291 protein-coding genes, 8 tRNA genes and 2 pseudogenes (1 of these 301 only partly in view) are annotated in these 333,362 nt (G+C 56.1%); 114 read left to right on the forward strand and 187 right to left on the reverse strand.

Going from position 1 to position 333,362, the window contains the following annotated elements; translation table 11 throughout:
• Window positions 1–412 carry the end of a ligand-gated channel protein gene (locus ACOTZD_RS02705; RefSeq protein WP_421636247.1) on the forward strand. It extends 1,574 nt beyond the left edge of the window, so 412 of the gene's 1,986 nt are visible here — the last part of the coding sequence; the start codon falls outside the window, past its left edge; the stop codon is at window positions 410–412.
• A 57-nt stretch (window positions 413–469) separates the two neighbouring features.
• On the opposite strand, the gene ACOTZD_RS02710 is transcribed toward ACOTZD_RS02705, so the two are convergent.
• A complete protein-coding gene (locus tag ACOTZD_RS02710) occupies window positions 470–1,936 on the reverse strand; it encodes an amino acid permease (protein ID WP_003859336.1) in 1,467 nt (488 codons plus the stop codon).
• Between the two features lie 170 nt (window positions 1,937–2,106).
• Window positions 2,107–2,973 (reverse strand): DNA-binding transcriptional regulator YeiE, encoded by an 867-nt coding sequence (yieE, locus tag ACOTZD_RS02715; RefSeq protein ID WP_003859337.1) that lies wholly within the window; start codon window positions 2,971–2,973, stop codon window positions 2,107–2,109.
• A gap of 97 nt (window positions 2,974–3,070) precedes the next feature.
• On the opposite strand from yieE, the gene ACOTZD_RS02720 reads away from it, so the two are divergent.
• On the forward strand, window positions 3,071–4,117 hold the full coding sequence (locus ACOTZD_RS02720) for a YeiH family protein (protein ID WP_003859339.1): 1,047 nt from the start codon (window positions 3,071–3,073) through the stop codon (window positions 4,115–4,117).
• 64 nt (window positions 4,118–4,181) lie between these two features.
• Entirely contained in the window at window positions 4,182–5,039 is an 858-nt protein-coding gene (gene nfo / locus ACOTZD_RS02725; protein ID WP_003859342.1) for a deoxyribonuclease IV, read from the forward strand.
• 46 nt (window positions 5,040–5,085) lie between these two features.
• Here the strand turns inward: nfo and fruA are convergent, their stop codons facing one another.
• Genes fruA through fruB form a run of 3 tightly spaced genes read right to left on the reverse strand, consistent with a single transcriptional unit; the run spans window position 5,086 to window position 8,856 of the window.
• Window positions 5,086–6,771 (reverse strand): PTS fructose transporter subunit IIBC, encoded by a 1,686-nt coding sequence (gene fruA / locus ACOTZD_RS02730; protein WP_003859344.1) that lies wholly within the window; start codon window positions 6,769–6,771, stop codon window positions 5,086–5,088.
• Between the two features lie 16 nt (window positions 6,772–6,787).
• Window positions 6,788–7,726 carry a 1-phosphofructokinase gene (fruK, locus tag ACOTZD_RS02735; RefSeq protein WP_006811313.1) on the reverse strand — a complete coding sequence of 313 codons (939 nt, stop codon included), beginning with the start codon at window positions 7,724–7,726 and terminating at the stop codon, window positions 6,788–6,790.
• Entirely contained in the window at window positions 7,726–8,856 is a 1,131-nt protein-coding gene (gene fruB, locus ACOTZD_RS02740) for a fused PTS fructose transporter subunit IIA/HPr protein (RefSeq protein ID WP_003859349.1), read from the reverse strand. Before fruB ends, fruK begins: the two co-directional genes overlap by 1 nt.
• Before the next feature lie 75 nt (window positions 8,857–8,931).
• Between fruB and ACOTZD_RS02745 the strand changes: the two genes are divergently transcribed.
• Window positions 8,932–9,111 (forward strand): hypothetical protein, encoded by a 180-nt coding sequence (locus tag ACOTZD_RS02745; RefSeq protein WP_136129487.1) that lies wholly within the window; start codon window positions 8,932–8,934, stop codon window positions 9,109–9,111.
• A 103-nt stretch (window positions 9,112–9,214) separates the two neighbouring features.
• Window positions 9,215–10,396, forward strand: coding sequence for a sugar efflux transporter SetB (setB, locus tag ACOTZD_RS02750; protein WP_032609703.1), 1,182 nt, complete (start codon window positions 9,215–9,217; stop codon window positions 10,394–10,396).
• Here the strand turns inward: setB and ACOTZD_RS02755 are convergent.
• The gene (locus ACOTZD_RS02755) at window positions 10,393–10,647 is read right to left on the reverse strand and encodes a zinc/iron-chelating domain-containing protein (protein WP_023324973.1); all 255 of its coding nucleotides are present in this window, start codon (window positions 10,645–10,647) and stop codon (window positions 10,393–10,395) included. The two genes, setB and ACOTZD_RS02755, sit on opposite strands and share 4 nt — an antisense overlap.
• Before the next feature lie 164 nt (window positions 10,648–10,811).
• Here ACOTZD_RS02755 and yeiP point away from each other — a divergent pair, with 164 nt between their 5' ends.
• Window positions 10,812–11,384, forward strand: coding sequence for an elongation factor P-like protein YeiP (gene yeiP, locus ACOTZD_RS02760; protein ID WP_003859355.1), 573 nt, complete (start codon window positions 10,812–10,814; stop codon window positions 11,382–11,384).
• A 116-nt stretch (window positions 11,385–11,500) separates the two neighbouring features.
• Here the strand turns inward: yeiP and uxuA are convergent, their stop codons facing one another.
• Window positions 11,501–12,691 (reverse strand): mannonate dehydratase, encoded by a 1,191-nt coding sequence (gene uxuA / locus ACOTZD_RS02765; protein ID WP_072139471.1) that lies wholly within the window; start codon window positions 12,689–12,691, stop codon window positions 11,501–11,503.
• A 205-nt stretch (window positions 12,692–12,896) separates the two neighbouring features.
• On the opposite strand from uxuA, the gene ACOTZD_RS02770 reads away from it, so the two are divergent.
• From ACOTZD_RS02770 to yejF, 9 genes are all read left to right on the forward strand, one after another.
• Complete coding sequence (locus ACOTZD_RS02770) at window positions 12,897–14,363, forward strand: mannitol dehydrogenase family protein (protein WP_059371104.1); 1,467 nt, start codon at window positions 12,897–12,899, stop codon at window positions 14,361–14,363.
• A gap of 123 nt (window positions 14,364–14,486) precedes the next feature.
• Entirely contained in the window at window positions 14,487–15,473 is a 987-nt protein-coding gene (locus tag ACOTZD_RS02775; protein WP_045331129.1) for a CobW family GTP-binding protein, read from the forward strand.
• Between the two features lie 33 nt (window positions 15,474–15,506).
• Entirely contained in the window at window positions 15,507–16,220 is a 714-nt protein-coding gene (locus ACOTZD_RS02780) for a phosphatase PAP2 family protein (RefSeq protein ID WP_174402079.1), read from the forward strand.
• Between the two features lie 415 nt (window positions 16,221–16,635).
• Entirely contained in the window at window positions 16,636–17,205 is a 570-nt protein-coding gene (gene mepS, locus ACOTZD_RS02785; RefSeq protein ID WP_003859364.1) for a bifunctional murein DD-endopeptidase/murein LD-carboxypeptidase, read from the forward strand.
• A 127-nt stretch (window positions 17,206–17,332) separates the two neighbouring features.
• The gene (locus tag ACOTZD_RS02790) at window positions 17,333–18,886 is read left to right on the forward strand and encodes a cyclic di-GMP phosphodiesterase (protein ID WP_003859366.1); all 1,554 of its coding nucleotides are present in this window, start codon (window positions 17,333–17,335) and stop codon (window positions 18,884–18,886) included.
• Between the two features lie 75 nt (window positions 18,887–18,961).
• Window positions 18,962–20,767: an extracellular solute-binding protein gene (locus ACOTZD_RS02795; RefSeq protein WP_174402080.1), complete on the forward strand. Its 1,806-nt coding sequence runs from the start codon at window positions 18,962–18,964 to the stop codon at window positions 20,765–20,767.
• A gap of 9 nt (window positions 20,768–20,776) precedes the next feature.
• Window positions 20,777–21,871: a microcin C ABC transporter permease YejB gene (locus ACOTZD_RS02800; protein WP_137041822.1), complete on the forward strand. Its 1,095-nt coding sequence runs from the start codon at window positions 20,777–20,779 to the stop codon at window positions 21,869–21,871.
• Entirely contained in the window at window positions 21,871–22,896 is a 1,026-nt protein-coding gene (locus ACOTZD_RS02805; RefSeq protein WP_174402081.1) for a microcin C ABC transporter permease, read from the forward strand. The genes ACOTZD_RS02800 and ACOTZD_RS02805 overlap by 1 nt, the downstream gene beginning before the upstream one ends.
• A 1-nt stretch (window position 22,897) precedes the next feature.
• Window positions 22,898–24,487 (forward strand): microcin C ABC transporter ATP-binding protein YejF, encoded by a 1,590-nt coding sequence (yejF, locus tag ACOTZD_RS02810; protein WP_174402082.1) that lies wholly within the window; start codon window positions 22,898–22,900, stop codon window positions 24,485–24,487.
• 3 nt (window positions 24,488–24,490) lie between these two features.
• Here the strand turns inward: yejF and ACOTZD_RS02815 are convergent, their stop codons facing one another.
• From ACOTZD_RS02815 to rsuA, 3 genes are all read right to left on the reverse strand, one after another.
• Complete coding sequence (locus tag ACOTZD_RS02815) at window positions 24,491–24,835, reverse strand: YejG family protein (protein WP_003859372.1); 345 nt, start codon at window positions 24,833–24,835, stop codon at window positions 24,491–24,493.
• Window positions 24,836–25,111: 276 nt separating this feature from the next.
• Entirely contained in the window at window positions 25,112–26,311 is a 1,200-nt protein-coding gene (locus ACOTZD_RS02820; protein ID WP_003859373.1) for a Bcr/CflA family multidrug efflux MFS transporter, read from the reverse strand.
• Between the two features lie 15 nt (window positions 26,312–26,326).
• Window positions 26,327–27,034: a 16S rRNA pseudouridine(516) synthase RsuA gene (rsuA, locus tag ACOTZD_RS02825; protein WP_003859374.1), complete on the reverse strand. Its 708-nt coding sequence runs from the start codon at window positions 27,032–27,034 to the stop codon at window positions 26,327–26,329.
• A 151-nt stretch (window positions 27,035–27,185) separates the two neighbouring features.
• Between rsuA and ACOTZD_RS02830 the strand changes: the two genes are divergently transcribed.
• Together ACOTZD_RS02830 and rplY are read left to right on the forward strand one after the other, a co-directional pair.
• Window positions 27,186–28,946, forward strand: coding sequence for a DEAD/DEAH box helicase (locus tag ACOTZD_RS02830; RefSeq protein WP_022651520.1), 1,761 nt, complete (start codon window positions 27,186–27,188; stop codon window positions 28,944–28,946).
• A gap of 125 nt (window positions 28,947–29,071) precedes the next feature.
• Window positions 29,072–29,356: a 50S ribosomal protein L25 gene (gene rplY, locus ACOTZD_RS02835; RefSeq protein WP_003859376.1), complete on the forward strand. Its 285-nt coding sequence runs from the start codon at window positions 29,072–29,074 to the stop codon at window positions 29,354–29,356.
• Between the two features lie 51 nt (window positions 29,357–29,407).
• Here the strand turns inward: rplY and yejK are convergent, their stop codons facing one another.
• The gene (gene yejK, locus ACOTZD_RS02840) at window positions 29,408–30,415 is read right to left on the reverse strand and encodes a nucleoid-associated protein YejK (RefSeq protein ID WP_174402083.1); all 1,008 of its coding nucleotides are present in this window, start codon (window positions 30,413–30,415) and stop codon (window positions 29,408–29,410) included.
• A gap of 134 nt (window positions 30,416–30,549) precedes the next feature.
• On the opposite strand from yejK, the gene ACOTZD_RS02845 reads away from it, so the two are divergent.
• From ACOTZD_RS02845 to ACOTZD_RS02855, 3 genes are all read left to right on the forward strand, one after another.
• Window positions 30,550–30,777, forward strand: a complete 228-nt coding sequence (locus ACOTZD_RS02845; RefSeq protein ID WP_001135586.1) for a YejL family protein — start codon at window positions 30,550–30,552, stop codon at window positions 30,775–30,777.
• Between the two features lie 19 nt (window positions 30,778–30,796).
• A complete protein-coding gene (yejM, locus tag ACOTZD_RS02850; protein WP_174402084.1) occupies window positions 30,797–32,557 on the forward strand; it encodes an LPS biosynthesis-modulating metalloenzyme YejM in 1,761 nt (586 codons plus the stop codon).
• A gap of 73 nt (window positions 32,558–32,630) precedes the next feature.
• Window positions 32,631–32,707: transfer RNA gene (locus ACOTZD_RS02855), tRNA-Pro, on the forward strand.
• 66 nt (window positions 32,708–32,773) lie between these two features.
• On the opposite strand, the gene ACOTZD_RS02860 is transcribed toward ACOTZD_RS02855, so the two are convergent.
• Window positions 32,774–33,034 carry a DUF2534 family protein gene (locus ACOTZD_RS02860; RefSeq protein ID WP_006811332.1) on the reverse strand — a complete coding sequence of 87 codons (261 nt, stop codon included), beginning with the start codon at window positions 33,032–33,034 and terminating at the stop codon, window positions 32,774–32,776.
• A 202-nt stretch (window positions 33,035–33,236) separates the two neighbouring features.
• Here ACOTZD_RS02860 and eco point away from each other — a divergent pair, with 202 nt between their 5' ends.
• Window positions 33,237–33,746, forward strand: a complete 510-nt coding sequence (gene eco, locus ACOTZD_RS02865) for a serine protease inhibitor ecotin (RefSeq protein WP_047653827.1) — start codon at window positions 33,237–33,239, stop codon at window positions 33,744–33,746.
• Between the two features lie 134 nt (window positions 33,747–33,880).
• Here eco and mqo read toward each other — a convergent pair whose 3' ends face one another.
• A complete protein-coding gene (gene mqo, locus ACOTZD_RS02870) occupies window positions 33,881–35,530 on the reverse strand; it encodes a malate dehydrogenase (quinone) (protein ID WP_003859385.1) in 1,650 nt (549 codons plus the stop codon).
• 187 nt (window positions 35,531–35,717) lie between these two features.
• Here mqo and ACOTZD_RS02875 point away from each other — a divergent pair, with 187 nt between their 5' ends.
• Entirely contained in the window at window positions 35,718–37,013 is a 1,296-nt protein-coding gene (locus tag ACOTZD_RS02875; protein ID WP_058675104.1) for a SulP family inorganic anion transporter, read from the forward strand.
• Here ACOTZD_RS02875 and mgtE read toward each other — a convergent pair.
• The 6 genes from mgtE to ACOTZD_RS02905 form a co-directional block, all read right to left on the reverse strand.
• Entirely contained in the window at window positions 36,976–38,412 is a 1,437-nt protein-coding gene (mgtE, locus tag ACOTZD_RS02880) for a magnesium transporter (RefSeq protein ID WP_006811337.1), read from the reverse strand. The genes ACOTZD_RS02875 and mgtE overlap by 38 nt on opposite strands.
• A 141-nt stretch (window positions 38,413–38,553) precedes the next feature.
• Window positions 38,554–40,197: a multidrug ABC transporter permease/ATP-binding protein gene (locus tag ACOTZD_RS02885; RefSeq protein ID WP_003859392.1), complete on the reverse strand. Its 1,644-nt coding sequence runs from the start codon at window positions 40,195–40,197 to the stop codon at window positions 38,554–38,556.
• Between the two features lie 76 nt (window positions 40,198–40,273).
• On the reverse strand, window positions 40,274–40,924 hold the full coding sequence (alkB, locus tag ACOTZD_RS02890) for a DNA oxidative demethylase AlkB (protein ID WP_032609716.1): 651 nt from the start codon (window positions 40,922–40,924) through the stop codon (window positions 40,274–40,276).
• Window positions 40,924–41,982, reverse strand: coding sequence for a bifunctional DNA-binding transcriptional regulator/O6-methylguanine-DNA methyltransferase Ada (ada, locus tag ACOTZD_RS02895; protein WP_174402085.1), 1,059 nt, complete (start codon window positions 41,980–41,982; stop codon window positions 40,924–40,926). The genes alkB and ada overlap by 1 nt, the downstream gene beginning before the upstream one ends.
• A 72-nt stretch (window positions 41,983–42,054) precedes the next feature.
• Window positions 42,055–43,110, reverse strand: coding sequence for an FAD:protein FMN transferase ApbE (apbE, locus tag ACOTZD_RS02900; RefSeq protein WP_174402086.1), 1,056 nt, complete (start codon window positions 43,108–43,110; stop codon window positions 42,055–42,057).
• A 114-nt stretch (window positions 43,111–43,224) separates the two neighbouring features.
• Window positions 43,225–44,319, reverse strand: a complete 1,095-nt coding sequence (locus ACOTZD_RS02905) for a porin OmpC (RefSeq protein WP_023304135.1) — start codon at window positions 44,317–44,319, stop codon at window positions 43,225–43,227.
• 743 nt (window positions 44,320–45,062) lie between these two features.
• Here ACOTZD_RS02905 and rcsD point away from each other — a divergent pair.
• The gene (rcsD, locus tag ACOTZD_RS02910) at window positions 45,063–47,735 is read left to right on the forward strand and encodes a phosphotransferase RcsD (protein WP_003859403.1); all 2,673 of its coding nucleotides are present in this window, start codon (window positions 45,063–45,065) and stop codon (window positions 47,733–47,735) included.
• A 16-nt stretch (window positions 47,736–47,751) separates the two neighbouring features.
• Window positions 47,752–48,402: a response regulator transcription factor RcsB gene (rcsB, locus tag ACOTZD_RS02915; protein WP_003859405.1), complete on the forward strand. Its 651-nt coding sequence runs from the start codon at window positions 47,752–47,754 to the stop codon at window positions 48,400–48,402.
• Between the two features lie 111 nt (window positions 48,403–48,513).
• Here rcsB and rcsC read toward each other — a convergent pair whose 3' ends face one another.
• Complete coding sequence (rcsC, locus tag ACOTZD_RS02920) at window positions 48,514–51,360, reverse strand: two-component system sensor histidine kinase RcsC (RefSeq protein WP_003859407.1); 2,847 nt, start codon at window positions 51,358–51,360, stop codon at window positions 48,514–48,516.
• Between the two features lie 135 nt (window positions 51,361–51,495).
• A complete protein-coding gene (gyrA, locus tag ACOTZD_RS02925) occupies window positions 51,496–54,132 on the reverse strand; it encodes a DNA topoisomerase (ATP-hydrolyzing) subunit A (RefSeq protein WP_015572288.1) in 2,637 nt (878 codons plus the stop codon).
• Between the two features lie 146 nt (window positions 54,133–54,278).
• Here gyrA and ubiG point away from each other — a divergent pair, with 146 nt between their 5' ends.
• The 4 genes from ubiG to yfaE all read left to right on the forward strand — a co-directional run bounded on the left by ubiG (window position 54,279) and on the right by yfaE (window position 59,134).
• Window positions 54,279–55,007, forward strand: coding sequence for a bifunctional 2-polyprenyl-6-hydroxyphenol methylase/3-demethylubiquinol 3-O-methyltransferase UbiG (ubiG, locus tag ACOTZD_RS02930; protein ID WP_003859413.1), 729 nt, complete (start codon window positions 54,279–54,281; stop codon window positions 55,005–55,007).
• Window positions 55,008–55,355: 348 nt separating this feature from the next.
• A complete protein-coding gene (gene nrdA, locus ACOTZD_RS02935; protein ID WP_003859415.1) occupies window positions 55,356–57,641 on the forward strand; it encodes a class 1a ribonucleoside-diphosphate reductase subunit alpha in 2,286 nt (761 codons plus the stop codon).
• A 108-nt stretch (window positions 57,642–57,749) separates the two neighbouring features.
• Window positions 57,750–58,880, forward strand: coding sequence for a class Ia ribonucleoside-diphosphate reductase subunit beta (gene nrdB, locus ACOTZD_RS02940; RefSeq protein WP_023314567.1), 1,131 nt, complete (start codon window positions 57,750–57,752; stop codon window positions 58,878–58,880).
• On the forward strand, window positions 58,880–59,134 hold the full coding sequence (gene yfaE, locus ACOTZD_RS02945) for a class I ribonucleotide reductase maintenance protein YfaE (protein WP_023324987.1): 255 nt from the start codon (window positions 58,880–58,882) through the stop codon (window positions 59,132–59,134). The genes nrdB and yfaE overlap by 1 nt, the downstream gene beginning before the upstream one ends.
• 26 nt (window positions 59,135–59,160) lie before the next feature.
• Here the strand turns inward: yfaE and glpQ are convergent, their stop codons facing one another.
• Complete coding sequence (gene glpQ, locus ACOTZD_RS02950; RefSeq protein ID WP_174402087.1) at window positions 59,161–60,210, reverse strand: glycerophosphodiester phosphodiesterase; 1,050 nt, start codon at window positions 60,208–60,210, stop codon at window positions 59,161–59,163.
• 11 nt (window positions 60,211–60,221) lie between these two features.
• Complete coding sequence (gene glpT, locus ACOTZD_RS02955) at window positions 60,222–61,574, reverse strand: glycerol-3-phosphate transporter (protein WP_003859423.1); 1,353 nt, start codon at window positions 61,572–61,574, stop codon at window positions 60,222–60,224.
• A gap of 250 nt (window positions 61,575–61,824) precedes the next feature.
• On the opposite strand from glpT, the gene glpA reads away from it, so the two are divergent.
• From glpA to glpC, 3 genes are read left to right on the forward strand one after another with little or no spacing between them, the layout of a single operon-like run.
• Complete coding sequence (gene glpA, locus ACOTZD_RS02960; RefSeq protein WP_058648618.1) at window positions 61,825–63,453, forward strand: anaerobic glycerol-3-phosphate dehydrogenase subunit A; 1,629 nt, start codon at window positions 61,825–61,827, stop codon at window positions 63,451–63,453.
• Complete coding sequence (glpB, locus tag ACOTZD_RS02965; protein ID WP_058648619.1) at window positions 63,443–64,660, forward strand: glycerol-3-phosphate dehydrogenase subunit GlpB; 1,218 nt, start codon at window positions 63,443–63,445, stop codon at window positions 64,658–64,660. The genes glpA and glpB overlap by 11 nt, the downstream gene beginning before the upstream one ends.
• Window positions 64,657–65,847 (forward strand): anaerobic glycerol-3-phosphate dehydrogenase subunit GlpC, encoded by a 1,191-nt coding sequence (gene glpC, locus ACOTZD_RS02970; protein ID WP_003859431.1) that lies wholly within the window; start codon window positions 64,657–64,659, stop codon window positions 65,845–65,847. Before glpB ends, glpC begins: the two co-directional genes overlap by 4 nt.
• A 31-nt stretch (window positions 65,848–65,878) precedes the next feature.
• Here the strand turns inward: glpC and ACOTZD_RS02975 are convergent, their stop codons facing one another.
• The 4 genes from ACOTZD_RS02975 to tctD all read right to left on the reverse strand — a co-directional run bounded on the left by ACOTZD_RS02975 (window position 65,879) and on the right by tctD (window position 69,915).
• On the reverse strand, window positions 65,879–67,078 hold the full coding sequence (locus ACOTZD_RS02975; protein WP_032609731.1) for a nicotinamide mononucleotide deamidase-related protein YfaY: 1,200 nt from the start codon (window positions 67,076–67,078) through the stop codon (window positions 65,879–65,881).
• A gap of 94 nt (window positions 67,079–67,172) precedes the next feature.
• Window positions 67,173–67,715 (reverse strand): YfaZ family outer membrane protein, encoded by a 543-nt coding sequence (locus ACOTZD_RS02980; RefSeq protein WP_023324991.1) that lies wholly within the window; start codon window positions 67,713–67,715, stop codon window positions 67,173–67,175.
• Between the two features lie 129 nt (window positions 67,716–67,844).
• Window positions 67,845–69,254, reverse strand: a complete 1,410-nt coding sequence (locus ACOTZD_RS02985) for a sensor histidine kinase (RefSeq protein ID WP_003859438.1) — start codon at window positions 69,252–69,254, stop codon at window positions 67,845–67,847.
• On the reverse strand, window positions 69,241–69,915 hold the full coding sequence (gene tctD / locus ACOTZD_RS02990; RefSeq protein WP_017693014.1) for a transcriptional regulator TctD: 675 nt from the start codon (window positions 69,913–69,915) through the stop codon (window positions 69,241–69,243). The genes ACOTZD_RS02985 and tctD overlap by 14 nt, the downstream gene beginning before the upstream one ends.
• 152 nt (window positions 69,916–70,067) lie before the next feature.
• Between tctD and ACOTZD_RS02995 the strand changes: the two genes are divergently transcribed.
• Genes ACOTZD_RS02995 through ACOTZD_RS03005 form a run of 3 tightly spaced genes read left to right on the forward strand, consistent with a single transcriptional unit; the run spans window position 70,068 to window position 73,017 of the window.
• Entirely contained in the window at window positions 70,068–71,048 is a 981-nt protein-coding gene (locus tag ACOTZD_RS02995; RefSeq protein WP_003859441.1) for a Bug family tripartite tricarboxylate transporter substrate binding protein, read from the forward strand.
• 11 nt (window positions 71,049–71,059) lie between these two features.
• A complete protein-coding gene (locus ACOTZD_RS03000; RefSeq protein WP_003859443.1) occupies window positions 71,060–71,491 on the forward strand; it encodes a tripartite tricarboxylate transporter TctB family protein in 432 nt (143 codons plus the stop codon).
• 11 nt (window positions 71,492–71,502) lie between these two features.
• Complete coding sequence (locus ACOTZD_RS03005; RefSeq protein ID WP_003859445.1) at window positions 71,503–73,017, forward strand: tripartite tricarboxylate transporter permease; 1,515 nt, start codon at window positions 71,503–71,505, stop codon at window positions 73,015–73,017.
• Here the strand turns inward: ACOTZD_RS03005 and menE are convergent, their stop codons facing one another.
• The 8 genes from menE to ACOTZD_RS03045 form a co-directional block, all read right to left on the reverse strand.
• Window positions 73,018–74,379: an o-succinylbenzoate--CoA ligase gene (gene menE / locus ACOTZD_RS03010; protein ID WP_174402088.1), complete on the reverse strand. Its 1,362-nt coding sequence runs from the start codon at window positions 74,377–74,379 to the stop codon at window positions 73,018–73,020.
• The gene (menC, locus tag ACOTZD_RS03015; RefSeq protein WP_045345842.1) at window positions 74,376–75,341 is read right to left on the reverse strand and encodes an o-succinylbenzoate synthase; all 966 of its coding nucleotides are present in this window, start codon (window positions 75,339–75,341) and stop codon (window positions 74,376–74,378) included. The genes menE and menC overlap by 4 nt, the downstream gene beginning before the upstream one ends.
• A complete protein-coding gene (gene menB, locus ACOTZD_RS03020) occupies window positions 75,341–76,198 on the reverse strand; it encodes a 1,4-dihydroxy-2-naphthoyl-CoA synthase (protein WP_023314580.1) in 858 nt (285 codons plus the stop codon). Before menB ends, menC begins: the two co-directional genes overlap by 1 nt.
• On the reverse strand, window positions 76,195–76,971 hold the full coding sequence (gene menH, locus ACOTZD_RS03025; RefSeq protein WP_023324996.1) for a 2-succinyl-6-hydroxy-2,4-cyclohexadiene-1-carboxylate synthase: 777 nt from the start codon (window positions 76,969–76,971) through the stop codon (window positions 76,195–76,197). The genes menB and menH overlap by 4 nt, the downstream gene beginning before the upstream one ends.
• The gene (menD, locus tag ACOTZD_RS03030; RefSeq protein ID WP_063864237.1) at window positions 76,968–78,638 is read right to left on the reverse strand and encodes a 2-succinyl-5-enolpyruvyl-6-hydroxy-3-cyclohexene-1-carboxylic-acid synthase; all 1,671 of its coding nucleotides are present in this window, start codon (window positions 78,636–78,638) and stop codon (window positions 76,968–76,970) included. The genes menH and menD overlap by 4 nt, the downstream gene beginning before the upstream one ends.
• Before the next feature lie 88 nt (window positions 78,639–78,726).
• Window positions 78,727–80,022, reverse strand: coding sequence for an isochorismate synthase MenF (menF, locus tag ACOTZD_RS03035; protein WP_174402089.1), 1,296 nt, complete (start codon window positions 80,020–80,022; stop codon window positions 78,727–78,729).
• A gap of 86 nt (window positions 80,023–80,108) precedes the next feature.
• The gene (elaB, locus tag ACOTZD_RS03040; protein WP_017693006.1) at window positions 80,109–80,414 is read right to left on the reverse strand and encodes a stress response protein ElaB; all 306 of its coding nucleotides are present in this window, start codon (window positions 80,412–80,414) and stop codon (window positions 80,109–80,111) included.
• Window positions 80,415–80,464: 50 nt separating this feature from the next.
• Window positions 80,465–80,929 carry a GNAT family N-acetyltransferase gene (locus tag ACOTZD_RS03045; RefSeq protein WP_421636248.1) on the reverse strand — a complete coding sequence of 155 codons (465 nt, stop codon included), beginning with the start codon at window positions 80,927–80,929 and terminating at the stop codon, window positions 80,465–80,467.
• Window positions 80,930–81,000: 71 nt separating this feature from the next.
• On the opposite strand from ACOTZD_RS03045, the gene rbn reads away from it, so the two are divergent.
• The gene (gene rbn / locus ACOTZD_RS03050) at window positions 81,001–81,918 is read left to right on the forward strand and encodes a ribonuclease BN (RefSeq protein WP_050871398.1); all 918 of its coding nucleotides are present in this window, start codon (window positions 81,001–81,003) and stop codon (window positions 81,916–81,918) included.
• Between the two features lie 64 nt (window positions 81,919–81,982).
• The gene (locus ACOTZD_RS03055; RefSeq protein ID WP_003859465.1) at window positions 81,983–82,987 is read left to right on the forward strand and encodes a chemotaxis protein; all 1,005 of its coding nucleotides are present in this window, start codon (window positions 81,983–81,985) and stop codon (window positions 82,985–82,987) included.
• 163 nt (window positions 82,988–83,150) lie between these two features.
• Here ACOTZD_RS03055 and nuoN read toward each other — a convergent pair whose 3' ends face one another.
• The 14 genes from nuoN to lrhA form a co-directional block, all read right to left on the reverse strand.
• The gene (gene nuoN / locus ACOTZD_RS03060; RefSeq protein ID WP_174402090.1) at window positions 83,151–84,608 is read right to left on the reverse strand and encodes an NADH-quinone oxidoreductase subunit NuoN; all 1,458 of its coding nucleotides are present in this window, start codon (window positions 84,606–84,608) and stop codon (window positions 83,151–83,153) included.
• Window positions 84,609–84,614: 6 nt separating this feature from the next.
• The gene (nuoM, locus tag ACOTZD_RS03065) at window positions 84,615–86,144 is read right to left on the reverse strand and encodes an NADH-quinone oxidoreductase subunit M (protein ID WP_003861498.1); all 1,530 of its coding nucleotides are present in this window, start codon (window positions 86,142–86,144) and stop codon (window positions 84,615–84,617) included.
• A gap of 75 nt (window positions 86,145–86,219) precedes the next feature.
• Window positions 86,220–88,061: an NADH-quinone oxidoreductase subunit L gene (gene nuoL, locus ACOTZD_RS03070; RefSeq protein WP_003861497.1), complete on the reverse strand. Its 1,842-nt coding sequence runs from the start codon at window positions 88,059–88,061 to the stop codon at window positions 86,220–86,222.
• Window positions 88,058–88,360: an NADH-quinone oxidoreductase subunit NuoK gene (gene nuoK, locus ACOTZD_RS03075; protein ID WP_003861496.1), complete on the reverse strand. Its 303-nt coding sequence runs from the start codon at window positions 88,358–88,360 to the stop codon at window positions 88,058–88,060. Before nuoK ends, nuoL begins: the two co-directional genes overlap by 4 nt.
• Window positions 88,357–88,911 (reverse strand): NADH-quinone oxidoreductase subunit J, encoded by a 555-nt coding sequence (gene nuoJ, locus ACOTZD_RS03080; protein WP_003861493.1) that lies wholly within the window; start codon window positions 88,909–88,911, stop codon window positions 88,357–88,359. The genes nuoK and nuoJ overlap by 4 nt, the downstream gene beginning before the upstream one ends.
• 10 nt (window positions 88,912–88,921) lie before the next feature.
• Window positions 88,922–89,464 (reverse strand): NADH-quinone oxidoreductase subunit NuoI, encoded by a 543-nt coding sequence (gene nuoI, locus ACOTZD_RS03085; RefSeq protein WP_003861491.1) that lies wholly within the window; start codon window positions 89,462–89,464, stop codon window positions 88,922–88,924.
• A 14-nt stretch (window positions 89,465–89,478) separates the two neighbouring features.
• Window positions 89,479–90,456, reverse strand: a complete 978-nt coding sequence (nuoH, locus tag ACOTZD_RS03090) for an NADH-quinone oxidoreductase subunit NuoH (protein WP_003861490.1) — start codon at window positions 90,454–90,456, stop codon at window positions 89,479–89,481.
• Complete coding sequence (gene nuoG / locus ACOTZD_RS03095) at window positions 90,453–93,176, reverse strand: NADH-quinone oxidoreductase subunit NuoG (protein WP_063158790.1); 2,724 nt, start codon at window positions 93,174–93,176, stop codon at window positions 90,453–90,455. Before nuoG ends, nuoH begins: the two co-directional genes overlap by 4 nt.
• A gap of 54 nt (window positions 93,177–93,230) precedes the next feature.
• Window positions 93,231–94,568, reverse strand: coding sequence for an NADH-quinone oxidoreductase subunit NuoF (gene nuoF, locus ACOTZD_RS03100; protein WP_003861487.1), 1,338 nt, complete (start codon window positions 94,566–94,568; stop codon window positions 93,231–93,233).
• Entirely contained in the window at window positions 94,565–95,065 is a 501-nt protein-coding gene (gene nuoE, locus ACOTZD_RS03105; protein WP_003861486.1) for an NADH-quinone oxidoreductase subunit NuoE, read from the reverse strand. Before nuoE ends, nuoF begins: the two co-directional genes overlap by 4 nt.
• A gap of 2 nt (window positions 95,066–95,067) precedes the next feature.
• Window positions 95,068–96,870 (reverse strand): NADH-quinone oxidoreductase subunit C/D, encoded by a 1,803-nt coding sequence (gene nuoC, locus ACOTZD_RS03110; RefSeq protein WP_003861484.1) that lies wholly within the window; start codon window positions 96,868–96,870, stop codon window positions 95,068–95,070.
• 89 nt (window positions 96,871–96,959) lie between these two features.
• Window positions 96,960–97,634, reverse strand: a complete 675-nt coding sequence (gene nuoB, locus ACOTZD_RS03115; protein ID WP_003861482.1) for an NADH-quinone oxidoreductase subunit NuoB — start codon at window positions 97,632–97,634, stop codon at window positions 96,960–96,962.
• Between the two features lie 15 nt (window positions 97,635–97,649).
• Window positions 97,650–98,090, reverse strand: a complete 441-nt coding sequence (gene nuoA / locus ACOTZD_RS03120; RefSeq protein ID WP_003861475.1) for an NADH-quinone oxidoreductase subunit NuoA — start codon at window positions 98,088–98,090, stop codon at window positions 97,650–97,652.
• A gap of 631 nt (window positions 98,091–98,721) precedes the next feature.
• Window positions 98,722–99,660 carry a transcriptional regulator LrhA gene (gene lrhA, locus ACOTZD_RS03125; RefSeq protein ID WP_003861473.1) on the reverse strand — a complete coding sequence of 313 codons (939 nt, stop codon included), beginning with the start codon at window positions 99,658–99,660 and terminating at the stop codon, window positions 98,722–98,724.
• Between the two features lie 937 nt (window positions 99,661–100,597).
• On the opposite strand from lrhA, the gene alaA reads away from it, so the two are divergent.
• Together alaA and yfbR are read left to right on the forward strand one after the other, a co-directional pair.
• Complete coding sequence (alaA, locus tag ACOTZD_RS03130) at window positions 100,598–101,812, forward strand: alanine transaminase AlaA (RefSeq protein WP_003861471.1); 1,215 nt, start codon at window positions 100,598–100,600, stop codon at window positions 101,810–101,812.
• A 117-nt stretch (window positions 101,813–101,929) separates the two neighbouring features.
• Window positions 101,930–102,529 carry a 5'-deoxynucleotidase gene (gene yfbR / locus ACOTZD_RS03135; RefSeq protein ID WP_003861468.1) on the forward strand — a complete coding sequence of 200 codons (600 nt, stop codon included), beginning with the start codon at window positions 101,930–101,932 and terminating at the stop codon, window positions 102,527–102,529.
• Between the two features lie 53 nt (window positions 102,530–102,582).
• Here the strand turns inward: yfbR and ACOTZD_RS03140 are convergent, their stop codons facing one another.
• The 4 genes from ACOTZD_RS03140 to yfbV form a co-directional block, all read right to left on the reverse strand.
• Window positions 102,583–104,415: an SLC13 family permease gene (locus ACOTZD_RS03140; protein WP_023314585.1), complete on the reverse strand. Its 1,833-nt coding sequence runs from the start codon at window positions 104,413–104,415 to the stop codon at window positions 102,583–102,585.
• A 75-nt stretch (window positions 104,416–104,490) separates the two neighbouring features.
• The gene (locus ACOTZD_RS03145; RefSeq protein WP_174402091.1) at window positions 104,491–105,150 is read right to left on the reverse strand and encodes a sugar phosphatase; all 660 of its coding nucleotides are present in this window, start codon (window positions 105,148–105,150) and stop codon (window positions 104,491–104,493) included.
• Window positions 105,151–105,161: 11 nt separating this feature from the next.
• On the reverse strand, window positions 105,162–105,656 hold the full coding sequence (locus tag ACOTZD_RS03150; protein ID WP_003861461.1) for a YfbU family protein: 495 nt from the start codon (window positions 105,654–105,656) through the stop codon (window positions 105,162–105,164).
• A gap of 92 nt (window positions 105,657–105,748) precedes the next feature.
• Window positions 105,749–106,204, reverse strand: coding sequence for a terminus macrodomain insulation protein YfbV (gene yfbV / locus ACOTZD_RS03155; RefSeq protein ID WP_003861459.1), 456 nt, complete (start codon window positions 106,202–106,204; stop codon window positions 105,749–105,751).
• A gap of 337 nt (window positions 106,205–106,541) precedes the next feature.
• On the opposite strand from yfbV, the gene ackA reads away from it, so the two are divergent.
• Both ackA and pta read left to right on the forward strand, forming a co-directional pair.
• Window positions 106,542–107,744 carry an acetate kinase gene (gene ackA / locus ACOTZD_RS03160; protein WP_015572267.1) on the forward strand — a complete coding sequence of 401 codons (1,203 nt, stop codon included), beginning with the start codon at window positions 106,542–106,544 and terminating at the stop codon, window positions 107,742–107,744.
• A 75-nt stretch (window positions 107,745–107,819) separates the two neighbouring features.
• Entirely contained in the window at window positions 107,820–109,961 is a 2,142-nt protein-coding gene (gene pta, locus ACOTZD_RS03165) for a phosphate acetyltransferase (RefSeq protein WP_022651538.1), read from the forward strand.
• A 107-nt stretch (window positions 109,962–110,068) separates the two neighbouring features.
• Here the strand turns inward: pta and ACOTZD_RS03170 are convergent, their stop codons facing one another.
• From ACOTZD_RS03170 to ACOTZD_RS03190, 5 genes are all read right to left on the reverse strand, one after another.
• A complete protein-coding gene (locus ACOTZD_RS03170) occupies window positions 110,069–111,022 on the reverse strand; it encodes a transketolase family protein (protein WP_003861452.1) in 954 nt (317 codons plus the stop codon).
• Window positions 111,015–111,845: a transketolase gene (locus tag ACOTZD_RS03175; protein WP_022651539.1), complete on the reverse strand. Its 831-nt coding sequence runs from the start codon at window positions 111,843–111,845 to the stop codon at window positions 111,015–111,017. The genes ACOTZD_RS03170 and ACOTZD_RS03175 overlap by 8 nt, the downstream gene beginning before the upstream one ends.
• The gene (locus tag ACOTZD_RS03180; protein WP_022651540.1) at window positions 111,842–113,233 is read right to left on the reverse strand and encodes a PTS ascorbate transporter subunit IIC; all 1,392 of its coding nucleotides are present in this window, start codon (window positions 113,231–113,233) and stop codon (window positions 111,842–111,844) included. Before ACOTZD_RS03180 ends, ACOTZD_RS03175 begins: the two co-directional genes overlap by 4 nt.
• Before the next feature lie 21 nt (window positions 113,234–113,254).
• A complete protein-coding gene (locus ACOTZD_RS03185) occupies window positions 113,255–113,527 on the reverse strand; it encodes a PTS sugar transporter subunit IIB (protein ID WP_003861447.1) in 273 nt (90 codons plus the stop codon).
• A 79-nt stretch (window positions 113,528–113,606) separates the two neighbouring features.
• Entirely contained in the window at window positions 113,607–114,050 is a 444-nt protein-coding gene (locus ACOTZD_RS03190) for a PTS sugar transporter subunit IIA (protein WP_022651541.1), read from the reverse strand.
• Window positions 114,051–114,286: 236 nt separating this feature from the next.
• Here ACOTZD_RS03190 and ACOTZD_RS03195 point away from each other — a divergent pair, with 236 nt between their 5' ends.
• Window positions 114,287–115,306: a LacI family DNA-binding transcriptional regulator gene (locus ACOTZD_RS03195; protein WP_109948976.1), complete on the forward strand. Its 1,020-nt coding sequence runs from the start codon at window positions 114,287–114,289 to the stop codon at window positions 115,304–115,306.
• A gap of 3 nt (window positions 115,307–115,309) precedes the next feature.
• Here the strand turns inward: ACOTZD_RS03195 and yfcD are convergent, their stop codons facing one another.
• From yfcD to yfcF, 3 genes are read right to left on the reverse strand one after another with little or no spacing between them, the layout of a single operon-like run.
• Window positions 115,310–115,876, reverse strand: a complete 567-nt coding sequence (yfcD, locus tag ACOTZD_RS03200) for an NUDIX hydrolase YfcD (RefSeq protein ID WP_003861439.1) — start codon at window positions 115,874–115,876, stop codon at window positions 115,310–115,312.
• A gap of 55 nt (window positions 115,877–115,931) precedes the next feature.
• Window positions 115,932–116,483 (reverse strand): phosphodiesterase, encoded by a 552-nt coding sequence (yfcE, locus tag ACOTZD_RS03205; protein WP_017692997.1) that lies wholly within the window; start codon window positions 116,481–116,483, stop codon window positions 115,932–115,934.
• A gap of 56 nt (window positions 116,484–116,539) precedes the next feature.
• Window positions 116,540–117,184 carry a glutathione transferase gene (yfcF, locus tag ACOTZD_RS03210; RefSeq protein WP_022651542.1) on the reverse strand — a complete coding sequence of 215 codons (645 nt, stop codon included), beginning with the start codon at window positions 117,182–117,184 and terminating at the stop codon, window positions 116,540–116,542.
• A 140-nt stretch (window positions 117,185–117,324) separates the two neighbouring features.
• Here yfcF and yfcG point away from each other — a divergent pair, with 140 nt between their 5' ends.
• The 4 genes from yfcG to ACOTZD_RS03230 all read left to right on the forward strand — a co-directional run bounded on the left by yfcG (window position 117,325) and on the right by ACOTZD_RS03230 (window position 119,850).
• Window positions 117,325–117,954 (forward strand): GSH-dependent disulfide bond oxidoreductase, encoded by a 630-nt coding sequence (yfcG, locus tag ACOTZD_RS03215; protein ID WP_003861434.1) that lies wholly within the window; start codon window positions 117,325–117,327, stop codon window positions 117,952–117,954.
• A gap of 75 nt (window positions 117,955–118,029) precedes the next feature.
• Entirely contained in the window at window positions 118,030–118,398 is a 369-nt protein-coding gene (folX, locus tag ACOTZD_RS03220) for a dihydroneopterin triphosphate 2'-epimerase (RefSeq protein WP_003861432.1), read from the forward strand.
• A 13-nt stretch (window positions 118,399–118,411) separates the two neighbouring features.
• Window positions 118,412–119,305: a TIGR01777 family oxidoreductase gene (locus ACOTZD_RS03225; protein ID WP_003861430.1), complete on the forward strand. Its 894-nt coding sequence runs from the start codon at window positions 118,412–118,414 to the stop codon at window positions 119,303–119,305.
• A gap of 44 nt (window positions 119,306–119,349) precedes the next feature.
• On the forward strand, window positions 119,350–119,850 hold the full coding sequence (locus ACOTZD_RS03230; protein WP_023325002.1) for a GNAT family N-acetyltransferase: 501 nt from the start codon (window positions 119,350–119,352) through the stop codon (window positions 119,848–119,850).
• Window positions 119,851–119,990: 140 nt separating this feature from the next.
• Here the strand turns inward: ACOTZD_RS03230 and hisP are convergent, their stop codons facing one another.
• From hisP to pdxB, 15 genes are all read right to left on the reverse strand, one after another.
• Window positions 119,991–120,764, reverse strand: a complete 774-nt coding sequence (gene hisP, locus ACOTZD_RS03235) for a histidine ABC transporter ATP-binding protein HisP (RefSeq protein ID WP_003861426.1) — start codon at window positions 120,762–120,764, stop codon at window positions 119,991–119,993.
• A 9-nt stretch (window positions 120,765–120,773) separates the two neighbouring features.
• Entirely contained in the window at window positions 120,774–121,487 is a 714-nt protein-coding gene (locus ACOTZD_RS03240; RefSeq protein WP_003861424.1) for an ABC transporter permease, read from the reverse strand.
• The gene (locus tag ACOTZD_RS03245) at window positions 121,484–122,170 is read right to left on the reverse strand and encodes a histidine ABC transporter permease HisQ (protein WP_015572256.1); all 687 of its coding nucleotides are present in this window, start codon (window positions 122,168–122,170) and stop codon (window positions 121,484–121,486) included. Before ACOTZD_RS03245 ends, ACOTZD_RS03240 begins: the two co-directional genes overlap by 4 nt.
• An 88-nt stretch (window positions 122,171–122,258) precedes the next feature.
• Window positions 122,259–123,041 carry a histidine ABC transporter substrate-binding protein HisJ gene (gene hisJ, locus ACOTZD_RS03250; protein ID WP_003861421.1) on the reverse strand — a complete coding sequence of 261 codons (783 nt, stop codon included), beginning with the start codon at window positions 123,039–123,041 and terminating at the stop codon, window positions 122,259–122,261.
• A 226-nt stretch (window positions 123,042–123,267) separates the two neighbouring features.
• Complete coding sequence (argT, locus tag ACOTZD_RS03255; RefSeq protein ID WP_174402093.1) at window positions 123,268–124,050, reverse strand: lysine/arginine/ornithine ABC transporter substrate-binding protein ArgT; 783 nt, start codon at window positions 124,048–124,050, stop codon at window positions 123,268–123,270.
• 290 nt (window positions 124,051–124,340) lie between these two features.
• A complete protein-coding gene (locus ACOTZD_RS03260; RefSeq protein WP_023314587.1) occupies window positions 124,341–124,910 on the reverse strand; it encodes a UbiX family flavin prenyltransferase in 570 nt (189 codons plus the stop codon).
• 89 nt (window positions 124,911–124,999) lie between these two features.
• Complete coding sequence (purF, locus tag ACOTZD_RS03265) at window positions 125,000–126,517, reverse strand: amidophosphoribosyltransferase (RefSeq protein ID WP_008502595.1); 1,518 nt, start codon at window positions 126,515–126,517, stop codon at window positions 125,000–125,002.
• A gap of 33 nt (window positions 126,518–126,550) precedes the next feature.
• Window positions 126,551–127,039, reverse strand: coding sequence for a colicin V production protein (gene cvpA / locus ACOTZD_RS03270; RefSeq protein WP_000262116.1), 489 nt, complete (start codon window positions 127,037–127,039; stop codon window positions 126,551–126,553).
• A gap of 253 nt (window positions 127,040–127,292) precedes the next feature.
• Window positions 127,293–127,979 carry a cell division protein DedD gene (gene dedD, locus ACOTZD_RS03275; protein ID WP_003861412.1) on the reverse strand — a complete coding sequence of 229 codons (687 nt, stop codon included), beginning with the start codon at window positions 127,977–127,979 and terminating at the stop codon, window positions 127,293–127,295.
• Complete coding sequence (gene folC, locus ACOTZD_RS03280) at window positions 127,969–129,237, reverse strand: bifunctional tetrahydrofolate synthase/dihydrofolate synthase (RefSeq protein ID WP_017692992.1); 1,269 nt, start codon at window positions 129,235–129,237, stop codon at window positions 127,969–127,971. The genes dedD and folC overlap by 11 nt, the downstream gene beginning before the upstream one ends.
• A 70-nt stretch (window positions 129,238–129,307) precedes the next feature.
• Entirely contained in the window at window positions 129,308–130,213 is a 906-nt protein-coding gene (accD, locus tag ACOTZD_RS03285) for an acetyl-CoA carboxylase, carboxyltransferase subunit beta (protein ID WP_003861408.1), read from the reverse strand.
• Between the two features lie 154 nt (window positions 130,214–130,367).
• Window positions 130,368–131,027 carry a DedA family protein gene (locus ACOTZD_RS03290; protein WP_003861406.1) on the reverse strand — a complete coding sequence of 220 codons (660 nt, stop codon included), beginning with the start codon at window positions 131,025–131,027 and terminating at the stop codon, window positions 130,368–130,370.
• Window positions 131,028–131,055: 28 nt separating this feature from the next.
• The gene (truA, locus tag ACOTZD_RS03295; RefSeq protein ID WP_001286071.1) at window positions 131,056–131,868 is read right to left on the reverse strand and encodes a tRNA pseudouridine(38-40) synthase TruA; all 813 of its coding nucleotides are present in this window, start codon (window positions 131,866–131,868) and stop codon (window positions 131,056–131,058) included.
• A complete protein-coding gene (locus ACOTZD_RS03300; RefSeq protein ID WP_003861403.1) occupies window positions 131,868–132,881 on the reverse strand; it encodes an aspartate-semialdehyde dehydrogenase in 1,014 nt (337 codons plus the stop codon). Before ACOTZD_RS03300 ends, truA begins: the two co-directional genes overlap by 1 nt.
• A gap of 66 nt (window positions 132,882–132,947) precedes the next feature.
• On the reverse strand, window positions 132,948–134,084 hold the full coding sequence (pdxB, locus tag ACOTZD_RS03305; RefSeq protein WP_023314591.1) for a 4-phosphoerythronate dehydrogenase PdxB: 1,137 nt from the start codon (window positions 134,082–134,084) through the stop codon (window positions 132,948–132,950).
• Between the two features lie 111 nt (window positions 134,085–134,195).
• Here pdxB and flk point away from each other — a divergent pair, with 111 nt between their 5' ends.
• Window positions 134,196–135,200, forward strand: a complete 1,005-nt coding sequence (gene flk, locus ACOTZD_RS03310) for a flagella biosynthesis regulator Flk (RefSeq protein ID WP_045343749.1) — start codon at window positions 134,196–134,198, stop codon at window positions 135,198–135,200.
• Window positions 135,201–135,287: 87 nt separating this feature from the next.
• On the opposite strand, the gene ACOTZD_RS03315 is transcribed toward flk, so the two are convergent.
• Complete coding sequence (locus tag ACOTZD_RS03315; protein WP_003861397.1) at window positions 135,288–136,466, reverse strand: MFS transporter; 1,179 nt, start codon at window positions 136,464–136,466, stop codon at window positions 135,288–135,290.
• A gap of 68 nt (window positions 136,467–136,534) precedes the next feature.
• Window positions 136,535–137,752 carry a beta-ketoacyl-ACP synthase I gene (gene fabB / locus ACOTZD_RS03320; protein ID WP_003861395.1) on the reverse strand — a complete coding sequence of 406 codons (1,218 nt, stop codon included), beginning with the start codon at window positions 137,750–137,752 and terminating at the stop codon, window positions 136,535–136,537.
• 158 nt (window positions 137,753–137,910) lie between these two features.
• On the opposite strand from fabB, the gene mnmC reads away from it, so the two are divergent.
• Entirely contained in the window at window positions 137,911–139,908 is a 1,998-nt protein-coding gene (gene mnmC, locus ACOTZD_RS03325; protein WP_174402094.1) for a bifunctional tRNA (5-methylaminomethyl-2-thiouridine)(34)-methyltransferase MnmD/FAD-dependent 5-carboxymethylaminomethyl-2-thiouridine(34) oxidoreductase MnmC, read from the forward strand.
• A gap of 58 nt (window positions 139,909–139,966) precedes the next feature.
• Here the strand turns inward: mnmC and ACOTZD_RS03330 are convergent, their stop codons facing one another.
• From ACOTZD_RS03330 to prmB, 6 genes are read right to left on the reverse strand one after another with little or no spacing between them, the layout of a single operon-like run.
• Window positions 139,967–140,245, reverse strand: a complete 279-nt coding sequence (locus tag ACOTZD_RS03330; RefSeq protein WP_003861391.1) for a YfcL family protein — start codon at window positions 140,243–140,245, stop codon at window positions 139,967–139,969.
• Window positions 140,246–140,258: 13 nt separating this feature from the next.
• Window positions 140,259–140,804, reverse strand: a complete 546-nt coding sequence (locus ACOTZD_RS03335) for an elongation factor P hydroxylase (protein WP_023314593.1) — start codon at window positions 140,802–140,804, stop codon at window positions 140,259–140,261.
• Window positions 140,804–141,613 carry a sulfite exporter TauE/SafE family protein gene (locus tag ACOTZD_RS03340; protein ID WP_003861386.1) on the reverse strand — a complete coding sequence of 270 codons (810 nt, stop codon included), beginning with the start codon at window positions 141,611–141,613 and terminating at the stop codon, window positions 140,804–140,806. The genes ACOTZD_RS03335 and ACOTZD_RS03340 overlap by 1 nt, the downstream gene beginning before the upstream one ends.
• On the reverse strand, window positions 141,613–142,437 hold the full coding sequence (mepA, locus tag ACOTZD_RS03345; protein WP_023325006.1) for a penicillin-insensitive murein endopeptidase: 825 nt from the start codon (window positions 142,435–142,437) through the stop codon (window positions 141,613–141,615). Before mepA ends, ACOTZD_RS03340 begins: the two co-directional genes overlap by 1 nt.
• A gap of 2 nt (window positions 142,438–142,439) precedes the next feature.
• The gene (gene aroC, locus ACOTZD_RS03350) at window positions 142,440–143,525 is read right to left on the reverse strand and encodes a chorismate synthase (protein WP_023314595.1); all 1,086 of its coding nucleotides are present in this window, start codon (window positions 143,523–143,525) and stop codon (window positions 142,440–142,442) included.
• Between the two features lie 60 nt (window positions 143,526–143,585).
• A complete protein-coding gene (gene prmB / locus ACOTZD_RS03355; RefSeq protein ID WP_003861381.1) occupies window positions 143,586–144,518 on the reverse strand; it encodes a 50S ribosomal protein L3 N(5)-glutamine methyltransferase in 933 nt (310 codons plus the stop codon).
• A gap of 145 nt (window positions 144,519–144,663) precedes the next feature.
• Between prmB and smrB the strand changes: the two genes are divergently transcribed.
• Complete coding sequence (gene smrB, locus ACOTZD_RS03360) at window positions 144,664–145,215, forward strand: endonuclease SmrB (RefSeq protein WP_015572246.1); 552 nt, start codon at window positions 144,664–144,666, stop codon at window positions 145,213–145,215.
• A gap of 46 nt (window positions 145,216–145,261) precedes the next feature.
• Here smrB and sixA read toward each other — a convergent pair whose 3' ends face one another.
• The 4 genes from sixA to ACOTZD_RS03380 form a co-directional block, all read right to left on the reverse strand.
• The gene (gene sixA / locus ACOTZD_RS03365; protein ID WP_003861375.1) at window positions 145,262–145,747 is read right to left on the reverse strand and encodes a phosphohistidine phosphatase SixA; all 486 of its coding nucleotides are present in this window, start codon (window positions 145,745–145,747) and stop codon (window positions 145,262–145,264) included.
• Window positions 145,748–145,956: 209 nt separating this feature from the next.
• Window positions 145,957–148,104, reverse strand: coding sequence for a fatty acid oxidation complex subunit alpha FadJ (gene fadJ / locus ACOTZD_RS03370; protein WP_032609762.1), 2,148 nt, complete (start codon window positions 148,102–148,104; stop codon window positions 145,957–145,959).
• Window positions 148,104–149,414, reverse strand: a complete 1,311-nt coding sequence (gene fadI, locus ACOTZD_RS03375) for an acetyl-CoA C-acyltransferase FadI (RefSeq protein ID WP_032609764.1) — start codon at window positions 149,412–149,414, stop codon at window positions 148,104–148,106. Before fadI ends, fadJ begins: the two co-directional genes overlap by 1 nt.
• A gap of 228 nt (window positions 149,415–149,642) precedes the next feature.
• Window positions 149,643–149,927, reverse strand: a complete 285-nt coding sequence (locus tag ACOTZD_RS03380; protein ID WP_003861368.1) for a YfcZ/YiiS family protein — start codon at window positions 149,925–149,927, stop codon at window positions 149,643–149,645.
• 372 nt (window positions 149,928–150,299) lie between these two features.
• On the opposite strand from ACOTZD_RS03380, the gene fadL reads away from it, so the two are divergent.
• A complete protein-coding gene (fadL, locus tag ACOTZD_RS03385; protein ID WP_045343761.1) occupies window positions 150,300–151,583 on the forward strand; it encodes a long-chain fatty acid transporter FadL in 1,284 nt (427 codons plus the stop codon).
• A gap of 44 nt (window positions 151,584–151,627) precedes the next feature.
• Here the strand turns inward: fadL and mlaA are convergent, their stop codons facing one another.
• Window positions 151,628–152,380, reverse strand: a complete 753-nt coding sequence (gene mlaA, locus ACOTZD_RS03390) for a phospholipid-binding lipoprotein MlaA (RefSeq protein ID WP_003861365.1) — start codon at window positions 152,378–152,380, stop codon at window positions 151,628–151,630.
• A gap of 314 nt (window positions 152,381–152,694) precedes the next feature.
• On the opposite strand from mlaA, the gene ACOTZD_RS03395 reads away from it, so the two are divergent.
• Both ACOTZD_RS03395 and ACOTZD_RS03400 read left to right on the forward strand, forming a co-directional pair.
• Window positions 152,695–153,624 carry a formate/nitrite transporter family protein gene (locus tag ACOTZD_RS03395; protein WP_003861364.1) on the forward strand — a complete coding sequence of 310 codons (930 nt, stop codon included), beginning with the start codon at window positions 152,695–152,697 and terminating at the stop codon, window positions 153,622–153,624.
• Window positions 153,625–153,699: 75 nt separating this feature from the next.
• Window positions 153,700–153,771 (forward strand) — tRNA-Arg (locus ACOTZD_RS03400).
• Window positions 153,772–153,784: 13 nt separating this feature from the next.
• Here ACOTZD_RS03400 and ACOTZD_RS03405 read toward each other — a convergent pair.
• Complete coding sequence (locus ACOTZD_RS03405; RefSeq protein ID WP_032102748.1) at window positions 153,785–155,164, reverse strand: diguanylate cyclase; 1,380 nt, start codon at window positions 155,162–155,164, stop codon at window positions 153,785–153,787.
• Window positions 155,165–155,432: 268 nt separating this feature from the next.
• Here ACOTZD_RS03405 and lpxP point away from each other — a divergent pair, with 268 nt between their 5' ends.
• Entirely contained in the window at window positions 155,433–156,353 is a 921-nt protein-coding gene (gene lpxP / locus ACOTZD_RS03410) for a kdo(2)-lipid IV(A) palmitoleoyltransferase (protein WP_086527955.1), read from the forward strand.
• A gap of 359 nt (window positions 156,354–156,712) precedes the next feature.
• Window positions 156,713–156,784, forward strand: a complete 72-nt coding sequence (gene ypdK, locus ACOTZD_RS03415; protein ID WP_099458937.1) for a membrane protein YpdK — start codon at window positions 156,713–156,715, stop codon at window positions 156,782–156,784.
• A 58-nt stretch (window positions 156,785–156,842) separates the two neighbouring features.
• Here the strand turns inward: ypdK and alaC are convergent, their stop codons facing one another.
• The gene (alaC, locus tag ACOTZD_RS03420) at window positions 156,843–158,078 is read right to left on the reverse strand and encodes an alanine transaminase (protein WP_023314600.1); all 1,236 of its coding nucleotides are present in this window, start codon (window positions 158,076–158,078) and stop codon (window positions 156,843–156,845) included.
• Window positions 158,079–158,464: 386 nt separating this feature from the next.
• On the opposite strand from alaC, the gene ACOTZD_RS03425 reads away from it, so the two are divergent.
• Both ACOTZD_RS03425 and ACOTZD_RS03430 read left to right on the forward strand, forming a co-directional pair.
• Window positions 158,465–160,162 carry a sensor histidine kinase gene (locus ACOTZD_RS03425; protein WP_003861356.1) on the forward strand — a complete coding sequence of 566 codons (1,698 nt, stop codon included), beginning with the start codon at window positions 158,465–158,467 and terminating at the stop codon, window positions 160,160–160,162.
• 13 nt (window positions 160,163–160,175) lie between these two features.
• Entirely contained in the window at window positions 160,176–160,907 is a 732-nt protein-coding gene (locus ACOTZD_RS03430; protein ID WP_023325009.1) for a LytR/AlgR family response regulator transcription factor, read from the forward strand.
• 35 nt (window positions 160,908–160,942) lie between these two features.
• Here ACOTZD_RS03430 and glk read toward each other — a convergent pair whose 3' ends face one another.
• Window positions 160,943–161,908 carry a glucokinase gene (gene glk / locus ACOTZD_RS03435; RefSeq protein WP_003861352.1) on the reverse strand — a complete coding sequence of 322 codons (966 nt, stop codon included), beginning with the start codon at window positions 161,906–161,908 and terminating at the stop codon, window positions 160,943–160,945.
• A 205-nt stretch (window positions 161,909–162,113) separates the two neighbouring features.
• Between glk and ACOTZD_RS03440 the strand changes: the two genes are divergently transcribed.
• Complete coding sequence (locus tag ACOTZD_RS03440) at window positions 162,114–163,349, forward strand: ion channel protein (protein ID WP_003861350.1); 1,236 nt, start codon at window positions 162,114–162,116, stop codon at window positions 163,347–163,349.
• Here ACOTZD_RS03440 and ipdC read toward each other — a convergent pair whose 3' ends face one another.
• Entirely contained in the window at window positions 163,350–165,008 is a 1,659-nt protein-coding gene (gene ipdC, locus ACOTZD_RS03445) for an indolepyruvate decarboxylase (RefSeq protein ID WP_022651551.1), read from the reverse strand.
• A gap of 186 nt (window positions 165,009–165,194) precedes the next feature.
• Between ipdC and mgrA the strand changes: the two genes are divergently transcribed.
• Window positions 165,195–166,193 carry an L-glyceraldehyde 3-phosphate reductase gene (gene mgrA, locus ACOTZD_RS03450; protein WP_022651552.1) on the forward strand — a complete coding sequence of 333 codons (999 nt, stop codon included), beginning with the start codon at window positions 165,195–165,197 and terminating at the stop codon, window positions 166,191–166,193.
• 126 nt (window positions 166,194–166,319) lie between these two features.
• The gene (ypeC, locus tag ACOTZD_RS03455) at window positions 166,320–166,667 is read left to right on the forward strand and encodes a DUF2502 domain-containing protein YpeC (protein WP_003861345.1); all 348 of its coding nucleotides are present in this window, start codon (window positions 166,320–166,322) and stop codon (window positions 166,665–166,667) included.
• A 33-nt stretch (window positions 166,668–166,700) separates the two neighbouring features.
• On the opposite strand, the gene ACOTZD_RS03460 is transcribed toward ypeC, so the two are convergent.
• A complete protein-coding gene (locus ACOTZD_RS03460; RefSeq protein ID WP_003861343.1) occupies window positions 166,701–167,939 on the reverse strand; it encodes an Nramp family divalent metal transporter in 1,239 nt (412 codons plus the stop codon).
• 345 nt (window positions 167,940–168,284) lie between these two features.
• Between ACOTZD_RS03460 and nupC the strand changes: the two genes are divergently transcribed.
• Window positions 168,285–169,472 (forward strand): nucleoside permease NupC, encoded by a 1,188-nt coding sequence (gene nupC / locus ACOTZD_RS03465; protein ID WP_003861341.1) that lies wholly within the window; start codon window positions 168,285–168,287, stop codon window positions 169,470–169,472.
• A 45-nt stretch (window positions 169,473–169,517) separates the two neighbouring features.
• Here the strand turns inward: nupC and ACOTZD_RS03470 are convergent, their stop codons facing one another.
• The 3 genes from ACOTZD_RS03470 to ACOTZD_RS03480 form a co-directional block, all read right to left on the reverse strand.
• Window positions 169,518–171,707 (reverse strand): EAL domain-containing protein, encoded by a 2,190-nt coding sequence (locus ACOTZD_RS03470; protein WP_022651553.1) that lies wholly within the window; start codon window positions 171,705–171,707, stop codon window positions 169,518–169,520.
• Between the two features lie 211 nt (window positions 171,708–171,918).
• Window positions 171,919–171,994, reverse strand: a tRNA-Ala gene (locus tag ACOTZD_RS03475).
• 41 nt (window positions 171,995–172,035) lie between these two features.
• Window positions 172,036–172,111, reverse strand: a tRNA-Ala gene (locus ACOTZD_RS03480).
• A 217-nt stretch (window positions 172,112–172,328) separates the two neighbouring features.
• Here ACOTZD_RS03480 and ACOTZD_RS03485 point away from each other — a divergent pair.
• Window positions 172,329–172,688 (forward strand): YfeC-like transcriptional regulator, encoded by a 360-nt coding sequence (locus ACOTZD_RS03485; protein WP_003861339.1) that lies wholly within the window; start codon window positions 172,329–172,331, stop codon window positions 172,686–172,688.
• A gap of 1 nt (window position 172,689) precedes the next feature.
• Entirely contained in the window at window positions 172,690–173,076 is a 387-nt protein-coding gene (locus tag ACOTZD_RS03490) for a YfeC-like transcriptional regulator (protein WP_017383469.1), read from the forward strand.
• Window positions 173,077–173,128: 52 nt separating this feature from the next.
• On the opposite strand, the gene gltX is transcribed toward ACOTZD_RS03490, so the two are convergent.
• A complete protein-coding gene (gltX, locus tag ACOTZD_RS03495; RefSeq protein WP_003861336.1) occupies window positions 173,129–174,544 on the reverse strand; it encodes a glutamate--tRNA ligase in 1,416 nt (471 codons plus the stop codon).
• A 258-nt stretch (window positions 174,545–174,802) separates the two neighbouring features.
• On the opposite strand from gltX, the gene ACOTZD_RS03500 reads away from it, so the two are divergent.
• The 5 genes from ACOTZD_RS03500 (at window position 174,803) to ACOTZD_RS03520 (ending at window position 175,659) form a co-directional block, all read left to right on the forward strand.
• Window positions 174,803–174,878 (forward strand) — tRNA-Val (locus ACOTZD_RS03500).
• A 41-nt stretch (window positions 174,879–174,919) separates the two neighbouring features.
• Window positions 174,920–174,995: transfer RNA gene (locus ACOTZD_RS03505), tRNA-Val, on the forward strand.
• Between the two features lie 29 nt (window positions 174,996–175,024).
• Window positions 175,025–175,100, forward strand: a tRNA-Val gene (locus ACOTZD_RS03510).
• A 4-nt stretch (window positions 175,101–175,104) separates the two neighbouring features.
• Window positions 175,105–175,180 (forward strand) — tRNA-Lys (locus ACOTZD_RS03515).
• A gap of 137 nt (window positions 175,181–175,317) precedes the next feature.
• Window positions 175,318–175,659 (forward strand): FlxA-like family protein, encoded by a 342-nt coding sequence (locus ACOTZD_RS03520; protein ID WP_003861333.1) that lies wholly within the window; start codon window positions 175,318–175,320, stop codon window positions 175,657–175,659.
• Here ACOTZD_RS03520 and ACOTZD_RS03525 read toward each other — a convergent pair.
• Window positions 175,650–176,591, reverse strand: coding sequence for a LysR family transcriptional regulator (locus tag ACOTZD_RS03525; protein ID WP_003861331.1), 942 nt, complete (start codon window positions 176,589–176,591; stop codon window positions 175,650–175,652). The genes ACOTZD_RS03520 and ACOTZD_RS03525 overlap by 10 nt on opposite strands.
• Before the next feature lie 89 nt (window positions 176,592–176,680).
• Between ACOTZD_RS03525 and ACOTZD_RS03530 the strand changes: the two genes are divergently transcribed.
• Window positions 176,681–177,676: a bile acid:sodium symporter family protein gene (locus tag ACOTZD_RS03530; RefSeq protein WP_003861330.1), complete on the forward strand. Its 996-nt coding sequence runs from the start codon at window positions 176,681–176,683 to the stop codon at window positions 177,674–177,676.
• Here ACOTZD_RS03530 and ACOTZD_RS03535 read toward each other — a convergent pair.
• The 3 genes from ACOTZD_RS03535 to zipA form a co-directional block, all read right to left on the reverse strand.
• Window positions 177,673–177,888 (reverse strand): DUF3820 family protein, encoded by a 216-nt coding sequence (locus tag ACOTZD_RS03535; RefSeq protein ID WP_003861328.1) that lies wholly within the window; start codon window positions 177,886–177,888, stop codon window positions 177,673–177,675. The genes ACOTZD_RS03530 and ACOTZD_RS03535 overlap by 4 nt on opposite strands.
• Before the next feature lies 1 nt (window position 177,889).
• Window positions 177,890–179,905, reverse strand: coding sequence for an NAD-dependent DNA ligase LigA (gene ligA / locus ACOTZD_RS03540; protein ID WP_421636249.1), 2,016 nt, complete (start codon window positions 179,903–179,905; stop codon window positions 177,890–177,892).
• Between the two features lie 68 nt (window positions 179,906–179,973).
• Complete coding sequence (zipA, locus tag ACOTZD_RS03545; RefSeq protein ID WP_174402151.1) at window positions 179,974–180,987, reverse strand: cell division protein ZipA; 1,014 nt, start codon at window positions 180,985–180,987, stop codon at window positions 179,974–179,976.
• 229 nt (window positions 180,988–181,216) lie between these two features.
• On the opposite strand from zipA, the gene cysZ reads away from it, so the two are divergent.
• The 5 genes from cysZ to crr all read left to right on the forward strand — a co-directional run bounded on the left by cysZ (window position 181,217) and on the right by crr (window position 186,011).
• Window positions 181,217–181,978, forward strand: a complete 762-nt coding sequence (gene cysZ / locus ACOTZD_RS03550; RefSeq protein WP_003861323.1) for a sulfate transporter CysZ — start codon at window positions 181,217–181,219, stop codon at window positions 181,976–181,978.
• Between the two features lie 163 nt (window positions 181,979–182,141).
• Complete coding sequence (gene cysK / locus ACOTZD_RS03555) at window positions 182,142–183,113, forward strand: cysteine synthase A (RefSeq protein ID WP_006811453.1); 972 nt, start codon at window positions 182,142–182,144, stop codon at window positions 183,111–183,113.
• Between the two features lie 317 nt (window positions 183,114–183,430).
• A complete protein-coding gene (gene ptsH / locus ACOTZD_RS03560) occupies window positions 183,431–183,688 on the forward strand; it encodes a phosphocarrier protein Hpr (protein WP_000487600.1) in 258 nt (85 codons plus the stop codon).
• 45 nt (window positions 183,689–183,733) lie between these two features.
• Window positions 183,734–185,461: a phosphoenolpyruvate-protein phosphotransferase PtsI gene (ptsI, locus tag ACOTZD_RS03565; RefSeq protein WP_006811455.1), complete on the forward strand. Its 1,728-nt coding sequence runs from the start codon at window positions 183,734–183,736 to the stop codon at window positions 185,459–185,461.
• Between the two features lie 40 nt (window positions 185,462–185,501).
• Complete coding sequence (crr, locus tag ACOTZD_RS03570; RefSeq protein ID WP_003861316.1) at window positions 185,502–186,011, forward strand: PTS glucose transporter subunit IIA; 510 nt, start codon at window positions 185,502–185,504, stop codon at window positions 186,009–186,011.
• 44 nt (window positions 186,012–186,055) lie between these two features.
• Here crr and pdxK read toward each other — a convergent pair whose 3' ends face one another.
• From pdxK to ACOTZD_RS03620, 10 genes are all read right to left on the reverse strand, one after another.
• Entirely contained in the window at window positions 186,056–186,892 is an 837-nt protein-coding gene (gene pdxK / locus ACOTZD_RS03575) for a pyridoxine/pyridoxal/pyridoxamine kinase (RefSeq protein ID WP_003861313.1), read from the reverse strand.
• Window positions 186,893–186,897: 5 nt separating this feature from the next.
• Window positions 186,898–187,809, reverse strand: coding sequence for a cysteine synthase CysM (gene cysM, locus ACOTZD_RS03580; protein ID WP_023314615.1), 912 nt, complete (start codon window positions 187,807–187,809; stop codon window positions 186,898–186,900).
• 67 nt (window positions 187,810–187,876) lie between these two features.
• Complete coding sequence (cysA, locus tag ACOTZD_RS03585; RefSeq protein WP_045896678.1) at window positions 187,877–188,971, reverse strand: sulfate/thiosulfate ABC transporter ATP-binding protein CysA; 1,095 nt, start codon at window positions 188,969–188,971, stop codon at window positions 187,877–187,879.
• The gene (cysW, locus tag ACOTZD_RS03590; protein WP_023325019.1) at window positions 188,961–189,836 is read right to left on the reverse strand and encodes a sulfate/thiosulfate ABC transporter permease CysW; all 876 of its coding nucleotides are present in this window, start codon (window positions 189,834–189,836) and stop codon (window positions 188,961–188,963) included. Before cysW ends, cysA begins: the two co-directional genes overlap by 11 nt.
• The gene (gene cysT / locus ACOTZD_RS03595; RefSeq protein WP_003861303.1) at window positions 189,836–190,669 is read right to left on the reverse strand and encodes a sulfate/thiosulfate ABC transporter permease CysT; all 834 of its coding nucleotides are present in this window, start codon (window positions 190,667–190,669) and stop codon (window positions 189,836–189,838) included. The genes cysW and cysT overlap by 1 nt, the downstream gene beginning before the upstream one ends.
• Window positions 190,669–191,682, reverse strand: coding sequence for a sulfate ABC transporter substrate-binding protein (locus ACOTZD_RS03600; protein ID WP_032609792.1), 1,014 nt, complete (start codon window positions 191,680–191,682; stop codon window positions 190,669–190,671). Before ACOTZD_RS03600 ends, cysT begins: the two co-directional genes overlap by 1 nt.
• A gap of 175 nt (window positions 191,683–191,857) precedes the next feature.
• A complete protein-coding gene (locus ACOTZD_RS03605) occupies window positions 191,858–192,757 on the reverse strand; it encodes a Dyp-type peroxidase (protein WP_058659059.1) in 900 nt (299 codons plus the stop codon).
• 92 nt (window positions 192,758–192,849) lie between these two features.
• Window positions 192,850–193,425 (reverse strand): RpoE-regulated lipoprotein, encoded by a 576-nt coding sequence (locus ACOTZD_RS03610; RefSeq protein ID WP_003861296.1) that lies wholly within the window; start codon window positions 193,423–193,425, stop codon window positions 192,850–192,852.
• 63 nt (window positions 193,426–193,488) lie between these two features.
• Window positions 193,489–193,938 carry a DUF2919 domain-containing protein gene (locus tag ACOTZD_RS03615; RefSeq protein WP_003861294.1) on the reverse strand — a complete coding sequence of 150 codons (450 nt, stop codon included), beginning with the start codon at window positions 193,936–193,938 and terminating at the stop codon, window positions 193,489–193,491.
• A complete protein-coding gene (locus ACOTZD_RS03620; protein ID WP_003861292.1) occupies window positions 193,925–194,350 on the reverse strand; it encodes a GNAT family acetyltransferase in 426 nt (141 codons plus the stop codon). The genes ACOTZD_RS03615 and ACOTZD_RS03620 overlap by 14 nt, the downstream gene beginning before the upstream one ends.
• Window positions 194,351–194,562: 212 nt before the next feature.
• Here ACOTZD_RS03620 and amiA point away from each other — a divergent pair, with 212 nt between their 5' ends.
• Entirely contained in the window at window positions 194,563–195,438 is an 876-nt protein-coding gene (gene amiA, locus ACOTZD_RS03625; protein WP_003861291.1) for an N-acetylmuramoyl-L-alanine amidase AmiA, read from the forward strand.
• Window positions 195,438–196,337, forward strand: coding sequence for an oxygen-dependent coproporphyrinogen oxidase (hemF, locus tag ACOTZD_RS03630; protein ID WP_023325023.1), 900 nt, complete (start codon window positions 195,438–195,440; stop codon window positions 196,335–196,337). Before amiA ends, hemF begins: the two co-directional genes overlap by 1 nt.
• 110 nt (window positions 196,338–196,447) lie before the next feature.
• Here the strand turns inward: hemF and maeB are convergent, their stop codons facing one another.
• Window positions 196,448–198,727 (reverse strand): NADP-dependent oxaloacetate-decarboxylating malate dehydrogenase, encoded by a 2,280-nt coding sequence (gene maeB / locus ACOTZD_RS03635; RefSeq protein ID WP_003863546.1) that lies wholly within the window; start codon window positions 198,725–198,727, stop codon window positions 196,448–196,450.
• 286 nt (window positions 198,728–199,013) lie between these two features.
• Here maeB and tal point away from each other — a divergent pair, with 286 nt between their 5' ends.
• Together tal and tkt are read left to right on the forward strand one after the other, a co-directional pair.
• Window positions 199,014–199,964 carry a transaldolase gene (gene tal, locus ACOTZD_RS03640; RefSeq protein ID WP_023314621.1) on the forward strand — a complete coding sequence of 317 codons (951 nt, stop codon included), beginning with the start codon at window positions 199,014–199,016 and terminating at the stop codon, window positions 199,962–199,964.
• A 19-nt stretch (window positions 199,965–199,983) separates the two neighbouring features.
• Window positions 199,984–201,972: a transketolase gene (gene tkt / locus ACOTZD_RS03645; RefSeq protein WP_045330443.1), complete on the forward strand. Its 1,989-nt coding sequence runs from the start codon at window positions 199,984–199,986 to the stop codon at window positions 201,970–201,972.
• A 59-nt stretch (window positions 201,973–202,031) separates the two neighbouring features.
• On the opposite strand, the gene ACOTZD_RS03650 is transcribed toward tkt, so the two are convergent.
• The 3 genes from ACOTZD_RS03650 to aegA form a co-directional block, all read right to left on the reverse strand.
• Window positions 202,032–203,075 carry a DUF1176 domain-containing protein gene (locus ACOTZD_RS03650; RefSeq protein ID WP_047653871.1) on the reverse strand — a complete coding sequence of 348 codons (1,044 nt, stop codon included), beginning with the start codon at window positions 203,073–203,075 and terminating at the stop codon, window positions 202,032–202,034.
• Between the two features lie 106 nt (window positions 203,076–203,181).
• Window positions 203,182–203,775, reverse strand: coding sequence for a GDP-mannose pyrophosphatase NudK (nudK, locus tag ACOTZD_RS03655; protein ID WP_003863554.1), 594 nt, complete (start codon window positions 203,773–203,775; stop codon window positions 203,182–203,184).
• A 67-nt stretch (window positions 203,776–203,842) separates the two neighbouring features.
• Entirely contained in the window at window positions 203,843–205,819 is a 1,977-nt protein-coding gene (gene aegA, locus ACOTZD_RS03660) for a formate-dependent uric acid utilization protein AegA (protein WP_421636250.1), read from the reverse strand.
• Between the two features lie 152 nt (window positions 205,820–205,971).
• On the opposite strand from aegA, the gene narQ reads away from it, so the two are divergent.
• Together narQ and acrD are read left to right on the forward strand one after the other, a co-directional pair.
• Complete coding sequence (narQ, locus tag ACOTZD_RS03665) at window positions 205,972–207,666, forward strand: nitrate/nitrite two-component system sensor histidine kinase NarQ (protein WP_174402150.1); 1,695 nt, start codon at window positions 205,972–205,974, stop codon at window positions 207,664–207,666.
• A gap of 141 nt (window positions 207,667–207,807) precedes the next feature.
• Window positions 207,808–210,921 (forward strand): multidrug efflux RND transporter permease AcrD, encoded by a 3,114-nt coding sequence (gene acrD, locus ACOTZD_RS03670; protein ID WP_003863561.1) that lies wholly within the window; start codon window positions 207,808–207,810, stop codon window positions 210,919–210,921.
• A gap of 109 nt (window positions 210,922–211,030) precedes the next feature.
• Here acrD and ypfM read toward each other — a convergent pair whose 3' ends face one another.
• Window positions 211,031–211,090: a protein YpfM gene (gene ypfM / locus ACOTZD_RS03675; RefSeq protein ID WP_015572204.1), complete on the reverse strand. Its 60-nt coding sequence runs from the start codon at window positions 211,088–211,090 to the stop codon at window positions 211,031–211,033.
• 387 nt (window positions 211,091–211,477) lie between these two features.
• Between ypfM and ACOTZD_RS03680 the strand changes: the two genes are divergently transcribed.
• From ACOTZD_RS03680 to ACOTZD_RS03690, 3 genes are read left to right on the forward strand one after another with little or no spacing between them, the layout of a single operon-like run.
• On the forward strand, window positions 211,478–211,834 hold the full coding sequence (locus ACOTZD_RS03680) for an ArsC family reductase (RefSeq protein ID WP_015572203.1): 357 nt from the start codon (window positions 211,478–211,480) through the stop codon (window positions 211,832–211,834).
• A 3-nt stretch (window positions 211,835–211,837) separates the two neighbouring features.
• Window positions 211,838–212,965: a succinyl-diaminopimelate desuccinylase gene (gene dapE / locus ACOTZD_RS03685; RefSeq protein ID WP_003863566.1), complete on the forward strand. Its 1,128-nt coding sequence runs from the start codon at window positions 211,838–211,840 to the stop codon at window positions 212,963–212,965.
• Window positions 212,966–212,989: 24 nt separating this feature from the next.
• The gene (locus tag ACOTZD_RS03690; RefSeq protein ID WP_000383991.1) at window positions 212,990–213,187 is read left to right on the forward strand and encodes a YpfN family protein; all 198 of its coding nucleotides are present in this window, start codon (window positions 212,990–212,992) and stop codon (window positions 213,185–213,187) included.
• A gap of 98 nt (window positions 213,188–213,285) precedes the next feature.
• On the opposite strand, the gene ypfH is transcribed toward ACOTZD_RS03690, so the two are convergent.
• The 6 genes from ypfH to dapA all read right to left on the reverse strand — a co-directional run bounded on the left by ypfH (window position 213,286) and on the right by dapA (window position 219,743).
• Window positions 213,286–213,981 carry an esterase gene (gene ypfH / locus ACOTZD_RS03695; protein ID WP_023314628.1) on the reverse strand — a complete coding sequence of 232 codons (696 nt, stop codon included), beginning with the start codon at window positions 213,979–213,981 and terminating at the stop codon, window positions 213,286–213,288.
• Between the two features lie 88 nt (window positions 213,982–214,069).
• Window positions 214,070–216,001, reverse strand: a complete 1,932-nt coding sequence (locus tag ACOTZD_RS03700; protein WP_174402149.1) for a tRNA(Met) cytidine acetyltransferase TmcA — start codon at window positions 215,999–216,001, stop codon at window positions 214,070–214,072.
• A complete protein-coding gene (locus tag ACOTZD_RS03705; protein WP_001303362.1) occupies window positions 216,001–216,870 on the reverse strand; it encodes a neutral zinc metallopeptidase in 870 nt (289 codons plus the stop codon). The genes ACOTZD_RS03700 and ACOTZD_RS03705 overlap by 1 nt, the downstream gene beginning before the upstream one ends.
• Before the next feature lie 120 nt (window positions 216,871–216,990).
• Window positions 216,991–217,704 carry a phosphoribosylaminoimidazolesuccinocarboxamide synthase gene (gene purC, locus ACOTZD_RS03710; protein WP_003860538.1) on the reverse strand — a complete coding sequence of 238 codons (714 nt, stop codon included), beginning with the start codon at window positions 217,702–217,704 and terminating at the stop codon, window positions 216,991–216,993.
• Between the two features lie 109 nt (window positions 217,705–217,813).
• On the reverse strand, window positions 217,814–218,848 hold the full coding sequence (gene bamC, locus ACOTZD_RS03715) for an outer membrane protein assembly factor BamC (protein WP_003860539.1): 1,035 nt from the start codon (window positions 218,846–218,848) through the stop codon (window positions 217,814–217,816).
• 16 nt (window positions 218,849–218,864) lie between these two features.
• On the reverse strand, window positions 218,865–219,743 hold the full coding sequence (gene dapA, locus ACOTZD_RS03720; RefSeq protein WP_003860542.1) for a 4-hydroxy-tetrahydrodipicolinate synthase: 879 nt from the start codon (window positions 219,741–219,743) through the stop codon (window positions 218,865–218,867).
• Window positions 219,744–219,888: 145 nt separating this feature from the next.
• On the opposite strand from dapA, the gene ACOTZD_RS03725 reads away from it, so the two are divergent.
• Window positions 219,889–220,458: a glycine cleavage system transcriptional repressor gene (locus tag ACOTZD_RS03725; RefSeq protein WP_000213743.1), complete on the forward strand. Its 570-nt coding sequence runs from the start codon at window positions 219,889–219,891 to the stop codon at window positions 220,456–220,458.
• Window positions 220,458–220,928, forward strand: coding sequence for a thioredoxin-dependent thiol peroxidase (gene bcp / locus ACOTZD_RS03730; protein ID WP_003860544.1), 471 nt, complete (start codon window positions 220,458–220,460; stop codon window positions 220,926–220,928). The genes ACOTZD_RS03725 and bcp overlap by 1 nt, the downstream gene beginning before the upstream one ends.
• A gap of 82 nt (window positions 220,929–221,010) precedes the next feature.
• Here bcp and ACOTZD_RS03735 read toward each other — a convergent pair whose 3' ends face one another.
• The gene (locus ACOTZD_RS03735; RefSeq protein ID WP_003860546.1) at window positions 221,011–222,075 is read right to left on the reverse strand and encodes an AI-2E family transporter; all 1,065 of its coding nucleotides are present in this window, start codon (window positions 222,073–222,075) and stop codon (window positions 221,011–221,013) included.
• Window positions 222,076–222,295: 220 nt separating this feature from the next.
• Here ACOTZD_RS03735 and bepA point away from each other — a divergent pair, with 220 nt between their 5' ends.
• Both bepA and arsC read left to right on the forward strand, forming a co-directional pair.
• Window positions 222,296–223,759 (forward strand): beta-barrel assembly-enhancing protease, encoded by a 1,464-nt coding sequence (bepA, locus tag ACOTZD_RS03740; RefSeq protein WP_003860547.1) that lies wholly within the window; start codon window positions 222,296–222,298, stop codon window positions 223,757–223,759.
• A 13-nt stretch (window positions 223,760–223,772) separates the two neighbouring features.
• Window positions 223,773–224,129: an arsenate reductase (glutaredoxin) gene (gene arsC / locus ACOTZD_RS03745; RefSeq protein ID WP_003860549.1), complete on the forward strand. Its 357-nt coding sequence runs from the start codon at window positions 223,773–223,775 to the stop codon at window positions 224,127–224,129.
• On the opposite strand, the gene ACOTZD_RS03750 is transcribed toward arsC, so the two are convergent.
• The gene (locus ACOTZD_RS03750; protein WP_003860550.1) at window positions 224,126–224,950 is read right to left on the reverse strand and encodes a hypothetical protein; all 825 of its coding nucleotides are present in this window, start codon (window positions 224,948–224,950) and stop codon (window positions 224,126–224,128) included. The two genes, arsC and ACOTZD_RS03750, sit on opposite strands and share 4 nt — an antisense overlap.
• A 147-nt stretch (window positions 224,951–225,097) precedes the next feature.
• Between ACOTZD_RS03750 and celB the strand changes: the two genes are divergently transcribed.
• From celB to ACOTZD_RS03765, 3 genes are read left to right on the forward strand one after another with little or no spacing between them, the layout of a single operon-like run.
• Complete coding sequence (celB, locus tag ACOTZD_RS03755) at window positions 225,098–226,417, forward strand: PTS cellobiose transporter subunit IIC (protein WP_048244618.1); 1,320 nt, start codon at window positions 225,098–225,100, stop codon at window positions 226,415–226,417.
• A gap of 3 nt (window positions 226,418–226,420) precedes the next feature.
• Window positions 226,421–227,377, forward strand: coding sequence for a N(4)-(beta-N-acetylglucosaminyl)-L-asparaginase (locus tag ACOTZD_RS03760; protein ID WP_045330458.1), 957 nt, complete (start codon window positions 226,421–226,423; stop codon window positions 227,375–227,377).
• Window positions 227,377–228,795: a leucyl aminopeptidase family protein gene (locus tag ACOTZD_RS03765; RefSeq protein ID WP_058648651.1), complete on the forward strand. Its 1,419-nt coding sequence runs from the start codon at window positions 227,377–227,379 to the stop codon at window positions 228,793–228,795. The genes ACOTZD_RS03760 and ACOTZD_RS03765 overlap by 1 nt, the downstream gene beginning before the upstream one ends.
• 86 nt (window positions 228,796–228,881) lie before the next feature.
• Here the strand turns inward: ACOTZD_RS03765 and ACOTZD_RS03770 are convergent, their stop codons facing one another.
• The 4 genes from ACOTZD_RS03770 to ACOTZD_RS03785 form a co-directional block, all read right to left on the reverse strand.
• Window positions 228,882–229,583 carry a DnaA inactivator Hda gene (locus ACOTZD_RS03770; RefSeq protein ID WP_211482948.1) on the reverse strand — a complete coding sequence of 234 codons (702 nt, stop codon included), beginning with the start codon at window positions 229,581–229,583 and terminating at the stop codon, window positions 228,882–228,884.
• A gap of 96 nt (window positions 229,584–229,679) precedes the next feature.
• Window positions 229,680–230,969, reverse strand: coding sequence for a uracil permease (gene uraA, locus ACOTZD_RS03775; RefSeq protein ID WP_003860558.1), 1,290 nt, complete (start codon window positions 230,967–230,969; stop codon window positions 229,680–229,682).
• An 82-nt stretch (window positions 230,970–231,051) separates the two neighbouring features.
• Entirely contained in the window at window positions 231,052–231,678 is a 627-nt protein-coding gene (gene upp, locus ACOTZD_RS03780) for a uracil phosphoribosyltransferase (protein WP_003860560.1), read from the reverse strand.
• 216 nt (window positions 231,679–231,894) lie between these two features.
• Entirely contained in the window at window positions 231,895–233,325 is a 1,431-nt protein-coding gene (locus tag ACOTZD_RS03785) for a 6-phospho-beta-glucosidase (protein WP_045337237.1), read from the reverse strand.
• Window positions 233,326–233,591: 266 nt separating this feature from the next.
• Between ACOTZD_RS03785 and purM the strand changes: the two genes are divergently transcribed.
• From purM to ppx, 4 genes are all read left to right on the forward strand, one after another.
• Window positions 233,592–234,629: a phosphoribosylformylglycinamidine cyclo-ligase gene (gene purM / locus ACOTZD_RS03790; protein ID WP_003860563.1), complete on the forward strand. Its 1,038-nt coding sequence runs from the start codon at window positions 233,592–233,594 to the stop codon at window positions 234,627–234,629.
• Window positions 234,626–235,267 (forward strand): phosphoribosylglycinamide formyltransferase, encoded by a 642-nt coding sequence (purN, locus tag ACOTZD_RS03795; RefSeq protein WP_003860566.1) that lies wholly within the window; start codon window positions 234,626–234,628, stop codon window positions 235,265–235,267. The genes purM and purN overlap by 4 nt, the downstream gene beginning before the upstream one ends.
• 228 nt (window positions 235,268–235,495) lie before the next feature.
• A complete protein-coding gene (gene ppk1, locus ACOTZD_RS03800; RefSeq protein ID WP_003860568.1) occupies window positions 235,496–237,556 on the forward strand; it encodes a polyphosphate kinase 1 in 2,061 nt (686 codons plus the stop codon).
• Between the two features lie 3 nt (window positions 237,557–237,559).
• On the forward strand, window positions 237,560–239,098 hold the full coding sequence (gene ppx / locus ACOTZD_RS03805; protein ID WP_003860570.1) for an exopolyphosphatase: 1,539 nt from the start codon (window positions 237,560–237,562) through the stop codon (window positions 239,096–239,098).
• A 4-nt stretch (window positions 239,099–239,102) separates the two neighbouring features.
• Here ppx and ACOTZD_RS03810 read toward each other — a convergent pair whose 3' ends face one another.
• Window positions 239,103–241,343 (reverse strand): EAL domain-containing protein, encoded by a 2,241-nt coding sequence (locus ACOTZD_RS03810; protein ID WP_023314636.1) that lies wholly within the window; start codon window positions 241,341–241,343, stop codon window positions 239,103–239,105.
• Window positions 241,344–241,711: 368 nt separating this feature from the next.
• On the opposite strand from ACOTZD_RS03810, the gene ACOTZD_RS03815 reads away from it, so the two are divergent.
• A complete protein-coding gene (locus ACOTZD_RS03815; protein ID WP_017383512.1) occupies window positions 241,712–241,882 on the forward strand; it encodes a YfgG family protein in 171 nt (56 codons plus the stop codon).
• Here ACOTZD_RS03815 and ACOTZD_RS03820 read toward each other — a convergent pair.
• Complete coding sequence (locus tag ACOTZD_RS03820) at window positions 241,879–242,769, reverse strand: LysR family transcriptional regulator (RefSeq protein ID WP_032609815.1); 891 nt, start codon at window positions 242,767–242,769, stop codon at window positions 241,879–241,881. The genes ACOTZD_RS03815 and ACOTZD_RS03820 overlap by 4 nt on opposite strands.
• Before the next feature lie 97 nt (window positions 242,770–242,866).
• Between ACOTZD_RS03820 and ACOTZD_RS03825 the strand changes: the two genes are divergently transcribed.
• From ACOTZD_RS03825 to ACOTZD_RS03835, 3 genes are read left to right on the forward strand one after another with little or no spacing between them, the layout of a single operon-like run.
• Window positions 242,867–244,096 carry an MFS transporter gene (locus tag ACOTZD_RS03825; RefSeq protein WP_045330471.1) on the forward strand — a complete coding sequence of 410 codons (1,230 nt, stop codon included), beginning with the start codon at window positions 242,867–242,869 and terminating at the stop codon, window positions 244,094–244,096.
• A 51-nt stretch (window positions 244,097–244,147) separates the two neighbouring features.
• Window positions 244,148–244,615: a DUF6130 family protein gene (locus tag ACOTZD_RS03830; RefSeq protein ID WP_003860582.1), complete on the forward strand. Its 468-nt coding sequence runs from the start codon at window positions 244,148–244,150 to the stop codon at window positions 244,613–244,615.
• Between the two features lie 10 nt (window positions 244,616–244,625).
• A complete protein-coding gene (locus ACOTZD_RS03835) occupies window positions 244,626–245,372 on the forward strand; it encodes an alpha/beta fold hydrolase (RefSeq protein ID WP_023325040.1) in 747 nt (248 codons plus the stop codon).
• Window positions 245,373–245,502: 130 nt separating this feature from the next.
• Here ACOTZD_RS03835 and ACOTZD_RS03840 read toward each other — a convergent pair whose 3' ends face one another.
• Entirely contained in the window at window positions 245,503–246,339 is an 837-nt protein-coding gene (locus ACOTZD_RS03840; RefSeq protein WP_003860587.1) for a MipA/OmpV family protein, read from the reverse strand.
• 203 nt (window positions 246,340–246,542) lie between these two features.
• Here ACOTZD_RS03840 and ACOTZD_RS03845 point away from each other — a divergent pair.
• The 3 genes and pseudogenes from ACOTZD_RS03845 (at window position 246,543) to ACOTZD_RS03855 (ending at window position 249,254) form a co-directional block, all read left to right on the forward strand.
• Window positions 246,543–247,219: pseudogene (locus ACOTZD_RS03845) on the forward strand (response regulator).
• Window positions 247,219–248,607: a sensor histidine kinase gene (locus ACOTZD_RS03850; protein ID WP_023325042.1), complete on the forward strand. Its 1,389-nt coding sequence runs from the start codon at window positions 247,219–247,221 to the stop codon at window positions 248,605–248,607. Before ACOTZD_RS03845 ends, ACOTZD_RS03850 begins: the two are co-directional and overlap by 1 nt.
• A 167-nt stretch (window positions 248,608–248,774) precedes the next feature.
• Complete coding sequence (locus tag ACOTZD_RS03855) at window positions 248,775–249,254, forward strand: RrF2 family transcriptional regulator (protein ID WP_096946777.1); 480 nt, start codon at window positions 248,775–248,777, stop codon at window positions 249,252–249,254.
• A 66-nt stretch (window positions 249,255–249,320) separates the two neighbouring features.
• Here ACOTZD_RS03855 and oqxB read toward each other — a convergent pair whose 3' ends face one another.
• Both oqxB and ACOTZD_RS03865 read right to left on the reverse strand, forming a co-directional pair.
• The gene (gene oqxB, locus ACOTZD_RS03860; RefSeq protein ID WP_045349794.1) at window positions 249,321–252,473 is read right to left on the reverse strand and encodes a multidrug efflux RND transporter permease subunit OqxB; all 3,153 of its coding nucleotides are present in this window, start codon (window positions 252,471–252,473) and stop codon (window positions 249,321–249,323) included.
• Window positions 252,474–252,496: 23 nt separating this feature from the next.
• The gene (locus ACOTZD_RS03865) at window positions 252,497–253,672 is read right to left on the reverse strand and encodes an efflux RND transporter periplasmic adaptor subunit (protein WP_048208248.1); all 1,176 of its coding nucleotides are present in this window, start codon (window positions 253,670–253,672) and stop codon (window positions 252,497–252,499) included.
• 338 nt (window positions 253,673–254,010) lie between these two features.
• Between ACOTZD_RS03865 and ACOTZD_RS03870 the strand changes: the two genes are divergently transcribed.
• On the forward strand, window positions 254,011–254,364 hold the full coding sequence (locus ACOTZD_RS03870) for a helix-turn-helix domain-containing protein (protein WP_022651570.1): 354 nt from the start codon (window positions 254,011–254,013) through the stop codon (window positions 254,362–254,364).
• A gap of 102 nt (window positions 254,365–254,466) precedes the next feature.
• Here the strand turns inward: ACOTZD_RS03870 and guaA are convergent, their stop codons facing one another.
• Together guaA and guaB are read right to left on the reverse strand one after the other, a co-directional pair.
• Entirely contained in the window at window positions 254,467–256,044 is a 1,578-nt protein-coding gene (guaA, locus tag ACOTZD_RS03875) for a glutamine-hydrolyzing GMP synthase (RefSeq protein ID WP_003860599.1), read from the reverse strand.
• 67 nt (window positions 256,045–256,111) lie between these two features.
• Window positions 256,112–257,578: an IMP dehydrogenase gene (gene guaB / locus ACOTZD_RS03880; protein ID WP_003860601.1), complete on the reverse strand. Its 1,467-nt coding sequence runs from the start codon at window positions 257,576–257,578 to the stop codon at window positions 256,112–256,114.
• A gap of 159 nt (window positions 257,579–257,737) precedes the next feature.
• Between guaB and xseA the strand changes: the two genes are divergently transcribed.
• From xseA to ACOTZD_RS03895, 3 genes are read left to right on the forward strand one after another with little or no spacing between them, the layout of a single operon-like run.
• Entirely contained in the window at window positions 257,738–259,111 is a 1,374-nt protein-coding gene (xseA, locus tag ACOTZD_RS03885; RefSeq protein WP_045336889.1) for an exodeoxyribonuclease VII large subunit, read from the forward strand.
• A 58-nt stretch (window positions 259,112–259,169) separates the two neighbouring features.
• Window positions 259,170–260,189, forward strand: coding sequence for a M4 family metallopeptidase (locus ACOTZD_RS03890; RefSeq protein ID WP_023325046.1), 1,020 nt, complete (start codon window positions 259,170–259,172; stop codon window positions 260,187–260,189).
• The gene (locus ACOTZD_RS03895; RefSeq protein WP_003860606.1) at window positions 260,189–260,539 is read left to right on the forward strand and encodes a protealysin inhibitor emfourin; all 351 of its coding nucleotides are present in this window, start codon (window positions 260,189–260,191) and stop codon (window positions 260,537–260,539) included. The genes ACOTZD_RS03890 and ACOTZD_RS03895 overlap by 1 nt, the downstream gene beginning before the upstream one ends.
• On the opposite strand, the gene ACOTZD_RS03900 is transcribed toward ACOTZD_RS03895, so the two are convergent.
• The 16 genes from ACOTZD_RS03900 to ACOTZD_RS03975 form a co-directional block, all read right to left on the reverse strand.
• Window positions 260,536–260,757, reverse strand: a complete 222-nt coding sequence (locus tag ACOTZD_RS03900; RefSeq protein ID WP_003860607.1) for a zinc ribbon domain-containing protein — start codon at window positions 260,755–260,757, stop codon at window positions 260,536–260,538. The two genes, ACOTZD_RS03895 and ACOTZD_RS03900, sit on opposite strands and share 4 nt — an antisense overlap.
• Before the next feature lie 58 nt (window positions 260,758–260,815).
• Window positions 260,816–262,357, reverse strand: coding sequence for a peptide MFS transporter (locus tag ACOTZD_RS03905; RefSeq protein WP_003860609.1), 1,542 nt, complete (start codon window positions 262,355–262,357; stop codon window positions 260,816–260,818).
• Window positions 262,358–262,657: 300 nt separating this feature from the next.
• Complete coding sequence (der, locus tag ACOTZD_RS03910; protein ID WP_003860611.1) at window positions 262,658–264,130, reverse strand: ribosome biogenesis GTPase Der; 1,473 nt, start codon at window positions 264,128–264,130, stop codon at window positions 262,658–262,660.
• 112 nt (window positions 264,131–264,242) lie between these two features.
• Window positions 264,243–265,421: an outer membrane protein assembly factor BamB gene (bamB, locus tag ACOTZD_RS03915; protein WP_421636251.1), complete on the reverse strand. Its 1,179-nt coding sequence runs from the start codon at window positions 265,419–265,421 to the stop codon at window positions 264,243–264,245.
• A 10-nt stretch (window positions 265,422–265,431) separates the two neighbouring features.
• Complete coding sequence (locus ACOTZD_RS03920; RefSeq protein ID WP_003860614.1) at window positions 265,432–266,052, reverse strand: YfgM family protein; 621 nt, start codon at window positions 266,050–266,052, stop codon at window positions 265,432–265,434.
• Between the two features lie 13 nt (window positions 266,053–266,065).
• Window positions 266,066–267,340 carry a histidine--tRNA ligase gene (hisS, locus tag ACOTZD_RS03925; protein WP_022649001.1) on the reverse strand — a complete coding sequence of 425 codons (1,275 nt, stop codon included), beginning with the start codon at window positions 267,338–267,340 and terminating at the stop codon, window positions 266,066–266,068.
• 81 nt (window positions 267,341–267,421) lie between these two features.
• Window positions 267,422–268,540, reverse strand: a complete 1,119-nt coding sequence (gene ispG, locus ACOTZD_RS03930) for a flavodoxin-dependent (E)-4-hydroxy-3-methylbut-2-enyl-diphosphate synthase (protein ID WP_003860619.1) — start codon at window positions 268,538–268,540, stop codon at window positions 267,422–267,424.
• A gap of 26 nt (window positions 268,541–268,566) precedes the next feature.
• A complete protein-coding gene (gene rodZ, locus ACOTZD_RS03935; RefSeq protein ID WP_045330488.1) occupies window positions 268,567–269,574 on the reverse strand; it encodes a cytoskeleton protein RodZ in 1,008 nt (335 codons plus the stop codon).
• Window positions 269,575–269,865: 291 nt separating this feature from the next.
• A complete protein-coding gene (locus ACOTZD_RS03940; RefSeq protein ID WP_003860623.1) occupies window positions 269,866–271,032 on the reverse strand; it encodes a bifunctional tRNA (adenosine(37)-C2)-methyltransferase TrmG/ribosomal RNA large subunit methyltransferase RlmN in 1,167 nt (388 codons plus the stop codon).
• A 147-nt stretch (window positions 271,033–271,179) separates the two neighbouring features.
• Window positions 271,180–271,611 (reverse strand): nucleoside-diphosphate kinase, encoded by a 432-nt coding sequence (gene ndk, locus ACOTZD_RS03945; RefSeq protein ID WP_003860625.1) that lies wholly within the window; start codon window positions 271,609–271,611, stop codon window positions 271,180–271,182.
• A 124-nt stretch (window positions 271,612–271,735) separates the two neighbouring features.
• Window positions 271,736–272,611, reverse strand: a complete 876-nt coding sequence (locus ACOTZD_RS03950; RefSeq protein WP_058648659.1) for a 4Fe-4S binding protein — start codon at window positions 272,609–272,611, stop codon at window positions 271,736–271,738.
• Complete coding sequence (locus tag ACOTZD_RS03955) at window positions 272,611–273,390, reverse strand: dimethyl sulfoxide reductase anchor subunit family protein (protein ID WP_063855541.1); 780 nt, start codon at window positions 273,388–273,390, stop codon at window positions 272,611–272,613. Before ACOTZD_RS03955 ends, ACOTZD_RS03950 begins: the two co-directional genes overlap by 1 nt.
• Window positions 273,383–274,012, reverse strand: a complete 630-nt coding sequence (locus ACOTZD_RS03960; protein WP_003860631.1) for a DMSO/selenate family reductase complex B subunit — start codon at window positions 274,010–274,012, stop codon at window positions 273,383–273,385. The genes ACOTZD_RS03955 and ACOTZD_RS03960 overlap by 8 nt, the downstream gene beginning before the upstream one ends.
• Complete coding sequence (locus tag ACOTZD_RS03965; RefSeq protein ID WP_023325065.1) at window positions 274,009–276,387, reverse strand: DMSO/selenate family reductase complex A subunit; 2,379 nt, start codon at window positions 276,385–276,387, stop codon at window positions 274,009–274,011. The genes ACOTZD_RS03960 and ACOTZD_RS03965 overlap by 4 nt, the downstream gene beginning before the upstream one ends.
• Window positions 276,388–276,475: 88 nt before the next feature.
• Complete coding sequence (gene pbpC / locus ACOTZD_RS03970) at window positions 276,476–278,803, reverse strand: peptidoglycan glycosyltransferase PbpC (protein WP_174402147.1); 2,328 nt, start codon at window positions 278,801–278,803, stop codon at window positions 276,476–276,478.
• 1 nt (window position 278,804) lies between these two features.
• The gene (locus ACOTZD_RS03975; protein ID WP_137047618.1) at window positions 278,805–283,757 is read right to left on the reverse strand and encodes an alpha-2-macroglobulin family protein; all 4,953 of its coding nucleotides are present in this window, start codon (window positions 283,755–283,757) and stop codon (window positions 278,805–278,807) included.
• A 286-nt stretch (window positions 283,758–284,043) separates the two neighbouring features.
• Between ACOTZD_RS03975 and ACOTZD_RS03980 the strand changes: the two genes are divergently transcribed.
• The 4 genes from ACOTZD_RS03980 (at window position 284,044) to ACOTZD_RS03995 (ending at window position 288,673) form a co-directional block, all read left to right on the forward strand.
• Window positions 284,044–285,588 carry a PTS transporter subunit EIIC gene (locus ACOTZD_RS03980; protein WP_003860637.1) on the forward strand — a complete coding sequence of 515 codons (1,545 nt, stop codon included), beginning with the start codon at window positions 284,044–284,046 and terminating at the stop codon, window positions 285,586–285,588.
• A gap of 12 nt (window positions 285,589–285,600) precedes the next feature.
• A complete protein-coding gene (locus tag ACOTZD_RS03985; protein ID WP_003860640.1) occupies window positions 285,601–286,968 on the forward strand; it encodes a 6-phospho-alpha-glucosidase in 1,368 nt (455 codons plus the stop codon).
• A gap of 89 nt (window positions 286,969–287,057) precedes the next feature.
• Window positions 287,058–287,903 carry a 3-mercaptopyruvate sulfurtransferase gene (gene sseA, locus ACOTZD_RS03990; RefSeq protein ID WP_003860641.1) on the forward strand — a complete coding sequence of 282 codons (846 nt, stop codon included), beginning with the start codon at window positions 287,058–287,060 and terminating at the stop codon, window positions 287,901–287,903.
• Window positions 287,903–288,673: a MurR/RpiR family transcriptional regulator gene (locus ACOTZD_RS03995; protein WP_003860643.1), complete on the forward strand. Its 771-nt coding sequence runs from the start codon at window positions 287,903–287,905 to the stop codon at window positions 288,671–288,673. Before sseA ends, ACOTZD_RS03995 begins: the two co-directional genes overlap by 1 nt.
• A gap of 17 nt (window positions 288,674–288,690) precedes the next feature.
• Here the strand turns inward: ACOTZD_RS03995 and sseB are convergent, their stop codons facing one another.
• The 11 genes from sseB to trmJ all read right to left on the reverse strand — a co-directional run bounded on the left by sseB (window position 288,691) and on the right by trmJ (window position 297,401).
• Window positions 288,691–289,467 carry an enhanced serine sensitivity protein SseB gene (gene sseB, locus ACOTZD_RS04000; protein ID WP_023325069.1) on the reverse strand — a complete coding sequence of 259 codons (777 nt, stop codon included), beginning with the start codon at window positions 289,465–289,467 and terminating at the stop codon, window positions 288,691–288,693.
• A 78-nt stretch (window positions 289,468–289,545) separates the two neighbouring features.
• Window positions 289,546–290,832: an aminopeptidase PepB gene (gene pepB / locus ACOTZD_RS04005; protein WP_023325070.1), complete on the reverse strand. Its 1,287-nt coding sequence runs from the start codon at window positions 290,830–290,832 to the stop codon at window positions 289,546–289,548.
• 60 nt (window positions 290,833–290,892) lie between these two features.
• Window positions 290,893–291,093: a Fe-S cluster assembly protein IscX gene (iscX, locus tag ACOTZD_RS04010; RefSeq protein ID WP_003860650.1), complete on the reverse strand. Its 201-nt coding sequence runs from the start codon at window positions 291,091–291,093 to the stop codon at window positions 290,893–290,895.
• Window position 291,094: 1 nt separating this feature from the next.
• Window positions 291,095–291,430 carry an ISC system 2Fe-2S type ferredoxin gene (gene fdx / locus ACOTZD_RS04015; RefSeq protein WP_003860652.1) on the reverse strand — a complete coding sequence of 112 codons (336 nt, stop codon included), beginning with the start codon at window positions 291,428–291,430 and terminating at the stop codon, window positions 291,095–291,097.
• Between the two features lies 1 nt (window position 291,431).
• Window positions 291,432–293,282 (reverse strand): Fe-S protein assembly chaperone HscA, encoded by a 1,851-nt coding sequence (gene hscA / locus ACOTZD_RS04020; RefSeq protein ID WP_032609854.1) that lies wholly within the window; start codon window positions 293,280–293,282, stop codon window positions 291,432–291,434.
• 14 nt (window positions 293,283–293,296) lie between these two features.
• Complete coding sequence (gene hscB, locus ACOTZD_RS04025; RefSeq protein ID WP_063864212.1) at window positions 293,297–293,812, reverse strand: co-chaperone HscB; 516 nt, start codon at window positions 293,810–293,812, stop codon at window positions 293,297–293,299.
• A gap of 76 nt (window positions 293,813–293,888) precedes the next feature.
• Complete coding sequence (iscA, locus tag ACOTZD_RS04030; RefSeq protein WP_003860659.1) at window positions 293,889–294,212, reverse strand: iron-sulfur cluster assembly protein IscA; 324 nt, start codon at window positions 294,210–294,212, stop codon at window positions 293,889–293,891.
• 13 nt (window positions 294,213–294,225) lie between these two features.
• Complete coding sequence (iscU, locus tag ACOTZD_RS04035) at window positions 294,226–294,612, reverse strand: Fe-S cluster assembly scaffold IscU (RefSeq protein ID WP_003860661.1); 387 nt, start codon at window positions 294,610–294,612, stop codon at window positions 294,226–294,228.
• A 24-nt stretch (window positions 294,613–294,636) separates the two neighbouring features.
• Window positions 294,637–295,851: a cysteine desulfurase gene (gene iscS, locus ACOTZD_RS04040; RefSeq protein WP_003860663.1), complete on the reverse strand. Its 1,215-nt coding sequence runs from the start codon at window positions 295,849–295,851 to the stop codon at window positions 294,637–294,639.
• 117 nt (window positions 295,852–295,968) lie between these two features.
• Window positions 295,969–296,460 carry a Fe-S cluster assembly transcriptional regulator IscR gene (gene iscR / locus ACOTZD_RS04045; RefSeq protein ID WP_003860665.1) on the reverse strand — a complete coding sequence of 164 codons (492 nt, stop codon included), beginning with the start codon at window positions 296,458–296,460 and terminating at the stop codon, window positions 295,969–295,971.
• Window positions 296,461–296,675: 215 nt separating this feature from the next.
• Window positions 296,676–297,401: a tRNA (cytosine(32)/uridine(32)-2'-O)-methyltransferase TrmJ gene (gene trmJ, locus ACOTZD_RS04050; RefSeq protein WP_003860666.1), complete on the reverse strand. Its 726-nt coding sequence runs from the start codon at window positions 297,399–297,401 to the stop codon at window positions 296,676–296,678.
• 132 nt (window positions 297,402–297,533) lie between these two features.
• Between trmJ and suhB the strand changes: the two genes are divergently transcribed.
• Window positions 297,534–298,337 carry an inositol-1-monophosphatase gene (suhB, locus tag ACOTZD_RS04055; RefSeq protein WP_003860668.1) on the forward strand — a complete coding sequence of 268 codons (804 nt, stop codon included), beginning with the start codon at window positions 297,534–297,536 and terminating at the stop codon, window positions 298,335–298,337.
• Between the two features lie 61 nt (window positions 298,338–298,398).
• On the opposite strand, the gene ACOTZD_RS04060 is transcribed toward suhB, so the two are convergent.
• Complete coding sequence (locus ACOTZD_RS04060; protein WP_045330514.1) at window positions 298,399–299,379, reverse strand: nickel/cobalt transporter; 981 nt, start codon at window positions 299,377–299,379, stop codon at window positions 298,399–298,401.
• Window positions 299,370–300,008: a DUF1007 family protein gene (locus ACOTZD_RS04065; protein WP_174402146.1), complete on the reverse strand. Its 639-nt coding sequence runs from the start codon at window positions 300,006–300,008 to the stop codon at window positions 299,370–299,372. Before ACOTZD_RS04065 ends, ACOTZD_RS04060 begins: the two co-directional genes overlap by 10 nt.
• Before the next feature lie 125 nt (window positions 300,009–300,133).
• On the opposite strand from ACOTZD_RS04065, the gene csiE reads away from it, so the two are divergent.
• Window positions 300,134–301,411 carry a stationary phase inducible protein CsiE gene (gene csiE / locus ACOTZD_RS04070; protein WP_174402145.1) on the forward strand — a complete coding sequence of 426 codons (1,278 nt, stop codon included), beginning with the start codon at window positions 300,134–300,136 and terminating at the stop codon, window positions 301,409–301,411.
• Here csiE and ACOTZD_RS04075 read toward each other — a convergent pair whose 3' ends face one another.
• Window positions 301,412–302,551, reverse strand: coding sequence for a 3-phenylpropionate MFS transporter (locus ACOTZD_RS04075; RefSeq protein WP_003860673.1), 1,140 nt, complete (start codon window positions 302,549–302,551; stop codon window positions 301,412–301,414).
• 172 nt (window positions 302,552–302,723) lie between these two features.
• Between ACOTZD_RS04075 and ACOTZD_RS04080 the strand changes: the two genes are divergently transcribed.
• The gene (locus ACOTZD_RS04080; RefSeq protein WP_003860675.1) at window positions 302,724–303,146 is read left to right on the forward strand and encodes a DoxX family protein; all 423 of its coding nucleotides are present in this window, start codon (window positions 302,724–302,726) and stop codon (window positions 303,144–303,146) included.
• A gap of 53 nt (window positions 303,147–303,199) precedes the next feature.
• Here the strand turns inward: ACOTZD_RS04080 and glyA are convergent, their stop codons facing one another.
• Window positions 303,200–304,453 (reverse strand): serine hydroxymethyltransferase, encoded by a 1,254-nt coding sequence (gene glyA, locus ACOTZD_RS04085; protein ID WP_003860678.1) that lies wholly within the window; start codon window positions 304,451–304,453, stop codon window positions 303,200–303,202.
• A gap of 304 nt (window positions 304,454–304,757) precedes the next feature.
• Here glyA and hmpA point away from each other — a divergent pair, with 304 nt between their 5' ends.
• The gene (gene hmpA / locus ACOTZD_RS04090; RefSeq protein WP_174402144.1) at window positions 304,758–305,948 is read left to right on the forward strand and encodes an NO-inducible flavohemoprotein; all 1,191 of its coding nucleotides are present in this window, start codon (window positions 304,758–304,760) and stop codon (window positions 305,946–305,948) included.
• Between the two features lie 76 nt (window positions 305,949–306,024).
• Here hmpA and glnB read toward each other — a convergent pair whose 3' ends face one another.
• The 5 genes from glnB to purL form a co-directional block, all read right to left on the reverse strand.
• Window positions 306,025–306,363 (reverse strand): nitrogen regulatory protein P-II, encoded by a 339-nt coding sequence (glnB, locus tag ACOTZD_RS04095; RefSeq protein WP_003860685.1) that lies wholly within the window; start codon window positions 306,361–306,363, stop codon window positions 306,025–306,027.
• An 80-nt stretch (window positions 306,364–306,443) separates the two neighbouring features.
• Window positions 306,444–307,781: a two-component system response regulator GlrR gene (glrR, locus tag ACOTZD_RS04100; RefSeq protein ID WP_003860687.1), complete on the reverse strand. Its 1,338-nt coding sequence runs from the start codon at window positions 307,779–307,781 to the stop codon at window positions 306,444–306,446.
• Window positions 307,778–308,530, reverse strand: a complete 753-nt coding sequence (gene qseG, locus ACOTZD_RS04105; protein ID WP_003860689.1) for a two-component system QseEF-associated lipoprotein QseG — start codon at window positions 308,528–308,530, stop codon at window positions 307,778–307,780. Before qseG ends, glrR begins: the two co-directional genes overlap by 4 nt.
• Window positions 308,527–309,960: a two component system sensor histidine kinase QseE/GlrK gene (gene qseE, locus ACOTZD_RS04110; RefSeq protein WP_032610263.1), complete on the reverse strand. Its 1,434-nt coding sequence runs from the start codon at window positions 309,958–309,960 to the stop codon at window positions 308,527–308,529. The genes qseG and qseE overlap by 4 nt, the downstream gene beginning before the upstream one ends.
• Window positions 309,961–310,492: 532 nt before the next feature.
• A complete protein-coding gene (gene purL / locus ACOTZD_RS04115; RefSeq protein WP_174402143.1) occupies window positions 310,493–314,380 on the reverse strand; it encodes a phosphoribosylformylglycinamidine synthase in 3,888 nt (1,295 codons plus the stop codon).
• Between the two features lie 267 nt (window positions 314,381–314,647).
• On the opposite strand from purL, the gene mltF reads away from it, so the two are divergent.
• Entirely contained in the window at window positions 314,648–316,198 is a 1,551-nt protein-coding gene (gene mltF / locus ACOTZD_RS04120) for a membrane-bound lytic murein transglycosylase MltF (protein ID WP_100154398.1), read from the forward strand.
• Here mltF and tadA read toward each other — a convergent pair.
• From tadA to murQ, 4 genes and pseudogenes are all read right to left on the reverse strand, one after another.
• Window positions 316,086–316,625: a tRNA adenosine(34) deaminase TadA gene (gene tadA / locus ACOTZD_RS04125; RefSeq protein ID WP_045330526.1), complete on the reverse strand. Its 540-nt coding sequence runs from the start codon at window positions 316,623–316,625 to the stop codon at window positions 316,086–316,088. The genes mltF and tadA overlap by 113 nt on opposite strands.
• Before the next feature lie 24 nt (window positions 316,626–316,649).
• Window positions 316,650–317,285 (reverse strand): phosphatidylglycerophosphatase C, encoded by a 636-nt coding sequence (yfhb, locus tag ACOTZD_RS04130; protein ID WP_003860696.1) that lies wholly within the window; start codon window positions 317,283–317,285, stop codon window positions 316,650–316,652.
• 3 nt (window positions 317,286–317,288) lie between these two features.
• Window positions 317,289–318,652 (reverse strand): annotated as a pseudogene (locus ACOTZD_RS04135) (PTS transporter subunit EIIC).
• Window positions 318,653–318,661: 9 nt separating this feature from the next.
• Window positions 318,662–319,558: an N-acetylmuramic acid 6-phosphate etherase gene (gene murQ, locus ACOTZD_RS04140; RefSeq protein WP_003860700.1), complete on the reverse strand. Its 897-nt coding sequence runs from the start codon at window positions 319,556–319,558 to the stop codon at window positions 318,662–318,664.
• Window positions 319,559–319,676: 118 nt separating this feature from the next.
• Between murQ and ACOTZD_RS04145 the strand changes: the two genes are divergently transcribed.
• Together ACOTZD_RS04145 and ACOTZD_RS04150 are read left to right on the forward strand one after the other, a co-directional pair.
• Window positions 319,677–320,525, forward strand: a complete 849-nt coding sequence (locus ACOTZD_RS04145; protein WP_003860702.1) for a MurR/RpiR family transcriptional regulator — start codon at window positions 319,677–319,679, stop codon at window positions 320,523–320,525.
• Between the two features lie 56 nt (window positions 320,526–320,581).
• The gene (locus tag ACOTZD_RS04150) at window positions 320,582–320,842 is read left to right on the forward strand and encodes a YfhL family 4Fe-4S dicluster ferredoxin (RefSeq protein WP_003860704.1); all 261 of its coding nucleotides are present in this window, start codon (window positions 320,582–320,584) and stop codon (window positions 320,840–320,842) included.
• Here the strand turns inward: ACOTZD_RS04150 and acpS are convergent.
• From acpS to ACOTZD_RS04205, 11 genes are all read right to left on the reverse strand, one after another.
• Entirely contained in the window at window positions 320,839–321,219 is a 381-nt protein-coding gene (gene acpS, locus ACOTZD_RS04155) for a holo-ACP synthase (RefSeq protein ID WP_003860706.1), read from the reverse strand. The genes ACOTZD_RS04150 and acpS overlap by 4 nt on opposite strands.
• Window positions 321,219–321,950 (reverse strand): pyridoxine 5'-phosphate synthase, encoded by a 732-nt coding sequence (pdxJ, locus tag ACOTZD_RS04160; protein ID WP_003860707.1) that lies wholly within the window; start codon window positions 321,948–321,950, stop codon window positions 321,219–321,221. The genes acpS and pdxJ overlap by 1 nt, the downstream gene beginning before the upstream one ends.
• A 75-nt stretch (window positions 321,951–322,025) precedes the next feature.
• A complete protein-coding gene (gene recO / locus ACOTZD_RS04165; protein WP_003860708.1) occupies window positions 322,026–322,733 on the reverse strand; it encodes a DNA repair protein RecO in 708 nt (235 codons plus the stop codon).
• 17 nt (window positions 322,734–322,750) lie between these two features.
• Window positions 322,751–323,656, reverse strand: a complete 906-nt coding sequence (era, locus tag ACOTZD_RS04170) for a GTPase Era (RefSeq protein ID WP_003860709.1) — start codon at window positions 323,654–323,656, stop codon at window positions 322,751–322,753.
• Window positions 323,653–324,333 (reverse strand): ribonuclease III, encoded by a 681-nt coding sequence (gene rnc / locus ACOTZD_RS04175; protein ID WP_003860711.1) that lies wholly within the window; start codon window positions 324,331–324,333, stop codon window positions 323,653–323,655. The genes era and rnc overlap by 4 nt, the downstream gene beginning before the upstream one ends.
• Window positions 324,334–324,556: 223 nt before the next feature.
• A complete protein-coding gene (lepB, locus tag ACOTZD_RS04180) occupies window positions 324,557–325,531 on the reverse strand; it encodes a signal peptidase I (RefSeq protein WP_174402142.1) in 975 nt (324 codons plus the stop codon).
• A 15-nt stretch (window positions 325,532–325,546) separates the two neighbouring features.
• Window positions 325,547–327,352 carry a translation elongation factor 4 gene (gene lepA / locus ACOTZD_RS04185; RefSeq protein WP_003860714.1) on the reverse strand — a complete coding sequence of 602 codons (1,806 nt, stop codon included), beginning with the start codon at window positions 327,350–327,352 and terminating at the stop codon, window positions 325,547–325,549.
• Window positions 327,353–328,323: 971 nt separating this feature from the next.
• Window positions 328,324–329,256 carry an RNA-guided endonuclease InsQ/TnpB family protein gene (locus ACOTZD_RS04190; RefSeq protein ID WP_006811567.1) on the reverse strand — a complete coding sequence of 311 codons (933 nt, stop codon included), beginning with the start codon at window positions 329,254–329,256 and terminating at the stop codon, window positions 328,324–328,326.
• A gap of 144 nt (window positions 329,257–329,400) precedes the next feature.
• On the reverse strand, window positions 329,401–331,416 hold the full coding sequence (locus tag ACOTZD_RS04195) for a flagellin (protein ID WP_058686849.1): 2,016 nt from the start codon (window positions 331,414–331,416) through the stop codon (window positions 329,401–329,403).
• A gap of 769 nt (window positions 331,417–332,185) precedes the next feature.
• Complete coding sequence (locus ACOTZD_RS04200; RefSeq protein WP_006811569.1) at window positions 332,186–332,608, reverse strand: hypothetical protein; 423 nt, start codon at window positions 332,606–332,608, stop codon at window positions 332,186–332,188.
• Between the two features lie 116 nt (window positions 332,609–332,724).
• Window positions 332,725–333,273, reverse strand: a complete 549-nt coding sequence (locus tag ACOTZD_RS04205; RefSeq protein ID WP_006811570.1) for a recombinase family protein — start codon at window positions 333,271–333,273, stop codon at window positions 332,725–332,727.
• Between the last annotated feature and the right edge of the window lie 89 nt (window positions 333,274–333,362).

Below are 333,362 nucleotides of genomic sequence, written 5' to 3' on the forward strand. Positions count from 1 at the left end.
CGGTGTGGAGTCCTCCTTCGGGTGGAAGATCACGCGTGATGTGAACTGGACTGCAAACTACACCTATACAGAGTCCGAGCAGAAGAGCGGCCAGTTCTCCGGCAAGCCGCTGAACAAAATGCCGAAACACATGTTCAACACCACCCTGGACTGGCAGGCGACGCCAGACGTCGGGTTCTGGAGCCGTCTGAACCTGCGCGGTAAAACGTCTGAGTACCTGAGCCGCACGTCAATGTCCCAGGGTACGCCGTCCTACACTCAGGTTGATGTCGGTATGCGCTACAACGCCAACAAAAACCTGCTGGTTACTGCCGGTGTGTATAACGTGCTCGATAAGCAGATTGATTACGATACGTATGACACCGTGCTGGATGGCCGCCGCTATACCGTTGGCATGACCTACAGCTTCTGATCTGCCCATAAAAAAGCCCGCTCAACTGAGCGGGCTAAAAGAGAGTAAGTGCGGTTATTATTTAAATCGTTCCGGGAAATCCATTTCACTGTAGCGAACGAAGCGTGTTCCTTTCGTCAGTTTGTAGCCAAACCAGATGATCAGGAACAGCGGAATGCCAATATAGGTGGCCGTGACGGCGCCCCAGTCAATGGTGTCCGCAAGGAAGGCCTCATAGTTCTGACCCAGGGTAATAATCAGGCACAGAACGAAGGCGAAGATCGGCCCCAGCGGGAAGAATCCTGACCGGTACGGCAGGTTATTCAGATCATGCCCCTGCTTGACGTACCCGCGACGGAAACGGTAGTGGCTGATGGCAATGCCCAGCCAGGCAATGAAGCCCGTCATACCAGAGGTGTTCAGCAGCCACAGGTAGACCGTCTGGTTGCCGAACATGGAGGTCAGGAAACAGAGACCCGCAATCACCGTGGTCGCATACAGCGCGTTGCGTGGCACGCCACCGCGAGACAGTTTCGAGAAAATACGCGGCGCTTTACCGTCGCAGGCCAGGGTGTAGAGCATGCGGGTGGAGGCGTACATCCCGGAGTTACCCGCAGACAGTACCGCCGTCAGGATCACCGCGTTCATCACCGCCGCCGCTGAGAGCAGACCCGCGTGCTGGAAGACCAGCGTGAACGGGCTGACGCTGATGTCTTTTACGTCGTTACGCAGCAGGCTTGGGTCGGTATACGGAATGATCAGGCTGATAATCAGGATCGCGAACACATAGAACAGCAGGATACGCCAGAACACCTGACGCACCGCGCGCGGAATATTCTTCTCCGGGTTTTCGGATTCACCGGCCGCAATGCCAATCAACTCGGTACCCTGGAAGGAGAAGCCGACAATCATCGCCACGCCAATCATCGCCGAGAAGCCCCCGGCAAACGGCGCATCGCCTATTGTCCAGTTACTCCAGCCCGCCGGTTCAGCCCCTTTGAAAATACCAACGATCATCGCCACACCGACGACGATAAAGATGATGACGGTTGCCACTTTAATCAAAGAGAACCAGTATTCCGCTTCGCCGAAACCGCGCACGGAGATGTAGTTCAGCAGGAAGATGACCGCCAGGAACAGGGCGCTCCAGATCCAGCCGGGCGTGTCCGGGAACCACCAGGTCATTACCAGCTGTGCCGCGACGAGGTCAACGGCGATGGTCACCGCCCAGTTGTACCAGTAGTTCCAGCCCAGCGCGAAGCCGAAGCCTTCCTCAACGTATTTTTGTCCGTAGGTCGAAAACGAACCAGACACCGGCATGTATGCCGCCAGTTCGCCCAGGCTGGTCATCAGGAAGTAGACCATCAGGCCAATCAGTATATAAGAGAATAATGCCCCACCCGGGCCGGCTGCCGAAATTGTTGCGCCAGAGGCAACGAAAAGACCCGTACCGATGGAGCCGCCAATGGCGATCATCGTCAGGTGACGCGCCTTAAGTGCGCGACGTAGCGCGGGCGCTTGTGTGGTTTTAGTTTCTGAAACCATGTGAAAATGCTGTCCATTCAATAAATGAGGCGCGATTGTAGCAGACGATCTGCGTTGCTTCCGGCAGAAATACTCAGTTATAAGAGAGCTTCATGACTCGGCCAGGATTATAAGTAAAGCATAATTTTTCCCTCTCCCCTTTGGGGAGAGGGCCAGGGTGAGGTGCGCTTTTACATCTCGCAGTAGCGCAGAAAACGCTGGAGCGAGCTGGAAAGGTGTTTCTGACGATGATGGATGCACCACAGCGTGCGCACCAGCTTCGGCAGCGGAACGGGGATCTCAACCAGTGAGCCGGTTTCCAGCTGTTCGGCAATCACCCGTCGGGAAAGACAGCTAATGCCCAGACCATGGCGTACGGCATGCTTAATGGCCTCGGAGTTACCTAATTCCATCCCTAACTGGAACTGCGGTAGATGGGACAGCAGTAGATAATCGACAATCTCACGCGTGCCGGAGCCCTGCTCTCGCAGGATCCACTGCGCTTGCGCCAGCCGCTCCAGCGTGACCTCGCCCTGGAGTAAAGAAGAGGCCGGGGAGGCAAACACCACCAGCTCATCCTCCAGCCAGGGCTCCGCAATGATATCCACGTTGTGGCACGGCCCTTCGATAAGCCCGATGTCCACGCGGAAATCAATCACCGCGTTGATCACGTCCTGGCTGTTGCCGACGCTCATCTCCAGCGGCAGGGTCGGAAAATCCCGGCGGTAGCGGGCAATCACTTCCGGCAGGATGTAGTTACCGATCGTGCTGCTGGCGTAGACGCGAATAGCGCCGTTGTCCTCGCGGAACAGCTGTTCGATCTCCGTCGCCTGCTCCAGTAAAGCCAGGGCACGCGGATACAGCAGGCGGCCATGTTCGTTCACCACCAGCCGCTTCCCTACCCTGTCGAAAAGCTGGACGCCCAGTTGCCCTTCAAGATCGGTCAAGGCCGCGCTAACGGCGGACTGCGAGAGCGCCAGCATTTGTGACGCCTGGGTTGTCGAGCCGCTTTTCAGCACCTCGGCAAAAACTTCCAGCTGACGCAATGTAATGTGCATGGTTGCTTACCACTTATAAAGATTGATTATAAATATATAATCAATTTTATTTTTAAGCCAGAGCGCCGTAACCTTTAGCCAGACAAAGGAGAAGGTTATGTCAGAAATCACCTTACAACATCATCGTACAGTGTGGCACTTCGTGCCGGGTCTCGCGCTCAGCGCCGTGGTTACCGGCGTGGCCTTATGGGGCGGCAGTATACCGGCGGTTGCCGGTGCAGGGTTCAGCGCCCTGACGCTGGCCATTCTGCTCGGCATGGTGGTCGGGAACACCGTTTACCCGCACATCTGGAAATCCTGCGACGGCGGCGTGATTTTCGCCAAGCAGCATTTATTACGTCTCGGGATCATCCTTTATGGCTTCCGTCTCACCTTTTCGCAGATTGCGGATGTGGGGGTCAGCGGGATTGCCATTGACGTCCTGACCCTTTCGAGCACCTTTTTACTGGCGTGCTTTATCGGCCAGAAGATCTTTGGGCTGGACAAACAGACCAGCTGGCTGATCGGTGCGGGTAGCAGCATCTGCGGCGCGGCGGCGGTACTGGCAACAGAACCCGTCGTTAAAGCCGAAGCCAGTAAAGTCACGGTTGCCGTCGCGACGGTAGTTATCTTCGGTACGCTGGCGATCTTCCTGTATCCGGCCATGTATCCGCTGGTGGCGCACTGGTTTAGTCCGGAAACCTACGGCATTTATATCGGCTCAACCATGCACGAAGTGGCGCAGGTGGTGGCGGCAGGTCACGCCATTAACCCGGAAGCGGAAAACGCGGCGGTCATCGCCAAAATGCTGCGCGTGATGATGCTGGCCCCGTTCCTGATTTTCCTCGCGGCGCGGGTTAAACAGCTTGCTCCGGCAGGCGGCAGCGAGAAAAGCAAAATCACCATTCCGTGGTTTGCGATCCTGTTCATCGTGGTCGCTGTCTTCAACTCTTTCCACCTGCTGCCAAAAGCGATGGTGGATATGCTGGTCACGCTGGATACGGTCCTGCTGGCGATGGCAATGGCGGCGCTGGGCATCACCACGCACGTCAGCGCGCTGAAAAAAGCCGGGGCGAAACCGCTGCTGATGGCGCTGGTGCTGTTCATCTGGCTGATAGTTGGCGGCGGTGCGATTAACCTTGCGGTACACAGCCTGTTGGCATAAACCATCTCGTCCTTCTCCTGTTAACCCGTTATCATAGGCATTTCGGGTTAACAGGAGTCTTTTTATGAAATATGTTGGAGCGCACGTCAGCGCTGCCGGTGGCCTTGCGAATGCCGCCATTCGCGCCGCCGAAATCGAGGCGACCGCTTTCGCCCTGTTCACCAAAAACCAGCGCCAGTGGCGCGCAGCTCCCCTCACCGCGGAAGTGATTGATGACTTCAAAGCCGCCTGCGAGAAATACGGCTACGGGCCTGGCCAGATCCTTCCCCATGACAGCTACCTCATTAACCTCGGTCACCCGGTTGCCGAGGCGCTGGAAAAATCCCGCGAAGCGTTCCTGGATGAGGTTCAGCGCTGTGAGCAACTGGGGCTAACGCTGCTGAATTTCCATCCCGGCAGCCATCTGATGCAAATCGACGAAGACGCCTGTCTGGCGCGCATCGCCGAGTCAATTAACATGACGCTGGATAAAACCCAGGGCGTGACGGCGGTGATTGAGAATACCGCCGGTCAGGGCAGCAACCTCGGCTTTAAGTTTGAGCATCTGGCGGCGATCATCGACGGCGTGGAAGACAAATCCCGCGTGGGCGTGTGCATTGATACCTGCCACGCGTTTGCGGCCGGTTATGACCTGCGCACAACCGAGGCCACAAAAAATACCTTCGAGGAGTTCGAGCGTATTGTTGGTTTTAAATATCTTCGCGGTATGCACTTAAACGATGCGAAAAGCGCCTTTGGTAGCCGCGTTGACCGCCATCACAGCCTGGGCGAAGGCAACATCGGCCACGATGCGTTCCGCTTTATCATGCAGGACGCTCGCTTCGACGGTATTCCGATGGTGCTGGAAACCATCAATCCGGACATCTGGGCAGAAGAGATTGCCTGGCTGAAGGCACAGCAAACCGCTGAACAGGCGGCATAAAAAAAGCCGGGTTGCATTAGCACCCGGCTTTTTTATTGCTTACCGCTTACGCTGCTTTCGCCACAACTTCCGCTTCCGGACGTTTCAGCACCGCGTAAGAGAGGCCCGCCACCAGCGTACCGGCAACAATCGCCAGCAGATAACCCAGCACCGGCGTGATGGCGCCAGGGATCAGCAGGACAAACAGACCGCCGTGCGGCGCCATCAGTTTCGCACCTACGGCCATGGAGATAGCCCCCGTCACCGCACCACCCACGATACAGCACGGCAGAACACGCATTGGATCGCGCGCCGCAAACGGAATTGCGCCTTCGGTGATGAAGCACAGGCCCAGCACCAGCGCAGCTTTACCGCCTTCCTGCTGCGCTTTATCGAACTTACGACGGGCAATGATCGTCGCCAGGCCAAGCGCCAGCGGTGGCACCATACCTGCCGCCATGATCGCCGCCATCGGCGCGTAGGTCTGGGTACTCAGCAGGCCAACGCCAAACGCATATGCCGCTTTGTTCACCGGACCACCCATGTCGGTACACATCATACCGCCGAGGATTGCGCCCAGCAGCACCGCGTTCGCCGTCCCCATGGTTTGCAGCCAGTGGGTCAGACCTTCCAGAATGCCCGCGACCGGCTTACCGATCAGGTAAATCATCGCCAGACCGACCACCAGGCTGGAAATCAGCGGGATGATCAGGATAGGCTTCAGCGCTTCCATGCTCTGCGGCAGCTTCAGCTTCGAGCTGATCAGCTTCGCCACATAACCGGCGAGGAAACCGGCAATGATACCGCCGATAAAGCCAGAACCGGTGCTCACGGCCAGCATACCGCCGATAAGACCCGGCGTCAGACCCGGACGGTCAGCAATGGAGAAGGCGATAAAGCCCGCCAGCACTGGCACCATCAGCGCAAACGCGGAGCCGCCGCCAATCTGCATCAACGCGGCCGCCAGCGTGCCCGGCTCTTTAAACGCCTCGATACCAAAGGCGAAGGAGAGCGCAATACACAGGCCGCCCGCCACCACCATCGGCAGCATGTAGGACACGCCGGTCAGCAGGTGACGATACGCACCCGCAGACTCTTTTTTCCCTTCAGTCGCAGTTTTAGCCGCACCGGTTGCCTGATACGGTTTGGCTTCTGCCAGCGCCTTATCAAACTCCTGCGCGGTCTTCTTCAGCGCCAGGCCGGTAGAGGTACGGTACATCGGCTTGCCGGCAAACTTCGCCAGATCCACTTCGATATCCGCCGCCACAATCACCAGATCGGCTTCCGCCACCTCTTCAGGCGTGATGGCATTGCCCGCGCCAACAGAGCCGCGAGTTTCAACCTTCACCCACCAGCCACGTTTTTTCGCTTCGGTTTCAATGGCTTCAGCCGCCATAAAGGTGTGCGCCACACCTGTCGGGCAGGCCGTTACCGCAACAATGCGTTTCGGCCCAACGGCGGCAACCGGCGCCGCCTCAACAGGTGCGCTGTAAACCGTCGCATGACCTTTTGCTTCGCTCAGAAACAGTTCAGGATGTGCCACCGCGCGATTAATATCACCCAGCCACACTTTTTTGCCGTTCAGGGCGCTGTCAGCGGGGATTTTGTCGCCCAGAACAATCGCCATTTCAGCATCACCCGGGTTATCAATGATATCCAGGTGCGCTTTTTGTGCCGCCGCGCCCAGCAGGGTCTTCGCCATATAGGCACGAGCCTGTCCGAGACCGGAGTCAATGATCAGCAGCGTTTTCATTATTCCTCTCCTGCTGTTAGTTAAAAGGTTTTAAGTCAACGCGCGCCATCATCGCGGCTAACTGGGTACGATCGGTAATACCGACATTGCTCTGGCTCACGGCCAGGGCCGCAACGGCGGTAGCAAGACGTAAGGTATGTTCACTGGATTCGCGCATCAGCAGACCGTAGATCAGACCGCCAACCATCGAATCCCCGGCACCCACGGTGCTGACCACCTCCATTGAAGGCGGTTTGGCAATCCATTCCCCGGAGGCGTTAACCCACAGGGCACCTTCTGCACCCAGCGAAATCACCACGTGAGCGATACCCTGCTCGCGCAGCGCATGGGCAGCGTCAATCACATCCTTTAATTCTGGCAGCTTACGGCCCGCCCAGATCTCCAGTTCGCGGCGATTAGGCTTAACCAGCCACGGAGAGGCTTTCAGACCGGCGACCAGCGCGTCGCGGCTGCTGTCGAAAATAATGCACGGGCACTGGCTGCGCAGGCGCGTCATCCAGTCGGTGAACGCTTCCGGGCTAACGCCGGAGGGCAGACTGCCGCTGACGCACACCATGTCAAACTGGCCCAGCCAGCTCAGGGAATCGGCAACAAAGCGCTCCCAGTCAGCCGGGGTCACTTCGAAGCCGGAGAAGTTCAGATCGGTCACTTCACCGTCTTTCTCGGTCAGCTTAACGTTAATGCGGGTACGGCCCTGCACAACCTGAAAACGGTTGGCGATGCCCAACTCGCTGAACAGCTGCTGAAAACCGTCCTGGTTGTCTTTACCGAGGAAGCCGCCAACGGTGACGTCGATGCCGAGATCTTTCAGCACTTTCGCCACGTTAATGCCTTTCCCTGCGGCATGCAGGCCGGTCGTCCGCACCAGGTTAACTTCGCCACGCTCAATTTCCGGGCAGAACCCCACCAGATCGTAAGCCGGGTTCAGCGTAATGGTCGCAACACGTCTGCTCATTATGCGCCCTCCCCCAGACCAGCCGCGATGGCGTCGCCAATCGCTTTCAGCGCCTGTTCAGCATCCGCACCCTGCGCGGTAAAGCGCAGACGATGGCCTTTCTTCACGCCCAGCGCGACAACTTTCATCAGGCTGCGCCCGTTGGCTGGTTTACCCGAACCGTCCAGATTGGTCACGGTGATCTCACTTTCAAATTGTTTAATGGTATTCACCAGCATGGTGCCCGGACGGGCATGCAGGCCATGTTCGTTACGCACCACGTACTCTGCGCTCAGCAGGTCATCCGTCAGCGCATCGTCGCTGGTCAGCAGAGCCAGCACCGTCGCCGCGTCTGCGTTCAGCAGTTTTTCAGCTTTATTGTTCAGCAGCAGATCGCCCAGACGCTTCAGCACGGAAACCGGCTGATCGTCAGTCATGGCAACCGTTACCAGCATCGCGGCGCGTTCGCCGTCGGTCTCAAAGGCAACCGCAGCACGGCTGACCGCGATAGCGCTGCGCAGGTTACCTTCAGCGCTGTCGTTCAGCCAGATGCCCTGCCCCAGGTTTAATGGCTTATCATTGATTGCGCGCGTCACAAAAGCGGTATCCGCCGCACCGACCTCTTTCAGGCGAGCCGCATTCAGCGCCTGGAGCGTTACCAGATCGGACGCAACGACGTCCAGCGTCAGGGTTTCATTATCCAGCTTCAGCGCTTCGCTCTGTTTTTCGCCCATCAGCAGGGCACGCAGTTCTTCAGCAGTGGTGGCGGATTTAAGCTGTTCCGCGACGGCATCATCACTCAGCACGTGCGTCAGCTGACGCAGCAGGCCCAGGTGTTCGTCACCGCTGGCCGCGATGCCGATCGCCACATAAGCCACCTGACCCTCGCCCCACAGCACGCCCTGCGGGAACTGGAAGACCTGCACACCGGTTTTCAGCACCTGATCGCGGGTGTCCGTGGTGCCGTGCGGAATTGCAATACCGTTACCGAGGAAGGTGGAGGTCTGCTGTTCACGCGCCAGCATGCCGTTGACGTAGCCGTCAGCCACGTTGCCAGCCTGCACGAGCGCAGCGGCGACCTGGCGAATAGCCTCTTCTTTATTCCCGGCCTGTTCGCCCGGGTGAATATCCTGAACAGATAACTGGAACATGATTCTCCTCTCCTGCTGAAATTGAATCGTTTCAGCTTAACTGAGAAAATAGGCGCTAACCTGCTTCTTCAGGACATGCAAGATAGCGCTGAAACGTTTCAAGAAGTCTTGTCTTTTCTACAAAAGGTTGCAAGAAAAGTTACATTTCTTGTTGCAGAATTTAGAAGTGCAGCACATTTCTTCTTCAGTTCAGGGGATTTTGTTGATGTTCAGCAAACAGGTTCAGCACGCTTCAGCGAGGCGGCGCGAAAGTGAAATGCCATTTTGATTTTTTGTAGCAATCTTGACTTTACCCTCTGTTTATTTAATGACGGGCGGCGTAAACTCCGCCTCTCTCTGTTACTCGCAAAGACTGAACATGCATAACACCCCCGCTGCCGCCTCACCAAAGCCCTTTGATTTGACGTCAACGGCGTTTTTGATCGTTGCTTTCCTCACCGGTATTGCCGGTGCGTTACAAACGCCTACGCTGAGCCTCTTTCTGACCAACGAAGTCCACGCCCGCCCGGCGATGGTTGGCTTCTTCTTTACCGGGAGCGCCATCATTGGCATTTTTGTCAGCCAGTTTCTTGCCGGTCGTTCAGACCGCAAAGGCGATCGCAAAAGCCTGATCGTTTTTTGCTGCCTGCTCGGGGTATTTGCCTGCCTGCTGTTTGCCTGGAACCGTAACTACTTCATTCTGCTGTTCGTGGGCGTCTTCCTGAGCAGCTTCGGCTCGACCGCCAACCCGCAGATGTTCGCCCTTGCCCGCGAGCATGCCGACCACACCGGGCGGGAAGCGGTGATGTTCAGCTCGATACTGCGCGCGCAGGTGTCGCTGGCGTGGGTGATTGGCCCCCCGCTTGCCTACGCGCTGGCGATGGGTTTTGGCTTTACGGTGATGTACCTCAGCGCAGCCGTGGCCTTCGTGGTATGCGGCGCGATGGTCTGGTTCTTCCTGCCCTCCATGCGTAAAGAGCCGAAAGTGGCGACTGGTACGCTGGAAGCTCCGCGACGCAACCGCCGCGACGCGCTGCTGTTATTCATTATCTGTACGCTGATGTGGGGAACGAACAGCCTCTATATCATTAATATGCCGCTGTTTATTATTGATGAGCTGCATCTGCCGGAGAAGCTGGCCGGGATCATGATGGGAACCGCCGCGGGGCTTGAGATCCCCACCATGCTGATTGCGGGTTATTACGCGAAGCGCTTCGGCAAGCGCTTTTTGATGCGCGTCGCCGCCGTAGCCGGGCTGCTGTTTTATGTCGGTATGCTGACGGTTCATACGCCAGCCCTGCTTCTGGCTTTACAGCTGCTGAACGCCATTTACATCGGTATTCTGGCCGGTATCGGCATGCTCTACTTTCAGGACCTGATGCCGGGTCAGGCAGGCTCTGCCACCACCCTTTATACGAATACCACCCGCGTGGGCTGGATTATTGCAGGCTCACTGGCGGGCGTTGTGGCTGAAATCTGGAACTATCATACGGTGTTCTGGATTGCGCTGGTGATGTGCGTCATGACGCTGAGCTGCCTGACGCGAATCAAAGACGTTTAAGGCGCGGTGAGCGCTTCCAGCTCAAGCAGATAAGTGATGGCCTGCTGGCGCGTACTGCCGCACATTTCGGCGGTTGGCTGGAGCCCGGAGCACACCTTCGGGCGTAAAGGCGAGCCAAAGATCATGCACAGGTTAGTGTCAGAGAGCTGAACGCAGCGGGTATTGGCAGGCTTGCCCGCCGGCATGCCTGGAATGGGGCTTGAGATGGACGGTGCGGTACAGCACGCGCCACAGTCGGAACGACAATCCATACATGCCCTCTGTTGGTGGCTGATACCCGCGCAGTCGGGCATTGCGCGCACAGTAACACCTTTTATGTATTGATAGCAAAACCCACGAATTCCGCTTGCCTGAAAGGCCGCGCGCGAGTAATTTGGCGCGATATTTTTTACCTCCCGTAAACAGGATTACTGCAATGCCAAGAGCGAACGAAATTAAGAAAGGTATGGTACTGAATTACAACGGCAAACTGCTGATTGTGAAAGATATCGACATTCAGGCACCCAGCGCCCGTGGCGCAGCAACGCTGTACAAAATGCGTTTCTCCGATGTCCGCACCGGCCTGAAAGTGGAAGAACGTTTTAAAGGCGACGATATCGTCGATACCGTAACCCTGACCCGTCGCTACGTTGATTTTTCCTACATTGACGGCAACGAATACGTGTTCATGGATAAAGAAGATTACACCCCGTATATCTTCACCAAAGATCAGATCGAAGAAGAGCTGCTGTTTATTCCTGAAGGTGGGATGCCGGACATGCAGGTGCTGACCTGGGATGGCGTGCTGCTGGCGCTGGAACTGCCGCAGACCGTTGATTTGGAAATTGTTGAAACGGCACCGGGCATCAAAGGCGCGTCTGCAAGTGCGCGTAACAAACCGGCTACCCTGACTACCGGTCTGGTCGTACAGGTGCCAGAGTACCTGTCGGCGGGCGAGAAAATCCGTATCCATATCGAAGAAAAACGCTATATGGGTCGTGCTGACTGATTGTGGCATTTGCCGGGTGGCGGCTACGCCTTACCCGGCCTACAAAAACACAAAAACCGGCCTCAGAGCCGGTTTTTCGTAGGCCCGGTAAGCGTAGCGCCACCGGGCAATGAGACTTAAAGAAGTTCAGGATACTTCGTCATTTTCAGCGCCATCTCGATACCGCGCACTTCCGCCATCCCTTTCAGACGGCCAATCGCCGAATACCCTGGATTCGTTTTCTTGCGCAGATCGTCCAGCATCTGGTGCCCGTGATCCGGACGGAACGGGATAGGACGAACATCTCCTGCCTGCTTACGACGAACCTCTTCAGAGAGAATGGCATCCACCACCGCAACCATGTTCACGTCGCCGCCAAGATGGGCTGCTTCGTGGAAGGTTTTTGGATTCTCTTCACGGCAGGTTGCACGCAGGTGGGTGAAATGAATGCGATCGCCGAAGGTTTCGATCATCCGCACCAGATCGTTATCCGCCCGCACCCCATACGAGCCCGTACACATGGTAAAGCCGTTGTAGATGCTATCCACCGTCTCTTTTAGCCACTGCATATCTTCAATCGTAGACACAATACGCGGCAGGCCGAGGATAGGACGCGGTGGATCGTCCGGATGAACCGCCAGCCGCACGCCGACTTCTTCTGCCACCGGCACGATAGCGCGCAGGAAGCGCGCCATGTTTTCACGCAGCTGGTTTTTATCGATATCGCCATATTCCGCCAGGCGCGCGCGGAACTGATCGAGGGTATAGCCCTCTTCCGCCCCCGGCAGGCCCGCGATGATATTGCGAACCAGCTTCTCAATGTCCGCTTCACTGGCGGCATTGAACCACGCCAGCGCCTGCTGCTGCTCTTCGGCGGTGTAGTCTGCTTCCGCACCCGGACGCTTCAGAATGTGCAGCTCGAAAGCCGCAAAAGCGATTTGATCGAAACGCAGCGCCTTCGAACCATCGGCCATTACATATTCCAGGTCGGTACGCGTCCAGTCCAGAATCGGCATAAAGTTGTAGCAGACGGTATCAATACCGCAGGCTGCCAGGTTACGAATGCTCTGCTGATAATTCGCAATCCAGGTATCACACTCACCGGAGTGGGTTTTGATATCTTCGTGAACCGGAATACTTTCCACAACAGACCAGGTTAACCCCTTCTCTGCCAGCTGAGCCTGACGCTTTTGGATTTCCTCCACCGGCCACACCTGACCGTTCGGAATATGATGCAGCGCCGTGACCACACCCGTTGCGCCAGCCTGACGCACATCATCAAGAGAAACCGGATCGTTCGGCCCGTACCAACGCCAGGTTTGTTCCATTGCCCCACCCTCTCAAGTTGTTATACCAATATATGTTACCTCAATGACGACTACCATACATGTTTAATCGAAGTGGTCAATACAGCGCGTGACATTGATTGATCAAACTCACATAACAGGGATATTTACGGCTTACCAATTTAATTTGTTGTCATATAACTTTACACTGGCATTGTTAATTAATGGTTAATCAGGTGTGTACTACATGAAGACTATTGCCTCCACCGCGCTTCCTGCTCATGTCCAGCAGCCCCGCTACGATCGCGAGCAGTTACGCTCCCGCATCGTCCATTTCGGTTTTGGCGCGTTCCACCGGGCGCATCAGGCGTTGTTAACAAACCGGGTACTAAATGCCAGAGGAGGCGACTGGGGAATTTGTGAGATTAGCCTCTTTAGCGGCGATGTCCTTATGCGCCAGCTCCGGGCGCAGGATCATCTGTTTACCGTTCTGGAGAAAGGTGCCGAAGGCAATCAGCCCATTATTATCGGTGCAGTAAAAGAGTGCCTGAACGCCAAACTCGACTCGCTGGCAGCCATTATTGAGAAGTTCTGCGAACCACAGGTGGCAATTGTCTCCCTCACCATTACCGAAAAAGGCTACTGCATCGATCCGGCGACGGGAAAACTGGATATGCAGAACAGCCGCATCCTGCACGATCTCGAGCATCCGTCTGAACCACATTCCGCACCGGGTATTCTGGTCGAAGCGCTTCATCGCCGCCGCGAGCGTGGCCTGCCGGCGTTTACCGTGCTCTCCTGCGACAATATTCCCGACAACGGCCACGTGGTGAAAAATGCCGTTCTCGGCATGGCCGGAAAGCGTTCCGCAGAGCTGGCCGCATGGATCGAGGCGCACGTGAGCTTCCCTGGCACCATGGTCGACCGAATCGTGCCCGCCGCCACCGACGCCTCACTCGCGGAAATCACCCAGGAACTTGGCGTTGAAGATCCCTGCGCCATCAGCTGTGAACCGTTCATTCAGTGGGTAGTGGAAGATAACTTTGTCGCCGGACGTCCGGAGTGGGAGGTTGCAGGCGTACAGATGGTTGAGGATGTCCTGCCCTGGGAGCAGATGAAGCTTCGGATGCTGAACGGCAGCCACTCCTTCCTCGCGTATCTGGGCTACCTTGCTGGCTACGCGCACATAAATGAATGTATGCAGGACGACAGTTTCCGCGAGGCTGCCCGCAGGCTGATGCTGAATGAGCAGGCCCCTACGCTGCGCATCACCAACGTTGATCTGACAGCCTATGCTGACAGCCTGCTTAACCGCTTCGCCAACCCGGCCCTTCAGCATCGTCCATGGCAAATCGCCATGGACGGCAGCCAGAAGCTGCCTCAGCGCATGCTGGATGGGATCCGCATGCATCTTGAGCGTAACACCGCCTGGCCATTACTGGCGCTGGGGGTGGCGGGCTGGATGCGCTACGTCAGCGGTACGGACGAACAGGGCAACGCCATTGACGTCCGCGATCCGCTGAGCGACAAGTTTCAGGCCATTGTCGCCACCAGCAGCGACGCAGAACGCGTTAGCGCCCTGCTGACGTTAAATGAAATCTTTGGCGACGACCTGCCGCAAAACCCTGTCTTTGTCGAGGCAATTACCGGCGCGTACCAGCGCCTCGTCCGGCTCGGCGCGCACCAGGCCGTTATCGAAACGTTAAAAATTTAGCGATTATTGCGTTTATGGCGAACGGCATTACGCTCCGTTCGCCCTCCCTCTTCTCAATGCCCGATTTTTTCGTCAGGATGATAGGTAGTTGTTACTACATCACAATTATTTATCGGAGCGCACGTGACCAAAACCAACCTGATCACCGGTTTTCTCGGCAGCGGTAAAACTACGTCCATTCTGCATTTGCTGGCCAATAAAGATCCGGCGGAAAAGTGGGCCGTGCTGGTCAACGAATTTGGGGAAGTCGGCATCGACGGCGCGTTGCTCGCCGACAGCGGCGCGATGGTGAAAGAGATCCCGGGCGGGTGTATGTGCTGCGTGAATGGTCTGCCGATGCAGGTCGGGCTGAATACGCTGCTGCGTCAGGGCAAGCCGGACCGGTTGCTGATTGAGCCTACCGGGCTGGGTCATCCTAAGCAAATCCTTGATTTACTGACCGCCCCGGTATACGAGCCGTGGCTTGAGCTGCGTGCGACGCTTTGCCTGTTAGACCCCCGCCAGCTGCTGGATGAAAAAACGATCAACAACGACAATTTCCGCGACCAGCTCGCCTCGGCAGATATTATCGTGGCGAATAAATCCGATCGCGCGACGGCTGAGAGTCAGGCCGCGTTCGAGTCCTGGTGGCAGCAGGCTGGCGGTGGACGTCAGTACGTGCAGACCACCCAGGGCAACATTGATGGCGCCCTGCTCGATCTTCCCCGCCTCAACCAGACGCAACTGCCTGCCAGCGCAGAGCATTCGCATAGCCACGGCACGAAGCAAGGCCTGGCTGCACTGAGCCTGCCGGAACATCAGCGCTGGCGTCGAAATTTGAACAGCGGTCAGGGGCACCAGGCCTGCGGGTGGATCTTCGATGCCGATACGGTTTTCGACACCATTGGTATACTGGAATGGGCGAGACTGGCGCCGGTTGAGCGGGTAAAAGGGATCATGCGCACTCCGGATGGTCTGGTGCGCATTAACCGTCAGGGCGAGGATTTCTTTATTGAAACCCAGAATGTCGCGCCACCCGACAGCCGGATAGAGTTAATTAGTGCGGTTAATACCGACTGGAATGCTCTCCAGTCAAGCCTGTTGAAGCTTCGTTTAAGTTTGGGCGGCTAACGTTGCCCCTGATTTCACACATTGCTGAAGACTATGACGACTCGACTTCCTGCTATTTTATTGCTCAACGCTGCCGGTCTGGCGCTCTTTTTCTCCTGGTATATCCCGGCGGATCACGGTTTCTGGTTCCCGCTGGATTCCGGGCTGTTCCACTTCTTTAACCAGGCGCTGGCGAAGAGTGAAGCCTTCCTGTGGCTGGTGGCGATCACCAACAACCGCGCGTTTGACGGCTGTTCGCTGCTGGCAATGGGCTGTCTGATGCTCTCCTTCTGGCTGAAGGAAGACAAAACGGGTCGTCGCCGTATTCTGATTATCGGTCTGGTGATGCTGCTGGCAGCCGTGATTATCAACCAGCTGGCGCAGCATCTGATGCCAGTTAAACGCGCCAGTCCTTCGCTCTTTTTCCCGAATATTAACCGCGTCAGCGAGCTGCTTCATATTCCAACCAAAGACGCGTCGAAGGACAGCTTCCCGGGCGACCACGGTATGATGCTGCTGATTTTTGCTGGCTTCATGCTGCGCTATTTTGGTAAAAAAGCCTTCGCCATCGCCCTGGTTATTGTGGTGGTATTTGCATTCCCGCGAGTGATGATTGGTGCTCACTGGCTGACAGATATCGTCGTAGGCTCCCTCACGGCGGTGTTAATTGGTTTACCGTGGGTGCTGATGACCCCACTGAGCGATCGCGTAATAGGTATTTTTGATCGCTATCTTCCCGGTAAATTTAAACAAGTCAGAAACAAATAAATAACGCAAATTAACACCATTCATCGGGGATCGTTTTCGGTCCCTGAGTCTCTTCTTTCCGGCGTCATTCAACGCTGTCATCATCCTGTCATACAATTCGTGATAAAAATGAAGCAATTGCAGGGATTATCGGTATGAATGGCGGCATTTTGAGCAATTCCGCGCTGTAACTTTGTGTATCACATTTTCTTATAAAAAATCGGACTTTTTTGCTCGCAATACCCCGTGCAATCGGTTAACCTCAAACTCGTTTTGCCCCACTGAGATAATTATTATCATGGTGAATAATTTTGTGCGTTGAGCCACAGTTTTCACCATAAAGAATTGTCTCATTGTGAACAGATAATTAGTCTCGTCACGGTTGGCATTTTTATAACGATATTTTCGTTAAGGACTTCAAGGGAAAACAAACAAAATGGTCAAATCTCAACCAATCTTGAGATATATCTTGCGGGGGATCCCGGCGATTGCAGTGGCGGTTCTGCTTTCGGCATGTAGTACGACGAATACCGCGAAGAATATGCATCCTGAGACGCGTGTTGTGGGAATGGAAGATTCCTCTTCACTGCAAGCCTCTCAGGATGAATTTGAAAATATGGTACGTAATCTCGACGTTAAGTCGCGTATTATGGATCAGTATGCTGACTGGAAAGGCGTGCGTTACCGTCTGGGCGGCAGCACCAAGAAAGGCATCGATTGTTCCGCTTTCGTACAGCGCACGTTCCGTGAGCAGTTTGGGTTAGACCTTCCGCGTTCTACCTATGAACAGCAGGAAATGGGCAAGTCCATTTCGCGTACTAAACTACGCACGGGCGATTTAGTCCTGTTCAGAGCAGGTTCAACCGGTCGACACGTTGGCATCTATATCGGTAACGATCAGTTTGTCCATGCTTCCACCAGCAGCGGTGTGACGATTTCCAGCATGAACGAACCTTACTGGAAGAAACGCTACAACGAAGCTCGCCGCGTTCTGAGCCGTAGTTAATATTGTTGTCGTATCGTTGGTTATCCCTTGGCTGGCGATACGATAAAAAAAGCACTGCTCCGGCAGTGTTTTTTTTTGCCCGTTACACTGATAACTATCCAGCGGCATTTCAGGAATCACGACATCTATGTTAACCCGCTACTTCTCCAGCAACCGCAAGATACTGTTTATCAGTTTCCTTACAGGGTTATTCACTGCCCTGCTTCTGGGAGCATTACAGTTTTACTGGAGTTATCACAAGCGAGACGTCAGATTCGATACTCTCATTACCGATTTAAGCGTTTACATGGAGAGCTATTTCGATGAGCTCAAAATGTCGATTGATACGCTCCAGCCACTCACGCTGAACAGCTGCGAGGAAGTGAGTGCCGCCCTGACCTCCCGGGCGGCCTTTAGCATCAACGTGCGCGCCTTTTTGCTGGTCAGGGATAAACAGGCCTTCTGCTCCTCGGCAACAGGCCCGATGAATACCCCGATGGAAAAGCTTATCCCTCAGCTACATATCAGCAAACCTGTTGATATCGCGCTCCTGCCGGGCACGCCAATGCTGCCGGATAAGCCCGCGATCGCCATCTGGTATCGCAATCCGCTGGTGAAAGACGGCGGCGTGTTTACGTCCGTCAACCTCAACCTGTCGCCTTATCTTCTCTATACGTCACGTCAGGATGAATTTGCCGGGATATCGATCGTCATTGGCGATTCCGCGTTATCTACACAGTCCGGAATGCTGATCCAGGCGCGGGATTTGCCTGACGTCCCTGCCCGTAGCGCCACGCTGAAAAATATTCCATTGACCGTTAACGTTTATGCGCAAGCCTGGACAACCGATGAACTGCTCTACGCGGTGTTTTTCGGCCTGGTCTGCGGTATCGCGGCGGGCCTGTTGAATTTCTATATTCTTACTATCCGTCTCAATCCGGGGAAAGAGATCCTCACGGCCATCAAGCACGACCAGTTTTACGTGGTCTATCAACCCGTCGTGGATGCGCAGTCGCTCAGAATGACCGGGCTGGAAGTCCTGATGCGCTGGAAGCATCCGGTGATGGGCGAAATTCCACCGGATGCCTTTATTAACTTCGCTGAAGCGCAGAAGCTGATTGTCCCGCTGACGCTGCATCTTTTTGACCTGATTATCCGCGATGCCCCTGTCCTGCAAACGGTGCTCCCGCCTGGGGCCAAGTTTGGGATCAACATCGCGCCCGGGCATCTGCATGCGGAAAGCTTTAAAGAGGATATGCGCGCGTTTCTCGCCGCCCTTCCGCCCGATCACTTCCAGATTGTGCTGGAAATAACCGAGCGCGACATGATTAACCACCGCGAGGCAAATCAGCTGTTCGAATGGCTGCACAATGAAGGTTTTGAAATCGCCATCGATGATTTTGGCACTGGCCACAGCGCGCTGATCTATCTGGAACGCTTCACGATGGATTACCTGAAAATTGACCGTGGCTTCGTGAATGCCATCGGGACTGAAACCGTCACCTCGCCAGTGCTTGACGCGGTGCTGACGCTGGCAGAACGTCTGAATATGATAACCGTCGCCGAGGGTGTTGAAACGCCCGAGCAGGCGGCGTGGCTGCGCGAGCATGGCGTAAACTATCTTCAGGGCTACTGGATTGGCCGCCCGATGCCGCTGGAGCAGTTCAGGACGTGGCAACCCGATATCACGCTCGGGGAATAATTTCACAATCACGGCGCTGTCCCTTATTATTCTGTTCAACCGAGCCTGTCTGTGAACAAAGGGATCCGCCGCACTATGATTATGCGCGTTGTGTTGACGCTGTTGGCGCTGGTGAGCCTGTCGAGCCAGGCGCAGACCATCAAAGAGAGCACGGCCTTTGCCGTCATTGGCGAGCCGAAGTACGCGGTTAACTTTAACCACTACGATTACGTCAACCCAGCCGCCCCGAAAGGCGGAAACGTGACGCTTTCCGCCACGGGAACATTTGACAACTTTAACCGCTTTGCCCTGCGCGGCGTAGCGGCAGCGCGTACCGAATCCCTCTATGACACGCTGTTCGTCACCTCCGACGACGAGCCCGGCAGCTATTATCCCCTGGTCGCCGAGAACGTACGTTACGCCGATGATTTCAGCTGGGCAGAAATCGCGATTAATCCGCGGGCGCGTTTTCACGACGGTACGCCGGTTAGCGCCCGCGACGTGGCGTTCACCTTTCATAAATTTATGACCGAAGGCGTGCCGCAGTTTCGTCTGGTGTACAAGGGCACCACGGTGAAAGCCATCGCCCCGCTGACCGTGCGAATCGAACTCCCTGAGGCGAACAAAGAGAATATGCTGAGCCTGTTCTCCCTGCCCGTCATGCCCGAATCCTTCTGGAAAAACCATAAGCTGAGCGATCCCCTCTCTACCCCGCCGCTGGCCGGAGGGCCGTATCGCATTACCGACTGGCGAATGGGCCAGTATGTGATCTATTCCCGTGTGAAAGATTACTGGGCAGCCACGCTGCCGGTAAACCGGGGCCGCTGGAACTTCGATACAATCCGCTACGACTACTACCTGGATGATAACGTGGCCTTCGAGGCATTTAAGGCAGGCGCATTTGATTTACGTGTCGAGAACAGCGCCAAAAACTGGGCGACCCGCTATATCGGAAAAAATTTCGCGAAAGGCTATATCGTTAAAGACGAACACAAAAACGAATCCGCGCAGGACACGCGCTGGCTGGCGTTTAATATTCAGCGCCCGGTTTTTTCCGATCGTCGGGTGCGTGAAGCCATTACCCTGGCGTTTGATTTCGAATGGATGAACAAAGCGCTGTTTTACGGAGCCTACAGCCGGGCGAACAGCTATTTCCAGAATACTGAATATGCCGCCCGTGATTATCCCCACGCGGACGAGCTGGTTTTGCTGGCGCCAATGAAAGCGGAGCTACCGCCGGAGGTGTTCACCCGCATATTTGAACCGCCCAAATCCGACGGAAACGGGTTCGACCGGGACAACCTGCTGAAAGCCAGCAACCTGCTGGATGACGCTGGCTGGGTGCTGAAAAATCGGCAACGGGTTAATGCGCAAACCGGTAAACCGCTCAGCTTCGAACTGCTGATTGCCTCTGGCGCAAACGATCAGTGGGTGCTGCCGTTTAAGAAGAACCTTGCCCGGTTTGGCGTCACTATGAATATCCGCCAGGTCGATATGGCCCAGTTGACTAACCGCAAGCGCAGTCGCGATTACGATATGATGCAGACCCTGTGGGCCGCCCAGCCGTGGCCGAGTTCAGATCTGCAAATCTCCTGGGCATCGGGGTATATCGACTCCTCCTACAACGCCCCGGGCGTAAAGAGCCCGGTGATTGATGCGCTGATTGCAAAAATTGTGGCCGCTCAGGGCGATAAGAACAAGCTTCTGCCGCTTGGCCGCGCGCTCGATCGGGTATTAACCTGGAACTATTACATGCTGCCGATGTGGTATATGGGCGAAGATCGCGTGGCCCGCTGGGATAAATTCTCCCTGCCTGCCGTTCGCCCGGTTTACACCCTCGGCTTTGACACCTGGTGGTATGACGTGAATAAAGCCGTAAAATTGCCCGCAGAGCGGCGTTAAGGAGTGACGATGGGCGTTTATCTTATCCGCCGGCTGCTGTTAGTGATCCCGACGCTGTGGGCCATCATTACCATTAACTTTTTTATCGTCCAGATCGCCCCCGGCGGTCCGGTGGACCAGGCGATTGCGGCAATAGAATTTGGTCACGCTGGCGGCATGCCGGGCGGCGGCGGCGAAGGAATGGGGGCCAGCCATGCCCGGACGGGCGTGGGCAACATCAGCGAAAGCCACTACCGGGGCGGTCGGGGTCTGGATCCGGAGGTGATCGCCGAGATCACCCATCGCTATGGTTTTGACAAGCCGCTGCACGAGCGCTATTTCAGGATGCTATGGGATTATGTCCGTTTCGATTTTGGCGACAGCCTGTTTCGCAGCGCCTCGGTGTTAACCCTGATCAAACAAAGCCTGCCGGTTTCCATCACGCTCGGACTGTGGGGGACGCTGATTATTTATCTGGTCTCCATTCCGCTGGGGATAAGGAAAGCGGTCTACAACGGTAGCCGTTTCGATATCTGGAGCAGTACGTTTATTATCATCGGCTACGCTATTCCGGCGTTTCTGTTTGCCGTGCTGTTGATTGTTTTTTTCGCAGGCGGCAGTTATTTCGACCTCTTCCCGCTGCGCGGGCTGGTCTCCGCGGATTTCAGCACGCTGCCGTGGTATCAGAAAATCACCGATTACTTCTGGCACATCACGCTGCCGGTGCTGGCGACGGTCATCGGCGGTTTTGCGGCGCTTACGATGCTGACCAAAAACGCCTTTCTTGATGAGATCCGCAAACAGTACGTCGTCACCGCGCGCGCCAAAGGCGTCGGTGAAAAGCAGATCATGTGGAAGCACGTTTTTCGTAACGCCATGCTGCTGGTGATTGCAGGTTTCCCCGCCACGTTCATCAGTATGTTTTTTACCGGCTCGTTGCTGATAGAAGTGATGTTCTCGCTCAACGGATTAGGGCTGCTGGGCTATGAGGCCACCGTCTCCCGTGATTATCCGGTGATGTTTGGCACACTCTACATTTTCACCCTGATCGGCCTGCTGCTGAACATCATCAGCGATATCAGCTATACGCTGGTCGATCCCCGTATCGATTTTGAGGGCCGCTGATGTCGCGTTTAAGCCCCGTCAATCAGGCCCGCTGGGCGCGCTTTCGCCACAACCGTCGCGGCTACTGGTCGCTGTGGATCTTCGCCGTCCTGTTCGCCTTAAGTATGTGTTCGGAACTGATTGCCAACGATAAACCCCTGCTGGTGCATTTCAAAGACCGCTGGTATGTACCGGTGCTTACTACCTATAGCGAAAGCGATTTTGGCGGCCCATTTGCGACGCCAGCCGAGTACCAGGATCCCTGGTTACGTGAGCAGATAGCGCAGCACGGCTGGGCTATCTGGGCACCGATTCGTTTTGGCGCGAACAGTATTAACTTCGCCACGTCTACCCCCTTCCCTTCGCCGCCTTCCGCGCAAAACTGGCTGGGAACGGACGCCAACGGCGGCGATGTGCTGGCGCGCATCCTCTATGGCACCCGCATCTCGCTCCTGTTTGGGCTGCTGCTGACGCTCTTTAGCAGCGTAATGGGCGTTGTGGCGGGCACCGTGCAAGGCTATTACGGGGGTAAAATAGATTTATGGGGACAGCGCGTGATTGAAGTCTGGTCCGGTATGCCAACGCTGTTTCTGATTATCCTGCTGTCCAGTGTGGTACAGCCTGGCTTCTGGTGGCTGCTCGGGATCACCGTCCTGTTCGGCTGGATGGCGCTGGTCGGCGTGGTGCGCGCGGAGTTTCTGCGCACGCGGAATTACGACTATATTCGCGCCGCGCAAGCGTTAGGCGTGAGCGATCGCGCAATCATCTTCCGCCACATGCTTCCCAATGCGGTGGTGGCGACCCTCACCTTCCTGCCGTTTATTTTGTGCAGCTCCATTACCACCCTGACGTCGCTTGATTTTCTTGGTTTCGGTTTGCCACTGGGCTCACCGTCCCTTGGCGAACTGCTGTTGCAGGGCAAAAACAATCTCCAGGCCCCCTGGCTGGGCATCACCGCATTCCTCTCCGTGGCGGTGCTGCTTTCCCTGCTGATTTTTATTGGCGAAGCCGTGCGCGATGCCTTCGATCCCAACAAGGCGGTATGACATGACCCGGCCTCTTCTGAGCATAGAAAACCTGTCGATTGCGTTTTCAAAGCAGGGCGAATCACGCACGGTAGTGACGGATTTATCGTTGCAGATCCAGCGCGGAGAGACGCTGGCGCTGGTCGGGGAATCCGGTTCCGGTAAAAGCGTCTCGGCACTTTCGGTGCTGCGCCTGCTCCCCTCCCCGCCGGTCAGCTATCCGCAGGGGGATATTCTGTTCCATGGACAATCGCTGCTGAACGCTGACGAGCAAACCCTGCGCGGCATTCGTGGCAATAACATCGCCATGATTTTTCAGGAGCCGATGGTGTCGCTCAACCCTCTGCATACGCTGGAAAAACAGCTCTATGAAGTGCTGTCCCTTCATCGGGGAATGCGTAAAGAGGCAGCGCGGGGTGAAATTCTGGACTGCCTTGAACGCACCGGTATTCGTCATGCGGCGAAACGGCTGAACGATTTCCCGCACCAGCTTTCCGGCGGCGAGCGCCAGCGCGTGATGATCGCAATGGCCCTGCTCACGCGCCCCGAACTGCTGATTGCCGATGAACCCACCACCGCGCTGGACGTCACGGTGCAGGCGCAAATTCTGCAACTGCTGCGCGAGCTTCGCGACGAGCTGAAAATGAGCCTGTTGTTCATTACGCACAACCTGAGCATCGTGAAAAAGCTTGCTGACACGGTGGCCGTGATGCAAAACGGCCGCTGCGTGGAACAGAACCGGGCATCCGTCCTGCTGAGCGCGCCTCAGCACCCGTATACACAGCGCCTGCTCGATAGCGAACCCGCTGGCGACCCGGTTCCGCTTAACGCTGACAGCGCGCCGTTGCTGAGGGTTGAGGGGCTGTCGGTGTCATTCCCGATCCGCAAAGGCATTCTCCGTCGCGTGGTCGATCACAATCATGTCCTGAAAGACATGAGTTTCGCTCTGCGTCCGGGCGAGTCGCTTGGGCTTGTGGGCGAATCCGGCTCGGGCAAAAGCACCACCGGCCTGGCGCTGCTGCGCCTGATCGCCTCTCAGGGAAGCATTGTCTTTGACGGCATGCCGCTGCAAAACCTGAATCGCCGGATGATGCTTCCTGTCCGCCCGCGGATGCAGGTGGTATTTCAGGATCCAAACTCTTCGCTTAACCCGCGCCTGAGCGTATTACAGATTATTGAAGAGGGCCTGCGCGTCCACCAGCCGACAATGACGGCGCAACAGCGTGAAATCGACGTGAAGCGGGTGATGGAGGAAGTGGGTTTAGATCCCGAGACCCGGCACCGGTATCCGGCTGAGTTTTCTGGCGGACAGCGCCAGCGTATAGCGATTGCCCGCGCGCTGATCCTGAAACCTGAGCTGATCGTGCTGGACGAGCCAACCTCTTCCCTGGACCGCACCGTGCAGGCGCAAATTCTGGTGCTGCTGAAGGGGCTACAGGAAAAGCATCGGCTGGCCTATATCTTTATCAGCCACGATTTACAGGTGGTGCGTGCGCTTTGCCATCAGGTGGTGGTATTGCGGCAGGGAGAAGTCGTGGAGCAGGGAGAGTGCCAGCGCGTATTCACTGCGCCTGCGCAGGATTACACGCGCCAGCTATTGTCCGCTGACTAGCACTCAGAAAGGGTATTGACCGGAGAACGGCTCGGCAATGGCCACGCCGAAGTTTTTCAGACGACAGGTGGCGGCAAACTCATCCTGGCTGTTAACAAACAGGCACGGCTCACCTTCGCATTCCAGCACGGAGCTGTCCACTTCGATGTCCGTCAGCGCCTGGCTGAGACGTTCCATAACCGGCCACGCATTTTCATCGCTCGGGCTGAGCAGTTTGAGCGCCACCAGGCAATTATCCTCCCCGGCAACGCTTTGCGGAATCGGTTCAACTTTCGAACCAGCAAAACCCGTCGACCAGCGATAGCTCTGGGGCAAGCGATGGACAATGGAGAGTTGTAATGTATTCACGTTCAGATCCCCGGAAGCAAATTTACTTCACAATTTATTTACATTTATAGTAACACATCATCGCCAACCTGCACTGTTTAGCGGATTTTATAGGCGTTGCAGGCTCGCGTCGGCGCTATATGTACCCGTTTCTGCGATCTAACTCAACCTTTTTAAATACAATGATGTGACTTTTTACATAAATAGATTTTACATAAAAGAAACAAACACAGGGTAAACGAACGTAGGGTTGGTTGATATGGGTCAACAAAAAGGCCCGTATCGGGCCTTAAATGGTCATTTATGCGCCGTCTTTCGCGGCCGGCTGGCGTAAAGATAAAAAAGAATGGAGCAGGTCGCGCAGAGGGCAATCGCCCACAGCATCGGCCAGGCGGTATTAAACGTTGCCGTCGAGAGCAGCGCCCCGACTATCGCGCCTATCCCGAAACGGAACGTTCCTGCCAGCGACGAGGCGGTGCCCGCCATATGCGGGAATTCGTCGAGGATCACCGCCATCGCGTTGGATGAAACCATCGACACGCAGCCGACAAACGCCGCCACGCCCACCACCAGCGCCCAGAAACCGACGCCCAGCAACGCGCTCAATACCAGCCAGATAGCCATCACGAACTGGATCCACAGCCCGGCGCGGAACATATTCAGCGCCCCAACCCGCCGGACAAAGCGGCTGTTGATAATGGTCATCACAAACAGGAACACAATATTCAGCGCGAAGTAGTAACCAAAATGCTGGGGTGACACATGGTTCAGTTCGATGTACACAAACGGCCCCGCACTCAGGAACGAGAACATTCCGGCAAAGCTGAAGCCGCTGGCAAGCATATAACTGAGCACACGCTTATGGCGAAACAGCGAGGCAAAGTTGCCAAGCGTGGTGCGAACGTGGAACTTCTGACGTCGCTCGACCGGCAGCGTTTCATCGATAAAGACGAAGATCATCACCGAGGCCAGCAGCGCGGCAATCGCCAGGATCCAGAAAATCGCATGCCAGCTGAACCAAACCAGCACCGCCCCGCCCACCATGGGGGCGACCAGCGGCGCAATTGTCGTGACCAGCATGACGAACGACATCATGCGTGAGAACTCTTCCTTCGGGTAGACGTCGCGCATCAGCGCGTTAATTACCACGCTTGCCGCAGCCGCCGCCAGGCCATGGAAGAAACGCATCACAATCAGCTGATCGATACTCTGCGCCAGCGCGCAGGCCACCGCCGCCGCGGCAAATATCAATGTCCCCCCCAGAATAACGGGTTTACGCCCCAGGCTGTCGGCCATTGGGCCATAAAAGAGCTGACCGAGGGCAAAACCAAGAATGTAGGTGCTGAGCGTCATCTGCGCGCTGCCTGCCGGTACGCCAAACTGCGCGGAAATCACCGGCAGCGCGGGCAGATACATATCGATAGACAGCGGCATCAGCATGGCCAGCAGGCCAAGGATAAATACAATTTTAAACGACGAGTGTGGCCTGGTGGTCACTGAGTTCTCCTGAATTTAGCGTGAAGGCAGCCCGACGCTGGCAATCTCTTCTTCCGTCAGCGGGCGATATTCCCCTGGCGCCAGGTCTGGATCGAGTTCAATCGCGCCGATACGTTCACGATGCAGCCCCACAACGTGGTTGCCCACGGCGGCAAACATCCGTTTCACCTGGTGATAGCGGCCTTCACTGATGGTCAGGCGCACGTCAGTTGGAGTGATGATTTCCAGCACCGCCGGTTTGGTCAGATCTTTTTCATTATGCAGCTGAACGCCTTTTGCGAACTGCTCTGCCGTGTCATCCGAGACCGGAGACTCAAGCGTCACCCGATAGGTTTTCTCACAGTGATGGCGCGGGGAGGTGATGCGATGCGACCACTGGCCGTCATCGGTCATCAGCACCAGGCCGGTGGTATCAATATCCAGTCGCCCTGCCGCATGCAGCTTGTGCGCCACAGGTTCGTCGAGGAAGTAGAGCACCGTCGGGTGATCCGGATCGTCCGTTGAACAGACGTAACCTTCCGGTTTGTTGAGCATGAAGTAGCGCGGGCCATTCTGCTGGGTCAGCGGGTTGCCGTCATACTCCACCTGGTGCTCAGGCTGGAGTTTAAAAGCGCTGTCTTTCACAATGTCGCCGTCCACGGTTACGCGGCTGGCGCGAATTTCACGCCCGGCAATAGCGCGGCTTACGCCGAGTTGCTGAGCGATAAACTTATCAAGTCGCATGAAATCTTTTTAGCCTTAATGGTGCTGGAAGTCGGACTACGCGTCCGAAAAAGAAGCAGTCAGAAACAGTTCAGTATAATGGTCTGGTTGCGCCACTCAAGGGAAAAAGTTTCGTGGCATACTATATGCGAGTTAACTGAATAGAGAAGCCATGACGTTCACATTACGCCCCTATCAGCAGGAAGCCGTTGATGCCACCCTCGCCTGGTTTCGCAAGCATCGGGAGCCCGCCGCCATCGTACTCCCGACCGGAGCCGGCAAAAGCCTGGTGATTGCCGAACTGGCGCGCCTGGCCCGCGGACGCGTGCTGGTGCTGGCGCATGTCAAAGAGCTGGTGGCGCAAAACCACGCCAAATATTGCGCGCTCGGCCTGGAGGCCGACATTTTTGCCGCCGGACTGAAGCGCAAAGAGAGCCACGGAAAAGTGGTGTTTGGCAGCGTACAATCCGTTGCGCGCAACCTGGAACTGTTTCGCAGCGAGTTTTCCCTGCTGATTGTCGATGAGTGTCATCGCATCAGCGATGACGACGACAGCCAGTATCAGCAAATCCTCACTCATCTGAAAAAGGTGAATCCTCACCTCCGTCTGCTTGGCCTCACCGCCACGCCGTTTCGTCTGGGCAAGGGCTGGATTTATCAGTTTCATTATCACGGCATGGTGCGTGGCGATGAAAAGGCCCTGTTCCGCGACTGTATCTATGAGCTTCCGCTGCGCTACATGATCAAGCACGGCTACCTGACGCCGCCGGAGCGGCTGGATATGCCCGTCGTGCAGTACGATTTCAGCCGCTTACAGGCGCAGAGCAACGGGCTGTTCAGCGAGGCAGATCTTAACCATGAGCTGAAAAAACAGAAGCGGATCACGCCGCATATCATCAGCCAGATTGAAGAGTTCGCACAAACGCGCAAAGGGGTGATGATTTTTGCTGCCACTGTCGAACACGCGCGCGAAATTACGGGGCTGCTGCCCGCCGACGACGCGGCGTTAATTACCGGTGAAACCCCCGGCCCGGAGCGCGACAGCCTGATCGAGGACTTCAAAGCTCAGCGGTTCCGCTATCTGGTGAATGTCTCCGTACTAACCACCGGCTTTGACGCCCCGCACGTCGACCTGATTGCGATTCTTCGCCCGACGGAATCCGTCAGCCTGTATCAGCAGATTGTTGGCCGCGGGCTGCGTCTGGCGCCGGGCAAAACCGACTGTCTGATCCTTGATTACGCCGGTAACCCGCACGATCTCTATTCGCCAGAAGTAGGCACGCCAAAAGGCAAGAGCGACAACGTTCCCGTTCAGGTTTTTTGCCCTGCCTGCGGGTTTGCCAACACCTTCTGGGGGAAAACCACCGCCGACGGCACGCTGATTGAACATTTTGGCCGCCGCTGTCAGGGCTGGTTTGAAGACGATGAAGGCCATCGCGAACAGTGTGATTTCCGCTTCCGCTTCAAAAACTGCCCGCAGTGCAACGCTGAAAACGACATTGCCGCCCGCCGCTGTCGGGAGTGCGACACGGTCCTGGTCGACCCGGACGACATGCTGAAAGCAGCGCTGAAACTAAAGGATGCGCTGGTGCTGCGCTGTTCCGGCATGGCCTTACAACCCGGCGCGGATGAAAAAGGCGAGTGGCTAAAAATCACCTATTACGACGAGGATGGCGCAGACGTCAGCGAGCGGTTCCGGGTCCAGACGTCCGCCCAGCGCACCGCGTTCGAGCAGCTCTTTATCCGCCCGCATACCCGCACGCCTGGCGTACCGCTGCGCTGGCTAACCGTTGCCGATATCGTGCGCCAGCAGGCGTTGCTGCGGCATCCTGATTTTGTTGTCGCCCGCAAAAAAGGGCAGTTCTGGCAGGTACGTGAGAAGGTCTTTGACTATGAAGGACGCTTTCGCCGGGCAAACGAATTGCGCGGTTAACGGGACTTTTCGTTGATGCGCGAGCCATTTGAGTATAAAATGCCGCCCGCTTCACATCCGTGAGGCAGAACACTCACCTGCTGCTGGGTCGCCTGTAGTAGGGTTTTAAATACAGAGAGAAATCAATGTTCACTATCGAAGCAGAAGTACGTAATGTGCAGGGTAAGGGTGCGAGCCGCCGCCTGCGTACCGCAAACAAGTTCCCGGCTATCGTTTACGGTGGCGAAGCTGCTCCAGTTGCTATTGAACTGGATCACGACAAAGTATGGAACATGCAGACCAAAGCTGAGTTCTACAGCGAAGTTCTGACCATCGTTGTTGGCGGTAAAGAAGAAAAAGTGAAAGTTCAGGCTGTTCAGCGTCACGCGTTCAAGCCAAAACTGACTCACATCGACTTCGTTCGCGCGTAATCGCAAACCTGTCGAGAAAAACCCCGCGTTTGCGGGGTTTTTTTATGGCTGTTACTTACCGCCTGAGGTGCGACGCTGAAGCTGGTCGCGCAGATTCGGCGGCGTGCCTTTAATGGTCAGCGTGTCGGTGGCCGGGTCCCAGAAGATACGTTCCCCGAGCAGCATGGCATCAAAGTTAATGGTTAACCCACCGCCGCTACCGGCAAATTTCGTCAGCTGACGCAGCGTACTGCGATCCGCCGGGAAGCTCTCTTCCAGCTCATAGCCTTTTTCCGCGGTAAATTCCTGGAAGCTGACTTCGCTGACGCCTGCCAGCTCTTTGGACAGCGACTCCAGCTCAATCTCTTCCCCGGCCTGTAACTGCTCGTTGCAGTAGCTGTAAACCTGCTGACGCACGTTTTGACGCTCAGATTTATCAAGCTGCGCCTCAGCCGTAAAGTCATCCACCGCCTGGAGGAGACCTTTGTTCTGCGCTTTGGCATTCAGCCCTTCGCTGGCACCGAGGAAGTCCATAAAGAAATCGGCCACTTTGCGGCCCACGCGACCTTTAAGGAAGGTCAGGTAGCGCGTCGATTCCGGGTTGGCTTCCCATTCGGTTAAATCGATACGCGCCACAATATCCGCATGGTTGATATCCAGGTAGTGCGTTGAGCTGATATCCAGCTGCTCGTTCACGCGCATGCTGCTTAAGTTATTCAGCACGGTGACCAGGAGATACTCTACCGCCAGATAGCGGTAGTGGCAGAACAGGACGATACCGCCATCGGCGAAGGGATATTTCGCCAGTTCGTCACGCAGACGGCCAGTAGCAGCGCGGCTGAATGCCAGGAAATCCTCTTCGCCCTGACGTTGCAGGCGCAGGCTATCCGCCAGTTCGCTCTCTTCGCTGAACAAGCCATAGGCTTTATTTTTCGCGCTGTAGACGCGATGCAACTCCGCCATCATCTCGACAACGGTAGGCGTTGGTTCCAGTAACGAATCGCGCAGCACCACTTCAAGGGTTTGCTCATCACGCTTGATAAGCTGGTGCAAGGCAATCTGGTTGATTTCCAGACTCATGATAAACTCTCCTTTTAGACCGGGCGGTATTCAACCACCACCAACGCATGTGTGCAACAGAAGATAAAAAAGGGGAAAAAAAGCTGTTGCTACGGTAATATGTCGCCCTTCTCCCAACAAACTGATTTTGATTTATGCCACAACATTCCCGCTACAGTGACGAACACGTTGAACAACTGCTCAGTGAGCTGGTCAACGTACTGGAAAAACATAAAACGCCAACCGATCTCTCCCTGATGGTTTTGGGAAATATGGTTACCAACCTGATCAATACCAGCGTTGCTCCGGCTCAGCGTCAGGCGATCGCCAAATCTTTCGCCCAGGCTTTGCAGTCCTCCGTTAGCGACGACCAGGCACACTAAGGGAAACGAACAACAGTTTATGGTGACGAATCGTCAGCGCTACCGTGAAAAAGTCTCCCAGATGGTCAGCTGGGGGCACTGGTTTGCCCTGTTCAACATTCTGTTGGCGATGGTGCTCGGCTGCCGTTATCTGTTTGTGGCGGACTGGCCAACCACATTAACCGGGCGCGTCTACTCGTGGATGAGCCTTGTGGGTCACTTTAGCTTTCTGGTCTTCGCCACCTATCTGCTGATCCTGTTCCCACTGACGTTTATCGTCATGTCGCAGCGGCTGATGCGCTTCCTGTCTGCCATTCTTGCAACGGCGGGCATGACGCTGTTGCTGATCGACAGCGAAGTCTTTACCCGATTCCACCTGCACCTGAATCCTGTCGTCTGGGAGCTGGTGATTAACCCGGATCAGAACGAGACCGCGCGCGACTGGCAGCTGATGTTTATCAGCGTGCCGATTATCCTGCTGATCGAAATGCTGTTCGCCACGTGGAGCTGGCAAAAACTCCGCAGTCTGACCCGACGCCGCCATTATGCGAAGCCCGTCGCGGCGCTCTTTTTCGCCTCATTTATCGGTTCGCACCTGATGTATATCTGGGCAGATGCGAACTTCTACCGCCCGATTACCATGCAGCGCGCAAACCTGCCGCTCTCCTATCCGATGACGGCGCGTCGTTTCCTCGAAAAACACGGCCTGCTGGACGCGCAGGAGTATCAGCGTCGTCTGGTCGAACAGGGTAATCCGGAAGCGGTCAGCGTGCAGTATCCCCTGAGCGATCTGAAATATCGCGACATGGGGCGCGGTCAGAACGTGCTGCTGATTACCGTCGATGGCCTGAACTATTCTCGCTATGAGAAGCAGATGCCAGCGCTGGCTGAATTCGCTGAGAACAACATCGTATTCACTCAGCATATGAGCTCAGGTAATTCGACCGACGCGGGTATTTTCGGTCTGTTCTACGGTATTTCACCGAGCTATATGGACGGCGTGCTGTCGGCCCGTATTCCGGCTGCATTGATTACCGGGCTTAATCAGCAGGGCTACCAGCTGGGGCTGTTCGCCTCTGATGGTTTCAACAGCTCGCTGTACCGCCAGGCACTGCTGTCTGATTTCTCACTGCCCGCCGCGCAGAGCCAGTCTGACGATCGGACCGCTGACCAGTGGATAGACTGGCTGAAGCGCTATGCGCAGGAAGATAACCGCTGGTTCTCCTGGGTTGCGTTTAACGGCACAACGCTTGATGACAGCAATCAGAAAGGCTTCGCGCGCCGCTATAGCCGTGCGGCGGGCGATGTTGATGCGCAGATCGGCCGCGTGCTGACCGCCCTGCGCGACGCGGGCAAGCTGGACAATACGGTCGTTATTATCACGGCGGGGCATGGCGTGCCGCTCGGCGACGAGGCGAAGGGCATGGCGTGGTCGCGTCCGAACCTGCATGTTCCCCTGGTGATCCACTGGCCGGGCACTCCCGCGCAGCGCATCAACATGCTGACCGACCATAAAGACGTCATGACCACGTTAATGCAGCGGCTGCTGCACGTCAGCACACCGGCAATTGAGTACTCGCAGGGCCAAGACCTCTTTAGCGCCACGCGGCGTCATAACTGGGTCACGGCTGCTGGCGGAAACACGCTGGTGGTGACCACACCGACGTTGTCCCTGGTGTTGAACAGCAACGGCAATTACCAGACGTATAGCCTCGAAGGTGAGAAGCTGAAAGACCAGAAACCGCAGCTCAGTTTGCTGTTGCAGGTGCTGACAGACGAGAAGCGCTTTATCGCTAACTGATTATTTATGAATCAGTTAGCGTTGCTTGCCCCTTGCATTCAAAAAGGAATAGAGTAGTATTCCTTTTATGCGTCGGCACGTAGCGCAGCCTGGTAGCGCACCGTCATGGGGTGTCGGGGGTCGGAGGTTCAAATCCTCTCGTGCCGACCAAAACTACACAAAAAAACCAGCCGCTTATGGCTGGTTTTTTATTGCCTGTCTCCGCATGCGCAATGCTTAGTGTTTTTCACGCCCACCGAGAAAGAAAATCCCCAGCGGAATCGCCAGCAGCACGGTGAACACCAGGCTGTAAACAAAGATCATCGCCGATTGCAGGACAAACATGCTGGTTGTCCAGGCAGAGAGCGGGATGTTGTACTGCTCAATCACACCGACAATGGTTGCTCGCCCCACGCATGCAGCAGCAATCATAAACACAACCAGTAACGCCAGCAGGAACTTGCGGCCTTCAGGTGTCTTCAGTTTTTCCCGTACCATCTCTCCTCCCTTTACAGATAAATAACAATAATTAACGCGTAAAATAACACGATCGCCGCACCGACTCCACTACAGCATTAAACACCAATAAAATAACACAAAAGCAGTGCATTACTCCGTTTAAAATGAAAATGTGAGTAAATTACGCCAACCATTCACGTATATTATGTTAGTCTTTCCAGGATCGTTTTAACAAAAAGGAATGATAGTGAAAAACGCACCTAAATTTGCCATCGCCCTCATCGCCGCTGCGTGCGCCAGCAGCAGTGCTTTCGCCAGCGAAACCCAGAAAGAGCAGCCGCTGGAAAAAGTTGCTCCGTATCCGCAAGCGGACAAAGGGATGAAGCGCCAGGTTATTCAGCTCCCGGCTCAGCAGGATGAAGCAAATTTCAAAGTTGAGCTGTTAATCGGCCAGACGCTGGAAGTGGACTGCAACCAGCATCGCCTGGGCGGCCAGCTGGAAAGCAAAACGCTGGAAGGCTGGGGCTATGACTACTATGTCTTCGACAAAGTAACCTCGCCAGTCTCCACCATGATGGCGTGCCCGGACGGCAAGAAAGAGAAGAAATTTATTACCGCGTATCTGGGCGATAACAGTCTGCTGCGCTATAACAGCAAGCTGCCGATCGTCGTATATACGCCGGAAAACGTGGATGTGAAATATCGCGTATGGAAGGCGGATGAGACGGTAGGACAAGCGGTAGTTCGTTAAAAATAAGTCGGGTGGCGCTCACGCTTACCCGACCTGGAAAGGGTGCGTTCTGGCGCCCTCACCCCAACCCTCTCCCACCGGGAGAGGGTGAAAACACTAAAAACGGTAACGGATGTTACCGTTTTGCGTTTACCTTACAGCGCGATATCCGCTACCGGCTTGCTTTCCGCCTGAGGCTTCAGCTCTGCCTTTGGCGCAGCATCCGCAGCCTGCGGTTTGACGTATTGCAGTTGCAGAACGCGGCTGGTGTATTCCAGCTCTTGTTCCGTGGCCTCAACGTTACCGTTCAGCTTCGTACCGTAGGATGGAATAATGGTTTTCAGCTTCGCCTGCCATTCCGGGCTGGATACTTTGTCTTTAAACACTTTTTCCATCAGGTGCAGCATGATTGGCGCAGCGGTAGACGCCCCCGGAGATGCCCCCAGCAGCGCGGCAATGGTGCCATCCTTATCGCTTACCACTTCGGTACCCAGACGCAACACGCCGCCCTCTTTCGGATCGCGTTTGATGATCTGCACACGCTGACCTGCCTGCCACAGACGCCAGTCTTCTTTCTTCGCCTGCGGATAGTACTCTTTCAGCGCCTCGAAGCGTTCTTCATCAGAGAGCATCACCTGGCTAATCAGGTATTTCACCAGATCGAAGTTATCCAGCCCCACGTCCATCATTGGCTTGACGTTTGACGTTGTGGTCGCGCTCAACAGATCCCACAGGGAACCGTTTTTCAGGAACTTGGTGGAGAATGTGGCGAACGGCCCGAACAGCACTACACGCTTACCGTCCAGCATGCGGGTGTCGATATGCGGAACGGACATCGGTGGTGCGCCCACAGAGGCCTGACCGTACACTTTCGCCAGATGACGGTTAACCACTTCCGGGTTTTCCGACACCAGGAACTGGCCGCCAACCGGGAAGCCCGCGTAGTCGTCCGCTTCCGGAATACCGGACTCCTGCAACAGTTTCAGCGCCGCGCCGCCCGCACCGATAAACACGAACTTCGCCTTAATCACATGCTCGGCTTCGTTGTTTTTCAGATCGGCAACGGTCACGCTCCAGCTGTTATCCGCATTGCGCTTGAAACCACGCACTTCGGAGCTGAGTTGCAGGTTAAAGTTCTCTTTTTTCTTCAGAGAGGCCACCAGCTGACGGGTGATTTCACCGTAGTTAACGTCAGTACCAATTTCAGTGCGGGTCGCCGCCACTTTCTGGTTCGGATCGCGGCCTTCCATGACCAGCGGCGCCCACTCTTTGATTTGAGCGTGATCTTCAGAGTATTTCATCCCGCGGAAAAGCGTGCTCTGTTGCAGGGCAGCGTAGCGCGCGCGCAGGAAGTTGACGTTTTGATCGCCCCACACAAAGCTCATGTGCGGTACGGTGTTGATGAAGGAGTGCGGATTGTGCAACACACCGCTGTTCACCTGGTGAGACCAGAACTGACGTGAGATCTGGAACGCTTCGTTGATCTCTACCGCCTTCTCGATACTAATGGAACCGTCCTTTTTCTGCGGCGTATAGTTCAGTTCCATGAGTGCCGAGTGCCCCGTCCCGGCGTTGTTCCAGCCGTTAGAGCTTTCCTGTGCCACGCCATCGAGGCGCTCGACCATGGTCATGGACCAGTTCGGCTCTAATTCCTGAAGATACGTTCCCAGCGTGGCGCTCATGATGCCGCCACCAATTAAAAGGACATCCGTTTCCTGCTCTTTTGGTGCGTCAGCCTTCGCCGCCAGCGAGACGGCGTTCAGCCCCACGGCCAGAGAAAAGAGCACGGCAGTCATTTTTTTCATCATTTATGCCTTAGTTGAATAGTGCTTGATGCGTGGAAATTACAGGTGAAACACGCTGCGGTGGCACGGTAGCAACTTTTAAATATTGTTTAAAGGTTACGAAATTATTGTAATTGTGAAATTTAATGATGGATTGTTTGTAGGGTTTTGGCAGACAGGCTGGCACCCGACGATTTTCCTGGCTATGATGCTGCACTTTGTGATCGCGCGCACGGAAGCCTGCCCCTACCAGCGAATTGTTATGTCATTACCCCACTCGTCTTTACCTCAAGAAGGCCATGTCGCCACTGTTTTACGTTCGCCTCACCGTCTGATGCGCGAAACCCTGGCCGGTGTGATTACCGCGCTGGCGCTGATCCCGGAAGTGATTTCGTTTTCCGTGGTCGCGGGCGTGGATCCGAAAGTGAGTCTTATCGCCTCCGTGGTGCTCTGTTTCGCCCTTTCCCTGCTCGGCGGGCGTCCGGCCATGGTGACGGCGGCGGCAGGTTCCGTCGCGCTGGTGATTGGCCCGATGGTCCATCAACACGGCGTACAGTACATTCTGCCCGCGGTGGTGATGGCAGGCATGATTCAGATCCTGTTCGGCGCGCTGGGTATGGCGCGGCTGATGCGCTTTATTCCCCAGTCGGTGATGACCGGGTTTGTTAACGCCCTTGGCATCTTGATTTTCTTTGCCCAGGTGCCCCATTTCTGGAGCCGAAGCCCGTTGATTGTGGGCCTGTTCGTGCTGACGCTGCTGATTGTGCTGTGGGTGCCACGCTATATCAAAAGCGTGCCCTCCCCGCTGATTGCCATTGTGCTGCTGACTTTGTTCACCGTCACCAGCGGGCAAATTCTGCCGACGGTAGGGGATGAAGGCTCCATGAGCGGCGGTTTGCCGGGCTTTACGCAACTGCTGGTGCCGCTCAATCTGGAAACCCTGAGCATTATCTGGCCGTGCGCGCTAAGTATCGCTTTCGTTGGCCTGCTGGAATCCTTGCTGACGGCAAAACTGGTGGATGAACTGACCGCTACCCCCTCCAGTAAGCGTCGCGAGAGCATCGGTCTGGGCGTGGGGAATATTATGGCCGGGTTCTACGGTGGCATTGCGGGCTGCGCGATGATTGGGCAGACCATCGTAAACGTGGAGATGGGGAAAGGCAGAAGCCGTATCTCCACCCTTGCGGCGGGTATCGTACTGCTGGTGCTGGTTACGGCGCTCAGCGAGGTGATGGCCAAAATCCCGATGGCGGTACTGGCGGGTATTATGGCCATTGTGGCCGTCAAGACCTTTAGCTGGCATAGCGTTCAGCCCGGAACGCTGAAAAACGCGCCGGTGGCTGAAACCGTCGTGATGCTGGTGACGGTTGTGGCAACGGTTTACACCGGCAACCTGGCGATTGGCGTGCTGGGCGGGATTGTGATGATGTTCATCCTCCCTGCCCGACTTAAGCAAAAAGCACTGGCTACAGAAGAAAAATCGTCGCCAGTCCAAGAAAAATAAAGAAACCGCCGGTATCGGTAATGGCGGTGATCATCACGCTCGACCCCACCGCGGGGTCGCGCCCCAGCCGGGTCATCGTCAATGGGATAATCACGCCCATCATCGCCGCCACCAGCAGGTTCAGCACCATCGCCAGCATCATGACCCCGCCCAGCGCCATATCATCGTACAGCCACCAGGTAATGCCGCCCATGATGCCGCCCCAGACCAGGCCGTTAATCAGCGCGACGCCCATCTCCCTGAAAATCAGCCACGAAAAATTACCCGGCTGAATGTTTTCCAGCGCCAGGGCGCGAACGATCATGGTGATAGTCTGGTTGCCGGTGTTCCCGCCGATCCCCGCCACAATCGGCATCAGCGACGCCAGGGCCACCAGCTGGGAAATGGTATGTTCGAAGCCGTCAATAACGCGGGACGCCACGAACGCGGTGCATAAATTGATGGCGAGCCACGCCCAGCGGGTTTTGACGGCCTTGCCGACGGAGGCATGAACATCGTCTTCGGCACTGATCCCGCCAAGGGCACGCAGATCGTTATCGGTCTCTTCATAGACCACGTCAACGATCTCATCGATGGTCAGACGCCCCATCAGCTTGCCCACCGAATCCACCACCGCCGCGCTCACCAGGTCATCACGTTCGAAAGTACGCGCCGCTTTTTCGGCATCGTCTTCCGGCGAGAAGACCATCGGCTCGGTTTCCATGACCTCACTCACCCGCTGCTGGGTGCTGTTCAGCAGGATCGTTTTCAGCTCCAGCTCCCCGAGCAGGGTTTTATCCCGCGAGGTGACGAACAGTTTATCGGTGTTGTCCGGCATACTGCCCAGGCGACGAAGATAGCGCTGCACCGTCCCCAGGGTGACGTCCGGACGCACGGTGATGACGCCAAACTCCATGATCGCGCCGACGCTGTTTTTCTCGTAGTGCATCACCTGACGCACGCGCGCCCGCTCTTCGGCAGGCAGGGAAGCCAGCAGGCGTCCGGTCAGGTTGCGCGGAAGATGCTGAACGAGGTAAATCTGCTCATCGATATCCAGCGTTTGCAGTGCGTCAAGAATGTCCCGGTCGCTCATCTCATCGATAAGGTCATCCCAGACGTTTTCCGAGGCTTCCAGCAGCACCTGACCGCGCTCGTGATCCTGCACCAGCCGCCACAGGGCGTGGCGCTCCTCGGAAGGCAATGCCTCCAGGGTGTCCGCCAGATCCGGAGGTGGTAAATGTGCAACCAGCGCACCTACCTCAGCAATATCGTCGGCCAGCGTGCCGACATCATATTGCTCAGCCAGGGTTAGCTTACCCAATAACGTTGACGTGACCGCTTTATCGGTCGTCAGGAGCCAGATGAGCCGCGCACGCTCCTGGTCACGCTGCCTGGCGCTGTTTTTCTTTAATACCGACATCAATCATAAATCCATTAAATGAGTTGGCGTTAAGCATAGCGCGGGGATATGTAAATAAGAATAAACGGCGGGTCGGGATGGAGAAAAAAACGGCATATATGAAAAAATTAGTGTGCCGGGGTTCACCCGGCACAATTGCAATCAGGCCGTACGCGCCACCGCGTCCCGTGACGCCGCATCGCGCTCATCGCCGGTCAGCTCGCTCAGCTTGCCGTCGCGCATCTCCAGCAGACGGTCGGCGTGAATGAAGTAGTGATCGTCATGGCTGATGGCAAAAATGGTTTTTCCCATCGCCTGCATCAGCGGCAGCAGGACCTGATAAAACTCGCGACGGAAGTGCGGGTCCTGATCGGCGGCCCATTCATCCAGAAGGATGATGTCGCGCTCTTCGGCCAGCGCCAGCAGCAGCGCCACGCGCTTCTTCTGCCCTTTCGACAGCTTGAGATTCAGGATTTTGCCATCCTGAAGCTCCAGCTTGTGCGACATTTGCAGGTGCGCAAGCCACTTCTCCACCAGCGCCGGATCCGCCTGCTGCCCTTCCGGTCCCAGCAGCCGGTCGAACAGCCAGACGTCGGTAAATACCGCCGAGAAGAGCTTGCGGTAGTCCTCCGGTTTCTCCGCGCTCAGCGCTTTACCATCCAGCAAAATTTCACCCGACTGCGGCTGGTAGAGGCCCGTCAGCAGCATCGCCAGCGTGGATTTGCCGCTGCCGTTACCGCCGATCAGGAACAGCAGTTCGCCGCGGTGAATGGTCAGGTTGATCGGCCCCACTGAGAAGGCGTTATCCTGATAGCGGAAGGTAACGTTACGCAGCTCCAGCGTTTGCCAGTTCGGGAAGGCCTGCGGGCGCGGGAACTCAGCCTTAAACGGCGCAAGGTCGAACTTCTTCAGCTTGTTGAAGGCCACCTGTGCGCTCAGCAGCGTCGGCAGTGCGCCAACGGCCGACAGCAGCGGCGTGCGTAAAAACAGCAGCGTCAGGGAGTAGGTTGCCGCCACGTTGGTATCCGCCCACCCCAGGCTGTTCGCCATCCAGAACACCAGGCCAATCGCGCCCAGCATCATGATGTTGGACCAGTTCACGGCGCTCAGGTGGAACGTATCGGCGCGAATAATGTGATGACGATATTCGTGCGCATCCGGGATATAGAGATGGTTGAAGATATGTTCGGCGCGCTCGCGGTTCAGCGTCAGCTCTTTGCGCCCTTCCAGCACCGTCTGGTAATCGTTATAGAGCTTGTCTTCCGTTTCGCGCAGCACCGCCATGTGCTTATAGACGCGTGATACCAGCAGGAACCCGCCCCAGATGGTAATAACAATCCACAGCGCCGTTACCGCCAGCATTTTGCTGGAGAGCCAGGCGAGATAGGCTGCCGAGCCAAAGGTCAGGATGATCCCCTGCACCAGCTCCGGCAGGCGCACAAAGGCGATGGTAATGGCGCGCACATCGCTGGTCAGCCCCGCCAGCAGAGAAGCACTTCCCAGCTGTTCGATGCGTTCCACTTGAGTATCAAGGATCCGTTTGATGAACTCACTGCGCAGACGGAAAACGAAGTGGTGGCCGAGCGCGGTCAGCGCCAGCTGTGACCCGAGCGTGACTGCCATCAGCAGCAGCAGTAAACCCAGAAATTCCGGCAGGACGGAGAGTGACGTGTCGACCATTTCGATCAAACGCACGTTAATGAAGGCAATCAGGCCGATCCCCAGCGCCGCGCTGGCAAGGCTTAACGCCATCACCGCGATAAAAGGCCAGCGATACTGCCGCCAGACAAGAAGAAGTAGTTGCATGCAGAGCAATCCGGACAAGAAAAATCAGCCAGCAGTGTAAACTGCCTTTCACACACATCAAGAATAATTCTTATTTTTATTCTCTGTACGCTGCCTGGCGGAACGTGAGGTTGTAGCGAAACGCCCCCGCCACCGGGTGATCGCCTGGTTTAAGCGGCTGAATACCGTGATAAAAAAGCCGTGATTCACCGCCCCAGACAACCACATCGCCATGCTCCAGCATCAGCCGTTTGAGCGGGTCGTTGCGCCGCAGGCCGCCAAACTGAAAGACAGCGGGCAGCCCAAGGGATACCGAGACAATCGGCGCGCGCAGGTCCGGCTCGTCCTTATCCTGATGCAAGGAGAGCTTTGCCCCAACGGCATAGCGGTTAATAAGACAGGCATCGGGTCGAAAATCAGGATAGCCGGCCGCCACGGCGGCATCATGACACAGCGCCTGAAACGCCTCCGGCATCGGCGGCCACGGCTGATCCGTCAGCGGATCGTACGCGGCATATACATAGCCCCGCTCATTCGTCGCCCATCCCAGTTCGCCGCAGTTGGTCATCGCCACGGACATGGTATACCCGCCTGGCGTAACCATATGGCGAAACGGCGAACGGGCGGTGACGGCTTTAATGCCGTCGAACAGCGCCGCCGCGCGGGAAAGCGCGAAGCGTCTCAGGATCGTCGCCCCCGGCGCGAGCGACTCCTGCCAGGGTTCAGCATCAGCAAAAAGATCGAGCATTATTCCTCCGGGTTGTTCGCCTCACGTTTCAACAATAGCATCTTACGCGCTGCGCCCCAGCGATAACCCGACAGCGCACCGTCGTTACGCACCACGCGATGACAGGGGATGACTATCGCCAGTTTGTTGGCACCGCAGGCCCCCGCCACGGCACGTACGGCATTGGGTTTACCAATGGCCTTCGCCACCTGCTGATAGCTTGCCGTTTCACCGCAGGGGATAGCCCGCAGCGCCTGCCAGACCTGCTGCTGGAAGGCGGTACCACGAATATCCAGCGGCAGCGTCAGCGGCGTCGCGCGGCTGTCGACAGAGGCAATAACCTGCCGAACACGCCCGGCAAACGCGCCTTCCATCGGTTCACGGACGGCAAGCGGAAACAGTGACAGCAGCTCAGCCGTCAGCCCGGCGTCGTCATCACCCAGCAGTATTGCGCAGATCCCGCGCTCGCTTTCCGCCACCAGACAGCGGCCCAGCGAGCAGTCACTGATGGCATAGCGGACCGCAGCCTCTCCGTTGCGGTACTGTTTTGCCGTCATGCCCAGCGCGCCGTTGGCTTTACGGTAGTAACTGCTGCCGTCCGGAAAGCCAGCGGCCAGTACGGCGTCGGTGATTTTACCGCCCTGTGCAAGCAGGCTGCGCAGGCGTTGTTCACGCGCGGCCTGCTGCCATGCTTTCGGCGTCATGCCGGTGACGGATTTAAACAAGCGGTGGAAATGGAACGGACTCATGGCAACCTGCTGCGCCAGTGCCTCCAGGTTCAGCGAGGCATCCTGTTCAAGCAGTCGACAGGCCAGCGCAATGTTGGCCTTTTTCTGTGCCATTGGGTCGCCCTGGTCCGGCCTACAGCGCTTACAGGGGCGGAAACCCGCCTGCGCGGCCTGGTGAGCATCAGGATAAAAGCAGACATTTTTACGCAGCGCGTGGCGGGCGCGGCAGGACGGACGACAATAAATGCCGGTCGTCTGCACGGCAAAGACAAACTGGTTATCCGCACGCGGATCGCGGACCAGTACGGCCTGCCAGCGATCCTCATCGGTAAGATAGGTTGTGTTTTTCATCATCGGCTCCTCTTACAAGCATACGCTCAGCTTGCCTGAACGCCACCGAACAAAAACCCGCAACCTTGCTTTTTAATTTTTTTCGCTCACCAGGAAGCCATTGAACTGCGGCGAACTCCAGGTTTTAAATCCGTCAGCCTCTTTGGTGATCATATAGACGGCCAGCCCTTCCTGACGCACCACCTCTTTGGCCTTCTCCGTGCCGAGCACCATCAATCCGGTATCCCAGGCATCCGCTTCCAGCGCGGTTGGGGCTATCACCGTCACGGACACCAGGTTGTGGGTAATCGGACGTCCGGTTTGCGGATCAATCACGTGCGAGATACGTTTGCCATCCAGCTCGTAATAGTTGCGGTAGCTTCCGGAGGTGCTTATACCGTGCCCGTTGATGTCGACAATCGCCTGCACCGCGTTCTGCTGATCGGTTGGTTTTTGGATGGCCACTCGCCACGGCCTGCCGCTGGCGTTCATGCCCCGGCTGACGAGCGCGCCCCCGACGGAAACCAGATAACGGGGAATGCCTTCCTGCGCCAGCAGGGCCGCGAGATGATCCGCAGCATACCCCTCGCCTACCGTGGAGAGATCCACAAACAGGTCGGGAATATCTTTTTGCAGGTATTGCTGACCATACTGGGAGATCACCGCCAGATGCTGTAACCCTGTACGCGCGCGGGCGTCGTCGATGGCGGCTTGATCGGGTGTAGTCACCGGCTGCTTGTTGGGGCCAAATCCCCACAGGTTCACCAGCGGCCCCACGGTCACATCCATTGCGCCGTTGGTTTTGTAGCCCACGCGCATGGCTTCCGTGACGATATCGGCCATTGCTTCGCTCACCGGCCACAGCGAGGTGCTGCTGGAGCGATTGAAACGCATCAGCGCTGAGTCATTTTTATAGGTAGAGAGTAGCTGATCGTCGGCATCCAGCTGCGCCTGAATTTTACCGCGTAGTTCTTCAGCGCGGGACTTATCAATATCCATCACGCTGACGCGCCAGAAGGTCCCCATGGTTTTCCCTTCCAGCACCGTCGCGGCGGGTGCGTCGATTTTTGCGGGCTGTGTGGAAGAGTCACACGCGGTCAGGAGTAAAAAAGTCGCCAGAACGCTGGCGCGTAAAAAAGTCATATCCATTGGTTATTATCCTCATGCCAGGGCGGCAAGAGTACACTAAAACAGCGTATTTGTAAGACCCTAAAAAAGCATGAAAAAAGGGGCCTGATGGCCCCTTTGTCGCTGTATGAGCAATTAGAACTGGTAAACCAGACCCAGCGCGACGATATCGTCAGTACCGATACCTGCTGCGCGAGTGAAGTCGTTCTCATCAACCAGGTTGATTTTGTAATCAACGTAGGTGGACATGTTTTTGTTGAAGTAGTAAGTCGCGCCAACATCAACATATTTCAGCAGATCCTGGTCGCCGTAGCCGTTTTCCAGGTCCTTACCTTTAGATTGCAGGTACGCCACGGATGGACGCAGACCGAAGTCGAACTGATACTGCGCAACCACTTCGAAGTTCTGCGCTTTGTTAGCCCAGCCCAGGTCGCCCGCACGGGTCGCGTTGTAAGTCTGAGTATACTGTGCAGCCAGGTAGATGTTGTTCGCGTCGTATTTCAGACCACCGGTATAGGTCTCTGCACGATCGCCTTCACCGTAGTAGCCCGCAGCGTTCTGGTCAGCAGTACGTTTAGAACTGGTGACTGCCGTACCGATAGCGAAGCCTTCGCCCAGATCGTAGGTCAGAGAGCCGCCGTAGCCATCACCGTTCTGACGCAGCGCGTCACGACCGTTGTTGGTCTGGCCTTCGCCGCTTGCGCTGCCGTTTTTACCCTGGTACTGCAACGCGAAGTTCAGACCATCAACCAGACCGAAGAAGTCCTGGTTACGGTAGGTCGCGAAGCCGTTACCACGCTGCTGCATGAAGTTGTCAGAACCGTAGGTGTCGCCGCCGAATTCCGGCAGAACGTCGGTCCATGAAGTCACATCGTAAACAACGCCGTAGTTACGACCGTAGTCGAATGAACCCGCATCAGCGAATTTCAGACCTGCGAACGCCACACGCGTCCATGAGTTGTTTTCGTTCTCACCAGAGTTACCCTGGATCTGGTATTCCCACTGGCCGTAACCGGTCAGCTGGTCGTTAACCTGAGTTTCGCCTTTGAAGCCCAGACGCATGTAGGTCTGGTCGCCGTCTGCACTGTCGTCATCAGAGAAATAGTGCAGACCATCCACTTTACCGTACAGATCTAATTTGTTGCCGTCTTTGTTATAAATTTCAGCCGCATTTGCTGCGCCTGCCACCAGCAGAGCTGGTACCAGGAGGGACAGTACTTTAACTTTCATTTTATTAACCCTCTGTTATATGCCTTATTATTTACCACTGCTTACTGGTCAACCCTCTTAACCAGTCGGCAAGTTCATTCTCCTCAAAAATGCAGAATAATCCAACAGGAATATGATACGAAAACTTTGAAGATGTTTCACTTTACCATCAAGATGTTTCAATTTGTAAATTTGGAGGAACTTTTACAGAGCATTAATAGTTTAAAAATATAGCACGGATAATCAAAACAAAAATATATCGCATTAAATTCAGCAAATTGCCGTAAAAAACAGTACAGCACTGAATGACAAAAAAATTCCCTTCAACACCACTAAAATAACCCTCGCTATCATCATTAACTTTATTTATTACCGTCATTCAGTTCTGAATGTCTGTTTATCCCTAATTGAACCGGATGCTTCGCATTCGGTTTTTTTTTACCTTTCTTTACTTCAACCTACATTTAATGTGCTACCGCTTGGTAATGATAACGACTATTAACTAAATCCCGAATACGGCTTGCACTTAATTGTTTTTATGCTATCGAAATTAATTTCTTGTTTATTCGTGCTATTTTTCTGCCGGTGCGATGGCGTATTTATACATTTCACGGGGTTTTGTACACCTTTCACCCGGGGACGTTGAAGCCGGTTACCCGGATAAAAAGTCAAGGTTATACCGATAACGACGCTGGAAATTCAGTTATTACCCTTTATACTGCCCTATCCCATTACTGCGCGGCCATTACGGGTTAAACACATCGATGAGTCAGACTGAAACTACCGCCCCGAGCAAATTCTCCCTTCTACCGGGCAGCATCACCCGTTTCTTTCTTCTGTTGATCGTTGTGCTGTTAGTCACAATGGGAGTGATGATCCAGAGCGCCGTTAACACCTGGCTTAAAGATAAAAGCTATCAAATCGTCGATATCACCCATGCGGTGCATAAACGCATTGATACGTGGCGCTATGCGACCTGGCAAATCTACGACAATATCGCTGCCGCGCCTGCCACCTCGTCAGGCGAAGGGTTGCAGGAAACGCGCCTTAAGCAGGATGTGTATTACCTTGAAAAACCGCAGCGCAAGACGGAAGCCCTGATTTTCGGCTCGCACGACAGCGCAACGCTTGAGATGACGCAGCGGATCTCCTCCTATCTGGACACCCTGTGGGGCGCCGAGACCGTACCGTGGTCCATGTATTACCTGAACGGTCAGGACAACAGCATGATCCTGATCTCGACCCTGCCGCTTAAGGATCTCTCGTCGGGCTTTAAAGAGACCACCGTTGGCAGTATTGTCGATTCCCGTCGGGCAGAAATGTTGCAACAGGCCAACGCGCTGGACGAGCGCGAAAGTTTCTCGTCATTACGCCGTCTTGCCTGGCAGAATGGTCACTACTTCACGCTGCGAACCACCTTTAACCAGCCGGGCCATCTGGCGACCGTGGTTGCCTTCGACCTGCCGATTAACGATCTCATCCCACCGGATATGCCGCTGGACAGCTTCCGTCTGGAGCCAGACAACAGCACCCAAAATATGCGCTCGCCGTCGGATAAAGAAGGCGCGGACAGCGTAGCCATCTCATTTAATGGCTCAAAGATTGAGATTGCCTCATCGCTCAACTCAACCGGTATGCGTCTGGTGTGGCAGGTGCCTTTTGGCACCCTGATGCTTGATACTCTGCAAAACATTCTGCTGCCGCTGCTGCTGAATATCGGCCTGCTGGCGCTGGCGCTGTTTGGTTACAGCACCTTCCGTTTCCAGTCGGGCCGCCAGAGCGACTCGACGTCGGTATCAGCCGGGACCAGCAACGAGCTGCGCATTCTTCGTGCCCTGAATGAAGAGATTATTTCCGTGCTGCCGCTTGGGGTGCTCGTTCACGATCAGGAGGCAAACCGCACGGTAATGAGCAATAAAATTGCCGATCACCTTCTGCCGCATCTTAACCTGCAAAATATTACGGCCATGGCGGACCAGCATCAGGGTGTCATCCAGGCCACCATTAATAATGAACTGTATGAGATCCGTCAGTTCCGCAGTCAGGTCGCGTCGCGCACGCAAATCTTCATCATTCGCGATCAGGATCGCGAAGTGCTGGTGAATAAAAAGCTCAAGCAGGCGCAAAGGCTGTACGAGAAAAACCAGCATGGCCGCGCCGCGTTTATGCAAAATATTGGCGATGCCTTTAAACAGCCGTTGAAGTCACTCGCCACGCAGATTGCTGATCTGAGCACGCCAGAAAGCCGACAGCTAAGCAGCCAGGCCGATTCACTGGTTCGTCTGGTGGACGAAATCCAGCTTGCGAACATGCTGGAGAATGACATCTGGAAGGGCACCCCTACGCTCTTCTCCATCCAGGACCTGATTGATGAGGTGGTGCCGGAAGTCCTGCCGGTGATCAAGCGCAAGGGACTCCAGCTGCTGATCAACAACCATTTACCGGCCAACGACGAACGTCATGGCGATCGCGATGCCCTGCGTCGCATCCTGATGATGTTGATTCAGTATGCCGTCACCACGACGCAGATCGGCAAGATCACCCTTGAAGTCAGCACCGATGAGTCCACCGACGATCGTCTGACGTTCCGCATCCTGGATACGGGCGAAGGCGTGACCGTGAGCGAAATTGATAACCTGCACTTCCCGTTCCTGAACGATACCCAGCGCGACCACTACGGTAAGGCGAATGCCCTCACCTTCTGGCTTTGCGATCAGCTGGCGCGTAAGCTGGGCGGTCATCTGAACATTAAGGCGCGCGAATCCCTCGGCACCCGCTACTCTTTACACGTTAAAATGGCGGCGAATCCACAGGAAGAGGATGAAGAGCGTCTGCTGGACGATGTGGTGGTGATGGTGGATGTGACCTCCAGTGAGATCCGAAATATCGTCGTACGTCAGCTGGAAAACTGGGGTGCGTCCTGCATTACCCCGGACGAAAGGCTCGCGAGTCAAGAATTTGATCTATTTTTAACTGATAATCCGTCTAATCTTACTGCCTCAGGCTTGCTTTTAAGCGATGATGAGCCAGGCGTGCGGAAAATCGGCCCTGGGCAGCTGCGCGTCAACTTTAATATGAGCAATGCAATGCAGGAAGCTGTATTACAACTGATTGAAGAGAATCTGGCGCAGGAAGAGATCCTGGAGTCACCGTTAGGCGGCGATGAAAATGCCGAACTCCATGCCAGCGGATATTATTCGCTCTTCGTTGATACAGTACCAGATGATGTTAAGCGGTTGTATACTGAGTCCGCTGCGCAGGATTTTGCAGCGCTGGCACAGACAGCACACCGGCTTAAAGGGGTGTTTGCCATGCTTAATCTGGTTCCCGGCAAGCAGTTATGTGAAACGCTGGAACATCTAATTCGTGAGAAAGATGCCTCTGGCATTGAAAAATACATCAGCGACATTGACGCTTACGTCAAGAGCTTGCTGTAGCAAGGTAGCCTTATACATGAACAATATGAACGTAATTATTGCCGATGACCATCCGATTGTACTGTTCGGTATTCGCAAATCACTTGAACAGATCGAGTGGGTGAATGTAGTCGGTGAATTTGAAGATTCCACAGCCCTCATTAACAACCTGCCTAAACTTGATGCGCACGTGCTCATTACCGATCTCTCCATGCCTGGAGATAAATACGGTGATGGGATCACGCTCATCAAATACATTAAACGCCACTTCCCGGACATTTCGATCATTGTTCTGACCATGAACAATAACCCGGCGATCCTGAGCGCCGTTCTGGATCTCGATATTGAAGGGATTGTGCTGAAACAAGGCGCACCTACCGATCTTCCAAAAGCGCTGGCGGCGCTACAGAAAGGGAAGAAATTCACTCCTGAGAGCGTCTCACGCCTGCTTGAAAAAATCAGCGCGGGTGGTTATGGCGACAAGCGTCTCTCGCCTAAAGAGAGTGAAGTTCTGCGTCTGTTCGCTGAAGGTTTCCTGGTCACTGAAATCGCCAAGAAGCTGAACCGCAGTATTAAAACCATCAGTAGCCAGAAAAAATCCGCGATGATGAAGCTGGGTGTGGATAACGATATCGCCCTGCTGAACTATCTCTCTTCCGTGACGCTGAGCGCAACGGACAAAGACTGATCTTCGCTGTCTATGCCGGGTGGCGCTCGCGCTTACCCGGCCTACAAACCCCGCAGGCCCGCGCAAGCGCAGCGCCGCCGGGCACATAAAAAAGGCCCTTTCGGGCCTTTTTTATTGTCTCGCTTTTCGTACCCGCTCCGCATAGACGGATAGCGTCTGCTTCAGTACATCCAGCGTGACCGGCTTCGACAGGCAGCTGTCCATTCCCGACTCCAGACAGCGCTGCTTCTCCTCCGCCAGCGCGTTGGCTGTCACCCCCACCACCGGCAGCGTCAGCCCCAGCTGCCGGATACGCTGCGTCAGACGGTAGCCGTCCATGTTAGGCATGTTCACATCGCTGAGCACAATATCAATATGGTTCTTACTTAAGACATTCAGGGCATCCACGCCATCATTGGCCGTTTTACACTGATAGCCCAGAGAGCCAAGCTGGTCTGCGAGCAGACGACGGTTAATCGGATGATCGTCGACGACCAGAATCATCATATCGTCGTTCACCGACGCCAGCTCATCAGGGGAAGCCAGCACGGTGGCGCCGTCGCTGTCTTCAAGCTGCACGCTGTAAATGCGCGCCAGCAAGCCCAGCAGCTCGTGCGGTGTCGCCACGCTGTGCACCCATACTCCAGGCGAACGCTCAAGCGGAATACCGATATGACGGCGGCAGAACATCACCACGCCGCGCCCCGCCCACGCCTGTTCCGGCTCAACGTCGGTGATCAGCATGTCATCCGCGCCCGGCGTCTGGCCTTCGTAGCGCGAAACCCGCACGCCGCTGCTGGTCAGCATTGAGGTCAGGAAATCATGTAAGGAGGCGTTGTGCACCGCCAGCCAGCAGTGCTTATCGCTCAGGCCGTCGACCGTGGTTTTCGCCGGATAATGCGCCGAATAGAGCGGAATACGAATGGTGAACTGGCTGCCCATACCCGGCTCAGTATCGACGGAGATATCCCCGTCCATCATGCTGATTAGCTTCTCGCAAATCGCCAGACCTAGCCCGGTCCCCTGAAAATTACGCTGGACGCCGGTTCCCACCTGGAAGAACGGATCGAACAGGCGAACAACTTCTTTCGCCGGAATCCCCACCCCCGTGTCGCGCACGCGAATGGTCAAGTACTCCCCTGCCCGACACACGTGCAGCACAATACAGCCGATATCGGTGAATTTGATGGCGTTGCTCAGCAGGTTTGATATGACCTGTTGCAGACGCATCGGATCGCCATGCAGCGTCAGGGGCACATCCGGCTCGATAAAGCAGTACAGCCCAAGCTGTTTACGCACCACCAGCGGCAGATAGTTGGCGCAGATATGGTTCATCACCTCGCGCGGGGAGAACTCGCGCGGCTCTATTTTCAACTGCTCGGATTCAATTTTAGAGAAGTCGAGAATATCGCTGATGATTTTCAGCAGCAGGCTGGACGAGTTGTTCATGGCCGTCACCAGCCGGTCGACCCCTTTCGGCAGCTCTTTGGTCTGGAGCAGATCGAGGTTACCGATAATACCGTACAGCGGCGTACGCAGCTCATGGCTGACGGTCGCGAGGAACATCGATTTCGACTGACTGGCCTGCTCCGCCGCCTGCGCCATATCCTGCAACGACTCTTCCATTTTCACGCGCGCAGAGACGTCCACCAGCACGCAAATCGCCACGTTTTCATTACGGTAGCGCGAATGGACAAAGCTGATTTGCAGGTTGGTGTGGGTGCTGGTCAGCACATCCACAAAGTTAACCTGTTGCCCACAGATGATCTGCGTTAACCGCTGACGGTCTTCATGCGTGAGCATGTTCAGGTAGTTATGGGCAAGCTCGTTACTGAGGATATTTGTCCCGTCCTGAGTACGCAGGATGCAGATCCCTACCGGCGCCGAGGCGACAATTTTACGGTTAAACTGCTCGTGCTCCTCCAGACGCTGAGCATCCGCCTCCGCCGGAATAAAGATCCGCCGCTCATACATTCTCGCCAGCATAAACAGCGCGACGCCTACCGCGATGTTCAGCAAAATGGCGTTAAGTATCAGGATGCGAATGCGCTCCAGGACCTTGTCCACCGGCAGCGAGTAGACAATGCTCAGCGACGATGGCGGTAAACTTTTCTTCAGCACCAGCTCGCGGAACCCGGAGGTATAGCCAAACCATGACCGCTCCTGCATCCAGTTGGGTTCCACCTTCAGGCGGTTTTCAGGCCCGGTAAGGGAGATGAGCGGATGGCCGTTTTCATCCAGAATGGTCACGCCCATCGGCAGACTGCCCGGCGTGAAGAAGTTTTCCATGCGGATGGTTTGTTCAATCCCCAGCAGCGCTTGCAGGCGGTTTCCGAGGTAAACCGGAGTCAGGGCATAGAAATAGCCGACCCCCATGCGCGGCCCCTGGCTTATCCAGAAGATGTTGTTCCCGCGCTCTTCCTGAGGCGCATTACGGTATTTCACTATGCGCTCATGCAGACTTTTCAGCGCGTCTTCACGTTCGACGGGCATATCCCGCAGGCCGAAATCTGCCATGCAGAGATTTTCGTTGCTAATCAGATAGACGCGGTTCAGATCGTAAGCGGCCGAGAAGTTATCGCGCCAGTAGCGCATAAACCATGACAGGGACTCCAGTGAACCACGCCAGGCTTTGCCCATGGCGGAACAATCGGAATCCGGGAAGAGCGGTTCGAAATCAGGCACTTCGGTTTTTTCATCCCGACCGCGGATGGCAAGAATGCCGTTCTCCGCCGTCAGTCGATTCTCAGCAATATACTTAAGCTCTTTCATCACGTCAGACGTACGCTGGATATAGCGCTGAGCCTGATCCGAGCTCAAATTAAACTCCTGGCGGATCTCCGCTTCTTTCTGGTGTAACGCGTTAACGATGTAAAACACCGAGAGCAGTGCCACCAGCAACCATAGCAGTAGCGCAAGCGCCCGAAACAGATAGCGGGAGACTTTTAACGTGGTACGAAAGGAGACGAGGTATTTCAAAGGGGCGAGGCTCCGCCGTCGGGGTCAAAAAGAATGTGGTTAAGGTAGCGGTAAACGCGGCTTGTCGCAACGTTCACTTGTCTGCTTGCGCAAAACAAAAGGGCCGGAAACCGGCCCTTTATGCGTCAGGAGACGTTACTCGTCAGCGTCATCCGCTGCTTCATCATCGGTGTCCGCTTCCGGGGCGATTTCATCATCCCCTTCCGCGACGCTGCCGTCGATAGAGTCAAGCTCTTCGTCATCCACCGGCTCAGCAACGCGTTGCAGACCGACGACGTTTTCATCTTCCGCAGTGCGGATGAGGATAACGCCCTGGGTGTTACGACCTACCACGCTGATCTCTGACACGCGGGTACGCACCAGCGTACCGGCATCGGTGATCATCATGATCTGGTCCGCGTCGTCCACCTGCACCGCGCCAACAACGGAACCGTTGCGCTCGGTCACTTTGATGGAGATAACGCCCTGCGTGCCGCGAGACTTGGTCGGGTATTCGCTTTCCGCCGTACGTTTACCGTAGCCGTTCTGGGTGACGGTCAGGATTGCGCCTTCGCCACGAGGAACGATCAGGGAAACAACGGAGTCTTCACCCGCCAGCTTGATACCACGCACGCCGGTCGCCGTACGACCCATTGCGCGAACGGCGTTCTCTTTGAAGCGCACCACTTTACCGGCGGCAGAGAAGAGCATCACTTCATCAGAACCGGACGTCAGATCCACGCCGATCAGTTCGTCGCCTTCGTTCAGGTTCACCGCGATAATCCCGGCGGAACGTGGACGGCTGAATTCGGTCAGCGCGGTTTTCTTCACGGTACCGCTCGCGGTCGCCATAAAGACGTTCACGCCCTCTTCGTACTCGCGTACTGGCAGAATGGCGGTGATACGTTCGTTCGCTTCCAGCGGCAGCAGGTTGACGATTGGACGTCCACGCGCGCCACGGCTTGCTTCCGGCAGCTGATAGACTTTCATCCAGTACAGACGGCCCCGGCTGGAGAAGCAGAGGATCGTGTCATGGGTGTTCGCCACCAGCAGACGATCAATGAAGTCTTCTTCTTTAATACGCGCCGCAGATTTGCCTTTACCGCCCCGACGCTGAGCTTCGTAGTCGGTCAACGGCTGATACTTCACGTAGCCCTGGTGAGACAGCGTCACTACCACGTCTTCGCGGTTGATCAGATCTTCAATGTTGATATCAGAGCTGTTGGCCGTGATTTCGGTGCGACGCTCGTCGCCGAACTGATCGCGAACCAGCTCCAGCTCTTCACGGATCACTTCCATCAGGCGCTCTGCGCTACCCAGGATATGCAGCAGCTCGGCAATCTGCTCCAGCAGCTCTTTGTACTCGTCGAGCAGTTTTTCATGCTCAAGGCCGGTCAGTTTCTGCAAACGCAGATCCAGAATCGCCTGGGCCTGCTGTTCAGTCAGGTAGTACTGACCGTCACGCACGCCGAATTCCGGCTCCAGCCACTCAGGACGCGCAGCGTCATCGCCGGCACGTTCCAGCATCGCCGCCACGTTGCCCAGATCCCATGGACGCGCAACCAGCGACGCCTTCGCTTCTGCTGGCGTCGGCGCACGGCGGATCAGCTCGATGATCGGGTCGATGTTCGCCAGCGCAACGGCCAGTGCTTCAAGGATATGGGCACGGTCGCGCGCTTTGCGCAGTTCGAAGATGGTACGGCGAGTCACCACTTCACGGCGGTGACGCACGAACGCGCTCAGGATCTCTTTCAGGTTCATGATCTTCGGCTGGCCATGGTGCAGCGCAACCATGTTGATACCGAAGGAGACCTGAAGCTGAGTCTGGGAGTAAAGGTTGTTCAACACAACTTCACCCACCGCGTCGCGCTTGATTTCAATCACGATGCGCATACCGTCTTTGTCAGACTCGTCACGCAGCGCGCTGATGCCTTCAACGCGTTTTTCTTTTACCAGCTCGGCGATTTTTTCAATCAGTCGCGCTTTGTTCACCTGATACGGGATCTCGTGAACAATAATGGTTTCACGGCCGGTTTTGGCGTCCGCTTCCACTTCGGCGCGGGCACGGATGTAAATCTTGCCGCGACCGGTACGGTACGCTTCTTCAATACCGCGACGGCCATTGATGATTGCCGCCGTCGGGAAGTCCGGGCCCGGGATGTGTTCCATCAGCCCTTCAATGCTGATGTCTTCATCGTCAATGTAGGCCAGGCAGCCGTTGATCACTTCCGTGATATTGTGCGGCGGAATGTTGGTTGCCATACCGACGGCGATACCGGACGAACCGTTCACCAGCAGGTTTGGGATCTTCGTTGGCATGACGTCAGGAATTTTTTCCGTGCCGTCGTAGTTATCAACGAAATCAACCGTCTCTTTTTCCAGGTCAGCCATCAGCTCATGGGCAATCTTCGCCAGACGGATTTCCGTATAACGCATTGCCGCGGCGGAGTCGCCGTCGATAGAACCAAAGTTACCCTGACCATCTACCAGCATGTAACGCAGCGAGAAGGGCTGCGCCATACGGACAATGGTGTCGTACACCGCGGAATCACCATGAGGATGGTATTTACCGATTACGTCACCAACGACACGGGCAGATTTTTTGTAGGCTTTATTCCAGTCATTGCCCAATACGTTCATGGCGTATAGTACGCGACGGTGTACCGGCTTCAGGCCATCGCGGACGTCCGGCAGCGCACGGCCAACAATGACCGACATCGCATAGTCCAGATAGGAGCTTTTCAGCTCTTCCTCGATGTTAACCGGTGTAATTTCTCTCGCAAGGTCGCTCATCTAACCGCTATCCCTCTACTGTATCCCGGATTCAAAGGTCGCAAATTATAACACAGCCGCGGTGATACAGGTAAACCTATACGCTTTATTCACAGGGATTGCCTGATATACTCATTTGTCTTGCTAAATAAGGAGTAAAAGCGCCCATGAATGCCGAAAAATCCCCGGTGGCTCACAACGTTGACCACGAAGAGATTGCCAAATTTGAAGCGGTGGCGTCCCGCTGGTGGGATCTCGAAGGTGAGTTCAAACCTCTGCATCGTATTAACCCGCTGCGTCTGGGCTATATCGCGGAGCGTTCCGGCGGTCTGTTCGGTAAGAAAGTGCTCGACGTCGGCTGCGGCGGCGGCATCCTGGCGGAAAGTATGGCGCGTGAAGGGGCCACCGTCACCGGTCTGGACATGGGCTTCGAACCTCTACAGGTTGCGCGTCTTCATGCGCTGGAGTCCGGCATACAGGTAGAATACGTTCAGGAAACCGTGGAAGAGCACGCGGCAAAACATGCGCACCAGTATGACGTGGTGACCTGCATGGAGATGCTGGAGCACGTTCCCGATCCGCAGTCGGTCGTCAGCGCCTGTGCAAACCTGGTGAAACCGGGTGGACAGGTCTTCTTCTCGACCATCAACCGCAACGGCAAAGCCTGGCTGATGGCCGTGGTAGGCGCGGAATATGTGCTGCGCATGGTGCCGAAAGGGACGCACGACGTGAAGAAGTTCATCAAGCCTGCCGAACTGCTGGGCTGGGTTGACCAGACATGGCTTAAGGAGCAGCACATGACGGGCCTGCACTACAACCCGTTGACGGATAAATTCAAACTTGCCCCAGGTGTGGATGTTAACTATATGTTGCACACAACCGCCAAAAACGACTAACGTCATTCGTTATTCTTATAAAGATTGCGCGACATCATGTTGCGCAATTCTGACCTCCCGTTGAAGAAATCAGCACTCGATCAAATTTTGAATTTTTTTTCTTAATTATTGACATCTCTTCCAGGCCTTACGGCACGAGGACTTAGCCTTTTTTACCCTTTCACAACCTCAATTTAACGTCAAAATCAACCCTTGTACTGAAAAGAATCCTTACTAGAATACTCACCATATAGCGTTCTTCTTATCGCAAAACCCCTATATGTAGTATTTATCCACAGAGTTAGTCACAAGACGGGTCTGTGGATAAGCGGGGGATATTTTTTATTTCACGGACAGGTAAAAACCCACATGAATCAGAGTCTGCTGGTGACAAAGCGCGACGGTACCACCGAGCGTATCAATCTGGACAAAATCCATCGAGTTCTCGACTGGGCAGCAGAAGGACTGAACAACGTATCTATCTCCCAGGTTGAACTGCGTTCTCACATTCAGTTCTACGACGGCATCAAAACGTCTGATATCCACGAAACCATTATCAAAGCAGCGGCAGATCTGATCTCCCGCGACGCACCGGATTATCAGTACCTCGCTGCGCGTCTGGCGATTTTCCACCTGCGTAAAAAAGCCTACGGTCAGTTCGAGCCGCCGAAGCTTTACGATCACGTAGTGAAAATGGTTGAGCTGGGCAAATACGACACGCATCTGCTGGAAGACTATACGGAAGAAGAGTTCGAGCAGATGAACGGGTTTATCGATCACTGGCGCGACATGAACTTCTCCTACGCGGCGGTGAAGCAGCTCGAAGGCAAATACCTGGTTCAGAACCGTGTAACCGGTGAGATCTACGAAAGCGCCCAGTTCCTCTATATTCTGGTGGCCGCCTGCCTGTTCTCTAATTATCCACGCGAAACCCGTCTGGACTACGTGAAGCGTTTCTACGATGCGGTCTCTACGTTCAAGATTTCTCTGCCTACGCCAATCATGTCTGGCGTGCGCACCCCTACCCGTCAGTTCAGCTCCTGCGTGCTGATCGAGTGCGGTGACAGCCTGGATTCCATCAACGCGACTTCCAGCGCCATCGTGAAATACGTTTCCCAGCGTGCCGGTATCGGCATCAACGCCGGTCGTATCCGTGCGCTTGGCAGCCCGATCCGCGGCGGTGAAGCGTTCCACACCGGCTGTATCCCGTTCTACAAGCACTTCCAGACGGCAGTAAAATCCTGCTCTCAGGGCGGCGTGCGCGGTGGCGCTGCGACCCTGTTCTACCCGATGTGGCACCTGGAAGTGGAAAGCCTGCTGGTTCTGAAGAACAACCGCGGCGTGGAAGGCAACCGCGTGCGTCACATGGACTACGGCGTGCAGATCAACAAGCTGATGTACACCCGCCTGCTGAAAGGGGAAGACATCACCCTATTCAGCCCATCCGACGTCCCGGGCCTGTATGACGCGTTCTTCGCCGATCAGGATGAGTTCGAGCGTCTGTACACCAAATATGAAAAAGACGACAGCATCCGTAAGCAGCGCGTGAAGGCGGTCGATCTGTTCTCCCTGATGATGCAGGAACGTGCTTCTACCGGCCGTATCTACATCCAGAACGTTGACCACTGCAACACCCACAGCCCGTTCGATCCGGTGGTTGCGCCAGTGCGCCAGTCCAACCTGTGCCTGGAGATCGCCCTGCCGACCAAACCGCTGGACGATGTGAACGACGAAAACGGCGAAATCGCGCTGTGTACGCTCTCTGCGTTCAACCTGGGTGCGATTAAGAGCCTGGACGAGCTGGAAGAGCTGGCGGTGCTGGCTGTTCGTGCCCTCGACGCCCTGCTGGACTACCAGGATTACCCAATCCCGGCGGCAAAACGCGGCGCAATGGGTCGTCGCACTTTAGGTATCGGCGTAATCAACTTCGCCTACTGGCTGGCGAAAAACGGCAAGCGTTACTCCGACGGCAGCGCCAACAATCTGACGCACCAGACGTTCGAAGCGATCCAGTACTACCTGATGAAAGCCTCTAACGAGCTGGCGAAAGAGCAAGGCGCGTGCCCGTGGTTCAACGAAACCACTTACGCGAAAGGCATTCTGCCGATCGACACCTATAAAAAAGACCTGGATGCGATCGTCAGCGAGCCGCTGCACCTCGACTGGGAAGGCCTGCGCGAGTCCATTAAAACTCACGGCCTGCGTAACTCCACGCTCTCTGCCCTGATGCCGTCCGAGACCTCTTCGCAGATCTCCAACGCCACTAACGGTATTGAGCCACCGCGCGGGCACGTCAGCATTAAAGCGTCGAAAGACGGCGTGCTGCGTCAGGTGGTACCGGATTACGAAACGCTGGGTGACAACTACGAGCTGCTGTGGGAAATGCCAAACAACGACGGCTACCTCCAACTGGTGGGTATCATGCAGAAGTTTATCGACCAGTCGATCTCTGCCAATACCAACTACGACCCGACGCGCTTCCCGTCCGGCAAGGTACCGATGCAGCAGCTGTTGAAGGACCTGCTGACAGCCTACAAATTTGGCGTGAAAACGCTGTACTATCACAACACCCGTGATGGTGCGGAAGACGCCCAGGACGACCTGGCGCCGTCAATTCAGGACGATGGCTGCGAAAGCGGCGCATGTAAGATCTAATAAATTCCCTCACCCTAACCCTCTCCCACAGGGAGAGGGAACTCTTTCCCCCTCTCCCTGTGGGAGAGGGCCGGGGTGAGGGGAAATAACACCACAGGACTCACCGCAATGGCATATACCACCTTTTCACAGACGAAAAACGACCAGCTCAAAGAGCCGATGTTCTTCGGCCAGCCGGTCAACGTGGCACGCTACGATCAGCAAAAATATGACATCTTCGAAAAGCTGATTGAAAAGCAACTCTCCTTCTTCTGGCGTCCGGAAGAAGTTGACGTTTCCCGCGACCGTATCGATTTCCAGGCGCTGCCGGAACACGAAAAGCACATCTTCCTCAGCAACCTGAAGTACCAGACGCTGCTGGACTCCATTCAGGGACGTAGTCCGAACGTGGCGCTGCTGCCGCTAATCTCGATTCCTGAGCTGGAAACCTGGGTAGAAACCTGGGCGTTCTCCGAGACGATCCACTCCCGCTCTTACACCCACATCATCCGCAACATTGTGAACGATCCGGCGGTGGTGTTTGACGATATCGTCACCAACGAACAGATCCAGAAGCGCGCCGAAGGCATTGCGCACTACTACGACGAGCTGATCGAGATGACCAGCTACTGGCATCTGCTGGGCGAAGGCACGCATAACGTGAACGGCAAAACCGTTACCGTAAACCTGCGGGCCCTGAAAAAGCAGCTCTATCTGTGCCTGATGAGCGTCAACGCGCTGGAAGCAATCCGCTTCTACGTGAGCTTCGCCTGCTCCTTCGCGTTTGCCGAGCGCAAGCTGATGGAAGGTAACGCCAAAATTATCCGTCTGATCGCCCGTGACGAAGCCCTGCACCTGACCGGTACCCAGCACATGCTGAACCTGCTGCGCAGCGGTGCGGACGACCCGGAGATGGCGGAAATCGCCGAAGAGTGCAAACAGGAGTGCTACGACCTGTTCTTGCAGGCCGCCCAGCAGGAGAAAGAGTGGGCAGACTACCTGTTCCGCGACGGCTCCATGATTGGCCTGAACAAAGACATTCTGTGCCAGTACGTGGAGTACATCACTAACATCCGCATGCAGGCTGTGGGTCTCGATCTGCCATTCCAGACGCGCTCTAACCCAATTCCGTGGATCAATACCTGGCTGGTGTCCGATAACGTGCAGGTTGCGCCGCAGGAAGTGGAAGTGAGTTCTTATCTGGTCGGTCAGATTGATTCTGAAGTCAACACCGACGACCTGAGCGACTTCCAGCTCTGATGAGCCGCGTAACGCTGAGCCTTTCTGGTACAGAGGTGTTGTGCCAGGAAGAGCATCCTTCTCTGCTGGTGGCGCTTGAAGCGCATCAGGTGGAGGTAGAGTACCAGTGTCGTGAAGGCTATTGCGGTTCGTGCCGCTGCCGTCTGGTCGCAGGCCAGGTGGACTGGCTGACCGAACCGCTGGCCTTTATCAATGAAGGGGAAATTTTGCCCTGCTGCTGCCGGGCAAAAGGCGATATTGAGATCGAGATGTAAAAAAGGGCCTTACGGCCCTTTTTCTATTATAAGAACGTCACCGCTTTATCCGGGAAATCCGTAAACAGCCCGTCCACGTCCGCCTGCTTATACAACACCTCGTAAAGCTGATTCACATCGGTGGCATATGGCGGCAGCTGATCGGCACGCACCGTGTACGGATGCACCTGCATCTTGCTGGCGTGCGCCTCTTTCACCATCGCCGTCAGCTTCACGTGGCCAGGCGTTGAGCCTTCCGCCACCAGCATGTGATAATCCGGCCCGATGCCGTCAGCGTACTGCGCAATCTGCTTCATCGCGCCCGGCTTGAACATCCAGTCGTAGCTGTAATTCATCCACTTCCCGTCCGGCTGTTTCTCCTGGGTTTCATTCCAGTCGGTATAGGCAATCAGCTGCACCAGATTGAGATCCATCCCCATCTTCGGCTCCAGCTCGGTTTTGATGCGCTTCAGCTCGGCGGCGTCAAAACACTGCAGGAAAACCTTATCCTGCTTGCTGGTGTAGCCGTACTTTTTCAGTACCTCCAGCGTCTTCGCGGCAATGTCCTTCCCTTCCTGATGGTGGAACCATGGGGCTTTGATTTCCGGGTAGATGCCGATGTTTTTACCGGTGGAGTGGTTCAGTCCCTGAACAAACTCAATCTCTTCCTGGAAGGTATGGATCCGGAAGTCAGATTTGCCCATCGGGAAACGTCCCGGATAGACCTGCACCTTCTTGCCGTTTTCAATCTCGAAGCCTTCGGTGAACTTCAGGGAGCGGATCTCCGCCAGCGTGAAGTCGATAGCGTAGTAGCGACCATCTTTACGGGCGCGATCCGGGAAACGCTCTGCCACGTCCGTCACGCGGTCAAGATAATGGTCGTGCAGGACGACCAGCTGGTCGTCCTTCGTCATCACCAGATCCTGCTCCAGATAATCCGCGCCCTGGGCATAGGCCATCGCTTTTGCCGGCAGCGTATGCTCCGGCAGATAACCGCTGGCGCCACGGTGGGCGATCACGATCTTATCTGCCGCCAGCGCGGAGCCTGTCATCAGGCCCGCCAGCAGCAGGCCGGTTGCTAACTGAGTTAATTTCATCCCAATGCTCCTTATTGACGACGCGCCAGCACTTCGGCGTGGTGACGTTTTTCACCAATCATCACAACAACCAGCAGCAGTACCGCCAGCACGCTTCCGCCGATCATCACCATAAAGCCGCCGTCCCAGCCGAAGAAGTCAACGGTATAGCCCACAATGGCGCTCGCCGCGACCGAACCGCCGAGATAGCCGAACAGACCGGTAAAGCCCGCAGCCGTGCCTGCCGCTTTCTTCGGTGCCAGCTCCAGCGCGTGCAGGCCGATCAGCATAACCGGACCATAAATCAGGAAGCCGATGACGATCATACAGGCCATATCCACACCCGGATTACCCGGCGGGTTAAGCCAGTAAACGACCGTCGCGATGGTCACCAGCGTCATAAAGAACACGCCCGTTGCCCCACGGTTGCCCTTAAACACTTTGTCCGACATCCAGCCGCAGATCAGCGTGCCGGGAATGCCCGCGTATTCATACAGGAAATAGGCCCAGGAAGATTTATCCAGCGCGAAGTGCTTCACCTCTTTCAGGTAAGTCGGGGACCAGTCGAGGATGCCGTAACGCAGCAGGTAGACAAACACGTTCGCCACCGCGATGTACCACAGCAGCTTGTTCGGCAGCACGTACTTCATGAAGATCTGCTTTGCCGTCAGCTCTTCTTCGTGCTTCTCGCTGTAATCATCCGGGTAGTCGTTTTTATACTCTTCGATCGGCGGCAGGCCGCAGGACTGTGGGGTGTCGCGCATCAGAGCGAAGGCGATAATCGCCACCAGAATGGCGCCAAAGGCTGGCATATAGAGCGCGGCATGCCAGTCGTTGAACCAGGCCATCCCCAGCAGGAACAGCAGCGGCGGAAGCCCGCCCCCGACGTTATGCGCACAGTTCCAGACCGATACAATTCCACCACGCTCTTTCTGTGACCACCAGTGAACCATGGTGCGTCCGCATGGCGGCCATCCCATCCCCTGGAACCAGCCGCAGAGGAACAGCAGCACGAACATGATGGCAATGCTTGAGGTCGCCCACGGCACAAAGCCCATGAACAGCATCACCGCTGCCGCGAGGATCAGACCGGCGGGCAGGAACACGCGCGGATTCGAACGATCCGACACCGACCCCATAATGAACTTTGAAAAACCGTACGCGATGGAGATCCCCGACAGCGCAAATCCCAGATCGCCGCGAGAGAAGCCCTGCTCCACCAGGTACGGCATGGCGAGCGCAAAGTTTTTACGTACCAGATAGTACGCCGCATACCCGAAGAAGATCCCGAGGAAGATTTGCCAACGCAGACGGCGGTAGAGAGGATCAATCTCTGCCTCTGGCAGTCGCGCCCGATGTGGCGCAGGTTTAAAGATACTGAGCATAACAGCCTCCGTGGCCTTTCAAAAAATGACCGGGCATCTCGCGCCCGGCTACAGAGGCGGCGATGTTAAGAAATCACGGTGAATGTTACTGTGAATCAACGCACAGATTGTTACAGAAATATGACAGAATGCGCAAAAAAGCGCATGAAATCACGTTTCACTTTCGAATTTCGCGCGTTTATGTTCGAAATCAAACAAACCACACGATCAATGTGGCTAAATGCAAAAAAACGAACATAGAGGAAAGGCAATGACAATTCACGATCCACGCTTCAGCGATGTGATTATCATTGGCGGTGGCGCGACGGGTGCCGGCATCGCACGCGACTGCGCCCTGCGGGGATTGAGCGTCACGCTTCTGGAACGCCACGATATCGCCACCGGCGCGACGGGACGTAACCACGGTCTGTTGCACAGCGGCGCCCGCTATGCGGTCACTGACGCTGAGTCAGCGCGCGAGTGTATCGCTGAAAACCAGATCCTCAGGCGCATCGCCCGCCACTGCGTTGAACCGACCAACGGTCTTTTTATCACCCTTCCAGAAGACGACCTCGGCTTTCAGCAAACCTTTATCACCGCCTGCACGGCGGCAGGCATTCAGGCCGAGGCGATCGATCCTGCGCAGGCGCGCCGTCTTGAACCCTCGGTAAACCCGGCGTTACTGGGCGCGGTAAAAGTACCGGACGGAACCGTTGATCCTTTCCGCCTGACCGCCGCCAATATGCTCGACGCGCGGGAACATGGCGCCCAGATCCTGACCGGGCATCACGTCACCGGGCTTATTCGCGAAGGGAATACCGTGCGCGGAGTGCGCGTGTTTGATGCGCAGTACAACGAACACCGCGAGCTGTATGCCGCCGTCGTGGTCAACGCGGCGGGGATCTGGGGCCAGCGCATCGCGGAATACGCGGACCTGTCGGTGCGCATGTTCCCGGCGAAAGGCTCGCTGCTGATCCTCGACCACCGCATCAATAACCATGTCATCAACCGCTGCCGTAAACCGTCTGACGCCGATATCCTCGTGCCGGGGGACACCATTTCGTTAATCGGCACGACTTCAATGCATGTGGACTACAGCGAAATTGATTACAACCGCGTCACCGCTCAAGAGGTGGATATCCTGCTGCGCGAAGGGGAAAAGCTGGCCCCGGTGATGGCGCAGACGCGTATTCTGCGTGCCTACGCGGGCGTGCGTCCCCTCGTCGCCAGCGATAACGATCCGAGCGGGCGTAACGTCAGCCGCGGCATCGTACTGCTCGATCACGCCGAACGTGACGGCATGGACGGATTTATCACCATTACCGGCGGCAAGCTGATGACCTACCGGCTGATGGCCCAGTGGGCCACCGATGCCGTCTGCCGTAAGCTCGGCAACACCGCGCCGTGCGTGACGGCGGAACAGGCCCTGCCCGGCTCGCAGCAATCGACAGAAAAAACGCTGCACAAAATCATTTCACTCCCTGCCCCGCTTCGCGGTTCGGCGATTTACCGCCACGGCGACCGCACCCCGACCTGGCTCGGTGAAGGGCGACTCAGCCGCAGCCTGGTGTGCGAATGCGAAGCCGTGACCGCAGGCGAGGTGCAGTATGCCGTGGAAAACCTGACGGTGAACAACCTGCTCGATTTACGCCGCCGCACGCGCGTCGGGATGGGCACCTGTCAGGGGGAGCTGTGCGCCTGCCGTGCCGCCGGGCTGCTGCAACGTTTTCACGCCACCACGTCAACCCAGTCGCTTGCCCAACTCAGCGATTTTTTAAACGAGCGCTGGAAAGGCATTCAGCCCGTCGCCTGGGGCGATGCCCTGCGCGAAAGCGAATTTACCCGCTGGGTCTATCAGGGGCTTTGCGGTCTGGAGAAGGAGCACAACCATGAAATTTGATACCGTGATTGTGGGTGGGGGGCTGGCGGGCCTGCTGTGCGGCCTCAAACTGACGCAGCGGGGTCTGCGCTGCGCCATTGTCACTCGCGGTCAGAGTGCTCTGCACTTCTCCTCCGGCTCGCTGGATTTACTGGGCGCGCTATCGTTCGCCGATCTGCCGCCTGAACATCCCTACCGCCTGACGGGCGCAGAGAATATGGCCCGCTTTGCCTGCGAAACCGAACACCTGCTCACTGCCTGCGGCGCACGCATGCAGGGTGACGCCGAGCAAAACCATCAGCGCGTCACGCCACTCGGCACCCTGCGCGCCGCCTGGCTTAGCCCGGAAGAGGTGCCTGTCGCTCCCATCGCTGCCGAGCGCGTGCGGGTGGTGGGGATCAGCGGTTTCCTTGATTTCCAGCCACATCTGGCCGCCGCGTCTCTCAGACAGCAGGGTGTTCAGGTGGATACAGCGGAGATTGATCTCCCCGAGCTCGACGTGCTGCGCGAAAACCCCAGCGAGTTTCGTGCGGTGAACATTGCCCGCCTGCTGGATAATGAAAGTTACTGGCCGCAGCTGTACGCGGCGCTTCAACCGCTCGGCGAGACCTGCGACGCCCTGTTTATGCCCGCCTGTTTTGGCTTAACGGACAACCGGCTCTGGCGCTGGCTCTCGGCGCGCCTGCCCTGTACGCTCGGTTTACTGCCGACGCTCCCCCCTTCCGTGCCCGGCATTCGTCTGCATACCCAGCTTCAGCGTCAGTTTGTCGCCCAGGGTGGCGTCTGGATGGCAGGCGACGAGGTGAAAAAAATCACCCTGGTTGAGGGCGCGGTAAGCGATATCTGGACCCGCAACCACGGCGACATCCCGCTTCGCGCACGCTATACGGTGCTGGCAAGCGGCAGTTTCTTCAGTAACGGTCTGCTGAGCAGCCGGGATGGCGTGCGTGAGGCAATACTCGGGCTGGATGTCCGGCAAAGCGCTTCCCGCGCGGACTGGTATCAAAGCGATTTCTTCACCCCGCAGCCCTGGCAGCAGTTCGGCGTGATCGTCGACAGCCAACTGCGCCCGCGGCTGGGCGGGGAACCGGTTGAAAATCTTTACGCCATCGGCTCGGTTCTGGGCGGGTACGATCCCGTGGCGCAGGGCTGCGGTGGCGGCGTCTGCGCCGTCACCGCGCTGCATGTCGCGGAGCAGATTATCCAGCGCAGGGAGAGAGCACAATGAACGACACCCGATTTGAAAGCTGTATCAAATGCACGGTCTGCACCACGGTTTGCCCGGTCAGCGGCGTCGATCCGCGCTATCCCGGCCCGAAACAGGCCGGTCCCGACGGGGAGCGTCTGCGCCTGAAGGATGGCGCGCTCTACGACGAGGCGCTGAAATACTGCATCAACTGCAAACGCTGCGAAGTTGCCTGCCCGTCGGACGTGAAAATAGGCGATATCATCCAGCGCGCCCGCGCCCGCTACAGTACGAAAAAACCGACGCTGCGTGACGCGATACTGAGCCACACCGATCTAATGGGCAGCCTCTCGACGCCTTTCGCACCGGTCGTCAATGCCGCCACCGCCCTGAAGCCGGTGCGCAGGCTGCTGGATGCGACGCTCAAAATCGACCATCACCGCAGTCTGCCGAAATATTCTCACGGCACCTTCCGCCGCTGGTATAAATCCGTGGCGGCAGAACAGGCGCAGTTCGCTGAGCAGGTCGCCTTCTTCCACGGCTGCTACGTGAACTACAACCATCCGCAGCTGGGAAAAGACCTGCTGAAAGTGCTTAACGCCATGGGGACGGGCGTTCAGCTGCTGAGCAAAGAGAAGTGCTGCGGCGTTCCGCTGATTGCCAACGGTTTCATCGACAAAGCGCGCAAGCAGGCGAGCAGCAACGTCACCTCTTTACGTGAGGCGATCGTCGACAAAGGGATACCGGTACTGGCGACGTCGTCAACCTGTACCTTCACGCTGCGCGATGAATATCCGCATCTGCTGGATGTGGATAACACCGGCCTGCGCGAGCACATTGAGCTGGCGACCCGTTTTCTCTGGCGCAAACTGGACAGCGGGCAGACGTTACCGCTGGGCAAATTGCCGCTGAAGGTGGTATATCACACGCCATGTCATATGGAGAAGATGGGCTGGTCGATCTATACGCTTGAGCTGCTGCGGCTGATCCCGGGGCTGGAGCTGACGGTGCTGGACTCACGCTGCTGCGGCATCGCTGGCACCTACGGATTCAAGCGTGAAAACTACCCAACGTCACAGGCCATTGGCGCGCCGCTGTTCCGGCAGATTGAAGAGAGCGGCGCAGATATCGTGGTGACGGACTGTGAAACCTGCAAGTGGCAGATCGAGATGTCCACCAGCAAACGCTGTGAACATCCCATTACCTTGCTGGCAAAAGCGCTGGCGTAACCGTTGCCGGGGACACTGCCCCGGCACACTCTCACTCTACGAACAGCGATTCCACGACGTTGATCCAGCCGTGCTCACTGGCGACCTCTTTCCCGTTCAGCCAGCGGCGCAGCATGTTCAGCGCCATCATCGCGCACACCTCCTGACGTACGGCCAGGCTGTGGCGGGTAATGCTCATCCTGACGCGCAGGGCGTGCGTTCCTTCCGGCGTTGCCAGGGCAAAGTTGAGGTGCTCCTCATCCAGCCCGCCCACAAACAGCGCCAGTCCGGCGAAATGCTTCACTCTGCGCTCGGATGCCCAGCGCGCCGTCTGCGCCAGCGTCTCCTGCTGGAACGGCACCACTTCACTGGCCAGCAGCGGCGCACCCGCCCGGGTAAGCTGAAGCGCCAGAAGCCCACCGGTAAACTGCTCGCTTAACGTCACGCTCAGCTGGCGGGACTGCAAATGCGCTGCGATCTGCGCCGGCAGCCCTTCCGTGCCTTCGAAAATCAGGCTTTCCCCGGCGACGCGCCGCACTTCCGGCCACAGTGCCAGCATAGCGGCTTTCTCTGACGCCGGTCCGGTCAGCTTCAGTTCAATAATCGGCATGGAGGAGCGATAGCCCATCGACACGCCGGGAGGCAGTTGCAGGTGATCGAGGCTCTGAGCCAGATCGCTTTCCGAGCGACCAAAGGTGGTCAGACGCAGGCACAGCGGCGGTTCAGGCAGCGTAAAGCGCGCGCGCAGGCGCGGCAGGATCTGCTGCTCGACCATCACTTTAAATTCCGACGGCACGCCCGGAGTGAAGAACATCAGGCAGCGGTTCAACTGAACGGCAAACCCGCAGGCGGTGCCGACCGGGTTATCAATCAGTTCCGCGCTGGCGGGAATTTCAGCCTGCTTGCGGTTGCTGGGGGCCATCACGCGGCCACGCCCGGAGAAAAAGCGCTCCATCTGCGCCAGCCACGCCTCATGCAGGACCAGGCCTTCGCCTTTGGCCGTGGCGGCGGCCAGCGCGCTGAGATCGTCGCTTGTGGGTCCCAGCCCGCCGTTCACAATCAGCACGTCGCAGCGTTCGCTGCGCTCGCGCAGAACGTTGACCAGCGACTCAAGGTTGTCACCTACGGTGTTGCGGCGCGTTAACGGTAATCCTTGCTCAAAGAAGAGATCGGCGAGCCAGGCGGCATTGGTATCAATGATTTGCCCATGAAGCACTTCGTCGCCAGTGGATAACATTTCCACGTTTATCATTGTGTTCTCCCATTTCAATGGTCAAAACACTATAGCGCAATCAAAGACTGGGGGAAGAGAGAAACTGGCGCGACTGAACGCCGCGCCGAGAGGATTAGAAACCGGCGCTAACGCCAACGTACGGGCCGTCTGCCAGGGCGTTGTCGCGGTTGCCGTCTTTACCGGCCAGGTTCAGATAGCGATAACCCGCTTCGATGGTGATTGGACGCATGATGGTCCAGCGCGCGCCGGCGTTAGCTTCCTGATAGCTGTCGATGCCGCTGGAGAGGGAATCAGGAGAGTAGTAGTACTCACCGAACAGGCCAAAGCTGTCGCCAATTTTCCACTGCAAGCCGCCGCCCACTGCCGCCGCGTAGCCTTCGTCGCCGTCGTTCGGGTTGGTGTAAATGCCTTTACCGCCGACGGTCGCCAGGAAGGGACCCAACGGCACGTTGAAGCCGAGGCCCAGGCTTGCCGCATCGCCGTCGTCGTCGTTATGCGTCCAGCCGCCGGTCATTGCCAGGCCTGCGCTGTCCGTGCCAAGACCGAAGCCCAGATGGGTATAATCTTGTCCCGCCGAGCCGTTGAAGGAAATTGCGTTTGCCGCTGCTGAAACAAACATCAGGCCGCCTAAGCCCATTAATGCCACTTTTTTCATTGTCGTGATCCCGCACAATTTATTCAGAGATGTCCAAAAACCGCGAGATTTTAACCTGCCTGCCTGTGTGATCAATGGACTCCGCGTGCGGCAGGCAATTAGTTTGTAACGATTTGATAATATCGGCATTTATATCAGCATCAGAAAGCGCATTTTCACGCTCAGCCCACCCAGATTTTCACTGGGCATCAGCTGAAGATGGCTGCGGTGCAGGCGGGCAATATCGTTAGCCAGCGCCAGGCCAATGCCGGACCCGGCGGCATCACCCACGTTTTCCAGACGATGAAACGGCAGCATGGCCTGGGAGATCTGGTCTTCAGCAATACCCGGTCCGCTGTCCTCCACGCTCAGCTCAACGGCATCGTTAGCCGTGCGCAGGTACACCGTCACGATGCCCTGCTCCGGCGTGTATTTGATCGCGTTCTCCAGCAGGTTGGCGCAGAGTTCACCCAGCAGCACGTCATCACCCTCAATCATTACCGGTTGCTGTACGCCGTCATAACCGAGATCGATACCCTTGCTGCGCGCCTGCGCCAGCCGGGAAAAGCAGCAGTTTTGCACCACCTGCACCAGATCGACAGGGGCAAACTGTCGCTCCCCCTGCTCTTTTCGCTTCACCGCTGAAAGCTGCAACAGCCTTTCCGTCAGCACGATGGTGTTATCCAGCGTGACGTTCATCGCCCGTAAGCTCTCCTGCCACAGGGCCGGATCGTTACGCGTCAGGGCAACCGATACCTGGGTTTTCAGCACCGCCAGCGGCGTTTTGAGCTGGTGTGAGGCGTCAGCATTAAAGCGCGCCTGTCGCGAAAGCACGCCGCGTAACCTGTCGATATAGCGGTTAAATGCCACAATCAGCAGCCGCGTTTCCGACCAGGGCAGCAGCTCCGGCAGCGGGGCCAGTAGCCCGGGCTCACGGCGCACCATCAGCGAAGAGAGCTGCCGCATCGGGCGCAGCACGCGACGCAGCAGCCACGCGGTCAGGACCAGCGTCAGCAGCACCAGCAGTCCCTGCGACACGAGCGAGGAAAACAGCAGCTGAGTGGCCAGATAGCGCCGCGACTGCAACGTTTCGGCGACGTAGATTTCCGCCATGCCGAACACACTGTCCTCGTTAACCGGCTGGAGCAGCTTCGCCACGCGGATCGCCTGCCCGCGATACTCGGTATGATAAAACCACGCCAGCGCCGGATAGTGGGAGGTGCGCGACGTGGAGGGGGGCATATTCGGCAGATCGTCATAGCCGGAGATCGTCCGCCCGTCAGGGTCCACGACCTTGTAGTAGAGGCGATCGTTCATGTTCAGCTCGAAGCTGTCGAGCACGACCCACGGCACGTTCACCTGGAGCTTGCCGTTGTGCACCACCAGCCGCTCTGACACCGTGCGCGCCGAGGATAACAGCGTGCGGTCATAGGCCTGCGTCGCCGCCTGTAGCGCGCTAACGTAGCTGTTAAAGGCTGACAGCCCCCATAACAGCAGCAGCGGCAAACCCAGAAAAAGCAAAAGTTGCAGGTAAAGCGACTGCGGCTTAACCCACTTCATCGCCGCACTCCAGCACGTAGCCCAGCCCCCGGAGGGTGGTGATCCGCACGCCGCTGCCGGTCAGCTTCTTACGCAGGCGGTGAATATAGAGATCGATGCTCTCGGGGCTGACGTCGTCGTTCAGGCTGAACACCTGGTCGAAAAGCTGTTGCCGGGAGACGGGACGGGTCCGACGGTGCATCAGCACCTTCAGCAAAGAGAGTTCGCGCGGCGTGAGGGAAAGGGGTTCATCGCGCAGCAGAAAAAAGCCTTCATCATCGTACTCCAGCTCTCCCAGCCGCTGGCGCTCCTGGGTTCGCCCTTCACTGCGGCGCAGCAGCGCACGCAGGCGGGCATCAAGCTCCTCCAGCTCGAACGGTTTCGGCAGGTAGTCATCCGCCCCGGCATTCAGCCCCTTAACCCTGTCTGCCACGTTGCTGCGGGCGGTAAGAAACAGCACGGGCAACGTCTGCCCGCGCTTTCTCAGCCGATGCACCACCTCCAGCCCGTCGAAACCGGGCATGCCGATATCAAGGATCGCGACGGCATAGTTTTCTCCCTGCAAAAGATGATCGGCCGCCCGTCCATCGTTGACGCAATCCACGGCAAATCCGTTTTGTACCAGCGCTTTTTCCAGCCAGTGAGCCAGCTCACGATTATCTTCCGCCAGTAAGAGACGCATATCACATCCTGTAAAGTTGGTGTCGCAGTGAAAGGGAAATGAAAGGTTATTGTTTTAACAATCACGCAACGGAACCGCTACAAGGTGGTTCACATAATCAGAAAAAAGACACCCGTACCCGTACTCCCGGTTCTCCGGCGTGAGGATAAACGATGAAAAAACAATTACTTTCTACCCTTGCTGCAAGCGTATTGCTGTTGAGTGCCTCTGTCGTCCAGGCGCAGGACGCGCCATCCCGTACCGAATGTATCGCCCCGGCCAAACCCGGCGGCGGCTTCGACCTGACCTGTAAGCTGATTCAGGTCAGCCTGCTGGAGACGAAGGCCATTGAGAAACCGATGCGCGTTACCTACATGCCCGGCGGCGTGGGCGCGGTAGCCTATAACGCCATCGTCGCCCAGCGCCCTGCCGAAGCGGGCACCGTGGTGGCCTTCTCCGGCGGTTCGCTGCTGAATCTGTCACAGGGGAAATTTGGCCGTTATGACGTGGACGACGTGCGCTGGCTCGCCACCGTAGGCACCGATTACGGCATGATCGCCGTGCGCGCGGACTCTCCGTGGAAATCCCTGAAAGATCTGCTGACCGCCATGGAAAAAGATCCGAACAGCGTGGTCATTGGCGCAGGCGCCTCTATCGGCAGCCAGGACTGGATGAAAGCCGCGCTGCTGGCGCAGCAGGCCAAAGTGGATCCGCACAAGATGCGTTACGTGGCCTTTGAAGGCGGCGGCGAGCCGGTGACGGCGCTGATGGGCAATCACGTCCAGGCGGTATCGGGCGATCTCAGCGAAATGGTGCCCTACCTGAGCGGGGATAAGATCCGTGTGCTGGCGGTCTTCTCAGAAAACCGTCTGCCGGGCCAGCTGGCAGACGTCCCAACCGCCAAAGAGCAGGGTTATAACCTGGTCTGGCCGATCATCCGCGGCTTCTTCGTCGGGCCAAAAGTGACCGACGCCGAATACCAGTGGTGGGTGGATACCTTCGCAAAACTTCAGCAAACCGAGGAGTTCAAAAAACAGCGCGATCTGCGCGGGCTGTTTGAGTTCAACCTGAACGGCAAGCAGCTGGACGAGTATGTCAAAAAACAGGTGAATGACTACCGCGAACAGGCGAAAGCCTTTGGTCTGGCGAAATAACCGGAGGCGCTATGAGCGATCGCATTTTTGCCGGGATATGGCTGCTGCTCTGCATTGGCGGCATGTTCGTCGCCTGGCAGATCCACAGCGAATACAGCTATGAACCCGTGGGGCCACGCCCCTTTCCCGTCGGCATTGTCGGCCTGATGCTGCTCTGCTCGGTAGCGCTGCTGCTGCGCCATCCGGATACCGTGGAGTGGCCGCCACGCCGAACGCTGCAACGTCTGCTGGTAATGGTGATTGTCCTGCTGATGTACGCGTGGGGCTTTGAATGGCTCGGCTTCCCGATTGCCACCGCCCTGCTGACGATGGTGATTGGCATACTATTTAACGCCTCGCTGCCTGCGGCGGGGATCTCCGGGGTCGTACTGGGCATTTTACTCTGGTACGCCTTCGACCGCCTGCTGGACGTGACCCTGCCGCTTGGCGCATGGTTTAACTAACGGAGCACGCTATGGATACCTGGATCTATCTCTCTCAGGGGTTCGCGGTAGCGATGACCCCGGAAAACCTGGTGATCGCCCTGATCGGCTGTTTCGTCGGGACCATCGTCGGCCTGCTGCCGGGCCTTGGACCTATCAACGGCGTGGCGATTTTACTGCCGCTGGCCTTTGCGCTGCACCTGCCTGCGGAATCGGCGCTGATCCTGCTGGCGACGGTTTATATCGGCTGCGAATACGGGGGGCGTATTTCCTCGATTCTGCTTAACGTGCCCGGCGATGCCGCCGCCATTATGACCGCGCTGGATGGCTATCCAATGGCGCAGCAGGGACGCGGCGGCGTGGCGCTCTCTATTTCCGCCGTCAGCTCGTTCTTTGGCTCCCTGATCGCCATTGGCGGCATCATCCTCTTCGCCCCGGCGTTGGCCCAGTGGTCGCTGGCGTTTGGTCCGGCCGAGTATTTTGCCCTGATGGTGTTCGCCATCGCCTGTCTCGGCAGCATGATGGCGCAGAATCCGCTGAAGTCGTTTTTGTCTGCGTTGATTGGCCTCAGTCTGGCCACCGTCGGCGTGGATGCCAACACCGGGGTTTATCGTTTTACCTTCGACAGCGTTCATCTCTCCGACGGCGTGCAGTTTATCGTCGTGGTGATTGGTCTGTTCTCTGTCTCAGAAATCTTACTGATGCTGGAACATACCAGCAGCGGGCAGACGCTGGTGCGTAAAACCGGACGTATGCTCTTTAATGCCAAAGAGGGGGCGCAGTGTGTGGGTGCCACCCTGCGTTCGTCGGTGATCGGTTTCTTCGTCGGCATTTTGCCCGGCGCAGGGGCTACTATCGCCAGCGCCATCACCTACATGACCGAGAAAAAGCTGAGCGGTAACAGCGACAGCTTCGGCAAAGGCGATATCCGCGGCGTGGCGGCGCCGGAGGCGGCGAATAACGCCTCGGCCTGCGGCTCGTTTATCCCGATGCTGACCCTCGGCGTGCCGGGCTCCGGCACCACGGCAGTAATGATGGGCGCGCTGACGCTCTATAACATCACCCCGGGTCCGGCGATGTTTACCGAGCAGCCCGATATCGTCTGGGGTTTAATTGCCGCCCTGCTGATCGCCAACGTGATGTTGCTGGTAATGAACATCCCGCTGATCGGCCTGTTCACCCGCATGCTGACCATTCCCCTGTGGTTCCTGGTCCCGGCCATCGCCGCCGTCTCTGCGGTTGGGGTGTACGCGGTGCACAGCACCACCTTCGACCTGGTGTTGATGGTGCTGCTCGGCGTGCTGGGCTACATTCTGCGCAAGATGCACTTCCCGATGTCGCCGCTGATATTAGGGTTTGTGCTGGGGGAAATGCTGGAGCAGAACCTGCGCCGCGCCCTCTCCATCAGCAACGGCAACATGGGGATCCTGTGGGAGAGCAGCGTAACGAAGATCCTGCTGGCAATGGCGATTATGGTGATTGTCGTGCCGCCGGTGCTGCGCTGGATCCGCCGACGCCAGCACAAACCGCAGCCGGATATCGGCTGATTAGCCCCTCAACAGGGCATTGACCCACTGCTTTAACGCCTGGCGGGAGATTTTAATCCCGCCATTTTTCAGTTCTGACGGCAGCGCCAGCCAGTGTACCGGCTGCTCAAAGCGCGCCAGCCTGCCCTGAACCCACTCCGGCAGCAGCGTGATATCCGTGCCCGGCTCGCATTCCACTACCGCCACCGGACGTTGCCCGTACTCAGCATCATCCAGCGGAACGACAAACGCCTGGCTTACCTGCGGATGCGTGGCGATAACGCGCTCCAGCGCTTCCGGCTGGATCCCTTCTCCGCCGCTGAAAAAGAGATTGTCCATTCGGCCCAGAATGGTCAGGCGTCCGTCATGCCACTCGCCGCGATCGCGGGTGGCGAACCAGCCCTGCGCATTGACCAGCGGCAATAATGCGCCGTCTCGCCAGTAGCCCGCCGCCATGCTTTCCGCCCGGATCCAGACTTCACCGTTTACCACCTGAACGTCTCTGCCCGGCAGCGCGCTGCCCACGTCCGGCGCGCCGTCGGCCTCTTTGGCGCAGACGGTGGAGGCGAACTCGGTCAGACCGTAGCCGCAGAATGTACGGATCCTCTGCTCGCGCGCCTGTTCGGTCAGCGCAACGGGGATTTCCGCCCCGCCGAGCAGCACGGCTTTCAGCGCGACGGGATGGTGTGAATTAAGCAGTCGCCACAGCTGCGTTGGCACCAGCGAGGCGTGGGTACAGCCCTGTAGCGCCTGCTCAAGCGGCTGTTTTTCGCGTACGGTGAGACGGCCTCCGCCCTGTAACCAGCGCCACAAAATCCCCTGACCGGAGACGTGAAACAGCGGCAGAGAGAGCAGCCAGTCGTCGCTTTCGCCGTAAGGCATCAGCGCCAGCACCCCTTTTGCGCTGGCAAGGTGGGCGGCACAGGTGTGCACCGCCGCTTTTGGCAAACCGGTGGAGCCGGAGGTGAGCGTCATTGAGGCCAGTCGTTCTGCCCGCCACGTCACGCCCCCCTGCCCCTCGCCCTCTCTTAATGCCAGCGCGGGCAGACCGTCATACTCACCGTTAAGCACCAGCGCAAAACGCAGGGTCATCTGCGGCAGGAGGACGTCCAGCAGCGGACGGGGAAGCTGAGGGTTCACCGGCAAAATGCGGGCGCCGCACTGAAGCAGCGCCAGCCAGGCCAGCAGGGTCTGCGGGTGGTTGTGGGCGAGCAGCATGACGCCGTCACCGTCAGCAACGCCCTGAGACTGAAAACCGGCTGCCAGGCGATCGATACGCTCGCCCATCTGAGACCAACTGAGCGTTACATCGTCTAAACGCAGCGCGGGTTTATCGGCACGCCGGGTGCGCCAGTGCCGCCACGGCCAGTCGGTAAAACTCATCGCAATGGCTCCAGCGCCCCGACGTCGAGGCACGGCAAGGTGCTGCCAGGCCACTGGCGAATCAGCTGGGCCTGCATCAGGTTTAGCGTATCGAGACCGGGAACGGTGTCCGGCGTTAACCATGCAGCGATGCGCGCCAGCTGCGTCAGGCCGAGGCTGGATTCGATGGATGAACTGATCACCGCCGTCAGCCCTGCGGCATGGGCCGCCGCAACCTGCTCGCGCACCTTGTCGAGGCTGCCGGTCAGCGTTGGCTTAATCACCACGGCCCTGACGCCCGGCTCGGCGGCAAACGCGAAATCGGCTTCGCGCAGGCTCTCATCCCAGGCGATGGCGATGCCGGTTTCCCGGGCGAAGGCGCGAGAGTCGTCGCGCGTTTTGCACGGCTCTTCGAGAAACGCGATGCGGCTGCGGTACGCCGGGTTGACGTACTTCGCAAACTGCTGCGCCCTGAGCGGTGTCCAGGCGCGGTTGGCGTCCAGGCGCAGGTGCAGATCGGGAATGGCTTCCAGTAACAGATTAACCACCATCCCGTCGCGCACCGCTTCGTACAGGCCGACCTTTATTTTCGCCACCTTCTCGCCAGGCATCGCGGAAAGGAGCGCGAAAAGTTCATCCGGATCGCCAGTACAGAGCGGCGCGGCGCGATAGTTCGCCGCCTCCGGCAAACTGCCGTCCAGCTCTGCCAGCGCGCAGCTGATGCCGAACGCGACGGAAGGAACGTCCGGCAGCGCCGGATCTTCTCCCTCGCGCCAGGCGTGCGTCCAGGCCATCAGCGCGGCCTGCGCCTCGTCGAGCGTTTCCAGGCTAAAGCCCGGAAGCGGGGCGATTTCGCCCCACCCTTCCCGCTCGCCCTGCCGGAGATGCATGAAAAAGCCGTCACGGGTTTTTAACCGCCGTTCACGCAGCACCACGCCCGCGTCCATCGGTATCTGCCAGCGGTAAACCTGCGCGCGACGCATTACGGGTTCCGTTTGTATTTGCTGAAGTCTGGCTGGCGTTTTTCGTTGAACGCGTTGCGCCCTTCCTGACCCTCTTCGGTCATATAGAACAGCATGGTGGCGTTACCTGCCAGCTCCTGAAGGCCCGCCTGACCGTCACAGTCGGCGTTGAGGGCCGCTTTCAGGCAGCGCAGCGCCATTGGGCTGTTTTGCAGCATTTCGCGACACCAGCGCACGGTCTCTTTTTCCAGATCGGCGATCGGCACCACGGTGTTGACCAGCCCCATATCCAGCGCTTCCTGCGCGTTGTACTGGCGGCACAGGAACCAGATTTCGCGGGCTTTTTTCTGGCCGACAATGCGCGCCATATAGGACGCGCCCCAGCCGCCGTCGAAAGAGCCGACTTTCGGGCCAGTCTGACCGAAAATGGCATTTTCCGCCGCGATCGTCAGGTCACACATCATGTGCAGCACGTGACCGCCGCCGATGGAATACCCTGCCACCATCGCGACCACCGGTTTTGGACAGGTGCGGATCTGGCGCTGGAAATCCAGCACGTTCAGGTGGTGCGTGCCCGCATCATCCTGGTATCCGCCGTAGTCACCGCGGACTTTCTGATCGCCGCCGGAGCAGAAGGCTTTCTCCCCTTCCCCGGTGAGGATGATGACGCCGACAGTGTCGTCATAGCGGGCATCCGCCAGCGCCTGGATCATCTCTTTTACGGTCAACGGACGAAATGCGTTGCGCACCTGTGGACGGTTGATAGTGATTTTGGCGATACCATCGGCGGATTTGTGGTAACGAATGTCGGTATAGCCTTCGGAGCAGTCCTGCCATTCAACCGGCGCGTAAAGCATGTGTTCATCAGGATAGATCATAGCGTGTCCTTTGTTCGATAACGCAGTATCTGAGCCAGACTCGCGGCAACCGCTTCCGGGTTGTCCCGGTGGGCGTTGTGTCCGGCGTGAGGGATAGCATGACGCGTGGCGTTAAGTTCAGCGGCGATAGCTGCAAACTTCCCGTCACGTTCGCCATAGAGATAGTCAAAAGAAAAATCACGCGCGGTGAGCGCGGGACGTAAATCAGGCTGAACGGCAAGCGAGGTGGCTTCCAGCATCTCTGCCAGCCTCGGGCCGTTGTTCCGGCTGCGCAGCGCGATCAGCGCCTTGCGCTGTTCATCAGTAAGGGAGGCAAAGACCGGCTGTTGATACCAGTCGGCAAAGACGGCCTCCAGCGGCTCACTGCGTAAACGTGATGCCCAGCGGCGGTCAGAGGTCAGCCGCGCCTGGCGCGCATCGGGGTCTTGCAGGCCCGGGTGTCCACCTTCCACAATAACCCCGTCTAACCCCGCTGGATGCTGGCAGGCATGGAACATCGCAATGCGGCCGCCGAGGGAGTACCCTATCAGCCAGTACTTTAGTATGTTGTAACTAAAAAGGGTGTGCGTGAGCAAATCGCTCACCTCTGCAAACCCCGTCACGTCCGTATCCGCTGAACCACCGTGCCCGGGCAGGTCAAGGTAGAGCCGGGGGTAGTCATGCAGCGACGCCCCGACAGCCTGCCACTCGCGACAGTCGCCGGAAAAACCGTGCAGGAAAACCAGCCAGGGGTAGCCTGGATTTCCTGGCTGGGTGACGCCTGCGAGGATCACAGGTGACTCACCTGCGCCAGCAGATGTTGCAGCTTCTGCGCGCCGTCAGCATCGTTTACCACCAGCTCAATGAGCGTCGCGCCAGGCTGCCGCCAGGCGGTGCTCAGCGCCGTTTCCAGATCGTCCCAGCTTTCCGGGCGATGGTATTTAAGGCTGAACATGGCGGCGGCGTGTTCGAACTGCACGTTTTGCGGCATCAGATAGAAGCGCTCACGTTCGCTTTGCGGCGTCGGCAGCAACGAGAAAATCTGCCCGCCGTTATTGTTCACAACAATCAGCACGAACGGGGCCGACGCCTGACGCAGGAGCGCCAGCGCGTTGAGATCGTAGAGGGCTGAGAGATCCCCCACAATCGCCAGCGTGGATTTCGCGCTGGCCCTCTGTACGCCAGCGGCGGTGGAGATCAGGCCGTCAATGCCGCTCGCGCCCCGGTTGCTGTACACCGGATAACCCGCCGGCAGCTGCGAAAAGGCGTCAATCAGGCGCACCACCAGGCTGTTACCGACAAAAAGTTGTCCCTGCTCGGGAAGATATTTGCGGATATGGTGCGCCAGCCCGGCTTCACTGAACGCCTCGCACTGCGCTTTGGTGAGTTCCCACGCCTGACGTGACAGCGCCGGGATCTCCACCGCCCAGGGTTTGCGTTTTTCCGCCGGATGCAATTCCAGCCAGCTGTTAATATCGCTCACCAGGCGGCGGCCACGATGGTGCGCCGGGTCAAGGCGTCCTTCGAGCGGGTCCACCAGCCAGTACTCTTCAGGCGTACAGGTGGCCTGCCACTGGAGCAGACGCTTCCCCGTCAGGCTCGATCCCAGCTGGACGACAATCTGCGCCTGCGCCAGCTCGGTGACCGCTTTCGCGTTCCCCAGCCAGAGGTCGGCGCAGGGCAGCGGCTGGCCCGTCTGGGAAAGCACGTCACCAATCAGCGGCCAGCCAAGCGTTTGTGCCCACTCCGCCGCAAGCTTACCTTCCGCCGCACTCATCCGCCCGGCTATCACCACGCCGCGCTTCTGACGCCAGAAGAACCAGTCGCGCTGTTTAGCGCTTTCCAGATGCGTCTGCTCGCGCAGCCAGGTTTTTTCGCTCTCCCACCAGTCTCCCAGCTGCTGTTGCCAGACGAGGCCAGTATCGTTCATTTCACCGTACAGCGGCTCGGCAAACGGGCAGTTAATGTGTAGCCCGCCGCTGCGCAGTGCGTTCATGGCGTGGTCGAGGGTTGAGACCAGCCAGCTGGCGGGAATGTCCTGGGTGGGGCGCGGCAACGAGACCGTCTGTGAAGGATGCGAGGCAAAAATGCCAGGCTGACGAATAGCCTGGTTAGCGCCGCAGTCGATAAGTTCCGGGGGACGGTCGGCGGTGAGTAAAATCAGCTTTTCACCGGTTAATCCCGCTTCAATCAGCGCCGGATAGAGGTTCGCCACCGCCGTGCCGGAGGTGACGATCACCGCCACGGGCGCTTTACTGACTTTCGCCAGCCCGAGCGCCAGATGGCCCAGACCACGCTCATCAAAATGGGTGTGGTGAATAAAAGCCAGGTTTTCCGCGGCAGCAAGGGTGAGCGGCGTGGAGCGAGAGCCCGGGGCAATACACACATGCCTGACACCATGACGGGTCAGGGCTTCAAGGATCACCGCCGCCCAGCGTCGGTTAAAAGAACTTACTGACATGAGATTGTCCAGTATCAAGAATGCGACACAGTATAAATAATAGAAAAAGTCAGAATTTTGATATGAATCGGGATTGCACGAATCAGTATTAATCCCTTAGGAGAAGGGAACGCAGCCCGGCGGCCTTGTTTTCGATCTCCTGCCACTCCTGCTCAGGATCGGAGCCGCTGACGATGCCCGCCCCCGCATAAAGACGCAGCGCAGCGTTGTGAACGCGGGCGGAGCGTAATGCCACACAGAATTCGCTCTGATCGCGCGATAAATAGCCCGCCGAACCGGCGTACCACTCCCGGTCAAACGGCTCGACTTTCGCAATAAATTCTCGGGCCGCCTGTCGCGGCAGCCCGGCCACCGCCGCCGTCGGTTGCAAAATATGCAGACACTGTTCGTCGTCAGGCTGTTTAAGTTCGGTCCAGATACAGCGGCGTAAATGCTGCACCTTGCGCAGACGCAGCACCTGCGCAGGCAGGATCTCCAGCGTCCGGGTATGGTGCTGAAGACGCTGGCAGATATCTTCCACCACCAGCATATTTTCCCGCTGATTTTTATCGTCGTTCATCAGCCAGTCGCCCAGACGCTGGGCCTGCTTATCGTCAGAATGGCTGGCGACGGTGCCTGCCAGCGCTTCAGTGCGCAGCAGCGTGCCGCGTCGCCGCCACAGGCGCTCGGGCGTCGAGCCGAGGAAGGCATTGCTGGCGTCAAAGACCATACAAAAATGATAGCAGTTGAGGTTTAGGGCGCGGCTTGCAGCCATCAGCGCGATGGCGTTCACGGGCTGCTGGCACTGAACGTCTGTAGCACGTGCGAGCACCACTTTCTCAAAATCGCCGCGAGCAAGGGTATCCGTCGCCTGACGAATCAACGCCAGCCAGTCCGGTTTTTCCGGATGATGGGTTTCCTGCACAATCTGCACGGACAACGGGCGGATCGGCGCGGCGTCGCGCAGGTTATCGACAAAATTCAGCGCCTCACGGGCATCTTCCCGCAGCGACGTTTCGCTCCACAGTTGCAGACGCAGCGTGGCGACCCCGCCAGACCGTCGCCAGAGAAGGCGCGGTAAAAACAGCTTGCCCTGCGCCGGGTTGAAGGCGTTCAGGCCGCAGATACGGGTGTCATTGGCTACGTCATAGGCATGCAAAAACCGCGAGGCCGAAGCCAGAGAATCAAACTGGGCGAGGCTTCCGAGCGCGGCAAGTTCTTCATCGCCGCTGCGCTGTTGCCAGTAAAACTGAGGATAGCATCGCTGCACACCCAGCCAGGCCAGCGGATCGAAGGCGTCGTTTAACGGGAAAGAGACATCGAAATGGCGTAAACCGGGTATAGCAGGCAATGCTTGCGCAAGCTGAGTGCGCAGGCTTTGCAGCGCGAGGAAAATCGAGTGCACGCGAACCTCTCCCTGTTAAAGCCTTATATTATACGGGGTACTGACGATAAATAGCAGTACCCACGTGTAGGGAGTGGTTTACCGGCTTAACGACGGGCTAACAGCAGACCCAGCACCAGCCCTACGGCCGCACCGACCCCAATGCCCTGCCACGGTTTTTCATGCACATAATCGTCGGCACGATAAACCGCCTGTTTGGCGCGGTAGTAATAATTGTCGGAGGCGTTACTGACGCGGTTTTTCACGTCATGCAGCGCCTGCTCGGCGCGGGCTTTGAGCTCAATGTACTTCTGATCGGCAGGATCGCCTGAAGAGCGCAGCACTTCTTCCAGCGTTTCGCTTAGCAGCGTCAGGTCGTCGTCGACTCGGGTATCCCAGGATTGAAATGACATATTTTTCTCCATGTTAGTACACCAGTCCGGTAACTATAGACAACGTATTGCTATTGCGCCTGTTTCGCTTCGCGTGCCATGCCGATGTGTGGGATGCCGTCTTCGTCGTAAATGTCCGTGACCGGGGTAAAACCAAAATGGCCATAGAATGATTGCAAATGCGCCTGCGCGCCCAGGTATAACGCCTTGTCCGGCCACTGTTTCTGGCATGCGTCCAGCGTTTTTTCCATCAGCTGATAGCCCAGCTTTTCACCGCGCGCGCGGCCGCTGATAGTGACGCGCCCAATGACGACAGGGTCAAATTCCTCTTCGCTTTTCAGAATCCTCGCATACGCCACCAGCTCGTTATCGCGCCAGCCGAGGATGTGCCGGTTCTCGCCGACCAGGTCATCGCCGTCGATATCCTGATACGGGCAGGTTTGTTCAACCACGAAGACTTCACAGCGCAGTTTGAGCAGGGCGTAGAGTGACTGCACGGTCAGTTCGCTGTGGTGTAGATCTTGCCACTGGATCATGTGTTTCTCCTTCCTGGGGTTCATCACGTTATACTAAACCCCTTCCCATTCGGCAAAGGGCTGATTGCGTTATGGAACTGATTTTTCTGGGTACGTCCGCCGGGGTGCCAACCCGCTCACGAAACGTGACGGCGATTCTGCTGGATCTTAAGCATCCTACCCGCGGTGGGCTGTGGCTGTTTGACTGCGGCGAGGGTACGCAGCATCAGATGCTGCATACTTCATACCACCCGGGGAAAGTGGATAAAATATTTATCACCCATCTGCACGGCGACCATCTGTTTGGCCTGCCGGGCCTGCTGTGCAGCCGTTCGATGGCCGGTAACGCTAACCCGCTGACCATTTATGGCCCTGCGGGTATTCAGGAATTTGTTGAAACCACGCTGCGCCTGAGCGGCTCGTGGACCGATTATCCGCTGGAGGTGGTGGAGATCGGCGAAGGTCTGGTGTTCGACGACGGAGATTATCAGGTGCGCGCTTACCCGCTTAACCATCCGGTGGAATGTTACGGCTATCGCGTTGAGGAGCATGACAAGCCCGGTGCGCTGAACGCCGCCGCGTTGCAGGCCGATGGGGTGAAACCTGGCCCGCTGTTCCAGCGTCTGAAGCACGGCGAGACCGTCACGCTGGAAGACGGGCGCGTCATCAACGGTCAGGATTACCTCGCGCCGCCGCAGCCAGGCAAAAAACTGGCTATTTTTGGGGATACCGCCCCCTGCCCTTCGGCGCTCAGGCTTGCCGGGGGTGTGGATGTGATGGTGCATGAGGCGACGCTGGAAGCGGCGATGGAAGAAAAAGCCAACAGCCGGGGGCACAGCTCAACGCGTCAGGCGGCGCAGCTGGCGCGTGAGGCTGGCGTCCGGAAACTGATTGTTACTCACGTCAGCTCACGCTATGACGTCCGCGGCGCTGAAAGCCTGCTGGCAGAGTGTCGGGAAGTATTTCCTGCATGCGAGCTGGCGGAAGATTTTGCTCAGGTCAGCGTTTAGTCCTTCATTTTTCCCTCAGCGTGCCGATAACGATTAAAAGGCCAGCATTTCTCTTGAGGGTAGAATGGATAATTTCCAGAAAGATATTGATGACAGGGCGAACCTGACCCTGTCCAACCGTTTTGAACTGTTGCTGTTCCGTCTTGGCACCTCTCTGAACGAAAATAAATCCGAGCTGTTCGGCATCAACGTGTTCAAATTGCGCGAAATTGTGCCGATGCCGACCTTCACCAAACCGGCGGGAATGAAGTCTCCACTGATGGGGATGGTGAACATTCGCGACCAGGTGATCCCGGTGATCGATCTGGCCGCCGTCGCCGGCTGCAAGCCAGCCACCGGGCTGAACATCCTGCTGATCACCGAATATGCCCGCAGCGTGCAGGCGTTTGCTGTGGAATCGGTGGAAAACATCATGCGTCTGGACTGGAAGCAGGTGCATGCTGCGGAAACTGCCGTCAGCGGTCGCTACATTACCAGCATTGCCTGCCTGGACGAGAAGACGGATACCAACGATCTGGCGATGGTGCTGGACGTGGAGCAGATCCTGTACGACATCACCCCGGCGAACCACGATCTGCACGCCACCCATCTGGAAACCACCAAATTTAACATCAAGCCTGGCTCTGTCGCGATTGTTGCAGAAGATTCGAAAGTGGCGCGCTCAATGCTGGAGAAGGGATTGCAGGCGATGGAGATCCCGGCCCAGCTGCATATCACCGGCAAAGACGCGTGGGAGAAAATCACTCAGTTGGCCGCGCAGGCTCAGGCTGAGGGCGTCCCCGTTACCGATAAGATTGCCCTGGTATTGACCGACCTCGAAATGCCGGAGATGGACGGCTTTACGCTGACGCGCAAAATCAAAACCGACCCGGTACTGAAAGATATTCCGGTGGTGATCCACTCGTCTCTTTCCGGCAACGCGAACGAAGATCATATTCGCAAAGTGAAGGCGGACGGCTATGTGGCGAAGTTTGAGCTGAACGAGCTGTCGTCGGTGATTGAAGAGGTGCTGGACCGCTCGATGAAGAAGATTGAAGGGCCGCTTATAAGCAGGAAGCAGTTAGCTTAGTCGGGTGACGCTTCGCTTACCCGACCTACAAGACCCGTATGCCCTGCAAGCGTAGCGCCCTGGGCATGTTTTACTCTGTGCGGGCTGGTGCCCTCACCCCGGCCCTCTCCCACGGGGAGAGGGAGAAAACAATAAAAAACCCGCCGAGGCGGGTTTTTTGTTTTTACATCAGCGGCATCGCTCGCTGCACGATATCAATCAGCGGCTGCGGATAGATACCGAAGATCAGCACCAGCAGCGCGGAGATTAGCACCACGATACCGCCGGCGCTGTACTGCCAGTTGGACGGCGCATCGCGGTTGAGCTGCTGAGGCGCGCTCAGGTACAGGCTCACCGCTACGCGCAGGTAGTAGTAGAGACCAATCGCGGAGCCGATAACGACACCCGCCGTCAGCCACCACAGACCCGCCTGCACACCGACGGCCAGCACGTAGAACTTACCGATAAAGCCCAGCGTCATCGGGATACCCGCCAGAGAGAGCATCATCACGGTCATTACCGCAGACAGAATCGGACGGTGCCAGAACAGTCCACGGTAGGAGAACAGGGAATCTGCATCCGGGCCGCGGTACGGGCTGGACATCAGGCTCACCACGCCGAACGCGCCGAGGCTGCTGAACAGGTAACCGGCCAGATAGACGCCCACGGCTTCCATCGACATCTCACCGCTCTGCAGCGCAATCAGCGCCACCATCAGGTAGCCCAGATGAGAGATAGACGAGTAGCCCAGCAGACGCTTGATATTGGTCTGGCTCAGCGCCATCAGGTTACCGAAGATGATGGAGACGAACGCGATGATGCCCAGCACCACGCGAACCGCTTCGCTGTCACCCACCGGCGCGTACAGGAACAGACGCATCACTACCCCGAAGATGGCGATTTTGCTCGCCGTCGCCAGGAAGGTCGACACCGGAGCCGGTGCCCCCTGGTAGACGTCTGGCGTCCACAGGTGGAACGGCACCAGAGAGAGTTTGAAGCCAAGGCCAACAATCATCATGCCCAGACCCGCCAGCAGCAGCGGCTCATGCAGCATGCCGTCACCGAGGCTCTTGCCGAGCGCCATAAAGGAGAGGTTACCGGACTGTGCGTACACCAGCGCAATACCAAACAGCAGGAACGAGGACGCCGCCGCAGACAGGATGGTGTACTTGATGCTTGCTTCCAGCGAGCGCTTCTGGCGGAAGGCGTAACCAATCAGACCGAACAGCGGCAGAGAGATCAGCTCAATGCCGAGGAACAGCGCGGCCAGGTGGTTCGCATTCGCCAGCAGAATGCCGCCCAGCGCGGCAATCAGAACCAGCAGGTAAAACTCTTCTTTGTTGTCGTTGTAGCCTTCGAGCCACGGGTAAGCAAAGGTACAGGTTGCCAGGCTCGCCAGCAGCACCAGACCGGTGTAGAGCATGGCGTAGCCGTCAACGCGCATCAGCGGCGTGACGTCCATCGCTCCCGCCTGGCCAACAAACCAGAGGGAGACTAACGCAGCGTTCAGACCCAGAACGGACAGGGTCGCATTCAGGAAGTGATTGCGTCGCCACGCAATGGAGAGCATCACAACCACCACCGTCAATCCGACGATCAGCAGCGGTAGCAGCGCGATCAGTTGTTGTGGAGTTATTGTCATGGCGAATTACGGCCTTGTAGTAGAAGCAGAATTAACAAACCACTGCTGGATGTTACCCATCGCGGAGTGCGAGGTATCCAGAATCGGCTGCGGATAGAAGCCCAACAGCACCAGCAGTACGACCAGCAGCAGGATGATGAACAGCTCTCGCAGCGACATCCCCGGCAATTCTTGTGCAGCAATTTCACTCTTCGCTTTACCGAAGTAAGCGCGGTGCAGCATCGCCAGCGAGTACACGGAGGCAAACACCAGACCAAAGGTGGAGATGACGGTGATCGTCGGTACCACGTTGAAGCTGCCGAACAGGATCATAAACTCGCCGACGAAGTTACCGGTACCCGGCATACCCAGAGTCGCCACCGCGAAGAACATGGAGAGCGCCGGCAGCCATTTCATTTTGCCCCACAGACCGCCCATCATACGCATGTCGCGGGTATGGAGACGTTCGTACAGCTGACCACACAGGATGAAGAGACCGGCAGCGGACAGGCCGTGCGCAATCATCTGGATAACCGCGCCCTGGTACGCCAGCTGGCTGCCGGTGTAGATGGCAATCAGCACGAAGCCCATGTGGGAAACGGAGGTGTAAGCAATCAGACGTTTGATGTCGTACTGCGTGAAGGCCATCCATGCACCGTAGAAGATACCGATCACGCCCAGCCACATGGCAATCGGCGCGAACTCTGCGGAGGCGTTCGGGAACAGCGGCAGGGAGAAACGCAGCAGACCGTAAGCCGCGGTTTTCAGCAAGATGCCCGCCAGGTCAACGGAACCTGCCGTTGGCGCCTGAGAGTGCGCGTCTGGCAGCCAGCCATGCAGCGGAACCACCGGCATTTTAACCGCGAAGGCGATAAAGAAGCCCAGCATCAGCAGGTATTCCACGCCGTGGGACATCGGGGTCTTCAGCAGGTCTTCGTAGTTGAAGGTCCAGACACCGGTCGCGTTGTAATGCACAAACACCAGCGCCAGGATGGCAATCAGCATCACCAGACCACTCGCCTGGGTATAGATGAAGAACTTGGTGGCCGCCGTGATACGCGTTTTACCGTCGGATGCCTTGTGACCCCACAGCGCGATCAGGAAGTACATCGGCACCAGCATCATCTCCCAGAAGAAGAAGAACAGGAACATGTCGATGGCCAGGAACACGCCGATCACGCCGCCCAGGATCCACATCAGGTTCAGGTGGAAGAAGCCCTGGTATTTTTCGATTTCTCGCCAGGAGCAAAGTACCGCCAGAACGCCGAGCAGACCGGTCAGCACCACCATCAGCAGCGACAGACCGTCAATCGCGAGGTGGATCGTGATACCGAAACGTGGGATCCACGGCAGGATAAACTCAGACTGCCACTGCGGAAGGCCCGCAGACTGGGTCAGTGAGTAGCCACCCTGCAACCACAGTTGCAGGCCAAGCGCGAGCGTCAATCCCATGGTGATCAGCGCGATCCAGCGCGGCATCTTCACGCCAAAGCGTTCGGTCTGCCAGCACAGGAAGCCGCCGATGAAGGGAATTAATATTAGCCAGGGTAGTAACATGGCGATTTACATTCCTTTTTAAGGCCCCCAGCAGGGGCCTGATTTTCAACGAATCGAATAAAATTCACTTTACGATCAACGCAACACCATCAGCAGCGCCAGCACGACAACCGCACCGATGCTCATGGACGCCACATACCAGCGCAGATAACCGTTCTCGCTAAACAGCAGGCCTTTACCTGCAAAGCGAGAGAGGATCGCCGGGATATTCATCAGGCTGTTCAGTGGATCGCGCTTCAGCAGCCACGCAATGCCCAGGAACGGCTTCACGAAGATCATGTCGTACAGCCAGTCGAAGCCCCACGCGTTGTACCACCAGGTGCCCAGCAGACGGCCCGGCGCGCTGTTGGCAACGGCAGTTACCAGCGTGCGTTTGCCCAGCCACAGCCATGCGGCAATCAGGATGCCCGCTATAGCCACTACGCCGGAGGTGATTTCAAGCGTCAGAACGCGACCGTGCTCAAGCTCGGTTGTTGCCGGCAGTACACCCTGCAACGGTGGCACAATCATCGCGCCAACGAAGGTGGACAGGACCAGCAGCACAATCAGCGGCAGGTGGTGGGTAATCCCCTTCCCTGCGTGAGCGTGAATTTGTTCTTTACCGTGGAAGACGATGAAAATCATACGGAAGGTGTACAGGGAGGTCATGAACGCACCGACCAGACCCGCAACCATCAGATTGATATGACCATTCGCCATGGCGCCCGCAAGGATTTCGTCCTTACTGAAGAAGCCCGCGGTAATCAGCGGCAGTGCCGCCAGCGCCGCGCCGCCCACCAGGAAGCAGACATAGACCAGCGGGATGGACTTACGCAGTCCGCCCATTTTGAAGATGTTCTGCTCGTGGTGGCAGGCCAGGATCACCGAACCGGATGAGAGGAACAGCAGCGCTTTAAAGAACGCGTGCGTCATCAGGTGGAAAATGGCTGCGTCCCACGCCTGAACGCCCAGCGCCAGGAACATGTAACCAATCTGGCTCATGGTGGAGTACGCGAGAACGCGTTTGATGTCGGTCTGCACCAGCGCGGCAAAGCCTGCCAGCACCAGCGTAACCGCACCGACAATACCCACCAGATGCAGAATTTCCGGGGTCATCAGGAACAGGCCATGGGTACGCGCAATCAGGTAGACACCGGCGGTAACCATGGTCGCGGCGTGGATCAGCGCGGAGACAGGGGTTGGACCCGCCATCGCGTCGGCCAGCCATGTCTGCAACGGCAGCTGCGCGGATTTACCCACGGCGCCACCCAGCAGCATCAGCGTTGCCCACCACAGCATGTTGTTGCCTGCTTCGAAGTGCGCCGGCGCCAGTTCCACCATTTCGCGGAAGTTCAGCGTGCCCAGTTCGTTGTAGAGAATGAACAGCGCGAAAGCGAGGAAGACGTCACCCACGCGGGTCACGACGAACGCTTTCATGGCCGCTGCGCCATTCTTCGGATCGGTGTAGTAGAAACCGATCAGCAGGTAAGAGCACAGACCCACGCCTTCCCAGCCCAGATACATCAGCAGCAGGTTATCGGCCAGCACCAGAACCACCATGCTGGCGATAAACAGGTTGGTGTAGGCGAAGAAGCGGGAGTATCCCTCTTCACCGCGCATGTACCAGGAGGCGAACATGTGGATCAGGAAGCCGACGCCGGTGACCACGGAGAGCATGGTCAGAGACAGACCATCCAGCACCAGGTTGAAACCGATGTTGAAGTTACCGACCGACATCCAGTTCCACAGCGGTACGCTGTAGGCCTGACGTCCATTGTTAAAGAAGTCGATACCCGCATACGCTGTGACCAGCGCAGCCAGGCCGATAGAGCCAATGCCCACGGTGGCAGACAGATTCTCAGACCAGCGGCCGCGAGAAAACGCCAGCAGCACGAAGCCAATCAGCGGAAAAATAATGGTTAAGGCAAGCATGTTCATCCACGCAACTCACTTACTGAATCGATGTTCAGGTTCTGGCGGCGACGATGGAGCTGTAGCAACAGCGCCAGGCCAATACTCGCTTCAGCAGCCGCGAGGCTGATGGCGAGAATGTACATCACCTGACCATCGGTCTGGCCCCAGTAGCTGCCGGCGACCACAAAGGCCAGCGCGGAAGCGTTGATCATGATTTCCAGACCGATCAGCATAAACAGCAGATTGCGGCGGATAACCAGACCGGTTAAGCCCAGAACGAATAAAATCGCAGCGAGGATCAGTCCATGTGTTAAGGGGATCATGCGCGTTCCTCCGTTTTTCTTTTCGCGCGGTCGTCAGTGCGGTTGCTCAGCACCTCGCCGACACGCTCTTCGCGGCCAACGTGGAAGGCCACAACCAGACCCGCCAGCAGCAGCATCGAGGCCAGCTCAACCGCCAGAACGTACGGACCAAACAGGGTGATACCCACGGCTTTCGCGCTGATTGGCGTCCCGTCGATACCCTGGTCGTTGACGCCCAGAATGGCGTAAACAATCACCGCCAGCATGATGGCCGACAGAATCGCCGGGCCAATCCACACCTGCGGTTTTAACCACTGACGTTCCTGCTCAATTTCAGAGCCGCCCAGGTTGAGCATCATCACCACGAACACGAACAGCACCATGATGGCCCCGGCGTAGACGATGATTTCCAGCGCACCGGCGAAGTGCGCGCCCAGCGCAAAGAACACCCCGGAAATAGCCAGCAGCGAGATGATTAAATACAGCAGCGCATGCACCGGATTGGTGTGCGTGATCACTCGCAGCGTAGCCAGGATGGCGATAAGGCCACAGATATAAAAAGCGAATTCCATTGCCCTCTCCTTACGGTAACAGGCTCTTGACGTCGATAGGCTTAGCTTCGTTCTCAGCTTCGCCTTTATCTTTGCCGTCGATTGCCATACCCGCCATCCGGTAGAAGTTATATTCCGGGTATTTGCCCGGACCGGAAATCAGCAGATCCTCTTTCTCGTACACCAGATCCTGACGCTTGTACTCACCCAGCTCAAAGTCTGGAGTCAGCTGAATCGCCGTGGTTGGGCACGCTTCTTCACACAGACCGCAGAAAATGCAGCGTGAGAAGTTGATGCGGAAGAACTCAGGATACCAGCGGCCGTCTACCGTCTCTGCTTTTTGCAGAGAGATACAGCCCACCGGACACGCTACCGCACACAGGTTACAGGCAACGCAACGCTCGGAACCGTCCGGGTCGCGCGTCAGCACGATACGTCCACGGTAGCGCGGCGGCAGATATACCGGCTCTTCCGGGTACATCCGGGTTTCGCGTTTGGCAAACGCATGCAGGCCGATCATCCAGATACTGCGTACCTGGGTGCCGAAACCTACCAATAATTCTTTTAAGGTCATGATCTCAAAGCCCCTTATGGCTGCTGCCAGAGAATGACAGCCGCCGTTACCAACAAGTTGACGAGCGTCAGCGGCAGGCACACTTTCCAGCCGAAGGACATTACCTGGTCATAACGCGGACGCGGTAACGCTGCGCGAATCAAAATGAACATCATCATGAAGAACGCGGTTTTCAGCGCGAACCAGATGAACGGCGGTAAGAACGGGCCATGCCAGCCACCAAAGAACAGGGTTACCATCAACGCCGAAATGGTGACGATACCGATGTACTCGCCCACGAAGAACAGACCGAACTTCATACCGGAATATTCAATGTGGTAACCGTCGGCCAGTTCCTGTTCGGCTTCTGGCTGGTCAAACGGGTGACGGTGACACACCGCCACGCCCGCGATGGCAAAGGTAATAAACCCAAAGAACTGCGGGATAACGTTCCAGATGTCGGCCTGGTTGTTGACGATGTCGGTCATGTTAAATGAACCGGCCTGCGCCACCACGCCCATCAGGGAGAGACCCAGGAACACTTCGTAGCTCAGCGTCTGCGCGGAAGCACGCATCGCACCCAGCAGCGAGTATTTGTTGTTACTGGACCAGCCTGCGAACAGCACCGCGTAAACCGCGAGGCCTGCCATCATCAGGAAGAACAGAATGCCGATGTTCAGGTCAGCGACCACCCAGGTCGGGCTGACCGGAACGATAGCAAACGCCAGCAGCAGCGAGGTGAAGGCGATCATCGGCGCCAGCGTAAAGATCACGCGGTCCGAGAAGCGCGGAACCCAGTCCTCTTTAAAGAACATCTTGATCATGTCCGCGACCAGCTGGAGTGAACCACCCCAGCCCACGCGGTTCGGTCCGTAACGGTTCTGGAACAGACCGAGCAGACGACGTTCACCAAAGCTCATGAACGCGCCGCAGGTGACGACCACCAGCAGAATCACAACCGCTTTCAGAATGCTCAGCAGGATGTCGATAAGATCCGGCGTTAACCAACTCATGCTTTTGCCTCCTGAAGATTATCAAGATGCGCACCCGCCAGGACCGGCGCGATGCCAGGCATACCCATCGGCAGACCCACCTGACCTGCTGACAGGCGTTCAGAAATAATCAGCGGCAGGCTGATCGTCTGGCCGTCGTAGCTAAAGGCAATGTTCGCACCCGCGTTAACGCCAAGCTTCGCGGCATCCGCCGGGTTGAGCTTGATGTACGGCTGCGGCATACGCTGCTGGAATACCGGAGAACGCTGGGACATTTCGTCGCTACCGAACAGATGGTAGTACGGTGCAATGCGCCAGTGACCTTCCTGCGCCTGGAAGCTCGCCGGAACGGTGGTGAAGAAGTCCAGACCGGTTTCGGAGGCTTCAATCAGACGCACGCCCGGATCGCCGTGGCGCAGGTGACCGCCCACTTCAGCCTGGAATTTGTTCCATGCCTGCGGGGAGTTCCAGCCCGGTGCCCATGCAAACGGGATTTGCGAACGCGGCGCAGACGGCTGGTTGTTCCCTTCCATCGAGAAGGCGAACATGGTGTCTTTATCCTGCGGCTGACGCGGTTCGTGCACGCTGATGTTGGCGCGCATCGCGGTACGACCGCTGTAGCGGTGCGGCTCACGCGCCAGTTTCTGGCCGCGAATGCGGAAGCTTGCGTCCGGCGCGGCATCTTTAATACCCGCCAGCTGAGGCAGTTTCTCAACAACCGCGTCGATAACGTGGTCGAGCTGCGTCCAGTCCACTTCACGGCTCTGCACGGTGCTGTGCAGAGAGTGCAGCCAGCGCCAGCTTTCCAGCATCACGGTGTTGCTGTCGTAGTAGGCCGGGTCATAAACCTGGAAGAAACGCTGTGCGCGGCCTTCGTTGTTGATCACCGTCCCGTCACTTTCTGCGAAGCTTGCCGCAGAGAGTACGAGATGCGCTTTGTCCATGATCGCGGTGCGCTGATGGTCGATAACCATCACCAGCGGCGCTCTGGAGAGCGCGGCGTCAACACGCGCGGCGGAAGCGTGGCGATGCAGGTCATTTTCCAGCACCACAACGGCGTCAGCGGCACCGGATTCCAGTTCGCTTAACGCGTCTTCCAGCGAGCCGCCGCCAATCATACCCAGACCGATGCTGTTCACCGCACGGGCAATCATGGTCACACCAACGTCAGCGCCGCGTCCCTTCAGGGCTTTGGCAACGTTCGCTGCGGCCTGAATGATTTCAGCGCTACCGGCGTTGGTACCGGAAATAATCAGCGGTTTCTTCGCCCCCGCCAGCGCCTGAACAATCACGTCGACCTTGTTTTGCAGGTCGCGATCCAGTTCAACGGCCGGCGAGTTGCTGTCCAGCGCGTGGGCAATGGCAAATCCGAGGCGCGCCTGATCTTCAACCGGCGCGCAGTAGGTCCACGCCGCAATATCGTCCAGACGGGTGTTGTCGATGTTAGTCACAAACAGAGGATGCTTCGCGCGCTGGCCGATGTTGAGGATCGCCGCAATCTGCCAGTCAGCCACTTTCTGCGCCGCTGCCATTTCACGTGCTTTGCCTTTCACCGCCTGGCGAACCGCCAGAGCCGCGCGTGCGCCGGTCTGCGTCAGGTCTTCCCCGAGCACCAGAACCGCATCATAGGATTCGATTTCGCGCAGCGCAGGCGTGTGAATGCCGCCTTCACGCAGCACTTTCAGCACCAGCTGGAGACGTTCCTGCTCGCCCTGGGCGATACCGGTGTAGAAGTTTTCCGCCCCAACCAGCTCGCGCAGCGCGAAGTTGCTTTCGATGCTGGCGCGCGGGGAGCCAATGCCGATCACTTTCTTCGACTGACGCAGAATATCTGCCGCGCCCTGCATCGCCTGCTCAGCGTTGAGGGTAATGACGTCATCGCCACGGCGCTGAACCGGCTGACGCGGACGGTCTTTCAGGTTCACATAGCCATAGCCGAAACGACCGCGGTCGCAGAGGAAGTAGTGGTTAACGGTACCGTTGTAACGGTTTTCGATACGACGCAGTTCGCCGTAACGTTCACCCGGGCTGGTGTTACAGCCGAGGGAGCACTGCTGGCAGATGCTTGGCGCAAACTGCATGTCCCATTTACGGTTGTAACGTTCAGAGTGGGTTTTATCGGTAAACACGCCGGTCGGACAGATTTCTACCAGGTTACCGGAGAATTCGCTTTCAAGCGTACCGTCTTCCGGACGACCGAAGTAGACGTTGTCATGCGCGCCATACACGCCCAGATCCTGACCGTCTGCATAATCTTTGTAGTAACGCACGCAGCGGTAGCAGGCGATGCAGCGGTTCATTTCGTGAGAGATGAACGGCCCCAGATCCTGGTTACGGTGGGTACGCTTGGTAAAGCGATAGCGACGGAAGCTGTGACCGGTCATGACGGTCATATCCTGAAGGTGGCAGTTACCGCCCTCCTCACACACCGGACAGTCGTGCGGGTGGTTGGTCATCAACCACTCCACCACGCTTTCACGGAACTGTTTGGCTTCTTCGTCATCAATCGAAATAAAGGTGCCTTCGGCGGCTGGCGTCATACAGGACATCACCAGGCGACCACGCGTGTCTTCCGCGTTTTGATATTGCTTCACCGCACACTGGCGGCAAGCACCGACGCTGCCCAGCGCCGGATGCCAGCAAAAGTACGGAATATCGAGGCCAAGAGACAGACAAGCTTCCAGCAGGTTGTCCGCCCCGTTGACTTCGTATTCTTTGCCGTCTACATGAATCGTAGCCATTAGCATGCTTCCAGTTGGCTCGGCCGAAACCGAGCGTTAATCAAAATTCTGTTTTTACCAGCGCGCTTTCAGCAGGTTCGGCTGAATACCATTGATCGAATGGGTATTGCTGAACGGCTGCTTGATGCCTGCTTCGAATTCGTCGCGGAAATATTTAATCGCGCTTTGCAGCGGCTCGACGGCGCCCGGTGCGTGGGCACAGAAGGTTTTACCCGGTCCTAAGAATCGACACAGTTGCTCAAGTGTCTCGATATCGCCAGGCTGGCCTTCGCCACGTTCGATAGCACGCAGGATCTTCACGCTCCACGGCAGACCATCACGGCACGGTGTGCACCAGCCGCAGGACTCGCGGGCGAAGAACTCTTCCAGGTTACGCACCAGGGATACCATGCCGATCTCGTGGTCGACGGCCATCGCCAGCGCGGTACCCAGACGGCTACCTGCTTTACCAATGCTTTCGAACTCCATTGGCAGGTCAAGGTGGGCTTCGGTCAGGAAGTCCGTCCCTGCCCCACCCGGCTGCCAGGCTTTGAATTTCAGGCCATCGCGCATGCCGCCGGCGTAGTCTTCAAGAATTTCGCGTGCGGTGGTGCCGAACGGCAGCTCCCAGACGCCAGGGTTCTTCACGCGACCGGAGAAGCCCATCAGCTTGGTACCGGCATCTTTGCTTGAGGAGATGCCCTGATACCACTCCACGCCGTTCGCAAGGATCGCCGGGACGTTACACAGGGTTTCGACGTTGTTGACGCAGGTCGGTTTACCCCACACGCCGGAGCTTGCAGGGAACGGTGGCTTGGAGCGCGGGTTCGCGCGGCGGCCTTCCAGGGAGTTAATCAGCGCGGTTTCTTCACCGCAGATATAACGCCCGGCACCGGTGTGCACGAACAGCTCGAAGTCAAACCCGGTGCCCAGGATGTTTTTACCCAGCAGTCCCGCTTCGGTGGCTTCGGCAATCGCGCGACGCAGGTTTTCCGCCGCTTCGATGTATTCGCCGCGCAGGAAGATGTAGCCACGGTACGCTTTCAGCGCGAACGCGGAGATCAGCATGCCTTCCACCAGCAGGTGCGGCAGCTGTTCCATCAGCAGACGGTCTTTATAGGTACCCGGCTCCATTTCATCGGCGTTACACAGCAGGTAACGGATGTTCATGGATTCATCTTTCGGCATCAGGCTCCACTTCAGACCGGTGGAGAAGCCCGCACCACCGCGGCCTTTCAGGCCAGACTCTTTCACCGCGTTAACGATGTCGTCCGGCGCCATGCCGCCAAGGGCTTTACGCGCACCGGCATAGCCGTTTTTGCTCTGATATTCGTCGAGCCATACCGGCTGTTTGTCATCACGCAGACGCCAGGTCAGCGGATGCGTCTCAGCAGTACGAATTACAGTTTTCATTTGTACTGCTCCAGCAGGTCAGGAATCGCTTCCGGCGTCAGATGGCTGTGAGTGTCCTCATCAATCATCATGGTCGGCCCCTTGTCGCAGTTACCCAGGCAGCAGGTTGGCAGCAGAGTAAAACGTCCGTCGAACGTGGTCTGGCCAGGCTTAATATTGAGTTTCTTCTCAATCGCAGCCTGAATGCCCTGATAACCGGTGATGTGGCAGACCACGCTGTCACAGTAGCGGATCACATGGCGGCCTACCGGCTGACGGAAGATCTGGCTGTAGAACGTGGCTACGCCTTCTACGTCACTTGCCGGAATGCCCAGCACTTCTGCGATCGCATAGATCGCCCCATCCGGCACCCAACCACGCTGTTTCTGTACGATTTTCAGCGCTTCAATGGACGCCGCACGCGGGTCTTCGTAGTGGTGCATCTCGTGCTCAATGGCGGCACGCTCTGCTTCACTCAGCTCAAAAGCCTCGGTTTGTGGTTGTTGATTCTCGTGCATAATTAGCGGTCCACATCTGACATAACAAAATCGATACTACCCAGATACACAATCAGGTCGGAGACCAGACTGCCGCGAATGGCGGCCGGGATCTGCTGCAAGTGCGCGAAGCTTGGCGTACGCACGCGGGTGCGGTAGCTCATGGTGCTGCCGTCGCTGGTGAGGTAGTAGCTGTTGATACCCTTGGTCGCTTCAATCATCTGGAAGGATTCCTGTGCCGGCATGACCGGGCCCCAGGAAACTTGCAGGAAGTGGGTGATCAGGGTCTCGATATGTTGCAGCGTGCGCTCTTTCGGTGGCGGCGTCGTCAGCGGGTGATCCGCCTTGAACGGGCCTTCCGGCATGTTGTTGAGGCACTGCTCAAGGATGCGCAGGCTCTGGCGCAGCTCTTCCACCTTCAGCATCACGCGGGTGTAGCAGTCGGAAACACCGCCGCCAACCGGGACTTCAAAGTCGAAGTTCTCGTAACCAGAGTAAGGACGCGCTTTACGCACGTCGAAATCAATCCCGGTCGCACGCAGGCCAGCACCGGTAGTACCCCACTCCAGCGCTTCTTTCGCGCCGTAGGCAGCAACGCCCTGGGAACGGCCTTTCAGGATGGAGTTACGCAGCGCAGCTTTCTCGTAAGACGCCAGACGTTTCGGCATCCAGTCGAGGAATTCACGCAGCAGACGGTCCCAACCGCGCGGCAGATCGTGCGCCACACCACCGATGCGGAACCAGGCTGGGTGCATACGGAAACCGGTAATCGCTTCTACCAGATCGTAGATTTTCTGACGGTCGGTAAAGGCGAAGAAGACCGGCGTCATCGCGCCGACGTCCTGAATGAACGTGGAGATGTACAGCAGGTGGCTGTTAATACGGAACAGTTCAGACAGCATTACGCGAATCACGTTAACGCGATCCGGGACGGTGATGCCTGCCAGTTTCTCAACGGCCAGCACGTATGGCATTTCGTTCACGCAGCCGCCGAGGTATTCGATACGGTCGGTATACGGAATGTAGCTGTGCCAGGACTGACGCTCGCCCATCTTCTCGGCACCACGGTGGTGGTAGCCGATGTCAGGCACGCAGTCGACAATCTCTTCGCCGTCAAGCTGAAGGATGATACGGAACGCACCGTGCGCAGAGGGGTGGTTTGGACCGAGGTTGAGGAACATGAAGTCCTCGTTTTCGGTGCCGCGCTTCATGCCCCAGTCTTCCGGCTTGAAGGTCAGCGCTTCCATCTCCAGATCCTGCTTGGCTTTGGTTAGCTCAAACGGGTCGAATTCGGTGGCGCGTGCCGGGTAGTCTTTACGCAGCGGGTGGCCGGTCCAGGTCTGCGGCATCATGATGCGCGTCAGATGCGGGTGGCCGTCGAAGGTCATGCCGAACATTTCCCAGGTTTCACGCTCGTACCAGTTGGCGTTCGGGAAAAGTTTGGTGATCGTCGGCAGATGCATGTCGTTTTCAGACAATGCCACCTTGAGCATGATATCCGTGTTGCGGTCTATTGAGATCAGGTGGTAGAAAACGGAAAAATCCGCGGCAGGGAGACCCTGGCGGTGCGTTCTCAGACGTTCGTCCATGCCGTGTAAGTCAAACAGCATGACGTAAGGTTTTGGCAATTTCTTGAGGAAATCGACAACTTCCAGTAATTGCTCACGCTTCACCCAAACAACGGGTACCCCGGTGCGGGTGGCCTGAACAGTAAAGGCATCCGGCCCAAAACGGTTGCGCAGTTCGCCAATGACCGGGTCATCGAGATGATCCCGAGTCTGCCAGGCGGCTTCTTGCGCGGTTAAGTCGGTCATATTGTTCACCATTGCAAATGGTCCGTGGTGACTGTTAAGCCTGGCTTCGCGCTATTTGAGTAGTGATATGCGAAGGTGTTCTCCAGGCCCACAGGCGCAAATTAAATTTCGTCAGGCGTACGCAGGTTGGTGACGGCAATACGTTCACCACGTTTACGCTCGCGCTCAGACTGCATGTTCGCGCGATAGACACCCTGATCGCCAACAACCCATGAAAGCGGGCGGCGTTCTTTACCAATTGACTCCTGGAGCAGCATCAGCGCCTGCATATAGGCCTCTGGACGCGGCGGGCAACCCGGGATGTACACATCCACCGGAATGAACTTATCAACGCCCTGCACAACGGAATAAATGTCGTACATACCGCCGGAGTTTGCACATGCGCCCATGGAGATAACCCATTTTGGCTCCAGCATCTGGTCATAAAGACGCTGAATAACCGGTGCCATCTTGGTAAAGCAGGTCCCTGCCACCACCATCAGGTCAGCCTGACGCGGAGAAGCACGCAGTACCTCGGCCCCAAAACGCGCAACGTCATGCACCGCAGTGAATGACGTCACCATTTCAACGTAGCAGCAAGAAAGGCCAAAGTTGTATGGCCAGATGGAGTTCTTACGACCCCAGTTGACCATGTCGTGCATGGCATGTTCGAGCTTGCCCATGTACACGCTTTTGTTGACTTCTTGCTCCAGGGGGTCGGTTACGATCTCCTGTTTTTGCAGGGGGTAACGGTCATTCTCACCGTTAGGATCTATGCGGGTGAGCGTATAATCCATCTTATTGCCTCGCTGTTACTGCTGACGATTAGAGATACTGTTTTCCGGGTTGATGTGTTCACGGCGTGAACGCACAGGTGTCCAGTCCAGCGCGCCAATACGCACCAGATAAACCAGACCGGCCAGTAACACTAAAATGAAAATTGCGGCCTCGACAAAGCCCACCCAACCACTTTCGCGAATGGAGGTAGACCACGCGAAGAGGTAAAGCGCTTCCACGTCAAAAATGACGAAGAACATGGCTACCAGGTAAAACTTGGCAGACAGGCGTAAGCGAGCGGTACCTACTGAATCAATACCTGATTCGAAAGGTGTGTTTTTGTGCCTTGCGCGGGCGCGACCGCCCAGGAACCAGCCGCCGACTAACATCAGGCAGCACAGGCCAATGGCTACAATAAGAAAGATTGCGAATGCCCAGTGATGAGCGATGACTTCTGTGGATGTTGACATACTCATTGCTTACTCATCAAAAGTGATACCGACGACACTGCTCTTGCTGGCAGATGGGCATCACATCGATTCATGGGGAGGAACAAAATAACCTTACACTAACTGTCAGAAATGAGACATAGACAGCAAAATGATGGGGTTTTTTACTCCTTTCTATAACCTTTTGTCAACTTTAACAAAGGTTTCTTCACATTAAATTACAACGTGCGATTCTCATTAACATTTGGTGCCCTTTAACCCTGGTGGGTACATGACTTTCCGTCAAATGCATCTTGTTGAATCGTGTCCGTTTTGGAAGTAAAAAAAATAACCCTCCTATTTTGACAGGATTTGCCAACGATTCCTCCCCCCAAATGGGAGTATTTTCTTGATCTGAGACACGCTTTTGTTAATTCAATCAAAAAAACAGCAACATATTTCCTGTTTTTTTAACATCGGTGGGGTATGAGGTAAGTTAGTACAGGTCTTGTTTACATCTTAATCAAAAGCATTTTCTGCATTGATAAATAAGCGGTATTTGCTTTATCCCTGCTCCGCCCGCGGTTATGAATAGCAAAAAAAACCACTCGCAGGAAAAAATCATGCGAGTGGCTCTTTTTTGCACTTACATTTTGTTACGAGAATTTTGAGGGAATGATCACTCAAAATCCCCTTCCACAATCAGGGAGTCATCCCCTCCTTCAGGAGTAACAGCCGCGTACTGCCATGGATTGTGGTAGTTTTCCATTGCCTCGAATACCACTTTTGCCAGCTCGTTGTTGCTGGCGGCGTTATGGCACAGCAGGTACTCCGTATCCGGCAACGACGGGAGTCCCTCGGATTGACCCAGCACACGCAGATCGGGGCTCATCATTTCCACCGGACGGGCCGTTACGCCAAGCCCAGCCTTCACCGCCGCTCGCACTGCGGGCAAGGTTGACGCCACGTACGCCAGGCGCCATGGAATACTGGCTTCGTTGAGTGCTGCCAGCACCATATCGCGGAACGGACTGGGATCATCCAGCAGGACCAGGGGTATCGGCTCACCTTTCTGCAATACATACTCCGCGGCACAGTACCAGTGCGTTGGAGAAGTACGCAGCGTCAGGCTGTCAAACTGGCCAGGTCGATGCGTGGTGACCACCAGGTCAACCTCGTTTTCTGTCAGCATCTCAACCATGAAGGCATTGCGTTTAACGCTAACGTCCAGGGCAAGCTTCGGATAAACCGAGCTAATTCGGTTGAGAAGGAAGGGTAAAATGGTATCTGCTGATTCATCTGACGCCCCTAATGTTAACACTCCCTGAAGGTTGCTAAACATTAATGACATACAGGCTTCATCATTAAAGCGCAGTATCTTTCTGGCATAACCCAGAAGCTGAATACCATGTTCTGTTAAAAGCTTATTACGCCCATGACGCGCAAAAAGCTCTTTACCAACCAGTTGTTCCAGCCGCTGCATTTGCTGACTCACGGCGGACTGGGTACGGCAAACGGCGGCAGCAGCTGCTGCAAAAGTGTTGAGATCGGCGACCGCAACAAACGTTCTCAGCAGATCGAGGTCGAGATTCATTATCGGACGATTTGCATTTATCATATCTTTTCACTTTCAGGTTGCTCGTGCGGAGCTGCCCGGGTTGAAGCTGTGTGTAACAGTTAAGCAATTCCTTCTGAAGAGTTTCCCTCGCATCCCGGCCCGGCAGACTGCCTGACAGATAGTTATTGTACTGCGGTATATCACCAGTCAGAAATCACGTTTCATGACGTTATTTTTATTCTCTTGCGTCCAGGATATTTCTTTGTTTGCAGGTCGATGTAAATACCATAAAGAGTAAGACATGTTTTCTGCCATCTATATCGCAGCGTTGCCAGCGTAGCAAGATGTGACTTACCCAATCAGCCAGAGATAACTTTAACAATAACAATCGATTAATACAGAAAAGCAGAAGCCGATATACGTAACAGGCCTATCGCTATGCTGCATTCCCGAAACACATCTTAACCCAAATCCACTATATTTATAAGTCTTATTGCAATATTAAGGAGTTACCGCCAATGATAAGCAACTACACTCTTTTTATTAAAATTAACGAAAGTTGCATTTTCGTCGTTAATAATAAATAAAGTTTAATTTAGATTCAGGCCATTCATTAATAACCCTTAACATTAATTTCACATGAGTAACTTTTAGCCTGGCTTTGCTAATATGGCAATCGGTATCTCAGCATTCAGGTTTTACGAATGATCACTCAGGGGGACTAATGCATCAGCCCGAATCGTCTTTTTATTTACACTAGAATAAAATTCATAGTTACATGCAATTTTTAGCATAAAAAACCCATTAATAACCTTTATTACGATAAATTCAGGCACAAAATCACTCCCTCGTTAGAGTAAGCGATCACAGCGACATTCCCCGGTGGAACGAAATCTTCTTCTGTGCGCCCTTCAAAACGAAGCGCGGGGGGAGTACATTGTTCCGTGCATACTTCCACGGCAGGAAGTTGCAATAATAGCGAAAAGGTTAAAGGTTCATGTCCCCTATCGAAAAATCCAGCAAGCTCGACAACGTCTGTTACGACATCCGTGGCCCGGTACTCAAAGAGGCAAAACGCCTTGAAGAGGAAGGCAATAAGGTTCTGAAACTCAACATCGGCAACCCCGCGCCATTTGGTTTTGAAGCGCCGGATGAGATCCTGGTGGATGTGATCCGTAACCTGCCCACTGCACAAGGCTACTGCGATTCAAAAGGGCTTTACTCCGCCCGTAAAGCCATCATGCAGCACTATCAGGCTCGCGGTATGCGCGACGTCACCGTTGAAGATATCTACATTGGCAACGGTGTCTCGGAACTGATCGTTCAGGCGATGCAGGCGCTCCTGAACAGCGGCGATGAAATGCTGGTTCCTGCCCCAGATTATCCGCTGTGGACGGCTGCGGTGTCCCTGTCCAGCGGTAAAGCGGTGCACTACCTGTGCGACGAATCCTCTGACTGGTTCCCGGATCTGGATGATATTCGCGCCAAAATTACCCCGCGCACCCGGGGTATCGTGATCATTAACCCGAATAACCCGACGGGCGCGGTCTATTCAAAAGAGCTGCTGATGGAGATCGTCGAGATCGCCCGCCAGCATAACCTGATCATCTTTGCCGACGAGATTTACGACAAGATCCTGTACGACGCGGCGCAGCACCACTCTATCGCCGCGCTGGCACCCGATCTGCTAACGGTCACCTTTAACGGACTGTCTAAAACTTACCGCGTTGCCGGTTTCCGTCAGGGCTGGATGGTACTGAACGGTCCGAAAAAACATGCGAAAGGCTACATTGAAGGGCTGGAGATGCTGGCATCCATGCGTCTGTGCGCCAACGTACCGGCGCAACATGCGATCCAGACAGCACTCGGCGGCTATCAAAGCATCAGCGAGTTTATCGTTCCAGGCGGCCGCCTGTATGAACAGCGCAACCGTGCATGGGAATTGATTAATGATATTCCGGGCGTCTCCTGCGTGAAGCCTAACGGCGCGCTGTACATGTTCCCGAAAATCGACGCGAAGCGCTTTAATATTCACGACGACCAGAAAATGGTGCTTGACTTCCTGTTGCAGGAAAAAGTGCTGCTGGTTCAGGGTACGGCGTTTAACTGGCCGTGGCCGGATCACGTGCGTATCGTCACCCTGCCGCGCGAAGACGATCTCGAAATGGCCATCAGCCGCTTCGGGCGCTTCCTCTCCGGGTACCATCAGTAGCGCTGACTATCCGCCGGGTAGCGCTGCGCTTACCCGGCCTGCAACATCCGCAAATTTGCATCTTCCCTCCCCTCCCCGCACAATGAAGTCTGTCGCAGTGAAGACATAAGGTAACCTATGAGTCAGAGTCATTTCTTTGCCCACCTCTCCCGCCTGAAACTCATCAACCGCTGGCCGCTGATGCGCAACGTGCGCACTGAAAATGTGTCTGAGCACAGTTTACAGGTTGCCATGGTCGCGCACGCGCTGGCCGCGATTAAAAACCGCAAATTCAACGGGCAGGTGAATGCCGAACGTATCGCCCTGCTGGCGATGTACCACGATGCATCGGAAGTGCTGACCGGCGATCTGCCTACGCCGGTGAAATATTTCAACTCGCAGATTGCCCAGGAATATAAAGCTATTGAGAAGATTGCCCAGCAGAAGCTGATCGACATGGTGCCTGAAGAGCTGCGCGATATCTTCGGGCCGCTCATCGACGAGCATCAGTATACGGAAGAGGAGAAATCCCTGGTTAAGCAGGCCGATGCGCTGTGCGCCTACCTGAAGTGTCTGGAAGAGCTGTCCGCCGGGAATAACGAATTTTTACTGGCAAAAACGCGTCTGGAAAAAACGCTGGAATCTCGTCGCAGCGAAGAGATGGACTACTTTATGCGCGTGTTTGTGCCGAGCTTTCATTTGTCACTGGATGAGATTAGCCAGGATTCGCCGCTGTAGTTTTTTGCCGGGTGGCGGCTCCGCCTTACCCGGCCTACGTTTCTGCACTCACGCTAAAACGGGAATAACACCGGAATTAACACCACGCATACCAGCATTACCAGCACGGTGAACGGCACACCCAGCTTCACGAAATCACTGAACCTATAATTCCCGGGCCCCAGCACCAGCGTATTGACCGGGGAAGAGACCGGCGTCATAAATGCCGCGGACGCCGCCATCGCAACCATCATCGCAAACGGATACGGCGAAACGCCCATCGATTTTGCCATCGCCAGCGCAATGGGCGCCATCAGCACCGCCGTTGCGGTATTGGAGATGAACAAACCAATGGTGGCGCACATGACGAACAGGCAAACCATCATCAGGTACGGACCATATCCCCCGCCCGCGTCCATTAAGCCTTTTACGATCAAATCCACCCCGCCGGTTTTCTGTAGCGCCAGGGCGAAGGGCATCATCCCGACGATGAGAATGATGCTCGGCCAGTGAATCGCTTTGTAAGCGCTTTCGGCGTCGATACAGCGGAATTTGCCCATTAACAGACAGGCGATTATTGCCGCCACCGGGTTAGGGATCTCGTCCGTCAGCATCAGGGCAACCATCAATACCAGGCAAAAAATTGCATGGGGCGCCTGGCTGTGCGCCGGTGATGCATCGCTCTCTTCAATCGGCATATTTAGCACCACAAAATCGCGGCCTTTCTGCCCGAGCTGGCTAATCAGTTTCCAGTTGCCGACCACGAGGAAGATATCCCCCAGCAGGATCGGCTCATCCACCACCGCCCCTTCAAGGGCTACGCCATCGCGCTTCAGGCCTACCACGTTGAGGCCATAGCGGGTACGAAAGCCGATTTCACGCACGGTTTTGCCCAATAACTCCGATTCCGGGATCAGCGACACCTCGGCCATTCCCACATCCAGCGCCTGGTCAGAGAAATACTCGCCGCGCAGGACCATCGGCTCCAGCAGCTGCTCACTACAAAACTCCCGCAGATCCACGTCTGCGGTGGACATATCAATCAGCAGGACGTCACGCGCGCGAAACTCTGACACCCCGTTCACGTTAACGATCACCCGACGAAAACGACGCCAGCGCTCAACCCCGATGACGTTCGCGCCATAGCGTTCGCGTAGCTTAAGGTCATCCAGCCGCTGCCCCACCATAGGCGACCCCGGGCGGATAGCCAGACGTCGGGCACGCCCGGTCAGACGATACTCTTTAATCAGATCGCGGAAAGAGCGCCGCTTCCAGCCCTCTTTGGCTTTATCCTGCTTCTCCCCTTTCAGCGCAAAACGGGTCAATAGCATATAGATAATGCCCATCACCAGTACCACCAGCCCGATCGGCGTAACGCTGAAAAAGCTAAACCCCTCAAGCCCCTCACGGATCAGTTCGCTGTTCACGACGAGGTTCGGCGGCGTCGCGACCAGCGTCATCATGCCGCTGATGAGCCCGGCGAAGCTCAACGGCATCATCAGCCGCGAAGGGGAGATCTGCATCCTCATGCAGACGCTCAGCACGACCGGAATAAAGATGGCCACGACGCCCGTAGAGCTCATAAACGCGCCCAGCCCGGCGACCGTCAGCATCAGGTAAATCAGCATTTTGGTTTCGCTGCTGCCCGCCACTTTCACCAGCCACGACCCCATCATTGTCGCCACGCCGGTGCGGACCAGCCCGTCGCCAATAATAAACAGAGCGGCAATCAAAATAACGTTGGGATCGCTAAACCCGGAAAAGGCTTCCGGCAGGGAAAGGGTACCGCTTAGAACGAATGCGACAATCACAAACAGGGCGACGGCATCCATGCGCACCTTGCCCGTGGCAAAAAGAATGATGGCGATTAACAGCAGGCTCAGGACCCAAATCAGTTCACCGTTCACAACATGTCCTTGTCAGTGGAGGAGAAGCAATTCTGCCATAAAAAAGCCCCGGTAATGCGGGGCTATATCATGGGATTACATTTTTAGCGAGACGGTTACAACTCCGTCTGACGCCTTCGAGACGTCGATGGCGGTCAGGGTGTTAAGCACGAAATCCGCCTCCTCCAGCCGGGGGGAACCCGCCGGGACGTTAACGGCAATGACGTGGCTGCCGGCGTTCAGCCCGGCCAGCACGCCTGCCGCCGCGTCTTCCACCACCACGCACTCTGCTGGCGCAAGGCCGAGCAGTTCAGCGCCGAGCAGGAACGCATCCGGTTCAGGCTTGCCGCGCTTCACGCGCTCAGCGGTAATGAAGACGTCCGGCGTCGGCAAACCTGCCGCCTTATGGCGTGCATGCGCGACGGGAACCGAGCCGGAGGTGACGATAGCCCACGGGATCTGCGCTTCATTCAGGTGCTCAAGCAGTTCGTGCGCACCGGGCAGCGCGGTGATACCCTCGGTATCGGTAGCTTCAATCTGCTCAAGATAGCGGAACTCCGCCTGAATCTCTTCCTCAGAACGTCCCGCAAGGAAGTGCCGCAATGAGGTAATGGCCTGTTTGCCATGGATGAAATTTAGTACGTCCTGATGGTCAATGCCGTGCCGGTCGGCCCAGTGGCACCACGAGCGCTCCACCACCGGCAGCGAATCCACCAGCGTACCGTCCAGATCAAACAGAAAACCTTTACACTGCACACGCACCTCCGTCAGGCATTAATGATTTGTTGAATTTCGTTGCTGCTTAAATGGTACTGGCGCGGACAGGCGTGCCACGCGCTCAGCATACGTTGATACTTATCCCACATCGGGGTCTGGGCGTTGAAGCCGTGCGTACCCGCATCAAAATGGGTGTAGCGACCTTCGGTATTCACCATAAAGCGTACATAGCTCAGATAGCGCGCTTCCGTCGCAGCATCAAAGCCCAGGAACGTCACGCGGCGCTCGTCAATGGTCTGCTGGTCCTTCAGATTGGTCCAGGACACATGCAGCGCATGGTACATCTCCATGATGTCGATAACGATACGGCAGGTTTCCTCTTTCAGTTCGCCAAATTCGCGATCCAGTTCGCGCATCTGCAAGCCAAAACCACGTTCAACAATGGTTTGCAGGCGGCTGTAGCGCGCAGCGTTATCGGGATCAAGCATAGTCATCATCTTGTACTGGTTAGACAAAATCAGACGTTGAGCATGGGTCATTTCCATCTTTCGACTCCTGTAGCGCATTGCACTGTAAAAAAAAGACACGGTAACTGATTGTTACTGTGCCTTCTTTTGGTCGTCGTTTCGATGATCAATCACAAGTCATCGAGGAATGTTTTATCAAGCTGTTTAAACGCACGCTTGAGGGTATCCGCCAGCGCCTGATAGTCCGGCTTACCTTCAACCGGTGCCAGCGCCTGGCCAGCCTCTTCCAGTTTTCCACGCACTTCATAAAACCAGTGTAAAATAGAAGGCGGAAGTGGCGTGACGGAACGTTTACCTAACCACCATAGCCCCTGCATCGGCAGGCTTAACGCAAAGAGCGCCGTCGCGACGGCAGGGCCAAGCTGCCCACCTAACGCTATCTGCCAGCACAGGGTAAAAACGGCAATCGGGGGCATAAAGCGAATCGCATAGCGCGTGGCGCGAATAGTGCGATTTTCAATAAACATGGGCGCGAGGCGCTTTTCCATCGGCCATGTCTTTGCGTAATGCTGTCCCCGACGAAACAGACTAAAAAAGTTCACGGACGGGATTTCGGGTGTCGACATGGCTGTACCTCAACTTCACATATAAAAATTAAAATTTTCGTGCAAAACCACAACAGGCTATGACAACGTTCAAAATATTTTGTCATCGCTACCCCGTATCGGGTATCCTGTGCCAGCCTGATAGGGCCGTAGACGATAAGCGTTAACTCGTCAAATTATCGCATATTATGCCATTGTCTGAAAAATGTTCAAAATGGCTTAAAATCATAGGTATTTCTTTCATCCTGCCAGAATGTTCGTTTGGCATGATGTTAATCATAAATGTCTGGGTCAGCATGCGTTACGCTTTTAGACTCACTGACGTTTTTTTAGCCACGTATCAATAATAGGTACTTCCATGTCGAGTAAGTTAGTACTGGTTCTGAACTGCGGTAGCTCCTCACTGAAATTCGCCATCATCGATGCGCTCAACGGTGACGAGTACCTCTCTGGTTTGGCCGAATGTTTCCATCTGCCTGAAGCACGTATCAAGTGGAAGATGGACGGCAGCAAACAAGAAGCGGCTTTAGGTGCAGGCGCCGCTCACAGTGAAGCGCTGAACTTTATCGTTAACACTATTCTGGCACAAAAACCAGAACTGTCTGCTCAGCTGACCGCAATTGGTCACCGTATCGTCCACGGCGGCGAAAAATACACCAGTTCCGTGGTAATCGACGACTCCGTGATTCAGGGTATCAAAGACTCTGCGTCTTTCGCACCGCTGCATAACCCGGCTCACCTGATCGGTATCGCTGAAGCACTGAAATCCTTCCCGAGTCTGAAAGACAAAAACGTGGCCGTGTTTGATACTGCGTTCCATCAGACCATGCCGGAAGAGTCTTACCTCTATGCCCTGCCATACAGCCTGTACAAAGAGCACGGCGTCCGTCGTTACGGCGCTCACGGTACCAGCCACTTCTATGTGACTCAGGAAGCCGCAAAAGTGCTGAACAAGCCGGTTGAAGAAGTCAACATTATCACCTGCCACCTGGGCAACGGTGGTTCTGTTTCCGCTATCCGCAACGGTAAGTGTGTTGACACCTCTATGGGTCTGACCCCGCTGGAAGGTCTGGTGATGGGTACCCGTTCCGGTGATATCGACCCGGCGATCATCTTCCACCTGCACGACACCCTGGGCATGAGCGTTGACGACATCAACAAAATGCTGACCAAAGAGTCTGGCCTGCTGGGCCTGACCGAGGTCACCAGCGACTGCCGTTACGTTGAAGACAACTACGCAGAAAAAGCTGACGCTAAACGTGCAATGGACGTTTATTGCCACCGCCTGGCGAAGTACATCGGTTCTTACACCGCGCTGATGGAAGGCCGTCTGGATGCTGTTATCTTCACCGGTGGTATCGGTGAGAACGCGGCAATGGTACGTGAACTGTCCCTGGGCAAACTGGGCGTTCTGGGCTTCGAAGTTGATCATGAGCGTAACCTGGCTGCCCGCTTCGGCAAGTCTGGCTTCATCAACAAAGAAGGCACCCGCCCTGCTATCGTTATTCCAACTAACGAAGAGCTGGTCATCGCGCAAGACGCACACCGCCTGACTGCCTGATTCCACACCGCCAGCAATGCTGGCGGTGCTGTTTTGTAACCCGCCCAACGCGGCGGTAACGAAAGAGGATAAACCGTGTCCCGTACTATTATGCTGATCCCTACCGGAACCAGCGTCGGCCTGACCAGCGTCAGCCTCGGCGTGATCCGCGCTATGGAACGCAAAGGCGTTCGTCTGAGCGTCTTTAAGCCTATCGCCCAGCCACGTGCCGGTGGCGATGCGCCAGACCAGACCACCACCATCGTTCGCAAGAACTCCAATCTGCCAGCGGCTGAACCGTTGAAGATGAGCCACGTTGAATCTCTGCTCTCCAGCAACCAGAAAGACGTGCTGATGGAAGAGATCATTGCCAACTACCACGCAAACGCGCAGGACGCGGAAGTGGTGCTGGTTGAAGGCCTGGTCCCGACCCGTAAACACCAGTTTGCCCAGTCTCTGAACTTTGAAATCGCGAAAACCCTGAACGCAGAGATCGTTTTTGTGATGTCTCAGGGCACGGATACCCCAGAGCAGCTGAAAGAGCGTATCGAACTGACGCGCAGCAGCTTCGGCGGTGCGAAAAACACCAGCATCACCGGCGTGATTGTTAACAAGCTGAACGCGCCAGTAGATGAGCAGGGCCGTACGCGTCCTGACCTGTCCGAAATTTTTGACGACTCCTCCAAAGCGAAAGTCATCAAAGTTGACCCGGCTAAGTTGCAGGATTCCAGCCCGCTGCCTGTTCTGGGCGCGGTGCCATGGAGCTTCGATCTGATTGCCACCCGTGCAATCGATATGGCGCGTCACCTGAACGCCACCGTGATCAACGAAGGCGATATCAACACCCGCCGCGTGAAGTCCGTAACCTTCTGCGCACGTAGCATTCCACACATGCTGGAACACTTCCGCGCAGGTTCACTGCTGGTGACCTCTGCTGACCGTCCAGACGTGCTGGTTGCAGCGTGCCTGGCTGCAATGAACGGCGTGGAAATCGGTGCAATTCTGCTGACCGGCGGCTATGAAATGGACGCGCGTATCAGCAAGCTGTGCGAGCGTGCGTTCGCCACTGGCCTGCCAGTCTTCATGGTGAACACCAACACCTGGCAGACCTCCCTGAGCCTGCAAAGCTTCAACCTCGAAGTGCCGGTTGATGACCACGAGCGTATCGAGAAAGTTCAGGAATACGTTGCGGGCTACATCAATGCGGACTGGATCGAATCCCTGACTGCGACCTCCGAGCGCAGCCGTCGTCTGTCTCCTCCAGCCTTCCGTTACCAGCTGACCGAGCTGGCGCGTAAAGCGGGCAAACGCGTGGTTCTGCCAGAAGGCGACGAACCACGTACCGTTAAAGCGGCAGCCATCTGTGCAGAACGCGGTATCGCGACCTGTGTGCTGCTGGGTAACCCGGATGAGATCAACCGCGTTGCGGCGTCTCAGGGCGTTGAGCTGGGCGCTGGCATTGAGATCGTTGACCCGGAAGTGGTTCGCGAAAGCTACGTTGCTCGCCTGGTTGAACTGCGTAAGAACAAGGGCATGACCGAAGCCGTTGCGCGCGAGCAGCTGGAAGACAACGTCGTGCTGGGTACGCTGATGCTGGAGCAGGACGAAGTTGACGGTCTGGTTTCCGGTGCGGTTCACACCACCGCGAACACCATCCGTCCACCGTTGCAGTTGATCAAAACCGCACCGGGCAGCTCTCTGGTCTCCTCCGTGTTCTTCATGCTGCTGCCTGAACAGGTTTATGTTTACGGCGACTGCGCGATCAACCCGGATCCAACCGCAGAGCAGCTGGCAGAAATCGCTATCCAGTCTGCGGACTCCGCGATTGCCTTCGGTATCGAACCGCGCGTCGCGATGCTCTCATACTCCACCGGTACCTCTGGTGCAGGCAGTGACGTAGAGAAAGTCCGTGAAGCGACCCGCATTGCGCAGGAAAAACGTCCGGATCTGATGATCGACGGCCCGCTCCAGTACGATGCCGCGGTAATGGCTGACGTGGCGAAATCCAAAGCGCCAAACTCGCCGGTTGCAGGTCGTGCTACCGTGTTCATCTTCCCGGATCTGAACACCGGTAACACCACCTATAAAGCGGTACAGCGTTCAGCAGACCTGATCTCCATCGGGCCAATGCTGCAAGGCATGCGCAAACCTGTGAACGACCTGTCCCGTGGTGCGCTGGTTGACGATATCGTCTACACCATCGCGCTGACGGCGATCCAGTCTTCGCAACAGCAGTAATGTTTTGCCGGATGGCGCTTCGCTTATCCGGCCTACAGGACCGTAGGCCCGGTAAGCGCCAGCGCCACCGGGCAACAAAAAGGCGACCACACGGTCGCCTTTTTTTATTACAACAGCTCCCGCGCCGCCGACACAATGTCATGTGCCGTCAGGCCATACTCCTTTTGCAAGAAGTCCTGCGTGCCCACCTGACCATATCGTTCCTTCACCCCCACCCGACGCAGGGGCACCGGACAGGTTTCCACCAGCACTTCCGCCACCGCCGACCCCAGCCCGTTGTGAATGCTGTGGTTTTCGCAGGTCACAATACGCCCGGTTTTCTCGGCATAGTTTTTCACCAGCATCCGATCGATAGGCTTCAGGGTAAACATGTCGATGACCGCTGCGCTTACCCCCTCCTGCTCCAGCTGGCGCGCCGCCTCCAGCGCTTCCGCCACCATAATGCCGTTAGCAATCAAGGTAATATCGGTTCCCTCGCGCAGCACGTTGCCCTTGCCGATGGTGAAGGTTGACCCCGGGGCATACACGCTCGGGGCCTGTTTACGGATGGTCCTCACCCAGTAGAAGCCTTCCAGGTCGATAAGCTGACGCAGCACATCTTCGAACATCACCGCATCGGTCACCTCCAGCACCACTGAATGCGCCAGACCGCGCACGATGCCCATGTCCTCGAACGACATATGCGTCCCGCCGTTGTGGCAGGCCGTCACGCCCGCATCCGAGGCAATCACCTTCACGTTATTGCGCTGGTAGTCCAGGGACATAAACAGCTGGTCGAAGCAGCGACGGCTGGCAAAGGCGGTAAAGGTATGGACGAACGGCTTACGTCCGGTGAGCGACAGCCCGGCGGCCGTCCCAATCACGTTAGCCTCCATAATGCCGCAGTTGATGACGTGCTGTGGATAATCACGCGCTACGCCGTCCATCGCCATCGAACTCATCAGATCCGCTTCGAGCGCAATAATCTCGCTCCCGGCCTCAATCTGTTTTGCCACAAAACCCGCGTAGACCTTACGCATCTCAACGGCATCTTTCTGTCCTGTCGGTGCAACCTTAATCATGTGAAGCCTCCAGTTGGCGAATCGTCTCGTTGAGCGCCGCTTTGCTCTCCTCAGTTAATCGCAGGTGATGCGAGTTGCTGAGCTGTTCCAGGTATGGCACCCCCTGCCCTTTGATGCTGTCGAGGATCACCACCCGCGGACGCGCATCGGCCGCAGGGATCGGCGCGGTCACCTCCAGCAGCGCCGGAATGTCATCCCCTTTCACCGTTACCACGTCAAAACCAAAGGCGCGGAATTTGCCTTCCAGGTCGAAGGCGCTGATGATTTCGTCCAGCTCGCCGTCGAGCTGCTGTTTGTTCCAGTCCACGAATACCGTCAGGTTGTTCAGTCGATGGTGAGCAATAAACTGGAAGGCTTCCCAGCACTGTCCTTCGTTCAGCTCCCCGTCACCGACGATGCAGAACACCCGGTTTGGCCTTCCTGCCAGCTTGTGCGACAGCGCCATGCCGCCAGCAATGGAGATCCCCTGCCCCAGTGATCCGGTGGTGGCATCCACGCCGCGTGTTTTCAGGCGATCCGGGTGACTTGGCAGACGCGTCCCGTTCTGGTTCAGCGTGCTCAGCTCGTCAATCGGGAAGTAGCCCTTAATCGCCAGCGTACTGTACAGCGCCGGGCCCGCATGGCCTTTCGACAGCACAAAGTAATCGCGCTCTGGCCAGTCCGGATCGGCCGGGTCAATTTTCATCACCGCGCCGTACAGCACCGCCAGCGTTTCAACGACTGACATGCTGCCGCCGTAGTGCCCAAAACCCAGCTGCGTAAGGGATTTCAGCGTCTCAAGGCGAATCTGACGCGCCAGTTCGGTTATTTCATTCTCATTCATGATTTGGCTCCGGGGTTTTCCTGCGCGTTACCGCTGGCAGGTTTGTTTTTAGCGAAGACGTTGTAGGCCACCAGCAGCGCGAACAACACAACAACCAGTCCGGTGATGGCAAACGGCGACAGGAAGCGCGCCAGGTTGCCCAGCACAATCCCGACCGCACCAAAATCAGCGTCCGAGAAGGTCGTATTCGCAAAGCCAATTGCGCCCAGAACAGGCAGCAGCAGGACCGGGAGGAAGGTGATCAGCAGTCCGTTAGCAAAGGCGCCAATCATTGCCCCGCGGCGTCCACCGGTGGCGTTACCAAACACGCCCGCCGTTGCACCGGTGAAGAAATGCGGCACGACGCCCGGCAGGATCAGCACCCAGCTAAACTGACCGCAGATGAACAAGCCCACAATTCCGCCGAGGAAACTAAACAGGAAGCCAATCAGCACCGCGTTTGGCGCATACGGGTAGACTACCGGGCAGTCCAGCGCAGGCCGCGCATTGGGCACCAGTTTTTCCGAGAAGCCAGTAAAGGCCGGGACGATTTCCGCCAGAATCAGGCGCACGCCCTGCAAGATGATGAACACGCCTGCCGCGAAGGTGATGGCCATAATGATGGCGTACACCAGGTAGTTTTGGCCGCCGCTGAAGGTGGCCTCCACGTACTCACGTCCGGCGCTCACCGCCATGATCAGGTAGATAATCATCATGGTCAGGGAGATGGAGATTGAACTGTCACGCAGGAAGCTAAGGTTCTTCGGCAGGTTCATCTCTTCGGTGGAGCGCGAACCTTTACCGACCTTGCTGCCAATCCAGCCGGACAGCACGTAGCCCAGCGTGCCGAAATGACCGAAGGCGATCTCATCGTTGCCGGTAATACGCTTCATATAGCGCTGCGCAATCGCCGGGAAGAAGGCCATAATCAGGCCGAGGATCAACGAGCCGGTAAAGACCAGCCCGACCCCCTCGAAGCCTGCAACCGTCAGGATCACGCCAATCATGCATGCCATGTAGAAGGTGTGATGCCCGGTGAGGAAGATGTATTTCAGGCGGGTAAAGCGCGCAACAATAATATTCGCCACCATCCCGAAGGCCATAATGAGCGCGGTGGAAGCGCCATATTTTTCCAGGGCAATCGACACAATAGCTTCATTGTTGGGAATAATGCCCTGAATATTAAAGGCGTGCTCAAACATACCGCCGAGCGGATTTAATGAGCCCACCAGCACGGTTGCGCCGCCGCCCAGTACAATAAAGCCGAGAATGGTTTTAATTGTGCCTTTTACCACATCCGAAAAGGCTTTTTTCTGCGCCACAAGACCAATCAGGGCAATTAAACCGACCAGCACTGAAGGGACTTTTAAAATATCAACAACGAAGTTCAGCGTTTCAAGGATAAACATATCCACCTCGCCTTATCAGGATTATTGTCTTTCGAACCAGGCGCGCAACTGCGCTTCGAGTTCGTTAATATCGATGATATTGTTGATCACCACCAGCTGGCTTTCCGGCACGCTGGCGCTTGCGGCAATGTCTTTCGCCATTACAAACAGGTCCGCCGCGCCCGGCGTAGCCGAGGAGAGATCGGAGTGTTCAACCTCGGCCTCAATTTCCAGTTTTTTGAGCACCTTTTTAATATTCATTTCGACCATAAAACTGCTGCCCAGGCCGGAGCCGCAAATAGCCATGATTTTCATTGTTATCCCCTTTTTTGAGTAGAGTACGCCCCATCACGCTGACGCGTAATGTTGAGATGAATCGGATTAAATAATTAAATCAGAAGCGATCGATGATGGTTTTTATCTCCTCCAGCGTATTCGCCCGATGTAATTCAGCCATATCTTCGTCGCTGGAAAATAATTCCGCTAAGGCTGAGATCATTTCGATATGGCTATGCTTGTCCGGCGCCGCCAGCATCACAATCACATCGACGGGGTCAAACTCACCGGCACCAAAAGAGACACCCTGTTTCAGTTTTAATAATGACAGGCCAAGTCCTTTCGCCCCTTCTTCCGGTCGCGCATGGGGCATTGCCAGCCCTGGAGCCAGCACATAGTAGGGACCTAACGTGTGATGCTGCTCGATGATAGCCGTGACATATTCCGGCGCAATGACCTGCAAATCCAGCAGCGGTTTCGCGCACAGTTCCAGCGCCTGGGGCCAGCTTTCAACGCTATCCTGTAGGATGATGGTTGTATCATATATCCATTTTTTGAGCATTTTTCACTCCCGCTAAAGACCAGACATGGGCAAACTCTATTCAACCCATCAATTAATGACTGCGATCGCGATCACAAAGATAGCGCTACCAACAACTAACATGCAGAACTGTGATAGCGCTATCAAATTACTATCATGGTGCGAAATCACAGCAAAAAAAGGGATTTAAGGCGTATACTGCCTGTCACGTAAAATGAAGGATGAAACTGAATCGCGTCCTGTCAGCAGGAAGATGTATGTCTTTAACCCGAAAACGGCGCAGTACCGGAAAAGTAACGCTCGCGGATGTCGCGCAGCTTGCCGGCGTAGGCACGATGACTGTTTCCCGTGCCCTCCGCACGCCCGAACAGGTTTCCGATAAACTGCGTGAAAAAATTGAAGCCGCGGTGCAGGAGCTGGGATACATGCCCAATCTTGCCGCCAGCGCACTGGCATCGGCATCGTCATGGACGATTGCGATGGTTGTACCCAATCTTTCCGAAGCTGGCTGTTCCGAGATGTTCGCCGGGCTACAGCAGGTGCTCCAGCCAGCCGGATATCAGATCATGCTGGCGGAATCTCAGCATCGTCTTGAACAGGAAGAGAAACTGCTTGAAACGCTGTTGGCCTCGAACATCGCCGCGGCGATACTGCTCAGCGTCGAGCACTCTGATACCGTGCGACACTGGCTAAAAAACGCCTCTATCCCGGTGATGGAAATGGGTGCAATGCGTGCCGATCCGATTGATATGAATATCGGGATTGATAACGTCGCCGCCATGTATGAACTTACCGAGATGGTGATTCAGCGCGGCTACCAGAATATCGGCCTGCTGTGCGCTAACCAGGAACAGTGGATTTTTCAGCAGCATTTGCAGGGCTGGTACAAGGCGATGCTGCGCCACCACCTGGCGCCGAACAGAGTGATTAATGCCGCCATGCCGCCGAACTTCTCCACCGGCGCGGCACAATTGCCAGAGTTCCTGCTGGCGTGGCCGGAGCTGGATGCGCTGGTGTGCGTGTCAGATGAACTGGCCTGCGGCGCGCTGTATGAATGCCAGCGTCGGCGCATCAAGGTGCCGGACGATTTAGCGGTCGTAGGTTTTGGCGACAGCGACGTCAGTCGCGTCTGTCAGCCGCCGCTGACGACGATGGCAGTACCGCATCGCAAGATTGGGGTTGAAGCCGGGAAAGCGTTACTGGAACGTCTTAATGACGGAGACTGGCGCGACCATAAACCCATCGCGTCCAGCCTGTGTCTGCGGGAAAGCTGTTAAGGCTTACTCAGCCTCTTCCTCTTTTTCCGCCTTATTTTCCGGTTTAGCGGATTCGTTTTTGGCGTTGCGGGTCATCCACAGCGCCAGTGCTTTAAGGGAATCCGGCGTGAATTCGTCGCAACGCGCGGTGATCTCTTCCGGCGTCATCCAGCTGACTTCGCTCACTTCCTCTTCCTGCAAGGCGAAAGGCCCATGGGAAACGCAGCTAAACAGCCCGCCCCAGACGCGGCAATGCTCATCTTCAAAATAAAACTGCCCGTGCTCGGCAAACGGCACGCCAGCGATACCTAACTCTTCTTCCGCTTCACGACGCGCGGAATCCAGCAGCACTTCATCGGCCTGCACGACGCCACCCGCTGTGGCATCCAGCATACCAGGAAGAAAATCTTTGGTGTCGGTGCGACGCTGGACCAGAATCTTGCCCATGCCGTCATGAACAACGATGTACGTCGCGCGGTGACGCAGACGCTCCGCACGCATTTGTTCGCGGCTGGCCTGCGCGATCACTTCATTTTCTTCGCTGACAATGTCAACCCATTCAGTACTTGCCAAATGATTCTGCTCCACCATCGGGAAACCTTCTCGTCTAAGCGCTCTTTCGGCGCGTTTGCAGTTGTGGTGTAACTTACGGATTAATCGCTATCTGCGCAATAACTTGCTGATCATTAAGTGCGATAACGCTTAATGTCCCGTCTTCATACATGCCGTAGCTTGCCGGGTTGCCGCCTTTAGGAATGCTGACAGACCCGGGGTTAAAGTGATAAAACGCCCCGCGCTTTTCCGCCACCGGAATATGAGTATGACCATAAACCAGGACATCGCCAGCGGCGAGTGACGGCAGGTTATCCGGGCCGAACAGGTGCCCGTGGGTCAGGAACAAACGGCTGTTTTCCATCAACACCTGTTGCCAGGGAGCGGTAATGGGAAAATGCAGCAGCATCTGGTCAACTTCACTGTCACAGTTGCCGCGAACGGCGATAATGCGCGAGGCAAAATGATTAAGTTTTTCCGCCACCTGCGCGGGAGCATAGCCTTCCGGCAACGCATTGCGTGGGCCGTGATTTAACACATCGCCCAGGATCACCAGCCATTGCGCCCCGCTTTGGGCGAACAGAGAAAGCACGCGTTCGGTCGCGGGCAGCGATCCATGAATATCCGACGCAAACATCAGTTTCATCAGTTACTCCTCGGGAATACAGACTGCCCCTATCATACCTCAAGCGTCCCGTCTTATCAGCCCGCGCGCTTAGCAGAGAGTGCCAGATAGCGCTGTACCGACGCGCGTTGCCACTGGAATGTGGCGTAATCCACCAGCAGTTGTGGGACGTCATCCCCGTTGAGGATCAGGCGATTGAGCATCAGCGCCAGATCGATGTCGGCAATACACCACTCGCCAAACAGGTTGGGGTTACCCTGCGCCAGCAGCGATGACGCAGTTTCAATCAGCTTCCGGGCGCTGGATAAGCCTTCCTCACTGAGGGCGGGCTTTTTGACGCCAGCGAACACCACGTCCGTGGAGCGTTCTGTGCGAATCGGCACCAGGTCGCTACGCAGCCACGCCTGGATCTGGCGGGCGCGGGCGCGCTTTTGCAGATCGTGAGGATAGATGCGTTCCCACTCAGGCGGGGCAAAGCGGTCCTCAAGGTACTCGTCAATCGCCGAAGATTCACTCAACTCAAAACCGTCGATCTCCAGCACAGGGACACGGCGGGTGAGCGCGTAGCCCTGCCACTGAGGCTTCAGGTGTTCGCCGCTGTCCAGGTCAACGGTTTTCAGAGTAAAAGTAAGCCCCTTTTCTGCCAGCGCCACATAAACGCTCATGACATAAGGAGAAAAAAAGTTCGCATCGGACCACAACGTTATTACAGGCTGGCTCATAACATCCTCTTCGGCTGATCGGTTTTCACTCAACATATAATCTCTTTGCCTCGCTGTCACTTGATGAAAACTCACGATTTACAACAAGCACCTATACTGATTTTTCATGGCAACACTATTCGCACTGACAGGAGTTGAGAATGATAGATCTCTATTATGCCCCCACCCCTAATGGCCATAAGATCACACTCTTTCTTGAAGAAGCCGAAGTGGACTACCGGATCATTCGCGTGGATATCAGTAAAGGCGACCAGTTCCGCCCCGTTTTTCTGGCCATCTCGCCCAACAATAAAATTCCGGCCATCATTGATAACCTGCCCTCTGACGGCGGCAAACCGTTAAGCCTGTTTGAGTCCGGAGAGATTTTGCTCTATCTGGCAGAGAAAACCGGCAAGCTCCTGAGCGGTGAGTTGCGCGAGCGTCATCACACGCTGCAATGGTTATTCTGGCAGTCGAGCGGCCTCGGGCCGATGCTGGGGCAGAATCACCACTTTACGGCCTATGCGCCGCAGACGATCCCTTACGCCATTGAGCGATATCAGGTCGAAACCCAGCGCCTGTACGGGGTACTGAACCGTCGGCTGGAAAAATCACCGTGGCTGGGAGGTGAGCATTACAGCATCGCAGATATCGCCTGCTGGCCGTGGATCAACACCCATGAACGCCACCGGATCGACCTGGCCACTTATCCGGCGGTGAACAACTGGTTTGAGCGCATCCGGACCCGCCCGGCCACCGAACGCGCCATGCAAAAAATCCATCAGATTTGATCCTGCGCCCCGTTGGGTGCAGGAGTTCTCCTCATGTATGATGAGGTGAAAATACTGACACGGAGAAGACCTGCAATGTCCCAGCATGACGCTATTATTCGTATAAAAAACTTACGCTTACGCACTTTCATTGGTATCAAAGAGGAGGAGATCGCGAATCGCCAGGATATCGTGGTGAATGTGGTGATCCACTACCCGGCAGACAAGGCGCGCGCCAGCGAAGACATCAATGACGCGTTGAACTATCGCACGATCACCAAAAGCATCATCCAGTACGTAGAGAACAACCGTTTTGCGCTACTGGAAAAATTAACTCAGGATGTGCTCGACATCGCACGCGAACACCACTGGGTCACTTATGCTGAAGTGGAGATCGATAAACTTCACGCCCTGCGCTACGCCGACTCCGTCTCCATGACGTTAAGCTGGCAGCGCCAGGCGTAAACCTGGAGGTTGTATGAAGATCCTGCTCACCGGCGGTACGGGCCTGATTGGTCGCCATCTCATTCCACGTTTGCAGGCGTTGCATCACGACATTACCGTGGTCACGCGCAGCCCGGAGAAAGCGCGCCAGGTGCTGGGCACCGGCGTTGAGATCTGGAAAGGCCTGGCGGAAAGGCAGGATCTGAACGGCTTTGACGCCGTCATCAACCTTGCAGGCGAACCAATCGCCGATAAACGCTGGACCGAAGAGCAAAAACAGCGTTTATGCAGCAGTCGCTGGAATATGACCGAAAGGCTGGTTGAGCTGATTCGCAACAGCGAGACGCCGCCCTCGGTGCTGATTTCAGGCTCTGCTACAGGCTACTATGGCGATCTTGGTGAAGTGGTGGTGACCGAAGAAGAGCCGCCGCACAACGAGTTTACCCATAAACTCTGCGCCCAATGGGAGCGTATCGCCTGCGGGGCGCAGAGCGATAACACCCGCGTCTGCCTGCTGCGCACCGGCGTGGTGCTTGCTCCGAAAGGCGGTATTCTCGGTAAAATGTTGCCGCCGTTTAAAATGGGGCTTGGCGGGCCCATCGGAAACGGTCGTCAGTATCTGGCGTGGATCCATATCGACGATATGGTCAACGGTATTCTCTGGCTGCTGGATAACGACCTGCGCGGGCCGTTTAACATGGTGTCTCCGTATCCGGTACGTAATGAACAATTTGCTCATGCCCTGGGTCATGCCCTGCATCGCCCGGCGGTGCTGCGCGTGCCTGCGACGGCGATTCGTCTGCTGATGGGTGAGTCTTCGGTGCTGGTACTGGGCGGGCAGCGCGCGCTGCCAAAACGGCTGGAAGCGGCCGGGTTTACGTTCCGCTGGTATGACCTGGAAGAGGCGCTGGGGGATGTGGTGCAGTGAATATGTTAGAGTTATACGCCATGTCTGGATGATATGGCGTAACTATGGCAACCATCACCACAACCCGGCTTAACCTCACCCCTTTCGAACCTTCTGACTGGGCATTCTTCCGCTCTCTGCGCGAAGACCCCGCCATCATGCGCTATATGGCCGCTATTACACCGGAAAAAGAGACGCGCCGCGTATTTGCCGCACGCCTGATGGCGGAGCATGTCTTTGTGATCCGTCTGCATAACGACGTTACGCCGCTCGGGGATATCGGCCTGCAAATCAGTGCGGCGAACCGTGAAGAGGCGGATATTGGCTACACGGTTGTGCCTGCCGCGCAGGGAAAAGGCATTGCCAGCGAAGCGCTGCGCGCGGTGTGTGAGTATGCATTTAACCAGACGGGCGTGAAGGCGATAAACGCGTACGTGCTGGCGGATAACGTCGGGTCGGTGCGGGTCCTTGAGAAAGCGGGTTTTGTGCGCACGCAGGTGCTGGAGAAGGCGTACGAGATTAACGGCGTACGGTATGACGACTGGGTGTATCGGCTCGAGTGTTGAATGCCGGGCGGCACTGCGTTTGCCCGGCCTACGGTTTTTGTAGGCCCGGTAATCGAAGCGCCACCGGGCAATTGGGCGGCTCTGCGGCCTGATGCCCTCACCCCGGCCCTCTCCCACAGGGAGAGGGAGAAAGGCCAAACCTACTTCAACGAGCCTTTCAGGAACTGCTGCAAACGCGGGCTTTGCGGGTTCGCCAGCACCTCGTCCGGATGACCCTGCTCTTCAATCTTGCCCTGATGCAGGAAGATAACGTGGTTAGAAACGTTACGGGCGAAGCCCATCTCGTGCGTCACCACCACCATTGTTTTGCCCTCTTCCGCCAGCTTCTGCATGATGCGCAGCACTTCGCCAACGAGTTCAGGATCCAGCGCGGAAGTCGGTTCGTCAAACAGCAACACTTCCGGCTCCATCGCCAGCGCACGGGCGATAGAAACACGCTGCTGCTGCCCCCCTGACAGGTGCACCGGATATTTGATCTGCTGCCGCTCGTCGATACCCACTTTCGCCAGGTATTTGACCGCACGCTCGCGGGCTTCCTGCTTGCTTAAGCCGAGCACCTGAACCGGCGCTTCCATCACGTTCTCCAGCACCGTCATGTGGCTCCAGAGATTGAAGTGCTGAAACACCATTGTCAGACGCGTACGCAGCAGGCGTAGCTGATTTTTATCCGCCACTTTAAGCTGGCCGTCTTTATCACGGACCATGTTGATGTTCTGTCCGCTCACCACAATCGACCCTTCGCTCGGCTTTTCGAGGAAGTTGATGCAGCGCAGGAAGGTACTTTTACCCGAACCTGATGAGCCGATAATACTGATCACGTCGCCCGCGTTAGCCTCCAGCGACACCCCTTTCAGCACTTCATGTTCGCCGTAGCGCTTGTGCAAATCAATTACGTTTAATTTGTTCTCAGCCATCATAAATTCTCAGTGCGTCGACGGTTTTATATGCTGCAACCAGCGTTTTTCAGCCTTACGGAACAGGCTGATCAGGACGTAAGAAATGATCAAATAGAGCACTGCTGCAATGCCAAACGCCGTAAACGGCTGGTAGGTGGCAGAGTTAATATCGCGGGCAATCTTTAACAGATCCGGTACCGTGGCGGTAAACGCCAGTGCCGTCGAATGCAGCATTAAAATCACTTCGTTGCTGTACGCCGGCAGCGCAATACGCAGCGCCGAAGGCAGAATAATACAGCGGTAGAGCTTCACGGACGAGAAGCCGTACGCGCGCGCCGCCTCGATCTCACCGTGCGGCACAGAACGGATGGCCCCGGCGAAGATCTCGGTGGTATAGGCGCAGGTATTGAGGGTCAGTGCCAGCACCGTACAGTTCAGACCGCTGCGGAAGAACGCGTTCAGCATCTCGGTGCCTTTCACGATCTCCAGCGTGTACATCCCGGAATAGAACACCAGCAGCTGTACGTACAGCGGCGTACCGCGAAACACGTAGGTGAACAGCCAGATAGGGAACTGAATAAATTTATTGTTCGACACGCGGCCAATGGCGAGAAACACCGCCAGAATGCCGCCCATTACCACCGAGGAGATCAGCAGCCACAGCGTGATCGCCACGCCAGTAAAGCGGTAGCCATCTGTCCAAAGCAGGGATTTCCAGTACTCCTGAATAATCTCAATCACAGGTCAGCCCTCTTCACACCCACGGAGTAGCGACGTTCGAGCAGAAGCAGCACACCATTGGAGACGGTCGTAAAGACCAGATAGATTACGCCGCAAACCACCGCAAAATAGAACGGTTCCCAGGTGCTTTTACCTGCCAGCTGCGTGGCCTTCACCACATCTTCCAGACCCAGCAGGGAGACCAGCGCCGTTGCCTTGAGAATAACCTGCCAGTTGTTCCCGATGCCCGGCAGCGCGTAGCGCATCATGGCCGGGAACATGATCCGGCGAAACGTTTGTGAGGAGGTAAAACCGTAGGCGGTCGCCGCTTCAATATGCCCTTTCGGCACGGCCATGTAAGCGCCGCGGAAAGTCTCAGTGAAATAGGCACCGTAGATAAAACCAAGGGTAATAATACCGGCCACCATCGGGTCGATATCGATCTGTTCCATGCCGATGGCATCCGTCACGCCGTTAAGTGCGATTTGCAGGCCGTAAAAGATCAGCAGCATCAGCACCAGGTCAGGCACGCCGCGAATCAGCGTGGTATAGCCTTCAAATATCAGCGCCAGCGGTCTGTTGGCGGATAATTTAGCCCCCGCGCCCGCCAGGCCTATCAGCACCGCCAGCACCACGGAGCTGATAGCCAGCTCAAGGGTGACAAGCGCGCCCTGTAAAATAACGCCAGAAAATCCGTACAGCATACCGCGTGCCCTGTCGTCTCGTGAGTGGTGGAACCGTGTCTTTTCCCCTCCCGGAACGGGAGGGGCCGCACGTTATCAGACGGGGCGATTAGCCGCCGTAAACATTAAAATCGAAGTACTTTTTCGCCAGCTTGTCATAGGTGCCGTCCGCGCGCATCTCGGCGAACGCTTTGTTCAGGGCTTCACGCAGTTCGTTGTCTTCTTTACGCAGGCCCATACCGGTGCCAACGCCAAAGAGTTTTTCGTCCTTAATGGACGGACCGCCGAACTTGTAATCTTTACCCACAGGCTGTTTCAGGAAACCTTCGCTTGCCGCCACTTCATCCTGGAATGCTGCATCAATGCGGCCTGCCGTCAGGTCTGCGTAGATGTTTTCCTGGCCCTGGTAAGAGACAATTTCAATCCCCTTTGGCGCCCAGTGCTCGTTGCCGTAGGTTTCCTGCGTAGTACCCTGCAACACGCCCACGCGTTTGCCTTTCAGAGATTCAAGGGTTGGCTGAATGTCAGAGGATTTCGCCACCACCAGACGTGAGTCCGCCGCGTAGAGTTTGTCCGTGAAGGCAATCTCCTGCTGACGTTTTTCAGTGATGGACAGGGAGGACATGATCACGTCAATTTTCTTCGCTTTCAGAGACGGGATCAGCGCATCCAGCGGGTTTTCAACGTAGGTACATTGCGCTTTAATGCGTTTGCACAGCTCGTTAGCCAGATCGATGTCAAAACCGACCAGTTCCCCCTTCGCATTCTTCGATTCGAAAGGTGCATAGGTTGGGTCAGTTCCAATACGAATTTTCTGCGGAATTGCTGCGAATGCCGCGGTGGCGCTGGAAAAAGCCAGTACCAGAGAAAGTGACAACACCAGTTTTTTCATATCTGTCCTCAACAAACTGTCTTAATACGAGATTTTTACGACGACGGGGTGTTGTTAATGTGCCATTAATCCCCTCATTCAGGCAAAGATTAATGCCTTTGTACGGGAATTTTTGCATTATAAATGCTTAACTATGCACACAGCGATCCAGCATGGTGCATGCGTTGCACCATACTGGAACACAACCCCACAGAGATGCACCACTTCAGTGCATCTCATTCAGGCATTAATCACCGTAGACGTTGAAATCGAAGTATTTCTTCGCCAGTTTGTCGTAGGTACCGTCTTTACGCAGCTCATTAAACGCTTTGTCGAAGGCGGCTTTCAGCTCGGTATCATCCTTACGCAGGCCAATACCGGTACCGTCGCCAAAGTATTTTTTGTCTTTTACCGACGGGCCGGCAAAGGCGTACTCTTTACCCGCAGGCTGTTTCAGGAAGCCTTCGCTCGCGGCGACTTCATCCTGAAACGCGGCATCCAGACGGCCTGCCGCCAGGTCAGAGTAGATCAGATCCTGGTTCTGGTAAGCCACCACATCGACGCCCTTCTCGCGCCAGTTTGCATTGGCGAAACCTTCCTGGGTCGAGCCCTGAAGCACGCCAACATGTTTGCCTTTCAGCGAGTCGATGGTCGGCTGGATTGGCGAGCCTTTCGCGGCAATCAGACGTGAGTCGGCAGCGTAGAGCTTCTCAGAGAAGGCAATCTCCTGCTGACGTTTTTCCGTGATGGAGAGAGAAGAGATAATGGCATCAATTTTCTTGGCTTTCAGCGACGGGATCAGCGCGTCAAAGTCACTGCCCACCCATGTGCATTTCACTTCCATGCGTTTGCACATCTCATTTCCCAGATCGATATCAAACCCCACGAAGTCGCCTTTCGCATCCTTGGAGGAGAATGGCGCGTAGGTTGCGTCTGTACCGATACGAACTGTCTGTGGAAGCGCTGCATAGCTACTTGCTGCCGCACTCAAGCCCACGAGCAAAGACAGAGTCAGAACCGTCTTCTTCATACATTTACCCTCAAGAACCGTGATTTTATTATGGTTTATGTTGTGTGTTGTGTTGCAGGCTGCTCTTGCAGGTCTTATGCCACATTGTCGTCGGGATAAAACTACGACGTTAAATATGTTAATAAAACGTTGCGATACTGCCTTAATGGTGAAAGATAGCAGGTCTGCCGAACGAACCGGAAAGAGAAAAAGGGAAAAAGCGAATTAAATGTCGAGGATATGATCGCGGTTGCAGTTTTGCCCTGAAACAGGGCAAATTGTCTTTTCATGCACCTTGTTTGTGCACAGCTTCACGCCCCCTGCCAGCGGGTAAAGAGATCTTCCGGCAGGTCGATATCGAACTGATCCAGCACGCGGTTAACGGTCTGGTTGATGACATCATCCAGCGTTTGCGGACGATGATAGAACGCGGGGACCGGCGGCATAATCACGGCACCCAGTTCGGCTGCCTGCGTCATTAAACGCAGATGTCCCAGGTGCAGCGGCGTTTCCCGCACGCAGAGCACCAGAGGACGACGCTCTTTCAGCACCACATCCGCTGCACGCGTCACCAGCGTGTCGGTATAGCTGTTTACAATGCCGGAAAGGGTTTTAATCGAACAGGGCAAAATAACCATGCCGGCCGTTTTAAACGAGCCCGAAGAGATGCTGGCGGCGATATCGCGGGCATCGTGGACAACGTCAGACAGGGCCTGAACGTCGCGCAGAGAGAGATCGGTTTCAAGAGAGAGGGTCTGACGCGCCGCCTGGCTCATCACCAGATGGGTTTCTACGCCTGCAACGTCACGCAGCACCTGTAACAGCCGGACGCCATAAATCGCGCCGCTGGCACCGCTGATCCCTACAATGAGTCGTTTCATGATTTTCGCCCTTGCTGATTTCAGGGCAGACTGTGCAGGATTTTACGGGGAGTTGCAAGTGAGGGCGAGCGCCCTCACCTGCATACGCATCAACCTTCGTTGTGCATCTCTAAGCTTTCGAGATCGTTTTGCAGCTGGACGGCTTTCGCATCGTCGTTACGCAGAGAATCCAGATAGTCGAGATACTGCTGGTCAACGTCTTTCGTCACGTAGATCCCATTGAATACCGAGCATTCGAACTGCTGAATATCCGGGTTCTCGGCGCGCACCGCGTCGATCAGATCGTTCAGATCCTGGAAAATCAGACCGTCGGCACCGATGATCTGCCGGATTTCGTCTACTTCACGACCGTGAGCAATCAGCTCGTTAGCGGTTGGCATATCAATGCCATACACGTTCGGGAAGCGAATTTCCGGCGCTGCGGAGGCAAGATACACTTTCTTCGCCCCGGCCTCACGCGCCATCTCGATGATCTGCTCAGACGTCGTGCCGCGCACAATGGAGTCGTCCACCAGCAGCACGTTCTTGTCGCGGAACTCGGCGCGGTTAGCGTTCAGCTTACGACGTACTGACTTACGACGCAGCTGCTGGCCCGGCATGATAAAGGTGCGGCCCACGTAGCGGTTTTTCACGAAGCCCTGACGGTACGGCTTGTCCAGAATACGGGCAATCTCCAGCGCGATATCACAGGAGGTTTCAGGGATTGGGATGACGACGTCGATGTCGAGATCGTCCCACTCGCGGGCAATCTTCTCGCCCAGCTTCGTCCCCATATTGACGCGCGCGCTGTAAACGGAAATCTTGTCGATGAACGAGTCCGGACGCGCGAAGTAAACGTATTCGAACAGGCACGGGTTGCTCACCGGATTGTCGGCGCACTGACGGGTAAACAGCTGGCCCTTCTCAGTGATGTAGACCGCTTCGCCTGGCGCGACATCACGCAGGAATTCGAAGCCCAGAGTATCCAGCGCCACGCTTTCGGAGGCAACCATGTACTCGGAACGGCCGTCGCCGAGATCACGTTTGCCGAGCACCAGCGGGCGAATGCCGTTTGGATCGCGGAAGGCTACCATGCCATGACCGATGATCATCGCCACGCAAGCATACGCGCCACGGATCTGGCGATTAGTCGCGGCAACGGCAGCAAAAATGTTGTCTGCTTCCAGCGGATAATGGCGGAAGTTATCCAGCTCGCTGGCAAAGATATTGAGCAGGATTTCAGAATCAGAGGTGGTGTTAATGTGGCGACGTTTCTCTTCAAACAGCTTTTTACGCAGCTCGTGGGCATTGGTCAGATTGCCATTGTGGGCAAGCGTGATGCCATACGGGGAGTTAACGTAAAAAGGCTGAGCCTCAGAGGCGCTGGAACTGCCAGCAGTAGGATAACGAACGTGACCGATCCCCATATTACCTTGCAGACGCTGCATATGGCGGGCTTCAAATACATCGTTTACCAGGCCGTTCGCCTTGCGTAAACGGAAGCAGTTGTTTGCATCAATGGTGATGATACCCGCAGCATCCTGCCCACGGTGCTGAAGCACCGTTAACGCGTCATAAATCGACTGGTTTACCGGCATGAAACCGGCGATACCGACAATACCGCACATTCGTCTTTTCCTCGTTAAGCCACATCTCAGGGTTTATGCCCTGGGCAAGAAACTCGACGAGCTTTGCAGATAGTCAAAGAACCATCTGATGATGAAGCTGAACTCCGGAATGAGCTGCGATTTTTGCCAGTCTTCACTTTTGGAGAACCCGGTAAAGGTATCCAGGAAGAACAGGATCGCGGCCACAATGAGCACGCCTCGCAACGCGCCGAAACAGATGCCGAGCACCCTGTCCGTTCCTGACAGACCGGTTTTCTCGACCAGCTGACCTATCACGTAATTGACGATAGCGCCGACAATCAGCGTCGCGATAAACAGCACCGCGATGGCGATTCCGTTTCGGACCAGTTCATCTTCAAAGCCCGTGAACCAGACAGACAGGTAAGTGTAGTAATGACTGGCAACAAAGAAAGCACAACCCCAGGTTACCAGCGATAACGCTTCACGAACAAAGCCACGGATCAGGCTAACCAGACAGGAAAAACCAATCACCGCAATGATGGCGTAATCAATCCAGACCATATGTGTCCCACGATTTAACGCCCTGTCATCCAGTTCGGGGCGAATTCTAACAGAAAAAGAAAACGTTTGCGTAGGGATTTCCTTCCCACGCGTAAATAAAAAAGGCGCTGAAAAAATGCTCAACGCCCCGCACCTTTGACGTTTCTGTGAACGTCTGCCTCCCCCTCACCTCGGCCCTCTCCCTCAAGGGAGAGCGAGTAAACCGACCCCTCGCCCCTTTAGGGGGAGGGCCAGGGTGAGGGGATAATTTCTATCAGTTGGCGCTGTAGTTCATCACCACACCGCTCAGGCCGGAGATTTGCTTCAGCTCGCCAAGCGAACCTTTGAGCTTATCTTTCGACGCATCCGGCCCCACGAGGATACGCGTAATTTTACCCTGTACCGGCGTGGTGGGTGAAGTATAAACACGGTATCCCGCGCCGCGCAGTTTACTCACGATCTCATTGACCTTATCTGCATTTTTCAACGCACCGAGCTGAACGACATAGGCTTTGCCGGTAGGGGCCGCGTCCTGTTTTGCCTGCGGTGGCGTTTCTGAAGCGGCTGCCAGTTGCTCGGCCGCTTTATCCCGCTGCGGTTTCGGCTGCGGCTTCTCCACCGGTTTCGGCTTCTCAACAGGCTTAGGCTGTTCTACCGGCACCGGATCAATCTCGATGTTATTGTTCGTCGCCAGGCGCGAGGGATCGAGCGACGGCGCGGCTGCATCACCTGCGCGCACCTCTTCCGCTGCGCCTTCTGGCGGCTGGGCAGGCAGCGCCTGCGTTGCCGCTGGCAACATATCGGGCTCGTCGCGATCGCCCGGTTTGGGTACCAGCGGAATGGCCGCAAATTCATCCTGGTAATGCTTTTTCTGCCCGTCGAGCAATCCCGGGAGAATAATCACCCCGAGCGCGACCAGCACAATGGTTCCTGTTAAACGGTTCTGAAACTTACTCGCCACCGGTTCTCCCCGCGTCCATCACTTCCATGACATGTGCCACCGTGTGGAATGACCCACACACCAGCACGGTATCTTCTGGTTTAGCCTCCGCCATCGCGGCACGCCAGGCCGAAACCACACTGCTGTAGATTTCGCCTTTGCCGAGATGTTCCATCAACTGCTCAGCAGTCGCGCCGCGCGGCCCTTCCAGAGGAGCACAATACCAGCTATCGACCACACTCTCCATGCAGGCCAGCGTGCCGCCGATATCTTTATCATGAAGCATACCGATAACCGCCAGCACGCGCCCGGTTTTTGGTAACGATTTGAGACGTCCTGCGAGGTACGCCGCCGCATGCGGGTTATGTGCAACATCCAGAATCAGACGCGGTGACTCACTCACAATCTGAAAACGTCCTGGTAACAGTGCGTTCTGAATGCCATCGCGGATTGCCTGCTCGCTTACCGCTAATCCGCTGGCGCGCAGGGCTGCCAGCGCGGTCGCCGCGTTAGGCTGTGGCACCTGCGGCAGGGGCAGACTCTCCAGCACGCCCTGCGCATCGCTGAAGCGCCAGCCGTTGTCCTGCACCTCATACTGCCAGTCCACGCCGCGACGCAGCAGACGAGCGCCCTTCTCTTTCGCTACCTCAGCGATGGTATGTGGCATGTCCGGTTCGCCTACCACGGCAGGCTTATTGGCCCGGAAAATACCGGCCTTCTCACGGCCAATGCTCTCGCGGTCCGGGCCCAGCCAGTCGGTGTGATCCAGCGCGATGCTGGTGACGACGGCGACATCCGCATCCACCATATTGGTGGCATCCAGACGCCCGCCCAGCCCCACTTCCAGGATCACCACGTCCAGCTGCGCCTGCTTAAACAGCCACAGCGCCGACAGGGTGCCATATTCGAAATAGGTTAATGAGGTTTCGCCGCGCGCCGCTTCGATAGCGGCAAACGACGCCGTATGGGCCGATTCCGCCAGCTCGGTGTTTTGCACCCGCACGCGCTCGGTATAGCGCACCAGATGCGGCGAGCTGTAAACGCCAACTTTGTACCCCGCCGCCATCAGGACAGATTCCAGCGTGCGGCAGGTGGTGCCTTTACCGTTAGTGCCGGCGACGGTAAACACGAAAGGCGCGGGTTTCAGCACGTCAAGACGCGCGGCAACCTGGCTTACGCGCTCAAGGCCCATGTCGATAGTTTTACTGTGCAGGTTTTCCAGATAAGAAAGCCACGCGGCCAGGGGCGACGTGGCTTGAGGAATGCTTTTATTTTCCATGATGCCCGGTTGTCATTAACGGTTTAGAAAGCAAAAGGGCAGCGCCATTCGGCCCTGCCCTTTTCAGTTATCAGGCCTCGGGTTCCTGATCCGGTACCACCACGCCTTCGCGCGGCTCGTCCGGGTTAGGCGCTGGCAGATTCATCAGCTTCGCCAGAATGCTGGCCAGTTTCAGGCGCATTTCCGGACGGCGGACGATCATATCGATAGCGCCTTTCTCAATGAGGAACTCACTGCGCTGGAAGCCCGGCGGCAGTTTCTCACGTACGGTCTGCTCGATAACGCGAGGACCGGCAAAGCCGATCAGCGCTTTTGGCTCCGCGATGTTCAGGTCGCCCAGCATGGCGAAGCTTGCAGAAACGCCGCCCATGGTTGGGTCGGTCAGTACCGAAATGTACGGCAGACCGCGCTCCTGCATTTTCGCCAGCGCCGCAGAGGTTTTCGCCATCTGCATCAGGGACATCAGCGCTTCCTGCATACGTGCGCCACCGGAGGCGGAGAAGCAGATCAGCGGGCAGTTGTCTTCCAGCGCCTGCTCAACGGCACGCACGAAACGCGCGCCGACCACGGAGCCCATTGAGCCGCCCATAAAGGAGAACTCAAACGCGGCGGCAACCACCGGCATTTCATGCAGGGTGCCTTTCATGACGATTAGCGCGTCTTTCTCGCCGGTCTCTTTCTGCGCAGAGGCCAGACGATCTTTGTATTTTTTGGAGTCGCGGAACTTGAGCACATCTTTTGGCTCCAGTTCGCTGCCCAGTTCTACCAGAGAACCTTCGTCCAGCAGGCTATGCAGGCGGTTGCGCGCCGACATACGCATATGGTGGTCACACTTCGGACACACCTCAAGATTGCGTTCCAGCTCTGCGCGATACAGAACCTGGCCGCAGCTATCACACTTCGTCCATACCCCTTCAGGAATGCTCGCTTTACGCGTTGGGGTAATGTTGCTTTTAATTCGTTCAATCCAGCTCATTGATAACCTTTCTGCCTGAACCTGGTCGTATGCCAGTTTTGCTGTAAGAGGCGAATAATGCCATTTTTGCCTCCAACAGACCATGAATGTTGCACATTAAAACATAACAGCCCGAAACTTTGGATAAAAAAGTGGTCGAACCGCCAGCGTGCATTTACTTCGCTTGCTTTGCCGCCGCGCGTTTGTGACGGATAATTTCGATGACGCCAGGCAGTACGGAAAGCACAATAATCGCTACAATCAGTAACTTAAGGTTTTCCTGAACCACCGGCAGATCGCCAAACAGGTAGCCTGCATAGGTGAACAGCAGCACCCACAGCAGCGCGCCCACCACGTTGTACATGGCAAAATGACGATAGGACATGTGACCCATTCCCGCCACAAACGGTGCAAATGTACGCACAATAGGCACAAAACGGGCAAGGATAATGGTCTTACCGCCATGGCGCTCATAGAACGCATGGGTCTTATCTAAATAACTGCGGCGGAAAATCTTCGAGTCCGGATTACTGAACAACCGCTCGCCAAACACCCGCCCGATGGTGTAGTTGACCGCATCACCAACAATCGCGGCGATGATCATCAGGACGACCATCAGATGGACATTCAGGTCATTCGTTGGCAGTGCGGATAACGCGCCCGCCACGAACAGCAGTGAATCTCCAGGCAGGAACGGCGTAACCACAAGGCCGGTTTCACAGAACAGAATGAGGAACAGAATGGCGTAAACCCAGACGCCGTACTGCGCGACCAGCTCCGCCAGATGAACATCAATATGCAGGATGAAATCAATCAGAAAACGTATTACGTCCATATTGTCTAAGCCCTAATTGCACCTTTGTTTAGTCCGCTAAAAACAGCGGGCCCATTGGCGGTTTTGGCAGGTCGAACCGGTCCGGATAATCCACCGAAACCAGATACAGCCCTTCCGCTTTCGCCGTTGCTGCCGCAAGCGTTCTGTCCTTCGCTGCAAGCAGTTCTGCAATCCAGCTCTCCGGCTGGTGTCCGGCGCCCACTTCCATCAGGCTGCCCACAATATTCCGCACCATATGATGTACAAAGGCATTGGCTTTGATATCCACCACCACATACGCGCCATACCGACTGACGTTAATGTGCATGACGTTACGCCACGGCGTACGGGACTGACACTGCACCGCACGAAACGACGTAAAATCATTCTCTCCAATCAGACACTGCGCCGCACGCTGCATACGTTCTGCATCCAGCGGTTCATAAAAATGCGTCACGCCCTGGCTTAACACCGCCGGGCGCAGGCGCTGGTTATAGATGACATAACGGTAGCGCCGCGCCGTCGCGCTGAAACGCGCGTGAAAATCATCCGGCACAGCTTTCACCCAACGCACGGCAATGTCACCAGGCAAATTCGCATTTACACCCAGCGTCCAGGCCGCGTCTTTGCGCACGGCGGTGGTGTCAAAATGCACCACCTGCCCCGTGCCGTGAACGCCGGCATCGGTGCGGCCCGCGCAGAAGACGCTTATCGGTTCATTCGCTACCTGAGAGAGCGCTTTCTCCAGCTTCTCCTGGACGCTGCGCACCTCATTCTGCCGCTGCCAGCCATAGTATTTACTGCCATCGTATTCAATGCCGAGGGCAATTCTGTGGACCGGCTTTTGTTCCACATCTGACATCAGTACAGATACTCCTGCACCAGTTTTTCCGCGATTTTGACCGCCATCAGCGCGCCGCCGAAACGCACGTTGTCGGCAACAGACCAGAACTGCACCTGCTCAGGCATACCGTAATCGTTACGCACACAGCCCACAGAGAGATGCGCGCTGCCGGTGGCGTCGCCCACCTGCGTCGGGAATTCGCTCTCTTCGGACAGGACAATGTCCTCTCCGCGGCCAAACGCGTCGCGGGCTTCTTCAGCCGCCAGCGGACGCAGGGCTTCAAACCCGACCATCTGCGCGTGGCCGTAAAAGACCGGAGACTGCACGACATTCGCGGAGATCATCAGCCCGTCATCCTGCAAAATTTTGCGTGCTTCATCGACGATACGACGCTCTTCCCGCACCGAACCTTCACGATCCGGCAGTAGCGGCAGCATGTTGAACGCCAGCTGGCGGCCAAAGAAATCATCTTCGTCGATCGGGATACCGTTCAGCAGCTTCGCGCTCTGCCCTGCCAGTGCGTCTACGGCTTTTTTGCCGTTAGCGGAGGCTGACAGCAGGCTGGTCACGGAAATACGCGACAGGCCACCGTCGTCGATCAGCGGCTTCAGCGCGGTCAGCAGCTGGCTGGTGAGGCTGTTCGGTACTGCAATGATGTTGCGGTTGCGGTAGTCAGCCAGCACAAACGGGTTGACGTCCGGCACCACCAGCGGCACATCCGGCTCCAGGGAGAACAGGCCGCTCAGGTCGATCACCAGACAGCCTGAATTTGTCGCTTCTTCAATGTAAGACGCCGTGGCTTGCGCACCTGCGGCAAAAAACGCCAGCTGAGCCTGCGTCCAGTCAAACGCGGCGGCGTCCTGCACCATCAAGGATTTCCCGCCGAAACGCAGCTGTTCTCCTGCGCTGTCGGTACGCGCCAGTGCGTAAATCTCACCCACCGGGAACTGACGCTCAGCAAGGGTTTCAAGCAGGGCTTCGCCCACGGCGCCAGTGGCACCCAAAATGGCAATGTTCCAGCCTTCAGACATGGTGGTTTACTCCAGAAATAAAAAGCGTCCCTGCCGGAACATCCGACAGGGAGCATTAAGAAGACATTAACGTGCCGGGTGGTGAACGGCGTTAAATCCCAGTTTATGCAGCAGCCCCGCCGCTGACGCGTCATCGCACATGACATACAGGGAAGACCACTCGCGGCGCTCAAGGTAATTTTTGCGTAGCTTGTCAAACTCACCCGGAATACCCGCCACTTTACGCAGCAGCGCGTCATCGCGGCGCACATCATACACCAAATGCACCAGTCTTTTCAGCGTTGCCTCATCCAGCAGGCCATGAAGGGTAATGCGGCCAAATTCCGGGGCGGGCAGCAGCGTATCCAGCGCCACCTGCTGCGGATGGCCGATAAAGGCGCTGTAAGCCTCAAACACCTGGGTTGTGCCACGCGCTTTGCCTTCAAGGGTATAACCCGCGATATGTGCGGTACCCACGTCTACCTTATCCAGCAATGCGACGTTGAGATCAGGCTCTGGCTCCCAGACGTCCAGCACGACGCTAAGCTCTTGTCCTTCGTCGAGACATGCCAGCAGCGCCGCGTTATCCACCACCGGTCCCCGGCAGGCATTTATCAGAATAGTGCCAGCCTTCAGACGGCGGATCAGCTTTTCGTCGGCCAGGTGCAGGGTCTTATACGGCCCCTCTTTAAAGAGCGGCGTATGGAAGGTGATGACGTCGCACTCGTCGACCAGCTCATCCAGTGTGCGGAAGTCGCCTTCATCACCGTTATCCTTACGCGGCGGATCGCACAGCAGGGTGCGGATTCCCCAGGCTTCCAGACGCTTTTGCAGACGTCCGCCCACGTTGCCCACCCCCACAATCCCGACGGTGCGGTCTTTCAGCGTAAAACCATCGCGCTCGGCCAGCATCAATAGCGAGGAGAAAACATATTCCACGACGGCAATGGCGTTACAGCCTGGCGCCGCGGAAAAACCAATCCCCGCTTGCTTAAGCCACTGGTCATCCACATGATCGGTCCCGGCCGTTGCCGTCCCGACAAATTTAACCCCTTTGCCGGTGAGCAGCGCCTCATTTACTTTAGTCACCGAGCGCACCATCAGGGCGTCTGCATCGTCCAGTTCGCTGACCGGAATCGGGCGACCAGGGACAGCCTTAACCTCACCCAGGCGGCTGAACAGCTCACGGGCGTAAGGCATATTTTCATCAACGAGGATTTTCACGTCTGAGTACCTGTTTGAGAGGAAGTAAACCTACCAAGTGTGCCATAATCTCGCCGCCGGGCATATATCTCCGCCCGGTTACGCAGAGTTTGACTTTAAGGATTTTTGACGATGCAGCCCATTTCAGGTACGCCTCCGCGCCCTCCGGGTGAAGGCCCCGTAACGCCCAACACGCCAGGCGAACAACCGCTCTCCACGCAGCAACGCACCGTACTGGAGCGTCTGATCACGCGTCTTATTGCGTTGACCTCACAGCAAAACGCAGAGGTGTGGGCCGGCGTGAAGCACGATTTGGGCGTCAGAAACGATGCGCAGCTACAGTCGCGCCATTTCCCTGCCGCCGAACAAAACCTGAACCAGCGTCTTACCAGCGCACAGCAGCAACATACCACCCGCCAGATTATCTCGCAGCTGACCGAGCTGTTGGGCCAGGGGAATAATCGTCAGGCGGTGAGTGATTTTATCCGTCAACAGTACGGTCATACCGCCCTGAGCCAGCTTTCGCCGGAACAGCTGAAAACCGTGTTGACCCTGCTGCAAAGCAATCAGCTTTCTATCCCGCAGCCGCAACAGCGCCCGTCTACAGAACGGCCATTGCAGCCTGCGGAGCATAATACGCTCAAGCAGATGGTCACTAAGCTGGCTGCCGCAACCGGCGAACCAACAAAGCTTATCTGGCAATCCATGCTGGAACTTTCCGGTGTGAAAGCGGGCGAGATGATCCCGGCAAAACAGTTTACCCATCTGGTCACCTGGCTCCAGGCGCGTCAGACGCTCAGCACCCAGAGCGCCCCGACCCTGCACAGCGTACAGGCGGCGCTGAAACAACCGCTGGAACCGCACGAGTTCGATACGATCCGGGATTACGCTCAGCAGAGCTGGCAGGCTACGCCGCAAACGGTGCTGACCACCGCCCAGGTGCAGGATGTGCTCAATCAGATCTTCGTTCGCCGCGCCGAGCGGGAAGGCGGCGTGCCGGAGGTAAGAAACATTCAGCCGATCTACAACCCGCTGTTTGCCCCCGTAGTTGATACGTTCAAAACGCTTTCTGCCCGTCCGGGATTGATGTTGATCGCGTTGGTGATTGCGCTGGCGATTTTCTGGCTGGTTGCGTGAGGATTTGCCCGGTGGCGCTTCGCTTACCGGGTCTACAACGGCTCGAACCGTAGGCCGGGTAAGGCGAAGCCGCCACCCGGCAACATACTACCGCTTGCGAAACGCCACCATCGTCACCACAATCCCCACCACCGCTGACACCGCACCGGCGAGAAATACGGAAGGATAGCCAAACGACGTTGCAAGCAGCCCCGCCAGCGGCCCGGTGATGCCGTATGAGATATCCTGAAACGCCGCATAGCCGCCCAGCGCCGTGCCGCGCACCTGCGGAGCCACGCGCTTCACCACTTCAACGCCCAGCGCCGGGAAGATCAGCGAGCAGCCGCAGCCGGTTAACGCCGCACCCAGCAGCGCAACGGATGCAGAGGGCGCCTGCCAGAGCAGTACCAGACCCACGGTCTCAATGACAAGTGACGACACGGCCACCTTCACGCCGCCAAAGCGATCCGGCATCCAGCCAAACAGCACGCGCATCAATACAAACGCGCCGCCAAAGGCCGTCAGCGTAAAGCCCGCCATCGCCCAGCCGCGGCTCATGAAATAGAGGGAGACAAAGGTACCAATAACCGCGAAGCCCACCCCCTGAAGCGCCAGCCCAAGCCCCGGCTGCCAGATTTGCCCCACCACGCTCCACAGCGAAGGACGCTCGCCTTTATGGGCGGGCACCTTACGCACCGAACCGTTAAACGCCCACGCCAGCAGCGGCAATACCATGGTGGTGCCTGCCAGCGCCGCAAAACCAAACTGGCTGTGGATCAGCAGCCCCAGCGGCGCGCCTGCCGCCAGTGCGCCGTAAATCGCCATCCCGTTCCAGGACATCACTTTTCCGGAACGCGCAGGTCCCACCAGCCCCATTCCCCAGGTCAGGGTGCCGGTCAGCAGCTGGCTTTCGCCAAAGCCGAGGATCAGGCGCCCTACCACCAGCAGCGCGAATTTATACGCTGCATCTATTGGCAACAGCGCCGCCAGCAGCCAGGCTCCCCCCGCCAGCCCGCAGGCAAACATGCCCTGCAACGCCGAGCGTTTTGCGCCGTGCTGATCCGCCAGGCGACCGGCGTAGCCCCGGGTTAATACTGTCGCTAAAAACTGAATGCCCACCGCAATGCCGACCATGGTGTTGCCATAGCCCAGCTCCTGGTGAACGAACAAGGGGATCACCGGCAGCGGCAGGCCAACGGTCATATAGGTCAGAAACACCGCAAAGGCGATGCGGAAAAGGGAAAGGTTCCCGGAAGGAGCGCTCTTCTCAGGGGTAACAGCCTTCATGCATAACTCCGTGTTCAGGCATAAAAAAAGGGAGCCGCGCGGCTCCCTTCTACTATACCTTCAAACGCTTACGCTTTCAGCTTACGCATCACCAGCGTGGCGTTAGTGCCGCCGAAACCGAAGCTGTTGGACATAACGGTCGTCAGCTCACGTTCGGTGGTTTCAGTCACGATGTTCAGGCCAGCCGCCTGCTCGTCCATCTCTTCGATGTTGATGCTTGGCGCGATAAAGCCGTTTTCCAGCATCAGCAGAGAGTAGATCGCTTCCTGCACGCCCGCCGCACCCAGAGAGTGACCGGTCATGGCTTTGGTTGCAGAGATAGCCGGGCTGTTGTCGCCGAACACTTCACGGATCGCACCCAGCTCTTTCACGTCGCCTACCGGCGTTGAGGTGCCGTGGGAGTTCAGGTAGTCGATTGGAGTATCAACACCGTGCATCGCCATCTTCATGCAGCGCACCGCGCCTTCACCGGATGGAGCAACCATGTCAGCGCCGTCAGACGTTGCGCCGTAGCCCACGATCTCAGCATAGATGTGCGCGCCACGCGCCAGCGCGTGTTCCAGCTCTTCAACCACAACCATACCGCCGCCGCCAGCGATAACAAAACCGTCGCGGTGTGCATCATAAGTACGGGACGCTTTGTCTGGCGTTTCGTTGTATTTAGTGGACAGTGCGCCCATCGCGTCGAACTCACAGGCCATTTCCCAGCCCAGCTCTTCGCCGCCGCCAGCAAATACGATGTCCTGTTTGCCCAGTTGGATCTGCTCAACCGCATTACCGATACAGTGTGCGGAGGTCGCACATGCGGAGCTGATGGAGTAGTTCACACCGTGGATTTTGAACGGCGTTGCCAGGCACGCGGAAACCGCTGAACCCATGGCTTTGGTCACAACATATGGACCGACCGCTTTCAGGCCGCGCGGGCTGCGCATGGCGTCAGCACCGAACACCTGAGCTTTAGAAGAACCGCCGGAACCTGCAATCAGGCCCACGCGTGGGTTGTTCTGGTAAACGTCTTCGCTCAGACCAGAATCCTTGATCGCTTCCTGCATGGAAAGATAGGCGTAGATAGAGGCATCGTTCATGAAACGAACCACTTTACGGTCAATTAAACCGGTGGTGTCCAGTTTAACGTTACCCCATACGTGGCTACGCATTCCAGAATCTTTAAACTCTTCAGAGAAAGTGATCCCGGAGCGTCCTTCACGCAGAGATGCCAGGACTTCCTGCTGGTTATTACCGATGCTGGAAACGATGCCCAGGCCAGTAATCACTGCACGTTTCATTCAATACCTCTGTAAGTCGCACTATAAAAAGTTTCGAGTCGCACAATAGCGTACACTTGTACGCCGAACAAGTCCGATCAGCCATTTTCTGTGGAAATTTGCACCGATGGGCTCACATCGCTAAGATCGTGCCACTGCCTGTCGGACGAGTAACTTACGTGAAACAAAACGCCATACAACCTGCCAACCTCGAATTCAACGCTGAGGGTACACCTGTTTCCCGAGATTTTGATGACGTCTACTTTTCTAATGATAACGGACTGGAAGAGACGCGCTATGTTTTCCTCGACGGAAATCATCTCGGCACCCGCTTCCCTGAGCATCCGCGCAGTCTGTTCGTCGTGGCGGAGAGCGGTTTCGGCACCGGGCTGAATTTTCTGACCCTCTGGCAGGCATTCGATTGTTTTCGCGCTGCATACCCCGAGGCTACCTTACAAAGATTACATTTCATCAGTTTCGAAAAATTTCCGCTTACCGCGCACGATCTGCGGCTTGCCCATCAGAGCTGGCCGGAGCTTGCCCACTGGGCGGAACAGCTTCAGACCCAGTGGCCACCGGCTATCGGCGGCTGTCATCGTCTGATTCTGGATGACGGACGCGTCACCCTCGACCTGTGGCTGGGCGATATTAACGACCTGACCGATAAGCTTGATGACTCAATGAATCAGAAAGTGGACGCCTGGTTCCTGGACGGTTTTGCGCCCGCTAAAAACCCGGACATGTGGAGCCCGCACCTGTTTAGCGCCATGGCACGTCTGGCGCGCCCGGGCGCGACGCTTGCTACCTTCACCTCCGCGGGCTTTGTCCGTCGTGGGTTGCAGGAGGCGGGGTTTACCATGCGGAAAACCAAAGGCTTTGGCCGCAAACGCGACATGCTGGTCGGGGTGATGGAACAGGATCTGGCGATCCCGGCGCAGGCCCCCTGGTTTGCCCGCCGCGCCAGCACCTCGCGTGAGGTCGCTATTGTGGGCGGGGGTATTGCCAGCGCTCTGCTCTCGCTGGCGCTGCTGCACCGTGGCTGGCAGGTGACGCTCTACTGCGCTGACGAGGGGCCGGCGACGGGCGCATCAGGCAACCGTCAGGGCGCGCTTTATCCCTTATTAAGTGCACACGATCCGGCACTGTTCCAGTTCTTCCCGGCGGCGTTTACGTTTGCTCGCCGCCTTTACGACAGCCTGCCGGTTGCGTTCGACCACGACTGGTGCGGCGTGACGCAGCTCGGCTGGGACGAGAAGAGCCAGCAGAAAATCACCCAAATGCTGTCGCTGGGGCTGCCGGAGGACATCGCCCATGCAGTGACGGCACAGCAGGTTACAGAGACCACTGGCGTCGACACCGGCTGCGGGGGTATTCAGTATCCACTCGGCGGCTGGCTGTGTCCGGCTGAACTGACTTCTGCGGCGATAGCCCTCGGGCAGTCGCGTGGGTTGACAGTGCATTATGCCCATAAGGTTCAATCGCTAAGCCGCACTGCGCACTGGAAACTGCGTTTCGCTGACGGTAAAGAGGCCCAGCATGCCAGCGTTGTGCTGGCCAACGGACATCATATCAGCCAGTTTACCCAGACAGCATCATTGCCGGTTTATCCAGTCGGCGGCCAGGTGAGCCATATCCCGACCGCGCCCCAACTGAGCAAACTGCGTCAGGTGCTGTGTTACGACGGCTACCTGACGCCGCAAAATCCCTCCAACGGCCATCACTGCATCGGCGCCAGCTACCATCGCGGTGAAACAGATATGCATTACAGCGAAGCGGATCAGCAGCAAAACCGCCAGCGCCTGGTCGACAGTTTTCCGGATGCGTCGTGGGCGAAAGAGGTTGATGTCAGTGAGGGTCAGGCGCGCTGCGGCGTACGCTGCGCGACCCGCGATCACCTGCCGATGGCGGGAAACGTGCCGGACTATGACGCCACGCTTGAAGTCTATCAGGATCTTGCAGACAGCAAAGAAACGGCGGTAAGTGCGCCCGTTCACCCCGAGCTGTTTATGCTGGGTGGCTTAGGCTCGCGGGGATTGTGCTCCGCGCCGCTGCTGGCTGAAGCGTTAGCCGCGCAAATGAGCGACGAGCCGGTTCCGCTGGACAGGGTTACGCTCGCGGGGCTGAATCCAAACCGACTGTGGGTGCGGAAATTGCTGAAGGGGAAAATGGTCAAGTAGGGTGCGGTCTGGTGCCCTCACCCCGGCCCTCTCCCTGTGGGAGAGGGCGGTGATACACTTACTTCGCTTTCGCCTGCTGGAACAAATTATCCCACATGCCCAGCACTAAAGACTGGTCGCGCGGAGAGAGTTCCCCGGCCTGAATAGCGTTTTCCAGGCTGCGAGTGACTTCCGCGTGAACGGCGTCGGCAGAGTGATCGTCCCCGGCTTCCAGCGCGGCTACCGCCAGCGTCAGGTGACCACGCAGATAACCGCTGGCGAACAGCTCATCATCACTGGCGTGTTCCACCATGTCATCAATTAACGCCAGAATGCGTGATTCAAATTCTGCGATCATCTTCTTTCCTCTGTTAAAGATCTTCCGGCCACGGGAAGCGTTCCGCCGTGATCTCCGGCGTGTGGTAATAATTCTGTAAAGCCTCGATCAGGCGTGCCGGACGTGCCGGGATGCCTTTCTCAAGATATTCCATCACCTGCGCATGAACGCGGCGCTGGAAGACGATACGGTCTGGCTCGAAGTCGCCTTCGAGGTTGTCACAGCTCACGTTGAACGGGAAACCCGCCGCCACGCAGAACAGCCATTCCAGCGCCTGGGGTTTCACCTCCACATCTTCAAACTGCCCCTGGGTGGCGGCGTCGCGCCCGTCCGGGCAGTACCAGTAACCAAAGTCCACCAGCTCGCGACGCGCTTTCCCGGCGATACACCAGTGCGAAATTTCGTGCAAACCGCTGGCGTAAAAGCCGTGGGCAAAGATGATGCGGTTATACGGAACCTCGTCATCAGCTGGAAGATAGATCGGTTCGTCGTCGCCTTTAATCAGACGGGTATTAAAATCATCAGCAAAACAGCTATCGAAGATCTCAATCAGCTGTTCGTAGTTATGCGTACTGTTCATTAGTTCATCCCCAACCAGGTGAGGATCTCCTGTCCATGGCTGTCATAAAGAAGTTTGGCGCTCATCACCGCCGAGACGACAACAATCATCGGGCGGATCAGCTTTTGCCCTTTGCTTAATACCAGACGCGAGCCTGCGCGCGCGCCCAAAAACTGCCCTGCCATCATCACAAACCCGGTTGCCCAGATAACCTTGCCGCCAATGATAAACAGCAGCAGACCGCCAACGTTGGAGGTCGCGTTGAGGACTTTGGCGTGGGCGGTGGATTTGGCGAGGTTGAACCCGGCCAGCGTCACGAATGCCAGCGCGTAAAACGAGCCTGCCCCCGGGCCAAAGAAGCCATCGTAAAAACCGACGCAGCCACCGGCAATCAGCGCAAACGGCAGGCCGTGAAGGCGACGCTGTCGATCTTCTTCCCCGAGCTTTGGCATGAGTAAGAAATAGAGGCCGATACAGATAACCAGCAGCGGCAGGATCTGGCGCAGAATGTCGGACTGTACGTGCTGGACCAGCAGCGCGCCCGCCGTTGAGCCAATAAACGTCATCAGGATATTGAGCTTCTGATCGGCGAGATTCACCACTTTACGCCGAATGAAATAGAGCGACGAGGAGAGCGAACCGCCGCATGCCTGGAGTTTGTTGGTGGCAAGCGCCTGGGCAGGGCTCATGCCTGCCGCCAGCAACGCCGGAACGGTGAGCAACCCGCCGCCGCCCGCCAGGGCATCGATAAATCCGGCTAGCATTGCAACAAAAAAGAGCACCGCCAGCAGCAGCGGTGACACCATGAACAGGTCGACGAAATTATCCATTAAAGTACATGCTCATCCAGTAGCGCCTGGCAGGAAGGCGGCAACGGAGGCGGTGTCTTCTTCTCAGGCTTAGAGGTTCCAGGCTTGGCTGGTTCAAACCAGCTTTGCAGTTCGTAACCACAACCATCGCCAGGCGGTGGCAGCGGCTGATCTTCACATTCCAGGCTGTTCGCCGGGCAGCGCAGGCGAACATGCATATGGGCACGATGCTGGAACCACGGGCGCACTTTACGCAACCAGTCGCGATCCGTTCCCGCATCCAGGCAAAGCTGCTGCTTGATGGCCGGATTAACAAAGATCCGCGTGACGTCGTTATCCTTTGCCGCCAGCTTAATCATGCTGGAAATTTCCGGCGACCATCGCGAGGCGACGACACGTTTACCGTCGGCCGAGACCAGATCCAGCGCCTGCGGTTTCAGCAGTTGCGCTGAGCTCCAGCGCGTTTTCGGCAATTGCAGGAAGATATCCACATCCAGTCCGGTCTGGTGGCTGGCGTGACCGCCGTTAAAGCGGCCACCGGCAGGCATCCCCATATCGCCAATCAGCATCGTGCCCAGCCCCAGATTATGCACCTGGTTGCCAAGACGCTGAATAAAAAGCACCAGGTCAGGATGGCCGAAATAACGGCGCTGGTCGGTGCGCATCACCTGATAGGTATCCGATTGCAGCGGAAGTTCCTGCGCGCCGACGATACACCCGTTGGAGAAAGCGCCAATGGACTGCGCGCTCCCCGCTACCGGATGGGTGATTTTCTGCCACGGCGTAGCGGCCAGGCTTGCTCCACTGACCAGCAGCGCCAGCAGAGCGATTGCGGTTTTTTTCATAGTTACCAGCGTGGAATGGTGGTCGTCACATCCGCATTCTGCGCGCGCTGGCGCAGGAAGTGATCCATCAGCACGATCGCCAGCATCGCTTCTGCGATCGGTACCGCGCGGATCCCCACGCACGGATCGTGACGCCCTTTGGTGATCATCTCAACTTCATCGCCAGCGCGGTTAATCGTGTGGCCCGGCACGGTAATGCTGGACGTGGGCTTCAGCGCGATATTGGCAATAATTTGCTGCCCGCTGCTGATGCCGCCCAGAATGCCGCCCGCATGGTTGCTCTGGAAACCCGCCTTCGTGATTTCGTCGCGGTTCTGGCTGCCGCGAAGCTTAACCACGTCAAAACCGTCGCCGATTTCAACGCCTTTCACCGCGTTGATGCTCATCAGCGCGTGGGCGATGTCGGCGTCAAGGCGGTCAAATACCGGCTCGCCCCAGCCAGCCGGCACGCCGTCGGCTACCACGGTGACTTTCGCACCAATGGAATCGCCCTCTTTTTTCAGGCCACGCATCAGCTCATCCAGCGCGTCCAGCTTGTCGGCATCGGCGCAGAAGAACGGGTTAAGTTCTACCTGCTCCCAGTCTTTGATGGCCAGCGGAATGTCGCCCATCTGGGTCAGACAGCCGCGGATAACGATGCCGAATTTCTGCTGGAGATATTTTTTGGCAATCGCCCCTGCCGCCACGCGCATCGCGGTTTCACGTGCGGAAGAACGTCCGCCGCCGCGATAGTCGCGAAAGCCATATTTTTGTTCGTAGGTGTAATCAGCGTGGCCCGGACGGAAGACGTCTTTAATCGCGCCGTAGTCCTGAGAACGCTGATCGGTGTTTTCAATCAGCAGACCAATGCTGGTCCCGGTGGTACGGCCTTCAAATACGCCGGAGAGAATTTTGACCTGGTCCGGCTCGCGACGCTGCGTGGTGTAGCGAGAGGTACCCGGACGCCGACGGTCAAGGTCATGCTGTAAATCGGCTTCGGTCAGTTCGATGCCTGGCGGGACGCCATCAACGATACAACCCAGTGCCAGACCGTGCGACTCGCCAAAGGTGGTCACACGGAATACCTGTCCAATACTGTTTCCTGCCATCACGGCTCCGATGTTGTTGTTTGTGTTTGAGCGTTGTGAAACGGGCCGAAGCCCGCTGGATTAATCTTTGTAAATGCTGAAGTATTCGCGTGCATCAAGCAGCTGCGCCTTGGTCAGCATGAAGACGCCGTCACCGCCGTTGTCGAACTCAAGCCAGGTGAACGGCACATCCGGGTACTGCTCTATCAGATGTACCATGCTGTTGCCCACTTCACAAATCAGAACGCCGTCGTCGGTCAGATAATCCGGCGCGCAGGCCAGGATGCGGCGGGTCAGCTTCAGCCCGTCAGAGCCGGACGCCAGACCCAGCTCCGGCTCGTGACGGTACTCGTTCGGCAGGTCGGACATGTCTTCTGCATCCACGTACGGCGGATTGGTGACGATCAGGTCGTATTGCAGCGTCGGCAGGTCGCGGAACAGGTCAGAGCGGATAGGCGTGACGTGATGAATCAGCCCGTGCTCTTCAATGTTGTGTTCGGTGACGGCCAGCGCGTCGGTGGAGATATCGACGGCGTCCACTTCCGCTTCCGGGAAGGCGTACGCGCAGGCAATGGCGATGCAGCCGCTGCCGGTGCACATATCAAGAATGTGCTGCGGCTGATGGTTAATCAGGCCGTCAAAGTGGTTGTTGATCAGCTCGCCAATCGGCGAGCGCGGCACCAGCACGCGTTCATCAACATAGAACTCATGGCCGCAGAACCAGGCTTTGTTGGTCAGGTAAGCCACCGGAATGCGCTCGTTCACGCGACGGATCACGCGCTCAACGATGCGGTGTTTTTCGCTGGAGGTCAGGCGCGCGGTGCGCATGTCTTCCGGAATATCCAGCGGCAGATAGAGAGACGGCAGCACCAGCTGAACGGCCTCATCCCACGGGTTATCCGTACCGTGGCCGTACCAGATATTGGCGGCGCTGAAGCGGCTAACCGACCAGCGCAACATGTCCTGTATGGTATGCAGCTCGTTTACTGCTTCATCGACAAAAATTTTATCCACTCTTTCCTCCAGGGCATGCTCGCATAATTTTCGGCGGCTAGTTTGCCATGAAGACGGCGATAAATCAGCAATGACGCGTGTCGCTTGAGGTTAAAAAATGCGTTTAGTCGGGTACACTATCGGAAATACGAGATGAGAATGACGAATGAAAAAGAAAACATCGCTCAGCGAGGAGGATCAGGCTCTCTTCCGCCAGCTGATGACCGGGACGCGTCAAATCACGCACGACACCATTGTCCATCGCCCGCAGCGTAAAAAAGTCAGCGAGGTTCCGGTCAAACGTCTGCTCCAGGAGCAGGCCGATAACAGCCACTATTTTTCAGATGAGTTTCAGCCGCTGCTCAATACTCAGGGTGCGGTGAAATACGTGCGCGAAGACGTCAGCCATTTTGAACTGAAAAAATTACGCCGGGGAGATTACTCGCCGGAGCTGTTCCTCGATCTGCATGGGTTGACCCAGATGCAGGCGAAACAGGAGCTGGGGGCGTTGATCGCGGCATGTCGTCGCGAGCATGTTTTTTGCGCCTGCGTAATGCACGGCCACGGCAAACATATTCTTAAGCAACAGACACCGCTGTGGCTGGCTCAGCACCCGCACGTGATGGCGTTTCATCAGGCACCCAAAGAGTACGGCGGAGATGCCGCATTGCTGGTATTGATTGAAGTGGAGGAGTGGCAGCCGCCAGAGTTGCCCTGACAGGATGGCGGGAGGCACGCTGCACCCCGCCATATCGCACGTCACGTCAGATGGCTTTTGCCATCTTCAGGTTGCACGGACTCATTTGCCAGTTAAAGACCCCTTTGCCGGTTTCGTCGAGGGTGACGTTGGCAATGGCGGACGTAGTGAACATCGGTGGCGTTTCGCCCGGGCACAGCTCAGATACCAGATAGCCGACCAGCGGCAGGTGGGAAATGACCAGTGCGGAAGCGACACCTTCATTGCACAGCGCCTGAAGATAAGCACTGACAAGGCCAACATCGCCACACGGCGTAAGTTCAGGGAGCACATCCACACTGGATGGCAGGTTCATACACTCCCCTACCACATCCAGCGTCTGTTCTGCCCGCAGGAACGGACTCACCAGAACGCGTTCAATGTCCACTTTTTGACCTTTAAGCCATGTCGCCATCTGACGGGATTCGTCGCAGCCACAGACGGTTAAAGGACGTACTGAGTCACTGGCGGCATCGAGTGCCGCGTCGCCGTGACGCATGATAAAAACTTGCATATTGCACCGCTTTTGTTAACCAGAATCACCGGCGTTGACTACCCGCGATTAATGCTCTGAGGTAGAAAACCCGATGGCCGGGCATTGTGCCTGATCCATTCGGTGAATGAAACGCTGTTTTTTACCTCAATGGCGTAAGTATAGTCAATCTCTGTTTACAATTTCGCCAGAACAGGTTCCATCACCTCAGGATTTACCCTTCTTTGACTTCAGTTTACGCAATCAGTTTCCCTTACGGGCCAGAATGTCTGACCCCGTTCCGCCATCTGCAATAATTCGTCACAAGGTGTAAACCGTGGACCATATTGCGAGGCCAGACGTTGCAGAATCGCAACCACTTCACCCGCCCCGAGGGTATCCATATACCGGAACGGACCGCCAAGGAATGGCGGAAAACCGATACCAAACACGGCGCCGATGTCGCCGTCGCGTGCGCTCTTGATCACCTGCTCACCAAAGCAGCGCGCCGCTTCATTGAGCATCATCATTACGCAGCGCTCAGCACACTGAACCGCCGACAATTTTGCCTGACCCGTGACAGGAATAAGCGCATAAACCGAAGGGTCGACCTGTTTCTTGCTTTTACGCCCTTTCGCGGCGTAAAGATAGAAACCGCGTTCATTTTTTCTGCCTTTGCGATCGTCCTTCAAAATTGCAGAAACAAAGTTTGCAGGCGGCGCAAAACGATCGCCATAAGCCGCTTCCAGCACAGGGATAATTTTAGTCCCCGTATCAATTCCTACCTCATCCAAAAGTTGGATTGGGCCGACGGGGAAACCAAACTTCACCAGAGCGTCATCGACGTGCTCAATTTTCTCCCCTTCCGTCAGCAACCGCATCGCTTCGTTAATGTACGGCGCCAGAATGCGGTTGACGTAGAAGCCGGCTTTGTCCGCGACCACAATCGGGGTTTTGCCCTGTTTTTTCGCCAGCTTCACCACGGTGGCAATAGTTTGCGGGCTGGTTGTGGCATGCGGGATAACCTCCACCAGCGGCATTTTTTCGACAGGGCTGAAATAGTGCAGCCCTATTACCTTCTCCGGGCGCACGGCTTTCGCCGCGATGTCGCCGATCGGCAAAGACGAGGTGTTTGACGCGAAAATGGTGTGCGGCGCGCAGTGCTGTTCAACGTCCGCCACCATCTGCTGCTTAAGGGCCAGATCTTCGAACACGGCTTCAATCACCAGATCGCGGTGTGCAAACCCACTGTAGTCGGTGGCGCCAGTGATCATCGCGAGGGTTTTATCGCGCTCACTGGCCTTGATATGGCGGCGTTTCACTTTGCGATCAAGGTTCTGCCAGCTGTACTGCAACGCGTGGTTGATACCCTTAGGGTTGATATCTTTGATACGTACGGGCAATTTGCCTTTGCTGGCGGTGACAAATGCGATGCCGCCGCCCATCAGCCCACCACCCAGAACGCCAATGGCGCGCAGCGGAGCCGGTTCAGCTTCACTGCCCGGATCTTTTTTAACCTCCGTGCTGGCAAAGAAAATGCCGCGCAGCGCCTGCGACTGCGGCGTCATCGCCAGCTCGCCAAAGGCTTTCGCTTCCGCAGCATAACCGCTGCTGCTGCCCTGCGATAAACCGGTTTCAATCACCTTCAGAATGCGCGTCGCTGCCGGATAGTTCCCTTTGGTTTTTTGCTCGGTTTTTTTACCCACCATATTGAACAGCAGCGTGCGCCCCAGCGGCCCGGCGAGGATACGCTCGCGCACCGGCAGAGGGCGTTTCGCCTGACGACCTTTCAGCGCCCGCTCAACGGCGGCCTCAAGCAAGATGGCGTGCGGAACGACCTCATCAACCAGACCCGCCTTTAACGCCTGACGGGCGCGCAGCTGTTTACCGGTTAAAATCATCTCCAGCGCCGTACTGACGCCCACCAGACGCGGCAGGCGCTGCGTGCCACCTGAACCGGGCAGCAATCCAAGCTGTACCTCCGGCAGTCCGAGTACCGTTTTCGCATCGTCGGTACAAATGCGGCTGTGACAGGCCAGCGCCAGCTCAAGCCCACCGCCCAGGCAGGCCCCGTGGATCGCAGCGACAACGGGTATCGACAGCGCATGGATCTCCGCCATTACCTGCTGCCCCTGACGCGCCAGGTCTTCTGCTTCCTGAGCGCTTTTCGCCCGGGCAATCATGTTGATATCGGCCCCGGCAATAAAGTTATCCGGCTTTGCCGAGATAAATACCAGGCCACGTATCGCTTTGTTTTCGCGGATCTGTCTGAGCATCGCACGCACCTGAACGCCGAACTCGGCCTTCAGGGTGTTCATCTTTTCGTCGGGTACATCAATGGTGATAACAGCCACGTTATCAAGGCGAACAGCCAGGTTAAATGCAGATGTCGTTTCCATTATTCAGCCTCCAGAACCATTGCTGCACCCAGGCCGCCCGCCGCACAGGCGGTAACGAGACCAAAACCGCCGCCGCGGCGACGCAGCTCGTGCAAAGTCTGGGTTATCATTCTCGCGCCGGTCGCCGCAAATGGATGGCCGTAGGCGATGGATCCGCCAAGCACGTTAAACTTACTCTGATCCACTTCGCCGGTCGCGTGGGCGCGGCCCAGTACATCGCGCGCGAAGCGCTCGCTTGCCAGCAGCTGAATGTTTGCCAGGGTTTGTGCGGCAAAGGCTTCGTGCATATCGATCAGGGTTAAGTCAGCCAGCGTCAACCCCGCACGCTCCAGCGCCAGGGGCGTGGACCAGGCCGGACCGAGCAGCATGTCCTGCCAGACATCAATGGCGGTAAAGGCGTAGCTACGCAAATAGCCCAGCGGTGTGATGCCAAGCTCTTTCGCCCGGGATTCCGTCATCAGGATCACGGCGGCGGCACCGTCCGTCAGTGGCGTACTGTTGGCCGCCGTAACGGTGCCATGTTTACGATCAAACGCCGGGCGCAGTTTTGCGTAATCCTCCAGCGTCGAGGTGCCACGGATATTGTTATCTTCCACCAGCGGTTCGCGGAAAGGCGGGATATAAGCCGTCATAACCTCGTCGGCAAGTTTGCCTTCCGACCAGGCCTTCGCAGCGAGCTGATGCGAGCGATGCGCCAGTGCATCCTGCTGTTCGCGGGTAATACCGTAGGTTTTTGCCATCTGCTCGGCAGTGTCGCCCATACGCAGGCCGGTGGAGTATTCAGCAACGGCAGGTGGCACGGGCATGAGGTCGCGCAGGCGTAAACGCGAGAAGAGTTTAAGCTTTGCACCGGTAGTGCGAGCTTTGTTGGCATCCACGAGGATGCGGGCCAGCTGTTTGCTGACGCCGATGGGCAGCACGGAGGAGGAATCCGCGCCGCCGGCGATCCCCGCGCGAATGGTCCCCGCCATCAGGCTTTCCGCCACGTTCGCCACCGCCTGGAAACTGGTGGCGCAGGCGCGGCTGACGCTGTAGGCGTCGGTATGAACATTCATGCCGGTGCCCAGCACGATTTCACGTGCGATATTGGGCGCTTCCGGCATTTGCACCACCTGGCCGAAAACCAGTTGCTCAATAACCTCTGGCGGGATCTCGCTGCGAGCCAGCATCTCCCCCACTACCATTTTTCCCAGATCGACTGCCGGTATACCGTGAAACGCGGTTGCCTGACGCGCAAACGGCGTACGTAACCCGCTGATAATGGCAATGCGGTCACCGTGTCGGGTGATAAGCGGTAATGCCTGACTCATAACACTCCCCTGTAAAAAAATTTTGCGCGCACATTAAGTGGTCTGACCTGATAACAGTCTTAACTATTTTTTTACATTGAGCCAATCGGGGAAGCGAAAAATTGCGAGCTAAGGCACAGAGAAGAAAAAGAAAATGCCCCTGCATGGCAGAGGCATTTGTGAGATTTGTTGCCGGGTTGCGGCGTTGCCTTACCCGGCCTACACGATCATAGGCCCGTGCAAAAAGTATTAACGCAGGCCTAACTGGAAGATCAGCGTTTCTGCTTCGCAGGCGAACACAAAGTCGATATCCAGCTGCACGCCGCCTTCTACTTCCGTGAAGGTGGATTTGATTTCACACGGATCGGATTCGACTTCACGCGCGCGCTGGCTCAGCGCGGCCAGCGTCTCTTCCGCTTCAGCACGGTTAGGGAATACGCGGCTGTAAGAGGCGGTGCAATCGGTGTTGTCCATAATGGTGCCAACATCCATACAGCAGCAAACCGGGGTTTCATCAGCACTGCATTTACTCATAGCTCAATTTCCTCTGTATTCGCGCAGGGCGCGAGATAAACACGATGCGTCTATTTTACGCCCCCGGACGAGCCCCCTCCAGCCGTTAATGGCGCAAAATCGGATAAGTGAGCAATATCACACTAAAAAATGATCTAAAACAAAATTCCCCTTTTCAGAGGAATCGCACTGGTCACAATTTTGCCAACCAGATCTCGTTTCAAGAAACATATCTGAAAATATTAATAAACAAACTTGCAACATCCCAGCTGGTCAGACCTATACTCTCGCCACTGGTCTGATTTGTAAGTCATACCTCAGACCCTACACTTCGCGCTCCTGTTACGGTATGTAACAATTATTGAATAAAAATAACTCAATGAGGTTATGGTCATGAGCCAGAAAACCCTGTTCAAACAAACTGCTTTAGCAGTTGCAGTGGCAATCGTCTCAACGTCCGCCTGGTCAGCGGGCTTCCAGTTAAACGAATTTTCTTCCTCTGGCCTTGGCCGTGCGTATTCCGGGGAAGGTGCGATTGCCGATGACGCAGGCAACGCGAGCCGTAACCCGGCGCTAATCATGATGTTTGATCGCCCTACCTTCTCTGCCGGTGCGGTTTACATCGATCCTGATGTCAATATTTCTGGCAAATCTCAATTCACCGGCGCAGATCTGAAGGCGGATAACATTGCGCCGACCGCGTGGGTGCCTAACCTGCACTTTGTTGCGCCAATCAATGAACAGTTTGGTTGGGGTGCCTCTGTCACCTCTAACTATGGCCTGGCAACGGAGTTCAATAACAACTATCCGGCCGGGGAATACGGCGGTAAAACCGACCTGACGACCCTGAACCTCAACCTGAGCGGCGCATATCGTCTGAACGATAACTGGAGCTTTGGTCTGGGCTTTGATGCTGTCTACGCCGATGCAAAAATCGAGCGTTACTCCGGGGAGCAAACTGCTGCGCTGCCGAAAAACAGCAATAAAATTGCCAGCCTGAAAGGCGATGAATGGGGCTACGGCTGGAACGCCGGTATCCTGTATGAACTGGATAAAAACAACCGCTGGGGTCTGACCTACCGCTCAGAAGTGAAGATTGACTTCGATGGCGATTACAAAAGCGGCATCCTGAGCCCAGTCAACGGTATGGTACCGGGCGCAGGCACCACCATTCCATGGGGTACCTCGAATCAAACCGTACCGGGTTCACTGTCACTGCATCTGCCAGAAATGTGGGAAGTGTCAGGTTATAACCGCGTTGCGCCGCAGTGGGCTATTCACTATAGCCTCGCGTATACCAGCTGGAGCCAGTTCCAGGAGCTGAAAGCCACCGGCAGCAACGGCCAGACGCTGTTCTATAAAGACGAAAGCTTCCACGATGCTTACCGTATCGCACTTGGTACGACCTATTATATGGATGACAACTGGACGTTCCGTACTGGCGTGGCATTTGATGACAGCCCGGTACCGGCAGATAAGCGTTCTATCTCCATTCCGGATCAGGACCGTTTCTGGGTGAGTGCGGGGACAACCTACGCGTTCAACGAGAATGCCTCTATCGACGCGGGCGTGTCGTACATGCATGGACAGAAAGTGACCTTCCAGGAAGGCCCTTACGAGTTTACCTCTGAAGGTAAAGCCTGGCTGTTTGGTACCAACTTCAACTACGCGTTCTAATTCCAACACGATTAAAAAAGGTGAGCATCGCTCACCTTTTTTATTTATTCCGAATCGATATCTTTTAATTCGTTCTCGATGGCTTTCGCGTTCGGATTATCTTCCGGCTTCAGCTTACCGCCGTTGGCAATAAAGTCATGGTTCTGGAAGTAGGCCTCGCGGACCATGATGTACGGATCGGAAGACTGACGCAGCAGACCGTCAGAGTCCAGCAGTTGCGCACGTGTTTCAATTCCTTCCACGGTCCATTTACCAATCGACAGCGGCCAGGTGAGCCATGACAGCACCGGATACAACGTATCCACCATGTCGCCGCCATCATCACGCACGGTAAAGCTGCCGTAGAATGGCAGGTGCACATACGGCCCATAACCTACGCCATAATGCCCCAGCGTGCTGCCGAAACGGTGCGGCTGTTCACGCTGTAATTTCGGGTTCGCCATGCCCGCGACATCAATTAAGCCGCCCATACCCAGCAGGGAGTTCAGGAAGAAGCGGGTGAAATGCACCATCCCCTGATACGGGTCGCCCTGGAGGAAATAGTTGACCATAACCGCTGGCTCTTCCAGGTTACTGGTAAAGTTGCTCAGCCCGTTACGCGCCGGCTGCGGAACGTAGTCACGCCATGCCACGGCAACCGGACGAACCAGATACGGATCCAGCACATTATAGTTAAAGCTGTACATTGAACGGTTAAATCCTTCGAGAGGATCGGAGCGTCCCGTTTGCTCGCCAGAGCTGGCGCAGCCCACAAGCATTGTTACGCCCAGCGCAAGCGCCGACAGCCGAAGCTTCATAAATTTCTCCCTGTTCAATATGGCTATCGTTGAATGCCATCTGTGACGGAGCCGGTGATGCTCCGCCTGAAACGTGCAAGTGATTGTAACAGCACGCTTACCGATGTCTACGAGGACAATGACGACCCGCTCGCGTCATCACGCTAATTTCAGCATAGCCTGTCTTTCAGAATTCGTTTCGCTGGCAATTTTATATTGGCTTTGAAAGAGATGTCTCACCTTTATTGCCATTTACAGCAATTTAAGAGCATCCCCACGGGCAAGGCGCTAAAAGCCGCTACGCTTAAATGAGCAATTACCCCGAAGGAGCTGTTATGAAAGACATTAACGAAGAAAAAATTGGCGAGAACAATGAAGAACTTGAGATTGAAAGTGAGGAGAAAGACCGGGGAGAAGAGATAGAAGTCGATGAAGATCGCCTGCCGTCACGCGCCATGGCTATTCATGAGCATATTCGCCAGGACGGGGAAAAAGAGATGGAGCGCGACGCGATGGCCCTGCTGTGGTCAGCCATTGCAGCCGGTCTGTCAATGGGCGCCTCTTTGCTCGCCAAAGGGATATTTCACGTTCAGCTGGAAGGCGTACCGGGCGGGTTTTTGCTGGAAAATTTAGGCTACACGTTCGGCTTTATTATCGTCATTATGGCGCGACAGCAGCTTTTTACGGAGAATACCGTCACTGCCGTACTGCCCGTCATGCAAAATCCGACCCTCGGTAATTTCGGTTTACTGATGCGCCTGTGGAGCGTCGTGCTGCTGGGGAACCTCATCGGTACGGGTATAGCCGCCTGGGCGTTCGAGTATATGCCAATATTTGATGAACCGACCCGCGACGCATTTGTGAAAATTGGCATGGATGTGATGAAAAACACGCCGGTTGAAATGTTCTCTAATGCCATAATTTCCGGCTGGATCATCGCCACTATGGTGTGGATGTTCCCCTCAGCGGGCAGCGCGAAAATCGTGGTGATTATCCTGATGACCTGGCTTATCGCACTCGCCGATACCACGCACATTGTTGTCGGAACCGTTGAAATCCTTTATCTGGTATTTAACGGCACACTCCACTGGAGCGACTTTTTCTGGCCGTTCGCCCTGCCAACCCTCGCAGGCAACATTTGTGGCGGGACCTTTATCTTTGCGCTGTTGAGCCATGCGCAAATCCGTAACGACATGTCCAACAAGCGTAAGGCCGAGCTTAAGGCTCAGGAAAAAAAGGATAAAACTGCCGAAAAATCGGCGTGAACGGTGACTCTTTGACCAGTCAGGCGGCAATGCGCTTAACGAAAAGTGTAAATAACGCTATACTCTTGCCGCTTCGTCCCCTTAGTTAAATGGATATAACGAGCCCCTCCTAAGGGCTAGTTGCAGGTTCGATTCCTGCAGGGGACACTTCTGTCTTTCCTTACGCCCCCTTCCAAAGCTCCACGCAGTTTCGGCCACGCCGTTTCGCGCCGTATAAGGCTTCATCCGCCGCCTGAATCAATCGCTCGTAATCGGGATGCCCGTTGAACATCGCCACGCCTATCGAGAGGGAGAGCGGGATAATATCGCCGGTTGGGGAGTTAACCTTGATTTTTTCCACCCGCCTGCGGATACGCTCGGCGATTCGCAGCGCGTCCACCTCTGAGATTTCCGTTAGCACAATCAGAAATTCATCGCCGCCGTAGCGAAAAACGTAATCACAGGTTCGCACGTTGTCGTAGAACGCGCCGGAGACTTTTCGCAGGATCTCGTCCCCGGTATTGTGCCCCCAGGTATCGTTGATTTGTTTAAATTTGTCGACGTCAATCAGCAGCGTCGAGAGCTTTGTTCCCGCCCGGGTGGCGTGCAGGATTTCGCGTTTGAAGATGGTTGGCAGGAAACGGCGATTCAACAGGCGGGTCAGGACATCAACCCCCACCTCGTGTCGCGACACTTCGTCAAACAGTTCGCGCAAAAGCGTGATGATTTGCGAGAGCGTATTACGCATTCGCTGCAAGAATTTATCCCGCTGCGCTTTATCACTCAGACCCTGCCCTGCAAGACGGACCTCGTTAAAAAGGTCATCGAATTCCTGAATCAGACGAGAGATATGACCGGCCTCAGCGATCCCGCTGAAATAGTGCCGACCTTTATGGCTAAACCACAGTCCAAATTCAGACTGCCCCAGCGGCAGACTGTTGCCGATACTGGAATTAAGCGTGATCTTATACAGAAGCACCATTTCCCATGACAGCAGCGCCGCGGTCTGTCTCTCCTTCTCCTCTTCTGCGTTCTCCATTAAGGAAAAGATGCGGTAATTTTCGTCCTCTTTCGCCGCATTGTTCTCGCTAAATACATAGGCCCGCGACATCACTTCCATGGCCAGATCGATACTGTTAATCGCGTAGTGATAAATATGCAGCTTCACCTCAGGCGAATGGGCGCTGGTAGTAATGACAGGTAACAGCAGCTTTTTCAGAACACGGAAGCCCATTTCAACTAAATCAACCGAAATACCAATACGGGCATGAACATCCGCAGCGCGCTGCTGCGCCCGCATCTGCTCTTCAACCTGCTCCACACGGCATGAGAGCACATCAATAAGCCAGCGACGAAGCGCCTCCTGAAGCTGCCTCTCCACCTGTTCGGTGGTCAGGAATTCAGCTGCCGACGGATCTGCCAGCACAACACGATAGAATTCAGCGACCAGGGGCGTTGCGTTGTCCCTGGCAAGCTCAGTCGCAAGCCGATGCACATCGGGATCGGTTTCATTAATTAGCTTCACCCACTCTTCTTTCACCGTTTGCAGGTAGGTTTCCATGGTCTGCACCTTCAGGAGGCATGCGGGAACGCAGATTTAACAATAGCAAAATCAAACCACTCCGCAATTGCCGCTTTTTTAAACAAAAACGAGTGATAGCTCATAATGTATAACGGTGCTACATTATGCCGCCCACCCAAGTCAGCAATGGCCAGGCAACGTCGTAAAGAACGGTAAAGCCTGCAACCATGACCTCGTCCTACGGTCTTAATGGCACGTGGTATCGCGAAGTCTGCGCTACCTTCACAGGCTTTACATAGGTTCCACTATTTTGTCTCAATCCAAATTTCAGCGGGCGTTTCTGCACCCGCGCTACTGGTTTACGTGGTTTGGCCTTGGCGTACTTTGGCTGCTGGTTCAACTTCCTTATCCCGTGATCCGTTTCCTGGGTTCGAAGCTCGGCAGCGCATCGCGTCACTTCCTTAAGCGTCGTGAGTCCATTGCCCGAAAAAATCTCGAGCTTTGCTTTCCGCATTACAATGCGCAGCAGCGCGAAACGCTGATTGCGGAAAACTTTAAATCTATCGGTATGGCGCTGCTTGAAACCGGTATGGCCTGGTTCTGGCCAGACGAGCGTGTCCGTAAATGGTTTGACGTGGAAGGTCTGGATAACCTGAAACGTGCCCAGATGCAAAACCGCGGCGTGATGGTTGTGGGTGTGCATTTTATGTCGCTTGAGCTGGGTGGCCGCGTTATGGGCCTTTGTCAGCCGATGATGGCAACCTATCGCCCGCATAACAGCGCGCTGATGGAATGGGTACAAACGCGGGGCCGCATGCGTTCAAATAAGGCGATGATCAGCCGTAACAATTTGCGCGGTATGGTTGGCGCCCTGAAAAAAGGTGAAGCCGTCTGGTTTGCCCCGGATCAGGACTACGGTCCTAAAGGCAGCAGCTTTGCCCCTTTCTTTGCGGTTAAAGATGTCGCTACGACGAACGGTACCTTTGTGATTTCACGTCTCTCAGGCGCCGCGATGTTGACGGTGACCATGGTCAGAAAAGCGGATAAGTCAGGCTATCGTCTGCATATCTCCCCAGAGATGGCGAACTATCCTGAAGATGAGAGTGAAGCCGCGACCTTTATCAATAAGGTGATTGAGTTTGAGATTATGCGTGCGCCTGAGCAGTATCTGTGGATGCACCGCCGCTTTAAAACCCGTCCCCTGGGCGAAGCCTCACTCTATATCTGACCCCTTTCGAAGGTTAGTTTCGCTAAGAAACTAACCTTTTCAAACACCTGTAATCACAGTGCGTAACGGCTTTTATCGACCGTCGCTCAACAGGCATTTATTGCGTACCGAAATCAAACTGTCGCCGTTCCACGACACTCGTAAGTGTCGGAAATTATTTAAAAAAATGCCTCTTGTCACTCCTGAAATTTAGGCGTACATTAGCGCCGTCTGGCGACAGGAAAGCACAGAATTCAGAGCTGAAGTTAGCGACGTAACGGGATAATTCCGATTTCCCCTTTCGCATGATTTCAACTCTCTATACTCAGTTGGACTCTGTTTTTTTAATGCGTACCGGAAGATACGCGGAGCGATGAAACGTGAAATATTTCTTTATGGGCATTTCGGTTATTGTTTTAGTTTGGGCCGGAACGTTTGCTCTGATGATCTAGTTAAGAAAATGCAGTCAAAAAAACAGGCGCCGTTGGCGCCTGTTTTTTTTGGGGTCTGTTACGACTCGGGTTGTTCCGCAACGCTCTTCGCTGCAAGCAGGCCATCCGCACGGAACATGCTTTTAATGCCCCGCACTGCCTGACGAATACGGTCGCTGTTTTCAATCAGCGCGAAACGCACATGCGTGTCACCGTAGTCACCAAAGCCAATGCCTGGAGAGACGCAAACCTTCGCATCCTGAAGCAGTTTTTTGGCAAATTCCAGAGAACCCATCGCCGCATACGGCTCGGGGATTTTCGCCCAGACGTACATGGAGGCTTTAGGCATTTCAACCATCCAGCCTGCTTCATGAAGCCCTTTTACCAGCACATCACGACGGCGTTTGTACTGAGCGGCAATATCGAGCACGCACTGCTGATCCCCTTCCAGCGCCGCGATGGCCGCGACCTGTAACGGCGTAAAGGTGCCATAGTCATGGTAGCTTTTAATACGCGCCAGGGCACTCACCAGCGTTTTGTTTCCCACCATAAAACCAATTCGCCAGCCCGCCATGTTGTAGCTTTTCGACAGGGTGAAAAACTCAACCGCCACATCACGGGCACCCGGTACCTGCATAATTGACGGCGCTTTCCAGCCATCATAAACGATATCGGCGTAGGCGAGATCGTGTACCACCAGCACGTCGTAACGCTTAGCCAGCGCGACCACTTTCTCGAAGAATTCGAGTTCAACGCATTGTGCCGTTGGGTTTGACGGGAAACCGAGGATCATCATTTTCGGCTTCGGATAGCTTTCACGAATCGCCCGTTCCAGCTCGTTAAAGAAGTCGACGCCTTCCACCAGCGGGACAGAACGCACCTGCGCCCCGGCAATCACCGCCCCATAGATGTGAATCGGGTAGCTCGGATTCGGCACCAGTACGGTATCGCCGTGATCCAGCGTCGCCAGCATCAGGTGGGCCAGCCCCTCTTTGGAGCCAATGGTCACAATCGCTTCATTTTCAGGATCGATATCGACCTGATAACGATCCTGATACCAGCGGGAGATCGCCCGACGTAAGCGTGGAATGCCGCGTGAGGTGGAATACCCATGGGTATCGGGACGCTGGGCAACCGTGCAGAGTTTCTCAACGATATGCGGCGGCGTTGGGCCGTCAGGGTTACCCATACTGAAATCGATAATGTCTTCGCCGCGCCGACGCGCAGCCATTTTCAGTTCAGCAGTGATATTGAAAACATAAGGGGGGAGACGATCGATACGCGTAAAACGGCGTTCAGGACTGAATTCAGCCATAGATTCCTCAGAGTCACGTTAGCGCCCGGACCGTCCGAGCGACGCTGCCACCCGTGTGGCATGCTTAGAAAATAACCTGAAGAAAAAGACGCTGTCGAGAGGATAACGGCAAAACAATATTTTGCGCTAAAACGGGAATGCGATTGCAGTGAAAAGCGGAACTCCTATCGCGAACAGGCAGTTTTAAGCTCTACAATTTAACACAATATTTTCAGTATCGTTACCTGACGTTTCTCCCCAAACGGAAAAGCGCCGGCTTTCAGTCAAACGCCATCAATCCCCTTTGAGACTTATGGTTTTTCCCCATTTGATAAATCTGATGGATAGCTGGTCATCAGGCCCTATGTTTTCTATCATAGATTTTTCCCGTTTTCCCAGGCCTGACCGTGCACGAAATCTTCAATATGCTCCTCGCGGTGTTCGACCGCGCGGCATTAATGCTGATCTGTCTCTTTTTCCTTATCCGCATCCGCTTGTTCCGCGAACTGTTGCATAAATCTGCCCATTCTCCAAAAGAGCTGCTGGCCGTCACGTTTATCTTTTCGATGTTTGCCCTGTTCAGCACCTGGTCCGGGGTGCCGGTAGAAGGCTCGCTGGTGAACGTGCGCATCATCGCCGTCATGTCGGGCGGGATCCTCTTTGGTCCCTGGGTCGGGATTATCACAGGCATTATCGCTGGCACCCATCGATACCTGATTGATATTGGCGGCGTGACGGCAGTTCCCTGCTTTATCACCAGCATTATTGCCGGGCTGCTCTCGGGCTGGATTAACCGCAAAATCCCGAAAAAGCAGCACTGGCGTGCAGGGATTATCGCGGGGATGGTCTGCGAAACGCTGACCATGATCCTGGTCATCGTCTGGGCGCCAACCGTTGCGCTGGGGCTGGATATCGTCTCGAAGATCGGTATTCCGATGATCCTCGGGAGCGTCTGTATCGGTTTTATCGTGCTGCTGGTGCAAAGCGTGGAAGGTGAAAAAGAGGCCAGCGCCGCGCGTCAGGCCAAGCTGGCGCTGGATATCGCCAACAAGACGCTGCCGCTTTTCCGGCACGTTAACGCCGAATCTTTACGTCAGGTTTGCGATATCATCCGCCGTGATATTCACGCCGATGCGGTCGCTATCACCAATATTGATCACGTGCTGGCTTACGTTGGCGTTGGTGAGCACAATTATCGCGACAGCGACGACACCATCAGCCCGACCACCAGACAGGCGATTAACTACGGAAAAATCATCATTAAAAACAATGACGAAGCCCACCGGACGCCAGAGATCCACTCAATGCTGGTGATCCCGCTGTGGGAAAAAGGCGTGGTCACGGGGACGCTGAAAATTTACTACTGTCATGCGCACCAAATCACCTCCTCGCTCCAGGAGATGGCGATTGGCCTGTCGCAGATCATCTCCACTCAACTAGAGGTTTCGCGTGCAGAGCAGCTGCGCGAGATGGCAAATAAGGCAGAGCTGCGCGCCCTGCAAAGCAAGATCAATCCCCATTTTCTGTTTAACGCGCTGAACGCTATCTCCTCTTCCATCCGTCTGAATCCGGACACCGCGCGGCAGCTGATATTTAATCTGTCGCGCTATCTTCGCTACAACATTGAGCTAAAAGACGACGAGCAGATCGACATCAAAAAAGAGCTGTATCAAATCAAGGATTACATCGCGATCGAGCAGGCTCGCTTTGGCGATAAGCTGACGGTCATTTACGATATTGATGAAGAGGTCAACTGCGTGATCCCAAGCCTGCTGATCCAGCCTCTGGTGGAAAACGCCATTGTTCACGGTATTCAGCCGTGTAAAGGCAAAGGCGTGGTAACAATTAGCGTAACGGAAAGCGGTAACCGCGTGCGTATCGCCGTGCGCGATACCGGGCACGGCATCGATCCGAAAGTTATCGAACGCGTCAAATCAAACGAAATGCCAGGCAACAAGATCGGACTGCTGAATGTGCATCACCGGGTCAAACTGCTGTACGGTGACGGGCTGCATATTCACCGCCTTGAGCCGGGCACCGAAATTGCCTTTTATGTTCCGAATGAGCGAACGCCCGTGAATGCCCCAATATCCTTGTTGCCGTAGGCCGGAGTAACAGATGAAAGTCATCATCGTAGAAGATGAATTTCTGGCTCAACAGGAGTTGAGCTGGCTTATCAAAACCCACAGCCAGATGGAGATTGTTGGCTGTTTTGAGGATGGTCTGGACGTGCTGAAATTTTTACAGCATAACCGGGTCGACGCGATATTCCTCGATATTAATATTCCGTCGCTGGACGGCGTCCTGCTGGCGCAAAATATCAATCAGTTCGCCCACAAGCCGTTTATTGTGTTTGTCACCGCGTGGAAAGAGCATGCCGTGGAGGCCTTCGAGCTTGAGGCGTTTGACTATATTCTAAAGCCGTACCAGGAGTCGCGTATTATCAGCATGCTGCATAAGCTGGAAGCCGCGTGGCAGCAGCAGTCCTTACCCGCCAGTGCCAGCCCGGTAGCGCGGGAAAACGACACAATTAATCTGGTGAAGGACGAACGGATCATCGTCACGCCTGTCGACGATATTTACTATGCCGAAGCGCATGAAAAAATGACGTTTGTCTATACGCGGCGTGAATCCTACGTCATGGCGATGAACATCACCGAATTCTGCAATAAACTCCCGGCCGCCCACTTCTTCCGCTGCCACCGCTCGTTCTGCGTCAACCTGAACAAGATCCGCGAAATCGAACCCTGGTTTAACAACACCTATATATTGCGGCTGAAGGATCTGGATTTTCAGGTGCCGGTAAGCCGCAGCAGAGTGAAAGAGTTCCGCCAGCTCATGCACCTGTAGCACGTTCCCTCTCCCGCAGGAGAGGGAAATGAGCGTCAGAGGATCTGACCAAGAACCTGACGCAGATGCGCGCCGGATCCCAGTAAGCCTGGGTTGTCGTGGACAATCAGGTAAACAGGAATGTCCTGGACATAGCTCCTGAAGCGGCCTTTGTCTTCGAAGCCGCCACGGAAGCCGGAGGCGGTAAAGAAATCGAGGAAGCGCGGCACGATCCCGCCCGCAATATAGACCCCGCCAAAGGTGCCAAGGTTCAGCGCCAGGTTGCCGCCAAAACGCCCCATGATGACGCAGAACAGCGACAAAGCACGGCGGCAGTCAATACAGCTGTCGGCCAGCGCGCGTTCGGTCACATCTTTCGGTTGCAGATTTTCCGGCAGACGACCGTCTGATTTGACAATCGCCCGATACAGGTTCACCAGACCCGGACCAGAAAGCACCCGCTCGGCCGACACGTGACCAATCTCGGCGCGTAGCTCCTCAAGAATAATGCCCTCTTCTTCGCTGTTCGGCGCAAAATCCACGTGACCGCCCTCGCCCGGCAGGCTGACCCAGCGTTTGTCGACGTGGACCAGGTGCGCCACCCCCAGACCGGTTCCCGCGCCGTAAACGGCAATCGGTTTGCCTTCAACCGGGGCCGTACCGCCGAACTGAATCAGATGCTCTGGTTTAAGCATTGGGATAGCCATGGAAACCGCAGTGAAGTCGTTGATAATTTCAAGGTGCGAGAAGCCGAGGTTTTTCCGCATTTCGGCAATTGAGAAGGCCCACGTGTGGTTGGTCATCGCCACCCAGTCGCCGGTAATCGGACAGGCGATGGCGATACAACCGTCTTCAACGCTCACTTTATGCTCTTCCAGATAGACGCGAACCACCGCTTCCAGGCTTGGGTAATCCAGCCCTGAATAGGTTTTCGCCTGAGAAATTTCACCGCTGTTCACATCGCACAGGGCAAGGCGCGCGTTGGTGCCGCCTACATCACCTACCAAAGCATACTTTGTCATTCTTCTACTGCTCCGCTAAAGTCAGAATAAATCTTTGGGACACTGTAAATTCAAGGCGTGATAACAACAACGACCAGAAGGTGACTGCCCATGGATTATCGATCTTCGTCACATAATAACTTTACCGTTTCAGCACCTTTTGCACTATTGCCACAATGCTGATTGTGCAAAGTAATGTTAAGCCGTTTTGTACAAGGAAATCATCATGCTCCATCCGCGAGCCAGAACCATGCTGTTATTGGCTGTCCCGGCGCTGATTATTGGCGTGGCGTCGAGCCTGGTGCTCATCGTCGTCATGAAAGTGGCGGCGGTGCTGCAAACGATTTTATGGACCGCGCTTCCGGTAAAACTCGGCATCAGCATTGACTCGCCGGGCTGGATCATGGTGATGCTGACCCTGACCGGGATTGCCGTAGGGCTGGTGATCCGCTATAGCCCGGGCCATGCCGGGCCGGACCCGGCACTGGAACCCTTGATTGGCGCGCCTGTCTCCCCCTCGGCTCTGCCGGGGCTTATCATCGCGCTGATAATCGGTCTTGCGGGCGGCGTAAGCCTCGGGCCTGAACATCCCATTATGGCGGTGAATATCGCGCTGGCGGTCTTTCTGGGGGCGCGTCTTTTCCCGCGCGTTGGCGCGCTGGACTGGACGATCCTGGCCTCCGCTGGCACCATCGGGGCGCTGTTTGGCACTCCGGTCGCGGCTGCGCTCATTTTTTCGCAAACGCTCAGCAGTGATCATGAGGTGCCGCTTTGGGATAAACTCTTCGCGCCGCTAATGGCCGCCGCTGCGGGAGCCCTCACCACCAGCCTGTTTTTCCATCCCCATTTTTCACTCTCCATTCCCCACTACGGCCAGATGCAACTCACCGATATTTTCAGCGGCGCCGTCGTCGTCGCGATCGCCATTGCGTTGGGGATGGTCGCGGTGTGGTGTCTTCCTCGCCTGCATCGCCTGATGCACAGGCTGAAGCATCCGGTGCTGATTCTGGGCATGGGGGGTTTTATTCTGGGCGTTTTAGGCGCTATCGGCGGGACGGTTACGCTGTTTAAGGGTCTGGACGAGATGCAGCAGCTGGCCTTCAGCCAGGTCTTCAGCGTCTCAGATTATCTGCTGTTCGCGCTGGTGAAACTGGCGGCGCTGGTGGTCGCGGCGGCCTGTGGTTTCCGGGGAGGTCGTATCTTCCCGGCGGTATTTGTTGGCGTCGCGCTGGGGCTGATGCTGCATGAGCACGTTGACGCTGTCCCTGCGGCGATTACCGTCTCCTGCTCCATTCTGGGGCTGGTACTGGTGGTCACGCGCGATGCGTGGCTGAGCCTGTTTATGGCGGCCGTTGTCGTGCCGGATACCACGCTTCTGCCGCTGCTCTGTATCGTGATGTTGCCCGCCTGGCTCCTGCTGGCGGGCAAACCGATGCTGATGGCATGGCGAAACGACAGGTAATCAGGCGTTATTGCGCGCCTCCAGCGCTTTGGTCAGCGCGCTCAGCAGCGGCGGAATATCGGCTTTCGGCAGCATGACCTCGATCAGCGAAAGCCGCTCATGGTGTGCCACTTTATCCAGCACCTCCGCCAGCGCTTCCGCTTCGCTGACGCGCCAGCACTCTGCCTGAGGCGCCAGGCTCAGCGCCTGCGGTATCTGCGTCCAGTTCCAGAGGGCAATATCGTTATAGCGCTGCTCCGGCCCGTGGATGGCCCTTTCCACCGTGTATCCTTCGTTGTTAAGCACCAGAATAATCGGGCGCTGCTTGTCGCGCAGCATCGATCCCAGCTCCTGAATGGTCAACTGCGCGGCGCCGTCGCCCGTCAGGACAATCACGCGTCGATTCGGACACGCCGTTTGCGCGCCAAACGCCGCCGCCAGCGTGTAGCCAATCGATCCCCACAGCGGCTGGACGATAAAGTTCACGTCCGCCGGTAAACGCAGATCGATAGCGCCGAAAGCAGACGTCCCCTGGTCAGCCAGAATAATGTCTCCGGGGCGAATAAACGTTTGCAGGGTACGCCAGAAGCTCTCCTGAGTCAGCGCCCCTTCAATAGTCGGGAACGAAAAGCCGCTGTGATCCGATGGCGCTCGCGTATCACGAACATAGGTTTTACACAGCGCTGTCAGCGTTTCAATGGCCTCCCTCATCGGGATACCCGTAAACCAGACGTCGCCGACGCGGGACGCGTGGGGCTGAACCTCTATCGTCTGGTCTGGCGTAAGCTGGTGGGTAAATCCGGCAGTGAGCGTATCGGTAAAGCGCGTGCCAATGCACAGCACCGTATCAGCACCCTCGATGGCCTCTTTGACCGGCGCGGCGCTCGCCGATCCGCTGTAGGTGCCGTAAAAACCGCTCTGTCGTTCGTCAAAAATGCCCTTGCCCATCAGCATGGTGGCGTGTGCCATCGGCACCTCTTTCACCCACGTCTGAAGGGCCGCGCGCAGACCGTGGCGGAGTACCAGGAAGTCCGCTAACAGCGCGGTGCGTTTGCTCGTAGACAAGCGCTTTTCGGCAGCCTCACGGAACGCCTGCAAGCAGGCTGAATCGGCCGGTGCGGGGTTAACAGTGAGAGCGCTTACAGGAGGTGTAGCGGCTTTTTTCGCCACATCGGCGGGCAGCATCAGATAGCCCGGACGGCGCTCCCGCAGCATGGTGGTCAGGACTCTGTCAATTTCATAGCAGGCGTTTTGTTCCGTAAGCACCGCCTGCGCAACGGTGATGGGTTCGCTCATATGATAGAAGTGGCGGAACTCGCCGTCGCCCAACGTATGGTGCAGTAACTCTCCTCGCTGCTGCGCCGCCATACCCGGGGCCCCTACAATATGGAGGACGGGAACATGTTCGGCAAAGCTGCCCGCCACACCGTTCATGGCGCTTAACTCCCCAACGCCGAATGTCGTCAGGAGTGCGGCAAAGCCCTTACAGCGGGCATAGCCGTCTGCGGCGTAAGACGCGTTCAGTTCGTTGGCACAGCCCACCCAGCAGATGTCCGGGCTGTCTATCACGTGATCGAGAAATTGCAGGTTATAGTCGCCCGGCACGCCAAACAGATGATCGGCACCACAATCTGTTAGTCGGTCCAGCAGGTAATCGGCGACGCAATAGGGGGTACGCATATTATAAGTGTCCTTCTGACGTTGACCTCACTCTGAGTATTAAATAAGCGTGAAGCGTGTCCAGAATTGACGACAATCAGGGGCTGGAAAGAATGCTTTACGAAAAAAGCTGCGCTATGCTCATTTTCTTCAGATTAGTGTAAACGTATACACGGATGTTTCTTTCCAGCGCCAGAGGTCTCACAAATGGGTTATCAGCCTGACAAAAATCGTTATCAGACAATGCAATATCGCCGCTGTGGGCAAAGCGGTCTTAAGCTTCCCGCCATCTCGTTGGGGCTGTGGCATAATTTTGGCGACGCGACGTTGCTCGAAAACAGCCGTCAACTTTTACAGCGTGCTTTCAATTTGGGTATTACGCATTTTGACCTTGCCAATAATTACGGCCCGCCTCCTGGTTCGGCCGAACGTAATTTTGGGCGCATTTTGCAGGAGGATTTCCTGCCCTGGCGCGATGAGCTGATCATCTCCACTAAAGCGGGCTACACCATGTGGGACGGGCCTTACGGTGACTGGGGCTCGCGTAAATATCTGATCGCAAGCCTGGACCAGAGCCTCAAGCGTATGGGGCTGGAGTATGTCGATATCTTCTATCACCACCGCCCGGATCCACACACGCCGCTACGTGAAACCATGAAAGCGCTTGACCATGTGGTGCGTCAGGGCAAAGCGCTGTACATCGGTCTGTCCAACTACCCGGCAGAAATGGCACGGCAGGCGATTGAAATAATGGAGGATCTGGGCACGCCATGTTTGATCCACCAGCCGAAGTACTCCATGTTTGAACGTGCGCCTGAAGAGGGGTTGCTGGACGTGTTGCAGCAAAAAGGGGTGGGATGTATCCCCTTCTCTCCACTGGCGGGCGGACAGTTGACCGATCGCTATCTGAACGGCATCCCAGCGGATTCTCGCGCAGCAAGCGGCAGTAAGTTCCTTAATCCGGAACAGATCACCGACAAAAAGCTGGAAAAGGTACGTAAGCTGAATGCGCTGGCGGAAAAACGGGGGCAAAAGCTGTCGCAAATGGCACTGGCCTGGATCCTGCGCCACGATGCGGTGACATCCGTGCTCATCGGCGCAAGCAAGACCGGACAAATTGATGATGCAGCAGGCGTGCTTGAAAATTGTCGGTTCACGGCAGAAGAGCTCAAGACGATAGATACGATCCTGTCCAGTTCAGATTAAAAACACTTTTAGCAAAAAGTGCTCTCGTTCATGATTTAGGAGTTGAGGCGATGAAACGAATGTTTACCAACTCGTAAAATTGCGTTAACAGGTCGCACAGCGGCCCCGATCGTGAAGGAGAAGAGTATGTTCAGGTCACTGATTCTTGCAGCGGTATTACTGGCTTCGGCCCCGCTGGTCGCCAATGCGGGCGAAATCACCCTGTTGCCATCGATTAAATTACAAATTGGCGATCGTGATGACTACGGCAGATACTGGGACGGTGGCTACTGGCGCGACCGTGACTACTGGCATCGCCATTATGAATGGCGTCAAAACCGCTGGTGGAAACACGATAACGGCTATCACCGTGGCTGGGATAAGCGTAAGGCTTACGAACGCGGCTACCGCGAAGGCTGGAAAGATCGTGACGACCGCCGTGGCGGCTGGGGTCACGGAAAAGGCAGAGGCCACGGTCACGGCCATCACCATTAACAACAAAAAGGAGCCTTCCGGCTCCTTTTTCTTTTACAGGCCTGCGGCTGTGCCTATCAGCAACCACAAGTTTAACGCCACCACCACGACCACAATGGCCCACCCGGCGCGTTTCACCCACGTCGAATTCACCAGATCGCCCATCAGTGATTTGTTGCTGGTGAAGATCAGCAGCGGCACCAGCGCCAGCGCAATCCCGAAACTCAGCAGCACCTGACTCATCACCAGAATGCGGGTCGGATCCAGCCCCATCAGGATCACAACAAAGGAAGGCAGCATCGTGACCGAGCGGCGAACCCACAGCGGAATATGGAAACGTACGAACCCCTGCATCACCACCTGCCCGGCCAGTGTCCCCACAACCGTAGATGAAAGGCCCGCAGCAACCAGGCTTAAACCAAAAATAGTGGCAGCGGCATGACTCAGCAACGGCTCCAGCGTCAGGTAAGCCTGGTCAAGATCGGCAACCCCGGTATGCCCGTTAAAGTGGAACGCGGCGGCGGCGGTGGCCATCATCGCCAGATTCACAAATCCGGCAATGGTCATCGCGATAGCCACATCCCATTTCGAGGCGGAGTAGCGCTCTTTACTCGTCCCGCCATGCAGATTCTGGGTTAATGAAGAGTGTAGATAAATGACGTGCGGCATAATGGTCGCCCCCAGCACCCCGGCAGCCAGAAAAACGGCTTCAGAAGTAGGTAACGACGGGATCACCATCCCTTTCGTCAGCTGCGCCAGATTCGGCTGGGAGAAAATCAGCTCAACAATATAGGCGGCAGCGACGAACAGCAGCAGGCCGCCGATGACTTTCTCCAGCGGTTTTTGCCCCCGCCGCTGGAGCATCAGAATCAGGAAAGTGGCGATACCGGTCAGCACGGCCCCCTGAAGCAGAGAGACGCCCAGAATAAGCTTAAAGCCGATCGCCGCCCCGATAAACTCGGCGAGATCGGTGGCCATGGCGATAATTTCCGCCTGAACCCAGTAAAACCAAACTGCCGGACGTGGATAATGATCGCGGATTTGCTCCGCCAGGTTTTTTCCGGTAGCAATACCCAGCTTCGCGGAGAGCATCTGAATCAGCATCGCCATCAGATTGGCCCAGACCACAACCCACAGCAGTTTATAGCCGAAACTGGCCCCGGCCTGAATGTTGGTCGCAAAATTACCCGGATCGATGTAGCCAATCGCGGCAATGAATGCCGGTCCCATTAATGCGAGCCGCAGCTTGCGTGCCGCTCTGCCGCTGCTACTCTCTACGCGACTATTCGTCATTTCTGCCTCTGGAAATATAGCCTTTGCTATGTTTTATGCTATCAAAATGAGAATGATTATCAAGTTCATTTGAAATGGTTAACATGATTTCTCTGATAGCCAGGAACGATAGACAGGCAGGTGGAGCAAGGTCACAGAATGTGAAAATGCGCAGACATTTGTGAAGCGTAGCACACAAACTTAACTTTTCACTCATTTACCTAACATAACAAAAATGTATTGTTGATCACTATTTTTGAGACTCGTCACAGGATGTAACTATAGTGTGGGCTTGATCTCGTTTTCTTTGTGCTTGTTACATAGAATGTGCACGGAAATTAAACCTGCCTCATATTTGGAGCAAATATGGACCGCGTCCTTCATTTTGTCCTGGCACTTGTTGTCGTTACTGCACTTGCATTGCTGGTCAGCACAGACCGCAAAAAAATTCGTATTCGCTATGTTGTCCAGCTGCTGGTCATTGAAGTTTTACTTGCGTGGTTCTTCCTGAACTCCAACGTAGGCCTCGGCTTCGTGAAAGGCTTCTCCGAAATGTTCGAAAAACTGCTCGGATTTGCCAACGAAGGGACCAACTTCGTCTTTGGCAGCATGAACGATCAGGGCCTGGCCTTCTTCTTCCTGAAGGTACTCTGCCCTATCGTCTTCATCTCTGCCCTGATCGGTATCCTTCAGCACATCCGCGTTCTGCCGGTGGTTATCCGTGCGATCGGCTTCCTGTTATCGAAAGTTAACGGCATGGGTAAACTGGAATCCTTTAACGCAGTCAGCTCACTGATCCTCGGTCAGTCTGAGAACTTCATTGCGTATAAAGATATCCTCGGCAAGATGTCCCGTAACCGCATGTACACCATGGCGGCAACCGCAATGTCTACCGTTTCCATGTCTATCGTGGGCGCGTATATGACCATGCTGGAACCAAAATACGTGGTTGCGGCCCTGGTTCTGAACATGTTCAGCACCTTTATCGTTCTTTCGCTGATTAACCCGTACCGCGTGGATGCCAGCGAAGAGAACATTCAGATGTCTAACCTGCACGAGGGGCAGAGCTTCTTCGAAATGCTGGGTGAATACATTCTGGCGGGTTTCAAGGTTGCAATTATCGTTGCCGCGATGCTGATTGGCTTTATCGCGCTGATCGCTGCGCTGAACGCCCTGTTTGCGGCCGTACTCGGTATCTCCTTCCAGGGTATTCTGGGCTACATCTTTTACCCGGTTGCCTGGGTGATGGGCGTGCCCGCTCACGAAGCGTTGCAGGTGGGCAGTATCATGGCAACGAAACTGGTATCCAACGAATTCGTGGCGATGATGGATCTCCAGAAGATTGCCAGCACACTCTCCCCACGTGCGGAAGGGATCCTGTCCGTCTTCCTGGTCTCCTTCGCGAACTTCTCTTCCATCGGTATCATCGCTGGCGCGATTAAAGGCCTGAACGAAGAGCAGGGTAACGTGGTTTCTCGCTTTGGCCTGAAGCTGGTTTACGGTTCAACGCTGGTGAGCGTCCTGTCTGCCTCTATTGCAGCACTGGTTCTCTAATTCATACCGCGTAATAAAAACCGGGAGTCCTCGCTCCCGGTTTTTTTATGCTTCCAGCGCCGCCAGAGGCTGGGGTTTACCAATCAAATAGCCCTGCAAATAATCTACGCCAAATTGCAACAACATCTCGCGTTGTTCAGCCGTTTCCACATATTCAGCCACCACACACAGCGATTTCGTTTTTGCCATGTTGCAAATGGACTGCACGATCATCGCATCCATGCTGTCGGTGCAGATATCTTTCACGAAGCAACCATCGATCTTAATGATATCGGCCTCCAGCCGCTTCAGGCGCTCAAAGTTGGCATAGCCGGTACCAAAGTCGTCTATGGCAATGCGGAAGCCGTAATCACGCAGCTGCTGGATATTTTTGATGCTGCTTCCCGAGTCTGAGAAAGCCTGTTCCTCGGTGATCTCAATGATGATATTTTGCGGCGCAATGGCGTAGCGTTCAAAAAGCGCGATGATCTCAGCCGCAATCTCATTTTGCATCAGCGTCAGCGGCATTAGATTGACGGAGAAGCGCGTTCCTGCACGTCCGGACGGATGGCTGCGCATCCACATCAGCAATTTTTCCAACACGTTCAGGTCAAACCGGTGGCTCAGGTTGAACTGAGCAATCAGCGGAATAAAGCGGTCAGGGGTGATGATCTCGCCATCGCTTTCCAGCCTGGAGAGGATTTCAAAGTACCCTTCTCCGCGCGCGTTGTGAATTGGCTGGGCGTAAAGGTGAAGACCGCCGATATCAAGGGCGCGTTTTATGCGGGCCAGCATTAGCACCCTGTCCGTCGTCTGACCAGAGACATCATCCAGACTGTTGGTTAACGCCAGAACGTTATGCCCGCCACAGGATTGCTCGGACAGCCAGCTCAGCTGACCCAGCGTGTGGTGCAGGCTTTCCCCATCCGGCACTTCGCCCCAGGAGGCGCCAAACTCAATGTCGAGCTCAGTCTTGTTCCAGACAATCTTACGGCTGTTCAGATGATCAACCATATATTGCAGACGTTCAGCCGTGCCCGGACCCAACAAGACCACCACCAGCTCACTGCCTGGCAACTGAAAGAGCTTCTCGTCTTTTTGCAATAACGGTTGCAGCGACGCGGTGATCATCTTTTTACAGTGTACACGCATGAGGATGCCGTAATGACGGCTCAGAAATTCCAGATTATCCAGGCGCAGGCAGCAGATTTTGGCTTCGGGATGGTGCTGTAAAAACACTTCCAGCGCACGAATGTTAGGCAGACCGGTGAGCGGATCGGTAAGCGCCCTCTCCTGCCACCCCTGTTTCAGCCATTCACTTTTCTGATAGATCCGCGACATGTAAAGCAGGCAGATGGCGAAAGAGATCAGTACCGACAAGATAAAGGAGAGCGAGTGGCCCGATTCAACGCCATTAAGAAAATTATAATTGTAGGTCAACAGCATGAGCGCCGAGGCCGCCCAGAGTAAAGAGATGAGCGCATAGCTCAGACGACCAATCCCCAGGGTAAAAAGAATAAAAACGATTGGCATCAAATAACCAGCAATAAACTGTGACTCGAAAGGCGCGCACAAAATAGCGATCATCGAGACCAACAGCATCAGCCACACAACGATAAATAACACTTTTTTGTGACAAAAGAGGGGCTTCACGCTTCGCCGCCAGAATGTTCGGGCATACCGGGGATTAATTATCATTCTTAACGGGTAGTAGAACATCATGGTGAAAATCAGGGCGGCACAAATCAGGCTTTGAATATCGATAACGTTATAAATTGCAGAGCCTTCGCCGAAATAGGAGGAGATTGTCACCGGAAAATCAAATAAATATCCCGCCAGATACATCGATAATTTGATGCCTACAGGAACCACAAATCCGAGCCAGAAAATACGTATACCGATGTACTTATTCGGGATGCTGTGTCGCCAGCGTTTGCCCAGCATCAGACGGATGACGCCACAGGCAGCGAAGACGGCAAACGTCTGACAAATTAATAACACGGAAGATTGTAGTAATGCTAAATCAAAGTAATAAATGTTAGTAACACTAAATCCAATCAGTAAAGGAATGATTGCCCGACGTCCAAATAACAATACGATGGCGAGCATGGCGCTTAAGGGCAACCACGCTAAATAAACATCATTTTCGTTGACGATAGCGCGCGGGGAGATATAACGGGAAAAGGGGATCGTAATCAGGCTTAACGCCAGGACAATCATAAATATTTTTACATTATTGTAAATTTTTCTATTCATTAATCCGTGTGATCTATTTAACCATCGTCTTATTGACCGGATGGATAATAGGTTTATTAATTGCACGAATCAAGTTCAGGTCTATTTATAGACTTGTTTATTGATTTGGATTGAGGTGATGTATAGAAAACGACATTGCTGGCAACAAAAAGAGTCTAAACATTTTACAAGATATAAAAAAACCCCCGTCTTGCGACGAGGGTTTAAATTTTGGTGGAGCTAAGCGGGATCGAACCGCTGACCTCTTGCATGCCATGCAAGCGCTCTCCCAGCTGAGCTATAGCCCCACATGTTACTTTACCTACCGCACTCTGTTGGGTTCAGAGTTTGGTGGAGCTAAGCGGGATCGAACCGCTGACCTCCTGCATGCCATGCAGGCGCTCTCCCAGCTGAGCTATAGCCCCGTCGTAAAGCTGTCATGTTGACGGGCGGCATAATATGAATTCCGCCGCAGAGTGTCAACGGCAAATTCAACCTCCGCCTTTCAACCGCCGAAAAATCATGCAAATGAATCACTTTGCGAGCCTGCTCGCAGCCAGGAGTTAAGCTTGTCACGTTTTCACGTAAAACGGTGCTATAAAATGAACCACTAATTAACCCCACAGATATTCAGGAAATTGTATGATCAAGGAACGAATGACGCCAGAAGAGTTAGCCCTGCTGACTGGCTATAGCCGACAGACCATCAATAAATGGGTACGCAAAGAGGGTTGGATTACATCGCCAAAGCCAGGCGTTCAGGGTGGCAAGGCGCGTCTGGTACACGTCAATGAAAAAGTGCGCGACTTTATTCGCAGCGCGCGCAGGGCAACAGAGACGCCGGAACTGCCAGATACGTACCACGAGGGCTCGCTTCATGCCCTGCTCCTGACGCTGGCGAATGAAATGACGCCGGAAGAGCAAAAGCAGATGACATCGCTGTTACTGCGGGAAGGGATTACCGGCTTGTTACAACGTTTAGGGATTCGCGACCAACGCTGATATGAAAAGATTACGCAGCAAAATGACCACGGAAGAGCTGGCGGACAGTCTGGGCGTAGCCCGACAAACCGTTAATCGCTGGATACGACAGAAGGGATGGAAAACGGAGGGTATCAACGGTGTAAAAGGCGGAAGAGCGAGGGTGATATGTATTGATGCGCACGTTAAGGAGCACATCATTAGCCTTCCTGCCATTCGTAACCGTCGGGCTGTTTACCATGTGGCGGAAAGCCCTTCCCACTACGGCGTGGCAACCTCATCCAGCCTGCTTCCACAAATTATCGACTCGCTGGAAAACATGACGACTGTCGAACAGGAACGTTTGCACAAGTTGCTCGCTCGTGAAGGGTTGCAGGGTTTTCTCACGCGTCTTGGTATTGCTGAATAACAGGCATAAAAAAACGGCAGGTTACCCTGCCGTTTATTGTATTACACGAGCATTACTGCTGGCTTTCGCGCTCAGCAATAAAGTCCAGCGCTTTGTTGATACGCGCAACGCTACGTGATTTGCCGATGGCATGAACGGTCACGTCCAGCGCCGGAGACTGGCCTGCCCCCGTCACCGCAACGCGCAGCGGCATACCGACTTTACCCATGCCAATTTCCAGCTCATCAGCGGTAGCCTGAATTGCGTGGTGAACATTTTCCGCAGTCCATTCGGTAATGGCTTCGAGTTTGTCACGCACCACTTCCAGCGGCTGACGCGCAACCGGACGCAGGTGTTTCTTGGCCGCGTCGGCGTCGAACGCGTCAAACTCTTCATAGAAGTAACGGCAGCTTTCAGCAATTTCTTTCAGCGTTTTGCAACGCTCGCCAAGCAGCTTCACCAGATCCGCCAGTTCAGGGCCCGTACGGGTATCGATGTTTGCCTGTTCAATGTGCCATTGCAGATAAGTCGCTACATATTCTGGCTGCATGGTATTGATGTAGTGATGGTTCAGCCACAGCAGTTTGTCAGTGTTGAACGCGCTGGCTGATTTGCTCACCGAGTTCAGAGAGAACAGCTCGATCATCTCTTCGCGGCTGAAGATCTCCTGGTCACCATGAGCCCAGCCCAGACGCACCAGGTAGTTCAGCAGCGCTTCCGGCAGATAGCCGTCATCACGGTACTGCATCACGCTCACCGCGCCATGACGTTTGGACAGCTTTTTACCGTCGTCACCGTTGATCATTGATACGTGCGCATACACCGGTACAGGCGCGTTCAGCGCTTTCAGAATGTTGATCTGACGCGGGGTGTTATTGATATGGTCTTCACCACGGATCACGTGAGTGATTTCCATATCCCAGTCGTCCACAACTACGCAGAAGTTATAGGTTGGCGATCCGTCAGTACGACGAATGATGAGGTCATCCAGCTCCTGGTTGCTGAATTCGATCGGACCACGGATCTGGTCATCAAAGATAACAGAGCCATCCTGCGGGTTAGCAAAACGCACTACGCAAGGCTCATCAGCAGCATGCTCGCTGTGGTCATGGCGGCAACGACCGTCATAACGCGGTTTTTCGCCTTTTGCCATTTGCTCTTCGCGCAGCGCATCCAGACGCTCCCTGGAGCAGTAACACTTATAGGCCGTGCCTGCCACCAGCATCTCGTCAATTACGGCGTTATAGCGGTCAAAACGTTTGGTCTGGAAGTATGGGCCTTCGTCCCACGCCAGATTCAGCCAGTTCATCCCATCCATAATGGCTTCAATTGCTTCCGGCGTTGAGCGCTCCAGATCGGTGTCTTCAATACGCAGCACAAACTCACCGTTGTTGTGACGTGCGAAAAGCCAGGAGTAGAGAGCGGTACGTGCACCACCGACATGCAGATAGCCTGTCGGGCTCGGCGCGAAGCGAGTTTTGATTTTCATGAAATGGCCTTACGTTATAAAGATGCCGGTAATCGGCAAATTCCGGGAAGAAAACAATGGGCAATATTCTATCACTGTGGGCCGATTCCTCAATGTCGATCACTTTATCCGGTTCGAGATTGCTGTTTTTGTTTATAAATCATGCGCCACAGTCCGTTTTGCGATCGTTTTGACTAATTTTACGACGAACGAATAAAAACTTTAGAAAATGCGTTGACTCATTTTCAACTCTCCCTATAATGCGACTCCACACAGCGGGGGTGATTAGCTCAGTTGGTAGAGCATCTCCTTTACACGGAGGGGGTCGGCGGTTCGAGCCCGTCATCACCCACCATCTACTTCGGTAGACTCGCAGTGTAGATAAGAATTGAGATTGGGCGATTAGCTCAGTTGGTAGAGCATCTCCTTTACACGGAGGGGGTCGGCGGTTCGAGCCCGTCATCGCCCACCATTCTCACCTTATCGCAGCAGTTCCGAAATGGGCGATTAGCTCAGTTGGTAGAGCATCTCCTTTACACGGAGGGGGTCGGCGGTTCGAGCCCGTCATCGCCCACCATTTCGGGTCGTTAGCTCAGTTGGTAGAGCAGTTGACTTTTAATCAATTGGTCGCAGGTTCGAATCCTGCACGACCCACCAATGTAAAAAAGCGCCCTAAAGGCGCTTTTTTGCTATCTGCGACATAGCACATCCCCATTGCAGCCAGACCGCTTGTTTTACTCAAGCTCACGCCTTCTTTGCCGATACCTCTATTTTATGGCGAAAAGGATCTCAATATGACAACTCTTAAGCCCGTTTCTCTGTCGGCGATGGAAATCGGCAGCGTAGATAACAGCTCCGGCGGAAACGACATTGCTTCTCAAATCACCCGTCTGACCAAACAGATAACGAAAGTCACTCAGCAGCTCAAAGAAGTGGCCATGGGTGATGCCACAGCAGAAGAAAAGCAAAAGCAGCAAGAATTACTCGAATCTCAGCTGGCTATGTTGCAGGCACAGCTGGCGCAATTGCAGCGTCAGCAGGCCGAAGAGGCGATGCCAAAGCAGGAAAAAGGTGAGGCAGTCGCGGAAGGCATCAATAAGCCCTCCGCAGAACATCAGATTAATATCTACGTCTGATTATTGGTTTCGTTAAAAAGTGGATCGCGTGTGCGGGCCTCCATCAAACGTTCGGCCTGCATACGCACCACATCCCAGCAGGCATGCGCCGCGCCGGAAAGAGACCTGTTTTTACGGCGTACCAGCATCAGCTGGCGTTCGACACAGGGTACGAAACGCTTCACCGTTAAACGACTCCCCTGCGGCAGTGGCAGCGCCAGCGCCGGCAGAACGCTGATGCCAATCCCCGCTTCGACCATGGGGAACAGCGTGGCAGGATGCCCAATCTCCTGCACAATGGTTGCCTTAACACCCTGCGCGGTCAGTGCGGCATCTATCAGCGGGCGGCTGCCTGATGCATAATCCTGTAACACCAGGTTTGCCCCCTGCAAGGCCTGCCAGGCCACCTGCGGCAGCGATGCCAGAGGATCATCATCGCGGCAGAGCAATAAAAAGGGCTCCGAGAGTACCACTTCACATTCCAGGTCGCTTACCGCTCCGGGATCAATAACGATGCCAAAATCCACATCCCCCTGACGGATACTCTCAAGTACCCACTGCTGCGGCCTGTCATGCAAAACAAAATCAATATCCGGATAGCGGTGATTACTTTCAGCGATGCACTGGGGAATAAGATGCGCCGAAATCGTCTGGCTCGCCGCCACTCTCACGGTGCCGGAAAGCTGTTGGCCGAGCCGGCCGACATCCCTGAGCGTACTGTTCAGTTCATCCAGCAGCCTCTCCAGACGCATTGCCAGCTGCTGTCCCGCTTCGGTGAGCACCACTTCTCGCGTCGTGCGGTCGAGCAGCTTCACGCCCGTTTGCGTTTCAAGCTCCTTAACGCTATGGCTCACCGCCGACTGGCTGAGGCCAATGATCTCCCCTGCCCGGCTAAAGCTGCGGGCCTGCGCGACGGTGACGAAAACGCGAAGCTGACGTAACGAATAATTCATCTGTTTAATTCATGAATGGATGCAATAAATCAATTTTATTTCTCAAAGGGAAGAAAGCACAATAGCGGCATCTGTTTTCAGGAGTGATTATGAAACTTTTTCGTATCCTTGATCCGTTTACGCTGACCCTGATTGGTGTCGTCTTGCTGGCCTCGTTCTTCCCGGCGCGGGGCAGTTTCGTTCCGGTTATTGAAGGACTGACCACGGCAGCCATTGCCCTGCTGTTCTTTATGCATGGCGCCAAACTCTCCCGGGAAGCCATTATTGCAGGCGGTAGCCACTGGCGACTGCATCTGTGGGTAATGTGCAGCACTTTTATCCTCTTCCCGGTTCTGGGCGTGCTGTTCGCCTGGTGGGCGCCGGTGAATGTCGATCCGGCGCTGTATACCGGTTTCCTTTATCTGTGCATTTTGCCGGCCACCGTGCAGTCTGCAATTGCCTTTACCTCGCTGGCGGGCGGTAACGTCGCGGCGGCGGTTTGTTCTGCTTCCGCTTCCAGCCTGCTCGGGATCTTTGTTTCACCGCTGCTGGTCGGTCTGCTAATGAACATGCACGGGGCGGAAGGCAATCTGGAGCAGGTGGGTAAAATTTGTCTGCAACTGCTGCTGCCGTTTGTGCTCGGACACTTATCCCGTCCCTGGATTGGGGAGTTTGTGGCGAAACATAAAAAATGGATCGGGAAAACGGACCAAAGCTCCATTCTGCTGGTGGTTTACACGGCCTTCAGCGAAGCCGTGGTGAACGGCATCTGGCACAGGGTGGGTGCTGGATCGCTGCTGTTTATTGTGGTGGTAAGCATCGTTCTGCTGGCCATTGTCATCGCGGTTAACGTCTTTGTGGCCCGCAAATGCGGCTTCAATAAGGCCGATGAAATCACCATTGTATTTTGCGGATCGAAAAAGAGCCTGGCCAACGGGATCCCAATGGCCAATATTCTTTTCCCGACGTCTGTCATTGGGATGATGGTGTTGCCGCTGATGATTTTCCATCAGATCCAGCTGATGGTGTGTGCGGTACTGGCGCGGCGTTACAAGGCGCAGACGGAAAAGCTGGCGCAGGAAGAGACCCACGCCGCGAAAGTTTAAGGACGTTTCAGGGGCTGAACCAGCTGGGTCAGCCCCTCTGTTTTGATCAGTAACGTGATAGCCATCAGCTCGCCCAGACGCCCGGCGGGGAACTCATCCTTACGGGCAAACCACAGCAGATACTCTTCCGGTAAATCAATCAGCCTGCGACCCTTATATTTACCGAACGGCATCTCCGTATTGGCGATCTCAACGAGCTGCTCTTTTTCCACGTCACTCTCCTAACAGGCGCATCATTTCCGCTTCGTCGATTACCTCGATGCCAAGCTCCTGCGCTTTTGCCAGCTTCGAACCGGCCGCTTCCCCGGCAATCACCAGGTCGGTTTTCTTCGATACGCTGCCCGCCACTTTTGCCCCCAGCGCCACCAGGCGCGCTTTCGCGTCATCGCGTGAAAGCTGACTCAGGCTGCCGGTCAGCACCACCGTTTTACCGGCAAACGGACTGTCGATCTCTTGGGCATTAACCACTACCGGTGCGGGCCAGTGAATGCCCTGTTCCAGTAATTTACCGATCACTTCACGGTTGCTCTCTTCGGCGAAGAAGTTGAAAACGTGGGTGGCGACCACAATGCCGACATCAGGGACTTTCTGTAGCTCGTCGATGGTGGCTTTCTCCAGCGCGTCCAGCGTGCCGAAATACGCCGCCAGCCCTGCCGCCGTCGCCTCTCCGACTTCACGAATGCCGAGCGCGTAAAGGAAACGGGCAAAGGTGGTGTTTTTGGCCGCCTCAAGCGCGTTAACGATGTTCTGGGCAGATTTCGGTCCCATACGATCAAGACCGGTCAGCTTACCTGCCGTCAGGGTAAAGAGGTCCGCAGGCGTATGGACGTACTCTTTCTCAACTAACTGGTCGATAATCTTGTCACCCATTCCGTCCACATCCATCGCCCGGCGGGAGACGAAGTGCTTCAGGGACTCTTTACGCTGCGCGCCGCAGATTAACCCGCCCGTACAGCGCGTTACCGCTTCACCTTCCACGCGCTCAACGTCAGAACCACATACCGGACAGTGGGCTGGAAACTCGATGGCACGGGTATCGGCAGGACGTTCAGACTCCACAACGTTAACCACCTGTGGGATCACATCACCCGCGCGGCGAATCACCACTTTGTCACCAATTCGCAGCCCCAGACGCGCAATTTCATCGGCGTTATGCAGCGTGGCGTTACTAACCAGCACGCCAGCCACCTGCACAGGCTCCAGACGCGCCACAGGCGTAATGGCCCCCGTACGTCCGACCTGAAACTCCACGTCGCGAACGAAGGTCATCTGCTCTTGCGCCGGAAACTTAAAGGCCACCGCCCAGCGTGGCGCACGGGCCACAAATCCCAACTGTTCCTGCAACGCCAGCGAATTAACCTTGATCACCACGCCGTCAATATCAAACCCGAGCGTGGGACGATCTTCTTCAACCTTGTGATAGAACGCCAGCACCGCCTCCGGAGAGTCGCAGAGCTGCACACGGTTGCTTACCGGTAATCCCCACTCTTTGAACTGCATTAAACGACCCAGGTGGGTATCTGGCAGATCACCGCCTTCCAGGATCCCGACGCCGTAGCAGAAGAAAGTAAGCGGTCGCTTCGCGGTGATACGCGGATCGAGCTGACGCAGCGAACCTGCCGCCGCGTTACGCGGGTTAGCAAACACTTTCCCGCCGGTACGACGCGCTTCTTCGTTGATCTTCTCGAAGCCCGCCTGCGGAAGGAACACTTCCCCGCGCACTTCCAGCCGGGCGGGAATGTTATCGCCACGCAGTTTCAGCGGGATCGCACGAATAGTGCGCACATTGGTGGTGATGTCTTCCCCGGTAGTGCCGTCGCCGCGCGTTGCGGCACGCACCATCACGCCGTTCTCATAAAGAATACTGACGGCCAGACCATCCAGCTTTAGCTCGCAGCACCAGCTCAGATTGTCGACGCTCTTCAGGCGATCCTGCACGCGCTTGTTGAAAGCCAGAAAACTCTCTTCATCAAACACGTTATCCAGCGACAGCATCGGCACTTCGTGGCGCACCTGGCTGAAAGCGCCCAGCGGTTCCGCACCGACGCGCTGCGTTGGAGAATCGGGCGTAATCAGTTCGGGGTGCTGCGCTTCCAGCTCGCGCAGTTCACGCATCAGGCGGTCATACTCCGCATCCGGCACTTCCGGTGCGTCCATAACATGATAGAGATATTCATGATGGCGAAGCGTGGTTCGCAGTTCAGTAAGTTGTTGTTCGATTGAGTCCATATCGCACCATCAATGAGAAAAACCCCCGACAGGCGGGGGTTGAGGAGGAGTTGAAGTTAACGCGACGATTACGCGTTCGCTTCCTTAACTTCGCGGATGCGGTCCTGATACTCGCGCAGTTTCTGCGGCGTCATCATTCGACGCTGATCGTCGAGCACCACACCGCCCACTTCGTCGGCGATGTGCTGAGCGGACTGTAGCATCAGCTTAAAGTTTTGCAGCTCGTCACCGTAGGACGGCACCTGCATAAAGATCGTAACGCCTGGCGTGACGAAATCACCGGTCATTTCCGGGTCAAACGTGCCTGGATTGACCATATTGGCCAGGCTGAACAGCGCCGGACCGCTGCCGTCAGGACTCAGGTGGCGATGGAAAATATTCATGTCGCCGAACTTGAAGCCTGCCTGTTGGATGCTGTTAAGCAGCACATCACCGTTCAGATGGGTGCCATGATGAGCAGCCACGTTCATAATGATCACCGCTTCTTTACGCTGCGGCTTTTCAACAACCGGTTCTGGCTCAGCGCGCGGGGCGGGCTGTGGCGCAGGCGGTTCAGGCTGCGGCTGCGGTTGTTGTACCGGCTGCGGCTGCTGAACAGGCTGTGGCTGATGCACTGGCTGCGGCTGCTGAACAGGCTGTGGCTGATGCACTGGCTGTGCAGGCTGTTGGACAGGTTGCGGCTGTACAGGCTGTGGCGCAACGGGCTGCTGTTGCACAGGCTGGTGCGGCGGATGACGAACAGGTTCTTCCACTGGCGGCGGCGCTGGCTGGCGCGGCTGGGCAGAGGCATACGGTGGTTGATACTGGTGCTGCGGAGCGCGGGAGGCTTCATGCTCTCCATGCGCTGCGCCGGGCGCAGTATTGACCCGATGAACACGAACTTCACCCACGCCGTCGTCGTCAAGACCGTCGATGTCGTCTTCAACGTCATCGTCGTCACGACTGGACTTCATGCGCTTCAGTGGACGATCGCGAAACATAGAGGAACGCTCTTTACGGCTGGTCCAGAAACCATGTACCAGTAAAGCGATTATGGCGATCGCGCCAACAATGATTAATATCAGACGCAAATCCTGCATCATTATATTCTCTGTTGTTCTAACACCTTGCCACCACGGCAAACATTTACTCACTAAGAGTATTTGCCGTTTACGTCAAGTGCAAGTGTATGCAGAGCATTCACAGCATAAAGATGAACTAAATCGTGCTTTTTGCTGGTTTTTCGAACATTTCCGAACTGGTCATTGGCCCGTAACTGGATAATATAGGCGGGCAATTCCACTGGTTGTGTAAAAAGGAGTACAGCCTGGTATGGTTTCAACATCTTCTTCTGCCCCACGCAGCGGGGTCTGGTACTTTTCTCAGGGCTGGAAACTGGTCTCCCTGCCGGGCATTCGACGCTTCGTTATTTTGCCGTTACTGATCAACATTATTCTGATGGGCGGGGCCTTCTGGTGGCTGTTCACCAGACTGGAAACGTGGATCCCTTCCCTGATGAGCTATGTGCCGGACTGGTTACAGTGGCTAGACTATCTGCTCTGGCCGATTGCGGTTATCTCCGTGCTGCTGGTTTTCGGCTATTTCTTTTCGACGATAGCAAACTGGATAGCCGCGCCGTTCAACGGTCTGCTGGCCGAACAGCTTGAAGCGCGCCTGACCGGTGCGACGCCACCTGACACGGGCGTATTGGGGCTCGTGAAAGATCTCCCCCGCATCATGAAGCGTGAATGGCAGAAGTTCGCCTGGTACCTGCCGCGGGCGATTGTGCTGCTTATCCTTTATTTTGTACCCGGGATTGGCCAGACGGTCGCGCCCGTGCTGTGGTTCCTGTTCAGCGCCTGGATGCTCGCTATCCAGTACTGTGATTATCCGTTCGATAACCACAAAGTGCCGTTTAAAGAGATGCGCACTGCCCTGCGCACTCAGAAGGTTGCCAATATGCAGTTTGGCGCGCTGACCAGCCTGTTCACCATGATCCCTTTCCTGAATTTGTTCATCATGCCCGTTGCCGTATGCGGCGCGACGGCGATGTGGGTGGACTGCTACCGCGCTAAGCACGCGTTATGGAAGTAATGCAAAAATGTGTAAAAGAGGGGTGGCTTATGCCGCCCCTTATTCCATACTGATCCCCATTATTTCCTTGCAGCATATAGATATGCGATTTCCTTACTTCCCCATACCTGTTCAACAGGTATGCTGGGTCGGTATCCCAATTTCATACAGTTAAGGACAGGCCATGAGTAAGATTTATGAAGACAACTCGCTGACTATCGGTCATACGCCCCTGGTTCGACTGAACCGTATCGGTAATGGACGCATTCTGGCGAAGGTCGAATCTCGTAACCCAAGCTTCAGCGTTAAATGCCGTATCGGTGCGAATATGATTTGGGATGCTGAAAAGCGTGGCGTGCTGAAACCTGGCGTTGAGCTGGTTGAACCCACCAGCGGCAATACGGGTATCGCTCTGGCCTATGTTGCGGCGGCGCGTGGCTATAAGCTGACGCTGACTATGCCTGAAACCATGAGCATTGAGCGTCGTAAGCTGCTGAAAGCGCTGGGTGCGAACCTGGTCCTGACCGAAGGCGCGAAAGGCATGAAGGGCGCGATTCAGAAGGCCGAAGAAATCGTCGCCAGCGATCCGGCAAAGTATCTGCTGCTCCAGCAGTTCAGCAACCCGGCCAACCCGGAAATTCATGAGAAAACCACCGGCCCGGAAATCTGGGAAGATACCGACGGTCAGGTTGATGTGTTTATCTCCGGCGTAGGCACCGGCGGTACGCTGACCGGGGTGTCTCGCTATATTAAAGGCACGAAAGGTAAAAAAGATCTGATTACCGTTGCCGTTGAGCCAACCGACTCGCCGGTTATCGCTCAGGCGCTGGCAGGCGAAGAGATCAAACCAGGTCCGCACAAAATCCAGGGTATCGGGGCTGGCTTTATTCCAGGCAACCTCGATCTGAAGCTGATCGATAAAGTGGTCGCCATCACCAATGAAGAAGCCATCTCTACGGCGCGTCGCCTGATGGACGAGGAAGGCATTCTGGCGGGTATCTCTTCCGGTGCGGCGGTTGCGGCAGCGCTCAAACTGCTGGAAGACGAAACCTTTACCAATAAGAACATTGTGGTTATCCTACCGTCTTCGGGTGAGCGTTACTTAAGCACAGCACTGTTTGCCGATCTCTTCACAGAGAAAGAACTGCAACAGTGATGCCAGCATGTTAAAAACGCGTAAAAAAGCACCTTTTCAGGTGCTTTTTTGTGGCCTGCTTCAAAGTTTTACCCCTCCTGGCATTGCTTCACCCCGTTGGGTCTGGTATTTAAACCAGCAATTATTTTGATGCGCGAAATTAATCGGTGAACGAAATAGCGCTGCTGAATCGATTTTATGATTTGGTTCAAGTCTTGCTTTCACTGCATAATGTTTAATGACGATTGAAACGTCAGCGCTAACTATACAGGCTAAAGTTAAGTCGCCAGGCTAGACTTTAGTTCCACAACACTAAACCTATAAGTTGGGGAAATACAATGTTCCAGCAAGAAGTTACCATTACCGCTCCGAACGGTCTGCACACCCGCCCTGCTGCTCAGTTTGTTAAAGAAGCGAAAGGCTTCACTTCTGAAATCACTGTGACTTCCAACGGCAAAAGCGCTAGCGCAAAAAGCCTGTTCAAGCTGCAAACTCTGGGCCTGACTCAGGGTACCGTTGTTACCATCTCCGCTGAAGGTGAAGACGAGCAGAAAGCAGTTGAGCATCTGGTTAAGCTGATGGCTGAACTCGAGTAAGTTTACCGGGTTCTTTTCAATATCAGTCACAAGTAAGGTAGGGTTATGATTTCAGGCATTTTAGCATCCCCGGGTATCGCTTTCGGCAAAGCATTGCTGCTGAAAGAAGACGAAATCGTCATTGACCGGAAAAAAATTTCTGCCGACAAGGTTGATCAGGAAGTTGAACGTTTTCTGAGCGGTCGTGCCAAGGCATCTGCGCAACTGGAAGCGATTAAAACTAAAGCTGGCGAAACTTTCGGTGAAGAAAAAGAAGCCATCTTCGAAGGGCACATTATGCTGCTCGAAGATGAGGAGCTGGAGCAGGAAATCATAGCCCTGATTAAAGATAAAGGCATGACGGCCGACGCGGCTGCGCATGAAGTTATCGAAGGTCAGGCATCTGCCCTGGAAGAGCTGGACGATGAATACCTGAAAGAGCGTGCGGCTGACGTACGTGACATCGGTAAGCGCCTGCTGCGCAACATCCTGGGTCTGGCCATCATCGATCTGAGCGCGATTCAGGACGAAGTGATCCTGGTTGCCGCTGACCTGACCCCGTCTGAAACCGCACAGCTGAACCTGAACAAGGTGCTGGGTTTCATTACTGATGCAGGTGGACGTACCTCCCACACCTCTATCATGGCGCGTTCTCTGGAGCTGCCAGCCATTGTGGGTACCGGTAGCGTTACCTCTCAGGTTAAAAACGACGACTATCTGATTCTGGATGCCGTAAACAATGTGGTTTACGTCAACCCAACTAACGATGTGATCGAGCAGCTGCGTTCCGTTCAGGAGCAGGTTGCTACCGAGAAAGCGGAACTCGCTAAACTGAAAGATCTGCCAGCCATCACGCTGGACGGCCATCAGGTTGAAGTGTGCGCTAACATCGGTACCGTACGTGACGTTGACGGCGCTGAGCGCAACGGCGCGGAAGGTGTGGGTCTGTATCGTACTGAATTCCTGTTCATGGATCGCGACGCTCTGCCAACGGAAGAAGAGCAGTTTGCAGCGTACAAAGCGGTTGCGGAAGCGTGCGGCTCGCAGGCGGTTATCGTCCGTACCATGGACATCGGTGGCGACAAAGAGCTGCCGTACATGAACTTCCCGAAAGAAGAGAACCCGTTCCTGGGCTGGCGTGCCGTGCGTATCGCCATGGATCGCAAAGAGATCCTGCGTGACCAGGTTCGCGCTATTCTGCGTGCCTCCGCTTTCGGTAAACTGCGCATCATGTTCCCGATGATCATCTCTGTTGAAGAAGTGCGTGCACTGAAGAAAGAGATCGAAATCTACAAACAGGAACTGCGCGACGAAGGTAAAGCATTTGACGAATCCATTGAGATCGGCGTGATGGTGGAAACACCGGCAGCCGCGACCATTGCGCGTCATTTAGCCAAAGAAGTTGATTTCTTTAGTATCGGTACCAATGATTTAACGCAGTACACCCTGGCAGTTGACCGTGGTAATGATATGATTTCACATCTCTACCAGCCAATGTCACCGTCCGTACTGAATTTGATCAAGCAAGTTATTGATGCTTCTCATGCAGAAGGTAAATGGACTGGCATGTGTGGTGAGCTTGCAGGCGACGAACGTGCTACACTTCTGTTGCTGGGTATGGGTCTGGACGAATTCTCTATGAGCGCCATTTCCATCCCGCGCATTAAGAAGATTATCCGTAACACGAACTTCGAAGATGCGAAGGTGTTAGCAGAGCAGGCTCTTGCTCAACCGACAACGGACGAGTTAATGACGCTGGTTAACAAGTTCATTGAAGAAAAAACAATCTGCTAATCCACGAGATGCGGCCCAATTTACTGCTTAGGAGAAGATCATGGGTTTGTTCGATAAACTGAAATCTCTGGTTTCTGATGACAAGAAAGACTCCGGAACTATTGAGATTGTTGCTCCGCTCTCCGGCGAGATCGTCAACATCGAAGACGTGCCGGATGTAGTGTTTGCTGAGAAAATCGTTGGTGATGGCATTGCTATCAAACCAACTGGCAACAAAATGGTTGCTCCAGTTGACGGCACCATCGGTAAAATTTTTGAAACCAACCATGCGTTCTCTATCGAATCCGATAGCGGTATCGAACTGTTCGTTCACTTCGGTATCGACACCGTTGAACTGAAAGGCGAAGGCTTCAAACGTATCGCGGAAGAAGGCCAGCGTGTTAAAGTTGGCGACCCGGTAATTGAATTCGATCTGCCACTGCTGGAAGAAAAAGCCAAGTCTACCCTGACGCCGGTTGTTATCTCCAACATGGACGAAATTAAAGAACTGATCAAACTGTCTGGCAGCGTTACCGTGGGTGAAACCCCGGTTATCCGCATCAAGAAGTAATTCTTGCCGCACGGTAAAATGGCGCCTTCGGGCGCCATTTTTGTTTATGCAGGCAGGATAAGCTCGTCATAGCCTTTCGACTGCGTATAGATCATCACGTCAGTCACCCTGTCGCCCGCCATGCGAATGGCGTCGGCCACGGTTTTACCCCCGACGATACCGCTCACCAGCTCCGAACAGAACAGATCCCCCGTCCCTTTCAGATCCGTCTCTACGCGCGGGTGCGCGCTAACGGTAACACCTTCTTCGCTCACCAGCACGACGTGGATATTCTGCGGATCGTCAGCCACTGGCGCACTAGTGATAGCCACCCATTTCAGCGAGTTGGACAGCAGCCCCTGCGCGGCGGCAATGGCGCTCTCCGGCGTACGGCACGGTTTGCCGCTCAGCACTTCCAGTTCATACACGTTGGGCGTAATGCCCTGGGCCAGCGGGAGCAGATGCTCACGGTAAGCTTCAGGAATATCCGGCTTCACGTACATCCCGCTGTCGATATCCCCGATTACCGGGTCAACCAGCACCAGCAGATCGGGATGTTGCACTTTGATCGCCTTCAGCCACTGCGCCAGCAGCACGATCTGGCTGGCACTGCCCATATACCCGGTTGTCACCGCTTTTAACTCGCGTAAAATCTCACGCTCTTCCAGCGCCTTCAGGTAGCCGCTGAACCACTCGTCCGGGATCACCCCGCCGTAGAAGGTGTCGTAGTGTGGCGTATTGCTGAACAGCACCGTCGGCACGGCGGTAACGTTCAGCCGGTGGGTGCGAATATTCGGCACCGCGATGCTGTTTCCCACGCTGCCGTACACCACCTGCGACTGTACGGCGACAATATCGGTTTGCTGCGCCCGGGTGTTATCCCGGAATAAAATCATCTCCATGACGCTTAAATCCCCGCCCCCTGCGAATAACTCTCTTCACCAAAGACGCCGGTAGACAGGTAACGGTCGCCGCGATCGCAAATAATCGCTACGACCACCGCTCCCGGCGTGGACTCAGCCACCCGGATCGCGCCCGCTACGGCACCGCCAGAGCTGACGCCGCAGAAGATGCCTTCACGTACGGCCAGCTCACGCATGGTATTTTCCGCCTCGCGCTGATGAATATCCAGCACCTGGTCCACAAGCTGCGCATTAAAGATGCCCGGCATATACTCCGCCGGCCAGCGGCGGATGCCCGGAATACTGCTCCCCTCTTCCGGTTGCAGGCCGACAATCGTCACTGGCTTATCCTGTTCACGCAGAAAGCGTGACACACCGGTGATCGTGCCCGTGGTCCCCATGCTGGAGACAAAGTGGGTGATGCGCCCGTCGGTTTGTTGCCAGATTTCCGGGCCGGTGGTGGTGTAGTGCGCGTACGGGTTGTCCGGGTTATTAAACTGGTCGAGCAGCTTGCCTTCCCCGCGCTCCGCCATCGCTAACGCTAAATCTCGGGCCCCTTCCATCCCCTGCTCTTTGCTCACCAGAATCAGCTCGGCCCCGTAGGCACGCATGGCGGCACGGCGCTCCTGGCTCATGTTATCCGGCATCAGCAGCTTCATACGATAGCCTTTCAGGGCGGCTATCATCGCCAGTGCGATACCGGTGTTACCACTGGTGGCTTCGATCAGCACATCGCCGGGCTTTATCTCGCCGCGCTTTTCGGCCTGAACAATCATCGACAGCGCCGCCCGGTCTTTCACCGACCCCGCCGGGTTATTGCCTTCAAGTTTGACCCAGATTTCGCTGCCGTTGTCACACCCCATGCGCTGAAGTTTGACCAGAGGGGTGTTGCCGATGGTGTGTTCGAGTGTATTCACGATTTTTACTCAATAAAAAGCCCGGTAAGCATCACGCCACCGGGCGAAAAACATACTCAATAACCTATCAGGCTGACTCCGCCAGAGCAATATCCTCGCGCGTCTCGATGCGCTCGTTGCCGTGATAAATGCGCGCGTGTTGCAGCCCCACAAACAGGCGTTCCCCCCGGTGCGGCGGCTCGTCGTCACGCATAACCACGGTCAGCGGCTCGGTGTACCAGCCCAGGGGCTGTACCACCAATTGGGTGTAGTGGCCTTTAGGGCTAGCTTCCAGCACCTGCACCGGAAGCGGTGAATCCAGGCTGGTACGGCGGCTGACGTCCACTTCCCACGGACGCAGGAACAGATCCACCGGCCCCTGATGCGCGGAGGTATACCCCAGCGGCCAGCGGTGCGCGCCAACGTGGAACTGACCGCCGCGAATGGTGCCCTGAAGGCGGTTTACTTCTCCCATAAACTCCAGCACAAAGCGGGTCGCCGGTTCACGCCAGAGCTGCTCTGGCTCGTCAACCTGCTCAATGTTGCCCTGACTCATTACTACCACGCGGTCGGCCACTTCCATCGCCTCTTCCTGATCGTGGGTCACGAAAACGCTGGTGAACTGGAGTTCCTCATGCAGCTGACGCAGCCAACGGCGCAGCTCTTTACGCACCTGCGCATCCAGCGCGCCAAACGGTTCGTCCAGTAGCAGGATTTGCGGTTCAACGGCTAACGCACGCGCCAGCGCCACGCGCTGCTTCTGCCCGCCGGAAAGCTGAGCCGGGAAGCGGTCCGCCAGATGTGCAAGCTGCACCATCTCCAGCAGTTTGGTCACTTTCGCTTTGATGGCGGCGGCATCTGGACGTTCACGACGCGGCAGCACGGTCAGGCCAAACGCAATGTTGTCAAATACCGTCATGTGGCGGAACAGCGCGTAATGCTGGAATACAAAGCCCACTTTACGGTCGCGGGCGTGCAGGCGGCTCACGTCCGTACCGTGGAAGCGGATATGTCCGCTGGTCTGGTGCTCAAGCCCGGCGATAATACGCAGCAGCGTGGTTTTACCGGAGCCAGACGGCCCCAGCAGCGCCACCATTTGTCCGGAAGGGACATCCAGCGAGATATCATTCAGCACCTGGGTGCGACCAAAAGACTTCTTAATATTGGCAATCTCAATGCTCATGATTTCCCTCCTGATGCTGACGTTTTTCCTGATTCTCTAAACGCCACTGCACCACACTCTTCAAAAACAGGGTCAAAATGGCCATCAGCGTCAGCAACGCTGCGGCAGTAAAGGAACCGACGGTGTTGTAGTCCTGTTCCAGTAATTCAATCTGTAACGGCAGCGACAGGGTTTCGCCGCGAATCGAGCCGGATACTACCGACACCGCGCCAAACTCACCGATCGCACGGGCGTTGGTCAGCACCACGCCGTAAAGCAGTGCCCAGCGGATATTCGGCAGCGTGACGCGGCGGAACATCTGCCAGCCGGAAGCGCCGAGCAGCACCGCGGCTTCATCTTCATGGCTGCCCTGGCTGAGCATCACTGGCACCAGCTCGCGCACCACGAACGGACAGGTGACAAAGACGGTCACCAGCACCATCCCCGGCCAGGCGAACATGATTTGCAGGTCGTGTTCATCCAGCCAGCCGCCCAGCGGGCCATTGGAGCCGTAGAAGAGCAGATAAACCAGACCCGCCACCACAGGAGACACCGCAAACGGGATATCCAGCAGGGTCAGCAGCAGCTGACGCCCCGGGAAGTTAAAGCGCGTTACCAGCCAGGCCAGCAATACGCCAAACAAAAGATTCACCGGGACAGTGATCAGGGCAATCATCACCGTCAGCCAGATGGCGTGGAGCATGTCCGGATCGGCCAGATTTTGCAGCGCGGGCATAATCCCTTTGCTGAAGGCCTGTACGAAGATGTACACCATCGGCACGACGAGAATGAATGCGGAGACCAGCACGCCGGTACCAATCAGAAACCATTTGCCCCAGTTGATGCGGGGCGCGTCATAGCGCTTCAATTGCGTAACTTCCGCCATCAGTGACCTACCACACGTCGACCAAAGCGACTTTGCAGAGTGTTAATCGAAAACAGTAGCAGCAGCGACGCGGCAAGGATCACCGAGGCAATCGCGCTCGCGGCCGGATAATCAAACTCCTGCAAACGGACAAAAATCATCAGCGAGGTCACTTCGGTTTTCCACGCGATGTTCCCGGCGATAAAAATGACCGCGCCAAATTCACCGAGGCTGCGGGTAAAGGAGAGCGCCACCCCCGCCAGCAAGGCCGGAGAAAGTTCCGGCAGAACAACCTTACGGAAACTCTGCCAGCGCGTGGCGCCCAGGGTTTCCGCGGCCTCTTCGTATTCGGGTCCTAACTCTTCCAGCACCGGCTGCACGGTACGCACCACAAACGGGATGCTGGTAAAGGCCATCGCCACCGCGATACCGAGCCAGGTATAGGTCACTTTGATATCAAACTTCGCCAGCCACTCACCGTAAAAGCCGTTCACGGAAAACAGCGACGCCAGCGTCAAACCGGCCACTGCCGTCGGCAGGGCAAAGGGCAGATCCATCAACGCGTCGAGGAGCGTGCGGCCCGGGAAGCGATAGCGGGTTAAGATCCACGCCATCAGCAGGCCAAACACGCCGTTAAAAATCGAGGCCACGAACGCAGACAGCAGCGTGACCTTATAGGCCGCCACCACCTGAGGGTTGGTGACCACTTCCCAGTACTGGGACCAGCTCATCTCAGCGAGCTGCATCACCAGAGCGCTGAGCGGTAACAATAAAATCAGACAGACGAACAGCAGGCTGGTCCCGAGGCTTAAGGTAAAACCCGGCAGCACACGTCTTGTTGATCCTGCAAACATTACTTACGCCCCGCCGCCAGCAATTTGTCTAACTCACCGCCGCTGGCAAAATGCGTTTTCATCACCTCAGGCCAGGCGCCGAAATGATCTTCCACGCGGAACAGCTCGGTCTGCGGGAATTTGTCTTTCAGCTTGCTCATCACGTCCGGGTTGTTGACACGGTAGTAGTAGTCGGTGATAACGGTCTGCGCCTGCGGGCTGTACAGATAGTTCAGGTAGGCTTTCGCCGCCTTTTCTGTGCCGTTAGCCTTAACGTTTTTATCCACCCACGCCACCGGGAACTCGGCCAGAATGTTGGTTTTCGGGATAACCACTTCGAAGCCCTGCGCTTCGTACTGTTTACGAATATTGTTCACCTCGGATTCAAAGCTGATCAGCACGTCGCCCAGCCCGCGTTCGGCGAAGGTAGTGGTTGCGCCACGACCGCCGGTATCAAACACCTCGACGTTTTTCAGGAACTGGGTCATAAACTGTTCGGTTTTCGCTTTATCGTTACCGTCAGCTTTGTCCGCCGCGCCCCACGCCGCCAGATAGGTATAACGCGCGTTGCCGGAAGTTTTCGGATTCGGGAAGATCAGCTTTACGTCTGAACGCACCAGGTCGTTCCAGTCGTGGATGTTCTTCGGGTTGCCCTTGCGCACCAGGAAGCCCATGGTGGAGTAAAATGGCGAACTGTTGTTCGGCAGGCGGCTTTGCCAGTTCGCCGGGATCAGTTTGCCTTTGTCGTGCAGGATCTGCACGTCCGTGACCTGGTTGTAGGTCACCACGTCCGCTTTCAGCCCCTGCAAAATGGCCAGCGCCTGCTTGGATGAGCCAGCGTGCGACTGTTTGATGGTCAGCTTGTCGCCGTTGTTCTCTTTCGCCCACTGCTGTTCAAATGCGGGATTAAGGGCGGCAAACAGCTCGCGCGAAACATCATAAGAACTGTTCAGCAACTCGGTTGCCTGCGCCTGCGCCACCAGCAGTAAACCTGCCAGTGCCAGCGATCCTTTTTTCAGTACAGTAACGGCCATTGCGCACCCTTATAAATGTGATGACTATCTTATAGTCATAATATTTATAACGGAGTCTAAAGGAGTAACGGTTTTATATACCGTTTAGTGATTTAGAAGCAGAAAAGGGAATAAGAGTGCGAGAGAAATTGCCGGGTGGCGCTAACGCTTACCCGGCCTACGAATGGAGAGCGATTTACAGCGCCAGCAGGCGCTCAACGGACGGCGCAAAGTAGTAGCCGCCAGTCACCGGACGGGTGAAGCGCAGCATGGCGTCACGCTTGCCGTCGGTATCGCCAAACATGCTCAGCAGCTGCTGTTCGATGTTGTAGAGCCGCGCGCAGTAAGCGCAGAAGTACAGGCCGTGCGTACCGCTCGCGGTGCCGTACGGCAGGCTCTGGCGAACAATCTTCAGCCCCTTACCGTCTTCTTTAAGGTCAACGCGGGACAGGTGGGACGTGACCGGACGCGCATCGCCGTCAATCTCTTCATTGGCGTCTTTGGTGCGGCCAATCATCATCTCCTGGTCATGCACGCTCATGCGGTTGAGCTGCCTGAGGTTATGCTCCCAGCGCTGGACGAACACGTAGCTGCCGCCCGCGTCAACGCCATCCTTGATTACAGCCACCTCGCGGCGCGTCTCTTCCCCGGCCGGGTTTTCGGTGCCGTCGACGAAGCCGCTCAAATCGCGCTCTTCCACCCAGCGGAAACCGTGGATCTCTTCCTGCACGTCGATGCTGTCACCAAAGGCCTCAATCGCTGCCTGAGCGACGGAGAAATTCACGTCGTGGCGCAGGGAGAGGATATGGATCAGGACGTCATACTGGGTGGCGGGCGCAAGACCTTTGCCATAAGGAATAAAATCTTTCAGCTCTTCTGCGCCTTCGCCGCCGCTCAGCTGACGCCAGACGGTATTGCCAAAGGCAACCACCGCGCCCAGATGGGCTTCGGGGAATTTGGCCTGGAAGGTGGCCAGTTTATCAACGAAAACTTTGCTGGCCGCACGCAGGGCATCCACATCCCCTTTGACGTTGGCTTCAATCCAAATCGCCGCGCGGCAATGTTCTGGCAAAATGCCACTCTGAACCTGAGACATCGCTCCTCCTGAAAAAAAGATGCCACGACTGCGTGGCATTGATGGCGGCTATTATACCTGGATTTCAGCGAGGCGGCTTGCTCAGGCGCAAATTACTGCTTCCAGATAATTTTGCTCACTTTCCACTTTTTCAGGGTGTCGTCAGACGGCATTAACCCTTCCGGACCGTTCCAGGTGCCGCTGAATACATAGCTAATGTGCTGGCTGCCGTCGGCCTTACACTCGACCGCCACGCTCTCCTCCGACGGCACACTGGCGCAGTGGCCAAACGCTTTCTGGTAGAGCTCGCCAAACGGCGTACCTACCTTCACGCCACCTGAGGTCGGGATCTCTTCATCCATCACCGCAATGCGGTTGACCGTACCTTTATCGCCGTTGATGACCATCGCCACCTTGTCGTCTTTCAACGCTTCGAAATAGCGCACGATGTTGCCGTTCTCGGTTTTCATGCCGCTGCGCAGGCGATAATCACTGCCGATGGCATCCTGAATGGCATCCTGATCCAGTGCCGTCGAGGCGGTAATTTTGCCCACGCCCTGCTCGGTCACTTCCGTTGAGGAACCAAACCAGTTCCACGGATAGGCCGCAGACCAGTTGATGGATGAGAGCGTGGAACAGCCGGTTAACGCCAGCGGGAGAGCGCATAAAAGTAAACGCAGCGATTTCATTGAGACGTCCTTACGTAGTAAATCAACGCTTGTTGGAGTGCAGTATCGGCAAAAAGTGCCGTTTTAATCTGACTCTTGCGTAAAACAGGCGCGTAAACGAGGATTCGTGACCAGCCACAGCAGCGCGACAATATCCGCCACCACCAGCGCAATCCCGATACCTGATAGCGGCTCGCCGTACAGCCAGAGCACGGGCTGCCAGACCAGGAGCACAACCTGCGCCAGAATCAATAGCCAGCGAAGTGCGCGCCAGAAGCGCGGGAGGAACTGCCGCCGTCCGCTGCACAGGAACGCCAGCACCGCCGGTACACCGGGCAGTAACCCCAGCCAGAACGCATCGTGATCGGGATAAAAGAGATTCAGTAGCGTATCGCCCTGCCCGCGCGACGCGCCAGCCATAACGAACAGCACCCAGGTGCGGGCCTGCAACAGCAGAACGCACCAGAACAAAAAAGGCAGACGCAGACGACCGTGAACATCATAGTCGCCAGGGTGGAACTCAGTACTCTTCATCTTCGATCAGGCGCTTACCCAGCGTCAGTACATCCGCATGCTCGTAGCCCAGACGTTCATACATGCCCAGCACCACGTCGTTATCTTCCCGCACCATAATCTGGATTTTCGGGCAGCCACGGGCGATCAGCTTCTTTTCCAGACGGTTAAGCAGCGCGTTGGCGATGCCGCGCGCGCGGTATTCCGGGTGCACGCCCAGATAGTAGGCCGAGCCGCGGTGGCCGTCGTACCCGCCCATCACCGTCCCGACTACTTCGCCGTTGACCTCAGCGACCAGAAACAGACTGACGTCGTGATTCACCTTCCGTTCGATGTCCATCTCCGGATCGTTCCACGGACGCAGCAGATCGCAGCGCTCCCAAAGGGTGATCACCTCTTCGAAATCTTCCTGGCGAAAAACGCGTATCTCCATGGTATTAACCGCCTTTTCGGGTTTAAAAACAGTGATTATGGCGTGAACAGGGCATTTAGCCAATAACCGGGGAAAAACTCGCCAAAATTTGGCATAATGTCACTTTGTCACGTATTGAAATGAAAAGTAAAACAATTCTCAATAAGGAATGTCGTCACGCAAAACGCGATACGATATAACACCAGGACCCCAATTTTTACAATTCAGGCCGCATGAGCACATTCAAACCATTAAAAGCACTCACATCGCGTCGTCAGGTTCTCAAAGCGGGGCTGGCGGCCTTAACGTTAACGGGCATCGCAAAGCAGGCTCAGGCAAAAGACGAGAGCACGCTTAAAACCAGTAACGGACACAGCAAACCGAAAACCAAAAAAGCCGGCGCAAAGCGTCTGGTCATGCTCGATCCAGGCCACGGCGGGATCGACACCGGCGCCATTGGCCGAAACGGTTCGAAAGAAAAACACGTCGTGCTGGCAATTGCAAAAAATGTGCGCGCAATTTTACGCAGCAACGGTATTGACGCCCGCCTGACGCGCACGGGCGACACGTTTATCCCACTGTACGATCGCGTGGAGATTGCCCACAAGCACGGCGCAGACCTGTTTATGTCCATTCACGCGGATGGCTTCACAAACCCTTCCGCCGCAGGCGCCTCGGTGTTCGCTCTCTCCAACCGTGGCGCCAGTAGCGCCATGGCGAAATACCTCTCCGATCGTGAAAACCGGGCGGATGAAGTGGCCGGGAAAAAAGCTACCGACAAAGACCATCTGTTACAGCAGGTTCTGTTTGATCTCGTGCAGACCGATACCATCAAAAACAGCCTGACGCTCGGCTCGCATATCCTTAAACGGATTAAGCCCGTGCACCGTCTGCACAGCAAAAGCACCGAGCAGGCCGCGTTTGTGGTGCTGAAGTCCCCGTCCATACCGTCCGTGCTGGTGGAAACCTCGTTCATTACCAACCCGGAAGAAGAGCGTTTACTCGGCACTAAGGCGTTTCGTCAGAAGATCGCGAACGCCATCGCCTCCGGGGTCATCAGTTATTTCAACTGGTTCGATAATCAAAAAGCGCACTCCAGGAAACGTTGATGAAACCGAATGCACAGCTGGTCAAAACTTTCCTGATGCAGCTACAGGACGCGATTTGCCAGAAACTTTCCGCCGCAGACGGCGGTGAATTCCAGGAAGACGCCTGGCAGCGCGAAGCGGGCGGCGGCGGGCGCAGCCGCGTGCTGCGTAACGGCGGTATTTTTGAACAGGCCGGGGTCAACTTCTCCCACGTCCACGGTGATGCAATGCCAGCGTCCGCCACGGCGCATCGGCCTGAACTGGCGGGCCGCAGCTTCGAGGCGATGGGCGTCTCGCTGGTGGTGCATCCGCATAACCCGTTTGTGCCAACCAGCCACGCCAACGTGCGCTTTTTCATCGCGGAAAAACCGGGGGCCGATCCGGTCTGGTGGTTTGGCGGCGGTTTCGACTTAACGCCTTACTATGGCTTCGAAGAGGATGCCGTGCACTGGCACACCACCGCGCGCGACCTCTGCCTGCCGTTTGGCGAAGACGTTTACCCGAAATACAAAAAGTGGTGCGATGACTATTTCTATCTGAAGCACCGCGACGAGCAGCGCGGCATCGGCGGGCTGTTCTTTGACGATCTCAACACGCCGGATTTTGATACCGCATTCAGCTTTATGCGCGCGGTGGGTGAAGGCTTTACCGATGCCTATCTGCCGATTGTCGAACGCCGCAAAAACACCGACTACGGCGTGCGCGAGCGTGAGTTCCAGCTTTACCGCCGCGGGCGCTACGTGGAGTTTAACCTGGTATGGGATCGCGGGACGCTGTTTGGCCTGCAAACCGGTGGGCGCACGGAGTCCATTCTGATGTCGATGCCGCCGCTGGTGCGCTGGGAATACAGCTACGCGCCAAAAGAAGGCAGCCCGGAGGCTGCCTTGAGTGAGTTTATTCGGGTTCGGGACTGGGTGTAACCCTTACCCCTCACCCCGGCCCTCTCCCCAAAGGGGCGAGGGTGAAAAGACGGCTCGGAGCTGTCCCCTCTCCCCTCAGGGGAGAGGGTTAGGGTGAGGGGTGGGGTTAATTACAGCGGCTGCGTCTGTGCCTCAACCACCGCCAGCGCCACCATGTTGACGATACGACGCACGGAGGCAATCGGCGTTAACACATGCACCGGTTTTGACACCCCCATCAGCACTGGCCCTACGGTCACCCCTTCAGAACTCGACACACGCAGCAGGTTATAGCTGATACGCGCCGCTTCCACGTTTGGCATAATCAGCACGTTCGCCGAGCCTTTCAGCGGGCTGTCCGGCATGCGTTCGTTACGGATGCTCTCCACCAGCGCGGCGTCGCCGTGCATCTCGCCGTCGATCATCAGCTCCGGCGCACGCTCGCGCACCAGGTCCAGCGTCTGGCGCATTTTGCACGCCGCCGCGGATTTGGATGACCCGAAGTTAGAGTGCGACAGCAGCGCCACTTTCGGCTCGATACCAAAGCGGCGCACGGTTTCCGCCGCCATCACGGTGATTTCCGCCAGTTCCTCCGGGGAAGGATCGTCGTTGACGTAGGTATCGGCGATAAAGGTGTTACCGCTTGGCAGCAGCAGCGCGTTCATTGCGCCGGCAGTATGGACGCCCTCGCGATAGCCGAAGATCTCCTGCACCACGCTGAAATGCTCATGGTACTCGCCGATGGTGCCGCAGATCAGCGCATCCGCCTCACCGCGATGAACCATGATCGCGCCGATCACCGTGGTATTGCTGATCACCGCCCGCTGCGCCTGCTCCTGGGTGATCCCGCGACGCTTCATGATCGAATAGTATTCGTTCCAGTACTCTTTGAAGCGCGGATCGGATTCGTTATTGACGATCTCAAAGTCGACGCCCGGCTTAATTTGCAGGCCCAGCTTCTGAATACGCATCTCGATCACGCTCGGACGACCAATCAGGATCGGTTTCGCCAGCCCTAAGGTGATCAGCTCCTGCGTGGCATGCAGCACGCGCGCCTCTTCCCCTTCCGCCAGCACCACGCGCTTCGCGTCAGCGCGCGCCTGGGAGAAGATCGGCTTCATAAACAGGTTGGTTTTGTAGACGAACTCGGTGAGTTTATCGACGTAGGCATCGAAATCTTCAATCGGCCGCGTCGCCACGCCGGAGTCCATCGCCGCTTTAGCCACCGCTGGCGCGATCTTCACGATCAGACGCGGGTCAAATGGTTTAGGGATAATGTAGTCGGGGCCGAAGCTCAGATCCTGATCGCCGTAGGCGGAGGCCACCACTTCGCTCTGCTCGGCGTGCGCCAGCTCTGCGATAGCATGAACGGCGGCGAGCTTCATCTCTTCGTTGATTGCCGTAGCGCCGACGTCCAGCGCACCGCGGAAGATGAACGGGAAGCAGAGCACGTTGTTCACCTGGTTCGGGTAGTCCGAACGTCCGGTACAGATGATCGCGTCTTCACGCACCGCCTTCGCCAGCGGCGGCAGAATTTCCGGCTCCGGGTTCGCCAGGGCCAGGATCATTGGCGCGCGCGCCATCTTCTGCACCATCTCCTGGGTCAGTACTTTCGGGCCTGAACAGCCGAGGAAAATGTCGGCACCTTCAATGACGTCTTCTAGCGTGCGCTTGCCGTCGTCTTCCACCGCATAGGCCGCCTTGGTTTCCGCCATGTTTGGCTCGCGGTCTTTGTAGATCACGCCCTTGGAGTCGCAGACCACAATATTGTGCTTCTGCATGCCCAGCGCCACCAGCAGGTTCATACAGGCGATGGCCGCGGCGCCTGCGCCGGAGACCACCATGCGCACGTCGGAGAGATTTTTCTCTACCACGCGCAGGCCGTTCAGAATGGCGGCGGTACTGATAATCGCCGTGCCGTGCTGGTCGTCATGGAACACGGGAATGTTCATACGCTCGCGCAGCTTCTGCTCGATATAGAAACATTCCGGCGCTTTGATGTCTTCCAGGTTGATGCCGCCGAAGGTCGGCTCCAGGGCCGCCACCACGTTGATGAATTTATCCGGATCCAGTTCGTCCACTTCGATATCGAAGACGTCGATACCGGCAAATTTCTTAAACAGAACGCCCTTCCCTTCCATCACCGGCTTACCGGCCAGCGCACCGATGTTCCCTAACCCCAGCACCGCCGTACCGTTAGAGATAACGGCCACCAGGTTGCCACGGGCGGTGTATTTGTACGCTGCCAGCGGATCTTTTTCGATTTCCAGGCACGGAGCAGCCACGCCTGGCGAGTAGGCCAGCGCCAGATCGCGCTGGGTCGCCAGCGGTTTGGTCGGGGATACCTGGATTTTACCCGGAACAGGAAACTCGTGAAAATCGAGAGCGCTTTGTTTTAACTGATCATCCATCTTGTTATTCCTTTCACGTTTCGGTCAAAAAGGGTGATGTTGACGTTCCTATGCACACCCTGGTGTGCCGCATAGTATCGCCGCAGGCAGGCTCCTAAACTTTGAAGGCTGCCAAACTCTCACCATTGCAGAATAAAAATTGTTATCAATTTATAACAACCATGTTACCCGTCTCAGACAGCAATGCCTCCCCCGTCTGCTATGCTTTTTTGTTAAGTCCATCATGATTTTCTCAGAAGTGTGAACTAACGCACTCGACTAACTCTTTTATTTCCAAGGAGTAATTATGAACCAGCTAGACGGCATCAAACAATTTACCACCGTGGTTGCAGACAGCGGCGACATCGAGTCGATTCGTCACTACCAGCCGGAAGACGCGACCACCAACCCCTCGCTGCTGCTCAAGGCGGCCGGTCTTGCGCACTTTAGTCATCTGATTGATGACGCCCTTGCCTATGGCAAACAGCGCGGGCAAACGCAGGAGCAGCAGGTCGCCGAGGCCAGCGACAAGCTGGCGGTCAATATCGGTGCGGAAATTCTTAAAAGCATACCGGGACGCGTCTCCACCGAAGTGGACGCCCGCCTCTCGTTTGACCAGGAAAAGAGCATCAACAAGGCTCGCCGCCTGGTGGAACTCTACCAGGAGCAGGGGATCGATAAGTCACGCATCCTGATCAAGCTTGCGTCTACCTGGGAAGGCATCCGCGCGGCGGAAGTGCTGGAGAAAGAGGGGATCCACTGCAACCTGACGCTACTGTTCTCCTTCGCCCAGGCGCGTGCCTGCGCCGAAGCGGGCGTGTTCCTGATTTCACCGTTTGTCGGGCGTATCTACGACTGGTATCAGGCGAAACAGCCAATGGATCCGTACGTGGTGGAAGAAGATCCTGGCGTAAAATCGGTGCGTAATATCTACGATTATTACAAGCAGCACCGCTACGAAACCATCGTGATGGGGGCCAGCTTCCGCCGCACCGAGCAGATCCTGGCGCTCGCGGGCTGCGACCGGCTGACCATCTCCCCTGACCTGCTGAAAAAGCTTCAGGAGAGTGAAGAGACGGTGATCCGCAAGCTTGTGCCGACCTCTACCGTTCTGCCAAAACCAAAACCCATGACCGAAGCGGAATTCCGCTGGGAGCACAATCAGGACCCAATGGCCGTGGAAAAACTGGCGGACGGCATCCGTCAGTTCGCCGTCGACCAGCGCAAACTCGAAGATCTTCTCGCTGCCAAACTTTAACCTTGCCACGGAGTGAACTATGTCCCGTAAAGAGCTCGCCAACGCCATTCGCGCCCTCAGCATGGATGCCGTACAAAAAGCCAATTCCGGCCACCCTGGCGCCCCCATGGGTATGGCTGATATTGCCGAAGTGCTGTGGAACGACTTCCTCAAGCACAACCCGACCGATCCGACCTGGTACGATCGCGACCGTTTTATTCTCTCCAACGGTCACGCCTCGATGCTGCTCTACAGCCTGCTGCACCTCTCCGGCTACGACCTGCCGCTTGAGGAGTTAAAAAACTTCCGCCAGCTGCACTCCAAAACGCCGGGCCACCCGGAGATCGGCTATACGCCGGGCGTTGAAACCACTACCGGCCCGCTGGGCCAGGGGCTGGCGAATGCCGTCGGCCTGGCGATTGCAGAGCGTACGCTGGCCGCGCAGTTCAACCAGCCCGACCACGAGATTGTCGATCACTACACCTATGTCTTTATGGGTGATGGCTGCCTGATGGAGGGGATCTCCCACGAGGTCTGCTCGCTGGCGGGCACCCTGGGCCTGGGCAAGCTGATTGGCTTCTACGATCACAACGGTATCTCCATTGACGGGGAAACCGAGGGCTGGTTTACCGACGACACGGCGAAACGCTTTGAAGCCTATCACTGGCACGTGGTGCACGAGATCGACGGTCACGATCCTGAGGCGGTGAAAAAAGCGATTCAGGAAGCGCAGAGCGTGAAGGACAAACCGTCCCTGATCATCTGCCGCACCACCATCGGCTTCGGCTCGCCGAACAAAGCGGGCAAAGAAGAGGCGCACGGCGCGGCGCTGGGTGAAGAGGAAGTGGCGCTGACCCGCCAGAAACTGGGCTGGAAACACCCGGCCTTTGAGATCCCAAAAGAGATCTACAAGGCCTGGGATGCTCGCGAAACAGGTGAAAAAGCGCAGCAGGCCTGGAACGAGAAGTTTGCCGCTTACAAAAAAGCGTATCCGGAGCTGGCGGCTGAGTTTACCCGCCGCATGAGCGGCGGCCTGCCGGAAGACTGGGAAGAGAAAACCCAGGCGATGATTGAAAACCTGCAATCCAACCCGGCGAAAATTGCCACCCGTAAGGCATCACAAAACACCCTGAACGCAATTGGCCCAATCCTGCCCGAACTGCTGGGCGGATCGGCGGATCTGGCGCCAAGTAACCTTACCATCTGGTCCGGCTCTAAATCCCTGAAGGAGGACATTGCCGGGAACTACATCCACTACGGCGTGCGCGAGTTCGGGATGACCGCCATTGCCAACGGCATCGCCCACCATGGCGGCTTCGTGCCGTACACCGCTACCTTCCTGATGTTTGTCGAATATGCCCGTAACGCGGCGCGTATGGCGGCTCTGATGAAGGCGCGGCAAATCATGGTGTACACCCACGACTCCATCGGACTGGGTGAAGATGGGCCGACGCACCAGGCGGTAGAGCAGCTGGCGAGCCTGCGCCTGACGCCAAACTTCAGTACCTGGCGTCCGTGCGATCAGGTTGAAGCGGCAGTGGGCTGGAAGCTGGCCGTAGAGCGTCATAACGGACCCACGGCGCTGATCCTGTCGCGCCAGAACCTGGCGCAGATCGAGCGCACGCCGGAGCAGGTGAAAAATATCGCCCGCGGCGGGTACATCCTGAAAGACAGCGGCGGCAAGCCAGACGTGATCCTGATTGCCACCGGTTCAGAGGTGGAAATCACGGTAAAAGCGGCGGAGAAACTGACCGCCGAGGGTCACGCGGTGCGCGTGGTTTCCCTGCCTTCAACGGATATCTTTGATGCCCAGGATGAGGCGTACCGCGAATCGGTGCTGCCTTCAAACGTCGCGGCGCGCGTGGCGGTTGAAGCTGGCATTGCCGACTACTGGTACAAATATGTGGGTCTGAAAGGGGCGATTGTCGGCATGAAGGGTTACGGTGAATCCGCCCCGGCCGATAAGCTGTTTCCGTACTTCGGCTTTACCGTTGAGAACGTAGTGGAGAAGGCGCTGAGCGTGCTGTAGTGCGATCTGCGTTGCCGGGTGGCGGCTGCGCCTGACCCGGCCTACAAATCGGCAAAACCCTACCTTGTGATCCACAGCGTGGGCCAGGCATCTGGCCCATTCCAGTTATCACAGCTTGGCTCTTCCGCGTAGCGTACCAGACGGAAGCGCTGGCCGTTAAAACGCCAGCGGGTCTGGATCCCACAGTCGCCAATCCCGCGTCCCAGCGCCAGCGTGGTCAGCTCGCGCGTTTTTTCATCGAAGCTGGCATTCATCAGCTCCATGTCGCTACTCTGGCTGGAAGGGGTAAACGGCAGACGCAATCTCACGCTCCTGGCCGCAAACGGTTTTTTACGCGACACCAGCCACGCCAGGTCGACGGTGTTGTACGCCCCCGCCTCACAGCTGATGATCATCAGCGCTTTGTCATCGGTCAGCGCGGTCACGCGCACCTCACGCCGGTTCGGATCGAGAGAGCACTGGCTGTGGTTCATGCGCCAGTTACCGTAATCCAGCAGATCGTTCAATTCGTTATGCGTCAGCGGCGTTGGCGTGGGGTTCACCACCGCCACCTTTTTTAATGCCGGCGCAGGCGGCACGCTCAGCGGTGGACTATCCCCTTTTTTAATCCATGCCGTTTCACTTCCGACGCGTTTTTGCTGGGCATCGATAAACAGCAGCGCCGCTTTCAGCCCGGCCAGAGAGATTGTCTGCTTCCCCCCGCGCAGAGTCAGCGCCTGACCTTCCTGAATGGTTTTCAGAAACGTGGTGATGGTGCCCGTATCGTCTGTTTTAAGATGCCAGGGGGTTAACTGCCAGTGTTGCGACGTGAGTTTAAGCGGCACATTGTCGAGCAGCAGGCGCGGGGCGATGTCAGGCTCTTTCACCGGAGGCGCCGAAAGCCCACCGAGATCAATGCGCAGGCTGGCGTCCGTTTTTGCCCCCGCACTGCGGCTCAGCGACATGACCAGACCGCGATGCTCGCCAGTGTTGCGCGCTACGCAGAAGTTCTGGTTATTGCAGGTCACCTGCCAGTCTGAAAAAGACTGCTGCGCAGGCGCAGCCCACACCCGAGGCGCGGGAAGCACGCAAATGAAGAAGAGAAGAAAAACGCAGTAGCGCATGAACGGCACAGCCCCGGAAACGAATAGGTCAATCTGGGGCGTATCTTCGTGCCCTGGGCGGGCTGGCTCAATCGGATTTATCGGATAGATTTATCTGAAATACAACTTATCGCGCTTCCGCCGCGGCATTCATCAGCCCGCTGGTTTGCAGATATTGCAACAGGATCACCGCTTTACCGTCGCGGATCTCGCCGCGTTTCACCATGTCGACAGCCTTAGCGAAAGGCATTTCCAGCACTTCAATGTCTTCGTCGTCCACGCCACCGCCCCGGTGCGTGCGCTGGGCATCGGTATATTCCGCAATGAAGAAGTGGATCAGCTCGGTGACCCCGCCAGGGGACATAAACAGCTCAAAGACTTTCTGCACCGTACCCACTTCAAAACCCGTCTCCTCAATGGCTTCTTTGCGGATACACACTTCCGGCTCATCGTCATCCAGCAGACCTGCACAGGTTTCAATCAGACGTCCGTCCGCGTTACCATTGACCCATGTCGCGATGCGAAACTGGCGGATCAGCACTACGCTTTGCTTTTCACGGTTATACAGCAGAATGGTTGCACCATTGCCCCGGTCGTAGACTTCGCGTTTATGGCGAATGACGTCCCCGTTCTTACGGGTGAGATCGTAAGTGATGTTACGCAGGACAAAGTAATTTTCAGAAAGGATTTTGTCTTTAATAACGCTAATGTTCAGGGACATACGGGCTCCACGGCAAAATGAGTCTGTTTATACTACGCCGTGAAGCCCGCTTTGTCGCCCGTCTGCGTTAATGCATGTTGCGCGGCGGCACGCCAAGCCAGTCCATGATCCCCTGCGCGGCATGGCGCCCTTCCGCCATCGCGGTGACCACCAGATCTGCACCGCGTACCGCATCACCGCCAGCAAAAATCTGCGGATTCGAGGTCTGGTAGCGATAACGGCTCTCCACGGAGGCCCTGATGCGCCCCCAGTCGTCGGTATCGACGCCCTGCGCCTTAAGCCACGGCATGGCGTGCGGATTAAACCCAAACGCCATGATCACCGCATCCGCTGGCATGACAAACTCACTGCCCGCCACCGGGACAGGACGACGCCGCCCCTGCGCATCCGGCTCGCCCAGACGGGTGCGCAGCATCCGGATACCGTTGACCTTCCCGTCGGTATCCAGCGTGAGCTCAACCGGCTGGACATTAAATTCAAAGGCCGCGCCCTCTTCTTTCGCGTTTTTAACCTCTTTCTTTGAGCCCGGCATGTTGGCCTCGTCCCGCCGATAGGCGCAGGTGACTTTCGCCGCGCCATGTCGCAGCGCGGTGCGCACGCAGTCCATCGCCGTATCGCCCCCGCCCAGCACCACCACGTTTAACCCCTGCGTGTCGATAAACGGCTCGTCTGCGGCAGGGTCAAGGCCCATCACGTTCCTCGTGTTCGCCACTAAAAACGGCAGCGCGTCGTACACGCCCGGCGCGTCTTCGTGAGGGATACCCGCTTTCATGGAACGATAGGTCCCTACGCCGATGAACAGGGCATCGTAGTCGTTTTGCAGTTGGGCCATCGATACGTCTTTTCCCACCTCGCAGTTCAGCTCGAAGCGGATGCCCATCGCGCTGAATATCTCTCTGCGCCGCGCTAACAGGGACTTATCCAGCTTGAAGGCCGGAATACCAAAGGTCAGCAATCCGCCGATTTCCGGATGGCGATCGTAGACCGTCACACCGACGCCGCTGCGCACCAGTACGTCGGCGCAGGCCAGCCCTGCCGGACCGGCACCGATGATGGCGACGCGCTTACCGACCGGTTTAACGTGGCTGACGTCCGGCGTCCAGCCCATCGCCAGCGCCCGATCCGAGATATACCGTTCGATATTCCCGATGGTTACCGCCCCTGACGCATCCCGCAGGGTGCAGGCGCCTTCACATAATCGATCCTGTGGACAGACGCGGCCGGTAATTTCCGGTAAACAGTTAGTCTGGTGAGAAAGCTCAGCCGCACCGATGATATCCCCCGCCCTGATCCGCTCAATCCACTGTGGAATATGGTTATGCAGCGGGCAGGTCCACTCGCAAATGCTGTGGTCGCCACATTTCAGGCACCGGGATGCTTCGCGCTGCGCCTGTTCCGGGCGAAACGGCAGGTAGATCTCGTTAAAATGACCTGCGCGCGCGTCGGGGCTGAGCTTATCCGGCTCACCGCGCGCCGGGGTGTTTTGCATCTGTTGCCGTTTGGTTTGCGGAGGGACTGACTGAACCGCCTCGCTGTGCCACGGCAGCGCGTCCAGCCTTGCGCTGCGCTGTCGGCGCTGTTTAACCAGCTTATCCAGCACGGCTGGGGTGGCGAGCGTAAGCACCTCTGCCGGGCAGTTTTCAACGCAGGCCGGGCCTTGCGGCCTTTCCAGGCAGAGGTCGCATTTGTGCGCCGAGGCCTTTACGCTGTCGTTTTCCAGCGGGGCGATCAGCATGTCCATCGTGCCAAACGGACAGGCCACCACGCAGGCTTTACAGCCAATGCATTTTTGTTGATTGACCTGTACGCTGTCGCTGTGTTGCGTGATGGCTCCGTTCGGGCAGCTTTGCGCGCAGGGCGCATTTTCACAGTGGTGGCAGGTCACGGGGCTTTTTCGCAAGCCTGAGGTAAGGACCGTAATGCGGAGATGAAAATGGCGCTCGCTCAGCGCGTGCTGCTCCCCGTTGTGCGCCATCACACAGGCAACTTCGCAGGCGCGACAACCGATACACTGTTGAGCGTTGGCCATAATAAAACGATTCATAACAACACCTGTTTTTGGTTCAATAACCTTATTCTTTCTATTGTTATCGTATTTACCCACAGCAGCATGGCGACGCAATGTTCAAATGCCCAGGAAGGCGAACTATTTCCAGTGAACCTGTGGCAGATCAATTTAATTCAGGAAGCCGATGAGTGACCGTTAAACGCCCCGTATCGGGAAGCCTGGCTCGGGCTTTCTTTTCGATGATTGTCTTGTCCGTTCTGATCAGCGCCATTGCGCTGGTTACACTCGCCAGCAGCCAGCGCGACGCCGAGGCGATTAACATCGCCGGATCGCTGCGCATGCAGAGCTACCGCCTGGGCTACGAAATGCAGCGCGCCAGCCCGTCGCTGGCGGAGCACCGCGCGGTCTGGCAGAAAACGCTGAGCGCGCCTGCGTTGCAGAAGCTAAACCGCTGGTACGTGCCAGAGGACGTCAAACAGCGTTACCAGCAGTTGCACCTTGGCTGGCAGGAGATGGACACGCGTATCGCCAGCGGCGATACCGGGTGGTATCAGAACCACATAGAGGATTTCGTGGGCAGGATAGATGCCTTTGTGCTGGCGCTTCAGCACTACACCGAACATAAAATTCAGCTGGTGATTTGCATGTCGCTGACGGGCGGCCTGGGCATCCTGCTGCTGGCGGTGGTGACCCTGCGGCGCATCCGCCGTCAGGTTGTGCTGCCGCTGAATAATCTGGTGGCGGCGAGCGAGCGTATCGAACAGGGCCAGTTCGACACTCCCGCGCCGGATATTATGCTTCCCAACGAGCTGGGCCAGCTTTCCCGCGCCTTCAACCATATGTCGGCGGAATTACACACCCTGTACCGTTCCCTTGAGCACTCCGTTGCCGAAAAAACCCGCCACCTGAATGAAGCCCATCAGCAGCTCGAAATGCTGTTCAAATGCTCACAGGCGTTGAATACCGGGCAGATAGACAGCCACTGCTTCCGGCATATTTTGCAGATTGTGCATGACTATACGCAGATGAATTACCTGCAATTGCGCACCAGTGACGACTGGCAGCTTTACGAAGGACTGGAGACCCCGGGCGAGAAAATGCACAATTTACCGGTGTTAATGCAGGATACCCTGTACGGCGAACTGCGCTGGCAAAGCGCGACCGGGGATGTTCCGCTGCCGCTCATGGAAAGCGTGGCGACGATGCTGGGCCGGGGGCTCTATTTCAATCAGGCGCAGAAACATTATCAGCAGTTGCTGCTGATGGAGGAGCGCGCCACCATCGCGCGCGAGCTGCATGATTCGCTGGCGCAGGTGCTCTCCTATTTGCGTATTCAGCTTACGCTGCTGAAGCATGCCGTGCCGGGCGACAATGCCCCGGCGCAGGCTATCATCACGGACTTCTCTCGCGAGCTGAATAACGCCTGGCATCAGCTACGCGAGCTGCTCACCACCTTCCGCCTGACGCTCAATCACGCCAATCTTCCTGCCGCGCTACAGGAGTCTCTTGACGGGTTGCAAAGCCAGACCAGCGCGAAGTTGGTGCTCGACTGCCGTCTCTCATCGCTGGCGCTGGACGCGCAAAAACAGGTGCACCTCTTACAGATTGTGCGTGAGGCAGTGCTGAATGCGATTAAACATGCCGACGCGAGCGAGATTGTGGTCAGCTGCGTCACCACCGCGGACGGCACTCACACAGTCACGATCCGCGACAACGGTATTGGTATCGGCGACGCCAGTGAACCGCCGGGGCATTACGGGCTGAATATCATGCGCGAACGCGCGGGACGGCTCGGCGGGACATTACACTTTTCTCAGCCGCCACAGGGTGGGACACAGGTCAGCGTAACGTTCCGGACGCCTGCGGCGCAGGCTGAAAAATAGCGGGAAAGAAGGCGCGCTGAAAAAAGCGCATGATAATTTACATTATCTCCTTTATTTCTCCACGTTTGACCTGGGCCTTACCGCTAAAGTTAGGCGGGCAATAAACAATAATGACGTGCAGCAAAACGAGGTCACACTTTAATGGCGAATTTTTTCATCGATCGCCCCATTTTTGCCTGGGTGCTTGCAATCCTGTTGTGTCTGACGGGTGTCCTGGCGATTACTTCCCTTCCTGTTGAGCAATACCCCGACCTCGCGCCCCCCAACGTGCGTATCACGGCGAACTATCCTGGCGCCTCGGCACAGACGCTGGAAAATACCGTCACGCAGGTTATCGAGCAGAACATGACGGGTCTTGATAACCTGATGTACATGTCCTCGCAGAGCAGTGCCACGGGCCAGGCGACGGTAACCCTGAGCTTTACGGCGGGCACGGATCCGGATGAAGCGGTGCAGCAGGTGCAAAACCAGCTGCAATCGGCCCTGCGTAAACTGCCTCAGGCGGTGCAGAACCAGGGGGTGACCGTGCGTAAAACCGGTGACACCAATATTTTGACCATCGCGTTTGTTTCAACCGATGGCTCGATGGATAAGCAGGACATCGCGGACTACGTCGCCAGTAATATTCAGGACCCGCTCAGCCGTATCAACGGCGTGGGTGATATCGACGCCTACGGCTCGCAGTACTCCATGCGTATCTGGCTGGATCCCAACAAGCTGAACAGCGTGCAGATGACCGCTAAAGATGTCACCGACGCTATCGAATCGCAGAACGCCCAGATTGCCGTGGGGCAGCTCGGCGGTACGCCGTCCGTGGACAACCAGGCGCTTAACGCCACCATCAACTCCCAGTCGCTGCTCCAGACACCTGACCAGTTCCGCAATATTACTCTGCGCGTGAATCAGGACGGTTCGGAAGTGCGTCTGGGGGATGTCGCCACCGTGGAAATGGGGGCGGAAAAATATGACTACCTGAGTCGCTTTAACGGCAATGCCGCGTCCGGACTGGGGGTAAAACTGGCCTCCGGCGCCAACGAAATGGCGACCGCGCAGCGGGTGTTAGAGCGTCTGGATGAACTGTCGCATTACTTCCCGCACGGACTGGAGTACAAAGTCGCCTACGAAACCACCTCATTCGTAAAAGCCTCCATCGAAGATGTGGTGAAAACCCTGCTCGAAGCTATCGCGCTGGTGTTCCTCGTGATGTACCTGTTCCTGCAAAACTTCCGCGCCACGCTGATCCCCACCATTGCGGTGCCGGTGGTGCTGCTGGGAACCTTTGCGGTGCTGTATGCCTTCGGTTACAGCATCAACACCCTGACCATGTTCGCCATGGTGCTGGCCATCGGCCTGCTGGTGGATGATGCCATCGTGGTGGTGGAAAACGTCGAGCGCATTATGAGCGAGGAAGGGCTTTCGCCCCGCGAGGCCACGCGCAAATCGATGGGACAAATTCAGGGCGCGCTGGTCGGTATCGCCATGGTGCTGTCGGCGGTATTTATCCCGATGGCATTTTTTGGCGGCACCACGGGCGCGATTTATCGCCAGTTCTCGATCACCATCGTCTCTGCAATGGTGCTCTCCGTACTCGTGGCAATGATCCTTACCCCTGCCCTGTGCGCGACGCTGCTCAAACCGCTGCATAAGGGCGAACACCACGGTCAAAAAGGCTTCTTCGGCTGGTTTAACCGCATGTTTAACCGCAATGCGGCGCGCTATGAAGCGGGCGTGGGTAAAGTACTGCACCGCAGCGTGCGCTGGATGGTGGTTTATGTCCTGCTGCTCGGCGGCATGGTGTTCCTGTTCCTGCGGCTGCCAACCTCGTTCCTGCCGCTGGAAGATCGCGGCATGTTTATTACCTCCGTACAGTTACCGAGCGGCTCGACCCAGCAGCAGACCCTGAAAGTGGTGCAGAAGGTTGAGAACTACTTCCATACTCAGGAGAAAGATAACGTGGTCTCCGTCTTCTCCACCGTCGGCTCTGGCCCCGGCGGTAACGGGCAGAACGTGGCGCGTATGTTTGTGCGCCTGAAAGACTGGGACCAGCGCGACAGCGATACCGGCTCCTCCTTTGCCATCATTGAGCGTGCAACCAAAGCGTTCAACAAAATCAAGGAAGCGCGCGTTTTCGCCAGCAGCCCGCCCGCCATCAGCGGCCTGGGCAGCTCAGCCGGGTTTGATATGGAGCTTCAGGATCACGCGGGTGCCGGGCATGACGCGTTGATGGCTGCTCGCGATAAACTGCTCGAGCTGGCCGGGAAAGATCCGCAGCTTACCCGCGTTCGTCATAACGGTCTGGATGACAGCCCTCAGCTACAGGTGGATATTGACCAGCGTAAAGCGCAGGCGCTGGGCGTCTCCATCGACGACATTAACGACACCCTGCAAACGGCATGGGGCTCAAGCTACGTAAATGACTTTATGGATCGCGGCCGCGTGAAGAAGGTCTACGTTCAGTCTGCCGCCAAATACCGCATGCTGCCGGACGATATCAACCGCTGGTATGTGCGCAATAACACCGGCGGCATGGTGCCGTTCTCGGCGTTTGCGACGTCACGCTGGGAGACCGGTTCGCCGCGTCTGGAGCGTTACAACGGCTATTCGGCGCTGGAGATTGTCGGTGAAGCCGCGCCGGGCGTCAGTACCGGTACCGCAATGGACATTATGGAAAAACTGGTTCAGCAGTTACCGACCGGCTTTGGCCTGGAGTGGACGGCGATGTCCTACCAGGAACGGCTTTCCGGCGCTCAGGCGCCTGCCCTGTATGCTCTTTCGCTGCTGGTGGTATTCCTTTGCCTGGCGGCGCTGTATGAAAGCTGGTCAGTGCCGTTCTCGGTGATGCTGGTGGTGCCTCTCGGGGTCATCGGCGCGCTGCTGGCAACCTGGATGCGCGGCCTGGAAAATGATGTCTATTTCCAGGTCGGACTCCTCACCGTGATCGGATTGTCGGCAAAAAACGCCATTCTGATCGTCGAATTTGCCAATGAGATGAATGCCAAAGGTCACGAACTGATGGCCGCCACGCTGCACGCCTGTCGTCAGCGCCTGCGTCCGATCCTGATGACCTCTCTGGCTTTTGTGTTTGGCGTCCTGCCGATGGCCACCAGCTCCGGCGCAGGCTCCAGCAGCCAGCACGCAGTGGGTACGGGCGTTATGGGGGGAATGATATCCGCGACGATACTGGCTATCTATTTCGTACCGCTGTTCTTTGTGCTGATACGTCGTCGTTTCCCGCTGAAGGATAAGCCGGAATAACCCGTTGAAATAAAAAAGGCGGCTTTACAGGCCGCCTTTTTATTGTGTGATTCTTTCACACTATGGTTATTTTAGTTAATTAAGTGCTCTTGCATTTCTTACCGGAAATTCATTTACGAAGCATGCCTTCGATAAAATCTTTCCAGTTCCCCAGTTCACGTTCAATCATAACAACCTCTCTTATTATTATGCGCATTCTACGAAAACGTATCATCATTGTGAAGCCACTTTAACCGATTGCTGTGATTGAGCCCCGCTGTACTGGTAGGTTTAGGATCACTATGAGCGTTGCCGGGTAAATTTTATGTGACCTACAGCAATATTTTGAAATAGTCGGAAAAATGACAGCATTTTTAATTTCCCCCTGAGTTTATTGGCAATTTAAACAGGGTGGACAACTATGCTTAAAAGATGAAAGACTATTCAGCTTACAGCTGTTCGTTGAATTATGGAGAATTGTAAATCCCGAAAAATTCCGAATGTGTTATATTCCGCTTCAGGATATATCTTCGAAAATATTGAACATTTAATCCACAAAAGAACAAAAGGATTCACTATGGTTGTGATGTACGGCATTAAAAATTGCGACACGATTAAAAAAGCCCGCCGCTGGCTGGAAGCACACAACATCGACTATCGCTTCCACGATTACCGTGCCGACGGGCTTGACCCCGCGTTTCTCCATTCCGCCATCAACGAACTGGGATGGGAAGCGCTGCTGAATACCCGCGGGACCACCTGGCGAAAACTGGATGAATCTCTACGGGCCACGATCAACGACGCCGACAGCGCAGCCAAACTGATGCTTGAAATGCCGGCAATCATCAAACGCCCATTGCTCTGCAAGCCAGGTCAGCCTATGCTGCTGGGTTTCAGTGAAACCCTTTATTCAGATTTATTCGTTGAGGTGTAGTCTATGTCATGCCCGGTCATTGAGCTGACTCAGCAGCTTATTCGCCGTCCTTCCCTTAGCCCGGACGACGCAGGTTGTCAGGCATTAATGATTGAGCGCCTGCGTGCCATCGGTTTTACCGTGGAGCACATGGATTTTGGCGATACGCAGAACTTCTGGGCATGGCGCGGTCAGGGGGAGACGCTGGCGTTTGCCGGACATACTGACGTAGTTCCCGCGGGCGACGCAGACCGCTGGATCAACCCGCCTTTTGAGCCGACCATTCGAGACGGCATGCTTTTCGGACGCGGCGCTGCGGACATGAAAGGTTCCCTGGCTGCGATGGTCGTGGCGGCAGAGCGTTTCGTCGCCCAGCATCCGAACCATAAAAACCGTCTTGCGTTTTTGATTACCTCCGATGAAGAAGCCAGCGCCCACAACGGCACCGTGAAGGTCGTTGAGGCGCTGATGGCGCGCAATGAACGTCTGGACTACTGTCTGGTGGGCGAACCGTCCAGCACCGAAGTGGTGGGCGATGTTGTGAAAAATGGCCGCCGTGGATCCCTGACCTGCAATTTGACTATTCATGGCGTGCAGGGCCACGTTGCCTATCCGCACCTGGCGGATAACCCGGTACACCGCGCCGCGCCGATGCTGAACGAACTTGTGAGCATTGAATGGGATAAAGGCAATGAATTTTTCCCGCCAACCAGCATGCAGATAGCCAACATCAAGGCTGGCACCGGCAGCAACAACGTCATTCCCGGCGATCTCTTCGTCCAGTTTAACTTCCGCTTCAGCACCGAACTGACTGACGAGATGATCAAAGCGCGAGTGATTGCGCTGCTCGAGAAATATCAGCTGCGCTATACCCTCGACTGGTGGCTGTCTGGCCAGCCGTTCCTGACGCAGCGCGGTAAACTGGTGGATGCGGTAGTGAACGCCATTGCGCACTATAATGAAATTAAGCCACAACTGCTGACAACGGGCGGCACGTCTGACGGACGCTTTATCGCCCGCATGGGCGCACAGGTTGTCGAACTGGGTCCGGTTAACGCGACGATTCACAAAATCAATGAATGCGTGAACGCTGCCGATTTACAACTGCTGGCCCGCATGTATCAACGTATTATGGAGCAACTCGTCGCCTGACGGGTGCTTAAAGAGGATTAGCGAATGGACTGGCTTTCAAAGTACTGGTGGATTCTGGTGTTGGTATTTCTGGTAGGCGTGCTGCTTAACGTGATTAAAGATCTCAAGCGCGTTGACCACAAAAAGTTCCTTGCCAACAAACCGGATCTTCCGCCGCACCGTGATTTTAACGACAAGTGGGACGATGAAGACGACTGGCCGAAGAAGGACCAGAAGAAGTAATTGTACACACCCCTCACCCCCGGCCCCTCTCCCCAGAGGGACGAGGGGGGTTTTGTTCCCTCTCCCTTTGGGGAGAGGGTTAGGGTGAGGGGAAATGTTTAAATAAACTCGACGATATCATCGTCATTCGGCTTAGCGCCGCTGAGCGCCTCATCAAAGTAGTGCTTCGGTACGGTATAACGCAGATGATCGAGCGCGAACTGCATGCTGCGATCGTCAATGGCATGCCCCAGATCGTCTACGATATCCAGCGTCACATCTCCGCCCTCGCGCATCAGCGTCTCCTGGGCGGCTACTGCATGCGAAAGCTCAATTACCCGGTCTTCACCCCCATGAATGAGATGGATCGTGGTCTGCGTGGTCGCGCTTTGCGGTAACGTCGCAAAACGCCCGTTAAAGGCAATCACGCGGGACACCAGTCCGGGCTGCGCTTTTACGCTTTCCAGCGACATGATTGAACCCTGAGAGAAGCCAATCAGCGCCGTTGCGTCGGCGCCTACGCCGCTCTGCTGCTGCCAGTAACGCACGGTATCGATAAAGGCTGGCATAACGGCATCAATACGCGCCTGACGATTCTCCTCCGTCACGCCCTCGACGGAAAACCACTGCCGACCGTCCGGACCGCACGGCTCCACGCCGCCGATGCTGACGATCAGCGCGTGTGGGAAAACGGGTGCAAACCAGCTGCCAATCTGTCCCATATTGACGGCATTGTCGCCCACGCCATGAAACAGAAGCAGGAGCTGTTTAGCAGGCGTATCCGGGCTTTGCACAACAAAATGGTCATGTTTCATGGCGATCTCCTTAATTGATAAGCAGGATTTTACGCCTCTGCGGGGTAATGACCATGCCACTTTACTGAAGAAGTCATTGAAAAAATTGTCATTGCAAAATGTCGGCTTTCAGCTGCTGGCTACGGGAGTAATCAAGCCTTTCAAGCGCGCGTGCGGTTTCCTCGCGTAGCTTCGCCAGCAACGCTTTGCGCCCGAAATCGTGCGTATTCCCTTCCATTTTCCCGCGCAGCGCCGGGAGTGGGATGTCCACGGCTAACACCAATCGCGTTAGCGCCGCAACCGAGGTTGAAAACGCCCGGTGAGCAAAGGCAAACCCCGCCAGCTCCAGCCAGTCATCACTATTAAGGGTAGCTTCCCATGCATCCGTCACCGGGATCTTTTCGCCATTCCAGGCCGACAGGACGCGCATATCACGACATAAACGCTGATGCGCCTGTTCGCAGAGCTGATGCCCCGCCTCGCTCAGCGGCAGCAACGCCATCGCCGTATAGCACCCGCTGCTGGCTTCCCGGTGGCTGCCCATCCGCACCAGCACAAACCCGCACTGCCGCCAGAAACGCCACAGCTCGTCGGTATAGCCAAAGCTGACCGAGAGATAATCTTCTCCGCTGGCACTGCGGATCAGCCGCTGGCCGATGCCTTCCCGCTGGCGATGGGGATGAACCGCAATGCGGCTGACGCGTCGGCCTTTCAGCGTCGCCGCGAGCGGCGAACCGCCGTGCGCCGCCAGCGACTGCGCCACCAGATTTCCACGCGGCCGACGAAACCCCGCCCATACTGCGCGGCTAAGTTCAGGGGGTAATCCCCCCTCCTCCACCAGCCAGAGCGCGCCCGCGATCTCCGCGCCCGCCTGAGCAACAGCAAAGTGCTGGCCGGGGGCGTCCATCATCCGGCGTAAATCGAGGGGGGACGTTCGGTAGTGCGCGGCACACAGCAGTTCATACACGCCTGCCCCGCGCGCCGGATCGTTCTCCCATATCCCGGGCTCCAGCGACGTTAAACGTACCTCCCCTGCCGGTTTGCGATCGATAAGCGCATCGTCGAACAGCAGCGCGTTCGCCACTATCCGCTCAAGGGGGCATCCGGCAGCCCAGCGAACTGGCGTGGATAAGGTATAGCGCCGCAGCCCGCTGAACCGGGCGCAGAACTTCAGCAGGAATCCCCTGCCCGTGCCTTCATAACCCTGCACCGTGGTGGTCAGCAACACGCGGGGAAAGCGCGACACCAGCTTCTCCAGCAGCGGGCCGGGGATGGCGGCTGCCTCATCGACAATCAGCCAGTCAGCTTCTGTGGTGGAGGCCAGCAGCGCATCCGGGGCCATAAAGTGAAAATGTTCCCCGGCGAAACGCGCGATGACATCCGTCGCCCCTTTTGCCGGTGCCGTCACTACTGCACTCCCCTGAATGCCGCTCAGCAACATGCCCGCCAGGGCGGACTTTCCCCGTCCGCGCGGCGCCGTCACGGCGACCACGCCCGCAGGCATGGTCAGAAGAGCGTCGAGGATTTCAGCCTGCTCGCGCTGCGGTTCACCGCTGGCGGGCTGCCAGGCGGGTAAATCTGGCGCAACGGGAAGGCACAGAGGACGATGTTGATGCCAGACGATGGCATCTGAATCGGCGGCAAGCATCCGGCAAAAGTGGTGAACAAAGTGCGGGGTGGCGATCGGCTCTGCGCTGTCGCTCCAGCGCAGAGAATCCCTGTCGGGCCTGTCGGCCCAGACGGAGAACGGCGGCACCAGCAGCACCAGAAGGCTTCCGGCGCGCAGGGTCCCGCTGAGGGCGGCGAAGGCCGAGACGTCAAACCCGTCTCGCGCGTCAAAAACGGCGTGCAGGTATTCACGTCCCAGCAGGCCGCTGATGGCCTTAGAGGGGTTTTCCTCCAGCCACAGCCAGTCTCCTGGTAACGTATCGCGCAGATGGGTCGCCTGGCTCAACGTCCACGCTTCATCGCCGCTGAGCACCACCAGCCGGCGGTGCCCGGTACGCTGAAGCTGGTTAACCAGCTGTTCAAACCCCAACATCACATAGCTTTGCCGAAGGTATTACACTGCGACGGGTTGCCGCTGTCGAAGCCACGCTTAAACCAGCTGTAGCGCTGCTCTGAGGTGCCATGGGTAAAGCTGTCCGGCACAACGCGCCCCTGGCTCTGCTGCTGCAAGCGATCGTCACCAATCGCCTGTGCGGCATTCAGGGCCTCTTCCAGATCGCCTGTTTCCAGCACGCCCTGCTGCTGCATGCTGTGTCCCCAGACGCCAGCGAAGCAGTCGGCCTGAAGCTCCATGCGTACGGACAGACGATTCACCTCCGCCTGAGACGCATTCTGCTGCATCTGACGCACTTTAGGCTCAATGCCGAGGAGCTTCTGCACATGGTGGCCGACTTCATGCGCGATCACGTAGCCCTGGGCAAAATCGCCGTCGGCGCCCAGCTTGCTTTTCATGTCGTCATAGAAGGAGAGATCGATATAGACGGTGCTGTCCGCCGGGCAGTAGAACGGCCCCATAACGGACTGCCCGGTGCCACAGCCGGTGCGGGTTGCGCCCCGGTACATCACCAGTTTTGGCGGCTGATAAGTCCGCCCCATTTTCTCGAACTGCTGACCCCAGGTATCTTCGGTCGTCGCGAGAATAACGGAAGTAAATTTCGCCGCTTCATCTTCATTCGGGCTGATGGAGCGCTGAGAATACTGCTGCTGTTGCCCGGTTTCACCGGTCATCAAACCGGTCAGGTCGACACCGTAGTAGCCCGCCACCAGCACGACGACCAGCAGAATAATGCCGCCCTTGCCGCTGGGTAGCCGGAAACCTGGCCCGCCCATAGACGGACCACCGCCACCACTGCTGCGTCTGTCTTCTACGTTGTCACTTTCACGACGCCCTTGCCAGCGCATAAACACCTCGAACTATTCCATTTATAATAGCTATGATCGTAGGCGGTTAATGAAAGGATTACCATAGTAAACAAGGATAAGACGCCAAAGGATGCCCACATCCTTTGGCAAATGCGCAGTTTAGTCGAGCTTAACGCCTAAACGGTGAGCAACCGCTTCGTACGCTTCGACCACGCCACCCAGACTCTGGCGGAAACGGTCTTTGTCCATTTTATCCAGCGTCTCTTTGTCCCACAGGCGGCTGCCGTCCGGAGAGAATTCGTCGCCCAGCACCACTTCGCCTTTGTACAGACCGAACTCCAGCTTGAAGTCGACCAGGATCAGGCCCGCGTCATCAAACAGCTTTTTCAGCACGTCGTTGGCTTTGTAGGTCAGTTCCTGCATGCGCGCCAGGTTCTCTTTGCTTACCCAGCCGAAGGTTTCACAGTAGGATTCGTTGACCATCGGGTCATGCATGGCGTCGTTTTTCAGGAACAGATCGAACAGCGGTGGATTCAGTTCGATACCTTCTTCAATGCCCAGACGCTTCACCAGGGAGCCTGCGGCACGGTTACGGATCACGCACTCAACCGGCACCATATCCAGTTTTTTTACCAGACATTCCGTATCGGACAACAACGCTTCCATCTGAGTCGGGATACCGGCTTCGGCCAGTTTGGTCATAATGAAGTGGTTGAACTTGTTATTCACCATGCCCTTACGATCGAACTTCTCAATGCGTGCGCCGTCTCCTGCTGACGTATCATTGCGGAATTCGAGCACCAACAGATCCGGGTTTTCCGTGCTGTATACGGTTTTCGCTTTGCCACGATACAACTCAGCTTGCTTCTGCATCTTCATTACTCCTGGTGTGATGATTTGTATTCAAAACTGGCCATATTATGCCACGCACACGTTTGCGTAGCACGAAAATAAAAAGGGCTGGATTAACCAGCCCTCACTATTATTTGCTGAATGCGGCCTGGAAGGCAGCGACCAGCGCATCGTTCTGCGCCTGGGTCAGCGTGTGTCCTTTCGGATCGATAAATTGCAGGCTGCTGCGGTTATCGAGGTCGCCGACCTGGATTTTGTAGTCACCGGAAGGCAGCTGTGGATCGCTTGCCCCCAACTCCTGCCAGGCGCTATCAGACAGCGGCTTATAGGTCGCTGTGATACTGCCCGTTGAACGGGTGCTGTCAGTCACCTTCATGCCCACTTTTTCAAGCGTTGCTGGCAGACGCTGCCAGGTCTGGTTAAACGGCGCACGCACCACCAGCATCGGCAGACCGGTATCGTCTGCACCGCTCTGCACGTCAAAGGTTGAGCCGTTACGGTTCTGCGCGGCGTTTGCGGCATCGGTAGCGTTCTTATCCAGACCCGCTGCAATCACGTTCAGCATTTCAGTGCTGTAGCGCTGCATGGCGGACGGATCGGCAACCGGTTTACCTGCCTGCTCAAGATTCAACAGCTTAACGGTAACCGCCTGCTGATAACCCTGCGGCTTAACGGAGACTTGATAACGACCACGGTACTGCTGGTCTTCATCGAGACGGTTCCACTCAATCCAGTCGGTGGTTAAAGCTTGGCTGGCGTCGTCGCGTTTATCAATCGTATAGTTTTTCGACTGAATGACGCTTACAACCTGCGGCCACAGCGTTGTACCGCGTGCGCTTTCCACCAGCAGAGAAGCTGTATCACCGGTGAACTGCGTGCGCGCGCCGCTCACGAGCGCCAGAGGCTGAGCTGGCGGACGAATATCGAGCGCTTTACCCACCAGGCCGCTGCCGTTGGTAACCGGAATATTATAATCACCGTTCTGGATCGGCAGGATCATGCCGGCAGGCGCGTGAAGTTCAGCAAGCGGCGGCGCATCCAGATAGGATTCATCACCGCTCACCTGGCGCTTGTAGCGCGAGTCTGAACTACAGGCAGCGAGGAGCATAACAAGCGAAACACCCGCAACCTTCGCCAGGCGCGACTTCTGTACTGAATAAGCCATCAAATCTCCCTAAACTTTACAGCAAACCGGCATGCTTCAGCGCGCCAGCGACAATTTCACGACCGTGGTCGGTAATCGGTGTCATTGGCAGACGCAGCGTGTCGGTTGCTACAAGCCCCAACTCCTTACATGCCCATTTCACTGGGATCGGATTGGGTTCGACAAATAATTTATTGTGCAACGGCATCAGACGCTGATTAATCACGCGAGCTTCATCAAAGTGACCGGCTGCGGCCAGTTTGCACATGTCAGCCATATCGCGCGCCGCCACGTTCGCCGTCACGGAAATCACGCCGTTACCACCGAGCTGCATAAAGTCCAGCGCGGTCGCATCATCACCGCTCAACAGGATAAAGTCGTCTGAAACCAGCTCTTTGATCTGATGAACGCGGCTTAAGTTCCCTGTCGCCTCTTTAATCCCGATAATATTTTTTACTTTCGAGAGACGGCCAACGGTTTCCGGCAGCATATCGCAACCGGTACGGGACGGCACATTATACAGAATTTGTGGCAAGTCAGTATGTTCAGCGATGGCTTTGAAATGCTGGAACAAACCTTCCTGAGTAGGACGGTTGTAATAAGGGGTCACCGTCAGACAGCCGACAATGCCGCTGTCGTTAAAACGTTGGGTCAGACTGATAGCTTCTGCGGTTGCGTTTGCGCCCGTCCCCGCGATGACCGGAATACGCCCGTCCGCCAGTTCCAGGGTCAGCATCACAACGTCGCCGTGCTCTTCGTGGCTCAGCGTAGCGGATTCACCGGTAGTCCCTACCGAAACGATCGCCGAGGTTCCATTGGCGACATGGTAATCAATGAGCTTCTTCATGCTTGACCGGCAGACATTACCTTTTTCATCCATCGGTGTAACAAGCGCGACAATACTTCCCGTGAACATGAGCCATCCTCTGTGCGAACAAGAGCCTCAATGTTACGTTTGGAACTGTAATAAAAGCAAGCGACCTGAGGCTCTCAGGCGGTTGTATGCATGTTTTTTTTATGCTTTCCTTAGGAAGACTTAACCACGCAAAGGAAGAACAGGTTTGACAACCTCATCACAACATTACCTGGTTATCACTGCGCTGGGTGCTGACAGGCCGGGTATCGTGAATACCATCACTCGCCACGTGAGCAGCTGCGGCTGCAACATCGAAGACAGCCGGCTGGCTATGCTTGGCGAAGAGTTCACGTTCATCATGCTGCTTTCCGGAACATGGAATGCCATTACCCTCATCGAATCTACCCTGCCGCTGAAAGGCGCAGAGCTGGATTTACTGATTGTGATGAAGCGCACCACCGCGCGCCCGCGTCCGGCTCTGCCTGCCACGGTCTGGGTACAGGTTGAAGTGCCTGATTCACCTCATCTGATTGAACGTTTTACGGCGCTGTTTGACAGCCATCAGATGAACATTGCCGAACTGGTTTCCCGCACGCAGCCGGGCGATGAAAACGCAATCCCGACGCTGTTTATTCAAATTACCGCACACAGCCCTGCCTCGCAGGATGCGTCAAATATCGAGCAAGCGTTCAAAGCCCTCTGTACAGAATTACACGCGCAAGGCAGTATAAGCGTCGTCGATTATTCGCAGCACGAACAGGATGGAGTTGAGTAATGAACCCACTGAAAGCCGGTGATATCGCACCGAAATTTAGCTTACCGGATCAAGACGGCGAGCAAGTAAATTTGACCGACTTCCAGGGACAGCGTGTTCTGGTCTATTTCTACCCGAAAGCCATGACCCCGGGCTGTACCGTACAGGCCTGCGGTCTACGCGACAACATGGATGAGTTGAAAAAGGTCGGTGTGGAAGTGCTGGGCATCAGCACCGATAAGCCAGAGAAGCTGTCACGTTTTGCGGAAAAAGAGCTGCTGAACTTCACGCTGCTTTCCGATGAAGACCACCAGGTTTGCGAGCAGTTTGGCGTCTGGGGTGAGAAGTCCTTTATGGGCAAAACGTACGACGGTATTCACCGTATCAGCTTCCTGATTGGCGCTGACGGTAGAGTTGAGCACGTGTTTGATGATTTCAAAACCAGCAACCACCACGACGTGGTGTTGAAGTGGCTGAAAGAAAGTGCCTGAAAGTGAGTGTCGGGTGGCGGCTTCGCCTTACCCGACCTACAAGAATAAGTAGGCCGGGTAAGCGCAGCGCCACCCGGCAAAACTACTTCTCCTCCACCGCCGGCACATCCGGCCACGCGTGGACCACGGCTTTAATCAGCGTCGCCAGCGGAATGGCGAAGAACACGCCCCAGAATCCCCACAGCCCGCCGAAAATCACCACTGACAGGATAATCACCAGCGGATGCAGGTTAACGGCTTCTGAGAACAGCACCGGTACCAGCAGGTTCCCATCCAGTCCCTGAATAATCAGGTATACGGCGAAACAGCTCCAGAACTCCGTACCCAGACCAAACTGGAACAGCGCCACACCGACTACCGGAATGGTCACCACAAACGCGCCGATATACGGGATCAGAACCGAGAATCCGACCAGCACCGCCAGCAGCAGCGAGTAGTTCAGCCCGAAGATCACGAAGCCAATCCAGGTCGCCACGCCCACCACAATCATCTCCAGCACTTTGCCGCGAATGTAGTTGGTGATCTGCTGGTTCATCTCCTGCCAGACCTGACCGGCGAGACCGCGATTGCGCGGCAGCACGCGGCGCACCGCGTTCAGCATCTGCTCTTTATCTTTGACTAGGAAAAACACCATTAGCGGCACGAGAACAAGGTAAACCGCCAGCGTCAGCAACCCCACCAGCGAGGCCAGAGAGTATTTCACCACCGAATCACCCATGGTCATGATGCGGGCGCGCATGTTTTCGGCCATCGCATCGATGATCCCGGCGTCCATCAGCGCAGGATAGCGGCGCGGCAGCGTGGCGGCAAAATCAGACAGTTTATTCAGCATGCCGGGCATATCACGGATCAGGTAGATCCCCTGTTGCCAGGCGATGGGCATCACCACGAAGGACATCAGCAGCAGAATGCCGACAAACAGCACCAGGACAATGCTGGTCGCCCAGCGGCGGGAACAGCCGATATGTTCCAGACGCGCGGTGGGCCACTCCAGCAGATACGCCAGTACAATCGCCACCAGTAGCGGTGCCAGCAGGCCACTAAAGAAGAACAGGATACCGAATCCGGCAACCAGAATGACCAGCAAAGCAATGGCTTCCGGGTCGCTAAACCGACGCCGATACCACTGCATTAACATTTCGAGCATACAACCCTTCCCTGAATCGAATGGCGGGAGTGAGACGGTGAATTGTATCTAACTGTCACAAAAAAGACTTTCCTTTTTGTTTCACTGTCAGGTTTCGCAAAACCCTGATGAATGGGATTTTCTTCATCTCTTAACACGGCTACACTCGCAGAGCAGCGGAGATGAACGTTATGCGGGTTCATCGGTCAAATTAGCACATCCAAAATACAGGACAGTGGTTATGTTCAGGCAGTTGAGAAAAACACTGGTTGCGACACTGATTGCCGCCGTGACGGTGGGTCAGGTGTTGCCCGCTTTCGCTGACTCGTCCGATTCATTGCCGGACATGGGCACCACGGCAGGAAGCACGCTCTCCATCGGGCAGGAGATGCAGATGGGTGATTATTACGTACGCCAGCTGCGCGGCAGTGCTCCGCTGATTAACGACCCTTTGCTGGTGCAGTACATCAACGGTCTGGGGATGCGGCTGGTGGCGCACGCCGACTCGGTAAAAACGCCCTTCCATTTCTATTTAATCAATAACGACGAAATCAACGCCTTCGCCTTCTTTGGCGGGAACGTGGTGCTGCATTCGGCGCTGTTCCGTTATTCCGATAACGAAAGCCAGCTGGCGTCCGTCATGGCGCACGAAATTTCGCACGTCACCCAGCGCCATCTGGCGCGTGCGATGGAAGATCAGAAGCGTAACGCCCCCCTGACCTGGGTGGGCGCGCTGGGTTCCATTTTGCTGGCGATGGCCAGCCCGCAGGCCGGGATGGCGGCGCTTACCGGGACGCTGGCGGGGACGCGTCAGGGGATGATCAGCTTTACCCAGCAGAACGAGCAGGAAGCAGACCGCATCGGCATTCAGGTTTTACAGCGTTCCGGCTTTGACCCGCAGGCCATGCCGAGCTTCCTGGAAAAACTGCTCGACCAGGCACGCTACTCGTCGCGCCCGCCTGAAATTCTGTTGACCCACCCGCTGCCGGAAAGCCGACTCTCGGATGCCCGTAACCGTGCCAACCAGATGCGTCCGGTCGTGGTGCAGTCTTCGCAGGATTTCTACATGGCCAAAGTGAGAACGCTTGGCATGTACAACTCCGGACGTAATCAGCTCACCAGCGATCTGCTGGACGCGCTGGCGAAAGGCAACGTGCGCGAGAAAAACGCGGCGCAGTATGGTCAGGCGCTCCAGGCGATGGAGGCCAGCAAGTACGATGAAGCGCGTAAAGCGCTACAGCCGCTGCTGGCGTCGGCGCCTGACAATCCATGGTATCTTGACCTCGCCACCGATATCGATCTGGGGCAGAAAAAAGCGACCGATGCGATCAATCGTCTGAAAGGGGCGAAAGACATTCGCAACAATCCGGTATTGCAGCTTAACCTGGCGAACGCCTACCTACAGGGCGGCCAGCCCGGCGAGGCGGTGACCATTCTGAACCGCTACACCTTTAACAATAAAGATGACCAGAACGGCTGGGAACTGCTCGCCCAGGCCCAGGGGCAACTGGGTAACCGCGATCAGGAGCTGGCCGCGCGTGCGGAAGGCCTGGCGCTGGCGGGTCGCCTCGATCAGGCCATTTCCCTGTTGAGCAGCGCCAGCTCACAGGTGAAGCTTGGCAGCCTGCAACAGGCCCGCTACGATGCGCGAATCGACCAGCTGCGCGGCCTGCAACAACGCTTTAAGCCGTACGAGAAGATGTAATAAAGGAGAAGTCATGACAGACGCGGTAAAAATTTACCATAACCCTCGCTGCTCCAAGAGCCGCGAGACGCTGAATCTGCTGAAGTCTAACGGCATCGATCCGGAAGTGGTGTTGTATCTGGAGACGCCGCCGGATGCGCAGACGATCCGCCAGCTGCTGAAGATGCTTAACATGGGCAGCGCACGCGACCTGATGCGTCAGAAAGAAGATCTGTATAAGTCGCTTAATCTGAACGATACCAGTCTCACTGAAGATCGGCTGATTCAGGCGATGGTCGACAATCCTAAGCTGATTGAGCGCCCGATTGTCGTGGCGAACGGCAAGGCGCGTATAGGCCGTCCACCGGAAGACGTGCTCGGGATCGTCTAATCGTTACGCCGCAGCGCTTCCAGAAACGCCTGCGGCGTACGCTCTCCCAGCTTTTTCTGCGCTTTTCCCCGGTTGTAAAACTCACACAGTTGGATCAACAGCGCTCCCGCCGGTTCACTGTTCACCCGCGGAATGATCTCACGTAACGGCACGGTGGCCTGAAGGGCAAGATAATACTGTGAATGCACTTTTACGGTGACGTTATGCTCCGGCAAGTTCACTGCTAGCCCAAAAGTCTCAACAGATTGAATATCAGCCGGACAGGCAGCCAGCACCTCGTTCGTCCAGCGGGTCAGCAACTGCGGCGAGACACCGGCATAAAGCCGGGCGTAGCACCAGCCGCTAACGGGTTCACGCGCCCAGAGCAGGTGTTGCTCCCCACCGTCGTCCATATGCAGCGATAGCGGCTGATGATGCAGAAGTAGCTTCTGCGGCATGATACCGGCCTTCAGCGCCTTTTTGCCCTGCAACGACGCCCCCTTTTGTCTTACCGAAGCCGGTTTGAGGTAGCGGTTCAGGGTCGCGCGGGAAACGGCGATCCCGAGTCCGTCATTCACCAGCAGCAGCAGTTCATCCAGCGGTGCACCGGTGATATCACGCAGAGCATTTATCAGTGCTGCCTGCTCTTGTCTCAACGCTTTATGTATCACTTTTGGCGTGGTGTGGTTATCCGAAACCTGGTCGCGGTTGCGCCAGCGCCTGACGGTGGTGACCGAGATACCCAACTCAACGGCAAGCTCTCTGTCGCTTTTATCTGACTGCTGAAGATAACGACGGATACGCGGTGTGGTGGTGGCGTTGGCATGCAGTTTGATTTCCATCGCGTCTCTCTCCGCAACTAATCTTATGAGATTTATATCAGAGCAGCGAATGCTTTGTGACCGATTTCACCTTTCGCTCGCCGCGCTTCACTGATAATCCACAGACATAACATAAACAACACCTCTCAATCTTGTACGGAGTTCACAATGAACAATGTTCTGGGATTTCTTGAAGCAAAACTGATGCCGCTGGCGGCGAAAACGGCCCAGCAGCGTCATCTTGGGGCCATTCGTGGGGCCTACGTTTCATTCATGCCGTTTATCATCGTCGGCTCCATCCTGCTGGTGATCTCCTCCTTCCCGAATCAGGCCTATCAGCAGTTTATGTCTCAGGCCTTTGGTGAGAGCTGGAGTGCGATTATAGAGATCCCGTTTAACGCGGTGTTCTCAACCATGTCGCTGTTTATCAGCTTCCTGGTGGCCTACCGCCTGGCTGAGCATTATGGCGAGGACCGCATCTCCTGCGGCATCCTGGCGCTGGTCGCGTTTCTGATCCTGACGCCCTTTATCAAAGTGGCGGAAAACGGCGGCATTACCGTGATGCCGGTGGAGTGGATTGGCAGCAAAGGGCTGTTCGTGGCGATGATCGGTTCCCTGCTGTGGACGGAACTGTTCTGCTGGCTGAAGCGCAAAAAGCTGGTCATCGAAATGCCGGACGGCGTGCCTCCTGCGGTGCAGGAGTCGTTCGCGGCCCTGATCCCGGCCCTGCTGGTGATGATTCTGGTGCTGCTTATCCGCATCATCTTTGAAAACACCCACTACCACACCATCCACCAGTTTATTTATGAAGTGGTTGCCACCCCGGTGCGCCACTACGGCACCTCTTATTTCGGGGCGCTGATGACCGTATTCAGCATCACCATTCTGTGGTCAGTGGGCATTAACTCAGGTTCGATGATCAACGGGATTATTCGTCCGCTGTGGATGGAGAACCAGACCGACAACATCGCCGCGATTCAGGCGGGAACGACGCCGCCGCACATCATCACCGAACAGTTTTTTGACATGATCTGGATGGGCGGCGCGGGCGCCACGCTGTCGCTGGTGATTGCGATGCTGATTTTCGCCCGCAGCAAAAACATGCGCGAAGTGGCGCGCCTCGGTGCGGGTGCCTCGGTGTTTAACATCAACGAACCGATTCTCTTTGGCCTGCCGGTGATCATGAACCCAATCATGCTCATCCCGTTCAATCTGGTGCCGCTGGTGCTGGTCACCGTGCAGTATTTGGCGATGAAAATTGGTGCGGTCGCCGTCACCACCGGGGTGTTTATCCCCTGGACGCTGCCGCCGGTCATCAGCGGCTTTATTGTCACCGGGCACCTGAGCGGCAGCGTGATGCAGCTGATCAACCTGCTGATTGGCGCCATGCTGTACCTGCCTTTCATGCGTATCCTGGATAAACAGTACCGCGCGGCGGAAATAGCCAGCGTTACGCAAACCGACACCACCCTTGCAAAACAGGAGTAAAGCATGTGGGGAATTATCGCAACCTGGCGAATGGCGCTTGAAGGGGTAACGGAATCCGCGTCTGCCCTGGCTGCGGGCAAACCTGTCGCTGCGGCGGTAGTGGATGCCGTCGCCGCCGTCGAGGACTTTCCGTTTTATAAATCCGTCGGCTACGGCGGGCTGCCCACCGAAAACGGCGAGGTAGAGCTGGACGCGGCCTATATGGACGGCGACACGCTGGCGTTCGGCGCCGTGGGGAATCTGGTGGATATCGCCAACCCAGTGCGCGTGGCGCACGCGCTCAGCCGCCAGCGCTATAACAGCCTGCTGGTCGGCCAGGGCGCGCGCGAATGGGCGCTGAGTCAGGGCTTTGCCGATAAAACCATGCTCACGGATCGCGCCATGCAACACTACCGTAAGCGCTGCCGCGAAACGCTGGATAAGGGGTTAAGCCCCTACGACGGACATGACACCGTCGGCATCATCGGCCTCGATAAACAGGGCTCGATGAGCGTCGCCACTTCCACCAGCGGCCTGTTTATGAAAAAACGCGGTCGCCTCGGTGACTCACCCATCATCGGCTCCGGCTTTTACTGCGACAGCGAAACCGGCGCGGCCACCGCCACGGGCGTCGGTGAAGATCTGATGAAGGGCTGTACCAGCTACGAAATCGTTCGCCGGATGGCGCAAGGCATGACGCCGCAGCAGGCGGCGGATTCGGTCGTGTTCGAACTGGAAGACAAACTGATGTCGCGCTTCGGTCGCGCGGGCGATCTCTCCGTGGTGTGCATGAACAGCAAAGGAGAATTTGGCGCCGCGACCAACATCAAAACCTTCTCGTTCGTGGTGGCGACGGCTCGCCAGCCCCTCACCGTTTTCCGTACTGAACGCCTGCGGGAGAAAACGCACTATCACGCGGTAGATGAGGAGTGGATGCAGGCCTATGCCGCGCGGATCCGCGCACCGATTGAGGAGTTATGATGATCACGTACCAGTTTATCAACGCGCTTTCAGACGCGAAGCCGCAGAGCCATTTGATTGCGCGCGCTGACAGTTCCCTGTTACCGGATAACGCTCTTATCGCTGAAATGCGCCAGCAGAGCACCGTCGCGGACGCGCGCTTTGGCTGCGCGCCGTTTGCCCGCATCACTCTGTTGCCGGATGCGCTCTGGCATGACGCCCTGACCGAAGGGTTGATCACGGCCCTGCGACCGCTGCTTACCGCCCCCGCCAGCGCCGAACTCGTGCTGGACGTGACGGATATCGACGATGTGGTGCTGGCGCAGGTACTGCGTTTTCTCTTTAATCAGGCGCACATGCTCAGTGACCTGAAGCTGAAGAAGACGGACGAAGCGCTGCGCCTTACCTGCATCACTGCCCTCTGCCTGCCGGAACAGCAGGCGAAGCTGGAGACGACCTTCCGCCAGCAGCAGGCCATTGCGCTCGGCATGGTTGCGGCACGACGTCTGGCGGATATGCCATCCGACCGCTGTACGCCGCAGTTTGTGGTGGAAGAGGCGCAAAAACTGTGTGCCGCCAGCCCTGCTCTGCGCTGCGAGGTGTTGGATGAAAAGCAAATTGTTGAGCAGGGGCTGGGGCTACTGCACGCCGTTGGCAAAGGGGCGACCTGCCCGCCTCGCCTGCTGGCTATTCACTATAACGGCGTGTCTGATGGCCCGGTGCGCTGCTACGTGGGAAAAGGCATTACCTTTGACACCGGCGGCCTGTGGCTGAAGGAAGGCGCGGGCATGTACACCATGAAATATGACATGTGCGGCGCGGCTAACGTGCTCGGGCTGATGCTGACCGTTGCGGAGCAGAAATTACCCGTGCGCATCATGGGCGTGCTGGCGCTGGCGGAAAACGCCATCGGCCCCGACGCCATGCAGCCCGGCACGGTGGCAACAGCCTGCAACGGCATTACGGTGGAAATCAACAACACCGATGCCGAGGGCCGGCTGGTGCTGGCAGACGCTATCGCCTGGGCGAGTCAGCGCCATCCGCAGGCGCATTATATTATTGATATGGCGACCTTAACCGGAGCGGTGGTGAAAGCGCTGGGGTATGAGCTGAGCGGGCTGATGACCCAGGATGAGCCGTTGCGTCAGGCACTGACGCTCGCGGGCAAACGGAGCGGCGACGAGGTGTGGTCCCTGCCGCTGGATGCGAGGCTGAGAAAGCAAACCGACAGCGCGATTGCCGATCTGTGCAACACGCCGACCAACAATGCGGCGATCAGCGCCTCGGCGGCGTGGCTGCTGCACCATTTCTGCCCGCCGACTATTCCGTGGGCGCATCTGGATATCAGCGGGACGGCGCTGTGGCGAGAAAACGGACGGAGCGTGGCGTCGGGAAGACCGATTCCGCTGCTGGTGGAGCACTTGTTGGGGGATCTTTAGCCGGGTGGCGGCTGCGCCTTACCCGGCCTGCAAGGTATGACGGGTTTTCGTAGGCCCGGTAAGCGCAGCGCCACCGGGCAAAAAACTCAAAGCTTAAGAATATCTTTCACAAACGGAATGGTCAGCTTGCGCTGGGCGGTGATGGAGGCGCGATCGAGCTGATCGAGCGTATCAAAGAGCGTGCGCATCTCCCGATCCAGACGCTTGAGCAGGAAGCGCCCTACGTCTTCCGGCAGTTCAAATCCGCGCAGTCTGGCGCGCAACTGAAGTGCCTGGAGTTTGTCTTCATCCGACAGCGGTTGCAGCTTGTAGATTTGCCCCCAGTCCAGACGAGAGGCCAGATCCGGCAGCCCCAGATTGAGCTGGCGCGGCGGACGATCGCCGGTGATCAGCAGCCGGGTTTTGCCCGACTCCAGAATGCGGTTGTAGAGGTTAAAGATCGCCATTTCCCACGGTTCGTCCCCCGCCACGCATTCGATATTATCGATGCAGACCAGGGAGAGATGTTCCATGCCCTCCAGCACCTCAGGCACAAACCAGGTGCGTTTATCCAGCGGCACATAGCCTACCGCGTCACCGCGCGCCGAAAGCTCCGCACAGGCGGCATGCAGCAGGTGGCTGCGTCCCGCGCCTTCGCGTGACCAGATATAGATGTATCCGCTGTGTTCCTGGCGCAGCACGTTTTGCAGTGCAGCCAGTAAAGAGGGGTTATCACCCGGCCAGAAACTCGCGAAAGTTTCATCGTCAGGGAGATAAAGTGGCAGAGAGAGCTGTGCCGGTCCGTTCAGAAATACCTCAACCAGAGATCTTACATAAAATCGGAATGGAGTTTAACACGGAACCTGCAAGGAGAGAACCGGGCGATCCTTCGCCCGGCATGACGATCAATGTGGCGCTTTTTCGCTGTCGTCCGCGTCCAGCACCACCTCTTCCGGGCGGATCACCGAGATCAGCTTGAAAATCAGGCTCAGGCCGACGCCGACGATGGTCGCCAGCGCCATACCCTTCAGCTCTGCCGCGCCGATGTGCACCTTCGCGCCGCTCACGCCGATAATCAGGATAACGGAGGTCAGGATCAGGTTCTGCGCCTTGCTGTAATCCACTTTGGATTCAATCAGCACGCGAATACCGGAGGCACCGATCACCCCGTACAGCAGCAGAGAAACGCCGCCCATCACCGGCACCGGGATAATCTGGATCGCTGCCGCCAGTTTACCAACGCAGGAGAGCAGAATGGCGATGATCGCCGCGCCGCCGATAACCCAGGTGCTGTAGACGCGGGTGATCGCCATTACGCCGATATTCTCACCGTAAGTCGTGTTTGGCGTGGAGCCGAAGAAACCAGAGATGATGGTGGAGAAACCGTTGGCAAACATGGAGCGATGCAGGCCCGGGTCGCGGATCAGGTCGCGCTTCACGATGTTCGCCGTCACCACCAGGTGGCCGACGTGCTCAGCAATCACCACCAGCGCAGCAGGCAGAATGGTGAAAATGGCGAACCATTCAAAGCGCGGGGTGTAGAAGGTTGGCAGCGCGAACCAGTGCGCCTCGGCAATCGGGGTGGTATCCACAACGCCCATCACGAAGGAGAGCGCGTAACCCGCCAGCACGCCGATCAGGATTGGGATAATCGCCATAAAGCCGCGGAAGAGGACGGAACCGAATACCGTCACGCCCAGCGTCACCAGCGAAATAATAATGGTTTTAGAATCCGGTGACTGACCGTCCGCAGGCAGCAGCCCAGCCATGTTCGCCGCGACACCCGCCAGCTCCAGGCCGATGACGGCAACGATGGCCCCCATTGCCGCAGGCGGGAACATCACGTCCAGCCAGCCGGTACCGGCTTTCTTCACGATGAAGGAGACCAGGCAGAACAGCACGCCGCACATGATGAAGCCGCCCAGCGCGACCTCATAACCCAGCGGCAGCAACAGCAGTACCGGGGAGATAAACGCGAAGCTCGACCCGAGATAGGCCGGGATTTTGCCTTTACAGATGAAGAGGTAAAGCAGCGTACCGATGCCGTTAAACAGCAGCACGGTAGCCGGGTTAATGTGAAACAGGATTGGCACCAGCACGGTTGCGCCAAACATGGCGAACAGGTGCTGCAAACTAAGCGGGATTGTCTGTAAAAGCGGCGGTCTTTCACTCACCCCGATAGCACGGCGCGTCATAGTGTTTTCCTCTGAGTGTCATTGTTGGCTTTTATTCAAAAAAAAGCCGACTATCAAAGTCGGCTTCTTTATCGTTATTCGATTATTTAGTACCAAAAATCTTATCGCCGGCATCGCCGAGCCCCGGGATGATGTACCCGTGCTCGTTCAGTCCCTGGTCGACAGACGCGGTATAGAGTTCAACGTCCGGGTGCGCTTTTTCCAGCGCCGCGATACCTTCCGGCGCCGCAACCAGTACCAGCACTTTGATGCTGCTGCATCCCGCTTTTTTCAGCAGGTCGATGGTGGCGATCATCGAACCGCCGGTCGCGAGCATCGGGTCAACCACCAGCGCCATACGCTCATCGATGTTAGAGACCAGCTTCTGGAAGTACGGGACCGGCTCAAGCGTCTCTTCGTTACGGTAGATACCCACCACGCTGATACGCGCGCTTGGGACGTGCTCCAGCACGCCTTCCATCATGCCCAGACCCGCACGCAGGATTGGCACCACGGTAATTTTTTTACCTTTGATCTGCTCAACCTGTACCGGGCCGTTCCAGCCTTCGATAGTCACTTTTTCCGTTTCCAGATCAGAGGTCGCTTCGTAGGTCAGCAGGCTACCCACTTCAGAAGCCAGTTCGCGAAAACGCTTCGTGCTGATGTCATGCTCACGCATCAGGCCCAACTTGTGTTTAACGAGTGGGTGTTTCACTTCCACAATCTTCATTCTCTTTCTCCTCTGAGGTGGCATCCGCAAAAAAATCGCGGGATTATACCGCTTTTTTCGGATTGCGCCATACCCATCTTGCTTGACATACATCAATCAAAAACAAAAAAGCCGGAGGCGAGGCTCCGGCTTGGGGGCGGGATTCTGCCGGGTGGCGCTAACGCTTACCCGGCCTGGACATCCCGTAGGCCCGATAAGCGCAGCGCCACCGGGCAATTATAGCTGCTCTCCGTTGCTGGCAATCACCTGCTTATACCAGTCGAACGATTTCTTCTTGCTGCGGTTCAGCGTACCGTTACCTTCGTTATCTTTATCGACAAAGATAAAGCCGTAGCGTTTCTTCATCTCGCCGGTGCCGGCAGAGACCAGGTCGATACAGCCCCACGGCGTGTAGCCCATCAGATCCACGCCGTCTTCCACCACCGCTTTTTTCATCTCGCGGATGTGGGCGGAAAGGTAGTCGATGCGGTACTGGTCGTTCACCGTGCCGTCGCTCTCCTGCACGTCGATCGCGCCAAAACCGTTTTCCACAATAAACAGCGGCAGCTGATAGTGATCCCAGAACCAGTTCAGGGAGTAGCGCAGCCCGACAGGATCGATCTGCCAGCCCCAGTCCGATTTTTGCACGTACGGGTTAGAAACCAGGCTCTTGCTCTCGTCGTAATCCAGCGTCGGATTATCCGCCGTCGCTTTGGTAGCGAAAGACATGTAGTAGCTGAACCCGATGTAATCCACGCAGCCCTGCGTCAGCGCCACTTTATCTTCTTCGGTAATATCCAGCGCGAAGCCGCGACGTTCAAAGTAGTTGAGCAGATGCTGCGGATACTTGCCGCGCACGTGAACGTCGGTGAACCAGTAGCGGCGATGCATGGCGTTCATCGCCATCATCATGTCGTCCGGGGCACAGGTCAGCGGATAGATGGGGCACATGGCAATCATGCAGCCGATTTGCAGTGACGGGTTGATCTCGCGCCCCGCCTTCACCGCCAGAGCACTGGCCACCAGCTCATAGTGCGCCGCCTGGAACATCACCGGCTCGCGATCTTCTCCCGGCGCATATTTCAGCCCGGAGTTGGTAAACGGCGCAAAGTCTTCGTGGAAGTTGGCCTGGTTGTTGATCTCGTTAAAGGTCATCCAGTACTTCACTTTATGCTGGTAGCGCTCAAAAACGACCTTCGCGAAGCGGACAAAGAAGTCGATCAGCTTACGGTTGCGCCAGCCGCCGTATTCCGTCACCAGGTGGAAAGGCATCTCGAAGTGGGAAAGCGTGATCACCGGCTCGATGCCGTGCTTCAGGCACTCGTCGAACAAATCGTCATAGAATTGGAGTCCCGCTTCGTTCGGCTCCAGCTCGTCGCCTTTCGGGAAGATACGCGTCCAGGCGATGGAGGTGCGAAAGCATTTGAACCCCATTTCGGCAAAGAGTTTGATGTCTTCTTTATAGCGGTGATAGAAGTCGATGGCTTCGTGGTTTGGGTAATTTTTCCCCTCCATCACGCCGTTGGTGATTTCACGCGGTACCCCATGGGCGCCTGCCGTCATGACATCAGCAACGCTCACGCCCTTGCCGCCCTCTTTCCAGCCGCCTTCAAGCTGGTGCGCCGCAACGGCCCCACCCCACAGAAAACCTGATTTAAATCCTGACATTCGCTATCCCTCATTCTGCGTTATTTTCTGCAAAAACAGTTACAGAAACCGGTTTCAGTTTGATGATGTGCAAACGGGATTGCCGTTGCAAGCAGATCGCCGAAACCGGTTTCATTTTCGTGAACAGAGTCAAGTTTGTTGCCCTGGACAGGCCGCACAGAAAAAAAGATCCCCGCGCCGAGAATAGGCTCGCAAACGTTTGCCTGGACTGTTAGAATTGCGCCGATTTTTCTTACTAGCTATGCAATCGCGTGGGGATTTAAGCCGTGACCAACAAAACTTCTCTCAGCTACAAAGATGCCGGTGTTGATATTGACGCAGGTAATGCGCTGGTTGACCGAATCAAAGGTGTGGTGAAAAAAACCCGCCGCCCGGAAGTGATGGGTGGCCTGGGTGGATTCGGCGCACTGTGCGCGCTGCCGCAAAAATATCGTGAACCTGTGCTGGTCTCGGGTACGGATGGTGTCGGTACAAAACTACGCCTGGCGATGGATCTTAAGCGTCACGATACGATTGGTATCGATCTGGTGGCGATGTGCGTCAACGACCTGGTGGTACAGGGCGCTGAGCCGCTGTTCTTCCTGGATTACTACGCGACCGGCAAGCTGGACGTGGATACCGCAGCCAGCGTCATTAACGGTATCGCCGAAGGCTGCCTGCAATCCGGCTGTGCGCTGGTCGGCGGTGAAACCGCAGAAATGCCTGGCATGTATCACGGTGAAGATTATGACGTCGCAGGCTTCTGCGTCGGCGTGGTAGAAAAATCAGAAATTATCGACGGCAGCAAAGTGGCTGACGGCGATGTGCTGGTTGCGCTGGCCTCCAGCGGTCCGCACTCCAACGGCTACTCTCTGGTGCGTAAGATCCTCGAAGTGAGCGGTTGCGACCCGCTGACCACCGAGCTGGACGGCAAACCGCTGGCCGATCACCTGCTGGCCCCGACCCGCATCTACGTGAAAAACGTGCTGGAGCTGATTGAGAACGTTGACGTGCACGCCATCGCTCACCTTACCGGCGGCGGCTTCTGGGAAAACATTCCGCGCGTGCTGCCGGATAATACCCAGGCGGTGATCGACGCCTCCTCATGGCAGTGGCCGTCCGTCTTCAACTGGCTGCAAACCGCAGGCAACGTGAGCGAGCATGAAATGTACCGCACCTTTAACTGCGGCGTGGGCATGGTTATCGCCCTGCCCGCCAGCGAAGCGGATAAAGCGATTAAGCTGCTGACAGAAAAAGGTGAAAACGCGTGGAAAATCGGTACGATTAAAGCTTCCGATTCCGAACAGCGTGTGGTCATTGAATGAAAAACATCGTGGTGCTCATTTCCGGCAACGGAAGCAATTTGCAGGCAATCATAGACGCCTGCAAACAGAAGAAAATCAATGGCACCATTCGGGCAGTATTCAGCAACAAGGCCGATGCATTCGGCCTTGAGCGCGCGCGGGAAGCGAACATTCCTGCGCACGCGCTGGAAGCCAGCCAGTTCGCCGGGCGTGAAGCCTTTGACCGTGAGCTGGTGCAGGAGATTGACGCCTACGCGCCTGACGTGGTGGTGCTGGCAGGCTACATGCGCATCCTGAGCCCGGCTTTTGTTGCACACTACGCCGGACGACTGCTCAATATCCACCCTTCCCTGCTACCAAAATACCCCGGTCTGCACACCCATCGTCAGGTGCTGGAGAACGGCGATGAGGAGCATGGTACCTCCGTGCATTTCGTTACCGACGAGCTGGACGGCGGTCCGGTCATTTTGCAGGCAAAAGTACCGGTCTTTGACGGTGACAACGAAGACGACGTGACCGAACGTGTACAGGCTCAGGAACACGCCATTTATCCGCTGGTGGTAAGCTGGTTTGTTGACGGCCGTCTTGAGATGCGCGACGGCGCAGCCTGGCTGGACGGAGTGAAGTTGCCCCCGCAGGGTTATGCTGCCGAAGAATAGTCTGTTTGAATTGCCCGGCGGCGCTTCGCTTGCACGGGCCAACGGTCCCGTAGGTCGTGGTAAGCGCAGCGCCACCCGACATCCCCTCCCCCAACCCTCTAAATTCCCCAATAAAAAAATAACTGTCATACTTTTCTGGCACTGTTGGACATATCGTGGAAATGCTCGCCATAATAAGGACGAGACGGATTTACCACGTCCTGTGATTGAACTGGAGTGTGAGCTGTAATGGGTCAGGAAAAGTTATACATCGAGAAAGAGCTAAGCTGGTTAGCATTCAACGAACGTGTACTTCAGGAAGCGGCCGATAAAACCAACCCGCTGATTGAACGTATGCGTTTTTTAGGCATCTATTCCAACAATCTGGATGAGTTCTACAAGGTTCGCTTCGCCGAACTGAAACGCCGAATCATCATCAGCGAAGAACAGGGCTTAAACTCCCACTCGCGACATCTGCTTGGAAAAATCCAGTCTCGCGTCATGAAAGCCGATCAGGAATTTGATGGCCTCTATAACGAGCTGCTGCTGGAAATGGCACGCAACCAAATCTTCCTGATCAACGAGCGCCAGCTCTCCGCGAATCAGCAAAACTGGCTGCGCCACTATTTTAAACATTATCTGCGCCAGCATATCACCCCGATTCTGATCAACCGTGAAACCGATCTGGTGCAGTTCCTGAAAGATGACTACACCTATCTGGCGGTAGAAATCATTCGTGGTGAGACCATTAACTACGCGCTGCTGGAAATACCGTCTGATAAAGTCCCACGCTTTGTAAACCTGCCGCCGGAAACCCCGCGCCGACGTAAGCCGATGATCCTGCTGGATAACATCCTGCGCTACTGCCTGGACGATATCTTCAAAGGCTTCTTCGATTACGACGCGCTCAACGCCTACTCGATGAAGATGACCCGTGACGCCGAGTACGATCTGGTGCATGAGATGGAGGCCAGCCTGATGGAGCTGATGTCTTCCAGCCTCAAGCAGCGCCTGACGGCAGAGCCGGTGCGGTTTGTCTATCAGCGTGATATGCCGGACGCAATGGTGGAGATGCTGCGCGATAAGCTGACCATCTCCCGCTACGACTCCATTATTCCCGGCGGGCGTTACCACAACTTTAAAGATTTCATTGGCTTCCCGAACGTCGGCAAAGCCAATCTGGTGAACAAACCGCTGCCGCGCCTGCGCCATATCTGGTTCGATAAGTTCCGCAACGGGTTCGACGCCATCCGCGAACGGGATGTACTGCTCTACTATCCGTATCATACCTTTGAGCACGTGCTGGAATTGCTGCGTCAGGCCTCATTCGATCCGAACGTGCTGGCGATTAAAATCAATATTTATCGCGTGGCGAAAGATTCCCGCATCATCGATGCGATGATCCACGCGGCGCACAACGGCAAGAAAGTGACCGTGGTAGTTGAGCTCCAGGCTCGCTTCGACGAAGAGGCCAACATCCACTGGGCGCGCCGACTGACGGAAGCGGGCGTGCACGTCATCTTCTCCGCGCCGGGGCTGAAAATTCACGCCAAGCTGTTCCTGATCTCCCGTAAAGAGGGTGACGAGGTGGTGCGCTACGCCCATATCGGTACCGGGAACTTTAACGAGAAAACCGCGAGAATCTACACCGACTATTCGCTGCTGACTGCCGATGCCCGCATCACCAACGAAGTGCGTCGGGTGTTCAACTTCATTGAGAACCCGTACCGCCCGGTGAGCTTCGATTATCTGCTGGTGTCACCGCAGAACTCACGGCGCCTGCTGTACGATATGATCGACAAAGAGATTGCCAATGCGCAGAACGGCTTGTCGTCCGGCATTACGCTGAAGCTCAACAATCTGGTGGACAAAGGCCTGGTGGACCGCCTGTACGCGGCCTCCAGTTCTGGCGTTCCGGTAAATCTGCTCATTCGTGGCATGTGCTCGCTCATTCCGGAACTGGAAGGCATTAGCGATAACATCCGCGTGATCAGCATTGTGGATCGCTATCTTGAACACGATCGCGTCTATATTTTCGATAACGCCGGTGATAAGCGCGTATACCTCTCGTCCGCCGACTGGATGACGCGTAACATTGATTACCGTATTGAAGTGGCGGCACCGCTGCTGGATCCTCGCCTGAAGCAGCGTATCCTGGACATTATCGAGATCCTGTTCAGCGATACGGTGAAAGCACGTTATATCGACAAAGAACTCAGTAATCGCTATGTACCGCGCGGCAATCGCCGTAAAGTGCGCTCGCAGCTGGCGATTTACGATTACATTAAATCACTTGAGCAACCCGATTAACCTATGCCAATAAACGATAATACCCCACGCCCGCAGGAGTTCGCTGCGGTCGATCTTGGCTCAAACAGTTTCCATATGGTCATCGCCCGCGAGGTGGATGGCGCGATGCAGATCATCGGTCGTCTGAAGCAGCGTGTGCATCTGGCCGATGGTCTCGACGCGCGTAACATGCTGAGCGAAGAGGCTATGGAGCGCGGGCTGAACTGCCTGTCGCTGTTCGCAGAACGTCTGCAAGGCTTTTCACCGTCCAGCGTCTGCATCGTTGGAACGCATACGCTACGCCAGGCGCTGAACGCGCCGGAATTTCTTAAGCGCGCGGAAAAGGTTATCCCCTACCCGATTGAGATCATCTCCGGTAACGAAGAAGCGCGCCTGATTTTTATGGGCGTGGAGCATACGCAGCCGGAAAAAGGCCGCAAGCTGGTGATTGATATCGGCGGTGGCTCCACGGAACTGGTGATTGGCGAAGACTTCGAACCGCGTCTGGTGGAAAGCCGCCGTATGGGCTGCGTCAGCTTCGCGCAGATGTATTTCCCGGGCGGCGTCATCACCCGCGAAAACTTCCAGCGCGCGCGCATGGCCGCCGTTCAAAAACTGGAAAATCTGGCCTGGCAATACCGTATTCAGGGCTGGAACGTGGCGCTGGGCGCATCAGGGTCGATTAAAGCGGCCCATGAAGTGCTGCTGGCGATGGGTGAAAAAGACGGGTTTATTACGCCCGAGCGCCTGGTGAAACTCACCGAAGAGGTGCTTAAGCATAAGAGCTTCGACGCCCTGAGTTTGCCGGGTCTGTCCGACGAACGCAAAGCCGTGTTCGTACCGGGGCTGGCGATCCTCTGCGGCGTGTTTGACGCGCTGGCGATCAAAGAGCTGCGTCTCTCTGACGGCGCCCTGCGTGAAGGCGTGCTGTATGAGATGGAAGGACGTTTCCGTCATCAGGATATTCGCAGCCGTACCGCGCAGAGCCTGGCCAACCAGTACAACATCGACCGTGAACAGGCGAAGCGCGTTCTCGAAACCACGGTGCAGATGTACGAGCAGTGGGAGGAGCAAAATCCTAAGCTGGCGCATCCGCAGCTGGCCGCACTGTTAAAATGGGCCGCCATGCTGCACGAGGTGGGGCTGAACATTAACCACAGCGGAATGCATCGCCATTCAGCCTATATTCTGCAAAACAGCGATCTGCCTGGCTTCAACCAGGAGCAGCAAACCATGATGGCGACGCTGGTCCGCTATCACCGCAAAGCCATCAAGCTCGACGATCTGCCGCGCTTTACGTTGTTTAAGAAAAAGCAGTTCCTGCCGCTCATTCAGCTGTTGCGCCTGGGCGTATTGCTCAATAATCAGCGACAGGCGACCACCACGCCGCCGACGCTGAAGCTAAAAACGGATGACTATCACTGGACGCTGAGCTTCCCGCACGACTGGTTCAGCCAGAACGCGCTGGTACTGCTGGATCTGGAAAAAGAGCAGCAGTACTGGGAAGCGGTCACCGGCTGGCTGTTGAAGATTGAAGAAGAGAGTTCAGAGGCGGCAGCGTAACGGCTCAGGCGCTCTCCTGAGAAGGCTCCGTGTCGAGCAACGTATCAAGCTCAGCCGGCAACCCAATCAAATAGCCCTGCACATAATCGATACCTAGCGCGTGCACCGCGCTACGTATCTCTTCTGTTTCCACATATTCCGCCACCACCAGCATTTTCTTCATCCGGGCCAGATGGCAAATAGAAGCCACAATCTGGTAATCCAGGCTGTTGCTGACAATATTGCGAATAAAACCGCCGTCGATTTTGAGGATGTCGGCGTCCACGCTTTTTAACCGCGCATAGCTGGCGTAGCCGGTGCCAAAATCATCAATGGCGATCCGGATGCCCATTTTTTGTAATTTCCTGAGGGTAGACGCCGCCAGATCCGCATGACCAAAGGCGCTGCTTTCGGTCACTTCAAAGATCAACTGCCATGCTTCAACGGCGTATTTAGCTAACAGGCGGCTCACTTCAAGCGGGAACTGCGCCCGGTAGACGGTAGAAGGTGCGAGGTTGATCGCAAAGCGCTGGCCCGGCAACCGCTGGCGGTGCTGTGCCAGGAAACTCAACGTACGCTCCAGTACCCATAAATCGACACGCGACGATAAACCAAATTCCTGTGCTATGGGCAGGAACTGTTCGGGAAAGATCAGCGCCCCATTATCATCACGCATTCGCAGCAGCACCTCGTGATAACAATCGCCGCGCAGCCCGCGAACGGGTTGAACCAGCAGGGTAAAAGCGTCCTGCTCCAGCGCGGCCTGTAAACGGCTCATCATCGCGACCTTATCTTTCAGGCTACGCTGCAAGTGAACAGCCCCGCGCTGCTGAAGATTTTCCGGGTGGTTGGTAGAAAGGGAGAGATCGGCCACGATGCCCAGCTCCCCCAGCACCAGATAGAGGTGATTGACGGGTGAGCGCACATAGCAATAGCTTATGCCGACCTGAGGCTGTACCGGCATACCATCCCAGACAAAAACGAACTGCTTGATATGCTCGTCCAGCGTCTCAATGCGCTGTTGATGCGACTCCGCATCCAGACGCACCGCCATGTCATACCCGGTGAGGTGATAGACTCGCTCGTTGGGCTGAAGAGTGCCGTTTATCCATTGCGCCAGCTGCTGTTTATACTGGATCCGCAGCATCACGCCGTAATTGCGTCCCAGTACCTCCAGCTCGGGCACGCGCAGTAAACAGAGCGCTGACCACGGATGACTGGCCAGCTCGCGCGACAGCGCCCGCAGGTTGGGCATATGCACCACCGGATCGAGAAAAGCCTGACTGCGGGAGCGAATATTGATGGCGCGCTGGCGTGTCGCCAGCATCGACATGTACGTCACAACGAAGGAAAAGACCAGATAGCTGGATGAGGTGATCGCCAGCTGAATGCCATACCCCTCTTGCACCGGAATGTAGTGATAAAAAAAGTGAATCGACACCAGCAGGACCGGCGTCCAGATGAGTGACATCAGCTTGTAGCCAAAGCGCATCGCCCCCCAGAGCATCACGGGCATCAGCAGGGACAAGGTGTAGTTGGTACTGAAAATAGAACTGTTTGCATTCATGGGCAGCAGCAGCATGACCAGCAACCCGCCCAGGGCTAAAAACCACACCACAAACTCAACGGCCGTCACCTTTTTGTCTATTTGCGCGCGGAGCTGGGACATCAGTCCCTTGATATAGCGCGGATGCCGTATCAGGCGGATCAGCAGGTAGCTTAGCGGCACGCCCGTCAGCCCGCTCACCAGTAGCCCCTGATAGTTAATAAGTGTCCGAATATTGAGGGGATTTAGTCCCGCGAGGCTCTGGCGGCTCTCATAAATGCCGAGATAAACCGCAAACTGAAACAGCACCAGAAAAAGCGTTGCCGGACAAAACACCTGCCAGAAAATACGCTGCCCCATCAGACGTATGTCACCGTAAGCGGTCATATTGCGCCGGGGCGCAAATACGCGATAACCGCCCCAGCTGAGCACCAGAGGAACGATAAAATGCAGAATGCCAGCCACGGTTTCAAATAACCCAACGGAGGGGTAATAACGTAAAAATAGCGATACCACCACCCCGGGGAGGGCTTCCAGGCCAAAGAACAACATCAGCGCCAGCAGAAAAGAGAGCGGGAGATAATAGAGCGCAACGATACCGTCACCCAGCTGCGTTAAGGTATTAGCCACACTTAGTACCGGGAGTAACACGACGGGTAAAATAAGAGGAAGTGCCCACCAGCGGTCTTTATTTTGCTTCAGGATGTGGTGAATATTCATAGATGCTCGTTTACAACCCTTGCGCTCCAGAGGGTAAAGGAAGACAGGCATCCAACCTGACGTACACGTTGCCCGGAAAATTCCTGGCAAGCACAGTGGAGGAGGGATTTTAAATATCAACGACGGGATGCGGTTGACCTAAATCAAATTAATTTATCTGAATAAACCTTTCTTACGTTTTTTTTGAATATTTTTCCTGTAATTATCAATGCGATAAATAAAAGCGTTGTTTTTAATAACATAAATTAATGTAAGCATTGACGGTATTTTACATTTCGCCGAATTGACCCAGACTTGCGGCTGTGCCTTAATAGCCGTATCGCCCAAAAGGGTATACTCAGGAAAAGAAAGTGAGTCAGGCTACGCGTATGCGAAAACGACATCGATTTAACACCCGGATGACCCGCATCATACTGCTCATCAGTTTCCTGTTTTTCTTTGGCCGCTTTGTTTATTCCTCCATTGGCGCCTGGTATCACCATCAGGACAAAATTCAGTCGCAGCAATCAGGCCTCGTTGTGGATTCGCCCGAGCGCTAACGTCCATGTTCACGCTGTAACAGCCGAATAATTACCGTCATCCCTTTGCTGAGGATCTTATCCTGACGCATCACTATCGCCAGTTGCCGGCGCAGAACGGGCGTTAACGATTGAACGCGTAATCCCTCCCGGTCGTCGGCATGCTCCACCGCCATTCGCGGCACAATACTGTAGCCCAGCCCTGCACGTACCATGCGTTTGATGGCCTCAATACTGCCAAGCTGCATAACCGGTGAGACGGCTAGTCCGCGGGCTTCAAACCAGCCGTCAATCAACGTTCGCGTACCGCTGCCCGACTCAAACGCAATGAGCGGCTGAGCGTATAAAGAGTCTGGCGTAAACTGCTCCCCTTCTTCCGGCTGAACCTGCGCGCCAATCCAGACAAACTCTTCCTCCATCGCGTGCATAATCGCCAACGTACGACCGCTCGCCGGTAGCGTGACCAGCCCCATATCCAGCCGATTCTCCTCAATCGCCCTGACGATATCTGGCGTATTTCCCGTCGTCACTCCGATCCGTAACAGGGGATACTCCTCACGAAGCTGCTGCAACAGCGCTGGAAGCAGATGAATACAGGCCGTCGCGCCCGTGCCAAGCGTGATGGTGCCGCTCACTTCCTGATTGAATGCGCTAACCGAACGAATTGTCTCCTCAACCGCCAGTTCAAGACGTTCACCGTGCACCCGTAGCGCCTCACCGGCAGCAGTGGCTTTGATTCCACGCCCCGTACGTTCGATCAGCCGCGTCTGAAGAAACTGCTCCAGCTGGCGTATTTGCAGGCTGACGGCGGGCTGGGAAATACCCATTACATCTGCTGCCGCAGAAAAGCTGCCGCGTTGAACGACCAGACGAAAAGTGGCGAGGTGTCCCAGATTGAGCGTCGTCATGCAAAGTTTCTCTTATAGGGTGAATAAGGATACGGCTCTGCCAGCACAATACCGCGCCCTGTATGCTCGGGACAACTGCCTAACGGAATGAAAAATAATGGAAACACCTGCACTCCCTCGCCGTCTTGCGCTCACTGCGGGATGTAATCAACTCATTAACTGGGGGATCTCCTTTTACATGCCGGGAACCTTTGCTCATGCCATTACAGCAGACCGAAGCTGGTCGTCCCCCGAAATCTATCTCGGCCTGACGCTGGCCATGCTGGTTATGGCTATTGTCTCGCCGTTTGTCGCTCCTCTGCTGGCGCGTTTTGGTGGACAAAGGGTGGTAATGAGCGGGACCTTGCTGATCGCCGTAAGCTGTCTGTCAATGGCCTTTACGCCCACACTTTCAGGCTGGTATGGCGCCTGGTTGCTGACCGGCATCGGGATGCGCCTGTCGCTGTATGATGCGCTTTTCTCCGCTCTTGTGAACCTATACGGACCGCAGGCACGCAGGACAATCTCTCGTGTCACCCTGGCAGGCGGGCTGGCGTCCGCTGTCTTTTGGCCGCTGGGAGACGCCTTACTGAACGTGATGGGTTGGCAGGATGCGCTGAAGATCTACGCCCTGTTCGGTCTGCTCAGTGCCCTGCTTCTTCGGCGCTTCCCGCGCCAGCGCTTTACGGTCAAGCCCAAAGCATGTACGCAGGTTTCCCCTCATGACAGGCGTAATGGCTGGCTTTATGCAACCTTCATTGCTCTCATCACCTTCGTCTCTAACGGCACCTCTACACACCTTCCCGAATTTATCGCCAGCTTCGGCCTGCCGGTCGCCGTCGGCATGCTGTGGGGAATGGGGCAGACCGGTGCGCGCCTTATGGAGGTGCTGGCAGGGGCGCGCCTCACTCCGCTAAAACTGACGCTTTTCACTGCGCTCGCCATGCCGCTTTGTTTTCTCATCGGACTGAGCAGCGACATGCTGGCCTGGTGTGCCGCCGGATTTGTGTTCGGCTTTGGTGCCATTAACGGGCTGGTGACTATCGTCAAAGCGACGCTACCCCTGGAACTGTTTAGTACAGAGCGCTATGCCAGCCGCACCGGGCTGCTGCTTATTCCAGGCCAACTGATGGCAGCCGCCTCTCCGTTTGCGTATGCGTGGCTGAATAAGTCGCTGGGTATAACAGGCGGAATGTGGGTTTCCGCAGGACTGACGCTGGTCATTGCGGGGTTCGCAGTGGCGCTCGTGCGCAGCCCAGGCAAACAAACTGTATCGCACTGTATCCCGAGCGCTACGCTGACAAACCGGTACAAAACGCCCGCAGAAGCAAACATCCCCGATACATAAAAATGGTCTTCTGTATCCCTCGCCATAATAAACTGATGAGGAGAGACACAGATGATTCGTCGATATTTCCTGCTTCCTGTATTTGCGCTGACGTCCTTTGCTGGCGCACTGGCCGCACCGTTGGATGGCCTGAGCGCCGCTGATGTTAATGGCCCGGCCGCCGTAGCGCCGCAGGAAAAACCCCAGCCGCCAGCAAAACTGATCGTCGACCCACCGCTGGCGGGACCGCTGAGTAAAGGTGCGGTCTTTATTCAGTACCGCGTCGAAAACCTGCGCATTGAACCTGTATTTGGACCCGACGCGCTGAAAGTCACTCCGCGTATCGGCCATATTCACGTTGTGGTGGATGACGCGCCCTGGCACTGGGCTGATACCAGCGGCGAGCCGGTGATCCTGGTCGGGCTGCCCGCCGGGAAACACAAGGTAACCATCATCGTTGCCGACCCGACGCATAAGCCCATCGACCATAAAACCGTTGAATTCACCGTGCCGCCACACGCCGCGGTTCACCACTTTTAAGGAGCCTGTTATGAAAGCATTGTCTGTATTAACAGCGGCGCTGCTGGCGGTTTCCACCAGCGCGCTGGCAGAGACGAAAGCCAGCGTGGTGCTGGTGCACGGGGCGTTTGCCGACGGCAGCAGCTGGAATAAGGTGATTACCCGGCTGCAAAAACACCATACCGAGGTCATTGCGGTACAACTTCCGCTCACGTCTCTGAAAGATGATGTCGCCGCCACGCAGCGTGCTATCGCCCGGGCTCATGGCGACGTTGTGCTGGTCGGGCACTCCTGGGGCGGGTCGGTAATCAGCGAAGCGGGCAATAATGCGCGGGTGAAGTCTCTGGTTTACGTTGCCGCTTTTGCGCCGGATTCCGGCCAGTCGACCGCAGATCTGGCAGACAGTTATCCTGCTCCGCCAGGGAGCGCCAGCCTCGCTAAAACGTCAGAGGGGTATTTATATCTGCCGACAAAAGCGGTCAGCGAGAATTTTGCCCCTGACGTGAAGGACGTTGAGCGCAGCGTGATTGCCGCGACGCAAAGCCCTATTAAGGCCGATGCGTTTGGGGAGAAAGTCGCGCATGCCGCCTGGCATGACAAACCGAGCTGGTATGTGATCAGCAAAAATGACCGGATGATCAATCCTGAGCTTGAGCGCGCAATGGCGAAGAAAATCAACGCCAACACCACGGAGGTAGCGGCAAGCCATGTATCGATGGTCAGCCAGCCGGACGTCGTTACCCGTACGATTGAACAGGCGTTATCGGGTCAACAGTGATAAAAAAGCCCGCATGATGAACGGTCCGACTTCGGGCCACGCCATCCTGCGGGCTTTATGCACTTCTGGCTCCTGCAACGGGGTTATGTGCGGTTATGTCACAAACGCGCCTTCCCCCCACTCTTAACCATCAGAAGCTGTACGTCACCTTCAAACTTCCCACAGGAGACGTTTTTCGCTGAACAATTGGGCTATCGCCAGCCTCTCCCGTCAGCTGCGTAACGCCAGCTGCGGCAAGCAGGCTCCAGCGGGAGGTGAGCTTATGAGTCCAGTCCAGGTTCAGCGAATACGCATATAGTCCCGATCCGGCATCGTGTCGGGCAAAACCCGATGCGGCCGACTGGGCGGCATTCACCCCGTAATAGGTTTGCACGTACTTACTGGATCCCCAGCTACCGGTCAGCGCCAGCGTTAACGCATTTTTCGGAGATGTATAGAACGGGCTGGCAATGCCGAAATGCACAGCCTCACCATTGTCTCTCTCAGAAACCGGAACCTCTGCCTGCAACTGCACGGTCAGCCAGTCAGTCACCCTGTACCCCAGCCCTGGCACAACGATAGCTGAGCCTTTAATGTCACCCATTCCCCGCAGGTCGTCGCTGCCGGAGGCGATCGAATCGCTGCTTACGTCGCGATCCTTACGTCCAGCGCGATAGCTCAGCGCTGCATTGTAGTCCAGGTTACCAAAGCTGTTGCCGTAGCCGATCCCCCGCGTGGTGCTGACAAAAAAACCATTTGCCATCGCGTAATCAACCACCTGAGCCGCAGAGACCCGGCTCTTGTCCGAACCGGAATAGCGTGGCGCAACATCCACGCCGCCTCCCAGGGTTAACACGTTGCCCTGGCGCTGATCTGCCGCCAGGGCCGTGGTAGCCAGTAACGCCAGGACGGCCCCCGGCAAGATGCTTTTCATGCTGCGACCGATGCGTGAACGGGGGAAACTATGACGCAGTGTGATGTTTCTCATTAAAGAAGCCCTTTGGATTCAGATAATTGCAATACAAGCGGTGTTAAACGCCAGAGCGCTCATTCTGAATACTCACCCTAAGGTTCTTATGAGCCGTAAATGAAGAAATGCTGAAGCAAGTGAAGGTTCTGTAAACCCTGAAGAATTCCTGATACCGTTTTTTCTTCAGTTGTTCTTCATGCACTGTTGATACAGTTACCAATGTGAAAATTCTACTAATTGAAGACGACCTGGATCTCGGCAATGGCGTACGTATCGCCCTTGCAGATCAAGGATTTGATGTCATATGGGTACGCCGCAAAGAGGATGCGCTGCATCAGCTTGGGATCTGCGTGCCGGAACTTATTTTGCTAGACCTGGGGCTGCCCGATGGCGATGGCATGAGCCTGATGACGCGCCTGCGTCAACAGCTTAAGGGCGTCCCCTCATCATCCTGACGGCGCGAGGCACGCTACAGGACCGCCTGTGCGGTCTGGATGCAGGCGCAGACGATTATCTGGTCAAACCTTTTGTTCTCGCCGAACTGCTGGCGCGCGTGAGAGCCCTTGCGCGGCGCAGTTACGGTTTTGAAAATGAGGCAATAGAAATTCGCGGTTTGTCGCTTCATATTCCGACGCGTCGCGTAACGGTGAGCGCACGCCACGTTGAGCTGACGGCAAGCGAATATGCGCTGCTTGAAACGTTAATGCTGCGCGCCGATCGCGTGCTTACGCGACGGTATCTGGAAGAAAGGATATTTGGCACGAAAGAAAACCTCAGCAACGCGCTTGACGTGCATATGGGTAACCTGCGGCGAAAAATTGGCGATGGCTTTGTGCGAACGGTAAGAGGCGTTGGGTATGTCATTGATACCGTACCCGTTCAGAAGGCGGCAGGTTGATGCGTAATTTTTGGCACCACCTCCGGCTTCCCACGCTGGTCAGGCGAATGCTGGTCGCCCAGATGCTGCTGCTTACGTTGCTCTGGTGTCTCTTTTTAACCTTCATTTTGCTGGAAGACCTGCGTAGCCCTCCCATACTGACGGGCAGTGAGACTTATGAAACCGTTTTTTCCCTGGTGGAGAGTATGGACGATCGTCCGCAGGCGCGTGATGCTGTGCTGGCAGCGTTCAGCAAGGCTCTGCGGGAGGGCTATGGCGGCGGTGAAGACCCGGAGCTGTCCATCAACCTCATTGTTCGCAAGAATAACGAGATTATTTTTTCTTCGGATGGTGCGCCAACGGGGGTAAAAAATAGCCGTCTGAGGGTCATGCAGCATGTCCAGAGTGAGGACCATACATGGACAAGCCGTACCCTCAAATCCGCGCACTCCGACGTGGAGGTCACCCTTTTTACCCCTGCCGGTAGCTGGAATTTCTTTATCTATCTGAACTCGCGCGGCTACTACGTCATGCCGCTGATGATATGCATCCCTTTTCTTCTGTTCCCCGCGTGGCTGTCCATCCGCATCGCGATGCGCCCCTGGAACAAGGTGGTAGATGAAATTTCATTGCGCACGCCGGACGATCTCTCGCCTTTAAAAGCCGTCCCCAGACACAGGGAGCTTCGCCAGACGGTCGACGCGATTAATGACTTTCTGGCCAGGGTGCGGGAAAGCGCCGAAAGGGAAAAAATGTTTATTGCCGATGCCGCTCACGAACTGCGTACGCCTCTGGCCGCGATGCGGATCAACGTCGAGGCATTGCAGTCCTGGGTCATCAGCGAAAGCCAGCAGGAACTGCTTGCGGGCATTGTTCGCAGCAATAGCCGTGCTGCGCGTCTCGTCAATCAGCTTCTGCTGATGATGCACAGCGAAGCACACATCAGCACGGTGATGTCGCCTGTGCCGCTGACAACGCTTATTCAGGAGCGAATGGCTGCCCTGGAACCGCTGGCGTCCGGACGCAGAATTGAGTTTGAATTCTTCGCCGACGATGAAATCCATGTCGCAGGCATTCGGGAACGTCTGGTGTCGCTGATCGACAATTTAATTGAGAATGCCGTGAAGTACAGCCCTGAGGGTGGACGCATTGAGGTACAACTGCAATCGCGTGATAAGTGCGCTCAGCTGCGCGTCTCAGACGCGGGCCCCGGTATCCCGATTGAACTGCGGGAGCGCGTGTTCGACAGATTTTTCCGCGATCCTAATCAGACCCAAAGCGGGAGTGGACTGGGGCTTGCCATCGTCAAAGCCGTTACGCAGCAACACAACGGCAGGGTCAATCTGAGTACGTCAGCCGAAGGTGGTCTTATGGTGACCGTTGATTTCCCGAATCCGGCGTTCGCATGAACGTAAACCCGGCGCTACACGTCCTGACATGTGTCAGCGCAGCGTTACTTCACGTATGCCGCAGATTGCTTCAATAAAATTACCGTATTTGTTATATTGTTACTTACTGATTATTCACCTCTGCGGTGCCAAAAAGAACAAGATTCACCGCAACCCAGGACAGAAAAATGTTAGATTACCGCTTCCCGACAGCTTTGCAGATGGTTCTCAGCGTAGCGATGGCGGAGCAATCGGGTGAACGTTCGACGAGTGCAATCCTGGCTTACGGCCTGGAAGCGAATCCGAGCTTTATCCGCAAATTAATGGTTCCTCTCGCCCGCGACGGCATTATCGTCTCCACGCTTGGCCGCAACGGCTCTATTCATCTTGGCCGCCCGGCGGAAGAGATTACCCTGCGTGATATCTACCTTTCCGTCACTGAAGATAAAAAGCTGTGGGCGTCCCGTCCTGACGTCCCGGCCCGCTGCGTGGTCAGCGCCAACGCCTGCTGGTACTTCAAATCAATCGCTGAGGAAGCGGAGCAGGCTTCGTTAGCGGTTTTAGCGCGCCATACCGTCGCCAGCGCGCTGGAAGAGGTGAAAAAAGCCGATACCAGCGGGTGCGATCCGGTGCCGGAACTCTGTACGCAGCATAAAAAAGCGCCTTAATCCTGACAGACTGCGAAAAAAAAGCCGCCTTCATTGTGAAGGCGGCTTTTTGCTATCTGCTACGTCCTACGCAGGCAACACCTCTCTTTCCGCTTTGCCGCGCGTCACGAACTTACGCAGCGTCACGTAAAAGACCGGCGTCAGGAACAGACCAAACAGCGTCACGCCCAGCATCCCGGAGAAGACGGTGATCCCGGTGACGCCGCGCACTTCTGCCCCTGCCCCGTGACCAAGGATCAGTGGAATAGTCCCGGCAATAAAGGCGATAGAAGTCATTACAATCGGGCGTAAACGCAGGCGGCACGCCTCCAGCGCAGCCTCCATGATGCCTTTGCCCTGAATTTCCAGCTCGCGGGCAAACTCCACGATAAGTATCGCGTTTTTACAGGCCAGCCCCATCAGCACAACCAGCCCTACCTGCACGAAGACGTTGTTATCGCCCCCGGTCAGCCAGACGCCGAACAGCGCGGAGAGCATCGTCATCGGCACGATGAGGATCACCGCCAGCGGCAGCGTCCAGCTTTCATACAGCGCCGCCAGCACCAGGAACGCCAGCAGCACTGCGACCGGGAAGACGATCAGCGCCGTGTTGCCCTGGGTGGCCTGCTGGAAGCTCAGGTCCGTCCATTCAATATTCATCCCGTTCGGCAGGATCTGCTTAGACATAGCGTCCAGCTGCGTCATCGCCTGCGCGGAAGAGAGCACGCGCGGGTCGGCATCACCAATCAGATCCGCCGCCGGGTAGCCGTTGTAGCGGATCACCGGGTCCGGACCGTAGGTGGTCGTGATGTTCACCATACTGCCAATCGGCACCATTTCGCCCTGGCTGTTGCGGGTACGCAGATTCGCAATATCTTCCACGCTGTCGCGGAACTGCCCGTCGGCCTGCGCCATCACGCGCCAGGTACGCCCGAACTGGTTGAAATCATTGACGTACGACGAGCCCAGATAGGTTTGCAGCGTCCCGAAGAGATCGGTCAGCGACACGCCCTGCGCTTTCGCCTTATCGCGGTCAACCTGGACGTCCAACTGCGGCACGTTAGCCTGGTAGGTTGAGATGGGGAAATGCATCCCCGGCGTCTGCATAATCGCCCCGGACATGGTGTTCACCGCGTTTTGCAGCGCGCCATAGCCCAGACCAGCGCGATCCTGTATGTACAGCGAATAGCCCGACCCCTGACCCAGCCCTAAAATCGGCGGCGGCAGAATCGAGAAGCCAAAGCCTTGCTGGATTTGCGCGATTTTCGCGTTGATCTCCGCGTTAATTTCCGCCGCGGAATGTTTACGCTGGTCGAACGGCTTCAGGCCAAAAAAGACCGTCCCGGTGTTCGGCGTATTGGTGAACTGGAGCGCATTCAGGCCAGGAAACGCGACCGCATAATCCACGCCTTCGGTATTCATCCCGATTTCGCTCATTTTGCGAATCACCGCATCGGTGCGGGCCAGCGAGGAGCCTTCCGGCATTTTCACGCCGCCAATCAGGTACAGCTTGTCCTGCGTGGGAATAAACCCGCCGGGCACCGCTTTAAACATGACGCCTGCGGCACAGAGCAGCAGCAGGTAAACCACGAATACCGCACCGCGCCGTCCCAGCGTTTTGCCCACCAGCCCCTGATAGCCGTTTGAACTGCGGAGGAAAAAGCGGTTAAACGGACGGAAAATCCAGCCGAACAGACGGTCGATAAGCCGGGTCGGGAAATCTTTCGGCGCGCCGTGGGGCTTTAACAGCAGTGCCGCCAGCGCCGGAGAGAGCGTCAGCGAGTTAATCGCTGAAATCACCGTCGATATCGCGATCGTCACCGCAAACTGCTTGTAGAACTGGCCGGTAACGCCCGACAGAAACGCCATCGGCACAAACACCGCGCACAGCACCAGCGCAATCGCGATAATCGGCCCGGACACTTCACGCATCGCCTGGTGCGCGGCCGCAAGCGGCGCAAGCCCCTCTTCGATATTTCGCTCGACGTTTTCCACCACCACGATGGCGTCGTCCACCACGATACCGATGGCGAGCACCAAGCCGAACAGGCTGAGGGTATTCAGCGAGAAGCCCAGCAGGTAGAGAATGCTGAAAGTACCCACCACCGACACCGGCACCGCGATCAACGGAATGATCGACGCGCGCCAGGTTTGCAGGAACAGAATGACCACCAGCACCACCAGCACCACGGCTTCCAGCAGCGTTTGCACCACCGCACGGATTGAATCACGCACGAAGACCGTCGGATCGTAAGGTGCCGCCCACTTCATGTCTGCCGGGAATCGCGTCGACAGTTCGTCCATTTTGGCGCGCACCGCGTTAGACAGATCGATGGCGTTCGCCCCAGGAGACTGGAAGATACCAATCCCGACCGCATCTTTATTGTTCAGCTGGGAACGCAGGGCATAGCTCCCGGAACCCATTTCAATCCGCGCCACATCGCGCAGGCGGACGACCGTACCATCCTGCGTTGTTTTCAGGACAATATTGCCAAACTCTTCTTCGGTATGCAGGCGGCCCTGGGCGTTAATGGAGATCAGGAAGTCGCTCTCTTTCGGCAGCGGCTCGGCGCCAAGTTGCCCGGCAGACACCTGCACGTTCTGCTCCTGCATCGCCGTGACCACGTCCGAGGCGGTCAGCCCGCGCGCCGCCACTTTATTAGGGTCCAGCCAGACGCGCATCGCGTACTCACCGGAGCCGAAAATCTGGATCTGGCCGACGCCGGGCAGGCGCGCCAGCTCATCCTTCACCTTCAGCGTGGCGTAGTTGCGCATATACAGCGAATCGTACTTACCGTTTGGCGAAAACAGATGCACCACCAGCGTCAGCGTTGGCGACTGTTTCTGAGTCGTGATGCCCAAACGCCGCACGTCTTCCGGCAGACGCGCCTCGGCCTGCGCGACGCGGTTCTGCACCTGAACCTGCGCCTGATCCGGGTCAGTCCCCGGACGGAAGGTCACGGTGGTCACCAGCACGCCGTCCGAGCCCGCGACGGATTTCATATACATCATGTTTTCAACGCCGTTGATCGCCTCTTCCAGCGGTGTTGCCACGGTCTCGGCAATCACTTTCGGGTTGGCGCCCGGGTACTCCGCGCGCACCTGCACGCTTGGCGGCACGACGTCAGGGTATTCGCTCACCGGCAGCAGCGGGATGGCGATTAATCCTGTGATAAAAATCAGAATCGACAGTACGGCGGCAAAAATCGGCCTGTCGATGAAAAAACGGGAAAAGTCCATGGATTGGATTCTCAGGTAAGGGATCAGTTGAGGGCGGCGCTGGCGGTCATGGCAACGGTTTTTGCATTAACCGGCATACCCGGCATAAACACTTTTTGTAAACCATCGACGATGACTTTATCCCCGGGATTCAGCCCCTGCTGTACGATACGTAAACCGTCGGCCAGACGCCCGGGCGTGATGTCGCGGCGCTGCGCTTTTCCGTCTTTATCCACGATATAGACGTATTTACGATCCTGATCGGTCAGCACCGCCTTATCGTCAACAAGCGTGGCTTTAAATTCCGCACTGCCCGGCAGGCGTACGCGGGCAAACAGTCCCGGCGTGAACTGACGCTGTGAGTTATCCAGCAGCGCGCGCATGCGGATGGTCCCGGTGCTCGGCGTGAGCTGGTTATCCAGGAAATCCACTTTGCCCTGATGGGGATAGCCCTCCTCGCCCGTCAGGCCAATCTCAACCGGCAGCGCCGTGTGATTGCTGGACGCCCCCTGCCCGCTGCGGGCCAGTTTCTGATAGTGAAGGTAGGTTGACTCGTCCACGTCAAAGTAGACGTACACCGTCTTCTGCGAGACCAGGGTGGTGAGGACGCTGGCGGTATCGCCCGCAGTCACCAGGTTCCCGCTGGTGATCAGCGCCCGGCTGGCGCGACCATCGATAGGCGCAGTCACTTTGGTGAAGTCCAGGTTGAGCTGGGCTGCGTCAACCGCCGCCTGCGCGGCGCGAATGTCGGCCTGCGCCTGAACGGCAGCCGAGCGACGCTGCTCCCACTCTTCCCGTGAGACCAGATGGGTATTGATCAACTTATCGGTACGGTTGGCTTCACTTTGCGCGAGGCTGGCCTGCGTTTTGGCTCTTGCCAGGTTCGCCTGCGCCTGTTCCAGCGCGGCGCGATAGGTTCGGTCATCGATGGTGAACAGCACCTCGCCCTTCTTCACTTCCTGGCCGTCGGTGTAATTCACTTTCTCAATGTAGCCGGACACGCGCGGACGCAGCTGAACGCTTTCCACCGCTTCAATGCGACCGTTAAAGCTGTCCCACTGGCTAATGGATTTCACCACCACGTCAGCAGCGCTGACAACGGGCGCTTGCGGCGCGGCATTTTGCGCGACGCTGTCATCGCACCCGACGAGAAGCACGGAGAGTAAAACCACCCCCATCGCGCTCAGATGAAAGTTACCCCAGGTTTTTTGCAGGCTCATTATTTTTATTCCGGTTATTGTAGCCGCCGGGCAAGACGCAGCGGGAGACGCCGCGCCACTTCCTTTGTCCGGTAGCTGGCTTAAGGCCATTTGTGTCGTTCATCGCCACAAAACTGTAACAGTTGCGAATACACTATTCGCGGCGATTGTAGGAAGGCGCTTAACTAAGTGCAAGAATAATTGTTGCACTTTATGTGCTATTTGCGGCAAAGGTAAATCACGTGTTTTGAACAGGGATTTAAATGCAACAATAAAACTTGCAATTAATGTAAAAACGGGTCACCTTTAAGTGCAACAAACAAAGATGCTTTTTAATGCGTGGCGTAGGGGGAAGCAAGATGAACACGGGTGCATTCATTCACGATTTACTCGACTGGATCGACAACAACCTCGATAGCCGTCTGGACATTGAAACCGTCTCCAGGCGAGCCGGCTATTCGAAATGGCACCTCCAGCGGCTTTTCAAAGAACATACCGGCTCCCCTCTCGCCGAATATATTCGCGCGCAAAAGCTGCAAAAATCGGTTGAGCGCTTAGCCCACAGCGATGAACCGATTCTGAACGTGGCGATCGCGCTGGGCTTTGACTCTCAGCAGTCCTTCAATCGCAGCTTTAAGCGTCAGTATGGTCAGGCGCCAGGGGCATGGCGACGCAGTATCGGCTGCCGTGGATCCCGGCAGATGAGCCAGTAGCTCACGTCCCGTTCGGATATCAGCTACAAAAGAAAAACCCTCTGTAAACAGAGGGTTTTATCAGTCTTACCTGCTTATAACTTCGCAGGAAAGGTTATGGGCTTACTCCCACTCGATCGTCGCCGGTGGCTTGCCGCTGATGTCATACACGACACGCGATATGCCATTGACTTCATTGATTATTCTGTTAGACACGCGGCCTAAGAAGTCATACGGCAGGTGCGCCCAGTGCGCGGTCATGAAGTCGATGGTTTCCACCGCACGCAGGGAAACAACCCAGTCGTACTTACGGCCATCGCCCATCACGCCGACGGAGCGTACCGGCAGGAACACGGTGAACGCCTGGCTCACTTTGTTGTACAGGTCAGCTTTGTGGAGCTCTTCGATGAAGATCGCGTCCGCGCGACGCAGCAGGTCGCAGTACTCTTTCTTCACTTCGCCCAGCACGCGTACGCCGAGGCCCGGGCCCGGGAATGGGTGACGGTAGAGCATGTCGTACGGCAGCCCCAGCTCCAGACCGATTTTACGCACTTCGTCTTTGAACAGCTCACGCAGCGGTTCCACCAGACCCATCTTCATCTCTTTCGGCAGGCCGCCCACGTTGTGGTGAGATTTGATAACGTGCGCTTTACCGGTTGCGGAGGCCGCAGACTCGATCACGTCAGGGTAGATAGTGCCCTGCGCCAGCCATTTCACGTCTTCCAGCTTCAGCGCTTCTTCGTCGAACACTTCCACGAACACGCGACCGATGATCTTACGTTTCGCTTCCGGATCGTTCTCGCCTTTCAGCGCGTCCAGGAAACGCTGCTCGCCTTCCACGTGAACGATGTTCAGACCGAAGTGGTCGCCAAACATGTCCATAACCTGCTTCGCTTCGTTCAGGCGCAGCAGGCCGTTATCCACGAAGACACAGGTCAGGTTTTTGCCGATGGCGCGGTGCAGCAGCATCGCGGTCACAGAGGAGTCCACGCCACCGGAGAGGCCGAGGATCACTTTGTCATCGCCAACCTGCTGGCGGATACGCTCCACGGCGTCGTCGATGATTTTTGCCGGGGTCCACAGGGCTTCACACTGGCAGATGTCACGCACGAAGCGCTCCAGCATGCGCATACCCTGACGGGTATGGGTCACTTCCGGGTGGAACTGCACGCCGTAGAAACGTTTTTCTTCGTTCGCCATGATGGCGAACGGGCAGCTTTCGGTGCTGGCAACGGTCACGAAGTCGGACGGGATGGCGGTAACCTTGTCGCCGTGGCTCATCCACACGTCCAGCAGCGGCTTGCCGTCTGCGGTCAGGGAGTCTTCGATACCGCGCACCAGCGCGCTGTCGGTGACAACTTCAACCTGTGCGTAGCCGAACTCACGCTCGTTAGAGCCTTCTACGTGGCCGCCCAGCTGCATCGCCATGGTCTGCATACCGTAGCAAACGCCGAACACCGGTACGCCCGCTTCGAACACGTACTGCGGCGCGCGCGGGCTGTTCTCTTCGGTGGTGCTTTCCGGGCCGCCGGACAGGATGATGCCGCTTGGATTGAATTCGCGAATCTGTGCTTCCGTGACATCCCACGCCCACAGCTCACAGTAAACGCCCAGCTCACGCACGCGGCGCGCCACCAGCTGAGTGTACTGAGAACCAAAGTCCAGGATGAGAATGCGATGTTTATGAATGTTTTCCGTCATTGACGCTAATTCCGAGGCAAGTGAAACAAAACAAAGCGCCCGGCATTGAGCCGGGCGCGGAAATTTATCAGGAGCCCAGACGGTAGTTCGGGGACTCTTTGGTGATCGTCACGTCGTGAACGTGGCTCTCCTGGATACCCGCACCGCTGATGCGTACGAATTCCGCTTTGGTACGCAGCAGGTCAATGGTACCACAGCCGGTCAGACCCATACAGGAGCGCAGGCCGCCCATCTGCTGGTGAATGATCTCTTTCAGGCGGCCTTTATACGCCACGCGACCTTCGATACCTTCCGGTACCAGTTTGTCAGCAGCGTTATCGGTCTGGAAGTAACGGTCGGAGGAACCTTTGGACATCGCGCCCAGGGAGCCCATACCGCGGTAGGATTTATAAGAACGCCCCTGGTAGAGTTCGATTTCACCCGGAGATTCTTCGGTACCGGCCAGCATGGAGCCCACCATCACGGCTGCGGCACCTGCGGCGATCGCTTTGGCGATGTCACCAGAGAAGCGGATACCGCCGTCCGCGATAACCGGAATACCGGTGCCTTCCAGCGCTTCAACCGCGTCAGAAACCGCCGTGATCTGCGGCACGCCTACGCCAGTGACGATACGGGTGGTACAGATAGAGCCAGGGCCGATACCCACTTTCACCGCGCTGCAACCCGCTTCCGCCAGCGCGCGAGCGCCTGCGCCTGTTGCCACGTTACCGCCGATAATCTGGAGATCCGGGTATTTAGCACGGGTTTCACGAATACGTTGCAGAACGCCTTCGGAGTGGCCGTGGGAGGAGTCAATCAGCAGCACGTCAACGCCCGCGGCAACCAGCGCGTCAACGCGCTCTTCGTTACCTGCGCCCGCGCCAACCGCAGCGCCGACGCGCAGACGGCCATGCTCGTCTTTACAGGCGTTCGGTTTACGTTCTGCTTTCTGGAAATCTTTAACGGTGATCATGCCGCGCAGGTGGAAGTTCGCGTCCACAACCAGCGCTTTCTCAACGCGTTTTTCGTGCATTTTCGCCAGCACCACGTCGCGGGTTTCGCCTTCACGCACGGTCACCAGACGCTCTTTTGGCGTCATGTAGACGCTTACAGGCTGGTTCAGGTCAGTCACGAAACGCACGTCACGACCGGTAATGATGCCGACCAGTTCGTTGTCTTCAGTGACTACCGGGTAGCCTGCAAAGCCGTTACGCTCGGTCAGGGCTTTCACTTCGTGCAGCGTGGTGGTTGGCAGAACGGTCTGAGGATCGGACACGATACCGGATTCATGCTTCTTCACGCGGCGAACTTCTTCCGCCTGACGCTCGATAGACATGTTTTTGTGGATAAAGCCAATGCCGCCTTCCTGTGCCAGGGCGATAGCCAGACGCGCTTCAGTCACGGTGTCCATTGCTGCGGAGAGCATAGGAATGTTCAGACGAATGGTTTTCGTCAACTGCGTGCTGAGGTCGGCAGTATTCGGCAGAACGGTGGAGTGAGCGGGAACGAGGAGGACGTCGTCAAACGTCAGTGCTTCTTTAGCAATACGTAGCATGGGCAATATCTCTGACCTGGGTGGTTAAATATTGCCGTGGCATTATACAGAGCGTAACCGATTGCATCCACACTTTTTTGAAAAAAATGCTTGCGCTCACCTCTCAGCAGGTTACTATCGACTGAATAACTTGCTGATTTAGAATTTGATCCCGCTCACATGTTATCCTCTCAATCCCCCTCAATTTATACTGTCAGCCGCCTTAATCAGACGGTGCGTTTGCTGCTTGAGCAGGAAATGGGACAGGTCTGGATCAGCGGTGAAATCTCTAACTTCACGCAGCCTGCTTCCGGCCACTGGTACTTTACGCTGAAAGACGACACCGCTCAGGTGCGCTGCGCGATGTTCCGCAACAGCAACCGTCGCGTGACGTTCCGTCCTCAGCATGGCCAGCAGGTTCTGGTTCGCGCCAACATTACCCTGTATGAGCCGCGCGGCGATTATCAGATTATCGTCGAGAGCATGCAGCCCGCCGGTGAAGGCTTGCTGCAACAGAAGTACGAGCAGCTAAAAGCCATGCTTTCGGCTGAGGGATTGTTCGACCAGCAGTTTAAAAAACCCCTTCCCTCACCAGCCCACTGCGTTGGGGTTATCACGTCGAAAACCGGTGCGGCCCTGCACGATATTTTGCACGTCCTTAAGCGCCGTGACCCTTCCCTGCCCGTCATTATCTACCCGACTGCCGTTCAGGGTGACGATGCGCCGGGGCAGATCGTGCGCGCCATTGAGCTGGCGAATGCGCGTCAGGAGTGTGATGTCCTGATCGTCGGGCGCGGCGGCGGCTCGCTGGAAGACCTGTGGAGCTTTAACGACGAGCGCGTGGCGCGGGCAATCTTTGCCAGCCTTATCCCGGTGGTGAGCGCCGTCGGTCACGAAACGGATGTGACGATTGCCGATTTTGTCGCGGATTTACGCGCGCCCACGCCGTCCGCGGCGGCAGAGGTAGTCAGCCGTAACCAGCAGGAGCTGCTGCGTCAGATCCAGAACGGGCAGCAGCGCCTGGAGATGGCGATGGACTACTTCCTCGCCAACCGTACCCGCCGCTTTACCCAGCTTCACCATCGTCTGCAACAGCAGCATCCGCAATTGCGTCTGGTGCGTCAGCAAACCGTGCTGGAACGTCTGCGTCAGCGGATGAACTTCGCGCTGGATAACCAGCTTAAGCGGGCGGTATCTCGCCAGCAGCGTATGACGCAGCGTCTGAACCAGCAGAATCCACAGCCGAAGGTTTATCGCGCACAAACGCGTATCCAGCAGCTTGAGTTCCGCCTCGCGGAAAATATCCGCTCACGCCTGAGCGCCACCCGCGAGCGTTTTGGCAATGCGGTCACCCATCTGGAAGCCGTCAGCCCGCTCTCCACGCTGGCTCGCGGCTATAGTGTGACCACCGCGACGGACGGCAAAGTGCTGAAACAAACGAAACAGGTTAAAGCCGGGGATGTGCTCACCACCCGGCTTTCTGACGGCTGGGTCGAGAGTGAGGTAAAAGAGATCAAACCGGTGAAAAAAACGCGCCAGCGTAAAAGCGGATAAATCTTCGCCGGTTACAAACTATACTGCTGCTATTGCCTTTTTTGATAAGGAGAGCAGCATGCCCCATCTTCATAGCGTCATCCCTCCGTATATTCTTCGTCGTATTATCGAAAGCGGTTCAGAGCCCCAGCAGCGCTGCGCCCGTCAGACATTAACCCATGTGCAAACCCTGATGGCGCATATGCCGGGCAAACCCGCCGCGCCGCATGTGAATAAAGCCGGTCAGCTTGAGCGTGACATCTACGATGCGAAACAGACCCAGGAGCTGCCGGGTAGCCAGGTGCGCTATGAAGGCCAGCCCTCCAACGGCGATGTGGCGGTGGATGAAGCGTACGATTATCTGGGGATCACCCATGATTTCTTCTGGAAGGAGTATCAGCGGGATTCGCTCGATAATAAGGGGCTGATCCTGACCGGTACCGTGCATTACGGCCGTGAGTATCAAAACGCCTTCTGGAACGGCCAGCAGATGGTCTTTGGCGATGGCGACGGGGAAATCTTCAACCGCTTCACTATTGCCATCGACGTGGTGGCGCATGAGCTGAGCCACGGTGTGACGGAGACCGAAGCCGGGCTCATTTACTTTGAACAATCTGGCGCGCTGAACGAGTCGTTATCCGACGTGTTTGGTTCGCTGGTGAAGCAATACTATCTTAAGCAAACCGCCGACCAGGCAGACTGGCTGATTGGCGAAGGGCTGCTGGCAGCGGGGATTAACGGCAAAGGGCTGCGCTCAATGTCTGAACCCGGCACCGCCTACGACGATCCCCTCCTTGGCAAAGACCCGCAGCCCGCGCACATGAAAGATTTTATCAAAACGCGCGAGGATAACGGCGGCGTACACCTTAACTCTGGCATCCCCAACCGGGCGTTTTACCTGGCCGCAACGGCAATCGGTGGCTACGCCTGGGAAAAAGCGGGTTATGCCTGGTACGACACGGTTTGCGATCGCAACCTGGCGCAGGATGCGGATTTTGACGCTTTCGCAAAACTGACGATCGCCCACGGCGAGAAACGCTCCGGTAGCGACGTTGGGGCGGCCATTAAACAAGCCTGGGAACAGGTGGGAGTACTGTAATGCAGGTACCGGAACTGACGGATGACGCCGTGGTTGAGCTGGCCCGGGAAGGCGGCGTCGCCTTTATTCCTAAGCTGAGCGGTCAGCGCACGATCGCCCTCTCCACGCTCAACGAGGCGCAGCGTCAGCGCGTGGTGAATATTCTGGAACAGGCTATCCCGCGCGGACAGCCACCGGGCCAGGCGTCGTCTCCGGGCAGCGGCGATCAGCGCTATTTTCGCATTCAGATAATCTGGACCCGGCACAATCAGGCGCAGTATACCGATATTATTGTGCTGGTTCCGGAGCAGGAAGCGCCGGAATCGCTGATCGAGCTATGGCAAAAAGGAGAAGGCTGCGTGTGCGATTAAGCCCCAGCCCTGACGAACTCGACGCGTTTTTTTGAGATCAGCCCGTGGCCGTTCTGACAGAAGTAATCCACCGCGCCGCAGGCCTTGAGTACCTGAAGCGGCTGATGGCAGTCAGGGCAGCGCGCTTCGAGGGGAATATCTTTATTGCAGCTGTCGCAGTGCGCGATACCGTTTTGCGGCTCGAGCGCTGCGTGGCAATCCGGACAGGTAATCGACATGCTCTCTCCTGTTGAGTTGGGCCGGGACAGGACAACTGCCCCGGCAGACTGAATAGTATCAGGCTTCGGTAGCCGGTTTAGTTTGCGCATTTTCCAGCATGCGACGTACCGGAACAATGAGGACGATCAGCACCGCAGCACAAATCAGCAGCGCGATGGAGCAACGGGCAAAGAGGTCTGGCAGCATATCCAGCTGGTCGGCCTTCACGTGACCGCCAATCAGCCCCGCAGCCAGGTTACCCAGCGCACTGGCGCAGAACCACAGGCCCATCATCTGGCCGCGCATTCTTTCCGGCGCCAGCAGGGTCATGGTCGCCAGACCAATCGGACTCAGGCACAGTTCCCCGAGCGTCAGCATCAGGATACTGCCCACCAGCCAGAACGGAGAAACCCCTGCCCCACCGTTGCTCAGTACGTTCTGCGCCGCCAGCATCATCAGGCCAAAGCCCGCCGCTGCACACAGAATACCGATCACGAACTTGGTGATGCTGCTCGGACGAATGTTTTTGCTCGCCAGCTTCGGCCATGCCCAGCTAAATACCGGGGCCAGCAGAATGATGAACAGGGCATTAATCGACTGGAACCACACCGCCGGGATCTCAAAATCACCGATCATGCGGTTAGTGTAGTCGTTGGCGAACAGGTTGAAGGAGGTTGGCTTCTGCTCGAACGCGGACCAGAAGAACGCGGCGGAGACCAGCAGAATAAAGCACACCAGCAGCCTTGCGCGCTCTTTGCGATTCAGCCCGGCGAAGATGAACAGATAGATGAAGTAGAGCGCGACGGAGGCGGCAATCACATACACCAGCACGCTGGCGACCGCGACCGGATTAATCACAATCACGCCCTGGGCAATCAACGTAACGATGATTGCAACACCCACAGCCAGCGCCAGCAGCCAGGCGCCCACGCCGTTACGTTTCACTACCGGACTGTTCCAGGTGGAGTCCAGACCGACTTCGCTGTCGTAACGCTTCATGGCCGGAACGGCAAACACGCGGAAGATAATCAGGGCGACCAGCATCCCAATACCACCGATACCAAAGCCCCAGTGCCAGCCGTGGGTTTTAATCAGCCAGCCGGAAATCAGAGGGGCAATGAACGAGCCCATGTTGATGCCCATATAGAACAGCGAGAAACCGCCGTCACGACGCGCATCGCCCTTTTTGTACAGTGTCCCCACCATGACCGAGATACAGGTCTTGAACAGGCCGGAGCCGAGCACGATAAACATCAGGCCGATGAAGAACAGGTTGTCGCCCATGATGGCCGACAGGGCAATCGACAGGTGCCCAAGCGCAATCAAAATCGAACCGTACCAGACGGCCCGCTGCTGGCCGAGCCAGTTATCCGCCAGCCAGCCGCCCGGCAGCGCGGCGAGGTACATGGTGCCGGCAAAAATACCGACAATCGCCGAGGCGTTTTCACGCGCCAGGCCCATTCCGCCGTCATACACGGTGGCGGCCATAAACAGGATCAGTAGCGGGCGAATACCGTAAAACGAGAAACGCTCCCACATCTCGGTGAAGAACAGCGAACCGAGCGGATAAGGATGGCCGAAGAAGGTTCGGCTCTCTTTTTGATTAACAGAGGATTGCATAATTCTCCCGAAAAGGTATGTGTCGTGCTTGTAAACACCAGCATGTACGCCGAACGGTTACGTATCCGATCGATTTTTTACATGCGGCGAAATGTTGGTTAACCATTTGATAACCAGGCGCTAGTTTTGTCTAGTACCGAACCCTGGACTTTAAGACGAAAATTCGACGATTGTCTACTTTCTTAGATATAAACATGGTTCAAAGCGAATAGTGATTGACATCACACAGGGAAGGCGGGCCTTTTGAATGAGCGAAAAAAAACCCGCGACAGGCGCGGGTTTTAGTGAGATCGGTAAGGATTATTTGCTTTTCTTAATGTGCTTAATCAAACGCTTACGCTTACGCATCTGGTTCGGCGTCAGGGTGTTGCGTTTATTCGCAAACGGGTTTTCCCCTTCCTTGAACTGAATACGGATAGGCGTACCCATCACGTCCAGCGACTTGCGGAAGTAGTTCATCAGGTACCGTTTGTAGGAGTCCGGCAGATCCTTCACCTGGTTACCGTGGATCACCACGATAGGCGGGTTATATCCCCCGGCGTGAGCATATTTCAGCTTCACGCGACGACCGCGCACCAGCGGCGGCTGGTGGTCTTCAGCAGCCATGTTCATGATACGGGTCAGCATCGCCGTGCTCTGACGGCGGGTAGAGCTGTCATAAGCTTCACGAACGGATTCGAACAGGTTGCCGACACCACTCCCGTGCAGGGCAGAGATAAAGTGAACGCGGGCAAAGTCGATAAAGCCCAGACGGAAGTCCAGCGTCTCTTTCACCTGCTCGCGCACTTCATTGCTCAGGCCGTCCCACTTGTTGACGACGATAACCAGTGAGCGCCCACTATTGAGGATAAAGCCGAGCAGAGAGAGATCCTGATCGGAGATACCTTCACGTGCGTCAATAACCAGCAGCACCACGTTGGCGTCTTCAATCGCCTGAAGGGTCTTGATCACCGAGAATTTTTCAACCACATCGGTGATTTTCCCGCGCTTACGCACCCCTGCGGTGTCGATAAGTACGTACTCACGTTCATCGCGCTGCATTGGAATGTAGATGCTGTCACGCGTTGTGCCTGGCATGTCGTAAACCACCACGCGCTCTTCGCCGAGAATACGGTTAGTAAGCGTAGACTTACCCACGTTTGGGCGACCCACGATAGCCAGCTTGATAGGCAGATCCTGCGGGTTGAAGTCGTCTTCCGGCTCTTCCTCTCCTTCTTCTCCGGCTTCAAACTGCGCCCAGTATTCAGCGTCCTCATCCACCTCTTCCGGTGGGTTTACTTCATCAACCCACGGCAGCAGAACGGTTTCCAGCAGGCTGGTGACGCCACGGCCATGCGAGGCCGCGATAGGATAAATATCGCCCAGGCCTAAAGACCAGAAATCCGCAATGGCCTGATCGGCATCGATGCCGTCAGTTTTGTTCGCCACCAGGAAGGTTGGCTTTTCGCGTGAACGCAGATGTTTAGCGATAGCAGAATCCGCGGGCATCAGGCCAGCGCGAGCATCCACCATAAACAGAACGACATCCGCTTCTTCGATAGCCAGCAGAGATTGCTCTGCCATGCGGGTTTCTACGCCGTCTTCCGTACCGTCAATACCCCCGGTATCGATACAGATGAACTCGCGTCCTTCCACCTCTGCACGACCGTACTTACGGTCACGCGTCAGCCCCGGGAAATCCGCAACCAGCGCATCACGGGTGCGTGTTAAACGGTTAAAAAGAGTGGATTTTCCAACGTTAGGGCGCCCGACAAGCGCGACCACAGGTACCATGTTTGAAGCCTCATAAAATTCAAAATAACGTCGCTTTCGCAGCGTTTTTAAAAATGTCAAAACGGCTCCTGAGTGAACAGGAGCCGTTTAGTATACTACAACCGCCGGGTAATTAACGCGTGATCGCGTACAGCGTGCCGTCTTTTGCCTGAATCAGCAGTTTGCCGTCAGCCACAACGGGCTCCGTCAGGAAGCCTGAGCTATCCACTTTCTGCTGTGCCACGAAGCGGCCATTCTCTGGATCGATCCAGTGCATATAGCCTTCGCTGTCGCCCACCACCAGGCTGCCGTTATACAGTGCCGGTGCGGTCAGCAGACGGTGCAGCAGATCGCTTTGCGTCCACAGCGTTACGCCACCTTCGGTGCTCAGCGCCAGCAGGCGGTCGTTCTGATCCACCATATAAATACGGTTGCCGTCGACGATGAAATCGTTCACGGAACCCAGCTCACGTTTCCACATGATCTGGCCGCTACGCAGGTCCAGCGCCGTCAGGTTGCCGTTATACGCCAGCGCGTAAACCACACCGTCGACGATAACTGGCGTGGTGTCCACGTCACTCAGACGGTCGATTTCAGTTGAACCGGTCGCCTGGGAAATACGCTGCTGCCAGATCATCTGGCCCTGCTGCATCAGTACCGCGCTGACTCGGCCGTTGTCACCGCCCACAATGGCGGCACCAAATGCGGTCGCCGGAGCAGATTCACCACGCAGAGACAGCGCTGGTATATCCAGGTTAACCGTCCATTTTACCAGACCATCGGCTTCGTTCAGCGCCTGCAACTGGCCGTTGCTGGTATGGATCAGCACCAGGCCGTCGCTAACAACTGGACGCGACAAGGATTCACCGGCAACGGTGGTCTGCCATGCAACCGAACCGTCGCTGGCATTCAGCGCGTAAACCTGCGCTTTTTCGCTGCCCACATACACGTGACCGCCAGTAACGGTCAGGCCGCCAGAAAGCAGTGCAGGTTTACAGGAGAACCAGCCGTCTTTTTCCGCCAGGTTAATGGACCACACTTCTTTTCCGTCATCAGCGTTCAGCGCTTTAACGGTGCCTTTGCGATCGGCCGCATAGACAACGCCGTCAGCAAATGCCGGGTGCAGGTTGGAATAAAAATCGCCAATACCATCGCCTACGGAAGTGTCCCAGGCGGTAGATGGGGTGAACTGGTTTTCAACCGTCGGCAGCGGGGACATTTTAACAACGTCTTCTTCGCCACTGAACAGTGAACAACCACTCAATAACGTAACAGAAAGCAGTCCTGGCAGAAGTAATTTACGCAATTGCATTGGGTCCCTCTCAGACGGACAAATTATTTATTTTCATCTGCATCATTTCGCTCAGCGCAGGTGAAGCTTTACTATCCACGCCAGCTTGCCACGCTTTACGCGCGCCCGCTTTATCACCCTTACTCAGCAGTGCTTCACCGCGAAGATCGGCAACAATAGCGGCAAAGCCTTCGCCTTTGATGGTATCAAGCGTTTTGAGCGCGTCGTCGGCTTTTTTCTGCTGAACCTGGATACGCGCCAGACGCAGATTGATCACCGCTTTCAGATTATCGTCACTGGCAGCAGCAAGCCCCTGAGACAGTTGCGCAGCGGCTTTGTCCAGTTCGTTTTTATCAACATACTGCTGAGCCACTTCCAGCGCAGCCAGCGCGCCGTAGGTGTTTTTGTTGTCAGCGGCAAATTTCTCCGCAGCCGTCAGCGTTTGCGGCTGATCGGCACGGATTGCGCTAACGGTATTTTCGTAGTTCAGGGACGAACCGCGAGCAGAGTCAGCCTGATGATTGTTCCAGTAACGCCAGCCTACCAGCGCACCAACACCTAAAATAACCCCTACAACCAGTGCCTTGCCGTTTTCAGCAAAGAAGCGTTTAACCGCATCAACCTGGTCGTGTTCGTTCTCGTAAATTTCCACGCAGTCCTTCTCCTTAGCCCAATAGAGTGCGCAAGTGCGCCGCAACGCCATCCTGCGTTACCGTAGTTTGCTCACCAGAGCGCAGGTCTTTAACTACCACTTCGCCGTTGGCCACTTCGGACTCACCCAGCACCAGTGCGATACTTGCGCCCCACTTATCGGCACGAGCAAACTGTTTTTTAAAGTTGCCGCCGCCGTGGTTGGTCATCAGCTTAACGTCCGGCAGCGCATCGCGCACGCGTTCGGCAAGCTGCATCGCCGCAGACTGCGTATCCGCACCTGAGGCCACCAGGTATATATCGACAACAGGATCGGCTTTAAATTCCGGATTAACTGCCTGAACCAGCAAAACAAGTCGCTCAAGGCCCATCGCGAAGCCTACTGCCGGTGCTGCGCGACCACCCAGTTGCTCGACCAGACCGTCATAACGACCGCCAGCACAGACGGTGCCCTGCGAACCGAGGCTGGTGGTGACCCACTCAAATACGGTGCGGTTGTAGTAGTCCAGACCGCGCACCAGACGCTGGTTAACGGTATAAGCAATGCCCGCCGCTTCAAGCAGCTTGCACAGGCCGGCAAAGTGTTCGCGAGAATCCTCATCCAGGTAGTCACCCAGCGCTGGCGCATCGTTCAGCAGCGCCTGTACGTCAGGATTTTTGGAATCGAGTACGCGCAGCGGGTTGCTGTACATACGACGCTTACAGTCTTCGTCGAGCTTCTCTTTGTGCTGTTCCAGGAACGCCACCAGCGCATCGCGATAGTTCGCACGCGCTTCCAGAGAACCGATAGAGTTCAGCTCCAGGGATACGTGCTCAGAAATACCGAGCGCACGCCACCAGCGGGCAGTCAGCATAATCAGTTCGGCATCGATATCTGGTCCTTGCAGACCAAACACTTCCACGCCAAGCTGGTTGAACTGACGGTAGCGGCCTTTTTGCGGACGTTCGTGGCGGAACATCGGGCCGATATACCACAGGCGCTGCTCCTGATTGTACAGGAGACCATGTTCGATGCCGGCGCGTACGCAACCCGCCGTCCCCTCAGGACGCAGGGTCAGGCTGTCGCCGTTGCGGTCCTCAAAGGTATACATCTCTTTTTCAACCACGTCGGTTACTTCGCCGATCGCGCGTTTGAATAACGGGGTCTGCTCTACAATCGGCAAACGAATTTCGCTGTAACCGTAGCTGCCGAGCACCTGCTTCAGTGTGCCTTCAATGCGCTGCCAGATGGCGGTTTCGCCAGGCAGATAATCGTTCATGCCGCGGATGGCTTGAATGTTTTTTGCCACGTTTATTCTCTTTCTATATACAAAAAAGAACCCAAAGAATGGGTTCAATCATACATGGGAAGCAGCCTGCTTCCCATCACGTTATTTTTCAACCTGCTGAACGCTGATGCGCTGCGCTTCGTCCATCATCGTCGCTTTTGCACGAATGCGGGCTTCGAGCTGGTCGATCATGTCACTATTATCCAGACGATCTTTACGAACGCCATCCTCATAGAGACCACTTTTCTTGTTACCGCCGGTCACGCCCAGCGTGGACACCAGCGCTTCACCCGGACCGTTCACCACGCAGCCGATGATGGAAACGTCCATCGGGGTGATGATGTCTTCCAGGCGCTGCTCCAGAGCATTCACGGTGCCGATCACGTCAAACTCCTGACGTGAACAGGTTGGGCAGGCGATGAAGTTGATCCCACGCGCGCGGATACGCAGTGATTTCAGGATGTCGAATCCGACTTTGATCTCTTCCACCGGATCGGCGGCCAGGGAGACACGTAACGTGTCGCCGATGCCTTCAGAGAGCAGCAGGCCGAGACCAATCGCAGATTTTACCGAACCGCTGCGCAGACCGCCCGCCTCGGTGATGCCAAGATGCAGCGGCTGATCGATCTGTTTTGCCAGCAGACGATACGATTCAACGGCCAGGAAGACGTCAGACGCTTTCACGCTCACTTTAAACTGATCGAAGTTAAGGCGATCCAGATGATCGACGTGACGCATTGCGGATTCGAGCAGCGCCTGCGGCGTCGGCTCACCGTACTTTTCCTGGAGATCTTTTTCCAGAGAGCCAGCGTTCACGCCGATACGGATTGGAATGTTTTTGTCGCGGGCGCAGTCAACCACCATGCGAATGCGCTCTTCGTTGCCGATGTTGCCTGGGTTAATACGCAGACAATCGACACCGTATTCAGCGACTTTCAGCGCGATACGGTAATCGAAGTGAATATCGGCAACCAGCGGAACACTCACCTGCTGCTTGATCAGTTTGAACGCCTCGGCGGCGTCCATGGTAGGCACAGAGACGCGAACGATGTCCGCGCCGACGCGTTCTAATGCTTTGATTTGATTGACCGTCGCTTCTACATCCGTAGTACGCGTATTGGTCATTGACTGGACGGCGATAGGCGCCCCATCGCCGATTGGCACGTTCCCAACGTAAATCCGTTTCGATTTTCTACGTTGAATAGGAGCCTGGTTATGCATGTAAAATCTCCCGCATTGCCCGTCTGTTACTGTGCTGCTGATTGTTCGGCATTAACGGTAAGACGCGCAACCTGGTTAGTTCTGATAAAGCGGCTCAGATCGACAGGTTTTCCTTGATACTGGATCTGTACCGCTGCCGGTGCGCCGATTTTAAGCTTGTAAGGTGCCTGGCCCGTTAGATTTAACGTGCCATCTTTACGTTGCAGGCCGCTGAACAGCTTTTTACCTGTCGCGTCAGTCACTTCCAGCCAGCAATCAGCCGTAAAATTCATCACCAGCGCATTCGGGTCAACGGCAGGTGCCGCCGTGCCAGCCGGGTCAGTTGGCAGTGACGCCGCGGTGTTCTCTGCCGGTGCCGTTGCCGCAGGGGCGGTATCAACATTGGCCTGAGAAGGTGATACGACCGCGTTCTGATCCTGGGTCTGGGTGGCTGGCGCAGTATTCGTCGTCGCTTCTGGCGTCGCCGCTGGCTCGGTTGCAGGCGTGTTGCTTGCTGCCGACTGAGGTTCGCTGGAGGTCGCCCCTTCGGTGCTCAACGGCACGCTTTGCGCGCCGTTATTACCAGACTGATTAAGCTCAGCGGAGGACTGATCGGCCATGGTGGTGATCTCTTCCTGCTGCGCTTTGTGGTTTTGCCACCACCATGCGCCCGTCAGGCCGACAACCACAAACAGGACCAGCCAGGTAAAGCTCATCAGCCAGCCATCGCGTTTTTTACGACGTTTACCCAGAGAGAAGCTTTGCATCGGCGCAACTTTTGCCGCACGCACAGGCGCCTGCTTCTCCATCATCGGCAGTAATTCGTCTTCAGGGATATGAACCAGTTTGGCGTAAGAACGGATATAACCGCGCAGAAACGTTGAAGCCAGATCGGCGGGTGCCTTATCTTCTTCAATATCGCGAACGGTGGAAACCTTCAGGCACAGGCGTTCTGCAACGGCTTGCTGGCTAAGTCCGAGTTGTTCACGGGCGTTGCGAAGACGAACGCCAGTGGAGAGTGCTGCATTTTGATCGTGAGTGGCTTCAGTATTCATTCGCTACAACTACTGGTACGTGAAAATAAGGGTTCAGGTGCCGGTGAGTCACAATGCCACCCGCACCGCGAAACTTTAGGTCAGTTAACCTGGAACAAACAGTATAAGACTGTCGGGCCGCAGATGACAGCGCTGGCAGGCCTTCACGCTAAACTGTTGTTACGTCGTTACATACTGCCCGAAAGTCGTATGAAACGCACCGTAATTATTAATCAGTCGTGATGATTGTGACTGAATATTCAGTAAATTAATGCTTCACGGCGCAAAAAATGCGCCGTGTCTGCATAATAATCAAACGGTTTTAACCGCGATTGACTCACCCTGCATACGCTTACGCAGCGTACGCTTGGTACGGTCAATAACGTCACCCGCCAGCTGGCCACAGGCTGCGTCGATATCGTCGCCACGCGTTTTACGTACGATGGTGGTGAAACCATACTCCATCAGCACTTTTGAGAAGCGATCGATACGGCTGTTCGAGCTACGGCCATACGGCGCGCCCGGGAACGGGTTCCATGGGATCAGGTTGATCTTGCATGGCGTATCTTTAAGCAGTTCAGCCAGCTCATGTGCATGCTCGGTACCGTCGTTAACATGATCCAGCATCACGTATTCAATGGTCACGCGGCCCTGGTTAGCGTTGGATTTCTCCAGGTAACGGCGCACGCCAGCCAGGAAGGTTTCGATATTGTACTTTTTGTTGATCGGCACAATTTCGTCACGGATGGCGTCGTTTGGCGCGTGAAGAGAGATGGCCAGCGCAACGTCAATCATGTCACCCAGTTTGTCCAGCGCAGGCACCACGCCGGAAGTAGAGAGCGTAACGCGGCGCTTGGACAGACCAAAACCGAAATCGTCGAGCATAATTTCCATCGCCGGAACGACGTTGGTCAGGTTGAGCAGCGGTTCACCCATCCCCATCATCACCACGTTGGTGATTGGACGTGTACCGGTGACTTTCGCCGCGCCCACGATTTTCGCGGCACGCCAGACCTGGCCGATGATTTCCGACACGCGCAGGTTACGGTTAAAGCCCTGCTGCGCCGTAGAGCAGAATTTGCACTCCAGCGCACAGCCCACCTGAGAAGAGACGCACAGCGTGGCGCGATCGTCTTCCGGGATATACACGGTTTCAACGCGCTGATCGCCAACGGCAATGGCCCACTTGATGGTGCCATCTGAAGAGCGCTGCTCTTCCACCACTTCCGGTGCGCGGATTTCAGCCACTTCTTTAAGCTTATTGCGCAGCACTTTGTTGATGTCCGTCATGTCATCAAAGTTGTCGCTGCAATAGTGGTACATCCATTTCATGACCTGATCGGCACGAAACGGCTTCTCGCCCATCTCTTTAAAGAACTCGCGCATCTGCTGACGGTTCAGGTCCAGCAGGTTAATTTTTCCATTTTTATTGGGAACCGCAGGAATGGCGACTTCGGAGGTATTCACTAATTCAGACATAATTTTTTCCGGCCTCGTTGTTACACGTTGTGGCCCTTGGTGGGTTGAAAAGAAACGCCCCGGTAAGCAGTCTGCTCGTCCGGGGCGTTGCATTGTACAAAGTCTGGCGCAGGGATGCCACGTTTGCACGCGGCATTTACGAAATTATTAGCGAGTGCGCGGGCACACTTCGCCTTCAGCGAAGAAGAACGCGATTTCGCGCGCAGCAGATTCAACAGAGTCGGAACCGTGGGTGCCGTTCTCGGTGAAGCTGTCTGCGTAGTCGGCGCGCAGAGTACCTGCCAGCGCGTTGTCCGGGTTGGTTGCACCCAGCAGATCGCGGTGACGCTGTACCGCGTTTTCGCCTTCCAGTACGGATACCACGATTGGGCCAGAAGTCATGAACTCGACCAGACCGTCAAAGAATGGGCGACCTTCGTGCTCAGCGTAGAAACCGCGAGCCTGTTCAACGGTCAGGTGCAGCATTTTGGTGCCAACGATCTTAAACCCTGCTGATTCAAAGCGAGCGAAGATGCTGCCAATAACGTTTTTTGCCACCGCGTTTGGTTTGATGATGGAAAAAGTACGTTCAATAGCCATTGATAACCTCTGTAAAATGTTCTGTTGTTTTTGCATACCTGAGTATGGTGTGGCGCGGATTATAAAGAGCAATAGCGCCATTGCCTATGGTTATGCATAACATTTTTTTAAAATGAGACGAAGATTAGCAACAGCTCGTATTTCGCATACCGTGTTGATGATGAAAACAGAGCGGACACTGCTTTTCATCAGACGTAAATGACCAGAAATGACGGTGGCACGTCAGGCAAACGGCTTCATATGCCGGTATGGTCACGCTTTTCGCTGTTCCTTCTGTTTGCGTCACGTTTATCGCCGCATGCTGGCATACCGCTTCGCAGCCGCCGCACCCCGTACAGCGTCCGGTTTCCACGACCAGTTCAGCGTTCTCAAATCGAATCGCGTTTTCCGTACAACTCCGCCAGCACGCGCCGCACAGTACACAAGATTCGGCATCGAGAGTTATCTCTGCCTCGCTAAACGCAGAAAACGCCCTGCGCAGTTCACGCTGACCGGGCACGACGCTACAGACCCGGACATCCTCACGGGGAACGTGCATCAGCGCACGCCGGGCGGTATTAACCTCGTTGACGGGTATATGTTTAAACGCCCACGCCGCTTCACCGCGTCGACGAAGCGCCAGATTCAGCCGGGCAATAGCCAGCAACCAGTCAGGATTCTGCTCCGCGTCGATACTGATAAAACGAACGTGGTACTGCGCGTGCCACAGCAGAAGCTCATTCACCCCTGGTGCACGGTCAGTAAACGGCCCAACAAGCGTATCGCCACTCAGAAAGCGTTTTCGCGGCGTGATGCCGGTGATGGCCCCAGCGGGGCAGACGAACAGGCAGTCACCGCATTCAATACAGCGGCTGTCATCAACCGAGACGCCTGAGTCGGTAAAAGAAAAAGCCTGCACGGGACAGACGTCCGCGCAGGCACAGCAGGAAGAGTGGCGAAAACGACGACGGACGCACGCATGCGTCACGTCCATCGCCGGGGCAAAGGTTAATCCGCCCATCAGCCAATACTGAAGAAAACAAAGCGCAGCATCAGCTCACCCACAATTAGCAAGGCGCTGCCCAACAGCATTGTGCCTCGCGCCGCTTTTAAGCCGCCCGCAGCAAAGCACAGCATACCCGCAACGGATACGCACCAGCTCAGCAGATGAACGGTTCGCAGTTGCTCCAGCATCTGTAGCGGTGCGTGAGGGAACGTCACCACGGTGTGGTCCATAGCCGTAATATCTGCCAGCCAGACGGGCTGCATCACCAGACGCACAAGCACCAGCAGCGTGATAATGACAACCGCCGCACGCACGGTTGACTGGGAACGCGTCCCAACGGCCATGCAGGCTGAGCCGATAATCCCCACCGAACCGATAAACAGCACCAGAGTGTTAACATGCTGCCATGTCACCACGGATGCGTGCATGTAGATCTGCGCCATGCAGAACACATCGACTAAACCAACCAGACCTGACACAACCAACAGCGGCTTCCAGCCTGGCTTTTTGACAATCATCAGCAGCGTTGCGAAGCCAAGCGCCGCAAGATAAAGACTGGCAAAGATAATCTCACGGCTCAGCCAGGAGCTGGATACGTGGCGCAGCGCGTTAAGAGCATTAAGCGGATAGCCCATGTGCAGCGCGGAGGCGAGCAGCCCCAGGCTCGCCAGCACAAACGCTCCGGCTGCCGGCAGCAGCACGCTGCGTTGCGTGCTTCCGAACGCCAGCCACAGCGTAACGCCAACCGATCCTTGCAGGAACAACGTAAAAATCAGCAGCGGTAACTCATGCATGACGTTTCCCCTCTTTCTCTGCGCCCTGATGCGCTTTGATCACCAGGTTTGGTTTGGTGATGGAGGAATCAGGCAGGCCTTTCACATCACAGACCGCACCATACTTCGCCCGCAGTTCATCAATCGGCCCGAATTTAATCGCTTCGAGTGGACAGGTTGCCACACAGACGGGCTGCTCTCCCTTCGCCTGGAGATCCACGCAGAAATCACATTTGGACATCTGCCCGGTCTGCTCGTTGAGCTGTGGCGCGCCGTAAGGGCAAGACCACGCGCAGTAGCCGCAGCCGACGCACTTATCAGTATCAACGCGCACAATGCCGTCTCCCGGACGCTTGTGCATCGCCGTGGTCGGACAGTTTTTAGTGCAGATTGGGTCTGCACAGTGGTTACAGGAAATAGAGAGCGTGTAGGCAAACACATTGTTGCTGACGCCGCCCTGCCCGGTTGGGATGAAATTCCCGCCATTGACTTCATAAACGCGACGGAAACGACGTCCGACCTCAAGGTTGTTTTTATCTTTGCACGCCACCTGGCATGCCTTGCAGCCCGAGCAGCGAGAAGAGTCGATATAAAAACCCAGCTGTTTGTCGCTCACCGGTGCGTAATGTTTAAACTGACTCATGCTTTAGCTACCTCCACCAGCATGGTTTGATGGGAATTCCCTTTCGCAAGCGCGGTAATACGGGCGGAACTGAGCACGTTCGCGCAGCCGCCTTTATCGATACCCTGCTCGTCCGGCTGCCACCAGGCGCCTGCCTGCATGGCCACCACGCCTGGAATGATGCGCGGCGTGACCTCCGCCGGGATCTCGCAAATGCCGCGCGCGTTATGAATACGCACGGTATCCCCCTGCGCAATGCCGCGCTTTTGCGCATCCTGCGGGTTGATCCACAGCTTTTGCTGCTGCGCCTCAATTAACCACGGGTTGGCGTACTGGGTGGAGTTAGCGCGGTTTTTCCCTTTCCAGGTGATCAGCTGGAGCGGGAAGGTTTTCGCCAGCTCGTCTTCCGGCCCTTCATGGGCAGGCACGTAGTGCGACAGCGCCGGAATTTCCGGGTGATGCATGTCGTACAGACGCTTCGAGAAGATCTCAATTTTTCCGGACGGCGTCGGGAACGGATGATTCTGCGGATCGCGAATGTTGTCTTCAAAGGCAACGTACGGCGCGCTTTTGAAAAGATGCTGACGCGTCTTCTGTAGCGTCGCGAAGTCCGGCAGGTTTTCATCCGGCATGGACAGCCGCGTCTGCTCCCAGATGTGCTCAATCCACGCTTTTTCGTCACGGCCCTCGCTGAACGCTGGCTCGACGCCAAGCTTAGCAGCGACCTCCCGCAGCCAGTCGTAGTCTGAACGGCGTTCAAATTCAGGTTCAATGAGCTTTTCTGACAGGATCAGATAGCTTGCCGTGCCCCAGGTTTCGCCGATATTCCAGCGTTCCATAAAGCTGGTTTCCGGCAAAAGCAGGTCGGCGTATCTGGCGCTAGGCGTCATAAACAGATCGCTTGCGACGATAAACTCGATTTTCGACTCGTCTTCCAGGACACGGGTTGCCTGATGAAGATCCGGGTTCTGGTTAGCCAGATAATTGCCCGCCAGCGAGAACAGGATGCGGATATTGCTGTCCAGCTTCTCAGCATCCTTCAGGCCATCTTCCGCGGTTACCTTAGAAGCATCATCAGCAGCCTGCACCCAGTTCATGACCGAAATTTTGGCTTTGACCGGGTTGTCCGGCATCTCTGGCCCGGCCGCAAATTTGCGGTTTGCGCAGCCTCCATAGCCTGCTGCCCAGCCGCCTTTCACCCCAACGTTACCCGTCAGCGTGGCCAGTATCGTCGAGCCGCGCGCGGTGCGCTCGCCGCAGTTGTGACGCTGCGGTCCCCAGCCCTGGATCAGCGCGGCGGGTTTGGTGGTTGCGTAGTCGCGCGCCAGCTGACGAATAGTTTGTGCAGGCACGTGAGTGATTTTCTCTGCCCACTCGGGCGTTTTCGCCACGCCATCCTTTGCACCGCTCAGGTAAGCCATCAGGGATTCATTGGCCGGAACGCCTTCTGGCATGGCGTCTTCGTCAAAGCCCAGGGTGTAGCGTTGAATAAAGTCGCGATCGTGCAGATTCTCCGTGACGATCACATACATCATCGCGTCCATCAGGGCGTTGTCCGTGGCAGGAAGCAATGGGATCCACTGATCGGCAAGGGAGGAAACCGTATCGGAATAGCGTGGGTCGACAACAATGAAGCGCGTGCCGTTTTGCTTCATCTTCTGGTAGAAGTGGTTGCTGTGCCCGAAGATGGTTTCCGTCGGGTTATGCCCCCAGAGAATGACCAGTTTGGTGTCCAGCAGCGTGTCCAGAGAGCTGCCGCTGGCGGCGGTGCCATAGGTATACGGCGTTGCCGCCGCCGTGTTACCCATACTGACCGAGTGATAGCTTTCGAGATAGCCGCCGGTTAAGTTGAGCAGACGACGAACCATTTTATCGCCGGAAAAGGTCCCGCCGGACACCGCGGTGCCCACATGAACATAGCGTGACGCAGCACCGTATTTTTGCGTAATAGTTTTTAATTGATTCGCAATAAGGGTGGTGGCTTCATCCCAGGTAATACGTTCGAATTTTCCTTCGCCACGTTTACCCACGCGTTTCATTGGATATTTAAGCCGATCGGGATGATAAACAAATTTCCGATAAGCCCGACCCCGAACGCAGGCGCGCATCACTGGCATCTGCGGATCCAGCGCGTTATCCGGTCGCGTTGAAATTCGGGTCACAACGCCATCACTGACGTGAGCACGAATATCACACTTGCCGCCGCAGTCAAACGTACTACAGGTTTGCACCACTTTTTCTTCAGGCGTAGCGTCTGAAACCGCCGCGTCCTGTGCCTGTACTTTGCCGGTTTTGACGACAAACGGCAGGGCGGCGAGCGCCGACCCTGCCTGAATAAAATGACGCCGGGATATGGCGGGAATAAGCCCTTCTCCCTGATGTTTATTTTTTTTCATTGCTCGTTCCTTCAAATAAAAACGCATTCTCGTTTTTTTTCAGGAACGAATATTGATAATTATCAAGCTAACTCTTGAGGAGTAACACTTAGCGATCTAATTCAAAATTCACCGTCGCCGTTTGTCCTGTTTCATCTAATACAATTAATTGATATTTACCAGGCAAATATAATTGCAGTGAATAATTCTTCTGATGCCCGTCCAGCGGTTCGCCATTCAAAAACCACCATCGTTGCCCCTCCCCGCCGCTGGTTGAAACGTTGAGGGTCATATTTTTCTCACCCGGAAGACGTTTAATTACCGCCCCTTCTCTGACGCCTGACAACATCAGCGGCGCCGCATTATGGTTATCCAGCGGAGGGCAAATCGCTGAACGGGCGGGGAGACGAGCAGCCCGTTTTTCGGCAGCAGGCAGCCATGGCTCCAGCGGTAGCGGCCAGACATCCAGCACTTTTTCTGTCGCATCAGGACAATCCGCCGCAACGCGTTTGCCTTCTTTATCCAGCCAGACCGGGAAACGGATCCCACGAATACCTTCCTGTTCCGGCAGCAGCAGCGTAGGCGGTTCACTGCCTTCCAGCAGCCAGGTTGACAGCCGACGCCGACAGTTTTCGCTCCCTTCAGGCAGGGACTGGCCCCCCGGCCAGCAAATCACGCCCCGTCCTACGCTTGCGGGACGCGGATCGCGCGGCAGGCGCGCTTCATCCACCATCGAGCGGGACTGAAGCATGTTATTGACCTGATTCAGGAGCGGTACCGCGCTGGCGAAACCAAACTGCCCGGCAACGGGCGTGCCGTCCGGGCGTCCGGTCCAGATTCCGATGACATAGCGGGCATTCAGGCCGATGGCCCAGGCATCCCGGTAGCCATAGCTGGTGCCCGTTTTCCACGCCAGCGGCGCAACCTGGGGCAGCGCACTGTCCGGCAGGGGCTGTGCTTCATTAGCGAGAATGCGACGAATAATCCACCCCGCCCCCTGCGATAACAGCGGACGTTCGATCAGCGGATCGCCCGGCTGTAAACGCAGCCGGCCCGCCTTACCCTGACGCGCAAAGGCGCTATAGGCGGCAGCGATATCAGCCAGGCGTGCGCCTGCGCCCCCCAGGATCAGGGAGAGATTGGGCTGTGCCCCCGCAGGCAGAATGAGCGGTAATCCCGCGTTGCTCAGCATTCCGGCAAAACGTTTTGGGCCGTACGCTTCCAGAACCTGCACCGCAGGCAGGTTGAGGGAACGCACCAGGGCTTCGCTCATACTGACCGGCCCATGGAAGCCGCTGTCAAAGTTGCCGGGACGATAATCCCCCGTTTTTCTTGGAACATCCTGTAATAACGAAGCGGGATGGATCAGACCATCGTCCAGCGCCATGCCATAGATGAATGGTTTGAGAACCGATCCCGGCGATCGGATCGCATTGACCATATCTACGTGGCTGAAACGGCTGTCATCATTGATATCTACCGAGCCTACCCAGCCACGCACTTTCATGGATGTATGATCCACGACGATCATCGCCAGCGAACTGCGGGCGGGCAGGCGTGATTTCCAGTTCATTGCCAGCTCTTCAAGCTGTCGTTGCAATGCTGCATCCAGCGTGGTGACTATTTTTGTGTCACGACTTTTACTCAGCATCATGCGGGAAAAGAGCGGCGCCAGCTGCGGCATCTGCCGGGGGGCCAGCCAGACCGGCTCTTCACGGGACTCTTTCACCTGCTTCTCAGACCAGACGCCCTGAGTCAGCATGCGGTCGAGTACTTTGTTCCGCGCCGCTTCGGCACGTTCCGGCCAGCGGTCCGGGCGCAGACGGCTGGGTGCCTGCGGCAGCACTGCCAGCAGCGCCGCGTCGGAATAGCGCAGCTGAGACGGCGGTTTGCCAAGGTAAGTCCAGCTTGCCGCGCCCACGCCCTGCAACGTGCCGCCAAACGGGGCACGGTTCAGATACAGCGTCAGGATTTCACGCTTGGAGAGATGCCACTCCAGCTGCATCGCCCGCCACAGCTGACGAATTTTACCGCCAAAGGTTCGCGGATGCGGATCCAGAAGGCGTGCCACCTGCATGGTAAGCGTGCTCCCGCCAGAAACCACTCTCCCGGAGGTGAGATCCTGCCAGGCGGCACGCAGTACAGATAGCGGATTGACGCCCGGGTGATCCCAGAACCAGCGATCTTCATACTGGATCAGCGCCTCAAGATAGCGTGGGGAAACCTCTTTAATGGTAACCGGATAGCGCCAGATGCCTTCGCTGTCGGCAAAACGCCACAACGGAACACCCTGCTCATCCACCACCACTCGCGCAGGGTTGACCTCTTTCAGGGGCAACGGCCACACGCGGTCAGCGACGACAATCAGCCCCCCTGAAACGAGAAGCGCTCCCGCCAGCCACAGCCAGCGGGAGCGAATCAGGCGTGCTATCCGCATCTTACGGAACAACGATCAGCGGGCCACTGGCCGCCCCCGTTGCCCGCCACTGCGGAACGTACATGGACTCGACCATCGGAACAGGCACCTGGTAGGTTCCCGGCGTAACGGCACGGGCCAGGTAAACCAGCGTGACCGGCTGACCTTCATTGACCGGCACCGCGGCCACAAAGCGATCGTCGCGGAATTCCATGTGCTGAATATCAGACTGTTGCATCTGATTCAGCAGGTTTTGCACTTCACTGCCGCTGTCCTGCAAGCTGGCGCTGCTGCTCGCCAGATTCTGGTTTTCCAGCTCCAGACCTGCCGGGAGCAGATCCACCACCAGCGCATCCGGCACGTTCTGGCTGGCCTTCACTTCCAGCCATACCAGAACCAGTTCACCGCTCTTCAGAGAAGAGAGCGACTTGCTGCTGCCGTCTGTCGCCAGGATATGACGTTCAATCTGCAAGACATTAGAGGATGGCTGAGGCGCATACTCCGGATAGCCAGTAGTGTCCAGTCGTACCCACAGCGGCGTAGTGCCGGTATTCGTCATCTTCAACGCACCAATCTGATCGCCGTTCAGGTTTTCTACCTGCGCTTTATCACTGCTCTGGGTCTGTTCAGAGAGAGAGGTCGTTGCCTGCCACGCACCTGACAAGGTTTGCAGTGATCGTCCGGCCAGGAACAGCGCATTGCTCTCCTGGGTAGACAGCCAGCGCTGGCTGAACGCGTCTTCAGATAACGCGTTCAGCAGCCTGTTTTGCGCATCCGGCAGCAGCTTGTACTCTTCCAGCAGGGAGAGCATCAGGGCATTATCACGCAGCTGGCTGCCGTAATCCGCCATCCAGTTTCGGCTGTCGTTACGGGGTGTTTTGAGAGCCAGATCCAGCGCCTGCTGGCTGCGCGGTGCATCCCCCATCAGTTTGAGTGCCATGCCCAGCTGCATCAACGGAAGCCCGGAAGCAGCCTGAGCGTGGCGCTCCCAGATTTCACGCAGCGCACCGAGCGGCGCTTTTTGCTGACGCGCCAGCACCAGCGAAGCATACGCCTGGACAGCAAATTTGCTGGCCTGGGTGTCGTCGCTGTAGCGGATGGACATCATGCCCGGATCCTGTAAATAGCGCAGCAGTCGGCTGTTGGCGTTATTCACCGCCTCGGCAGGCACGCTGTAACCCTGCTCCCCTGCCCGCACCAGGAAGTCCGTGACATAGGCGGTCAGCCAGTACTCTTCCGGGCCGTTTTTATCCCACAAGGCAAAACCGCCATCGTCACGCTGCATTTGCAGCAGACGGGAGATCCCGATATCAATGGCCGCACGGCGTTTATCGTCGGTATCGCCTTTAATGCCCAGTGCCTTCAGCTGTGCCGCGTTGGTGTAGAGGGACGGGAACAGGCCGCTGGTGGTCTGCTCAAGACATCCATACGGATAGGCCTGAAGTTCACGTATGTAGCGCGCCAGGTTCAAAGGTGGTTTACCGCTGAGCAACAGTTGCCCCTGTAGCGTGGCAGGCGAGAAACCTTCGATATGCTGTGCTGGCGCACTCCAGGATTCGCCAGGATTCAGCATCGTGCCCGTATTCACGGTTTGCGCCGGGAATGCGGGACGCACGCCAATTTTCCAGCTCTTCTGCTGCGGCGCAAACGTCTCACCTGGGAGCTGAAGGCCCGTCACCTGAGCAGTCACTTCCCCATCGCCATAGCCCTCCAGGGCACGCACCGGTATAAACAGGGTGCTACGTGCGCCAGGCGGCAGCTTAACCGGCTCTGGCTGAGCACCTTCGAGCGACAACTTACCGGCTGCGGTTAACGTAATGCTCAGCGTTTGCGGCTGGTCAGTCAGGTTAGTCAGGTCCAGCGTCAGGCGGGAGGTATCGCCACTTGCGAGGAACCGCGGCGTGTTAAGCTCGGTGATAATCGGAGCCGCCACAATGATTTTGCTTTCGCTGCTGCCAAAATCGTCTTCCGTCCAGGCCTGCGCCATCAGACGCAGTTCACCGTTGAAATCGCCAATCGGCAGCGTGATGGTGCCTTCGCCGTTGGCATCAAGCGTAACCGGCTGCGCCTGCTGGGCAATAATGGTGACATGGTTCACCGGTGGCTTACCGCCGCGTTTCAGTTCATCGCCGTCTCCGCCAAAGCGCAGTGCGGCCAGACGTCCCTGACCTTCAATCACCTGGCCGTAAACATCATAGATGTCCGCGCCATAGCGCTTCTGACCGAAGAAAGCTTGCCACGGATCCGGCGTGACGTAGTCGGTAATGTTCAGCACGCCGCTATCGACAGCCGAGACCAGCACGTTCACCTTCTGTGGCACAGCCCCCTCTTTTACGCTGGCTTTCACTTTCACAGAAAGCGTCTGGTTCGGACGCATTTTTTGCGGGTTATCCAGTGCGATGTTCAGGCGACGATTTTCGTCCCCCATTGGCAGATGCAGCAGGCCAACCGCCCGTTTTGGCGTGGCGGATTTTGATTTATCGCCAGGACGAACCACCAGCGTGCTGAGATAGAGATCGTGACGTTTCCAGGCCTTGTCGACCGGGATAGCGAGATCCAGACCGTTAGCCGGTACGTCGATCTCTTTCCACCACAGCGGCCCTTCACTGGACTCGATCATCGCATAGCCCTTGCCTGCGGCCGGCGCGGCGATGTGCAGTTGGATGGTATCGCCTGGCTGATAGGATGGCTTATCCAGTTTCAGCGTCACGCGGTCAGGGCGCGCGGCCCCGGTGCCGTCGCTGTTATCCTGCCAGCTGTAGCCTGCCCAGAAGCGCACGCTGCTGACCATGTCATCAGGGGCTTTCACTTCCAGACGGTATGAGCCCCACTCCACCGGGAAGGTGACTTTACCGGTTTCATCGGCCTTGAGGTTTAGCTCCTGCTCGCCCTCAACCAGATCTTTTTGATCAAACTGAGACTGCCAGCCCTCACTCTCGGACCAGTTCCAGAAGTAGTCACGACGCTCGCGAATCAGTCGTACCTGTAATCCGGAAACGGCCTTTTTGGCTCCGCTGGCATCGGCATAGACGATGTCGAAGCTGGCGTTGCCGTTCTCGTCGACGATCGGCTGGTTGACGGTAGTATCGGTGCGGTAGTCGTAAACCGCCTTGCTGGCGAACTGAGGGCGAATACCCGGCAGCTCAGCCGCCGGCCAGATAGCCTGCTCAGCGCGTCGCGTTACCGGACGCCCACCTGATTCCAGCAGGCTGGCCTGCAAAATCAGTTGCAGCGGCGAGTGCGCCTCTTTCCACTGGCTTTCGGTGGTAACCTGTCCGCGCCCCTGTTCGTCCAGCGTAAGCTGCACTTCATCCAGGCTGCGGCTCAGGTTCTCCTCGGCAATATCACCGAACTGGAAGCCAGGCAGCGCAGGCACCGCGTCACGTAGCGGACGCAGGAAAAGCTGGCCTTGCAGAGAATTGCCGTTAGCTGGCGCGCCGTACAGGTAATAGCCCACAACGTTAAAGTCCACATCCTCCTGCGGGGAAACCGGCGTTTTTTGCCCTGTCAGATTCAGCGCCATACGCTCAGGCATAAAATCTTCGACGTGGAAATCCCACATGCGCTGCTGGTTATCCCCCGTATTCGCGCGAATATGCCACATGCCGGTCTGGGCGCCGCTATCAAGCGAATAGTTGAAGCGATAAAGGCCATTCTCAGGTTGCACAACGACCGTACGCGCCACCTGTCCGTCCGGACGCAGCACGTCAAGTTTTACCGGTTGATCGGGAAGCGGTTTGCCATCGCTGTCGCGAAGCAGGCCGTTAAGGATCACCGTTTCACCCGGACGATAGAGATCGCGCGGGCCAAACATAAAGAACTGTTTGCTGTAACCCGGGTTACCGGCGATATCAAACTCCGCCAGATCCAGCGCCGGAAGTTTGAGGTCAAGAAGCGTGGTCTGGCCATCTTTACTGGCAAGGATCAGCGCGGCTTCTTTATCGGTTTCCAGTTTCGCATGACCATCGGCGTCGCTGTTCGCCTCGGCCAGAGTCTGCCCTTTATCGTTCAGAAGGGTAATGGTCACGCCTGACTGCGCCGCACCGTTTTCAAGACTCTGGGTGAAGATGTCCAGGCGGTTATGATAACGGTGAGCGGACAGCCCAATATCACTTAAGGTAAAGAGCGTCGCGGCGTTACTGTAGTTATAGTGACCAGCCTGATTCATCACGGCGATATAGACGCCAGACTGCTGGAGCGGCTTAATATCTTTAAGCGGCAGGAGCAGTTTTTCACGCGTGTTGCGCGCCGGGTTGAGGTCGAAACGGCCGGTGTAGACCAGTTCCGCCATCTTCAGCAGGTTGTCAGATTCCCAGTTGGTCAGCGAGTTACGGTACTCCCACTGGCTGACAAACGAGGCCAGCGACTCCGGCTTAACGCGGTAGAAGTTCACGTCCACATTGTTGACGTTGAGCGCCATCACCGGCAACCCTTCCACCACTTTACCCGGCAGCAGCGATCCGCGGCTGGCGAATCCGACCGTCGGTTCAACATCCCGGGTGGTGATCGCTTTTTCATAGTCAATGCCGAATGTCGCTTTGTTCAGCGCCAGCAAATCACGTTCGACGGTGACAACCAGATTACGATTCGGCTCCAGATGGCGCAGGCGCAGCTCTTTCAGATTGGGGGCCAGTTCCCAGGCGCCGTCCACTTTGCCGCTTTTTTTATCCACCACATGTACCGTTTTCGCAAAATCCTGGCTGGGATCCAGCGGTACAGAGAAGGTCAGAACCAGCGTCGCGGCGCCGTCGAGTTGCACTTCCGAGGCATCCAGCAGCGTCAACGCCTTACCCTGACTCTGCGCGGCCAGCTTAGCCAGCTTTTCAGGATCCGGTGTCGCCGGGGTTTTCTTTTCTGATGCAGTAGACGCTGCGGGGGCAGCGGCCTGAGGTTTGTCGTCGCTGTTATCACAGCCGACAAGCGTAAAGGTGGTGAGCAGCGCGAGAGAGATCGCAGCTAAGCGAAACGGTTTCATCCTGTGTCCCTGGCCTGAGGGGCCTGTTGGTCATCGTCCGGATAAGTATTATCCGCAAGTTTCGTTAATACAAAAAGTCCAATTTTATAATCTGGAAAGCACCTCGCAGAATGGCATCACGCCGCTACGCCGTGATGGAACCGCGATCACAGCGCATAACGTTACATGTTACCTTTCACGTCATTTGTTTTTAAAACAAGAAGATAGCTGGATAAGCTCGCATCAGGCCTGCTAGTTTTATGACCATGACGCACCCTGAGTGCGCGGTTCAATAAGAGAGAAAGCCATGAAACGAGCCGTGAACGCCCTACAAAATTTCGGAAAATCACTTTACGGACCTGTACTTATCTTACCCATCGTAGGCCTGTTTATCGCCTTTGGGAATGTGCTGGGTAACGGCAATCTGGCCGAGTACCTGCCGTTTCTTGGCCACCCGCTGATCCAGAGTGTCGGCCAGCTGATCGCCAAGTCTGCCGTGTCGGTGCTGGTCAACCTGGCGCTGGTGTTTGCCGTTGGTATCCCCATTGGACTGGCAACCCGAGACAAAGGCTACGCGGCGCTGATTGGGCTGGTAACTTTTATCGTGTTTATCAATGCCATGAACGTGACGTTACAGCTTCAGGGGGAACTGGCCCCTGCGGAACAGATGAAAGCCGCCGGACAAAGCATGGTGCTGGGCGTCCAGGTGCTGGAAATGGGCGTTTTCGCCGGGATCCTGACCGGGGCGCTCTCCGGTTATCTGTACAACAAATATTCCGGTGTCCAGTTTAACGGCGCGATGGCGATTTACTCCGGCCACTGCTTTGTCGCGATTGTAATGCTGCCTGTCTCTATGCTGCTCGGCGTGATCATGAGCGAACTCTGGCCGTACGCACAGCATGGAATAAGCGCCCTGGCGCTGGCGATCAAAGGGTCCGGTCCGTTTGGCGTGGCGATCTACGGTTTCCTTGAACGCATTCTGGTGCCGACGGGCCTGCATCATCTGGTCTATACGCCGTTCCTGTATACCGAACTGGGCGGTACGCAGGAGGTGTGCGGTACGGCTTACCAGGGCGCGCGCAATATCTACTTCGCCGAGATGGCCTGCCCGGACGTGAAGCAGCTCAGCAGTACCGTGGTGTGGGATGCGCGCGGCATCAGCAAAATGTTTGGCCTGCCTGCCGCGGCGCTGGCGATGTATATGACCGCCAGGCCAGAGCGTAAAGCGGCGGCGAAAGCGATTCTGATCCCGGCGGCGCTGACCTCGCTGCTGGTCGGCGTAACCGAGCCGATTGAGTTCTCCTTCCTGTTTGTCGCCCCGCTGCTGTTCGTGGTGCATGCGGTGCTGACCGGTATCGGCATGATGCTGTTCTCGCTGTTTGGCGTTCACGCCATCGGCGCCAACGGGATTATCGATTTCATCCTCTACAACCTGCCGCTCGGCACGGAGAAGTCCAACTGGCCCATGTACATCGTGGTCGGGCTGATCATGTTCACTCTTTATTTCGTGGTATTCCGCTTCCTGATCCTGCGCTTCAACATGAAAACGCCGGGGCGTGAAGATGAGGACCAGGAGACACGCCTTTACAGCAAGCAGGAGTACCAGGCGAAGGGCAATAACGACGGGCTGGGCGAATCGATCGTTGTGGGTCTGGGCGGTCGGGAAAACATAGAGGTGGTGGATAACTGCTACACCCGCTTACGCGTCACGGTGAAGGACGTCGCCATCATCGACGAACCGCGCCTGAAAGCGACCGGCGCGAAAGGGATTATCAAACAAGGTAACAACGTTCAGGTGGTCTACGGGCTGCATGTCAAAAAAATGCGAGAAGCCGTTGAGACGTTTCTCTGAAAGGAGCTAAAGATGTTTACACCCCCATTTATTCTGTCGATTGCCGGCGGCGGTAGCACTTACACGCCAGGTATTGTGAAAAGCCTCATGGTGCGTCTGCACGATTTCCCTCTGGCAGAGATCCGCCTGTATGACATTGACGAGGCGCGCCAGAACACCATCGCGCCCGTGGTGGAGAAGGTTATTCGCGACCACAGCCAGAGCATCAAATTTACGGTCACCAGTGACCCGGAAGTGGCCTTTAGCGGCGCGCATTTTGTCTTCGCCCAGATGCGCGTCGGCCAGTACAAAATGCGTGAGCAGGATGAGAAGATCCCGCTGCGTCACGGCGTGGTGGGCCAGGAGACCTGCGGGCCCGGCGGGCTGGCATATGGCCTGCGCACGATCCTGCCGATGGTGGAGCTTATCGATCTGGTCGATCGCTACGCGCACGAGAAAGCCTGGATCGTGAACTACTCCAACCCGGCGGCGATCGTCGCGGAAGGCGTGCGCCGCCTGCGTCCGAACGCGAGGGTGCTGAACATCTGCGATATGCCGGTTGCCGCGATGCGCAATATGGGCGCCATTCTGGGCGTGGATCGTCATAAACTGGAAGTGGACTACTTCGGCCTGAACCACTTCGGCTGGTTTACCCGCGTGCTGGTGGACGGCGAAGACAAGCTCCCGGAGTTGCGTAAGCATATCGCGAAGTTTGGCCTGCTGACGGAAGATGCGGCTAAAACCGATCCGCAGCATTCCGATCCGTCGTGGGTGAAAACCTGGCGCAATATCAAGCCGATTATGGATAACTTCCCGGAGTACCTGCCGAACCCGTATCTACAGTACTACCTGATGCCGAACCAGATTGTGGAGCATCAAAACCCGGACTATACCCGCGCCAACGAAGTGATGAACGGGCGCGAGAAAAAGCTGTTCGCCGCCGCCGAAGAATATCAACGCACCGGAATTTTACCGGATGCCTTCCACGTGGGCGTCCACGGTGAATTTATCGTTGACGTCGCCTGTTCGCTGGCGTTCAACCTGCGAAGCCGCCATCTGGTGATGGTGGAAAACCGCGGGGCGATTACCAACCTGCCGTACGATGCGGTGGTGGAAGTGCCTGCCTATATCACCTCCGAAGGGCCGGAGCCCGTCCGCGTGGGTCAGGTGCCGCTGTTCCACCAGACGCTCCTGCAACAGCAGCTGGCCTCTGAACAGCTGCTGGTTGAGGCAACCATCGAAGGCAGCTACGAGAAAGCGTTGCAGGCGTTCACTCTGAACCGCACCGTGCCGACCATGGAGCACGCGAAAGCGATTCTGGATGAGATGATCGAAGCCAACCGCGACTACTGGCCTGCGCTGCAAAAGGCCTGGCAGGACGGTGAAGCGGTGAAAAAATAGGGGCTTGCTCGCGAGTTGAACGTGGTGAGCTTGTCGGTGTCAGAAAAAACACCGATAATCCTTTTTTACGGAAAAGAATGGAGGCAACCATGTCCACCTCATATTTTGTCGCTGCCGACTGGCTGATTGAGCACGGCGACGACCCGGAAGTTCAGATTATCGACGCGCGCATGGCCCCTCCGGGCCAGGAGCATCGTGACGTTCCCGCTGAATACCGGGCAGGGCACCTGCCTGGCGCGGTATTTTTTGATATCGAAGCCCTCTCCGATCACACCTCTTCCCTGCCGCACATGCTGCCTCGCCCGGAAGCGTTTTCCGTGGCGATGCGCGAGCTGGGCATCAGCAAAGATAAACATCTTGTTGTTTACGATGAAGGTAATCTGTTTTCCGCGCCGCGAGCGTGGTGGATGCTGAAAAACTTCGGCGTGGAAAAGGTATCGATTCTGGCGGGCGGACTTGCAGGCTGGAAGCGCGACGAACTACCGCTTCAGCAGGGTGACGTCACGCTGCCGGAAGGGGAATTTGATGCCACGTTTGACGCTAATGTGGTCAAGCGCCTGACCGACGTGCTGGTCGTGAGCCACGAAAACACGGCGCAAATCGTCGATGCGCGTCCCGCTCCACGTTTCAACGCAGAAGCGGACGAGCCGCGACCGGGACTGAAACGCGGCCATATCCCGGGGGCGCTGAACGTGCCGTGGGGCGATCTGGTGTTTGAAGGCGAGCTGAAAACCACCGATGAATTGCGTGCCATTTTTGAACGTCAGGGCGTGGATTTGCATCGTCCGGTTATTGCCAGCTGCGGCTCCGGCGTAACGGCCTGCGTGGTGATCCTGGCGCTGGCAACCCTTGACGCAAATGACGTGACCCTGTACGACGGCGCCTGGAGTGAATGGGGTGCACGAGACGATCTGCCGGTTGAACCGGCGAAATAATGGATAACCGCCTGGCAACGCTGTTAACGCGCGGGTCGTCGCTGACCCGCGCGGAGTATCGCGTCCTCGCCCACCTCACTGAGCATCCATTGCTGGTGGGCAACATCACGGTGCGCGAGCTGGCGCAGGCGACATTTGTCTCTACCGCGACGATTATGCGGCTGTGCCAGAAGCTGGGGTTTAGCGGCTTTAGCGAGTTTATCTGGCACTGCAAGCAGCTGCTTTCTGACACGCCGCATATCACCGTACAGCCTGAGCAACATGCGGAAATGCCCGCGCTTTTTACCCGGTTCGTTGCCAACTATCAGCAGACCTTCCAGTGGGTCACTCAGGACAAACGCCAGCAGTTTGCCAGCCTGCTGCGCCAGAAAGAGAGCTTCTTTCTCTACGGTGCCGGGTTTTCGTACCTTTTTGCCGAGTACCTGACCAAGAAGTTGCAGGTGCTGGGAAAAACGGCCTTCATCTCCGGGGCGGGAGACAGCCGGAATATTTTTCTCAGCAACGCCGCGCGCTATCAGGTGTTTATTGCCGTTTCACGCAGCGGCGAAACGGAGCAGGTACTGGATAAAGCGCGGATCGCCAAAAACGTCGGCATGACGATCGTCGCGTTTACCCGCGCGTCGGCCAATACGCTGGCGGGTATGGCGGACGTGCATTTTGCTCTCTATGACGAAGCGGTACATTTCGCCGCCGAAGCCGCAGGTGTGACGTCGTTTGAGTCGAATCTGGTGCTGCTGATGGATTTACTGCTGCTGGAAGCAACGGGGTGAAGATCACCCCGCCGTAATCAGATAATGCGGTTGGTCTTGAGATCGCGCAGGAAGCCACCCCAGCGACGCTCGTAGAACGGAGTGATGTGCTCGGTAATAAAGTGGCTGATCCCCTTCTCACCTTTCTTCACCTGACAGATATCAATCGGCTCATCGCCCGGCAGGGTGTCGGTCGCCACGCTTCCCGCCGCCTGGATGATCTCGTCGATATCGCCGTCGGCCTCAATCCCTATCAGCAGAACAGGCTTTTCGTCAGCGCTCTCTTTGATGGAGCAGAGAAACGCGCGTTTTACCGGCTTGATGGTTTTAAACAGCGTGGTCAGGGAGTCAATCATCTGCGCGGGCGGCTCGGCCACTTCAGACAGCAGCAGCGTTTCGCCCCCTTCCAGCACCTCCTGAGTGCTGAGCGGGTTGCCCTCGTCACCAATCAGGTGGCTGATTTCGCGCGGAGTAAACTCTTTCCCGGTCGGCAGTTTGGCGTTGAGGAACAGCGTCTGCCCCAGGGTCATTTCGAACAACGTGCGCACCGGCATCACCACGAACGCCTGTTCGTCTTCTACCGCTTCCTGCAAGGCCTCGAGCGAAGTAAAGAACGGGATCACCGACGTGCCGTCGTCTTTCTCCCAGTGCAGCAGATCCAGCGCGCTGTCTTCGACAACCTGCTCCCCTTCCGCTGCGGTGCCCGGCACCCAGACGGTGGATTCCAGCAGCGTGCGGAAAAAGGCCGGACGGTGGGCGGGCTCGGTCGCCGCCTGCTCCAACAGGGTTTCTAATTCGTTTTTGGTTTCTGACATAACAATTCCAGATGTCGAATTTCCCCCTCACCCCTGCCCTCTCCCATGGGGAGAGGGTTAGGGTGAGGGCAAAGAGCATTACTCAGCCGTCAGCAGGTTCGCTACGGTACGCACGCCCAGACCGGTCGCACCCGCAGACCACTGCTCAACCGCCGCTTTACGGTAGGTTGCGGAGCAGTCAATGTGCAGCCAGCCTTCATGGTAGTTCTCAACGAAGTGAGACAGGAAGCCTGCTGCGGTGCTTGCCCCCGCCGGGTACGCTGCGCTCGCGGTGTTGTTCAGCTCGGCGAAGTTAGACGGCAGCTGGCTGCGGTGGAACTCGGCCAGCGGCAGACGCCAGAACGGTTCGTTTTCCGCCGCCGCGCTGGCCAGCAGGCGAGCGGCCAGCTTGTCGTCGAAGCTGAACAGGGCGTGATAGTCGTTACCCAGGGCAGTTTTCGCCGCGCCAGTCAGGGTCGCCATGTCGATAATCAGCTCCGGCTTCTGCGCAGAGGCGTCGATCAGGCCATCGGCCAGCACCAGACGGCCTTCGGCGTCGGTGTTCATCACCTCAACGTTTTTACCGTTGCGGTAGCGAATGATGTCACCCAGCTTGAAGGCGTTGCCGCTCACCATGTTATCCGCGCAGCACAGGTAGAGCTTCACGCGCTTGTTCAGGCCGCGGGTGATAGCGAAGGCCAGCGCGCCGGTAATGGTCGCCGCGCCGCCCATGTCGGACTTCATGGAGTCCATGAATGCGCTCTGCTTCAGGCTGTAGCCGCCGGTGTCGAAGGTGATGCCTTTCCCGACCAGACAGGCAAAGACCGGCGCTTCTTTGTCGCCGGTTGGGTTGTAGTCCAGCGCCAGCAGGACCGGAGGACGCTCTGAGCCACGGCCCACGGTGTGGATACCCATGTAGTTCTGCTCGCGCAGGTCTTCCCCTTTAGTGATGCGGTAGGACATCTTTTCGCCCGCCACACCGCACAGCAGGTCAACGGCGCGCTGCGCCAGCTGTTCCGGCCCCAGCTCTTCCGCCGGTGCGTTAATGGTGTCGCGCACCCAGTCGATAATGTTCAGGCGGCTTTCCAGCTCTTTCTGACCGGCTTCGTCGAGGTTCGCCCACTCAATTTGACGGGTGCCTTTCGGCCCTTTGTAGCCTGCCCAGAACGCCCAGCTGCGGTCGGTGTCCCAACCTTCCCCTTCCAGCGACACATGCTTAATGCCAAGGCCGTCAATCTTACGCGCGGCGCGCTGGATCAGGCCCAAATCATCGTTGCCCGTCAGGTGCAGGGTAATGCCGTCGTTATTAATGCTGTAGGTGGCTTTCTCGCCCCAGCGCGCGTCGGCAGGCTGATTCGAGAGCGTAATCTTCATCGCTTCGGTCATTTTATTTTTCCTTATTAGCAACTAGCAAACGGGCCGCCTGAAGGCAGCCCGTTTTGTTATTTATTCTGCTTCATCTAACCAGACTAACAGAATCGCCTCCAGAATTTTTTCATTGGATGCGTTGGGATCGTCGTCGAAATCCTCTAAATCGCAGATCCACTGATGCATGTCGGTGAATCGTACGGTCTTCGGATCGAGATCCGGGTTCGCGTCGTAGAGCGCTTCGCCGATTTCACGGCTGTCTGTCCACTTCAGTCCCATATTAATGCTCGCGTGCGTGGTTGATGGTGTAGCGTGGGAACTCCACGACCAGATCTTCATCGGTCACCGCGGCCTGGCAGCTTAAGCGGCTGTCTGGCTCCAGACCCCATGCTTTATCCAGCATGTCGTCTTCGTCTTCGGTGCTCTCGGCGAGAGAGTCGAAACCTTCACGCACGATGCAGTGGCAGGTGGTGCAGGCACAGGATTTTTCACAGGCGTGTTCCACTTCGATACCTGCACGCAGGGCTACATCGAGAATGGTTTCACCGGTCTTCGCTTCCAGAACAGCGCCATCCGGACAGAGGTCCGCATGAGGCAAAATTACAATCTTTGGCATATTAAACCTCGTCCACGGACTGGCCTTTCAGCGCGACGCGGACAGATTTGTCCATGCGGCGAGCAGCGAAGTCCTGGGTTTGTTTATCAACGTTTTTAATGGCTTCTTCTATCGCGTCAGCGTCATTGCCTTCGGCCACGGCGCTTAAGCGCGCGGCAGCGTCGTCAATCACCTGGCGCTCAGCGGCGCTTAACAGCGCGGCGTCGGCAGCGAGCGCGCCGTTCAGGCTTTCCAGCACGCGTGCGGCTTCAACTTTTTGTTCCGCCAGCATACGCGCCTTCACATCCTGCTCGGCGTAGCTCATTGAGTCCTGAATCATGGAGGCGATTTCGCCATCGGTCAGGCCGTAGGACGGCTTAACCTGAATAGACGACTCGATACCGGTCGATTTTTCCATCGCCGTGACGCTCAGCAGGCCGTCCGCATCCACCTGGAAGGTGACGCGAATATGCGCCCCGCCCGCAGGCAGCGCTGGAATTCCGCGCAGCGCAAAGCGCGCGAGAGAGCGGCAGTCCTGCACCAGCTCACGCTCGCCCTGCATCACGTGGATGGACATCGCGGTCTGGCCGTCTTTGAAGGTGGTGAACTCCTGCGCGCGCGCCACCGGAATGGTGGTGTTACGCGGAATGACTTTCTCCACCAGGCCGCCCATGGTTTCTAAACCCAGAGACAGCGGGATGACGTCCAGCAGCAGCATTTCGCTGTCCGGCTTGTTGCCAACCAGAATATCGGCCTGGATAGCGGCGCCGACGGCAACCACTTTGTCCGGGTCGATAGAGGTCAACGGCGTGCGGCCAAAGAATTCGCCCACGCGCTCGCGCACCAGCGGCACGCGGGTTGAGCCGCCAACCATGACCACTTCCAGCACCTCGTTAGCCTCAACGCCCGCATCTTTCAATGCGCGACGGCAGGCCAGCAGGGTACGCTTAACCAGAGGCGCAATCAGTTCTCTGAACCGATCGCGGGTAATCTCACCCTGCCAGCCTGCGACGTTCACGCTGACGGACTGTGCATCGCTCAGGGCGATTTTGGCGTCGATGGCCGCATCCAGCAGTTCACGCTGCACGCGCGCATCGCTGCGATCGCTGATGCCCGCCTGCTCGCGGATGTAATCTGCCAGCAGATGGTCGAAGTCATCGCCGCCGAGCGCGGAATCCCCGCCGGTCGCCAGCACTTCGAACACGCCGCGGCTAAGGCGCAGGATTGAGATATCGAACGTCCCGCCGCCGAGATCGTAAACCGCGATCACCCCTTCCTGACCGGAGTCGAGGCCGTAGGCAATCGCCGCCGCCGTCGGTTCGTTCAGCAGACGCAGCACGTGCAGGCCCGCCAGACGCGCGGCGTCTTTGGTGCCCTGACGCTGTGCATCATCAAAGTAGGCAGGAACGGTGATCACCACGCCGTCCAGATCGCCGCCGAGCGTGGCCGTAGCACGCTCCGCCAGCGCTTTGAGGATGTCAGCAGAAACACGAATCGGGTTCAGCAGACCGGCCGCGGTCGCAATCATCGGCAGGCCGTTTTCACTGGCCTGCAGCTGATACGGCAGATGCGGGTAACGGGTCTGGATATCAGCCAGCGAGCGGCCCATCATGCGCTTAACCGAGCTGATGGTATTGGCCGGATCGCGCGCGGCGTTAGCGCGGGCATCAAACCCGACCGCGTGACCCTGCTGCTGGTAGTGGACTACGGAAGGCAGCAGATGGCGCCCCTGCTCGTCAGCCAGCGTTTCCGCCTGGCCGCTGCGCACGGTCGCCACGAGGGAATTGGTGGTGCCCAGGTCAATACCGACCGCCAGACGACGCTGGTGCGGTGCGGCACTTAAGCCAGGCTCACTAATTTGTAATAAGGCCATAATTGCTTCCGAAATTAAAAATCGAGCAGCTTTTCTTCGAGTTGTTCAGCACTGCTTCGCAGTTTATCGAGAAAACGGAGTTTGCGCACAGTGTCTGCCGCCACGTCCCAGGTCTCGTTGTTCAGTTGCTCCACCATCTGCTGATGGCGGGTATCGAACATACCCTTTACGCGCATGATAAAGCTTTCCAGGCGCGCTTCGTCTTTAGCCTGTTCAATTTCATCCAGCTCTTCGCGCAGCTCCAGCTGTTCCATCAGAAAGGCGGTGTCGCGCACGGTATGCTGTTCGCTCGCCAGATCGAAACCGTGAAGCGAGAGCAGATATTCTGCACGCGCCAGCGGATGACGCAGCGTTTGCCAGGCCTGGTTGATGGTGGCGGAGTGTGATACCGCAGCCAGTTGCTCTGCCTGCGTCCCGCTGGCGAATTTATCCGGATGGTACTGACGCTGGAGATCCTGAAAACGGACCGTCAGCGCCTGGAGATCGATCGGGTATTGAGCGGGTAGTCCGAAGAGAGTGAAGTAATCCATAACAATCTCAGGGGTAGCCTGTTAGAACAAACCCCACGCGTAGCAAAGCCACGGTGGGGTTTCGGATGACGCGCGGTTAAACGTGGAAGCTTTCGCCGCAACCACACTCGTCTTTGACGTTCGGGTTCGTGAATTTGAACCCTTCGTTCAGGCCTTCTTTTACGAAGTCCAGCTGAGTGCCGTTGAGGAATTGCAGGCTTTTGCCATCGACCACCACCTTCACGCCCTTGTCTTCAAACACGGTGTCATCAGACGCCGGTTCGTCAACAAACTCCAGTACGTAAGCCATACCAGAACAGCCGGAGGTACGTACGCCCAGTCGCAGGCCAAAGCCTTTACCACGGTTCGCCAGAAAAGAGCTTACTCGCGCGGCAGCGCTGTCGCTAAGGGTAATCGACATACTCAAACCTCAATTATTTTGCTTCACGTTTGCTTTTGTAATCCGCAATGGCGGCTTTGATCGCGTCTTCTGCCAGAATTGAGCAGTGAATTTTCACCGGCGGCAGTTCGAGTTCTTCAGCAATATCCGTGTTCTTGATTGCCTGTGCTTCGTCCAGAGACTTGCCCTTCACCCATTCGGTGACCAGGGAGCTGGACGCGATAGCAGAACCGCAGCCGTAGGTCTTGAAGCGCGCGTCTTCAATGATACCTTCATTGTTGACTTTGATCTGCAACTTCATCACGTCGCCACATGCTGGTGCACCGACCATGCCGCTACCAACAGATTCGTCGCTGTTGTCAAAAGAGCCAACGTTGCGCGGGTTTTCGTAATGATCGATGACTTTTTCGCTGTATGCCATGATTGAATTCTCCTTATGTACCGATTAGTGATGTGACCATTCAATGCTGTTCAGATCCACGCCCTGCTTGAACATTTCCCACAGTGGAGAAAGGTCGCGCAGACGGCCGATGGAGTTACGAACCAGCTTGATGGTGTAGTCAATCTCTTCTTCGGTAGTAAAACGACCTAAAGAGAAACGGATAGAGCTGTGTGCCAGCTCGTCAGTCATACCCAGCGCGCGCAGCACGTAGGATGGCTCCAGGCTTGCAGAGGTACAGGCAGAGCCGGAAGAAACGGCCAGGTCTTTCAGCGCCATGATCAGCGACTCGCCTTCAACATAGTTGAAGCTGACGTTGAGGATGTTCGGCGCGCCCTGCTCGAGATCGCCGTTCAGATACACTTCTTCCATATCTTTCACGCCGTCCCACAGACGGTTACGCAGCGTGCGCAGGCGTGCCATCTCGGTTTCCATCTCTTCTTTTGCAATGCGGTAGGCTTCGCCCATGCCCACGATCTGGTGAACAGGCAGCGTACCGGAACGCATGCCGCGCTCGTGACCGCCGCCGTGCATCTGTGCTTCGATGCGGATACGTGGCTTACGACGAACGTACAGCGCGCCGATACCTTTCGGACCATAGATTTTGTGACCGGAGAAGGACATCAGGTCCACTTTCAGCTGGCTCAGGTCGATAGGCAGTTTGCCCACGCTCTGGGTCGCGTCCACGTGGTAGATGATACCGCGCGCGCGGCACATTTCGCCGATGGTCGCGATGTCTTGTACCACGCCGATTTCGTTGTTGACGTGCATGATGGAGACCAGAATGGTGTCATCACGCATCGCCGCTTCGAGCTCTTTCAGATCGATAATGCCGTTGCTCTGTGGCGCCAGATAGGTGACTTCGAACCCTTCACGCTCCAGCTGACGGCAGGTGTCCAGCACGGCTTTGTGTTCGGTTTTGCTGGTGATGATGTGCTTGCCTTTTTTCTGATAAAAGTTGGCTGCACCCTTGATCGCCAGGTTGTCGGATTCGGTCGCACCGGAGGTGAAAACAATTTCACGCGGGTCGGCACCGACCAGGTCAGCAATCTGATTACGGGCGATATCAACCGCCTCTTCAGCATGCCAGCCAAAACGGTGTGAACGGGAAGCTGGGTTACCAAAGTTTCCGTCCAGGGTCAGACACTGCATCATTTTCTCGGCAACACGCGGGTCCACCGGCGTGGTTGCGGAGTAATCGAGATAAATCGGTAATTTCATTGCTCTATAAACTCCGTACATCGCTTCAATGCAAGGAATCAGGCAACCGGCTGGATGTACGACCGAGTACGCGGGGTGTGACCACCCCGGCCTGATTCTGAATACTTATCTTTTTAATTACGCGCGCAGTTTAACGTCGATGGCGTCCTGCGTGCGGGTGCTGCGCTGTGAATCCTGACTATGCTGACGACCAGAGACATCCAGAACTTCCTGGTTATTCACCAGCTCACCGAGGGTGATGTTGTTCAGGAAGCCGGTCAGACGGTCGCTCAGATCGCGCCACAGCGCGTGGGTCAGGCATTTATCGCCGCCCTGACAGCCGCCTTTACCCTGGCAACGGGTCGCGTCAACGGATTCGTCAACCGCGCTAATCACTTCACCAACCGCAATACTGCCCGCGTCTTTACCCAGCAGATAACCGCCGCCCGGGCCACGAACGCTGGACACCAGTCCATTTTTACGCAGTCTGGAGAACAGCTGTTCCAGGTAAGAGAGGGAGATCCCTTGTCGTTCAGAAATATCAGCCAACGGAACCGGGCCCGCTTCGGAGTTGAGCGCAACGTCCAGCATCGCGGTCACGGCATAACGCCCTTTAGATGTCAGTCTCATGTCTTACTTAACCTCAAACTCGCCCCTGCCCGGGGTTTTTTATTGTAAAATGGGGGTATTGCATAGCAGGGCCAAGTCTGACATTCCTGACTAAATTGGTCAACTATTTACTTGACTGTTTTAGTCAGGTATTTAACCTTCTGTGCCTTCATAATATAGGTGCGGCCTGATGCCCTCACCCCAGCCCTCTCCCACGGGGAGGGGGGAAATCGACACTACGCTTTGTTCTTCTGCTCAATCGACGCCAGAATCCCGCGCAGAATGTTCAGCTCCTGGCTTTCCGGGCGGGCGCGGGTGAACATACGGCGCAGCTTGTTCATCACCTGACCCGGGTGGCCTTCACGGATAAAGCCGGTTGAGAGCAGCGTCTGCTCCAGATGACCGTAGAAGCGCTCCAGATCGTCCACCAGCGGGTAGGCCGTCTCTTCTTTAGGTTCGACCGGTTTCTCCTGCGTCGCCAGCCATGCCATGCGCACTTCGTAGGCAATGACCTGCACCGCCATCGCCAGGTTCAGCGAGCTGTATTCCGGATTGGCGGCAATCGCCACGTGGTAGTGACACTTCTGTAGTTCCTCGTTGGTCAGGCCAACGCGTTCACGACCAAACACCAGCGCAACCGGCGCCTGTTCCGCTTCTGAGATACTTTTCAGGCCGCATTCGCGCGGGTCCAGCATCGGCCAGGGCAGCGTACGGGAGCGCGCGCTGGTCCCCACCACCAGACTGCAACCGGCCAGGGCTTCGTCCAGGGTGTCCACGATCTGCGCATTCCCGATCACGTCGCTGGCGCCGGCCGCCAGAGCAATAGCCTGAGAGTCTGGTTTCACCAGCGGATTAACCAGCCACAGGTTCGTTAAGCCCATGGTTTTCATAGCGCGGGCCACAGAGCCCATGTTGCCGGTGTGCGATGTTTCGACCAGCACGATTCGAATGTTTTGCAGCATAATTTTTAGATGTCTGGATTCAGTGTCTGAAGAATATTCGGGCATATTATCATAAACGAGAGACATAATCCGATCCCGCTGCTATACTCTGCGCCGATTTTCCTGTTCTTTAACATCCAGTGAGAGAGACCGATGCATCCGATGCTGACCATCGCCGTGCGCGCAGCGCGCAAGGCGGGTAATGTAATTGCCAAACACTACGAAACCCCAGACTCCGTAGAAACCAGCCAGAAAGGCAGCAATGATTTCGTGACGAACGTCGATAAAGCCGCAGAAGCGATTATTATCGAAACGATCCGCAAATCTTACCCGCAGCACACCATCATCACCGAAGAAAGCGGTGAACATGAAGGTACCGATCAGGATGTTCAATGGGTTATCGATCCACTGGATGGCACCACCAACTTCGTCAAACGCCTGCCACACTTCTCTGTGTCTATTGCAGTACGCATCAAAGGCCGTACTGAAGTCGCTGTTGTTTACGATCCAATGCGTAACGAACTGTTCACCGCAACCCGCGGTCAGGGCGCGCAGCTGAACGGCTACCGTCTGCGTTGCAGCAATGCACGCGATCTCGACGGCACCATTCTGGCGACTGGCTTCCCGTTCAAGGCGAAGCAGCACGCAACCACCTATATGAATATCCTGGGCAAGCTGTTCACCGAATGCGCGGACTTCCGTCGCACTGGCTCTGCTGCACTGGATCTGGCCTACGTGGCGACCGGCCGCGTTGACGGTTACTTTGAGCTGTCACTGAAGCCGTGGGACTTCGCGGCGGGCGAGCTGATCGCACGTGAAGCTGGCGCGATTGTTTGCGACTTCACCGGCGGCCATAACTATATGTCTACCGGCAACATCGTTGCAGGTAACCCGCGCGTTGTTAAAGCCATGCTGGCAAACATGCGTGATGAACTGAGCGATGCGCTGAAGCGTTAATTCAGTCTGTTAAGCCCGGTGGCGCTACGCTTACCGGGCCTACAACACGCCTCAGATACGGCTAGAAAGGCCGCAACCCCCTTCCCACCGGCAGCGCGCTCATCCACATCGTGACCGCAGCCACCAGCAGAATCACCCCGCCCGCCAACGCAAGCGTCGTCCAGCCAACCTGTCGCCACAATACCGGCGTTTTATTGCCGCTGAGTTTTACCGCCAGCTGACGGAAGCTGTGCACCAGCAAGGCTAACGAAGAGATCGTCAGAGACGTTCCCGCCGCCATCGCCAGCGCCGAGAGCATGCCCCAGCCAAATACGCCTGTCACTTTGCTGAACAACAGCACCATGATTGCGCCCGAGCACGGACGCATCCCCATTGAGAGCACAATCATCAGACGCGCACGCCAGTCGTCACCATTCTGTAATTGTTCCTGCGTCGGCAGATGCTGATGCCCGCACCCGCAGTTTTCATGGTGAACGTGATGCGGCGTAAAGGCTTTGAATTTTGGTTTTTGCAGCAACGCGCGCAATTTTTTCAGCGCCCGCCAGCAGAGGATCAACCCCAGCACGCCTACCAGCGCGTAACTCCCCTTCTCCAGCCAGAAGCTGCTCATATGCAGCTGGCGAGCCGGCAGTTGTAGCAGCGAGAGGACGACCACGACCAGCGCAATCGCCACACCGCCCTGAAGTAAAGAAGAAGCCAGCGTCAGGCCGATACTCGATTTCAGCTTCGACGGATGCGTAGCAAGCCAGGTCGTGATGACAATTTTGCCGTGCCCCGGTCCCAGGGCATGCAGCACGCCATAGATAAAGCTGAACGCCAGAAGAGCGCCGCCCGCTTTGGTCGGATTTTCCGCCACGGCTTTCAGCAGCACGCTCATCTGCTGATTAACTTCCCGCTGCCAGAGGACGCTTTTCACCATCACCTGCGGCCATGCCTGCCACAGCCAGAGCGCGCCGCCAACCGCTAACAACAAAAAGAGCGCCAGAGGCCAGAGGTGCAGCCAGCGACGCGGCTTACTGACGGGAGAGGAGATCACTGACATTGTAACGTCACCTCCTGCGCGAACTGTTTACCCAGCTCCATGTCCTCAGGCGGGGCATCTGCTTTATCCAGCGAGATCGCAAAGTTCAGCGTCTCTTCGCTGGGTTTAGGGGTGTGCACGCCAATTTTGCAGCTTTTTTGCAGCGCGTCCGGCAGCCGTACGTCGCTATCATTGTCATAGCGCATGTCGACATAATAGGTAGGGTCAAACGTGGAAAACGTGTACTTCTGCCCGGCCAGCGGCTGAGGATGCGCCAGCGGAAGCACGAACGTCAGCACCGCCTGATGACCTTCGCGGGTCATGCCGTACTCTGTGGGACGGTTAAGAAATTTGACCTTTTGTCCGTTGTGCCAGAACTCGGTGAAGTAGTGCTGACCCAGCACGTTGGCCATCACCTCCGCCGCCAGCTTTTTCCAGATCTCATCGCCGGGCTTTGCGTTTCCGGCATCGTACAGCAGGTCGGCGGAGATGATTTCATCCATCGTCCAGTGCATCTTCAGGCCACTGAGCTGCGTGCCGTCCGTCACCAGTTCGGTTTTCAGGCTGATAAAACTGTGAGGATGTGCGCCGGCGGCGAAAGTGAAAACCGCCAAAAATAACGCTACCGCGCTTTGTTTAACTATTTGCATCTGTTCCTCACGTCAAAAATTCTGTGATGTTCGCCAGCAATCCTGAGTGAAAGGCCTGCCGGTGCGCTTTTCAGCGCCCATCCTTTAGCTATTCTTATCAAACATTCACACTGGATACCCGACAGATGATGACGACGCTTGAAATTCCATCTGTGCTTTCCAGTTCGCAGCGCCGCTGCCAGGTGCTTTTGATGCTTTACCTGCCCGATGCTGCCATCACCGCACAGAGCATAATCGCTGCCAACGGCGTGGACGACGTCATGGCACGGCAAGATATAGCCGAGACGCGCGATGAAATCCAGCGCTATCATCGGCTTGATATCGTCACGCACCATGATGGCTGCTACCGAATTGAGGGTTCCGCCCTTAATCAACGTTTGTGCCTGCTGCACTGGCTGCGCAGGGCGCTTCGGCTCTGTCCACATTTTGTCGCCCAACAGTTTACCCCTGCCTTAAAAACCGCGCTCAAACAGCACGGCATTGCCCGCCCGCTTTATGACGATGCGAACCTTCGGGCGCTTATCAACTTTTGTGCGCGCAAGCTTCAGCGCCAGTTTGAGTCCCGCGACGTACAATTTTTACAGCTCTATCTGCAATATTGTCTGATTCAGCATCATCTGGGCAATACGCCGGAGTTTTCGCCCGTTCAGCGCAGCTGGACGCAGTCCCGAGGGGAATACTTTACGGCGCAGGAAATTGTCCGCCACTGGAAACGGCGCGTCCCGCAGGGAACGCACAGCGATGAACAGCTGTTCCTGGCGCTGCTGTTTATGATGCTTCGCACACCCGACCCGGTGATGGATAAACACCAGCAGGATCAGCGCCTGCGTCGCGCCATCGTGCGTATGATTGCCCGTTTCCGGGCACAAACCGGGATGAACTTCAGCGATGAGCAAGGTCTGACCGATCAGCTTTATATCCATCTGGCTCAGGCGCTGGACCGCTCCTTATTTGACATCGGCATCGACAACAGTCTGCCGGAAGAGATCCACCGTTTATACCCCCGGCTGCTGCGCACCACTAAAGAGGCGCTGTTTGAGCTGGAAGCCGAATTTGGTCTGCGATTCTCCGGTGAAGAGATGGCTCTGGTGGCGGTGATTTTTGGTGCCTGGCTGATGCAGGAGACCGATCTGCATGAAAAACAGGTGGTCCTGTTAACGGGGGAAGATAAAGCCTGTGAAGAATTAATTGAGCAGCAGCTTCGCGAGCTGACGCTGCTGCCGCTCAATATTCGTTATCTTAGCCTGGAGGCGTTTAAGAAGGAGGGCGCGCCCCGCGAGGCGGCGCTGGTTATTACGCCTTATCCAACCGCCCTGCCGCTGTTCTCGCCGCCGCTCATTCATGCCGTTGAGACCCTGAACACGCAGCAGCAGGAACACATTCGCGTAATGCTCGAATCGTAGTTACGTGCGAGCAGCGACTTTAGGGCGAATAACGATGGCCGGTAAAGCGACCAGCGCCATCACCCAGAACACACCGTGCCCCAGGTGCTGATAGAGGAAACCGGCAAATACGGTCATCACCGCAATACTGCCGCCCATCGCCACCGCTGAATAGACCGCCTGAAGACGAATAACGTCCCCACCCTCTCGCGCCGCGATGTAGCGCATCGCCGCCAGATGGCAGACGGTGAAGGTTCCGCAGTGCAGAATTTGCGCCACAATCAGCCACGGCAGCTCCGTCGTCCAGCCCATGATGCCCCAGCGCGCCACGCCGCACACGGCGGAAAGCAGCAGCAGGTCACGCGCCCCGAAACGACGGAACAGTTTTTGGCTCAGCGCGAAGATAATAACCTCCGCCACCACGCCGAGCGACCACAGGTAGCCTACCGCAGAAGCCGAGTAACCCGCCCCCTGCCAGTAGATGGCGCTGAAGCCATAATAGGCCGCATGCGCCCCCTGAAGCAGACAGACGCAGGCCAGGAAACGCCAGCTTTGCGCCACCAGAGAGCGCCAGGCGGGCCAGCCGGCGCTCTCCTGATGGCGGCTTTCGCCCTGCGGCATCACCGACGGACGCAGCAACATACCGAGCAGCATTGAGGCGATGCCGAGCGTTAGCAGCGCCAGAATGGCACGATAGTCATAGAGGCTGACCAGTTTCCCGACCAGCGCAGAGCCGATCACGAAGGCAATCGATCCCCACAGGCGCACGCGGCCATAGTCCATGGTGATCTGCTTTTGCCAGGTGTTCGCCAGGGCATCCGTCAGCGGCACCAGCGGGGAGAAGAACAGATTAAAGCCAACCATTACCACCATCAGCCAGGCAAACTGGTGGCTAACCCAGAAGCAGGCGGCAAAGACCAGCGTCAGCAGGGCCAGAATTCGCACCGCTTTAATCAGTAAGGAGGGATCGCTGACGCGGGGCGCAATCAGCAGACTACCCAGGAAACGTGCCACCAGCCCCGCGCCCAGCAGGATGCCAATGGTCTCAGGCGTCAGACCAATTCCCTTGAGCCAGACGCTCCAGAAAGGCAGAAAAATACCGTAACTAAAGAAATAGGTGAAATAGCTGAGCGCCAGCCAGCGCGTGGAATGCAAGACCATGAATCCCTCCCGAAATGGAGGCGATAGTCTGGCGTTAATCCCTGACTTTAGCAAGTCGTTAGCGCGCTATAAATTAACTAAAAATTAACATCATCACCAGCCGGACAGCGTATGGCGAGAGCGGTAAAACTGTATTACGTTTATAAGACATCGCCTGAAGAGGTCGTTTGCCATGAACAGCTTACGTTATTTCGATTTCGGCTCCTCTCGTTCTCTCCTGCTTTTAATTGCCCGCATTGCTATCGTGGTCCTGTTTATTATTTTCGGTTATCCCAAGCTGACGGGGTTTAGCGGCACCGTTCAGTATATGACGTCGCTCGGCGCCCCCATGCCCATGCTGGCCGCGATTATTGCGGTGGTGATGGAAGTCCCCGCCGCGATTCTAATCGTGCTGGGCTTTTTCACCCGCCCTCTCGCGGTGATCTTTGTCTTCTATACGCTGGGAACGGCGGTGATTGGTCACCACTACTGGGATATGACGGGCGATGCGGTCCTGCCAAATATGATTAACTTCTACAAAAATGTGAGTATCGCTGGCGCATTTATTTTGCTGGCGATTACCGGGCCGGGGGCCATCTCCCTCGATCGACGTTAGCCCATAAAAAAAGGCCGCATGAGCGGCCTTTTTCAGTTCTGCAACGCAGAGAATTATGCGTACACCGGGAAGCGTGCGCAGATGTCCAGCACTTTACCTTTAACGCGCTCGATAACCGCGTCGTCATTGATGTTGTCCAGAACGTCACACATCCAGCCCGCCAGCTCTTTTACTTCCGCTTCTTTAAAGCCACGACGAGTTACGGCCGGAGAACCGATACGGATACCGGAGGTCACGAACGGGCTCTTCGGATCGTTTGGCACGCTGTTTTTGTTCACGGTGATGTTGGCGCGGCCGAGGGCTGCGTCAGCTTCTTTACCGGTCAGGTTCTTATCAACCAGGTCCAGCAGGAACAGGTGGTTTTCAGTCCCGCCAGAGACCACTTTGTAGCCACGATTCAGGAACACTTCCACCATCGCTTTGGCGTTTTTAGCAACCTGCTGCTGATAAACCTTGAACTCTGGCTCCATCGCTTCTTTCAGCGCGACGGCTTTCGCGGCGATAACGTGCATCAGCGGGCCGCCCTGGGCGCTTGGGAACACGGCGGAGTTCAGCTTTTTGTACAGCTCTTCGTCACCGCCTTTCGCCAGGATCAGCCCACCGCGTGGACCCGCCAGGGTTTTGTGGGTGGTGGTGGTCACAACGTGCGCATGTGGAACCGGGTTCGGGTAAACGCCAGCGGCAATCAGACCGGCAACGTGCGCCATGTCGACGAACAGGTACGCGCCGATGCTGTCAGCGATTTCACGCATTTTTGCCCAGTCAACGATGCCGGAGTAAGCAGAGAAGCCACCGATGATCATCTTCGGCTTGTGCTCTTTGGCCTGCTTCGCCATGTCTTCGTAGTCAATTTTACCGGACTCATCAATACCGTAAGGGATGATGTTGTACAGTTTACCAGAGAAGTTAACCGGGGAGCCGTGAGTCAGGTGGCCGCCCTGCGCCAGGTTCATACCCAGAACGGTATCGCCCGGCTGCAACAGCGCGGTATAAACAGCGAAGTTAGCCTGAGAGCCAGAGTGCGGCTGGACGTTCGCGTAGTCAGCGCCAAAGAGTTCTTTCGCACGGTCAATAGCCAGCTGCTCAACGATATCAACGTATTCGCAACCGCCGTAGTAGCGCTTGCCCGGATAACCTTCAGCATATTTGTTGGTCAGCTGAGAACCCTGCGCCTGCATCACGCGCGGGCTGGTGTAGTTTTCGGAGGCGATCAGTTCGATGTGCTCTTCCTGACGTACTTTTTCCTGCTCCATAGCCTGCCACAGTTCGGCATCATAATCGGCAATGTTCATTTCACGCTTTAACATCCGCATCTCCTGACTCAGCTAACAAGTAAATTTTTGGCCTGAAAAGGCAGTCCTGTTGGACGACGGGCAACAGTATAACTGAATAGTTCTGCGATAACAGGTCTTGACAAACGATTTTGCGCAAACGTTTACCTCCACGCCACGCAAGGGTTTGAGCAATAAAGCTCTCACCATTTTCAACGGATTTCTTTTCAGCTTTGTGATGCATATTTTTCACGATGCAAAGAACCATTTACATTGCAGGGGTATTTTTATAAGATGCATCTAAAATACATCATTAAAGTAACATCAGAAGGAAGCTGCTATGCTCGACGCCCAAACCATCGCTACCGTGAAAGCCACAATCCCCCTGCTGGTTGAAACGGGTCCTAAACTGACCGCCCATTTCTACGATCGCATGTTCGCGCATAACCCGGAGCTCAAAGAGATTTTCAACATGAGCAACCAGCGTAACGGCGATCAGCGCGAAGCGCTGTTTAACGCTATTGCCGCCTATGCCAGCAACATCGAAAACCTGCCGGCTCTGCTGCCTGCGGTGGAAAAAATCGCGCAGAAGCACACCAGCTTCCAGATCAAACCTGAGCAGTACAACATCGTCGGCAGTCACCTGCTGGCGACCCTGGACGAAATGTTCAGCCCGGGCCAGGAAGTACTGGATGCCTGGGGGAAGGCCTATGGCGTACTGGCAAACGTATTCATCAACCGTGAAGCACAGATCTACAGCGAAAACGCCAGCAAGAATGGCGGCTGGGAAGGCACGCGTGCCTTCCGCATCGTTGAGAAAACCCCGCGCAGCGCACTGATCACCAGCTTTGAGTTTGAGCCAGTTGACGGTCAGCCAGTTGCCGATTACCAGCCGGGCCAGTATCTGGGCGTCTGGCTGAAGCCTGAAGGCTTCCCGCATCAGGAGATTCGCCAGTACTCCCTGACCCGCAAGCCAGACGGCAAAGGCTATCGCATTGCGGTTAAACGTGAGGAAAGTGGTCAGGTATCCAACTGGCTGCATAACGAAGCCAGCGTGGGCGACGTGGTCCATCTGGCGGCACCGGCGGGCGATTTCTTTATGGCCGTTGAAACGAATACCCCGGTGACGCTGATCTCCGCAGGCGTGGGTCAGACGCCAATGCTGGCGATGCTGGATACGCTGGCGAAAGCAAACCACAGCGCGCAGGTTAACTGGTTCCACGCGGCGGAGAACGGTGATGTTCACGCCTTCGCGGACGAAGTGAAAGCGCTGGGAGCGGGTCTGCCACACTTTACCGCGCATACCTGGTATCGTTTACCCACGGAAGCCGACCGCGCAGCGGCTCGTTTCGACAGCGAAGGCCTGATGAATTTAGGGCAGCATGAAGGGGCGTTCAGCGCACCGGGGATGCAGTTCTACGTTTGTGGGCCGGTAGCGTTTATGCAGTATGCCGCGAAGCAGCTGGTCGACCTGGGCGTGAATAAAGACAACATTCATTACGAATGTTTCGGCCCGCATAAAGTGCTGTAATGCAAAAAGCCCCTCAACGAGGGGCTTTTTTTTCGCCGGGTGGCGGCTGCGCCTTACCCGGCCTACCAAATCTTTTTTAAATCGCCGCGTCGTCTTCTTCGCCGGTACGGATACGGATCACGCGCGCCACGTCAAAGACGAAGATTTTCCCGTCGCCAATTTTACCGGTCTGCGCCGTGCGGATGATGGTATCCACACAGGTATCGACGATATCATCGCTTACCACGATCTCGATTTTCACTTTCGGCAGAAAGTCCACCATGTACTCTGCGCCACGGTATAGCTCGGTGTGGCCCTTCTGACGACCAAAACCTTTCACTTCAGTTACGGTCATCCCGGTGATGCCTACTTCTGCCAGCGCTTCACGTACATCATCCAGTTTGAAAGGTTTAATAATCGCATCAATCTTTTTCATGGTGGGTCCTTAAACTCTTGCCAGTAAGCAGCCTCGTAATCGGTTGCTCACAGTATCATATTCAGGCGAATTTTGCGGTATTACTCTTTAAAATCGTTCGCTTCCAGCTCGTGGCGTGAGAGCAATTTATAAAACTCGGTACGGTTACGCCCGGCCATGCGCGCCGCATGGGTTACGTTGCCTTTGGTGATTTGCAGCAGCTTGCGCAGATAGTTCAGCTCGAACTGGTTTCGCGCTTCCGCAAACGTCGGTAAGGCCGTGTTTTCCCCCTCGAGCGCCTGCTCCACCAGCGCATCGCTGATCACCGGCGATGACGTCAGCGCCACGCACTGCTCAATCACGTTCACCAGCTGGCGTACGTTGCCCGGCCAGCTTGCTGTCATCAGGCGTTTCATCGCATCGGTGGAGAACGCGCGCACGAATGGTTTGTGGCGGTCAGCGGCCTGGCGCAAAAGGTGATTTGCCAGCAGCGGGATATCTTCCGCACGCTCGGCCAGCGCCGGGATTTTCAGGTTGACGACATTCAGTCGATAGTAGAGATCTTCGCGGAACTCGTTGCGCGCCATCACCTTGGGTAAATCGCGATGGGTAGCGGAAATAATGCGCACGTTGATATCGATATCGCGGTTGCTGCCAAGCGGACGCACTTTCCGCTCCTGCAACACGCGCAGCAGTTTGACCTGCAACGGCGCGGGCATATCGCCAATTTCATCAAGGAACAGCGTGCCCCCCTCTGCCGCCTGGAACAGCCCTTCACGGCTGCTCACCGCGCCGGTAAAGGCGCCGCGGGCATGGCCGAAGAGCTCAGACTCAAGCAGTTGTTCCGGCAGCGCGCCACAGTTGATGGCAATAAAGGCATTTTTACTGCGTGGGCTGGCGTTGTGGATCGCCTGGGCCAGGATCTCTTTCCCGGTCCCGCTCTGGCCGTTGATCAGCACGCTAACGTCGGATTGCGCCACCATCCGCGCCTGTTCCAGCAGGCGCAGCATCACAGGGCTACGCGTCACGATGGATTCACGCCAGCCGTCGTCGCCGGATGGCGCCGCGTGCTCAAGAGCGCTGTCGATCGCTTTATAGAGGGCGTCTTTATCCACCGGTTTGGTGAGGAAGCTGAATACCCCCTGCTGCGTCGCGGCCACCGCATCAGGAATAGATCCGTGAGCGGTGAGGATAATCACCGGCATCCCGGGCTGCTGCTTCTGGATCTCCGTGAACAGTTGCAGGCCATCCATTTCATCCATGCGCAAATCGCTGATCACCAGATCGATTTTCTCGCGGCTGAGCACTTTCAGCCCCTCCTGCCCGCTTTCAGCGGTGACCACGCTGTAGCCTTCGCTGACCAGACGCATCCCCAGCAGCTTTAACAGCCCGGGATCGTCATCCACCAGTAACAGATGGGCAGGTTTACGGCTTGTCATGGCTTCACATCCTCTTGTTTCGGCGTCTCACTGTCTGGCGTCGTGGCAGAGTTGCCTTTCGACCCATCGGGCAGATAGCTGCCTGCCGGCTTACGCGTCGAGAGCTGTCTTTCGATATCGGTCAGATTTTCGAGCTTGCGGGTGGTGGTTTCCAGCTGCTCGCGCAGCGACTCCTGCTGCTGGCGAAGCGCATCAAGCTCGCTGTCGCTTGACTGCTGCAATTTGCTGTAGCGGAAACGCTCTTCGGACAGCTGTAATTGCAGGGTTTGTCCGTCCCGCCAGAGCTGATAAACCGGGCGCACCTGGGGGGGAATATTGATCACGTAAGTATCCAGCCGCGTCACGTTGGCGCGGCGTTCGACAGGCGTGATTCTGGCATCCGCCATCACGATCCCGCGTTTAAACGCGTCCTGCCAGGTATCGTCCATCAGCATCGCCGCCTGGGCACGGGCCTCGGCGGGCGCCAGTCGCTGGGCGCAGTCTATTCCGCGCAGCCAGAACAGCGGATTGGATTCAACATCACGCCCCGACAGGCTCCAGATATCATCGCAACGTGTTGAAAGGAAATCGGCCAGCTGTTTTTGCGGCCATTTATCTTCCTGTTTGTGGCTAATCGCACTTTTTGGTGCATGGGTTACACAGCCGGCCAGCAGTAAGCAGGGCAGGCTGAGGCGCACATTTTTGCTGGAAAACACCGCGCGCAGTGCGCGGTAAAAGACGTGTGACATACTCACCAGGTTGTTATTCATTTCATTGATTTTTCCGGCTCAAGAGGCAGTTCGATACGAAAACAGACATCGGCGCGTTCATCACTCACGATGTTAAGCTCACCCTGCATGCGTCGTATGCAGTCGCGGGCAATACTCAGCCCCAGACCACTTCCTTTTACCGCACCTTTTCGCTGATGACTCCCCTGGAAGAAGGGCTCAAAGATCATCGTTTTTTCATCATCCGGAATCGGGCTTCCCGTATTCGCTACGTCAATAAATACCCGCGAACCGTTGTTATTGCTTCTGATATAAATGGTACCGGATTCAGTACCATAGTGCACCGCATTGGAATAAAGATTATCCAGTACGCTCATTAAGAGCATCGGCTCTGCCAGACAGGATGGCGCATTGAGATCCACCTGGGTATGCATCATTTTAGCTCTTGCTGGCAGGCTATGGGCGGAGATCACCATGTCCACCAGCGGTTCAATCTCAACGCTTTCAAGCACCACAGCACCATCCGCCAGCTTGCGGTTATAGTCCAGCAGTTGTTCAATAAGTTTTTGTAAATTGCGGCTACTGGCATCCAGAATCGCCACGATCTCTTTTTGCTCAGGGGATAACGGCCCCGCCACTTCGTCTGCCAGCAGCTCCGTGCCTTCACGCATACTGGCCAGCGGTGTTTTGAGTTCGTGTGAGATATGGCGCAGGAACTGGTGACGCTGCGATTCCAGCCACGCCAGGCGTTCAGAAAGCCAGATGATGCGCTGACCGACCGAGCGCAGCTCGCGCGGGCCTTTAAAAACAACCGTATCCCCGAGAGATTTGCCCTCCCCCAGGCGGTTAATCATCCGCTGGATCCCCTTTACCGGGCCGATGATCATGCGGGTAAAGAGCAGTACCAGCCCCAGGCTGACGAGGAACAGCACCAGCGCCTGCCAGCCGAAGAACTGGCCGCGCTCGGCAATCTCCTGCTGGAGTTGTTGACCACGGGAAAAGATAACCGTACGGGTGGACTGCACCATCTCCGTATTGGCGTTCGCGAAGGCTTCAAGTCGGGCGGCGGCGGCGGCATCAGGACCGCTGTTTTTGCACTGGAGCTGCGCCAGATCGTTCAGATCCTGACGCAGCGCCTGATAGAGTTTGTCATCCGGCAAGACCCCGGCATGGGCATCCAGCATTTCGCTGTAGCGTTTACGCTGGTTCTGATAGACCCTCTCCAGCGTGCGGTCGTCCAGCACGCAGTACTGGCGATAGCTACGCTCCATCTCCAGCGCGGCGTTGGTCATTGCCTCGCTACGGCGGGCATCAATAAGCGTGGTGCGGTTAGTCAGGGCCGCCTGGGCACTTAACGCATTCAGGCTTTGCCATGCCTGCCACGCCAGAACCAGCAAAGGTAGCAGGATCAGCAGGAAGGCCATCATAACGAGCTGTCGCAGGGAGCGAGGGAAAGCGGGCCAGCGTTTCAACACATTACTCTCATCATCCGGGTTTGAGGAGAGCGTAACTGAGTCTGCCCTTCAGATACAACAAAGCCGGGTAAAAACCCGGCTTTGTCATGGAATAAGGCGGTGCCTAACTCGACGTTTCGCCCTGGCCTGATAAAGCATTGCAATAATCAGTAGTTGGACGGCAGGCACCTTTTTGTGCGTCATTCGAAGTTTATGTAGCACGTCCCGAAGGGGCTGACATAAGAAGGTGAATGAGCCACTGGCTACTATTATGCAACATGCGTGCCAGATTGCAAACTTTGATACTATCCTTATGATTAATAATTGTTTTATTATTAAAATGCATTGATTGTCAGGTGAATGATTTCCAGGCTAAGTGTCGCTATTAAGCAACACCTTAATGGAAACCTGTCCTGCCATAAATAAATCAACAATTTATATGTCTCTTATTGGAGACACTCAATCCAGAGGATTGTCGCAATTTTGCGACAGGTACAAAAAAGCCCGGTGGCGCTCGCGCTTACCGGGCCTACAGTCAGGGCGTTGAAACTTAACCCAGTTGTTTACGCGCGTTGCGGAAAATGCGCATCCACGGGCTGTCCTCGCCCCAGTTTTCCGGGTGCCAGGAATTGCTCACGGTGCGGAAGACACGCTCCGGGTGCGGCATCATGATGGTCACCCGACCGCTTTCGCTGGTGACCGCGGTAATGCCATTTGCCGAACCGTTCGGGTTAGCCGGATAGGTTTCGGTGACCTTGCCGAAGTTATCAACAAAGCGCAGCGCTACCAGTCCTTTGCTTTCAAGCTGAGCCAGGTGCGCCGCATCACGCATTTCAACCTGACCTTCGCCGTGCGAAACCGCGATTGGCATCTGCGAACCCACCATTCCCTGCAACAGCAGAGACGGGCTTTGGGTTACTTCTACCAGGCTGAAGCGCGCTTCGAAGCGGTCAGACTGGTTACGCACAAAGCGCGGCCAGGCTTCGCTGCCCGGGATCAGCTCGCGCAGGTTAGACATCATCTGACAGCCGTTACACACACCCAGCGCCAGCGTCTGCGGACGATGGAAGAAGGTTTCGAACTCGTCACGCACGCGGCTGTTGAACAGAATAGACTTCGCCCAGCCTTCGCCCGCGCCCAGCACGTCACCGTAGGAGAACCCTCCGCAGGCAACCAACGCCTGGAAATCATCCAGCCCGGTACGCCCGGCCAGCAGGTCGCTCATGTGGACGTCGATGGCGTCAAAGCCCGCCCGGTGGAAGGCCGCCGCCATCTCAACGTGGGAGTTAACGCCCTGCTCGCGCAGCACGGCCACTTTCGGACGCGCGCCGGTCGCAATGTACGGCGCGGCAATGTCTTCGTTTATGTCGAAGCTGAGCTTCACGTTCAGGCCAGGATCGTTGTCGTTCGCCTTCGCGTTGTGTTCCTGATCGGCGCATTCCGGGTTGTCACGCAGGCGCTGCATCTGCCAGGTGGTTTCCGCCCACCACATACGCAGCGTGGTGCGGCTTTCGCTGAACACCGCGTGGCCGTCGGCTTCAATCACGAAACGGTCGCCCTGCACCGCTTTACCGAGATAGTGTACGCAGTCTGCCAGACCGTGCTGCGCCAGAATCGCTTCCACCGCGTCGCGATCTGCGGCGCGTACCTGAATGACCGCGCCAAGCTCTTCGTTAAACAGCGCCGCCAGGCGGTCTTCGCCAAGCGTAGCAATGTTTGCTTCAACGCCGCAGTGACCGGTGAAGGCCATCTCTGCCAGCGTCACCAGCAGGCCACCATCGGAACGGTCGTGGTAGGCCAGCAGCTTACGCTGCGCCACCAGCGCCTGAATTGCGTCGTAGAAGCCTTTCAGTTGGGCGACGTCGCGCACGTCGGCTGGCTTATCGCCGAGCTGGCGGTAAACCTGCGCCAGCGCGGTGGCGCCCAGGGCGTTATGGCCTTTGCCGAGGTCAATCAACAGCAGGGCGTTATCTTCAGTGGAAAGCTGCGGCGTAACGGTATGACGTACGTCTTCCACGCGCGCAAACGCGGTGATCACCAGCGACAGCGGAGAGGTCATCTCGCGCTGCTCGTTACCTTCCTGCCAGCGGGTTTTCATCGACATGGAGTCTTTACCCACCGGAATGGTCAGGCCGAGCGCAGGACACAGCTCTTCACCCACAGCTTTCACCGCTTCGTACAGACCTGCATCTTCACCCGGGTGACCGGCAGCGGCCATCCAATTCGCGGAGAGCTTGATACGTTTAATGTCGCCAATCTGCGTCGCGGCAATGTTGGTCAGCGCTTCACCAACGGCCAGTCGCGCAGAGGCGGCGAAGTCCAGCAGCGCCACCGGCGTACGTTCGCCCAGCGCCATCGCTTCGCCGTAATAGCTGTCGAGGCTCGCGGTGGTCACGGCGCAGTTAGCGACCGGGATCTGCCACGGGCCTACCATCTGATCGCGCGATACCATACCGGTCACGGTGCGGTCGCCGATGGTCACCAGGAAGGTTTTCTCTGCCACAGCAGGCAGGTGCAGCACGCGGTTGACCGCTTGTGCCACGGTGATGCCCTGGCGATCCAGCGCTTTGCCCGCCGCTTTACGGGTTGTTACGTCCCGGGTCATCTTCGGCGTTTTACCGAGCAGCACGTCGAGCGGCAGATCGATAGGCTGGTTGTCGAAATGGGTGTCGCTCAGAGTCAGGTGCTGCTCTTCGGTTGCTTCACCGATGACGGCATACGGCGCGCGCTCGCGGCGGCACAGCTCGTCAAACAGCGGCAGCTGGTCGGCCGCAACCGCCAGCACGTAGCGCTCCTGGGATTCGTTACACCAGATTTCCAGCGGGCTCATGCCAGGCTCATCGCTCAGGATATCGCGCAGGTTGAAACGACCACCGCGGCCGCCGTCGCTCACCAGCTCCGGCATGGCGTTGGACAGACCGCCCGCGCCCACGTCGTGGATAAAGAGGATCGGGTTAGCATCGCCCAGCTGCCAGCAGCGGTCGATCACTTCCTGGCAGCGACGCTCCATCTCCGGGTTGTCACGCTGCACGGACGCGAAGTCGAGATCCGCATCAGACTGGCCGGAGGCCATCGAAGAGGCCGCGCCGCCGCCCAGACCGATATTCATCGCCGGGCCGCCGAGCACGATCAGCTTCGCGCCGACGACGATCTCGCCTTTCTGCACGTGATCGGCACGGATGTTGCCGATCCCGCCCGCCAGCATGATCGGTTTGTGGTAGCCGCGCAGCTCTTCGCCGTTGTGGCTGTCCACTTTCTCTTCATAGGTACGGAAGTAACCGTTCAGCGCCGGACGACCAAATTCGTTGTTAAACGCCGCGCCGCCCAGCGGGCCTTCGGTCATGATATCCAGCGCGGTCACAATGCGCTCTGGCTTGCCGAAATCTTCTTCCCACGGCTGTTCAAAGCCCGGGATACGCAGGTTGGAGACGGAGAAACCGACCAGACCCGCTTTTGGTTTTGCACCACGACCGGTCGCCCCTTCGTCACGGATTTCACCGCCGGAGCCGGTCGCCGCACCCGGCCACGGGGAGATCGCCGTCGGGTGGTTGTGGGTTTCAACCTTCATCAGGATATGCGCGGGCTCCTGATGGAAGTCATAGCGCCCTGCTTCGCGATCGGCGAAGAAGCGGCCCACCTCGGAACCTTCCATCACCGCGGCGTTGTCTTTATAGGCAGACAGCACGTGGTCAGGCGTTTGTTCCATGGTGTTTTTGATCATTTTGAACAGCGACTTTGGCTGCTGTTCGCCGTCAATAATCCAGTCGGCATTGAAAATCTTGTGGCGGCAGTGCTCGGAGTTGGCCTGCGCGAACATGTAGAGTTCAATGTCGTTCGGGTTGCGGTTGAGCTTAACGAACGCATCCCGCAGGTAGTCGATCTCGTCTTCTGCCAGCGCCAGGCCGAGACGCAGGTTTGCGTCGATCAGCGCCTGACGGCCCTGCCCCAGCAGGTCCACGCTCTGTACCGGCGCAGGCTGATGGTGGGAGAAAAGCTTCTGCGCGTCATCAAGAGAGGCAAATACGCTCTCCATCATGCGGTCGTGCAGTTCAGCCGCAACCGCCTGCCACTGCGCGTCGCTCAGGGTAGAGGCTTCCACGTAGTACGCCACGCCGCGCTCCAGACGGTTAATCTGGCTCAGGCCACAGTTGTGGGCGATGTCGGTGGCTTTGGAAGACCAGGGGGAGATGGTGCCCGGACGCGGCGTCGCAAGGATCAGTTTGCCGGTTGGCGTATGGCTGCTGAGGCTTGGGCCATACTTGAGCAGGCGTTCCAGCTGTACGCGCTCCTCTGCATTCAGGGGGGCATTCAGGTCAGCAAAATGGACATACTCAGCGTAAATATTGCTTACCGGAAGGTCGGCCGCCTGAAAACGTGCCAGCAGTTTGGTAATACGGAAGGCAGACAGTGCAGGCGAACCACGCAGAATTTCCATCATAAGTCTCTCGTCTTCGAAGCGCCGGGGCGCTTACAGTGTGCGCAAGGGGGGAAAACGGGCGTCATTATAGAGAATCCTGAGCGCCGACGAAACCGTTTGCGTCGAAATAAAATTGGCAAAGAGATTTAACAATAGATGTGACCTGTCTCTCTAATTGGTTGCCAAGTGGCGCAAGTTTACGCAAAATGCCGCTCATTCAATGGCAAACCTTATTGTTAACATGGCTACAGCAGACTGAGGCAACCGGCGTCGCAGAGAATTAACTAATTGAAAAAATTAAAGATTAATTATCTGCTCATCGGCATTGTAACGTTGCTGTTGGCAGTGGCCCTCTGGCCTTCCATCCCCTGGATCGGCAAAGCCGAAAACCGTATCGCCGCCATTCAGGAGCGGGGGGAATTGCGCGTCAGTACCCTCTCCTCCCCGCTTATTTACGACGATATCAACGGTAAAACCATCGGTCTTGATTACGAACTGGCACAGCTGTTTGCGGACTATCTGGGCGTGAAGCTGAAAGTTACCGTGCGGCAGAACATCAACCAGCTGTTTGATGATTTGGACCATGACCGTGCCGATATTCTCGCCGCAGGTCTGGTGTACAACAGCGAACGCAGCAAAAACTATCAGCCGGGCCCGACCTACTACTCCGTGTCGCAGCAGGTGGTTTATCGTGTGGGTAGCCTGCGCCCGCGCTCACTGGCCGACATCACCGACCAGCAATTGACCATTGCGCCAGGCCATGTGGTGATTGACGATCTGCGGGCGTTGAAAGAGAAAAAATACCCTAACCTCAGCTGGACGGTCGATCCTAAACTCGGCACGACCGAATTGCTGGAGCAGGTAAAAGATAAAAAGCTGGCCTATACCATTGCTGATTCGGTGGCGATCAGTCTTTTCCAGCGCGTTCATCCTGAAATCGCCGTGGCGCTGGATGTGACCGACGAACAGCCGGTGACCTGGTTTACCCAGCTGGACGACGATCAAACCGTCTCTGCGGCCATGCTCGATTTCTTTAATTCCATCAATGAAGACGGCACCCTGGCGCGTCTGGAAGAGAAATATCTCGGTCACGGGGACGATTTTGATTACGTTGACACCCGCACCTTCCTGCGCGCGGTGGACAGCGTGCTGCCGGACCTGCAACCGCTGTTTGAGAAGTACGCCCAGGAGATTGACTGGAAGCTGCTGGCGGCAATTTCCTACCAGGAATCGCACTGGGATGCTCAGGCCACCTCCCCCACGGGCGTGCGCGGGTTGATGATGCTCACCAAAAATACCGCCCAGAGCCTCGGCATCAGCGACCGGACCGATGCGGAACAGAGCATCAGCGGCGGCGCGCAGTATTTACAGGATATGATGGCGAAAGTGCCGGAGACGGTCCCGGAAGGGGAGCGGATCTGGTTTGCGCTAGCCGCCTATAACATGGGGTATGCGCATATGCTCGACGCGCGGGCGCTGACGGCGAAAACCAAAGGTAACCCGGACAGTTGGTCAGATGTAAAACAGCGCCTGCCGCTGCTTAGCCAGAAACAGTGGTACCAGAAGCTGACGTATGGCTATGCGCGCGGCCATGAAGCGTATGCCTACGTGGAAAATATTCGTAAGTATCAGATAAGCCTGGTGGGATATCTGCTGGAGAAAGAAAAAGAGGCGGCCGAGGCGCAACAGCTGGCTGAAAGCTATCCGGTGGTCGCACCGGAAGAGCTTAATCACCCTGCGGTTTCAATTCTGCCTTTTGTTGCTTTTTCTGCTGCCGACGCATTCGAAAAAAGTCACTTAACAGACCCGAACATTCTGGTGCAAGTACCCCGCCGATAGTTTTCACCTGGTGGTTCATCCCCGGATGCCCAAGTACGTCCATCAGTGAACCAGCAGCGCCCGTCTTTTCATCCCGCGCGCCAAACACCAGCGTACCGATTCGGCTGTGCACCATCGCCCCGGAGCACATTGCGCACGGCTCAAGGGTGACATACAGGGTGGTATCAAGCAGACGATAGTTTTGCAGCACCAGTCCGCCCTGACGCAGCGCCATAATTTCAGCATGCGCGGTAGGATCGTGACGGCCAATCGGACGGTTCCACCCTTCCCCAATCACCTGATTGTTATGGACCAGTACCGCGCCCACGGGCACTTCGCCCTCTTCCCAGGCGCGCTGAGCCAGCACCAGCGCATGGCGCATCCAGTATTCATGATTGTGTTCAGGGTTGGACAAGGGCTGATACTCCAGTCGAAAAGCGGGCGGCATTATACACAGCCGGTACAGATAAGACTATTCGAGTTGCTGAAGTTCGCCCAGAGGCGTGACGCGCCAGCGGTGCTGGCAAAAATAGAGCAGCGGGTTGTCCTGCTTGCTGTCGCTGTAGCCGCTGTAAAGACGCAGCGGCGTACCGATGCGTTTCTCCAGCTGCACCACTTTTTCATGTCCGAGGCAGCGCAGGGTGAGCACCCAGCCGCCGTAGCCGCGCGCGATCTGCGTGGCGATAAGATTTACGCGCGGCAGCCAGGGCGTATCAAAATAGACTTGCTCCACCAGCGTCTGCGGGGAGCCAGTAATCAGCCAGATATCGGCATCATTGGCGTCGAGATAGCTGGTCAGGCGCGCCTGTACCACGGGAAACGCGGCGACGTGCCCGCGAAACCAGTGCGCAAAATCCTGTTCGAGCTGCTTGAGGCGCGCTTCGCTATGACCAAACGTGCATCCCCAGAGCAGCAGGCTCATCGGCCAGCGCGCTGCACGGCCTTTCACCAGCAGCGCGATGCCAATAACGGGTAACAGGGGTAATACCAGCAACGCGTTAAGGGGCTGGCGCCGTAGCAGGTAGCGCATAAAGGTGCCGAACATATCCTGCTGATGCAGCGTTCCATCCAGATCAAAAAAGACAACGCGACGCTCGTGACTGGCCAAACCTTACTCCTCTGGGTCGTTGAATCCTAACAGCCAGGTAAACAGGAACCCGGCGATCACCGCTACCAGATAGCCTAACAGATAGAGCATCACTTTTCCGGTCACGATGGTTAATGCCAGCGGTAACCCGGAGATCCCGAAGGTAATGACGGTCGCCACTTTCCAGTAGCTGATTAACGCCCCGCCCACCGCCCCACCGAGACAAGCGGCCAGGAACGGCTTACCCAGCGGCAAGGTCACGCCGAAAATCAGCGGCTCGCCGATACCGAGCAACCCGACCGGCAGCGCCCCTTTAATGACCTTTTTTAAACGCGCGTTGCGGGTTTTCATCAGCACCGCGATGGCCGCGCCGACCTGCCCAACGCCCGCCATCGACAGGATCGGCAGCAGGGCGTTATAGCCGTGCGCCTGTACCAGTTCGACGTGAATCGGCACCAGCCCCTGATGCAGACCGGTCAGCACTAACGGCAGGAAGGTCCCGGACAGCACGGCCCCCACCAGCAGCCCGCCGCGATCGATCGCCAGAGACGCGCCGTGGGCGATGGCTTCAGAGATCGCGCCGCCTAACGGTTGCAGCGCCACAATCGCCACGCTCCCGGTAATCAATGTGGTCAGCAGCGGGTTGAGGATCAGTTCAATCGAGCCTGGCAGCAACGCGCGTAGCTTTTTCTCAATCCAGCACATCAGAATGACCACCAGCAGCACGGCAATCACCCACCGCGGCCAGGCTGAAGCGCCTCGCCAAACAGCGTAATCTGCGCCAGCTGCGGGCTGGAGAGGATACCCGCCATTACGCCGCCCATCGCCAGCGAGCCGCCGAACACTTTGGCCGTGTTCACCCCCACCAGAATATTCATGATGGCAAACACCGCGCTGCCGAAAATCGCCAGAATACCCAGCAGGTTCGGATACTGGGTGGCGAAATTCCCGACAATATCCGGACGCTTGAGGATATTGATAATCCCGGTGATCAGCCCCGACGCGATAAACGCCGGGATAAGAGGAATAAAGACGTTTGCCAGCTGGCGCAGCGCATCGCTCATGGGGGCTTTGTATTTGGCTTTCGCCTGCGCTTTGGTGCGTTCCGCGTCGTCAAAGGCGGGAGCCGTTTCACCGCCCGTCATCAGGGCGCGCATGGCATCAACCACCTGCGCCGCTTTGCCCGGACCGACAATCAGCTGGTGCTGTTGCCCCTGTTTAACGTACCCGCTCACGCCGAGGAGCTGCTTCAGGCGCGTTAAATCAAGCTTTTCGTCGTTGTACACCTCGACGCGTACACGCGTCATGCAGTTTTCCAGACGCTGAATATTTTTTTCCCCACCGATCCCAAGCAGGATGTCGCTGGCGAGCGCTGCTGTTTTGTCCATAAACGCCTCTTATTGATGTTCTAATGCCGCCCGTAAAAACCCGTGATGGGCTTCAAGCCTGGCTCTGGCCGCGGCTGCATCCAGCCCGGTTAATATCATCAGAATGGCGGGTTTTACATCGTGATCGGTCTGCTGAAGCACCTTTTCCGCCTCTTCACGACTGGCGCCTGTCGCTTCCATCACCATGCGGCAGGCTCTGTCCACCAGCTTGACGTTGGTGGCCTGCATATCCACCATCAGGTTTTGGTAGACCTTGCCAAATTTCACCATCGCGCCGGTGGAGATCATATTGAGCACCAGCTTCTGTGCGGTTCCGGATTTCAGGCGCGTGGAGCCGGTGAGCGCTTCCGGCCCGACGACCGGAGAGATGGCAATGGCGGCCACCTGCGCAATCGGCGAGCCCGGGTTACAGGAGATGGCCACCGTGGTACATCCCGTCTGTCTGGCGTATTCCAGCCCACCAATGACGTACGGCGTACGACCAGAAGCCGCCAGCCCGACGACCAGATCCTGCGCGGTCAGGTTCAGCGCCCTGAGATCGTCCTCCCCAAGCTGTTTATTATCTTCTGCCCCTTCCACCGCTTTCAGCAGCGCGCCGGGGCCACCGGCAATCAGGCCAACGACCAGACCGTGCGGAACGCCAAACGTCGGGGGACATTCTGAGGCATCCAGCACACCGAGGCGCCCACTGGTACCCGCCCCCATGTAAATAATGCGTCCTCCTGCTTTCAGAGCGTCGGCAGCGGCGTCTACGGCTTTCGCCACCTCGGGCAATGTCTCTTTGACTGCCAGCGCGACGAGGGTATCCTGTTGATTAAAGCGGTTTACCAGCTCCAGCGTGGACAGTGCATCAAGATCCATGGTTTGCGGGTTACGCGTTTCAGAAACAAGAGAGCCTAGATTCATGTTATTTACCTCTGGAATTTTTAATTCATAATAAACGCACTATAATGGAATATAAAATTCATTCAGGCGAGCAAAATTCGTAATTGCGCGGGTAATCACATTTTCGCCAGGAGACCGTATGAACTGTTTAATTCGTATTCGCCAGCGCTACGCAGGGTTTGCCCAGAGTGACAAAAAGCTGGCGGATTATTTACTTTCCCAGCCCGATCGCGCGCGACACCTCAGCTCCCAGCAGCTGGCAGGCGAAGCCGGGGTGAGCCAGTCGAGCGTGGTGAAATTTGCCCAAAAGATAGGCTATAAAGGCTTTCCGGCGCTAAAACTGGCGATCAGTGAAGCACTGGTAAGCAACCCTAATCCGCAGTCAATGCCGGTGCATAACCAGATCCGCGGCGACGATCCGATGCGTCTGGTCGGCGAAAAGCTGATCAAGGAGAACGTGGCGGCAATGCATGCCACGCTGGATGTGAACACGGAAGAGAAGCTGCTGGAAAGCGTAGCCATGCTTCGCGACGCGCGGCGTATTGTATTGACCGGGATCGGTGCCTCCGGACTGGTTGCGCGTAACTTTGGCTGGAAGCTGACAAAAATCGGCTATAACGCCATCGTTGAACAGGATATGCACGCGCTGCTGGCGACCGTGCAGGCCATGGATCCTGACGATTTACTGCTGGCCATCTCCTATTCCGGCGAGCGCCGTGAAATTAATATGGCTACCGACGAAGCCCTGCGCGTAGGAGGAAAAATTCTGGCCATTACTGGCTTCAGCCCGAATGCGCTCCAGCAGCGGGCCACCCGCTGTCTGTATACCATCGCCGAGGAACAGGCCACTCGCAGCGCGGCGATTTCGTCGACGAGTGCGCAGATGATGCTGACGGACCTGCTGTTTATGGCGCTGGTTCAGCAGGATCTGGAGCGTGCGCCAGAGCGTATTCGTCACAGCGAAGAGCTGGTAAAAAAACTGGTTTGAACAACGAATGAGCGTATAATGCCCGCCCTGTTTGTGATGTTTCTGAGAATTTCCTGATGGCGCTGTTAATCACCAAAAAATGCATCAACTGCGATATGTGCGAACCCGAATGCCCGAACGAGGCGATTTCGATGGGCGACAGCATTTATGAGATTAACAGCGACCGCTGCACCGAGTGCATTGGCCACTATGAGACGCCGACCTGCCAGAAGGTGTGCCCCATTCCCAATACGATCTTAAAAGATCCGGCACATGTCGAGAACGAAGAACAGCTGTGGGATAAGTTTGTCCTGATGCACCATGCGGACAAAATTTAACCTTCGATAATCACCGTCGCACAGGCGTAGTGGCGTTCATCTGCAAGCGTTACGTGCATGTGCGCCACGCCCAGCTTTTCCGCCAGCTTAAGCGCCTCGCCCCATAAACGCAGACGTGGCTTACCCAGCTCATCGTTAAACACTTCAAACTGGTTAAACGCCAGGCCGTTACGAATGCCCGTGCCGAACGCTTTCGCCGCCGCCTCTTTTACCGCGAAACGCTTTGCCAGAAAGCGCACCGGCTGCTGATGCGCCTCCCAGATAGCCCATTCGTTATCGCTCAGCACGCGTCTTGCGAGGCGATCGCCGCTCCGGGCGATCACCGCTTCAATGCGGGCTATTTCAACGATGTCGGTGCCTAAGCCCAGAATAGCCATTACTGACGCGCTTCCAGCATCAGACGCTTCATCTCGGAAACCGCTTCTTTCAGGCCGCTCATCACCGCACGACCAATAATGGCGTGGCCGATGTTCAGCTCGTGCATTTCCGGCAGGGCAGCAATGGCTTTTACGTTGTGATAGGTCAGGCCGTGACCGGCGTTAACCTTCAGTCCCAGGCTCGCGGCGTAGGTTGCCGCTTTGGCGATCCGCTCCAGCTCTTTCGCCTGCGCTGCGTCGTTTTCAGCATCGGCATAGCAGCCGGTGTGAATTTCAATATACGGCGCGCCCACGTCGGCAGCGGCTTTAATCTGGGTGAAATCGGCGTCGATAAACAGTGAAACCAGGATACCGGCATCCGCCAGGCGTTTGCAGGCATCGCGCATTTTGTCGAGCTGCCCGGCCACATCCAGACCGCCTTCGGTGGTCACTTCCTGTCGTTTTTCCGGCACCAGGCAGCAGAAATGCGGCTTCGTATCGCAGGCAATCGTCAGCATCTCTTCCGTTACTGCCATCTCCAGATTCATGCGGGTATCCAGCGTCTGGCGCAGGATACGCACGTCGCGATCGGTGATGTGGCGACGGTCTTCACGCAGGTGGACGGTAATGCCGTCCGCCCCAGCCTGCTCGGCGATAAACGCCGCCTGAACCGGATCCGGATACGCCGTGCCGCGCGCGTTGCGCAGGGTGGCAATGTGGTCGATGTTGACGCCTAACAGTAATTCAGCCATGACAATCCTCGGTATTTTTGTTCATTTACCTTCTCCCTCTCCCTCCGGGAGAGGGCTGGGGTGAGGGGTAAAACATTAGCGTTTCGGCATAAACTGCCTGAATAATTCGCGGCTCTTTAAAGGTTTGCCCCCAAGATACGGCTTGAGCGCAATTCGGGTAAAGCGTTTTGCCGCACGCAGGGTGTCGGCGTCCGGGAACTCGCGTTCATACAGTGCTCTGAGCTGGCGCCCGGTAAAGGTACTGTTATCGACGACGACACTGGCAATAAAGCCCTTTTCCTCACGATAGCGATAGGTCATGGTATCTTCTACCTCGTCCCCACTCCCCGCGCAGTGCAGAAAATCAACACCGTATCCAAGGTGACCGAGCAGCGCCAGCTCGAAACGACGCAGCACAGGCTCAGGAGTGCCGGTTGCGCCAGCGAGCGACTGGATACAGTGCAGGTAATCAAAGAAAAGTTCAGAGAAGCGGGTCTCATGTTCAAGCACCCGTGAGATGAGTTCGTTGACGTACAAACCGCTGTAGAGCGTGATACCAGAAAGAGGAAGCGCGAGGGAAACGGCTTCAGCACTGCGCAGGGTTTTGACTTCCCCTCGCCCGCCAAAGCGGACCAGCAGTGGGGTGAAAGGCTGCAAGGCACCTTTGAGATTAGAACGTCTGGATCGTGCGCCTTTGGCAACAAGGCGCACGCGACCGGACTCTTCCGTGAAGACGTCCAGCATCAGGCTGGTTTCGCTCCAGGGACGACTATGCAGGACAAAGGCGCGCTGCCATCCATCCATATGCTCGTCGTCTTAGGTTACTGATCTTCGCCGTAACCGAGGCTGCGCAGCGCACGCTCATCATCGGCCCAGCCAGATTTCACTTTCACCCACAGTTCCAGGTGAACCGGTGCTTCAAACATGTCCTGCATGTCTTTACGGGCTTCGATTCCGATAGTTTTGATCTTGGCGCCTTTATTACCGATCACCATCTTCTTCTGCCCTTCACGCTCAACGAGGATCAGACCGTTAATATCGTAACCGCCGCGCTCGTTGCTCTGGAAACGCTCGATCTCCACCGTCACAGAGTACGGCAGTTCAGCGCCCAGGAAACGCATCAGCTTCTCACGGATGATTTCAGACGCCATAAAACGCTGAGAGCGATCGGTGATGTAGTCTTCAGGGAAGTGATGAGTCGCTTCCGGCAGATGCTTGCGCACGATGCCCGCGATGGTATCAACGTTCAGACCCGTCTCCGCAGACAGCGGAACGATGTCGAGGAAGTTCATCTGGCTGCCCAGCCATTGCAGGTGCGGCAGCAGATCGGCTTTTTCCTGCACATTGTCCACTTTATTGACCGCAAGGATCACCGGCGTTTTGCCGTCGCGCAGCTTGTTCAGGACCATTTCGTCGTCCGGCGTCCAGCGGGTGCCTTCCACAACGAAAATCACCAGCTCTACGTCGCCAATGGAGCTGCTCGCCGCCTTGTTCATCAGACGGTTGATGGCGCGCTTCTCTTCCATGTGCAGGCCCGGGGTATCGACGTAAATCGCCTGATACGCGCCTTCAGTATGGATACCGACGATGCGGTGACGCGTGGTCTGCGCCTTACGCGAGGTGATAGAAATCTTCTGCCCAAGCAGATTATTCAGCAGGGTGGATTTGCCAACGTTCGGACGTCCGACGATGGCAATAAATCCGCAATAGGTTTTGTCGATGCTCATTCCAGCTCCAGCATTTTTAACGCCTGTTCGGCGGCAGCCTGTTCAGCCTTACGACGACTTGAACCCGTGCCGACCACCGGTTCACTCAGGCCACTGACCTGGCAATGGATGGTAAATTCCTGATCGTGCGCTTCGCCACGTACCTGCACCACCAGATAGGATGGCAGCGGCAGATGACGACCCTGCAAATATTCTTGCAGACGCGTTTTAGGATCTTTTTGTTTATCGCCCGGGCTGATTTCGTCCAGGCGGGTCTGATACCAGTTCAGGATCAGCTTTTCTACGGTCTGGATATCGCTGTCCAGGAACACGCCACCGATCAATGCCTCGACCGTATCGGCAAGGATGGATTCACGACGGAAACCACCACTTTTCAGCTCACCTGGCCCCAGACGCAGACATTCACCCAGCTCAAACTCGCGTGCGATTTCAGCGAGGGTATTGCCGCGCACCAGCGTGGCGCGCATGCGGCTCATATCACCTTCGTCCACACGCGGAAAACGATGATAAAGCGCATTTGCAATCACGAAACTTAAAATAGAGTCGCCTAAAAACTCGAGACGCTCATTATGTTTGCTGCTGGCACTGCGATGGGTTAATGCCTGTTGCAACAACTCCTGATGATGAAAAGTGTAGCCCAGCTTCCGTTGAAGCCGATTAATTACGATGGGGTTCATGCGATACCAATAAATGAATGCGTCAAAAATGCAGCACACGAAACCGACCTGAGAAAACCAACGCGGTTTCGTGTGCCGTGGCACCCTTGCAGGGCCAACCTTAAACTTCGGGGGAATATTCTATACACAACGACAGGGGATGTCGTTAGTTCAAAGAGATTTATCGCTGAAATAATTCACGTAGCGGCGAATAAAAGCCGCTACGTGTTATTTTTGACGAAAATTAATGAATTCCGCCAATACGATTCAGGCGAACGCCGGTCGGCCACTCGCCTTCCTGCTTCTCAAAACTCATCCAGATAGCGGTTGCTTTACCGACCAGATTCGCTTCCGGCACAAAGCCCCAGTAACGGCTGTCCGCAGAGTTATCGCGGTTGTCACCCATCATGAAGTAATGTCCCGGCGGCACAATCCAGGTCGCCAGCTGTTGGCCTGGCTGCTGGTAGTACATTGCCAGTTGATCCTGTGCGATTGGCACGGTCAGAATGCGGTGAGTGACATCGCCCAGCGTCTCTTTCCGTTCAACCAGACGAATACCGTTCTCTTTGGTTTCACCTTTTGGCACCTGGAAGAATCCGCTGGTCGCTTCACCGCCGTTACGGCGGGCAAAGGTCTGCACAAAATCACTTGGCTCAACGTTGGAGTAAGTGGCTGGCAGCGCATTTTCACATGCAGTTCCAGAGCTACAGCCTGGCTGAATGGTCACCTCTTTCGCCACCGGATCGTAGGTCACTTTATCGCCCGGCAGACCTACCGCGCGTTTAATATAATCCAGCCGTGGATCTTCCGGATATTTAAACACCACGATGTCGCCACGTTTCGGATGACCCGTTTCGATCAGCGTTTTCTGGTAGATCGGATCTTTGATGCCATAGGCAAACTTCTCAACCAGAATGAAATCACCGATCAGCAGCGTTGGCATCATCGATCCTGACGGGATCTGGAACGGTTCATAGATAAAAGAACGCACCACCAGCACAATCGCCAGCACCGGGAATACCGATGCCCCTGTTTCCAGCCAGCCCGGTTTTGGGCCGACTTTTTTCAGGGTTTTCGCGTCCAGCGCATCGCCCGTGGCTGCCTGCGCGGCAGCCTGACGTTCACGGCGTTTTGGGGCGAAGATAAACTTATCCAGGCACCACAACAGACCTGTCACCAGGGTAGCAATGACCAGGATCAGGGCAAACATGTTCGCCATGCCAACTCCTTAAGGTTATTTACCGTTACCGTCTTTACCAACATGAAGGATGGCAAGGAATGCTTCCTGCGGCAGCTCAACGTTACCGACCTGCTTCATACGCTTCTTACCTTCTTTCTGCTTCTGCAACAGCTTTTTCTTACGGCTGACGTCGCCGCCATAGCACTTAGCCAGAACGTTTTTACGCAGCTGCTTCACGGTTGAACGGGCAATGATGTGGTTACCAATGGCCGCCTGAATCGCAATGTCAAACTGCTGACGCGGGATGAGATCTTTCATCTTCTCAACCAGCTCACGACCACGGTACGGTGCGTTATCGTTGTGGGTGATCAGCGCCAGGGCATCAACACGCTCGCCGTTGATCAGTACATCCACGCGAACCATGTTCGAGGCCTGGAAGCGTTTGAAGTTGTAGTCCAGCGACGCATAGCCACGGGAGGTAGACTTCAGACGGTCGAAGAAGTCGAGCACTACTTCCGCCATCGGAATTTCATAGGTCAGCGCCACCTGGTTACCGTGGTAAACCATGTTGGTCTGCACGCCACGCTTCTCAATACACAGGGTGATCACGTTGCCGAGGAACTCCTGCGGCAGCAGCATGTGACACTCTGCGATAGGCTCGCGCAGTTCCTGAATATTATTCAGCGGCGGGAGCTTGGACGGGCTGTCGACGTAGATCACCTCTTTCGACGTGGTTTCTACTTCGTAGACAACCGTCGGGGCGGTGGTGATCAGATCCAGATCGTATTCACGCTCCAGACGTTCCTGAATGATCTCCATGTGCAGCAGACCGAGGAAGCCACAGCGGAAGCCGAAGCCCAGCGCCGTTGAGCTTTCTGGCTCGTAGAACAGGGAGGCATCGTTGAGGCTCAGCTTTCCGAGCGCATCGCGGAAGTTTTCGTAATCGTCAGAGCTGACCGGGAACAGACCCGCATAAACCTGCGGTTTCACCTTTTTGAAGCCTGGCAGCGCTTTATCTGCCGGGTTACGTGCACCGGTCAGGGTATCACCCACCGGCGCGCCGAGGATGTCTTTAATGGCACAGACCAGCCAGCCCACTTCGCCGCATTTCAGCTCGGTACGGTCAACCTGTTTTGGCGTGAAGATGCCCAGACGGTCAGCGTTGTAGACCTGGCCGGTGCTCATGACCTTGATTTTGTCGCCTTTACGCATGGTGCCGTTTTTAATACGCACCAGCGAAACAACGCCGAGGTAGTTATCAAACCAGGAGTCGATGATCAGCGCCTGTAGCGGCGCATCCGGGTCACCTTCCGGCGGCGGAATATCACGCACCAGACGTTCCAGTACATCCGGAACGCCGACGCCGGTTTTCGCTGAGCAGCGCACAGCATCGGTCGCATCAATACCGACGATGTCTTCAATCTCTTCCGCTACGCGCTCAGGATCGGCGGCTGGCAGGTCGATTTTATTCAGAACTGGCACCACTTCGAGATCCATTTCCATGGCGGTGTAGCAGTTTGCCAGCGTCTGGGCCTCTACGCCCTGTCCGGCATCCACCACCAGCAGCGCGCCTTCGCAGGCCGCCAGCGAGCGTGACACTTCATAAGAGAAGTCAACGTGCCCTGGGGTGTCGATAAAGTTCAGTTGATAGGTTTCACCATCGGAAGCTTTATAGTCGAGCGTCACGCTCTGCGCTTTGATGGTAATACCGCGTTCGCGTTCCAGGTCCATGGAGTCCAGAACCTGGGCTGCCATTTCACGATCAGACAGGCCACCGCAAATCTGGATAATACGGTCAGACAGCGTCGACTTACCGTGGTCAATGTGAGCAATGATGGAGAAATTTCTTATGTTTTTCATATGTATGGATTTATTTACTCGCTATGCGGATTAAATCTTCTTGATGGACACAGCGGTGGACACTCCACAGTAACTACCCCATCAACGACTGGCATGCATATTACACTGTAGCGCCCAAATCGTCAGCATACGATCTCCTGTTCATTGAGTGATAACGAGTGCCTACAGTTAAGCAATGTAAATTAAATTGTTGGGCAGTCATCATCACCCAGCGCGCGGTTGATGAAGAACGTCACTCTACCAAGCACCTCCCCCCTTCCAGAGCAGCACCTTCGATCGCTTCGCCATCATCTGTCATGAGTGACAGCCCCATCAGATTGGCAAACTGTGTGTGGCAGTCGCACAGAATCAACAACACATCACCTGGCGTCTTCTTCATTACAGGTTCGATTACCGCAAAGCCTGTATCAGTTTCGAAGCTCGCTCTGCAACTCTTACTATCGCCCCATCACCGGCCAGTCGCCGCCCGTTTTGCATACGACAGGCGGCAGTTTACTTTACTCGTTCTATTGAGAATAATGCGTGTATTACTCAGCTTTTTTTATCTTCTTTTTCTGCCTCGTAAATTGCTCTTATACTTCAATTTCCACTCATTGTTCCGTAGACAGCCAATAGAGCAGTCAAGTAATCCTATTTTGTAAACAAGCTTGGTAACCTGAGTCTGTCGCAGACCCAGTAAGTTTTAAGCCTATTTTCAAGAATCATTGAGGGGCGGTACTAGTTGAGATACCGAGTGGTTTATAAATTACGTTTTGAGTTAGCTTTTAACTTTCACAACTGAAAACTCGCAAATCCATTTCAACATACTTATATACTTCTACTTGTAAAGTATTGGACCAGACGTTGACATTCTCAATAACAATCAAGAGATTCTTGCTTCAACGGAAGTTGAATTAACCTTCCTCCACAAGCAGAAACGACATGCCCTGCCGCTTAAAATTCATCATATACTACATTATCACCGAACCCCCTTACAAGGGTTTACTCTCCCGGCGAATAACTTCACCACCCAGCCATTCTTGTTTGTATATCAACTGCCTGACAAATTCGTATCTCATACTCAGAGTGTTATCGTTCTTGTCAGATACAGAATCCATCAAGTTCACAACCTCAACAACTGCGTGATTTTTACAAATTGCCGTGGTTGCTTTATGGATATTATCGAGTCTTATCCTTGCTGCCTTTGATTTTACTCTGTCAATTTTACCTTTGGTTTTTAGCCAATTTTGGCTGTGTTTCTTTCTTCTGGTCAGTGTTTTATTAAGACGGATTAATTTTTTCTTTTCTTCCGCTTGGTAAGTGTTATCACCGCCGCCCCCAGATGACAGATGAACGCTATCCACATTATTAAGTACAATTGTAGATTTGATATCAGAGGGGTGTATTGGATCAGGGACTGTTTGCTCTGTATTAAAACTGATATACCACTTCCCCTGATTCAGGGAAATAGTTGCGTTTTTTAAATCACCAATGATTTCACGACTCTTGCGATACTTTACCCAGCCGACTTTAGGAAGAGATACCAATTTTTTTTCTTGATCTACTCTAACCCTTTGGCATGGTATACGGAAAGAATCATGCCGACCTTTCTTTTTAAACTTTGGATATTGTGATTTGCCGGTAAAAAAGTTTCTGAATGCTCTGTCTAAATCTCTTAACGATTGCTGTAAACACTGAGAAGGGGCTTCTTTCAACCAAGAAAGGCTCTCTTCATTCTTCCATTCAACCAATTCAGAAGCCAGCTGAATGTAGCCTATGAATTTTTTACCAGAACGGTAATTCTCGTTAAGAAGAGCAAGGCCTTTGTTGTAAACAAAACGACAGGAGCCAGCAAAGGCCAAAAAGTCTGATAACTGACCTTTGTTAGGTTCAAGCAAAAATTTGAATGCCTGTTTTTTAATCACAACTGGACCTGTGTAAACGGAGCGAAACTGGTTAAATGCTAAATCATCGTGCGAGCGTTGATTAAAGGATTTGACTACTTTTAACGACCTTATTCAACCAATAAAAAGCCCCACATATATGGGGCTTTGACACTTAATTTGAAATTAGCCTTGCAGCAGAGACAGAACCTGCTGAGGAACCTGGTTAGCTTTGGACAGCACGGAGTTACCAGCCTGCTGGATGATCTGCGCTTTGGACATGTTGGACACTTCGGTCGCATAGTCCGCATCCTGAATACGGGACTGCGCTTCAGACAGGTTGGTAGTGGTGTTGTTCAGGTTGGTTACTGCAGAAACCAGACGGTTTTGTACAGCACCCAGGGAAGAACGGAATTTGTCGATCTGGCTGATTGCATCGTCCAGCGCTTTCAGTGGATCGGCAGTAGAGGTGGAAGCGGTGGTAGCTTCGGTGGTCAACTTACCATCAGCAGTTTCATAAATGGTACCGCCAGTGCTGTTGGTGATAGCACCGTTCTTCTGTTCAAAGTAGGTCACATCTTTTGTCGGCTCGCTGGAAAGCGCACCGTCGTCAACATAAACATCGTCATTGGCAGCATCTTTAACATCACCTGCTGCGGTAACGGTGTGAGTGGCTGTACCTGTACCACCCAGATCAAGGGTGAAGTTTGCACCTTTAGTCAGGTTGGCCATGCCTTCAGCACTTACATGTGCATTGGTGATATTAACAGTGTCAACTTTAGCCAGGCTGGTGAAGTCAGCGCTGCCAGTAGTGCTATAAACAGTGTTCTGACTGGTACCTGATGCGACGGTCATAGTCGCTGTTTTACCATTAGCAATTAATGCGTCTAATGTTGCAGCTGTATTCCCCGCTGCAGTAGCAGTGAAGCCACCAGTTGATGAATCAAGATAAAGCGCACTACCGTCAGCCGCAGTGATATTACCATTATTAGCAACCATAATATCGGTTGCCGCGCCACCGTCGATGCTCACTTTGGCAGCAAATGCGCCATCCGCCAGAATCTGGGCATTTGTTGAAGTCTGAATGCCGGCACCTTCTGAACTCACAGACATCCCGGAAGCAGCACCGGACGTAAGAGTGATTTTAGTCTTAACACCAACAGGAACTGCGCCAGTCGAGTCGCTGTTTGAAATTAATCCGTCCCAAGTTGCAACAGCAACGCCACCCGCATTGGTTTTCGTCAGGTTACCTTGCTTATCTAAATACAGCGTCGCGTTATCATCTGCCGCAGTGATTTTACCATCCTGGGAGATGTTAACTTTCTGATCTTTTTCACCGATCGTAACCGTTGCCTGAGAAGAATCCCCTGTATTTGGGTTAATAATGCTTAGTGTCTTTGCTGAATCTGCGCCTGTCGCATCGAAGCTGTATGATTTGCTTGCCGCGTCATATTTGTAACCTGCGGTTGCAGCCACACCGAACGCATTTGCGCCGCCGCCAGTGATAACGGATTTATCTGAGATATTTGCTAATAAATCAGAAGCTGATGCCTTACTGTTAGCAATGGTGTTCTTATAATCAGTCACACCATTCGCATCTGTAGTGCCTTTAGTAAAACCAGCTAATTTCAGATCGTCAGCTGTTGCTTTGGTATTCGCTACTTCACCTTTACCGTTAACGTTAAATCCAGTCAGGTTTAAAGTAGAGGAATCAATTTTTTTCAGGTCAATTGTGATGGTTTCACCATCGTTCGCACCAACCTGAATTTTCATGGAACCGTCTTTTGCCAGCACGTTCACGCCGTTGAACTGGGTCTGGCCGGATACGCGGTCAATTTCGTCCAGACGGGATTTGATTTCGTCCTGGATTGAGTTCAGATCGGATTCAGAGTTAGTACCAGTAGAAGACTGAACAGTCAGCTCACGGATACGCTGTAAGTTGTTGTTGATTTCAGACAATGCGCCTTCAGTGGTCTGTGCAACGGAGATACCGTCGTTGGCGTTACGCGCAGCCTGAGTCAGACCTTTGATGTTAGAGGTGAAGCGGTTGGCAATCGCCTGGCCAGCAGCATCATCTTTTGCGCTGTTGATACGCAGACCGGAAGACAGACGCTCAATGGCAGTAGACATTGAAGACTGGTTTTTGTTGATGTTGTTCTGAGTGAGCAACGAGAGGCTGTTGGTATTGATGACTTGTGCCATGATAGTAATTCCTATTTGACTGAACTTAAATTAAGTTTACGGCTTCCACCATTTGGCTCCTGCGCCGCTATGTTCACTATCGGCAACGTACTCTGGACCTTTAGAAGAAAAAGTGAAAAACCATCCCCATCTGCTTTCAGGCATCAAACGAAAGATAGTTGTTTACTTTTAATACAATGTGATAAGTTCGTTTTAACGCCCCCTAAACCACCATGATAAAGCTAAACAATTCAATATGTTGAGCATCATAAATAAACTATCTCGTTTGACAAACTGGCTACCTCTTATAAACCTCTAATCTCTTCATTTCTCAGCACTCAACAAGCGAGCATAACCCGATGTTCCGATGGTAAGACCTATCCAAGGCGCAAATGCTTAGCTATCTCATCGGATGGCACCTTGTTTTATCTGTCTTTTTTAGTAGGTGTATGTAAGATGGTTTTACATTACAGTCATTCTCTGTCTAATACATGATCAGGAGATTTGTTCAGTGAATGTTTCTGCCCGTTTTGTTATACTATTAAATCTTGCATGCGCAGCTTTATTATTTACTCTACTCAATGCCAGGTTTGATTTATTCTGATCAGGATCTCATTTTACTTACTCGAAATCCCTCCTAAGATTCATGCATGTACATATCTTACATCCAATCGAGTAGTAAATCGAAAATCATCAGGGAGAATAATGACTTGATAAAGGACGTGATCATTGACCATCGTCCTAACTTTCCATAAACAGGTGGGTATTTAGTGTATGAACCCTCGTCCAACTAGTTCCTTCCGATTACCCTTAAAGCACTTTTCATGGTGATGTTTTTCCTTGTTACATATTTGGATGCTTGTTTTAAGGCATTATTCATTGCTATTACAGTCACAGGCCTAGCTAACCCTTTAACTCGATTTGATCTACTCTGGAAAACATAAATATCAGAAGGATTGCAATCCTTTCTGTACGCAATTAACTTAGAAAGCAATAAATTTAATCTAATTGTTCGTGGCTCAAATTTTGGAGTTCCAGCCAAGTGCAGCATGTCATCTTCGATATCGGAATATCTAATAGTAATCACCCTGCTGCCTTCAGCACGGAGAGAAAACAATGTTAGCCATAAGTCTGCCCAAGTTGATGAGATTTTAGACAATTCAAAGTGAATAGCCCTAAACTCTTCAGGTGTAATAGAATCTGTTTTTGCCATGAATACCCCCAATGCTCAACCCAACCGCTTACCAAAATTTCAACAACTTTATTACATCATTTCAATACTTTATTACGAAAATTGGATTAAATGTTCAATATTTTTTTCCTCTACCCCTACCGCGCCGGAAATTTTTTATACAAGGTGCACACCGCAACGTCGTAAATAATCGCCACCTGCTTTCTGTCCATTCCGTTTGCGATCAGCCTGCCAGCCTGCGCCCATTGCTCAGGGGTTAACTTCGGCCTTCTGCCGCCTATGCGCCCTTTCTCCCGGGCTGCCGCCAGTCCTGCCCGGGTGCGTTCCACGATTAACTCCCTCTCCATCTCGGCCAGGGCTGACATGATGTGGAATATGAAACGCCCCATTGGGCTGGAAGTGTCGATGCTGTCCGTAAGGCTTTTGAAGTGGATGCCGCGCTGCCGGAGTTCGTCGACCAGCAGTACCAGATTTCGCATGCTTCGCCCGAGGCGATCCAGCTTCCACACTACCAGCGTATCGCCCTCACTCAGCGTTCGAAGAAGCTTTTTAAGCGCTGGCCGGTTCGCTACCGTCCCGCTCATTTTTTCCTCAAAAACCTGTTCACATCCTGCGCGTTCGAGAGCTTGTCGCTGAAGATCTGTGTTTTGGTCATTTGTTGACACCCTTACGTAGCCAATTAGCATGTTTTTCACCCAATATTTTCTGCAAAAAATCAGGTGAAGTTATCGGCATGGATGCCGCAGGGCAATCTATAAAACGTCGGTTTGGGAAG

Source organism: Enterobacter cloacae complex sp. SHL022, from assembly GCF_049237785.1.
In the GTDB taxonomy this organism is placed as follows: Bacteria; Pseudomonadota; Gammaproteobacteria; order Enterobacterales; family Enterobacteriaceae; genus Enterobacter; species Enterobacter hormaechei_C.

Coding starts and splice junctions, on each gene's coding strand:
- trmJ (WP_003860666.1), bottom strand. CDS start 297,401: ATGCTGCAAAACATTCGAATCGTGCTGGTCGAAACATCGCACACCGGC.
- ipdC (WP_022651551.1), bottom strand. CDS start 165,008: ATGCGTACCCCCTATTGCGTCGCCGATTACCTGCTGGACCGACTAACA.
- ACOTZD_RS03705 (WP_001303362.1), bottom strand. CDS start 216,870: ATGCGCTGGCAAGGGCGTCGTGAAAGTGACAACGTAGAAGACAGACGC.
- aroC (WP_023314595.1), bottom strand. CDS start 143,525: ATGGCAGGAAACAGTATTGGACAGGTATTCCGTGTGACCACCTTTGGC.
- ACOTZD_RS02790 (WP_003859366.1), top strand. CDS start 17,333: ATGTTAACCCGCTACTTCTCCAGCAACCGCAAGATACTGTTTATCAGT.
- uxuA (WP_072139471.1), bottom strand. CDS start 12,691: ATGGAACAAACCTGGCGTTGGTACGGGCCGAACGATCCGGTTTCTCTT.
- mepA (WP_023325006.1), bottom strand. CDS start 142,437: ATGAAAAAAACCGCAATCGCTCTGCTGGCGCTGCTGGTCAGTGGAGCA.
- ACOTZD_RS04060 (WP_045330514.1), bottom strand. CDS start 299,379: ATGTCAGTGATCTCCTCTCCCGTCAGTAAGCCGCGTCGCTGGCTGCAC.
- hisP (WP_003861426.1), bottom strand. CDS start 120,764: ATGGCTGAGAACAAATTAAACGTAATTGATTTGCACAAGCGCTACGGC.
- yejM (WP_174402084.1), top strand. CDS start 30,797: ATGGTGACGAATCGTCAGCGCTACCGTGAAAAAGTCTCCCAGATGGTC.
- nudK (WP_003863554.1), bottom strand. CDS start 203,775: ATGTCCCTGAACATTAGCGTTATTAAAGACAAAATCCTTTCTGAAAAT.
- ACOTZD_RS02995 (WP_003859441.1), top strand. CDS start 70,068: ATGAAAAAACAATTACTTTCTACCCTTGCTGCAAGCGTATTGCTGTTG.
- suhB (WP_003860668.1), top strand. CDS start 297,534: ATGCATCCGATGCTGACCATCGCCGTGCGCGCAGCGCGCAAGGCGGGT.
- ACOTZD_RS02745 (WP_136129487.1), top strand. CDS start 8,932: ATGCAAGATAGCGCTGAAACGTTTCAAGAAGTCTTGTCTTTTCTACAA.
- sixA (WP_003861375.1), bottom strand. CDS start 145,747: ATGCAAGTTTTTATCATGCGTCACGGCGACGCGGCACTCGATGCCGCC.
- arsC (WP_003860549.1), top strand. CDS start 223,773: ATGACAGACGCGGTAAAAATTTACCATAACCCTCGCTGCTCCAAGAGC.
- ACOTZD_RS04205 (WP_006811570.1), bottom strand. CDS start 333,273: ATGCTAATTGGCTACGTAAGGGTGTCAACAAATGACCAAAACACAGAT.
- rcsB (WP_003859405.1), top strand. CDS start 47,752: ATGAACAATATGAACGTAATTATTGCCGATGACCATCCGATTGTACTG.
- cysZ (WP_003861323.1), top strand. CDS start 181,217: ATGGTTTCAACATCTTCTTCTGCCCCACGCAGCGGGGTCTGGTACTTT.
- ACOTZD_RS03865 (WP_048208248.1), bottom strand. CDS start 253,672: ATGAGCCTGCAAAAAACCTGGGGTAACTTTCATCTGAGCGCGATGGGG.
- ACOTZD_RS03820 (WP_032609815.1), bottom strand. CDS start 242,769: ATGACGACGCTCAATCTGGGACACCTCGCCACTTTTCGTCTGGTCGTT.
- nuoJ (WP_003861493.1), bottom strand. CDS start 88,911: ATGGAATTCGCTTTTTATATCTGTGGCCTTATCGCCATCCTGGCTACG.
- ACOTZD_RS03975 (WP_137047618.1), bottom strand. CDS start 283,757: ATGAAACCGTTTCGCTTAGCTGCGATCTCTCTCGCGCTGCTCACCACC.
- rsuA (WP_003859374.1), bottom strand. CDS start 27,034: ATGCGACTTGATAAGTTTATCGCTCAGCAACTCGGCGTAAGCCGCGCT.
- folX (WP_003861432.1), top strand. CDS start 118,030: ATGTCCCAGCATGACGCTATTATTCGTATAAAAAACTTACGCTTACGC.
- rodZ (WP_045330488.1), bottom strand. CDS start 269,574: ATGAATACTGAAGCCACTCACGATCAAAATGCAGCACTCTCCACTGGC.
- ACOTZD_RS02795 (WP_174402080.1), top strand. CDS start 18,962: ATGATTATGCGCGTTGTGTTGACGCTGTTGGCGCTGGTGAGCCTGTCG.
- menE (WP_174402088.1), bottom strand. CDS start 74,379: ATGAGTTTTACCGACTGGCCGTGGCGGCACTGGCGCACCCGGCGTGCC.
- acrD (WP_003863561.1), top strand. CDS start 207,808: ATGGCGAATTTTTTCATCGATCGCCCCATTTTTGCCTGGGTGCTTGCA.
- ACOTZD_RS03470 (WP_022651553.1), bottom strand. CDS start 171,707: ATGAATAGAAAAATTTACAATAATGTAAAAATATTTATGATTGTCCTG.
- nuoK (WP_003861496.1), bottom strand. CDS start 88,360: ATGATCCCCTTAACACATGGACTGATCCTCGCTGCGATTTTATTCGTT.
- sseB (WP_023325069.1), bottom strand. CDS start 289,467: ATGTCAGAAACCAAAAACGAATTAGAAACCCTGTTGGAGCAGGCGGCG.
- ACOTZD_RS03825 (WP_045330471.1), top strand. CDS start 242,867: ATGGAAACACCTGCACTCCCTCGCCGTCTTGCGCTCACTGCGGGATGT.
- folC (WP_017692992.1), bottom strand. CDS start 129,237: ATGGAAAATAAAAGCATTCCTCAAGCCACGTCGCCCCTGGCCGCGTGG.
- ACOTZD_RS03965 (WP_023325065.1), bottom strand. CDS start 276,387: ATGAAAAAAAATAAACATCAGGGAGAAGGGCTTATTCCCGCCATATCC.
- era (WP_003860709.1), bottom strand. CDS start 323,656: ATGAGCATCGACAAAACCTATTGCGGATTTATTGCCATCGTCGGACGT.
- mlaA (WP_003861365.1), bottom strand. CDS start 152,380: ATGAAGCTTCGGCTGTCGGCGCTTGCGCTGGGCGTAACAATGCTTGTG.
- menC (WP_045345842.1), bottom strand. CDS start 75,341: ATGCGTCGCGCGCAGGTTTACCGCTGGCAGATACCGATGGACGCGGGC.
- ACOTZD_RS03290 (WP_003861406.1), bottom strand. CDS start 131,027: ATGGACGTAATACGTTTTCTGATTGATTTCATCCTGCATATTGATGTT.
- ACOTZD_RS03335 (WP_023314593.1), bottom strand. CDS start 140,804: ATGAACAGTACGCATAACTACGAACAGCTGATTGAGATCTTCGATAGC.
- glpQ (WP_174402087.1), bottom strand. CDS start 60,210: ATGAAATTAACTCAGTTAGCAACCGGCCTGCTGCTGGCGGGCCTGATG.
- alaC (WP_023314600.1), bottom strand. CDS start 158,078: ATGGCTGAATTCAGTCCTGAACGCCGTTTTACGCGTATCGATCGTCTC.
- gltX (WP_003861336.1), bottom strand. CDS start 174,544: ATGAAAATCAAAACTCGCTTCGCGCCGAGCCCGACAGGCTATCTGCAT.
- crr (WP_003861316.1), top strand. CDS start 185,502: ATGGGTTTGTTCGATAAACTGAAATCTCTGGTTTCTGATGACAAGAAA.
- ubiG (WP_003859413.1), top strand. CDS start 54,279: ATGAATGCCGAAAAATCCCCGGTGGCTCACAACGTTGACCACGAAGAG.
- fruK (WP_006811313.1), bottom strand. CDS start 7,726: ATGAGCAGACGTGTTGCGACCATTACGCTGAACCCGGCTTACGATCTG.
- yfcG (WP_003861434.1), top strand. CDS start 117,325: ATGATAGATCTCTATTATGCCCCCACCCCTAATGGCCATAAGATCACA.
- purN (WP_003860566.1), top strand. CDS start 234,626: ATGAAAAACATCGTGGTGCTCATTTCCGGCAACGGAAGCAATTTGCAG.
- nupC (WP_003861341.1), top strand. CDS start 168,285: ATGGACCGCGTCCTTCATTTTGTCCTGGCACTTGTTGTCGTTACTGCA.
- maeB (WP_003863546.1), bottom strand. CDS start 198,727: ATGGATGATCAGTTAAAACAAAGCGCTCTCGATTTTCACGAGTTTCCT.
- upp (WP_003860560.1), bottom strand. CDS start 231,678: ATGAAGATTGTGGAAGTGAAACACCCACTCGTTAAACACAAGTTGGGC.
- ACOTZD_RS04195 (WP_058686849.1), bottom strand. CDS start 331,416: ATGGCACAAGTCATCAATACCAACAGCCTCTCGTTGCTCACTCAGAAC.
- ptsI (WP_006811455.1), top strand. CDS start 183,734: ATGATTTCAGGCATTTTAGCATCCCCGGGTATCGCTTTCGGCAAAGCA.
- ACOTZD_RS03430 (WP_023325009.1), top strand. CDS start 160,176: ATGAAAGTCATCATCGTAGAAGATGAATTTCTGGCTCAACAGGAGTTG.
- lepB (WP_174402142.1), bottom strand. CDS start 325,531: ATGGCGAACATGTTTGCCCTGATCCTGGTCATTGCTACCCTGGTGACA.
- ACOTZD_RS03490 (WP_017383469.1), top strand. CDS start 172,690: ATGAAAAGATTACGCAGCAAAATGACCACGGAAGAGCTGGCGGACAGT.
- ACOTZD_RS03950 (WP_058648659.1), bottom strand. CDS start 272,611: ATGGGCGGATTAACCTTTGCCCCGGCGATGGACGTGACGCATGCGTGC.
- ACOTZD_RS02780 (WP_174402079.1), top strand. CDS start 15,507: ATGACGACTCGACTTCCTGCTATTTTATTGCTCAACGCTGCCGGTCTG.
- purL (WP_174402143.1), bottom strand. CDS start 314,380: ATGATGGAAATTCTGCGTGGTTCGCCTGCACTGTCTGCCTTCCGTATT.
- menD (WP_063864237.1), bottom strand. CDS start 78,638: ATGTCAGTAAGTTCTTTTAACCGACGCTGGGCGGCGGTGATCCTTGAA.
- cysK (WP_006811453.1), top strand. CDS start 182,142: ATGAGTAAGATTTATGAAGACAACTCGCTGACTATCGGTCATACGCCC.
- aegA (WP_421636250.1), bottom strand. CDS start 205,819: ATGAATCGTTTTATTATGGCCAACGCTCAACAGTGTATCGGTTGTCGC.
- ACOTZD_RS02770 (WP_059371104.1), top strand. CDS start 12,897: ATGAAGACTATTGCCTCCACCGCGCTTCCTGCTCATGTCCAGCAGCCC.
- ACOTZD_RS03610 (WP_003861296.1), bottom strand. CDS start 193,425: ATGAAATCGCTGCGTTTACTTTTATGCGCTCTCCCGCTGGCGTTAACC.
- ACOTZD_RS03765 (WP_058648651.1), top strand. CDS start 227,377: ATGATCACGTACCAGTTTATCAACGCGCTTTCAGACGCGAAGCCGCAG.
- truA (WP_001286071.1), bottom strand. CDS start 131,868: ATGTCAGATGTGGAACAAAAGCCGGTCCACAGAATTGCCCTCGGCATT.
- ACOTZD_RS03260 (WP_023314587.1), bottom strand. CDS start 124,910: ATGAAACGACTCATTGTAGGGATCAGCGGTGCCAGCGGCGCGATTTAT.
- smrB (WP_015572246.1), top strand. CDS start 144,664: ATGAAAAAGAAAACATCGCTCAGCGAGGAGGATCAGGCTCTCTTCCGC.
- ACOTZD_RS03980 (WP_003860637.1), top strand. CDS start 284,044: ATGAAACGAGCCGTGAACGCCCTACAAAATTTCGGAAAATCACTTTAC.
- ACOTZD_RS02755 (WP_023324973.1), bottom strand. CDS start 10,647: ATGGATTGTCGTTCCGACTGTGGCGCGTGCTGTACCGCACCGTCCATC.
- ACOTZD_RS03170 (WP_003861452.1), bottom strand. CDS start 111,022: ATGATTAAGGTTGCACCGACAGGACAGAAAGATGCCGTTGAGATGCGT.
- ACOTZD_RS02845 (WP_001135586.1), top strand. CDS start 30,550: ATGCCACAACATTCCCGCTACAGTGACGAACACGTTGAACAACTGCTC.
- ndk (WP_003860625.1), bottom strand. CDS start 271,611: ATGGCTATTGAACGTACTTTTTCCATCATCAAACCAAACGCGGTGGCA.
- fdx (WP_003860652.1), bottom strand. CDS start 291,430: ATGCCAAAGATTGTAATTTTGCCTCATGCGGACCTCTGTCCGGATGGC.
- ACOTZD_RS03615 (WP_003861294.1), bottom strand. CDS start 193,938: ATGAAGAGTACTGAGTTCCACCCTGGCGACTATGATGTTCACGGTCGT.
- mgtE (WP_006811337.1), bottom strand. CDS start 38,412: ATGTCGGTATTAAAGAAAAACAGCGCCAGGCAGCGTGACCAGGAGCGT.
- bcp (WP_003860544.1), top strand. CDS start 220,458: ATGAACCCACTGAAAGCCGGTGATATCGCACCGAAATTTAGCTTACCG.
- ACOTZD_RS03150 (WP_003861461.1), bottom strand. CDS start 105,656: ATGGAAATGACCCATGCTCAACGTCTGATTTTGTCTAACCAGTACAAG.
- csiE (WP_174402145.1), top strand. CDS start 300,134: ATGATGACGACGCTTGAAATTCCATCTGTGCTTTCCAGTTCGCAGCGC.
- ACOTZD_RS02710 (WP_003859336.1), bottom strand. CDS start 1,936: ATGGTTTCAGAAACTAAAACCACACAAGCGCCCGCGCTACGTCGCGCA.
- ACOTZD_RS03690 (WP_000383991.1), top strand. CDS start 212,990: ATGGACTGGCTTTCAAAGTACTGGTGGATTCTGGTGTTGGTATTTCTG.
- glyA (WP_003860678.1), bottom strand. CDS start 304,453: ATGTTAAAGCGTGAAATGAACATTGCCGATTATGATGCCGAACTGTGG.
- oqxB (WP_045349794.1), bottom strand. CDS start 252,473: ATGGACTTTTCCCGTTTTTTCATCGACAGGCCGATTTTTGCCGCCGTA.
- ACOTZD_RS03830 (WP_003860582.1), top strand. CDS start 244,148: ATGATTCGTCGATATTTCCTGCTTCCTGTATTTGCGCTGACGTCCTTT.
- yfcE (WP_017692997.1), bottom strand. CDS start 116,483: ATGAAACTGATGTTTGCGTCGGATATTCATGGATCGCTGCCCGCGACC.
- ACOTZD_RS03940 (WP_003860623.1), bottom strand. CDS start 271,032: ATGTCTGAATTAGTGAATACCTCCGAAGTCGCCATTCCTGCGGTTCCC.
- cysW (WP_023325019.1), bottom strand. CDS start 189,836: ATGGCGGAAGTTACGCAATTGAAGCGCTATGACGCGCCCCGCATCAAC.
- yfaE (WP_023324987.1), top strand. CDS start 58,880: ATGAGCCGCGTAACGCTGAGCCTTTCTGGTACAGAGGTGTTGTGCCAG.
- ACOTZD_RS03855 (WP_096946777.1), top strand. CDS start 248,775: ATGTTAGATTACCGCTTCCCGACAGCTTTGCAGATGGTTCTCAGCGTA.
- glrR (WP_003860687.1), bottom strand. CDS start 307,781: ATGACAAGCCGTAAACCTGCCCATCTGTTACTGGTGGATGACGATCCC.
- cvpA (WP_000262116.1), bottom strand. CDS start 127,039: ATGGTCTGGATTGATTACGCCATCATTGCGGTGATTGGTTTTTCCTGT.
- yfcD (WP_003861439.1), bottom strand. CDS start 115,876: ATGGTGGAGCAGAATCATTTGGCAAGTACTGAATGGGTTGACATTGTC.
- ACOTZD_RS03315 (WP_003861397.1), bottom strand. CDS start 136,466: ATGAAGGCTGTTACCCCTGAGAAGAGCGCTCCTTCCGGGAACCTTTCC.
- ACOTZD_RS03005 (WP_003859445.1), top strand. CDS start 71,503: ATGGATACCTGGATCTATCTCTCTCAGGGGTTCGCGGTAGCGATGACC.
- xseA (WP_045336889.1), top strand. CDS start 257,738: ATGTTATCCTCTCAATCCCCCTCAATTTATACTGTCAGCCGCCTTAAT.
- sseA (WP_003860641.1), top strand. CDS start 287,058: ATGTCCACCTCATATTTTGTCGCTGCCGACTGGCTGATTGAGCACGGC.
- pdxJ (WP_003860707.1), bottom strand. CDS start 321,950: ATGGCTGAATTACTGTTAGGCGTCAACATCGACCACATTGCCACCCTG.
- cysA (WP_045896678.1), bottom strand. CDS start 188,971: ATGAGCATTGAGATTGCCAATATTAAGAAGTCTTTTGGTCGCACCCAG.
- fabB (WP_003861395.1), bottom strand. CDS start 137,752: ATGAAACGTGCAGTGATTACTGGCCTGGGCATCGTTTCCAGCATCGGT.
- iscR (WP_003860665.1), bottom strand. CDS start 296,460: ATGAGACTGACATCTAAAGGGCGTTATGCCGTGACCGCGATGCTGGAC.
- cysT (WP_003861303.1), bottom strand. CDS start 190,669: ATGTTTGCAGGATCAACAAGACGTGTGCTGCCGGGTTTTACCTTAAGC.
- ypeC (WP_003861345.1), top strand. CDS start 166,320: ATGTTCAGGTCACTGATTCTTGCAGCGGTATTACTGGCTTCGGCCCCG.
- nuoH (WP_003861490.1), bottom strand. CDS start 90,456: ATGAGTTGGTTAACGCCGGATCTTATCGACATCCTGCTGAGCATTCTG.
- iscA (WP_003860659.1), bottom strand. CDS start 294,212: ATGTCGATTACCCTTAGCGACAGCGCTGCCGCGCGAGTAAGCTCTTTT.
- zipA (WP_174402151.1), bottom strand. CDS start 180,987: ATGATGCAGGATTTGCGTCTGATATTAATCATTGTTGGCGCGATCGCC.
- ACOTZD_RS03890 (WP_023325046.1), top strand. CDS start 259,170: ATGCCCCATCTTCATAGCGTCATCCCTCCGTATATTCTTCGTCGTATT.
- pbpC (WP_174402147.1), bottom strand. CDS start 278,803: ATGCGGATAGCACGCCTGATTCGCTCCCGCTGGCTGTGGCTGGCGGGA.
- argT (WP_174402093.1), bottom strand. CDS start 124,050: ATGAAGAAGACGGTTCTGACTCTGTCTTTGCTCGTGGGCTTGAGTGCG.
- hisJ (WP_003861421.1), bottom strand. CDS start 123,041: ATGAAAAAACTGGTGTTGTCACTTTCTCTGGTACTGGCTTTTTCCAGC.
- ACOTZD_RS04200 (WP_006811569.1), bottom strand. CDS start 332,608: ATGGCAAAAACAGATTCTATTACACCTGAAGAGTTTAGGGCTATTCAC.
- ACOTZD_RS03330 (WP_003861391.1), bottom strand. CDS start 140,245: ATGATCGCAGAATTTGAATCACGCATTCTGGCGTTAATTGATGACATG.
- ACOTZD_RS03530 (WP_003861330.1), top strand. CDS start 176,681: ATGAAACTTTTTCGTATCCTTGATCCGTTTACGCTGACCCTGATTGGT.
- purF (WP_008502595.1), bottom strand. CDS start 126,517: ATGTGCGGTATTGTCGGTATCGCCGGTTTCATGCCGGTAAACCAGTCG.
- ACOTZD_RS03905 (WP_003860609.1), bottom strand. CDS start 262,357: ATGCAATCCTCTGTTAATCAAAAAGAGAGCCGAACCTTCTTCGGCCAT.
- nfo (WP_003859342.1), top strand. CDS start 4,182: ATGAAATATGTTGGAGCGCACGTCAGCGCTGCCGGTGGCCTTGCGAAT.
- rnc (WP_003860711.1), bottom strand. CDS start 324,333: ATGAACCCCATCGTAATTAATCGGCTTCAACGGAAGCTGGGCTACACT.
- ACOTZD_RS04080 (WP_003860675.1), top strand. CDS start 302,724: ATGAACAGCTTACGTTATTTCGATTTCGGCTCCTCTCGTTCTCTCCTG.
- ACOTZD_RS04075 (WP_003860673.1), bottom strand. CDS start 302,551: ATGGTCTTGCATTCCACGCGCTGGCTGGCGCTCAGCTATTTCACCTAT.
- yfbV (WP_003861459.1), bottom strand. CDS start 106,204: ATGTCGACACCCGAAATCCCGTCCGTGAACTTTTTTAGTCTGTTTCGT.
- rbn (WP_050871398.1), top strand. CDS start 81,001: ATGGAACTGATTTTTCTGGGTACGTCCGCCGGGGTGCCAACCCGCTCA.
- ACOTZD_RS03850 (WP_023325042.1), top strand. CDS start 247,219: ATGCGTAATTTTTGGCACCACCTCCGGCTTCCCACGCTGGTCAGGCGA.
- ACOTZD_RS03895 (WP_003860606.1), top strand. CDS start 260,189: ATGCAGGTACCGGAACTGACGGATGACGCCGTGGTTGAGCTGGCCCGG.
- ACOTZD_RS03195 (WP_109948976.1), top strand. CDS start 114,287: ATGTCTTTAACCCGAAAACGGCGCAGTACCGGAAAAGTAACGCTCGCG.
- recO (WP_003860708.1), bottom strand. CDS start 322,733: ATGGATGGATGGCAGCGCGCCTTTGTCCTGCATAGTCGTCCCTGGAGC.
- ACOTZD_RS02885 (WP_003859392.1), bottom strand. CDS start 40,197: ATGCAACTACTTCTTCTTGTCTGGCGGCAGTATCGCTGGCCTTTTATC.
- hscB (WP_063864212.1), bottom strand. CDS start 293,812: ATGGATTACTTCACTCTCTTCGGACTACCCGCTCAATACCCGATCGAT.
- celB (WP_048244618.1), top strand. CDS start 225,098: ATGAACAATGTTCTGGGATTTCTTGAAGCAAAACTGATGCCGCTGGCG.
- ACOTZD_RS03810 (WP_023314636.1), bottom strand. CDS start 241,343: ATGAATATTCACCACATCCTGAAGCAAAATAAAGACCGCTGGTGGGCA.
- glpB (WP_058648619.1), top strand. CDS start 63,443: ATGAAATTTGATACCGTGATTGTGGGTGGGGGGCTGGCGGGCCTGCTG.
- glpT (WP_003859423.1), bottom strand. CDS start 61,574: ATGCTCAGTATCTTTAAACCTGCGCCACATCGGGCGCGACTGCCAGAG.
- acpS (WP_003860706.1), bottom strand. CDS start 321,219: ATGGCTATTCTGGGCTTAGGCACCGACATCGTTGAAATAGCCCGCATT.
- tal (WP_023314621.1), top strand. CDS start 199,014: ATGAACCAGCTAGACGGCATCAAACAATTTACCACCGTGGTTGCAGAC.
- iscU (WP_003860661.1), bottom strand. CDS start 294,612: ATGGCATACAGCGAAAAAGTCATCGATCATTACGAAAACCCGCGCAAC.
- ACOTZD_RS03300 (WP_003861403.1), bottom strand. CDS start 132,881: ATGTCTGAAGGCTGGAACATTGCCATTTTGGGTGCCACTGGCGCCGTG.
- ACOTZD_RS03900 (WP_003860607.1), bottom strand. CDS start 260,757: ATGTCGATTACCTGTCCGGATTGCCACGCAGCGCTCGAGCCGCAAAAC.
- ispG (WP_003860619.1), bottom strand. CDS start 268,540: ATGCATAACCAGGCTCCTATTCAACGTAGAAAATCGAAACGGATTTAC.
- ACOTZD_RS03750 (WP_003860550.1), bottom strand. CDS start 224,950: ATGGAAATCAAACTGCATGCCAACGCCACCACCACACCGCGTATCCGT.
- ppk1 (WP_003860568.1), top strand. CDS start 235,496: ATGGGTCAGGAAAAGTTATACATCGAGAAAGAGCTAAGCTGGTTAGCA.
- ACOTZD_RS03520 (WP_003861333.1), top strand. CDS start 175,318: ATGACAACTCTTAAGCCCGTTTCTCTGTCGGCGATGGAAATCGGCAGC.
- ACOTZD_RS03735 (WP_003860546.1), bottom strand. CDS start 222,075: ATGCTCGAAATGTTAATGCAGTGGTATCGGCGTCGGTTTAGCGACCCG.
- pdxK (WP_003861313.1), bottom strand. CDS start 186,892: ATGGAGATGATTTTATTCCGGGATAACACCCGGGCGCAGCAAACCGAT.
- ACOTZD_RS03055 (WP_003859465.1), top strand. CDS start 81,983: ATGGATAATTTCCAGAAAGATATTGATGACAGGGCGAACCTGACCCTG.
- ppx (WP_003860570.1), top strand. CDS start 237,560: ATGCCAATAAACGATAATACCCCACGCCCGCAGGAGTTCGCTGCGGTC.
- amiA (WP_003861291.1), top strand. CDS start 194,563: ATGAGCACATTCAAACCATTAAAAGCACTCACATCGCGTCGTCAGGTT.
- nuoI (WP_003861491.1), bottom strand. CDS start 89,464: ATGACCTTAAAAGAATTATTGGTAGGTTTCGGCACCCAGGTACGCAGT.
- yeiP (WP_003859355.1), top strand. CDS start 10,812: ATGCCAAGAGCGAACGAAATTAAGAAAGGTATGGTACTGAATTACAAC.
- nuoN (WP_174402090.1), bottom strand. CDS start 84,608: ATGACAATAACTCCACAACAACTGATCGCGCTGCTACCGCTGCTGATC.
- ACOTZD_RS02800 (WP_137041822.1), top strand. CDS start 20,777: ATGGGCGTTTATCTTATCCGCCGGCTGCTGTTAGTGATCCCGACGCTG.
- ackA (WP_015572267.1), top strand. CDS start 106,542: ATGTCGAGTAAGTTAGTACTGGTTCTGAACTGCGGTAGCTCCTCACTG.
- lepA (WP_003860714.1), bottom strand. CDS start 327,352: ATGAAAAACATAAGAAATTTCTCCATCATTGCTCACATTGACCACGGT.
- ACOTZD_RS03225 (WP_003861430.1), top strand. CDS start 118,412: ATGAAGATCCTGCTCACCGGCGGTACGGGCCTGATTGGTCGCCATCTC.
- iscX (WP_003860650.1), bottom strand. CDS start 291,093: ATGGGACTGAAGTGGACAGACAGCCGTGAAATCGGCGAAGCGCTCTAC.
- ACOTZD_RS03405 (WP_032102748.1), bottom strand. CDS start 155,164: ATGGAAACCTACCTGCAAACGGTGAAAGAAGAGTGGGTGAAGCTAATT.
- ACOTZD_RS03045 (WP_421636248.1), bottom strand. CDS start 80,929: ATGATCCAGTGGCAAGATCTACACCACAGCGAACTGACCGTGCAGTCA.
- ACOTZD_RS03230 (WP_023325002.1), top strand. CDS start 119,350: ATGGCAACCATCACCACAACCCGGCTTAACCTCACCCCTTTCGAACCT.
- fadL (WP_045343761.1), top strand. CDS start 150,300: ATGAGCCAGAAAACCCTGTTCAAACAAACTGCTTTAGCAGTTGCAGTG.
- ACOTZD_RS03190 (WP_022651541.1), bottom strand. CDS start 114,050: ATGCTCAAAAAATGGATATATGATACAACCATCATCCTACAGGATAGC.
- fruA (WP_003859344.1), bottom strand. CDS start 6,771: ATGAAAACGCTGCTGATCATTGACTCCGGTCTCGGACAGGCTCGTGCC.
- ACOTZD_RS04145 (WP_003860702.1), top strand. CDS start 319,677: ATGAACTGTTTAATTCGTATTCGCCAGCGCTACGCAGGGTTTGCCCAG.
- flk (WP_045343749.1), top strand. CDS start 134,196: ATGCAGCCCATTTCAGGTACGCCTCCGCGCCCTCCGGGTGAAGGCCCC.
- fadI (WP_032609764.1), bottom strand. CDS start 149,414: ATGAGTCAGGCATTACCGCTTATCACCCGACACGGTGACCGCATTGCC.
- tctD (WP_017693014.1), bottom strand. CDS start 69,915: ATGCGTCTCTTACTGGCGGAAGATAATCGTGAGCTGGCTCACTGGCTG.
- glk (WP_003861352.1), bottom strand. CDS start 161,908: ATGACAAAGTATGCTTTGGTAGGTGATGTAGGCGGCACCAACGCGCGC.
- nuoA (WP_003861475.1), bottom strand. CDS start 98,090: ATGAGTATGTCAACATCCACAGAAGTCATCGCTCATCACTGGGCATTC.
- pepB (WP_023325070.1), bottom strand. CDS start 290,832: ATGACCGAAGCGATGAAGATTACGCTCTCGAATCAGCCTGCCGACGCG.
- bamC (WP_003860539.1), bottom strand. CDS start 218,848: ATGGCTTATTCAGTACAGAAGTCGCGCCTGGCGAAGGTTGCGGGTGTT.
- ACOTZD_RS03340 (WP_003861386.1), bottom strand. CDS start 141,613: ATGGATAATTTCGTCGACCTGTTCATGGTGTCACCGCTGCTGCTGGCG.
- ACOTZD_RS02830 (WP_022651520.1), top strand. CDS start 27,186: ATGACGTTCACATTACGCCCCTATCAGCAGGAAGCCGTTGATGCCACC.
- ACOTZD_RS03620 (WP_003861292.1), bottom strand. CDS start 194,350: ATGGAGATACGCGTTTTTCGCCAGGAAGATTTCGAAGAGGTGATCACC.
- ACOTZD_RS03380 (WP_003861368.1), bottom strand. CDS start 149,927: ATGAGTAAATGCAGTGCTGATGAAACCCCGGTTTGCTGCTGTATGGAT.
- gyrA (WP_015572288.1), bottom strand. CDS start 54,132: ATGAGCGACCTTGCGAGAGAAATTACACCGGTTAACATCGAGGAAGAG.
- ACOTZD_RS03650 (WP_047653871.1), bottom strand. CDS start 203,075: ATGCGCTACTGCGTTTTTCTTCTCTTCTTCATTTGCGTGCTTCCCGCG.
- bepA (WP_003860547.1), top strand. CDS start 222,296: ATGTTCAGGCAGTTGAGAAAAACACTGGTTGCGACACTGATTGCCGCC.
- glpA (WP_058648618.1), top strand. CDS start 61,825: ATGACAATTCACGATCCACGCTTCAGCGATGTGATTATCATTGGCGGT.
- ACOTZD_RS02860 (WP_006811332.1), bottom strand. CDS start 33,034: ATGGTACGGGAAAAACTGAAGACACCTGAAGGCCGCAAGTTCCTGCTG.
- ACOTZD_RS03485 (WP_003861339.1), top strand. CDS start 172,329: ATGATCAAGGAACGAATGACGCCAGAAGAGTTAGCCCTGCTGACTGGC.
- murQ (WP_003860700.1), bottom strand. CDS start 319,558: ATGAATCTAGGCTCTCTTGTTTCTGAAACGCGTAACCCGCAAACCATG.
- ACOTZD_RS03605 (WP_058659059.1), bottom strand. CDS start 192,757: ATGTCTCAGGTTCAGAGTGGCATTTTGCCAGAACATTGCCGCGCGGCG.
- fadJ (WP_032609762.1), bottom strand. CDS start 148,104: ATGGAAACGACATCTGCATTTAACCTGGCTGTTCGCCTTGATAACGTG.
- ada (WP_174402085.1), bottom strand. CDS start 41,982: ATGAAAAACACAACCTATCTTACCGATGAGGATCGCTGGCAGGCCGTA.
- elaB (WP_017693006.1), bottom strand. CDS start 80,414: ATGTCATTTCAATCCTGGGATACCCGAGTCGACGACGACCTGACGCTG.
- nuoL (WP_003861497.1), bottom strand. CDS start 88,061: ATGAACATGCTTGCCTTAACCATTATTTTTCCGCTGATTGGCTTCGTG.
- qseG (WP_003860689.1), bottom strand. CDS start 308,530: ATGAATAACAACCTGGTGAGTATGTCACACGTCTTTTACCGCGCACTG.
- ACOTZD_RS02975 (WP_032609731.1), bottom strand. CDS start 67,078: ATGATAAACGTGGAAATGTTATCCACTGGCGACGAAGTGCTTCATGGG.
- ACOTZD_RS03245 (WP_015572256.1), bottom strand. CDS start 122,170: ATGCTGTACGGATTTTCTGGCGTTATTTTACAGGGCGCGCTTGTCACC.
- ACOTZD_RS03680 (WP_015572203.1), top strand. CDS start 211,478: ATGGTTGTGATGTACGGCATTAAAAATTGCGACACGATTAAAAAAGCC.
- nuoG (WP_063158790.1), bottom strand. CDS start 93,176: ATGGCTACGATTCATGTAGACGGCAAAGAATACGAAGTCAACGGGGCG.
- tkt (WP_045330443.1), top strand. CDS start 199,984: ATGTCCCGTAAAGAGCTCGCCAACGCCATTCGCGCCCTCAGCATGGAT.
- ACOTZD_RS03600 (WP_032609792.1), bottom strand. CDS start 191,682: ATGGCCGTTACTGTACTGAAAAAAGGATCGCTGGCACTGGCAGGTTTA.
- mgrA (WP_022651552.1), top strand. CDS start 165,195: ATGGGTTATCAGCCTGACAAAAATCGTTATCAGACAATGCAATATCGC.
- ACOTZD_RS03000 (WP_003859443.1), top strand. CDS start 71,060: ATGAGCGATCGCATTTTTGCCGGGATATGGCTGCTGCTCTGCATTGGC.
- ACOTZD_RS03835 (WP_023325040.1), top strand. CDS start 244,626: ATGAAAGCATTGTCTGTATTAACAGCGGCGCTGCTGGCGGTTTCCACC.
- hmpA (WP_174402144.1), top strand. CDS start 304,758: ATGCTCGACGCCCAAACCATCGCTACCGTGAAAGCCACAATCCCCCTG.
- yieE (WP_003859337.1), bottom strand. CDS start 2,973: ATGCACATTACATTGCGTCAGCTGGAAGTTTTTGCCGAGGTGCTGAAA.
- ACOTZD_RS04150 (WP_003860704.1), top strand. CDS start 320,582: ATGGCGCTGTTAATCACCAAAAAATGCATCAACTGCGATATGTGCGAA.
- ligA (WP_421636249.1), bottom strand. CDS start 179,905: ATGGACTCAATCGAACAACAACTTACTGAACTGCGAACCACGCTTCGC.
- nuoB (WP_003861482.1), bottom strand. CDS start 97,634: ATGGATTATACGCTCACCCGCATAGATCCTAACGGTGAGAATGACCGT.
- nrdA (WP_003859415.1), top strand. CDS start 55,356: ATGAATCAGAGTCTGCTGGTGACAAAGCGCGACGGTACCACCGAGCGT.
- der (WP_003860611.1), bottom strand. CDS start 264,130: ATGGTACCTGTGGTCGCGCTTGTCGGGCGCCCTAACGTTGGAAAATCC.
- ACOTZD_RS02875 (WP_058675104.1), top strand. CDS start 35,718: ATGCTGCACTTTGTGATCGCGCGCACGGAAGCCTGCCCCTACCAGCGA.
- ACOTZD_RS03460 (WP_003861343.1), bottom strand. CDS start 167,939: ATGACGAATAGTCGCGTAGAGAGTAGCAGCGGCAGAGCGGCACGCAAG.
- ACOTZD_RS03180 (WP_022651540.1), bottom strand. CDS start 113,233: ATGTTTATCCTTGAAACGCTGAACTTCGTTGTTGATATTTTAAAAGTC.
- guaA (WP_003860599.1), bottom strand. CDS start 256,044: ATGACGGAAAACATTCATAAACATCGCATTCTCATCCTGGACTTTGGT.
- alkB (WP_032609716.1), bottom strand. CDS start 40,924: ATGCTCGATCTTTTTGCTGATGCTGAACCCTGGCAGGAGTCGCTCGCG.
- nuoE (WP_003861486.1), bottom strand. CDS start 95,065: ATGCACGAGAATCAACAACCACAAACCGAGGCTTTTGAGCTGAGTGAA.
- glnB (WP_003860685.1), bottom strand. CDS start 306,363: ATGAAAAAGATTGATGCGATTATTAAACCTTTCAAACTGGATGATGTA.
- rcsD (WP_003859403.1), top strand. CDS start 45,063: ATGAGTCAGACTGAAACTACCGCCCCGAGCAAATTCTCCCTTCTACCG.
- dapA (WP_003860542.1), bottom strand. CDS start 219,743: ATGTTCACGGGAAGTATTGTCGCGCTTGTTACACCGATGGATGAAAAA.
- tadA (WP_045330526.1), bottom strand. CDS start 316,625: ATGCCGCCCGCTTTTCGACTGGAGTATCAGCCCTTGTCCAACCCTGAA.
- ACOTZD_RS03395 (WP_003861364.1), top strand. CDS start 152,695: ATGAAAGACATTAACGAAGAAAAAATTGGCGAGAACAATGAAGAACTT.
- nrdB (WP_023314567.1), top strand. CDS start 57,750: ATGGCATATACCACCTTTTCACAGACGAAAAACGACCAGCTCAAAGAG.
- purC (WP_003860538.1), bottom strand. CDS start 217,704: ATGCAGAAGCAAGCTGAGTTGTATCGTGGCAAAGCGAAAACCGTATAC.
- nuoC (WP_003861484.1), bottom strand. CDS start 96,870: ATGGTGAACAATATGACCGACTTAACCGCGCAAGAAGCCGCCTGGCAG.
- mepS (WP_003859364.1), top strand. CDS start 16,636: ATGGTCAAATCTCAACCAATCTTGAGATATATCTTGCGGGGGATCCCG.
- ACOTZD_RS03785 (WP_045337237.1), bottom strand. CDS start 233,325: ATGTCAGGATTTAAATCAGGTTTTCTGTGGGGTGGGGCCGTTGCGGCG.
- ACOTZD_RS03815 (WP_017383512.1), top strand. CDS start 241,712: ATGCGAAAACGACATCGATTTAACACCCGGATGACCCGCATCATACTG.
- ACOTZD_RS03700 (WP_174402149.1), bottom strand. CDS start 216,001: ATGTTGGGGTTTGAACAGCTGGTTAACCAGCTTCAGCGTACCGGGCAC.
- fruB (WP_003859349.1), bottom strand. CDS start 8,856: ATGTTCCAGTTATCTGTTCAGGATATTCACCCGGGCGAACAGGCCGGG.
- menB (WP_023314580.1), bottom strand. CDS start 76,198: ATGATCTATCCTGATGAACACATGCTTTACGCGCCGGTTGAATGGCAG.
- yfcF (WP_022651542.1), bottom strand. CDS start 117,184: ATGAGCCAGCCTGTAATAACGTTGTGGTCCGATGCGAACTTTTTTTCT.
- mqo (WP_003859385.1), bottom strand. CDS start 35,530: ATGAAAAAAATGACTGCCGTGCTCTTTTCTCTGGCCGTGGGGCTGAAC.
- ACOTZD_RS04065 (WP_174402146.1), bottom strand. CDS start 300,008: ATGCAAATAGTTAAACAAAGCGCGGTAGCGTTATTTTTGGCGGTTTTC.
- uraA (WP_003860558.1), bottom strand. CDS start 230,969: ATGACGCGCCGTGCTATCGGGGTGAGTGAAAGACCGCCGCTTTTACAG.
- ACOTZD_RS03440 (WP_003861350.1), top strand. CDS start 162,114: ATGCTCCATCCGCGAGCCAGAACCATGCTGTTATTGGCTGTCCCGGCG.
- nuoF (WP_003861487.1), bottom strand. CDS start 94,568: ATGAAAACTGTAATTCGTACTGCTGAGACGCATCCGCTGACCTGGCGT.
- nuoM (WP_003861498.1), bottom strand. CDS start 86,144: ATGTTACTACCCTGGCTAATATTAATTCCCTTCATCGGCGGCTTCCTG.
- ptsH (WP_000487600.1), top strand. CDS start 183,431: ATGTTCCAGCAAGAAGTTACCATTACCGCTCCGAACGGTCTGCACACC.
- eco (WP_047653827.1), top strand. CDS start 33,237: ATGATAGTGAAAAACGCACCTAAATTTGCCATCGCCCTCATCGCCGCT.
- ACOTZD_RS02805 (WP_174402081.1), top strand. CDS start 21,871: ATGTCGCGTTTAAGCCCCGTCAATCAGGCCCGCTGGGCGCGCTTTCGC.
- yejF (WP_174402082.1), top strand. CDS start 22,898: ATGACCCGGCCTCTTCTGAGCATAGAAAACCTGTCGATTGCGTTTTCA.
- ACOTZD_RS03760 (WP_045330458.1), top strand. CDS start 226,421: ATGTGGGGAATTATCGCAACCTGGCGAATGGCGCTTGAAGGGGTAACG.
- yejK (WP_174402083.1), bottom strand. CDS start 30,415: ATGAGTCTGGAAATCAACCAGATTGCCTTGCACCAGCTTATCAAGCGT.
- ACOTZD_RS03960 (WP_003860631.1), bottom strand. CDS start 274,012: ATGAGTCAGTTTAAACATTACGCACCGGTGAGCGACAAACAGCTGGGT.
- ACOTZD_RS03870 (WP_022651570.1), top strand. CDS start 254,011: ATGAACACGGGTGCATTCATTCACGATTTACTCGACTGGATCGACAAC.
- dapE (WP_003863566.1), top strand. CDS start 211,838: ATGTCATGCCCGGTCATTGAGCTGACTCAGCAGCTTATTCGCCGTCCT.
- apbE (WP_174402086.1), bottom strand. CDS start 43,110: ATGGATATGACTTTTTTACGCGCCAGCGTTCTGGCGACTTTTTTACTC.
- ACOTZD_RS02985 (WP_003859438.1), bottom strand. CDS start 69,254: ATGAAGTGGGTTAAGCCGCAGTCGCTTTACCTGCAACTTTTGCTTTTT.
- ACOTZD_RS03175 (WP_022651539.1), bottom strand. CDS start 111,845: ATGAATGAGAATGAAATAACCGAACTGGCGCGTCAGATTCGCCTTGAG.
- setB (WP_032609703.1), top strand. CDS start 9,215: ATGCATAACACCCCCGCTGCCGCCTCACCAAAGCCCTTTGATTTGACG.
- ACOTZD_RS03525 (WP_003861331.1), bottom strand. CDS start 176,591: ATGAATTATTCGTTACGTCAGCTTCGCGTTTTCGTCACCGTCGCGCAG.
- accD (WP_003861408.1), bottom strand. CDS start 130,213: ATGAGCTGGATTGAACGAATTAAAAGCAACATTACCCCAACGCGTAAA.
- alaA (WP_003861471.1), top strand. CDS start 100,598: ATGTCCCCTATCGAAAAATCCAGCAAGCTCGACAACGTCTGTTACGAC.
- ACOTZD_RS03955 (WP_063855541.1), bottom strand. CDS start 273,390: ATGCATGAGTTACCGCTGCTGATTTTTACGTTGTTCCTGCAAGGATCG.
- ACOTZD_RS03985 (WP_003860640.1), top strand. CDS start 285,601: ATGTTTACACCCCCATTTATTCTGTCGATTGCCGGCGGCGGTAGCACT.
- glpC (WP_003859431.1), top strand. CDS start 64,657: ATGAACGACACCCGATTTGAAAGCTGTATCAAATGCACGGTCTGCACC.
- ACOTZD_RS02980 (WP_023324991.1), bottom strand. CDS start 67,715: ATGAAAAAAGTGGCATTAATGGGCTTAGGCGGCCTGATGTTTGTTTCA.
- ypfH (WP_023314628.1), bottom strand. CDS start 213,981: ATGAAACATGACCATTTTGTTGTGCAAAGCCCGGATACGCCTGCTAAA.
- rplY (WP_003859376.1), top strand. CDS start 29,072: ATGTTCACTATCGAAGCAGAAGTACGTAATGTGCAGGGTAAGGGTGCG.
- bamB (WP_421636251.1), bottom strand. CDS start 265,421: ATGCAATTGCGTAAATTACTTCTGCCAGGACTGCTTTCTGTTACGTTA.
- yfbR (WP_003861468.1), top strand. CDS start 101,930: ATGAGTCAGAGTCATTTCTTTGCCCACCTCTCCCGCCTGAAACTCATC.
- iscS (WP_003860663.1), bottom strand. CDS start 295,851: ATGAAATTACCGATTTATCTCGATTACTCCGCAACCACGCCGGTGGAC.
- lrhA (WP_003861473.1), bottom strand. CDS start 99,660: ATGATAAATGCAAATCGTCCGATAATGAATCTCGACCTCGATCTGCTG.
- ACOTZD_RS03185 (WP_003861447.1), bottom strand. CDS start 113,527: ATGAAAATCATGGCTATTTGCGGCTCCGGCCTGGGCAGCAGTTTTATG.
- ACOTZD_RS03840 (WP_003860587.1), bottom strand. CDS start 246,339: ATGAGAAACATCACACTGCGTCATAGTTTCCCCCGTTCACGCATCGGT.
- ACOTZD_RS03995 (WP_003860643.1), top strand. CDS start 287,903: ATGGATAACCGCCTGGCAACGCTGTTAACGCGCGGGTCGTCGCTGACC.
- guaB (WP_003860601.1), bottom strand. CDS start 257,578: ATGCTACGTATTGCTAAAGAAGCACTGACGTTTGACGACGTCCTCCTC.
- hemF (WP_023325023.1), top strand. CDS start 195,438: ATGAAACCGAATGCACAGCTGGTCAAAACTTTCCTGATGCAGCTACAG.
- ACOTZD_RS02720 (WP_003859339.1), top strand. CDS start 3,071: ATGTCAGAAATCACCTTACAACATCATCGTACAGTGTGGCACTTCGTG.
- hscA (WP_032609854.1), bottom strand. CDS start 293,282: ATGGCCTTATTACAAATTAGTGAGCCTGGCTTAAGTGCCGCACCGCAC.
- ACOTZD_RS02905 (WP_023304135.1), bottom strand. CDS start 44,319: ATGAAAGTTAAAGTACTGTCCCTCCTGGTACCAGCTCTGCTGGTGGCA.